This is a genomic window from Ehrlichia muris subsp. eauclairensis (assembly GCF_051097115.1).
Taxonomy (GTDB): domain Bacteria; phylum Pseudomonadota; class Alphaproteobacteria; order Rickettsiales; family Anaplasmataceae; genus Ehrlichia; species Ehrlichia muris.
Genome location: NZ_CP118226.1, coordinates 1 through 461,373, shown reverse-complemented (window position 1 = coordinate 461,373; position 461,373 = coordinate 1). Strand labels below are relative to the sequence as shown.

At 30.0% G+C, this 461,373-nt stretch carries 376 protein-coding genes, 8 tRNA genes, 2 rRNA genes, 2 other RNA genes and 2 pseudogenes; 177 read left to right on the top strand and 213 right to left on the bottom strand.

Features of this window, described 5'->3' with window-relative positions; translation table 11 throughout:
• Positions 1-118: 118 nt before the first annotated feature.
• On the bottom strand, positions 119-2,089 hold the full coding sequence (locus PVA18_RS01950) for an acetyl-CoA carboxylase biotin carboxylase subunit (protein ID WP_045804715.1): 1,971 nt from the start codon (positions 2,087-2,089) through the stop codon (positions 119-121).
• Positions 2,090-2,244: 155 nt separating this feature from the next.
• Here PVA18_RS01950 and PVA18_RS01945 point away from each other — a divergent pair, with 155 nt between their 5' ends.
• The gene (locus PVA18_RS01945; protein ID WP_045804716.1) at positions 2,245-3,213 is read left to right on the top strand and encodes an RluA family pseudouridine synthase; all 969 of its coding nucleotides are present in this window, start codon (positions 2,245-2,247) and stop codon (positions 3,211-3,213) included.
• Between the two features lie 724 nt (positions 3,214-3,937).
• On the top strand, positions 3,938-5,209 hold the full coding sequence (gene lysA / locus PVA18_RS01940) for a diaminopimelate decarboxylase (protein WP_045804717.1): 1,272 nt from the start codon (positions 3,938-3,940) through the stop codon (positions 5,207-5,209).
• A 711-nt stretch (positions 5,210-5,920) separates the two neighbouring features.
• On the opposite strand, the gene rpmB is transcribed toward lysA, so the two are convergent.
• From rpmB to PVA18_RS01925, 3 genes are all read right to left on the bottom strand, one after another.
• The gene (gene rpmB, locus PVA18_RS01935) at positions 5,921-6,223 is read right to left on the bottom strand and encodes a 50S ribosomal protein L28 (protein WP_045804718.1); all 303 of its coding nucleotides are present in this window, start codon (positions 6,221-6,223) and stop codon (positions 5,921-5,923) included.
• Positions 6,224-6,511: 288 nt separating this feature from the next.
• Entirely contained in the window at positions 6,512-8,485 is a 1,974-nt protein-coding gene (priA, locus tag PVA18_RS01930; RefSeq protein WP_045804719.1) for a replication restart helicase PriA, read from the bottom strand.
• Positions 8,486-8,954: 469 nt separating this feature from the next.
• Positions 8,955-9,917, bottom strand: coding sequence for a gamma-glutamyl-gamma-aminobutyrate hydrolase family protein (locus PVA18_RS01925; protein ID WP_231568498.1), 963 nt, complete (start codon positions 9,915-9,917; stop codon positions 8,955-8,957).
• A 299-nt stretch (positions 9,918-10,216) separates the two neighbouring features.
• On the opposite strand from PVA18_RS01925, the gene PVA18_RS01920 reads away from it, so the two are divergent.
• Entirely contained in the window at positions 10,217-10,906 is a 690-nt protein-coding gene (locus PVA18_RS01920) for a uroporphyrinogen-III synthase (RefSeq protein WP_045804721.1), read from the top strand.
• 362 nt (positions 10,907-11,268) lie between these two features.
• Here PVA18_RS01920 and PVA18_RS01915 read toward each other — a convergent pair whose 3' ends face one another.
• From PVA18_RS01915 to PVA18_RS01840, 16 genes are all read right to left on the bottom strand, one after another.
• Positions 11,269-12,990: an aminopeptidase P family protein gene (locus PVA18_RS01915; RefSeq protein WP_045804722.1), complete on the bottom strand. Its 1,722-nt coding sequence runs from the start codon at positions 12,988-12,990 to the stop codon at positions 11,269-11,271.
• Between the two features lie 576 nt (positions 12,991-13,566).
• Positions 13,567-14,085: a retropepsin-like aspartic protease family protein gene (locus PVA18_RS01910; RefSeq protein ID WP_045804723.1), complete on the bottom strand. Its 519-nt coding sequence runs from the start codon at positions 14,083-14,085 to the stop codon at positions 13,567-13,569.
• Between the two features lie 77 nt (positions 14,086-14,162).
• Entirely contained in the window at positions 14,163-14,996 is an 834-nt protein-coding gene (locus PVA18_RS01905) for a 3'-5' exonuclease (RefSeq protein WP_045804724.1), read from the bottom strand.
• The gene (gene era / locus PVA18_RS01900) at positions 14,986-15,876 is read right to left on the bottom strand and encodes a GTPase Era (protein ID WP_045804725.1); all 891 of its coding nucleotides are present in this window, start codon (positions 15,874-15,876) and stop codon (positions 14,986-14,988) included. Before era ends, PVA18_RS01905 begins: the two co-directional genes overlap by 11 nt.
• 536 nt (positions 15,877-16,412) lie before the next feature.
• Positions 16,413-17,747: a signal recognition particle protein gene (gene ffh / locus PVA18_RS01895; protein ID WP_045804726.1), complete on the bottom strand. Its 1,335-nt coding sequence runs from the start codon at positions 17,745-17,747 to the stop codon at positions 16,413-16,415.
• Complete coding sequence (locus PVA18_RS01890) at positions 17,732-19,321, bottom strand: proton-conducting transporter transmembrane domain-containing protein (protein WP_045804727.1); 1,590 nt, start codon at positions 19,319-19,321, stop codon at positions 17,732-17,734. The genes ffh and PVA18_RS01890 overlap by 16 nt, the downstream gene beginning before the upstream one ends.
• 607 nt (positions 19,322-19,928) lie before the next feature.
• Complete coding sequence (locus PVA18_RS01885; RefSeq protein WP_045804728.1) at positions 19,929-20,393, bottom strand: type II toxin-antitoxin system RatA family toxin; 465 nt, start codon at positions 20,391-20,393, stop codon at positions 19,929-19,931.
• A 275-nt stretch (positions 20,394-20,668) separates the two neighbouring features.
• A complete protein-coding gene (gene dnaK / locus PVA18_RS01880; RefSeq protein ID WP_045804729.1) occupies positions 20,669-22,570 on the bottom strand; it encodes a molecular chaperone DnaK in 1,902 nt (633 codons plus the stop codon).
• Positions 22,571-22,663: 93 nt separating this feature from the next.
• On the bottom strand, positions 22,664-24,490 hold the full coding sequence (locus tag PVA18_RS01875; protein WP_045804730.1) for an Rne/Rng family ribonuclease: 1,827 nt from the start codon (positions 24,488-24,490) through the stop codon (positions 22,664-22,666).
• 131 nt (positions 24,491-24,621) lie between these two features.
• On the bottom strand, positions 24,622-24,957 hold the full coding sequence (locus PVA18_RS01870; protein ID WP_045804731.1) for a cation:proton antiporter subunit C: 336 nt from the start codon (positions 24,955-24,957) through the stop codon (positions 24,622-24,624).
• 49 nt (positions 24,958-25,006) lie between these two features.
• Positions 25,007-25,426, bottom strand: coding sequence for a Na(+)/H(+) antiporter subunit B (locus PVA18_RS01865; protein ID WP_045804732.1), 420 nt, complete (start codon positions 25,424-25,426; stop codon positions 25,007-25,009).
• Complete coding sequence (locus PVA18_RS01860; RefSeq protein WP_045804733.1) at positions 25,419-25,964, bottom strand: DUF4040 domain-containing protein; 546 nt, start codon at positions 25,962-25,964, stop codon at positions 25,419-25,421. Before PVA18_RS01860 ends, PVA18_RS01865 begins: the two co-directional genes overlap by 8 nt.
• Complete coding sequence (locus PVA18_RS01855) at positions 25,954-26,235, bottom strand: monovalent cation/H(+) antiporter subunit G (protein ID WP_231568499.1); 282 nt, start codon at positions 26,233-26,235, stop codon at positions 25,954-25,956. The genes PVA18_RS01860 and PVA18_RS01855 overlap by 11 nt, the downstream gene beginning before the upstream one ends.
• 14 nt (positions 26,236-26,249) lie before the next feature.
• On the bottom strand, positions 26,250-26,483 hold the full coding sequence (locus tag PVA18_RS01850; protein ID WP_231568500.1) for a monovalent cation/H+ antiporter complex subunit F: 234 nt from the start codon (positions 26,481-26,483) through the stop codon (positions 26,250-26,252).
• A gap of 571 nt (positions 26,484-27,054) precedes the next feature.
• Entirely contained in the window at positions 27,055-29,046 is a 1,992-nt protein-coding gene (gene tkt / locus PVA18_RS01845) for a transketolase (protein WP_045804735.1), read from the bottom strand.
• 56 nt (positions 29,047-29,102) lie between these two features.
• Positions 29,103-30,578: a carboxypeptidase gene (locus tag PVA18_RS01840; RefSeq protein ID WP_045804736.1), complete on the bottom strand. Its 1,476-nt coding sequence runs from the start codon at positions 30,576-30,578 to the stop codon at positions 29,103-29,105.
• A gap of 719 nt (positions 30,579-31,297) precedes the next feature.
• Here PVA18_RS01840 and PVA18_RS01835 point away from each other — a divergent pair.
• Both PVA18_RS01835 and PVA18_RS01830 read left to right on the top strand, forming a co-directional pair.
• Complete coding sequence (locus PVA18_RS01835) at positions 31,298-31,795, top strand: OmpA family protein (RefSeq protein WP_045804737.1); 498 nt, start codon at positions 31,298-31,300, stop codon at positions 31,793-31,795.
• Positions 31,796-32,187: 392 nt separating this feature from the next.
• Positions 32,188-33,480: an adenylosuccinate synthase gene (locus tag PVA18_RS01830; protein WP_045804738.1), complete on the top strand. Its 1,293-nt coding sequence runs from the start codon at positions 32,188-32,190 to the stop codon at positions 33,478-33,480.
• 695 nt (positions 33,481-34,175) lie between these two features.
• Here the strand turns inward: PVA18_RS01830 and ruvX are convergent.
• The 3 genes from ruvX to PVA18_RS01815 all read right to left on the bottom strand — a co-directional run bounded on the left by ruvX (position 34,176) and on the right by PVA18_RS01815 (position 37,090).
• Positions 34,176-34,646 carry a Holliday junction resolvase RuvX gene (gene ruvX / locus PVA18_RS01825; protein ID WP_045804739.1) on the bottom strand — a complete coding sequence of 157 codons (471 nt, stop codon included), beginning with the start codon at positions 34,644-34,646 and terminating at the stop codon, positions 34,176-34,178.
• Positions 34,647-34,993: 347 nt separating this feature from the next.
• A complete protein-coding gene (locus PVA18_RS01820; RefSeq protein ID WP_045805015.1) occupies positions 34,994-36,781 on the bottom strand; it encodes a ribonucleoside-diphosphate reductase subunit alpha in 1,788 nt (595 codons plus the stop codon).
• Positions 36,782-37,017: 236 nt separating this feature from the next.
• Positions 37,018-37,090 (bottom strand) — tRNA-Glu (locus tag PVA18_RS01815).
• A gap of 233 nt (positions 37,091-37,323) precedes the next feature.
• Here PVA18_RS01815 and PVA18_RS01810 point away from each other — a divergent pair.
• Together PVA18_RS01810 and PVA18_RS01805 are read left to right on the top strand one after the other, a co-directional pair.
• Positions 37,324-38,151, top strand: a complete 828-nt coding sequence (locus tag PVA18_RS01810) for a polyprenyl synthetase family protein (RefSeq protein WP_231568501.1) — start codon at positions 37,324-37,326, stop codon at positions 38,149-38,151.
• Between the two features lie 3 nt (positions 38,152-38,154).
• Positions 38,155-39,066, top strand: a complete 912-nt coding sequence (locus PVA18_RS01805) for a hypothetical protein (RefSeq protein WP_045804741.1) — start codon at positions 38,155-38,157, stop codon at positions 39,064-39,066.
• A 466-nt stretch (positions 39,067-39,532) separates the two neighbouring features.
• Here PVA18_RS01805 and PVA18_RS01800 read toward each other — a convergent pair whose 3' ends face one another.
• The 3 genes from PVA18_RS01800 to PVA18_RS01790 all read right to left on the bottom strand — a co-directional run bounded on the left by PVA18_RS01800 (position 39,533) and on the right by PVA18_RS01790 (position 43,867).
• A complete protein-coding gene (locus tag PVA18_RS01800) occupies positions 39,533-40,597 on the bottom strand; it encodes an FAD-dependent oxidoreductase (RefSeq protein WP_045804742.1) in 1,065 nt (354 codons plus the stop codon).
• A gap of 675 nt (positions 40,598-41,272) precedes the next feature.
• The gene (locus PVA18_RS01795) at positions 41,273-42,697 is read right to left on the bottom strand and encodes a replicative DNA helicase (RefSeq protein WP_231568517.1); all 1,425 of its coding nucleotides are present in this window, start codon (positions 42,695-42,697) and stop codon (positions 41,273-41,275) included.
• Between the two features lie 744 nt (positions 42,698-43,441).
• Positions 43,442-43,867: a hypothetical protein gene (locus PVA18_RS01790; protein ID WP_045804744.1), complete on the bottom strand. Its 426-nt coding sequence runs from the start codon at positions 43,865-43,867 to the stop codon at positions 43,442-43,444.
• Between the two features lie 155 nt (positions 43,868-44,022).
• Here PVA18_RS01790 and PVA18_RS01785 point away from each other — a divergent pair, with 155 nt between their 5' ends.
• Positions 44,023-44,445: a nucleoside deaminase gene (locus PVA18_RS01785; protein ID WP_024072195.1), complete on the top strand. Its 423-nt coding sequence runs from the start codon at positions 44,023-44,025 to the stop codon at positions 44,443-44,445.
• A 173-nt stretch (positions 44,446-44,618) separates the two neighbouring features.
• Here the strand turns inward: PVA18_RS01785 and PVA18_RS01780 are convergent, their stop codons facing one another.
• From PVA18_RS01780 to rpmF, 3 genes are read right to left on the bottom strand one after another with little or no spacing between them, the layout of a single operon-like run.
• Positions 44,619-45,578 carry a beta-ketoacyl-ACP synthase III gene (locus PVA18_RS01780; protein WP_045804745.1) on the bottom strand — a complete coding sequence of 320 codons (960 nt, stop codon included), beginning with the start codon at positions 45,576-45,578 and terminating at the stop codon, positions 44,619-44,621.
• 9 nt (positions 45,579-45,587) lie between these two features.
• Positions 45,588-46,601 (bottom strand): phosphate acyltransferase PlsX, encoded by a 1,014-nt coding sequence (plsX, locus tag PVA18_RS01775; RefSeq protein ID WP_045804746.1) that lies wholly within the window; start codon positions 46,599-46,601, stop codon positions 45,588-45,590.
• Between the two features lie 24 nt (positions 46,602-46,625).
• Positions 46,626-46,811, bottom strand: a complete 186-nt coding sequence (gene rpmF, locus PVA18_RS01770) for a 50S ribosomal protein L32 (protein WP_045804747.1) — start codon at positions 46,809-46,811, stop codon at positions 46,626-46,628.
• 154 nt (positions 46,812-46,965) lie between these two features.
• Here rpmF and tgt point away from each other — a divergent pair, with 154 nt between their 5' ends.
• On the top strand, positions 46,966-48,156 hold the full coding sequence (gene tgt / locus PVA18_RS01765) for a tRNA guanosine(34) transglycosylase Tgt (protein ID WP_045804748.1): 1,191 nt from the start codon (positions 46,966-46,968) through the stop codon (positions 48,154-48,156).
• Positions 48,157-48,875: 719 nt separating this feature from the next.
• Here tgt and pstB read toward each other — a convergent pair.
• From pstB to ubiA, 4 genes are read right to left on the bottom strand one after another with little or no spacing between them, the layout of a single operon-like run.
• On the bottom strand, positions 48,876-49,637 hold the full coding sequence (gene pstB, locus PVA18_RS01760; protein WP_045804749.1) for a phosphate ABC transporter ATP-binding protein PstB: 762 nt from the start codon (positions 49,635-49,637) through the stop codon (positions 48,876-48,878).
• Positions 49,638-49,655: 18 nt separating this feature from the next.
• Positions 49,656-50,459, bottom strand: coding sequence for a 4-hydroxy-tetrahydrodipicolinate reductase (dapB, locus tag PVA18_RS01755; RefSeq protein WP_045804750.1), 804 nt, complete (start codon positions 50,457-50,459; stop codon positions 49,656-49,658).
• Complete coding sequence (locus PVA18_RS01750; RefSeq protein WP_045804751.1) at positions 50,456-50,950, bottom strand: flavin reductase family protein; 495 nt, start codon at positions 50,948-50,950, stop codon at positions 50,456-50,458. The genes dapB and PVA18_RS01750 overlap by 4 nt, the downstream gene beginning before the upstream one ends.
• Positions 50,951-50,996: 46 nt before the next feature.
• Positions 50,997-51,875, bottom strand: coding sequence for a 4-hydroxybenzoate octaprenyltransferase (gene ubiA / locus PVA18_RS01745; protein ID WP_045805016.1), 879 nt, complete (start codon positions 51,873-51,875; stop codon positions 50,997-50,999).
• 265 nt (positions 51,876-52,140) lie between these two features.
• Here ubiA and rpmH point away from each other — a divergent pair, with 265 nt between their 5' ends.
• The 3 genes from rpmH to PVA18_RS01730 all read left to right on the top strand — a co-directional run bounded on the left by rpmH (position 52,141) and on the right by PVA18_RS01730 (position 54,004).
• Positions 52,141-52,275, top strand: a complete 135-nt coding sequence (rpmH, locus tag PVA18_RS01740; protein ID WP_082058908.1) for a 50S ribosomal protein L34 — start codon at positions 52,141-52,143, stop codon at positions 52,273-52,275.
• A complete protein-coding gene (gene rnpA, locus PVA18_RS01735; protein WP_045804752.1) occupies positions 52,266-52,625 on the top strand; it encodes a ribonuclease P protein component in 360 nt (119 codons plus the stop codon). The genes rpmH and rnpA overlap by 10 nt, the downstream gene beginning before the upstream one ends.
• A 65-nt stretch (positions 52,626-52,690) precedes the next feature.
• Entirely contained in the window at positions 52,691-54,004 is a 1,314-nt protein-coding gene (locus PVA18_RS01730) for an alanine:cation symporter family protein (RefSeq protein WP_045804753.1), read from the top strand.
• Positions 54,005-54,330: 326 nt separating this feature from the next.
• Here PVA18_RS01730 and PVA18_RS01725 read toward each other — a convergent pair whose 3' ends face one another.
• The 31 genes from PVA18_RS01725 to PVA18_RS01575 all read right to left on the bottom strand — a co-directional run bounded on the left by PVA18_RS01725 (position 54,331) and on the right by PVA18_RS01575 (position 73,935).
• Positions 54,331-56,349, bottom strand: a complete 2,019-nt coding sequence (locus PVA18_RS01725; protein WP_045804754.1) for a ComEC/Rec2 family competence protein — start codon at positions 56,347-56,349, stop codon at positions 54,331-54,333.
• A gap of 553 nt (positions 56,350-56,902) precedes the next feature.
• Positions 56,903-59,269, bottom strand: a complete 2,367-nt coding sequence (gene pheT, locus PVA18_RS01720; protein ID WP_045804755.1) for a phenylalanine--tRNA ligase subunit beta — start codon at positions 59,267-59,269, stop codon at positions 56,903-56,905.
• Positions 59,270-59,318: 49 nt separating this feature from the next.
• Positions 59,319-59,723, bottom strand: coding sequence for a 50S ribosomal protein L17 (gene rplQ / locus PVA18_RS01715; protein ID WP_045804756.1), 405 nt, complete (start codon positions 59,721-59,723; stop codon positions 59,319-59,321).
• 9 nt (positions 59,724-59,732) lie between these two features.
• A complete protein-coding gene (locus PVA18_RS01710) occupies positions 59,733-60,851 on the bottom strand; it encodes a DNA-directed RNA polymerase subunit alpha (RefSeq protein WP_082058909.1) in 1,119 nt (372 codons plus the stop codon).
• Positions 60,852-60,880: 29 nt separating this feature from the next.
• Positions 60,881-61,261, bottom strand: a complete 381-nt coding sequence (gene rpsK / locus PVA18_RS01705) for a 30S ribosomal protein S11 (RefSeq protein WP_024072210.1) — start codon at positions 61,259-61,261, stop codon at positions 60,881-60,883.
• Positions 61,262-61,272: 11 nt separating this feature from the next.
• Complete coding sequence (gene rpsM / locus PVA18_RS01700) at positions 61,273-61,644, bottom strand: 30S ribosomal protein S13 (protein WP_045804757.1); 372 nt, start codon at positions 61,642-61,644, stop codon at positions 61,273-61,275.
• Between the two features lie 58 nt (positions 61,645-61,702).
• Positions 61,703-62,368, bottom strand: a complete 666-nt coding sequence (locus PVA18_RS01695; protein ID WP_045804758.1) for an adenylate kinase family protein — start codon at positions 62,366-62,368, stop codon at positions 61,703-61,705.
• Positions 62,353-63,651 carry a preprotein translocase subunit SecY gene (gene secY / locus PVA18_RS01690; RefSeq protein ID WP_045805018.1) on the bottom strand — a complete coding sequence of 433 codons (1,299 nt, stop codon included), beginning with the start codon at positions 63,649-63,651 and terminating at the stop codon, positions 62,353-62,355. Before secY ends, PVA18_RS01695 begins: the two co-directional genes overlap by 16 nt.
• Before the next feature lie 39 nt (positions 63,652-63,690).
• Entirely contained in the window at positions 63,691-64,161 is a 471-nt protein-coding gene (rplO, locus tag PVA18_RS01685; RefSeq protein ID WP_052692792.1) for a 50S ribosomal protein L15, read from the bottom strand.
• A gap of 3 nt (positions 64,162-64,164) precedes the next feature.
• Positions 64,165-64,689 (bottom strand): 30S ribosomal protein S5, encoded by a 525-nt coding sequence (gene rpsE, locus PVA18_RS01680; RefSeq protein ID WP_024072215.1) that lies wholly within the window; start codon positions 64,687-64,689, stop codon positions 64,165-64,167.
• Between the two features lie 17 nt (positions 64,690-64,706).
• Positions 64,707-65,069, bottom strand: a complete 363-nt coding sequence (locus tag PVA18_RS01675; RefSeq protein ID WP_045804759.1) for a 50S ribosomal protein L18 — start codon at positions 65,067-65,069, stop codon at positions 64,707-64,709.
• 20 nt (positions 65,070-65,089) lie between these two features.
• On the bottom strand, positions 65,090-65,626 hold the full coding sequence (gene rplF, locus PVA18_RS01670; RefSeq protein ID WP_045804760.1) for a 50S ribosomal protein L6: 537 nt from the start codon (positions 65,624-65,626) through the stop codon (positions 65,090-65,092).
• Positions 65,627-65,637: 11 nt separating this feature from the next.
• Positions 65,638-66,036 (bottom strand): 30S ribosomal protein S8, encoded by a 399-nt coding sequence (gene rpsH / locus PVA18_RS01665; protein WP_045804761.1) that lies wholly within the window; start codon positions 66,034-66,036, stop codon positions 65,638-65,640.
• Between the two features lie 21 nt (positions 66,037-66,057).
• Positions 66,058-66,363, bottom strand: a complete 306-nt coding sequence (gene rpsN / locus PVA18_RS01660) for a 30S ribosomal protein S14 (protein ID WP_045804762.1) — start codon at positions 66,361-66,363, stop codon at positions 66,058-66,060.
• Positions 66,364-66,372: 9 nt separating this feature from the next.
• Positions 66,373-66,906 (bottom strand): 50S ribosomal protein L5, encoded by a 534-nt coding sequence (gene rplE / locus PVA18_RS01655; protein ID WP_045804763.1) that lies wholly within the window; start codon positions 66,904-66,906, stop codon positions 66,373-66,375.
• 11 nt (positions 66,907-66,917) lie between these two features.
• The gene (gene rplX / locus PVA18_RS01650) at positions 66,918-67,247 is read right to left on the bottom strand and encodes a 50S ribosomal protein L24 (protein ID WP_045804764.1); all 330 of its coding nucleotides are present in this window, start codon (positions 67,245-67,247) and stop codon (positions 66,918-66,920) included.
• A 1-nt stretch (position 67,248) separates the two neighbouring features.
• Complete coding sequence (rplN, locus tag PVA18_RS01645; RefSeq protein WP_045804765.1) at positions 67,249-67,608, bottom strand: 50S ribosomal protein L14; 360 nt, start codon at positions 67,606-67,608, stop codon at positions 67,249-67,251.
• Positions 67,609-67,621: 13 nt separating this feature from the next.
• Positions 67,622-67,849 (bottom strand): 30S ribosomal protein S17, encoded by a 228-nt coding sequence (rpsQ, locus tag PVA18_RS01640; protein WP_045804766.1) that lies wholly within the window; start codon positions 67,847-67,849, stop codon positions 67,622-67,624.
• On the bottom strand, positions 67,842-68,045 hold the full coding sequence (gene rpmC, locus PVA18_RS01635) for a 50S ribosomal protein L29 (protein ID WP_045804767.1): 204 nt from the start codon (positions 68,043-68,045) through the stop codon (positions 67,842-67,844). The genes rpsQ and rpmC overlap by 8 nt, the downstream gene beginning before the upstream one ends.
• A gap of 14 nt (positions 68,046-68,059) precedes the next feature.
• Positions 68,060-68,470, bottom strand: a complete 411-nt coding sequence (gene rplP / locus PVA18_RS01630; protein WP_024072225.1) for a 50S ribosomal protein L16 — start codon at positions 68,468-68,470, stop codon at positions 68,060-68,062.
• A 16-nt stretch (positions 68,471-68,486) separates the two neighbouring features.
• A complete protein-coding gene (rpsC, locus tag PVA18_RS01625) occupies positions 68,487-69,122 on the bottom strand; it encodes a 30S ribosomal protein S3 (protein ID WP_045804768.1) in 636 nt (211 codons plus the stop codon).
• 3 nt (positions 69,123-69,125) lie between these two features.
• Positions 69,126-69,473 carry a 50S ribosomal protein L22 gene (gene rplV, locus PVA18_RS01620; protein WP_045804769.1) on the bottom strand — a complete coding sequence of 116 codons (348 nt, stop codon included), beginning with the start codon at positions 69,471-69,473 and terminating at the stop codon, positions 69,126-69,128.
• 15 nt (positions 69,474-69,488) lie between these two features.
• Complete coding sequence (rpsS, locus tag PVA18_RS01615) at positions 69,489-69,770, bottom strand: 30S ribosomal protein S19 (protein ID WP_024072228.1); 282 nt, start codon at positions 69,768-69,770, stop codon at positions 69,489-69,491.
• Positions 69,771-69,773: 3 nt separating this feature from the next.
• Complete coding sequence (rplB, locus tag PVA18_RS01610; protein ID WP_045804770.1) at positions 69,774-70,604, bottom strand: 50S ribosomal protein L2; 831 nt, start codon at positions 70,602-70,604, stop codon at positions 69,774-69,776.
• 7 nt (positions 70,605-70,611) lie between these two features.
• Entirely contained in the window at positions 70,612-70,902 is a 291-nt protein-coding gene (locus PVA18_RS01605) for a 50S ribosomal protein L23 (RefSeq protein WP_045804771.1), read from the bottom strand.
• Positions 70,899-71,516: a 50S ribosomal protein L4 gene (gene rplD / locus PVA18_RS01600; RefSeq protein ID WP_045804772.1), complete on the bottom strand. Its 618-nt coding sequence runs from the start codon at positions 71,514-71,516 to the stop codon at positions 70,899-70,901. The genes PVA18_RS01605 and rplD overlap by 4 nt, the downstream gene beginning before the upstream one ends.
• Before the next feature lie 7 nt (positions 71,517-71,523).
• Positions 71,524-72,219 (bottom strand): 50S ribosomal protein L3, encoded by a 696-nt coding sequence (rplC, locus tag PVA18_RS01595; protein WP_045804773.1) that lies wholly within the window; start codon positions 72,217-72,219, stop codon positions 71,524-71,526.
• Positions 72,212-72,538: a 30S ribosomal protein S10 gene (gene rpsJ / locus PVA18_RS01590; protein ID WP_044194395.1), complete on the bottom strand. Its 327-nt coding sequence runs from the start codon at positions 72,536-72,538 to the stop codon at positions 72,212-72,214. Before rpsJ ends, rplC begins: the two co-directional genes overlap by 8 nt.
• A 7-nt stretch (positions 72,539-72,545) precedes the next feature.
• Positions 72,546-73,733 (bottom strand): elongation factor Tu, encoded by a 1,188-nt coding sequence (gene tuf, locus PVA18_RS01585; protein WP_045804774.1) that lies wholly within the window; start codon positions 73,731-73,733, stop codon positions 72,546-72,548.
• Positions 73,734-73,774: 41 nt separating this feature from the next.
• Positions 73,775-73,845 (bottom strand) — tRNA-Gly (locus PVA18_RS01580).
• A 7-nt stretch (positions 73,846-73,852) separates the two neighbouring features.
• A tRNA-Tyr gene (locus tag PVA18_RS01575) sits at positions 73,853-73,935 on the bottom strand.
• 156 nt (positions 73,936-74,091) lie between these two features.
• Here PVA18_RS01575 and rlmB point away from each other — a divergent pair.
• The 9 genes from rlmB (at position 74,092) to hemH (ending at position 81,320) form a co-directional block, all read left to right on the top strand.
• Complete coding sequence (gene rlmB, locus PVA18_RS01570) at positions 74,092-74,850, top strand: 23S rRNA (guanosine(2251)-2'-O)-methyltransferase RlmB (protein ID WP_045804775.1); 759 nt, start codon at positions 74,092-74,094, stop codon at positions 74,848-74,850.
• On the top strand, positions 74,831-75,475 hold the full coding sequence (gene cmk / locus PVA18_RS01565; RefSeq protein WP_045804776.1) for a (d)CMP kinase: 645 nt from the start codon (positions 74,831-74,833) through the stop codon (positions 75,473-75,475). Before rlmB ends, cmk begins: the two co-directional genes overlap by 20 nt.
• A 65-nt stretch (positions 75,476-75,540) precedes the next feature.
• Positions 75,541-77,244, top strand: a complete 1,704-nt coding sequence (locus PVA18_RS01560) for a 30S ribosomal protein S1 (protein ID WP_045804777.1) — start codon at positions 75,541-75,543, stop codon at positions 77,242-77,244.
• A 13-nt stretch (positions 77,245-77,257) separates the two neighbouring features.
• Positions 77,258-78,124: a signal peptide peptidase SppA gene (gene sppA, locus PVA18_RS01555; RefSeq protein WP_045804778.1), complete on the top strand. Its 867-nt coding sequence runs from the start codon at positions 77,258-77,260 to the stop codon at positions 78,122-78,124.
• A gap of 5 nt (positions 78,125-78,129) precedes the next feature.
• Positions 78,130-78,393 carry an HU family DNA-binding protein gene (locus PVA18_RS01550; RefSeq protein WP_024072238.1) on the top strand — a complete coding sequence of 88 codons (264 nt, stop codon included), beginning with the start codon at positions 78,130-78,132 and terminating at the stop codon, positions 78,391-78,393.
• A 32-nt stretch (positions 78,394-78,425) separates the two neighbouring features.
• Positions 78,426-78,707: a DUF4164 domain-containing protein gene (locus tag PVA18_RS01545; RefSeq protein WP_045804779.1), complete on the top strand. Its 282-nt coding sequence runs from the start codon at positions 78,426-78,428 to the stop codon at positions 78,705-78,707.
• 5 nt (positions 78,708-78,712) lie between these two features.
• Positions 78,713-79,081 (top strand): cell division protein ZapA, encoded by a 369-nt coding sequence (locus tag PVA18_RS01540; RefSeq protein ID WP_045804780.1) that lies wholly within the window; start codon positions 78,713-78,715, stop codon positions 79,079-79,081.
• 155 nt (positions 79,082-79,236) lie between these two features.
• Complete coding sequence (locus PVA18_RS01535) at positions 79,237-80,178, top strand: hypothetical protein (protein WP_045804781.1); 942 nt, start codon at positions 79,237-79,239, stop codon at positions 80,176-80,178.
• A 152-nt stretch (positions 80,179-80,330) separates the two neighbouring features.
• The gene (gene hemH, locus PVA18_RS01530) at positions 80,331-81,320 is read left to right on the top strand and encodes a ferrochelatase (protein WP_045804782.1); all 990 of its coding nucleotides are present in this window, start codon (positions 80,331-80,333) and stop codon (positions 81,318-81,320) included.
• Positions 81,321-81,695: 375 nt separating this feature from the next.
• Here the strand turns inward: hemH and zapE are convergent, their stop codons facing one another.
• The 5 genes from zapE to PVA18_RS01505 all read right to left on the bottom strand — a co-directional run bounded on the left by zapE (position 81,696) and on the right by PVA18_RS01505 (position 86,368).
• Positions 81,696-82,751, bottom strand: coding sequence for a cell division protein ZapE (gene zapE, locus PVA18_RS01525; protein WP_045804783.1), 1,056 nt, complete (start codon positions 82,749-82,751; stop codon positions 81,696-81,698).
• Positions 82,752-83,165: 414 nt separating this feature from the next.
• Positions 83,166-83,504, bottom strand: coding sequence for a hypothetical protein (locus tag PVA18_RS01520; protein ID WP_045804784.1), 339 nt, complete (start codon positions 83,502-83,504; stop codon positions 83,166-83,168).
• A 450-nt stretch (positions 83,505-83,954) separates the two neighbouring features.
• Entirely contained in the window at positions 83,955-84,812 is an 858-nt protein-coding gene (locus tag PVA18_RS01515; RefSeq protein WP_045804785.1) for an SPFH domain-containing protein, read from the bottom strand.
• Between the two features lie 486 nt (positions 84,813-85,298).
• Positions 85,299-85,640: an ankyrin repeat domain-containing protein gene (locus tag PVA18_RS01510; protein WP_231568504.1), complete on the bottom strand. Its 342-nt coding sequence runs from the start codon at positions 85,638-85,640 to the stop codon at positions 85,299-85,301.
• A gap of 110 nt (positions 85,641-85,750) precedes the next feature.
• Positions 85,751-86,368, bottom strand: coding sequence for a hypothetical protein (locus PVA18_RS01505; RefSeq protein ID WP_052692796.1), 618 nt, complete (start codon positions 86,366-86,368; stop codon positions 85,751-85,753).
• Positions 86,369-86,474: 106 nt separating this feature from the next.
• Between PVA18_RS01505 and PVA18_RS01500 the strand changes: the two genes are divergently transcribed.
• Positions 86,475-89,048, top strand: coding sequence for a UvrD-helicase domain-containing protein (locus tag PVA18_RS01500; protein ID WP_045804787.1), 2,574 nt, complete (start codon positions 86,475-86,477; stop codon positions 89,046-89,048).
• A 730-nt stretch (positions 89,049-89,778) separates the two neighbouring features.
• On the opposite strand, the gene PVA18_RS01495 is transcribed toward PVA18_RS01500, so the two are convergent.
• Together PVA18_RS01495 and PVA18_RS01490 are read right to left on the bottom strand one after the other, a co-directional pair.
• A complete protein-coding gene (locus tag PVA18_RS01495; protein WP_045804788.1) occupies positions 89,779-90,753 on the bottom strand; it encodes a quinone oxidoreductase family protein in 975 nt (324 codons plus the stop codon).
• 805 nt (positions 90,754-91,558) lie between these two features.
• Positions 91,559-93,325, bottom strand: a complete 1,767-nt coding sequence (locus PVA18_RS01490; protein ID WP_045804789.1) for a type I secretion system permease/ATPase — start codon at positions 93,323-93,325, stop codon at positions 91,559-91,561.
• 355 nt (positions 93,326-93,680) lie between these two features.
• On the opposite strand from PVA18_RS01490, the gene folP (PVA18_RS01485) reads away from it, so the two are divergent.
• Both folP (PVA18_RS01485) and folP (PVA18_RS01480) read left to right on the top strand, forming a co-directional pair.
• A complete protein-coding gene (gene folP / locus PVA18_RS01485) occupies positions 93,681-94,523 on the top strand; it encodes a dihydropteroate synthase (RefSeq protein ID WP_045804790.1) in 843 nt (280 codons plus the stop codon).
• Positions 94,524-94,670: 147 nt separating this feature from the next.
• The gene (folP, locus tag PVA18_RS01480; RefSeq protein ID WP_045805021.1) at positions 94,671-95,522 is read left to right on the top strand and encodes a dihydropteroate synthase; all 852 of its coding nucleotides are present in this window, start codon (positions 94,671-94,673) and stop codon (positions 95,520-95,522) included.
• A 665-nt stretch (positions 95,523-96,187) separates the two neighbouring features.
• Here folP (PVA18_RS01480) and PVA18_RS01475 read toward each other — a convergent pair.
• Positions 96,188-97,255 (bottom strand): hypothetical protein, encoded by a 1,068-nt coding sequence (locus PVA18_RS01475; RefSeq protein ID WP_045804791.1) that lies wholly within the window; start codon positions 97,253-97,255, stop codon positions 96,188-96,190.
• Positions 97,256-97,906: 651 nt separating this feature from the next.
• Here PVA18_RS01475 and carB point away from each other — a divergent pair.
• Positions 97,907-101,140, top strand: a complete 3,234-nt coding sequence (carB, locus tag PVA18_RS01470) for a carbamoyl-phosphate synthase large subunit (RefSeq protein ID WP_045804792.1) — start codon at positions 97,907-97,909, stop codon at positions 101,138-101,140.
• 663 nt (positions 101,141-101,803) lie between these two features.
• On the opposite strand, the gene PVA18_RS01465 is transcribed toward carB, so the two are convergent.
• Both PVA18_RS01465 and fumC read right to left on the bottom strand, forming a co-directional pair.
• On the bottom strand, positions 101,804-102,121 hold the full coding sequence (locus PVA18_RS01465; protein ID WP_045804793.1) for a hypothetical protein: 318 nt from the start codon (positions 102,119-102,121) through the stop codon (positions 101,804-101,806).
• Positions 102,122-102,220: 99 nt separating this feature from the next.
• Positions 102,221-103,606, bottom strand: a complete 1,386-nt coding sequence (gene fumC / locus PVA18_RS01460; protein WP_045805022.1) for a class II fumarate hydratase — start codon at positions 103,604-103,606, stop codon at positions 102,221-102,223.
• A 357-nt stretch (positions 103,607-103,963) separates the two neighbouring features.
• Here fumC and PVA18_RS01455 point away from each other — a divergent pair, with 357 nt between their 5' ends.
• Together PVA18_RS01455 and PVA18_RS01450 are read left to right on the top strand one after the other, a co-directional pair.
• Positions 103,964-104,602, top strand: a complete 639-nt coding sequence (locus PVA18_RS01455) for a phosphopantothenoylcysteine decarboxylase domain-containing protein (RefSeq protein WP_045804794.1) — start codon at positions 103,964-103,966, stop codon at positions 104,600-104,602.
• 354 nt (positions 104,603-104,956) lie between these two features.
• Positions 104,957-106,300, top strand: coding sequence for a dihydroorotase (locus PVA18_RS01450; protein WP_045804795.1), 1,344 nt, complete (start codon positions 104,957-104,959; stop codon positions 106,298-106,300).
• A gap of 402 nt (positions 106,301-106,702) precedes the next feature.
• On the opposite strand, the gene lipB is transcribed toward PVA18_RS01450, so the two are convergent.
• From lipB to PVA18_RS01435, 3 genes are all read right to left on the bottom strand, one after another.
• Complete coding sequence (lipB, locus tag PVA18_RS01445; RefSeq protein ID WP_045804796.1) at positions 106,703-107,347, bottom strand: lipoyl(octanoyl) transferase LipB; 645 nt, start codon at positions 107,345-107,347, stop codon at positions 106,703-106,705.
• A gap of 274 nt (positions 107,348-107,621) precedes the next feature.
• Positions 107,622-108,248, bottom strand: coding sequence for a phosphoribosylglycinamide formyltransferase (purN, locus tag PVA18_RS01440; protein ID WP_045804797.1), 627 nt, complete (start codon positions 108,246-108,248; stop codon positions 107,622-107,624).
• Positions 108,249-108,399: 151 nt separating this feature from the next.
• On the bottom strand, positions 108,400-109,902 hold the full coding sequence (locus PVA18_RS01435; RefSeq protein WP_045804798.1) for a leucyl aminopeptidase: 1,503 nt from the start codon (positions 109,900-109,902) through the stop codon (positions 108,400-108,402).
• A 439-nt stretch (positions 109,903-110,341) separates the two neighbouring features.
• Between PVA18_RS01435 and PVA18_RS01430 the strand changes: the two genes are divergently transcribed.
• Positions 110,342-111,016, top strand: coding sequence for a dioxygenase (locus PVA18_RS01430; protein WP_045804799.1), 675 nt, complete (start codon positions 110,342-110,344; stop codon positions 111,014-111,016).
• Positions 111,017-111,423: 407 nt separating this feature from the next.
• Here the strand turns inward: PVA18_RS01430 and clpB are convergent, their stop codons facing one another.
• Entirely contained in the window at positions 111,424-113,997 is a 2,574-nt protein-coding gene (gene clpB / locus PVA18_RS01425; RefSeq protein WP_045804800.1) for an ATP-dependent chaperone ClpB, read from the bottom strand.
• Positions 113,998-114,385: 388 nt separating this feature from the next.
• Here clpB and PVA18_RS01420 point away from each other — a divergent pair, with 388 nt between their 5' ends.
• Positions 114,386-115,114, top strand: a complete 729-nt coding sequence (locus PVA18_RS01420; RefSeq protein WP_045804801.1) for an SDR family NAD(P)-dependent oxidoreductase — start codon at positions 114,386-114,388, stop codon at positions 115,112-115,114.
• 554 nt (positions 115,115-115,668) lie between these two features.
• On the opposite strand, the gene groL is transcribed toward PVA18_RS01420, so the two are convergent.
• Together groL and PVA18_RS01410 are read right to left on the bottom strand one after the other, a co-directional pair.
• The gene (groL, locus tag PVA18_RS01415; RefSeq protein WP_045804802.1) at positions 115,669-117,321 is read right to left on the bottom strand and encodes a chaperonin GroEL; all 1,653 of its coding nucleotides are present in this window, start codon (positions 117,319-117,321) and stop codon (positions 115,669-115,671) included.
• Between the two features lie 103 nt (positions 117,322-117,424).
• Positions 117,425-117,709 (bottom strand): co-chaperone GroES, encoded by a 285-nt coding sequence (locus PVA18_RS01410; RefSeq protein ID WP_045804803.1) that lies wholly within the window; start codon positions 117,707-117,709, stop codon positions 117,425-117,427.
• A gap of 267 nt (positions 117,710-117,976) precedes the next feature.
• Here PVA18_RS01410 and radC point away from each other — a divergent pair, with 267 nt between their 5' ends.
• Positions 117,977-118,669: a RadC family protein gene (gene radC / locus PVA18_RS01405; protein WP_045804804.1), complete on the top strand. Its 693-nt coding sequence runs from the start codon at positions 117,977-117,979 to the stop codon at positions 118,667-118,669.
• A gap of 540 nt (positions 118,670-119,209) precedes the next feature.
• On the opposite strand, the gene PVA18_RS01400 is transcribed toward radC, so the two are convergent.
• Positions 119,210-120,007: a phosphoribosylformylglycinamidine synthase subunit PurQ gene (locus tag PVA18_RS01400; protein WP_045804805.1), complete on the bottom strand. Its 798-nt coding sequence runs from the start codon at positions 120,005-120,007 to the stop codon at positions 119,210-119,212.
• A gap of 512 nt (positions 120,008-120,519) precedes the next feature.
• On the opposite strand from PVA18_RS01400, the gene mnmG reads away from it, so the two are divergent.
• Complete coding sequence (gene mnmG / locus PVA18_RS01395; RefSeq protein WP_045804806.1) at positions 120,520-122,397, top strand: tRNA uridine-5-carboxymethylaminomethyl(34) synthesis enzyme MnmG; 1,878 nt, start codon at positions 120,520-120,522, stop codon at positions 122,395-122,397.
• 282 nt (positions 122,398-122,679) lie between these two features.
• Here mnmG and PVA18_RS01390 read toward each other — a convergent pair whose 3' ends face one another.
• The gene (locus tag PVA18_RS01390; protein WP_257639925.1) at positions 122,680-122,802 is read right to left on the bottom strand and encodes a hypothetical protein; all 123 of its coding nucleotides are present in this window, start codon (positions 122,800-122,802) and stop codon (positions 122,680-122,682) included.
• Between the two features lie 121 nt (positions 122,803-122,923).
• Positions 122,924-123,847 carry a class II fructose-bisphosphatase gene (gene glpX / locus PVA18_RS01385; protein ID WP_045804807.1) on the bottom strand — a complete coding sequence of 308 codons (924 nt, stop codon included), beginning with the start codon at positions 123,845-123,847 and terminating at the stop codon, positions 122,924-122,926.
• Positions 123,848-124,164: 317 nt separating this feature from the next.
• Between glpX and PVA18_RS01380 the strand changes: the two genes are divergently transcribed.
• From PVA18_RS01380 to folK, 7 genes are all read left to right on the top strand, one after another.
• On the top strand, positions 124,165-124,776 hold the full coding sequence (locus PVA18_RS01380; protein WP_045804808.1) for a murein hydrolase activator EnvC family protein: 612 nt from the start codon (positions 124,165-124,167) through the stop codon (positions 124,774-124,776).
• A 349-nt stretch (positions 124,777-125,125) separates the two neighbouring features.
• Entirely contained in the window at positions 125,126-125,581 is a 456-nt protein-coding gene (locus PVA18_RS01375; RefSeq protein WP_045804809.1) for a PAS domain-containing protein, read from the top strand.
• 151 nt (positions 125,582-125,732) lie between these two features.
• Entirely contained in the window at positions 125,733-125,954 is a 222-nt protein-coding gene (locus tag PVA18_RS01370) for a hypothetical protein (RefSeq protein WP_045804810.1), read from the top strand.
• Positions 125,951-126,925 carry a biotin synthase BioB gene (gene bioB, locus PVA18_RS01365; protein ID WP_045804811.1) on the top strand — a complete coding sequence of 325 codons (975 nt, stop codon included), beginning with the start codon at positions 125,951-125,953 and terminating at the stop codon, positions 126,923-126,925. The genes PVA18_RS01370 and bioB overlap by 4 nt, the downstream gene beginning before the upstream one ends.
• Positions 126,926-127,115: 190 nt before the next feature.
• Positions 127,116-127,451: RNase P RNA component class A (gene rnpB, locus PVA18_RS01360), an RNA gene on the top strand.
• Positions 127,452-128,239: 788 nt separating this feature from the next.
• Positions 128,240-131,278, top strand: a complete 3,039-nt coding sequence (purL, locus tag PVA18_RS01355) for a phosphoribosylformylglycinamidine synthase subunit PurL (protein WP_045804812.1) — start codon at positions 128,240-128,242, stop codon at positions 131,276-131,278.
• 689 nt (positions 131,279-131,967) lie between these two features.
• On the top strand, positions 131,968-132,474 hold the full coding sequence (folK, locus tag PVA18_RS01350) for a 2-amino-4-hydroxy-6-hydroxymethyldihydropteridine diphosphokinase (RefSeq protein WP_086375101.1): 507 nt from the start codon (positions 131,968-131,970) through the stop codon (positions 132,472-132,474).
• Positions 132,475-133,126: 652 nt separating this feature from the next.
• Here folK and PVA18_RS01345 read toward each other — a convergent pair.
• The gene (locus tag PVA18_RS01345) at positions 133,127-133,750 is read right to left on the bottom strand and encodes a hypothetical protein (protein ID WP_434431851.1); all 624 of its coding nucleotides are present in this window, start codon (positions 133,748-133,750) and stop codon (positions 133,127-133,129) included.
• A 48-nt stretch (positions 133,751-133,798) separates the two neighbouring features.
• Entirely contained in the window at positions 133,799-135,106 is a 1,308-nt protein-coding gene (locus tag PVA18_RS01340; RefSeq protein WP_045804815.1) for a M48 family metalloprotease, read from the bottom strand.
• Positions 135,107-135,316: 210 nt separating this feature from the next.
• On the opposite strand from PVA18_RS01340, the gene rsfS reads away from it, so the two are divergent.
• Positions 135,317-135,679: a ribosome silencing factor gene (gene rsfS / locus PVA18_RS01335; RefSeq protein ID WP_045804816.1), complete on the top strand. Its 363-nt coding sequence runs from the start codon at positions 135,317-135,319 to the stop codon at positions 135,677-135,679.
• Positions 135,680-136,337: 658 nt separating this feature from the next.
• Complete coding sequence (locus PVA18_RS01330; protein WP_045804817.1) at positions 136,338-137,222, top strand: PAS domain-containing protein; 885 nt, start codon at positions 136,338-136,340, stop codon at positions 137,220-137,222.
• A 212-nt stretch (positions 137,223-137,434) separates the two neighbouring features.
• Here PVA18_RS01330 and PVA18_RS01325 read toward each other — a convergent pair whose 3' ends face one another.
• Positions 137,435-138,067 (bottom strand): histidine phosphotransferase family protein, encoded by a 633-nt coding sequence (locus tag PVA18_RS01325; protein ID WP_045804818.1) that lies wholly within the window; start codon positions 138,065-138,067, stop codon positions 137,435-137,437.
• A gap of 155 nt (positions 138,068-138,222) precedes the next feature.
• Between PVA18_RS01325 and purM the strand changes: the two genes are divergently transcribed.
• Positions 138,223-139,257 (top strand): phosphoribosylformylglycinamidine cyclo-ligase, encoded by a 1,035-nt coding sequence (gene purM / locus PVA18_RS01320; protein WP_045804819.1) that lies wholly within the window; start codon positions 138,223-138,225, stop codon positions 139,255-139,257.
• 418 nt (positions 139,258-139,675) lie between these two features.
• Here purM and PVA18_RS01315 read toward each other — a convergent pair whose 3' ends face one another.
• Complete coding sequence (locus tag PVA18_RS01315; protein ID WP_045804820.1) at positions 139,676-140,608, bottom strand: tyrosine recombinase XerC; 933 nt, start codon at positions 140,606-140,608, stop codon at positions 139,676-139,678.
• A gap of 222 nt (positions 140,609-140,830) precedes the next feature.
• Between PVA18_RS01315 and PVA18_RS01310 the strand changes: the two genes are divergently transcribed.
• The gene (locus PVA18_RS01310; protein ID WP_045804821.1) at positions 140,831-141,811 is read left to right on the top strand and encodes an NAD(P)H-dependent glycerol-3-phosphate dehydrogenase; all 981 of its coding nucleotides are present in this window, start codon (positions 140,831-140,833) and stop codon (positions 141,809-141,811) included.
• A 342-nt stretch (positions 141,812-142,153) separates the two neighbouring features.
• Here PVA18_RS01310 and PVA18_RS01305 read toward each other — a convergent pair whose 3' ends face one another.
• From PVA18_RS01305 to PVA18_RS01290, 4 genes are all read right to left on the bottom strand, one after another.
• Positions 142,154-143,569: a sigma-54-dependent transcriptional regulator gene (locus tag PVA18_RS01305; RefSeq protein ID WP_045804822.1), complete on the bottom strand. Its 1,416-nt coding sequence runs from the start codon at positions 143,567-143,569 to the stop codon at positions 142,154-142,156.
• A 272-nt stretch (positions 143,570-143,841) separates the two neighbouring features.
• A complete protein-coding gene (locus tag PVA18_RS01300; RefSeq protein ID WP_045804824.1) occupies positions 143,842-144,669 on the bottom strand; it encodes a cell division protein FtsQ/DivIB in 828 nt (275 codons plus the stop codon).
• A 643-nt stretch (positions 144,670-145,312) separates the two neighbouring features.
• The gene (gene gshB, locus PVA18_RS01295) at positions 145,313-146,254 is read right to left on the bottom strand and encodes a glutathione synthase (RefSeq protein ID WP_045804825.1); all 942 of its coding nucleotides are present in this window, start codon (positions 146,252-146,254) and stop codon (positions 145,313-145,315) included.
• A gap of 332 nt (positions 146,255-146,586) precedes the next feature.
• A complete protein-coding gene (locus tag PVA18_RS01290; protein ID WP_045804826.1) occupies positions 146,587-147,177 on the bottom strand; it encodes a BON domain-containing protein in 591 nt (196 codons plus the stop codon).
• 413 nt (positions 147,178-147,590) lie between these two features.
• Between PVA18_RS01290 and aspS the strand changes: the two genes are divergently transcribed.
• From aspS to PVA18_RS01250, 8 genes are all read left to right on the top strand, one after another.
• Positions 147,591-149,363, top strand: coding sequence for an aspartate--tRNA ligase (gene aspS, locus PVA18_RS01285; RefSeq protein ID WP_045804827.1), 1,773 nt, complete (start codon positions 147,591-147,593; stop codon positions 149,361-149,363).
• 371 nt (positions 149,364-149,734) lie between these two features.
• Complete coding sequence (locus PVA18_RS01280) at positions 149,735-150,370, top strand: HAD family hydrolase (protein ID WP_231568505.1); 636 nt, start codon at positions 149,735-149,737, stop codon at positions 150,368-150,370.
• Positions 150,367-150,864: an RDD family protein gene (locus tag PVA18_RS01275; protein WP_045804828.1), complete on the top strand. Its 498-nt coding sequence runs from the start codon at positions 150,367-150,369 to the stop codon at positions 150,862-150,864. Before PVA18_RS01280 ends, PVA18_RS01275 begins: the two co-directional genes overlap by 4 nt.
• 380 nt (positions 150,865-151,244) lie before the next feature.
• Positions 151,245-153,884, top strand: a complete 2,640-nt coding sequence (gene ppdK / locus PVA18_RS01270) for a pyruvate, phosphate dikinase (RefSeq protein WP_045804829.1) — start codon at positions 151,245-151,247, stop codon at positions 153,882-153,884.
• A gap of 579 nt (positions 153,885-154,463) precedes the next feature.
• Entirely contained in the window at positions 154,464-155,147 is a 684-nt protein-coding gene (locus PVA18_RS01265; RefSeq protein WP_045804830.1) for a hypothetical protein, read from the top strand.
• 272 nt (positions 155,148-155,419) lie between these two features.
• Positions 155,420-156,904: a proton-conducting transporter transmembrane domain-containing protein gene (locus tag PVA18_RS01260; protein ID WP_045804831.1), complete on the top strand. Its 1,485-nt coding sequence runs from the start codon at positions 155,420-155,422 to the stop codon at positions 156,902-156,904.
• 299 nt (positions 156,905-157,203) lie between these two features.
• Positions 157,204-157,725 carry a c-type cytochrome gene (locus tag PVA18_RS01255; RefSeq protein ID WP_045804832.1) on the top strand — a complete coding sequence of 174 codons (522 nt, stop codon included), beginning with the start codon at positions 157,204-157,206 and terminating at the stop codon, positions 157,723-157,725.
• Positions 157,726-157,739: 14 nt separating this feature from the next.
• Positions 157,740-158,513 (top strand): alpha/beta hydrolase, encoded by a 774-nt coding sequence (locus PVA18_RS01250; protein ID WP_045804833.1) that lies wholly within the window; start codon positions 157,740-157,742, stop codon positions 158,511-158,513.
• A gap of 531 nt (positions 158,514-159,044) precedes the next feature.
• Here the strand turns inward: PVA18_RS01250 and PVA18_RS01245 are convergent.
• From PVA18_RS01245 to gmk, 3 genes are all read right to left on the bottom strand, one after another.
• Positions 159,045-159,117, bottom strand: a tRNA-Val gene (locus PVA18_RS01245).
• A gap of 48 nt (positions 159,118-159,165) precedes the next feature.
• Entirely contained in the window at positions 159,166-160,062 is an 897-nt protein-coding gene (gene folD, locus PVA18_RS01240) for a bifunctional methylenetetrahydrofolate dehydrogenase/methenyltetrahydrofolate cyclohydrolase FolD (RefSeq protein WP_045804834.1), read from the bottom strand.
• A 425-nt stretch (positions 160,063-160,487) separates the two neighbouring features.
• Positions 160,488-161,117, bottom strand: a complete 630-nt coding sequence (gene gmk / locus PVA18_RS01235; RefSeq protein ID WP_045804835.1) for a guanylate kinase — start codon at positions 161,115-161,117, stop codon at positions 160,488-160,490.
• A gap of 451 nt (positions 161,118-161,568) precedes the next feature.
• On the opposite strand from gmk, the gene ccmC reads away from it, so the two are divergent.
• The 3 genes from ccmC to ruvB all read left to right on the top strand — a co-directional run bounded on the left by ccmC (position 161,569) and on the right by ruvB (position 164,432).
• On the top strand, positions 161,569-162,273 hold the full coding sequence (gene ccmC, locus PVA18_RS01230) for a heme ABC transporter permease CcmC (protein WP_045804836.1): 705 nt from the start codon (positions 161,569-161,571) through the stop codon (positions 162,271-162,273).
• Positions 162,274-162,281: 8 nt separating this feature from the next.
• Positions 162,282-162,854, top strand: a complete 573-nt coding sequence (ruvA, locus tag PVA18_RS01225) for a Holliday junction branch migration protein RuvA (protein ID WP_045805024.1) — start codon at positions 162,282-162,284, stop codon at positions 162,852-162,854.
• Positions 162,855-163,442: 588 nt separating this feature from the next.
• Positions 163,443-164,432 carry a Holliday junction branch migration DNA helicase RuvB gene (gene ruvB, locus PVA18_RS01220; RefSeq protein WP_045805025.1) on the top strand — a complete coding sequence of 330 codons (990 nt, stop codon included), beginning with the start codon at positions 163,443-163,445 and terminating at the stop codon, positions 164,430-164,432.
• A 111-nt stretch (positions 164,433-164,543) separates the two neighbouring features.
• On the opposite strand, the gene PVA18_RS01215 is transcribed toward ruvB, so the two are convergent.
• From PVA18_RS01215 to PVA18_RS01160, 12 genes are all read right to left on the bottom strand, one after another.
• Positions 164,544-165,755: a multidrug effflux MFS transporter gene (locus tag PVA18_RS01215; protein WP_045804837.1), complete on the bottom strand. Its 1,212-nt coding sequence runs from the start codon at positions 165,753-165,755 to the stop codon at positions 164,544-164,546.
• Between the two features lie 324 nt (positions 165,756-166,079).
• Entirely contained in the window at positions 166,080-166,934 is an 855-nt protein-coding gene (gene thyX / locus PVA18_RS01210; protein ID WP_045804838.1) for an FAD-dependent thymidylate synthase, read from the bottom strand.
• Positions 166,935-167,656: 722 nt separating this feature from the next.
• A complete protein-coding gene (locus PVA18_RS01205; protein ID WP_045804839.1) occupies positions 167,657-168,433 on the bottom strand; it encodes a succinate dehydrogenase iron-sulfur subunit in 777 nt (258 codons plus the stop codon).
• A 36-nt stretch (positions 168,434-168,469) separates the two neighbouring features.
• Positions 168,470-170,266 carry a succinate dehydrogenase flavoprotein subunit gene (gene sdhA / locus PVA18_RS01200; RefSeq protein WP_045804840.1) on the bottom strand — a complete coding sequence of 599 codons (1,797 nt, stop codon included), beginning with the start codon at positions 170,264-170,266 and terminating at the stop codon, positions 168,470-168,472.
• Positions 170,267-171,156: 890 nt separating this feature from the next.
• Entirely contained in the window at positions 171,157-172,899 is a 1,743-nt protein-coding gene (locus tag PVA18_RS01195; RefSeq protein WP_045804841.1) for an ABC transporter ATP-binding protein, read from the bottom strand.
• A gap of 2 nt (positions 172,900-172,901) precedes the next feature.
• Positions 172,902-173,249: an iron donor protein CyaY gene (cyaY, locus tag PVA18_RS01190; protein WP_231568506.1), complete on the bottom strand. Its 348-nt coding sequence runs from the start codon at positions 173,247-173,249 to the stop codon at positions 172,902-172,904.
• Positions 173,250-173,416: 167 nt separating this feature from the next.
• Complete coding sequence (gene glyA, locus PVA18_RS01185; protein WP_045804842.1) at positions 173,417-174,682, bottom strand: serine hydroxymethyltransferase; 1,266 nt, start codon at positions 174,680-174,682, stop codon at positions 173,417-173,419.
• 99 nt (positions 174,683-174,781) lie between these two features.
• Positions 174,782-175,390: a 50S ribosomal protein L9 gene (rplI, locus tag PVA18_RS01180; RefSeq protein WP_045804843.1), complete on the bottom strand. Its 609-nt coding sequence runs from the start codon at positions 175,388-175,390 to the stop codon at positions 174,782-174,784.
• Positions 175,391-175,409: 19 nt separating this feature from the next.
• Positions 175,410-175,697: a 30S ribosomal protein S18 gene (gene rpsR, locus PVA18_RS01175; RefSeq protein WP_045804844.1), complete on the bottom strand. Its 288-nt coding sequence runs from the start codon at positions 175,695-175,697 to the stop codon at positions 175,410-175,412.
• 13 nt (positions 175,698-175,710) lie between these two features.
• Positions 175,711-176,040: a 30S ribosomal protein S6 gene (gene rpsF / locus PVA18_RS01170; RefSeq protein ID WP_006011331.1), complete on the bottom strand. Its 330-nt coding sequence runs from the start codon at positions 176,038-176,040 to the stop codon at positions 175,711-175,713.
• Positions 176,041-176,177: 137 nt separating this feature from the next.
• Positions 176,178-176,786: a CvpA family protein gene (locus PVA18_RS01165; protein WP_045804845.1), complete on the bottom strand. Its 609-nt coding sequence runs from the start codon at positions 176,784-176,786 to the stop codon at positions 176,178-176,180.
• Positions 176,780-179,425, bottom strand: coding sequence for a TRAP transporter permease (locus tag PVA18_RS01160; protein WP_045805027.1), 2,646 nt, complete (start codon positions 179,423-179,425; stop codon positions 176,780-176,782). Before PVA18_RS01160 ends, PVA18_RS01165 begins: the two co-directional genes overlap by 7 nt.
• A 468-nt stretch (positions 179,426-179,893) precedes the next feature.
• Here PVA18_RS01160 and radA point away from each other — a divergent pair, with 468 nt between their 5' ends.
• The 5 genes from radA (at position 179,894) to ligA (ending at position 184,591) form a co-directional block, all read left to right on the top strand.
• Positions 179,894-181,246 (top strand): DNA repair protein RadA, encoded by a 1,353-nt coding sequence (gene radA / locus PVA18_RS01155; RefSeq protein WP_045804846.1) that lies wholly within the window; start codon positions 179,894-179,896, stop codon positions 181,244-181,246.
• A complete protein-coding gene (locus PVA18_RS01150) occupies positions 181,243-181,740 on the top strand; it encodes a DsbE family thiol:disulfide interchange protein (protein WP_045804847.1) in 498 nt (165 codons plus the stop codon). The genes radA and PVA18_RS01150 overlap by 4 nt, the downstream gene beginning before the upstream one ends.
• A gap of 233 nt (positions 181,741-181,973) precedes the next feature.
• On the top strand, positions 181,974-182,195 hold the full coding sequence (locus PVA18_RS01145) for a BolA/IbaG family iron-sulfur metabolism protein (RefSeq protein WP_045804848.1): 222 nt from the start codon (positions 181,974-181,976) through the stop codon (positions 182,193-182,195).
• Positions 182,196-182,201: 6 nt separating this feature from the next.
• Complete coding sequence (grxD, locus tag PVA18_RS01140) at positions 182,202-182,534, top strand: Grx4 family monothiol glutaredoxin (protein ID WP_024072317.1); 333 nt, start codon at positions 182,202-182,204, stop codon at positions 182,532-182,534.
• Between the two features lie 26 nt (positions 182,535-182,560).
• A complete protein-coding gene (gene ligA / locus PVA18_RS01135) occupies positions 182,561-184,591 on the top strand; it encodes an NAD-dependent DNA ligase LigA (RefSeq protein ID WP_045804849.1) in 2,031 nt (676 codons plus the stop codon).
• A gap of 517 nt (positions 184,592-185,108) precedes the next feature.
• On the opposite strand, the gene PVA18_RS01130 is transcribed toward ligA, so the two are convergent.
• The 3 genes from PVA18_RS01130 to PVA18_RS01120 all read right to left on the bottom strand — a co-directional run bounded on the left by PVA18_RS01130 (position 185,109) and on the right by PVA18_RS01120 (position 189,092).
• Positions 185,109-186,272 (bottom strand): ribonuclease D, encoded by a 1,164-nt coding sequence (locus PVA18_RS01130; RefSeq protein ID WP_045804850.1) that lies wholly within the window; start codon positions 186,270-186,272, stop codon positions 185,109-185,111.
• 243 nt (positions 186,273-186,515) lie between these two features.
• Complete coding sequence (locus PVA18_RS01125; RefSeq protein WP_045804851.1) at positions 186,516-188,651, bottom strand: sensor histidine kinase NtrY-like; 2,136 nt, start codon at positions 188,649-188,651, stop codon at positions 186,516-186,518.
• A gap of 177 nt (positions 188,652-188,828) precedes the next feature.
• Positions 188,829-189,092 (bottom strand): cold-shock protein, encoded by a 264-nt coding sequence (locus PVA18_RS01120; RefSeq protein ID WP_045804852.1) that lies wholly within the window; start codon positions 189,090-189,092, stop codon positions 188,829-188,831.
• 305 nt (positions 189,093-189,397) lie between these two features.
• Between PVA18_RS01120 and PVA18_RS01115 the strand changes: the two genes are divergently transcribed.
• The 3 genes from PVA18_RS01115 (at position 189,398) to ccmA (ending at position 192,093) form a co-directional block, all read left to right on the top strand.
• On the top strand, positions 189,398-190,213 hold the full coding sequence (locus PVA18_RS01115; RefSeq protein WP_045804853.1) for an SDR family oxidoreductase: 816 nt from the start codon (positions 189,398-189,400) through the stop codon (positions 190,211-190,213).
• A 406-nt stretch (positions 190,214-190,619) separates the two neighbouring features.
• A complete protein-coding gene (gene dcd, locus PVA18_RS01110) occupies positions 190,620-191,183 on the top strand; it encodes a dCTP deaminase (RefSeq protein ID WP_045804854.1) in 564 nt (187 codons plus the stop codon).
• Between the two features lie 256 nt (positions 191,184-191,439).
• Positions 191,440-192,093, top strand: a complete 654-nt coding sequence (gene ccmA / locus PVA18_RS01105; protein WP_045804855.1) for a heme ABC exporter ATP-binding protein CcmA — start codon at positions 191,440-191,442, stop codon at positions 192,091-192,093.
• A 550-nt stretch (positions 192,094-192,643) separates the two neighbouring features.
• On the opposite strand, the gene PVA18_RS01100 is transcribed toward ccmA, so the two are convergent.
• Complete coding sequence (locus PVA18_RS01100; RefSeq protein ID WP_045804856.1) at positions 192,644-193,678, bottom strand: COX15/CtaA family protein; 1,035 nt, start codon at positions 193,676-193,678, stop codon at positions 192,644-192,646.
• Positions 193,679-193,966: 288 nt separating this feature from the next.
• Between PVA18_RS01100 and PVA18_RS01095 the strand changes: the two genes are divergently transcribed.
• Entirely contained in the window at positions 193,967-194,716 is a 750-nt protein-coding gene (locus tag PVA18_RS01095; protein ID WP_052692797.1) for a DsbA family protein, read from the top strand.
• A 68-nt stretch (positions 194,717-194,784) separates the two neighbouring features.
• On the opposite strand, the gene PVA18_RS01090 is transcribed toward PVA18_RS01095, so the two are convergent.
• Both PVA18_RS01090 and hisS read right to left on the bottom strand, forming a co-directional pair.
• Entirely contained in the window at positions 194,785-198,042 is a 3,258-nt protein-coding gene (locus tag PVA18_RS01090; RefSeq protein ID WP_045804858.1) for a hypothetical protein, read from the bottom strand.
• 208 nt (positions 198,043-198,250) lie between these two features.
• Positions 198,251-199,504 (bottom strand): histidine--tRNA ligase, encoded by a 1,254-nt coding sequence (gene hisS, locus PVA18_RS01085; protein ID WP_045804859.1) that lies wholly within the window; start codon positions 199,502-199,504, stop codon positions 198,251-198,253.
• A 193-nt stretch (positions 199,505-199,697) separates the two neighbouring features.
• Here hisS and purC point away from each other — a divergent pair, with 193 nt between their 5' ends.
• A complete protein-coding gene (gene purC, locus PVA18_RS01080; protein WP_045804860.1) occupies positions 199,698-200,426 on the top strand; it encodes a phosphoribosylaminoimidazolesuccinocarboxamide synthase in 729 nt (242 codons plus the stop codon).
• Positions 200,427-201,216: 790 nt separating this feature from the next.
• Here the strand turns inward: purC and PVA18_RS01075 are convergent.
• From PVA18_RS01075 to PVA18_RS01045, 7 genes are all read right to left on the bottom strand, one after another.
• On the bottom strand, positions 201,217-201,555 hold the full coding sequence (locus PVA18_RS01075) for a hypothetical protein (protein ID WP_045804861.1): 339 nt from the start codon (positions 201,553-201,555) through the stop codon (positions 201,217-201,219).
• Between the two features lie 169 nt (positions 201,556-201,724).
• Positions 201,725-204,904 (bottom strand): hypothetical protein, encoded by a 3,180-nt coding sequence (locus tag PVA18_RS01070; RefSeq protein ID WP_045804862.1) that lies wholly within the window; start codon positions 204,902-204,904, stop codon positions 201,725-201,727.
• A gap of 710 nt (positions 204,905-205,614) precedes the next feature.
• Positions 205,615-206,307 (bottom strand): hypothetical protein, encoded by a 693-nt coding sequence (locus PVA18_RS01065; protein ID WP_045804863.1) that lies wholly within the window; start codon positions 206,305-206,307, stop codon positions 205,615-205,617.
• A 2,494-nt stretch (positions 206,308-208,801) separates the two neighbouring features.
• Entirely contained in the window at positions 208,802-208,990 is a 189-nt protein-coding gene (locus tag PVA18_RS01060) for a hypothetical protein (RefSeq protein ID WP_045804864.1), read from the bottom strand.
• Between the two features lie 214 nt (positions 208,991-209,204).
• Entirely contained in the window at positions 209,205-209,333 is a 129-nt protein-coding gene (locus tag PVA18_RS01055; RefSeq protein WP_257639926.1) for a hypothetical protein, read from the bottom strand.
• A gap of 166 nt (positions 209,334-209,499) precedes the next feature.
• Entirely contained in the window at positions 209,500-209,892 is a 393-nt protein-coding gene (locus tag PVA18_RS01050) for a hypothetical protein (RefSeq protein WP_045804865.1), read from the bottom strand.
• Positions 209,893-210,999: 1,107 nt separating this feature from the next.
• A complete protein-coding gene (locus PVA18_RS01045) occupies positions 211,000-211,431 on the bottom strand; it encodes a hypothetical protein (RefSeq protein WP_045804866.1) in 432 nt (143 codons plus the stop codon).
• 78 nt (positions 211,432-211,509) lie between these two features.
• On the opposite strand from PVA18_RS01045, the pseudogene PVA18_RS01040 reads away from it, so the two are divergent.
• Positions 211,510-212,066 (top strand): annotated as a pseudogene (locus tag PVA18_RS01040) (DNA-3-methyladenine glycosylase).
• A gap of 164 nt (positions 212,067-212,230) precedes the next feature.
• On the opposite strand, the gene PVA18_RS01035 reads toward PVA18_RS01040, so the two are convergent.
• The 12 genes from PVA18_RS01035 to rnhA form a co-directional block, all read right to left on the bottom strand.
• Complete coding sequence (locus PVA18_RS01035; protein WP_045804867.1) at positions 212,231-212,818, bottom strand: hypothetical protein; 588 nt, start codon at positions 212,816-212,818, stop codon at positions 212,231-212,233.
• 36 nt (positions 212,819-212,854) lie between these two features.
• Positions 212,855-213,529: a hypothetical protein gene (locus PVA18_RS01030; RefSeq protein ID WP_045804868.1), complete on the bottom strand. Its 675-nt coding sequence runs from the start codon at positions 213,527-213,529 to the stop codon at positions 212,855-212,857.
• A 116-nt stretch (positions 213,530-213,645) separates the two neighbouring features.
• Positions 213,646-214,230, bottom strand: a complete 585-nt coding sequence (locus PVA18_RS01025; protein ID WP_045804869.1) for a hypothetical protein — start codon at positions 214,228-214,230, stop codon at positions 213,646-213,648.
• A gap of 204 nt (positions 214,231-214,434) precedes the next feature.
• Positions 214,435-214,635, bottom strand: coding sequence for a hypothetical protein (locus PVA18_RS01020; RefSeq protein ID WP_045804870.1), 201 nt, complete (start codon positions 214,633-214,635; stop codon positions 214,435-214,437).
• A 44-nt stretch (positions 214,636-214,679) separates the two neighbouring features.
• On the bottom strand, positions 214,680-214,865 hold the full coding sequence (locus tag PVA18_RS01015) for a hypothetical protein (protein WP_143339988.1): 186 nt from the start codon (positions 214,863-214,865) through the stop codon (positions 214,680-214,682).
• A 1,494-nt stretch (positions 214,866-216,359) separates the two neighbouring features.
• Positions 216,360-217,118, bottom strand: a complete 759-nt coding sequence (locus tag PVA18_RS01010; RefSeq protein ID WP_045804872.1) for a hypothetical protein — start codon at positions 217,116-217,118, stop codon at positions 216,360-216,362.
• A gap of 2,017 nt (positions 217,119-219,135) precedes the next feature.
• On the bottom strand, positions 219,136-219,354 hold the full coding sequence (locus PVA18_RS01005) for a hypothetical protein (RefSeq protein ID WP_045804873.1): 219 nt from the start codon (positions 219,352-219,354) through the stop codon (positions 219,136-219,138).
• 287 nt (positions 219,355-219,641) lie between these two features.
• Positions 219,642-220,292, bottom strand: a complete 651-nt coding sequence (locus PVA18_RS01000; RefSeq protein WP_045804874.1) for a phosphatidate cytidylyltransferase — start codon at positions 220,290-220,292, stop codon at positions 219,642-219,644.
• A 575-nt stretch (positions 220,293-220,867) separates the two neighbouring features.
• Positions 220,868-221,425, bottom strand: coding sequence for a ribosome recycling factor (gene frr, locus PVA18_RS00995; RefSeq protein ID WP_045804875.1), 558 nt, complete (start codon positions 221,423-221,425; stop codon positions 220,868-220,870).
• A gap of 22 nt (positions 221,426-221,447) precedes the next feature.
• On the bottom strand, positions 221,448-222,182 hold the full coding sequence (pyrH, locus tag PVA18_RS00990) for a UMP kinase (RefSeq protein WP_045804876.1): 735 nt from the start codon (positions 222,180-222,182) through the stop codon (positions 221,448-221,450).
• A gap of 605 nt (positions 222,183-222,787) precedes the next feature.
• Positions 222,788-225,769, bottom strand: coding sequence for a YhdP family protein (locus PVA18_RS00985; protein ID WP_231568507.1), 2,982 nt, complete (start codon positions 225,767-225,769; stop codon positions 222,788-222,790).
• 115 nt (positions 225,770-225,884) lie between these two features.
• On the bottom strand, positions 225,885-226,325 hold the full coding sequence (rnhA, locus tag PVA18_RS00980) for a ribonuclease HI (protein ID WP_045804877.1): 441 nt from the start codon (positions 226,323-226,325) through the stop codon (positions 225,885-225,887).
• 1,497 nt (positions 226,326-227,822) lie between these two features.
• On the opposite strand from rnhA, the gene PVA18_RS00975 reads away from it, so the two are divergent.
• The 7 genes from PVA18_RS00975 to mfd all read left to right on the top strand — a co-directional run bounded on the left by PVA18_RS00975 (position 227,823) and on the right by mfd (position 241,092).
• Positions 227,823-228,257 (top strand): hypothetical protein, encoded by a 435-nt coding sequence (locus tag PVA18_RS00975; protein WP_143339989.1) that lies wholly within the window; start codon positions 227,823-227,825, stop codon positions 228,255-228,257.
• 1,370 nt (positions 228,258-229,627) lie between these two features.
• Positions 229,628-230,083: a hypothetical protein gene (locus PVA18_RS00970; RefSeq protein WP_434431850.1), complete on the top strand. Its 456-nt coding sequence runs from the start codon at positions 229,628-229,630 to the stop codon at positions 230,081-230,083.
• A gap of 1,342 nt (positions 230,084-231,425) precedes the next feature.
• Positions 231,426-231,890: a hypothetical protein gene (locus PVA18_RS00965; protein WP_045804880.1), complete on the top strand. Its 465-nt coding sequence runs from the start codon at positions 231,426-231,428 to the stop codon at positions 231,888-231,890.
• Positions 231,891-233,246: 1,356 nt separating this feature from the next.
• Complete coding sequence (locus tag PVA18_RS00960) at positions 233,247-234,188, top strand: hypothetical protein (protein ID WP_045804881.1); 942 nt, start codon at positions 233,247-233,249, stop codon at positions 234,186-234,188.
• A gap of 1,302 nt (positions 234,189-235,490) precedes the next feature.
• Entirely contained in the window at positions 235,491-236,144 is a 654-nt protein-coding gene (locus PVA18_RS00955; RefSeq protein ID WP_045804882.1) for a hypothetical protein, read from the top strand.
• Between the two features lie 632 nt (positions 236,145-236,776).
• Complete coding sequence (locus PVA18_RS00950) at positions 236,777-237,181, top strand: hypothetical protein (protein WP_045804883.1); 405 nt, start codon at positions 236,777-236,779, stop codon at positions 237,179-237,181.
• A gap of 500 nt (positions 237,182-237,681) precedes the next feature.
• Entirely contained in the window at positions 237,682-241,092 is a 3,411-nt protein-coding gene (mfd, locus tag PVA18_RS00945; protein ID WP_045804884.1) for a transcription-repair coupling factor, read from the top strand.
• A 24-nt stretch (positions 241,093-241,116) separates the two neighbouring features.
• On the opposite strand, the gene PVA18_RS00940 is transcribed toward mfd, so the two are convergent.
• From PVA18_RS00940 to PVA18_RS00925, 4 genes are all read right to left on the bottom strand, one after another.
• A complete protein-coding gene (locus PVA18_RS00940) occupies positions 241,117-241,263 on the bottom strand; it encodes a hypothetical protein (protein ID WP_156135902.1) in 147 nt (48 codons plus the stop codon).
• Positions 241,264-241,988: 725 nt separating this feature from the next.
• On the bottom strand, positions 241,989-242,504 hold the full coding sequence (locus PVA18_RS00935; protein WP_052692800.1) for a hypothetical protein: 516 nt from the start codon (positions 242,502-242,504) through the stop codon (positions 241,989-241,991).
• Between the two features lie 293 nt (positions 242,505-242,797).
• Positions 242,798-243,277, bottom strand: coding sequence for a hypothetical protein (locus PVA18_RS00930; RefSeq protein ID WP_086375098.1), 480 nt, complete (start codon positions 243,275-243,277; stop codon positions 242,798-242,800).
• Positions 243,278-244,569: 1,292 nt separating this feature from the next.
• Positions 244,570-244,923 carry a hypothetical protein gene (locus PVA18_RS00925; RefSeq protein ID WP_052692802.1) on the bottom strand — a complete coding sequence of 118 codons (354 nt, stop codon included), beginning with the start codon at positions 244,921-244,923 and terminating at the stop codon, positions 244,570-244,572.
• A 217-nt stretch (positions 244,924-245,140) separates the two neighbouring features.
• Here PVA18_RS00925 and PVA18_RS00920 point away from each other — a divergent pair, with 217 nt between their 5' ends.
• Entirely contained in the window at positions 245,141-245,743 is a 603-nt protein-coding gene (locus tag PVA18_RS00920) for a riboflavin synthase (protein ID WP_045804886.1), read from the top strand.
• A 570-nt stretch (positions 245,744-246,313) separates the two neighbouring features.
• Here PVA18_RS00920 and PVA18_RS00915 read toward each other — a convergent pair.
• The gene (locus tag PVA18_RS00915; protein ID WP_045804887.1) at positions 246,314-247,717 is read right to left on the bottom strand and encodes an NAD(P)H-dependent flavin oxidoreductase; all 1,404 of its coding nucleotides are present in this window, start codon (positions 247,715-247,717) and stop codon (positions 246,314-246,316) included.
• Between the two features lie 627 nt (positions 247,718-248,344).
• Here PVA18_RS00915 and PVA18_RS00910 point away from each other — a divergent pair.
• Positions 248,345-249,610, top strand: coding sequence for a M16 family metallopeptidase (locus PVA18_RS00910; RefSeq protein WP_045804888.1), 1,266 nt, complete (start codon positions 248,345-248,347; stop codon positions 249,608-249,610).
• A gap of 113 nt (positions 249,611-249,723) precedes the next feature.
• Here the strand turns inward: PVA18_RS00910 and PVA18_RS00905 are convergent, their stop codons facing one another.
• Together PVA18_RS00905 and secB are read right to left on the bottom strand one after the other, a co-directional pair.
• The gene (locus PVA18_RS00905; protein WP_045804889.1) at positions 249,724-250,449 is read right to left on the bottom strand and encodes a DsbA family protein; all 726 of its coding nucleotides are present in this window, start codon (positions 250,447-250,449) and stop codon (positions 249,724-249,726) included.
• Between the two features lie 81 nt (positions 250,450-250,530).
• A complete protein-coding gene (secB, locus tag PVA18_RS00900; protein WP_045804890.1) occupies positions 250,531-251,043 on the bottom strand; it encodes a protein-export chaperone SecB in 513 nt (170 codons plus the stop codon).
• 120 nt (positions 251,044-251,163) lie between these two features.
• Here secB and PVA18_RS00895 point away from each other — a divergent pair, with 120 nt between their 5' ends.
• On the top strand, positions 251,164-251,799 hold the full coding sequence (locus PVA18_RS00895; protein ID WP_045804891.1) for a Tim44/TimA family putative adaptor protein: 636 nt from the start codon (positions 251,164-251,166) through the stop codon (positions 251,797-251,799).
• 540 nt (positions 251,800-252,339) lie between these two features.
• Here the strand turns inward: PVA18_RS00895 and PVA18_RS00890 are convergent.
• The 3 genes from PVA18_RS00890 to PVA18_RS00880 all read right to left on the bottom strand — a co-directional run bounded on the left by PVA18_RS00890 (position 252,340) and on the right by PVA18_RS00880 (position 255,488).
• The gene (locus PVA18_RS00890) at positions 252,340-253,578 is read right to left on the bottom strand and encodes an MFS transporter (RefSeq protein WP_045804892.1); all 1,239 of its coding nucleotides are present in this window, start codon (positions 253,576-253,578) and stop codon (positions 252,340-252,342) included.
• Between the two features lie 68 nt (positions 253,579-253,646).
• The gene (tmk, locus tag PVA18_RS00885; protein ID WP_045804893.1) at positions 253,647-254,255 is read right to left on the bottom strand and encodes a dTMP kinase; all 609 of its coding nucleotides are present in this window, start codon (positions 254,253-254,255) and stop codon (positions 253,647-253,649) included.
• A gap of 261 nt (positions 254,256-254,516) precedes the next feature.
• Positions 254,517-255,488 (bottom strand): ACP S-malonyltransferase, encoded by a 972-nt coding sequence (locus PVA18_RS00880; RefSeq protein WP_045804894.1) that lies wholly within the window; start codon positions 255,486-255,488, stop codon positions 254,517-254,519.
• A gap of 167 nt (positions 255,489-255,655) precedes the next feature.
• Here PVA18_RS00880 and rpmE point away from each other — a divergent pair, with 167 nt between their 5' ends.
• From rpmE to guaB, 3 genes are all read left to right on the top strand, one after another.
• Positions 255,656-255,883: a 50S ribosomal protein L31 gene (gene rpmE, locus PVA18_RS00875; RefSeq protein WP_045804895.1), complete on the top strand. Its 228-nt coding sequence runs from the start codon at positions 255,656-255,658 to the stop codon at positions 255,881-255,883.
• 45 nt (positions 255,884-255,928) lie between these two features.
• Positions 255,929-256,720 carry an NAD kinase gene (locus PVA18_RS00870; protein WP_045804896.1) on the top strand — a complete coding sequence of 264 codons (792 nt, stop codon included), beginning with the start codon at positions 255,929-255,931 and terminating at the stop codon, positions 256,718-256,720.
• Between the two features lie 79 nt (positions 256,721-256,799).
• Positions 256,800-258,257, top strand: a complete 1,458-nt coding sequence (gene guaB / locus PVA18_RS00865; protein WP_045804897.1) for an IMP dehydrogenase — start codon at positions 256,800-256,802, stop codon at positions 258,255-258,257.
• A 380-nt stretch (positions 258,258-258,637) separates the two neighbouring features.
• Here guaB and rrf read toward each other — a convergent pair.
• Positions 258,638-258,753 (bottom strand): 5S ribosomal RNA (gene rrf, locus PVA18_RS00860).
• Positions 258,754-258,824: 71 nt separating this feature from the next.
• A 23S ribosomal RNA gene (locus PVA18_RS00855) occupies positions 258,825-261,617 on the bottom strand.
• A 318-nt stretch (positions 261,618-261,935) separates the two neighbouring features.
• Here PVA18_RS00855 and PVA18_RS00850 point away from each other — a divergent pair.
• From PVA18_RS00850 to trxA, 4 genes are all read left to right on the top strand, one after another.
• Positions 261,936-262,742, top strand: a complete 807-nt coding sequence (locus PVA18_RS00850) for an alpha/beta fold hydrolase (protein ID WP_231568508.1) — start codon at positions 261,936-261,938, stop codon at positions 262,740-262,742.
• A 222-nt stretch (positions 262,743-262,964) separates the two neighbouring features.
• Positions 262,965-263,948, top strand: coding sequence for a pyruvate dehydrogenase (acetyl-transferring) E1 component subunit alpha (gene pdhA, locus PVA18_RS00845; RefSeq protein WP_045804898.1), 984 nt, complete (start codon positions 262,965-262,967; stop codon positions 263,946-263,948).
• Positions 263,949-264,310: 362 nt separating this feature from the next.
• Positions 264,311-265,090 carry a TrbG/VirB9 family P-type conjugative transfer protein gene (locus PVA18_RS00840; RefSeq protein WP_045804899.1) on the top strand — a complete coding sequence of 260 codons (780 nt, stop codon included), beginning with the start codon at positions 264,311-264,313 and terminating at the stop codon, positions 265,088-265,090.
• 333 nt (positions 265,091-265,423) lie between these two features.
• Positions 265,424-265,747, top strand: coding sequence for a thioredoxin (trxA, locus tag PVA18_RS00835; RefSeq protein ID WP_045804900.1), 324 nt, complete (start codon positions 265,424-265,426; stop codon positions 265,745-265,747).
• A gap of 867 nt (positions 265,748-266,614) precedes the next feature.
• On the opposite strand, the gene mtaB is transcribed toward trxA, so the two are convergent.
• Both mtaB and xseB read right to left on the bottom strand, forming a co-directional pair.
• A complete protein-coding gene (gene mtaB, locus PVA18_RS00830; protein WP_045804901.1) occupies positions 266,615-267,850 on the bottom strand; it encodes a tRNA (N(6)-L-threonylcarbamoyladenosine(37)-C(2))-methylthiotransferase MtaB in 1,236 nt (411 codons plus the stop codon).
• A gap of 961 nt (positions 267,851-268,811) precedes the next feature.
• Positions 268,812-269,000: an exodeoxyribonuclease VII small subunit gene (xseB, locus tag PVA18_RS00825; RefSeq protein WP_045804902.1), complete on the bottom strand. Its 189-nt coding sequence runs from the start codon at positions 268,998-269,000 to the stop codon at positions 268,812-268,814.
• Positions 269,001-269,065: 65 nt separating this feature from the next.
• On the opposite strand from xseB, the gene PVA18_RS00820 reads away from it, so the two are divergent.
• Both PVA18_RS00820 and PVA18_RS00815 read left to right on the top strand, forming a co-directional pair.
• Positions 269,066-269,359, top strand: coding sequence for an ETC complex I subunit (locus tag PVA18_RS00820; protein WP_045804903.1), 294 nt, complete (start codon positions 269,066-269,068; stop codon positions 269,357-269,359).
• Between the two features lie 517 nt (positions 269,360-269,876).
• Positions 269,877-270,794 (top strand): AEC family transporter, encoded by a 918-nt coding sequence (locus PVA18_RS00815; RefSeq protein ID WP_045804904.1) that lies wholly within the window; start codon positions 269,877-269,879, stop codon positions 270,792-270,794.
• A 100-nt stretch (positions 270,795-270,894) separates the two neighbouring features.
• Here the strand turns inward: PVA18_RS00815 and rsmD are convergent, their stop codons facing one another.
• The 4 genes from rsmD to gltX form a co-directional block, all read right to left on the bottom strand.
• A complete protein-coding gene (gene rsmD, locus PVA18_RS00810) occupies positions 270,895-271,446 on the bottom strand; it encodes a 16S rRNA (guanine(966)-N(2))-methyltransferase RsmD (RefSeq protein WP_045804905.1) in 552 nt (183 codons plus the stop codon).
• A gap of 5 nt (positions 271,447-271,451) precedes the next feature.
• Complete coding sequence (locus PVA18_RS00805) at positions 271,452-272,630, bottom strand: SurA N-terminal domain-containing protein (RefSeq protein ID WP_045805031.1); 1,179 nt, start codon at positions 272,628-272,630, stop codon at positions 271,452-271,454.
• Between the two features lie 317 nt (positions 272,631-272,947).
• Positions 272,948-273,020: transfer RNA gene (locus tag PVA18_RS00800), tRNA-His, on the bottom strand.
• A 714-nt stretch (positions 273,021-273,734) separates the two neighbouring features.
• Positions 273,735-275,072, bottom strand: coding sequence for a glutamate--tRNA ligase (gene gltX, locus PVA18_RS00795; protein WP_180384227.1), 1,338 nt, complete (start codon positions 275,070-275,072; stop codon positions 273,735-273,737).
• 341 nt (positions 275,073-275,413) lie between these two features.
• Between gltX and PVA18_RS00790 the strand changes: the two genes are divergently transcribed.
• Positions 275,414-275,776, top strand: a complete 363-nt coding sequence (locus tag PVA18_RS00790; RefSeq protein ID WP_082058913.1) for an Erum7620/ECH_0207 family putative T1SS effector — start codon at positions 275,414-275,416, stop codon at positions 275,774-275,776.
• Positions 275,777-276,122: 346 nt separating this feature from the next.
• Here the strand turns inward: PVA18_RS00790 and PVA18_RS00785 are convergent, their stop codons facing one another.
• Both PVA18_RS00785 and thiS read right to left on the bottom strand, forming a co-directional pair.
• The gene (locus PVA18_RS00785; protein WP_045804907.1) at positions 276,123-276,908 is read right to left on the bottom strand and encodes a thiazole synthase; all 786 of its coding nucleotides are present in this window, start codon (positions 276,906-276,908) and stop codon (positions 276,123-276,125) included.
• 135 nt (positions 276,909-277,043) lie between these two features.
• Positions 277,044-277,253, bottom strand: a complete 210-nt coding sequence (gene thiS, locus PVA18_RS00780; protein WP_231568509.1) for a sulfur carrier protein ThiS — start codon at positions 277,251-277,253, stop codon at positions 277,044-277,046.
• Between the two features lie 266 nt (positions 277,254-277,519).
• Between thiS and PVA18_RS00775 the strand changes: the two genes are divergently transcribed.
• Positions 277,520-278,908: a hypothetical protein gene (locus PVA18_RS00775; protein WP_045804908.1), complete on the top strand. Its 1,389-nt coding sequence runs from the start codon at positions 277,520-277,522 to the stop codon at positions 278,906-278,908.
• Between the two features lie 781 nt (positions 278,909-279,689).
• Here PVA18_RS00775 and PVA18_RS00770 read toward each other — a convergent pair.
• A complete protein-coding gene (locus tag PVA18_RS00770; protein ID WP_045804909.1) occupies positions 279,690-280,250 on the bottom strand; it encodes a NifU family protein in 561 nt (186 codons plus the stop codon).
• Between the two features lie 73 nt (positions 280,251-280,323).
• On the opposite strand from PVA18_RS00770, the gene PVA18_RS00765 reads away from it, so the two are divergent.
• Entirely contained in the window at positions 280,324-280,683 is a 360-nt protein-coding gene (locus tag PVA18_RS00765) for a J domain-containing protein (protein ID WP_231568510.1), read from the top strand.
• Positions 280,684-280,915: 232 nt separating this feature from the next.
• Here the strand turns inward: PVA18_RS00765 and rho are convergent, their stop codons facing one another.
• Complete coding sequence (gene rho, locus PVA18_RS00760) at positions 280,916-282,301, bottom strand: transcription termination factor Rho (RefSeq protein WP_045805121.1); 1,386 nt, start codon at positions 282,299-282,301, stop codon at positions 280,916-280,918.
• 904 nt (positions 282,302-283,205) lie between these two features.
• On the opposite strand from rho, the gene hslV reads away from it, so the two are divergent.
• From hslV to ubiE, 3 genes are read left to right on the top strand one after another with little or no spacing between them, the layout of a single operon-like run.
• Positions 283,206-283,796 (top strand): ATP-dependent protease subunit HslV, encoded by a 591-nt coding sequence (gene hslV, locus PVA18_RS00755; protein ID WP_045805122.1) that lies wholly within the window; start codon positions 283,206-283,208, stop codon positions 283,794-283,796.
• A complete protein-coding gene (hslU, locus tag PVA18_RS00750) occupies positions 283,777-285,249 on the top strand; it encodes an ATP-dependent protease ATPase subunit HslU (RefSeq protein ID WP_045805123.1) in 1,473 nt (490 codons plus the stop codon). The genes hslV and hslU overlap by 20 nt, the downstream gene beginning before the upstream one ends.
• 3 nt (positions 285,250-285,252) lie before the next feature.
• Positions 285,253-285,945, top strand: a complete 693-nt coding sequence (gene ubiE / locus PVA18_RS00745; protein WP_045805124.1) for a bifunctional demethylmenaquinone methyltransferase/2-methoxy-6-polyprenyl-1,4-benzoquinol methylase UbiE — start codon at positions 285,253-285,255, stop codon at positions 285,943-285,945.
• A 541-nt stretch (positions 285,946-286,486) separates the two neighbouring features.
• On the opposite strand, the gene metG is transcribed toward ubiE, so the two are convergent.
• Complete coding sequence (gene metG, locus PVA18_RS00740) at positions 286,487-288,007, bottom strand: methionine--tRNA ligase (RefSeq protein WP_045805125.1); 1,521 nt, start codon at positions 288,005-288,007, stop codon at positions 286,487-286,489.
• 627 nt (positions 288,008-288,634) lie between these two features.
• Between metG and PVA18_RS00735 the strand changes: the two genes are divergently transcribed.
• The 4 genes from PVA18_RS00735 to cyoE all read left to right on the top strand — a co-directional run bounded on the left by PVA18_RS00735 (position 288,635) and on the right by cyoE (position 293,701).
• Positions 288,635-289,888 carry an aspartate kinase gene (locus PVA18_RS00735; RefSeq protein ID WP_045805126.1) on the top strand — a complete coding sequence of 418 codons (1,254 nt, stop codon included), beginning with the start codon at positions 288,635-288,637 and terminating at the stop codon, positions 289,886-289,888.
• 584 nt (positions 289,889-290,472) lie between these two features.
• Positions 290,473-291,246: a cytochrome c oxidase subunit II gene (gene coxB / locus PVA18_RS00730; RefSeq protein WP_045805127.1), complete on the top strand. Its 774-nt coding sequence runs from the start codon at positions 290,473-290,475 to the stop codon at positions 291,244-291,246.
• Positions 291,247-291,254: 8 nt separating this feature from the next.
• Complete coding sequence (gene ctaD, locus PVA18_RS00725; protein WP_045805128.1) at positions 291,255-292,811, top strand: cytochrome c oxidase subunit I; 1,557 nt, start codon at positions 291,255-291,257, stop codon at positions 292,809-292,811.
• A 2-nt stretch (positions 292,812-292,813) separates the two neighbouring features.
• Positions 292,814-293,701, top strand: a complete 888-nt coding sequence (gene cyoE / locus PVA18_RS00720) for a heme o synthase (protein WP_045805129.1) — start codon at positions 292,814-292,816, stop codon at positions 293,699-293,701.
• A gap of 99 nt (positions 293,702-293,800) precedes the next feature.
• Here the strand turns inward: cyoE and PVA18_RS00715 are convergent, their stop codons facing one another.
• On the bottom strand, positions 293,801-294,514 hold the full coding sequence (locus PVA18_RS00715) for an outer membrane protein assembly factor BamD (RefSeq protein ID WP_434431855.1): 714 nt from the start codon (positions 294,512-294,514) through the stop codon (positions 293,801-293,803).
• A 243-nt stretch (positions 294,515-294,757) separates the two neighbouring features.
• Here PVA18_RS00715 and purD point away from each other — a divergent pair, with 243 nt between their 5' ends.
• Positions 294,758-296,023: a phosphoribosylamine--glycine ligase gene (gene purD / locus PVA18_RS00710; RefSeq protein WP_045805131.1), complete on the top strand. Its 1,266-nt coding sequence runs from the start codon at positions 294,758-294,760 to the stop codon at positions 296,021-296,023.
• A 577-nt stretch (positions 296,024-296,600) separates the two neighbouring features.
• Positions 296,601-296,972, top strand: a complete 372-nt coding sequence (gene yajC / locus PVA18_RS00705; protein WP_045805132.1) for a preprotein translocase subunit YajC — start codon at positions 296,601-296,603, stop codon at positions 296,970-296,972.
• 175 nt (positions 296,973-297,147) lie between these two features.
• Here the strand turns inward: yajC and dnaN are convergent, their stop codons facing one another.
• From dnaN to rplM, 8 genes are all read right to left on the bottom strand, one after another.
• Positions 297,148-298,272: a DNA polymerase III subunit beta gene (dnaN, locus tag PVA18_RS00700; RefSeq protein WP_045805133.1), complete on the bottom strand. Its 1,125-nt coding sequence runs from the start codon at positions 298,270-298,272 to the stop codon at positions 297,148-297,150.
• 410 nt (positions 298,273-298,682) lie between these two features.
• Entirely contained in the window at positions 298,683-299,297 is a 615-nt protein-coding gene (locus PVA18_RS00695; protein WP_045805134.1) for a ribonuclease D, read from the bottom strand.
• Positions 299,298-299,383: 86 nt separating this feature from the next.
• Entirely contained in the window at positions 299,384-300,187 is an 804-nt protein-coding gene (locus tag PVA18_RS00690; protein ID WP_045805265.1) for a response regulator transcription factor, read from the bottom strand.
• A 406-nt stretch (positions 300,188-300,593) separates the two neighbouring features.
• Entirely contained in the window at positions 300,594-301,229 is a 636-nt protein-coding gene (locus tag PVA18_RS00685; RefSeq protein WP_024072409.1) for an ECH_1013 family putative transcriptional regulator, read from the bottom strand.
• A gap of 649 nt (positions 301,230-301,878) precedes the next feature.
• Positions 301,879-302,397 carry an inorganic diphosphatase gene (gene ppa / locus PVA18_RS00680; protein ID WP_045805135.1) on the bottom strand — a complete coding sequence of 173 codons (519 nt, stop codon included), beginning with the start codon at positions 302,395-302,397 and terminating at the stop codon, positions 301,879-301,881.
• Positions 302,398-303,019: 622 nt separating this feature from the next.
• Positions 303,020-304,060 (bottom strand): N-acetyl-gamma-glutamyl-phosphate reductase, encoded by a 1,041-nt coding sequence (gene argC / locus PVA18_RS00675; RefSeq protein ID WP_045805136.1) that lies wholly within the window; start codon positions 304,058-304,060, stop codon positions 303,020-303,022.
• A gap of 9 nt (positions 304,061-304,069) precedes the next feature.
• Entirely contained in the window at positions 304,070-304,528 is a 459-nt protein-coding gene (gene rpsI / locus PVA18_RS00670; protein WP_045805137.1) for a 30S ribosomal protein S9, read from the bottom strand.
• Positions 304,528-304,992 (bottom strand): 50S ribosomal protein L13, encoded by a 465-nt coding sequence (rplM, locus tag PVA18_RS00665; protein ID WP_045805138.1) that lies wholly within the window; start codon positions 304,990-304,992, stop codon positions 304,528-304,530. Before rplM ends, rpsI begins: the two co-directional genes overlap by 1 nt.
• Positions 304,993-305,539: 547 nt before the next feature.
• Here rplM and PVA18_RS00660 point away from each other — a divergent pair.
• Positions 305,540-306,814 (top strand): TolC family outer membrane protein, encoded by a 1,275-nt coding sequence (locus PVA18_RS00660; protein ID WP_045805139.1) that lies wholly within the window; start codon positions 305,540-305,542, stop codon positions 306,812-306,814.
• A gap of 12 nt (positions 306,815-306,826) precedes the next feature.
• A complete protein-coding gene (locus PVA18_RS00655) occupies positions 306,827-307,561 on the top strand; it encodes a DUF2497 domain-containing protein (RefSeq protein WP_045805140.1) in 735 nt (244 codons plus the stop codon).
• Between the two features lie 551 nt (positions 307,562-308,112).
• On the opposite strand, the gene PVA18_RS00650 is transcribed toward PVA18_RS00655, so the two are convergent.
• Positions 308,113-309,168 (bottom strand): Mrp/NBP35 family ATP-binding protein, encoded by a 1,056-nt coding sequence (locus PVA18_RS00650; RefSeq protein ID WP_045805266.1) that lies wholly within the window; start codon positions 309,166-309,168, stop codon positions 308,113-308,115.
• A 115-nt stretch (positions 309,169-309,283) separates the two neighbouring features.
• On the opposite strand from PVA18_RS00650, the gene prs reads away from it, so the two are divergent.
• Together prs and gatC are read left to right on the top strand one after the other, a co-directional pair.
• The gene (gene prs / locus PVA18_RS00645) at positions 309,284-310,240 is read left to right on the top strand and encodes a ribose-phosphate diphosphokinase (protein ID WP_045805141.1); all 957 of its coding nucleotides are present in this window, start codon (positions 309,284-309,286) and stop codon (positions 310,238-310,240) included.
• A 14-nt stretch (positions 310,241-310,254) separates the two neighbouring features.
• On the top strand, positions 310,255-310,605 hold the full coding sequence (gene gatC / locus PVA18_RS00640) for an Asp-tRNA(Asn)/Glu-tRNA(Gln) amidotransferase subunit GatC (protein WP_045805142.1): 351 nt from the start codon (positions 310,255-310,257) through the stop codon (positions 310,603-310,605).
• 439 nt (positions 310,606-311,044) lie between these two features.
• Here the strand turns inward: gatC and acnA are convergent, their stop codons facing one another.
• Positions 311,045-313,678: an aconitate hydratase AcnA gene (gene acnA, locus PVA18_RS00635; protein WP_045805143.1), complete on the bottom strand. Its 2,634-nt coding sequence runs from the start codon at positions 313,676-313,678 to the stop codon at positions 311,045-311,047.
• Positions 313,679-314,163: 485 nt separating this feature from the next.
• Entirely contained in the window at positions 314,164-314,568 is a 405-nt protein-coding gene (apaG, locus tag PVA18_RS00630) for a Co2+/Mg2+ efflux protein ApaG (RefSeq protein ID WP_044194058.1), read from the bottom strand.
• Between the two features lie 289 nt (positions 314,569-314,857).
• Here apaG and PVA18_RS00625 point away from each other — a divergent pair, with 289 nt between their 5' ends.
• Positions 314,858-315,940 (top strand): 5-(carboxyamino)imidazole ribonucleotide synthase, encoded by a 1,083-nt coding sequence (locus PVA18_RS00625; protein ID WP_045805144.1) that lies wholly within the window; start codon positions 314,858-314,860, stop codon positions 315,938-315,940.
• Positions 315,941-316,387: 447 nt separating this feature from the next.
• Here PVA18_RS00625 and PVA18_RS00620 read toward each other — a convergent pair whose 3' ends face one another.
• The 10 genes from PVA18_RS00620 to PVA18_RS00575 all read right to left on the bottom strand — a co-directional run bounded on the left by PVA18_RS00620 (position 316,388) and on the right by PVA18_RS00575 (position 337,057).
• The gene (locus PVA18_RS00620; RefSeq protein ID WP_231568525.1) at positions 316,388-318,562 is read right to left on the bottom strand and encodes a hypothetical protein; all 2,175 of its coding nucleotides are present in this window, start codon (positions 318,560-318,562) and stop codon (positions 316,388-316,390) included.
• 477 nt (positions 318,563-319,039) lie between these two features.
• On the bottom strand, positions 319,040-322,696 hold the full coding sequence (locus PVA18_RS00615; RefSeq protein ID WP_231568526.1) for a hypothetical protein: 3,657 nt from the start codon (positions 322,694-322,696) through the stop codon (positions 319,040-319,042).
• Positions 322,697-323,654: 958 nt separating this feature from the next.
• Complete coding sequence (gene etpE, locus PVA18_RS00610; RefSeq protein WP_231568527.1) at positions 323,655-329,381, bottom strand: entry-triggering protein EtpE; 5,727 nt, start codon at positions 329,379-329,381, stop codon at positions 323,655-323,657.
• Positions 329,382-330,248: 867 nt separating this feature from the next.
• Positions 330,249-332,630, bottom strand: coding sequence for a VirB4 family type IV secretion system protein (locus PVA18_RS00605; protein ID WP_045805148.1), 2,382 nt, complete (start codon positions 332,628-332,630; stop codon positions 330,249-330,251).
• Positions 332,631-332,942: 312 nt separating this feature from the next.
• Positions 332,943-333,146, bottom strand: a complete 204-nt coding sequence (locus PVA18_RS00600; protein ID WP_143339987.1) for a hypothetical protein — start codon at positions 333,144-333,146, stop codon at positions 332,943-332,945.
• A 411-nt stretch (positions 333,147-333,557) separates the two neighbouring features.
• Positions 333,558-333,905: a TrbC/VirB2 family protein gene (locus tag PVA18_RS00595; RefSeq protein ID WP_045805150.1), complete on the bottom strand. Its 348-nt coding sequence runs from the start codon at positions 333,903-333,905 to the stop codon at positions 333,558-333,560.
• Positions 333,906-333,964: 59 nt separating this feature from the next.
• Entirely contained in the window at positions 333,965-334,315 is a 351-nt protein-coding gene (locus PVA18_RS00590) for a TrbC/VirB2 family protein (protein WP_045805151.1), read from the bottom strand.
• 59 nt (positions 334,316-334,374) lie between these two features.
• On the bottom strand, positions 334,375-334,722 hold the full coding sequence (locus PVA18_RS00585) for a TrbC/VirB2 family protein (RefSeq protein WP_045805152.1): 348 nt from the start codon (positions 334,720-334,722) through the stop codon (positions 334,375-334,377).
• A 59-nt stretch (positions 334,723-334,781) separates the two neighbouring features.
• Positions 334,782-335,129: a TrbC/VirB2 family protein gene (locus PVA18_RS00580; protein ID WP_045805153.1), complete on the bottom strand. Its 348-nt coding sequence runs from the start codon at positions 335,127-335,129 to the stop codon at positions 334,782-334,784.
• 1,628 nt (positions 335,130-336,757) lie between these two features.
• On the bottom strand, positions 336,758-337,057 hold the full coding sequence (locus PVA18_RS00575) for a TrbC/VirB2 family protein (RefSeq protein WP_434431854.1): 300 nt from the start codon (positions 337,055-337,057) through the stop codon (positions 336,758-336,760).
• 891 nt (positions 337,058-337,948) lie between these two features.
• On the opposite strand from PVA18_RS00575, the gene hflK reads away from it, so the two are divergent.
• From hflK to PVA18_RS00530, 9 genes are all read left to right on the top strand, one after another.
• Positions 337,949-339,028 (top strand): FtsH protease activity modulator HflK, encoded by a 1,080-nt coding sequence (gene hflK / locus PVA18_RS00570; RefSeq protein ID WP_045805155.1) that lies wholly within the window; start codon positions 337,949-337,951, stop codon positions 339,026-339,028.
• Positions 339,025-339,897 carry a protease modulator HflC gene (hflC, locus tag PVA18_RS00565; RefSeq protein ID WP_045805156.1) on the top strand — a complete coding sequence of 291 codons (873 nt, stop codon included), beginning with the start codon at positions 339,025-339,027 and terminating at the stop codon, positions 339,895-339,897. The genes hflK and hflC overlap by 4 nt, the downstream gene beginning before the upstream one ends.
• A gap of 3 nt (positions 339,898-339,900) precedes the next feature.
• Positions 339,901-341,325: a Do family serine endopeptidase gene (locus tag PVA18_RS00560; protein ID WP_045805157.1), complete on the top strand. Its 1,425-nt coding sequence runs from the start codon at positions 339,901-339,903 to the stop codon at positions 341,323-341,325.
• Between the two features lies 1 nt (position 341,326).
• Complete coding sequence (locus PVA18_RS00555; protein WP_045805158.1) at positions 341,327-341,905, top strand: LolA family protein; 579 nt, start codon at positions 341,327-341,329, stop codon at positions 341,903-341,905.
• A 10-nt stretch (positions 341,906-341,915) separates the two neighbouring features.
• Positions 341,916-342,596, top strand: coding sequence for a ribonuclease III (rnc, locus tag PVA18_RS00550; protein WP_045805159.1), 681 nt, complete (start codon positions 341,916-341,918; stop codon positions 342,594-342,596).
• Entirely contained in the window at positions 342,593-343,117 is a 525-nt protein-coding gene (locus PVA18_RS00545) for a cytochrome c oxidase assembly protein (protein ID WP_045805160.1), read from the top strand. Before rnc ends, PVA18_RS00545 begins: the two co-directional genes overlap by 4 nt.
• A 690-nt stretch (positions 343,118-343,807) precedes the next feature.
• On the top strand, positions 343,808-345,127 hold the full coding sequence (locus PVA18_RS00540) for a M16 family metallopeptidase (protein WP_045805161.1): 1,320 nt from the start codon (positions 343,808-343,810) through the stop codon (positions 345,125-345,127).
• A 2-nt stretch (positions 345,128-345,129) separates the two neighbouring features.
• A complete protein-coding gene (locus PVA18_RS00535) occupies positions 345,130-346,485 on the top strand; it encodes a M16 family metallopeptidase (RefSeq protein ID WP_045805162.1) in 1,356 nt (451 codons plus the stop codon).
• A gap of 388 nt (positions 346,486-346,873) precedes the next feature.
• Entirely contained in the window at positions 346,874-347,548 is a 675-nt protein-coding gene (locus PVA18_RS00530; RefSeq protein WP_045805163.1) for a hypothetical protein, read from the top strand.
• 149 nt (positions 347,549-347,697) lie between these two features.
• Here PVA18_RS00530 and lspA read toward each other — a convergent pair whose 3' ends face one another.
• Positions 347,698-348,264, bottom strand: coding sequence for a signal peptidase II (gene lspA / locus PVA18_RS00525; RefSeq protein ID WP_231568529.1), 567 nt, complete (start codon positions 348,262-348,264; stop codon positions 347,698-347,700).
• Between the two features lie 28 nt (positions 348,265-348,292).
• Positions 348,293-349,216 (bottom strand): bifunctional riboflavin kinase/FAD synthetase, encoded by a 924-nt coding sequence (locus tag PVA18_RS00520; RefSeq protein WP_045805164.1) that lies wholly within the window; start codon positions 349,214-349,216, stop codon positions 348,293-348,295.
• A 91-nt stretch (positions 349,217-349,307) separates the two neighbouring features.
• Here PVA18_RS00520 and grxC point away from each other — a divergent pair, with 91 nt between their 5' ends.
• Complete coding sequence (gene grxC, locus PVA18_RS00515) at positions 349,308-349,553, top strand: glutaredoxin 3 (RefSeq protein WP_045805165.1); 246 nt, start codon at positions 349,308-349,310, stop codon at positions 349,551-349,553.
• Positions 349,554-349,939: 386 nt separating this feature from the next.
• Here the strand turns inward: grxC and prmC are convergent, their stop codons facing one another.
• From prmC to PVA18_RS00495, 4 genes are all read right to left on the bottom strand, one after another.
• Positions 349,940-350,782, bottom strand: a complete 843-nt coding sequence (gene prmC, locus PVA18_RS00510; protein WP_045805166.1) for a peptide chain release factor N(5)-glutamine methyltransferase — start codon at positions 350,780-350,782, stop codon at positions 349,940-349,942.
• Positions 350,783-350,788: 6 nt separating this feature from the next.
• Entirely contained in the window at positions 350,789-351,589 is an 801-nt protein-coding gene (gene map / locus PVA18_RS00505) for a type I methionyl aminopeptidase (protein ID WP_045805268.1), read from the bottom strand.
• A gap of 266 nt (positions 351,590-351,855) precedes the next feature.
• The gene (gene odhB, locus PVA18_RS00500) at positions 351,856-353,061 is read right to left on the bottom strand and encodes a 2-oxoglutarate dehydrogenase complex dihydrolipoyllysine-residue succinyltransferase (RefSeq protein WP_045805167.1); all 1,206 of its coding nucleotides are present in this window, start codon (positions 353,059-353,061) and stop codon (positions 351,856-351,858) included.
• A gap of 1,248 nt (positions 353,062-354,309) precedes the next feature.
• Positions 354,310-354,825 (bottom strand): gamma carbonic anhydrase family protein, encoded by a 516-nt coding sequence (locus PVA18_RS00495; RefSeq protein ID WP_045805168.1) that lies wholly within the window; start codon positions 354,823-354,825, stop codon positions 354,310-354,312.
• A gap of 312 nt (positions 354,826-355,137) precedes the next feature.
• Here PVA18_RS00495 and PVA18_RS00490 point away from each other — a divergent pair, with 312 nt between their 5' ends.
• The gene (locus PVA18_RS00490; protein ID WP_052692825.1) at positions 355,138-356,280 is read left to right on the top strand and encodes a D-alanyl-D-alanine carboxypeptidase family protein; all 1,143 of its coding nucleotides are present in this window, start codon (positions 355,138-355,140) and stop codon (positions 356,278-356,280) included.
• A gap of 369 nt (positions 356,281-356,649) precedes the next feature.
• On the opposite strand, the gene PVA18_RS00485 is transcribed toward PVA18_RS00490, so the two are convergent.
• Both PVA18_RS00485 and PVA18_RS00480 read right to left on the bottom strand, forming a co-directional pair.
• A complete protein-coding gene (locus PVA18_RS00485; protein ID WP_045805169.1) occupies positions 356,650-357,870 on the bottom strand; it encodes a protein-disulfide reductase DsbD family protein in 1,221 nt (406 codons plus the stop codon).
• Positions 357,871-358,165: 295 nt separating this feature from the next.
• A complete protein-coding gene (locus PVA18_RS00480) occupies positions 358,166-358,447 on the bottom strand; it encodes a succinate dehydrogenase assembly factor 2 (protein WP_045805170.1) in 282 nt (93 codons plus the stop codon).
• Between the two features lie 118 nt (positions 358,448-358,565).
• Between PVA18_RS00480 and rseP the strand changes: the two genes are divergently transcribed.
• The 6 genes and pseudogenes from rseP to PVA18_RS00450 all read left to right on the top strand — a co-directional run.
• A complete protein-coding gene (gene rseP, locus PVA18_RS00475) occupies positions 358,566-359,708 on the top strand; it encodes an RIP metalloprotease RseP (RefSeq protein WP_045805270.1) in 1,143 nt (380 codons plus the stop codon).
• Positions 359,709-359,712: 4 nt separating this feature from the next.
• Positions 359,713-362,028 (top strand): outer membrane protein assembly factor BamA, encoded by a 2,316-nt coding sequence (gene bamA / locus PVA18_RS00470; protein WP_045805171.1) that lies wholly within the window; start codon positions 359,713-359,715, stop codon positions 362,026-362,028.
• Between the two features lie 15 nt (positions 362,029-362,043).
• Entirely contained in the window at positions 362,044-362,592 is a 549-nt protein-coding gene (locus tag PVA18_RS00465) for an OmpH family outer membrane protein (protein ID WP_045805172.1), read from the top strand.
• Between the two features lie 20 nt (positions 362,593-362,612).
• The gene (gene fabZ, locus PVA18_RS00460) at positions 362,613-363,059 is read left to right on the top strand and encodes a 3-hydroxyacyl-ACP dehydratase FabZ (RefSeq protein ID WP_045805173.1); all 447 of its coding nucleotides are present in this window, start codon (positions 362,613-362,615) and stop codon (positions 363,057-363,059) included.
• 32 nt (positions 363,060-363,091) lie between these two features.
• Positions 363,092-364,606, top strand: a complete 1,515-nt coding sequence (purH, locus tag PVA18_RS00455) for a bifunctional phosphoribosylaminoimidazolecarboxamide formyltransferase/IMP cyclohydrolase (protein WP_045805174.1) — start codon at positions 363,092-363,094, stop codon at positions 364,604-364,606.
• Positions 364,607-364,630: 24 nt separating this feature from the next.
• Positions 364,631-364,800 (top strand): annotated as a pseudogene (locus PVA18_RS00450) (bifunctional phosphoribosylaminoimidazolecarboxamide formyltransferase/IMP cyclohydrolase); the annotation flags it as partial.
• Between the two features lie 320 nt (positions 364,801-365,120).
• Here the strand turns inward: PVA18_RS00450 and pgsA are convergent.
• Positions 365,121-365,672 (bottom strand): CDP-diacylglycerol--glycerol-3-phosphate 3-phosphatidyltransferase, encoded by a 552-nt coding sequence (gene pgsA, locus PVA18_RS00445; RefSeq protein WP_045805175.1) that lies wholly within the window; start codon positions 365,670-365,672, stop codon positions 365,121-365,123.
• Positions 365,673-365,893: 221 nt separating this feature from the next.
• Here pgsA and PVA18_RS00440 point away from each other — a divergent pair, with 221 nt between their 5' ends.
• Positions 365,894-367,279 (top strand): cbb3-type cytochrome c oxidase subunit I, encoded by a 1,386-nt coding sequence (locus PVA18_RS00440; RefSeq protein WP_307772132.1) that lies wholly within the window; start codon positions 365,894-365,896, stop codon positions 367,277-367,279.
• Between the two features lie 417 nt (positions 367,280-367,696).
• On the opposite strand, the gene PVA18_RS00435 is transcribed toward PVA18_RS00440, so the two are convergent.
• Positions 367,697-368,329 (bottom strand): SURF1 family protein, encoded by a 633-nt coding sequence (locus tag PVA18_RS00435; RefSeq protein ID WP_045805177.1) that lies wholly within the window; start codon positions 368,327-368,329, stop codon positions 367,697-367,699.
• 502 nt (positions 368,330-368,831) lie between these two features.
• Between PVA18_RS00435 and PVA18_RS00430 the strand changes: the two genes are divergently transcribed.
• Complete coding sequence (locus tag PVA18_RS00430; protein WP_045805178.1) at positions 368,832-370,682, top strand: pentapeptide repeat-containing protein; 1,851 nt, start codon at positions 368,832-368,834, stop codon at positions 370,680-370,682.
• Positions 370,683-371,106: 424 nt separating this feature from the next.
• Here the strand turns inward: PVA18_RS00430 and PVA18_RS00425 are convergent, their stop codons facing one another.
• Positions 371,107-372,369 carry an iron-containing alcohol dehydrogenase gene (locus tag PVA18_RS00425; protein ID WP_045805179.1) on the bottom strand — a complete coding sequence of 421 codons (1,263 nt, stop codon included), beginning with the start codon at positions 372,367-372,369 and terminating at the stop codon, positions 371,107-371,109.
• A gap of 682 nt (positions 372,370-373,051) precedes the next feature.
• Here PVA18_RS00425 and PVA18_RS00420 point away from each other — a divergent pair.
• From PVA18_RS00420 to PVA18_RS00405, 4 genes are all read left to right on the top strand, one after another.
• A complete protein-coding gene (locus PVA18_RS00420; protein ID WP_045805180.1) occupies positions 373,052-373,783 on the top strand; it encodes a F0F1 ATP synthase subunit A in 732 nt (243 codons plus the stop codon).
• Between the two features lie 69 nt (positions 373,784-373,852).
• Positions 373,853-374,074, top strand: coding sequence for a F0F1 ATP synthase subunit C (locus tag PVA18_RS00415; RefSeq protein WP_006011614.1), 222 nt, complete (start codon positions 373,853-373,855; stop codon positions 374,072-374,074).
• An 8-nt stretch (positions 374,075-374,082) separates the two neighbouring features.
• Positions 374,083-374,586, top strand: a complete 504-nt coding sequence (locus PVA18_RS00410) for a F0F1 ATP synthase subunit B family protein (protein WP_045805181.1) — start codon at positions 374,083-374,085, stop codon at positions 374,584-374,586.
• Positions 374,583-375,071 carry an ATP synthase subunit B gene (locus PVA18_RS00405; protein ID WP_045805182.1) on the top strand — a complete coding sequence of 163 codons (489 nt, stop codon included), beginning with the start codon at positions 374,583-374,585 and terminating at the stop codon, positions 375,069-375,071. The genes PVA18_RS00410 and PVA18_RS00405 overlap by 4 nt, the downstream gene beginning before the upstream one ends.
• On the opposite strand, the gene ftsA is transcribed toward PVA18_RS00405, so the two are convergent.
• Positions 375,068-376,309 (bottom strand): cell division protein FtsA, encoded by a 1,242-nt coding sequence (ftsA, locus tag PVA18_RS00400; protein ID WP_045805183.1) that lies wholly within the window; start codon positions 376,307-376,309, stop codon positions 375,068-375,070. The genes PVA18_RS00405 and ftsA overlap by 4 nt on opposite strands.
• Before the next feature lie 233 nt (positions 376,310-376,542).
• On the bottom strand, positions 376,543-377,934 hold the full coding sequence (locus PVA18_RS00395; RefSeq protein ID WP_231568530.1) for a TrkH family potassium uptake protein: 1,392 nt from the start codon (positions 377,932-377,934) through the stop codon (positions 376,543-376,545).
• 914 nt (positions 377,935-378,848) lie between these two features.
• Between PVA18_RS00395 and PVA18_RS00390 the strand changes: the two genes are divergently transcribed.
• From PVA18_RS00390 to ftsH, 3 genes are all read left to right on the top strand, one after another.
• Positions 378,849-378,939 (top strand) — tRNA-Ser (locus tag PVA18_RS00390).
• A gap of 24 nt (positions 378,940-378,963) precedes the next feature.
• A complete protein-coding gene (gene tilS, locus PVA18_RS00385) occupies positions 378,964-380,268 on the top strand; it encodes a tRNA lysidine(34) synthetase TilS (RefSeq protein WP_052692827.1) in 1,305 nt (434 codons plus the stop codon).
• On the top strand, positions 380,265-382,100 hold the full coding sequence (ftsH, locus tag PVA18_RS00380; protein WP_045805185.1) for an ATP-dependent zinc metalloprotease FtsH: 1,836 nt from the start codon (positions 380,265-380,267) through the stop codon (positions 382,098-382,100). The genes tilS and ftsH overlap by 4 nt, the downstream gene beginning before the upstream one ends.
• A 1,451-nt stretch (positions 382,101-383,551) precedes the next feature.
• On the opposite strand, the gene lgt is transcribed toward ftsH, so the two are convergent.
• Positions 383,552-384,337, bottom strand: a complete 786-nt coding sequence (gene lgt, locus PVA18_RS00375; protein WP_045805186.1) for a prolipoprotein diacylglyceryl transferase — start codon at positions 384,335-384,337, stop codon at positions 383,552-383,554.
• 586 nt (positions 384,338-384,923) lie between these two features.
• Between lgt and PVA18_RS00370 the strand changes: the two genes are divergently transcribed.
• The gene (locus tag PVA18_RS00370; protein ID WP_045805187.1) at positions 384,924-385,838 is read left to right on the top strand and encodes a hypothetical protein; all 915 of its coding nucleotides are present in this window, start codon (positions 384,924-384,926) and stop codon (positions 385,836-385,838) included.
• A gap of 200 nt (positions 385,839-386,038) precedes the next feature.
• Here PVA18_RS00370 and PVA18_RS00365 read toward each other — a convergent pair whose 3' ends face one another.
• The 7 genes from PVA18_RS00365 to bioD all read right to left on the bottom strand — a co-directional run bounded on the left by PVA18_RS00365 (position 386,039) and on the right by bioD (position 393,567).
• Entirely contained in the window at positions 386,039-387,628 is a 1,590-nt protein-coding gene (locus PVA18_RS00365) for a hypothetical protein (RefSeq protein WP_231568531.1), read from the bottom strand.
• Positions 387,629-387,904: 276 nt separating this feature from the next.
• Positions 387,905-388,072, bottom strand: a complete 168-nt coding sequence (locus PVA18_RS00360; RefSeq protein WP_082058925.1) for a zinc-finger domain-containing protein — start codon at positions 388,070-388,072, stop codon at positions 387,905-387,907.
• A 25-nt stretch (positions 388,073-388,097) separates the two neighbouring features.
• Complete coding sequence (secD, locus tag PVA18_RS00355; protein WP_045805188.1) at positions 388,098-389,615, bottom strand: protein translocase subunit SecD; 1,518 nt, start codon at positions 389,613-389,615, stop codon at positions 388,098-388,100.
• A gap of 324 nt (positions 389,616-389,939) precedes the next feature.
• A complete protein-coding gene (locus PVA18_RS00350; RefSeq protein WP_045805189.1) occupies positions 389,940-390,722 on the bottom strand; it encodes a HesA/MoeB/ThiF family protein in 783 nt (260 codons plus the stop codon).
• 2 nt (positions 390,723-390,724) lie between these two features.
• Complete coding sequence (pyrE, locus tag PVA18_RS00345; protein ID WP_045805190.1) at positions 390,725-391,321, bottom strand: orotate phosphoribosyltransferase; 597 nt, start codon at positions 391,319-391,321, stop codon at positions 390,725-390,727.
• A 12-nt stretch (positions 391,322-391,333) separates the two neighbouring features.
• Positions 391,334-392,407, bottom strand: a complete 1,074-nt coding sequence (recA, locus tag PVA18_RS00340) for a recombinase RecA (RefSeq protein WP_045805191.1) — start codon at positions 392,405-392,407, stop codon at positions 391,334-391,336.
• A 482-nt stretch (positions 392,408-392,889) separates the two neighbouring features.
• Positions 392,890-393,567: a dethiobiotin synthase gene (gene bioD / locus PVA18_RS00335; protein ID WP_045805192.1), complete on the bottom strand. Its 678-nt coding sequence runs from the start codon at positions 393,565-393,567 to the stop codon at positions 392,890-392,892.
• An 88-nt stretch (positions 393,568-393,655) separates the two neighbouring features.
• Here bioD and ftsY point away from each other — a divergent pair, with 88 nt between their 5' ends.
• Positions 393,656-394,609, top strand: a complete 954-nt coding sequence (gene ftsY / locus PVA18_RS00330) for a signal recognition particle-docking protein FtsY (RefSeq protein WP_045805193.1) — start codon at positions 393,656-393,658, stop codon at positions 394,607-394,609.
• 434 nt (positions 394,610-395,043) lie between these two features.
• On the opposite strand, the gene icd is transcribed toward ftsY, so the two are convergent.
• Positions 395,044-396,492: an isocitrate dehydrogenase gene (gene icd, locus PVA18_RS00325; RefSeq protein WP_045805194.1), complete on the bottom strand. Its 1,449-nt coding sequence runs from the start codon at positions 396,490-396,492 to the stop codon at positions 395,044-395,046.
• 324 nt (positions 396,493-396,816) lie between these two features.
• On the opposite strand from icd, the gene recJ reads away from it, so the two are divergent.
• Both recJ and PVA18_RS00315 read left to right on the top strand, forming a co-directional pair.
• Complete coding sequence (gene recJ / locus PVA18_RS00320; protein ID WP_045805195.1) at positions 396,817-398,574, top strand: single-stranded-DNA-specific exonuclease RecJ; 1,758 nt, start codon at positions 396,817-396,819, stop codon at positions 398,572-398,574.
• Positions 398,575-399,340: 766 nt separating this feature from the next.
• Positions 399,341-400,534 (top strand): CCA tRNA nucleotidyltransferase, encoded by a 1,194-nt coding sequence (locus PVA18_RS00315; protein WP_045805196.1) that lies wholly within the window; start codon positions 399,341-399,343, stop codon positions 400,532-400,534.
• 599 nt (positions 400,535-401,133) lie between these two features.
• On the opposite strand, the gene ndk is transcribed toward PVA18_RS00315, so the two are convergent.
• Positions 401,134-401,562, bottom strand: a complete 429-nt coding sequence (gene ndk, locus PVA18_RS00310; protein ID WP_045805197.1) for a nucleoside-diphosphate kinase — start codon at positions 401,560-401,562, stop codon at positions 401,134-401,136.
• Positions 401,563-401,804: 242 nt separating this feature from the next.
• Here ndk and PVA18_RS00305 point away from each other — a divergent pair, with 242 nt between their 5' ends.
• From PVA18_RS00305 to PVA18_RS00200, 22 genes are all read left to right on the top strand, one after another.
• Positions 401,805-402,455: a helix-turn-helix domain-containing protein gene (locus tag PVA18_RS00305; protein ID WP_045805198.1), complete on the top strand. Its 651-nt coding sequence runs from the start codon at positions 401,805-401,807 to the stop codon at positions 402,453-402,455.
• Positions 402,456-402,745: 290 nt separating this feature from the next.
• Positions 402,746-403,597: a P44/Msp2 family outer membrane protein gene (locus PVA18_RS00300; RefSeq protein ID WP_045805199.1), complete on the top strand. Its 852-nt coding sequence runs from the start codon at positions 402,746-402,748 to the stop codon at positions 403,595-403,597.
• 512 nt (positions 403,598-404,109) lie between these two features.
• Positions 404,110-404,934 carry a P44/Msp2 family outer membrane protein gene (locus PVA18_RS00295; protein ID WP_045805200.1) on the top strand — a complete coding sequence of 275 codons (825 nt, stop codon included), beginning with the start codon at positions 404,110-404,112 and terminating at the stop codon, positions 404,932-404,934.
• Positions 404,935-405,041: 107 nt separating this feature from the next.
• On the top strand, positions 405,042-405,545 hold the full coding sequence (locus tag PVA18_RS00290; RefSeq protein ID WP_045805201.1) for a hypothetical protein: 504 nt from the start codon (positions 405,042-405,044) through the stop codon (positions 405,543-405,545).
• Positions 405,546-405,554: 9 nt separating this feature from the next.
• Positions 405,555-406,406, top strand: coding sequence for a P44/Msp2 family outer membrane protein (locus PVA18_RS00285; RefSeq protein ID WP_045805202.1), 852 nt, complete (start codon positions 405,555-405,557; stop codon positions 406,404-406,406).
• A gap of 16 nt (positions 406,407-406,422) precedes the next feature.
• Positions 406,423-407,304 (top strand): P44/Msp2 family outer membrane protein, encoded by an 882-nt coding sequence (locus tag PVA18_RS00280; RefSeq protein WP_045805203.1) that lies wholly within the window; start codon positions 406,423-406,425, stop codon positions 407,302-407,304.
• A 17-nt stretch (positions 407,305-407,321) separates the two neighbouring features.
• A complete protein-coding gene (locus tag PVA18_RS00275) occupies positions 407,322-408,158 on the top strand; it encodes a P44/Msp2 family outer membrane protein (protein ID WP_045805204.1) in 837 nt (278 codons plus the stop codon).
• A 14-nt stretch (positions 408,159-408,172) separates the two neighbouring features.
• On the top strand, positions 408,173-409,048 hold the full coding sequence (locus PVA18_RS00270) for a P44/Msp2 family outer membrane protein (RefSeq protein ID WP_045805205.1): 876 nt from the start codon (positions 408,173-408,175) through the stop codon (positions 409,046-409,048).
• Positions 409,049-409,072: 24 nt separating this feature from the next.
• Complete coding sequence (locus PVA18_RS00265; RefSeq protein ID WP_045805206.1) at positions 409,073-409,909, top strand: P44/Msp2 family outer membrane protein; 837 nt, start codon at positions 409,073-409,075, stop codon at positions 409,907-409,909.
• A 116-nt stretch (positions 409,910-410,025) separates the two neighbouring features.
• Positions 410,026-410,505 carry a hypothetical protein gene (locus PVA18_RS00260; protein ID WP_156135912.1) on the top strand — a complete coding sequence of 160 codons (480 nt, stop codon included), beginning with the start codon at positions 410,026-410,028 and terminating at the stop codon, positions 410,503-410,505.
• A complete protein-coding gene (locus tag PVA18_RS00255) occupies positions 410,498-411,352 on the top strand; it encodes a P44/Msp2 family outer membrane protein (RefSeq protein ID WP_045805207.1) in 855 nt (284 codons plus the stop codon). Before PVA18_RS00260 ends, PVA18_RS00255 begins: the two co-directional genes overlap by 8 nt.
• An 8-nt stretch (positions 411,353-411,360) precedes the next feature.
• Positions 411,361-412,191, top strand: a complete 831-nt coding sequence (locus PVA18_RS00250; protein ID WP_045805208.1) for a P44/Msp2 family outer membrane protein — start codon at positions 411,361-411,363, stop codon at positions 412,189-412,191.
• Positions 412,192-412,200: 9 nt separating this feature from the next.
• On the top strand, positions 412,201-413,046 hold the full coding sequence (locus PVA18_RS00245; RefSeq protein ID WP_045805209.1) for a P44/Msp2 family outer membrane protein: 846 nt from the start codon (positions 412,201-412,203) through the stop codon (positions 413,044-413,046).
• Between the two features lie 23 nt (positions 413,047-413,069).
• Entirely contained in the window at positions 413,070-413,963 is an 894-nt protein-coding gene (locus PVA18_RS00240) for a P44/Msp2 family outer membrane protein (protein ID WP_045805210.1), read from the top strand.
• A gap of 23 nt (positions 413,964-413,986) precedes the next feature.
• Positions 413,987-414,865 carry a P44/Msp2 family outer membrane protein gene (locus PVA18_RS00235; RefSeq protein ID WP_045805211.1) on the top strand — a complete coding sequence of 293 codons (879 nt, stop codon included), beginning with the start codon at positions 413,987-413,989 and terminating at the stop codon, positions 414,863-414,865.
• A gap of 23 nt (positions 414,866-414,888) precedes the next feature.
• Positions 414,889-415,782, top strand: a complete 894-nt coding sequence (locus PVA18_RS00230; RefSeq protein WP_045805212.1) for a P44/Msp2 family outer membrane protein — start codon at positions 414,889-414,891, stop codon at positions 415,780-415,782.
• A 23-nt stretch (positions 415,783-415,805) separates the two neighbouring features.
• Complete coding sequence (locus PVA18_RS00225; RefSeq protein ID WP_045805213.1) at positions 415,806-416,702, top strand: P44/Msp2 family outer membrane protein; 897 nt, start codon at positions 415,806-415,808, stop codon at positions 416,700-416,702.
• Positions 416,703-417,308: 606 nt separating this feature from the next.
• Complete coding sequence (locus PVA18_RS00220) at positions 417,309-418,160, top strand: P44/Msp2 family outer membrane protein (protein WP_045805214.1); 852 nt, start codon at positions 417,309-417,311, stop codon at positions 418,158-418,160.
• A 322-nt stretch (positions 418,161-418,482) separates the two neighbouring features.
• Entirely contained in the window at positions 418,483-419,319 is an 837-nt protein-coding gene (locus PVA18_RS00215) for a P44/Msp2 family outer membrane protein (RefSeq protein WP_045805215.1), read from the top strand.
• A gap of 273 nt (positions 419,320-419,592) precedes the next feature.
• Entirely contained in the window at positions 419,593-420,426 is an 834-nt protein-coding gene (locus tag PVA18_RS00210) for a P44/Msp2 family outer membrane protein (protein WP_045805216.1), read from the top strand.
• 271 nt (positions 420,427-420,697) lie between these two features.
• Complete coding sequence (locus PVA18_RS00205; protein ID WP_045805217.1) at positions 420,698-421,531, top strand: P44/Msp2 family outer membrane protein; 834 nt, start codon at positions 420,698-420,700, stop codon at positions 421,529-421,531.
• 338 nt (positions 421,532-421,869) lie between these two features.
• Entirely contained in the window at positions 421,870-422,700 is an 831-nt protein-coding gene (locus PVA18_RS00200; RefSeq protein WP_045805218.1) for a P44/Msp2 family outer membrane protein, read from the top strand.
• A 437-nt stretch (positions 422,701-423,137) separates the two neighbouring features.
• Here the strand turns inward: PVA18_RS00200 and PVA18_RS00195 are convergent, their stop codons facing one another.
• Positions 423,138-423,953, bottom strand: a complete 816-nt coding sequence (locus PVA18_RS00195; protein ID WP_045805219.1) for a P44/Msp2 family outer membrane protein — start codon at positions 423,951-423,953, stop codon at positions 423,138-423,140.
• A 1,421-nt stretch (positions 423,954-425,374) separates the two neighbouring features.
• Between PVA18_RS00195 and PVA18_RS00190 the strand changes: the two genes are divergently transcribed.
• From PVA18_RS00190 to secA, 3 genes are all read left to right on the top strand, one after another.
• A complete protein-coding gene (locus PVA18_RS00190; protein WP_045805220.1) occupies positions 425,375-425,767 on the top strand; it encodes a hypothetical protein in 393 nt (130 codons plus the stop codon).
• Positions 425,768-426,238: 471 nt separating this feature from the next.
• Complete coding sequence (locus PVA18_RS00185) at positions 426,239-426,628, top strand: hypothetical protein (RefSeq protein ID WP_045805221.1); 390 nt, start codon at positions 426,239-426,241, stop codon at positions 426,626-426,628.
• Positions 426,629-427,043: 415 nt separating this feature from the next.
• Entirely contained in the window at positions 427,044-429,632 is a 2,589-nt protein-coding gene (gene secA / locus PVA18_RS00180; RefSeq protein ID WP_045805222.1) for a preprotein translocase subunit SecA, read from the top strand.
• A gap of 434 nt (positions 429,633-430,066) precedes the next feature.
• Here the strand turns inward: secA and PVA18_RS00175 are convergent, their stop codons facing one another.
• A complete protein-coding gene (locus tag PVA18_RS00175; protein WP_045805223.1) occupies positions 430,067-430,573 on the bottom strand; it encodes a hypothetical protein in 507 nt (168 codons plus the stop codon).
• Positions 430,574-431,018: 445 nt separating this feature from the next.
• On the opposite strand from PVA18_RS00175, the gene ftsZ reads away from it, so the two are divergent.
• The 8 genes from ftsZ (at position 431,019) to rplS (ending at position 436,695) form a co-directional block, all read left to right on the top strand.
• Entirely contained in the window at positions 431,019-432,281 is a 1,263-nt protein-coding gene (gene ftsZ / locus PVA18_RS00170; RefSeq protein ID WP_045805224.1) for a cell division protein FtsZ, read from the top strand.
• 6 nt (positions 432,282-432,287) lie between these two features.
• Complete coding sequence (locus PVA18_RS00165; protein WP_045805225.1) at positions 432,288-432,695, top strand: EVE domain-containing protein; 408 nt, start codon at positions 432,288-432,290, stop codon at positions 432,693-432,695.
• Complete coding sequence (gene ybeY / locus PVA18_RS00160) at positions 432,692-433,204, top strand: rRNA maturation RNase YbeY (protein ID WP_045805226.1); 513 nt, start codon at positions 432,692-432,694, stop codon at positions 433,202-433,204. Before PVA18_RS00165 ends, ybeY begins: the two co-directional genes overlap by 4 nt.
• Before the next feature lie 103 nt (positions 433,205-433,307).
• Positions 433,308-434,090 (top strand): ParA family protein, encoded by a 783-nt coding sequence (locus PVA18_RS00155; RefSeq protein WP_045805227.1) that lies wholly within the window; start codon positions 433,308-433,310, stop codon positions 434,088-434,090.
• Entirely contained in the window at positions 434,087-434,935 is an 849-nt protein-coding gene (locus PVA18_RS00150) for a ParB/RepB/Spo0J family partition protein (RefSeq protein ID WP_045805228.1), read from the top strand. The genes PVA18_RS00155 and PVA18_RS00150 overlap by 4 nt, the downstream gene beginning before the upstream one ends.
• Positions 434,936-435,109: 174 nt before the next feature.
• Positions 435,110-435,628: a ribosome maturation factor RimM gene (gene rimM / locus PVA18_RS00145; RefSeq protein WP_045805229.1), complete on the top strand. Its 519-nt coding sequence runs from the start codon at positions 435,110-435,112 to the stop codon at positions 435,626-435,628.
• Positions 435,618-436,325: a tRNA (guanosine(37)-N1)-methyltransferase TrmD gene (gene trmD / locus PVA18_RS00140; protein ID WP_045805230.1), complete on the top strand. Its 708-nt coding sequence runs from the start codon at positions 435,618-435,620 to the stop codon at positions 436,323-436,325. The genes rimM and trmD overlap by 11 nt, the downstream gene beginning before the upstream one ends.
• On the top strand, positions 436,318-436,695 hold the full coding sequence (gene rplS, locus PVA18_RS00135) for a 50S ribosomal protein L19 (protein WP_024072517.1): 378 nt from the start codon (positions 436,318-436,320) through the stop codon (positions 436,693-436,695). Before trmD ends, rplS begins: the two co-directional genes overlap by 8 nt.
• A gap of 226 nt (positions 436,696-436,921) precedes the next feature.
• Here rplS and PVA18_RS00130 read toward each other — a convergent pair whose 3' ends face one another.
• Positions 436,922-437,410 (bottom strand): CinA family protein, encoded by a 489-nt coding sequence (locus tag PVA18_RS00130; RefSeq protein WP_045805231.1) that lies wholly within the window; start codon positions 437,408-437,410, stop codon positions 436,922-436,924.
• A 412-nt stretch (positions 437,411-437,822) separates the two neighbouring features.
• On the opposite strand from PVA18_RS00130, the gene thrS reads away from it, so the two are divergent.
• Both thrS and infC read left to right on the top strand, forming a co-directional pair.
• Positions 437,823-439,724 carry a threonine--tRNA ligase gene (gene thrS, locus PVA18_RS00125; protein WP_045805232.1) on the top strand — a complete coding sequence of 634 codons (1,902 nt, stop codon included), beginning with the start codon at positions 437,823-437,825 and terminating at the stop codon, positions 439,722-439,724.
• 25 nt (positions 439,725-439,749) lie between these two features.
• A complete protein-coding gene (infC, locus tag PVA18_RS00120) occupies positions 439,750-440,271 on the top strand; it encodes a translation initiation factor IF-3 (RefSeq protein ID WP_045805233.1) in 522 nt (173 codons plus the stop codon).
• A 389-nt stretch (positions 440,272-440,660) separates the two neighbouring features.
• Here the strand turns inward: infC and tsaE are convergent, their stop codons facing one another.
• From tsaE to PVA18_RS00105, 3 genes are all read right to left on the bottom strand, one after another.
• Positions 440,661-441,125: a tRNA (adenosine(37)-N6)-threonylcarbamoyltransferase complex ATPase subunit type 1 TsaE gene (tsaE, locus tag PVA18_RS00115; protein WP_231568532.1), complete on the bottom strand. Its 465-nt coding sequence runs from the start codon at positions 441,123-441,125 to the stop codon at positions 440,661-440,663.
• 10 nt (positions 441,126-441,135) lie between these two features.
• Positions 441,136-441,837 (bottom strand): Bax inhibitor-1/YccA family protein, encoded by a 702-nt coding sequence (locus tag PVA18_RS00110; protein WP_045805234.1) that lies wholly within the window; start codon positions 441,835-441,837, stop codon positions 441,136-441,138.
• Between the two features lie 87 nt (positions 441,838-441,924).
• Positions 441,925-442,914: a hypothetical protein gene (locus PVA18_RS00105; protein WP_052692833.1), complete on the bottom strand. Its 990-nt coding sequence runs from the start codon at positions 442,912-442,914 to the stop codon at positions 441,925-441,927.
• Between the two features lie 173 nt (positions 442,915-443,087).
• On the opposite strand from PVA18_RS00105, the gene gap reads away from it, so the two are divergent.
• Entirely contained in the window at positions 443,088-444,095 is a 1,008-nt protein-coding gene (gene gap, locus PVA18_RS00100; protein ID WP_045805235.1) for a type I glyceraldehyde-3-phosphate dehydrogenase, read from the top strand.
• Between the two features lie 328 nt (positions 444,096-444,423).
• Here the strand turns inward: gap and elbB are convergent, their stop codons facing one another.
• Entirely contained in the window at positions 444,424-445,083 is a 660-nt protein-coding gene (elbB, locus tag PVA18_RS00095; RefSeq protein ID WP_045805236.1) for an isoprenoid biosynthesis glyoxalase ElbB, read from the bottom strand.
• A 117-nt stretch (positions 445,084-445,200) separates the two neighbouring features.
• Here elbB and PVA18_RS00090 point away from each other — a divergent pair, with 117 nt between their 5' ends.
• The 5 genes from PVA18_RS00090 (at position 445,201) to PVA18_RS00070 (ending at position 449,025) form a co-directional block, all read left to right on the top strand.
• Positions 445,201-446,010 (top strand): pyrroline-5-carboxylate reductase family protein, encoded by an 810-nt coding sequence (locus PVA18_RS00090; protein WP_045805237.1) that lies wholly within the window; start codon positions 445,201-445,203, stop codon positions 446,008-446,010.
• Positions 446,011-446,109: 99 nt separating this feature from the next.
• An RNA gene (gene ffs, locus PVA18_RS00085) (signal recognition particle sRNA small type) lies at positions 446,110-446,202 on the top strand.
• 17 nt (positions 446,203-446,219) lie between these two features.
• Positions 446,220-447,683 (top strand): DNA polymerase III subunit gamma/tau, encoded by a 1,464-nt coding sequence (gene dnaX, locus PVA18_RS00080; protein WP_045805238.1) that lies wholly within the window; start codon positions 446,220-446,222, stop codon positions 447,681-447,683.
• A 13-nt stretch (positions 447,684-447,696) separates the two neighbouring features.
• Entirely contained in the window at positions 447,697-448,002 is a 306-nt protein-coding gene (locus PVA18_RS00075) for a YbaB/EbfC family nucleoid-associated protein (RefSeq protein ID WP_045805239.1), read from the top strand.
• Between the two features lie 12 nt (positions 448,003-448,014).
• Positions 448,015-449,025: an aspartate-semialdehyde dehydrogenase gene (locus PVA18_RS00070; RefSeq protein WP_045805240.1), complete on the top strand. Its 1,011-nt coding sequence runs from the start codon at positions 448,015-448,017 to the stop codon at positions 449,023-449,025.
• A gap of 349 nt (positions 449,026-449,374) precedes the next feature.
• Here the strand turns inward: PVA18_RS00070 and metK are convergent, their stop codons facing one another.
• The gene (gene metK / locus PVA18_RS00065) at positions 449,375-450,556 is read right to left on the bottom strand and encodes a methionine adenosyltransferase (protein WP_045805241.1); all 1,182 of its coding nucleotides are present in this window, start codon (positions 450,554-450,556) and stop codon (positions 449,375-449,377) included.
• A gap of 445 nt (positions 450,557-451,001) precedes the next feature.
• Here metK and PVA18_RS00060 point away from each other — a divergent pair.
• Positions 451,002-451,078, top strand: a tRNA-Arg gene (locus tag PVA18_RS00060).
• 71 nt (positions 451,079-451,149) lie between these two features.
• On the top strand, positions 451,150-452,322 hold the full coding sequence (locus tag PVA18_RS00055; protein ID WP_052692839.1) for an FAD-dependent monooxygenase: 1,173 nt from the start codon (positions 451,150-451,152) through the stop codon (positions 452,320-452,322).
• Here PVA18_RS00055 and PVA18_RS00050 read toward each other — a convergent pair.
• A complete protein-coding gene (locus PVA18_RS00050) occupies positions 452,319-452,879 on the bottom strand; it encodes a hypothetical protein (protein WP_045805243.1) in 561 nt (186 codons plus the stop codon). The genes PVA18_RS00055 and PVA18_RS00050 overlap by 4 nt on opposite strands.
• 32 nt (positions 452,880-452,911) lie before the next feature.
• Positions 452,912-452,983: transfer RNA gene (locus PVA18_RS00045), tRNA-Gln, on the bottom strand.
• A 249-nt stretch (positions 452,984-453,232) separates the two neighbouring features.
• Between PVA18_RS00045 and PVA18_RS00040 the strand changes: the two genes are divergently transcribed.
• The 3 genes from PVA18_RS00040 to dnaJ all read left to right on the top strand — a co-directional run bounded on the left by PVA18_RS00040 (position 453,233) and on the right by dnaJ (position 457,407).
• Complete coding sequence (locus PVA18_RS00040) at positions 453,233-454,075, top strand: glycine--tRNA ligase subunit alpha (protein ID WP_082058926.1); 843 nt, start codon at positions 453,233-453,235, stop codon at positions 454,073-454,075.
• 15 nt (positions 454,076-454,090) lie between these two features.
• Positions 454,091-456,202, top strand: a complete 2,112-nt coding sequence (gene glyS / locus PVA18_RS00035) for a glycine--tRNA ligase subunit beta (RefSeq protein WP_045805244.1) — start codon at positions 454,091-454,093, stop codon at positions 456,200-456,202.
• A 62-nt stretch (positions 456,203-456,264) separates the two neighbouring features.
• The gene (gene dnaJ, locus PVA18_RS00030) at positions 456,265-457,407 is read left to right on the top strand and encodes a molecular chaperone DnaJ (RefSeq protein ID WP_045805245.1); all 1,143 of its coding nucleotides are present in this window, start codon (positions 456,265-456,267) and stop codon (positions 457,405-457,407) included.
• A 48-nt stretch (positions 457,408-457,455) separates the two neighbouring features.
• On the opposite strand, the gene nadC is transcribed toward dnaJ, so the two are convergent.
• A complete protein-coding gene (gene nadC, locus PVA18_RS00025) occupies positions 457,456-458,295 on the bottom strand; it encodes a carboxylating nicotinate-nucleotide diphosphorylase (RefSeq protein ID WP_045805246.1) in 840 nt (279 codons plus the stop codon).
• Between the two features lie 93 nt (positions 458,296-458,388).
• Between nadC and plsY the strand changes: the two genes are divergently transcribed.
• Positions 458,389-458,979, top strand: a complete 591-nt coding sequence (gene plsY, locus PVA18_RS00020) for a glycerol-3-phosphate 1-O-acyltransferase PlsY (protein WP_045805247.1) — start codon at positions 458,389-458,391, stop codon at positions 458,977-458,979.
• Here the strand turns inward: plsY and ruvC are convergent.
• From ruvC to hemE, 3 genes are all read right to left on the bottom strand, one after another.
• Positions 458,976-459,446 (bottom strand): crossover junction endodeoxyribonuclease RuvC, encoded by a 471-nt coding sequence (gene ruvC, locus PVA18_RS00015; protein ID WP_045805248.1) that lies wholly within the window; start codon positions 459,444-459,446, stop codon positions 458,976-458,978. The genes plsY and ruvC overlap by 4 nt on opposite strands.
• Before the next feature lies 1 nt (position 459,447).
• A complete protein-coding gene (locus PVA18_RS00010) occupies positions 459,448-460,272 on the bottom strand; it encodes a cytochrome c oxidase subunit 3 (RefSeq protein WP_045805249.1) in 825 nt (274 codons plus the stop codon).
• A 96-nt stretch (positions 460,273-460,368) separates the two neighbouring features.
• Positions 460,369-461,373, bottom strand: coding sequence for a uroporphyrinogen decarboxylase (hemE, locus tag PVA18_RS00005; RefSeq protein ID WP_045805250.1), 1,005 nt, complete (start codon positions 461,371-461,373; stop codon positions 460,369-460,371).

The window sequence follows — 461,373 nt, the reverse complement described above, 5'->3', positions numbered from 1 at the left end:
AAAGAAATGCATAGTCATATTTTATGCATAATAATAATTTATACATACAAGTTTATTAAAATTTAGATCAATTTAAGATGTAATAATACTCTACATAACAGAATAGATCTTATTAAAATTACTCAAACTCTATAATAACATCACCAGCAGCTATGCTGCTTCCTTCTGAGAATAATACAGATTTAACAACTGATTTTACATCTGAGTATATCACATTCTCCATTTTCATAGCTTCAATAACTAACAAAGGTTGCCCTGGTTGAACTTCTTCTCCTTGTTTAACATAAATTTTAATAATCATACCAGAAATAGGAGAACACACATTATTACAATATAACTCTTCTGCACTAATTTGAGGCATTATAGGGAGTAGATTAGATACACAAGGTCTATATACTGCACATAAAGCACTCATAGCAGAATATCTAAGCTTATACTTATTAAATCTACTATCAACTCTTACATGAAATACTTCTCCATTATTAATTTGCACCTGTAATATTTTAAAATTTACATTCCATGTAGCTGAAATTAAATATTCACACTGATCATAAATTACTAAAATTTTACCACTTTCATACTTAGCATTAATTGAATATGTTTGACTGTCAATACAAACAATCAACTCTTTACTTTCATGTAATTCAGCTCCGTAGTTACCATATTCATCTTGAAAAAATATACATAATGAAGTTAAAATAAAAAGCTTAATGCAAGCCCCCGTTAAAGAATCTCCTTGAAACCCATCAAAATAAAATTGCTCAATAAATTTTGTATTAATATTTCCAGATATAAACGTAGGATGATGAAATACAGACAATAAAAAATCTATATTATTAGCAATACCACTGATATAGAATTCATTTAAATATCGTTGCATAAAACTCACTGCCTCATCCCTATTTTTGCCATAAGTACAAACTTTAGCAATCATAGGGTCATAAAACATACTAACTTCTGCCCCTTCAAACACCCCACTATCAATACGTAAATTATCATTAGGTACAGGAGCAGAATAATAAACAACTCTCCCACTAGAAGGTAAAAAATTCTTTGTAGGATCTTCCGCATAAACTCTAGCTTCTATTGCTGACCCAGTAAATTTCACATCTCGTTGAGTAAATCTTAATTTTTTACCACTAGCAATTCGAATCATTTCTTCTACAATATCAATACCAGTAACAAGCTCTGTAACAGGATGTTCAACCTGTAACCTAGTATTCATTTCTAAAAAATAAAATTGCTTATTTTGATCAACTATAAATTCAATAGTACCAGCAGAATAATACTCAACTTTTCTTGCTAGATTGACACATTGCTGATACATCTTTTTCCTTGTTTTTTCATCAAGGAATGGACTAGGTGTCTCCTCAATCACTTTTTGGTTATGTCGTTGTATAGAACACTCCCTTTCACCTAAACAAACAATATTCCCATGCTTATCAGCTATAATTTGTATTTCAATATGCCTTGGCAACTCAATATACTTTTCTATAAAAATTCTACCATCCCTAAAATTTTTTGCTGCCTCATTTGTTGCAGAATTAAAAGCCTGTTCTATTTCCTCACTTGATTTCACAATTCTCATACCTTTACCACCACCCCCAGCAGTAGCTTTTATCATTACTGGGAACCCTATAGATTCAGCTATTTTTCTTGCTTCATCAACAGAGTCAACTATTCCCATATATCCAGGAATGATATTAACTTTTGCAGATTCAGCTATTTTTTTAGAAGTAATTTTATCAGCCATCATTCTTATCGAAGCAGCACTTGGCCCAATGAATGCAATATTGTACTGCTTTAACTTTTCAGGAAAATCAGCATTCTCAGATAAAAATCCATATCCAGGATGCACAGCATCTACACCTGCATTATGCGCTACTTCACAAATTTTTTCCATATTTAAATAACTCTGATTCACTGGAGCAGGACCAATATTTATTGCTTCTTCAGCGGATAAAACATGTAAGGAATATATATCTGCATCTGAATACACAGCAACACAAGATATTCCCATTTTACGAGCGGTCCTCATAACCCTACATGCAATTTCACCTCTGTTTGCTATTAATATTTTTTTTATCATTATCTTAAATACTCTTAGTTAAAAGGCAATCCCTTATATATAAAGATAGTTTAAAATTCTACTTATATACAACTATACTACAAGCAATTTTTCACTGTTTTGACTATAATTAGTGATTACAGTATATTACTTAGGCAAAATTATAAAGTATAAACATGCCAGAAAAAAAAATTTTTATTAAAAGCGGAGATGAAAATAACAGATTAGATAAATTCATAGCAAGTAAATTACATATATCTCGTAATCAAGTACAACAACTAATAAAAGATAATAGAATCTTTCTGTTTGACAGCATAGTAAAAGATAATAACCATATAACAAAAGTAAATGACATTTATAGTATAAATATACCTATAAAAGAAGTCAGCAATACAATCATTCCCAACCATTCAATACCAATTTCAGTATTATATGAAGACCATGACATAATAATAATAAACAAAACCCCTGGAATGATTGTACATCCAGGAGCAGGAACAAACAATAACACATTAGTCAACGCACTAGTTGCACATTATGGCAACAGTTTAAGCCATGTAGGAAAAGCAACAAGACCAGGAATAATTCATAGATTAGATAAGGACACTAGCGGACTAATGGTCATTGCAAAAAACGAAAAATCATACTATTTTTTATCTGATCTACTACTTAAACAACAAATCAAAAAAGAATATTTAGCAGTAGTATGGGGATCACCTAATCCTCAGAATAACACCATCAAAAACTATATCCGTATGAAACCTAATAACAGACAAATGATGTCTGTTACAGATCTACCACATAAAGGGAAATTAGCCATAACTGAATATCAAACTCAAAAAAGCTTTAGTAATATAGCAAGTTTAATAAAATGTAGAATATATACAGGAAGAACACATCAAATACGTGTACATATGAGCCATATAGGAAACTCTATAATAGGTGATCAAAAATATGGCAAAAACAATAGTAAAAGTATAAAACATGCCAAACAAAGTACTATTATTAACACATTAAAACGACAAGCCCTTCACGCATATAAATTAGGGTTTATCCATCCCACAAAAAATACATATATAGAATTTCATTCTGATATTCCCAATGACATACAAACACTAATCAACGAATTGGAACAATTGAGTTAATCGATAATCATTTTATAGTTATATAATACGTAGTAAAACAACCTATAAATTTTTACATATTTTTATAGATATTCATACCACTATAAGTATCAAGCATAAAAATTCTTATATTTCACTTCAGTAGCTACATAATAATTAAATTGCAATAGGAGTATAAGTTAATCAACTAAGAATATAAAAAAATATGTTTGATCAAATATTTATAATTTAGTTCAAAACTACAGGTATTTTTTATACGTATTACATATAGTTCACAAATTTACACGTATTATAGGTATCAACTTTATAGTAACAATACTCAAAAAAACCAGATTTTCACTCAACAAAGACATATATACTATCTGAATTTTAGAATACCCTTATTTAGTTAGTACTAGTTAGGAGATATTTGATAAATTTAGATTAATTTGTAATATTATTCAGGTAAATCGTTTAAGCATCTCAATTTTTCTCATGTCAGTACAAAAAATGTCTTTTATAAACACTAATTTAACGCATTTCAATGCCATAGTTGTCCTACTTACGCACTATATTAACAAGTCATACTAAATAATATATGTATCTTATATACTACATAAGACTTACTATATTATTATTGTATTATCTCGTAGTACTATTTCTTACAAGCAACAACTTTTTAATTTTCAATAGAGTTATTATAAGTTTATGTTATAGATACCTATCAATATTATATAAATTTAATAGTAAAAATTTGGAGTATCCCATGATCTTTCTTGCACATCCATTCTTCCATTATAAAAACAACGTATTTAACATAGAAAATGTCAACGTGTTAGATATTGCAACAAACATTGGAACTCCCGTTTATTGCTATTCTCTAAACGCAATAAAAAACAACTATAAACAATTTCAAAAAAATCTACCTAACAATTCTATAATATGCTATGCAGTTAAGTCGAACTCTAACTTATCTATTTTAAGTTTATTGGGCTCACTTGGAGCAGGAGCAGATGTAGTTTCTGAGGGAGAAATACGTCGTGCTATTGCAGCTGGAATTTCACCAAATAAAATAGTATTTTCTGGCGTAGGAAAAACTGAGCAAGAAATAAATTTCGCACTAGATAACAGAATATTACAATTTAATATAGAATCTATTGAAGAACTATCTCTTATTAATACAATTGCATGTCAGAAAAATATAATTGCACCGGTATCTATCAGAATTAATCCAAATATTAGTGCAGATACACACAATAAAATTACTACAGGATTAAAAGTTAATAAATTTGGGATACCAGAAGAACTAATTGATCAAATCCTAAACAAAGACCTTATTGGTATCAGAATTATAGGAATATCTGTACACATAGGTTCACAAATTTCCAATCTACATATATTCCAAAATACAATTGATAAAATCAAAAAAATCATAAAAATATTCAAGCAACGTAATATTCAAATAATAAGGGTTGACCTTGGTGGTGGACTTGGAATACCATACAAAAGTTCTGATGTTTTTCCGACAATTCAAGAATATGGAAACTTACTAACACAGAATTTTGAAAATGAAAATTACCAAATCATATGTGAGCCTGGCAGAGCACTAGTAGGAAATACTGGTGTACTACTAACCAAAGTACTATACCGTAAAAATAATCAGGAAAAAAATCACATTATACTAGATGCAGGAATGAACGATCTAATGCGTCCAGCACTATACGATGCTGAGCACACAATAATACCAGCAGTTTCTTCTTCAACATCAACACAATTGCAATCATACGACATAGTAGGTCCTATATGTGAATCTGATGATACTTTTGCATATAATTACCACATAAATAACTTACAAAAGGGAGAAATAGTGGTAATATGCACAGCCGGAGCTTATGGGTCCTCAATGTCAAGCAACTATAATTCTAGATTACTAGTACCTGAAGTAATGGTTAACAATAGTAGCTATGACGTTATACGCAACCGTCAAACTTATGAAGATATGCTAAAAGACGAAGTTATACTAGAATTTAATAAATAATACATTAAACATGTTTTTACAGCCACAGTATATTTCTAGTTATCAACACCAATTCATATAATGTCAGTAAAATATTAAAACTGGAGCTTATGAGTCTTCAATGTAAAGCAACTATATTCTAGATTACTAGTAAGTAATGGTTAACAATAGCAGTCATGATTTATACATCATCATTAAACTTATGAAGATATGCTAAAGACGAAGTTATACTAGAATTTAATAAATAATACATTAAATATGTTTTTTACAGCCGCAGTATATTTCTAGTTATCAACACCAATTCATATAATGTCAGTAAAATATTAAAACTGGAGCTTATGGGTCCTCAATGTCAAACAACTATATTCTATTACCAGTAAGTAATTGGTTAACAATAGCAGCTATGATTTATACATCATCATTAAACTTATGAAGATATGTCAAAAGACAAAAAACTATACTAGACTTAATAAATAATATATGCTATAGCACATAAATATGTCCCTGCAGCTAGTATATTTTAGCTGTTAACATTCACCATATAACACTAAAAAACACAGCAACATTTATATGTATAAATCAGAACTCACTTATAAGTGCAATATGCTTTGCTAAGAATAGCTAATATTATCATAATATTCTACAATCATATTGTAAAAACAACACTAAGCTAGTGTTATTTTGATAACATCTTATATAAAAGAAAAAAAGAATTAGATTAAATTAAAAAAACTACCAAGTAACTTTTACACCTTTTGCTACAGCATTTTTTATAAGCTTCTTAATCTTTTGAGCTTTGTCAGTCAATTTTCTAGATGATGTATTAAGCAAATATAGATCAAAACCACCTTTATAATTTACTGTTCTTAGAGTACGACTAGATATTTTAAACTTAAACTTCCTATTTAACACATCACTTACTAAAGTGACATTATGTAAGTTGACTAAATAAACCCTTTTAGTTTTACGATTAGAGTGCGATACCCTGTTTCCAAAAGACTTTCCTTGACCTGTAATATCACAAACCCTACTCATTTTACAAACCTAAAACACTAACTAATAGGTATTCATTATAACAATACAGTAACATTAGTCAAACACAAATTCTTCAGATTGTTGAGGTTTAAAATAACTAAGTACTATGAAAATGCAACTAATTTAACCAAACCATAATCACTTAATATGACAAAGCAACGTTCAATATTCATTAAAAATAACTAATTGCAATAAATATAGACATACCCAATCAAAAACACAAAATTAATTACAATACGATAAGTATCATATATAATTATTAAGTCTATGTACTATCTTAGTAGTAATCTACATAAAATTTACTGGATCAACATCTATGGTAATTTTTATTTTATTTGATTTCGTATAATACTCCTTATACTTAGCAAGTAGTTTTTGTATCATAACATTACTCTGTACTTTAATTAAAATCCTATACCTATACTGCATATTCAAGAAACTTATAGGGGCGGGAGCTGGACCTAGAACAGTCAAGGTATTTGGAAGACTTTTTACTATTTGTTTTGATATATTTACTACATGAGCTTCATTCTTCCCACTAACTATTATACCTATCAACCTTGTATATGGTGGCATATTAGTTAGTAACCTAGATTCTAGTTCTAAATTATAAAATAATTCGCGATTATAAGATGACAGTGATTTTATTAAAGGACTATTAACATCATAAGTTTGTAAAATTACTTCACCATTATCTGCAAACCTACCAGAACGTCCTGACACTTGATGTAATAGTTGATATGTTCTCTCTGTAGCACGCAAATCACTATTATTCAATCCTAAATCGGCATCTATTACGCCAACTAGTGTCAACTTAGGAAAATTATGACCTTTTGCTATTACTTGAGTACCAATAATAATATTCACCTCACTACGCATAATTAAATCAATCATAACACTGATATCCTTATTACTAATATCACTGCTAATTACTGCAATTTTAGCATTCGGTATCAGTGCAATAATGTCTTCTTCTACTTTTTCTACACCTATTCCATATGATACAAGAGATGATTCTGAACAATTAGTACATACACTCTGCATCGCACAAGAATATCCGCAATAATGACACAATAATACATTTTTTCTTTTATGTTCTACAAGCCAAGTAGCACAGTTTTTACAATGTACTTTAAAACCACAAGCCTTACATAATCTTAATTTTGCATATCCACGACGATTCAAGAAAAGCATAACTTGGTCTTGTCTTTGCAAAACTTCCAACATTTTATTATAAAGCTTGTCCGACAACCATGCATTAACCATCTTGCTTCTACATAAATCAACAATCCCTACTGATGGCAACTTAGCATTCCCAAATCTTTGTGTTAATTTCACATGATAATACTGAGACTTTAACACATTATTGATTGCCTCCAAAGATGGAGTAGCAGAAGATAAAATTACTGGTATATTCAAGCTCTTTGCTAATACAATAGACATATCACGTGCATTATAGAGGACTCCACATTCTTGTTTAAACGATGAGTCATGTTCTTCATCTACAATGATTATCTTAAGATTTTTATATGGTAGAAACAAAGCAGATCTTGCACCTATTACAATTAAAGACTGGCCATGTGCTATGGATAACCAATATTCTCTACGATTCCTTAATGTTAAATTTGAATGCCATTCTACTGGGTAATAATTATCAAAATAATGCTTTATACGCTTTATTAATTGTAATGTTAATACTATCTCTGGGAGCAAAATTAATGCTTGTGCTGTACTATCCCTCTTTATTAATTCACGTATAACTTTACAATAAACTTCAGTTTTTCCAGAACCAGTTTCTCCATCTAGCACTATAACTGAATAATCTGAAATTTTATTAACAATATTATTATATGCAACCCTCTGCTCATCTGATAACATAATTTCTACATCACTATATCTATCATTTTTCTTTACAGAAAATTCTAACTTATAAAAAGACTTAGCGTGTATTATATTACTGAATACCATTTTTAATACTAAACCTGCTGGAACAATATTATAGTCGCCTACCCACTTGATAAAATTAAGAAATGCAACATTAACTCTTGGCAAAGAACTTTTAGAAATTATAACCCTTAACTGCAATTTTTCTATATTACAACCTGAAGGTATTGTGTCACTCAATTTCAATATAATACCTACCATAGTTCTAAAACCAAAAGGAACAAGAACATATTCACCAACAAAAAACAACCTATTTTCTGGAACAGTGTAATAAAATGTTTTATTAATCGGTACTGGAAGCAAAATTTCAGCTATCATGCTAAACGTTTTAATAACAGAGCTATTTTATTATAGCAAAAGAATCAAAATTTACATCTTTACTTACAAATCTATTTACCAATTACATACTCAGCAAACACATAACTTGCTAGTCTACTTTAGAGAAAATCAATAACATTAATATGAAAACATAGTTATTAATTCTCCTATACAGTAATAAAGTTGACTATTCTTGGGTTACATGCTCTACACTTTTTAAATTTTTTATATGTACTAACAAAATAAATAATAGATCACTACTATTATAAAATCACTATGATATCAATTTATACAAAAAGATATAAAATCTACATTAAGATCAGAATTATCTAAGATATAACTACCATCATCACTTACATTACATAAATAAGTAAAAACAATGTAAAAAACTATAATGAAACAAATAAATTATAGTCTTTTTTTAAATACATATCCATCAATATAACCTATTTTTTTATATCTAATTTCTTCAATCTCGAAAAAGAAAATCTTTAATTATTGCATCTGCAAGTATAATTGATGCATCTCTATCTGTACTATCTCCAAGTTTTCTTTCAGCATTCATCATCAGATATTCTGGATGGAATTGAAAATATATATTACCATATTTATCTTCAATTGCTTCTATAATACCATCTTCTGATACAGCAACAATCCTATACCCTAAATTATACATTTTCATTACATTCTCTACATCATTATCGATTGCTTCTGAATGTGCATCTGGAAAATACATAATTTGACCCTTATCTAACTTCAAATTAGCTACAATACTTGACAGCCTACTATTAGGAAAAATTTTGATTTGATGTAAATTAGCATCCACACTTCTAGGATCAGGCATTGAAATAGTATGTGATTCTACAGAAACATGAGAATTAATTATATTCTCCACTCTCGTAATTCTAATGCCATTTGCATACATTATGCCTTGCAAACCACCACAAATACCAAGAAGATGTATACAATGATTCTTATCATAAACTACCCTAACAATAGCATTAGTAACTAGTTGCCTATCTAAAGACGGAGCAATTGGCAGAGAACTAATATTATAATAGTTTCCTGGTATAAATATTCTATTGATATTATGTTCTTCTATAAACCTTTCAACAACACTTTCTATAATGTATCGGGATACTCTGTAATGTGTTTTATGAGTTTCATTAATCCTTATTATCTCATCCTTAACTAACTGCATAATTATATTATAATCCATCAGAATCACACGAACCCCATAACTTTCAAGTAATTGTGTAATTCCCACAGCTGTTCTATATTCATTAGGATAGGTAACAAATTCAGTAGATAATAATCCAACTACAATATCTTTCCGGTCATATTTCGCACACTCAGCTACTACTGGTACATATGGAACAATCAATATAGTAAAAAATAGAATTACTATTACAGCATGTCTTATTCGATACATGAACCTCATATAATATTCTTTTTATAACATAGTATAATTACTACTGATAATAATGGATCAATAAATTTAAGTACAATCAATATCAAATTAACACAACGTAACACCAAAAAGCACACAGATAAAGTAAGTACCTAATACTAGGTAAATTCTAGTATGAAATTAGGATATTATGTAATTCATGTCTACTTATCAAGCTATACCTAAATACATCCATAAACATATCTGTTAAATATAAATATTTAGTTGATTGTCTGTATATACTGAGATATGTTTCTTTAAACAAGTACACAATTCATTATATGAAATCTTTACTAGTTACTCGACCAAAAAAAGATTCTATAAAAATCAAGGAATATCTCAATAAATTAGGCTTCAATGTCTATATCGAACCAATGTTTTCAATAAAATATTTGGCAGCTAAAATCAATTTAAAGGATTTTAATTGGATCATATCCACAAGTCAGCACAGCATAATTGCTTTAAGTAAAATTACTAAAAACCGAAATATAAATATTATTACTGTTGGTAACAACACCATGAATATTGCACAAGAATTAGGTTTTACATCCGTAAAATCACTCAATGGAAATATTAATGACGTCATATCTTATATAAGAAATCATAACCAAGCTAATATCCTATATATAAGAGGCAAAGAAGTTACACACAACCTTAAAAAAAGCTTTCATTATTATAAAAATTTTCAAGAAGTTATCCTATACAATACAATAGATAGAAAATACTTCAGCAACCGATGTTATAATGCTTTATTTCAAAACAAAATATTAGGTATATTACTTTACTCTTCCAGAACCGCTAAAATATTGATAGAATTAATTAAAAAACATAATATTCAAGATAAAATAGGAGGCATTACTATATATGCTATGAGTAATAAAATTGCAGATATTGCAAAAACAGCTCGCTGGAAAATTATAAAAGTATCTGATCAGCCTACCAACAAATCGCTGTTATCATTAATTCAGTAACACAGTAGAAATAACCATCCTGTTATAATCAGGAAAAACATTATCTATTTTTGTAAACATTTTTTATATAAAATAACACGCCATTATATATTTTTCTAAAAAAACTATATTATTCAATGGTTACACAATACAATTAAATTAATATTTGATATATTATTAAGTTGTATCTCAATAAATATACTCCTACCATGCTTATTGAAATCTCCAATTCTTTTACAAAAAACACAGATTTCTTCACACATAAAGTAACCAATAAAACTCAGACTTCCAGTAATATATATTTACTACTTTATATTAAATATTATAATTTACTTATAACGTATTGTAATATACAAAAAATTATTATTATTAAATAAACCTACTTACCTCTTCAAACTCCTACATGCATCATATAACCAACTTTTAACTTCTTCATTTACATATGGAGCAATAGTATTATACACAAAACTATGATATTGATTTATGTAATTAATTTCTTCTTTATTTAACATATCTGCATTTATTAATTTTAAATCTATTGGTACACATGTTAATTGTTTAAATCTTAAAAAACCATCAACATACTTTTCAACATACATAAGATTTTCAATCCTTATTCCATACTCACCATTTTTGTAGTACCCCGGCTCATTTGATAAGATCATATTTGCTTTTAATGCAATATTATTCTTGCAAGAAATAGCACAAGGACCTTCATGGACTGATAAAAAACTCCCTACTCCATGGCCTGTACCATGTTGGTAATCAAGACCTGATTTCCACAAGTACTGTCTAGCTAATATATCCAACATTCCACCAGTAGTCCCTAAAGGAAAAACTGCCATTGCTAAGGCAATATGACCTTTCAAAACCAATGTAAAATTGGTAATCTGCTCAGATGTAGGCTCTCCTATAGCAATAGTACGCGTAATATCTGTTGTCCCATCAAGATATTGCCCACCAGAATCTAACAAATACAATCCATTTTTACAAATTAACTTATTTGTCTTACTATTCGCTTTATAATGTATTATAGCTCCATTTTCTCCAAAACCAGAAATTGTATCAAAACTTTCGCCTTGAAACAAATCCTGCTCTTGCCTGAAACTCAACAATTTTGATTTAACACCCAATTCTGTAACTTTCTGACTATTAGTCAATTGAATATCCAACCAATATAATAAATTAACTACAGCAACTCCATCTCTAATATGAGCGTTAATTACACCTTGCATTTCAACATCATTTTTCTCGGCTTTCATTAAAAGACAAGGATCTGAATCATGAACTAATATATCTTGTTGTTGTAAAGATAAAAAGATGTTCATTGGTATAGTAGATGCATCTATAGCTATCGATTTTACAGATTTCAAAACATTAAATAAATGATCCAAAGAATATATACTAAGATGTTCATACTTAACATCTACCAAATGCACATTATCAACAAATAAATCAACTTTTCCATCTTTATATAATATTGCTCTAGATAACACCGATGGATTATAAAGAAACTTCTTATTACGTATATTTAACATCCATGAAATAACATCTGTATCTGTGATTAATGCAGCATCTTTACCGGATAAATATTTTGCAATCTTACAAGACTTTTTATAACTATCAATACCAGAATACTTTAAAGGATGTTGTCCTATGTTATGCTCTACAGTAAGATCACGAACCCATAACTTATCAATCAGAATTTGATCTATTGACTTTAAAACAATACCACAATCCTCATACTTTCTCACTTGGCTTAAAGTAAATAAAGAAGATTCATAAGCTATAACAGTATTAAATAAACAATTTTCTATACACCATTGCCAAGGAGTTAAACTACAAACATTATGTATTTGATAATAATTAAGATTCAATTCTTTCGCTGCTTGTAGTGTATATCTACCATCAGTAAAAAAATTCTGCTTACCCTCCCTTGATATTATCAAAGTAGCATTTGAACCAGAAAAACCACATAACCATTTTATTCTCTGTCTATTAACAGGTACATACTCACATTGGTACTCATCTGTATTCTGTAACAACAATACATCAATTCCATATTCCTTCATTAAATCAACTAATTGATTTAACCTATCTTCCATAAATTCCACACCTGATAATAAAAATACATACTACTATATAACAAATAGCATAACAGTCTTTTTTGCCAACCACAAACTTAATACTAAAACAATCTTATATTTTAAAATAAATACCTTATTAACATCAATACTTCATAATCAACAATGCATAAATATAGTAGGCAATAAACCTTAATTATCTCATATACCTCTTTATAATAATGTACAGTGATTTTTTAAAATCTCTATTTGTATTCCAGACAACACTTATAGAATTTACCTAATATATCAAGCTTATTCAGTATTACATAACATTACTATAAATAATAATTTTACTAACTCCCAACTTATAAGTTGTAAAATATGATAACAATTAACTAAAAAAATTATATACCTGCTTAAGTAAATTAACTGCTTAATACTTTTATAAACTTCTATATAAAATTTATTCTATTGGAAACATTTACTTAAATCCGTAAAAACTCAAAATTATAACACCCAACCAAAAAATCACATACTTTCGATAAGTAAAGGCATTTATATAACATTTTTTACATTATTTCATATAAAATCATTGATTCAATTATATTAAACGTTTTAATAAGAGTTTAATGTTAATTTGTCTCCACTCATATTGAAATGAAAATATTGTAAAAAGCTCATTCCTAAAAGAGAAGTGCGCATCGGAGAAACATTCACACTAGCTTTTACATTATTAACAATAAATTTTCCTACCTGCATTTCAGATATTTCTACATATAAAGCTTTTACTGTACCATTAGCAGTATGATAAGTCTTCTTTCTATTTAAGTATTTTAGATGATGTTTTAATCTCTTTGCATCCTTCACCGACAAGACTATATCAGTAGCCCCAGTATCAACTAAAAAATTAACTGGAATACCATGCACCATAGCTTCTATATAAAAATGACCATCTTTGGCTCTGCGAAATTCAACCCCTACTCCATCACCGTAATTAACGCTTGTGTTTTGAGTAATGCTATTAGGAAAAAATTTAAAGTATTTTCTATTAGCAACATCATCTTTTGTAACATCAAACAGCGTTATTAAGACTATAAAACCTAACCAAAACAATACATATTTTACACTTCGCATAATGGATTCCAAAAAATTCACTAATCTAATAATGATATACTAGTAAATATATGAATTAATTAACTAAATATATGGATCTATGCTTCAAGATAAAAATTACCACTACAAGATTTATCCCACTCGATTCTAAATTGTTTGAAATGTTCCTTCTCATTAGCATCCAAATATGCTAATAAATCACTTATGCTATCATTATAGTTTAGTGTTGTAATTCTACCTTGATAATGCATCATTCTTAAGTATACTAAATAAGTATTTATTACATCTGTTTCACAGTAATCACGAATTTCAGATATTTTACCATTATCATACAATTCAGCAACCTTCGACCCATCAATACCAAATTTACCAGGAAAATTCAATATTGAACATACCTCATTCATCTTTATTCTAGCAGAAGTACCAAAATCAGACAGGTAATCTAACAGATCACAATGCCAATCAATGCTATAGCGTTGAAAATAATTATTCCACTTATCCCCAATTTTATACAAACACCCTGCCTGTATACCATGTACCATAGCTCTATACTTTAATACTGAAAAATCAAAAGTACGTCCATTAAAAGATACAAATCTTGGCCTCAAAGATGAAACATATTGAAAAAACCCCTTTAGCAAATCTTTTTCCATAGAATCTACTCTTCCACCAGAACGTATCTCTTGTAAATGAAAGGATTCATATTCCCCTATTCTTTTAATATCTGCTTTTAGAAAACTAATAGCAACTACCTTGTGAAAAGGTTGTCTTAAAAATGGATTCTTACCATCAGTAATCTCCAAATGGTAATTTACTAATGCTTCTCTTTTTTCATTTAGCTCAACCGTATCATCAAAATTACTAAGAAGATTACGACAAACATCTACATCTGGAACTGTTTCTATATCAAAAACTAATAAACTATTCAACATATCCTACACATTCATCTAAATGATTTTGCCAAAATTCTCTAACTTTCACAAATAAAAAAAGATGTACCTTCAAATCAAGTATTTCCTGAAGATCAGATTTAGATTCTATACTAATCTTCTTTATCATTTCTCCTTTTTTACCCAAAATTATAGTTCTATGACTATCTTTAGTTACATATATTACCTGCTTAACGATTAAGCTTCCATCTCCCCTTTCTTCTAATGCTTCAGTCACTACAGACAAAGAATAAGGTAATTCATGATGTAGAGATAAAAATAACTTTTCCCGTGTAATTTCAGCCATAAAAAACTTTAACGGTGCATCACTAATCTGATTCTCAGGATATAACCAAGGACCACTAGGTGAAATTTCACATAGGTAATCAGTTAAACGACTTAACCCTATACCATGTAGGGCCGATATGGTAAAAGTTTTACTAAAATTATGTAATAAATACATACGCTCTATTGCTCTATCAATTGATGACACAGATACCATATCAATTTTATTTATTACTAAAATAGCATTAATATTAGATTGCTTGATTCTACTAATAATCTTTTCAATATGCTTATTCCAATAATTTTTTACATCAAGTAACAGTATTATATTTTCAATACCTTTAAGAGACATCCAAGCATGTTTTACTATAAATTTTTCTAATTTTGTCTTTGGAGAAAAAATACCTGGCGTATCTATAAATATTAATTGAACATTTTCATTATTCAATACAGCATGCATTCTAACTCTAGTAGTCTGCACTTTTGGAGTTACTGCTGCAACTTTTTGTCCCACCAGCATGTTAATTAATGTCGATTTTCCTGCATTAGTTGTTCCAACTATAGCAGTCATAGAACATTTTTTCTCTGTATGATCCATATTCCTTTGCTAATACTAAGTAATTAAACAGACAGCACATCCTTATATTTACAAGAAGACACGAAAAAGTAACACAATGTATATTAAATACCCTTAAAACTATCGTGTAAAACCACAGGTAATACAATACTAATTACAATTACATTACACATCAAAAACACATACTATGCAATAAAATTTTTTAATAATTTAAAAGCACACTTCAATTGTTACAATAAACTCACATAAATATCTATAGCTATTCAACAAAGTAATTAATAAATTTTTGAAACTAATTTATAACCTAATTATATACTTTTCATCGAGATTACTGATAAAAAACCCAAGGTAAAGTTTTGATAATCATATAACCACCTACTCAGAAATGATTTCAAAACATTTAACAAGAAAAATTTTTTCACTACTCCACTATGTACAACTTTGCCATGTTTTAACTTGTTATAAAAAACGCAGAATTCATAAAACACAAAAGCTACGTAGAATATAAAATTTTATCAAAATATTTTATAATGAAATATATACCAAAAAACTGAAAATTATTTCTCATTAAATAGATTCATAAAATTTGTATTTTTAAGCTTACTAAATTTATTCATCAAGTTACTCATTTGATTAAATTGCTTTATTAACATATTAATAATATTAATATTTACCCCAGAACCTTTTGCAATTCTAGCTTTACGTGCACCATTCAATATCTTAGGATTTTTCCTTTCTTGTTTTGTCATAGAATTAATAGCTGCTATATATTGCTTCGATCTACTATCATTTGCAATCACAGAAACTTGACGTTTAATATCAGCACCAAAATTAGGAATAAATTTCAAAATATTAGCAATACCACCTAATTTATTTAAAGCCTGTAAATGCTGTACTAAATCATTTAGATCAAACTCACCTTTCTGAGCTTTTTTTTGCATTTCATCTATAGCATGCTTACCTACAGCTTCTGTAGCCTTTTCTACTAAAGATACAACATCACCCATATTTAATATTCGTTTAGCAATCCTATCTGGATAAAAATCATCTAAATCACTCAACTTCTCACCAGTAGCAATAAATTTAATAGGACTACCAACTGACATCTTCATAGAAAGTGCAGCACCACCCCTAGAATCACCATCAACACGAGTTAAAATTATACCTGTAATCCCTATACTACCATCAAATGACTTAGCTACATTTACAGCATCTTGACCTATCATAGAATCAACAACCAAAATCACTTCACTAGGAGATGTAAGATCTCTAATGGCTTGTAATTCTTCCATCATTACCTGATCAATATGCAATCTTCCCGCTGTATCTAAAATTAAAACATTAAAATCATTTTGTTGAACAATATTCACTGATCTCTTTACTATCTCAATAGGAGTTTGATTTTCAATAATAGGTAAAGTTTGAACATCTATCTGTTCTCCCAATATTTCCAATTGTTTTTGAGCTGCAGGACGATAGACATCCAACGATACCATTAGTACTTCTTTCCCTTTGTTTTTCAACTTTAACGCTAACTTAGCTGTAGTTGTAGTTTTACCAACACCCTGAAGCCCTACCATCATAATAACAGAAAAAGGTTTATTAGAGATATTCAATTCACACTTTTCAGATCCTAATATCTCAATTAAACAATCCTGGATTTTCTTTATTATCATTTGTGTCGGTAATACACCTTTTACTGTAGTTTCTCCAACTATTTTTTTCTTAACATTACTGATAAAATCCTTAACTACAACTAAAGAAACATCTGCTTCAAGCAAAGCGACTTTCACTTCTTCCATTGTAGCATCAAAGTCCTCAGAAGAAATAACATGCTTACTCTGTATCCTTTGGATTACATTACTTAAACTACTAGTTAAAGATTCAAACATAAATATACGACAACCATAACAATAATAAACAACATACCTAGCATTATTGTAAATCCTAAAGGATTAACACTTGGTACACTCAAAATTTCCCGACTGCTCTTAGAACATAATAATACCCCCTTACCTAACACATAGGTTAACATAGCAATAAGAATATTATAAATGTATAACAAAAACTTGTTAACAAGCAATACTACACGCATAAACAATACTCTATAGACCCAATCAATGTCCATAATAAAATTAACTCTTCCTTTAAAAAGAGATGGAAAACAAATAAAGAACACTATACTTCCAAATATTAACTCAAATTGTAATACAATACTATCCCACTTTCCAATATCTTCCCACGCTAATAAGAAACTGAATACTATCCCAAACAATATACAAATTAATGCTAATATTGACATCGATAATTTAGATGCTGCATGAACCTTTTTAACAACAGGACTTTCTGTAGATTTATATATAAATATATACGAAAAAAATTTTATTCCAACGCTCATAAATAACAACATACTACATAGCAAGAATAATTTACCTATTAACACCTCTGTAGAATTAATATTATCTATCATGTGCATAATCTTAAACTTCACAACAAAACCAGCAGTACCAGGTAAAGCTCCCATATTAGATATAGCAACTATAGAACACATTGCTTCAATTGGCATTTTTTTGAATAATCCACCAATTTCACTAAGATTAAATCTTTGAGTACTCTTTATCACAGAAGTAGCAACCATAAATAACAAACTCTGATAAACTATAGACAGAATTATCTGTAGAATAATTATATCACTAACACCATCATCATTATAACCATCAGAAAATCCTATCACGGTAATAATTAATCCCATCTGTCCAACTAAATTATAGCAAAGTAAACGCTTAATATTATTTTCTAATATTGAAAAAATTATCCCATAAATAGATGTCGCTATACCCAAAAACAATAATATTTTTTCTCCATGAAAAAATAACATCAAAAGATATACTGAAACTTTAGTAGTAAATACAGATAAAATTATCGTATCATTATTCAATGCTGTAGAATAAGTATCTGCCACCCAAGAAGATAAAGGAAAGCAAGCACAATTGATTAATAAACCTATTAGAAAAAATACTTTATAATTATCTTGACTACCAAGTGGTCCCAAGAATTGGCCAGACGCTCCAATAAGCAACATTACACCAGCTAAAAAATGAATACATGAATAATGCATAAATACTCTTCTGTTGGTTCCATTAGAACCAGAAGCAACCATTACTAGTACACTTAATGTCATAACTTCAAATAACATTGCCACAGATAATAAACTCGTTGAAGAAATAGTGGCTATGCTACTTAAGTAATATAGAAGATATAAAATTGTCTCACGCCTTTCTATATTCCAAATATACAAAAAAACTAGAACCATAATTATAGAAAATGTACCAAATATTAAGATATTACCAACATCATATTCAATTTCTATATCATACAAAGGTATCACTAACATGATGAATGCTAAAAAGATGAATTCAGGCATAAGTGATATAATAGAGCAGCGGTTAATAGAGTGTTTAGTCATAATAACTCAAATTATATAGTATTATTATTTTTCCAACTATATATTAACTAACATTAAGTCGCACTAAAAATAGCTATAAAATATTAGAAATATAAATATAGTTCTTACTAAAATAACTGTATTTCCCTCCACAAAAAAAGTAATAAAAAATGCTATTGGATTGTATTATCCTGCAATTCATAAATAATTGGAAATATCAAAACACGCACATGCATACATAACTTTTTGTAACTATTAAAACTTCAACTAATTATATTGAATCAACAATCAAAATCGCTCAATATTGATAATTGTGATATTTTTTTAAATATAAGCAGGCAGAAAAATTACATGTTATCAGGTTAATAACGCAAAAGCTATTAAATTCGATGTCTTATGATGAGGTAATTTTAGCTACTAATTCTATTAATATAGAATAACTCGTTTCCTATAAACAGCAAAATATATGATTGATCATAATATCTAAATTAAACACACAAAACATACTCTTACTTATTCTTCAGATTTAAAATAATTAATACAAAGACAGAACATAATCTGACTATTTATCTGTTTGTTAATACAAGTATAACGACTTCTTTTTCTACTTGAAAAATATAATAATATACTATTCAGGTAACAATAAATTATTTGCCCTATTTTTAAAAGCAGTCATTATTCTCTTATATGCACTATCACAAACCAAATTAAATACAGACTGTAACATAGGTACTTTAAAAGCACAACTTATATAAAACTGTACTAATGTTTGATTTGCACCTCTTGGAATAAACGTCCATTGATTATGTAGAAATCTAAATAATCCCTCTACCGCTTCAACCTTTATCCACCCTTCTTGAACCATAGTAGGCTCCTTAAATACAACATTTGAAGTATATTGACCACTCAACCCTTTAAAATTAGCTAATAAATCAGCTACTATTATATTTTCTCTACGTTCTTTTATGTAAACTGCTTTACACCATGGAAGAAAATCAGGGTATTTCTCAACATCTAATACTATATTGAATAAATCAACAGCAGAAAAATTGATAATATCGCTATCATTTAAGTTATATTCATTTCTAGACATAACAAGACTTCATAAGAAGTATAAATACACATCCCAATTGGGAGAAACCGTCATTGCCGTCTATGCTCTGAATATCCTGAGATTTAAAGCTAAGGTGGGCACCATTTATTAATCTCCATTGACTAACAGTGACAGTTCCCTAAAAGAATCAATTGAGCTCGAGGAATTAACTTAACTTCAACGTACAACACAGAAACTCCCATTGGAATCCTAACACAATATAATATACCTATCAACTTTATATTCTTATACAACTACAATAAGAACAATAAATTCTATTTTTTGTCTTTTTTATCAATCTCCTGATAATCAGAATCAACAACTTTAGAATCTTCTTCGTTACTTGCTGTAGTACTTTCAGCAGCTGAAGGATTATTAGCAGTATTACCATATAAAGCTTCACCTAATTTCATTGATACTTTCACCAAATGATCAATCTTTTGCTGCAAAATATCTACATTTTCCATATCACTACTACTGAGACTATCTTTCACATCTCTAATAGCATTTTCAATTTCAAGCTTATCAGAATTTGGTATCTTATCTCCATGCTCATTCAAGGACTTCTCTGTAGAGTGTATTAAATTTTCACCATTATTTTTTAGCTCAATAAATTTTTTACGCTTTTCATCTTCCCCAGCTTTTTGTTCAGCTTCTTTTATCATTCTTTGAATTTCATCATCACTTAACCCACCTGAAGATTGAATTTTAATAGCTTGCTCTTTACCAGAAGCTTTATCTTTTGCTGAAACATGTACTATACCATTAGCGTCTATGTCAAATGTAACTTCAATTTGAGGCATACCACGAGGAGCTGAAGGTATACCTTCCAAGCTAAATTGACCTAATAGTTTATTATCAACTGCCATTTTTCTCTCACCTTGGTATACTTTAATGGTTACTGCAGTTTGACCATCTTCTGCTGTTGAAAATACTTGAGATTTCTTTGTAGGAATTGTAGTATTTCTTTCAATTAATGGAGTAAATACACCACCTAAAGTTTCTATACCTAAAGACAATGGAGTTACATCTAACAATAATACATCTCTAACATCACCAGCAAGAATACTTCCCTGTATAGCAGCACCTATTGCTACAACTTCATCTGGATTAACACCTTTATGAGGCTCTTTACCAAAAAATTCTTTTACTTTTTGTACTACCTTAGGCATTCTAGTCATACCACCAACTAATACAACTTCATCTATTTTATCTGCAGATATTCCAGCATCCTTAAGAGCTTTTTTACATGGTTCGATAGTTCTTTGAATTAGATCATCAACTAAATTTTCAAATTTAGCTCTAGTTAATTTTAAACTTAAATGCTTAGGTCCAGTACTATCACTAGAAATAAATGGCAGGTTTATATCAGTTTCCATGCGATTAGATAATTCTATCTTTGCCTTTTCTGATGCTTCTTTGATTCTTTGCACTGCCATAGAATCACCATGTAAATCTATACCTGTAGTCTTTCTAAAATCATCCATCAAATAGTTCATAATTGCATGGTCAAAATCTTCACCACCAAGCATTGTATCCCCATTTGTTGCCTTTACTTCAAAAACACCATCAGCAATTTCTAATATTGATACATCAAAAGTACCACCACCTAAATCATATACTGCTATTACTTTTTGCTTATCACTTTTATTTAACCCATATGCTAAAGCAGCAGCTGTAGGTTCATTGATTATTCTAATAACATCTAGCCCTGCTATCTTTCCAGCATCTTTTGTTGCTTGACGTTGTGCGTCATTAAAATATGCAGGTACTGTAATCACAGCTTTTTCAACCTTATGTCCAAGATATCTTTCTGCTGTTTCTTTCATTTTTTCCAAAACAAATGCACCAATCTGACTAGGAGAATACTCTTTACCAAGTACTTTTATCCAAGCATCCCCATTTTTAGCAGATACTACATCATAAGATGACTTTATGTCTTTTACATCTTGATATCTACGTCCTATAAGCCTTTTACTAGCATATATAGTATTCTTAGCATTTGTAGTAGCTTGACGTTTTGCTGGATCACCAACCAACCTTTCTGAATCAGTAAATGCAACTATTGAAGGCGTAGTTCTAGCTCCCTCACTATTTTCAATAGCCTTTGCATCACCTCCTTCCATAACTGCAACACAAGAATTTGTCGTACCTAAATCTATACCTATAACAGCCATAAACAGCCCCCTTACATAAAAATCAAAACTATAATCACAGATATAATAACCAAATCACAAGATTACAACCCTATTTAACACAAGTTCATAAATTTATGAATTAAATTGTGAAAATATGCGGATTAACCATTTCTTTATCCAAGTATTTCCAGTAGGAGTCTTTTGTATTTCTTCTTTTAATTTATTATCTTCAGGAGTTTTATAGTCAACAGTAAATACATTTATAACATCTTTACTTTGATTTAACATATCATAATTTTCAACACTAATATGAAAATCCGATGTGCTACTTGTATTTTGATTAACAGTCAACTTAACTGACACACTGAATTCTTCCTCAATCTCAGCAATATGTTGACGCTTATTGTTAAAAAAATATTCTATCATTTGTCCAGCAACTGAGATATTTATTAATTTATTACGATTCTTATTAGCACAATATCTAATATCACGTAATATATCTCCAGAAGAAGATTCTAGAGATCTAACTCTACCCACCCCCTTGCAATGCAAACATTGTACTGTATTTGCTTCTAATATACTTTGCTTGACTCTTTGTCTCGATATTTCCATCAATCCAAATGTACTTATATAGCCAAACTGCACTTTTGCTTTATCATATTTAAAAGCTTCTTTAATTTCAGATTCTACTGACCTACAATAGCGATATTTTAACATATCAATGAAATCTATTACTATTAGTCCAGATAATCCTCTTAAATTAACTTGTCTAGCAATTTCTTTGACAGCTTCCATATTTGTCTTATAAGCTGTTTCTTCAATACTGTCCTCACCTGTCATCTTGCCAGAATTAACATCTATTGACACTAATGCTTCTGTTGGAGTAATAACCATGTATCCTCCAGAAGGTAAATTAACTATATTTCCATATAGCTCAGAAATTTGTGACTCAACTTTGTAATAAGAAAAAATAGGAACACTACCTTTATAAATTCTAAGACGCACCCTATTCCTAAACATAAATTTAACACATTCTTTCGCTAACTCATACGCATAGCTACCAGATACAATAATATCTTGTGTGTTTTCATCACAATAATCTCGCAGTGTTCTTTTTATTATATCACCCTCAACATATAACAATGATGGCATAGTAATACTCACATAACTATTCTGTATACTTCGCCAAGTTGACTGTAAATAAGATAAATCCTGTTCTATATCTTTTTGACTCTTATTAGACCCAGCAGTTCTAATAATCATACCAGATTCTTTTGGTAGTTTTATAGCACTCAGAAAATTCTTCAAAACCTTTCTATCATCAGCATCCTCAATACGACGGGATATACCACTGTTCTTATTACCAGAATTTGGCATAAATATACAATACCTACCAACCAGAGTAATAAAAGTTGAAAATGTTGCTCCCTTGTTTCCACGCTCCTCTTTTACAATTTGTGCCATTAACTTCTGATCAAGTTTTATTACATCTTGCACCTTATATAATTTGTAAAAAGGCAGTTTAGATTTACCATTTTTCAAATTATCTTTTTTTAATAATGTCAACTTCTCATTATAATGGTTAACATCTTCTTGATCTTTACTATCACATGTAACAGAATCATCTACAGATCTTACATCATCATCATTTTTTATATCAGAATCTTCATATAATACTTGATATAATTTTTCTTTCTCTTCTTCAGATATATTATAATAATCCAATGATATTTCAGAAAAAGGTAAAAATCCGTGCTTATTTGCTCCATATTCAATAAATACTGCCTGCAAAGATGGCTCTATACGCTTTACTACAGCACAATACACATTACCTTTTAAACACTTTTTACTCTTTGATTCTTGATCAAATTCTACAACTTGCCCATTACGTAATACTGCTACTCTAATTCCATCTTGATATACTGCATCAATTAATATCCTTTTATTATAATCTGACACTAGACTTACACCTAAAACTCACTTAATTATAGCCTTTAATTATAACAGCATAGATAAGATTTAAAAGATAAAAACACCTTATTATTACCCACACCTAAAAAACATAAATAAGTAAAATAATAACTATTTGTTTACCTACGTATTTTTTCGTCATTTATTGAAGAAAATGCCATTTTTATTTTTACAACTATTGATAAGCCAACAGCAAAAATTGCAACACCAACAACAATGGCTGTTAACATTAAAACACTAGGCAAAGGATTAGTATATAATACTGCATTATCACTTAAGATTGGTACAGTACCATCACTAACATAACCCATAGAAATATAGAACAACAATACAGAAGTTTGAAATATATTTAATCCTATTAACTTTTTTATAAGATTTTTACTAGTAGCAGTAATATATAATCCTATAACCATTAATATTATAGACACAATGTAATTAAAATAACTAAAAATCATACACCGGAGCAAAAATACTTAAAATAAAATTATTAAAAATAATATGTATTCATCCTTTATAAGAAGATACAAAGTTAAAAAAAATAGTCAACATAGAACTACATACAGTCATGCCTACACCTAATTCCACAGCAAATATCCCTAATTTTTGTCCCAATACTGGATCACTCATTAACGTAGAATAAGATAGAAATTCACCACCAAGTAACATAGATACAACACCAGTACCTCCATATATTAAGATACCAATACCACCAATTAACCTCACAATATATGGTGATATTACTTTTGAGGTAACCTTCAATCCAAATAATATACCATGCAAGATAATTGCAGATGCAACAATAACCCCCGCCTGAAAACCACCACCTGGACTATAATCACCATGAAATTGAATATATAATCCATACAAGATTATAACAGGTATCATCAAGATAGATATTGTCCGCAAAACTGGATCCTTAAACATGATTATTATCCTTAGCAAGTAATAAAGAAATTCCTAAAGAAGCAGTAAATATTACAACTGTTTCACCAAAAGTATCATATCCACGAAAACTTGCTAAAATTGCAGTCACTATATTAGGAATTCCCATATAGGAATAAGTATTTTTTACATAATAAGATGCAACATGATTATTTGCAAAAGAGTCAGCATCCCCAAAGATAGGTAAATCAGGTATCACATACATCAAACTTACAAACACTCCTAAAGCAGTAATCATAGGAAATATTTTTATACTATCATATATTTTCTCTTTACCTGTTTCAATTAACGATAAAGTAATTAACATTAGTACAGTAGTCATACATGCTCCTACAGCAGCTTCTGTGATTGCAACATCTGGAGCATCCATCACTAAATACAATAACGCCATTAAGAAGCTAAATATACACATCATTACTACATTAACAGTAAGATTTTTAGATAACATTAAAGAAAATGACATAAACACCAGAAATAGAGACAACACAACATTCATAATAAAATTAATATTACTCAACATCACCTTTACCTTTTTTGTCTCTGTAATAAGCAGAACGTGCTAATGCATAAGATGCTGTAGTACTAGTAATCCATAATAAGCAGATTAATAATAAAATCTTAACTGTAAAAATCGAAAACTCAGATTGCATGGTAAGCCCAATTAAAATTAAGGATGCTCCTAAAGAATCTGTGATACCTGCAGGATATAACTTTGTATAAAAATCAGAAGACCTTATTACTCCTACCATAGAAGTAATAATTAAAAATATTCCAAACCCTAGAATTATCATGCTTAAATATTCCATCATTTTTTTAGATCTCCAAAAGAACCATGAAGAAAAAATCTCATAAATCCAATAGTAGAAATAAAATTAATACACACATATACCAAAGATACATCTATAAATAATGAAAACGTATCATTTATGATTCCAATAACAACAATCAAAATCATGGAATACGTACCAAACAAATTTGCAGCAAGTATTTTATCATATATAGTTTTACCAATAGATAGATATACTAACATCATTCCCATACAAAATAATAACACACAAACTGTAAGTACTAACATTTCATCCAATGATAATAATGATAAAATGAATATATACAAATATTATCAATACACAAACATTAAAATCATAACAACTAAAACTTAAATCACTAAATATCATATTATTTACTTATTTGATAATAAATTAGACCATATTATGAAATGTACATAAGACACTATCTCCACTAGTATACTGATTACCACTTAGAGATTGAAAATATATAGGTAATATTTATATCTTTTCTCTTATAAAAAACATACTTTTATTATTAAAATTTATATATCGAAACAATCAAACATCCTATGACAGGATAAAATATAACTAGAATTCACAATTTTAAAGATTTTCAAGTACAAAATTGATGAGGCTAAATATCAACGCATAAATTAATAGAACTTTGCAAAACTCGACATTATAACTCAGCATTAGAAAACACATACTAAGTAATAACCAATTACAAGAAAACCTTAAATAACTTCAATTTATGAAATTTTTGTAATATCTAAGAATTCCAAATTTACAAATACTCAAAAAAATGAATTATAACAGTTATATCTAATCCGTATTAATTTTCAATTTATCAAGTATCTTACTTACTAAGTTTTCTGCAGTGATTCCAAAATGCTTATATAAATCTTTACATGGAGCAGATATCCCAAAATTCTCTAAACCCACAAAAATACCATTTTCCCCTATGTATTTATGCCATCCAAAAGAACTTGCAGCTTCTAAAGCAGTTTTAATACTCTTATTGTTCAATAAATTGAAGATATATTTTTTATCTTGTTGCCCAAATAACTCCCAACAAGGAACAGATACTACTCTCGTACCTAACCCTTTACTCTTCAAAATATCAGATGCTTTTAATGCAACTTCTACCTCAGATCCAGTTGCAAAAATGGTAACATCCAAATCTTTCTCATATTCACGTATAATATATGCACCCTTACTAGATAAATTCTCTTCAATACATACACTACGAATACAGTTAACATCTTGTCTAGATAATATAAACACAGATGGAGAATTAGTTAATTTTAATGCAATCTCCCAACATTCTAATACCTCAATAGCATCAGCTGGTCTAAAAACATATAAATTAGGGATTGATCGCAAAGATGATAAATGTTCTACAGGTTGATGAGTTGGACCATCTTCTCCTACTCCAATAGAGTCATGTGTCATAATATAAATAACCTGCTTTTTCATCAATGCAGACAATCTAATAGCTGGTCTACAATAATCAGAAAAAACCAAAAATGTTCCACCATAAGGAATTATCCCACCATGCAAGGCCATACCATTCATACATCCCGCCATAGCATGTTCCCTAATACCATAATGTAGATAAGACCCCTTAAAATTATTTCTGTTCATAACTGATACAAACTGCGGCTTAGTATTATTAGAATTAGTAAGATCAGCAGAACCACCTATTAATTTACTTGTATTCTTCACTATAATTTCCAATACTCTACCAGAAGTCTTACGAGTTGCTTCATTTAAATTTAAAGTATACAGTTCCTCTTTGAATTTTTTTAAACTTAATAAAACTGAATCAGAAACACCATCCTTTATTATATCTATAAAATCACTAGAAGTTTTACTGTATTTTGTAGACCTCTCAAGCCACATGTTGTATTCAGCCTCTGATCTACTAGCAACATCCCTCCATAACTGCAAAATTTCTTCTGGTATATTAAATGGTTTGTAATACCAACCTAATTTTTCTTTCATTAAGATTACTTCTTCTTCTGAAAATGGCCAACTATGTGCAGCACAAGTATTTTCTTTTAAAGACAAATTTTTTCCAATAATTGTCTTACAACAAATCAAAGAAGGTTTGTCAGACTTTCGAGCATCTCTAATCGAAGACTCAATTTGACTAAAATCATGTCCATCTATTTCGAAAACATCCCATCCATAAGATAAGAACCTAGCTTTAACATCATCTGAAACAGACAAAGAAGTTGGACCATCTATTGAAATACTATTGTCATCAAATAATATTATCAATTTACTCAATTGCAAATGCCCTGCCAAAGATGCTGCTTCATGACTAATGCCTTCCATAAGACAGCCATCACCAACCATAACGTAAGTAGCGTGATTGATAATTTCATTACCAAACCTTTCAGATAATACCTTTTCCGCTATTGCCATACCTACTGCACACGCTAAACCTTGACCTAATGGGCCAGTAGTAGCATCTACACCAGGAGTACAACCATATTCTGGATGCCCAGGAGTTAAAGAATGAATTTGTCTAAATTTTTTTATTTCTTCTATATCCAAATACCCTAAAAAATATAATATAGAATATAACAGCATAGATCCATGCCCATTCGACAACACAAATCTATCTCTATCAAACCAATCAGGATCTCTAGGATTAAATTTCAGAAACTTTACAAACAACACTGTAGCAACGTCTGCCATGCCAAGAGGCATACCTGGATGCCCAGAGGCAGCTTTCTGTATAGCATCTACTGACAACACTCTAATGGCATTAGCCATATTTACCATATTACTATATTCGCTGTCCATATTCCACTCTTATTAAATTCACAACCACACAACTTTAGTTAAACACATACAACGACTTACACATTCAAATATTTATCCGTAAGGTAATTTTTATAAAAAGCAACATTCAATTTCTGCCCTGTAATCTTCTTTAATAAATCCATGCTACTGTACTTTGTACCATAATCACATATATTCTTATTCATCCATGAGGTAAATAATGAGAGATCTCCCTTTGCTATCTGTGATAAAATTTGAGAGTAATTATTTTCCATAACAGAAAAAATCTGAGAGGCAATAATAGCAGAAATCATATAACAAGGAAAATATCCAAAAATCCCACTCACCCAATAATCATCCTGTAAAAATCCTTCTAAATCATTCTTTGGAGCAATGTTAAAATAGTGTTTCATTCCTTGAACCCAAGCATCTGGCAAATCTTGTACTTGCAGAGAATCACTTATCATTTCCTTTTCTAAAGTATACCGCAACATGATATGAGCTAACAAAGTTACCTCATCAGACTTATGCATAAATAAATCAGGTCGTACTTCATTAAAATATAACTGAATATTTTCATAATGCCCAACCTTGCCTCTAAAAGAAAACTGCTTCTTCAAAATAGGAGATATAAATTGTATAAACTCCGTACTCATCATCAAGTGAGTCGATGTCAATAACCCTAAAACTTCAGGTAAAATGTTGTTTATATTCCATCCTACAGGTTGTTTATACCACATCTCAGGTAAATTTAAAGCATATAAAGCATAACCTATTTTTCTGAGCAAAGTCTTCAATCCAACTCTATAATTACTTTCATCATAATCAACTAAAAAAGACAGCTCTTTTCCAAATGAATATCTATTACTTACATAATCTTGGTCAATAATATTTATATTATTACCAATCATACCAAAACACGATAAAGTATCATATCCTAGAAGTATCTGCTTATCTTTATTAATATTTTTTGGATAACAAATCTTATTGTGTTTTTGTTTATCACCTATTTCATTGATAAAATACCGAAAAAAAGCTCCTATTTCAGTAAATATAGCATCTACCTTCTTTGTATTTAACTTACTATCCTGCAATCCTAAAATAACATCATACTTAGAAACCTTTAAACTTTCAGCTTTAATAGAAGCAACATCACCTACTAATCTTACAACATCAGACAATAATGTAATTACATCCTGTACAGAAGCATCACCATTACGAAACAATAACCAAGAATTTTTACACTTTACTCGCGCTTTGTAAAGATCTAATACCAATTCTATAGGAATAGCAGTGCTATTCTTATGTATGAATTCAATATGATTTAAATTAGCAATTTCCCAATCATTTAATTTCGCTTTGTTGGCCACAGAGTGTTGTATCATATCACCAATTATCTCATTACTGACAATTTCGTGCCTAATTTCTTTAAGGGTACAAACATGCTCTATTCTATCACTAAAATTACCTTTACTAGTTTCTAAAACACTAATAATAGAATTAATACTTCCAATTTTATCAAAAACTTGCTCTAAAAATTTATAATGTTTCATATGTATAATATTCCGTAGGTTAAATTCATTTAGTCAGTTAATCAAAAAATTCATTAAATTCCATAACTTTTCCAAAATATACTAAAGCATACAATGCATACTATATATATGCTACACTAGGCAAAATATTAATAACAAAAATACTGATACCTAAAAATCACATAATTCCAATAAATAGTTGACAATGATAACCAACATATTAGCGCAATATAACATAAAATATCAATATTTCTCTCTTCAAAAAATTTAAATAATTCTACTAAATGTAAGATCCTAAATGGATTTCTCCATTAAACAACATTTTTACAAGCATTATGATATACATTACTAACTGCACTATATCAATAGTTATAAAAAACTATTTAAACATTAACATATTATATTAATATTACATATATTTACTCACATAACTTGAAGTAATAATTTTTGTTCGTTGATAAAACTATAGATTTATCATTATCAAGTAGTAATAGATTTTTATATATCCAAATAACCAATTATTGTTTTTCACATAAGATGATTACTAAAAACAACAATAAGTAAATAAAAATTAGGCCTTTTTATACATATAATTGCACATAAATACTCATATGTTTGCAATACTTGTCTTGATTGACATTAATAAATCCAGTAATATGGCTACACTTTGATTTTTCTCTTGACTTAAGATAATTTTAAGTAATTATCATGATAATCTTGTTAAAAACAATTGAGGCACTATGAAACATAAGTTGGTATTTATCAAATTCATACTACTATGCTTAATTCTCAGTAGCTGTAAAACTACTGATCATACTCCCTTGGTAAATGTTGATCATGTGTTCTCTAATGCAAAAGTTATTGAAAAGCTATACTTCAGTTTTGGAAAGGCAACAATAGAAGATTCTGATAAAGTAACACTTGAAAAAGTTATACAAAAAGCACAGGAATACCCTAATACTAGTATTATTATTGTCGGACATACTGATACCAGAGGAACAGATGAATATAATTTGGAGTTAGGCATCCAAAGGGCAAATGCTGTTAAAGATTTTATTCTAGAGCATGATCCATCTTTAGAAGATAGAATTACCGTAAAATCTAGAGGAAAATCTGAACCAGCAGTTTTAGTGTACTCTAACAATCCAGAAGAAGCTGAATACGCTCACACTAAAAACCGCAGAGTTGTAATAACACTTACTGATAACTTCACAGATAAAACTAAATCTGTCAAATAATGAACTGAAGAGGGTTCAGATTTTTAATAAAATAGGTAGTAGTAAAGGTAAAAAATAATTGATTTTATAAATGATTGCCATTTCGATCATTAATTCATATAGAATACGTACACTTTCTATATATATTTTTAATATGTAGAAAGCAATGTACTTCTCTCCTAGAAAAACATTCATTAAGCATTATTATCACCTTCCTCTCCTTATGGGTCCAAAGGTATACGTATTCTCACTTAAGTCATTAATATATGACTCCCAAACATTGAAATTTAACAAATTCAGATTTTTTAAGATCAACATCAAAAATCGATATAGGCAAAATACTTTGACTACTAAATTATTTGACACAATTTCTTTATTTTGTTAGTGTGACTTGGGATTTATACAGAAAAGCTATGGTGAATATAGTAGTTATAGGATTACAATGGGGTGATGAAGGAAAAGGAAAAGTTGTAGACTGGCTATCTACTAATGCAGATGCTGTAGTTAGGTTTCAAGGAGGTAATAACGCAGGACATACTATAGTAATAAATGATAAGGTATATAAATTAAACCTTCTTCCATCTTCTGTTTTACAAAATGATAAGTTATCGGTAATAGGGAATGGAGTAGTGTTAGATCCTTATGCCCTTGTTTCTGAAATCGATAATTTGAAAAGTAGTGGTATCAACATTACTGCTCAAAATCTTGTAATATCAGAATCTTGTCCATTAGTGCTAAGTGTACATAAACAAGCAGACGTGTTGTTTGAACAACTTAGACAAGACACTATAGGAACCACAAATAAAGGAATTGGGCCATGCTATGCAGATAAAATTAGCAGGCGAGTTATTAGAGTATGTGATCTACTAGATACAAAAGACTTATTATACAATAAAGTAAATCATCTTCTAAGTTACCACAATTTACTAAGAAAAAATCTTAATACTCCACCTATACAAGCAGAAAATATCGTTAACGAGCTGTTAAATATTGCCCCAAAAATTTTACCATTTGTTCAACCAGTATGGAAAATTATATATGATTTAACACAACAAAATAAGGTTATAATTTTTGAAGGAGCACAAGGGACATTTCTAGATATTGATCACGGGACATATCCGTTCGTTACATCAAGTAATACTATAGCATCACAAGCATGGGTTGGATGTGGAATCAATCCGTCCAACAAATCTCATATACTAGGATTAGTAAAAGCTTATACAACAAGAGTCGGCAATGGACCATTTTTTACTGAGCAAAATAATGATATTGGAAGAATCATGTTTGAAACAGGAAAAGAATTAGGAACTGTAAGTAATAGACAGAGAAGATGCGGATGGTTTGATGCAGTATTAGCACGACAAGCAATCATGTTATCTGGAGTATCAGGGCTGGTTATAACCAAACTTGATGTATTGGATCAATTCAGTGAAATAAAAATATGTGTAAAATATAAGTACGGAGATAAAATATACGATTATCTTCCTGCTTCATCTTATATACAAAGAAATCTAGAGCCAATATATGAAACACTTCCTGGGTGGCAAACAAGTACATTTGGTAGTGTATCACGTAAAGATTTACCACAAAATGCTATATCATATATAAAAAAAATAGAAGAAATTCTAAAAGTTCCTATTTATTTAATTTCCACAGGCCCAGAAAGAAATTCCATGATCATACTCAATAGTGACTTTTTGCAGTAGTACATTATGAACAACATCTAAACTCAACTTTATAGATTACATTAAGCATAAAAAATGCTATACTTCTATAATAATTAATACTTAAAAAATTGTATTAATGACTATAACATTAAAAAAATGTTTTACTTTATAACATGTCTCCGGATAAAAAAATTTATAAACATATATCAATAACATTCAAAGTATGTAGTAAAAAGTATAGATAACAACAAATTCGTACGGATGCAAATTTAATAATTTGATAGTTGTTTGATGAAAAGAAACAAATGACCAAAACCCTGTATTTAAAGTAGCAACATTACCTCACCTCTAAGTTATCGATTTCAGAAATATGATATAAAGATCTAACGCTATACCTAATCATACTCATAAACAACTTATATCCATAAAAATAGGTAAAGATTAAATAATCGAAATCCTGTATGTTTTAGCAGCAATATTATTACCACTTTCTAAGTTATTGATTTCAGAAATATGGTAAAAGATCTAACACTACACCTAATCACACTTATAAACAACTTATATCCATAAAAATAGGTTATGAAAAGTAATGTTATACTTTATTACTAGTAGCAACCTCTACATTTTGCCCTCTTTAACAATACATATATAATTAAAATAATGACTGGAGAAACAAACGTTGATGTCCAATACACCTATCACCATACTAATATTACTTTTAGATATTTCTATATCTACATTTGGTAAACTTTTATTATATCAAGCACTTGTTGTAAAATTAATACAGCTGAGATTTTATCATCAATTGCTTGAGATTCCTTCCTCTTAATATTAGCTAACTTTGCTACTCTTGTAGCCATGGCAGTACTATATCTTTCATCATGTAAATAAACATTAATATCATACTTTACTATAATTCGATTTGCAAACAGAACTACTTTCTGACATAACTCATTTTCTAACCCATTTAACTCAATTGGCCAGCCTATAATCATTGATCCTACACCATTTTCTATCAAAATAGAATATAAACTACCTAAATCTTTCCTAGTACTTCTTCTCATATATACACTGTAAGGCATAGCCACTAAATTTGTTCTATCACTTAAAGCTATCCCTATTTTTTTTTCTCCAAAATCTAAACCCATTATCCTTTTTGTCTTGTCTATAACTTCAACAAATTCATCAATGTTTTTATATAACATACCACTTCCACTAAGAATATTCTGCCCCCACAACTTTATATCTTTAGCACATATTACTTAAAATCATCATACTCTACCAATAGTATATAATGTATAACTTACAGTTAATACTTCACATTATTGATTACACTACTTAAAATAGTCATATCCAAAACTTTTGCATACATGTATTCCTGAAAATGAACTCTCATAATAAATTTAATTTCTTAAATTGATACTATAAATATGAAACACTAATTTTTGCACTGACAATACAGACTAATGTAATAAATCCCTGATTAGTTTGAGAAACAGGATTAGCAAATTTTATACTACAGTCACAAAGAGAGAATAACAGGAATGCCACACTACTGACAAGATAAACATTCATTATAATCAAAATTTGTAATCTGCTTATACTGTTCTACTGATTTTTCTAATGCCCCATGAGATACTTTATCCGCACGCTGGATTGATTTTGATCTACAATAATACAAACTTTTCAATCCCTTCCTCCAAGCAAGAAAATGTATTTTATGCAAATACCTTTTATGAACATTCGCAGGCAGAAAAATATTAACAGATTGTGCCTGACATATATACTTTGACCTATCACTTGTATGTTCTATTATCCACCTCTGATCAAGTTCATATGCAGTTTTAAATATTAACTTTTCTTCTTCAGTTAAAAAATCTAAATGTTGTACAGATCCCTCATTAGTTGAAATAGAAGACCATACTTGCTCATTATCTTTACCTTTTAACCTTAACAATTTCTGTAAGAACTTATTTCGCACAATGAAAGAACCAGTTAAAGTTTTATGTGTAAAAACATTTGCTGCATATGGTTCAATACCAGGGGAAGTATTACCAGCAATAATAGAAATTGACGCAGTAGGAGCAATAGATAACTTATTTACAAATCTTTCTATAATACCAGCATCTTGTGCATCAAGACAAGAACCTTTTTCTATAGCAATATTATACGATGCAATATCAGCATGCTTTTTTATATGAGAAAATATTTTTTTATTCCATATTGTAGCTGTCACAGACTCAAACGGTATCATTTTACTTTGCAAAAATGAGTGAAATCCCATTACTCCAACACCTATACTACGTTCACGCATTGCTGAATATTTTGCTCGTTCCATTTCACTAGGAGCTTTCTCTATAAAATCAGTCAATACATTATCAAGAAATCTCATAACATCTTCAATAAATAATGAATTATCCTTCCATTGCTCGTAATATTCAAGATTCAATGATGCAAGACAACATATAGCAGTACGTGACTTATTTAAATGATCATATCCAGTAGTAAGAGTTATTTCTGTACACAAATTAGACATTTTTATGTCTAAATTTAGTTTCTTATAAATTTCAGGTTTATTGTTATCAACCTGATCAATAAATAATATATATGGCTCCCCCGTTTCAACTCTTGTTGTTAAAATTTTTATCCAGATATCACGCGCCTTTACAGTAAAAAGCACTGATTGATCTTTAGGACTTATCAAATCCCATGGTTCATCATTTTCTACACATCTCATGAATTTATCTGATAATACAACCCCATGGTGTATATTCAATGCTTTTCTATTAGGGTCACCTCCTGTTGGTTTTCTTAAATCCAAAAATTCCTCAATTTCTGGATGCCAAACAGGGAGATATACAGCAGAACTACCTCGACGTAATGATCCTTGACTAATTGCTAAGGTTAAAGCATTTTGTACTACGATAAACGGTATAATACCGGAAGTTTTACCACTACCACGTACTTTTTCACCTATAGAACGCAAATTTCCCCAATAACTCCCTATACCACCACCTTTCGATGCTAACCACACATTTTCATTCCACAAATTAACAATACCTCTTAAGCTATCTTCTGTTTCATTCAAAAAACACGAAACTGGCAATCCTCTATTTGTACCGCCATTACTTAATATAGGAGTAGCAGGCATAAACCATAATTGGCTCATATAATCATATAACCTTTGCGCATGCTCTGGATTGTCTGAATAATATTCAGAAATCCTCACAAATAATTGCTGATAATCTTCATTTTCAAGTAAATACCTATCAGACAACACGGCCTTACCAAAAGCTGTAAGATTATTATCTCTTCCATAATCAACAATTACTGTCCTCATAATCTCTACCCTTTTTACCATTTAAACCTTATGCGTACTATAAGAATTATTGCCCATACATATATATTGTATATATTTACTATATAAAACACAATATATAGAAATGCAAAACATCTATCAAAAAAATTACACTGTAAACTATCTAATAACTACTATGACTTAATACAATAAATACCTCCATTAGGAAAGTAAGTATGACGTATAAGTGTGTAAAATTATAAAGAAAAAAATAAAAGTGACTCCCACGGGAGTCGAACCCGCGTTACCACCGTGAAAGGGTGGGGTCCTAGACCACTAGACGAAGGAGTCATATATTAGCTGATTATAAAATTGAACATCAGCATAGTCAAACATTATTCTCAACAATCTACTTATTTCTAAATACATAACATATTTATTAAATATTCCTACATGACAAAACAAAGTGCACCATATATTAAATATTATCAATCTTTTCTTAGTAACTACTATAAATTACATTGCATATTATTCTTAGACTTTTATAATCTTCGATACAAAGGGAATAATGTCTAGAGGAAACCTTGTCTCACAATATATCAGATCTAATGAAACATCACAGTAGCTTACTTATAAAAAAGCTAGAAAGTGTTTTACCAGAAGACAATCAAGATATATTATTAACATCTATGAGGTACTCCATGTTTGCACCTGGCAAGCATATACGCCCTTTCCTTGTTAATGCTTCTGCACAAATATTTAATGTCAATATAGAGAGGGTTCTACCTGTAAGTGCAGCTGTAGAAATCATACATGTTTACTCATTAATACATGATGATTTACCAAGCATAGATAATGCAAATATACGTCGAAAACAAGCAAGCTCTCATAAAAAATTCAATGAAGCAATAGCAATATTAACTGGTGATGCATTATTAACTTTAGCATTTGAAATATTATCAACAATTGATGAATCACCTTTTATACGTTGTTGCATGATAAAAGCACTAGCTAAAGCTTTAGGCTACCAGGGTATGATACAAGGACAAATACTTGATACAGAAACTACAGCAAAAGATATAAATGATATACAAGCTATACACGTGTTAAAAACAGCTCAGTTTTTTGCCGTAGCATGTGAATTAGGAGGAATATTAGGAAATGCATCAAATATTGAATTAAATGCTTTGACTAGTTATGGATTAAATCTTGGACATGCTTTTCAAATAAAGGATGATATTGCTGATGCAGACCAAGATAAATCCAAGAACAACATTCTTAATGTACTAAACAATGAAGACGCTAAAAACTATGTGAGTAGTCTAATAAATAGATCAACTGGACATTTAACTGTTTTTTCACATAAAGCAGCTATTCTACACAGTTTAGCCGGATTTATAAGAAATTTATAAAACATGAAGAAGATACTTTCCAGGTTATTATATATCTGTCTTAGTCTAATAGCTGTAATGTTGACAGGAAAGGCATTAACAATGCTATATACAAACACAATATTCAACCAACATACAACAGATAATCCCAGCAAACCATACAAGATTAACGCTAAACATTCCCTAACACATGCCATAGGATATGAATTATTAAGACCAATCATTGAATCTCGTATTGACCACTATATAAAAATAAATGGATTGGTTGATTACTTAGAACACATCAAGCATAAAATTATAAAACCGGATCTTTTCACAATACATGATATTGTAGAAGGAAATGGTAAAAAAGTATTATGCGGACAAAATATTTCGGCAACAATACACAAGTTTCTATATGATCCAGACAACAAAAATACCTTTTCTCAAGCATTAACAAATATCCCACAAGAAGTAACATTTAAACTAGGAGAAAGCATTATAAAAGAACTAAATTATACAATAGAAGGTATGGAAGAAGAAGGTCAACGTATCATTATACTAACAGATCAAGAAGGCAATTTTAAAGAACAATACTATGTAAAGTTAATATCTATTGACTCATCATATCCAGATGAGGTTAATGATATATTAATTTTTAACAATATTATCGAGAATTATGAAGGCACCGTCAATAAAATACGTTGCGGTGATAGTATAAACGTAAGATACAGCATACGTGAATCAAATGGAAAAGTAATATTAGAAGATCAAGAATTAAAAGTAGATATTGGAAAAAATGAAGCTCCTCTTGCAATAGAATTAGGACTGATTAATATGAGACCAGATATGACACGATCTATCATTGTATCCCCTAAACTTTTTACCAATTTTGAGAAACCCGAAAATTTTGACGAAAATAGCATCAAAATAATTGACATAAGCATTATTGAATGACATTTCTTATAAATCATTGAAATATATACAAGCAATACAGCACAAAATAACTGATAAACATCAAATTTCTCTTGTAACTGATATTGAATTATGATTTTTTAATATGAAATAGAGACACAACATGTTCCACTATTATATCTCCTAAGCTTTTTACTGATTTTGAAAAATCCGAAAAATTTTTTTGATGAAAACAACATTAAAATAATTGGTATAAGCATTATTGAATAACATTTCTCACAAGCTATGAAATAACCACATAACAACACTATTTAAATTAGAGAAATAAAGTAATTCTAGCTTGGTCAGCAACATTTTTAATTTAGAAATTCTACATTTACCTGACATACTAAATTACTACACAACTAACAATATAATTCTACAGCTTTTAAAACTAATAATTATATTCTCTTGACCTATGTACATATGTAAAAAACTAAATTCCAACACTGATTATTATCCTTGTGCATTAGTTAATTATTTCAATAATTGAAGAATTATTACTTAAGTTACCATTAAGGAATAATACTAATTCTTCTATCAAAGATGGAGCCAACAAATACCCATGACGATATAAACCATTAATCCTTATAAGATTATTCTGAACATATATTTTAGGCAAGTTATCAAAAAATGCTGCTCTACAATTTCTTGACATATCTATAATTCTTGCTTCAGCAAAACCCCTATGTACCGAATAAGCTGCAGATAACAACTCTAATACAGATTGCACTGAAACCTCAGACATATCTGAGCTTTCTATTTCAGTAGCCCCAACAACAAATTGAGAATTTTGCCTAGGAACTATATATATACTATATCTTGGATGCACCATTCTAACTGGTCTGTTTAAACTAACTTGTGGAGCATATAATAATAACACTTCACCCCTAACCCCTCTTAGATTAGGCAAATCATTTTTTGCTCCTATACCTCGACAATCAAAAACAAAATCAAATTTATATTCTTTACCATTTTCTAGAACCACAACTTCATTTGCTATTTCATTGACAACAACGTGTTCATACCAAATTACATTATATTGTTCTAAAGTACACATTATATTATAAAAGAATTCGGTACTATCAATTTGAGCTTCTCCTGGTAGATACAATCCGTAAGGAAATGAGAGATCAGGTTCAAGCAGTTTTAAAGCATTCTCATCTATTATCTGTAAATTACTAAGATGTGATTTCTCTTTTATAAATATCATCATTCTTTCAAGATCTGGCATGTCATTTTTATGAGCTACTATTACACTTCCAAGCATTTTAAAAGAAGTATTGCCTAATATATCATTAAGAATTTTCGGCCATAAGTTTAATGATTTTATACCTAACTCAAAAACAACTTGTTCCATTTTCTCTGATTCTGAATATAAAGCAAGCATACCTGCAGCAATAGCACCACAACTTTGCCTGTCACTTTTACCAAACTTATCAAACAAAGTAACCTTCCAATTATCACGTAATAACCTTAATGCTAGTAACCTACCTACTAACCCTGCTCCTACAATCCCTGCTTTTTTACTCATGATAAAATCTAGATATAAATTAATTTATAAAAAATAAATTTTCTAAATAACACATACATCACTACTCTAATATAATTGCCTATTTTAAATTGCTCTAATAAAATATAAAACTACTTTATTACAATTACATCAAACTAATGCTCATTTATCGCTCATTCCAATTATAAACAACTGCTTTTTCGTATATCTATAAACAAAGATACACACCATATCCTAAGCCAAATATCCAATACAAACTTTCCTAGTCTTAAAATTATCAAAAATTCATCAATAATTCAAATATCTATCCTTTGAAACATCTTATCATATATAGTTTATATTATGATTTATCATGAGTAAAAATCCTTCATGATGTTATGTATATAACATAGCCTTAGCATCCAAATGCCAATATTGCATTAAATATTTTTACTATAATAAAAAAAACCCTTTTCTAAAAACACCTCACTACATATACAACTAATGATCATTTATTATAGTGACACTTTTCATTATATACCAATGATGCAATATATTAAGCATCTAAGATCAACACTGCAATACACTACTTTAAGCTTAACATCATAAAAGCAAATTTACTTATTCTATACAGTACTTTTTATTTAGAAAATAGCGGTACTGTTTATACTATAATTACATAGATTAAATACTGATAATAATACAGAAATAAGCATTCTAAAAATTAAAATCCGCAGGATTATATCTTGCTGTATAATCTTTAAATCTACCTTTTTCCGCTTCAAAAAATAACTTAATATTACCAATTGGACCATTACGCTGCTTTGAAATTAATACATCTGCAACATTACTTATTGAATTCATTCTTTCTTGCCATTCAACATGCTTAGCTGTACCTTCAGATGGTTGTTTTCTGAGTTCATAGTACTCTTCTCTGTACAAAAACATTACAACATCAGCATCTTGCTCTATACTACCAGAATCTCTTAAGTCTGACAATTGAGGTTTTTTATCATCACGTTGTTCAACTAACCTTGACAACTGGGATAAGGCTATAACTGGTATATTTAATTCTTTTGCAATAGCTTTTAGTCCCTGCGTTACTTCTGATACTTCTTGAACCCTATTCTCTCCACTACGCTTAGTCGTACCCTTAACTAATTGTAAGTAATCTATAAAAACAGCTTCTAAATTATATAGTTGATGCATTCTCCTAATTCTAGTTCTCAAGCTACTTATAGATATACTAGATGAATCATCAATAATTAATGGTAAATTACACACTTTAGTACTGGCATCAAGTACTTTCTTGAGTTCTTCACCACTAATTTTTCCAGATAATGCTTTATAAGAACTCACATCCGATTCAATAGCTATAACCCTAGAAGCTAACTGCTCTGCTGACATTTCTAATGAAAAAAAGCCAACATGTTGGCCATTATATTGACTACTATTACTTAAAATTTTACATGCATTTAACGCCATATTTAGTGCTAAAGCTGTCTTTCCCATAGATGGACGTGCAGCTAAAATAAGCAAATCAGATTTTTGCAATCCATTTAGCAATTGATCTAAATCACGAAATCCTACAGATACACCTTGTAAAGTTCCTTCATTACTTTTTGCAAATTCTATCTTTTTTTTAATATTCGCAACTAAAAGTGCAAACTGATGATATGTTTTATCAGACTTTCCTTGATTACCCAGTAAAAATAACTTTTGTGCAGCATTCTCTATTTGATAAATCGCAGAGTTATCAACGTCATAATCATATGCCCCACTAATTAAATCCTGCCCAAATGAAATAAGACACCTCCTTAAATAAGCATCAACAACTATATTTGCAACATTCTTAATATCAAAAATTACACTAGCTTTTGCTGCAATTTTTGCTAAATACTCAACTCCACCAGATTCAATTAAATCTTCATCATTATCAAAAAACATCTTCAAGCTAACTTCGTTAGCAACTAACCCACGCTTATTAATTTTTACTATTTGTTCAAAAATACGTCGATGTAGAGCATCAAAAAACACATCACTTGTTATTATATCTTCAACTGCATCACAAATTCTATTATCACGCAACATTGAACCTAATAATATCTGCTCAGCTTCAATATTACAAGGAAGCTCAGACATTAATTGACCAAAATTTTTACTAGTGTTTGACTTCAATTCCAAAATACCCTCTCAATAGTAATATCCCTATAATTTAAGATAAAAAATTAACTAGCTATAACCTATTTATAACATCTTACAATTGTTAACAACTTAAAAAATTATCAGTATATTCTGAAATAACCATTGCGCATTAAGACTTCTTTCTGCATACACTCATTTCTCAAAACTAAGATACAACAAACTCGGAATTACAATGATAACTTTATCTCATCAATAAAATTTATCTGATTGTACTATCATTCCATAGATTCATGAATAAAAATTTTTTCACAACTTATTCTTTTATAAAATAAATCAGAAAATTGTTATATCTGGTTCACTCAACATTAAAAAATAAAATTTTACATTTTCGTAATATAACACATGCTACTTACCTTATATGTGATACAACAAATTATTGCACAAATTGACAACATCAACCTTTATTCGAAAAATTAAATATTCTTATTTATTAGATTTACAATAAATTTTATGATTAAACACATTACACACATGTGCACAACAATCACTTCTATGCAATATGTAATTTATATCTTAAAATTATTTTCTAGACTTTATGCATAAAAAACTAAAATTCTCTTAAATTATAAGGAATCATAAACTTTATGTTCTGTTCAAGATTATGATACAATAATAATGGTTCACAAGATGTAGATTTACATAAATTATTTTAGATTTTACGTAAAATAAAGTACCACATAACTATTTAGATCTTCCTCTATGTTTTCCTTGAGATAGAGACTTCATACTTACAAACATTTGCCAAAACCCTGTTTGCTCTTTATCAAATTTCAAACCAGCAAACCTTTGCAACTTTTCAGACATTACAAGCTTAGTCCACTGACCTATTGGTTGCATAATATTAATGATTTTAGTATTACCTTCATATTCTACTTGATCTCTAGCAAGATCACTCACTAACATTTGATGTTTAATGAGCTCTTTCTTCTTTTTCTCTATATACCTTTTATATTTCTCTTCATCTGTTAGCTGATCTTCATAATCATTATCAATAAATATCTCTAAAAGCTTTTCATATATATAGCTTCTACAAAAGGTAAATAAGGCAATACAAATACCTAAGATACCCAAAGCTATGACTAAATAAATAAGAATATTAAAATACATAAAAATACATAAAAGCCCTACGTGTGTATTGTATCATAATTTTATCAAAATAGTAATCACTCCCTTTATTTTACTATAAAATATTAATCAAATTTTTTCTATTATATAATACTAATTTTAAGTAAAAAGTAAGAGCAGTGTTCGACTATACATATATGAAATTAGCTATTTCAAAAGCACAAGAAGATATATCAGAAGTACCAGTAGGAGCAGTTATAGTACATAACAACAAAGTAATATCTTTCGCTAATAATTTAAACATACACAACACAGATCCAACTGCTCATGCAGAAATCTTGGCTATAAGAAAGGCATGTAAAATATTATCTACTCATATATTAAATCAATGTGATATATACGTGACTTTAGAACCATGCGCAATGTGTGCACAAGCAATATCATTTTCTAAGATACGCAGATTATACTTTGGAGCTTATAATAAAAAATATGGAGCAATTGAGAATGGAGCTAGAATTCTCCAATTTTGTCATCATATACCAGAAGTATATGGTGGAATACTAGAAGAAGAAAACATAAAACTTATAACAAATTTTTTTAAAAAACTAAGAAGACAGTAATTTACAGATAACTTACTTTATTCAACAAAAAATATATAGTTATCTTATACTATAAAAATATATCATTTCACTATAAATAACTGATATAAAAAACAATCAAATTAGATATCATGCATTTTTTATATAATAAAATCTCCAAAAGCAATAATACCCACACTTTATAAGAAGCTTTATTAAATACGTATTAAACATGTACCCCAAGTAAAACCACCACCTATTGCTGCCAATACAGCAATATCTTGCTTTTTTAATCTTCCAGATTCCTTTGCATAAGATAGTGCTAAAGGAATTGATGCTGCAGAAGTATTGCCATGTTGATCAACACTAATAACCATTTTTTCATAAGGTATCTTGAGTCTGCGTGCAACTAGTTCAATAATACGAACATTAGCCTGATGCAAAATAAACCAATCAATATCACCTATTTCTAAACCATTTTGATTCAGCATTTCAAGTATAGAAGAACTCAATTTTTCAATTGCATGTTCAAATACAACAGTGCCACTCATACATATTGTACCAGCAACACCATTATATGCGGTACCACCGCTAGTATATAATAAATTACAAAAAGCTCCATCAGAATGTAAAATAGTTGATATAATACCATCATCTCTTTCAGAATTATTGCTTAAAACTACTGCACCTGCCCCATCACCAAATAAAACACATGTTGATCTATCTTGCCAATCTAAAATCCTAGACATAATTTCAGCCCCTATAACTAAAGCTGTATTTATCTGACCAGACTTAATAAAACTATCAGCAACAGATATTGCATATATAAACCCAGAACACACCGCTTGAATATCAAAAGCAAACGCTTTTTTACATTCTAACTTATTCTGAACTATAGTAGCACAACTGGGAAAAGTTCTATCTGGAGTAGTAGTAGCAACAATAATTAACTCAATTTCATCTTTATGAACACATGCATCATTTAAAGCTGATCTTGCTGCACTCGCTGCCATATCTGAAGTCATTTCATTTTCTTCAGCAATATGCCTTTGCTTTATGCCAGTTCTCTTCACTATCCACTCATCACTAGTTTCAACAGTTAGAGCAAGCTCATCATTTGTTAATATCTTCTTAGGCAAATATGAGCCTATCCCCAACAGACTAGATCTTTTCATAGGACAACATTAATTTAATTCATGAATAATTTTAGCATTGATATCATTACGCACAGCATTTACGGCTACCTTAATAGCATTAGCAAAAGCTACTTTATCAGCATTTCCATGACTTTTCACTACAACACCATTTAACCCTACTAACATAGCTCCATTATACATTTTAGGATTAAACCTCATGAAATCTTTTTTCATACTAGATTTCAACAACAACCCTGCAAATTTCGTTATCATAGAACTAGCAACTGATTTTTCAAAAACTGACTTAAAAGTATATGCAAGAGATTCAGTGACTTTTAATACAATATTTCCAGAAAATCCATCGGCAACTACAACATCAACCTTACTTTCCAGTATATCAATAGGTTCAATATACCCACAAAAATTTATTTTATTTTCAATTTGTTTTAATAATAAAAATGCCTCTCTTATAACACCTGTACCTTTAACTTCTTCTTGTCCAACATTTAGTAATGCTACTTTAGGGTTAGGAATATTCAATACAGCTTTTGCGAAAGCATTACCCATAATAGCAAATTGAAATAAAGAACTCGAACTACAATCAATATTAGCCCCTAAATCTAAGAATACAAATTCTTCACCTCCTTTAGAAGGAAGCGCGGTACAAATAGCTGGACGGTCTATATTAGGCAGTGTTCCTAATAAAAAACGCGAAATAGCCATTAAAGCACCTGTATTACCAGAAGACACAACTGCAGATGTTACATTACCTTTTATACTATCAATTGCACACCACATACTAGAAGATCTACGTTTTCTTAAAGCAAAAGATGGCTTATCATTCGCCAATACTACTTCCGGAGTATTAAAAAACAAGCTATAATTCTTAACATTTTTATATTCATCTAATATAGGTAAAACTTGGCTTTCCTGCCCATATATATTAAAAGAAACGTTTTGATTATCTAATAAATTTGTTAAAGCAAAATCCAACCCGCTTACTACTGCTTCAGGGGCAAAATCCCCACCCATAGCATCTACTGCAATTGATATCATGCTCATCTATATACTTCCCAAAAAAACTAACTACATATCACTACTATCTACTTGTAATATCTGTTTCTCATTATAATATCCACCCAAACATATATGATGAGACAACTTGTATTCTCCTGTTGTCTTGTCAACCCCAATATTAGGAATTTTCAATCTACTGTGTGAACGGTGCATATTACGACGTGATTTTGACTTCTTTCTTTTTGGTACAGCCATTAATATAACTCCAAAATTAAAAACGTTAGCTTACATTATCATTGAAAACGCATAAATTAGCAAATATTTTTCAATTAATACCTAGCAAAAATTTAGGAAATAATTTAAATACTATCATTAAATATTGAATCTCTATTGAATCTCTTGGTTATTTATGTACAAAAATTTTAACTTTAAAATCACACACCAACACAATAATGCACGACTAGGTACCATATTTACCCCTCATGGTGTAATCGATACCCCAGCTTTTATATTCTGTGCTACAAAAGCAGCTATAAAATCCGTTGATATATCAAAAATCAAAGAATCAAACACACAAATTATATTATCCAATACTTACCACTTAATGCTACAACCTGGTGAAGACATCATTGAAAAATTAGGAGGTTTACATAAAATCACCGGTTGGAATAAACCAATGCTTACAGATTCAGGTGGATATCAAATATTTAGCTTAGGGTATGGTTCAGTATCAGATGAAATCAAGAGTGCAGGAAGAAATCGTACTTCAAGAACCTTAGTTTCTATTAGTGAAGAAGGAGCTGTATTTAAATCTTATATAAATGGCAGCTTATATCATTTAACTCCAGAAAAATCTATACAGATTCAACAAAAATTAGGTGCAGATTTAATTGTTGTACTAGATGAATGCACTCCATTTCATATCAGTTATGATTACACAAAAAAATCAACGAATATGAGTCATAGATGGGCTGTCAGATGTATCGATCAATTCAAAAAAAATAATGATAATTCCCAAGCATTATACGGAATAATTCAAGGTGGAGTTTATGAAGACCTCAGAATCAACAGCTGTAATTTTATAAATGATATGCCATTTTTCGGACATGCAATTGGTGGATCACTAGGAGCATGTAAACAACAAATGTATGACATTGTTTCACTAACAACAAGCAAACTAAATAAAAACCGTCCTATTCATCTATTAGGAATAGGTAATATCGATGATATATTTCAAGGAGTAAAAGTAGGCATTGATACTTTTGACTGTGTATATCCAACAAGAATAGCTCGACATGGTGGAGCATTAGTGAAACCAAAGCACAGAACAGAACACACACACAATAAAGAATATATAAATCTGAAAAATACAAGATTTAAAGTAGATACAAACCCTATAGAGCCAGAGTGTATATGTTTCACGTGTTGTCACCATTCAAGAGGATATATACACCACCTATTAAAAGCACAAGAATTATTAGCTTACAGCTTAATTAGCATACACAATATATATTTTATGAATAACTTAATGCAATCCATTAGGAAAGCAATACTGAATAATAGATTAGAAGAAGAACAAAATAAGTGGGTCATACAGTAAAAAATCAATCTTAAAACAAGTTTTCCGAATCAACATCATGACAAAGCACTTGTAGTGATATAGAACTCAACGAGAATTATAGAAAATACTAGTAACACTATAAATAAATTTTTAATAAAGTAGCACTAAGACAATTTTGAACTACACCACGTTCCATTAACGACTAAATTTAAATTCTCTTATCCTGATAATTCATTATCTATTACAATCATACAATTACAAATACATATACAACTATCAGGTACTGCAAAATAACAAATATAATGTTGTCATTATTTCAATACGGGATTATATAGTTTGGGTATAAATAACTTCCACACATAACAACTTTTTACATGCCTACCCCTACTAACATTGTGATAATTAACTGTTAACGCAATAACACAACCTAAACCAGTTAAATATCAGGTACTGCAATAATAATAACATAATATATCTTAACGGTAGTATATAGCTTGATTATAAATAATTCCTATAACATAAAATTTTCTCACATACTTACCACTACACCAGTATATCACATCATACAATAGACAATATTAAGTTAATACTAATCATTACAGAAAAACCGCTTTTTCTTTGCATTTTGCTTACTGTAAATCTTAAAAAAATCTGCCAGTCAGTTTATACTTCACTATTCCTCGACAACCACAAGTTACTATCATATCACATATTTTCACAAGCATAATGAATCTAAATCTATTCGATATTAAGTACTATTACAACTGATCTACTATATATCTTTGAGTCTTACTTGACTGCGGATTTTGAAAAACCTCCTGAGTAGTATTGTACTCAACTATTTTTCCAGAATCAAAAACTGCTACCCTATCAGAAATCTTTTTAGCTTGTTTCATAGAATGAGTCACTACAATAATAGTAAAATTCTTTTTTAAATTTTGAATCAAATTTTCAATCACATTTGTAGCTACAGGATCAAGAGCAGAACATGGTTCATCCATAAGTAACATTGTTGGCCTCACTGCAATAGCACGCGCTATACACAAGCGTTGCTGCTGTCCCCCTGATAATTCAAAAGCATTGTCTTTTAGTCTATCACACAACTCTTCCCACAAACCAACACTTGTTAAACTTTTTTCTACAATTTCGTCTAACTTCTTTTTATTCTTAGCTAATCCGTGTAATTTCGGCCCATAGGCTACATTATCATATATAGACTTAGGAAAAGGGTTAGGCTTTTGAAAAACCATACCAACTTTCGCACGAAGAAGAACCACGTTTGTATTAACAGAGTAAACACCTATATCATCAACATTTAAACTACCTTTAATCTTACAATTCGATATAAAATCATTCATACGATTGAAACACCTTAAGAAAGTAGATTTTCCACATCCTGAAGGACCTATAAAAGCTGTAACTTCTCTTTTATATATATCCAAACTTATATCATATAAGATTTGGTTAGCATCGTACCATAAACTTAAATTTTTAGCTGAAGCATGAATCTGCTGTGACATATTAACCCTAATTAAAAACTACTCTATAGTAGCCATCATGTCTGACATTGTATATACACCAGGAGGTTGCTTTACTAACCACAATGCAGCTTTTAAAGCTCCTTTTGCATAAAGATTCTTATTTAATGTTCTATGATTAAAATCTATCATCTCTTCATCACTCACAAACATAACTCTGTGATCACTCAAATCAGCACCACCCCTAGATACAGCGTATCCAATAGTATTAAGATCTTTTCTAGCTTCTTGTGGAGTACCTCCTACGTATTGAGCCATTTTAAATGGAACATTTCTTCCCCTAGCTGCAGCTTTTCCTAAAATTAAAGATGTACCAGATGGAGAGTCTTTCTTATATCTATGATGCATTTCCCAAATTTCAACATCATAATCAAATAGCTTCTTTGCAGTTTCTTCAACTAATCTTGCAAGTACATTAACACCAAAGCTTACATTTGTAGTCCATAAAAATGGTATATTCTTTATATAATCTTCAAAAATCATTTCTGTAGCAGCTGGACCAGTAGTACCACTTAAGAGAGGTTTTCTCTTGCTTTCAGCCATTTGGATACATTCCAACAGTGTTGTAGGATTAGTAAATTCCACAACAATATCTGAAGCATCAAAAAGATATTCTAAAGAATCAGTAATCTTGGCGTAACAATCACATCCTACAACTTCCCCTAAGATTTGTCCGACATGTGGATTACCTAGACGAACAAGACCAGCACTTACTTGAGCATAAGGACTTGCCGATATTTCATTAACTAACCGTCTGCCTTGCTTCCCCAAACAACCCACTATTCCTATGTTTACTTTTGTCATAATACACTCCCTATAACCATATATTTACCTTTATAATACACTAGTGGTTTATCGTTACTATTCAGCTTTGAACAACTTATAACTTCACCAACTATAATCTTATGGTCCCCACCATCATACACATGTTTTTTAGCACAATATATATACGATATTACCCCATCAATAATTGGAATACCATCCATAACACTATAATTAAAATCTTTCCAATCTTTTACGTCAGACTCTGCAAAATCTTGAGATATACTTTTTTGTTTATCACTCAGTATATTAACAATAAACCTTGAACATGTGTGAAATATCTCAAACCTAGAAGCAGATTTCTCAATTGAAAACAATACCATAGGTGGAACTAAAGAAACAGAATTAAACGAATTAACAGTAATTCCATGCATACTGCCACTACGACTAACTGTAGTCACAACTGTTACACCAGTAACAAATTCACTTAAGCAAGACTTAATATAAGCCTTAGAAAAATCACTAACCCGCATTTATCTACATCACCACCACACAACTACAGTACTACTTAAAAATCACTCAAAGCACCCTACCAAGCACAATACCTAAAAACAAAATTAACCCTACATATATATTCACTTTAAACATATACATACATTTTTCCGGGTTGTCAAAATCTGATTTTTTATACTGATAATAGAAAATTACAACAATAAGCAGAATTGCCATATAAAAGATAGGATGCAATACAGAAATTATACCAGCAGAAGTCCACATCGTAACAGTAATCATATATAATCGTCCAATCCACAATCTAACATCACTACCAAATTTTATTGCAGTAGATTGCAACCCCAACTTGATATCATATTCTTTATCTTGTAAAGCATATATGGTATCATAACCTACTGTCCAAAAAATACAACCTATATAAAGCAATACACAACTCAATGTTAAATGACCAACGGTCATAGTACATCCCATTAATACTCCAACATTGAAAACCACTCCAAGCATTAACTGCGGCCAAGGAAAACATCTTTTAGCTAACGGATACAAAATAATTAATATCATTGATATCACACTAAGTTTAACAGTATACATATTAGTAAATACAAGCAATATGCATGCACACAATAAAAGTATTATCAATATTTTTAATGCTTGAAAAACACTTAGATTATTATTTGATAATGGCCTATTTTTTGTTCTTTTTACTTCCGCATCTATTTTTCTATCAAAAATATCATTAATGATACATCCAGCTGGTCTCATGACAAATGCTCCTAAAGAGCATAAAAGCATATAACCGCAAGCCTTTAATACATTATGAGATACTAAAGCTATACTAGCTGAAGCAGGAAATATCAGCAATAAAATTACTTCTATACTATGTAACCTCAATAACAAACGATATTCTCCAAAATTAGATATAATATCTTTCACTTTACACAACATATATCCTCTTAATATCAACTGAGATGTAGAAAGTATATACACAATCAACCACTTAACAAAAAATAAAAAAAACCGTATATTCACCTCATTAGTTAATTATGATTTTATATCAGTAATTGTTAGTATTCTATAGAATAACCTTAGTCAAAAACTAAATAAATTATTCTTTTATCTAATAAAAATTGCCAAACTCTTTCTTGACAAATACTATCACACCATATAGCCTTTAAAAATATAGTTTTAACACTTATTAGGAAATTCTAACATGAAAAGGACTTTTCAGCCTAGTAGAATTGTACGCAAACGTAGGCACGGCTTTAGATCAAGAATGTCAACTAAAATGGGAAGAAGAATTTTAAATCGCAAACGTGCTCAGGGTCGTCGTGTTTTATGCGCTTAAAAGGTATAGTTACAGTAAAAAAAAGAAAGTGTTTCCTATTTGCAAGAAATAATGGTACTTCTGTAGGAGGTGGTGGGTTATTTTTACAAGCTGTTAAAGAGTCTAATGGTCCTTTAGAAGGTGGGTACGTTAGAGTTGGATTTACAGTAAGTAAGAAAGTTGGTAAAGCTGTTATACGTAATAAAGTCAAAAGGCGTTTTCGTGCATTGGCACAAAGTATTCTTGTCAAGCATGCCATTAGAGGGTACTATTATATATTAATTGGTAATAGATACACACCAAAAGTAAGTTTTAAAGAGATGTCATTGAGGTTGGTAAGTTACCTAAATGCTCCACGTTTACACTCTTAAAAGATTTTAAATAACTATTTTGATGTCATAAAAGTTTTTCTAATTTTAGTTTGCATGAAGTAGCTATGAATATGTTAAATTTAGTGTTATCTTTTCCAGCAGTGTTTTTGCTGTTATTTACTGGTATTTATTTATCAATAAAATCCAAATTCTTACAAATTACAAAACTCCCAAGTGCGATATCATTAATCACAATGAAAAAATATCGCGATAAATCCTTTTCTATTGCTGCACTATGTACAATAATAGGCGGAAATTTAGGTGTTGGAAATATCTCAGGTACAGCAGTTGCATTAAAATCAGGAAGTCCAGGATTTGCTTTATGGATGGTCATTATAGTAACCCTATGTTCAATCATCAAATATACAACTTGCTATTTAAGTATAGAAACACGAGTAAAAATTAATAAGCAATACATTGGAGGACCAGCTATATACTTTAAACATGCATTCAACACAAAAAAAGCTGTAACAGTTTTTACTATACTTATGCTTATATGTTCTATTACAATAGGTAATTTTGTTCAAGTTAATTCTCTATCAATACCAATGGAATTAATTAAAAAACCTCCAATAATAGCAGGATTATTCATGTGTGTAGTATTCTTTGCTGTTACAATATTAAGACTGGAAATCATTACAGCATTAATTTCAAAACTTGTACCAACAATGGCTATAGCATATATAGCATTAGCATCTTTTGTACTGTACAAATTTAATGAAAATATTATACCTTCTATAAAATTAATTTTTTCTAATTTCCTCACATTTGAAAGTTTTAAATCAGGGATGATAGGAGCATTTATTCTAGAAACATTTCATATAATCCAAGTAGGAACTCTTAGAGGTATATTTGCAACAGACATAGGACTAGGACTAGAAGGTATGATTCATTCTTCTATAAATAGCAACAGTAAAGACTTCAATATACATCAAAGTTTTATTTCTTTAATCTCCCCATTTATAATAGTCATTATTACATTGATCACAACTCTTGTTATACTTGTCACTAATACATGGCTTGGACCTCTCGAAAGTACCAACATGTGCATAGCCGCTTTTAGATCTGCATTTGATTCAGAATATATAAATTATGTTATCATAATAATCATGTTTTGCTTCTCATTCACAACTATTTTCACATGGTTTGTCTGTGCTAAAAGCACTTTATATTGTCTCACAGATGGAAAAGAGACTTTATGTATAAAAATTTGGAAAATTCTATATACTATAATAATACCAATAGGAGCACTAGGAAAAGTGCAGCTTCTGTGGGACATAGCTGATATTTCTATATCACTGATATTAATTAGCAATACTGTTGCTATACTAGTACTGCTACCAAAATACAGGAATATATTTAAATGCAGCCTCAGCTAACGAATCATCAAAGCTAATATAGATGTTCTAAGTTCAAATCCTTTTTATTGGACTAATTTTTTAAAAATAACATCCTACTAACAAATATAAGCTGAGAACAAATATTCTTATTAGTACCTGAATAGCATATTACTTATGTATTCCATATCCTGCTACCAGATATACTAATCTTTATCTCTTATTTGTTAATTAAGGCAACATAATAATGAACTATACCCATATAACCCACTACTAACAGATGCATTGTTAAAAACAATAAGATAATTTCTGAACAATATATGCTAAGAACAAACAACTCTCATGTAGTGCGTCTGAATAGCATATACTTATGTATTCCATATCCTACTACCAGATATCTTATCAATTTTTATACTGTTATTCGTCACCCAAACAACATATGACTCCCTAATATCACTATAATCAATATGTTGGGTTATGCATTTATCTGGATATATGAATTTCTTCCCTTGTACAATTAAGTCTACATTTAGACAATTTCTCATTATATAATCAGCATTATAAGCAATTAAAACATTTTTTCCTAATTTGCTATATATACACCCTTCACTTTTCTTACAAGATAAGTATTTATTACTTCCAAAATAAGGCCTTAACATTTCTCCCTGACCATTTTGTCTTGCCCATGTCAAATTTACAAAACTTGTTAAATGAGCTTTTTGATTGATTGCATATAACTTACCATCTGACTCTTTAACTACAATATTATACTGATTCACTATAACATCAGGAGTTATATAGTTAATACCAATAAAAACACCCAATACAATCAGTATTAATCCATAAAATCTCACACTTCCCTTCCATAAGCATAGAAATAAAAAGCCTAAAGTAATAACCAATATAGATACTGAAGAAAAAGCATGCAATAACACTATCAAACCATTTATTTTAGAAATATACTGAGTTATATGTATAAGTACCCTGACCGAACTTTCTACCATCCATGAAATACAGAACTCTAAATTAACAATACCCAATACAATATATAACAACCCCAATGGCATTATAAAGAATGTTGTAATTGGAATTGCAAGTAAATTAGCAAAAACACCTGCTATAGAAAAATAGTTAAAATGATATATTACATAAGGAAGTGTAGCTAAACTTGCAATTAATGAACTTAAAATAATTGATAAAAAATACTGTAGTATATTATTCATCATCACTAACCTTAAAAAAATATTACGACTAGCAACAAGAGCAAGTACAGCAGCAAAGGACATTTGAAAACTTGGACTTAGCAATGATTCAGGGTTAATTAATAATATAACAAATGATGCAATTGCTATAGAACACAAATTATTATGATTTCGATCAATTAAAACACCAATAAAAATACAACTCACCATAATAAAAGCACGCTGAGCTGATACAGGCATTCCAGCAATCAATAGGTAAATTAGACTCATAACAATAGCTATAACAGCAGAGATTTTCTTTATGTTGTATCTTTCCGCAAATCTTGTAAACAATACTAATAAATTTCTTAATAAAGTAAAAAATAACCCAGCAATAAAAGATAAATGTAATCCAGAAATAGCAAAAAGATGAGCTATTCCTGTATTTCTAATAGCATCCATTATATCATCTTTAATACCTTCTTTTTTCCCTATTAATAATGCACTTAATATATTAGCACTATCTTCTGTTAAGCTTCGTAGAAGTATTTTATATATACCAAATCTTACAAGTTCTATATATTCTATAATTTGTCTATTTCTATTTTTTTTTAATAAATATACATTACTAATTGTAAAACCTACCGCACTTATATTTTTAAAATATGCTATACGCGAAAAATCATAAGAAAATGGAGATACAGCAGCTGATGGAGGATAAATAATTGCAGAAAATTGTACTATATCACCTATTACAATCCTATTATCCAGTTTAGTACGAACTTCTAATCTAACACATTTTATCTTGTATTGACTATTTTTAATATCACAAACAATTAATCTCTTATACGATTGTTTAGTACTTATTTCTTTTACTCTAGCAACAACATTCCTTACATATACCTGATGTCGTAATGTATTCCTAACAAAATAATGTGCTTTTACTTGAACACTAATAAATCCCAATACGACAAAGAAAATTGATAAAAATAAAATACTATACTTTTTCAAACAAATAAAAACTAAACTTACTAATAATAAGCATGCAAGATATATTAACAAATCATCTTGTGGTTCCCTATTTAAAGAAAAGTATGCTATTATGCCAACCCCTTGTAATACTGGTATCCAAATTATCAGCATGCTTTTATTGTCATTAAGATTCTTATATAACAACAGTATTATTTTTTTAATAATTACATTCATTAACAATATATATTTAATAAATGTTAAAATATTAATATATTTTATTTTATAAACAACTTAATATTTACTACATATCCAATACTAAATACTGTGATTCAAAATATATTCTATCTATGTAATCTTGAATAAGCATTATATATCTTCCTATAAAATTATATGACAACAGTAAATTGGCTGTTGCAACCAAGATTAAAATTGATAAAACATCTAATAACAAGAAAACTTATGAGTTTTAACTGTTTATGTATGTATCATTCAAACATTCTAATAAGAATATCTATTTTAAACGTGTACTTATTAGCATGGTATTGTTTTCAAAAACTAGCTTTTACATTTAATAACAAGTACACATTAATTATTACAGATCATACAGTTATATTGATATTGAGATATTACTTAAGTGATAAATATTAATAAATTTCCCCATGGTACTTGCATATTATATTTAAAAATTAAAGATATAATCTACTATCTTATGCACCCCAGTGTGATATAAACAACATTCGTAAATATTAAATAAATGAATATCAAAAAGACACACAATTTTCACAACTTAAAAAGATCTTAATACTCCACCAAGTTCCTGAGCTACAGCATTAATTATCAAATCAGACGCATCTTTTATTTCTTGATCATTTAATGTGTGATCAACAGGCTTGAAAGTAACTGATAATGCAACAGATAATTTATCATCACCTATATTATTTCCTTCATATAAATCAAAAACTGCAACATTATCTATTAAGGTAGTATTACTATTTTTGGTAACATCTATTAAACGTTGTACACTTATATCTTTATTAATTAAAAAAGCAAAATCACGTTTTACACACTGATAACATGATTCTACAAACTCTTTACGTACTAAATCTATTTGAGGAATTTTATACAAAAATATCTCAAAACAAACTATTGGACGTTTTATTTCATATAAGTGCATAATATCAGGATGTAATTCTCCAAAATACCCTAGCAAAACATTGTTAAAATATACATCTGCAGACTTCACAGGATGAAGATATGATCTGTCAGATTTTTTAAATTCTACAGCACTAGACTCAATATTTAATTCTTGTAATATACTAATAACATCAGATTTGACATCAAAAATATCAACAGATCTATCAAGTTTATAAAGATTGCGTGGAAAATTATTTCCATATCTGACGCCACCTACTACATAACTGTTATTACTACATACATTATCAATACTATAAACTTGACCTATCTCAAAAATAGCTATCTCACTATTTCCATATGCTTGATTCTCAGAAACAACCTGAAGCAAATTCAATAAAATACTTGGACGCATTAAATTTAGCTTATCACTAATGGGATTATCTATTAGCAATAATTCTGAATCATATCCTAATTTCTTAGCAAATGTTATATTTGTAAATGACCAAGTGATTACCTCCATCAATCCTTCAGCCAATAATACTGATCTTAATCTATCATAACAGTTATCGGTAATATCGACATGAGAAATAGGTATAGGTTCTTCAACTATTTGATCATATCCATATAACCGAAGAACTTCTTCTATAACATCAGAATGATGCTTAATATCAGATCTCCATGAAGGAACTGTCACTTTCCAGACACATCCATTACTATTATCTATAATAAAGCCAAGCTTAATCAAAAAATCAGAAATTTGTGTTACTGAAATATCAACATTTCCCACTTTTCTTACAGACTCTAGAGGAAAATCTAATTCAACATCATTAACTAAATAATTTTCATCAGAAACAACATCAAAAGACTTCCCACCACAATATTCCAAGATCATTTTTGTAGCTAAATCTAGCCCAGTTTGCAAAAATTTAGGATCAAGAAATCTTTCAAAACGATAACTAGCATCAGTAGATAACTTAATTTTTCTTGAAGATAAAACAATATCTACAGGATTAAACCATGCAGATTCTAAAAAAATATCCTTTGTATCTAATAAACAACTACTTAATTGAGACCCTATTATTCCAGCAATACCATGGACATTATTATCTAAGTCAACAGCTATAATATTTTCTGCACCTAAAATGTATTTTTTATTATTAAGAGCAGAAAATTCTACTTGATGCTCAGCTTTTTTAAAAATCAGTTTCTTCGTTATTTTACTTGCATCATATACATGAAGTGGCCTATTGAAAGACAGCATAATATAATTTGTTATATCAACAACAAATGAAACTGAATTTATCCCACATGCTAACAAATAATCCTTTAACCACTTAGGACTTTCACGATTTTTTATTCCTTTAATATATCTTCCCTTAACTATTCCATCAACTTGTACACAAACTCCAATTGGGGAAGTATTAGAATCAGTAGAATTACTAATAACTTGATGATCTATACACCTCAATTTCCCTATACCAGCAGCAACTAAATCACGAGCTATACCATATACTCCCAAACAATCTCCACGATTTGGAGTAATGTTAACTTCTATTACTGGATCACAAGGAAAAAAAGTATCTCCTACATTACAAGTAGATGGCAATTCAATTATTCCATCGCTAGAATCATTATAGTTTATAATTCCTAATTCATCCTTAGAGCATAGCATACCATAACTTTCAACACCTCGCAGTTTTACCACATTAATCACAGATTGATTTTTTGGAATTACACTACCAACATGTGCTAAGACAGATTTCATACCAGCTCTTACATTAGAAGCGCCACATACGATCTGGAAAGTCTCCTTTCCATCAAATACTTTACACACCCTTAACTTATTAGCTGAGCGATGAGGAATTACTTCTAATACCTCAGCAACTACAAAAGTCCTTAAATGATCGCAATAATCTACACTACTTACTTCTATACCAATATCACTAAGCTTCTTAACTAGAGAATCTAAAGAAACATTTGTATCAAGATATTGCCTCAACCATGAAAGTGTAAACCTCATAACCAATCACTTTAGATAAAAAACATGAGAATACTATAAAAATACAAAATTAAGAACTTTTATTATTACTTTCAACAGTTGCTACCTGTTTATCAACAAACTCTATAATTGCTATAGGTGCACTATCACCTTTACGAAATCCATTCTTGATAATCCTAGTATACCCACCATTTCTATTTTTATAACGTACTGACAATACATCAATTAACTTATCAGCTGCATCAGGATTTTTAATTTTAGAAATTAACAACCTTTTTCCATAAACTAAATTTTTTTCTTTATAGACCTTACCAATGGTAATAAGCTTTTCTACATAAGGACGCATTTCCTTTGCTTTAGGTAAAGTAGTAGATATCCTTTCATGCTTAATTAAAGATATACATAAATTCAAAAGCATAGACACTCTATGAGCACTGGTACGAGAAAATTTTCTATGAGCAACACGATGCCTCATAATATAACCTCATTCTTCACTATATTGTTTACTTAAACTCTCAATGGACTCAGGAGGCCAATTCGCAATCTTCATTCCTAAATGCAAATTCATACTTGCTAAAAGCTCATTAATCTCATTAAGCGACTTTCTACCAAAATTTGGAGTTCTCAACATATCAGATTCAGTTTTTTGAACCAAATCCCCTATATAAGTAATATTATCATTTTTCAAACAATTATAAGACCTTACTGAAAGCTCTAACTCATCAACTTTACGTAATAAATTAGAATCATAAGGTAATGTATCTTTAGTATCAACTTTCTTATGAGGCTCATCAGTTTCATCAAAATTAATAAATGGTTGAAATTGATCTTGCAAAATCCTTGCAGCTAACGCCACTGCTTCATCAGGTAAAATAGATCCATCTGTTTCTACAGACATAATTAATTTATCATAATCTGTAAACTGGCCAATACGACTACTTTCTACCTTAAAAGATGCCTTTTTTATAGGACTATAGAGAGCATTAGTAGCAATGAAATTTACTGGTATATCACCACCAAGCTTAGTAACTGATTTACGCTTTACAGCCGGAACATAACCTTTTCCAGCATTAACATACATCTTTATATTAAAATCTACATCCTGATCTAAAGTACAAATTAATAAATCCTTATTAAGTATAATACAATCATCAGTATCAGCTATCATCCCAGACCTTACTTCACATGGTCCTTTTACTTTGAGAGATAAAACCTTACTATTCATACCAGAAAGTTTTATTCTCATCATGCTAATATTCAAAAGAATATCTGTGACATCTTCCCTAACTCCAGAAATTGAAGTAAATTCGTGCAAAACATTTTCTATTTCAACTCCATAAACAGCAAAACCACGTAAAGAGGACATCATAACTCTTCTTAAAGCATTACCTAAAGTTAAAGCAAAACCACTTTCAAGAGGTTCAATAACTAAATCTGCCTTATTCGGAGAAGTACCATTAGGAACTACCTTAATAGAAGAAGGTTTAGTCAATTTACTCCAATGGTCACTCATTGATATATAACTTACTCCACTAGAGTAAGCATTACCTACTGTATAACCCGAATCTTGAGCAATAGAATTAGAATCCTCATCAAAAATCACAACAGAACCTCACATAGTAACAAATATACCTAAACTCTACGTCTTCCTGGAAGTTTACATCCATTATGCGGAAGCTTTGTAGTATCTTTAATAGAAGTAACATTTAAATTACAAGCCTGCACAGCTCTTATAGCTGCTTCTCTACCTGCACCAGGACCAGAAACTTTAATAGATACTGTTTTCATCCCATTTTGTTCAACAACTGTTTTAACAGCATGACTTGCTGTTTCTTGTGCTGCATAAGGAGTTGCTTTCTTAGAACCTTTAAAGCCACATGCCCCAGCAGAAGTACATATTAACGAATGTCCTTGCTGATCTGTAACTGTCACAATGATATTATTATAGGTAGCATGAATATGTACTACCCCAACTACAACATTTCTCTTTTTCTTTTTATACACTACACTCATAATATACCTTGTTATTTTTTCTTAGCAGCAACTGGTAATCTTGATCTACCTTTACGAGTTTTAGCATTAGTATGAGTCCTTTGACCACGAACAGGTAACCCCCTCCTATGCCTTAACCCTCTATAGCATCCTATATCAGTTAAAAATTTAATATTCATACTAACTTCTTTTCTTAGATCGCCTTCTACTATATAATTCTCTCTAATAAAATTCCTAATTCTAATAATCTCATCATCATTTAAATTCACAACGCGAACATTATGATCGATATTACAACCTTCACAGATTCTATTAGCTAAAGAAAGACCAATACCATATATATAAGTTAAAGCAATAACTACACGCTTATTTGTAGGAATATTTACTCCAGCTATACGCGCCACTAACTCTCCTCCACAAGATAACAAATGTTTTGTAATATAGCAAATATGCAGATTAACGTCAACCAATAATTAAAGGATCTATTTTGTCTTTTATATCACAAGTAACTTCTTCTATTGACTTACCTGCATCAACACACACAATCTTACCACGATAATAATTCTCTAATTTTTTTATCTCTTTATTATATTGATTTACTCTTTTTATGATAACTTCTACTTTATCATCACAACGATAATCTAGTTGATTGCTTTTACAAAACTTACAAAAAATCTCATCTATTGTTTTATCAAAAAAATTTAAATTAGAAACCTGTCCACAATTTTTACATAAAATACGGCCATATAACCTATTCTTTATTGTTTCTAGATCTAATTGCAATTGTATTACTATATCAATCCGACCATTATACTCTTCTAAAATTTCTGTCAAAAATCTTGCTTGCCCTAAATTTCTTGGAAATCCATCTAATAAAAACCCATTCTTTACCTTACTAATAGATTTAGCAAACATTTTACAGACTATATCATCACTCACTAAATCACCAGATTCCATAACCTGCTTAATTCTTCTACCATCATCAGTATCAAGTTCTACTTCATTCCTTAATAAATCTCCTGTTGAAATTACAGAAATAGTACTATAACTTTCCGACAAAATACGGCATTGTGTACCTTTACCAGATCCAGGAGGACCAAAAATTAATATATTTATTTTATTTTCCATAGTTCAGATTTTTTAATTAATGTACTATACCTGCTTGAATATAAATGTGTCTGCACTTGAGAGAATGTGTCAATTATTACGTTTATTATTATCAAAAAGCTAGTGCCTCCCAAACTAAAAGAAACGGAATAGTTATACCTTATTAATTCAGGAATTATGCAAATAATTGTTAAATAAATTGATCCTAAAACAGTTAATCTCTTTATCACATAGTTAAAGTACTCACAAGTACCATTCCCAGGTCTTTTCCCTGGAATAAAACCTCCATTTTTTTTTAAAATCTCTGATGTTTCTTTCGAATCAAAAACAAAAGCTGTATAAAAAAATGCAAAAAATATTATTAATAATGCATAACATACCATATACAGTAACTTACCAGATGAAAAATGCATTAATATAAAATCAGACCACGGAGAACCTTGATGAAAATTTGCTACTGTGCTCGGAGATAATAATAAAGCATTAGCAAAAATAGGTGGAATTACTCCAGAAATATTAATTTTTAACGGAATATAAGTAGAACTACTACCATATAACTTATTTTTAACTTGTCTCTTAGGATACTGTACTAATATCTTTCTATAAGATTTTTCAATAAAAATAATTAACAGTAATAATGCAAAAAATATTAGAAGCATTAATAAAATCACAAATATTGGAACATTACCATTTTTACCTAATAAAAACATAGAAGAAAAAGATCCAGGCAACTCAGCTACTATACCTGTAAATATAATCATAGATACGCCATTACCTATACCATTTTTACTAATTCTTTCCCCTAACCAAAGTAAAAACATTGTACCACCTAACAGACTACTGATACCTACTACACGAAATAATATACCAGGGTCAATGACTACAATACTAGCTTCTGTATTCATTTTCTCTAATCCAAGTAAAATAACAAAACCTTGAACTAAACAGAAAAAAATAGTCATATATCGTATGTAACTATTAATTTTAATTCGTCCCAACTCACCATTTTGCCTAAGATCATTTAATTTTGGAATAGTTACTGATAATAGCTGAACAATTATAGAAGAGACTATATATGGCATAACATTTAATGCAAAAATAGTCATCCTACCTAAAGCACCGCCAGAAAATACATTAAAAATTCCTAAGACACCTACAGAATGTTTTGTAACTACTGCATCTATTACATCCGGATTAATACCAGGAATAGGTATATATGTACCCAAACGGTATATAATAAGACAGAATAAAGTAAACCAAAGCTTACCTAATAAATTATCCTTATTCCAAGATAGTAAATCCATTTTTTGTGACATAAGACTACTTAACTATGAATTTAAATATTATTCTTTACTTTCTGATACATTACTTAACAAAGTAACCTGTGACCTCGCTGATTTTGAAATAAAATCATATTCAATTGCCACTGCAGTATTCAATTTACCATTTCCAAGAATCTTAATTTTTTCTTGAACAGAAGAAATAATCCCTAGATTAAATAAAATTTTTTTCGTAATTACAGAAACATCTTCAATCTTTTTACTATCAATTAATCTCTGAATTGTAGAGAGATTGATTATTGAATACCTATCTTTTAATAGAGAATTAAACCCTCTTTTAGGCAATCTGGTAAATATAGATTGTTGACCACCTTCAAATCCGTTTATAGAAACTCCAGATCTTGCTTTTTGTCCTTTATGCCCACGACCAGAAGTCTTACCTTTCCCGCAACCTATACCTCTACCTAACACCTTAGATTTTTTCTTTTTAGGTAACCCGCTAAATATATTATTTAATTTTATAACTGTATCCATAAATTACCTATTTTCAATAATATCACCTATCTTCCTACTCCTTTTATTAGCTACCTGCTTCGGTGATAGCATTTTTCTAAAAGCAGCAAAAACAGCATATACAACGTTATGTGGATTTGAAGATCCTATAGATTTTGCTACAACATCTTGCACCCCTAAAACTTCAAAAATTAAACGTATAGAACCACCAGCTATAATACCTGTACCCACCTTAGCTGACCTTAACATAACTTTACTTGAACAAAACTTAGCTTTCACATCATGATGCAAAGTCCTAGATTCACGTAAGTGAACTCTGATCATATTCTTCTTAGCAGCATTAACAGCTTTGATTTTAGCTTCAGATACTTCAAGATGTTTACCTATTCCACAGCCAACTTTACCTTTTTCATCACCTATAACTACTAACACTGAGAAAGAAAACCTACGGCCACCTTTTACAACTTTTGCGACCCGCCTCACAGAAACTATCAATTCAGAAAAATCATTAGAACCATGAACATTTCGTGACTTCTTTACAACATCCATATTATAAAACCTATTTATTAAAACTCAAAACCATAATTCCGCAATTCATTCGCAAAATCAGAAACTATTCCCGTATACTTATAGAGGCCTCTATCGAAAATAAATTTTTTACAATTATCCAATTTATTTAATCGATCAGACATCAACTTTGCAACAACCTTTACAGAATCACTGTTAACCTTCCTATTAGTTAAAGCAATAACTTCACGTTCTAAAGTAGATGCTGAAGCAAACGTTCTACCACATTTATCATCTATTAATTGAACATAAAAGTGCCTATTTGATTTGAAAATAGATAACCTTAATAAAGATGAATTTCTCTTTAACTTTAATCTAACACGCCTTTTACGCCTTTCAAGTCTAGTACAATTATATACCATAATTTTAACCACTACCTCATTTACTTTTTCTTATTAACTTCTTTCCTATGAACATATCTACCTTTAATAGAGATACCTTTACCTTTATACGGATTATATTTCCTAATTGAACATATATCAGATGCTACCATATATACTTTTTGTTTATCAAAACCCTTAACCAATATTTGAGTGGGTTTAACACACTGAATAACAATACCTTTAGGGATTTTATATTTTACACCATGACTAAAACCCAATGATAAAGATAAATATTCACCGTTAACCTCAGCTTTATAACCAACACCGTTAACTTCAAGTTCAACTACTAATCCTTGAGATAAACCTATGGCATAATTATTAATTATACTTCTGTAAGTTCCCCACATTACTCTCGACTTGATAGACTTATCACTAGTACGCAACATAATCTTGCCATCAGTAATATCACAAAGAATACCATGATTTAAAATCAATTTTAATGAATTCTCACTATTCTTTAAGATAAGCTGATTATCAACTAAATCTGCCTGAACATTACTAGGAACTGCTATAGGCACAGAACCAACCCTTGACATTAATTAATCTCCTAAAAAACACCACATAAAATTTCTCCACCAACACCAGACTTACGAGCATTATAATCTGACATAATTCCTTTAGACGTTGATATTATATATAAACCTAACCCATTATAAAACTTAGGCATATCTTTAGCTGAACAATAGCACCTTTTACCTGGCTTTGATATTCTAGCTATCTGACTAATTACAGGTGCACCATTATAATATTTAAGTTTCACTTCAAAAAATTTTATATTAGAACTCTTTGACTTTTCAACAAATCCATCTATATATCCTTCTGAAAGTAAAATTTGTAATATAGCATGAATAACACAAGAATAAGAAACCTTTATCACCTTATTCATACTTAATTGTCCATTGCGTATACTTGTTAAAAAATTAGCAATAGGATCTGACAAAGACACTACCAACCCCTCCTTTCAATATTACCAACTAGATTTAGTCAACCCAGGTATTTGTCCAATTGAACCTAATTGACGTAAAACAATACGAGAAACCTTAAACTTTCTATAACATCCTCTAGGTCTTCCAGTAATTAAACACCTATTTCTAATTCTAATATAAGATGAATCTTTAGGAAGCTTAGATAACTTTATTTGAGCTAAGAACCTATCATTCATAGAGATAGATTGATCTTTAATTATAGCTTTTAACTCTTCTCTCTTACTCTTCAATCTATTACAAATAGATATACGCTTTAAATTTCTTTGTATAACAGATTTTCTTGACATGAATACCCTTTAATTAATAAATGGAAAACCAAATTCCAGTAACAATAACTTAGCATCATTATTGTTAACTGCATTTGTTACAATGTTAATATCTAATCCTAATATTTTATCTATTTTATCATAATCTATTTCTAAAAATGAAATATGCTCCTTTATACCAATCGATAAATTACCACAACCATCAAACTGATTAACAGATAATCCTTTGAAATCCTGTTCTCTAGGAAGAACAACATGAATAAGTCTCTCTAAAAACTCATACATTTTATTATTCCTTAAAGTAACCTTACATCCAATAGGAAACCCTTTGCGTATCTTAAATCCAGCTATAGATTTTTTTGCATAAGTTGCTACAGGCTTCTGACCAGCTATTAATGCAAGATCACGCACACAAGAATTCATAACTTTACTATCAGAACCACTTACGCCTAATCCTATATTTAAACAAACTTTTACAATTTTAGGAACTTGCATCACATTGCTATACCCAAGCTTAACTTTCAAAGATGGTACAATATGACTCTTATATAAATCCTTTAACATAAAAAAACAACCTATTCTATAATTTTGCCAGAAGATTTCATAAAACGCACCTTTCTTTCATCAATAAATTTATAACCTACTCTTGTTTGAATCCCAAGCGTAGAATCAAATAATGCAACATTTGAAAGATTTATAGGCTTCTCAACATTTACAATACCGCCATCACCCTTTTGAGTGGCTTTAATACTTTTCTTGCATACATTAATCCCTGAAATTATTGCAAAAGAAACATCTTTACCATAATGCTTTTTTTTCAGAATTTTTACTACTTTTCCCATTTTTCCTTTATCTTTGCCACTGATTATTATGACATCATCACCAGCAATAATCTTCATACCCATCTTATAATACCTCTACAGCTAAAGACATAACCTTAGAAAAAAGACCAAAAGGTAATTTTTTAATCGGACCAAATACACGAGTCCCTAATGGATCACCTTGATCATTAATTAATACAACAGCATTACTTGAAAATCTTATAACACTTCCATCTAACCTACGTACTGCTTCCTTTACCCTAACAACCACTGCTTTGTAAACTTTCCCTTTACTAACTTTTCCTCTCGGAGTAATTACTTTAGTGGAAACAATAATAACATCACCAACTGAAGCAGATTTCTTACCACCTAACAACCCTATACACAACACTTTACGTGCACCAGAATTATCTGCAACATCTAATAAAGTATTCTTCTGTATCATAAACTATTACCTTCTAAATTACAATCCACCTTTTAGTAGCAGATATAGGTACATGCTCCTGTATCTTCACAACATCACCACACTTATACTGATTATGTTCATCGTGTACTACATAATTCTTACGCTTTTTTATTATTTTCTTATATGTCTTATGCCTTATCATATGAGAAACCATTACCTTTATAGTTTTATCACATTTTGCACCGACTACAATGCCTGTTAAAACTCTCTTATTAGACATGCTTTTCCTCTTTTTTCTTTTCGTTCAATATTGTTAATACCCTGGCTATATCTTTTTTTATATTTGCACAATAAAAATGGTTACTTGACTTATCAATTTTCTTATTCAATACAGCATTAACCAATTCCTTCCTCAAACTTACTAATAACTCACACAACTCACTATTAGTTTTAGATCTTATATCAACAATATCCATAGCCTCAACAACCCTTACAATTCATCACTAACAAACTTACATTTCATTGGAAGCTTAGCTTGAGCTTTATTTAATGCTTCCTTTGCTAAATTTAATGAAACTCCACCTATTTCAAACAATATCTTACCAGGTTTGACTTTACATACCCACATTTCAACACTGCCCTTTCCTTTTCCCATACGAACATCCATAGGTTTTTTACTAACAGAAGTATGACAAAATGCTCTGATCCATACTTTACCAACACGTTTTAAAGTTCTTGAAATACTTCTTCTTGCAGATTCAATTTGTTTAGAAGTTAACCTACTTGGCTCTAAAGCTTTTAATCCATAGGACCCAAAAGATAAAGTATACCCACCTTTTGCATTACCGCTAATACGCCCTTTAAAATCCTTCTTATATTTAGTTTTCTTAGGTATAAACATAATTTCTACTCACTAACTACTCATTACTCGATTTCATATCGCCAAGGTAAACCCAAACCTTAACGCCTATTATTCCATAAATTGTTTTTGCTTCAGAAAAACCATAATCTATATTGGCCCTAAAAGTATGCAATGGCACACTTCCTTCCTTATACCACTCAGTTCTAGCAATCTCAGCTCCACCTAATCTACCAGCACAACTAACCTTTATTCCTTTTGCTCCTATTTTTAAACAACTTTGCACACTCCTTTTCATTGCACGTCTAAAAGATATTCTCTTTTCTAATTGCTGTGCTATATTTTCCGCTATTAAAACTGCTTTCAATTCAGGTTTCTTTATTTCTATTATATTTAATTCAATATTATTATTTATCATTTTAACAATTTGTTGCTTTACTTTATCAATATCAGCACCTTTTTTACCTATGATTACACCAGGCTTAGCAGAATATACGTTAACTATGATTACATCTACTTTTCTAGCTATAACAACCTTACTAATCGAAGCATGATAAAAAGCCTTTTTTATAAACTTACGTAATAAAAAATCTTCATGTAACTTTGTAGTATAATCTTTATTAGCATACCACAAAGAATCCCATGTATTGATTATCTTTAACCTTAATCCAATAGGATTAGACTTCTGACCCATAAATTATATCCTCTCAAATAATTTTATTATAACATTACCATAATGCTTATGCACTCTACATGCTTTACCTCGTGCACGAGCATGAATCCTACGCAAAGAAAAAGATTTTCCGACCAAAACCTCTTTTACGTAAAGATTATCAAGATCAACATTATAATTAGCTTGCGCATTGGCAACAGCAGATTTTAAAACCTTACTGATATATCCAGCAGATTTCTTTCTACAAAATTTTAAATACATTATAGCTACAGATACATCTTTTCCTCTAATCAAATCAGCAACCAAATTTAACTTAGAAGGAGTAGATCTTAGTCCAATACCTTTAGCTATTATCGATACTTCTTTACTCATAATTTAAAACCAATTTTACTTCCTAGATACCTTCTTATCACTCACATGACCAGTATAACGACGAGTTGGAGAAAATTCACCAAACTTACGCCCAACCATATTATCATTAACTTTTACAGGAACATAAGTTTTACCATTATAAACCCCAAAAGTTAAGCCTATAAATTTATTTAAGATCACAGAAGATCTAGAATGAATATTGATAATAGAATTTAATTTATTTTGAGCCACGGCTTTATTTACCAATCGTAAAACATGCGGTGCACAAAAAGGAGGCTTTTTAACAGATCTAGACATATTCTAACCTTTATCAGATACACGCTTAATATATTTATTACTAGATTTATTTCTTTTTCTAGTTTTTTTCCCTTTTGTTGATACACCCCACGGAGTAACAGGATTCCTACCTCCAGAAGTTTTACCTTCACCTCCACCATGAGGATGATCTATAGGATTCATCGCAACACCACGCACAGTAGGCCTAATACCCAACCATCTACTTCTTCCTGCTTTACCTAATTTTACGTTTTGATTATCTAGATTAGACACTATACCTATAGTAGCACAACAATCGGATAATACTTTTCTTATCTCTCCTGAACTTAATCTTAATAAAACATATATACCATCTTTACTCATCAATTGAGCATAAGTACCAGCAGCTCTTGAAATTACTCCACCATTGCCAGGTCTTAGCTCAACATTATGAACAAATGTACCTACAGGAATTGACTTTAACATAAGACAATTTCCAGGCAATATATCAGCCCCATCCCCAGATACAACAACATCACCTTTTTTTAACCCATTAGGCGCAATTATATAAGACTTCTCACCATCATCATAAGATAATAGCGCGATAAATGCTGTTCTATTTGGATCATACTCTAACCTTTCAACAGTTGCAGGAACACCAAATTTATTCCTTTTAAAATCAATAATTCTATATAAGCGCTTATGACCTTTACCACGATGACGCACAGTAATAACACCACGAGAGTTTCTACCACCACAAGAAATCTTATAACTAACTAGAGATTTCTCTGGCTTACCCTTCCATAGCATTGATTTATCTAACAACACAGTACCACGTAAAGATGCTGTTACTGAATTTAAATTCTTAATACCCATCTTAATTCTATTTCATTCCCATATACTTAAAATTTTGATCTTTTGGTAAAGAAAAATAAACCTTTTTTCTATCTTTCCTACGACCAAATATACCTTTAAAATACTTTTTCTTCCCTTTCTGATTTAAAACATTAATACGAGTAGCATCTAAGTCAAATACCACTTTCAAAGCCTTTTTAATTCTTTGTTTATTAGCATCAACAGATACGTATACAGCATACTTATTAAACTTCTCATTTAATAATACTGCTTTCTCTGTAATAATAGAGGATTGTATAACGTTAAAATAATTAATCATAATAACCTTTCTTCTAAATATTTCACAGCTCCAACAGTCAAAATTATGCAATCATGTCTTAAAATATCTAAAACATTTGTTCCAACTTGCTTTAATAAAGTTACATTATGCAAATTTCTACAAGAGTAGACTACACTTTTATTATAATCTTTATCAATAATCAGAAAAGATTTATGCCTAAAATTTTTAATAAATTGCAATACTTGTGTAGTCTTCACAAAATTAACATCAATACTATCTAAAATCAACAATTTATCGCAAGAATTCTTTAACGATAAAGCAACCTTCAACCCTAAATTACGAATTTTCTTGTTTAATGAATAAGCATGACTTCTTACCACAGGACCGAAAATAACAGCACCACCTCTAAATTGTGGACTACGTAGACTACCTTGCCTTGCCCTGCCAGTATGTTTTTGTCTATGAGGCTTAGCAGTTGTACCAGAAACATCACCTATGGTTTTCGTTTTATGTGTCCCAGCACGCCTTTTAGATAATTGCCAATCAACTACCATCTTTAATATATCTGGCCTATAATCCACAGAAAATATCAAAGGATTTAAATTAATCGTCCCAACCTTATCACTACTTACATTTATTATACTAACTTCCATATTGAGCTCACACAACATTATCTAATTTTAAATCTTCAACACACACAGGAAAAGAATTCTTTGGCGCTGACTTTTTTATAGCATCCTTCACAAAAATATAAGACCCCTTAGCCCCAGGAATATTATTACCTTTTACAACTAATAAAGATCTTTCTTGGTCAACTAAAATAACTTTAAGATTTTGTACTGTTACTTTACTATCTCCTAAATGACCAGCCATTTTTTTTCCTTTATATACCCTACCAGGATCTTGACACTGACCTGTTGAACCTTGAGATCTATGAGCAATAGAAACACCATGAGATGCTTTTAATCCCTTAAAATTATGTCGCTTCATAACACCAGCAAAACCTTTTCCTAAAGAATATCCAGTAACATCAACGTACTGACCTTTAACAAAATGAGTAATAGAAATCTTAGCACCTTCTACTAGATTATCTAGACTATCAACCTTAGATTCAAAAATCTTACACTTAGCAGTAATATTTCTTCTTTCTAAAATCTTTGACTGAGGCTTCTTTAGATTAACAGAAGCTTCCACACCTAATACCACAGCATTATAACCATGAACATCTTTAGTCTTTGTAGAAATAATAAAAGAATTTCTTAAATGCAATAAAGTAACTGGTACTCTTTTACCTTCATTATCAAAAATTGCAGTATGACCTACCTTTTCTAAAAATAATCCTATTCTTTTAGCCATTGTTACCCCCAATCACCTTAACCTTAACATCTACACCAGCAGGTAATTGCAAGCTCATTAATGCTTGAATAATTGTAGAATTAGCTTTTGGCAGACTAATTAAACGCTTATGAGTTCTAATTTCAAATTGTTCTCTAGATTTTTTGTCAACATGAGTAGATCGATTAACAATAAACTTCATAATCTTACGAGGAAAAAAAATTGGACCATTAACACGCGCACCACTCCTCTTAGCAGTCAAAATAATACTACGTGCAGACCTATCCAATAAACAACTATCAAATGCCTTAAGCTCAATATATATCTTTTGCGTCACCATAAAATACCTACTCCAAAATTTCAGTAATAATACCAGAGCCTACAGTTCTACCACCTTCACGAATTGCAAATCTCAATCCCTTATCAATAGCAACAGGCTTATCTAAACTTACTTCGATATTTATATTATCTCCAGGCATTACCATCTCAACTCCATCAGGTAATTTTATACTTCCTGTTACATCAGTCGTTCTAACATAAAATTGTGGCTGATAATTTGAGAAAAATGGCGTATGTCTACCACCTTCTTCTTTCTTTAATATATATACCTCTGCCTTGAATTTTTTATATGAATGTATCTGACCAGGCGCACTTAATACTTGCCCCCTTTCTACATCTTCCTTCTTTATCCCTCTTAATAATATACCAGCATTATCACCTGCTTCACCTGCATCTAATGCTTTATGAAACATTTCAACTCCTGTACATACTGTGCTTTGTACATCACGTAATCCTACTATCTCTATTTTATCCCCTACTTTGATTACTCCTCTTTCTATCCTTCCTGTTACTACTGTACCCCTTCCAGGTATTGAAAATACATCCTCTATTGACATTAAAAATGGCTTATCTTTTTCTCTTGTCGGTAAACTTATCTTTTCTAAGGCATTCATCAATTCCATAATCTTTTCACTCCACACACCTGAGCCTGTCTCTTCTTCTAATGCCTTAACTGCAGACCCTCTGACAACATCTATATCATCCCCTGGATATCCATATTTTGACAATAATTCTCTTATCTCCATTTCAACTAATGATAACATCTCTTCATCATCTACAACATCACATTTATTCATCCATACTACTATGTCTTTTACTCCAACTTGTTTTGCTAATAGTATATGTTCTCTTGTTTGAGGCATTGCTCCATCAGTTGCAGATACTACTAATATTGCTGCATCCATCTGCGCAGCACCTGTTATCATATTTTTTATATAATCAGCATGTCCTGGACAATCTACATGAGCATAATGTCTACTTTCTGTTTCATATTCTACATGTGCCGTTGAAATGGTTATACCTCTTGCTTTCTCTTCTGGTGCTTTATCTATTTCATCATATTTTACACTCTTATTACCTTCTCCACTTAATCTCTTCGCTAACACTGTTGTTAACGCTGCTGTCAATGTTGTCTTGCCGTGATCAACATGCCCTATTGTCCCTACATTTATATGTGGTTTCCTTTCCTCTACCATAACACTATACCTTTAACACCGTTAAACCATCTCAAATAAAGAGCGGATAGTGGGAATCGAACCCACATAGTCAGCTTGGAAGGCTGAGACTCTACCATTGAGCTATACCCGCATAACCGTGGAGGAGGTAGGATTTGAACCTACGATCACGTCAGTGGACAGATTTACAGTCTGTTGCCTTAGACCACTCGGCCACTCCTCCTAAAAACACTAACGCTAACCTAATATCTTATTAATTAACATAAAAAAACAAAAAACGATACCAAAAAAATTTAGATTAGAATTGATTTAACTAAATTAAAGATTACAATATGTCAACATCTAATTAAAAAAAGTCAAAAATAACAACAACATTTCTATGAATAAAAGTAAAGTATGGATTTACGGAAAACACGCATGCATTGCTGCTTTGCAAAACAAAAATAGGGAGTGCTATGAACTTTTAGTAACAAAAAACTTTATGCAAAACAATAACGAAATATCTAAAATTTCAGAATTATGCAAACAAAATAATATAAATTTAAAACAAGTAAGCCTTAATTATATCAATTCACTTTTACCACATAATAGCAATCATCAAGGCATTGTATTAAAAGCATCAATTATTAATTCAATAACAATAGAAGAAGTATTAAATACATCTCAAGAAAATTCAACAATAATACTCTTAGACCAAGTTACAGATATCCATAATATAGGATCCATTATCAGATCAGCTGTATGTTTTAATGTAGATGCTATTATACTACCATATCATAATTCACCTTCAGAAAATTGTGGCATGTCAAAAACCTCAAGTGGTGCTATCGAAATGATCCCAATTGTATATGTAATAAATATAGTCAATACAATAAAATTGTTAAAAAAAGAAGGTTACTGGTGCTATGGGTTTGATGCAAAAGAAGGAGAATTTTTACACAAAACAACACTAGACAGAAAAAAATTAATAATTTTTGGAGCAGAAAACAAAGGAATGCGCAAATTAACAAAAGAAAATTGTGATTTTTTATTAAAAATTGCAATATCAGGAAAAATCGATAGCTTAAATGTATCAAATGCAGCAGCTATAGCATTATATTCTGTTTTTATACAAAATCATGACCAAGCATTGCAATAATTTCGTTATAACAATTGATGGTCCTTCTGCTTCAGGAAAAGGAAGTTTAGCTAGGAAATTAGCAAACTTCCTTAATTTTCAATATTTAGATACAGGAAAAATATATAGGATAATAGCTGCAATATTTGGAATATCAGCACAAAATAATTTAAAAATTGATAGCAACTTAGAAGAAAGAATATTATCATTACTTCTAGAGGATAGTAATACTACATTATACAACAATGAAGACATAGGTAAGATTGCTTCAATTTTAGCAAGACACAAACATATTAGGCTTGCGTTATTACCTATACAGCGTAGACTTATCTATTCAGCAAAATCAGGAATCATTCTTGATGGTAGGGATACATCTTCTGTAGTCTTTCCTAATGCAGATTTTAAAATTTTTATTACAGCACAAACATCCATTAGAGCGCAAAGAAGATTCAAAGAAATGTTACATCAGAAAAAACAAATGTATAAAACAATACATCAGCAGATAATAGAACGAGATATTAGGGATACTTATAGAGAATTCTCACCCTTGATACAGGTAAAAGACGCATTATACATTAATGCTTCATACATGACTAAGGAACAGGTATTTTCATATATTAAAGAAAAAATAAAAACCTACTTGTAAAGTATGGTAAATAATAATAATATGATTTTTACTGCTTTTGCTAATTTTAAAATAGGCTATATTTTATGGAAAATCTTCAAACAAAACCAAATTTAGAATCAGACAATTATTTGCATAATATTAAAAAAATAAAATCTAATAAGTTTATTAGCCATAATCTTGAAACAGAAGATTTTGATAATAATAGTAGCTCAGAATTTCAGCATGCATTGAAAGGATTCATTGATGACAGCGTAAAAGAAGGACAAATAATAGAAGGTACTATTATCTGCATAGACAAAGGATATGTAACAATAGATTCCGGATTAAAATCTGAAAGTATCATTTCACTTAAAGAATTTGAGCTCGGTGATGATTATCAAAACATTGGCATAGGATCCAAAGTAAAGCTATATTTAGAGAAAATAGAAGGTCGTAATGGCAGTGTAGTACTGAGCAGAGAGAAAGCTATCAGAGATGAGTTATGGCAGAAACTTGAAGAAGCTGCAGAAAAGAAAGAAGACGTTGAAGGTGTAATATTCAGTTCAATTAAGTGTGGGTATACTGTTGATATAAAAGGTGTTGTAGCATTTTTACCAGCAAGTCATGTAGCTTTAAGACAAGTTAAAGATATTACTCCGCTGTTAGGCAAAAAGCAAAAATTTCGTATATTAAAGATGGATAAAAAGCAAGGCAATATTGTAGTATCAAGGAAAGCTATACTAGAAGAGTCTCTTGCAGATGCTAAAAGTTTATATCTCAATCAATTGAACGAAGGAGATATTATTGAAGGTAAAGTTAAAAGTATAACTAAGTATGGTGTGTTTATAGAAATACATGAATCTCCTTCAGTCGGTGTGGTTGATGGACTATTACATATAACTGACATATCATGGAGCCGTGTAAGTCACCCTTCAGCTGTTTTTTCATGCGGTCAAACTGTAAAAACAAAAATTATAAAGATTGATCGTGAAAATAAGAAAATTTCTCTTGGTGTAAAACAATTAGAAGAGAGTCCATGGTCAAATATTGAGAAAAAATATCCTGTTGATAGTGTTCATAAAGGTATTGTAACAAGTATTGAAGAGTATGGTGTTTTTGTTGAATTAGAAACAGGAATAGAAGGGTTAGTTCATGTATCTGAAGTAAGTTGGACAAAAAATTCTTTACCTATAAATCAGCTGTTTATGAGGGGTGAAGAAATTCAGGTTAAAGTATTAAGTATAGATACAACTAAAAGCCGTATGAGTCTTAGCATGAAAAGGTGCCAAGATAATCCATGGCAAGCATTTACGCTGAAATATCCTTTAGGTTCTGTTGTATCCACAAAAATAAAAAATATCACAAATCTTGGTATATTTGTTTCATTCCAAGACAACACACTCAATGATGGCATTGAAGGCTTAATACGTACTACAGAATTAAGTTGGTCTTTATCGCCAGAAGCAGCAATAAAAAAATATAGTGTTGGGGATTATGTAGAAGCAAAAATATTAATGATAAATCCAAACAAAAGCAAAATAGATCTTGGAATAAAACAACTAGAATATGATCCTTTTCTTGACTTACTAAAGAAAACTAACTTAGGAGATAACATACCAGTTACAGTCACCAAAGTTGTTGAAGATACTGGCATATTAGTTGATGTATTTAACGGATCAAATAGCTTTAATCTTTTGATTGAGCAAGAATATTTACCTGATAATAAGAAGTTCTTTCCAGGAGACAAGTTAGAGGCTGAAGTATTGCTTATTGAAACTTATAATATGATATTATCATTGAAGCATTGAATCGGGTTACCTCATGTCTGACCAGTTACTAAAAATAGAAATATTAAATTCCAGAGTAAAGTTATGGAGGATCTTAGCATTCTTTATGATATTTATATCACTAATGTTGGGTAACTACGTTGATCTATCAAATGTCAGTAACTTTTTAGATAATCAGTATATTGCTAAAATCAATATTGAAGGTAAAATTGAAACAAATAACGAAACGTATATGTTACTGAAAAGGGTTGCTGAAAGTAATAACATTACAGGGTTAATATTAAATATCAATAGTCCAGGAGGTTCAGTAACAGGTAGTGAGATTTTATATCAAAGTATACGTAACGTTTCGAAAAATAAACCAGTAGTTGCATTATTGAATGATTTTGCTGCATCAGGTGGGTACATGGCTGCAGTTGCTGCAGATCATATAATATCTCGTCACACTACTATTACTGGTTCTATTGGTGTGTTAATGCAATATATTGGTATTAGTTCTTTAGCAGAAAAAATGGGTATTTCTTTAAAATCAATAAAATCTTCAGATTTAAAAGCAGAAACATCCCCTTTTGAAGAATTAACAAAGGAAAAAGAAGAATCAATACGTCGTATTATTAAAGAATATTATGAGTACTTTGTTGATGTGGTAGCAGATCGCAGGAAAATGGAAAAGAGTCAAGTACTGAAAATAGCAAATGGCAGTGTGTACACAGGATCAGAAGCATTATCTATAGGGCTAATTGACCAAATCGGCGGAGAAGATGAAGCAATGGCTTGGTTTCATTCACAAAATATTAACACAAAAAAAGTCAAAACCTTATCAAAAAAATCATATCAATCTATATTTGGAAATGTAAGCTCAGTTATATCTCAAGTTATTCATTATTATATTAACAAATAAATATCATGTTAAAATCACATTTAATTCAACATATATCCAAAAAAAATCCTTCTCTCAGTGAGGAGATAATATCTAAAATATTAAATATATTTTTTTCATTAATTATAGATTACTTAAAGAATGATTGCAGAGTAGAATTAAGAGGTTTTGGATCATTTACAGTAAGGAGTTATAATATAAAAATTGCTAATACAAGGTTAGCAAAAAATAAATATCGGAAGGTATACTTTAGAGCTAGTAATAAATTTATCAAGCTGATAAATCAATAAGCTATAACTAAATATAAATTAGATGGTTTATTATGAATCAAATAAATAACTTTCATAATTCAGAATTTCAGCAGAATTTAGATGAAGCATTTGATAGGTTAGAATCTTTATTAGCACAAAAATTAAGTCATAAAAACAATATATCACAGTATAAAGCAACTATAGAATTACTTACTGAAGAAAAGAACAAATTAGATAAACAGCTTATAAGCAAAACAAATGAATGTAACAATTGGAAGGAGACATGCCACGAAGTTATCAATCGTTTAAATGCTACAATAGAAAACATCCAGGCTATTTTAAAAAAGGAGTAAGTTAAGTGAATAGCTCTAATCCACAAGTTATTGAAATTACTGTCAGAAATAACAAATACAGATTAGCATGTAATAAGACAGAACAATACCACTTGCTTAACTTAGTAGATAAGTTCAATAAATTAGTTAATTCAATATCAAGTGCAGAAAAAGGTAAAGGTTCTGATGCTTTAATATTTTTACTAGCAGGATTAACACTAGAAGATGAGAAAAACGAGCTAAAAATTCAACTAAAAAAAACAAAAGATGAAATGTTAATGTATAAGAAATATTTTGATGACTATTTAAAACTCAAAAATGAGATAAGTAATATCTCATCACATACCTTATTAAGAATAGAAAAATTAATTCATAATTTAGAAAAATCTTTCTAGTTTATATGCCTCCATTTTATTTATTACTTAAAAAAGTTAACAAAACCACACACTACAGGAATATTAGATTTATCATATATATTGAATAAATATTCCTATATACTAAATAAAAAACTAAAGTATAATGTCATATTACATCAATTAGGTAGCATTATATGGATATGTCAAAATTTACAGATCTACACGTCAAGCTGAAAAATTCATTGTTTTGCGGTTTTAAAGGATGGTTACTTTTTCATTTGAGTGCTATTACTTTATTAGAGCTATCACTTTATAATATGTGTTATGGAAAGCACATGTCAGATCTTCAAAGAACAATCATTAAAGATAGCACAAAAAATACACAGTATCAGATAAAAAATCATATTATTCCATTTCTTGAAGTTATGATTGTCATGCCTGCAGTATTTCTTGTGATACATTACTCAGGACGAAACATTTTTGGAGGACAATTCACACCATTAGAAACATATCTGTTATGTTTAGCCGTATGTATGGGTATTATGATAATGATTTGTATGACTCTAAGAATATTAGGGATAAGAAAAGATTGCTGCAAGACAATAGGTCACCCAATATACAGAAATGCTTCTGTAGCTAACAATGACTACATAAACTTTATAATACCTACTTCTCAGGAACCCACAGCATATACCACAGAATATAATAATACTACTGCATTACCTATAATAAAAACCTTACTTCTTTCTATCCTAATGAGTCCTTTAACAGGAATAAAAGCAGTTATAGAATTAACTCTTTTTACTATAGGGATACTAGAGCTTCCATTCAATCTTATTCTTGATATCAGCATATCACTATATCATATACTCAATGGCTCTCAAAGTTCCCTAAAGTTTACACATTCTACAGAACATCTTCAGCATATGTCTAGTTTCTTATATGCAGGAGCTAGAGATTTACTAGTAGCATGCAGCCTCGGAATATTAAATGCTAAAATAATAAAACATGATAAAACATCTTCTAGATCTCCCATATCATACCTTGATGAAATGTTAGTAGATTGCACCACATCGAAAAACACAGAAACAGAAACAACTACCACCCATTGTCACATGGGATGCAGCAGGATGTAGAAATCATCAGTACATTAATATAAATAATGTACATTTAACTTGCAGTTCTGGACAACTAATCTTTACTTGATAACTAACATTATATGTGTTAACCTACCAAGTCATAAGTAAACAATTAGCATGTGCCAAGAGTAGCAGTAATATTATTTAATATGGGTGGGCCTCAGTCACTATCTGAGGTAAGACCTTTTTTATTCAATTTATTTTATGATAGAAATATTATAAATTTAGCCAATCCTTTAAGGTTTATACTAGCAACATTAATTTCATTGTTGAGAAAGAGGAAGGCAGTAGCAATATATAAACACCTTAGTGGACAATCCCCTATATTAAATGAAACAAAAGTACAAGCTTCTTCTCTTGAACACATACTAAATGATCACAATGAAAAACCCCAATATAAGGTTTTTGTATTCATGCGATATTCAAAACCCTCAGCTGAAGAGACAGTAAAATCTGTATGTCAATACCATCCAAATAAAATCATTCTAATACCGTTATACCCACATTATTCAACAACTACTACACTATCAGCTATTCAGCACTGGCATTACCACATGAAGAAAAGCAAATTTCAGTTCCCTATTTCAGTAATCTGCTGCTATTATAACAACGAAAAATACATAAAAGCACAATGTCAATTAATCACAGAAAAATATCAAGAAGCACAAAACTATGGATTACCAAGAATATTATTTTCAGCACATAGTTTACCATTACGCATAATACAACAAGGTGACCCATACCAGTATCAAATAGAACAAACTGTATCATTAATTGTTAAATCTTTAGATATACTATCATTAGATTATAAAATATGTTATCAGAGTAAGGTCGGCCCTGTAAAATGGTTAGAACCTAGTACAATATCAGAAATTCATCAAGCAATACAAGACAATGTACCTATAGTATTAGTTCCTATATCATTTGTATCAGAAAATTCTGAAACTCTAGTAGAATTAGATATAGAATATAAAAAAATAATATCAAAGGAAAACATGTTCTTTAGAGTTCCAACGTTAAGCAACAATGAATATTACATTAAGTGTTTAAAAGAAATATGCACACAAGACCAGCATAAAAGCCCATGTCCTATCCAATGTAAAACGTGTTTTAAAGTTTTATATAATTCCACTGAATAAGTAAAACTTATATAATAACATCAGAGATAATCAAAACTAATATTAAAAGAAAAACATGAGTTTGGATTTACAATCATTAAGTAGCAACAAGCATTACATGCTATTACACCAAGTGCTTAAAAAAATGTGCATACAAAATTAAAATGTATCCTGAGATTATTTTTCATAAGCAAAACTTATATAACCAATAAATCACATATTTACAATATTACAAAAATGACTCTATCTATCAACTTATAATAAGCCCATACCACAATTTTGTAATTATTTTTACTGTTATACACTAAAATGCTCAAAACTTAATAATAGTCTAATAATTACAGCAATAATGCTAAATATCTTCAATAATAAAATCTACTACAAATTCACAACAGATCAAATCTTACAGTAAGATGGAGATCGCATTTCTATCAAACGCGAAACTGTACGCTGAAAATCCATAGGGATTTCTTGTAAGTAATACAATAACTGAGGCTCTGCAGCAAGAGAGCAAAAAATTTTAACTTTGTTTTCGTATAATTCATCTATTAGAATAGTAAATCTACGCATCTCATTTTGATTGTAATGATTAAATATAGGAACACCTGCAATAAATATTACTGAAAAATTACGTACTATTTCCTGATAATCTGATACCCATAATGCTCTTCCGCATAACTCATCAAAATCGAACCATGCAGTATCATCAAAAGTTTTACTTACCTTTATATCTCTTCCAAAAACATGTAACATTACAGGTTTTACTTTCTTATTATTAGCCATTTCAAGAAACAATTTAGATAATTTTAGATAAGAATTCTCTCCTATGAAATATATATTATCTACTTCTAAACCTTTTATAGTACGATAGTCTTGTTTCCCAGATAAATGCACAACATGCATTCTCTCAATTATCAATGATACTACAGGTTCAAAACATTGTCTCTGAATACCATCTTGATAAAGTTCTACAGGTGCGTAATTCGAGGTCATCATGACAATAACTTTCTGATCAAAAATAACAGAAAACAATCGACTTAATATCATAGCATCACAAATATCATACACCTGTATTTCATCTAGGCACAACAAATCTACATTACGAATTATTACTTTAGCAACTTTATAAAGTGGATCCTTAATATGAGATGATTTAAATTCATGTAATAAAGTATGTACTGTTTTCATAAACTGATTGAAATACTGTCGCTTTTTCTTTTCTATTTCGCAAGAATTATAATAGAGATCTGTAATCATTGACTTCCCTCTACCTACTTCTCCATATATGTACATTCCAACTTTTTTCAATCTCTTTTTTATAGGCAAAAAGTGACAAAATTTTTCAACAGATACGTACGGTGTTAATTGTTTTAATAGATTAACTTGCTGCTCATCATAAGTAATTTCACCATTATTTATCATAAAATAATAGTTATCTAAAATTTTTTTCATTTTTTCCATTGTTCATAAAACATCAACATAATTTCTAAAAAGGTTTATATAAAAAGTTATTATTTATTACCTTCAATATTTCATTCTATATTCAGAATAAATAAAATCTCAACTTGCAAATTATTTAACAGCAAAACTAAAAGTTATACAAGTTGAGATCTTTATGTATAATACTAGATGCAAAATTAGCTTGTATCTTTATATTTATAATACTACTAACATAAGCCATGTATTAATCTAGAGCTCTGATAAAAACAAATACTTCTCTATTATATAAGCTTATCAATAAAATTATTTAAAAAGATTAAAAAAACAAATATTCATTATCATCACTAGTACCTATATAAATCAAAAATCCCAACTATCAGATTGTTTAACAGTAAAACTAAATTATACAGCTGAGACCTAATTTATCTAATTTCTAGCTTTATCTTCATTTAAAATTCTATTATTTGAGATAATGCTCTTTGTTTTACTTTGGATATTTAAAGGATTATATCCTGCAAAATGACAAACAGTTATAAAATCTTTTGAAAAATCATTTAACCAATTAGTAGCTTTTACTTTTTCAAGTTTATTTTCCATTCTTCTATAATTAGATGTTGAATCAATTATTGCCTGAAGTATTACTGCTTTCCACATTGACTGATAAGACATATATTCTTCTAATACTCTATTATCACATACACAATCTGTACAGTCTACATCATATGTATCATAATATTCATAAAAATTTAATGAATCATAACTCATAATTAACCTATCTTGTTAAAATATTTTTATTCAAAACTTAGGAAAAACAAAAAGCAAGAGTTGGATAAATCATTCACAAGTGTTATTTATTTTTTACGAAAATATCCCTTATACTACTAAATGCCACTTTAATACACCAAGATCAGCAGCAAATTACAAATGCATTATCTTCGAAATAACTAAATTAATTACTTATATGGAGAAAAATTTGATCAATACAATTAAAGTAATATATACATACTTATGTATATATTCAGTATAGTAAACAATATTACTCTTGCGTTGTAACAAAATAATTATACAACATATATACTTCAAAGCTGATCACATTTTAAGTTATACTATACAAAACGGATACAGCACTTATATAAACCTACTAAGTAACTATAAAATAATTCAAAGTATTCCATAGCACATTGAGACCTCATTTAGTAATATCAATGCAGGGTATTATTCTATATTAATAGTAGGTTGAGCACCTTGTTCCGAAATTAGAGATACTAGAAGATTATTGACAAGTTTAATTCTTTGCTCATCAGAAAGATTGATTTGATATTGTAGCTCAAAATGTTTTAATATCTCATCTACCATAATAATTGCATTCCTTACTATATATCCCCTAGCATTAGTAATCGCTTTTGCTTGCTGCCTTCTTAACATAATTTGAGCTATCTCAGCAGAATAAGCTAAATGTGATATTCTTGCATCTTCTACAACAATACCTACAATATCTAATCTATTTTGTAGCATATCACGTAACTTAGACGAGATCTGTGTAGAATTATTACGCAAAGATTCATTGTTATCCTCAGCATCATATGGATAGATACCAGCCAGTTCTCTAACTGCAGTTTCACTTTGAATATTAATAAACTCTTGATAATCACCCACATTAAGGCAAGCTTTAGCAGGACTTATCACTCGCCAAACAACTACAGCAGCTATCTCTATTGGATTACCATTAAAATCATTTACTTTAATCTTATTGATATTAATATTCCTTACTTTCAATGAAATTGACCTCATGCTAACAAATGGAATAGTCCAAAAAAACCCTGATTTAAATATAGTTCCAATATAATTTCCAAAAAACTCAACAACTTTTGCTTCATTAGGATTATTAACAAAAAAACCACTTGGAATAATAAACGTACAAATTAATGACAGTAAAGACATTGGTAAAATAATCACAAAACTCCCATAATATATACCAAACAACAACAAGCAAATAAAAATAATACACCAAAATATCACTGAAAATCCATTAATATGTACTAATTTTTTATCATAAAATTCTTTATTATTCACAATACGCCTCCTACAAACATGAACATTATTTTTAACAATTAGCAAAATTCTTACGTACTATACACAAAAACATCAATATAGTACATTTATGTATACTTTATTAATTCAATCAGCTTAATTATTCTAAATCAATTCATGTTAGATTGAATGTTAAGTTCCAAAAATTTCAGAGCATTATCAATAGACAATAATCAACATGGGTTCACGTTATTGATGTTAAGTTTTTGATATACTCAGTTCTGATTAAAATTATAATGCATGCTTATGCAATGGTTTGCATAGTAAATCATAGGCTACATTCTGTTATTTTATGGAAGATAGCTGACCAAGTGGTATTTTACTATGTCATATAGTGATATGAAAAAGTGATACACCTTAAAGTATAAAATAACTTACTTGGTCTTTTGAATTTCTTAATTAGTTAAAGCTCATATAAAACAATTACTGTAATACACAAAATATATACCGATAATACATCGAAAAGTTTTATTGTGCAATAATTATAGCATGAGCTATATCAATGCTACCATTCTTCATAGATATACTCAAAGGAGTTTCATTATTATAATTAGTAAAATTTGAATCAGCACCTATTGACAATAAAAACCTTACTATATCCAACTTTCTTTGCCTTACAGCATAGGTTAACAAATTATCCCCCACATCTGAAGTACGCACCTCATACAGTATAGTTGATAAACTTACACCTAATTCTTGCAATTTATTAATCAAAGATCTCAATCCAGAAAGGTCATTCTGTGTTATACAGTAAAAAATTTGTATGTAATAATCTTCAACACTATATATTTTTGGAAGATGCTGATTCATTTTATTATATTGTGATTTCTCAATGCCCTCTATAATATTTCTTCTAAATGGCCATTTATATGAAACATTACTTGCTTTTACTTCATTTTGCTGTACCTGAGATACATCTTCTAATACTTCAGAAGTTTTTTTTTACCATTAGATTTATCTGGAACTTTTAACTGCCGATCTTTTTTTTCATCACCAGATTTAAGTGAACTACTATCAGATATCTTCTTACTTTCAATATTAATATCCTGATCATTAACATCTTGAGTAGCATCATCATTTTCTTCTACTGACACGCCTTCATCATCATTAAACTCTTTATCATCTTCATCGTTGTCCATCTGATTATAATAATCTTCTTCATATAGATCATCATCAAACTCATCATCATACATATCTTTTTTACTATCATCTAAATCATCATCAAACTCATCATCATACATATCTTTTTTACTATCATCTAAATCATCATCAAGCTCATCACCGTACATATCTTTTTTACTATCATCTAAATCATCATCAAACTCATCGCCGTACATATCTTTTTTACTATCATCTAAATCATAATCGTTACGTTGAGCATAGGTATCATCGTAATCAGCAGACTTTTTTTTATCAAGATACTTTACATCTTTTGTATTAACATCATAAGCATTATCACTAGAATGCAAATCATATGTGAAACCAACTGTTGAATTGATAAAACTTATTATCATCACAAATAGAAATAACTGATTCATTAAAGACTCTCTTAACTAATAAAATCTTTTATTTAACAATAATTACTGTTATAAGTATAATTTTTTATTAACATTAAAAATAGAAATATTGTGGATTATACATTAGATGAACAATATTGCAACTAATCCTTTTTATTCTTTCATATGGATATCTGCATCAGCTGGCACAGGAAAAACAAGAATATTAGTCAACAGAGTATTAAGATTATTAGTGACAGGCCATAAAAATATACTTTGCTTAACATTCACAAATGCAGCAGCACACGAAATGACAGAACGTATACATTCAATCCTAAGTACTTGGATAATATTAAAAAATGAAGAACTAAAAAAAGCACTACAAGATATTATTCCAACTCAAATAACTCCAAAAGAATTCAAAAGAGCAAGGGAATTATTTAATAATTTACAAAATGTATCACTTTCAGTAAAAACCATACATAGCTTTTGTTATCAGTTAATATCCACTTTTCCAATAGAAGCAGGAATTTCTCCTAACTGCACTATTAAAGATTTTACAGAATCTTTTCCAAAAATTTTTCATAAATTACTGTATGATTCCACAATAACACACCACTTATCAGCCATTTCACATGAGATAACGGAAGCTACAATTTATGACTTACTATACAAACTATTAAGTAAACAGCATTATAATCTCAATCAAGGCTCAGTATATCAAAAACTTAACATCCATAACATGAAACCATGTCAATTATTACCTATTGATAATCACACTCTTAATTATTTAATCAAAATTTTAAGTGAAGGAAGTATAAGAGATAAAAAAATTAGTGATAAACTAGCTAAGTGGAGTAATTCACTACAAAAATACAAATTACAAAAATTAAATGAATACGCAAAAATATTTATTAATTTACCATCTTTAGAAAAAAAATCTATATCATCAATAATCACAAAAAATACATTAACTGATTTTCCTGAAGCAGAAAAAATTATTCTAGATATACAAGAAGAAATACTAAATTTTACAAAAATTTTTTATAGCAATAAAATAGCAGAACGTACTATCCATCTTATTGAAATTGCAAAATGTTTTATAAAACTATACCAACAAGATAAACAAAAACTAAATTATCTAGATCATAATGATATTATAGATCTAGCATTAAATTTGCTAACAAATCCAGCATATAAAGATTGGATATTATTCCAATTAGATAGTAAAATAGATCATTTGTTAATTGACGAATCACAAGACAACAGCATAAAACAATGGAATATTATTTTACAATTATGTAATGATTTCTTCTCTGGTATAGGTACAACCGAAGAACCAAAAACGTTATTCATCGTAGGAGATATAAAACAATCAATATATGGTTTTCAAAATGCAAGGCCTGATTATTTTGACCCTATGTGTCATTATTTTGCACAACAAAGCAGCCAATATAAACAAAAAATATTACATCTCACACAATCATTCAGATCAACACCACCTATCTTAAAATTAGTAGACAAAGTATTTAATAATTTCTGCCAAGAAATATCCTTTAACACAACAAAAATTAAACATGAAATCTTTCGAAAAAACGACCCAGGATATGTAGAGATATGGCCTATAATTAACATTAAAAACAATAAAAGTTTTTCATTGGATCTTGAAAATCAAGCTTACCAAGACCCCAACCTATTACTTGCATCAACTATTGCAAAGAAAATTCACACATGGATAATTAATAAAAGAATTATATTAGCAAAAAATCGTCCTATAACAGCAGGGGACTTCTTAATACTAGTAAGACACAGGACTTCTTTCATAGATCATATTATAACAGCATTAAAAAAACTAGATGTCCCCACATTAGAAAGAGATAAGTTTAAAATAATGGATTACACAGTAATCCAAGACCTGATCAATCTAGGAGAATTTTTATTATTACCAGAAAATGACTTGGCTTTAATAGGTTTATTAAAATCACCAATTTTTGAATTCACTGAGGAGCAGATATTCCACCTAGCATACAACAGGAATAACACATATTTGTGGAAAGAATTACAATTAAAGTTTAGTACTATATCAAAGTATCTAAAACAACTAATTGATATATCACAACTGCATAACCCTTTAAATTTATACCACCATATTATATCAGAACATAAACATAAATTTATAAAGCGCTTAGGTCAATCAAGCATAGAAATCATAGGAGAATTCATTAATCTATTAATACAATCCGAATCCCATAATCTGAATTCATTACAAGCATTTATACATTGGATAAAAAATACTAATCCAGAAATAAAAAGCGACATTAATCTCAGACAAGATTATGTAAAAATCATGACAATACATAACGCAAAGGGTATGCAATCCCCTATAGTATTCTTATCAGATACAACAACCATTTCAAAAAGTGAAACTCAGCTAGTATTTGATGAAGAACATACCCCATTTTGGATACGCAATGACATAAATGATTTCTGTGAAAACCTGAAATCCCAACAAAAGAGTAACGAATACAATGAATATTTAAGACTACTTTACGTAGCTATCACCAGAGCAGAAGATGAGTTATATATTACTGGAATACCACCCATACAAAATAAGTCATGGTACAATATAATCTACAACACAAACTGTATATATAAGAAAAAATTCATTGATCTACAGCCAATAACACAGGGAAAAGCAGAAGTTTTATATCTTGATGAATAGTAGTGCAATACTATTTTCAAGAGAGATGTGTATTAAATTATGGTAATTTTATTATTGCCAATATAAACTTATATTTAAAAATACACGTTAATTTCAACACAACAACAGACGTTTCACACCCAATTCTATATATCTTGAATGATTATAATAAAATATTACAACCACAACATATACATTACATTTATATACAAGAAACTTTCCCACCACGATTTATTATTCATGACATCTTCAGCATCATTATTACTTTCATATAAGCCTTACATATAATTAAGAATGTTTATAATAAAACACTACAACCACACATATAAAACATTACATTTATATACAAAACACTTGCCAGTGTCACCTTACAATTTATCGTATTTTCAGTGCAATACCCTCTACAATACACCATTAGTACACAATAAAACTATTAAACAAGCTTTTTTAAACTTAGTACTATTTCTATCATGTGCCATTGCAAATGCAGTATGAATTATGTGCTAACTTAAACACAAAAGATATCAATCTACAATATTACACACCAACTTATCATTGTAAGTATGAAATATCGTTTATAAGTAATATGCTACGCTATAGTATATGTTAAAAACTAAATATTTCACAAAAAATGATTAACTTTTAACTGTAATTGTTTCACTATAATTTTTACTAAAAAGATTGTAAATTCAATAGAATAATAACTACTTTAGTTAATAAAGCAAAATATTTTTCACTCACTTAAAAACATCTACAACTCAATAATATTTGATCCGGTAAGTTTCCTATTCTCCAAATCTTTATGTGCAGCTACTATATCATCAAATCTGTAAATTTTATTTATACTAACTTTTATATAATTTCTCCTTATCACTTCAAACATTTCCATGGCTGTCATAGCTAAATCAAAGCTAGAACGCTTATAATGAAACACCAAAGGAGAAGTAAAAAATAATGATCTAGAACTTAACATAGAAGCACTAATATTTGAAATAGCTCCTGATATCTGACCATAAGAAACATAAATACCAAAAATACATAGAGATTCAAAAGATACTTTACTAGTTAACGCACCTATAGAATCATAAACTACATTAACACCAGAACCGTGAGTAATTTCCATTACTTGTTTAACAAAATCACTACTACTATAATTCACCACATATGAACACCCAGAACGTAAGGCAATATTTGCTCTATCATCAGAACTAACTACACCTATAACTTTACATCCTTTATAATTGGCCCATTGACACAATATCTGACCTACACCACCTGTTGCTCCATGTACTAAAGCAAAAGTATTAGGACGTATAGCATAAACTAAGTGTGTAAGATAATGTGCTGTCATACCTTTAAATAACACTGCAGCTGCTACTTGATCTGTAATATCATCAGGTATTCTAACTAAATATTTTTGATTAATAAGTCTTTTCTCAGAATAGGCACCTCCAGACACAGTACAATAGCCTACTCTGTCCCCAACATTAAATACCTCAACATCTTTTCCTACTCTTTCTATAACCCCTACTGCCTCAACTCCTAAAATAGTAGGCAGCTTTTTGTTTTTACGCATACCATTACGGCATTCAATATCATAGCGATTTAACCCAATAGCTCTATGTTTTATTAACACCTCACCATCTTTAGGTTCCCCAATATTATGATTAACATATTTCAAAACTTCAGAACCACCAGTTTCACTAATAACAATAATCTTTACCATAACATCACATAATTAAATAAAACACAATCATACTCAAGCTACTTAGCTAGCAGCTAAATAATATCCTTTAAATCTAAGACATCAATATTAATTAATAACAAACAGCACTATACTTTAGTACATACATTAAAACTTAATATAACAATAAACATATTGTAAAAAATCACTATAAACTTTCCAAAGGAAGCCAAGCCACAACAAAATTTATCTTATAATCAACAATGAATTTTCAAATAGCATCTATAAAATCATTATCATAAATCGGACTATATATGAAAAGTTACATGCACATATATTTAACAATAACAAACAGTATATTTAACCTGCTAGTTATATAACCAATCAACATTCTAATAACCCTCTAGTATAAGAACATTAATTTTAACTAATGTGGTGATTTTATAATAGTCATTATTTGTAAGTTCAGATTCCACCATTTTATTATATTAATACCTATGTAATAAGTAATTTCTTATTCATGAATCCTTGAAAAGTCGTACAGCAATAATACTACAATATACTTTTATTGAGAAATGTTTGCAAATCAGCACCTACAAACACAATGGATTTATCACACCTAACAAGTAAGCTATACAATACTTACGATTGATTACTAGCAACAATCAAAAGAATTTTAGCATATTAATCATTCTCTAAAATTAGAATCACATAAACCTACATCTCCTCTGACTATCAATCATATAACAGTACCTCTACTTGTTCTAATTAAAGAGTTTAATTTAGCTTGAAAAAATTATATCTTACCAATGACTAAGCAATAACACATAAGTAACATATTGTTTCCTTATGACTCCTCTACTAATGGTTTATCCTGTTGTTTAGGTTGAGAGCTTGGTGGATTATAATTAGGAACAATTTTACTCAAAATTTCATCCTTAGTACCAATACCACTAACCATACCATCAGACATAACTATAACCTTATCAACGGCATTAAGTAACTGTATCTTATGAGTCATAATAAAAGTAGTAATACCATTTTTCTTTGCATAAAGTAAGGCATTAATCAAACTTGCTTCAGATTTCCCATCTAAATTAGCATTTGGTTCATCAAGGACTAGAAGCTTTATATCACCATAAAAGGCCCTTGCTAATCCTATCATTTGTTTTTGTCCTCCAGATAATATTACCCCACTAGCACCAATAACTGTGTCATATCCATTTGGCAAGCCAAGTATTAATTCATGTACGCCAGCAATTTGAGCAGCTTTTACAACTTCATTTGCATCAGGATTTGGCATCATTCTTGCAATATTAACTTTCACTGAAGCATTAAACAATTCAACATCTTGAGGAAGGTAACCAATATAATGTCCAAAATCTTCTCTATTCCATGTATAAACATCTGCACTATCAAGTCTGACAACACCTGATATTGGTTTCCATACACCTACTAACAATTTTGCTATTGTAGACTTCCCAGAAGCACTATGCCCTATAACACCAACAATATCTCCAACTTCTATTGAAAAAGATACACCCTTAATAGTAGGCTTATTACTACCATAAGGAGTGAAGAATACACGATCAAAAACAACCCTTCCAGTAGGAGCTGGTAAAGACATAGTTTGCTCCCTCTTTGGAGAAGCTAAAAGCAATATTTGCAATCTCTTATAAGATATCCTCGCTGATATTAACATTTTCCAAGTATTAATTAATGCTTCAAATGGAGCTAATACCCTACTCATTAAGATTGATGAAGCAATAATACCTCCAGCAGTTTTCAGACCAAGAACTGCAAGGAATCCTCCAATCCCTATAACTGAGATCTGTAACATTGATCTAATAAATTTAGTCATTCCAGAAATTAAATTCGAACGATTTTGTGCTTTAATTTGCATTTCCCTATTTCTATCATTTTTCTTTGCCCAATCATCTACAATATGATTAACCATCCCCATAGCTTCAACTACTTCAGCGTTACGAGTTGCAACATCTATTGATAGAATATTACGCACTCCTTCTTCACTAGCTTCCTGCAGTATCTTTTTTGTTGCTAACTCATTCCAAATAGCCATACTAGTTAACAACACTATCCCTATTACAGCAATATAACCTGTTACACTGTGTATCATAAAAATAGCAATAAGATATAAAACTGCCCATGGAGTATCAAATAGTGAAAATATACCAAAACCAGTAATAAAATTTTTAACAACAGCTAAATCACGAAGTACTTCTCCACTTGAAGTAGATGACTTAACCGAAGTCAAGCTAATAGACTTCACAATAAGATCAGGAGTAACAACCTTATCTATCCAGTCACCAACTTTAGCCATAACTAGAGATCTACAAATTTCTAATATAGAAGAACAAGCAAAAGCAGTAACTGTAATAACGCTTAACATGATTAAAGTAGATACACTACCACTTGAAAGTACTCTATCTAAAACTTGAGAAGTATATAATGGTAAAAATAACATGAGCAAATTAATAGCAGAACTAAACCAAAAAATAAACCAAAAAACACTTTTACACTTTTCTAAACTAGTATATAGAACACTTTTCTTTAGTTCCTTTATTGCCTGAAAGTTAAAATTTACTTCTTCCACACATTCCTCTAAACAATTAATATATTGTGTACATACTACAATATGTTCATCTAAGTAAACAATACAGATATTTAATATATTTTCATATAAATAATTTTTAATTGAAATAAAGTTATACTATTATGATATAATGCAGTGTATCTTTAGATTGTATAATCATGTTTAGCAATACAGCATCATTAATAATAATTTTAGTTTTCGTATCATTGACTCTAATATCTTTAGTGTCTGGAGTAGTATTAATGGCTATAAGCAACGAATTTTATATTAAACACAGGAACAAAATAATGATAATGAGGGTGCTATTGCAATTTATATCGCTAGTACTTATAGCACTATTTTTCAGATAAAATCAATGAAACTTAATACAAAACTAGTTGGTATTTTAAATTACACTCCTGACTCATTTTCAGACGGAGGAAAGTTTTTTAATATAGACAAAGCATTACAACGAGTTAAATACTTGATTGATGGGGGAGCCAGTATAATAGACATAGGCGCAGAATCAACAAGACCCACATACTTGTATACACAATATGGAAACAATTCAATATCTCAAACAGAAGAGTGGAACAGATTAAAAAATATACTGCCTAAAACAATAGAAATAGCTCATAGTCATAATGTTCAAGTAAGCATAGATACCAGACATGCAAAAACCGCTGAAAAAGCTATCGAATTGAATGTTGATTATATAAATGATGTAAGTACATTATCAGATAATAACATGCTTCAGGTAATAAAAAACAGTTCTGTTAACGTTATAATTACTCATAATTTAGGCATACCTTTAATTAAAAATGTTACTATTCCAAAAGATCGTGATCCAATTAATGAAATTGTTCTATGGGCAAAAAAGTGTATTGAAAAATTAACAAATGCAGGCATTGATAAAAAGAGAATAATTATTGATCCAGGTATAGGATTTAACAAAATTGCCAGTCAATCATTCTATATATTAAACAACATTGAGAGATTAAAAATTTTAAATCACAAAATATATGTTGGACACTCACGAAAATTTTTCCTAACTTCATGTACATTAAATGATCCAACACGTGACAATGCTACACTAGCAATATCAATTTTCTTGTTTCAAAAAGGTATAGAATTTATCAGAGTACATAATACTCACTTACATAATGAAGCACTTAACTTACTAAGAAAAATGCATCAAACAAGCTTGGATAATATATAAATTAAAAGCTTTTTTCACTTGGTAGTTTAATAAACCTATTATAACATGATACGTAATTGTATTAACACCAAACTTAAGCAAAGCATAAAAGCAAAATAAATATATGGTTACTTTTCATAAAATTTTTCTTTAAACATGAGTATTGTCATGACATTTAATACAAAAATAATAGGCATTTTAAATTATACCCCTGATTCATTTTCAGACGGAGGAAAGTTTTTTACTGTTGATAAAGGAATCAAACACGCAGAATATTTAATTGATGGAGGAGCAGATATCGTAGATGTTGGTGCAGAATCTGGAAAACCAAGGTACATATATGAAAGTGATGATACCCTAACCACACAAGAAGAAGAGTGGAAAAGACTAGAAAGCATATTACCACAAGTTATAGAAATTGCCCATAGTCGTAATGTTCAAGTAAGTGTAGATACTAGAAATGCAAAAACTGCAGAAAAAGCATTAGCATTAAATGCAGATATAATAAATGATTGCACTGGATTACACGATCCCAACATGATATCAGTATTAAAGAACAGTACTGCCAAAATCTTAATTTCTCACAATCTAGGAGTGCCATTAATTAAAGGAAATTTCATACCAAAAGGTAAAAATCCAATAAATGAAATCATCTCATGGTTAGAAGATCGTACACAAAAATTAATAGATGGAGGCATTAGTAGGGACAGGATCATTGTTGATCCAGGAATAGGTATTGGTAAAAATGGCATGCAGTCACTATATATAATGAAAAACATTGATAAATTAAAAATACTAAGATATCCAATATGTCTTGGTCACTCACGAAAGTCCTGTTTCATGCCATTCGCATCACATGATTCGACTCGAGATAATGCTACACTAGTAACATCAACAATCTTATTTTACAAGAATATAGACTTTTTTAGGGTACATAACGTTCATATACACAGTGAAGCATTTGGACTTTTAAAAAAGATGCCACAAATCACATTAAAAGATGTATATGATTCTCTATAGAAAATAGAACATTACAATGCAAAATTACACTATATGCACAATAACATATTGTAAATTAAAGGGTTATAAGTAATTGTATGTGGCTGTACTTATCATTATTTCTTGGCTGATAAAATTCAATGATATGTATCCAAAATGTATACAATCTCTAGAGAACACAGGAAGCTGTATTTAGAGAAAGTATACATGCACAATAACATGTCATGAAGTAAAACTGTATATAACCAACTTATCATGATTCACTGGCTACATATAAAATTCAATGATATGCATCCAAAATATACATAGTCCTTATAAACAATAGAAAGCTGTATTTGGAAAAAACATACATTATCTGAAGTAAAGGATATCAAGTAATCTATTATACTAGCTGACTTATCATCATTTTCACCTTCATATAAAATCTAAACATATAAATACGTATATGCTCTAATAGAAATAGAAGGTTGTACTTAGTAATGCATATTTGATATGCACTATAAAAAGCAATTAAAGTATCAGATAACTATATATATCGGATTCTTTACCATTATTTTACGATATACACAAAACTAAAGATTTACAAGCTGTTATTTAAATAACAGTAAGTTATTAAGTTCCAGTAATCATGTATACAAGCAATAAATAACATAATTATGTATACCATTTACAAAATACATAAAAAACTACAAATCTATACTTTCAACAGTGCCAAGATTACTTACATCTATATCTGTTAATAACATATAATCTTTTTGATGTAGTTTCTTACCAACAAAAACTAATGTAAGAGCTATAGCACTTAAAATTATATTTACAGAACATATACCAATTGACATATCCTTAATATCATAACATAGACTCACCATATTATTAATATGTAGCAATACTAATAATATACCAAATCCATTAAACAGAGCTTGCGTTACAAATAAAGTCATTCCTAAACATACACATGGATTCCCTTGTATATTATTACTTCGAACGTAATCAGTTGAAAAACAAGGCAACTTTCTTGTTTGCATATCAGCACTCTCTTCCTCAATAAACTGAGAACACTTATAAAGTATAATATGGTGCATTAATTTTATATAATCATCTCTAGTTATATTGATGATATTAGTGTTTTGGCTTGAAAAGAATCTCATTTCAACAAGAAATTGTACTAAACGAAGATCCAGAATTTCAAATATAAGAGTAAAACTGCATAGATCTATAACCTGCTTTAAAAGACTAGGATCTAAACCTACATCAGTACAAACCTTATCGAATCCCTCCATAGTAAGGAATTTTTCTCTCTTAAGAAACTTTACTATATGCTTACAATTATAAGCATTGCGTTTTAACGCTGTATTACCTATAATTTTAGGAAGTCTATCACTTTCTTTAATAGCATAAGATTTGCATCTTACTATTTGGTTGAGTAATGAGCTAACAGCTGCTTTATATTCTGTTATTTTATCTGCAGAGACATATCGTACTTGGTAGACAATATCAATCTCAAACATTATAATAAGAACTTTTTTTACTACATCTTCCACTTCATAAAATTGTTCATCCTCAATTATATGCCCTCTAGCTTCCCTTCCTCTATATACTTGTAATTTTTTTCTTGCAGTTCTTAGCTTTTTTACACAATCACGCAATATACTTTTCACTGCGTCATTTTTTTTATGTATATCAAAATATTTAGAAATTATTTCCATGGTACTGTCAATCAGATTGACCATACCGAATTTTATTATTACAGTCATTTTATCCCCTTACTGATTTATTTATTATTAAACTAATATAATACAATAACTCTTACAGTATACAACTTAAAGTTATAAATTAATATTTTCATAAATATAGTAAAAAAGTAGAAATCAACTAACTCTTAACTATTTATAGTAATTCCTTGACATGCTTTGCTTACATTGATCTAATAACACAGAAGATTAAAACTCCATAAGTCATATTTTAAGCCAACATGCGATAATCAGTGGCTTATAAAGTGATTATAATTTACCCTTAATATAAAATTCTTATTTGAACAAGTTACATGATACAATATATCACTATTACAAGTTAATTATATTTGTTAGAATAATTTTTAACACACACACGATACTAACTAGCAATTCTAGGGCTCCCAATTTTCAAACAAATTCAGTGATATACTTTAACACCCAGTACAGAATACATAAGATTTTTATCACCTGAATGCTCTAAAAACTTATGTTACACTGTTGTTAAAAAATAGAGATAATAGCCTCAATACACAATATGCATAGACTAATGCTATTCAACATCAAACAAAAACCCAGGAGAACTTTGCAAGAAGCATCAGTTTTTACTTTTTTTATTTTGAAGATGAAGCATTAATAGTTATAGTATTAACAATTAAATTCTTTATATACATCATGCCAAAACGTACAGATATAGAATCAATATTGGTTATTGGAGCGGGCCCTATAGTCATAGGGCAAGCATGCGAATTTGACTATTCAGGAACTCAAGCTTGCAAAGTTCTAAAACAAGAAGGATATCGAATCATTCTTATCAATTCGAATCCCGCAACAATAATGACTGACCCAGAAATTGCTGATTCAACATACATTGAACCAGTTACACCAAGTATCATTGAAAAAATAATAAAAAAAGAAAAGCCTAGTGCAATACTACCAACAGTAGGAGGGCAAACCGCTTTAAATGCTGCAATCGATCTATGTGATGCAGGAATTCTAGAAAAATATAATGTAAAACTAATAGGAGCTACAAAAGAAGCAATAAAAAAAGCTGAAGACAGGAATTTATTCCGCCAAGCAATGGATAAAATAGGAGCAAAATATCCAAAAAGTATAATCATAAGAAGTGCAGATGAAATAAATCATGCATTAGAGTACATAGGGTTACCAGCAATAATTAGACCATCATTTACCCTTGGTGGTATTGGAGGAGCTATATCATACAATAAAGAAGAATTTCAAAAAAATGTAAGTTATGGTTTAAGCATATCTCCAATATCTGAGGTACAAGTAGACGAATCCATTATCGGATGGAAAGAATTCGAAATGGAAGTCATGAGAGATAGTAAAGATAATTGTATTGTTGTTTGCTCTATAGAAAATATCGATCCAATGGGAGTACATACTGGAGATAGTATAACAGTAGCGCCAGCATTAACTTTAAGAGATGCAGAATATCAAAAAATGCGAGATATATCGTTTTCCATACTTAGAGAAATAGGAGTAGACACTGGTGGATCAAATGTACAGTTTGCAGTCAATCCAAAAAATGATAATGACTTACTCGTTATAGAAATGAATCCAAGAGTTTCTAGATCATCAGCACTAGCATCAAAAGCAACAGGCTACCCTATAGCTAAAGTAGCCGCAAAATTAGCTATAGGATATTCTCTAGACGAAATACAAAATGACTGTACAGAAGTCATTCCAGCATCATTTGAACCAAGTATAGATTACATAGTTACAAAAATTCCACGATTCAATTTTGATAAATTTCGAGGAGCAGAAAAAGAGTTATCAACTTCTATGAAATCTGTAGGAGAAGTGATGGCAATCGGAAGATCTTTTCCAGAATCATTACAGAAAGCACTATGTTCTTTAGAAGCTGGATACTCTGGATTAAATGAGTATTTTGATCAAAATATAGAAACAGATCAACTATATAATTCTCTTGTAAAACTATCTCCAGATAGGATATTCATAGTCGCAGACGCTTTACGACACAATATCAGCATAGAAGAAATCAACAAAATTACCGGGTATGACCCTTGGTTTTTAACACAAATACAAAACATTATACAATGTGAACAACAAATAAAAGATCACGGTCTACCAAAAGAAGCAGATGGGTTATTACTATTAAAGAAAATGGGATTTTCTGATACAAGACTCGCGTATTTAAGTAAAACCACTGTAGAATATATAGAAAATCTTAGGAAATCTTTATCAATAAAACCTGTATACAAGCATATAGATACTTGCGCAGGAGAATTTAAAACCAATGCATCATATATGTATAGTTGTTACGAAGGTGATACCATTAATGCTCCTGAATGTGAATCTATTGTAACAAATAATAAAAAAGTCATAATTCTAGGAAGTGGTCCTAATCGTATTGGTCAAGGTATAGAATTTGATTACACATGTGTACATGCAGCACATACTATTAGACAAATGGGATACGAATCTATAATGATAAATTGTAATCCAGAGACTGTCTCAACTGATTACGACATTTCAGATAAATTATACTTCTCTCCTCTAACAAGAGAAAGTGTTTTAGATATTATCTGTAAAGAACAAGAAACAAAGTCCTTATTAGGAGTAATAGTACAGTTTGGTGGACAAACACCCTTAAAGCTTGCGAAAGTACTACAAGAGAAAAATATTAATATCCTTGGAACATCTTTTGAGTCAATAGATTTGGCCGAAGATCGCATGAAATTTCAACAATTGCTTACACAATTAAATTTAAAGCAACCCTCTAACATCACTTGTAACTCAATACATGAAGTACACGAGCGCATAAGAGATTTAGCGTTCCCTATACTAGTAAGGCCATCATACGTACTAGGAGGACAATCAATGTCAATTATTCGTGATAATAATGCTTTATCAAACTACTTAATTACACATCAGAATATATTTGACCATGGATCATTACTGTTAGACCAATTTTTAACTCATGCAGTTGAAGTAGATGTAGATGCCATTTGTGATGGAGAAAGCGTTTATATAGCAGGAATAATGGAACATATAGAAGAAGCTGGTATACATTCTGGTGATTCCGCATGTTCTTTACCTTCATATACCTTAACATCAGAAATAACAGATACTATAACAGAACATACAAAGAAAATAGCACTCGCATTACAAGTTAGAGGATTTATTAACATACAATATGCAATACAAGATAGTGAAATTTACATATTAGAAGTCAATCCCAGAGCTAGTAGAACTATACCTTTTATTGCAAAAGCTACAGGAGTTCCAATAGCAAAAATTGCAACAGAAGTATTATTAGGTAAAAAACTTCCTGACACCTTCGAACAAACATCCACCCATATAGCCGTAAAAGAAGCTGTATTTTCTTTTTCAAGATTTCCAAATATAGATGTTTTACTCGGACCTGAAATGAAGTCTACAGGTGAAGTAATGGGAATTGACAAATCATTTGAAATAGCATTTGCAAAAGCACAAATGGCCGCTGGCTATGAATTGCCCACAGAAGGTGCTGCTTTTATATCTGTCAAAGATTCAGATAAACCACTTATTGTTAAAACAGCTCAAATATTAAGAGATATTGGGTTTACTATACTTTCAACTAAAGGTACATCAATTTATCTAAATGAAGCAGGTATTATTACAGAACATGTTAATAAAGTAAGAGAAGGTAGACCACACATATTAGATCTACTGCAAGATGATAAAATAAACCTAGTAATTAATACTTCAGAAGGCATAAAGTCTTTCTCAGAAAGTAGCAGTATAAGAAAAACTGCACTTATAAAAAAAATTCCATACAGTACTACAATACCTGGAGCAAAAGCTTTAGCATTAGCAATAAAAACACTAAAAAAACAAGGTATTGAAGTAGAATCCATGCAGGAATACACAAAAAAATCATGATTACTTTCTAAAAAGTTGTTAATGTTTTTTCACATTATCATTTAAATCTCTATTATATTAATCATTAAAAAAGAAAGAAACGTGATATCTTCTTACTTGAATATAAAGTTTGACATCAACATGATTAATTTAAATAATTAAAGGGGTATTGGTATATAAGCAATCCCTATTACGACCACTTTAAATACAAGTATAATATACTTAAAACTAATAGATTTTAATGAAGAGTAGCCTGTTATAGAGTAGCGAATTTTTTACAATATCACCTATAGGAAGAAGCAAGGAAGCCCCTACCTGATAATAGAATTAGAAGAATAGCTACAGATACATTTTTTTTCTTAATGAATAAAAGTCGATATATTATTAACAACCACCTGAAACTTCTTTTTATTCAACCAGTTTTGTAAAACTGTTTCATAAAAACGCCATACACAAACAGCATTGTATGACCTATACAATTAACCAAGATAACCCCCAAGTAAAAAAAGCTTTTTAATACAACAAGCAAGCTTTAGCGATATTACCTACTGATGGAATGTAAAATATCTACTTGAAATGAGATAAGTAAACTTGCTTTTAACTCCGTATGAATATAAAAACCTACATAAAACTAACAAAAAGCGGTTGAAACCTACAAAGCATGAAATAATTATGCAACAAATTTTATGCTTCTTCTTTAGGTTTTAATATCTTACGTTCCAGTCTTAAAATACGCTTTTTAATTATTTTTATCTCTTCTATTAAATCCCTATACTGAGTACTGCTAACAGACTCAGAAGTAGAAGACCCTATACGTTTAAGTTGATCCTCTCCATCATTAACCGCATCCACATCATTATTTTGATTGTTTGCTGCCATAACTCTTTCTTGAATTTTCACAACGGATTCAAACATTTGATCAAAGGTTTTACTATCACCTACAATCTCTTTTACCGTATCTATATACTGCTTTATTACATTTTTGTAGTCTTCTTCTACCATAAAATCACTTTTAATTAAAAAATACAATACTTTATGTTATAATAACATGTATCAACTGTCAACATTGTTAATTATTAAACAAGTTGGATTAAGTGATATTTAATTTGTAGGATGTATCATGTTTTCTGGATTAACAATTTCATCAAATTCTTCTTCAGTTATTAAATTAAGCTTAATTGCAGCACTTTTTAATGTTATTCCCTCATCAAAAGCAGTTCTTGAAATTTTTGCTGCATTATCATAACCTATATGTTTATTCAATGCCGTTACCAACATTAAAGATTGATTTAACAAAAAAGAAATACGATTTATATCAGCTTTTATACCATGTACACATTTCTGAGAAAAATTAATACTAACATCAGATAGTAATCTAATAGATTGTAAAACATTATAAATAATGACTGGCTTAAATACATTTAACTCAAAGTGACCATTTGATCCTGCTACAGTAACAGTCATATGATTTCCCATAACCTGAGCACATACCATAGTAACAGCCTCACATTGGGTAGGATTGACTTTCCCAGGCATTATAGAAGACCCAGGCTCATTAGCAGGCAATATAATTTCCCCTATTCCACATCTTGGTCCTGAACTAAGTAATCTAATATCATTAGCTATTTTCATTAAGCTTACTGCAAGTACATTCAAAGCACCACTAAATTCAACTAATGCATCATGTGTAGCTAATGCCTCAAATTTATTAACAGAAGCAATAAAATTGAATCCAGTTAACTTTTTTATCTCATGTGCAAAATGTACATCAAACTGTTTTCTAGAGTTAATACCAGTACCTACTGCAGTACCACCCTGAGCTAACTCAAGTAAATGACCTAATCCTGATTTTACCCTATTCATACCCTGTAAAATCTGATATGCATATCCAGAGAATACCTGTCCTAAAGTTAACGGAGTAGCATCTTGAAGATGAGTACGTCCAACTTTAACAACATTTTGAAAAGCAATAGACTTACTACTCAAAGCATCATATAAATTCTTTAAATTTGGCAATAATGAATTCTCAGTTTCAAGAACAGCTGCAATATGCATTGCTGTTGGAAAAGTATCATTAGAAGATTGAGAATAATTAACATGATCATTTGGGTGCACAGGATACTTACTACCTTTCTCTCCACCTAATATTTCAATTGCACGATTTGCTATTACTTCATTAACATTCATATTAGTTTGAGTACCAGAACCAGTTTGCCAAATTACCAAGGGGAATTCATCATCAAATTTACCATCTATAACTTCATTTGCAGCATCACAAATTGCATTACCTATTACTTCATTAATATCACCATTTTTTATATTGACACGAGCTGCAGCTAACTTAACAAGTCCTAATGCTTTTATTAAAGGCTTAGGCATTTTTTCTGAACCAATTTTAAAATTATCAATAGAACGCTGTGTTTGTGCTCCCCAATAATGACATGCAGGAACATCTATTTCTCCCAAACTATCTCTTTCTTTTCTCATATTTCCTGAATCTTCAACTGACACGCTACTATTATATAATGAAGTTTTCTATGTATGTCCACTACAACTACACATTATGTATAACATTACACAAGAATTTCAGTGCTGTAGCACTTCTAAATTAAATTTGCTCTACTTTATTAACATCTTCTACACCATCAATAAATACCAAACTGGATAATGCTCTATCTACACACTGAACGGTAGTTCCAATAACAGCCGGACCAACACAAGAACCAATTATTTCATCAAAAATATTTTAAGAACAGTTTAACCGAAACATACAATTGCTAAATAAATTACTGTGAATCATTGTAATTTTGTACTAGAATGAACGTTTAAATATTTCAGTATTTTATGGTTAATGTCCTAATAACAGCCGGACCAACACAAGAATCAATCGATCCAATCAGATACATTACTAATAGTGCATCTGGAAAACAAGGATATGCAATTGCAGAGTACATGAATAAAATTGGTTGGACAGTAAATTTAGTATCTGGTCCAGTTACTATTCACAATCATAGCATACAAAATATATTCCATGTCAAAAATTGCAATGAAATGTTACAAACCTGCATAAAATTACTACCAGTAGATATTGCAATTTTTACAGCAGCAGTAACTGATTGGTGTCCTACATATTTTACTAGAAAAATAAAAAAACATGAAATTACAAATATTGGAATCACTAATAATCCAGATATTGTTCATTGTATAAGTACTTATAAAAAAAGACCAAAACTGGTAATTGGATTTTCATTAGAGTCAGAAAATGTCATAGAAAATGCAAAAATCAAACTAAAAAAAAAACAATGCGATTGGATTATCAGCAATACAACAATCATTAACAATGAACAAGTTATGGGAAATGACTATAACAAAATCACCATTATTACTAAAGATCACTATCAAGAATTTCCTATAATGTCTAAAAAAGATATAGGTCAATTAATTACAGAACAAATCATAAATTTTCTAGCTAATAAAAAATAAAAAAAGTTATCCTCAAACCCATCATCAAGTAGTTTCATAAGTCTGAAGTTACAGTACAATTAGATAAATCTAGAACATAAAAAAAGAACTTAGTAAAATTCAAAGCTTCAAAGTTCACATAATATCAGTAAAAATTAATACAACATTATGATGTATGAGTTAAGTAAACCAATAGAATCCAAAATTAAAAAAAACTTACACAATAACACATGAAATTTTTCATAATATAAATAAAAAATACAATTTATAGTACTACATATGCTATATATAAATATTGACTATTCAACGACTTATATATACAATTGTAATATTTATATGGATTACTCATTTATTGATTTTCTAGGCATTTGAAACATGTATAAACAATCTTGGGAGTTGTTAGGCAGTGGGCAGCATGCAGATTTTACTGTTGCATATATTAATGCAAGAATTATTGATCCAGAATCTAAGTTAGATATAAGAGGTTCACTACTTACCAGGGGAACTAAGATCATTGATTTTGGTCCTGATCTGTTTGCTAATGGCATACCAAGCACTGTAGGTGAAGTTATAGATTGTAATAATAATATATTGATGCCAGGTTTAGTCGATATCCATGTGCATTTCCGTGAGCCAGGACAAGAACATAAAGAAAATATCAACACAGGAAGCAAATCTGCCGCAGCTGGGGGCGTAACGACTGTAGTTTGTCAACCCAATACTATCCCTACTATTAGCAGCGTCATCGTTGCAAAATACATTAAAATGAGAGCTTTAGAAAGTGCTTATGTCAACATAGAATTTTATGGTTCTATAACAAAACCAGATAACTCATTATCTGACATGGCTTTACTAAAAGAAGCAGGGGCAGTTGGTTTTACTGATGACGGCATGCCAGTGATGAATTCTCTAATAATGCGACAAGCACTAATTTACTCAAGCATGCTAGATACCGTCATAGCTCAACATGCAGAAGACTTAAATATATCCAATAATGGATGCATTAACGAAGGAATAGTGTCATACGAACTAGGGTTGAAAGGTATACCTGATATTTCAGAATCCATAATAGTAAATCGCGATATTGCTTTAATGAAAAACATTAAAAATGTACATTACCACATTTTACATGTTTCATCTGAAGATTCTCTAAATATAATAAAACAAGCAAAAAGTCAAGGATTAAAGGTTACTTGTGAAGTAACTCCCCATCACTTAACTTTAACTGAAAAGGATATTATAACACATGGTAGTCTTGCAAAAATAAACCCTCCTTTACGAACTGAAAATGATCGTCTTAGTATGATAGAAGGATTAAAAAATGGCATAATAGACTGTATAGCAACAGATCATGCTCCACATGATATAAACTCTAAAGAACTACCATTAGATACAGCTGCTTTTGGCACAGTTGGACTTGAAACAATGCTTCCAATTTCTTTAGAACTATATCATAATGGTACTATGCCTTTAATAGATTTACTTGCAACACTGACATATAAACCAGCTGATATCATAAAAGTACCAAGAGGACGTATAAAAAAAGGTTATGCTGCAGACCTAATCATATGTGACTTAGATCACAGATGGGTAATTGATACATCAAAATTTGCAAGTAAATCAAAAAACTCTCCTTTCCATAACCGAAAGGTAAAAGGTAAAGTTTTAAGAACTATAGTATCTGGTAAAACTATTTATAGAGCAGAAATCATAACTTAAGTTACTACTTATTTAAATATTTATTACTTCTTGCATTAAATTACTGTTATTATTAATTTACATAAAACACTTAGCAGTACTACCTAATTTAAAAAAACTTATCAATTTAACTCAATTTGTATTTACATAGAATTACTTTATCAAACAAAGACTAAAGTATTATCTATTTTATTACATTTCATATCAAAACTAGTATCATCATTGATTCACACAAAGTGACAAACTTCCATAGAACATTTATATATATACCTTCAATATAAAAAAGATGCATTAAATCCAACACATCTATACAGAAATCTTTTCTACACTTATCAATAACAATCATACTTTATCATAAGTGATTATTAAATATGAGCAATAAAGTAATCAAAGACATGTAATACAATATCTTATCATTCCATGTTAGTTAAAATTAGAAAAAATTTCATAAAACTTCTTCTTTAGCACAACATCAAATTCTTCATAAGAAATATCAACTCCTAATTGCTCAAGAGAAGTAATACCATAATCTTTTATACCACATGGTACTATACCTGAATAATGAGAAAGATCTGTGTAAACATTTACAGATACTCCATGATAAGTTATCCATCTCCTTATTCTGATGCCAAATGCAGCAATTTTTTTTTCAGTACCATCATGAGTTACCCATACCCCTATCAAGTCAGGATTAAAATACGATTTTATTGAAAAATGATTTAAAGTTTCAACAATCCAATTGCCTAAAGTTTCAACATACAGTCTAACATTACACTTACTTCTAATTTTTAAATTCAGCATAATATAAGCAATCCTTTGCCCAGGACCATGATAAGTATATTTACCACCTCTATTTGTAGCATATATAGGGAATAAATGTTTAACCAGTAAATCCTCAATTTTAGCTCCAGTACCAGCAGTATACAATGGAGGATGTTCTAGCAACCATACTAACTCTTTTTGCAATCCATTAAAAATACCCTCTACCCTCTGCTGCATAAAGCAAACTGCTTCTTGATAATCTATTTGTGAAGACTCTACTTTCCATTCTATTAACTTGCATGACATAAATTCAATACACACCAAGAAAAATTTCTACAGTATTGTATCCTTAATAATAAAATATAATTACAGTATTATACAATTAAAACGCAAGCATAGATATAGTAAGTAGAATTAAAATTAAATTAACTGCAAAACTTAAATTAAACAAAATAAAAATGCCATTCTAGTGAAATCTTACATAAACTAGATATCATTGTATACATAATGACAAACTTACTACATACGAGTAAAAAACACATATAAATATAACCAAAACCTTGCATTACCATATGAGAAACTAGATAGCCTCATTGTGAAACATATGTAACAATTCCATTGACGTCACCAAATTTTCATTAAGCTGAAGTTGATTTAGCGCTATCAATTCCACAGCTTTAGGGTAGCAAATATGTTCCATCTTTAAGATTCTATTGGAAAGGTCTGTAACACTATCTGATGAAAAAACAGGAACTGCTGCCTGCATAATAATAGGTCCACCATCAACTTCTGGATATACATAATGTACAGTACACCCTGCTATCTTAACTCCAGCATTCAATGCTTGAGACTGTGCATTCAGACCCTTAAAAGATGGTAAAAGAGAAGGATGTATATTAATGACTTTATGGAACCACTGATTAATAAAGCTTTCAGGTACAATACTCATGAACCCTGCAAGGCATACTAAATCTACTTCATATTCCTTAAGTATACTATCAACAGCATCAAAGTCTAATGGACGTCCTTGAAGTACAAAAGTTTTAATATTACTTTTTTGCGCAATCAACAACCCATTTGCATTAGGGTTGTTAGAAATCACACAAGACACCTTTGCAGGAAAACCATCTCGTGCACAAGCATTAATTAATGCTTGCATATTAGAACCCCTTCCTGAAATCAAAATACCTAACTTAAGTGGTACCATATAATTAAGCTACCCATATATTAATCACGTATAAATAGTATTAAAATAAATAAAATCTTATCTAAACACTAAACTGACAACATCCTATAAAATTAACACAAGACTATAATTCAATGCACATTAACGGATATTATACCTACTACACAATATCTTAATGAGCTTCATAGTATTTTAATATTAACCTATTTAGTAATCTTATACCAAACCCAGTTGCACCTTTAGGACATATTTCATTACCCTCATTGTCCCATGCCATACCTGCAATATCTAGATGCGCCCAAGGAGTTTTATTTACAAATCTTTGTAGAAACTGCGCAGCAGTAATACTATCTGCACCATATCCTTTTGTTGAAATATTTTGCATATCAGCAACTGAAGAGTCTATAAGTTTATCATATGCATCATCCAAAGGTAATCTCCATAATTTCTCACCAGATTCATTACCAGCAACAATTAATTGATTTGCAATAGCATCATCATTTGAAAAAACCCCACCATATTGGTTATTCCCTAATGCTACAACTACTGCACCAGTCAAAGTTGCTAAATCTATCATTAATTTTGGGGCAAACATTTTTTGAGTATACCATAAAGCATCAGCTAAAACTAATCTACCTTCTGCATCAGTATTTAATACCTCGATAGTCTGTCCAGACATTGAAGTCACAATATCACTTGGCCTCTGTGCATTTCCTCCTATAGCATTTTCAACTAATCCTACTACCCCTATAGCATTAACCTTTGCCTTTCTTGCTGCAAGAGTGCGCATAATACCTACAACAGAAGCAGAACCAGCCATATCATACTTCATATCCCACATACCTTTAGAAGGCTTTAAAGATATCCCACCAGTATCAAAAGTCACTCCTTTTCCAACAAATGCTATAGGACTGTCTGTTTCTTTCCCTCCATTCCATCTCATCACTACAAGTCTAGACTTCTTAGCACTACCTTGACCGACACCTAGAAGTGCCATCATCTGATTTGATTTCATGTAATCTTCATCAAATATTTCAACTTTAATATCTACTTTACTCAACTCTTCATATATCATCTGAGCATAAATTTCTGGGTAAAGAACATTAGGAGGCTCTGATACAAAAGAACGAGCTAAAAACACCGATTCACCTTCAGCTTTTAAAATATCAAACAAAGAGGCTGTTTTTTGAGAATTACTCTTTGAAAAGAATTCTAACTTACGCACATAAGTTGCATGATCATCTTTTTTTTGCACAAAATATTTATCAAATTTAAAACTACGTAAAAATGCCCCATAAGCAATATTAGCTATAATATCACTATCATTACTGTTGATAATTGAAGCTTCTGATATTTTCATTTTATTAAGTTCAGAATATATGATACCACCAATTTTTAAAGATTTGTTTTCATCAAATTCTTCAGCTTTACCTAACCCTACTACTATTACTATAGGATACCCTTTACCTAATCCAACAATCGGTAATATTTCTGCAAATTTACCATTAAAAGATTTATAACCTTCTACCACTTTCATGATTTCTTGACTATGATCAGCTAAAGCATTGTAGTCTTCTAAGTGATTACTACCTTCAAAAATACCTACAACTATTGCTGTTGTTTTTAAGAACAAAGACACTCCTGGCATCAAATTTGAAAACGAGATATCTATCATATGATCATCCTAAATTGGCATTTATCAATATATGCCTCACTCTAACTCTTTTCACAAATTTTTCAAGTAAAATCTTAACATGATACCAATATAATAATTAATTGGTTAATTTTTATAGACCTACATTACATCTTATAGGTACAGCATAACTTCTATCTATAAAAAAGCATTATTTCCATATGAGGTATGAAACATCATGTTATACAAATTCAACACAAAACTATAAGTTCACAACACTGAATAGAACATATCCTATTAATTTATCGTTATAAATAATCATATAAAAGTTTTTTAACAATTACAAATAATTAGCATTTATAATATTGCTGCAACAAGAAATTATTAGGATAACATGATAGTTGTAAAGTAAACTTAACTTAAATTATGATCAAATATTAATCTTGTTGATGACTAAAAGTATTTAAATTATGGTAATAAGATGAACTATTTCGCAAAATTATTATTATGTTTATTCACAAGTATAACATGTACACATAGTGCAATGGCAACTGATCCAACCCTTATTAACTGTCAAAAAACTCCTGAAGTCTATGACCTCAGCAATAAACCAAGTAAATTTTCACTATCAAATAATTTACGACATAAGATGAGTAGTCCATTATCAGCCGATGGAGAATTGATATATATTGTTGGCAAAATCACTGACACAAATTGCATACCTATAGCAAATGTTAATGTATTTATCTGGCACACTAATGCACACGGAATATATCAAGACAGCCAAGATTATGATCATAAATCAGAGCTTATTCCAGAGAAGTTAGATATGTATGATTACCAATTTATCGGATCAGGAAAATCAGTAACTGATAACTTAGGAAACTACAATTTTATAACCATTATCCCAGGTACCAATAACGAAAATAAAGTTCCTCGTGTACACTTCATGTTGCAGAAGTCAGAATCTCCTGATTTTAATACAACAATGTTTTTTCCAGAATATGATAATTCAGTAGATAACCAATTTAAAAATATAGATCCTAGCTTACAAGATTTATTAGTAGGACGGTATACTAAAAATACGCTCGGAATAAAAACTTACTACTTTAATCTTACAATTGAGAATAAAAATCCATACAAGTCTTATAGATAAAACACTTTAATTACATATCACATACATACCCAACACCCCATTCAGGGGTGTTGCTCGTATATATTATATTAATAGACTACACAGATAATACTTCCCAATTCATTACAGTTACAGCCTATAAACTTAACACGCAGTCATAAGAAATACAGGCACATTACATTTTTATAAACAGATTAACTTAAGAATTCACTTGCTTAATAAATTCTCAACCACTTGCAAAAACAGCAATACTTAATATTACATAAAAAACTGTATACTAGAAATCAATTTCTAAATGCTTATTACTGATATAACTACACACAAGCTAACAACATTTTACAAATTACCTGTTATTTATAAAAAATAAATTCAATACCACATCAAAAAATAAAAAACCTTATAGCGAACATTTATTCATTGTTCATTATCTATAGCTTGTTAATAGCTAAATCATCATTTAACAAAACCACTTCAAGTCTATCTCCTTCATTAATTTGATTCGCAAGAATTAATTTCGCTAAATTATTTTGTATCCTTTGTTGTATTAATCTCTTTAAAGGCCTAGCTCCGTATAAAGGATCATAACCATTATCCATTAACCACAATTTTGCTTCTGAAGACAAACTAATCTTTAACTTCTTTTGATCAATAATTTTTTGCAATAGTGAAAATTGTATATCTATAATCTTCTCTATATGTTCCTTAGCTAATCTATGAAATACAATAATTTCATCTAGCCTATTCAAAAATTCTGGACGAAAATGATGTTGTAGTACATTAGTTATAGATTTTTTTACTGATTCCTTATCCACATCCTCTTTATTATTAATTAATATTTCCTGTCCTAAGTTTGATGTTAGAACCAATATTGTATTACGAAAATCAACTAACTTTCCATAATTATCGGTCAATCGTCCTTCATCTAACACCTGCAATAAAATATTAAAAATATCCCCATGTGCTTTTTCTATCTCATCAAAAAGTATTACTTGATAAGGTCTCCTTCTAACAGCCTCAGTTAACCTACCTCCTTGATCATATCCTACATACCCTGGAGGAGCACCTATTAACCGGGATACAGCATGTTTTTCCATAAATTCTGACATATCAAATCTTAAAAGGGCAGACCTATCACAAAATAAAAATTCAGCCAATGTCTTAACCAACTCCGTTTTTCCTACTCCAGTAGGTCCAAGAAACAAAAAAGATCCTAATGGTTTATTAGCATCTTGTACTCCTGCACGTGATCTTCTAACAGCATCACTTATTGCTTTAACAGCACTTTCTTGCCCAATAACCGCTTTCCCTATTTCTTCTTCCATACGCAGTAATTTTTCCTTCTCATTACTCATCATGTTTTCAATAGGAATGCCTGTCCATCGCGATACAATACTTGCTATATCACTTTCAGTAACTTCTCTCTTTAACATGTTACTACTAGGCTTTTCACATTTTGCTAGTTCTTTTTCAAGTTCCGGAATAATTCCATACATTAATTCACCAGCTCTATCTAAATTACCAAACCTCTGAGCTTTTTCTAAATCATTTCTCGCGTTATCTAATTTTTCTGCACATTCTTGCATCTTAGATATTTTCACTTTTTCGGCTTGCCACTTACTATTTAATTCTGTTGCTTGAATACTTAATTTATCTAATTCTTTATTCAATTGCACTAAGCGCTGTTTTGAAGATTCAGTATTTTCCTTCTCTAAAACTCCAGCCTCAATTTTCAACTGAATAATTTTTCTATCTAATTCATCAATTATCTCAGGTTTGCTATCAATTTCTATTCTTACACGACTCGCTGCTTCATCAATCAAATCTATAGCCTTATCTGGCAAGAATCTATCTGTAATATAACGATTTGACAAAGTTGAGGCTGCAATAATTGCACTATCCATAATTCTAATACCGTGATGTACCTCATATTTTTCTTTTAGCCCACGTAAAATAGATATAGTGTCATTAACAGTAGACTCAGAAATAAACACAGGCTGAAACCTTCTAGCCAACGCTGCATCTTTTTCTATATGCTGCCTATATTCATCTAATGTAGTTGCTCCTATACAATGTATTTCACCTCTTGCTAAAGCTGGTTTTAACAGATTTGATGCATCCATTGCTCCATCTGTAGCACCCGCCCCAACTAATGTATGCAATTCATCAATAAACAATATAATAGTACCATTAGATGCTATTATTTCATTAATTACAGATTTTAACCTCTCCTCAAATTCCCCTCTATACTTAGTACCAGCAACAAGCATTCCAAGATCTAACGCCATTATTTTTGTATGTCTTAAACCAACAGGAACATCACCTACCACAACACGCTGTGCTAAACCCTCAATAATTGCTGTTTTACCAACCCCAGGTTCTCCAATTAACACAGGATTATTCTTTGTTCTGCGTGATAAAACTTGCATTGTACGTCTAATTTCTTCATCTCTTCCAATCACTGGATCAAGTTTTCCAGCCATAGCAGATTCAGTAATATCTTTAGCGTATTTTTTTAGAGCATTGAACTTCTGTTCAGAATTAACAGTATCAGCTTTGGATCCATTACGCATATTAGATATGAGCGATTCTAATTTAACAGGTGTGACTCCATGCGCAAGTAGTATTTTGTAAACATTAGTATCTTTGACTATCGCAAGAGCTTGTAATAACCTCTCAACAGTTACATAAATATCCTGATTCCTTTTTGCAAGACTAACAGCTTCCTCTAGAACTTGAGCCATTTCTTTTGATAAATGTATATGACCACTGCCACTCCCACTTATAACAGGTAATTTACTTAGAGAGAGTTTTACATCATTATATATTTTATCAATATCACAGTCACATGAAGTTAGCAATAACTCAACAAGCTCATCTTTATCATCTAACATTACTTTAAGTAAATGCTCTGGCAATAAAAACTGATGCCCTGACGCAATCGCTGCAGTTTGTGCTTGCACTATTAGATTCTTCGATATATCAGTAAATTTATTGAGATCCATAACTAGCCTGACATAAATTATCTAATTTAACATATAAACATTGTTTACAAAAATTAAAGATATACTTAATTAATTTTATTTCTAAAAGATATCTTTATTAATAATTATACACTAATACACACAGTATAAACCTTATTAGTAGACTTATCTTTTTAATGTAAATAATCGCTTAATGTATAGTTGATAAGAACAATGCAGCAAATAATTTTTATATAATTCTTATAACAATATAATTATAAATTATACATACTAACCATAATAAAAAACCAATCAAACTTCTTAATGAAGCAATAACCTGAACACCAGGTGTTATACTTTCCATTGTTTTACTTGCCAACTCAATTGATACTGCTTATTATCTGAACATCACAAAACAATAGGGTACTGTATGGAAAAACAATTAGCAGGTAAAGTAGCAATAATTACAGGTGCCTCTGGAAGTGTGGGATCAGCTATTGCGAAAAGATTTGCTAAAGAAGGAGCTTGCCTTATTTTAGTAGCTAAAAATATTAACAAACTAAATGCTGTATATGATTCTATAAAAGAGTCGGGAGGTGATGCAATGTTAGCATCAGTTGACCTACAGGATTGTGATACAATAAAAGATTTTGCAATGTCCATAGACAGCAAGTTTAAAAGCATAGATATATTAATATTAAACGCAGCTGTAGTAGGAGATCTTAGTCCTACACAAGACTACGAGTATGATACATGGAAAAGGGTAATGGATATAAATTTTATAGCTAATTGGCATTTAATAAAATATTTTGACCCACTACTAAAACTTTCTCCAGCTGGTAGGGTAGTTGCTGTGACTTCTGAGGTTACACAATCACCATCCAGATATCCATACTGGAGTCCATATGCGTCCAGTAAATCTGCACTAGAAACAATGCTGAGAATATATGCTACAGAAACAAAGCATAGTAAATTATGTGTCAATATGGTATATCCGTCCCTAATGTATAATGATATATATGCTCAAGCCCTACCAATAAAAGAAACTGCACAATTAGCACTCCCAGAAAATTTTACTGATAAATTCATCGAATTATCATCTAACCAATGTAATGTAACAGGACAAATTTATAAACTAGGACCAGAAGATGAGTGTTAGTATTTTTATCTTCCAAAATTATATATGTAGTACACTTCTTGACAATTTTAGGATAAGTATTTACCTCGACAAGCCAAGTTTAAAGATACAACATAAAATTAAAAATCTATAATTGCAATTTACTTTATAATAACCAAGACAGGTCAACCAAAACCAATGCATTTACATAATACAAGCTGCTTTTAGCTTACAGGTGCGAGCATAGAAAATTCACAACTAAAATTACCCTATTTTTTAATGATGTTCATTTATCAATACATAAATTTACAAAAACAATTACTATTGATTATCTATTCACCAGCAATGAATTAAAAAATAGAAATGCATTACAATTTTATAATATAACGTAAAACAAGGACATAAACACAATTATAAGATAACAAATTTAATTAATTAAGCCAAAACAAATAGTGCTCATAACTTTATATAAATCACTACATTTACTATAGCAGATTTTTTACTACCACATAACTAGGTATATGAAGAAATGTAAAAAGAATGAGAGGGGTAAAAGTCTAAAAAACTTTCCCCTCACTAGTATATGAAAGATTACCTTAGAAACCTCCCATACCTCCCATGCCTCCCATTCCTCCAGCACCAGCATTAGTATCATCTTTAGATGGTACATCCACTACAATAGCATTTAGAGTCATAAATACTGCTGCAAGGGACACAGCAAAATCAAATGCTATACGAACTACCTTAAGTGGATCAATAACCCCAGAAGTAAAAGCATTTGCAAAATTCATTGTATCAACATTAAAAATAAGCTGCTTATCATTTTGTTTTAACAAATGAGCAATAACACATGGTGCATTCTCTGATCCAGAGTTTTTAATGATACGTTTAATAGGAGCCTGTAAAGCACGCTTTACAATATTAATACCTAATTGTTCATCATCGTTTCTACTTTTCAAATTTTCAAGAACTGACAATGTATATAACAACGCAGCACCACCTCCTGGCACAACACCTTCTTCAACAGCAGCTCTAGTTGCATGCAAAGCATCTTCAACACGGTCTTTACGTTCTTTAACTTCAACTTCACTAGATCCACCAACCTTTAAGACAGCAACACCACCTGATAGCTTAGCCAAACGTTCTCTTAACTTTTCTTTATCATAATCTGAAGTAGAAGCTTCAATTTGCATTTTAATTTGATTAATTCTACTTTGTACATTAGTAGAACTATTATCTACACTGCCAATAATAGTAGTAGTATCTTTTGTAATACGTATATTTTTAGCAGTACCTAATTCAGCTAAAGTTAAATCTTCCATCTTTATTGCAAGATCATCACTTATTACATGCTTAGCTCCAGTTAAAATAGCAATATCACCTAACATATCTTTTCTTCTATCCCCAAATCCTGGTGCTTTAACTGCTGCTACATGTAACCCCCCACGTAATTTATTCAAAACAAGAGTACTAAGCGCTTCTCCTTCTACATCCTCTGCAATAATTAAAAGAGGTCTTCCTGATCTAGCCACATTTTCTAAAATTGGTAATATAGGCTGTATTATATTAAGCTTTTTCTCTGTTAGTAAGATATAAGGATTTTCAAATTCCACCAACATCTTCTCTGAGTTGGTTACAAAATAAGGAGAAAGGTAACCACGATCAAACTGCATACCATCAGTTTTTTCAACATCCAATTCTTTGAATCCCTTACTTTCTTCAACTGTAATAACTCCATCTTTACCAACTTCTTGAACACATTGAGCAATTTTACTACCTATGTTTTTATCTCCATTAGCTGAAATAGTAGCAACTTGAGCAATCTCCTCTTCAGACAATACTTCACGCTTCATAGACATTAATGCTTCTAGCACAGCTTCTTTAGCTTTTAATACACCTTCTTTAATACATACAATATCTGCTCCAGCAGCTTTAGCTTTAGATACTTCTTCTATAACTTTTGCAGTTAAAATAGAACATGTAGTTGTTCCATCACCAACTTTATCATTACATTGAGAAGCACTCTGAGTAATTATATTAGCAATAGCAAGAGCCAATGGATCCTCTGGCTTTATACTCTTAATAACTTTATATCCATCTTTCGTAATCTCTGGAGCCCCATAAGATTTACTAATAGCTACAGTAAGTCCTTTAGGTCCAGCAGTACACCCTACAGCATCTTCTAAAATACGAACAACTTCTCTAATCGATTTATCGAGTTGTTCACCAGTCACAACTACATTTGCCATGTTATTCAATCTCCGTTTAATAAAAAATTAACTAAAACTACTTATACTTAGGCTATTACAAAAAAAATACATGTATAGCATGATTTAAAAATTGATGTAATAACTATACTTCCTTCGCAATTATATCACTTTCTTTCATGACTATATATTTTTTATCATAGGATTCAATTTCATTACCAGCCCACTGGCGATAAAGAACTACATCACCTACCTTAATAGCCAGAGGAATAATGTTACCATTATTATTGTACAGACCTGGGCCAACAGCTACAACTTTCCCTTTAGTAGGTTTTTTCTTTGCTGAATCAGGAAGCTGTATAGGAGAACTACTATTATTATCCTCCAAAGCCTCAATCAACACATTATCATGCAACATACTTAGATTCATACACTACCTCTGTAAAAATAAATTATCAGTAGCATTTAAATACTACTAGCTAAGATTATATATAATATCAAGAAATCTAATTTCAAGTATCAACCAATAATTTTATAATTATATATTACACAAATTTTTACAAGATTAGAACCTTATACAATCATAGCAAAATTCATTATATCAATTTTGCAACATTTTGTATAACACATAAAAAATTAATTGACTTGATACTTAAAACACCATGATATTTAAATAGTTAATTCTTTAAATAAGTTCATGAACATTAAGGATGAACCTAAAAAACAACAAGCTGGACATAGAAAAAGATTAAGGCAAAAATTACTATCTGGAGGGAACAAAGGGCTATTAGATTACGAAATTCTAGAATTAATATTATGCTCTGCACACCCAAGAAAAGATGTAAAACCTATCGCCAAAAGACTAATTAAACATTTTGGTACTTTCGCAAAAGTCTTTTTCGCTGACTTTAACAAATTAAAAGAAGTATCTGATATAGGAGAAGTTTCAGCATCAGCAATTTTTTGTATTAGAGAAGCACTCGATAGAATTTTGCGTGAGAATATTGATAATGGGATAATTATAAACCAATGGCAAAAATTGATAGAATATCTTAGAATAAAGATAGGTAATGGCAGTATAGAAAACTTTCACATATTATATTTAAATACAAAATATAAACTTCTTGCAGATGAAACTCAGGATGTAGGCACTGTTAACCAAACTCCGCTCTATATAAGAGAAGTAATAAAGAAATCTTTATTGCTAGAAGCTACATCTATTATAATTGCTCACAACCATCCAAGTGGAGATGCTAAGCCTTCTAAAGCAGATATTGAAATTACCAATCAACTTGTTAGAGCATGTACTGACGTAGGAATAACACTAATAGACCACATAATCGTTACATCCAACACCCACTACAGCTTTAAAACTCACAACCTACTGTAATAATTTATACATTTAAAATACAAAAATTCACCATCAGTGAATTTTCTTAACAATCTTTTAATTCAAGAATACAATACACCTTGAGTTAGGTTATCACCCTTTTCAATGCCATTCCCACAAATATTGAATTATCAGATAAAAACACTTCTAAAAAGATACTCAATTTAAATCAATAGATGTATGAATGTTTATGATATATCTATCAATTCTACAAGCCATTTATCACAACTCATTATAGTATACAACATAGAGAACAATAACTTAAAATAATGCAAACCACAGGCACAATACAACTTAACAACATTAGAGCTTATAAGATTCTCCCTACATTACTTTACAATTCACAAAAATATCTCATAGCATTAGAAAAAATCTCTCACATTTCTAGTTAAGTAGAAAACACATACATTAATTCCACAAAATTCACTAAGCTTATATTATGCAGTACCTAAACACGGAGAAAATACCTTTAAACAATACAAATTGTAAATCTAACAAAACTTAACAACATTAAAATTTACATATTTTTTTCACATTACTTCACAATTTGCAAAAATATCTTACAGCATTGCAAAAAATTTTCATACCATCTCCATAAGTAGGATAAGCAATATTAGATCTTAAACATTGTTCTTTCACCTGAGTCCAATTATCCTGCTGCGTAAAAAATATCACTCTCTCTGGATGTGGCATCATAGCCAGCACTCTCCCACTATTATCAGAAAGTGCAGCAATATCAGCAACCGAACCATTGGGATTACAAGGAAATTCTTGATTTGCATAATTACCCGTACTTGTAACATACCTTAATGCGATATTCTTCTCAATAGAGGAAATTACAGAATCACTTTCCACAAAAAACCTCCCTTCTCCATGTGCAACTGGAATATATAGTTCACTCAAGCTTTCCAACCATGGCGAATTACTTGACGGATTTACTTTTACTTTTACCCATCTACACTGATATTGTTGAATAGAATTGCTTAAAAGGGTAATACATGAGAAATCCGATATCAATCTCATCAGTATTTGACACCCATTACATATACCCATTACTAACTTATCACTAGCTAGAAATTCTGATATTTCCTCTCTCAAATTATTAAAAATTCTCAATGCAAATGCATTTCCAGCACCAGTATCATCCCCATAGGAAAAACCTCCAGGAATCACAAGTATATTATAATCTCTTAATAATTTAGGATGTGATATTATTTCATTAATATGCACTATTTTTCCTTGTACATTACACGACAATAATTCCCCAGCCTTAACAAAAGCAAACAGGGTTTCTTCCTCACAATTTAACCCATATCCAGATAATACAATTACTTTCATTTCTTTATAAAAATATACAAACCACTAACTTAACATAAAAAGTAAACACTTAAACTTCATTTATTATAAATGATATCAACAATCCTATAAACATCAGATATAACAATAATATTCATCAATCACATTGATATAAAATTTATTTAAATTGATCTACCATTATATAATCAATCCATATTAATCTACTAAAACAATATATAACAAACTTATACAAACAAATATATCTTATACTGCTTTAGATGAATCAATACATCTGAACATAAGTTAAGACAACCCAAAACAATGCTTCAAACATAGATGACATCACACTATTACATCAACAAAAAACTTATTTACTCAGTATACATTAAGTATAAGACAGGAAAATACAAGCCAATAATACTACTATGTAGTGAAAAGACCCTGACACTATCTTTCATTACTTTATTTATAACTAATAGTGTAACTTTGTTGACAATTTTAACAAAATCACTACCATTAACTTTAGTTGTTCAACATATTATCACACTGCTTGTATGAATCATTATGATGTAGTAGTTATAGGAGGAGGTCATGCAGGATGTGAAGCAGCTGCAGCTGCAGCTCGCATTGGTGCAAAGACTTTGTTAATTACACATTCCATATCAACAATTGGAGAAATGTCATGTAACCCAGCTATTGGAGGAATCGCAAAAGGCACTGTAGTTAGAGAAGTCGATGCCTTGGATGGTTTGATGGGAACAGTAATAGATAAGGCTAGCATCAATTCCAGTATATTAAATAGAAGCAAAGGACCAGCAGTATGGGGACCAAGAGCACAAGCAGATAGAAAAATATACAAAGACACTATGCAGGATATCGTACTAGACTATCCAAATTTAACAGTGTTAGAAGCATCAGTGGAAGATTTTTTAGTCACAGAAAAAAATGGACAATCGAGTGTTGAAGCTGTTATTACATCTGATCAACAAACAATATATACAAAAAAACTAATATTAACTACTGGTACATTTTTACAAGGAACTATCCACATAGGAAGTTATGCTACTCCAGCAGGTAGATTTGGAGAACAACCTTCTATTGGCTTAGCAAAAACATTGGAAAAATACTATTTTAAATTAGGTCGTTTACGTACTGGTACACCACCAAGACTTGATATAAATAGTATAAATTTTTCAGGATTACTAGAACAAAAAGGGGATATTAATCCATCACCTTTTTCTTATATGTCGCAATCAATAGATCTACCACAAATTTCATGCTATTTAACTGCAACTAATACTAAAACCCATGAAGTAATAAAAAATAACTTACATAGGGCAGCAGTAAGTAATTTATTAAGAGACATAAAAGCTCCTAGATACTGTCCTTCAATAGAAGAAAAAGTAAGAAGATTTTCAGAACGCAATAGCCATCAAGTATTTTTAGAGCCAGAAGGCTTAAATTCTGAGATTATCTATCCTAACGGGATAACTACTTCATCTCCACTCGATGTACAATATGAAATGCTAAAGACCATACCAGGATTAGAACAAGTCAACATAATCAGAAGTGGTTATAGTGTTGAGTATAATTTCATTGATCCGAGAGAATTATACCATACTCTTGAGACAAAAAAAATAAGTGGGTTATACTTTGCAGGACAAATAAATGGTACTACTGGATATGAGGAAGCAGCTGGACAAGGAATCATAGCTGGGATTAATGCAGCATTATCTCTTAACTCAAAATATGAGCCTTTTATATTAAAAAGGAGTGATGCATATATTGGTGTGATGATAGACGATTTAGTTACATTAGGAACATCTGAACCATACAGACTTTTCACATCCAGAGCAGAATATAGATTAAGGTTACGTTCTGATAATGCGGATTTACGTTTAACAGAATTGGGTTACAAAATATCAGTAGTATCATCTAAAAGACACTCTGTTTTAAAAAACAAAAAACAGGAAATAGAAACTTTAACAAATATTTTAAAAAATATTGTAACAACCCCTACACAGCTTGCTAGACATAGTATATCAATATCTCAAGATGGAGTAAGAAGGAGCATTTTCGATCTTCTAAGTCATCCAAACATAAATATAGGAATTATATCAAAAATGTGCAATGTAATAAAAGAATTTAATAAAGATATTGCAGAACAAGTAGAAATAGAAGCAAAATACTCGCCTTATTTCAGAAGACAAGATGCGGATATAAAAGCCTTTATAGAAGAAGAAAACACACATATTCCAAGCAATATAGATTTTTCACAGATTTATGGATTATCGAAAGAAATTCAAGAAAAATTAGAATATGTAAAACCACCTTCTATTGGCTCTGCAAGACGTATACCTGGAGTAACTCCAGCAGCAATTACTAATATTCTTATTTATTTACGCTGTTATAAAAGTAAAAAGATTTCATGAGTAATTTACTTAAACATTAAATAAAACTACAAATAACAACACGTCAGATCCGTGTAATATTTCCATTGTTAACTATCATTAATATAATTAAACACTTTTATGTATCATAATATAAAAGCGCCGCCCAAAAAGGACTTTACATACAACAAACAAGCAGACATTCATGATTCAATGAACATTTTATTTTTACTAAAAAAGATATGATATATCAGGTAACAGACATTTTGATGTACAATAAAAAAACAATCTCATTTTCCAGGATAGTACCATTAATATATAATACTATCTAGTACAATGATTACAGACCCCATAACAAAAGATTCCATGTGAATTACCTAATACCCCCTTTTGCCAAAGCACTATAGTAATACCAGTAGCCATAAAAATTGCTTCAGACCTTATCATTTCTCCTATAGAATAAATTCTATTTATATCTGGATAAAATAATTACACATGTTCCTTCCATAGAAAAAACTTTATAAATTTACACAAAGTCCTATGTTGCTTATTAAAAATAATCTACTTCTTATACTCCAGGTACAGTATTATTAACATACATAATACTAGCTGATTTAATGATTATAGACTCCACAACAAAAGATCCATGTGAATACCTAATACCTTGAACCAAAGCACTATCAGTAATACCAGTGGCTACAAAAATTGCTTCAGACTTTATCATTTCTTCTATAGAATAAATTTTATTTATATCTTTAATTCCAAATTTTTCTGCTCTTGCCTTCAAATGCTCTGTATCAAAAATCAATTTACCTTCCATGTATCCACCCATTGATGATAAAGCAGCAGCTGCAAGTACACCTTCTGGAGCTCCTCCAATTCCAACATACAAATCATGAACACCTTTCATCAGTGATACTACAGCTGAAACATCTCCATCATCTATAAGTTTTATACGAGCTCCACATTCTCTAATGCTCTTAATTAATTCCAAATGCCTTTCTCTATATAAAACAGTTACAACTAATTCATTTACTTTACACTTTTTCACTTCAGCCAAATTATACAAATTTGTTTTTATATCATATTTTAGAGATACTACATCTCTAGGTACATTAGGACCTACAGCAATCTTTTCCATGTAAACATCAGGAGCATTTAAAAACCCACCTTTCTTTGCTATTGCAAGAACAGACATAGCCCCATTTTTATAATGAGCACACATAGTAGTACCTTCAAGTGGATCAAGAGCAACATCAACATCAATTCCACCATAACCTACTTTTTCTCCAATATATAGCATAGGAGCATTATCCCTCTCTCCTTCTCCAATAACAACAGTCCCATTAATTTCCAATAAATTCAATGACTTTCGCATAGCATCAACAGCAACACGATCTGCTTCTTTTTCATCACCTATACCAAGATACTTATAAGACGCTAAAGCTGCAGCTTCAGTAACTGACAATAACTTAAATCCTAAATCTTGCATTATTAAAATCCATATAGCTATAATAAAGATACATCATAATACTATAAACATACTTATAGCAAACTATCATACTATTTTTATACCACAATTAATATCAATACATAACCAAATAAACTGCTAACAGATCAATAAGTAAGCAAGTATTAAAAAAATTAATTGAACAAAAAACACTTTAAAAATATACAAAAGTTTTCACATGATTACTTTCAAGAGCTAATTACCAATTAAAATGAATTTTGCATTGCCAAATCCATATAACAGAATAATATATACTAGGTTTAGTAGTATTAAGAACATCCAATATACCATAGGTACATGTGACAATAAGAAAAACACTATTGATTGCCCTATTATGCTTTGGTTGCACACAAAAACCAGCCCCTTATTTCTTAAGAGGAGAAGAATTTCATGGCAGAAAAGAATTAGACGACATCAATGAATATCAACTAATAAAGTATGATACTAAAAAAGATGAAAATATAGAATCACATCCAACCCAAGACGCCCATAAAGTAAATAAAAAAATAAAAGCTATTGATAAAGGCTGCAATTTTACTATGCCTATAGAAGGTATAATAACATCAAAATTTTCCATAAATAATCAAGATAAGAATTGTCAAGAGGGAATTAATATAAAATCTAATGGAATTCAACAAGTTAAAGCATCATCTGCTGGAAAAATACTATACGTAGGTAAAGGATCAAAGTGGTATGGCAATATGATAATAATAGAGCACAATAAAAACACAACAACTACATATTCTTATCTAGATAGTATAGATGTAAAAATAGGTGATAAAGTAACACAAGGTCAAGTTATAGGACATATCAAAAGTACGAACTCTCAAAAAAACAAATCATACCTATGTTTTGCTATGCGCAAACGTGGAAAAGCAGTAAACCCACTATTATATATAAATTGTAAATAATTTAAGAAAAGCTCGCAGTAGTCAATAATTTTTTACTAAAACATGTTATCATAAGTCAAATAATAATATATTGTAGCCACATAAAGTATCCACCAACCATTACTCAACAATTGGGAAGCCAATTTAGAAACACATCATGTATATTAAAATAATTGACTAAATAATTTTTCACTATCAATTAATATTAAAACGTTAAGCCATTACTTCTTTTAAAGCATTATACGAAAAATACATTATTACATCAGAGCCAATACACACAAATTGCAATTAAATAAAATTAGAACAAGTAAGAAAAAATAAAGATATTTGCTATAAATTTTTCATGTTCATCATAAAATTAAGGCTATAGATGTCAGAATATATACCAGAAAAAAGAGCAATAAAAATATTATTTGCATATTGGAATCAGCTACGTAACAACAGAGCATTTCCTCAGATAGAAGAAATTGAACAAGAAGAAATCAGAGACATTTGGCCTAACTGTTTTATTATTGAAGTAAAAAATGATACAGACAATCAAAAGTACAACTGCATTTATATTGGAGAAAGAGCTATGGAGCTGTATCAGTCAAATATTAAAGTCTATGCTGAATCACAAAATATTAAGCTTTTTTTTCCACAAGTTATAGAAAATTTATTTGATTATTTAGAATCAATTATGGAAAACCAAAAACCGATCATAGATGAATCAGAAACTGAAAGTGCTGATGGAAATTACATAAAAATAAGACAATGTCTACTACCTATTGGTAAAAATAATGAAGTAACACACATAATAGGAGTAATAGGAGGAAAAATATACTAAAATGATCGTTATATAAAAACTCATAATCAATACCGTAGATCATCAAAATATTTAAAAAATTAGTTGACTGTTTTACTAAAATTGAATAGCATACCCTAACCTAATGAGAACAAAGTGTTTATAGATTTCTTCAGTTATAGGCAGGTACTTTATGAGATTTTTTCTGCATGATATCTCAAAAATAAGTGTATCATTCTTTGGGATAGCCATAGGTACACTTGGTATTGCTAACAAGACAGTTAAAAAGTGTTTATCTACATACTTAAGAAACAATGGTTTTGTCACTCAAGATGAATTTAACGCTTTAAATAATTCTGTCAAAGAGATAGAATCAAAACAAAATAAAATTGAAGAACAGTTATCGCAAAAATGAGTACATGCACTTCAGTAAGAAACAATTGGCAATTAGATGAAATATTAGAACTCTTTAATACTCCATTTAATGATTTGATATTACAGTCTAATTTAATACATAGGCAATTTTTTAACAATAACGAAGTACAAGTTGCTGCTCTACTAAGTATTAAGACCGGTGGTTGCCCAGAAAATTGCAGATATTGCTCACAAAGTGCACATTATAAGACAGGTTTACAAAAAGAATCTTTACTTGATATTGAAACCATAAAAAAAGCTATACAAACAGCTAAAAATAATGGAGCAGATAGGTTTTGCTTTGCAGCAGCATGGCGCCAATTAAGAGACAGAGATATAGAATACATTTGCAATATTATCGAGCTAATAAAAAGTGAAAAACTAGAGAGTTGTGCTTCTCTAGGTATGGTAACTTTAGACCAAGCAAAAAAGTTAAAAGATGCAGGCTTAGATTTTTATAATCATAACATTGATACATCACGTGATTTTTATCCTAATGTAACTACTACACGTCATTACGATGATAGGTTAACTAGCTTAAATAATATACATGAAGCAGGAATCAACATATGCTCTGGTGGTATTTTAGGTCTTGGTGAAAATGTTGAAGACAGAGCAAAAATGTTATTAACTTTAGCAAATTTAAAGGAACATCCACGTTCTGTCCCTATTAATAGATTAGTTACAATAAAAGGAACACCTCTTGAAAGTAACCCTAAAATAGACAACATAGATTTTATAAGAGTTATAGCTGTAGCACGCATTTTAATGCCGAAATCATATATACGTCTTGCTGCAGGACGAGGAGACATGTCAGAAGAAATGCAAGTATTATGTTTATTTGCAGGAGCAAATTCTATATTTTGTGGAGAGAAATTATTAACCACTCCTAACTCTGATTGTAATAATGATAAAAATCTTTTATCCAAGCTTGGAGTAAGGACAAAAGCCCCTGTACTTTTCAATTCATAAAATTAACCATTTATTTAATATAACTAAATGTGTTGGGTTACAGAAAAACTAATCCTTTATGTAAAATGACTTATAACCCGCTAACCAAACTGCAACAACAATCAAACTATTACCAAAACTTCAAATCTGCATCCTTTTAATTCACAAAATTAATCATTTACTTAATATCATTAGAAATTATAATAACTTGTCAGGTAAAAGAGTAGTTGCTGTATTATAGAATACAGAGGAAAGTCCGGACTCCAAGGGAAAATGGTGACAGGTAATCCCTGTCGGAGGTGACTCCAGGTAAGGGCTACAGAAAATAACCGCCTTGTTTTAAGGTAAGGGTGAAAAGGAGTGGTAAGAGCACACCGTACTTATGGCAACATATAGTAGCTAGGCAACCACCACCAGGAGCAAGACTAAGAGGAGGTATTGTGCTTTCCCTCACAATTACCCAGGTAAGTCGCGTGAGGTAGATAGTGATATTTATCCCAGATGAATAACTACATAAACAGAATCCGGCTTATTTTTACCTGGCAAAATATTATTTACTATAAGCTAATTTAATAAAATCAAATGTATTAAAATTATGTTTTTAGTTTATGACAAAATAATTGGAATCACTACACATCTATTTTATATTCAATACTCATACACTGTAAAATCAATATTCATTTCAGACTGATAACTGCAAACAGAATTCAACTTCCCTAGTAAATATCAAAAACGCTCTCTACCATATCGCTATACAAATTAAATACATTAAGACTATATCCTTTTCTGTATCAAACATTTATACATTGTAAAATCATAAATAGCACAAATTCGATAATGTGATTACAATACAAAACTTACCATAATCCCAATACAAATAATATAAGACCTACCTTATAAAAATGCTAATCCAAGATCTAGCTTTTTATTAGTATAAGAAGTTGATAAATAGGAAACAATTTCTACATATGTATTAATAGTTCCATACTACAAAAAGTACTAAGATTACGCAGACACTTGTCCTGCAACTATACATGTTACCCCACGATACTGATAGATGATTAAAATATTATAAATTCCTTTACTTTGACCCTTAAACATAGAATTAAATCCCATAATAAAATCACTTATTGCTTATCATCATATTACAATAGCTGCTAGAAAGCTTATTATAACACATTTATAATTATTTCTAATTTTATAACACCATTACTTTATAGTATCATCTTATTACTTACTGTAATTATGAATAATCACCAGAAACATTAATAATATATTTGAAATTACTCCTAATTATTATACAGTGTAAATATATTACTTACTCAGAAATTAGTCATGATTATACGTATTGGCGTAGCAGACAAAGTACTACCAGAAAACTATACAAGCAATGATGTGATGGTTTACACAATAAATGTTCAACATAATTTAGACTCAGCAATTATTCATAAAATAGGTTCTGCGCTAACCAATCCAATAACACAACAATTCTTTGCTTTCATATATGACAATATAGAACTGAACTATAAAGAAGTAACCACTAATACTAATTATAATCTACTTAACACTTTCAAAGCAAACTGGTCATTAGAAAGATGCTTCTTACCTAGAGTTACTGATAACGTTGGTAATACTACTAAATGCATAATAAATGAAATGCTAGAATATAAAACAGCAGTAGATGTATTAACTTCTAAAGTTACATTTGGACAAGGACCTATACCACAAGAAGAAGACATACTTAAATTATTTAATCCGTTAATAGAGTACTGTAAATTATCTTTTGCAAAAGGAGAAACATTTAAAGTAAGATTCTTTGGAAATAAACAGATATCAAATCTAAACAATATATATACTGACTCTTCTACATGTAACAGTATATTCCCAATCCCATATGTTAAGTATGAAGACCTTTTTCCACAAGATAAAAAACAAAACACCTATGTGACTTCTGTAGATTTAAATATTCAAGATCATGAATTAATACAAATCAGTAGACATGGAATTAATGGTCGAGGAGCCTTGAATCTATCACTAGAAGCAATGCAGGTTATTCAGGCATACTTTAAAAAAATTCAACGTAATCCTAATGACATTGAACTTGAAACATTAGCACAAACTTGGTCAGAACATTGTAAACATAATATTTTTTCCTCTCCTATAGATGAAATTACAGATGGGCTTTACAAGCATTACATAAAACGTGCAACATATGAAATAAACTCAGAAATATGTATATCTACATTTTCTGACAATGCAGGAGCAATAGTATTCGATGATGATTTCATTATTGCAGATAAAGTAGAAACACATAACAGTCCATCAGCACTTGATCCATTTGGAGGAGCAATTACTGGAATATTAGGAGTAAATAGAGATATCATTGGATTTGGTAAAGGAGCAAAACCAATACTAAATGCCTACTATTTTTGCTTTTCCGAATCAGATGAAGAATTATATAGGGATAAATCTTGCACAGTCAAAACATTGTCATCCAATACAATAATGGACGGAGTAATAAAAGGTGTAAATTCTGGTGGAAATTGCTCTGGGATACCAACAAGCTTAGGATCTGTGTACTTTGATGATAGGTTTCGTAGTAAACCATTAGTTTTTGTAGGATGCACTGGCATTATGCCACGCATAATTAATAACTCATTATCACATTTAAAGAGTCCCAACAATGGAGACTACATAGTTATAGCAGGAGGTAGAACAGGAAAAGATGGAATACATGGTGCTACCTTCTCATCTAACGCATTAACTGAACATAACAGCAATAGTACAGCAGTACAAATAGGAGACCCTATTACTCAAAAAAAGCTGTCTGATGCAATAATTAAAGAAGCCCGAGATCTAGGTTTATACAATGCAATAACTGATAATGGAGCCGGTGGATTATCTTCTTCTGTAGGAGAAATGGGTCACAGTGGATTCACAGTAGAACTGGATAAAGTATTACTGAAACATGACAATATGTTACCCTGGGAGATTTGGGTTTCAGAATCTCAAGAAAGGATGACTTTTGCTGTTTCTCCTAGCAAATTTCCAACATTTGAAAAAGTAATGAAAAAACACGATGTTGAAATTAGTATCATTGGAGAATTCAACAACAGTAATAAGGCTGTAGTACTATATAATGGATCCATTATTATGGATATAGACATAGATTTTCTGCACAATGGTGTTCCGAAAACCCACTTGCGAACTAGCACATGGCTAAAAACCACAGAATCAATACCAATATCCCACCAAAAGTGTGATAAACCATTAGAAATTGAGTTAAATGAGATTGTACAAAGAATGAACATATGTAGTAAAGAATTCATATCCTTACAATATGATCACGAAGTACAAGGCACATCTGTAATCAAACCTATTCAAGGTATAGGAAGAGTAAACGGAGATGCAACAGTCATTAGGCCAATATTATCATCAAAAAGAGGAATAGTAAAATCGCATGGATTAGGGTCAAGTTACGGAGAAATAAGCACATATCACATGGCAGCTTGTGCAATAGATACTGCTATACGCAATTATGTTACAATAGGAGGAAATTTTCACCACTTAGCATTATTAGATAATTTCTGTTGGTGTGATTCAACAAACCCACAACGATTATGGCAGTTAAAAAATGCAGCACGGGCATGTTATGACTATGCCACAACATTTAGAACACCTTTTATTTCTGGTAAAGATAGCATGTTTAATGATTTTAAAGGATATAATAGCAAAGGAGAACAAATTAACATTTCTGCTCCCCCTTCACTTTTAATTTCTACTCTTGGAATCATAGAAAATATAGAGAATGCTGTAACACTTGATGTGAAAAATCCAGGAGATTTAATATACATACTAGGTACAACTTATGATGAGCTTGGAGGTTCTGAATATCAAAAATATAGCGGCATAGGAAATAATAATGTACCACAAGTACATGCTGAACATGCTAAAAAATTATATACATCTTATAATAAGGCTATCAATGCAAATCTTATAGCATCAGCAATTGCAGTCAACTTAGGAGGAATGATAATAAGCTTAGTAAAATCACTTATTGGAGGACAACTTGGAGCCGAAATTAGTTTATCGTCAATACCAACATGCAATATTAAAAATAACGATTTAAAAGAAAAAGTTATTCTATTTTCAGAATCACAAAGCAGGATTCTAGTAACAATAGGGAAACACAACAAGCAAGAATTTGAATCAATATTCAAAGAAATTCCACATGCAAATATAGGTAAAATAACTTCTACAAATACCCTTATAATAGAAGATATACATTCCATCGATTTAAACACACTTGAACAGAGTTATAAGAAATTCAGTAATATGAAAATACAATCATATAGAAATGTGGCACACACCTAATATATTACACAGTTAAAATAGCTCTATAAAAAACATAACAATGTAAGCATCTTATTAAAATCACCATATATCAAATTTAACCTTACTATTTACATATAAACTGTAAGTGCAAAACAAAGAGTCACATAGTCAGCAAAGAAAAAACTTCATTTATGTGAAATATAACAAATCAATGTTAGCAGTAATAAAGCCATGTTACATATGATAGAATACATCATAAAAACGATATCTTCGTTCTCAGCCTCATTCATCATTAGTATCATACATACTTCCAATTTACACAGTACTTCAATATACTAATCAATACATAAAACCCAATAGAACCAATCATGTTACCATAGTAACCCATAGTTTTGAGTCTAATAACACTTCGATACACTAATTAACACATCAAAAAACTATCTATAGCGCAACACACAAATAACATAATAAAATCAATAGAAGTTATATTATATTACCATAGTACACATAGTTTTAAGTCTAATAACATTTCGACACACTAACACATCCAAAAACTATCTATATGAAACACATGCTAAACAGCACAGGTCAAATAATAACAAACAAAACCCAGAATATCATCATGGTATCCTACAAGTTCAGATAATATTCTAATATACCAAACAAAGCATTGAAATAATCTTCAAAACAAAATACACTGCCCCTTTAAGCTAACAAGCAAAATGTATATGCCCAGTAACGATGTTGTGATTCTAGCATTAGGAAGTAACTGTAGTAACATGTTAGCATACATTAAATCCGCAATTAACATGTTACCTTTACATAATAAGCATTATTCCTATCTTTATAAAACTCCAGCCTTACTACCAAAAAATGCAGCCGATCATTGGAATACCCCTTATTTAAATATGGTAATATCAGGATATACATGTTTATCCCCACACTCCATGTTAGAAAGGATTAAATCCATAGAAAAAAAGCTTGGTAGAACTAATCATGAACATTGGGCACCTAGAACTATAGATATTGATATCATATTGTGGGGAAATAAAATGTTGGATACTAGAATTTTATCTATACCTCATAAACAAATGCATTGTAGAGATTTTGTTCTCGTACCATTATGTGACATTTATGCACGATTCCCTCATCCAATATTCAAAGTGTCAATATATGAAATGCTTACAAAGCTAAATAGTATCAATTTAATCAAACAAAACTCACATATATTGTGAAGACTCTCTTATACAAGATAAAAAAGATGATTGTTAGGTATATTAATAGTATAGCATTAAAAATAGAGATTTTCTCCCATAGTATCAATCTTACAAATAAAAATCCACTTATGTCTAGCAGTATATCACTCATTATAGTTGAATAGTTAATACCAAAAAACATTCTAACTTTTTTTATATAATATAAACAACAATAAGCTATCCCTAAGTATATTGATAGCATAGAATTACAAAACATATGTATTTCTAATTCTAAATAATATCAATCTTAAAAACAGAATTTATATATCTCTAGCAGCATATAATTAATTTTAAAGGGTTTTCATATAACATTAAGTATACTAACATAACTTAAATTAACACCTACAGCAACGATAGCACATTATAAAATAAGTAAATTAATAAAAAATTTATTAGATTTAGATAATTAAAAAATACTCTATTACTTATCTTCAATTACACCTTATCATAACCATATAAACACTTTTATAAATATAGAATAACCATCAATATCATACTAATGAATGTGATATTTACTTTTTAAACAAAATCTAGATTTATTTGACTATGCATACCACTTACAAATTCATTAACTGTAGCACCGCTGTTCCTTATAATACAGTAAAATAATATATAAAATTATAATGCTTATTTATTTTTTATCACAAAATGCTACACATTGTTTATAGGTAATTATTTTTCCGCCACAGCTAGAAAAACATAAATCATAATCACTTTTACATAATCTATCACACTTATCACTCTGACATAAACTGACAGGATGCTGTTTTTCTGTTGCAAGATCTTTATTGCTGCCATACACATTTGAAATAAAGTTATCATACCCATTGTAACGATCAAAATTCTGCTCAGTACGACACATCTCCATATATATATCACATTGAGTCTTACATGTAATATCACTAGAACAAGACTGGTTGCATTTTAAGTGCTTACTTTCACATGAGTTACTATCACTTTGCTTTGGTTTACTATTCCCACTATTTCCACTTTCATTATTATTTATTATATTAATGAGTGGTTGAGAACGTTCTTGAGCACTTATCACTTTTTCAGTTAATTTACAGTTAGTGACATTAACTTGACATTGTCTGTAGCAATCATTTCTCACATAAGCACATTTTACTACACAATCCTTCCCAAATTTACTGTCTGGATTTTTATATTCTATTTTAGTACTATAAATAGGACTGCAAGAGGCCTGTAGTATCAATAAAAATAATATAGAACCAGGTATTTTCATAGATGAAACCACATTACACTTTTATAAAAATATACACAACATTATTAATAATCTAATTAACTACGCATTACTTAATAAATTTATTCTTAAATCATGCATGCGTTCTAAATGAACACTATCCTTTGGTAAATATTTTTTTGCTAAACCAAAGTATTTATCAAAATCTCTTTTATTATTCTCAAAAAAAGACTTACTTGCCAACGAAAAATATGACATTCCTAAATCCCCTGTCTTACCATAAGCTATAGCCAATTGCTTCCAAGCAAAAATATTATCCGGTTCCTGATATGTAACCTGCTCCAAATAATTTACTGCTTCTTCTTGATTATATAACAACAAAGCCTGTGATGTTTCAAGTTTTATTAAAACATCATCAAAAGAGAACTTAAGTGCTAATTTATAATTTTCCACAGATTTTTCAATGTCACCTGCTTTATATAAAATTTGTGCTTTTAACTCATAAAGATAAGGATCCTCTGGAGATTGTAATATTAAACTGTCAAGTTTTTCTAAAGCCTTTAAAACATCAGATTGCTTATAAAAAATAATAGATTGCACATATGGAGATAACTGACTTATATCATTTTTCTCATTGACTAAACGTTCTATTGGATTAAAAAATGCATTAATTTTTTCTACTACTCGCCTGAATTTATGTATATCTTCATCAGAAAAACCATTAACTTTATTACGATTGCGATAATTTTGCATCTGTAATAATCTGTCATAACTAAGAGGATGTGATAATAAATATTGATCAATACTTCCTCTATATTGTGCTTCTAATGAATAAAAATGCTTGAACATTTTAATTAATCCATCATTGCTATATCCAGCTTCATCTAGATATCGCAATGCACATTGATCCGCAGATGCCTCCTGTAGACGACTATAAAGAAAAAACATTCTTTTACTAATATCACTAGTAGCAAGAGCTATTGCTTGACCCATATCGGGATTTACTGCAACTGCAGTAATAATACCTAAAACATACCCTATCCCAGATAAAATCATAGAATTTTGTATTTTATTTTTACGAAATAACACATGTTTCTGAGATATATGACCAACCTCATGAGCTAAGACCCCAATTAGCACACTAGGATCCTCTGAAAACTGAAATAACCCATAATTCAAAAATACATCATGATTATTCCCATCAACATAAGCATTTACCACTTTATCATTAACAATAAAAACTCTAACAGTCTCAGGATTAATCTTAGCTGCAGTGAATATTGGAAACGCTATCTTCTTTATTACAGACTCAACTTCACTATCTCTAAATATCATATAACCATCTTGACAAAATGACATATTGCCATAAAGCAAAATAATTAGAGATAATATTAAGCTTCTAATATTCATAAGTTAACCAACTTCCATAGTTTCATTGAAATATATTATACATATTGTAGATAACCTTCTAAGAAAATTAATGATTTACTATATATACCTGCAACTGTTAATAATATATATAGTTTTACCATAAACACATCTCTTTTAATGCTTTTTAACTGTTTATATTACGTACAATATGTAATACAATAAAACCTAGCATGTAAAAAACGAGGTAAAATGACTCTCAGTAAACCTGACAAACCATTTAGTTCTCCAGAAGAACTGAAAAACCTTATAATATTCATTCTTGATAAACATAAAGCTAGCAATATTGTTACAATTAATATCAGCAGTAAAAGTAACTTAGCAGAATATTTAATAATTGCTTCAGGCGAATCAAGTTATCATGTAAAATCCTTAGCTGAAAGAATTAGGAAAGAAATCAAACCATATAAAAAGCTATCTATTGAAGGGCTAAAAGATGGTAACTGGGTAGTATTAAACTGCTACAATATATTGGTACATATTTTCAGACCAGAAGTAAGAGAATATTATCAACTCGAAAACCTATGGAATTCTCAATTAGATGAAGAAAATTAAAAAATTTTTTAAGCAATATGCACAATATTCTTATTACAATTAAATGTGACATAAGTTTAATGAGGCTAGTACACAAAGTTTATTACATCTTTTAGCTTTATACTAGATCGATTTACCTAAGAAGTTAGCCACAGTCTAATTCCTCACTCAGTTTATATAAAAAAGCCTAAAATTTATTATACAGAATACAACATGGAAATTCATTATACATCTGGATTTCAAAGTGATTTACTATAAATAATTAACTATATCCTGCTCTCATTAACTTACAAAAAACCTATTAGATAAATCCAACACATAGACTCATTACACTCCTTAGCATTAAAATTGACTTGATACAAATAACTAACTACAGTTAAACTTTCAATCCAATATTATCCTTACATAAATATTTAAAAATTATTATATAATTAAAAACATGTAACTAGTTTAATACAAACTAGAACATAACTTAGTATATTCTCAAAAATTTGGAATATTCATGTACACAAAATATTTATTGTGTAAAAAAGACACTGAAATTCGTTTGCAACTAAAATATCCTATGAAGAATTCATTAATTACAAATCATGAATAAAAACAATAAAGAAAAATTTTTATATAAATAGTACAGCAAAAAGATTTTAATTCAGTGTTTAATTGATAAAACGAGAAAAACATGAATCACTTTGTGGTTGCAAGAAGATCTGACGATTCTGTAATATCAGTACAACAAAATAACATTTTGCAAAATTTAACAATTTCTAATCTGAATAAAGCAGCAGAAACACTTTTAGATTACACAGCAGAAGAACTTTCTAATAAGCCATTATCAACTATATTACATAAAAACATTGTAGATAATATAAATAGCTATTTAGAATACACAAGTGATGGAACTGATTTATTTGACATTTTATCCAAAACACGTAACTGTTCTTTTGTTGGAAGAAATAATAAAATAATCCCAGTAATACAAAAAGTCTTTCGAACTACAGCTGCTAATCAAAATATAATAAATTATGAGATTTTAGTACGAGATGCTAGTATATCACAAAAGCTTGATATATTTAGGCAATCCATAATTTCTAATAAAAAGTATAGCATGCATTCAGTTTTTAATATAATGGATGAAGTATCTACAAAAACAGAAATAAAGATCGTATTAGACTTCCTTCATAAACACAATAAACACGCTATCATAAGTATGATACAACTAGATCCACCATATAATAAGTCTAATATAGACACTTTAACACAACACACTATCAACTTGTTACATAAAAACGTTAGAGAAAGTGATATAATTGGGTACATAGGAGATTACAAGATTATTTGTATCTTATTAGGATGTAAATCTGAACATGCATATTCAGCAATATCCAGAATACACAAAAACATTAATAATAATCTTCAAAATTTCCATGCAAAGATTTCAATAGGTTATGCTCAAATGCATAACGAAATTGACACAGAACAAATTTTAACAAACATAAGTAACATATTATTCATTGCTCAACAAGAAACAGCTGGAGGTACAATCAAAAGTACTAACATTCCATAAAAAACACCTACTAAATTTTCATTTAATACTCTTCCTCAGTAATTTTTTATATTTTAGTAGTACCTGATTAATTATCAAACACACATTGCTTTTTAACAATAAGAGATAACTTTCAGAATATTGTTTGTATTTACAAATTACTACAATCTATGCAGTACATATACATAGCACTGCATATAAATAAATTAATTTATAATAGTAAATTCTTCATACTAAACACATATAGAAAACTTAAAAATAGTGTTCTGCATTTCATATGTCATTTTTGCATTATAACTATCTAAAAGCATCATTAGAAAATTTACTTGAATATTCTTTGTATTCAATTCTTGATTAGATATGTCCCTACCAAGAATACTCTTAATACTTTCGTGCATTTCTATTTTTTGTGCAGAAGCTATTGTTTCTATAAATAAACCATTACTATCTGACTTAGACAGTACAATTTTTACCTTAGTTCCATTTATCATGAAAAACATTAATATCATAGTTATATTAGCAAGTAACTTATTGATTTTTTCAACCAACTCAATATCAAAAATCTGTATATCGACATCCCATTCAAGAATAATTTTTTTTCTCTTCAGATAATTTTTTATATTATGCTTAGTGGCATTAAAATCACCATTATCATCAGAAATACTATAAGCTTGCTTCAATAGTTTAAACTTATTCATTACATCATCAGCTGCATCAGAAAGTAAAGGTATCATACCTTCAGCTAAGCTTTCATCATCACCTAAACACTCTATATAATTTACTATTACTCCTACAGATCCAGCTAGATCATGCAACAACCTTGCAGACACTAACTCTACGTTTGATAAAATCTTACTATTCTGCATAAAAATCCTATATTCAATATTATGTTCTTTAACTTTAATCTATCAAAAAAATAACCACACTAACTAGTAAACAACTTTTTATATGAAGTTCAAATATTTAATGCTATTCTGATTAATTAATTGTAAAAATGAGTTTCACATAAATTAAGGTGTCTATGAAAACATACTCAAGCGCTGGAGTTGATATTGAATCCGGTAATAGTCTAGTAGAAAAAATCAAACCAATCGCGTCATCAACATCTAGACCAGAAGTAGTTGGCAGTATAGGGTCCTTTGGAGCACTGTTCGATATGTCAAAAATAAAGGAATATAGCAAACCTGTTCTAGTATCCTCAACTGATGGCGTTGGTACCAAATTATGTATTGCACAAGAAGTAAATAATCATAAGACTATTGGTATAGATCTTGTAGCAATGTGCGTTAATGATGTTTTAGCACAGGGAGCTGAACCATTGTTTTTCTTAGATTATTTCGCAACGGGTAAAATAGATCATGATACTACTTTAGAAATTATCAATAGCATAGCAGTAGGATGTAAAAAAGCAAATGTCGCATTAATAGGTGGAGAGACTGCTGAAATGCCTGGAATGTATAGCGATAATAAATATGACATAGCTGGTTTTACAGTAGGTATTATTGAAGCAGATAATATTTTACCAAAAAATCATAGCATAAAAACCGGAGATATAATACTTGGATTAGCTTCAACTGGATTACACTCTAATGGTTTCTCATTAATAAGGAAAATCATCAGTGACAATAAAATCAGCTACCATGATGTATGTCCTTGGTCTGATCAAACATGGGCAAACTATTTACTCACACCTACACGTATCTATGTAAATTCCTTACTACCTATAATTTCATTAGTGAATGGCTTAGCTCACATTACTGGAGGAGGATTCATATATAATATACCACGTATTATTCCTAATCATCTATCAGCTACCATTGACTTAAATTCTTGGAAGATGCCACAAATATTTCATTGGCTAGATACTGAAGTACAAATACCACAAATGGAAATGTTCAAAACATTTAACTGCGGCATTGGTATGATATTAATTGTACCACAAGAAAATGAAGAGCAAACATTATCTCTCCTCAAAGTTACAGATGAAGTTGTATACAAAATTGGTAAAATTACAGAAAGGAATACTGAAGACCAAGTAGTATTTAACAAAATATAGCTGAACCACTCTTAAAAATAACTGAATAAACACTAAAATGAATTATACATATTGTTTAATTCTTTCAACCCATAAACATGTAATTGTACAGAATTACAGACAATGAAAATGGTATAGCACCATAACAAATATATTTGAACAAGCTCTTAAAAATGACAAATAAACATCAGAGTGCAATTATATATATTTTTTACTTTCCACTTATAAAAATGCAATTATATATAAAATACAGAAAATAAAAACACAGCATCCCAACAAATATACTTAAGCAAGCTCTTAAATCAGCAAATAAATATCAGTAATGGAACACCTATACACTATGTATTTTATTACTATTATTACGTAGATAAAGTTTTATCTAAATAATCAGATTTTATAAAAATTATTCATCCACACTTTTCAGACATGTATTAAGTAACTATTCTTTCTTTATAACCTGAGGGTGAAAATTCTTATAGTGGTCAATTACACTTTTATGATCCAAATGAGTATAAATTTGTGTAGTCGATAAATTAACATGACCTAATAATTCCTGTATTGATCTAATATCCGCACCACCTAGAAATAAATGTGTAGCAAAACTATGACGTAATGCATGAGGAGTTACAGTATCAGGTAAATCTATTTCTTTACGAATTTTCTGTATTCTATTTGCGAAATAAGTCCTCCTAAGCTTTTTACCATTAACTCCTACAAAAACGTATTCATTCCCAACCGCACTTAATTTTACATGATATGGACAACATTTTATATATCCATCTAAACTCTCACGCACTATAGGTAAAATAGGTAAGATTCTTTCCTTGTTCCCCTTACCAATAATTAAAAGTTCATCTCCTCTAATATCTTGAAACCTTAAATTTACTGCTTCACTAATCCTTAAACCACACCCGTAAAGGAGCATAATTAGTGCGAAATCACGTTTAACTATCCAATCATTGTGTAATAAACTATAGTAATCAAGTATCCTTTGAATGTGAGATTGAGCTAACGTTCTAGGTAAAGTGCTTTTAAGCCTTGGTCTAGACAAACAAAAAATTGCTTGATTATCCACATTATAAGTACGTGACAAATACTGAAAAAAATTTTTCAACGCTGACAAAGATCTCGCATTTGTCACAGCTTCTATATTAGCCTGATATCTAAATGCAAACCATTTTCTTAAATCTGTAACTTTTATATTAATAATATCCTCTAAAGTAACAGAACGTAAAGTACACCTATATAAAAATTCGATAAATTTATTAACATCTCTAAGATAAGAATCAACTGTATTAATCGAATATCTTCTCTCTTGCTTTATCCAAGATATCCATTCATTGATAATAACACACAAATCTTGACTTTTCATACGCTAAAAAACATAAAAACTTTAACTTACCGCATTATGCAGTTTACAAAAATATCAAAATGCAGAACATTGAGATAGAAATCTCCCAATAACAAATTATCCCTATCAACATTTTAAACATTTATTACTAATACTATAATTAATAATAATTCAATTCTTAACACTACATAATATATAATATATAATCGCCTCCAGCTAAGTCCTTTATTAAGTAGATAAAAGATGAAAACCACTATTTTAGGTGCAGGATCATTTGGCACAGCAATAGCAATTGCATTATCCACAAATAACATATCAGTTAACCTATGGGGACGAAATTACATAGATATGCAATCCATAGCAACTCATCGCACAAATCTTAAATATTTACCAACACGCAAATTACCAGAGAACATAATTATAAGTAGTAACATAGATGAAGTATTATCAGATCATAACATTTGCATTATTCTCGCAGTACCCACACAACAATTGCGTGCGCTATGTTATTCCATACAAAAGAAACAACATATATTTGAAAAAACACCTTTATTAATCTGTAGCAAAGGGATTGAAAACATATCTCTTAAATTCCCAAATGAAATAGTAAAGGAAATTTTACCAAACAACCCAATTTTTATATTATCTGGGCCAAGCTTTGCAAAAGAAATAGCAGAAGATCTACCATGCACTATAATGCTTGCAGGAGAAAATGAAGATTTAGGTATATCAATCACAAAAAAGATAAGCAGTAAGACTTTTAAAATAGTGTATAGCCAAGATGTATTAGGAGTACAAATTGGAGCTGCATTAAAAAACATAATCGCAATTGCCTGTGGAATAATAAAAGGGAAAAACCTAGGAAACAACGCTATAGCTACTGTTATAACTAAAGGAATGAAAGAAATAAAGAATCTATACACTGCAAAAAACAAGACTCTCGATCTTTCAACTTTAATTGGTCCATCATGCCTTGGAGATTTAATATTAACTTGTACCACAGCACATTCACGAAACATGTCTTTCGGAATAGAAATAGGACAAGGTGCAGACATAAGCAAAATGCTTAGCAATAAATTAAAAATCATAGAAGGCGTTAGTACTGTAAAACCACTGATATTGCTAGCAAAAGAACTTAATATAGAATTACCTATTTGCACGTCTATATACAATTTACTTTATAAAAATACACCATTAGATAAAATAATATCAGACATACTATAAGATATATAATGCAAACTCTTAAACTTAGTGCGACAATACCATACTACAATACACACTCAGGATCATTACCAACAAAACTAATTACATACTTATATACAATTTACTTGTATGTTATTAGAGAGGACAATGCTAAATACATAAAACACATAAACTAATATAAAAATACCAAACTAGATCTACATTTGATTTTACAAAACATAAACATATGAAAAACCTAACATTTTATAGATATACATCTCACTCATTATAACAACATTTTCAATCAAATACGAATATAACCAACCTAAAGAAAACTAACTGAGATTATAAAATAACATCCTATATAAAAATACTAAATATAAGTTACTCAGACATATTACATAATCCCAAAACTTTCAGTTTTCGATGAAGAGCAGAACGCTCCATACCAACAAATTCAGCAGTCTTTGATACATTACCTCCAAAACGTGATAATTGAGTTTTTAAATATTGTTTTTCAAATTCCTCACGTGCTTGGCGAAGTGGAATAGATATTACTTTAGCACTAAGAACATCATTAATAGGTGAATTTGATACTATATCTACCGGCAAATCTTTTGCAGTAATAATCTCTTTAGGAGATTTCATGATTAATATCCACTCTATAACATTACGTAATTGACGTAAATTACCTGGCCATTCATAAGACTGCATGGCTATTAAAGCTTCATCACTTAATATATATGTACATAATCCTATTTTCTTACATATACTATTCATAAAATATCTACACAGCTCCGGAATATCAGTACAATATTCCACTAGAGATGGTACTCTGATTGGCAGAACATTTAGTCTATAATATAAATCTTCACAGAACTTCCCAGCTTTTACTTCATTTTCTATATCTTTTGAAGATGAAACAATAATTCTCACATCCACACCTACAGGAATTTTACTGTTTTCTCTATATATTTTTCCTTCTTGTAATAACCTAAGTAACCGTAACTGTGTATCATATCTTAAATCTGTAACTTCATCTATAAACAGTGTCCCGTGATTTGCCTGCTCTATTATGCCAATATGAGGTGGTACTCTATGAGATAAGATATTACTGCTTTCTTCACTACCAAATATATTAACTAAGTAATTATTTGCAGGTAACATAGATGAATACATTGATATAAATGGTGTATCATACCCTTTTGACTTTTTATGTATTAACCTAGCAACTACCTCTTTTCCCACACCAGGCGATCCAGTAATTAAAATACGACTAGATGTAGTAGCAGCCTTATTAATCATACTCCTCAGGTTTTTTATTACAGAAGAGTTGCCAACTATCTCGTAGTCCTCAAATGTCGACTTTAATTCATCATTTTCTCTACGTAACCTACCAGATTCTATTGCTCTTTTAACTACTAATTTTAACCTACCTTCTGTAAAGGGTTTCTCTATATAATCATAAGCTCCCATATGTAAAGATTTTACAGCAGTAGCAATATTACCATGTCCACTAATCATAATTACAGGTAGATATGGATACCTTTCCTTAAGTTTTTCTAAAACACTTAATCCATCAATATCTGATCCTTTTAACCATATATCTAGTAACACAACATCTGGCTCTTTTTCATAAGCCATCTTAATAGCAGACAACCCATCAACTGCTAATTTAGTTACATAATTATCATCACTTAATATATCCTTTATTAAATTTCTTATATCAACTTCATCATCAACAACCAATACTTCAGAAATATACAATCTTTCTTTGGACATTTCAAAATTCTGTGCCATAATTACCTATAATTCTGATGAAACACCACAAAACACAGTGTACTCCATAAAAGCACACCCAATAATACTACTATACACATTAATGATCAACAACCAATATATAAAATTCGTTATTTTTAATCTATAAATTTTAAACATATAATAAAAATTTGTTATAATTATCATTAATTTATCAAATATAGGATTCCTATACATCCTAACAATCAAATAAACATAGCAATATATAATTTATTATCAATTTTATAAGCTCATCATAACTAATTGTTAATAAATTATTCGATTATATTAATCTGAGCAGGGATACGCATATCTACAGTTTTCCAAATTAAAAATTCATTAGAAGCTTCATATATATTAAGTAAATTATTCCAAGCATTATAAGGATTTTCCTTGGGTAATTTAATGTTCACTCCACTAGATAAGATAATATCCCAACAACCATCATCAACATAAGACATAGAAGAAATCATATTACTGAGAACACTATTCTCATTAATTAACTCCTTCACAAAATGTAAATCTTTCAATGCTTCATTACCATATATTGATATCAAATCATCTCGTTCTTCATTACTATTGACAATAATATGCCCTGTATCATCAATGATTGAACTGCCATAATCATGATACCAATTTGCAAAAGGTAAATACTCTAGAATTTTTATTTCCAAAATATTAGGCAATAACCGTTTCACTGAAACATCTTTAATCCACTGACTACTACCCTTTATTTTTTTCTGTAATCCACTTAAAGACATAGACAAGATAGACCTATCAACATTAATAAACCCTTGTATACAGTCTGAAGTAACAAATTTATTTCCATCAATAACTATTTCATCAATAGAAAAGCCCCATCCAACTAATTGCTCTGACATATAATTTGATACAATCAAAGCACAATTTTGTAACTTACTAAGTATTTGACCTTTAAAAAAATACGTAAAGGCTATACTAAAAACAACTATCATAAAAAAAATTAAGTGCTTGCGAATAAAAAAACGCCTGACTAATTTAAGAATATTCATACCAGTGATACTATTAGCATTATTTAAGGACTGATAATTACCCATATCTTTAAGATCATCAATTTCTCTCATAATAACACCATAACTCTTATAACTTAAAAATTTCAGTTTAAAGTACTAACTCCTAACAGCAGGTCATCTTAAAAAAATTCAGCAATAAAAATTCATATATATATATGAATACCTATTACACAAAAAATTTAACCCTAAAAACATTAATAGAACATTTCATGTGATTAAAACATTTATATCAACTTTTCAAGCAATAAATACTACTTTACTTAACTAACCTTAGTATAAACCACCATAGCTGCAACATTATATCAAATCTAAATCATATATAATATCAAAATATAATGCGCTATAAGGTAACAATAAACTCATACTACCTATATTCATCTCAAACTAATAACTTGTAATTTTAATAGAGAAACAACTTATTATTATCTTTGATACTAAAATCTATAATAGGTTAACAAAAAAGTTAAGATTATTTTTAATAACATATTTAATAATTAGGCTGCAGAAAATTCTTCGAATTAATTTTTCAACTTTCTATATATAAAAAACTATCACAAAAACAAATGTGCAAACAAAAATATACTGTACTTATTATTTAATAATGAGAAAATTTCATTGATGAACTATATTTTTAAAATAATAGGATCTATATTAAATATAAAAACTTATTAATTTCCATAAACAGCACAATCTATTAACTACTGCGTTTTTCATAAAATTTTTCTTCAAAACAATCCCAACATTTTTTTTCTAAATACACTCCATATAATTCATTAATTTGCAAAATACCACATGGAGAAGTAATATTTACTTCTATCAAATACCCATCCAATACATCAATTCCAACAAATATAATTCCCTTTCCTAATAATTCTTGCTCTATAGCTAAACATATATCCATATCATGGTCTGACAATGTTGCAACTTCTGGAACCGATCCAACTCTCAGATTAGTCCTTATCTCTTCAACCTCATTAGACAATATTCTACGTTTAAAGACTCCTATAGGCTTGCCATCTAGAATAATAATTCTCTTATCATTGCTGATGTTTGATATAAATTTCTGGGCAATTATAGGACATTTGTATTTCTCTATCATTAACTCTGTTACAACTGTAATATCAACATTGCTATGCATCCTAGTAACATCATTTCCACCATAACTATATAAAGGCTTTAATATTATATCCTTATGTTCTTGATAAAAATCCTGTAATACAAGACGATCTTCAGTAATGACAGTATCTGGTATAAATTTAGGGAACGAAAGAGGTAATAACTTTTCTGCATGATCTCTAAGACTTTTAGGATTATTTAGCACAAGTGGTCTTTTTAATCTCTCTAAAATATAGGTACTCGTAATATAACGCATGTCAACCGGTGGATTTTGACGTATAAAAATTATATCAATATCTTCAAGTAACAATTCTTGCACATCAGCACATTGTAATCTTTTTTCCTTTACAGTTACTAAGCAAGCTTTAGCAATTGGAACATTACCTTTCATTGCCAATTGATTAGGAGAATAAAAGAATACAGTATGTCCCCTATTTTGCGCCTCTTGTATAAACTTAACTGATAGATCTTTATCAACAACAACATTTTTATCCATCTGAAAAGCAACAACTAGCGCCATATATCTCCTTACATTCCAAACTTACTAAGTTAACGACTCTTTACAAAAAAAGACTTTCATTATAAAACTAGAATAACAAGATTCATAAGATATCGAAACATAAAAAGATTATCAGTAGATAACAACTTAACCTTATAAGCATTACTTATATTAAAATGAATAATCTATCACAATATTAACGCATACAATATTTAACACAAAACTACATTTGCAGCATACAGGCCAACGTATCTTATATTAAATATGCAGCTTAAATCACCCACTAATAAAACATCATACATACAAAATCATTTTATATACAATAACAATCTATTAGAATTGATAGCGAATAATTAATTACGCAATTTACTATCTTTTAACCTTACATAACTAATTACTTGCTTTACTTTTTTTACTTTCTGTGCTATTGACACAACCTTATCTAACTCTTCTTGATCCTGAGCTATACCCATTAAATAAACAGTTCCATCTATCGTGTTTACACTATAGTTCATAGACCTAACCTTACTTTGAGAAAGAATCCGTGCTTTAACTTGAGCACTAATCATAGCATCAATAGCTGTTTCTTTTAGATCAATTGCGCTTTTATCTACAGTTATTTCATTAACAACTTCCCTAACATCCTTTTGCTGCCACGCAACCTTTTCAGCTTTTATTTGATCATCCAACGATTTTACATGCCCTATCAGTAATATACGTCCCTCACTCACTTTAACAGTCACTTGAGGAAATAACCCTACCTTAAACAGTTCTTTATTAACTCTAATTAATATTGCTGTATCATCTATAGTATCACCAACTGACTTATCTTGTAACGTAATAATTGCACCTGTAGTAACAGCAAGACCAGCCATTATTCCTGAGCAACCAGTTTGGCTCACAATCAACAAAGTTAGTAACAAAAAATTTACTAAAAAACGCATATGGAACAGTAAAAGCATAAAGCGATAGGTTTTATCCTATACAACTTTTCATAGTGTGTAAATAGTAAAATATTTTATACCTTTTTAAGATATAAGACACTTTAATACTTTGGTAATTATAATGTTCTGCTAAAAATCTAGTAAAACTACCTAATCAAGCGAGCGTAAGAACAAGTGTTATTTAAGCTTACTTGTTAAAATACTTAATTATGTACAAAATGACTATATTTATTTACTAACATAAATCAAACTTTACATTTCTTGAACAATCATAATGTTACATGAATACATTAAAAATAAAAAAAAAAATTAAACCACGAATTTTAAAAATTACTCAATAATAATATTTCAAAAATGCTTTTAATGTATTCATTATCGTATAAAATAAACTTGCATTAAAAATACAGATTTTTATGAACATATATAGAACACACTTATGCAATGAATTAAGAGAAGAACACATAAATCAGGAAGTCACCCTTTCTGGCTGGGTATACAGAAAGCGTGATCATGGAAAAATTATTTTTGTCGATTTACGTGATCATTATGGAATCACACAATTAGTGTTTAACGAATCCGACAATCAGAATTTCCAATTAATTACTAATCTAAGGTTGGAAAGTGTAATTACAATAAAAGGGTTAGTAGTCGCTAGAGATAATTCTACTATAAATACTGCAGTTAGTACAGGGCTTATTGAAGTAGTAGTAAAACATGTTACTGTTGAAACAGAAGCAAATATCTTACCAATGAGTATTGCATCAACACAAGATTATCCTGAAGATACAAGGTTCAAGTATAGGTTTTTAGATTTAAGACGCGACAAAGTGAAGAACAATATTATCTTAAGGTCTAAAGTCATTGCAGAATTACGAAAAAGCATGGAAAGTATGGGTTTTATTGAAATACAAACCCCTATTTTAACATCATCATCTCCAGAGGGAGCAAGGGACTATTTAGTACCAAGTCGCATCCATCATGGTAAGTTTTATGCTTTACCTCAAGCGCCACAACTATTTAAGCAAATATTAATGGTTAGTGGTTTTGATAAATATTTTCAGATAGCACCTTGTTTTAGAGATGAAGATGCAAGGTCAGACCGTTCACCTGGAGAATTTTATCAACTAGATATCGAAATGTCCTTTGTTACCCAAGAAGACGTATTTAATGTTATTGAACCAGTATTACTAAATGTATTTAGTAAATTTTCAACCAAAACTATTCACAAAGAATTCCCAAGAATATCATATTATGATGCAATGTTACATTACGGATCAGACAAACCAGATTTGCGGAATCCGTTAATAATCCAAGATGTTACAGAAATATTCAGAGATTCGCAATTTAACATATTCAATTCAAATATAAAACAGGGAATGGTAGTGCGAGCAATACCAGCACCTAATACAGCAGCCAATTCACGAAACTTTTTTGACAATAAGATTGAATTTGCAAAAATGCTAGGAGCACAAGGGTTAGGATACATTACTTTTAATGATGATTATTCTGCAAAAGGACCTATAGCTAAATTTCTAGATGAAGAAAGATTAAATAAAATCAAATCTATCTGCAGTTTACAACCTGGAGATAGCGTATTTTTTGTATCAGAGACAGAAGACAAAGCTGCAGAATTTGCAGGAGAAGTAAGAACTATACTAGGAAAAGAGCTCAATTTAATCGAAAAAGATACCTTTAGGTTTTGTTGGATTATTGACTTCCCATACTTCAAGTATGATAAGAAGGAAAAGTCCATTAACTTTTTTCACAATCCTTTTTCAATGCCACAAGGAGGATTAGAGGCTTTGAACAACCAAGATCCTTCAAGTATACTTGCACATCAATATGATATAGTTTGTAATGGGATAGAAATCTCTAGCGGTGCTATTCGTAACCATAAACTTGACATTATGTACAAAGCATTTTCTATAGCTGGATACACTAGAGAAATGGTAGATCAAAAATTCAATTCTTTAACTCAAGCTTTTAAATTTGGAGCACCACCACATGGAGGAATTGCTCCAGGAATAGACCGTATGGTAATGTTATTAGCAGATGCAACAAATATTAGAGAAGTAATTTGTTTTCCACTTAATCAATCCGGTGAAGATTTACTCATGGGATCTCCATCAGAAATAGATAAGGAACACCTGAAATTGCTATCATTAAGCATCATAAAAAAGTCCTAAATACAGATTTTAATATGCTCTTAAATACTAATAACTACAGACAAGTAGTTTGTTTCCTACTGTTAACCTGGAAAAATTTATTCATAGAGCTGTCATTAGAAATAGATAAGAAGGATCTAAAATTACTATCTTAAATATCATAAAAATTTTGAACTATATTGACATTCTTCATCTGATTAAGCACTGGTAACACTACAACAGTAAAAATATTACACATTAAATTAATTAAATACGCTAATTCCTAAGCCAAGAATACAATGATAGTTATAATTCTTGACACCAAAGGTCAATTAAACATTGAAAATAATCCTGACTTTAATAGAATCTTAATAAATGTTTCACAAAAATGGTAATTTAGAAATTTAAATATAATGATAAAACAACCAACTACAGTAATATTTGACTGGTATAATACGTTAATTAATACTAGCATCAACATTAACCGTATAACTTTCAATCAAGTATTAGATAAGATGGGACATAAAAATATAGATCTGGATCTTATTCCAAGTTCCACAATACCAAAATACCTCGCTACATTCTTAGGAAAAAGGTGGAAAGAGGCAATTACTTTATATGAAAATAGTTTAGAGAAATCACAAGAATTAGACAGCTTTATACTAAACGATGGAGCGATTGAACTATTAGACACCTTGAAAGAAAATAATATAACTATGGCAATAGTAAGCAATAAAAACGGCAAAAATTTACGGTCTGAGGTACATCATAAAAATCTAACACACTATTTTGATTCTATAATCGGTGCTGGAGATACAGGAGCTACCAAACCATCCCCTGAACCAGTATTAGCAGCATTAACAAATATAAACGTCCAACCAAGCAAAGAAGTATTTTTCATAGGAGATAGCGCATCAGATATCCAAAGTGCTACTGACGCAGGATGCCTACCTATAAAATATGGGAGCACTACCACTGTAAATAATATTCTCTCTTTTAAAAATTTCGATGATATTCGTCATTTTATCTGTCAATTAATAAACATATGAGTACAAAAAGAATTAAAATTGCAAATACAGTAAAAAGGGTGTTAGCAAGTATTATTGACCATATAATTATATCATTACTTAACTACCCCATCGTATTGTTAACAAATGATATAACAATCATACCATTTATTTTTAACATGTTAAGTAGCTGTTACTATTATACATATTTCCTATCTTCTAAAACACAAGCATCTATTGGACAAAAAATATTTAATATATACACTATACGTTGTGATCATAAAAAAATTGACACTTGGTTAGCATTCGACAGATCATTATCAGAATTTCTTTGTCCTGCTATCCTAATGATAAATATACAAATCGTAAATATGAACATTAATAATAGCTTCATAATAAGTATTATATCTTTGATTACTATGCTAACATTAATAGCATCAGCATGTTGGTATTTAATTGCTTTGTTTTCACAAAAGCGTCAAACTTTTCATGATATTATATTTAATACCACAGTAGTAGAAAATAAACAATTTTAAGATTGAGCTATTACTATCAATGGTAACCCCATGTCATAATAAACATAACAGACACACCTTAGTCATATCTCCATATTACAATGTTACTACAACATATTACTATTAGTTAAATCATACATTTCCATTATATAATAAATACAGTGTTTACATACACATTACTTAATATTTTTACACTACCCATACTACTGATGCGTCACACCATTTAATGTTATGTATCTATTTATACACATGAAACACCACTATTTATTTTATATCACTCCTACTAATTAATTATTTTACAATAGTTGCACTATAGAAAATTAGGTTTTATAGTATATTTAGCGAGGTAGTATACATGACTATTATAGCATAAAAACAAAACTTTTTTCGGTTCTCTTCGTATGAGTGAAAAATTAATATATTATTTTAGTAAAACAAAATGTGACGGAAGTTTAACATTGAGTCATATCCTAGGTGGTAAAGGTGCAAATCTAGCAGAAATGTGCAATATTGGTGTAGATGTACCACCTGGATTTACACTCTCAACAACCATATGTAACTATTATTATCAAAACAATAAGCTACCTGCTGAAACATTTAGTTTAGTAGAAAATGCAATTGAATTCTTGCATGACGAGGTAAGTTTAAAATTTGGCGACCATGATAATCCACTTCTACTTTCAGTAAGATCAGGTAGTGTGAGTTCTATGCCAGGGATGTTAGATACAATACTAAATGTAGGATTAAATGACAAGACAGTAATAGGATTAGCAAAAAAAAGTGGGGAATTTTTTGCTTATGATAGTTATCGCAGACTCATACAAATGTATGCACACACAGTGTTACAAATAGAAAGTAATTTATTTGAAGAAGTAATACATAAAAAAAAAAGAGAGGCTAATATTTCAGTAAGTGATCAGATATCAGATCCTGATATATTAAAAGAAATAATAATTGAATTTAAAAAGATAGTTAATATACATACTAATCAAGAGTTCCCTCAAAACGTTCATGAACAGTTATATAATTCAATAGATGCAGTTTTTAAATCATGGATGAACAAACGAGCAGTTGCATACAGAAAAATACACAATATATCAGACAATCTAGGAACAGCAGTTAATATACAATCCATGGTATTTGGCAATATGAGTCAGAACTCTGCTACAGGTGTTGTATTTACCCGTAATCCATCAACTGGAGAAAAAGAAATTTTTGGAGAATTTTTAGTAAATGCACAAGGAGAAGATGTAGTATCTGGAACTCATAGTCCGTTACCATTAGATAAAATGAAGGCATTAATACCACAATCTTACAGTGATTTAGAAAAGGTATGTAGAAAACTAGAACTACATTACCATGATATGCAAGACATAGAATTTACAATAGAAAATGGTAAGCTATGGATTTTACAAGCCAGACCAGGGAAACGTAGCATTCAAGCTGCTGTAAAAATAGCAGTAGATATGGTAGAAGAAAAATTAATCTCAAAAGAAGAAGCTATATTAAGAATTGAACATAAATCATTCAGTAAACTATTTCACCCAATACTTGAGAACAATACAAACATTAACATTATCGCACGAGGATTACCAGCATCTCCAGGTGCAGCAACTGGATATGTAGCATTCACACCTAACGATGCAGAACTATTTAGAAAAGATGGAAAGAATGCTATATTAATACGCCAAGAAACCAATCCAGAAGATATAAATGGAATGAATAGCTCTGCAGGTATCGTCACTTTAAGAGGTGGTATGACTTCCCATGCAGCAGTAGTAGCCAGAGGAATGGGTAAACCTTGCATTTGTAGTGCAAATGGGATCTTTATAGACAAAAGCGAACAATTTTTCTATACAAATACAGGTCTAAAAGTATATAAAGGCGATAGCATTACAATAAACGGTTGTAATGGAGAAGTTATTCTAGGAACTATAAAAACAGTTACCCCTAAATTAAGCAAGAGTTTCTATAAGTTAATGGAATGGGTAGACGAAATAAGAACACTAAAAGTAATGGCTAATGCTGATACTCCAGAAGATGTAGATATAGCCATGGCTTTCCAAGCTGATGGAATAGGATTATGTCGTACAGAACATATGTTTTTCTCTGACAAAAGAATAAGTATAGTACAAGAAATGATTGTGTCTGACACCAAAGAAGAAAGAATAGCAGCACTAGAAAAACTCGAAGTCATGCAAAAAGAAGATTTCAAAAAAATCTTTAAATCTACGCTCAATAAGCAAGTTACTATCAGACTACTTGATCCTCCATTACATGAATTTCTTCCAGATAATGACAATGCAATAAATGAAGTTTCAGCAAGAACTGGTAAATCCTTAGAAAAGCTAAGAAACAAGGTACTTTATTTATCTGAAAAGAACCCAATGCTAGGACATCGCGGATGCAGGCTTGCTATATCATATCCTGAAGTATATGAAATGCAAGTAAAGGCAATCTTCCTTGCAGTAAAGGAGTTACAGGAAGAAACAAATATAACAGGCATAGTACCTGAAATCATGATACCTTTAGTTATGGCTGAAAAAGAGATCATCATTATTAAAGAATTAATTAATAATATAGCACAGCAATTTGACAATCCTAAGTATTCGATAGGAACAATGATAGAACTACCAAAGGCAGCTCTAATTGCAGATAAACTTGCTAAACATGTTCAATTTTTTAGCTTTGGAACAAACGATCTTACTCAAACCACTTTAGGAATATCTAGGGATGACTCTGCAAGTTTTATTGAAATATATAAAGATTTAGAAATAGTAAAACAAGACCCTTTTGAAACTTTAGATATTGAAGGAGTAGGTAAATTAATATCAACTGCAGTATATTTAGGTAGAAAATCTTCTCCAAGTATTAAAATTGGTATATGCGGAGAGCATGGTGGAAATTTCGACTCTATACAGTTTTTTGCAAAATTGAATTTAAATTATATTTCTTGCTCCCCATACAGAATTCCAATAGCAAGATTAATAGCTGCTCAATCTACTATAACGCAACTCAGTGTCTCCATAACTACCAATTAAGAAAGATACTTATTTCTATTTTAATCTAGCATTTTTTTATAATTCAAAGAAATACAATAACCAGTAATAGTAAAACTACTATTGATTATAGAATCAAAGATTAAGCATGTATTCAATGTTGTATAACTATACACACAATTTAAAATACTAAAATGTATAAAAATTCGTAGAATATTTCATTTTCATTAAAATAACAATTTCATAACAAAAAATATTAAAGAACAATAAATACTTCTCACACTACTGAAGAAATTCTAAAATAGTATTACACACTTCTTTCAATCAGTCTACCAAGGTTAATTCATGTTCTACCCAACACAAAACTAAGATAGTTCTTCCTACATATTCTTATATGGAAAAAAAAGATCATTTTTTGATTTCAATATTATTACTACACTCAATACAACATCTTATATATGACACTGTAAATACAAAGATGCATTATTATTTTTTAACTTTTATTTTACTATAGTTACTTTAATTTCATTACAAACAAAATTTATTTCTCAATCTAAATATTTGAGAAAATTATTTACTATTGTAATGTTATCATATATTTATTACTCAAGGCAGACAAGAATGTCGATATTTGTTGCAGATAAAATTATCCCCCCATATATTCCAGCAGTAGGAACAGATACAGGATATATTACAGAAGGCATTGCAATCCCCAAAAACTCAAAAGACATTTTAAGAAGTAAAATTACTCCAGGCACAAAACCTTTAGTAATATTTATTGGAGGAGCGTCAGATGATAGAACAAAATTTGTATTACGTTTATATGCTAAATACTATACACAGAACTACAATCACCAAGATATAGCATACGCAACTTGGGGATCATCAGCAATAATTCCCGTAATAGAAGCCTGGTATGAAGCACAACAAAAAATCTGTCTTGTAGGACATAGCTGGGGAGGAGATACTGGATACAGAACAATAAATACACTTAAAACAACCTCAATAGATTTACTATGTACTATTGACCCCGTATCACGTGCAGGAATTGGTGGAAAATTACCAAAACCTCAAAATTTAAAAAAGTGGTACAATGTCGCAGTAGATTATAAAAAAGTCAAATCTTCCATTAACAACATAATTGCACAATTAGGAGGTCCATGGTCTTACTGTATGTATGCAGATAAAAACTTCATAGTAGATACAGTAAAGATTAATGGACATTTAGTTTCAGCAGATCATGTAATGACACAAGAATTGTTTTATACATATTTTAATAAATATGTAGAAAATTTTGCCACGTAAAAAATAATACAGGTAACCCCTTAATAATAAATGCAGATTTGTATAACAACGTTAAGAATAAACATTATATATACAAACTTCTAAGGATTATAAAAGTTATTAAATTTAATGATAAATTCCTACTTTTAACTAATCTTCATACACATAAATGATTCACTATACACAAATCACTTTTCTGCAAATGAAAAGAAAACACTATATAAGATACTTTACTTAAAAAAGCTTTATTGTTATTTATAATAGTCCAAGTTAAGTATGGTATGATAGCATTTATGCACTTTCTTAAGAATTCCATATTAGGTTTTTCTTTAGTATATATAGTTTTCTTCCCATTTATATCTGCTGTTTTGATATTAATGTTAAAGAAAATAAAATATTCACAAGAACTTATAAGTATAGCTTCCTCATGTACTTTATTCTACTTAGTGTTTGAAGCATGCAAGTTTTATATAAAATCCATAAACAATAATCCAGTATTATATATCAAATTATACGAATTCATCCATCCTCAAATACAAATCGCATTCAAAACTGAACCTTTAAGCATAATATTTAGCTTATTACCTTCATTTCTATGGGTAATCACTACTATTTATAGTATTAGCTATATGAAACACAATAATCAAAATAATAATAAACAGCCTATATTTTATGCATGTTTTGCAATGAGTATTGGATGTACAATGGGTATAGCGTTCTCAGCGAATTTGTTAACATTATTTATATTTTACGAATTACTCACCATAAGTACATACCCTCTAGTTACATATTACACCAATACTCAGTCACAAATCTCTGGCAGATATTATATAGGAACATTATTAGGAACATCAATGCTACTATTTTTGCCAGCAATCTTAATAATATATAATGTAAGTGGTACGTTAGATTTTACTCCAAATGGTATATTACCAGAAAACATCTCTAACAGCTTACTTATGGGTCTATTATTATTATTGATTTATGGAATTGGAAAAGCCGCGTTAATGCCCATACATTTTTGGTTGCCACAGGCTATGGTGGCTCCTACTCCAGTTAGTGCACTACTACACGCCGTAGCAGTTGTAAAATCCGGAGTGTTTACTATAATAAAAATCTTATTATATATCATAGGATTAGAAAAATTAAATATACTTATTCAAGAACATAGCAATATACTCATGTATGTCTCAGGAACTACAATTATACTTGCATCTTTAATAGCAATCAAACAAATCAACTTAAAAAAATTGCTTGCATATTCAACAATATCACAACTTGCATATATAGTAATGACAGCATCATTATATACAAAACACGCAATTCAAATTGCTATATTTCAAATGATATCTCATGCTTTTGCAAAAATTACATTATTTTTTGCTGCAGGAGCGATATACACAAAAACAGGAAAAAAGTACTTACATGAACTTCATGGAATAGGTATGTCTATGCCTATTACTATGATCGCATTCTCCATTGGCGCTGCTGCAATGATAGGTATACCTCCTGCCCCTACATTTTGGGGAAAATCCTTTATCATGTCAGAAGCACTACATCAAAATAGTATAATAGTAACATCAGTATTAACATTAAGTACTATATTAAATACAATATATTTTCTTCCTATTATATACAATGCATTTTTTAAACCTTGCAGATTTAAATACACAGAAGCTCCTATGCTAATGCTCATGGTTATGATCACAACTACAGCATGTACACTATTTATATTCTTTTCTCCATATACAATTTTCACAATATTCTTCCTTGAATAAAACTATATACATGTAATTTCTAAGTACAATATCTTATACCTGTTACCTATTTTATAAAGTCATACCTACTTCAAATCAGTGATCAAACTTATCTTAGTACAATCTTCCTATGTAAATAATATGTTAAGCTTATAATACAACAGAACTAGAGGTATCCCATATTTTCAGTATATATTGCTTACAAATTAATGACCACCTATACTAATTAAGCAAACAATGTTATTTATTGACTATAGTTAATGATTATATTACCTTAGAGAGGTATGGTATATTACTTATGATCTAGGAATGCAATAGCTATGGACGGATTCCATTTAAATAAAATATTCACAGCCGTTTTATTCGCATCATTTATAGTACTATTTATTAGCAATGTGGTAGATTTACTATATGATCCCAATCCACATACTGAACAAGCAAAAGGTTATCAAATCAATGTAGAGGAACATACCCCCCTTACAGAAGTTGGAAGTACCGAAGAACAAATTGATATTGAAGCTCTTATAACACAAGCTAATGTTACAAAAGGCAAAGAAATCACAAAAAAGTGCATATCTTGTCATACTTTTGAAAAAGGCGGAACAAATAGAGTCGGACCAAATTTATGGCACATTGTAGGTAATAAAAAAGCACATTTGGGAGATAGCTTTAACTATTCAAAAGCAATGCTCAGTAAAGGTGGAACATGGGAATATCAAGATTTATTTCAATTTTTAACAAAACCTCAAGCTTACATTAAGGGTACACGTATGGCATTCGCTGGAATTTCAAAACCTCAAGATGTAGCAGATTTAATAGCATACTTGCAATCTTTAGAATAACATCAGGTAAAAATATGTTTAATTATTCTAAGTTAGCATTGTCTTATGCACAAGGATTACACATTGCATATAGACAATTACCAGGAAACACAGCCTCTATTGTGTTTTTCGGTGGCTTTAACTCTAACATGCAAGGTACTAAAGCAACTGCTTTATATGATTACTGTAAATCACACAACCTAGGACTAATTTTATTTGATTATTTAGGGCACGGAGAATCAGATGGTCAATTTACTGACTATAACATCAGTGATTGGTACAAAAACTGCACAGAGGTAATAAACCAATTAAATCCTACTAATAAACCACAAGTTATTATAGGATCTAGCATGGGAGCATGGCTCATGTTACTAGTAGCAATATTCTGTCAAAATAAAGTATTGCACCTAATTAGTCTGGCTGGAGCACCAGATTTTACTGAATCTTTGATATTTCAAAAATTAAATATGAAGCAAAAAGATGAACTACATAAACATGGTAAAATTATTCTATGTCAAAATAATAATACATACTCTTATGTGATAACTCGTAACCTAATTGAAGATGGACGCAAGCATTTACTCTTAAATCAAGAATCCATCAATATTAACTATCCTATAACACTTATTCATGGAATGAATGATGATACAGTACCATATCAGACTTCCATTGCTTTAGCAGAGAAAATAAAATCAAACAATGTCAATTTACATTTAATAAAATCAGCCAGCCATAGCTTATCAGATGATGCTTCATTGAAGATTATCTTCAAATACATCAAGGAAGCAGTAGATCAAAGTTTACAGTAAAATAACAATAACTTTTCTCCATATGTAAATAAGAGAATTAGTGATGGCTAATGATGCTATGTTTTCAATAGTAAAATATATACTAATAATGTGGTAAACATTTTTTACATTAACGAGTAATTGTAGTAATAATGTTTCTTTTATCCAAACAGTACAAACACAGATATTAATTTAGCAGAAATAAAAATCATAAATGCGTTATAAAATAGTAAGATACCACTCTCTCTATAGAGGTATAGGAATATTAGTATAGACTTAAAAAATAACACACAAATGCACTGTTTTCTCTCAATAATTTATTGAAATACCTTACAAGGTATTTAAACAGAGCAAGTAAGGCCTAGTCATAGCTTTTAACATTACTACAAGCCATTTTCCGTACACAACAATATACAAATCAGATGAAAGAATATATATAACTTCTTGATATAAACTTTCAATATGCACATTACATGATAATAAGATGGATTCTTATACAGCTTAGCATAAGACAGTAAAAGTCATTATATAAATAGAGTAAAACAAAAAGAGTGGGCGATAACAGACTCGAACTGCTGACCCTCTCGGTGTAAACGAGACGCTCTACCAACTGAGCTAACCGCCCCTTGTTATCTAGTTATAAACTATAAATGCATTAACTGCAATTAAAGAATTACAAATCTAAATATTTTTCAACAAAATTTTCAATACCAATTTGATTACATGCTGCCATTACAGTATTAACCATTAAAAATGCTATAGTCATAGGCCCTACACCACCAGGAACCGGAGTAATAGCTGAAGCTATACTTCTAGCTCCAGAAAAATCAACATCCCCTACAAACTTTTTAACCCCATTTTCCTCTATAGAATTAATACCAACATCTATAACAATTGCTCCAGGCTTAATCCAAGCAGACTTAACAAAATGAGGTATACCAACTGCGGCTACAAGAACATCAGCTTTAGAACAATAATCAGGTAAATTACGAGTAGCTGAGTGAACTGTAGTAACAGTACAATTTTCTCCCAACAACAAACAAGCCATAGGTTTACCTACTATATTTGACCTCCCTATAACTACAGCATCACTTCCAGATAAATTACGAGTTACAGTTTTAATTAAATAAAGACACCCCCTAGGAGTACAAGGCATTAGACAACCCTTCTGTCCAGTAAATAGCTTCCCTACATTTTCATTATGAAATCCATCAACATCCTTCCTTGGGTCAATAGTATTAATTATTAAATTCTTATCAATATGTTTTGGTACAGGAAGCTGTACTAAAATCCCATGAACACTATCATCATTATTCAACTCACGTATTTTATCAATCAAACTGCTTTCGGATGTCGTGCTCGGTAATAACACAGTTTCAGATTTGAGTCCCAACATTTCCGCCTTTCGCTGCTTGTTACGCACATATAAATGACTTGCAGGATCATCCCCAACAAGTATAACTATCAAACATGGTGTTAGATTATGCTGTAACTTTAAATCACTAATACATGTAGCAAGTGTACTAGTAATATCCTCAGCAATCGCTTTTCCATTTATAACATCTTCCATCAGAGTCCAAAAACTGTTATCACCAGCTTACAGACTAGTACACTTTACAAAAAACTTCAACAAACATTAATAACAAATTTCGTATAACCACAGATAGATACTCTACATAATCTGATAATCATCCTTGTGATATTTTTGTCAATTCTATGTAGTTTTTATCTTTATAAAATGTCTTTTATATACTACTACCACTTACTTCTTATCACACAAACGTTCTTAATTTTACTACAATAAATACAATCAAATTTCTAAATTAAGTTCTCTTTTCCCTCAAGAAAGTTATTATAAAATGAATTCTTAAAAACTATGTATGTCCCAATAAAATGTAGTAACACAGAAAACTTTTTCATTTCCTACTGCCTTACATAAAATCAATTATAATCATAAGTTCATAATTTTGACAGATCATAAACACATATTTCCCCCTATCTTATACAATTATCAACAAATTGTTTCAGAGATATCTTTCGTTGCGTTCTTAATTTTTCTGACGTAAAAATGCATTTAATTTGATGAACACTTTCTCCAATATCATGATTAACAATAACGTAATCATAACGATAGCAATGACTGATTTCAAATGCAGCCTCTCCTAATCTTTTATTTATTATATCACTTTCCCCACTACGATTATATAGACGTCTTTTCAATTCTTCCATAGATGGAGGTAATATGAAAACACTAACTACATGTTCTCGCATAATGTCAATTAATTTAAATGCTCCTTGCCAATCAATACTGAACAACACACTAACACCATTAGTAATATTATCGATGACAAACTTACGAGGTATACCATAATAATTTCCAAAAACTTTTGCATACTCTAACATCTGATCTGTATTACACAAATTAATGAATTCAGATTCAGTTACAAAAAAATAATCTTTACCATTAACTTCACCACCTCTAGGTTCACGGGTAGTAACAGAAATCGATCTAACAAGATCATTTTGCAATTCATCAATTAATAAATGAGATATTGTAGTTTTACCACCTCCAGAAGGAGAAGATATAACTAACATTATTCCTCTACTTTTTAAATTATAATTCACCTTACATTCCCTAAAACAACACAATAATCATTATCTAAGGTTTGAGTACAAGCTTTTAATTTAGCACAAAATCCCATTATCAAATGTTTAAATAATGTCACTTTTCATACATTATGCAGCAATAACTTAATAAAAAAGAATATCATACTCAATACTTGAAATGCATTCTATAAAATCTGATCACCAAGTTTTTTTACACATACAAAATAATATATTACCGACAAATGCTACAATGTTGGATATAAAAACAAAATATGCATTTAATATACCATAAATTCCTTATAACAAATATTAAAACTTACTTGCTAACATTTATATAACTAAAAAACTATACGAAAATATTAATAATTTAATTGTAAAAATATATTCTAATAAACTACTCTCACCATATTAGATTGCCTAATATTGTAATTTATGATACGTTAAATAATCATGTAATTACTTATATGCTATGAGTAAGTTCATCCGTTATACAAGGTCACTTTTACCATATACAATACTCTTGTTTTTTATTTTTTTGCTATGTAGTTTATACATGGTATTTATCTTATCTCCAGCAGATTATAAGCAAGGAGAATTCGTTCGTATTATGTATCTACATGTACCATCCGCATGGATATCACTTGGATCATACACATTAATGGCAATCTTTAGCTTTATAGCACTAGTGTGGCGAAATGTAATTCTAGCAATTATATCACATGCCATTGCCCCTCTTGGTTTAACATTTACATCTATATGTTTAATTACTGGCAGTATATGGGGTAAATGTACTTGGGGAACGTGGTGGGTATGGGATGCACGTTTAACATCAATGTTAGTATTACTTTTTCTTTATTTAGGATACATATCCCTATGGAACTTTTTCGACAATGAAGATAGATCCATGAAAGCTGCTTCAATATTTGCTATATTCAGTGCAATTAATATTCCAATAATCAAGTTTTCTGTCAACATATGGACAACATTACATCAACCTGCAAGCGTATTACGCAAAAGTGGAATTGCTATTGATATTTCAATGCTAATACCTCTTTTTGCAATGTTTTCTACACTTGGTCTACTATTCTGTATATTGTTAATACTTAGGTTACATACACTAATTAACCTACGCAAAATCAATTCTAGACTTATCTTATTAAATAATATTCTCTGAGGAAAGTGTTGATAGGTAGTCTTACAGGCATTATAGAAGAAGTACACAACAACCATATTATATTAAATGTGGGTAATGTTGGGTACATAATTCAACTCTCATATAAAGTTTTACAAACTTGTAAAATCGGAAACAATATTAAACTTTATATAGAAACTTACGTCAATAGAGACAATCTAACTCAATTATATGGATTTTTAGATAAACAAGAACAAGACTACATGAAAATGTTAGTTACAATAAATGGAATTAATTATAAAACAGCAATGTCAATATTAAGTAAATTATCGCCAGAACAAATCTTTTCTGCAGTAATAAACAACAATAAAAACGCATTTAGAGGAAATGGTATAGGAGAAAAACTTGCAGGACGTATTGTAACTGAACTTCAATACAAAATTAGCAAAGTACAAATAGAAAAAACTTTTACAATACAAGAAGACGACTCTTTAGCTGCTCTTATAAGTTTAGGTTATGACAAATTAAAAGCGTTTAATGTAGTACAAGAAATAAAATCTAATTTTCCTAATGACACCATACAAGAAGTTATACGAAAAGCATTACAAAAACTTTCCCAATAGATTGTAAGTCACAAAATTACGCAAAACATGTAAATTTTCTTGTACATACTCAGGTTATAAAAAATGTTAGAATATATTAAACCATGCAGATTTTCACCTTAAACTCTAACTAATAATTTATATAGTAGTAAATACTGTAATTATATTAGGATCAAATATTAAGTAATTCTCACATAATATCCCTAATATTCACGAACTCATTATCTTAAGGTATATACCCATAACAGTATTCTTTCATTCAATAATAAGGTAGAACACCATACAATTATCTATCATTTAGTTATTAATATCTTATTTCAGGTGAAATAATAGTTACATTAACTTCACAAATTTTGATATTTCGTCTATATACAAAAAGTATAAAGATACTTAAAATTATTTACAAAAACTACACCCTATATATAAGATATATTAAAATAGTCATAGATCATGTATACAGCTGCACTTTTTTGCATACTGATTCCCTTATCTTGCAATATGAAAAACATAATAGTCATTATTCTTTTAATTATAAAGAAAGTACAAATTTATCTATAATAGAGTATCATGCTATTATACTTCAGAAGAAAACATAATAAAGAACATTTTATGAAAAATATATTGCAAAGCACTGAATGCTTAGAAGATCAACAAAATGTCTCAATGAGACCTAATTTATTAGACGATTTTATAGGACAAAGTAGCATAGTTAATAATCTCAAAATTTTCATAAATGCAGCTTACACACGTAAAGAATCAATGGATCACGTACTATTATATGGTCCACCAGGACTTGGGAAAACAACATTAGCACACATAATAGCAAAAGAACTAAAAGTAAACTTTCGATCAACAGCTGGACCACTACTAAGTAAAGCGGGAGATTTAGCTGCAATACTCACTAACCTTCAGGCAAAAGATATACTATTTATAGATGAAATACATCGCTTAAATCGCAACATAGAAGAAATATTATATTCTGCAATGGAAGATTTTTGTCTAGATATAATAGTGGGAGAAGGATGTGGAGCACGTACCTTAAGAGTAGACCTACCTCCATTTACACTAGTTGGAGCAACAACACGAATTGGTTTATTGTCAAATCCACTACGTGATCGTTTCGGTATACCAATACATTTAGAATTCTATTCAACTGAAGAACTTATAAAAGTAATACAACGTGCTGCAAAAGTTATTAAGATAAATATTTCTGAAAGTGGAGCACAAGAAATTTCTCTTAGATCTCGTGGGACACCTAGAATTGCACTTAGATTACTACGTAGGATACGGGATTTTATAGAAGTAACAGAGCATAACAAAGTTATTACAGATACATTTGCTGATAAAGCACTACTACGTTTAGGCATTGATAAGCTAGGATTAGATAGACAAGATATTCAATATTTAAAATTCATATATGACTCTAATAACCCAATTGGAATAGACACTATATCTTCTGGATTATCAGAAGATACAGGAAATATAGAGGAAACTATAGAACCATATCTTATAAAAATAAATTTTATACAACGCACACCACGTGGTAGAGTAATTACAGAAAAAGCAATATCTCATCTTAGGGAACAAGCGTATATTTAAGAGTAAATAAATCATTTATTATACAAACTAATAAAAACTATAGAAAATCTTTATTAGATGTAAAAAAATTAAATACCTAATGTTAACCTTCTATTTCTAAAAAAACATTGATTATAGACTGATAAATTCAGATTTATTATCTTTATCACTAATTCTTAAAAGAACATATATAACAATACAAATGATAGAACAAATTATTGGAAACAGTATCACTGGAATTAGAGTGCCATCATAAAAACACCCTAAAATATAAATACCAAGTGCACCAAAAATTGTTTGTAAGAACAGAATAAACGCAGAACCTATACCCGACTCTCTAATTTCAGAAAAAGCAGCAGTCATATTATTTCCAAGAATAAAAGCAATACCCATACCAGATGGAATCCACATAATTTCTGCTAACAAAGGAGTAATTTCAAGCATCTGATAGAGTATAAAGACGCTCATATCTGATAAAGTAGTTAAAATCAATCCTAAAAGTAACATATTATTTATTCCAAATCTCTCAACAAATCTTTGATTTAAAATTGCACCAATAACATAAGCAGCCACATTAATAGCAACAAAATAACCATAATAACTAACAGGTACTCCCATATCTTTTACAAAAATAAATGGCAAATTAGCTATACATGACCAAATCCACATAATAGTCAAACTTTGAATTAAAGCAAAACCACAAAACCTAATATTTAAAATAAGTTCTTTATACTTTCGCATAATTGACAAGAAAGAGATATTACTATCAATTCTTTCAAGAATAATAGTTTCTTTCAAGAACACAAATAAACATCCTAAAACTAGTATTGCCATTATGGATATTGTTATAAACAACACATTCCAATGATAACCATGTGCTATAATAGCACTACCTAAAATCGGACCCAGTACTGGAGAAAATGCTACTGCCATATTTACTATGGAAATATTTTTAGCACACTCACTTCCAGAATATATATCCTTGATAATAGCATATCCAACAACTCCAGCTACACCTGCACCAAAACCCTGAACAAAACGCATAATGATTAATACAATAATATTGTTAGCAAAACAACATGCTACGCTTGCCAACATAAATATTCCCACACCTAACAACATAATAGGTCTACGTCCATAATAATCAGATAATGGACCATAAAACAATCCTGAAATAGAGATTCCAGCTAAGTTCAAGCTAATTGTCAATTGTGCAATAGTGTGATCTACGGCAAAAAAATCACTAATCTTCGGTAAGCTAGGTAGATATAGATCTGAAGATATATCAGACAGAATAATAACCGCAATAATAAGAATTAAAATATTTCTCTTTAAAATTTTCATACACTAAAACAAAATCCTTAATTAATAAACATATTACTAATATAACATTCCATATAAAATTATTGTAGATAATTAATAATACTAGCTTCTTAAAACTGATATTTAAAAAATCAATTTTACTTTACTATGACTTTCTAGAAAATTTTTGAATCTATAACAATACAAATATATAAAAAATTTGATAAGTGTAAAGACATTAACCATAGTATTTATCTTATAAAATCCCAATCGCAAGCTTATAGATCCAAAGTCTAAAGTACTTAAATTATTATTAAGTACCATTATGTTAACACAATAACGCAGGTAATTAAATATCTAAAAAATTTATTCAGGCTTTAAAATAGCCATTAGCTCCCTCCATTCCCTTTTTCCAATACTAGTATCTTCTCGAACAATCTTTTCTCCAGCAATTAATTTTCTAACAACATCCAATGCACTCTTTGAAAAATTCTGGGACTCTAAACAATACTCAACAAAAGCTGTATAAGTTAATGGAACCCATTTTTTTACAATATCCAACATAGTTTTTGCATATAGTCTAATTTCATATTGAGCATTCGCCTCAGACCTTAACTTCAAGAAGTGCAATAAATTATGTAAATCTATTTTCCAATACCACTCAGTATAATAATTTAAAGTAAGATTAACACGTGCTATTTCCCTAGAAACACTTTTCTCTAAAAACTTATTATAAGTTTCATATACCATATTAGAATCATGCACTAAAAGATCAGAAACATATTTAGCATCTTCATCAGATAAATTACTTCCTCTACCCTGAGCATTATCTTCAGATTGTTTTGCTATTTGATCATATTCTGGAATGTAGAATTCATGATCTAACACAGAATACCTTGCAGAATATTCATTCACATTTGCAGTACGGTGACGTACCCATTGCCTTGCAACAAATATAGGTAACTTAATATGAAATTTTATTTCACACATTTCAAATGGAGTAGTGTGTGAATGGCGCATCAAATAACTAATCAATGCAGCATCTTGACTTACACTCTTAGTACCCCTGCCATAAGATATTCTAGCAGCTTGTACTACAGATTCATCAGATCCCATATAATCAACTAGCCTGACAAACCCTTTATTTAAAACTTTATACTCCTTATAAAGAATTTTTTCTAACTCAGGAACAACTATACGTCTTGTAACTGCTGATTCCATAATTCCCCTACACCTTAATTATCCACACTTAATACTAACAATTGCCCATATTAGATCAAGCTTTTAAAACTACAATCAGCTATTTATGTATGATAAAAGCATATCACAAAATTTCAAACTATTTCACGCTATAACAACAGATTAAAAGTTTGTTTTCTTTACTATAAATTAGATCTAATAACAACACTAAAAATCATCTGAATTTTGTAAAACTTATCACCATGCAGTAAAAAATCCCATAAACTTACAGCAACAGCACAGACAAATCAAGTACCCGACCTTACCCCCTTCTCATATATACGTTTTACCCATCTATATAGGCTATAATACTTTGAAAACACATCATATAATCAATTAAATATCTGTTTTACCACAACACTAAACACCATCTGAATTTTGTAAAACCTATACCACGTAGTAAAAAATCTCGTAAACTTACAGCACAGACAATCAAGTATCAGTATTGTCTTCCCTATTTCTACTTTTACCCTTATAGGCTAAATACTTTGAAAACACATTATATAAATCAATAAAATCTAAAAAAACTCTATGAATCGATAGTATAGAGACTAAAAATTAGAACATATTTTTTATCTCTATACTTTCCCTTGTTATAAGATTTACAATATTTAAAAATATATAAAATACATGCTAGGATATGTAACTTTATTATCAATCAAGATTAATTATAAAAAAACATAACTCCAACAATACTCTCTGTACTACCTTGTTACCATCATTTGTTTTATATGAGCAATTGCTTTCGCTGGATTCAAGCCTTTAGGACAAGTCTTCGTACAGTTCATAATAGTATGACAACGATATAACTTGAATGCATCATCAAGTACATCCAACCTACTATCTGATGCTTCATCCCTGCTATCAATAAGCCATCTATAAGCTTGCAATAACGCTGCTGGTCCTAAATATTTATCTGAGTTCCACCAATAACTAGGACAACTAGTACTACAACATGCACATAATATACAATCGTATATTCCATCCAATTTACTTCTATCTTCTATTGTTTGTAACCTTTCTTTGTTATGACTAGGTTCTTTAGCTTGTATCCATGGAGTAACTGATTCATATTGTTTATAAAAATTACTTAAATCAGGGACTAAATCCTTTATAACATGCATATGCGGTAAAGGATAAATATTTACATCTGATTTAATATCTGAAATTGCTTTTGTACAGGCTAAAGTATTAGTACCATCAATATTCATCGCACATGAACCACATATGCCTTCTCTACATGACCTCCTAAATGTTAATGTAGAATCAACTTCATTCTTAATCTTTATCAAAGCATCAAGTACCATTTGCCCACATTCATCAAGATCTATAAAGAATGTGTCAATTCTTGGATTTTCGTCATCATCTGGAGACCACCTATATATCTTAAAACATTTTACATTCTTTGCTCCTTCATGGACAGAATGGACTTTACCATTCTTATTAATTTTAGAATTCCTAGGTAAAAAAAATTGAACCATAGTAAAACCTTTTAAATAACCACCATAGAGATAGTATTAATATACCCTTTTTTGCGGAGGAAAATACTGAACATCATCTGTTAAAGTTGTCTTAGCAACATCCTTATATTTTATCCTCACAGAACAATTTGTAGAATTATACCACGCCAAACTATGCTTCATCCAGTTTTTATCATCACGATCGGGAAAATCTTCACGTGCATGAGCACCCCTACTTTCTTGACGATTCGCAGCACATTCCATTGTTACAACTGCTTGTGGCATCATATTAGTTAGCTCTAAGGCTTCAACTAAATCACTATTCCATATCATACTCCTATCCTCAACTGCAATTTCAGATAGAGATTCAGCAACACTTTTTATCTTTTCCTTGCCTTCTTCAAGTACTTCTTCTGTACGAAAAACAGCTGCATGATTTTGCATTACATTTTGCATATTACTACGTATTTCTGATACACGCAAACTTCCTTTTGAAAATCTCAAAGCATCAAATCTATCAATTATCCATTCTTCCGATGACTTCTTAACTGGAACATGTAACATACCAGGTTTAATTAACTCTTTAGCTCTAATTGCTGCTGCTCTTCCAAAAACTACTAAATCAAGCAATGAATTAGATCCTAAACGATTAGCTCCATGTACAGAAACACAAGCTGCTTCTCCTATGGCAAATAGCCCCGGTACTACTTGTTCCTTACTATTAGTCAAAGTTACAACTTCACCATGATAATTTGTAGGGATACCTCCCATATTATAATGAACAGTTGGCAAAACTGGTATTGGCTCTTTTACAACATCCACTCCAGCAAAAGTACGAGCAGTTTCACTAATACCTGGCAATCTTTCACTAATAACCTTTTCACCTAAATGGGATATAGATAAATACACATGATCTTTTTTTGGACCAACACCACGACCTTCTCTGATTTCTAAAGTCATCGCTCTACTAACAACATCACGAGACGCTAAATCTTTAGCTTTTGGAGCATAACGCTCCATAAATCTTTCCCCCTCAGAATTAAGTAAATATCCACCTTCTCCTCTACAACCTTCCGTTATCAAACATCCAGCACCATATATTCCAGTTGGGTGAAATTGTACAAATTCCATATCTTCTAGTGGTAAATTAATACGGGATACCATACCTCCCCCATCACCAGTACAAGTATGTGCGCTAGTAGCAGAAAAATATATCCTACCGTAACCACCTGTAGCAAGAACAACGATGTGAGCACGGAACCGGTGTAATGTACCATCACATAAGGACCATGCTAATACACCCTTACACTGACCTTCTTCATCCATTATTAAATCAATAGCAAAATACTCTACAAAAAATTTAGCATTATATTTTAAAGACTGTTGATACAATGTATGAAGTATTGCATGACCTGTCTTATCAGACGCAGCACATGTACGCACTGCTGGCTTACCCTTACCAAATTCTGTAGTCATTCCACCAAAAGGACGTTGATATATTTTACCATCACTAGTACGGGAAAAAGGAACCCCATAACGCTCAAGCTCGATTACAGCTTCTGCTGCATTTTTACACATGTATTCAATAGCATCCTGATCACCAAGCCAATCTGAACCTTTGACTGTATCAAACATATGCCATCTCCAGTCATCTTCAGAAACGTTACCTAATGCAGCACTGATACCACCTTGAGCTGCTACTGTATGACTTCGTGTAGGAAAGACTTTAGATATACATGCAACTGATAATCCAACATTAGTCATACCAAAAGTTGCTCTTAATCCTGCTCCTCCAGCTCCTACTATTACAACATCATATTCATGATCTATAATATCATATGCAGAACTAGACATTACAAAAAATAATATTTAAATAATAAACATAATTAGGCTATCACAATAACACAGCGAGTCAATATAATTCCTATGTTAAACAAGTTCATAATATAGCTTACAATTTTACAAAAAACTAATAATAAATAGCACGAATACTTATTAATAGAAAACGAGTAAAAAACTTTAAAAATTTAGAAAGTCAATCCTAAATTGCTAGCAATTCAACTACTATTGCTATATGTCATGATCACTGAACAGCACAACTAAGATTTTTTAAATCACTTGATTTATTAAGATACATAAAACCCTTAATAAGTGTATTCTCATTTTTATAACAACCTCACGTATATTAATCACGAAAAACCTATTTGATAAATATAAACCTCACTTACCATACTTATTCTATATGCTTACAATACTATTTTACTTTCAGAGCTGATAACGAAATAAAACTGACACCATCATTGTAATACATGTTACTAAATACTATCTATTTAATCACTATAATACATTGATTCTAAAATAGATTTGTTAAACTTATCAATGAATTCCTGTATACAGTCTGAAACTATAAACTCATTACCATCAGTAGTTTTTTATCAATAGCAAAACCATAACTGGTTTGACATATCATTTGATATACCTAGAGCACACAATGATAGTAGTTAACAACTTTTTTCTATATTTTCATATAACACTTTAAAAATACACTATATCAACTAACTACATTGTACATTCCACAAAGAACAAAAAATTCTAGCTAATTCAATACAAACCTATAACATAGAGAATTAAGGAGTAAAACATACCTTATTTTTTTATATATTTTTCTGACTACATAAATTGCAATAATTTTTCTACTAAAAATTTAATAATATTACTTGCACAATAGGAATCATTTTACTAGATCAACTACTTTCTGAAAAATGATCACTTGACAATTGCAACCTTGCTAACTTTGTATACAAACCATTCTGCTTACACATCAATGACTTGTGAGTACCTATATCATCAATGCATCCATTATTAAAAACAATTATCTTATCTGCCTTAACAATAGTTGATAACCGATGAGCTATCACAAGCATTGCTTTATTACTTTTTAAATTATCTAAAGCATCATGTATTAGTTGTTCGTTTTTTGAATCTAAAGATGATGTTGCCTCATCTAATATCAGCATACCCGAACCCTTCAAAATAGCTCTCGCTATCGCAATCCTTTGCTTTTGTCCTTCAGATAAACATAACCCTCTTTCTCCAACTAAAGAATCAAATTTATTTGGTAAACTTTCTATAAAATCAAGAATACAAGCTATTTTTGCTGCATTTCTTACATCTTCATACACAGCATTAGTTACCCCATAAGTTATATTATCCCATATTGTTCCAGAAAACATTATAGGGCTTTGAGGAATAATACTAAAAAGAGAACGGAGATTTTTTAAAGATAGTTCTTTTATATCAATACCATCAATAGTTACATTTCCTGTGTTTACATCATAGAAACGCAATAGTATATTTATTATTGTACTTTTACCACTACCAGAAGGTCCAACCAAAGCAACTACTTGGCCTTTATCAATAGTAAATGATACATTCTTTAATGCAGGATTGTCTAGTTTACTAGGATAACAAAAAGTGACATTATTGATTGAAATTTTATCTTTTATTTCCTGAATTTCATACGGATCTTTTACTTCAGTAATATCTTCTGGCATTAGCAATATTTTAGAAATATCTTCTGCAATTCTTATAGCTCTCTGTATATCATTCAAATTATCTCCCATATTATTCACCGAGCCAGCAGCTATTGCTGCATAAAATATAAAAGAAAAAAGAGAACCAACACTTATATTAGTACTTAATACTTCTTTAATCCCAAGTGACAGAACAAATCCTATAGATAGCATTACAGAAGTTATAATTAACGTAACCAATAACGCCCGTAAAACAATATACCTACTTGTTAGATTCAGTGTACTAGTAAGTAAATTTGAAAACTTTTGTTTTGTTATCTCTTCTTTTGAAAAAGATTGGATAACATATATGCCACGATATGTCTCCTCAACAAAAGAAGTTATATTATCTAGATTTACACGTACTTTACGCAATAACAATTTTACTTTTCTACCAAGAACAGTTAAGATTATTAGAATGACAGGAATCACTACTACAGTATACATAGTCAACTTAAAATTAGTATGCACTAACATTACAATACTACCAAGCAAAGTAGTTGCATTTCTAAGTACTGTCGACATACCAGTACTTAAGATTACTTGAAGCGTTGACGTATCTGCCATTAATCGTGTAATCAAACTTGATATACTATTATTCTCAAAAAATCTTGGAGAAAAATGTATGATTTTATTATACAACTTCAATCTAATATCAAGAACAACTTTTTCGCTCCCATAGCCAGTAAGCCATAACCGCAAAAAAGCTGTCAATGCTACTATTAAAACAACAACAAATAAAAATAATAAGGAGTTATTTATAGATACAACATCAGAAGTTGCAACCCATAAATCTACTAAATTATGCAATCCATAACCAAATGCTAAAATTGTTACAGAAGAAATAGCTACAACTAAATATGCAAATATGAAATACAATACATGAGGTTTTACAAATTGAAATAATACTTTCATTTTTATATCATAATATCAAATAATATCCTTATTTCAGATCTTAAAAAATCAAACAATTCATCATTTTTATCACTTATCCATGTACTTGAGGATTCATCATAACTAAATCGCACTGACCCACTAATAGGTGAAGCAATCCAAATTTGCATAGAAGGCTCATGTTTGTTAATAACATATACATTACCTTGGCTATCTGAGATCTTAACTACCCCATCGTAATTTTCACATTCCAATACCCCATCAATGTCTACTTTATCTATCATCTTAGTTAAAGTATTTAAGAGATTATAAGATAAACTTTGAAAATCAGACAGACATAAAGAGTGCGACACTTCTTTCTCCTTTATCATTTAGTTTATAGTAACGTATATTTATATAACATGAACCTCCATTAGCAAATGTAAAAATAAAATGAACTATACATTTACCACACTTAAGAAAGTATGTAACATCAATTAATAAGAACTAAATTTTTTTCACATTTTTAAGATCTTATATGATATTACTTGATATTTACTTAAGAAGTGAAAGCAGAAGTTAATTCCTTAACTTTCTTTATTACATCTTGTTCAATAGATAACCTAACACTATCACTAGCTTTTAAATTATCAATAACATCACACACTATATTACCAATCTTTTTAAATTCTGATTCTTGTAATCCTCTGGACGTCTCAGCAGCACTACCAAACCGCAAGCCAGAAGTTATAAAAGGTTTTTCTGGATCAAAAGGAATAGCATTTTTATTACAAATAACTCCTAATCTCTCTAAGGCAAGAACTGCATCTTTACCTGTAACACCCTTAGAACGTAAATCAAGAACAACCATATGAGAATCTGTACCACCTGTAACAACATCAAATCCTCTTTCTTTAAAAACTTCAACTAAAGTTCTAGAATTTTTTATTATCTGTTGTGCATAATCTTTAAAATTAGGTTTCAATGCTTCTCCAAATGCTACAGCTTTAGCAGCAATAACATGCATTAATGGACCTCCTTGCATACCGGGAAAAATAGAAGACTGAATCTTCTTATAAATATCTTCATGATTAGTCATTATCACTGCTCCCCTAGGACCACGCAATGTCTTATGAGTAGTAGAGGTGATAACATGTGCATATTCAACAGGTGAAGGAAATTCTCCAGCAGCAATCAATCCAGCATAATGTGCTATATCAGCTAAAAGATATGCTCCAACTTTGTCAGCTATTTCTCTAAATCTTTTAAAATTTATCACACGAGGATAAGAAGATGAACCAGCAATAATTAACGATGGATTATGTTCAATAGCCAATTTTTCTATCTCATCCATATCTATTAAACCAGTGTCACGATTAACTTGATATTGAACAGCATTAAACCACTTTCCAGAAATACTAGGAGCAGAACCATGAGTCAAATGACCACCACAATCAAGTGACATACCAATTACAGTATCACCTGGTTTTAATAATGCAGCAAATACTCCCTGATTAGCTTGTGAACCAGAATGTGGTTGAACATTTGCAAACCTACATCCAAATAATCTACACAAACGTTCAATCGCTAAATTTTCGACAATATCTGCAAAATGACACCCACAATAATACCTTTTACCTGGATAACCTTCAGCATACTTATTTGTGAATATAGAACCTTGGGCTTGTAATACCGCCTTACTAACAAAATTTTCTGACGCTATTAATTGTAATTCAGAATTTTGTCGATTTAACTCCCCAGAAATACAATCGAAAACCTCAGCATCAACCTCTTGTAAATCGTTATCTAAGATATACCTAACCATAGAAAGAACCCCGTAATAAATTATAAAAAAATCTTAACAGCGTTACTACAATATTAGATATAACTCTCTTGCTTACTATCTTAGTAATGTCATCTCTTCTTAATTTGAATTAGCATCTACATTACCACTATCTACACCATCATCAACGCTATCAAGCTTTAAACTCTCATTTCCCACATCACTTCCTTCTTCAGTTTCAGCTTTTTCTTTCTCTAACTTTTTCTTCTTTTCTGTATGCAACTTTTGCGCTTGTACAGCACCTAAACCATTCTTCACTACATAAAGCGTGATAGGAAGCACCAAATCAGGATGTAATTCCAAATTAACTACATATTCACCAATATACTTAATTACAGAATGAAAAAATATATTACGGTAATGTATATCGTATCCCTTATCAGACAATAACTTAGAGATGCACTTTGGTGTCACAGACCCAAATAGCTTTCCATCATCAGCTGCCTGTTTAGTTATAATTAGTAGCTCGCTTTCTAAAGACGACTTCAAAACCTTAGCTGCCTCCAATTTTTCTAAGTTCTCTCTTTCGATAAGTGAATATTGCTCTTCTAAGTTCTTTAAATTCTCCTTAGTTGCCCTAACTGCTTTCTTTTGCGTCAACAAATACCTAGCATATCCTGGCTTTACTTGAACAACCAACCCTGCTTTACCAAGATTTCTAACACCTTCTTTTAGAATAACTGATAACATATTAACCTACAAACAAATATCAACAATAAGGCAATAAGGCTAAATAACGAGCTCTTTTCACGGCAGTAGACAATAACCTCTGCTTCCTAGAAGAAACAGAAGTAATCCGACTAGGTAATATACGTCCATACTCTGAGGTAAATTTAGATAACAGAGCTTTATTCTTATAATCTATATCGTCATTTGGACATTGTTCTAATGGACAAGCTTTAGACCTCTTAAAATATGGCCTTTTGAGGTAAGCCAATGGAGAATAAGCAGTCGCCCCCGAATTATTAGAACTTGCTTTTTTATTTTTTTTTAACATAATAAATATCCAATTATACTTGACTTGCTTGTATCATCAGAGAATCACCTTTCGGCAACTTATCTTTCTTAAGGCACAGAAACCGTAAGATGTCTTCGTTTAATCTCACCTTACGTTTAAATTCATCCATGCTGCTAGGAGTTGCTTTTATATATATCATACAATAATGCCCTTTATTCATCTTATCTATGGTATAAGCAAAATCTAAAAGCCCCCAATATTCATACTTAAGAAGCTCAGCACCATTTTTTGTTAACAAGGATGATAACCCTTTAACTAAACCTTCTAACTCATACTGAGTTAAACCTTGCTGTGCTATAAAAGTAAACTCATATAAAGGCACATCTTCTCCTTAACAAAAACTAACTACGCCATTATATAAAATATTATACTATAATCAAGTTAATTATTTTTCTAATGAAATGTTTTTATCATTTGACATACACTAGATAATATACATCAGTCAATAATCTTAAATTTTTAAGCTCTGACTCCCTCTTTATCCTTGGATTTTTTCTTTTTAAAATTATTAGGAGTATATTTTTTTTCAAGAATATCCTGTATCGCAGATTCCACCTCTTGAATCTTGTCATGAGTGGATTCTGGCACTACTCCATCTATGTAAGTATTAAAGAGATAAAATATATTATAATAATATGAATTTACAAACCAAGCAGGTAACACCTCTTCATCTTCTTTCGCTGTAGACAATAAAGCATAACAAGAGGTTTCTATGACAAAAAACAGAAAATAAGAAAAAACTATCCCTTTCATAAATCCTATCAACAATCCACCAAATCTATCAATTACACTACACCTTGCTGAGGACACAAGATTCATAATCCACCCATTAACAACAATCACAGCAATAGTGATCAAGATAAAAACAGTAATCGTAGATAAAACCTCCGATATAATCTCAGATACAACATATTGACTATATAAATTAGAAAAATAACCCCGATACCGCATAGTTAATAATATTGATACACAGATACCAAACAACCCAAATATTTCTTTAATGAATCCCCTAAAAAGGCCAATTATAACTGATAGTAATATAATCCCAATTACTGCTACATCTAACATAAACCTACTTCTCGCTTTACAAAATCACTCTTCCTGGTTTGTAAAAAGATTACCATAGTTAACAAAATCACAGCTATCAAGTAAACATAAGTAACATGATAATGTTTTTTTAATGATAATGCTAATTCTATAATAGAATAACTATCATCCATGTCAGATGGTTCTATATAGCTCCAACTCGCTATATCTTTAATTTCTAGATGGCTATTAGATATGTTACCTATATCAACAGTAATACCAATCTTTTGATTCAAAAGATCAAGTAATGTACCTCGATATTCAAAATCTTGTATCTTATCCTTTAATGGAATAATTATTTCTTTGATTACTTGATTCTTACTTTCTACAGTAAGCTTCACAGAACTATCTTTCAAAATTACTAATGTAGTATCTAATTTAGAGAATGGCACAGTATCGTAAGGAGATACAAATAATTTAGCAATATAATTAGGCATAATTAGTATTACACCCATCATTAAAAGCATAATAGATTCGTACAACTTATTCTTTCTAATAAAATACCCCTGCATTGCCGCAGAAATACTTAATATACCAATTAAAGAAACAAAAATTATAAAAATATTATCCCAGATATTTGTGACATCATATAAAATAAGTTCACTATTGAATATAAATAAAAAAGGAACAATCATAGTCCTTATATTATATAAGAAAGACTGTATTCCTGTTTTAAATGCATTAGCTTTTGCAATAGCAGCTGCAGCATAAGAAGCTATCCCAACAGGAGGAGTTACATCTGCCATAATTCCAAAATAAAATACAAATAAATGAATAGCTATCTGAGGAACATACAAACCATTCTTATGTATAACAGAAGTTAAAATCGGGGCCATGAGCGTAGATACTATGATATAACACCCTGTTGCAGGCATACCCATACCTAACACTATACATATTACTGCTGTAACTAATAATGTAAAAAACAAATTACCATGAGCTATAGAATCAAGCAACCCACTAATTGATAAACCAAATCCAGTTAATGACACTACCCCTACTATTATTCCCGCTGCACCAGTTGCTACTGCAATAGCAATCATATTTTTAGAAGCCACAACCATAGCTTCATATACTTGCTTAACACCTCTACAAAATACAGAACACAAACTAAATATTTGTCTATCAAACAAAGCATATATCACATCTTTACTAAGCAACATAAAGATCAAAAATAAGTTTGTCCAAAAACAAGATAGTGCAGAAGATAATTTCTCAATGATTAAACACCATACTAAAATAAAAATTGGAATAAAATAATGAATACCATATTTAAAAGTTTCTGATAGCTTCGGATACTTGTTTTCCTCTTCAACATCTTCTACATTACCCTTACGTCGGCCTTTAAATTGATAAAATAATATGCCAACATACACAGAAATTAAAATTAGTGCTATACAATATATACTTTTATTGAGAAATATAGCCTTAACACCAGGTATATAGAACCCATATATACTAACCCCCTCTATCAGAACATAGATGACACATGAAACAACAATCAAACAAGCAACAGATATAATAAATCTTAAAAAACTTAAATAAATAGATCTCGCCTTAGTGAGATCAAGTACAGGACGCATATCTAATTTACATGCTTCTAGATGTACAATATAAAGTAAAGTGACATACACCATAATCGCAGGTACAAAAGCATATTTCACAATAGTAGCATAAGGAATAGACAAAAACTCAGACATTAAAAACGCTGCTGCACCCATTACTGGAGGCATAATTTGGCCATTAACACCAGCTGATACTTCTATGGCAGCTGCTTTTTCAGCACTAAGACCCATTTTTTTCATCAAAGGAATTGTGAAAGACCCTATAGTAATAGTATTAGCAACAGAAGAGCCAGACATCATACCCATAAATCCAGAAGCAATAACTGCAGCCTTAGCTGGACCACCAACAAACCTACCAAGCAAAGCAAACGAAAGTTTAATAAAAAAATTTCCAGCTCCTGCCTTATCTAAAAAAGCACCAAATAAAACATACAAAAATACAAAATTAGATGATACAGCAAGCGCTATACCAAAAACTCCTTCAGAAGACAACCACTCATGAGACGCTATAGCAGAAAAATTATATCCTTTATGGGCAATAATATCTGGAACATATCTCCCTAAATAAGCATACATTAAAAACATTAAAGCAATAATAGATATAGGAGCTCCAATAGCTCTCCTTGCTCCTTCCAATAGAAAAACAAGCCCAAAAAATGCTATGATTAAATCAACATCATTAGGCATCGCAATTCTGAAAGATAAATCTTCATAAAACGCAACAATATACAATACCGATATGCATGACAATATTGAACAAATCCAATCTAATGCTTTAAAATTTCGACTAAAATTCTTAGATACAGGTAAAAATAACAAGGAAAATGCAAATGCTAAATGAATAGCCCGAGACTTAATGTCAGGAAGCATTGCCCATTCCAAACCATGATCAACTAGCCAGAAAGGTAATGGAGATGCTATAAACAACTGAAAACAAGCCCATAAAAACGCTATAAAACTTACTGTATAACTAGTAATTCCACTATCTTTATCAATTCTAGAGGAAGCTAACTCTCTATCTATTAAATCCTGTATGTGCCCTGCTTCCTTTTTCATTATATTAATTAATCCCTTTTCCACCACTTCATCAGTTAATAACACTACATACTTTTTACGTCAATAAAATATGACTCCTAAAGTAGTATCCGTACTTTCCTAAAATACACTTAACATAAAACAACATACGGATATTTCAATCAACCTAAATAAAAACATTGAATAACTATGTTCAATTTCACTCAAAATTATTATTTATTCTGTATGTTGATACTTACTAATTTAAGTCTGTTAACTTAATGTACTATCAGGGACCATATACAAAAATGTACTTTTATTAATATATACATAAAAACCATTTTTTAAATTCTGACATAACTAGACAATTTACTTTATAATGAAATGCTTATTTTTCCCGTACATCCTAATTAAAAACATAATTAATTATACAAAAAAACTTACAGTAGCGAATATATCTTTTATTTGTTAGAATCAACCTTAGGAAATAGAACAACTTATAACTTAGATATGTCTACAAAAACCCTCTACGTCTGCCAAGTGTGTGGCAACCAAACACATAGATGGGTTGGAAAATGTAATGCATGCGGTAGTTGGGATAGTATTATTGGTGAAACAGCTACAGAACATTTAATAAACACACAATATAACTCTGAAGTAAAGTTAAGTTCATTATCTGATAAAAATACTGCAACTCCATCACGCTTTATTACTAAAATAAATGAATTAGATAGAGTATTTGGAGGTGGAATAGTATTAGGAAGTAGCACCCTTGTAGGAGGCGAACCTGGTGTAGGAAAATCAACACTTTTACTACAATTAACAGCAATTTTAGATAAGTATCTTCCCACATGCCTTTATGTATCAGGTGAGGAATCTATAGATCAAATCAAAATCAGAGCAGACCGACTACAAATCAATCAATCTAATATTCAATTATTATCCACTTCATCATTATCCGACATTATCTCTTCTCTTAAAAAAAATAAAGATTTCAAATGTGTTGTTATTGATTCAATACAAACTATATATGACACTAGAATATCATCATCACCTGGAACAGTAGTGCAAATACGCATGTGTACCCACGAGTTGATTACTTTCACAAAACAACATAATATCATACTATTTATACTAGGACAAATAACAAAAGATGGACAAATAGCTGGACCAAAAACTTTAGAGCATATTGTAGACACAGTATTATATTTTGAAGGAGAAAATAATAGTCAATTACGCATTCTACGCACAGTAAAAAATAGATTTGGACCTACTAATGAAATCGGTGTATTTGAGATGTCTGATAAAGGACTAATACCTGTAAAAAACCCATCATCTCTCTTTCTAGCTAAGTCACAAAATAATAATATAACTGGTAGCGCAGTTTTTGCTGGTATTGAAGGATCAAGACCTATATTAATGGAAATACAATCATTAATTGCAAATACAAACATGGTCACTCCAAGAAGAGCAGTAGTTGGTTGGGATGTTAATAGATTAGCAATGATCATCGCTGTACTAACTGCAAAATGCAATATATTTCTAGGAGATAAAGAAGTATATCTTAATATCGCTGGCGGACTAAAAATATGTGAACCAGCTGCAGATTTAGCTATTGCAGCATCTTTAATATCGAGCTTTATTAATATAGCTATACCACCTTCAACAATAATATTGGGAGAAATTGCTTTGTCAGGAGAAGTAAGAAACATATCAAGTATTGATGCACGTTTAAAGGAAGCTTATAAACTAGGCTTTACAAGAGCTATCATTCCACTTAATAATAAGCATATCTTTTCTGAGATTAATATCGTAGAAATAGGTCATATAAAAACACTAAAGAAATACCTTATTGAACTATGAGAATAATTGCCACAACTTTACTAGCATGTTTTCTAATCTTTGTTGTGATATTCACAAAAGTGTTATTAAACCAAAATGTTACAACTGATGTTACAAACAGAATAGTACTACCTATACTTTTTACAGAAGACCAAGTATTTGATACAAATGATTTAATCGGGCACCCATATATACTCAATGTATTTGCCTCTTGGTGCACAACATGTCAAGAAGAACACAGTTTATGGGTAGAGATTGCTAAGAAAAACATAATAAAAATATACGGCATAGATTATCTTGATACAGAACATAAAGTACAAGAATGGCTTAAAAATCATGGAAATCCATATACTAAAGTAGCAAAAGATTACTCTGGAAAAGTAGGTAATGTGTTAGGAGTAACTGGAGTACCTGAAACTTTTGTATTTGATCAAAATGGTAAAATATTACTACACATACATGGCAGTATATCTAAAGATATATGGGAAGAGCAAATACTAAAACTTATACAATAAAATGGATAATATTATCCATAACAATCTTTTAACGTCCAAGCACCACATACTTAACTTATACATATATCCTCAAAATTCATACAAAAATACATTTAAAATTATAATAGCAATAATTTTCAACGACTTATGTCTTACAAATCTAACTATATACTTCAATATCTTTAACTATTTACCTGTATATTAAAATATGTTATAGTAAGCTGGTTTTGTATCAATTTATGATTTGTTAAGTAATGACTGTTACACAATCTCAGTTGGAACTTCTAATAAGGGATGCTTTCCCAGAAGCCGAAATAACCATTACTAGCCTTGTAAATGATAATAATCACTATTCAATTAAGGTGATCTCAAATCGGTTTCAAGGGAAATCAAAACTAGAACAGCATAGAATGATATATAAAATACTAGATGGGTTAAATATACACGCAATACAAATACAAACGGGATGTAAATAATATACTATGACAAGTAATATAACAGACAAAATAAAACACGATATAGAAAACAACGATGTAGTTCTATACATGAAAGGCGATGCTGACTTCCCACAATGTGGATTCTCTAGTGTAGTAGTTAGCATCTTAAAAAAAATGAATGTTAAATTCAAGAGCATTAACGTGTTAGAAGATTTAGAATTACGTGAAGCTATTAAAGAATTTACAAACTGGCCTACTATTCCACAATTATATGTCAAAGGTGAGTTTATTGGTGGATGCGATATAGTTAAGGAAATGTATCACAGTGGAGAGCTCCAAGAACTGCTAAGTAAAAACAATTTAATGGTAGCTCAATAGTGCAAATATGTTTATTTTAGTTAATCATGGTCAAGCAAGAAGAAGCTAAGCTAGAGTTAGAGAAATTAAATGAACAAATACAGCGTCATGATATTCTTTATCATATACAGAACAATCCAGAAATAAGTGATGCTGAATATGATGAGTTATGTCGTAAAAGAAATTTAATCCTTGAGGTTTTTCCAAGACTTGCATCAAGCAATGGTTACCAAAACAATGTAGGTGGTTCTCCGGATATAAGGTTCGTCAAAGTAAAACATGAAGAAAGAATGCTCTCTTTAGATAATGCCTTCAATCAGCAAGACGTAGAGAAATTTATAACAAGAACTAAAAAGCTCTTAAATATAAATGATGATCAATCAATATCCATGTCTTGTGAATTAAAAATCGATGGGTTATCATTCTCCGTTATATATAAAAAAGGAGAAATTTTTCAAGCATCTACGAGAGGCAATGGATATTTTGGAGAAAATATTACGAACAATGTTAAAATTATAAAAAATCTACCACACATTATTCACAACGCACCAGATTTCCTAGAAGTAAGAGGGGAAATATACATAGACCGCAGTGATTTTATACAACTTAATAACGATGGAAATAACTTCGCAAATCCACGTAATGCTGCAGCTGGATCCGTAAGACAATTAGACTATACTATTACTGCTCAACGCAAACTAAAATATTTTATGTACACAATAGTCAACACTACATGTATAACACAAGAAGAATTACTAGACCAATTAAAAACTTGGGGTTTTTGTGTTAATGAATATACTATTACTACAAGCAATATTGAAGAAGCTTTCAACTTTTACAATCAAGTTTATAACAATAGAAGCAACATCAATTATGATATTGATGGTATAATATACAAAGTCAATGATATAAAATCACAACATATTCTCGGAAACACAAGTAAATCACCAAGGTGGGCTATAGCTTATAAGTTTCCTGCTGCAGAAGCAAAAACTCAACTAAATAAAATTTTTATACAAATTGGGAGAACTGGTGTACTAACACCCATTGCAGAACTTTCTCCCATAAATATTGGTGGTGTTATAGTTACAAGAGCAAGTTTACATAATAAAAATGAAATAGAGCGTAAAGATATACGTGAAGGGGACTATGTCATTGTCAAAAGAGCAGGAGATGTAATACCCCAAGTAGTTGATGTAGACAAAAACTTAAGAACTCAAGAATTAACAAAATTTGCTTTCCCAACAACATGTCCATCATGTGGTAGCAGTTTATACCAAACAAAACAAGAAGTATCAATATATTGTACCGGAGAATTATTTTGCAAAGACCAAGTCTTAGCAAAAATAAAGCATTTTGTTTCAAAAGATGCTTTCAACATTATAGGATTTGGTAAAAAACAGCTATTATTTTTTTATGAACAAGGATTAATAACAAGCATTGTTGATATATTTACATTAGAAGAAAAAATAAGTAACAGCGATTTCAAATTAGAGTCATTACACGGATGGGGTGAAAAATCCATGAGTAATTTATTCTCTGCTATAAACAACAGTAAAGTAATTAGTTTAGAAAACTTTATTTTCGCATTAGGAATCAGGTTTGTAGGAAAATATATAGCAAAAATACTTGCTAAATACTTTTCATCATATCAAGAATGGTATAATGAAATGCTTAAACTAGCGCAGGATGAAAATTATTTACTTAATATACAAGAAATAGGATCCAAAACTATAAGCTCGCTGAAAACGTTTTTTACTGAACAACATAACTTAAATATGATTAATGATTTAGTAAAATATCTAACAATAACAAATACAAAGTCTATTTCTTATTTATCACCTATCCATGGAAAAACTGTAGTTTTTACTGGTGAACTATCAAGCATGTCAAGATCTGAAGCAAAAGTAAGGTCAGAAACTGCAGGTGCAAAAGTGTCTTCATCATTATCAAAAAATACAGATTTCTTGATTATAGGCAATAACCCAGGATCAAAATATAAAAAAGCACAGTCTCTCAATATACAGATCCTAACTGAAGATTCATGGCTACAATACACTGAACAAAATGAAAGTTAAATTTTCATATCAAAAACAATTTAAGTGATCTTGAAAGATCTCATCTTAACAAATGCTACTATATGACATCTGTTAGTGTTATAATACATAATTATCTTTCTTATCATTATGTTAAACTATACATCATAATACTACAGCCTTTCATAAATTACGATACAATAACTTCAAAATCATTTTGTAAATGGACAATATACATTCAAATTTTTTTCTATTTAACACACATTTTGTAATCAACTACACCAACCTATACCTCCATGAAAGTACATAATAATATCTGTATGACAATCACCAAACACTTGATATAAAACCTACTTACTAAAATTAATAATACTAACCTACACTTCTATAAAAATCTTTATAATATCTATTAGCTATTATCCAACATTTGCTACAGAAACCCCTCTCTTTAATCAAAATATTAAGTTAAAGCCCATATTTCTATAAGACAAACTATAAGATTTACATAGTCAATACTTGGACAGAATAATACCTATATTCTTAATTAATAATGCTAAGCCTACATTTCTGTCAAAGTAGTTACAATGTCCATATAATTATCATCTAACACTTGTGCTGACACTATAATTTTAGATTTACCTTGCATAAATTTTTCAACTTCTCGTCCGAAAAATTCATACCTCCAACCTTTCATGATATGACTAAATTTACCATTAAGAAATCTAACTAGACTGCCTTTAGAAGCAACCAACTTTTGTGAGATATTGTTTTTATAGCATACATTATACAACAATATAAGTAATATATTTAAAACAGATTGATTATAATTATTAACATTTACACCACATAAATCATTAATATCAACAGAACGATTACTATCAATAACTTTTAAAAGATCAGATACTGTATCATGTGATAAATATTCCTTCTTTATGTATTTACTTAAAGTGGTAATATCACCTTTTTTTATAAAATCTCTAACTAAATACAGCACTACTTTGTTCTTTAATATAAATTCACGGTTCAGATTAAAAAACTGAGCTAATTTTTCTCGCCATTCAATAACAGATTTAACAACAATAATTTCCTCTTTTGTAATATCAGAAGCAAAATCTGGAATATTACAAATATTACTATAGTTAACCTCCTGTAACACGATACTATTCATTTCTTCCAAAAACCACGATAACCTTCCAGCATTTACTAAATTGTTATATAATATCTTATAAAGTTCATATAAATATATAACATCGTTCAGTGCATATTGAATTTTATCAACAGACACTGGACGAAGCTCCCAGTTAGATCTTTTTAAACTCAGTTTATCTAATGAAATACCTAAAAGTTGCTCTACTAACTTAGAGTATCCAACTGAATTATCATAACAATAACAAAACATAGCAGCAATTTGAGTATCAAATATAGGGCTAGGAATTTCTGGAAATTTCGTTAACAATGCATCCACATCTTGTCTGCAATCATGAAAAACTTTTATTATATTTTTATTATAAAAAATATCTCCTAAAACTGATAAATCCATGCCACTTGCTAAAACATCAACAACAAACTGTTCTTCAGCACATGCAATTTGTATTAGACACAATTTAGGATAATATTCACTACCACTTCTTATGAATTCAGTATCAACTGCAATAAATTCAGGCTGTAATACGAGTAGCCGATTACATATACTTTCTAACTCTTTAACATCATCAATTAACATATACTTTCATTTTTCTCCACAATCTAAAAAACTCCAATATAGGGACACCTCATATCAAGTCATCATACAGGATGCATTTGCTCTAATATCTATTAAAATTACCAATAGCATACCAATATTTCACGTGTATTATCAATTTATATTAGATTATTATTTATCTTGAAAATCATCTAAAACCGAAATAGCAGACTAATATTAACTTTATTGTTTACAGTCAGCAAAATTGTTAAAACTTATATCACTTTAATTATCTTGATAATCTTGACATTTCATAAATGTCAACTTAACCACACCACCATCTTTTATATTATAAAAATTTATTGTTGCATTATGTTCATCCAGTATTTTTTTCACTATGGATAAACCCAATCCTGTACCTTGAACACGAGTTGTAACATAAGGTTCTGTAAGTTTCTCTATAAGTTCCTCTGGGAATCCTATTCCATTATCTTGAACTTGCACACTGACATGATCTTCATTATCAACCACACCAATTGTTATTAGACCTTGAACATTAGATTTCATGTCAATCGATTCACATGCATTTTTGAATAAGTTAATAAAAACATGATTAATCTGACTTTTATCTAATACAACAAAAATTGGCTTACTTGGTATGTCCAACTCATAATGCACAACACCACGACTAAACTGTCCAGAAAATGCTAATTCTTTTATTACACTACAAATGTCATGTCTGATTAACACAGGATCTGACATTTTTGCAAATTTAGCAAACTCATCAACTATACATCTAATACTTGTAACATGGCGAATTATTGTATCAATATATCTTCCAAAACTTTCCTTATCAGAAACAACTTCATGTTGATACTTACTACTTAACCTTTCAGCAGCAAGATATATTGGAGTAATAGGATTCTTTATTTCATGAGCTATTCTTCTCGCAACATCAGACCACGCAGCTGATCTCTGCGCATCAACTAAACTTGAAATATCATCAAATGTAATAATATATCCTTTATTAATACTACCAAGTACTTTTATTCTAACAGATAAAGTAAAAGACTTCCTATTCCTTAAAACAGTAATCTCATCTTGCATTTTAGCACTTTTAATCAACTCAGACATTTCAGGAAATACATCACTAAGCTCTGCATGAAGAATATCATTAGGAGCTGATAATTCCTTTGCCTTATCATTCATCAAAGTAATCATACCTGCACAATTGACCGCTATTATTCCAGAAGAAACACCTGATAAAACAGCTTCTATAAATTCCCTCCTCTCATTCATATCCTGATAAAGTTTTATTAACTGTGAACGCTGACTATTAAGCTGTGAGGTCATCTGATTGAATGCACGCGCAAGTGTAGACATTTCTTCTCCAATTCGCCCTTCTTCTATCCTGAAAGATAAGTCACCTTTTTGAATCTTACGTGTAGCATAGAATAAATCCAATAATGGACGAACTATATCACCAGAAAAATTGATCCCATACCAAATAGCAGTAAATAACAATAATAACGATATTAAAATAAATATCATAGAAAACTGTATTTGTAACGATGATATTTGTGATCGCAGATTCCTATAAGATTTAACTGCCCCCTTCGTTGCCAACAAATGGGAAGTGATTTTTCTATCTATAAAACGACTTACCATAATATAAGTAGATGAGAATCTATCAAGCAAAAGGAAAGCTCGTATCATATCCTCTTTTATCACGATAACAATCCTATCATTGCTATCTAAACCATACCATTCTGTCATATCAAAACCCAACACAAAACTAAACCTACTACCCGCTAACACCCTACCTGGTTCAAAAATTAACACCTCAGCTAACCCTAACAAATCCGCTTTAGATTTTACAATATTTTGTAATGCTACTTTATCATAATTCAATATTACCTTATGATCAGATATATAATGTGAAATAGCCAAAATATCAGAACGAATATTTCTTTTATGTTCTCTTAAATAAGCTTCTGCTACTTGTATAGACTCATGCATCACAGCTTCAACTTTTTTATTAAACCAAGATTGAATGCTATAATTAAAAAATAAAGTAGAAAAACCCGAAATCACAATTGTTGGTATAATAGCTACTACAGAAAACATCAGAACAATTTTTGTTTGCAAATGAGAACCTAACCGTCTCCTTTTTTTTTGTATCCACATATTAATCAATCTATGAGATACACTAGTGATCAATAGCAAAAACAATATCAGATCAAAAAATACCAACTTAATAGCCTTACCATGATCAGGCCCAAGTGGATCATCATGATGAAAAACAACACAATAGGTTATAATTGAAAATAAAAAAATAGATATTGCTAAAAATGAAGCAATAATTTTAAAGAATTTAAACCTACTTATATTGCTACATACCTTTATAAACCAGTTTTTCATTAGGATATTACATGCGTGAGAAACTACTCATAACAAATGTAAACGGATCAACTTCTTAGGTTGACATAGCATAGAATAGCGACTTAAAGAAACTTAACACTTAGAATATTACAAAAAGAACGCTATAAACTCCCAACATATAAAAACATTAAAATATTCATAGCGTATTATATGATCTTAGCCTTCTAACACCTCAAGGTTAACTGCTGAAAACTTTCCATTACTCTTATCAAGTTGATACTTAACTTTTTGGCCTTCTCTTAAACCATCAATTTTACTCCTTTGTAGTGCAGTAATATGGACAAAAATATCCTTAATATCTTGACCAATATTCCTTACTTTATTACCTTGATCTTTACAAATAAAACCATAACCCTTTTCTGAACTAAACCACTTCACATATCCAGTGTAAGTTGAATCATCCACTAACCGTTGAGACATTCAAAATCCTTAAAAATTAAAATAAACGCATAGACTATACTGCTAAGAACATACTAATTAACAATAATACGTACTAAAACATACAATACCATGTTATATCAAGGGTAAAGGTTAATATATTTTTTGCAAGAAAAATATTAACTTTTACACTAAATCAGAAATACATGATGCAGCTTTTATCATCAATTATATTAAATTACACATCATATCATTTAATGTTGGACTATATTTGGATTATATTAATAATTTATTGATTCTAACCAAAATTAAGTATATACAGGCATATACTCATATTACTTCAGACTATGCATCTATTTTGTTTTGGATATGGATATACAGCTAGGTTCCTTACACAAAAACTCCTACCCTTAAAATGGAAAATCAGTGGAACATCATTCCATAAAGTCACACATACACATAACAAGAATGTGCATTTATTAGATTATAACTTTCCATTGCCAGAATATATCTTCTCTGATGTAACACATGTACTAATATCAATTCCACCAGAGGGAGATAGTGTTCTTCAAAAATACTACAATTTTTTAAAAAAAATTAAATGGCTAGGCTATTTATCAGCAACAAACGTATATGGTGACCACAACGGTGATTGGGTTGATGAAACATCTTCAACAAATCCCTCAACTCCCAACGGCATTAGAAGGTTAAAGCAAGAAAAAATATGGGATAACTCTAACCTCCCTATACATATCTTTAGACTTTCAGGTATATATGGACCAACTCGTAACGTACTATGTAATTTAATACAAGGTAATGTTAAATACGCTATTAGTAACACTATATTCTCTCGTATACATGTAGACGATATAGCAAATATTTTATTTACATCAATACACAATCCCAACCCTGGTAGTGTATATAACTGTTCAGATGATTTCCCATCATCATATTCAAACATAGTTAAATATGGAGCTCAATTATTAAACATTACAATACCTAAACCAATGCACTTTGAAGATTTATCAGATAATATGAAAAAATTTTATTCCGAAAGAAAATTAGTAAGTAATTTGAAGATAAAAAACGAATTAAATATATCATTACAATACCCTAGTTATATCCAAGGATTACAAAATCTTATCAAAATCGAAATACCTTAATTAACGAACAATATCTTCAAATACTTAGTAGACGACATAAAGGTTATAAAAAATCAAATAACCATGTTTATAAAAATTATGCAAATAACTTATAGCTCTTGATATTATAACTCTCACAAAACATGACAATTAATACGCACATTTGCTCATCAAATTCATAATAACCAACAGTAAATACATGTAAATATTTGTCTTGTGATAATTTTACAACATTAAAGTTAATGAACTCTGATTTTCTAGTCATTGACTAATACGGATTATCATATTAATACAATCATGATTAAAGTATATTTATTAAATGTTAGACAAACTATAACTACATAGATAATTTTAAACTTGCATTAATCAATGATTAATTGTAAATGTCTTTTCACTATCTAACAAGATATTATGTGAGGAACTAAATATGCCAGTTATGCCGGATCATTGGATAAAAGATAAGGCTATAAAAGAGAAAATGATTGACCCATTTATTGATTATAAGAAGAGTAGCGGAATTTTATCATATGGGTTATCATCATATGGGTACGATGCAAGGATAGATAATAAGTTTAAAATATTTACAAATGTTCATTCAGTAACAGTTGACCCTAAGAATTTTCCTTTAGGAAGTTTCATAGACAAAGAACAAGATATATGCATTATTCCACCAAACAGCTTTGTGTTAGCAAAAACTGTTGAATATTTCAAAATACCAAAAGACATACTTGTAGTGTGTGTTGGTAAATCAACCTACGCAAGGTGTGGGATCATTGTAAATGTAACACCTCTAGAACCTGGATGGGAAGGATATGTAACCTTAGAATTCTCAAACACTACCCCTCTTCCAGCAAAGATCTACGCTTTTGAAGGTGCATGTCAATTTATCTTCTTAAAAGGAGACAGCCAATGCAATTTATCTTATAATGAAATGCAGGGAAAATATATGAAGCAATTAGATGTGACTCTACCAATAGTAACTAATAGATAAGAATTATGCTTAACAAAAAAGCACACATTTAATAGTAATCCATGTTTTTTATGTGCAGATGTTTTCATGTTGATTATTATCTAGTCTTTTATTATTGGTAACAACAACACCTTACTTTAAGATAATAGTCTAATTAAGTTAATAGCACATAAGCAACCGTATGTATACTAATGTCACCAATATAATTAATCTACTTGCAAAAATTTACTATTAGAAGTATAAGTCTAACCTTTAAGTGACACACATGTAAAAAAATATGCTAGAATGTAGTGATCTTGCCTGTACTAGGAACAACAGATGTTTGTTTTCCCAGCTTAATTTCAGCACACAACAAAACTTACTAACCCTAGTTATAGGGAATAACGGCAGTGGTAAAACAAGTTTACTTAGATTATTTGCAGGACTAATTCCTATAACGCATGGAAGTATAAAATACGATAGAGAAAATATCCACGACTCCAACACATATTTTACATCTCTCACTTACGTAGGACACAAAAATTTTTGTAGTGACAATCTTACTGTCCTAGAAAATATACAACTGTGGGCCAACTTAAAAAATAATCATGAGTTAATAGAAGCCACAATATGTTTCTTCAAATTACAACTAGTATTGGATATAAAATATAAAGACTTATCATCTGGTTGGAAAAGAAGAGTTGCATTGTCAAGGTTATTAATATACAACACCAACATATGGGTTATAGATGAGCCTTTTGTTCATCTTGATATCCATACAAAAGAATTAATACTAGAGCTAATTTCTACAAGATTAAAACAAAAAAATGGTATTGTAATTATATCTGACCATAGTAAAGCAGAAATGTATGGAGAATGCCAAGTTATCAATCTTGACACTTTTAAAAATCAGCAACCCAATTGCTTGCAATATGATAACTATCTATACTAATTAATTAACAAACTGTCTATGGCACTATGCCATATTCTAAATACATAATCACTACTTGATTATATGTCTATAACCTACCATAAACATTTAGACATGTCTTAAATAGAAGGCATATTCAGATATTTTATGCAAACTTTTTTCAATACAAAGCAACCTAATATTATTCATTTTAAAAAATTCTAGAATTTATCATACTATAAAGCTCAAGAAGCATAAATAACACCTAACACCATTACAACAAGTATTCGTATGCTATGAAAAAACATAAACCTATTCATCTATTAAAACTAGAAATTCTCTACTCTAGTTGATCAATAACATAGAATCCATAACAATATTCACATCCACTAATACTGTATTTAACAAAAGTAGCTTATAACTTTAAAAGTCACTAAAACTACATCATTCATTTTAAAAAATTCTAGAATTTATCATACTATAATAAGCCCAAGAAGCATAAATAACACTAACACCCTACATACAACAACCTGATTACATACATGAGATATGCATATTCACATACATCATTTATTAAGATAATAAATATCCTCTATCGAATACATTGTAACTTGGACAATTTCATACAATGTAATAGGTAAGTATTAATAGAGAATAAAATAAAAGCTGTAACTTGATGTAAAGAAGCAATAACTATAGGAACATTATATATAAATGTTAGTATCCCCAATGTTAACTGAATAAATAAACATATTAGCAATAAATATGCTGATAAAAAATTCAACTTCAATCTTAACAAAGCTGTAACAATAACAACCAAAATAAGGATTGCCATGACTTCATGCATAAACTGTACTGTAACAGGATTATCAATTATATTATACCATAGTGGCTTCATGAATAATAAATCTTCCAACACTAGCTTCCCTCCTAAAAAAGGAAGAGTTTTATACAATAATCCAGCATTTAACCCAGCAACTAATGATCCAAATGTTATTTGAATTACAATTAATATACTAATCACAGAAAAAATGAATGTTCCATCGACTTTAATACTGCAAGTTACTTCAGAAATAACAGATAATAAAAACTGTCGCCATAGAAGATAGAAAATCAATAATGCTAATAATAAATGCATTGTTAACTTATAATGACTTACATGAGGACGATCAATCAACCCACTTTTTACCATAAGCCATCCCATGATTCCTTGGAACAGTATTAACAAACAAATAATTATAAAATTTATTATCAAATTTTTGTTGAGTTTTTTCTTATATGTAAAATATAAAAACGGGATAAACAATATTAATCCAACAACTCTTCCAAGTAATCGATGAAAGTATTCTATTAAATATAATGTTTTAAATTCTTGAAGTGTAATATTAGAATTCAGATATTCAAATTCTGGAGTAGCCATATATTTTATTTTTTCTTTTATCCATGCTTTTTCACTAATTGGTGGAAATATTCCAATGATAGGATTCCATTCGGTAATCGATAGCCCAGAATGAGTAAGACGTGTTATCCCTCCAACTAATACCATTAGCAATATGCCTACACAACATACACACAACCAAATTTTCACACTAATACATACTTGTTTAGTATCATTAGTAATTTTCATTATAAACCTATAAGTATATTCTCAACATTATAAACAAAAACAGGGTTTCTCCTTATAAAATTATACACATATCTATTAAGCTGATATTACAAGTCACTATAATACATGCACTTCAGATTTCATATATGCAGTTTTTACATTACAATTTACACGTATAATCTCACTAAAAACACAAACATAAAAATATACCACATCCATATACTTAATGACACATTGATCTAGTTATTTCTCATATTGACTCCACTAAAAACTTATAGTAAACTTAGCATTCTATATTTTTTAGGTTTAATGATGCTAAGGATTGTATTTTTATTAAGTTTAGTAGTGCTAGTAGCGAGCTTCCCATTAATAAACAATTGGCTGTCTAGTAAACCTGGTAAAGCTAGTCTAGATAAAGATACAATTATCTCAATCATTGAAGAATACATTGCTAATTATCCTCAAAAGGTAATCGATCTACTTACCAAAGGGCAAGCACGAATAGAAAATGAAGAAATGAGTGAAAATATAAAAAAATATAAATCTGAACTTGAGGATGCTTCATATCCTTCAGCTGGAAATAAAGACAGCAAAATCGTATTTGTAGAATTCTTTGACTATTCCTGTGGCTACTGTAAAATGATGTCTGAAGATATGAAACAAATAGTACAGGATGGCAAAGTACGTGTGATATTCAGGGATTTCCCTATACTCGGCGAGGCATCATTAAAAGCTGTTCAGGCAGCATTAGCTATACATTTAATAGATCCAAGTAAGTATTTAGAGTTTTACCATGCAGCGTTGAATCATAAGCAACAATTTAACGATGAATCTATACTAAGTATAGTCAAATCAATAGGTGTTGCTGAAGAAGATTTCAAAATTTCACTAGCTAAGAATTCTGATACTATAGAAAACATGATACAAGCCACCAGAAAGTTAGCTGAAAATATTAACATAAGAGGCACTCCTGCTATTATAATAGGGGATACATTTATCGGTGGAGCAGCTGATATATCTATTTTAAGAAATAAGATAGATGAACAAGAACAAAGGTAACTCCATAGGGGATACGTGTGTCTAGAAAAAGGTTTTATTTGTACACCATTTTTCATTATCCTGTAATTTTATTGAAACCTATCATGTAGTTCGGGTTCTTGTGCAGCTATTTCGCCGTCTTCTAATGTAGACTGTGGCTCTACATCATTTTCATCGTGGTTCATTGCTAATGCATGTATACTTACACATGTAGCCAAACAACTCATTATTAATAAAGTTAAACAAGTTATAGCTCCAACTATATATCCTACAAATAATTGTCTACTCATCTGACATGTAAAAGCTATATACATTAATATAACAAAAGTAGATATCATAGTCCCCGCTGTCACAATCAAACAATGTATTCTCTTCTGTAAGGCCTCACTCTTCTTATCTAACTGAGTTCGATCACAAACTCTAGAATCTGGTCTACCATGCCTTTCAGGCTCTTTAATTTCATTAATACTTGGTTGTAAAGTAGCACCTTGTGCAACAATGTCTTCGGGTTTCTGATCAACAACTGTTTTATCGTTCACAATTAAACTTCCCTCTCTTATATCAACATTACCATCAGGAAGTACTTTTTTTGTTTTGAAATCACATTCTTTACTACCGCTTTCACAGTCATTATTATTATCATCATGCTTCACATATAGCCCAGTCTGCATAGGAATAAGATGATGTTCACCATCCACATTATCCATTAGATTGGCTACAAAAGTATCTTCTAAAGACAAAACTTTAGCTACCAACGCAGGCTCTATAATATATTGATCTGGAAAAAGACGGTAAGCTGATTTAAGATCTTGTACTACACTATTATGTATTAACCCTCTCAATTTCATGATGCTCAAACATGCATCCTTAAGAATTGTCTCACTAACATTACTACTACCATCCTCTTGGATTAATTTTTGCATAATATCTTTTGTTAGAACATGATTCCCTTTAGCAACTATCTCACCTATAACTTTCACATCACCAGATGGCTGAGACAATTCTTCTTCACTGCAAAGCAATTTAAGAATTTCAGAAAACTTTTTTTCTACTGGATAGGCTTTCATTAATGTATATTCACGACACAAACCAACAAAATTACCCAATAATGAAGGACAAGTTAATATGCTACCTAACAAGAAACTTGAGCAACATAAGTTCCCAGAGAATAAATCACTTGCAGCCCTATCTGAATCATATAAACACACATAAGATGACATTAACTGTATTGATAACAAGCATTGTGCTCGATCGAAACTACTACAAGGATTAATTTGCATATCTGGATTAGATTGTTCTTCTGATGATGTTGGCATGCTAGACAATATTTCAGAAAAATCAGCATCATATTTGGTATCACGGGTACATTCAAGATCACTTAAAGATAGTCCTAATTCATGCGCATAACTGTTAATCATATTCATCACTTGACTATATACTGCAGCACTATCAGAGTCTAAATTCTCCACATCTTTCATTGAACAAGAAAAAGGTAGTCTATCATTTAGATGTTTCAACAAATTTAAGATAACATAAAAGTACGTTATAGCAGTACTTGATAACACGCTCTCCTTTGCACCACATTCTTTAGATTTTCTATAAGCTATATGACAAACATTCAGCAATCTTAATACGATGTTTCTTTGTAAAAAATTACCAAAAAGCAGTACCATTAATAGTCCAGTTACACCTTTCACCGAACAACTATCTATAGCACCATCAGATTTTTTGAATGCTTGACATAGCATCATTGCTGCCTGTTGAGCTTTTACTTCATTCACCGGCTTACATTCAAGAAAGACACTATATGTTAACTGTGATGTTGTAACCCGTTCTCCATTAATTTTACCTAACAATAAATGTTGTATTAATATACACAATAGATTTCTATCATACTTTATATCTAAGCAACCAATCTGCTTATACCCATATACCGTCTCCAGCTGTCTCTTATATAATTTATATGATAAAACTTTCTCGTTACTACAGGCTGGTGACATAGAAACAGAATTAGCAAGTGCACATAATTTCCCATAACATTTATCATAAAATTGTTTAACAGTATCAATTCGCTGTTCTTGCATAAAAGCAGCATGGTAACACGTAAATAATAACTCAAGTACAAGTTCAGCCCCAACCTTAGATTTACCTTCATCAACATACTTAAATATGAAATCACTTAAACCCGTAATAAATAAGTTGTGTACGACACCTAATTCCTCTGTCAACAATGTCTTATACAGCAGCATCGTATGTTCAAACACTAATGCTGCCTCCAAATTTTTATCTTTTAATACTTCATTAACTGCTAACATAGTGTCATAAACAACAAAATCAGTCCTACAAATACCGAACGGGTTATATCCCATAGAAGCATCAGTAACAACAGTTAATGACCTTTCTATTGATAAACATACATCACCCACAACAGCTGCAGCTAGATCATCCTCAGATTGATAATACGCAGATATGTCATTGTCACGAAATACAAAAAATAAATCTCTATAAAAACCAAGAAGTACTGATTTCTCATTTATACCAAGACGACTTCTGCAAGATGGAGGCAATGTATCTATACCATTACAAACAAATTGAGCAAGCATAGGAAAAATATGATATTGAAATGTGCTACTTAATGCATTACAATTAATAGCTGAAAAGCGATTCATAGCAGCTTTATATATAATAAGAGTAATTAGCCTTAGAAGTACATCTTTGCTGCATGTTTCTTTTAGATCTTGTACAGCTAGTGAATATTGAGTTCTAATGTATCTTACAAGATTCGCTAGTGCATCAGGTAATGTTATATGATTTTCTCCTAAAACTATACAACTAAACTGCTGAAAATATTTTAATAATGCATCTCTATCAACATTGTCTTGATCTACTGTCCCACGATTCATAATACAAGCACACATGTGCTCAATATCATCTTGTAATTTTTTAGCTATTTCTTCATCAGTACAACATTTTCCGGAAAGTATATATTGGGTAGCACAAGCACAAACACGAAGTAGTGCATACATCTGAGTAAACCATAGAGACCCTGTACTCGCTAAGTTGAGTTCACCCTCACTATCCAATTGCTGTAATATCTTATGGTAAGATAGATAATTCCGATGATCATGAGCACAAATGCCAAATTCTACATGACTGTTACTATGAACTACACAGTTATCCAATGCATAATATGGAATATAAGAAGCAACATTTTGATGAAAAGATTTTACAATACATGCAAATGCTAATATATCTGCATTAGAGAATCCCACATCTCTTAAAAAAGATGCTAAATGACTTTCTAAATGATTAATAAAAGCACCCTGTTTAAATTTACCAGTTAACATATTATACTCCTACCTTCTAAATTTAACAAATATTCTGTCTTAAAAATATAAAAATGACTTTCTGTTTCTAGCTTTAATCATAAATAATGCACTATCAAACTTCTCCTAAACAATAACTTACTGCTAATACAGCATAAATTTCTTGAACTTCTTGAAAGCAAATTTATTAACTTTAATTAATTTAATTATAACACTTTATACAATAAAGTTAGCAATTATTATTAAATTTTTTATATAATAGATCTAACAAATCACATTTAACTATTTCTTGCTGTTTACCAGTCTTCATGTCTTTCACTTGTATGGTATCACTTTGAAGCTCTTCATCCCCAAAAATTAAAACTATACTATTATCATCAACTTTTCTTAATGCATTTTTTAAACTAGTACTTTTATAATTCCAGTGTACAGAAATACCCTTACAACGTAATTCATAAGCAAGTCTCAAAGCATGAGACATTGCGTTCTTCCCTATAGGCATTAATACTACACTTCTTGGTTCCTGATGCTTATAATCTATCAATGCACTAACTCTCTCAACCCCCATAGCAAAACCGACAGCAGGTATATCATTTCCTCCCATAAATTTTACTAATCCATCGTATCTACCACCAGCAACAACTGCATTTTGCGAGCCTAATTTAGACGTTGTAAATTCAAACACCGTATTACAATAATAATCTAAACCTCTAACTATATTATGATTTATCTTATAAGGGATACAAAGCTCATCTAATCCGTTTAGAACCTCCATGAAAAAATCATTAGAATATTTATTATAGAAATGAGAAATACTAGGAGCATTTAATAAAATTTCTCGATCTTCTGGAGCTTTTGAATCTAATATTCTTAGAGGATTTATAACAAGCCTACGTTGACTGTCTTCTGATAAATGCTTTTTATAGTTATTTAAATACTCTATAAGACTAAGCCTATATGAGCTCATAGTTTCTTTATCGCCTAGAAAATTAATTTCTAACGTGATATTATCTAACAAGTTCAATTCGCTTAAAATATTATAGCCTAATGCTATCATCTCAACATCTGCAAGAGGCAGATCACTTCCAAAGAATTCACAATTCACCTGGTGAAATTGCCTTTGACGACACTTCTGAGGTCGCTCATAACGAAATACTGGACCACTAGAAAACAACTTTACAGGAACAACTAAATTTTTATTAATTAATACCCTTACAATAGCAGATGTGAATTCTGGTCTTAATGTAATATTCTCACCACTCTTATCCTGAAAGTTATACATTTCCTTTGTCACAATATCTGAATCATCACCTAAAGTCTTAGTAAACACTTCAGTAAACTCAATAATTGGAGTATCAACAGCTATGAACCCATACCTACTTGCTATTGACTGAGATAAACGATGTATATATTGAAATTTATAAAGTTCAACACCTAACAAATCTTTAGTCCCTCTTACTTCTCTCAATTTATTACACTGCATAAAATCTTACCTTCTATCAATCTATTCATACTACAACTTGAACTATACGTTATCTATATTAATCAATTTATATATTAAATATTATAAAACAATAACGATAATATCGTGAGATTTATTTAAATTTAAAAAGCTAATTGCTAAACTAATTATAGACATATAAAATGGAAACTTTACGGACTTTGTAAAGCATACAATGGAAGATCAAGAAAAAATTTACGAAGGAAAAGCGAAAATAATCTTTGCAACATCCAATCCTTTAGAAGTAATACAACATTTCAAAGATGAAATTACTGCTTTTAACAACAAGAAAGCAGATGTTATACGTGAAAAAGGAATACTGAATAATTATATAAGTAATTCCTTAATGAAAAAACTTACAGATAAAGGTATAAAAACACACCTCATATCTTTGTTAAATCAAAGAGAACAGTTAGTAAAAAAAATAACAATAATCCCAATTGAAGTTGTAGTACGAAATGCATCAGCTGGCAATTTTAGTAAAAAATTTCAAATAGCAGAAGGGACACCTTTTCTATCTCCTATCATTGAATTTTATTATAAAAACGATGAATTATCTGACCCTATGGTAAGTGAGGGACACATTTTAAGTTTCCAGTGGGTTACAAACCAAGAGTTAGAAAGAATAAAAATACTATCTCTTCGGATTAATGACATTCTTAGTGAGCTTTTTTTTAATGTTGGCATCAAGTTAATAGATTTTAAACTAGAATTCGGGAAATTATATGATAATAAACAATCAGACTTATTTTTAGCAGATGAAATAAGCCCTGATACATGTAGACTTTGGGACATATCTACTAATAAAAAACTTGATAAAGATCGCTATCGTTTGAACTTAGGAAATGTAATAGAAGCATACAGGGAAGTAGCACAAAAGTTAAATGTTTTACCAAATTATTGATAATATTTTAATTTTTTAGCTTTCTTTTCCTCAGTATTAATAAATGCACCATTCTTTTAATGTATTTAGATCTTACGAATCGATGATCAACATAAGATGGAATCCCTAAAAATAAACCAGGTCTTAACTCACTAGTTTTATTTATACAATAATTTCTACTTATATGTTAAAGTTTCCTAATAAACTTACTATTTTTTTAATGTATACCAACTGAGAATTAATCTCAACACAATTTCTAATAAAAATTATAATTTGCAAATATATATTAACTTTCTTATTATATTTAAAACTTTTTACAAGAAATTGATAACAGCATATAAAATATCAGGATTCAAACTGCACAAAATGCATACCTATCTTTTCCTTTAGAAGAACATAACAATTAGTATACTGAACTCCATGCTGTAAAACATTCTTCAATTCTCATACATTGAATAATAGCGCATCCTATTCATTATAATGAACTACTATATAGAAGAAAATTCACGACTTATATCTTACACAATCAACATATCTTCATTTATACTTTTATGTATATATCAGTTCAATGCCTGATATATCCATTACTAACTTTAAGACTATAAAAAACACTGTATAATGAATTGCTTTTCAGGAATTTTAAGACGCACTTTATTATTATTAAATTTTACCTAAAACCCAAAAAAGCTGAACCATTTAGTGGTTTTACTTTACAGCCATTATAAAGACCATAATTAAAAAGGTACACTTTTAAGCAGTATCACTTTCTAGCAGTTTTGGCTATCTTTGTTGCTTCAGAATTGTTAGTAGATTATAGTTCAATATTAGAAGGTACAACTTGAGAAGCACCATTACCTTCTTTAATACCAACAGCAAAATGTGCTTCATAAAAATGATCATCATCAAGATATGATAATGCACTCTCCCATGAAGACACACTAGACTCTTCATCCCTATCTATGGCTTCTTTCCTAAAGCTATGATTACTACTATCTTTACTCCAATCTTCTTGTCCTTGCGCTGCTGTAGATTTATTAACCACATGTATTCTTCCCATAAGAAGTTTTACTATGAAAAATACAACCAATACTAGCAACACTAATATTGCCACCATTAACAATATAACTTGCTCATAATCATTCAATTTCACTGTTAAACATAAAAAAATAATATATTATAAAGTTAACACAAATAACTATTAATATCTACATAAAAATATTAATTTTTACATATGTATAAAGGAATAAATATAAATGCTGTTTTTTAAAGATTCAATGCTTCGATAATACCTAATTATAAAATTATTGACCAAAACTCGGTTACTGCATATTAAACTTATCAACATTTGTTCTACTGCTGAATATATCACTTACCCATCCAGTGGCAATACTAGGAGTAGTCGCCTTAATTATTTCGTTTACACAGCAATGTTTAACATCATCATGAACAATATCAACTTTACATGTTTTTAAATGTTTTCTTATTACTTCCTTAGATTTTAAGTGTAGATGCTTTTCCAAAAAAGCATTTAACCCTTCTATATGAGTTAATACTTTAGCTTGTAATTTATCTTTATGGAATAAAGAACAATTTTTCACTACTTTATCTTCTAACTCTTCTTTTGAACATTTTTCTATTCCTTTAATAATCAATTCATGTGTAACAAATACTTTATCAAATATAATAAGTGCTATGTCACTAAAAGCTCTATCACATGCATTTTTTAAGAACGTATCTTTCACTAAACAAGCAATTTGAAATTTTACATTATCTTCTACATCACTACGTATATCTTGAAGTTTTAACTGGTAATCAACAGAAGTTCTACCTTGATCTGCATACATCCTTTGAAAAATTTTTTCTAAATCTCTCATAGATGAAACAACTATTCTTTTTCCATGTTTATTCCACAGTATAGCTCTCTGCATTAATACCCATTCATTAACAACATTCCGTACAATACTATCTGCATGCTGAATGCGTGAATTAGCGATATAATTCACTTCTCTACATCGAATAGCAGCTTTAGAATCCTTGTTATACTGCGACAATGACTTATGCATTATACAAAACCGATCATTTAACACATCATGTAATACTCCAACACCACGAATTAACACTCGACCTATACTGACTTCTGGTAAGATAATAAGACCGCTTTCTACCGAGCACCTGTTTCGCCTCTTATATTCAGTATCTGTAGCACCACTTTTATTTCTCCTAACACCTAAATTTTTAATAGTCGTGGGTCTATTACCGATAGATGTATGATCCACCATACCAACAACCTCTAAATTAGATCTAGAAACTTGCCCATAAATAGCAGATACCCTGCTCCTTAACCCTTCATCATGATGTACATCCTTATAACAAGCCCCATCATATTTACGTCTGACATCTGTAATATCAGAAGTATTGTCTATAGAGCATTTTGTTGTATCCATATCCCTTGGATCCTTACATTTCCCCAGAACACTAGACTTTTTAAGTACATACACACTTTTTTCTACACCTTGCTGATTACTTTTAGGAGCAGAAATCTTTGCCGTTACTCCTACTACTGTTGGATTAACATCTTTAGATTCACAAGATTTAGTTAACATGCTGTTACTATTTTTAGGATCTTTATGTGTAACCAAACCAGTATATCCAGATACAGAAGATTTAACCGACATAGAACCACTACTTTTAGGCCCTTTGTGTACAGCTAAATCAGTACGTTCAGAACAAGAAGATTTAACCGGCATAGAACCACTACTTTTAGACCCTTTGTGTACAGCTAAATCAGTACGTTTAAATGTAGAAGATTTACCTGATATACAACTACTACTTTTAGGCCCTTTGTGTACAGCTAAATCAGTACGTTCAGAACAAGAAGATTTAACCGGCATAGAACCACTACTTTTAGACCCTTTGTGTACAGCTAAATCAGTACGTTCAGAACAAGGAGTATTTTTTATTAAACTTTTTTTCACACCCATTCCGCTTGATTCACCAACCTTAATTGAAGCTCTAGATCCTTTAGAACTAGAACCACTAGTATTAGGCTTATGACCTTCTGCTTGGATAGTTATTGTATTTCTCGATATAGGAGTCATTTTCCTACTTTCAAAACACACATTCTTTTTTACTAATAACTGACTACCATTCCTCCATCCTTGATATAAATTATCATTAACCATACCAGTATTGCAAGAAACTCTACCAGATTTTACTGTTTGTGTTATTGCTTGAACTACTGCAGACGATGTATCACTTATCCCCCTAATACCATGCACTTCTTCACTATCAGTTATTTCTTCTGAACAAGAATCAGGCAAACACTTTGTAATACCAACCTGAATACCACCTCTACAGATAGTATCCATATCTTGTTCAGTAGCCACTACGCTAGACTCAGAAGTTATACCTGACCTTTGAACAACACCCTGCACATTCTCCTCCTGATTATATTCATCCCCCATAGCTGATGCAATCTCCTGAGAATTAGCAACCCCAGACTTAATATCACTATGTAAAACATTAGAAATCTGATTTTTCATATCTATTAAATTTCCTTGATTAATAACAAAAACTATATTCTCTTTTAATCCTCCACAAGTTCGTAAATCCAAAACGATACTTTGTAACATCAAATCGTTAGTACTAATGCACCCCTCTACATTGTAAAATCCAGGAGTAGGCAATTTCCACATTTCACAGAAAATATTGCCTGAATAACTAAAACAAAAAGGAGTTATACCTTTAAATTCTGCATATATAGTAGGATTCACTACAAACTCTGAAAAGTTAGAATCAGAACCACTTAACACAGGTTTACTACTGGAACGTAACAGGGAACCAAATGTGTAAGATACAAGATCATCGTCTTCTCTTCCTAATGAATCTAATCTAATACACTTACTCTGGACTGCATTACTGCCACTTATCGGATTTAAACTAGAACTATAAGCTTGCACTTTTACACCTTCATTATAAGAATTACTCCTTCTATTCGGATAATCAAACTCAGACAATACACTACTTTTAGTAGAGATATAATCATCTGAAGTACCAGAACATGAAAAACTCTCATCAGAAATCTCCTGACCAGAATATCTCCTAATATCTCGAGTGTCTCTTGCTATAACTGCGGGACTATAAGTTTTAGGTATAGCACCCAAACTATAGTAATTTACAAAATAACTATCTTCTTGTAAATCAGCGCCACTCATATCAAAGTCGCTTAAATCTTCTGCATTATCCATTTCCTGTCTTTCTTCTACATATTCACTTTCGGAAGACATATCATCGCTTTCCTGAGTATCACATGAATCAGAAGGTATGCTATGCCTTTGAGAACTACATGAACCAGCAAGACTTTCTTCCTGTCGGTTATTTTCCACTGAAGGAATATTTCTATTGTTATTGCAATCCTTTACAAGGTAAAGCAATACACAAAGTACTAGTAGTAGTAGTAATATTATTAGTATTACAATCAGCAACACATTTGATTTCATAATTTATAAACCTTTTATGCTATAATTAGCATATACATTATCTTTATTATGAATGCAACATAAAATTATATTATATGTAGTATATTTTTGCTAAAATTTTAAATTTACTTCTTAATTAAGAGAAAAATCTATGCTTACAGTAAGACACATACACAAAGAATCATCCCAAACATAACAAGGATTTTTGAATATTTAAGCAATTAGAAAATTTATATTCTTAGCAATTACCATCAGTATAAAAGACTACATATTCATTTGAATAGCAAACAAATATCTATCAAAACTCATTAGCAACACAAAAAACCTGAAAGTAATAATTGTGTGCTAATTACATCTTACAAACTTGTAACATATTAGCAGAAGATAACGAAAATATACAACACTTCAATATTAGCCTATTAGCTACCAGGAGATCACACACTTACTAATTTTAATCTATAACAAAATAATCTATGTACTGAACATTGACTTATAAATATTATAATAGAAAAGGTGTTATGGTACAAATCTTATGTTATTTGAATACAACTATATAAATAAATATTTTTACTAAATAACATTTCTCAAGAATACAGTATATTTGTTTAATCAACATATTACACAATATACTAAGATCCAACTTAAATTAGGGTACCTATATACAGCACAGCTCTATCTTGCTTAATATGAATTTAATATATTAAAGGAATCATAAATTTTCAAATAAACAACTACTTACTTACAGGACCTAACGATGAACTACCTAAGCACTTTCTAACCCCTCTTGCTCCATCAAAGATAAACAATTTACGCTCACATTCAGTCATAATAGATTCGATAGTCAAATTATAAGCAACATGTGCTTGTGTATCATATACCTCACTAAAGATATCGCTAACACATTCTTTTATTTCCCGTCCTAATTCATGTAATTGCTTGTAAAAAAGAACTACACTATTGCAAGTATTGCTAGAAGCAACTACAGAGCTTTCTGATTCTTCTAATGCTGCCTCTAGAGCCTTTTGTATCTCACAAGAAAAGGAAGAAGCCATGGAATCACACGACTTGATCTTCTGTTGTACAATTATTCCTTCATCAGATTTTTCCTCACAACCTTCCAGATTCCTAAGTAAATCCCGATAACAATATACAGAAGATAATTGAAATCTAAGATCTCTAACCATAGAAATAATATTATCCACAGTTTCCTGTTCAAAATTATACATAATAAAAGTTGACCTAAGATAAGACCGCGGCATCGAAAAATTTTTAACTCCAACAGTCAGGCTTCTTGGTATATCATCATATTCTGGTAGATGCAATTTAGGTTTTAATAAAAACCTTATTAAATAATACAATGCAACTGCACAGAACACAGCTACAAGTATCCCCACAACTAAACCAACTATTTCTAAAGTCTTCATAATATTACCCTACATTGACAAATATTGACTACTGATAACAATTATACAAATAAAATAGCTCTTATAACTATACAGCTTTTTTTTCACTAATTAAAGTGTACAACTTAAACATTAAATTATATATAATTTATATAATATAATTTACCATAACTATAGGAGTAACAAAACTTAATATTCTACCAATAGAGAATTTATTATATATTTTTTCACATTTTGAAGAGGATAATAACGAGATGCTTTTTCAAACCCTATAAACATTGTAATGACTTGCTATTCAATTCTTGCTTATGATAATGTTTATCAATAAGCTATTAGCAGCACCTAAAATTAAGTTCATCCCTTATCAGATATATTTAAGATAATAATTTGCCACTTACTATGGCATATGTCAGTATAAATTAGCACTAAATAAATTTAAAAATATCTTTAAATGACTATATGTTTTATAATATTTCTAAATCTCCTATTTCCAGAATTTCTTGAATTCATCACAATTTCAATAATTCTCTATTCTCAATAAATTTGAATTTTTCATAAAATAATATGAAAACCGTAATCAGTAATGGTACTAAAGCCAATTTTAGGAACAGAATGTCAAAATCTCTATATAATATATTCATTACACCACTAATATCTGATAGTTAATTTCTAGTAACATTGAAAAACATTATCAATACCTACTAGATTACTGACACTTATAGGATAGACTTAATTAGGCTACTCTTAGTATTTTTGAATACCCTCACAACAAGACGCTCTATTAGTACACCACATACTCTAAGACTTTGGTACCTGATCTTAAAGTTCAAACCGATCATATGCTTCTTTCCATCTTTTCTTTGCTTTTTTTTAGTTGTTCAACCAGATCTGTTACTAGAGTTTTTAGTTTAATGATATTTACTTCTACATATTCCATAGGCTATCTTAACCCATAGCCTTTTCAAGGTGTATACTAACTTAAAATAATAGATAAAAAATTTCTAAATAACTTCAACTCCTAAGAAATACCTATATTTTCCTTTATACTTATCTTAAATAATTCCTTTAAATCATGTTACAATTGGACATAAAACATTCTAATCTGATTTGCTATCTTAACTCTCTTCTTCTAACTGACATCTAATTTTTAATTTAGTCTATTTTTGCATTCCCTTCCTTAAACTCTTTTTAAAGTCGAACACAAACCTACATACGTAACAATTGACCATATAACTAACAAAAAACAAAGAATAGGAGAAACGCAAAATACTATATAAACCATCGATTACATATCCCATATCTTACCTTAATCGAACATGCTATTAAACCTCTCTAAACTAATGAACACCACTAACTATATTCTTCACAACTACACTTTTATACCCTATAAAACATTATCGACAAAGATACACTTTAAAAGCATTAGGAGTATTAAAATTTTAATTTAAACCTTAATTAATGCTAACCTAAAGTAAACATATAAAACACTATAAACACTGAAATAAAGTACCTACAAAATACTTTTTAAACTATCATTAGATCTTTATATTAATAACCTATAATATCGCAAAAACTATTTATACCAACTAGCTGACCTTAAGTAAGAACAAATATTACACTATTTCAAGTACAAACGTTAACCACATGATTCTAATTAATCAAAATAAATACATCCTTAATAACATACTTTTATTGTTCTACGTATAAGAAAACAACACTTACCTTTAAAAATTTTTCACATTATAACATACAGTATAAAATATATAACCAAGTAGGGTTTAATCAAGATTATCAAAATTTTGTACTGGTAACGATTCATCCACATTCATTAAATAACCAGAACATTATAATAGTTCCTCAATTAGTACATCTTTTTGATATAGTTTTATACTTCATCTCATCTCTTGTAACTTTGAAAGTATTTTTTCCTTCAGGATGCTTATTTTATCTTTTATATATTCTAAAGCACAACCACTATTATTAGTTTTTCATTATAAAATCACAGAGAAAACACTTTTTAGTTAATAAATCTCCACCAAGGACCTATTTATTATTTTAAATCATGTACTCTTGTACATTAAGTAGCAATATAACATAATAAAAAGCAATAGAATTATAATAACTGAGACAAGATGAGATTACAACCTCATACACTATATAAATATATACTCTCCTAAAAGTTAATTTTGGTAATGTTATTCAATGTGTCTTTAGTACATCAGGTGTTAAACAATATGTAATTTTGTCAGATATACAATATTCTATAGTGAAGCCATAACTAATAAAACTTTTTCTTATTATGTTTTTGATCATCAATTGACTTTAGAATAGTAGATAGTAATACCACAAGATACACTGGCTATAACGTACATAAAAAAACTACATAACAATTCCACAAAGTCATTATCCTTTAACAGCAGTATAAAAATTAGATTATCAAAAGATTTGCTATATAACATTAATTGCTTAAAACAATTACATATCACTATAACTGGCCAACTCTCTACATCATTATTTAGATATAACCTGTATCTGAAGCTGGAACACTATAAAATATCTCTTGTACGTTACCCTCAGAACATACATATTTTGCTGCACAATCTAATGTTCGATCTATCAAAACCTCAATATAAAAACTTACACTAGCAGTAAGATCAAATTTTAAAAATACTTGACTTATTATATCACACTTTAACCTATTCATGATATCAACAAAACTTTTTAAACCTCTAAGTAATATAAAAAGTGATATAAAGCAGGATTATAGAAATGAATTTATAGAATCCTCCTTTTACAGCAACTACCGTGTTACTAAACCTTTCCAAAATCTCTGTCTTATTTCATTACATTTTTGCATTGTTACTCTAGGCTCAATATACTCATGTAACTTACAATTACTAATATACTTTTCCTAAATTTCAAATACCTGATGAAAAACTTCTACCTCCAATTTCTCTAGGAGAATAATGAACACAATAAACATCAGAACTACATTTGAAAGAATACCCTCTAACTATTACCACTATAAGCAATAGAACTACTGCCATATACCCAATTAGGCATCATATAAATTATGCTTACTACAAATTTGACAATAAATAAGCTAATACAACTAATCAGAAATAATACTATAGTATCATAAACATTCAGGTATTCTTCCAGTAAAAAATATATTAAGTTATATTATTAATAGTAAAAATACGATAGCATTAACTAAACAGAATATCTATGCCCTGATCTTCCACAACAATCAACACCAGTCACACTATTCAAACATATATCGTACCTTTGGGCACCTTCTTGTATATTTCGTTCATTAATTCCTGACTCATTTTTGAGTTTGTCACGCACTAATCGGATAATAGTATCTTCATTTGCGTCAACTCTTTTCTGTAACTTATCAACCTTACCATGCAACATGACGCCATCAGCCTTTACTCCGATCATATTTTCTTCACAACATGATACTCTGCAATTTAGCTGCTGGATTTCATTTTCCAACTTTTTCATATGACGCAACATATATATCAATATGGCAGCCATTATTGCTAGAACTAATATAATAGTGACCATAAAGGCAATCATCATCACACTGTTATAACTCATACACACCCTCTTTAAAATTAAAATCTACTGATTTATACTGATAACTATTATAATAACTATCTCACCCAGAGTCAAATATATGAACCAATCTACTCTGATACACAGTCACATGGACACTTACTGCCATGAATATCTAATACATAACAATACCTAACATATAACAACTTTCTGTAGCGTATTAATTTAGTAAAACATGTACCACTTCACCATTTTTAAACACACCATAGAATATGAAATAGTATAATATACAAGTAATAAATTTATTAATTCACTTATCACAGATATTCAATTAAAAAGATATTATCACAACATATTTATATTTAGAATTTATAGATATAGCATACAACTTGGAATTTTTTCATATGACTCTCTATCCAGAATTACTATGATACAAGCCTCATTGTTTCGCTTCTTTCAAATCATGAATTAGAAACATAATAGAACAATAGATTGCTATAAATTATTATCGACTACTTTAATGACATAATAACTTAACATCAATAACATACCAAACAAGAATGTCAACCATTAGACTTACACATTATCTATAACACTTTAATAGACTTAACTATATTTAGTTATTGATATAATCAACCTTAGCTTAAAAAGGAACACCCTTCCTACAGAATAATCAAGAAATTGCAACTTCTAATTTTTAAAAATTCAGCATTTATTCAAAAAAGTAGCATCTTGCTAACAAAATAATTTGTATTGATTGAAAAAAACGTATTCTTAAATCATATCACTGAAGCTAAGAAAATATAGTTAATAAAACTACTATTCTCTGTAAATTACTTAAAAGATCTTAGCAACTTTTATTATTAATGATATTTAGTTGAAACATCAGCAAGTTAGAATCTGCTATACTTAGTGCAGGAAAAAAAACAATATCTTATATTGAGATTTAATTTTTAATAAATTGTTATTTATTCCATAAAAATATACTAATTATAGTATAATTCATTTACAAATACTACATTCATAATTAAAAACAATACTCATCATGTTATTGGATCATAATAAATATTTTTAAAATAATCGTAACATTCTTAATGCAAAGACACTCGTAGTATATACACATATGAGATGGAACTTTTCATTATAAAACTAAGAACAATACATAGACACAATCTCACCCTTCCATTTTACAAGTATTTCAACTATAAGATTTGATAAATTAACTACATTATCCCAATTAATAATCAATAGTATAGTATTAACTAATAAAAAAATCATATGCCAGTACAGTAGCTGTTTATTTCTACGTAACCAAAAATTAAATAATCTCTCCAACAGAGTATTATTAATATTCTTTAATTCATTTACTTTTTCAATGATTTTTACTTCTTGTATATTGGGCAATTTTAAATAATCCGTAGTATTATCAATAATATAAGAAAAACTAACTTTGTATTCTTTTAACTGTATACTTAAACTATCTCCTACAATGAATTGCGCAATTTTAGATACTATATTATAAGCTTTCTTAAATTTATCCACTTTCTTATCATTGGTATTTGCTTTCTTCCTACCATCCATTCCGAAGCCTCACTATTGACAAAATAAAGTATGCTACTAGTATATCATAAACAAATTATTTTCTAGTATAAATATACAGTGTCACGTTATATACTCAAAAAGTCTTTTTATGAACAATCATCACTCAATGTTGCAAGTAAATTACTTGGGAAAAGACTATTATTTAATCAATATCAAGGAATAATAACAGAAACAGAAGCATACATAGGTCAGGATGACCCGGCTGCACACTCTGCACATGGGTATACAAAGCGTACTTCTGTAATGTTTGGCAGTCCAGGATTTTCTTACGTTTATTTTATTTATGGAATGTACCACTGTCTTAACGTTGTAACTGAAGCAAAAGGGTTCCCTGCTGCAGTACTTATTAGAGGAATAGTACTACTACTGATAATCAACCCAACACTGTAATTAGCGGTCCAGGAAAGTTATGCAAAATTCTTAAAATAACAAAAGAACATAATAATATAGATATTACACAAAATAACAACTTCTGCATTTGTAAAACAGATATTGATATAGATAACTACATATGCACTCCCAGAATAGGAATAAGTAAAGGGAAGGAAAAATTTTGGAGATTTGTAATTCCAGATGTAACCTTTCTACTGAATATCAAGATAAAAAATAAATAATAATTAACATAAACCCAGAATCAATAAGCTAGTGCTTTTTGTAAATCTGTTACATAAAATAATGTTATACAGTAAGTTCCATAGGAATTGTTGGATAAATTCGTGGATATTGAACTCCATTTTCCATCTCTATTATCAATGGAGGAGCTGTTGGCTTAACTTTGCTATTTTCCTACCGTAATATCTGTTGTTTTTGCTGGTACCTTAATATCCTGCATACCACTTTCAAAAATTTTAGATGCTAACCTGATACTCTCTACACCTCCAACTTCTCCTTCAACCCTATACATTTTTAAATCTATAGCATAACTAGCACATTTTATTAAGTAATATATATTACACACAATATCTTCATCACATTTATAACCTAATTCCTGCAATATTCCCAATTTTGTTAACTGACATTTCTCATACTCACTGAATTTTAAGTGACCTTGATAGATATTTATCTTGCTCGCTAATATTATCGCACCAGTAACACAATGCATTCCATAAGCAATATACGTGTCATTATGGTATAAACGATTCAAATGCTTTAATTGTGTGTAGAAATTATCCATTACATTAGTAACTCTCCTATAAAACTGATCAGATTGTTCAAATTTTACTGAAAATTCATTACTCATTCCTTGAGAACTAATTCCACAAGCACCTATCATTTTCATTCGACGATACACAATCAAAATAACATCTGTTATCATCAAAATTACAATAATACTTAACAGCACAGACAGGCAAGCTTTATTTTTCATAATATTTCTTCTTTAAACTAATAATTAAACTCACTTTTATAGGGAATACCTTGCATCCGATACAGCAGTCGGGAGGAGGTTTTCCTCAATTCGCATATTTTTCAATTCTTCTTTATTTGCAGCTGCAGCAAGCCATTCCTCTTTCTCCTTAATAGCCTCCATACCACTCTGAAAAATTTCAAAAGCTGCCTTGATATGATACCAAATACTCATATCTTGCTTATTACTATGGATATTACAAAAATCTCCTACTCTATGTTTAACACAATCAATACCATCTTTTACTAACTTAAGTATATCATATCTAATAACATCTTGATCATATTTATCAAAGTCTGGCTTTTTCAATATTCGCCATTCTATTAATTTACGTTCTTGATCTACAGTCAATTTTACACCATCTTGATACATATCTATCGTACGTGATAACATGATTGCACAAGAAATAAAATGTATTCCACACATAATAACACGATCATTAGCAGGATGTAGACTTTGCCAGCACTGGAATTGGTCTAACATATAGTCCATTGCATAAGTAATTTTTAACAAATTCTTATCATGCAATGGATCACATTCTTTAAGCTTGGCACCAAACATGCCCTCTACTCTTTTCTTAGCAGCCAGGCAACTTTTTTCCCTCTTAATATCTAGATTATCAGTACAAGCAACTACTATAACTGCAATCAATATAGAAACAATAATTGTCATTATCAAAACTATCAAGAAATAGGAATTCTCACATTTTATTATATCACCTTTTATTAAGTATTAATACTAAAAATTAATTTATCTTAATTAAAATACCTGCTTCATATAAAACAATACTACACAGTAAGTTCTCTAGAAATTACCGGATAGACTTGCGGAAATTGAGTGTCATCTCCTGTTTTCACCAATAAAGGAGTTCTTGTTTTCATTATACTAACTTGCTCATGTCCTGCTGCTTCTTGTTTCTCAATAGCCTGCATACCACTTTTAAAAAGTTTAAATGTTTGCTCTATATAATAAAGAGTATTAATACCTTCCTTAGACGTAGTATTTACGTATCTAAAACAATCACTGGCATGTTTTACTAATTGAGATATATCATATCTAATAACATTTTCAGTACATTTATTACTTGTTTCCCTCAATATTCCTAACTTTTCTAACTGATGCTCTTCAGCACTAGTTAATTTTTTGTTATCTTGATACATATTTATTGCACGCGATAACAGAATCGCACAACACATATTATATATTCCATAATCAATAATATGGCACTTAGGATGTGCATCTTTCCAACCCTGAAACCGATCTAACATACAATTCATTGCATAAGTAACTTGCAATAAATTTTTATCACATTGTGGACTAGATTCTTCAAGTGCTATTCTAAAATCACCAAGGACTTCTTCTTTAGCCGCCACACGAGCTTTTGACGCATGAATAGAACGACGTACAGCACAAACAATTGCCAGTACATAAAAATTATCAGAACATTTAATTCAAGAGCCATACATACCAAAAACCATACATCACTTGTATTTCTCATTGTAATCTCCTCTATTAATTACTAATACTAAATTTATTAACCTATTTTAACTAAAACATCTGCTTCATATAAAACAATATTACACACTATCCCTGATACTAGCTGATAGCTTCTTAACCCGTACATTTTCGAAACATTTATTGTTAGTAGTTGCGTTTTCTTCCTCAATAACTTGCATACTACTTTTAAAAACTTCAAAAGCTGACCTGATACGACACAAAACTCTTCTTTCCCGTTTAGAAGAACATAAACCAATAATCGTCCACTTTACATTCAGCATATCTAACAGCACGCTCTACTGAACATTTCATATTACATTTCATACTAAGATTTATCATCTTCACTACTTGGCTCTTTCCACACTCCTAACCTTTTTAAGTCATTAGTCTCATCTATACTTAATTCTCTAACATTTTGATACATATCCATCATACACGCTTTCATTTTTGCACGACCAATAAACCAAGCTGCACCTTTTATACACACACTATTAGGTTCTAAAATTTTCAAACACACCAATTGATCTGAAATATAGGTATACACTTCCCCCTAAATAGGTGGATAAACTTTTTCCACAAGCTACAAACAAAGTACTATAGAAGATACTATCATTACCATTAAAGCTACAACAACAGTTGTATACAACTGCAAATATATAGAAGATTTCACCTTACATCACATGATTTTTTACTAATAAATTTACTCATATTAAGCAACATACGAGATCTTATAATAAATCAACTCAATATTTTAATATATTAATAATAAAAATAAAATCTTTACTAGAAATCTTATATTAAATCATAATATCCTTAATAAAATACAACAAGTGTTGTAATTAATACCTTTATTAGAATTCAGTACACACAAGCACTCTATATTAGAAAATGTGTCACAGCAACACATCTTTCTCTACAATTAGGAAGTTGATCTATGTACTGACTTTAATCCCATCAAAATATCTATCTAATAGATTTATTATTAAATTCTATACGATATTTATGTAATAAAATCTCTAAGCTTTTCCTTTAACTTCTTAAAAACAAGAAATATATTTGAAAAAGCCATAAGGTCATAACATTTTATACAAATCTAAATCACTAACGATTAAAAAAAATTATGCACAGCTCTATACACAGTAGAATACAAAAATATATAGATAAGTCATACTTCCGTATTACAGCATAGATTAACGTTAATAATCATATATGTACTTTCAGCACAAAGGTGAGTGTAGTACATGAAAATCCTAAAGCTATGCACTTGAAAGACAGCTTTTCTACAAAGCTTGTCATAACACAATAAATGGTAATCAACTATAAAATTCAAAAATAATGCACCACAAAGTCCGGAATTTCATTTTTATAAAACAAAAATTTTAAAATATTTATTATTTTAATTAAATAGTTTATCCTTGTATAAGAATACTTACCATACCATTACTCATGTAAAATGTTGTAAATCGACTTATATCGTAGCAATAAACTTTTAGAATCTGGTTCACTCTATTTTTCACTCTTATTACTAACTTAATATGCACGTTATGTTAATAAATCTCAAAACACTTCCCATGCCTATATTAGAATTAAAATCTGCTTATCGTATGTAAAAAAGAACTTTCTTTTATTATGTCTTGTGAATACCATCAAAGCACTTTTCTGTTGCTTGGTTGCACCTAAATCTTAAACTCGTTCTTAATATAGTCAATATCTTTATCCATAAACTTGTTACTGCATCACAATATAGACAATGGTTCACAATAAAAACCACAAGAATTACCACATAAATAACACCATACAGCAATCTACTACATAAGTCATTCTTAATTAACTATAATAATTTGATTAAATATACCCTACCTAGCTCCTTCTAAATTATAATACCTTATTATAAAAATAATGAGTAATAATATTAAAATCCTTACATTAATTATGACTATCAAATCCACCAAGACAGTCTAATCATATTAATAATTCTTAAAAGAAGTTAACATTCCATTACTGATTAACATACAAAATCTACATTTTCATACGTATAGCTTTCAACATCACTTAAAGATATAGCAGAAAACGTAATATAATCTTCATCATAAAAAAATCCATCCCCATATAGCTCAGCATCACTATAAAATCCATCTAGTACTCTAATATCCTTCATAACAAAGCTAAGCCCTTTAGTAATAAAAGCCAAACCGTAGTCTAATTTTACATGATATACCTTCATAAAATCAACTTGATCTACTTCCATATCCTTTATTAAATTAAAAACATTCCCTAATAAAACACGTATGTATGGCATATTTTGTAATTCACATTTTACTAAAGTGTGTTTGTATTCATTAGACACAAATATTGATTCTTTAGATTGAGAAATAATATTCTGTAACAGTAATATTTTCTTATAAATATCATCATTACTCAGAACTCTATCTATCAAATCAGAGATTCGATTTTGTACATAATCAAAACCAACCTTAAGCATCACAACACCATATTGAGCAGATTCAACTTCTATAGACTCAACCCCACTTGTATTACAAACATCTTTTAACTGCTTTTCTAACTTCCTCTTTAAATTACAAACAATAGAATTATGCAAACCACGATTAGAAATACCAGGCATACACTTAGATAACGTATTAACTTTATCTAGTCCCCTTTTAGAATTTCTATACATCCTCAGCACATTACACAATATTAAAGCAAGAACAATAGATATCAAAGTACTAACTATAACTATAGATAACCAAATTTCATATTTCATGATACAAACTCATAAGTTAATAAAATAAAACTTATGCACCACAATCACTAATAACTATGCTAAATGAAAATACAGTTAATATATTAACTAATAATGTTAAACAAAAATTAATAAACAACACCTCGTTACAGAAATTATTACACAACAAGTTACTATACTTAGCAACATTACCCTAGAATACCAGTCATATACATCATTGACTTGATTAATTAAGTGCTACAGTCTGGCGACCAATAACATCATTTATTGTAAATGAATACGGTCCTGATGTTTTTATACACTATATTGACAATATTAATACTACATCCTACTAGACTCATACAATAATTCACTTTTTTTTACTTCAGTACTAGACATACACTACAACAACCACCATTAGTAATAAAAAGATCTAATTAAGAATATTTAAAAATCACAAAAACCATACTGCATAAGTGATAAAATACAGTAATGATACTCCTTAATTTTCAAACATTAACTACCGATGTGCTTACCAACAATAATCAAAAAAGATGAGCAAGTTATGTAAATATATTGATATTTTTATAAATCTCTTCCTCTAAAATTTTATTTTTTTCATAAAAACTACACATGCTTAAGATTAAATATATACACTTAAATTTGTGGATCCATTCATAGAATAACTATGTAATTCCTAAGTCTGAAAACGCACTAAACTTTTTGATATTAACTAGTACACATCAAATTTTGACAATAAAACCATATAATGCAGAGTAACTCCCACACCAGAGTATAAAATCATAAACATTCCTATAGAAGTTAGATAATCAATTCTAAGAATCTTTTTTCAGCAAATTTCCTTGAGTCACAAAATGACCCCTCAATTATGAGACGTCGAATTCACTTAAGTATAGAATTTCTCTACTTTAAATTTTATGAAAGAAGAACTATCTCTATATAATCTTTCCAAAAACACCCTACTCTTTTCAATTTCTCAATACTACTATAAAACTAATAATCAAATCATACACAATAATAGATAATTGCAACTTCAAACATCTTCTCAACTATAGGATATAACCTACAATACACTTCAAATCACAATCAACTACCTAACATCATCATATATTCCTTCAATATATTACCTTCATTTATTCAGAATAAACCGCTGTATAAGGAAACCTTATGCTTAGACCACCAGTACATTTTAGTCCCCTTTATACATTATTTAATTCATTTTGACTAATACTCACCTTACTGTTTCAATAAACAGTCTTTTACATAAAATAGAAAAACTGATTTATTTTTTGTATAAAAAAGAGTACAATCAAATCAACAAATATAAAATCGATAAAATATTATTTTTCATATTTATCATCATCCAATAAAATACACAGAAAAATAATATATCAATATTAACTATCTTTATATCATATTTTATAAGACATTTCCTTTATCTACCCTCTACTAAAATAGCACTGACACTATAGTTACATTACATAAATTATACAACTTATAGTTCAATCTTTTCGAGAGATTCACATTATCCTCAACACTTAGCACTAACATCCATTAACTTAACTTAAAAGTGCCAGTTGTTTAAGCATCCCTAAAAATCAATACTCTATCTACTCCAGAAAAGGCTACAATTATAAATCCAGATTATCTAAAAACGATAAGCATAACGTCACACATACCATTATTATTAATCAACATATAAAACACAAATAGAGAATAAATTACTAGTCAGTGTTATTTATTAAATACTAAAAAATACAAACCACTTATATTAATTACAACCTCTTACAAAGATATCTACATTTCTTTTATGAACTTTACGTAACCAGAAAATTGCTAATCATTGATTAAATGAACAATTTTTTTCAAGTAAAAAATGCTAACTCAATCTTCAATAGTAAGACAGAAGCATTAACTACAAGTCAAATACTTATAAAGTAAAACACCTAAGCAAGATATGAAAAATCTACAAATATCAAAATAATAGGGTACTACAATCCACTAACATACCCAATAATACAACAAATTAATATCTTTTTTATATTAACAACAATTTATTACACTCCCTATTAGTAGATATATTGTCAATACTTAATAAAGAACCCATAGATACATTGAAGATATTCCAAGTACAGAGATACACCTCCGTGATTTTACAAGCAACACGGTTATTCACTATTTTAGAAAATAACCTTACCATATCAACAGCAGATGCCACCAACAAGAAATCTCTTAAAGAACAATCACCATTTTTCATCAATAATTTACAATTAACCTTAATTATACATAAAGATAATGTAGTACTTAACAATAACTTTCTAAATAAATTTAGAATCAGGCGATTAATTTATAGAATCTCTTGATATTTTTAACTATTAACTAAATAAATTAAATTTATTACGTAAAATAACAGTACACATAGAAAATAAATAATAAGTTGCTACATTTTGATATATAAGGCTGTAATACTAACCACTTTGATTAGAAAAATTAGGCTAAAAACCTAAAATAAATAAATAGATTAAAACAACTTTCTATTATTTGTTATGTTAGAAAAAATCTAGAGAACTTTTGAACATAATAAGCAACTAGTGGTGCAGTAAAAATAAAACTATCCATGCGATCAAGAATACCCCCATGTCCAGGAATGAGAGTTCCACTATCCTTAACTTTACATAAGCGTTTTATGCAAGATTCTGTAATATCACCAATTTGAGCAACAACTGCTATAAGAATACCTGCAATAAATGCATGAAATACAAAAAATATCCCAAAAATTATTGATACAATAACACTAACAAATGCCCCAGCAGCTACACCTCCAAACAATCCTGCCCATGTCTTATTAGGGCTAATCATAGGGATTATCTTTTTCTCACCGATATTCTTACCAACAAAGTATGCAGCCATATCCGTTCCCCAAACAACACTAATTAACCATATCAGGATTATTTCTCCATTCAATAAGTTATAAATATATACTAAAGATGCATAAGGCATTACTACAATAAAAAACGCAGGAACATAATATAACCTCCTACACTGCATAATATTCAACAATTCAACAGAAGAAACCACAGCAAGAAAGAAACACAAAATATAAAAGGTAATTTCTCCAAAATACAAGGACAAGGATACAACAGCACAAATGAATACAGAAGACAATGACCTTACAAACAAACTACCACTTACCATTGTTCCAACCAAATATTGTTAAACCAAGATACTTTTTAATATAAAGTAATTAATTATACTATAAATATAACTCAGCACAATGTTAACTAAAATTATAAAAAATCAAAACACATTTTATTTACCTTTCATGCAATACATGTGACTCAGATTAATATTAGGATATTGCATTTATATGTAAAAATTATCAAATACACCATTTTTATATAACATTAGATAAACCTTACATCACTAACATATCAATTTTAGAAGCACACACCTTACTCACTACACAAAGTACAATTATACAGTTTTTTATACACAAAATAAATATGTAAATAAAGAACTCATCAGCAACATAAACTATACCCTATCTTCTTAAAATAGAAAGGCGTTATGAAGGAACTTAAGTATAGTAAGAACTACATATATAAATCACATCAGGACTTATTAAAGTGTGAAACATGGATTTTTTTCGTCTGAAGTTATGTATGCATCATCAGGTGCATTATTGTAAAAATTAAACAATAAGCTGCTATTAACTACACATAGAATAAATTGTTAGTAATAAAAGATGCTTTTGAAAATTACAATCAGAGTTAAACATGTAACAATTCTTTCTCTTTTGAGGTAAAAGCATCATTTATTTTTTTCATAGCATCATCTGTAATCTTTTGTATTTCTACCCCAGCTACACGTAAATTGTCTTCAGAAATCTCTTTATTATCTTGCATTACCTTTAACTTATCCATAATATCTCTACGTATATTCCGAACAGAAACTCTACAATCTTCAGAAATCTTACTTAACAACTTAACTAGGTTTTTTCTCATATCCTGTGTCATATCTGGAATAGTTAAACGAATTGTTGTTGCTTCACAAGAAAAACCAAATCCGAGATTTGAATTCATAATTGCAGTCTTTATAGCTCCCATATTATTAGAATCCCATACCTTAATCATCAATGTTTTATTATCAGACACAGATATACTTGATATAGTATTTAACTTTACACGCCCTCCATAAGTTTCAACAACAATTCCATCCAAAACTGAAGTTCTTGCTCTCCCAGTTCTAATACCATCAATATCACTTAAATATACAGATAAAGTCTTTTCCATCCTATTTTTAGCATCTTGTTTTACTTCGCTTATCATTTACTCATCCCAATATTTTTATTCAATTACATATTGTTGTATACAAACCGTTTCCACGGATTATATCCGCAAAACTACCACGCTTACCTAGATTAAACACAATGATAGGTACTGAATGTTCTCGAGCCAAAGACACAGCAGCAACATCCATAATTTTCAGATCTAACGATAATAAATCACGATAAGAAATTTTGTCATACCTTACTGCATCAGCAATTTTTTTAGGATCAGCTGAATACACTCCATCAACCTGTGTACCTTTAAATATAGCATTACAACCCATCTCTATACCACGCAATGCAGCTGCAGTATCTGTAGTAAAGAATGGGCTACCCACTCCAGCAGCACATATGACCACTCTTCCTTTCTCTAGATGACGTATAGCACGTCTTCTAATATATGTCTCACATACAGCAGTAATAGGAATTGCTGATAAAACCCTAGATTGCACATTCACCTTCTCCAAAGCATTTTGTAAAGACAAAGCATTCATCATAGTAGCTAGCATTCCTATATAATCATTACTAGCTCTTTCAAATCCAAAAGATGCTGAAGCTGATGCACCACGGAATATATTACCACCACCTACAACCAGACATAGCTGTACTCCAAAGCTATGCACTTCTTTGAGATCATGAGATAACTTATTCAGAACTTCCATATCACACCCAAAGCCTTTCTCTCCCATTAATGCTTCACCAGATACTTTCAGTAAAACCCTAGAATACTTAACTTTAGCAGCAGAGCCCTCACTCATTAAATTCCCTTTTTATTAGCTAGTAACTAAAAAACAACAACCACAGATGTAATAAATTATATATTAGGCACAAAAAGATGCAATATACAAATTCCTAATATCATAAATTAATTACGATCAATAGTAGCTACTACAATAGTCAATTTTATTTTCTACTTACATTTAATTGATTTTTATAAATTTATTACTAAATATCCTAAAAATTATACTTAATATACGGAAAAATAGATAAATCAATTTTACAAATCCCTTGCATCCATAAAATTATTACGACCAATACTCTTATAGTATTAATTGCTACTATTATAAATCTAACAATTTTAAGACTATATAATATATTAAAATTCCTGCAACAGCAGTTCAGTATATAATCAACTAAACGTATCTATAGAGATGTTAATAATTATTATAGTTGACCCAAGATAGATAACATTTTAAAGAATTTGAACTTCGGTTTTATTTGCATTACTTATTGTTGATTACCACAGCATTAAAGCAAATGAGATTGCATGCAGAAATCTCTAATTTATGTACAGGAAACACTAGATTAACATTCTTTCACTTCAAGCAAAATCTACCATCAATTATATGGATCTTAACAGGCTTCACGATACCATGCTTACTTGATTTTCATCTACTTTATTAGATTTTTTCTTTACATGCTCTTTCTTTATTAACTTACTATCAAATACTTTCAACACTCTTTTTAATAAATTAGGTGTTAAAATAGACATTAAATTAACTGATAAATCATGATCTTTATCTGTACCTTTTACTTTATAGTCTATGGCAATAACACCACGACTCTGTCCTCCGGTTAACAATTTACCGATAATTGGAGTTTGCCATATGATTTTATTAATTACATATGCAGGAATTATTTGTCCTTTTATATTAAACATTTTCATACTGAGATCAACCTCTCCGCCTAAACTAATACCTAATTCAGAACCTTCTGCCCAAGACTCATTTATATTTATTAAATCATCTTGATAAGTAAATGGTACATTCAATGTATTAAAGTATATTCCTTTACCATTTAACGTATTAACAACCCCTTTCAGTGAAGATAATGTTAATATTTGAGCCAAAATAGAAGCATTGACAATATGAAAATTTGTTAATGAAAACATACCAGAAGTTACTTCACTAGTTTTTACTGGATACATATAGAAAGATAAATTTCCTTTATTTACAACTTTCAAAATATCCATTGCCCGAAGAAGTTCTCCTGCATTATTAGTACTTATCTCTAGCCCAATAGGGCCATAATCCACATTAAAATTACTATTATCTAAAAAACTTCCTGTTAACTTAACATTAGGACAAACATTACCATAACAATCTAACTTAAAGTCTATATTACTAGTCACAACATTATTTTTCATTATAACGCGGTCTACATTAACATCAACCCTAGTTTGCTTAATCTGAGACTGCCCTTTCATTACCTCAAAGAAATCAATAGTGCTTAAATCCAAAGATTTACCAAATATTTTTACTGTAATAGAATCACTATCTCGTTTCAATTCAGCTTCAATATCTGTATTTTTTAACCTTATCTTATTTAACAATAATTCTACATTAGTGCCTACTTTACCATTCAATTCTATATCTACACCTTCACCAATTATAGATGCATTATCTATCTGGACCTCATTTTTGTCCTTAAATGAAGCAGAGAATTTCACTAGACCATCAAAACTATTATTTGGCAACCCATTGATATGGAGTTTCAATTGAGAAATGTCAACATCTCCTGCAATAATTGTATTATTGCCATTAATATCCCATTGTAAATTTGATTTCATTACCCCTGAACAATTTTCACACCTAAAAATTTCTAACTTCTTCACATTTTTAGTTGAAATATACCCTGCAAATTCATAGTGAAACTTATAATTATCCCGTAAATTTCTGTCCACTTTTAAAAACATAGGATAACCATTCATATAACCCTGAGTATCTATTTTCACATCGTTACCATGCAACGTAATGTCAACATTTGCATCATAGACATCAAAAGTATCTAAAACACCATCAGCTTTAAAAGATTTAATCTGCGTATGTATATAAGATTCATAATCTACAACATTATCATTTAGCAAATTAAATATCTTAAAATCAAAGCTAGTATGACAATCACCAAAAATTTTGTTATCATCTAGTGGTATAAATTGTTCCTTATTCACTGCTCCATATAACTGTTTTATACTACCTACAGAACTACCACTAATACTCATTACCGCATTTACATTTTTTAAATTTTCTATTTTTAATACCACACCTTGAACAATCATGCCTTTAAAATCTGAGTTATCAGAAGTAATAAAAAATTGATTATCACGTAAATACAATTTACCATGTACTATACGTACTGGATCAAAATTATCATTAAATTTTATTGAAACATTTTCTATATCTGCACTAACATTATAACTTGACAGATCATCATGAACGAAAATCTCATCACGTTTCCCTTTGATTTGAAGTCTAATATCACTCATTTTTCCTTCTATAACATTAGTACAATACCAATGATTTAAATCAGGATATAAATTAACAACCCAATAATTACACAGCGTTCTTGGTGATATAACATCAATGTTAAAATTTAAGTTTACATTTTCATTGTCAACTGCCCCTGTTGCAACTATTTTACTTTGATCTAATAACAAAGAAAAATTTTTCACGGACAGAACATCATTTTGATATACCAATCTCGTTCTAAAATCATGGATGTAGCATTTATGAGAAGAAACGCAAGGGATACCCCCTTTAATGCTTTGAACATTTATATCACTATATGTAATCTCACCATACTCATTAACTCTCAGAATAACATCACCACTAAAATTCAAATTCTCATATAGTGGAAGTTGCTCATTTAAACTACCTAAATATCCCAATATCTTAGTACTAAAATTACCATACGATATCTCAAAGGACATTATACCTTTATAATGTTCATGCACTGTCATACTGATAAAAGAATTGTCATTCTCCACATTGAAATCAATCGTATTTTTGTCATATCCCCTATCCACTTTAACATTAAGTTGTTTTATCACTAAATCCTCTTTACCACTTTTAGCAATAACAGCATTCCTAATAAACACCGCCATATCCAACTTTATTGCTTTCAAGATTATATCCTTGAGGATTTGTACAGAACTTTTTACAGAGCTTATTTCAAACTTTTTTTGGATGTTATAGAATTTAACATGGACTTTAGGAATATCAATATAAGAAAAATCACAATTTCCCCATAAAAACAATATTCCAACTCTAGAATATAACAAGAATTTAGGTATTGTGATAGTTACTCCAAGTTTGGCACTTTTAATCGTAAGATCCCGTGACGACAAAACAAAATTTTCACTCTTATTCTGCCAAGCTAATGTAGTACTACCTATATCTATCTCTGAATCAGGAAAAATTGTAGTAAGTTTATGCTTTATATAAAAATTTAAAAATTTTGCATTAATCTCTATAACATTTTTATCATGAATATACAAGTAAGATACACTACACATTACAGGTATTATCAGTACAAAGAATAATTTTATAATTTTTTTTTTTAGCATAATGAGCACTAAATTAATATACAGCAGTATTATCCACAATACCATTTACAAGATACATTTACCTACTAAATCGATCTAATACTTTAGAATGTAAATATAAGAACATAACAAAAACTCACCCAACAATCTGACTACGCGCGAGCATATCTGCTTTTTGATTATACAAATTCCCTGCATGAGCTTTAACCCAATACCACGTAACTTTATGAAAACTCGCAAGACTATCTAATTCCAACCACAACTCCAAATTTTTCACCGGCATTTTACTAGCAGTTTTCCACCCATTAATCTTCCATTTTTTGATCCATAACGTAATACCATCCTTAACATACACACTATCAGTATATAAATCAACATCATATACTACTTTTAACAATTTTAAAGCTTCAATAACTGCTGTGAGCTCCATCCTATTATTGGTGGTACTAGAATTATTCCCACAGATTATTTTTTCATTTTCACCAAACAATAAAACTGCTGCCCATCCTCCAGGACCAGGGTTACCAGAACATGCCCCATCAGTATAAATAACAACTTTATTCAGTTCACTTTTCATGTAACATATACAAAATAACCTCAATTTCAAGAATAGCACCTAACATTCACTGCATCAACACTGAAAACAAGTATAATCACCTATATAATCAAAAAAACATGCTCTCCCCTTTCAAAAGTTTTATCAGTAAATTTATTTTAATTAGGCAATCTGAGCATAACTGGCTTAACTATTCTTTAAATTACACGAAAAATATTTTAACAATATAACTATTTTATATACTCACTCAAAATATGTCAGACTACTAATACTTACAATTATAGATGGACATAATATCCAGTAATGCCTTTTATACGTGAAAAACATTAAATACCATTATAGAAAAATTTCATAGACTTGATATAACAATTGACAATAATTTACCTTCTAATACATGACATGATAATTACAACACTGATCATAACCAATATAAAATATCTCACTGATCTAACAAATGTAAGTTAAGTCTTTTCTTAAAGAAATACTTTTTATACTACAAGAGCATTAAAACCCCGTAATAGATATATATTTATAATAAATTACAGACAGCTAAACATTATGCACAATAAATAATGTAAATAACACTGATTTACCCATCTATATAGGAATCAAAAATTTCAGCCTGGTTATAAGCTACATCATAGAATATGCAATAATTCCAATACCCAAAGTACTACAACAAATAATACTAAAAACCTATACTCAACAACATACCACAACTCTATATTGTTATATCAAAACATGTTGAAAACTCATATTATTTATTTAATGTTACAAAAAAACATAATTAATACACCCGAGCATAACAAAATCCCTTATTGTATGATATGCTAAATACATACAAATGAGGTATGATTAATACTACAATAAGTACTTCAACAATTGAAATAGGATAACAGGAAGATATATACCTTGGCACTAAACCATTGATATTAATAACAGTATCAGTCTATAAATACTATCACAAAAAGTATATGCACAGCTAAACAGAAAATCAATGCCTAAATCTTATGTAAGAATCTTGTATTCTAGCTATAATAGAAACAACAGCTAGAAATCAAATAAGACATACTTCACCAATGAGCTACAACATAATTTATATTCATAGTAATTTATAAGATCATAAGCATAAAGTTCACTGCTAAAATTACAAAGAATATGCTAAAACTCAGTATAGTCTTCATAAATCAAGTAATAATATACTACCAGACATAACATTTAATAAAAAATCAATTTATATAAAAACAAAAAAAGTTTTACTTTGAAAAAACACTCATTTATAATTGACATAGGTTTTAAGATTAATCTAAGTAAGCATACTTATTATAAATAGCAATAATGTTAGGTAGCATTTGTTATGTCCCATTTGCTGTACTAGAAATAAGGCTAACAAGTGCTACCAGGTTACATATATGGTAAATTTTCATTGTTTTTGATGTATCCTAAAGCGTTAAGTATATATTAAGCTCTCTGTGTTTATAGTGCATATATTATGCTATACTAAAATTTATATAAGAAATGCCAACATCATCCAATACATCTAACATAACAACATCTACCGCCAGTACACCTACTAGTAATCCCATTGATACAACAATACTTGAACAAAATCTCCCGCAAGCCTTGTTATGTTTTGTGGGACTACTGTTGATAATAATAGTATTATATAAACTATTCTCAAACAAAAAAAAGACTGAAACTCGCACAAGAACATCGTGTGAATGCAGCTTAAACCACAGAAGATTCTTGGATGACAACGGCCTTCCAATACCTATGCGATGTGAACAATATGTAGATATGAGCAAATATCGTCTTTCACGTGTTATAGAAGAAGAAGAAGCAGAAGAAGAGACTATGGAAGAAAATAATCCAGCAATTCAAAATAGTATACCTAGTACCATTAGTGACGTGGTGATTATACATACTAATGGCGCACATAAAACTTTAGAATAATATTAAATTAAAAAACATAAAAACTAATATAGCTAATCACATGTTATGGTGATGTCGAGTTCACACTTATTTGTAACTTTTTTCTCTGAATTGTGCTTCCAAAGCAATATAGATGACCTGTAGATTTAACAAAAACTATTATCTACATAAGATTAATTAAACATTTTAATACTTATATACTGATTTTAACTTGTTAATTTGTACAACTACAGGTCAAATATAAAGTTAAGCTTTATACATAAGTCTTAGGGCACACAAGATGAATAACCAGAGAAACATCACTACTACAACAATGGCAAGTAATACCACCAGTAATAGATGACATTCTGCATAAACACTACTTGTAACAATACTATTTTTCTCACTATATTACTTTAGTAATCACCATGTATTATCAAGCATGTAGGAACAGAGAGGAGCAATTCAAACAACATACTTCAATACTTACGCTATAATCATAATTTTTTTACACTATATGACTCATTTTATGAGCCAAATCCATACCAAAAATGAATTTATATAATTAATAAACGTAGATACAGTACGATTAGCTCTAGAGGAATACAGCCATAACACCTACTGAAAACGTATAGATTTTAAAGTCACTTCACAACATAGCCAAAGACTATGTCCTATCTTAAGAATGGCTTTATATAATGATATTATTATAGGTAGCATGAATATTACTACTTCAACCATAACATCACTGTTACAGGTGTTATAAATAATACAGAATACCTTAGTAAGTTATAAGACATAGCAGTCAATCTACAGCACAGAGTATTAGCTACAATAAGCACTATACTAAACAGCAAGTAGTTGCAAGTATCTTCTTAATAATCATCAATTCTACAAGTTACTGCAGCAGACTATAAGCTCACTATTACACAAAGTAACCAGTACTACAACATAATTTATATCCATAGTAATTTATAAAGTCATAAGCATAAAGTTTATTGCTAAAGTTATAAAGAACATGCTAAAACTTAATACAGTCTTCATAAGTCAATAATAATATACTACCAACAACAATATTTTATAAAAAGCAAGCAATAAATCAATTTATACAAAAACAAAAAAGTTGTACTTTAAGAGATTTTTATTTATAATTAATGGAGTGTATAACTTAATCTTAAGTAAGGCTATTTACTATAGCAATAATGTTGAATAGCATTTGTTATGTTCTGCTTGCTTTTGCTAAGAATAAGGTAATATGTGCACCACAACAGGTTCTACTATACATAGAACAAGTCCCTTTCTATTCTTGAGTGTATTACTTAAAGTGTTAAGTATGTTAAGTTATTTGTGTTTGTAGTGCGTGTATTAGTTACACTATCTTTAAAATTTATATAATTTATATTAGGAAGAAAATGCCAACATCATTCAATTTATCTAGTAGTAATCTCACAAGTCCAACAGCAGATACATTTGACTTCAATCTGACAATGATTGAAGATACCCCCCCCCCCCAGCACTTCCCCATTCCCCTAATGTACTTATTAGGTATATGTGTCATACTAGCAATACTACTGCACGCAGGATCAATAGTCTATGTAAGGTGTCAACAGAAGAACGAGGATAAGGTATCGCGTGCTCGCAAGTCTACTCTATCCCTCAAAAATCCTACCCCTGACAGACCTAGAGTACTATCCCAACATATACAATATGTAAATGAGACATCAGATCATCCTTCACCTACTACAGAACAAGAAAAGCTTCTGGAAGCAAGTGATCAAGCAGCTCAAAATAAACCTGATATCATTATTACTAGCGCAGAAGTACAGTCTACTAATAGTACATGTAACATATCACAATATAAAAACTAATGTCTTTCATCACATGTTATGGTGATGTCGAGTTCACACTTATTTGTAACTTTTTTCTCTGAATTGTGCTTCCAAAGCAATATAGATGACCTGTAGATTTAACAAAAACTATTATCTACATAAGATAATTAAACATTTTAATACTTATATACTGATTTTAACTTGTTAATTTGTACAACTACAGGTCAAATATAAAGTTAAGCTTTATACATAAGTCTTAGGGCACACAAGATGAATAACCAGAGAAACATCACTACTACAACAATGGCAAGTAATACCACCAGTAATAGATGACATTCTGCATAAACACTACTTGTAACAATACTATTTTTCTCACTATATTACTTTAGTAATCACCATGTATTATCAAGCATGTAGGAACAGAGAGGAGCAATTCAAACAACATACTTCAATACTTACGCTATAATCATAATTTTTTTACACTATATGACTCATTTTATGAGCCAAATCCATACCAAAAATGAATTTATATAATTAATAAACGTAGATACAGTACGATTAGCTCTAGAGGAATACAGCCATAACACCTACTGAAAACGTATAGATTTTAAAGTCACTTCACAACATAGCCAAAGACTATGTCCTATCTTAAGAATGGCTTTATATAATGATATTATTATAGGTAGCATGAATATTACTACTTCAACCATAACATCACTGTTACAGGTGTTATAAATAATACAGAATACCTTAGTAAGTTATAAGACATAGCAGTCAATCTACAGCACAGAGTATTAGCTACAATAAGCACTATACTAAACAGCAAGTAGTTGCAAGTATCTTCTTAATAATCATCAATTCTACAAGTTACTGCAGCAGACTATAAGCTCACTATTACACAAAGTAACCAGTACTACAACATAATTTATATCCATAGTAATTTATAAAGTCATAAGCATAAAGTTTATTGCTAAAGTTATAAAGAACATGCTAAAACTTAATACAGTCTTCATAAGTCAATAATAATATACTACCAACAACAATATTTTATAAAAAGCAAGCAATAAATCAATTTATACAAAAACAAAAAAGTTGTACTTTAAGAGATTTTTATTTATAATTAATGGAGTGTATAACTTAATCTTAAGTAAGGCTATTTACTATAGCAATAATGTTGAATAGCATTTGTTATGTTCTGCTTGCTTTTGCTAAGAATAAGGTAATATGTGCACCACAACAGGTTCTACTATACATAGAACAAGTCCCTTTCTATTCTTGAGTGTATTACTTAAAGTGTTAAGTATGTTAAGTTATTTGTGTTTGTAGTGCGTGTATTAGTTACACTATCTTTAAAATTTATATAATTTATATTAGGAAGAAAATGCCAACATCACTCAATGTATCCACTAGCAGTTCCATTAATGCAACAGCAAGTATACCTGTTACTAACAACACTACTAACAACATTATCCCAAAAGATGAGTCAATGTACCGCACTGCGGCATTATTACTATTGTGCATAGGAACACTAGTACTACTAGCAATAATATGCTATAAAATGTATAAAAACAAGAAAAAGAGAGAAAGAAACCAAGATCAAAACGGTATAAGCACATATGATCCATCTAGCGAAGGTACACAACAATTCTTTGCCATTGATCGTTACAACTACTTACCAATATCTATACGATGTCAAGAATATATAGACATTAGAGCAGGTCGTATGCCACGTGTTATAGAACAAAGTGAAGTAGATCAAGAACAACCACCTACCAGAAAGTCTATAATAACGGTGGATAGATGTGTTAATACAGCATTAAGCTTCTTTAGAGGAATACCAAATTAAAAACACATAAAAATTAATGTCTTTCATTACATGTTATGGTGATGTCAGGTTCATATGCTTACTTGTTAACTTTTTTTCCTGAATTGTACTTCTAAATCAATACAGATGACCTGTAGATTTAACAAAAACTATTCTCTACATAATGTTAATTAAGTATTTTAACACTTATATGTTGAATTTAACTTGTTAATTCGTATAACTACAAGTCAAATATAAGGTTAAGTTTTATACATAAGTTTTAGAGTACACAAAATAAATAATTATATAAACATCACTACTACAATAACGACAGGTAATACCAGTAGTGATAGTTATGATATTCTTTATAGACACTAGTGATCACCATGTATCACCAAGCATGTAGTAATAGAGAAGGACAATTCAAATAATCCGCGGTACACTTCTAATACTTACGCTAAGTCATAGTTTTATAGATTTTACATACATGATCATTCTATGAGCTAAATCTACACCAAAATGAATTTATGCAATTAATAGATGTAGATGCAGAACATAGTGCGGTTAGCTCTAGAAGGATATAATCATGACACTCACTATAGATTTTTAAAGTCACTTCACAACTAGTCATAAGACTTGTGCTATTTTAAGAATGGCACTTTATATAAAGATTTTTTACATGCACATAAAATTATAAATTAGACATTACCTCCATATATTTAGTTGTGTAAATAGCATATTAGATACATATAAATTGCTATGCATATTACTATAAAATGCAGTATATTACTTACCAAAAACATTTTCCGAATTTACAATTTTATGCCATTAGCACCATACATGTCATCAATATTCCTTCCATAGAAGAGATATAGGAGAAGATTCCTGTATATTAGAATCACAAGTTTTAACAAGAATCGTTATTTGGATGGGTTAAAGGATAAAGCCTATCTTGATCCACATTATAAAACCTTTGTTATTGATTTATCATATATGTATTTTGTAGGCTAACTTTATTTCCTAAGGTATTATAAAAAATTTTCTTTATTAATTCTTCTGTTAGAACTATAGAACGACTCATTAAAATAACTTACTACAATATTGTAAGATTCTTTTAATTATAAAGAATTACTTTTATAACTTTTCTTTAATACAAGATTACGAACATAGACTATCATTTAATATAAATCTTACCATACAACCAACTCATCTACATTAAAATAACAAAGAATTGACTAAACAAGTAAATTAATTTACCATTAGGTAGGTATTTTCATACAAATCAGGCAAGTATATTCCGTATTTGGTTAGTTTTGATTAATCAAATGTTCATAATCACGAAGCATAACTTACCTTTCATTATAAAAATACTAAGTCAACTCAAATACAGTAAAAGCTATGCCTAACGATACAACAAATTTAACAACAAGTAGTAGTCAATTTACAACAGAGACTACTAATTCTATAATAAGTACTATACTAGACACAACAAGTAGAGCAAATTCCACGCTCAGCAATGCTATAAGTACTGCAGTAGACACTATAAGTTCACTACTACAGTCCGTAGCTAATACTACAACACAATTCATATATAACACAACAAATACTACTAATTTATCTACACAGACAAATAACACTTACCCCACAAGTCCTACAACAGAACCAAGCAGTACTATTACATCTGTGTTGACTACTACAAGAGATATGATCAGTAATACAGCAAATAGTAGCAGCACTACAACAATCACTACTAACCCATTTAACAGTACAACAAGTAGTTCCAATTTTATAATAACCAATAATACAACTGCACCACAAAGTATTGACACTCAGCAATTTATCCAGATATTTATTATGTGCTTCGCAGTTTTGTTACTTGTCATTGGAATATGTTATTGTCATTGTAATACATTACGTAATAGATCCAGATCTACCCAAAATGTCCACACACGAAGACGGCAAGATAGAGCTCTCGAAGAAGGAACTGTACATCAACACCCTACAACTCAAAGTCGACCAGTAACATTAACTACTGAATACGTATTACGTCTACTTGATGATGCTTGTCAAGACAACACAAGTACTACTGACGATCAAGAAGAGATAACTCCTGAACAGGCATTACGTATACTTGATAATACTTGTGAAGACAACACAAGTCCTTCTCATAACAATCAAGGAGCGTTGCATACTCCACTTAGAGAAGCATTATATCTTCTTAGCCTGACTTATCAAGAGTGTGAAGCCTCTTTGAGTACAAATAGAAGATCATTACCAAGCAACATATTATATAATCATACAACATCCTCTTGTAACAACAATAAAGCAATTAAAAACTAAGTGCACATCACACAAACTTTCACTACTACACTTTTCACCTATCCAGTAAACAAAATATATTTTATTGTAATTACCGTAAAGAATGAATCTAGGTTTTACAATTCATAGCACTAATTCTTCTAGACACATAACAATTATAAATTACTATTTTTATCTAATTTTTACTGAAAAAAACTTGAGTGAATAAACACACGTCAATATTAAAATATACTTTTATTTTATGCTTGCTAAATACTTTCAAATGCTATAGATATCAAACATTTAAACGATCGCGGCCTTCATTTATTTAAGAATTACTTATTCAAATAATATTTTATCCTATTCATATTCTAAGAAAAATAAAAGCAGTTATGTATAACTATTTTTTAAATCACATGACAAATCTTAGAAAATATACAACGACACAACATCTTTTAAAGGCTTAGTGGGTATTTTTAACAATATAAATCAAAGCAGTAAGCTAAAACATAATCTTGATGGCTTCCTACCTTATGTCAAATCTCAATGCAAGCTTCTTTTATAAGGTTGTATCATTATAGCCACACCTTTAATTTATTAGAGACTACAGTAGTTAATGTAGTGCTGCTATGTATGTCTTTCAATCCTTTTTTCCCTTTTACTACATGCCATATACTTCATTGTTATAAACAATTTGATAATGAAAAAAGGTTGAGGCAAAAATGAAATTTAGGTATGTACATATCTTACAAAAAAATATAAGAAATAAAAAAACAAATCAAAACACTAGTGCAAATACCTATACTGAATTATCAAGTTGAACAAAACACCAGAAAGAAGAAGCTTTTATTTAGACAAATGTCACATTTTGATTAGCATATAATTGAACCTAAATTTACCATTCAAATATTTAAAATACGTTATACGAACATTCATAAATCATAGAAACCCATCATTCAGACATATACTGTATAATTTTACAAAGTTACATTACCTATCACAACTTCACTACATAACAATTTAAAAAATTAATAGAAAAAACTCTTATTTCAATATCAACAATTTTCATTAGATCTTTTTTTAGCAAAACACTTTTTAAAAGTTATAATCATAGACCAAACCATCATAGGAAAAAACACAAAGTTTAATTTAATAAATAACTCTTATACACGCCTACAAAACCATAATAAACAATATACAAGCATCAATTAGCACTTGCTAAATATTGTTTGTAGTTTAGTATGTTAACAATTATTACTGTTTGTTTTAATATGTTAATGATTATTATTGCAATGCCTTTAAAATTAGGCGTTTTTATTTGTTATTAATAGGCGAAAAAAAAAAATGAATCCTTCTGAACCAATCTTATTATCTTACACAAAAAATCTTTTATCTACTCTCGGTAGCATGAATCTGGAAGAAATAAGAGTACTACTATTAAAATTCTTTACACCTCGAAATGCACTGCATGCTTTTTGTGAAGGGGTATGCTTCATTATCTTATCACCATTCAAGTTACTATCTTTTCCATATTATATGATAAAATTCCGTACGACCAGTATGATGTTTAAGTCAAAAGAGAATCTTAATTGTAAAGGCACTCCAGAATCAGGACCATCCACTAATGTTACAAAGAGCTTATGTTCTTTCTTAATGTTACTACTACCTTTGACCTTACTATTAGTGTTATTCAATTTTCTATATGGAGTAATAGCTACAGTATGCTCCATACCAATGTTGTTGATTGCACTCATACTTTTACCTTTTACAAAATGTTGTTTACCTACTGCTAATCAACTCTATTCAGAAGGTAATCTTGATCACAACTCATCTTTAACTGATTCTGATTCCTGCTGTTCTACAGCTTCTACAGAATATAGTTTTGCTGCTAATCAAGAAGAAATTCAGGAAGAAGAAGACGCTGTCCTAAACTCAACTGATATGCTACGCTGCACCACTTCTCATCCTTTAGGAACTAATGCACTTATCGGTTTATAGTAAGTTAGTTTAGCAGTAGTAGTAAAATCATAAATATTCATCCAGTGTTTATTTAAAACAACATAACATCTTAAAGTCATTTTCTTGCAGCAGGTCAGGTGGTTACTGACATATACACATCAGCTAATACATCGTGGCAAGTTAATCCGATAATAACACACTAAAATTCCAAATTTACCAGTGCTCATCTAAGATTACTCTCACACATTAGTATAAAAACTTGAACATCAAACAATACTTCCTATAGATACTATGGATATGTGCAACTTACCCCACACAATACCTACTAAGGATCATATCTAATTACTATACAAATTTGCTAAAATAACCAATAGTCAAGTTTCTATTTTCCATTCTATTTTATTAAATCTTTTTTCTAGCATGAGCATTTCTTATACAAATTATTACAGATCAAGTAATCATGACATAATCATAAATTTCAACATAACACGTTCTTAGTAATCCACTGCTTATGCTACACCAAACACTCAATTTATACTTGCTTGAAGTATAAAAATACACTATATTATTTAGGTATGTGTTAGGGGTAATATAGTTTACACTTAAAGTCACATTTTCCATATACCATTAAGTTTCAATTACATAATATTTTAAAATAAGAAGGTAGTAAAATGTATACACCACGTAATCGTCCTAACATCTTTGTACGATTCATGGCATATATATTCAACTACACAACAAGAATCCTACAGTGGGTTCGATTTTCCTTTGCTAGAATAACATACACACCTTCTACACATAGAGAGACAAAAAATGATCCTCACAATCCTTTGACAACAAAACAACAGGAACTCCAGTTAGAGGTAACTACACAGAGTCCAGGTAATATATCATGTAGCTCATCAGACATCGAAATTATATCAGAATCTGATTTAGATCATTTATCAGATATAGAAATTCTAACAGCATCTGAGGCAGATTCTCAATCAGACTTAGGAGGAGAAGATGACTACCCTGAGAGCAGTGTTACTAATGCAACACTGCATCCTACACAATCAAACTGCCGTATCATGTAAAAGAGAAACACACTTTACATTGGTATTTTGCTTTTTTTACGCAATCAACAATACTAGTGTATATATTAATAGACACATACCTAAAAATAGAACCCCTCTATGTCAAAGTATCAATGTAATTAAGCAGTAGACAGTACTATAATAATCTGTTTTGCTGTACTACATCCAACAATGGAATTCATAATCAATTACTTAGGGAATATTAATTTCTTTATATTCTAAATAAAACATTCTTACGTTACATTGCCGTAACACTGATTCTCTTCTCCATCAGAAACTAAAACCATTATAATAAAAAGGATAATTATGTATTATACAAATATAATTCACAGTAACAAATTATTCTATCAACTCAACAGTATTATCTTAGATGTAGATCTATTTCAGGATTATTCCAATATCTGAATAACTATAAACATATCATTCGGATTTAACTAATATGTTTTATAGATTGCATTTTTTACTTACAATACTAATTATTAATATTACAAAACTATTCCATGAGCAATACTAACAAAATTTCTAATATTCCACATACATTAGAACCACTTGTTATTATAAAAATGTACGCGCAAAAACTAATCCATTCCGCAGTATATATAGTTAATAAAGAAATACAATTATACAATTTAGCATCAATATTTAAATTCTATATTCCAAATCTTGAAATAATTATATTTCCCGCATGGGATTCAATACCATATAAAAAAAATTCCCCACATAATTCAGTAATGGCAGAAAGAATTAAAACTCTGCACTCTCTAATTACTAAACGTAATGACACTCCCTATATTATCATCTCAACAATTAATGCAATTGCCCAAAAAGTACTACATCAAAATACCATACTACAATCAGTACTAAAAATTACATCTCAACAGAATATCACAAGAGACTATATAAAAAATTATTTAATTTACCATGGATACAGTCAATACTCAATAGTACAGGATATAGGCGAATTTGCCATACATAACAATGTTATCGATATATTTCCCATAACCTATAAAAATCCTATAAGAATTCATTTACATAATAATTTCATACAATCAATTAACTTCTTTAATTATCAAACACAATCAATAGATAATAATTCTTCTTTAAATGAGATTTTCATTTACCCTACTTCCGAAATAATTAAACAAAAAGAAAATATAGATCTTTTTTCTAAAATCTATAAAACAAAAGTAAGCCAAGATCAAAACCTACTCGATACAATAACATCTGGAAAGAAATACATAGGAGAAGAAAATTTCTTACCTTTATTTTATCAGGAAGAATTACAAAATATTTTTAACTATATACCACAAAATACAACATTAATATTCAATAATAAGCTGGCAAAAGAAATAGAGGAGTATAACAATCAAATATACTCACACTATAACTATAGATCTCAACTATCCTATCAAATACCTCCACATCAACTTTATATTAATCTTAAAGACTTTCAAACTATAACTAAACAGTTTCATAAAATTGAGTTCTCACAATCTGAAAATACTATTAATAACTTAGCAATTACTCATAAAAATGCACATACCACTGCTTTTGATGTCACAATAAAGATTCAGACAATTCCAAATTTTAAAATTTTAGCACAAAATAAAAAAATCGACATATTTGAAATATTGACACAATATATTCAGACCATATGTCATACAAAAAAACTAATAATAGCTTGCTATTCTATTGGTTCTTTAGAATACATACAAAATAGACTTAGAATATTCAACATCAAACTATGTAAAATAGAAAACTATCAAGAAATACATTCTTCACATAACATTGCCATATTACCAATAGATCATAGCTTTATCTCAAAACATACTATTGTAGTAGCAGAACATGATCTACTAGACAAACAAGAAATAATAGGTAAAAGTAATATTTCAAATATTATTAGCAATGATACTAACATAGATATTGGGGATATTGTAATACACAAAGATTACGGAATTGGGAAAATAGTAGGGCTCGATATTATTAAAGTATTTGATAGTTATCACGATTTTATCAAAATAGAATACTATAATAGTGATAAATTATTCTTACCTGTAGAAAATATCAATCTTATATCCAAGTACGGACAACAAAATGCCAATGTTATCCTCGATAAATTAGGTAGTACATCATGGCAACAACGTAAAACTAAAATAAAAAATCATATAAAAAAAATTGCAAAAGAATTATTAGCTATAGAAGCAGCAAGAAGATTATCGACTGGCAAATTATTTCTCCCTGACGAAAATTACAAACATTTTTGTAATGAATTTACTTACATTGAAACAGAAGATCAATTACAAGCTATAAAAGACATGGAACATGATCTATCAAGTGGTAGAATCATGAACAGACTAATCTGTGGAGATGTTGGCTTTGGGAAAACAGAAATAGCCTTACGTGCAACATTCTTAGTAGCAAGTAAGAACCATCAAGTAGCAATTATAGTACCAACAACTTTGCTATGCAGGCAACATTTTATTGTTTTTACTGAAAGATTCAAAAAATTTCCAAATATCAAAATCAAACAATTATCCAAAATTGTTGAGAGATCTGAAATAAAAAGAACAAAAGAAAGTTTATCATCTGGCCAAGTACACATAATAATAGGAACACATGCAATACTAGCACAAGATATCACTTTTGCTAACCTAAGCTTATTGATCATAGATGAAGAACAACAATTTGGAGTAAAACAAAAAGAGTTGTTAAAAAAAATCAAGACAAGTATTCATGTAATTTCACTATCTGCAACTCCAATACCGCGAACGCTATATATGTCACTATGTGGAATAAAAGACTTAAGTTTAATAAACACACCACCAAAAAACAGAGTACCAGTGACAACCTGCACAACATACTACGATGAAACTATAATAAAAGATGCTATAATACGAGAACATAATAGAGGAGGCAGAGTATTTTATGTTTGCCCACAAATTAGTAATATAGAAAGCATTAATGATAACCTAAAAAAATTATTGCCAGAAATTAAAATTAATACTGCCCATGGGCAACTCCCTTCTAGTCAACTAGATACAATAATGAATGATTTCTTTGATGGCAAATTTACAATATTACTTACTACATCAATCATAGAATGCGGGTTAGATATTCCTTTTGCCAATACAATTATAATACACAATGCTGACATGTTTGGATTAGCACAACTCTATCAACTAAAAGGAAGAGTAGGACGTAGCAGCATAAAAGGTTTTGCATATTTTATATTATCAGAAAAAGCAACCAATACATCTACTACAAGATTGGAAATAATACAATCAATAAATTCCATAAATTCAGGATTTACTCTATCCCTACATGATATGGATATCAGAGGGTTTGGTAATTTAGTTGGGGAAGAACAATCAGGTAATATCAAAGATATAGGTATTGAACTATATCAACAAATGTTAGAAGAAGAACTTAACACTCATAACGAAAATCCTCAAGATCTTGATCATATAAATGTTAATATAAATGTTAATATAAGAATTCCTGAGCATTACATTAAAGACATAGGATTAAGAATGCGGGTATACAAAAAAATTGGCAATCTAAAAACAAAAGAAGATATAGATAATTACTACATAGAGTTAACTAATAAGTTTGGTAAACTACCAAGCGAGGTCGAAAATTTATTAAACACTATATACATAAAGCAACTGTGTGCAAGTATTGGCATTTGTGAAGTTGAGCAAGTAAAAAATACCATTATTTTAAAAATAGATAGCAACACAGCTGTCAGACAAGAAATTCTTAATTATTTCATCAATAATCCTCTGACCTTTAAGATACAAAATAATAGTATACTTATGTTAATTAACAATACTCCCAATTGTACTATAAGTTTTATAATACATCACATTAGCAAAATAAACTCATTAAATAAAGAAGCACTAAATTGAATAGCATATATAATTTATTACAAATCACCTAGGAAATATCTCCTGTAATCTAAACACAGGTCTCATTTGACTATCAGTATCATCATTCTCTTGACAACTATGACTATGTACAAAAGGTCTACTTTCAACACATTGACTTTGGTTTTCACTATTTTGAGCATCATGTATCACATCTAGTGCTATTATATAACATCAGTAACATCCGACCCAGGACCCCACATGTTCAAATGTCTTTATGGCAATTCTCTATACTGCGCAACACGATCTCTATAGCGTAAAACACGATAAGACAACTATAGCAATAGGAAGCAATATAGCTACACATACTATTATACAAGTTTGTATAAAATCACGAAACATTTGAACATCAGCATTACTTAGTACTCGACAGTGAACTATTATTACTTACATTCATGACAGTAGAAACTGTTGTAGTACCATTAGTACTATTTCGCACTGTACCATTAACAGCATCATCAAAGACACCAGTACTTATACTTAAAATCTAAAAAAACTTGTTGTAACACTACTACCCCTTCCGTATTTACAGTATCATTCAATAAAACACTATTACTAATACCCAAAAAATAACAGAAGCTATGATATTACTCAACCAGCCAAAAACCCAACTGACACAGTATGTTTGTGTTGTATCATAAATTTTTAAAAAATTAAAACTTTATTTTACATATGAACTGTGTAACAAATATAATTTTATTAATCTATATATTTAAAACGCTCTTCTAGTAAAATAACAACCCTTCACACGTATTACAAGGACCAATATACTTCACAATAATCCTATTAATTACCTTAATCTATTGCATTACAAATAGCAAAAAATTCATTAAATAAAGAAGTACTAAGTTAAATACCACATATAACTTCATTACAAATCATCTAGGGAATATCCCTTGCAATCTAAAGACAGGTCTCACTTGACCATCAACATCACCATTCTCTTGGCCACCATGATTGCATATAAAAGGCCTACTTTCAACACATTGACTCTGGTTCCCACTACTTTGAGCATTATGTATCACATCTAGTTCCATTACAACATTAGGAACATCTGGCCCAGGACCATGCTCCCGTAAATGGTTCATATGTCTTCTATGCTGCACAATACGATTTCTACGTCTTGCAACACAATCATACATAAGCATACAAAACAGGACAAGCACTATGGCTAATATAATACAACATCCTACTACCGGAACAGCAAGGAATAAACTACGATTACGAGGCGATGGTGAGCCATTACTTCCATTTGCCAGTGTACCATTAACAACATTGCCAGAGAAATTAGTAACCACATCACCTCCTCCCTCACTTGTATTTATAGTATCACTGAATAAAAAGGATACACTATTACTAACATCAGAAATAATAGAAGCTATGATACTACTCAACCAACTGAGAAAAAAATAACTAACTCACTATAGTTGGTTATATTATAAATTTTCAAAAAATTGAAACTTTATTTTCCATATGGAACTGTGTAACAAATATAATTTTACTAATCTATAATATTTAAAACGCTCTTCTAGCAACATAACAATCCTTCACACGTATTACAAGGACCAATATACTACAAATAAATTTTATCGTTTACTTTAATCTATTGCATTACAACAGCAAAATAAACTCACTTCATTAAATAAAGAAGTATTAAGTTAAATACCACATATAACTTCATTACAAATCATCCAGGGAATATCCCTTGTAATCTAAAGACAGGTCTTACTTGACCATCAACATCACCATTCTCTTGGCCACCATGATTGCATATAAAAGGCCTACTTTCAACACATTGACTCTGGTTCTCACTACTTTGAGCATTATGTATCACATCTAGTTCTATTACAACATTAGGAACATCTGGCCCAGGACCATGGACCCGTAAATATCCTATATGTCTTCTGCGTCGTGCACGACCCTCTCTATAGCGTACAACAGAAGCTACACAAAATAATAGAATCAAGGAGAATACAGCTAAACCTGCTAATAACATAGTTTGTACTACACCATATCCATCATCCCGAACAGCAATACTATTCGTACTCAACATGGCAGTAGGAACTGTTGTATATTGTACACTATCAGTACCATTTTCCATTGTACCACTAACAGTATTGGCATTAGTAACTATATTATTTAATATGGTAGAAACCTGTTGTAACATACTCCTCTCCCCCATCTGTATTGACAGTATTATTCAATAAAAAGGATACACTATTATTAATATCAGAAGTAATAGAGGTTACGATATTATTCAATCAGTTGAAAAAAATAACTAACTCACTACCTTTAATTATATCATAAACTTTTAAAAAATTGAAATTTTATTTCCCATATGAATTGTGTAACAAATATAATTTTACATAATATTGAAACATTTAAAATACTCTTCTAGCAACATAATAACCCCTCACACGTATTACAGAAACCATCACCACAATAAATTTTATCAAGTCTGTAGCATACATCCAAATTCCATCCATAAACATATATAAATACATAAGCCACAAAGCCAGATAAATTTGAAGTTCTAATAAGAAAACTACGTTTTAAAAATATATTTCTCTCAATACATATCACAGACATTACCCTACATTAACATTACATACATCACATCCTTTGAACTATTTAGTAATCCAATATTTAAATTCCCAAGTAGCACATCACATGGCTTTTCATCAACACTAAACTGAGGAGACCTGTCAATCTGACAGCTATTATTCACTAAAGCTTCGAATCAGAGTTTACATTTTCCACGTTAATCACAATACTCAGACAGATATTAGTTTTATAGTTGCTTACATATTTTTAGACCCTATGCCTTTAGCAAACAATCTCTACCTCGTTCCAATTATATACACATGAGTGCTATTTACTTTTAAAATACCAACTACCTTAAGCAATAATTCATAAATTGAATTAACCCCACTAGTTACAAAACACATATCATTATATACTAAGCAAATACCCTATAGAGTCACTTATGTTTATATCACTCAAAAAACAGCAAAGTGCTTTACTGGAATCCTTCTATTGCAACCTTTTATATGATCTATTTGAATAATAATCCCTAACATTTTTACGCTTGAAATACTATAAATATAGACATAGCTTCTAGTATAACAGATGAAAAATGTACAAAAGTAGTGTTACATATGATTATATGCCAATAGATATTTAAAGGTTAATTTACTTTTTAGAAAATCAGTACATATGTGTAATAATTCATAATTCTTCAAGCACATATAACCAATATCATTATATCCCTTACAAAAAGATGAATAAAAATCAAGTTATAACAACAACCTCATATTAAGGCGCTAATATAAATTACCTGCGGCAGTATATAAGATTCAAACAACATATAAATAATATACCTCTCACATTTCCTTCTTTAATTAATCAACATTCTGCTGATATAACCTTCAGAACATCTACACCTTTGTCTATTAGTTATTACTGCTTAATATTATCTGAAATAATTGGTGCAAAAACTTCTTGTTCTGTCTCTGCTCTTTCTAACATACTAGAAGTCCTACAAAGACGCTTTGTATAGCCATTTCGACGCATAATATCACATTTTGAATCCAAAACATAAACCCCCGCTACCACAACAACAGTAAGAAGATAAAATGCAATTATAGCAGCAACAAAAAAATCATCCTTACCTGTACCTATATTATTAAAATCTCGAGGGAACGATTCATTGTTATCAATAGGATAGTCAAAAGTTATATCCATTACACTAGTATTATGATTACTAAGATTACGTTCAACGTATGATACTAAACTATTAGAATTATTTAACATATAAATAAACCTTTTTTACTAGAAACATATTATATAAAATTAATATATATTAACAAATAATTATGTTACATACTAATTTTTTAGAAAATAAATTAACCTTTTAAATATCTATTGGCATATAACCTTAGGTATATACTAGCTTTCATACATTTTTTTCCTTATTGACATTCTTTCACCCATTACACTAAAATTCTATATCCATGATTTATGGTACAAGATGTTTAAAGGCATAATAGAAAATATCGGTACTGTTACTCAAATAAACGATATAAAAAGTCACGACAAAAGAATTACAATAAAACCCACTAATCCTAATTTTTTAAACGAAACAAAAATAGGTGATTCTATAGGATGTTCCGGTATTTGCCTAAGCGTAGTAGAATTGAATAATAGATGTTTTGTTGTTGATGTTTCAGATGCAACTCTATCTGTTACTAGTGCTACACATTGGAAAGAAGGAACAAAGATTAATTTAGAACCAGCCTTAAGAATGACTGACCGGATAGATGGACATTTTGTACAAGGACATGTTGACGGAATAGGAAAAATCATATCAATTACTAGTGTAAATAGCTCCCATAACATTGGATTCCATATACCAGATTCATTATTAAAATATATGATAATAAAAGGATCAATAGCCATAGATGGAGTATCGTTGACTATTAATTCTATATCTAATGAAATATTATCCGTAAATATTATTCCACATACCTGGGAAAATACAACGTTTCAGTATAACAAAGTAAATGATACCATCAATATAGAAGTAGACATGCTTGCAAAGCACTTAGAACGTTTATATAATATTAAAATATAGTTACAGTAACCTCCATTGTTTACACATCCCAATGCATACACAAATCTTATATTGCATTTAGCAATTACTAAAATAAAAAATATATGCTGATAAACATCTACATCACACTTAATATAAAACTACCATAGCAATGTGAAACATTATCCATCAATATTATTTCACTACTTGAAAAAAGACGGGTTCTTTAATATAATAAACAATATTAATTGGAAATAGATATGCTTGTAAGATACTCATAACATTTGATAAAATAATGCTAAATATACTACACACCATGCAGTGAATTATATTTGTGTGTAACTACCACATATATATAAACTTTATAATGAATTTCTGCTAATAATCAAACTGTCGCATTTCAAATAAATATCTAAATAAAAATATATTCTGATAAACTACACTTAGAGCAAAACTGCTTAAACAGTAAGGATTAAAAAAACTACAAAAAGTATCAAAAAAGGATTCCTATGTGTTGAATAACAAAAAACCATAAACTTAATAGCACTTAATAAAAATATCGTAACCTCAGATACTTAATATGTTTAAACCTATAAACAAAATACTAACATATCAATATCCAGTTAAGATTCTATCAACAAGTTCTTTGACTGTAGGAATATATCCATCTCTATAAAACTCATCTTGTACAAACTTATATGCATTATGACCAGAAAACATAAGCTCATATTCGTGACTATCCCCAGCAATAATATTTTGTAACGTTTTTTGAATACAAAAACTACGAACATCTGGTTTAATACCAGTATTATAATCTCCGTGATCTTTCCAATTACTAAATTTACAATGGCTTAAACATCCCATACAATTTATTTGATCTTCCCTAATGCTTCTTGATTTGTCCTGACTAACAAATATTAAAGTATTATCTGGTGTCTTCAGAGCATCTGTATAACCCATAGCCATCCAAGACTCAGACAACTTCTTATCTTCAGGATGCACATATACTTTCCTACCTCTACCACCAATAGAAAGCTCTGCTGTGCATTTTTCAGTCATTTCATTCTCAAATGCAATCTGACGTGCATTACGTTCTTGTAATTCCTTTATAAACTCATTTTTAACTGCAGAAGAATAAAAGCCTGTTGGGCTAAATTTGTTCAAAAAAACATCACCAGGTTTCAAAGACATTAATTTTTTCTTCCACCCAAAAGAAATTGGACTCTCTTGAGTCAATAAAGGTCTCGTTCCAAATTGAAACGCTATTGGACCAATTAGATCATTATCTAACCATAATTCCCAATCTTTTAAATGCCAAATACCTCCTGCCATGATTAATACAACATCAGATAATCCAACTTCATTCATATATGCGCGGATCGCTGCAACCCTTTCAAAAGGATCTTGTGGACTATCAGGAGATTCACTATTACTAAGTCCATTATGGCCACCAGCTAACCAAGGATCTTCATATACAACCCCACCAAGGAGTTTTTTAGAAAATTTTTGATAAGAACGTTGCCATAAAATTTTAAATGCTCTCATCGAAGAAACAATGGGATAGTAATAAACTTGATATTGGGAAGCTATCTCAGCTAACTTATATGGCATACCAGCACCACAAGTAATACCATGAATTAATCCACGCGCTTTATCAAGCACACCATGAAGTACTCGTTGAACACCACCCATTTCCCACAGTACATTCATATGTATCCTTCCTAACCCTTTTGATATCTCATGAGCTACCTTAGCTTGACTCACTGCCGCATCAATACTATAGTTTATCAGTTCATTATGACGCTCCAATCTAGTTTTCCCACGATATATTAAAGGAACATGTTCTCCATTATCATCAACTAACCTAGCACACGCCCCAGAAAAAGTACCTACAGCAGAAGCAGCAGCAAAAGCACCTGCAGTTCTACCATCACTTGCACCTATACCTTTCCCACCTTCTATTATTGGCCACACACTTTTACCGGAAATTAATATTTTCTTAATTTTTTTACGCAAATTAAAACCTTAATCCATTGACAATGTTATACACTTTCTACTATCGCTGAGAAATCTCACCTACTACTTTTATCATTTTTTTTACAATTTAACAAGCCATATCAATACTATAATAAACTACACAAATTTTCACTTTTTATGATAAAAATTACAAATAGTTACACAAAATTACTAGATTTCAAATTTTTATTTCAATAATCAACACAACATTAATGTAAAACAATGTAAATTTATTACCAACTTACCACAATCTTATTTGTGATCATTAATACTTTGGTCAATATTGTTATATAAAATTAGTATTTATAATACAAGTAATATCATATACCATTGTAATGACTGCCCCCATCTTTTAAAATTCTTATAAAACAATATAATTGAACACTACTATTTTTCACCAAATGTTTTCATCACAAATACACTGTTAAAAATTTAAAATATATTTAGGTAATATTATGCATCAGTACAGATAATATCCTTAATTAACAATTGGTTGATAAAACATTATGAAGATTCTGTAAAATTTGGATAAATCATAACTCTCAAATATTGATGTTATATCATATATTTGTTGCTGTTATATTATTAACTGTATAAACTTAAGAGATTAATTTCTTACTCAAAGTCATGTCACCAAAGATTACACAACTCAACAATAATTTTACTATAATAACTGATACAATGCCTCACGTAGAATCTGTATCTATTAACATTTGGATAAACGTCGGGAGTAGATATGAGAATCAAGCCATAACAGGCATCTCTCATTTTCTAGAACACATGGCTTTTAAAGGCACTAAAACTCGTACTGCTCTTGATATAGCACAGATCTTTGATGATATAGGCGGAAATTTTAATGCACATACAGATAGAGAACACACTGTTTATCATGTCAAAACACTAAAAAGAGATATCAAAATAGCCATAGAAGTTCTTGCAGATATAATACTAAACTCCCAATTTCCTGAAGAAGAAATAGATAAAGAAAAAGGAGTAGTATTACAAGAAATATATCAAACAAACGATTCTCCTACTAGCATAATTTTCGATAAGTATATAGAAGCTGCTTATCCTAACCAAATATTCGGCAAATCCATTTTAGGAACTCCAGAATCAGTAAATAGCTTATCTAAAGTAGACTTACACACTTACATGAGTAAATATTATCATGCTGGAAACATGTTACTATCAGTAGCTGGGAATATTTTACATGAAGAAGTAATTGACTTAGTATCTCAGTACTTCTCTCACATGAAAAAATCAGAACGAAAAACAGCAGGTCCATCAATTTATTTGAGCGGAGAATACAGAGAAATAAGAAATTTAGAACAAGTACATCTAGTTATAGGATTCCCTAGTGTTTCATATAAAGATGATCAATTCTACACTATACAAATTCTAGATTCAATATTAGGAAATGGTATGTCATCACGTCTTTTCCAAAAAATTCGCGAACAACTGGGACTAGTCTATACCATATCATCTTTTAACTCCAGCTACAGCGATAATGGTATTTTCTCTATATATGCAGCAACTGATAAAGGGAATCTGAGTCAACTACTTACCACTATAGCTTCTGAAGTAAAAAACATTACCACCAACCTGCAAGAAAATGAGGTCAAAAGAGCAAAAGATAAAATCACATCTGAGATACTCATGTCAAGGGAAAGTACTACTGCACGAGCTGAATCCTTGGGGTATTATTATTCCCACTATAATCGATACATTTCAAAAGAAGAGTTAATAAAACAAATCTCTATAATTACAGTCACAGACATCCAAAACTGTATTAATAATCTACTAGGAAGTAATAATAAAATAACCTTAGCAGCCATAGGGCAAATTGAAAACCTACCTTCTTATAATGATATAGCTCAAATGTTTTATATATAACAACATGTATATTGAAATAAAAAACTTTACATATAGAGCCTAATCAACATAAATATGTTGTATCTTTCAATTAAAGTAACAATATACAGACCTCTACACATCATCATGTAGGTTTAAGATTTATCACCTTTTACCAACGAATAATTTGGATGTAGTATAATCAATTCATCAATTGTCTCAGAAAAGCTTTCAATATCATGAGGTTTATCATACTTCTTCCCATTAATAAAAAACACAGGTGTAGCATTTACCTGTAGTTTCCTATTTGCGACAAATTTTTCTTGAACAATATAATTCATTATATCGTCATCATTAATACATTTATCAAATCTTTCATCACTAACGTTACTAACCTTTGCAATATTAGATAATACCCCTAAATCCTTATAATGGGTCACCAATGCTTCTATGGAACTAAATACCGCTTTGGTATAAGTAAAAAAGCTATTAGCAGTATTATAACATGTTCCCAACATTGCAGCTTTTAATGATATATAATCTAAAGGAAAATTTCTAAAAATGTATAGCACTTTACCTGTTCTAATGTACTTACGATCCAATTCTGGAAATACATTTAGCGTAAAATGTGCACAATGCATGCATGAAAAAGAAGCATATTCTATTATCACAACTGGAGCTTTTGTATTACCTATAAAACGATCATTAGGCAATAAACTTAACAACTCTTGAGCAGTAATATCATCACTTAATTTGACAAGGGTATCAGAATAAAATTTTTGAGAAAGTTCCTGCTTATGATCATCAGAACAAAATGCAAAATTAAAGAAGAAAGCTACTACAAATAAAAAGAATAGCTTACCTATTACTAAAACCTTCATAATACAAAAAACCTGTATTAATTTAACTAATTAAAAACTAATTACTACAAGCTGTCTTAACCCACAAATTAAAAATCTACTTTACAAATCTTGATTGTTATCATTTTGCTTCATTTGAGATTCATACATAACTCCAAAATCTACAATATCAAGCAACAAAGGAGGAAACCCACCTCTAGAAGTGATATTAAAAACCAACTCCCTAGCAAATGGGAACAGAACAGTTGGAGCAGAAATTAACAATATCTTTTTCATTTCTTCCTGACTTAACTCCTGTATATTACTTACATCATAACCTTCAATACAAAATACACCACAATACTTAACTTCACAAATGAACGCTACTGTATTACCAACTCGAGCTTCCGCATTAACCTGAAGAGTGACTTCATATAACGGCTCTACTTTACTATCCAAAGATTGTTCATTCCCCTGATCTTGTGCTTTTACTGGGAGACTTACAGAACTAACATTAATAGAAATATTGATTTCAGGTGGGGTTTTACTGATCATCAAGAAAATCTGCGGAGAATTCGGATTTTCAAACGAAAGATCCTTAATATATTGACCCTTAACCTTTAATTTACACGACATACCCACAAACTCCCAAGTAATAATTAAAATAATGTAATTAATTATTGATTAACATACACTAAGCTATAATATAATTGAGTACACACAGTATACATTTTTGTCAATAAAAATTAGGATCATATGGTTGAATTAGCAATATATGCATTTTTAGCAGCATTCATCTTTTTCCGTTTATACAATTCTCTTGGAAAGACTTCAGGATTACAAACAACTAATCATTCACAAACTATAAGTATCATCATGGAAGACACACAAGAATATGATGATGATACTGATATAGAATCTGTAATGGAAGCTTGCAACGAAAATGATAAGTCAATAATAAACCACATCAAAAAGAAAGATAACGAGTTTGCACTAAAACACTTCATGGATGGATCAGTGAAGGCATTTGAAATTATAATAAAAGCCTTTAATGAAGGAAATGCACATATACTGTCTATGTTATTAGATACTAATTTATATAATTCATTCGTGAAGGAAATAGAAAATCGAAAAGCACTTGGACAACTATATAAGGATATTATTGTATCAATAATATCTCATAAAATAATAAAACTGGACCTTTCAGGAAATATAGCATACATCACAGTAAAATTCATCACTGAACAAATAAACTTTGTGACAGACAGTGATGATAATATTCTACAGGGTAGTACATCGAAAATTAATAAGATTGAGGATACATGGACTTTTAAAAAAGATACAACACTTTCTAATAAAAAGTGGTATCTTAGTGCTATTCAATCTGTATAATTTCAGTACAGTATACAATTTATTAAGACTTATAATAAAGTCTCATTGTGAGATACATTTATAAAATACACTAAAGATTGCCATAATCTTAATAAGGCATTAGGCGATTATGAGTTGTATAGGACATAATAAAACAAATAGACAAACACAACTAATTTTATCAATTATGAAGTCAAATCTAAATATTCGAACTCATATTTTAAACAATCAGCTGAAAAATTAGCAACTCTTTAACTGAAGCACTAGAAACACAAAATTACCCAACAATAAAGCATATTAAGGTTATGCTCACACCCCATAATATATTCAACATTAACTATCAGACTTGCTACAAAGTACAAAGCTAGAACAAATTAGAATCCTGTATTATAAGTTTATACAATTAAGAATTAATTTTATTTCTTAATTTATAACACTTAAAATAACAAAAACTTACAACATATCAACAGAAATTAATACAGACTAATTCTAGATCAAAGCATACAGTCATACATAATTTATATAGACACATAATTATGTATAACTGTATCTGTAACAATGCTACTTACTCTCTTTCCTACTTAAATACTTAAGATACATAAACCCTATTGCACCTACAAGTAACCCACCAGGAATAAATAACATAGATTTTAACATTAATGCTTTAGTATATACTGGCTCTGAATCCATAACTTTTCCATCCCATAACAACCCTATCACACAAGATACAGCAGTATGAAAAAAATAACCAAAAGCCATAACTATCATGTTATTTACAGCAGTAGCCAATGCAACCACACTATCATTAACATAGCTCAATACTTTACACGTTGCTATGATTTGATATGCTGAAAAGAATCCCATCAAAAAAAACGATATTGTCACAAGTACAACACTTGAACTACTAATGTATAATGTTAAAAAAGGAATCATCATACCAAAAGCAGATATTACAAGTATATTCCAAGTATCAAATGACTTACCCTCTAATATATACGGTAAAATAAATGCCCCAATGCACACACCAATAAATATTACAGAAGGTAACAAAGCAGATGTTTCTTTATCCATATTACCAACTGCTCTTAAAAATGAAGTAACCCATCCATCAGCAAAACCTTCTAAAGGACCTATCATAAAACCTGCAAGCAAGCTAATTATAATAATGTATTTATTAAATACAACCAACTTAACTTTATCACAGAGACTCTTATTACTGTCAAGATTAGCAACCTGATCATAAGGCAACATACATATATATAACAACAACGCCATAACAGCTCCTACAGCAATAAATATTATGAAGAAAGTTTCCCAGCCAAATTTATTCAATAAAGATAAAACTGGTAATCCTCCATACATTGCACCCAATAGTCCTATTATAATAGAAATCCCAGACATCCTGACAAATCGCTTATCATAATACATACTAGCAACTTTAAAAAGACCAAGTGCAGATCCAGCTGAACCTATACCTGTTATTATTCTTCCAATCTGGCTAAATAACCACACATCTGATACCAATAACGGCACCAACCCAATAATGGTTAATACTACACAAATTGGTAATACTATTTTAGGTCCATATTTATCCAAAAAGATACCTATCGGTATATGCGCCAACGTATATCCAATATAATACAAGCCAGAAAATTGACCAAATGCCATAGCACTAATTTTGAATTTTTCCATAGACATAGATCCAATAATATTAGGCATAACTCTCAATATATATTGATACGCATAAAACATTGAGACTAAGAACCATGATAAAAATTTTCTATTCAAAACATCCCTCATAATTAATTAAAAACCTATCAAATTCTATAAAAATTATAAAAAATAAGGTGTGGATTCTACACACAAATTCATACCATTTGCAATACCTCTATTATTTTCAAATGTATAAAGTTAATGCTATCAATATTATAAGTGTTATTTTTATCAGTAATTATATGATAACGATATGGATTCTTTTTGACGATATTATAAAAACCATCCATAACTCTATAATAAAACTCCAAATCAGCAAATTCATATCCATTTTTACAAGATCTAGAGAATGACTTATTAATATCAACATCGATAATAAATGTAATATCAGGATACACATCAACAACAAGATCATTTAACTGATTTATCAGCCCACAATCAATTCCTTGTCCGTAACCTTGATATGCAACCGTTGAATCAATAAACCTATCACAAATTACTATTTTTTTTTCCATTAAAGAAGGTTTTATTACCTTGACAAAATGTTCTCTACGCATAGCAATAAAAAACAATAATTCTGACAGATTATCTAAACCTTGCGCCTGAAACAATAAGTCACGTACTGACTCATTGAATAAAGTACCTCCAGGTTCTCTAGTCAATACAACATTATTAATACCATACATTTCAGATAAATACTCTGATAACAAACGCGACTGTGTAGTTTTACCAGAACCATCTATCCCTTCAAAAGTAATAAACATAACAACTAACTACCTTACATTAGATACGAATAACCTTACTATTTCTTACTGAGTAATATGCAAGAAGAATATCTAAGTTACTTACAACTATGATAAAGCAAATAAATACACTCACTTTTCATAAGATTTATACTGGTTATTATCAATAGCTAGAAAATCTCACTAACATAAAAACTCTCTAGCTAGAATTACTAGCATAGAAAATACAATTAAAAATTATAGAGGAAAAATAACAAAAATAGTCACCAGCTTATAATATACTTACGCATCAATAAGACCTGTCTTTATCGTGAAATATTGCATTATAGAATCTATGCAACTTGCCGTGTTAACACTAACCGCAGAAACATCTGAGCTAATTCTCTTCACCAAGCCTGACAACGTAGTACCAGCACCTACTTCAATAAAATGAGTACCCCCCTGTTTGATCATGTACAAAATACTCTCACGCCAACAAACCCTACTTACTAGTTGTTTAGCTATTAAGCTTCTAATTGTGAGACAATCAGTATATTCCCTTGCAGATACATTAGACACAACCTTGACCAACGGCATTTTTATATCTCTAATACTCTCAACAAACTCCTGTAGCTTCTCACACGCAGAATTCATCAATGATGAATGGAACGGCCCACTAACCTGCAACTTTACAACTTTTTTTATACCAGTATCTTTAATTAGATCTGGCAATTTCTCAAGAGCTGCTTTAACACCACTAACAACAACTTGCCCATCACAATTATCATTAGCAATCTCACAAACCCCATACTCTTGAGCCATTTTCACAACATTTTCCACATCATTTAAGTTACCACCTATTAAAGCAGACATCCCTCCATAACCTAGAGGCACCGCATCATACATAGCCTGCCCCCTTACGAGTAAAAGTTGTGTAACTTCATATAAAGTTAATGCTCCAGACGCACATAACGCTATGCATTCACCTACTGAATGCCCTGTCATATACTTCACATTCTCAAATAAATGTATTGGCTTGCCTAAAATATACTCCATAGCACGCAATGTTGCGATCGAAGCAACCATCAATGCTAATTGTGCATTATCTGTTGAAGTTAAATTTTCGATAGGACCTTCAAACATTATTTTAGATAATTTTTTATTCAATATATCATCCACTTCATGAAAAACATATCGAGCAACAGCAAAGTTATCGTATATATTTTTTCCCATAGATACAAACTGAGACCCCTGACCAGGGAACATAAAAATCATCGCACATATCCTCGATTGTCCATCAATGTTTATGATATACTGTTACAATAAATTAGTCAAAAGAATTTACAAGATCACTAAAAGCCCTTAATATAATTGACAAATGACATATATAAATGCTACAAAAATAAGCTTATATATTGCAAAACTTGAAAAGGTTCACAAAAATGAAAAAAGGGATACATCCAGAAACCTATGACATACTAACCGTATTTAGTAATGGAGAAGAAAGAAAAATGAAGTCCACTCTGGGGAAAAAAAATGAATTAATAAAAATTCACTTAGAAAGTGACTGCTTTAATCATCCAGCATGGAATCCAAACCTAAGAGCTGTTAGCAAAAAAAACAGTAAGGCTGCAAAATTTATGAGCAAATTTGGTGACTTAGATTTATAAGTTTCTATGTACTATATTTATATAATATTCTTTTTCTAGTTGCACATGAGTAAATATCGGAACATTGGGTACGTTTTCACTGATGCCTTTGACAAGAGTATAGCTATTACATTAGAAAAGCAGTACGGCCTTATAGATATTAAAAAGAATGAAGATGCAGTTGTTGATTTGCTTGTAGTAATAGGTGGTGACGGGCTTATGCTCCATAGTTTACACAATTACATCATTAATAAAGACAATAATGTACCTGTTTACGGAATAAATTACGGTACAGTTGGGTTTTTACTAAATCAATATTCAGAACATAATCTTATAGATCGTATCAACCAAGCAGTTCCAACTCAATTAACAGTATTAAAGATGGCTGCTACCGATACTAACAAAAAACAACATAATGCAATTGCTATAAATGAGGTATCTATATTTCGCAGTACTCATCAAGCTACAAACTTACAGATAAAAATTAATAGTAAACTAGTAATGGAAAAGCTGGTATCCGATGGTATTTTAGTTTCAACACCAGCTGGCAGTACAGCTTACAATTTCTCTGCAGGTGGATCCATATTGCCCTTAAATTCTAATGTTTTATCATTAACTGCAATAAACTCATTCAGACCTAGACGATGGCGAGGAGCAATACTCACAAACTCTACTATAATAGAAATAGATGTAATTAATCCCGAAATACGCTCTGTAGCAGCAGTTGCTGATTATACAGAATTTCGGAATATTGCAAACATAAAGATAAAGAAAGATAGTGATATTACCATTACATTATTATTTGATAAAGAACGTAATTTGGAAGAACGAATTATTAATGAGCAGTTCTCCGCTTAAGGAGATTATATTTAGTAATACTATTGCATGAATACTTAAAAGTTCATATACTTTATAAGCAATCTTTTATGGAAAACAAGTGGAACTTTCTTATGCTTTTGATGACATACTAATTATTCCATCAGCATCCGATGTATTGCCTTCAGAAACAGATGTTACAACTTATATTACAAACGAAATAAAATTAAGAATTCCAATTATCTCTGCAGCAATGGATACAGTAACAGAGGCAAAATTAGCTATAGCATTGGCACAACATGGTGGCATTGGTTGCATACATAAAAATTTACCTATAGATACACAGTTACTTGAAGTCAGAAAAGTAAAAAAGTACGAAAGTTGGATAGTATATAATCCTATTACAGTATCCCCTGATGATAGTCTCACAGTAGCACTCTCGATCATGCAAGAATATAATTACTCAGGAATACCTGTAGTAACAGATACAGAACATGGAAAACTTTTAGTAGGGATATTAACAAACCGTGATGTAAGATTTATCGAAAATAAAGACTGTAAAGTATCTGATATAATGACTAAAGATAATTTAATCACAGTTCCAGAAGGCATAGAGCGATCAGACGCAATAAAATTATTGCATCAGTATAGAAAAGAGAGACTTATAGTAGTAGACAATAATTATTGTTGTGTTGGTCTTATTACAGTCAAAGATATAGAGAAATTTAATCAATTTCCAAATTCCTGCAAAGACAGCGGTGCAAGACTACGAGTTGCAGCTGCAGTAGGCACAGGAATAAAAGAGGGAATAGAAAGAGCTGAAGCACTAATTGCAGAAGATGCTGACATAATAATTGTAGATACCGCCCATGGGCATTCCGAAAAGGTTTTAACAACAGTCAAAGAAATCAAATCTTTATTTCCTCATTCTCAAATAATTGGAGGAAATATTGCAACAGCAGAAGGAACCCAAGCATTAATTGAAGCAGGAGTTGATGCTGTTAAAGTAGGTATAGGACCAGGGTCAATTTGTACAACAAGAATTGTAACTGGGGTAGGCGTACCACAATTTTCAGCTATTTTAAATGTTGTAAATGCATGTAAAAACAAAAAAATCAAAGTTATTGCAGATGGAGGCATAAAATATTCTGGAGATATAGCAAAATCCATAGCAGCAGGAGCAGATGTTGTAATGATAGGTTCCATTTTTGCTGGTACAGATGAAAGCCCAGGAGAAATTATAATATATAATGGACGAGCATACAAATCATATAGAGGCATGGGATCAATTGGAGCAATGAAGCGTGGATCTGCTAGTCGCTATTTCCAGGAAAATAATCATAAATTTATTCCAGAAGGAATTGAAGGAAGAGTGCCTCTCAAAGGACCAGTTGCAGGAGTGATACACCAATTAGTAGGTGGATTAAAGTCTGCAATGGGGTACACAGGCAATAGAAATATCAATGAGATGAAAAAAAATTGTAAGTTTACTAATATCACATCAGCAGGATTACGTGAAAGCCATGTTCATGATGTAATAATTACTAGAGAAGCATCAAATTATGACCCTATTTCTTAAGTAATAATGCATTGACTTCAACAAGAAAATCATTGCTATTGTGTTCTGAATTACAAAAAACAAGGTCTAATATTAGAGAAATAAAAGCTTATAAAAGACACATTTTCCTACCATACAGATAAAATTCTAACTGCATACTGGGAAAAAACCTTCAAGAAAGTCCTCAATAAGTACTTTTAGTAATAAAACTATTTACAAACAAGATTAATAACTCATAGTATTAACGTATTTCCATATTTTAATACAAGATATCACTAACCAAGGAAGAGTAACACTTTGATAGAAAAATAAACCGTATATAACCTTGCAGGAAAAAGCTACAAAAAACGTCTGAAAGACTTTTAAAAACCGAATGACATTTAGGACCTATAGCTTAATAAGGGTGGCAGTGACTTACTCTCCCGTGTCTTAAGACAAAGTACCATCAGCGCTAGAAGGCTTAACTTCCAGGTTCGAAATGTAGGCTGGGTGTACCACTTCCGCTATTACCACCAACCCAATTAAACTATAAGTCCCAAATAAGCAAAAAGATGAGCTTGCAGCTTTAACACTACATATATTTACAAAATAAGTAAATCAATCGGGCTATTAGTACTGGTTAGCTACATATGTTACCATACTTACACACCCAGCCTATCAACGTGATAGTCTCTCACGGCCCTAATGGGGAAATCTAATCTTAAGGAAGGTTTCTTACTTAGATGCTTTCAGTAATTATCCTATCCATACTTAGCTACCCAGCGATGCTGTTGGCACAACAACTGGTACACCAGAGGTATGTCCAACTCGGTCCTCTCGTACTAGAGTCAGATCCTCTCAAATTTCCAAACGCCCACGGAAGATAGAAACCGAACTGTCTCACGACGTTCTAAACCCAACTCACGTATCACTTTAATCGGCGAACAGCCGAACCCTTGGGACCTACTTCAGCCCCAGGATGTGATGAGTCGACATCGAGGTGCCAAACGGTGTCGTCGATATGAACTCTTAGACACCATAAGCCTGTTATCCCCGGCGTACCTTTTATCCGTTGAGCGATGACCCTTCCATACGGAATCACCGGATCACTATGACCGACTTTCGTCTCTGCTCGGTCTGTCGACCTCACAGTCAGGCAAGCTTATGCCATTATACTATAAAAGCTGATTTCTGACCAGCTCTAGCTTACCATCGCACGCCTCCGTTACTCTTTAGGAGGCGACCGCCCCAGTCAAACTACCCACCATACAATGTCCTAACCCCAGATTCTATGGGGCATAGTTAGATATCAAAAATGTAAAGAGTGGTATCTCAAGGTCAACTCCACTAAAGCTGGCGCCTTAGCTTCAAAGTTTCCCACTTATCCTGCACATTAAATCCCTAATATCAATGTAAAGCTATAGTAAAGGTGCACGGGGTCTCTTCGTCTACCCGCGGGTACCCCGCATCAGCACGGGGAATTCAATTTCGCTGAGTCGATGTTGGAGACAGTGGGGAAATCGTTACGCCATTCGTGCGGGTCGGAACTTACCCGACAAGGAATTTCGCTACCTTAGGACCGTCAGTTTTACGGCCGCCGTTTACTGGGGCTTCGAATTGGAGCTTGCACCCCTCATGTTAACCTTCCAGCACCGGGCAGGCGTCAGACCCTATACTTCCACTTACGTGTTTGCAGAGTCCTGTGTTTTTAGTAAACAGTCGCTACCCCCTATTCTGTGCCACCTACATATGGTTGCCCACACATAGGCCACCCTTCTCCCTAAGTTACAGGTGTAATTTGCCGAGTTCCTTCAACATCGTTTTCTCAATCGCCTTAGTATACTCTACTTACCTACCAGTGTCGGTTTACGGTACGGACTTATAAATTTAAGCGCTATTTCCTGGGATCTCTTTAAAGCATAAGCCAATCCAATAAGGCTTACACTAACACAAAATCCGTCACGCTTAAAAGGTTCAGGAATATTAACCTGATTTCCATCGACTACTCCTTTACGGCCTCGCCTTAGGATCCGACTAACCCTGCGCAGATTGACTTAACACAGGAAACCTTAGGTTTTCGGCGAGAGTGGCTTTCACACTCTTTTACGCTACTCATGTCAGCATTCTCACTTTTGATACCTCCAGCAATCCTCACGGATCACCTTCACAGGCTTACAAAACGCTCCGCTACCAGACCTAATTTACATTAGGAATTCGCGTCTTCGGTATATGGCTTGAGCCCCGTTACATCTTCGGCGCAAGAAAACTTATTTAGACAAGTGAGCTGTTACGCTTTCTTTAAAGGATGGCTGCTTCTAAGCCAACCTACTAGCTGTATTGGTTTTCTCACTTCCTTCCACACTTAGCCATAATTTCGGGACCTTAGACGGCGATCTGGGCTGTTTCCCTTTCCACCACGGACTTAGCACCCATAGTGTGTCTGCTGTATAACTACTTATTGGTATTCGGAGTTTGATTGGATTTGGTAAGAGGATGAGTCTCCCTAGTCCATTCAGTGCTCTACCCCCAAAAGTATATAGTACAACGCTCTACCTCAATAGATTTCGCGGAGAACCAGCTATTTCCAAGTTTGATTGGCCTTTCACCCCTAACCACAACTCATCCAATACTATTGCAACAGTAACAGGTTCGGTCCTCCAATGTATTTTACTACACCTTCAACCTGGCCATGGTTAGATCACTTGGTTTCGGGTCTAATCCATTAAACTAAACGCCCTATTCAGACTCGCTTTCGCTGTGCCTACACCTAGCGGCTTAAGCTTGCTTAATAGATTAACTCGCTGACCCATTATGCAAAAGGTACGCTGTCACCCTAATAATACATACTGAAATTGCTCCCAAAATGTAAACATAAGGCTCCAACTGGTTGTAAGCATTCGATTTCAGGGTCTATTTCACTCCCCTCCCGGGGTTCTTTTCACCTTTCCCTCACGGTACTTGTTCACTATCGGTCGTTAAGGAGTACTTAGGCTTGGAGGATGGTCCCCCCATCTTCAAACAGGATTTCACGTGTCCCGCCCTACTCAAGGATTTATAACCTTTTTACTTATACTGGGCTATCACCATCTATGGCTACTCTTTCCAAAGTATTCTAATTTTTAACTATAAACCACTGGCCTGGTCCGCGTTCGCTCGTCACTACTAACGGAGTCTCTTTTGATTTCCTTTCCTCTAGCTACTGAGATATTTCAGTTCACCAGGTTTGCCTTGCATACCTATGTATTCAATATGCAATAATCAATAAATTGATTGGGTTTCCCCATTCAGAAATCTGCGGATCAAAATTCGTTTGACAATTCCCCGCAGCTTATCGCAGCCTACCACGTCTTTCATCGCCTCTTAACGCCAAGGCATCCATCAAATGCTCTTTATCATTTACTCATTTGCTATATATGCAGTACTAAAACTGCATTTATTATATTATACTCTTAGCTAATTGAATTGATTGATGATTAACAATCACCAATCTTACCATTTAATTAATTCTTTTTGCTTACTTGTCAAACAACAAAGGTACATTACGCACCTCATGAGATATAATTTTTAACGATATATGAATGCTATGTCAATACTTATTTTTTTTTTATTTTAATCTTATTTTAAAAATGAATAATAAATATTATATCTCAATATAAATCTATATACTATATCATGCTACCCTACACATTAAACATAACTAATCTCCAAGAAAAATTTACAATGTATTATCACTATCTCAATAGTGTCAGTAATAATTATCTAATCTGTGTTCATGGTATAACAAGAAATTCTCGAGATTTTGATTACTTAGTGAATAATTTATCATCTGATTATAAAATAATATGTCCAGATATTGTAGGAAGAGGAAAAAGTTCATGGTTAGAAGATCATAAATTGTATAATTATTCAACTTACTGTAAGAGCATAATATACTTACTGAGACATTTGAAAATTGATAAAGTAGACTTTCTAGGCACTTCAATGGGTGGAATAATAGGCATGTATTTAGCTGCATACTTTCCTGGTTTAATTAATAAGCTCATCATTAATGATATCGGTCCAGCTATTACAGTATCAGCTTTAAAGAAAATTTCTAAACATATAAATATTAACCCCATATTTAACACAATTACTGAAGCAGAAATATATATAAAAAAGCTATTATACAATTTTGGAATAACGCAAGAAGACCACTGGCAACATATTATTAAGCATAGTATTATACAAAACTCAAACAATACTTACTCACTGGCAGCAGATCCTAAAATAGGTATAGCTTTTGATGAAGAAATTAACAATATAAAAGACACTGATACATGGAGCATATGGGATGTATGGAAAAAAATACAAAGCAGAATATTAGTAATACGTGGAGGCTTATCAAATATTTTAATGCAAACTACACTAAATAAAATGATGCTTTCAAAACAATATATTGATTCTATAGAATATCCTAATATAGGTCATGCACCAGCACTCATGGATAATTACCAAATACAAGATATAAAAAATTGGTTGTTAAGCTAACTTATAAATAACAACTAATTACTAATCACTAAACAAATCAATGATTAATACCTACCATTAACTATTGTGACTTATGATATTGATGAGTATAAATGTTTAATACATACATAATTAGTTGTTGCGATATACCAATAAATAAGTTAGCAATATTTTGATATAAAACAACTAATGTTACTGATTAAATATATCACGTACCAAGCTCATTATATTTTTAGGTAATACATGACAGAAAAACATTCACATAACTTAACAAATAAACAGCTAGTAAATTGTTACTATAGCATGCTACTAATGCGTAGGTTTGAAGAGAAGTCTGGACAACTTTACGGGATGGGTTTGATAGGAGGTTTTTGTCATTTATACATAGGACAAGAAGCTATAGCAGTAGGAATACAAAATGCCATTATAGAAGGAGATGCTATTATCACTAGTTACCGAGATCATGGGTTTATGCTCTCAGTAGGAACAGATCCAAAGTATGTAATGGCAGAATTAATGGGTAAAAGCACAGGCTGTTCCAAAGGCAAAGGTGGATCAATGCATATGTTTAACATAAATAAGCACTTTTTTGGGGGCCACGGTATTGTTGGAGCACAAGTACCTATAGGAACAGGTATTGCCCTTGCCAACAAATATAAAAAAAATAACAATGTTGTATTCGTATGCTTTGGAGATGGAGCAGTCAACCAAGGTCAAGTATATGAATCTTTCAATTTTGCTGCATTGTCGAAATTACCAGTAGTATATGTTATTGAGAATAATGAATATGCAATGGGTACATCTGTGTCTAGATCATCCTACATAACAGATCTATACAAGAAAGGAGAAAGTTTTGGCATCTCAGGATATCAAGTAGATGGCATGGATTTATTTTCCGTAACACAAGCTGCAACAGATGCAGCAAATTATTGTAGGTCAAATAATGGGCCAATACTATTGGAAATGAAAACTTACCGCTATAGGGGACACTCTATGTCAGATCCAGCAAAATATCGATCAAAACAAGAAGTAGAAGAAATAAAAGAAAATAAAGACCCTATTACCAATCTAAAAAACTATCTAGTGTCTAATAATATCATATCTGATGATGACTGTAATAAATATGACAAAGAAATACGTAACATAGTAAAAGAGTCTGTAGATTTTTCACAAAATAGCAATGAACCTGATGCTGATATGTTGTATACTGACATCTACAAAGATTGATGTACAAGTGTATTAGCAACTCCTTTGAACCAGTTTTTACATACTGGAACACTGTAACCGAAATAAATAGTTTGTAAATTTACAAGCACTTAAAAATATAGGATAGGCTCTAACTCATCATGAATCACTCATAGTGAATGGATTTGATTATAATGGAATTTACTGTATACTAAGACTTACATAACAAAATACAAAGTATCAAGACATATTATCAGATAAAAATACAAATAATTTTTTACAAAAGTTTAATAAACTTTTAACATAAGCATTTTATGATCTTCCATACTAAATTTGCATAGATTTGTTGCAAATTCCAATATTAATGTTAGAATGAAGCGTTGTACACTTACTACAAAATATAGATGAAAAATGTAGCAGTAGTTTTTGTTCTGATTTTATTCAGCAGTATAGTCTGTTTTGCTAAACAAGAAGTACGTTCCATAGCACAAGATGATCATATCAAAGTTATTACTTATAACCCCCATGCTATACATAAATACGTAGGTTTTTATGGTTACCAGTCCAGTATATTGTTTGAACAAGGAGAGACCATAGACACCATATCCATGGGTGACTCAACTGGATGGCAGTTACTGCCTAAAGGTAATAGATTATTTATTAAACCTGTATCTGACAAAGCAGATACAAATGCAACCATAATTACAAATAAACGTGTATATTATTTTGAGTTTTTTGCAGAGGAAGCTACAGGACTTGATGATCCAAGGTTGGCTTATGAAGTAAGGTTTATGTACTCTTCTACTGAAAATTTTGCTACAGAAGGTGGCTCTGACATGGTATTTCCAGTTAGTCAACCTGCTATACCAGACCTAACTGATCGTGACGTTGCAAAAAAAGGATTAAATTTTGACTATTTAGTATCACATAACAGGGGAAGCCAGCGAATTGTACCACTCAAAATTTTTGATGACAACCAATTCACTTACATGCAGTTCTTACACATCAATGCGGATTTACCATCAATATTTACCGTGGATTCTGAAGGATATGAATCATTAGTCAACTTTAGAATATCTGGAGATTATGTCATTATTGAGCGAGTTAGCAGTGCATTCACCTTACGTTACGGATCAGAGACAGTATGTGTGTTTAACAACAAGAACAAAAGAACAAAAAAATAATAATATAGTTTCTTATTGTAAAAAGAGTTTTATATATTTAGCGCATGACAATTTTGTTTTTTAGTCATGCAAAATATTTACTAATTATAAGTCATCAAAAAACTAACTTATAGCTGTGATAAGTGTGTATACTCAATGTAAGTGTTCACCACAATAGAAACATTTATAATATTTCATTACTAAATCATTAATACATGGGTATTATAACTTGCATCACTAGTAGTAACTCAAAATATATCTATCAAACAATACTTTTATTAGTATTTTTTATCCTTGCGATAATTTATAACTGTTTTACAATATACAAGTAGCTTTATGAAAATGGTATAAACAATGGTTGAACAAATTGGGGATAGTGAGTTTGAAAACAAGGTTATATCTTCCAATGAGGATATATTAATTTTAGTAGATTTCTGGGCTCCGTGGTGTGGACCTTGTAAAACTTTAGAGCCTCAACTCGAAAAATTAGCACAACAATACGTCGATAAAGTAAAGATATATAAGTTAAATATTGAAGATAATCAGGATGTTGCTATTCGATATGGGGTCAGTGCAGTACCAACCATCCTAATGTTTAAAAATGGAAAAAAATTATCACAAGTTATCGGAGCTGATGTTGCAAAGATAATAAATGAATTAAATAACCACATAAACTAGAATTTCGTACAGATAACTGTACATTATATTAAAGATATGTTTGTATATTTTACTAGAGCTTTTTAGTTTAATGTTTTTAGTAAAATACAAACAAAGATCTTTATAGTGTATTACTATCAACAAATATACCATTAATATACATCACACCTACTAAAGGTCTTTTAGTGTCAGCACTTTTTTCTATACACAACTAGATTGTTCTTTTTAAAATTAGCGCACACGTATTTTACTTGGTGTCTACCATATTATTCTTATTACATCATATCCTTTTTTTATTATATGCTTTCTGATTTTATAACACAAAATTATTATCAAATGATACCCTATAAATCAATATTCCATAATAACGACTCTTTATAGTGTAAATCATTTTCCAAAAAAACATAATAGAGATTGATTTTGCTAAGCTAGTTATTATTTAATCTGACACTTAGTACTGGTATTTCTTATACTTCCTATTAATGATACGCTTTTCTAGATCATAAAGTACATAAATTATAATAAAAATATATATTGTCAACAAATTCAAATGTCACCTAGTAAAGATTTCAAATATTCTGTTCAAATTTCAGCAATTAATAAATGCTATGATTTTTCAAGTAAATACAGACATATATTATAACTTCCTAAGCTCAGAATAATATTAGATGAAACATAAACCAAAATATCACACTACCCATACAGATAAATTTTTAATATTTCCTTATTCTGAAAATATAATAATAACTTCAAACGTTATAAGTGCTAGCCAAGCTTTCACTTTACTATAAATTTTCACTAGAGCGCTATAAATTATAAAAATAAAAAAAACTTTTGAACATTATATACTAGAAACTTTAATATTAATTCTAAAATTGAATAATATTCCTATAACACTTGACCTACTAAATAATTTCCCTCTATCCTTTCTATTTCCACTTCAACAATACTCTGTAATTGCACTTTATTATTAGAAAATTTTACTAAAGCAAAATTTTCTGCTCTACCAGTATCTGATTTTTCAACCACAACCCTTTGCTTTGTATGTAAAAGAGTGTTATAAAAATTATTTAATCTTTTTTCAGCAAATTCTAATAAGTACCTTACACGTCTTTTTTTCACTTCTTGTATAACCTGTGGCATCCTAGCAGCTGATGTACCCTCTCTTCTTGAATATGGAAAAACATGTAAATAAGAAATATTTGCTTCCTCTATCAATTTAACAGTGTCATCAAACATTTTTTCAGTTTCTGTAGGGAAGCCAACTATAATATCAGCCCCAAACGCTACCTCTTTTCTTTTACTACTTATCCTATCACAAAATTCTATTACTTGTTCTCTATTATGTCTACGCTTCATTCTTTTTAGGATTAAATTATTTCCTGATTGTAAGCTTAGATGCAAGTGTGGCATAAACCTAGGTTCATTCACAATAATATCAAGCAGATCATTCTCTATTTCTGCTACATCTATAGATGATAATCTTAATCTATGCAATTGAGGAACTGCTCTCAATACTCTTCTTATCATTGTTCCAAGCATACGTTGACCATAAATATCCAATCCAAAATCGCTGATATCCACCCCAGTAAAAACAACTTCATTATATCCATTATCAACACAATCTCTAACTCTCCCTATAATATCTTCTATGTGTAGAGAACGGTTATTTCCCCTTGCTTTTGTAATAACACAAAAAGTACACTCGTGATTACATCCATTCTGAATTTCAATCAATGCTCTAGATTTACCAGAAAATTCTTTAATTGAATCATGTGCAACTTCTCTTGAATTCTCTATCTTACTTACAATAACTTTATCTGCAGTAAGATAATTTTCATATTTAAGTTTATCCTGATTACCTAGTACCTTAATTACCCCTGGCATATTAATATACAATTCAGGATTTAATTGAGCAGCACACCCTACTACAATAATCTTAACATTAGCATTATTATTATAAAGTTTACGTATCTTAGATCTTACTTGACGCTCAGCTTCATTAGTTACAGCACAACTATGCACAACAACAACATCATCCAACTGAGCTTTTTTTAAGTTATTTCTTATAACTTCACTTTCATAAAAATTTAATCTACATCCAAAGGTAATTACGTCACTCATCACGAATCTCTAATTCATATCAATCAGCATACCCTACAACAAATACGATCTTTTTTTAAAAAACACCAAGGCAATAAAATATGCATTAAGTGCTATCCTTTCCCAATTATCCTTAGCGTAAATTATTACTCACATTATAGAAACATCACTGAAAAAGCGACAATACTATAAATTTTGTATCAAGCAATAATTAAACGTAAAAGTTAGCAACTTTTTTACAAATGTCATTACTTATGATAGCAAGAAGTCTAATCAAAGTAAAATCTATCATCAAATCCTCTATTTTACGCAATAAATTACATAAACAACTCTTTCATCAATCAAACCGATCTAATATAGCCATATATAAACGATAAATTTTTTTCATATAAAAGTGTACACTTTAATAGCCCTAACATAAATTTTCTATAATTAAAGTTTCTATCAATTTTGAATCATACCAAAAATTATATTCATCATCTAGACACTATGATCACGATAATCATTCAACATTATGAAGAAACTTTTTTTATTAAATAATTACACTTTAGTCAGTGCATACAAAAACAGCAAACTTAGATTATAAGTATTATTCAACAAAAGTCACAAATATATAACTTATTACATGATTTCATTCTATATCTTCAATATAGAAACACCATTTTCACTGACTGATAGCATTATAAATTTTATATCAAGACTCATTCTTCTATCAAGACCAGAAGATTCTCAACACTTCCATCCAGATCCCAACCAGATCTAACCTTTTCATTTTCTAAATATATTGCTAATACAAATTTTCTATGATCAGGTGTTTATTAACTTTTGAACTGCCCCAAAAAATTATGCTAACTCACTAAACACCATAATAATTATCAACATTATTAAAGAAATTTTTCATTTAAATAACAACACTCTAGGTAACAGGACAATAGAAAGTTATGTTACACTCACATCAAAATAATTCATGAGTATATAAGTCCTATTCCTTGATTTCTATTTTTAGCTCTATATCTTCAATAACTTTATTACAATATTCATATAATTCCTTTCCAAGACTATAGAGTTCAACACTTCTACCCAAGGTAACTTGACTGGATTCCAATTCCTTTACTATAAGTTCTAACTGCTCTAAAGCGCTTTCAAAAGTATACTCATCATTAATAGACATAAGCTATTATTCATTGTATATATTTAACATAGTAATAGTTTTTTTATACAGAAACAAGTTTAAATATGCGTGCAAGAATATATAAGCCAGCAAAAAGCGCAATGCAATCTGGATCTAACAAGTCAAAAATTTGGAAGCTTGAATTTGAACCTTCATGTACTCAATACGTTGAACCCTTAATGAAATGGACTGGGTCACATGATACTAGACAACAGATTCGTTTATCATTCAAGACCAAAGAATTAGCGATTGCATACGCAATCACACATAAAATTGATTATATTCTTTTACAAGATAACTCATGCACCATAACCCCAAAATCTTATGCTGACAACTTTATAAAACTTAGAGGTACATGAAAATAAATCAGTTTTTATCCTATACCTATAGGTACTAAAATTATAAAATATACAAATACATAAATCAAAGCTCCCAACTATAATTAATAAACTAAAATCTTCAATCAGGAATACAGTAATCAGTTCATAACACTAAACAATTATTACCTAAGTAACACAGTCACACATGATAAATTACTCATTGTATATCGTGTTAGATACAAAAAAACTATTTTGAGAGAAAGATACGAATAGATAAAGATACTCAAACAATCAATTTTCCATAATAAAATTACCACACATATATGTTCCTGCAGTTCTTAGATAACTCACAATTATATAATTGAAAATATTCTGCAGAAAATTTTGTTATTACTACATATTACTCTTCCATAGCATCATGCTAGTTTAAAAATACACAAGCTTTCTTAACAATTAAAATCTTACTTATAAATACATTTTTCACGATTCTATAGTTGTAAAGTAATTCACACTTATGCTACAGTATTTCAAGCATCAGTAGCACGTTAAAAAAATTATGTTTTTTATATTACTATTTAAAATCTTGCCCTTATATATAACAATATTCTTAGGCTTTATCGCTGGTAAATCTCTAAAAATAGATAGTCCTAGTATAGCCAGATTACTTTTTTATATAATGGGTCCAACTGTTATATTCTCTGGAATTTCACAGACACACATCAATTCAGAAATCTTATCTCTTCCTTTTTTAACATGGCTTGTATGCTGTATAATGTCAGCTGTAGTATATTATACTTCTTCTTTTATATTCAGAGATAGTACAAAAAATATATTAGCATTTAGCTCAGGCAGTTCAAGTATGGGTTTTTTCGGATTACCAGTAGCATTAGCAATGTTTGATAATCATACAGTATCCATATATCTTTTCTGTTATGTAGGAATGCTAATGTTTGAAAATAGTTTTGGTTTTTATATCGCCACTCAGGGAATATATACTCCTAAGAAATGCATAATGAAACTCATAACATTACCTGCAGCACATGCTGCCATAGCAGCATTAGTTGTTAACTACTTCCAATTACCCATTCCATTATTTGTACATGATGTTGCAAGTAACATCAGAGGTGCTTACGTCTCATTAGGGATGATGTTATTAGGAATAGCAGTTGCAAATATTAAAACCTTTACCATTGATTGGAAATTCATTTCTATTACTCTGATAATAAAGTATATACTTTGGCCAGTATTAGTACTTGGATGCATCATATTAGATAAATTAACCATACAATTGTATAATAACGATATATATAGAGCACTAATATTACTTGCAATAATACCAATGTCATGTACAGGAATAATATTAGCTACAATGCTAAATAATAATTCTGATAAAACAGCAATTATGTTATTGATCAATACGATTATAGGGTCACTTTATGTACCAATAATGATATCAATATTACTATACGAATAGAAAAATTCATATTTATTTAAAATTATAAGAAGTTACAGTACATGCAGTTCTTTGTGTTAGATTAGTTCTTAAATAACTCCACGCTTATGTCCAAACATCTTTAAGGCTCACGTTGTAATACTACCACTTTAGAAATACCATAAATACGTTCAACCATGACTCTATACCCTACAGGACATACAAAAGCTACTTTCTTTCTAATTCTAACTACAATCACACTATTACTTTTAGTCCAATTTAATTTTATCAACATATTAAGAGTAATATCAGCTAAAGTAGGATTGGTATATGGAGGATCAACAAAAATAATATCATATTGATCAACTGCAACAGGCAATTTTTCAATATCACAACACATGAGTGTTATATCATCTACTACCCCTAAATATTCAGACGTTCGTTTCACCAAACTCAAGTTATAGCGATTTATATCAACTAACAAAGCACTCTCTGCACCCCTAGATAATGCCTCAAATGATAAGGATCCACTACCACAAAATAAATCAAGAACTTTACACCCTTGAATACTCATGCGAGATAATATTATATTAAAAATAGATTCCCTAATTATAGACATGGCAGGACGTGCACTAAGTAATTTATCAGAAAACATTCTCCTACCACGATATTTTCCTGATGTTATACGTAACATAGCAATTAATTATATTTTTCTATTAAAGCATTACTTTTTAAGCTGGATAACAAATATTCACTTTGCATAGATAACTTCTCCATATATAGCCTCTGCTTGATGAAATCAGTATTACCTATATCATCATCAGCTTTACCTTTTGTAATATTACACAACATAATAATATCAACTACTTGACCATCATCAACTTCAACTATTTTACCAACATCACACGATTGCAAAACATTCTGCATTTTTACAGACAAATCTTTCACTTTTACAACAAAATCTAATGGTTCTGGTAATTTAAGTTCCCTCACAACATAACTGAAATTCTCACATGTAGCTTTAGTCTTTAATACCCTAATTTGCTCTAAATACCTTTTACCTTGCTCAGCATCTAAATGCACCTGCTTCAAATCAACATTACTATTTGCAAACTCCATGTTTATACTAGACCTATGTAGTAATTTTACAATCAAACTTCCATACTCGTTCTTTATAGGACCTACTACGTCTCCAACACTCGCTTGAATCAGCTTATTTGCCAAATCTGCATTAATGTTTTTAACATTAATACTAGCTTCTTCAAACAACACATCTTTGTTATTTGCTTTTATAACTTCAGTACTTACTCCATTTTGTAAATCACTAATAATATCACTGATTATATTATCATTTATACTAGCTGGTAGAATTATTTCCTGAATATGTACAGATACATCTACTCCATTAGTTATATGATCTCTATTATCCTGTACTTCCTTATCACTAATAATAATATAAGGTGCTACCTTAAGCATTAATATTTTATTCCAAAGCAGCTTAGATTTCATATGTTGCACAAATAACTTGTAATCCAACCCTTGTGCCTCAATATAAGATTTTAAATCAACATTTCCTAAATTTTTTATCACTAAAAATTGTTTAACAGCTTCTAAAAAATCTTTTTCAGTAACTGTGATTTTAAGCTTTTTAGCTTCTTGCCTCCATATAGATTCATCAATCAAAGCATTTAAGGCTATTTCTTTTACCGCATTACCCTCAACCTTATAAAAAAATTTATTTATAGCAACACGCTTCTCTAAATCCAAATTAGAAATTAATTCATCATTTACTACAGCTACTATCTTTATATCGGCAAAAACATTACTACTATATAAAATAACAAACAATATTAATAACCTTACTGTATGATTAAGCATATGAATTATCATTTAACAAGTTCTCTCATAAACTTTATATAAAAATACAGTAATGTCAAAGACTCTTTGACAGAGTAACACTTTCAAAAAACTAATAAGTAATAATTAATTTCAAAATAAACACACTTGCTAAATTACTAAAATGAAAACCCCAAGCAAACTTTTAGAAAGTGATTAGATACAACAGCTCGATACACCATGCTATAAGAATACCATTGATCTAAGACAATTATACAATAACAACATGTATATTTTTACAAAAAGCACCTTAAAACAATAGTACAAGTTACAACAAAACACCATTACAATAACTCATGGGCGAGTGACCAGGATTGAACTGGCGACTTTCAGTACCACAAACTGACGCTCTACCAACTGAGCTACACCCGCCATCTAATAATGGAATATCTTTATTTTTATCATAATAAATGATCAAATACAACATAGAAATACTTTATTAAGTACATAAATTACATTTTAGTAACCAAAAACAAGATAAAAATCATCCTACTTATACAGTAGTGTTTGCTAATAATATATTTAATAGTTCCACAAATCTATAATAAGCTAAAATTACATAATTTACAAACGAAATAACATTCATTACAAACACCACGTAGAAGTATCCTTAATCATTTTGATGTTCTATCAATAATAGCTACTGATTCCTATCATATTAAAATATAGGAAAGATATTCATAACCATATAATTTACAATACTTTAACACTGTAATCATACCAATTAATATTTGATGTATATGCAAGAAATATATGGCTTATCACCCACCAAACAATTATTCTATTCATATATTGCATATGAAAAAATTTTCTTAGAAATTCTATATAAGTATAACAATAGCACTTATTACACTACATAATACTAAAACATACATATGTTGCTCTTCATAAACTTAAGTATAACAATTTAGTAATTCAAACCTATAGATGATTTGATTCATGCTAGCTACTATACTATTGTAGTATGTTTAATACACAAATCAGATACTTATCACTTTTTAATTCACTAATGACCATCTTATTTATTTTCAATAATAGTGTATAAAAAAACCTTGAACAATCTCGCGATCAGTACAACAATAAAATTTATTGCGTTATAGAATAACTAAGCCTACGTACAATCTCCATTCTACCAATCAAAGGTAATAATCTAGCAAGCTCTGGACCTGTAGATAAGCCAGTCAATGCTAACCGCAAAGGAACAAATAAATTTTTAGCCCTACGATCAGTATGCTGCTTTATATTAGAAATCCATGTGTTCCAAGTATTACCATGAACTTCCCCTTGAGGCAGCATATTTAGTGCTAACATTATAAAATCTTTATCATCTTCTCTAACAATAGGAACCATGTCTTTACTACAAACTTTTACCCATTGCTCAACATCAGAGAATTTCTTTATATTTCCACAAACAAAATGCCAAAAGTCTGAAGAAGTTATATTTAACAGTCGCAACCTATTTTCAACATCGTTAAAAGACATACTATGTAATACTTTAGGATTTAACTTTAATACATCATCCATATTAAATTTAGTCGGAGCCTGATTAAAAGCAGTAATATCAAAAGAATCTACCAATTCAATCATTCTTGTATGTACACTTACTGGATTAGAAGTCCCTATTTTAGCAAAATAACTATTAATAGCCATGGGTTCCAATTCATAAGATTGCATATCTTTTACACTAGAGCCACCAATCCTTTTAGATATTTTATTATCGTCAGAGTATAGTAAAGATAAATGCGAAAACATAGGGATACTAGCCCCTAAAGCATGTAACATGTGTATTTGAACTGCTGTATTACTTATATGATCTTCTCCTCGAATTATATGAGTAATATTAAAATCCATATCATCTATTATAGATGGCAACATGTAAGTATATGTTCCATCAGCCCTCCTAATAATTGGATCACTAATATTTTCTGAGTTAAATGATACTTTCCCACGTATTTCATCATTCCAACTTATTAATCGGTCTTGGCCTATTTTAAATCTAAAATACGGCACTCTTCGAAAATATTTATTCTTTTCTGCTTGAGTTAAATTTAATGCACTCCTATCATAGATAGGTGGTAACCCTGATTTTAACCTCATTTTTCTTTTAAACTCTAGCTCTTCCTTAGTTTCATAACAAGGATATATAAAGCCTTCCTTTAATAGATAGTTAAAGACATCTTCATAACGATCAAATCTAGAAGATTGCCTAAAACTAGAATCCCAATCCATATTTAACCATAGCAAATCACTCTCTATTTCTTTTATATACTCGTCTCTTGATCTTTGAACATCAGTATCATCAAACCTCAATAAAAATCTACCATTTTGTTTACGAGCATATAACCAACAGATTAAAGCTGTTCTAACATTCCCAACATGAAGATACCCTGTCGGACTTGGAGCAAAACGTGTAATCATAATCAAGATCTCCTAGTTTTCAATATTACACAATATTAATACCATGCATAAGAATTATGCTTTACTGACTTAATCAAGTAACTAATACTACTCAGATAATGCTATATATTAACCTAATATTCAATTGCTCAAAAAATTTATATAGTAGGAAATTAACGCTTAAAACTAAATATCACCTTGATAATCAAATTTTAGATAACATTGTCATATAGTTTTTCATATGGTCGTACATAAAAATCTTATCACTAGAACTACCAACTTTAAAAAGCACTTGCACTATTTTTAGGTTTACTAACTGCCATTTTAACCATATTATTAAATGTATAATAGTACATCATATAGTCTATATGCAATCTTTCATCATATATAAGTACCAAAAAAAAATTAATACTTTAGATAGCATAGTGTTTGTACAAGATAGATTTTCATTCATGGCATTTATATTCTCAGTTTTTTTTACACTCTATAATAAACTGTGGCTTTTATCATTCATCTCAGTTTCCGTATTTACTGGAATCTACCTAATGTATCACATACTAAATTTTATTAGTTTCCCCACTTATTTATCAATTAATCTGTTATACATGTTCTACATGGCGTTATCCTACCCTGATTGGTATCAAGCAAAATTAAAAAACATGGGATACAGGATACATGATATAATATTTGCAGAAAGCCTACTCTCTGCAAAACTAAAATTTAAAAGATAAACCCCACACACATGAGTTCATATTAATCATAAAACACTATACAAAACATATTCAATTGATAATACCAAGTTTATTAATTTTCTATGGGGCCAAAATCAATTCAACAATACATTTTTTAAAACCATAATATTATACAAGAAAACATCCGTGAAATTTTTTAGGCATATATTAACTTGGAGGATATAGCAAAAATATATAATTAAAAAAATATGTCTGTCTTTCTCATACATATATTTTAGAGATTTCAGTAACAAATATTTGAGAATATCTCTTCACCACTCAACAAAGCACTTTTTTCCTTGTGAATATAATAGATATACAACCAAAAAATTTCAATTCACAACATTTAACTAGAAGTATTATACCAAAAAGGTGTATCAATCAGTGGTGTACTAGATACAGCAAAGTTTTTCTTATGTATAATACCAGCATTATAAGCTATATGACCAGCTTCTACAGCATATTTGAAAGCACGGGACATATCTTGAGGAATAACAGACTTTGCAATAGCAGTATTAAGAAGTACAGCATCAAAGCCAATTTCCATTATCATGGCTGCATCAGATGGCCTACCTATACCAGCATCAGCTATAATTGTTATTTCCGGAAATCTATTCCTTAATAATTTTAAATTATACATATTAAGTACACCACATCCAGAGCCTATTGGAGCCACTCCTGGCATTAACACACGACATCCATAATTGATCAATTTCTTACAAATAACCAAATCATCTGTACAATAAGGAAATACCTCAAATCCCTGACTAATTAATTCTTTTGTTGCTTCACACAATAAGACTAAATCTGGGTATAGAGTATACTCATCCCCTATCAGCTCTAACTTAATCCAATTAGTGCCAAAAATCTCTCTCGCCATCTGAGACATTAATACCGCATCATTCACTGTACAACATCCAGCAGTATTAGGTAGAATATGACATCCACTTTTTTTGATTATATTCCAAAAATCACTACCACCATTTTCAGAGGGCATTTGCCTAGACAAGGAGACTGTCACCACCTCAGTACCAGAAAGCTGGATTGACTCGTATAAAATAGCAGGAGATGGATACATAGCAGAACCTAATAGTAATCTGCTTTTCAACGATATATCATACAAATTCAACATACATTCTAAATTCTTATTTAATACCAATAAATTTTTAACTCAGTGACATATATACTAAAATCAACCCACTATGTTTTTTAAGCAAAGCATACAGACATTCTACCACATCAAATCCTAACAACAGCAAATTTTAATTTATCCACCTTGCATAGGATACACTATATCAACAATATCTCCATTCTTTAAGTAGGTACTGTTATATTTATCTCTTACCACCAAACTTTTATTCACTGCTACAGCAAATGGTAAGTCAGTATTATAGCCACATTCATTTAAAATCTCACTGAGTGTCAGTTTTGACTTAAATAACATTTTTTTTTGATTAATCACAATAGTAATCAACACACTACCTATATTCAAATTTTCAAAAAATCTATTTCATAAGATACTTTATCATTAAATCATATTAAAGAAACATCATTTCAAAAACTTATAGTAGTATTTTTAGACTGCTATTTATTCAATGTTTAAATGGCATCACGACTTGATAATATAAATAAATTTTTTATTATACATAATAAGTTAATCTATTTATGCTATTAAAAATATAATTTTAAAAATAAATTAATTTATAGTATTAGATAATTCATATATACTTATGACGACAAACAATGTACCAAAGGAAACAAAGTTTTGAGAACCACAGCACACATTCAGAATCAAGGGATAAAATATTAGAAATATTATCAACCGACCCCTTAAATCTATTACTAGTTATAGTATCACAAATTTGTGATGTCACTATAACCGACAATGAGACCTATCGCTACTACAGTATTATACAATCTTATACCAACAAAGCCTATACAAAGATACAAGACAAGAAAGTAAAACTATTACTCAAACTATGGTTCAAGGAACTAATACACAAAATCTCAGGTAGAATAATAATCTTTCCTGAAGATCAAAAAATTATAGATAGAATGTTAAATAAATTATTTAATAAACTTAAGAACATAACCCCTAACCAACAAATCAAACACACACTTTTCAATAAATTCAGGGAAATAATCCTCAAGTCAGATGTAAACCTAGAATTAAAGGAATTTTTTCAATCACACGCAGTTAATATTTTAAATCTAACTACATATACAAGTGAAATAACAAGCGAAATAACATCAGCTATGAATAATCCAGATGCAACTTTATTAGTAGCATGCCATGGAATAACTAAAATGCATAGTAAAGATTACACTAATATACCAATATCTCAAAAAATCAGCTATCTATACCAACATATAATGAAAATACCACCTATAAACTTAAAAACAGCACTTAACCTGTTTCCTAAGCAACACATTGTTTTTTCAATACAGAACAAGCTTCTTTACAGAAGAATAGAATTAAAAAATCATCAAAATAAAACAGAGAAATTTTTAAGACACCAATATCCATGGTATTCCCTAACTAATAAGATTAATCAAATTATCCACACTTACATTATAAAACCAAGAATTATGAAAAAAATTGAGATTCTAAAACGAATAGAATATGCATTTACAGAAAGCGTAGCTTATGGCGATACTGTGTTTTTCTTCAAACAATTACAGGTAATACGTCAAGACACCAACATATCTTGGAACCCCTACTATAAAGATATCAAGATATTAGTCAGATCACTAAATGACATGACACCATGTACACAAAACATAATGACTACTAAAGAGTTTATTGGAAATATAAAGGTTTATACAGAATATGAACATGCTATACACCATATCAAAAACAATAAAAGAGAACAGATAATACCAGAGAACAATAAACCACATAAAAGCAATATTATTAAAAAAACAAAAAAAGTTCTAAAACACACCAAACACATTGCAAAAAAAACCACAAAATCACTCAAGAGCAAGATAAGAAAGATAATACACAACAAACCAAAAAACACACTTGAAACTCTTCCAACTCCCTCAACAAGTTTTATGTCCATTGATCCAACATCTTTTATAAAATCTACCCATACTCATCCCAACCCTAGTATTTACAAAAAAATGTAGCTATTAAATTGATTGTATAATCATACTATAAAGGTATATCTAAATGTTATATAATACGGTATAGATAACATTACTTATAATTCTTCAAAAGTCATATTTCCAACATTACTAGTAATAACCATAAATCTATAACTATATATCTACTATAAAACTCAATACAATATTCCTTCATCAAGAATACATTTAAGTCAGGATAGTAGAGATAACACAAAAAGTTTTTAATATTGCTTCCACTTCAATACAACAGTACAACATATTTTTTACACTGCATTCAAAATATTTAACACAGTATTTTTATAGTAATAAAACCAACCAACCATTGATAAGTTACTATAATAAAGTGCCATACATATAAGATTTATTCACATACTTCACAAAAATATTTAATTAAGTACTTGTTTCTACAATAATAAACATAGATAAACAACTGACAAAGTAAATTCTGATCAATAAATCAAACATCCCATATATAAACCTTACTTAAAAATGCAAAAGATCTAAGAAGTACTATTTATCATAACAACAGATGATAAAAAATAACAAAGTCCTTATATATGAATTTTATCTATATCAAATACAAAACACGTAAGAAGTACTCTTCTATATAAATAACAAACACTAATCTCCAAGTTATTGTAAGTAGAATAAAAGCTTCTACACATAAACTCTAGTACATACTAAAGTAAAAACATTCAAGATTTACCATAACAATAAAAAACAGCTAAACCTATGATCAAGTTCTTGTCAACAGAACCAAACATTTCTTATATATAAACTTTATCTATTGAATACTTTCTACACCTTGTATATCCGGAATATAATAATTCAACATATTATATATGCCTTCTTTCAAAGTAATTGAAGCACTTGGACATCCTGAACATGCTCCTCTTAATTTTACAAAAACAATACCATTACTATATCCTTTAAATTTTATATCCCCACCATCTTGCATAACAGCTGGTTTCACATAATTATCTATTAATTCTTTAATCTTCTTAACCATCTCAACATCTTTTTCATCGAAAAATTCTTCCATCTCTTCTTTATCAAAATCTAATATAGCATTACCTGGATTAAGCGTTAGAAAATCCATAATAACAGTTAGAACTTCTGGTTTCAGAACATCCCACTCAATATCACTAGATTTCGTTACCGATACAAAATCACCTCCAAAAAACACACCTCTTACATGTTCTATTTTAAACAACGCTGTTGCAAGAGGAGAACTTTCAGCTGTAACACTATCAACAAATTCACTAACTTTACCATTATTAACAGGAACACCTGGCATAAATTTTAAAGTATCAGGATTTGGAGTTTCCTCGATTTGTATAAACATAATAAACCATTTGCAAAAAAATACTTTTAACTTGTATAATATGGGCATACCTTACTTAAATCAAGTCATTTATATGTGGTTTATCTTTTTAGTAATATTCTCTATAATAGGCGTCATATTTGTATTACCAGTTATTGGATTGCTTATATTTCTAGTATTAAAAAGGAATAGCATAATCAGCATGAGTGAAATAATGACTTCCACTTTGAATAAGGTAATGAATGAAACAAATATGTATAGTAGTTTTAAAAGTACAAGTAGTAGCCTATCTAAGGAAGAAGCACTAGAAATACTAGGGTTAGAGAAAAATGCAAGTCAAGAACAAATCAACGCGGCTTATCATAAATTAATGAAATCTATGCATCCAGATAAGGGAGGATCACCTTACTTAGCACAAAAACTAAACGAAGCACGGGACACATTATTAAACTAATAAAACACACAGTAACATTACAAAACTCCTGGCAATATAAATAACTTCACTTTCTCTATAGTATCAACTTTATCTGATAACTCTCCTACTTAAAATCCACTTTCAACTACTACTACAGTATTAAAAATACATAATTAAATCAACATTTGAAATAGCAGAATTACATATAAAACTTATTTTTCAACTAATAAATAGTCTTTACTTATATGCCAACATACCGGTATATTACAGATCAACTATTCATCATATCAAAGAATTCATTGTTATCTTTAGTTATGGATAATTTATCTCTCAAGAATTCCATTGCTTCAACAGAACCCATTGATGATAACAACCTTCTTAATAACCACACCTTCTTTAAACATACATTATCTATTAACATATCTTCTTTTCTTGTACCAGATTTTGAAATGTCTATTGCTGGATATACTCTTTTATCAGATATTTTTCTATCTAATATTATTTCACAATTTCCTGTTCCCTTAAACTCTTCAAATATCACTTCATCCATTTTTGATCCAGTTTCAATCAGTGCTGTTGCTATTATTGTTAATGATCCTCCATTCTCTATATTTCTTGCTGCTCCAAAAAATCTTTTTGGTCTCTGCAAAGCATTAGAATCTACCCCACCAGTTAGTACTTTTCCTGAGGATGGTATCACTGAGTTATATGCTCTTGCTAATCTTGTAATTGAATCAAGCAATATCACAACATTCTTTTTATGTTCTACCATTCTTTTTGCCTTTTCAATCACAATTTCTGCAAGTTGTACATGTCTATACCCAGGCTCATCAAATGTAGAACTTACTACTTCACCTTTTACCGATCTACACATGTCTGTCACTTCTTCTGGTCTTTCACCTATAAGTAACACTATTAATTCTATATCTGGGTGATTTACAGATATTGAATGTGCTATTTGTTGCAATATTATTGTTTTTCCAGCTCTTGGTGGAGCAACTATCAGGGCCCTCTGTCCTTTACCTAAAGGAGCAACTATATCTATTACCCTCATGCTTATATCTTTTTTATGCAAGCTAATAGGATCATTACATTCTAATAATATTCTTTCTTCTGGATATAAAGGAATTAAATCATCAAAGTGCACATATCTTTGTAACTTTGCCATATCCGTAAAGTTTATGCTATGTGCTTTTACTAATGTAAAATATCTTTCTTTTTCGCTCGGAGCTCTTATTTCTCCACTTACTATATCACCTGTTCTTAAATTAAACTTTTTTATTTGTCCTGCAGAAATATATACATCATCACCACTTGCAGCATAATTTGCTTCAGGAGATCTTAAGAATCCAAAACCATCAGATAATATTTCTACTACCCCTCCTCCTATTGCTGCACCTCCATCACTGACTACTTTTTTCATTAATTGGAAGATTATCTCTTGTTTCAGCATTCTCCCATTACTTACTACTCCAAGATCTTCTGCTATTTTTAACAGATCTTCTATAGTTTTCTTCTTCAATTCACTTAAATCCAGTACTTTTACTTCCTGTACTGATTGATCATCTACTCTCCCTTCTATTATTTCCTCTTGTAGCTCTACTTTTACTACTTCACCCTCTTCTTTGTCTAATACAATATCTTCTGATTCCGACATAAAAACTCTCTCTATACTAAAATAAGTTAGGTTACTAATTGTTCAAGCATTTTATATAATCCTTACGTAACGTATAAATAAACAAACCTTTAACATTGTATATAGTACTTGAAACAAACTGATCAGTAACGGCAAACTTCCTACTCCAAGTATTTACATAGTAAATCTTGTACATATGGTGGCACGTTTGCTAAATTAGCATACTTTTTTATTTTGACAACACATAAATTATTTAATTGCAATAACCTTCAACTCTATTACATATCACTTACTATGAACTAACTAATGGTATGTTATACATAACGTACTACAAAAAAAACCTATATCATAGATACCCATTAACTAACACTACACAATATATCAGCACTTGCGTACCCACATAAACCTATAATATACCATTAGAAGCATTAAAAAATATACGACCATAAATATTACGTTATTGTAATATAGAGTCAACACCTAACTTTTCATTATATATAACATTTAAAAATATACAAACAAAAAACTAGTACTAAATTTTTATAATATTCTAAACTATTATCACATGTTTTAGTATAGGAAAAAATATTAATTGAAATTACTATTTGTCAGAAAATTATTATTCTGGTAGATTATATGGCCTATTATATAGATTGGATGAATATCTTATAGTTTATTAATCATTGTTTGACATATTTGTTAATGATAGACTTTCATTTATGGGGAGGGTTGTATTCTATTAATAATATCGTAATTCAATATGATTAACATTCAGATTTGGTGTTAAATATTCTATTATCAGAGTAACATAAAATCATGATCATAACTATTTAATAATTTACATTTATTTCTCAAGTGGTATAGATAAAGTCATGTATTGTTAAAAAAATTACCACCCATTAAGTTATAAGTAGGAGTTAAAATAATGGAACACAAAGACAATAGTGTAATGTATGGAACCACTATTTTATGTATTCGCAGAGACAATAACGTAATAATTGCAGGAGATGGACAGGTATCTTTAGGACATACTGTAATAAAAAATTCAGCAAAAAAAATAAAACGTTTAGCTAATGATACAGTAATCACAGGATTTGCAGGTGCAACAGCAGATGCTTTTACCTTATTTGAAAGATTAGAAAGTAAACTAGAGAAACACCCTGGACAACTGCTTCGCGCATGTGTAGAATTAGCAAAAGATTGGAGAATGGACAGGTATCTGCGTAGATTAGAGGCAATGATGATTGTTGCGGATAAATCAATATCTCTAATAATATCAGGCAACGGAGATGTTTTAGAACCAGAAAATGGGATTGCAGCTATTGGATCAGGAGGGAATTACGCATTAGCAGCAGCAAAAGCTTTATGCGAATCTAATGATCAATTCTCTCAAAATATGACTTTAGAGTACATAATTACTACTGCAATGAAAATAGCTTCGGAAATATGTATTTATACAAATAACAATATTATTATGGAAAAAATAGAGGATTCAAATGTTTGTCACACCAAATAATAAACTCAGATTAAATGATGAGATAGCAAATACAACAAATGCCATAAATGATGGACAAGCTGGTAACTCACTGCTAAAAAGCGACAATACCACTAGTACAGGAGCATGTGAAGATGGAACAAATTTAGACGACTCATACAGCTCTCAAGAACTAACTCCTCAACAAATTACACACGAATTAGACAGGTTTATTATAGGACAAGCAGATGCAAAACGTGCTGTAGCAATTGCTTTAAGAAATCGCTGGCGCCGTAATAGAGTACCTGAGCCCTTAAGAGAAGAGATTATCCCTAAAAACATTTTAATGATAGGGCATACAGGTATTGGTAAAACAGAAATAGCTCGTAGATTAGCAAAACTTGCAAAAGCACCTTTTATAAAAGTTGAAGCTACAAAATTTACTGAAATAGGATATGTAGGTAGAGATGTAGATTCTATCATACGTGACTTAGTTGATGTAGCTATTAGCCTAGTAAAAGAAAAATTTCGTAAAATTGTAGAAAAAAAAGCAAAAACTTTATCAGAAAATATGATTCTTGATGCATTGATTGGAGCTGATGCAAGTCAAGAAACAAAAACCATTTTCCAAAACAAGCTAAGAAATGGCGAATTTGAAAATTCCGAGATTTCAATATCTATCAAAGAAAATAAAAATGCAATCCCTTCAATTGACATTCCTAATATTCCAGGAAGTCAAGTTGGCATTATGAATATCAACGAAATTGTGCATAAAATGCTGGGAAATAACAAACAACTTAAAACCATAAAAGTTACTGTAAAAGAAGCAAGAGAACTGCTGATTAATGAAGAAAGTGAAAAATTAATGGATGAGGACAAGATAATAAAAGAAGCTCTACAACTAGCAAGCAATGATGGTATTGTGTTCTTAGATGAAATAGATAAAATTGCAGCTCGTACAGAAATCAGAGGAGAAGTTAACAGAGAAGGCGTACAAAGAGATCTTTTACCATTGCTTGAAGGAACAAGTGTAACAACAAAATATGGCACTATTACAACGGATCATATTTTATTCATAGCATCTGGAGCATTTCACCTGGCTAAGCCTTCTGATTTATTACCTGAACTGCAAGGACGTCTTCCTATACGAGTAGAGCTTAAACCGCTTAGCAAAGACGATTTAGTGCGAATTTTAACTGAACCAGAATCAAGTTTATTAAAGCAGTACTGCGCATTAATGAAAACTGAAAATATTACTATTGACTTTACTGATGAAGGAGTATCTACTATAGCGGAAATAGCATCCACAGTTAACAGAGAAGTTGAAAACATTGGAGCTCGTAGATTACACACTATTTTAGAAAAACTAATGGAAGATATCAGCTATACTGCAACAGAAAATAGTGGTAAAACATATGTCATCGATAGCGAATATGTCAAGAAGAAATTGGAAGATATTTCAAAGCAATTAGATTTATCAAAATTTATACTATAAGTCATGCATGAAAGATCAAAGTTTGTTAATCAAGTTTTTACTTCAGTAGCTTCTCGTTACGATTTAATGAACGATATAATGAGCTTTGGTCTGCACAGACTATGGAAAGACAGAGTAATTCAGAGCATCACCAGTGGTAGCTTACTTGATGTTGCCTCTGGTACTGGAGATATAGCTATAAAGGTAGCAAAAAACAAACGAAATGTAGATACAACAGTATGTGATATTAATCCTAAAATGTTAAATCATGGAAGAGACAATGCTATCAATGCAAACATATTAAATCTCAAATGGGTATGTGGTAATGCAGAACAACTACCATTTCCAGATAATAGTTTTGAATATTATACAATTTCCTTTGGAATACGTAACGTTTCCTATAGACATCTTGCATTAAACGAAGCATATAGGGTTCTTAAGCAAGGAGGAAAATTCATATGTTTAGAATTTTCTCCCTTAAAAGAAAGTCATCCTCTTTACAAATTGTATGACTTTTATTCATTCAATATTATCCCTAACATAGGACAAGTAGTAGCAAGAGATAAGACTGCATATCAATACTTAGTAGATAGTATAAGCAAATTTCCATATCAAGAAGATTTTGTACAAGAAATTGAAAACTCTAATTTTACCCAAATAAAATATACTAATTTATGTTTTGGTATAGTTACATTATATACTGCTTGGAAAATATAACTAATCTCAACTAAAGTTTTCTTTATAGATAATAGTTATCAAAAAGACATTATAGGAACTCTAATTTCATTAAGCTAGGATAGCATAATCTATGTTTCTACATACATTGCTTGAAAAATTATATTGATCTTAATATTAAAATTTTCCTTTACAGACAATGTCAGCTTAACAACCATCATAGAATAATACTGTTTTCATCATCAATGTAAATCCACACAAACCTTATACAACACACACTTGATACATTCAAACAATAATATAGTATTATATTAACTTATTATAACTATAAGTACTTATTATTCACGCTTCTGCAATCTGTGGAAACTTATTCAAAATAGCAATACTATATAGATAGGTGCATACTAAACCCGACTAAACACTCACTAATAAAAATTCTCAACCTACACACCAATACTCAAGTTCGACAATTTGATATACAAAAAACTTCCTTACACAGAGAAACCTACGTACTCCAATACAACTGCCATAGTTGTCGACTACAATAATGCTAGATATTTATACTAGCAAGTATATATATAGCCTACACAATCTTTGCAAAAATAGGTTCTGGTTTTGGTAAAGGTGTATTCACATTCACAGGTACAGAAAATTTACTAAAGTCACGATTACATTCTGGTAATCCAATTTGATCCAATATTTTGGATGATAACTTAGGCATTATAGGTTGTAACAGCAATCCTATACATTTAATATATTCAAGCAATTTATATAATACTGCTTTCATAACCCTAGGATCACTCTTAGATAATTTCCATGGTGCTCTCACTGTAATATATTCATTAGCCGTAGAAGATAATTGTTCTATAATATGTATCATCCCATTCAAGTTATAATGCATAACACAATCCCTAACTCTTCCAAGAATATCTTGATAATTTGGTAAAACTTCTTCATCATGTAACAAATCATTACTTATTATTGGTACAACTCCCCCACACTCTTTGTACAATAGAGAAATAGTCCTCTGTACAAGATTCCCTATATTATTTGCTAAATCATAATTTATACAATTAATAAGACTACTTCTTTTAAAATCTCCATCGTTCCCTATTGGCATTTCTTTAATTAAAAAATATCTCAATTGATCAACCCCAAATTGTTCTACCAAATCAAAAGGTCTTATAACATTACCTAACGATTTAGAGATTTTTTGTCCTTCATTAGTCCACCAACCATGAGTTAAGATTTTTTTAGGTAAAGGTAAGCCAGCTGCCATTAAAATAGCAGGCCAATACACAGCATGAAATCTCAATATATCTTTCCCAATAACTTGCAAAACAAAACTATTATCACCTGCCCAATAGGCTTGATAATCTTTATGGTTAATATCAGGGAACCCTAATACTGTCAGATAATTTGTTAAAGCATCAACCCATACATAAATCACATGTTTATCATCATTTGGTACTTTTATTCCCCATAAAACATTCTGCCTTGATATAGAAAGATCTTTCAACCCTGATTTAACAAATGACATAACCTCATTATACCGATACCTAGGAGTAACAAAATCAGGATTCTCTGCATAAAAACTTAACAATCTCTCTTGAAAATCTGATAGCCGAAAGAAATAGCTCGGCTCTTCTATCCATTCTACCTCAGCCCCTGTAGGAGCTTTACCATCAATTAATTCTTTTTCTTGATAAAACGTTTCATCTCTTACTGCATACCAACCAGAATAACTACCTAGATATATTGCCCCATTGTCACATAAACGCTGCCACAAAGCTATAACAGCTCTTTGATGTCTTACCTCTGTTGTACGAATAAAATCATCATAACTATAGTTCATAACATCAGCTAATTGTTTAAATACAGCACTCGTATTATCAGTAAAGTGTACCAATGACATATTACGTTCTCGAGCTGCTTTTTCTATTTTTTGTCCATGTTCATCTGTTCCAGTTACAAATTTCACATTACACCCATCAAGACGCATAAACCGCGCTATAATATCACATATCAAAGTTGTATAAACATGACCTACATGTGGAACATCATTAACATAATAAACAGGAGTAGTAATATATATATTCTTCATAAATCAGCATTATTGTTATCTTGTCTACTAGCAATTTATCATATAATTTTAGTTATATTAATTTAATATTTGCAAATACCACAAAAACATTACTTATAAAAACCATACATGGAATTATAACCCCTAACTAAATAATTCATGAACAATTTACACACAAGTAACCTACGGGAAATTAAACACTACAAGATTATACTGATACCAGACTATTTAAGGAATGACAGACATGATTCTATAAAAACTCATCATATAATAGATATTTATTTCATATAAACATCCTAAATATCTCCTATTTACTAGTAATTTACAAAAATACCTGAATATCAATAACTATATTTATAAACATTAGTTATGGATAATATCTCACATTATAGAATCAATATAATATTTATAAGAAATTGATATCAGGATTGATTATACTCCTTAAAGCAATATGTAACATAACTATGCAAGATCATAGATTATGACACTCCAAACAAAATTAAGTTTTTATATCAAATCCTTTTTATAATATTGTTCTATAATATTCATCACACAACAAAGAATTTAACTACATTAATACAAACTTTGCAAAATATAAAAAATCACTTATCATGTAAGATGATAGTCATACATTTCTAGCACACAATAATGAAGAGGACTTTAGTAAAAAAATTTGGAGGAACTTCCTTACAAGACATAAAGTGTATTAATCGAGTTGCAGAAATAATAAAACAAGATGTTAACAATAATTACAAAGTAGTAGTAGTAGTATCAGCTATGGGGAAATTTACTGATAACATCATTTCACAAATTAAACAAATCTCTGATGTGAAATCCCAATCTGAATGCTCCGAATATGACCTAATTATTTCTTCAGGAGAACAAATATCATGCGGACTATTATCACTAGCTCTTCAAAAAATAGGAATCAATGCACAATCATGGCTAGGATGGCAACTACCAATAGTAACAACTGAAGACCACACTAAAGCAAGAATTATAGATATCAACACACGCTCATTACAGGATTCCCTATCTAACAATGACGTTGCTATTGTTGCTGGATTTCAAGGGATGCACAAAAACAACAGAGTTACAACTTTAGGCAGAGGAGGATCTGATACCTCAGCTGTAGCAATTGCAGCAGCATTAGGTATAGATCTATGCTATATTTATACAGATGTAAATGGAATATATACAGCAGATCCCAATGTAGTACCAAAAGCACGTAAGTTAGATTACATTACATACGATGAAATGATAGAAATGTCCTCTCTTGGAGCCAAAGTATTACAAGTACGCTCAGTAGAGATAGCAATGAAATATAATATAAAATTGTGCATACTATCTACTTTCAATCCCGGAAAGGGAACAATATTATGTAAAAAAGGAGAACTACATATGGAAAGCCAATTAATTACTGGAATCACATGTAATAATAAGACAGCAAGTATTACATTAAAAGAGGTAAAAACACTATCTGGAATTACTACCGTATTTAACGCAATAGCAGAGAAAAACATCAACGTTGACATGATCATTCAAAACATGAATGACAATAATGCAAATGACATTACTTTCACAGTTTCAGAAGAGGACTTGCCAACAACAACAACATTCTTAACAGAAATTCAAACTGAGCTTATGTATCAGAATTTAATGATCAACTCTGAAGTTGCAAAGATCTCTATTATTGGAGTAGGTATGATTTCTCACTCCGGAGTAGCTTATAAGATGTTTCATACATTAACATCCAATAATATAAAAATACTAGCAGTTACTACTTCAGAAATCAAAATCAGTGTTTTAATATCGAGAAAAGACAGCCAACTTGCTACAATAGCTCTACATTCTACTTTTGGACTTGATAGCACAAAATCAGACCCGCATGCAATAAGCTAAACCTAAGATAGTTTACTATTTCAACAAGTTTAACGTAATACATAAATTAAAGTAATATAATTTTTAAAACATGGTTACTTATAGAATTAAATGACCATAAACACAACGTTTGCATTTTTCAAACTCTTTTAAATTTTGATACAACAAGCTCAGTTTGAATAAGAATCTTATTATATAGAACTCCCATATAATGACGATAAACATTAATCTTAAAACACATTTTTAGATCATGATGACAATTTTTTATTTGAGATTTTAGTCAATTATTTTACTGTTCTTAACATTTACATCGACAATACACTAATCTTCTAGTGCAAGCAAATAAATAATTCTTTAAGTTTCTTATATTACAAGACTCTTTAACTTTATAAACACAACATTACATATTAAAAATCGCGAAATCTAATACTTTGTAGAGAAATCTGAAAAATACTTGATCAATACAATGACAGATAGATTTGCAAGTACTGTAGCTTTTAGTTATAATTAACTTTATTCAGGTTATACTTCTTAAAAAGTAGTATAAAATTGTTGCATTTTGAGCATTAAAATGATAAGCAATTAATTATTAATAGTGTAACATTATGTTAAGATTTCTGGTCTTTTTTTTCTGTATATTTAATCCTTTTAGTACATTTGCAGCACCTGTACAGTGGCAGATGGGGTTTCAGGCTCCAGCAACAGAAATAATGGAATCGATTATAAGATCCCATAACTTTGTTATGTTTGTTATGTCAGTAGTAGCAGTTATTGTTTTTGCTGTAATGACGTATGCACTCATAAAGTTTAGGAAAAGATCAGGAGACAAAATTGTCTTTAACACTAAGAATTCTCATAACGCAGTTTTAGAAATATTGTGGACATTAATTCCTTTAGTAATCGTAGGATTTTTAACTATAAGTAATGTCAAATTAATTAGACATGAGCAGAAAATTCCTAATGTAGAAATGACATTAAAAGCAATCGGGTATCAGTGGTATTGGGGATACGTATATCCGGATTATAAAAATTTTGCTTTTGATAGTTATATGAAAGCAACAGATAGTTTGGAAAGTCAAGATCTGCGTTTACTTGAAGTAGATAACAGAATAGTAGTACCCATAAATACAAATATTCTGTTACAAGTTACAAGTGCAGACGTAATACATAGTTGGGCAGTACCAGCCTTAGGAGTAAAAATTGATGCAGTACCAGGCAGACTAAATGAAGCATGGTTTAATATTAAAACTCCAGGAACATATTATGGACAGTGTTCAGAACTTTGCGGCAGGCTACATGGATTTATGCCAATAGTGATAGTTGCTGTTGAAAAAGAACAATTTAATGAATGGATACAAGAAAAGACACTTGAATTATAGAGGTATGCATGAATAGTGAACATACACCGCAAGGAATAAAACGTTGGTTATTCTCAACAAATCACAAAGATATAGGCACACTATATATTATTTTTTCCATTATTGGGGGACTTGTAGGGGGCATATTATCTCTAGTATTGAGATTACAGCTCGCACATATTAACGTGCTAAACGATAATTATCAGTTATACAATGTTATCGTCACAGGTCATGCATTAATTATGGTATTTTTCATGATCATGCCAGCTTTAACTGGAGGATTTGGTAACTGGTTTGTACCATTACTTATAGGAGCTCCAGATATGGCATTTCCACGTCTTAACAATGTAAGCTTTTGGCTATTAGTTGCCTCATTAATTCTATTATGTACATCTGTATTGATAGGAGAAGGGGCAGGAACAGGATGGACACTATACCCTCCTTTATCATATATAGGATCTCATCCAAGTGCTTCTGTAGACATAGCAATATTTGCTATACATGTTGCTGGAGCTTCATCAATTGTAGGGGCTATAAACTTTATCGTCACAATATTTAACATGCGAGCTCATGGTATGACATTATTAAAGATGCCACTATTCGTTTGGACTATATTATTAACATCTTTTATGTTAATAGTTACAATCCCAGTTTTAGGTGGAGCAGTAACAATGTTATTAACAGACAGGAACTTTGGCACAAGCTTTTTTGACCCCGCTGGTGGAGGTGATCCTTTGCTCTTTCAACATTTATTTTGGTTTTTTGGGCACCCCGAAGTGTATGTTATCATATTTCCTGCATTTGGAATAATAAGTCAAATCGTATCTACTTTCTCTCATAAAGCAGTTTTTGGATATTTAGGCATGGTACTAGCACTAGTTGGCATTGCAGCAGTAGGTGGAGTAGTATGGGCACATCACATGTTTACTGTCGGTTTAAGTGCAGAAATTATGACATACTTCAGCGTTACCACTATGCTGATAGGCGTGCTAACAGGAGTCAAGGTATTTAGTTGGATCGCAACTATGTGGGGAGGACAGATAGAATTTAAAACTCCCATGCTATTTTCAATCGGGTTTATTTTTGTATTTGTAGTAGGGGGAATTACTGGTATTGTAATTTCACATGGTGGTATTGATAAAGCATTACATGATACATATTATGTAGTTGCACATTTCCATTATGTAATGTCAATTGCTGCATTGTTTGCAGCTTTTGCTGGCTTCTATTACTGGATAGGCAAAATGTCCGGCAAGCAATATAATGAACACCTTGGTAAGGTACATTTCTGGTTAACTTTTATTGGAACCAACATTACATTTTTACCTCAACACTTTTTAGGCATAGCAGGAATGCCAAGACGTATACCAGATTACCCAGATGCTTTTATCCCATGGAATTACATATCATCAGCAGGAGCATTTTTATCGTTTATATCAGCTTTATTCTTCGTTTACATAGTCATTGCAACATTAAGAAGTGGGAAAAAATGTCCTAGTAATCCATGGGGAGGAGATACACTAGAATGGACAATACCATCACCAGCACCTTTCCATACCTTTGAAGAAATACCAAAGGTTGATTAAGTATGAACCCTAATTGCAAAAATGTTAAACTGCAGATTATAAGTGAAATGTCAGATTATTGGGATCTACTAAAGCCAAAAATCATGTATTTAGTAGTTCTCACAGGAATTACAGGAATGTTCATTGCTCCAGGAAACATTCACCCTTTTATTGCTGTTATTAGTGCATTATGCATAGCACTAGGATCCGGTGCTGCAGGAGCAATAAACATGTGGTATGATAGTGATATAGATGCATTAATGGAGCGAACTAAAAATCGTCCTATACCTTCTGGAAGGATTGCAAAATCTAGTGCAATTGAGTTAGGGTTAGTATTATCCATTATCTCTGTAACAGTAATGATGATCGCTGTTAATTATACATCAGGAATATTATTAGCCATCAGTATAGCATTCTATACATTAGTATATACAATGTATCTTAAAAGAAGAACATCGCAAAATATAGTCATAGGAGGGATTGCAGGAGCACTTCCTCCAATCATTGGATGGACTTCTGTAACTAGTTCTATTTCTATAAAAAGTCTAATACTATTCCTAATTATATTCATGTGGACTCCTCCACACTTTTGGGCATTATCCTTACTAAATTATCAGGAATATGAAAAAGCTAAAATACCAATGCTACCTGTAACACACGGAATATTCGTTACTAAAGTTTATATACTCATATATAGTATTATACTATTTATTGTAACACTATTACCTGGAATATTTTTAAAGGACTACTTATTATATGAAACTTGCGCAATACCACTTGGTATTACATTTGTATTTCATGCTTTTAAAGTACTGACTTCAATCAACCACTATAAGTATAAAGCAATGTTTACTTACTCTATTGCTTACCTGTTTATTTTATTTATATGTATTATTCTTTCTAGTTTTTAGTATTTCTAAATTTCAATAGAGGTATTAGAAATAATCATAGAAAAATCATTTATTAAATCTCTAACTATAAGCAATTGGGAACTAGTCTTGTTTGTATATTTATTGACTGTCAACTTTACTTACTTGCAAAGGTTCTTTATACCAACCGGTATCCATACAACACTCTTTAAGCAAGGACATATATCTTGCATATGCAGCAACATCTCCTAAGGCTAAATATGCTTCACCAATTCTATATAAGCTCTCTGAATAATACTTTGTATCCTTATATTTATTCAATACTGTACTGAACCTTTTAATGGCAGCAACATACTCACCACGTTGCAAATAAAATTTACCTACTGAAAATTCCTTACCAGCAACATGTTGGTGAACAAGTTCTAATCTTTTCATAACCTCTTCTAAATACACAGAACTAGGGAAGAGATGTATAAACTCATTTAATAGCTCTAAAACTTTATGCACACTACTTTGATCACGATCTATATCACTAATCTGCATATAATTTGCCATTATTCTCAAATAATAAGCAAAATCTATATCTTTGCTATCAGGGTAAAGTTGAATATAATCATCAGCATAAATCTCAGCACGAGAATAATCACCAAGTTCATAATTCAAAAATGACATCATAAGGCGAGCCTTAATTGCAACAGGAGAAAACGGATAAAGATTATCGATTTCTTCAAGATCTTTTACTGCACTTTTATACTCCTTAGCACTAGCTTTTCTTAAGGCACTCTCATATATTTCATCTGCTGTTCGATCTCCCACAAATTTTTCTCCCTTTTTTATAAAAGAGCAATTTACCATCAAAAAACAACAGCATAACAAATAAATAGTATTCCTAATAACTTTAGAGTTATGCATATTTTATCACCTGTAAATATAAACTTGTAAATTATGTAAATACTTTATTGAAACATAAAGATGTATCCCAGACAAGCAATTTTTACGAATGCACTCACACATTTAAGTAGCAAAGCATATAATTTATTGACAACTCCCATATTGATACTAGAATGCATAAGTAACAAATTCAAATAAAGCATGTTAATGAACGTATTGGTAATTGGTTCTGGTGGGCGCGAACACTCAATGTTATATCACATTCGCAAATCTACATTGCTAAACAAGTTATTTATTGCCCCAGGACGTGAAGGAATGGCTGGGTTAGCAGATATAATAGATATAGATATCAATAATACAATAGAAGTCATTCAAACATGTAAAAAAGAAAAAATCGAACTAGTAGTTATTGGGCCAGAAGCTCCATTAATAAATGGGTTATCAGATGCGTTAACAGAAGAAGGTATATTAGTTTTTGGACCTTCCAAAGCAGCAGCTCGGCTTGAGTCTTCAAAAGGATTCACAAAAGAATTGTGTATGAGGTATGGTATTCCTACTGCAAAATATGGGTACTTTGTTGATGCAAATTCAGCTTATAAGTTTATTGGTAAGCACAAGTTACCTCTAGTAGTAAAAGCTGATGGGTTAGCACAGGGGAAAGGAACAATAATATGTCACACATATGAAGAGGCGTACGACGCTGTAGACGCTATGCTAGTCCACCATAAGTTCGGAGAAGCTGGTCATGCAATAGTCGTTGAAGAATTTCTTGATGGCAAGGAAATTAGTTTCTTTACACTGGTTGATGGATCCAATCCAGTCATTCTTGGAGTAGCACAAGATTATAAAACTATAGGCGATAACAATAAAGGACCTAACACTGGTGGCATGGGGTCATATTCTAAACCGAATATTATTACACAAGAAATGGAGCATATAATCATTCAGAAGATAGTATATCCAACTATCAAAGCAATGTTCAATATGAATATACAATTCAGAGGGTTACTATTTGCTGGTATTATAATTAAAAAGAATGAGCCAAAATTACTTGAATACAATGTGCGTTTTGGTGATCCTGAAACACAATCAATATTACCAAGATTAAATTCTGATTTTCTAAAGCTATTATCACTTACAGCTAAAGGTAAACTAGGAAATGAGTCAGTAGAGTTAAACAAAAAAGCTGCTTTATGCGTTGTAGTAGCTAGTCGTGGATATCCAGGTGAATATAAGAAAAATTCTATAATTAATGGAATAGAAAACATTGAAAAGCTACCTAATATTCAACTCTTACATGCAGGTACAAGAAGAGAAGGAAATAACTGGGTGTCAGATTCTGGAAGGGTAATCAATGTTGTAGCACAAGGTGAAAATCTAGCTACTGCAAAACACCAAGCTTATGCTGCATTAGACTTATTAGATTGGCCAGATGGAATTTACAGATACGATATAGGATCATGCGCACTTTAATGTTTCCATTTACTATAAATTCCAACAGTGAATAAGTTTTTGTTTATCTCAAGTTACTAAAAGTGCTAATAGTTGCTCTCCAAAGCATAGGCAGACAACTAAGTTCGGTATATAACTTGGTAGTTTCTGCTTATTACAAATCAAAACTCATGTTGCATTCCATATTTTATAGCTATAAACACCAGTATATACTTCTTGATAAATATACATACATAAAACTTTTTACATAACATAAATTACACTTAAACATTTTTATTTCACTCTATATGATTCCCACTAGTAAAATAAAAAGTTCACGCTGATATCATTTTAAGTACTAAAATCTCAATAAATAATTCTTAAAACATGAAAGATAAAAAGTGCTTCTATATACAATAGCCCTTTTTTAACAATTTAACATAACATTCCACCTCATTACAAAATATTTTTCATACCAGATTCTAAGAGTTCTAAGAAAATAAAATTCAAACTTTCCAATAAATTGAGTTGCAATACTATAAATTTTAAGCCAAATTGATATTGACAATCAATACCATTCTTGGTACATTAATTTATTCATCTACTGCTTGGTATTAAAATGTCGTTTATCTCTGAAGTCTTTGCAGCAACAACAGCACCTGCTTCGGGAATAGGTAGTTCAATCGCAGGATTAATTCCTTTGGTGTTAATTTTTTGTGTTTTCTACTTTTTTATAATTAGGCCTCAACAAAAAAAGATTAAAGAGCATAACAAGTTGCTAGATAATATAAAAAAAGGTGATAAAGTTGTTATTTCTAGTGGTATATTGGGATCAGTCGCAAAAATTGATTCAGCAAATGGATATCTTTTTGTAGAAATATCAGAAGGGGTTGAAATTAAAGTACTAAGGTCTTCAATATCTGAAGTACTAAATAAAAATAATAAGTCTACTTCAAGTGCAGGACTATCGTCTTCAGTGTCCAGCAGTTAATATATGTCTTTCACTGGCATTTGTTTTATAAGATTTTAATGTATCCTATTTTATAGTTTTATATGTAGGAGAAGATGTACTTGTATATTAAGTCTGTGCGAATCAATCAAAGTACTTAACTAGGTAATACAATAAAGACAAAAACTCTACCTAAGTTTCTAGCATTATAAGAACATCATATTCGCATAGGCATAATAATATAAGTGAAGTCATCTATATTCTCTTCTTCCTGTATTAAGACAGATGTACTAGCATCATAAAATGATAAAAGACACTTTCCCTTAATACAATACAAAGCTTCCATTAAATATCTTGCATTTAACCCAATAATCATATCTTCTCCAGAGTAATCAACTTCTAACTCTTCTCTAGCATCCCCTTGATCTGAAGAAGCAGCACTAAGTATAAGCTTATTATCAACAAATCGTAATTTTATGACCTTCACCTTATCAAAAACTACTACAGATACCCTATCTATTGCATTAGACAATATTTCAGACTCAATCAATACATTTTTATCATAAGATCTAGGAATAATAGAATTATAATCCGGGAAAGTGCCATCTATGACTTTAGATATTAAAATATATTCTTTATACTCAAAACAAATCTTTCTATCTGACAAACTAATTGATATTAAATCATTACCACTACCATGACTTACTATCTTCAAAATCTCATTAACTGTTTTCTTTGGAACTATAATACCAAAACTTGATAATACACTATTAGATTTACATTTAGCTAATGATAATCTATGACCATCTGTAGCAGCACAACATAAGATATTATCAGATGTATGAACATACAATCCATTCAAGTTAAATCTACTTTCCTCCATAGAAATTGCAAATTTAGTTTTTCCAAACAAATTCGCTAACTCAGAAACCTGTAGAATAAACTTATTTTGTAATTCATTGTTTTCAATAACAGGAAATTTTTCTATATCAACTACAGGAAGGAAAAACTCTGTACGACCACACTCTATAATCAGTCTCCCATCTTCACCAATAACAAATTTGATTTCAATATCATTAGGTAATTTTTTTACAATATCATAAAGAAGTTGAGCAGAAACCACTACAACCCCATTCACATTTACATGAGCAGTAATGGAAGCAATTATTGAGATATCAAGATCTGTAGACATTAATTTAATTTCCTGATCCTTGACTTCTATTCTTACACACGACAAAACAACAATACTATGACGTTTTTCTACAATACTATTAATGTAAGACAAAGCCTGCAGGAGCTTATCTTTGCTAACAAAAAAGCTTAACTGAATACCATCAACCATACATTTCTATCAATCTAACCCATTGTGATGTTATACAAATTAAATGTAAACAAGTCAAGGTATGGATCATGTTACTATCATGGCAAGCACTAAATATGTTACCTCATTCTAATAATCAAGCCTAACTTTTCATTGAAAGAATTTCAAAATAAGACTTCCTAATTCTTACTCAACTATCACACTGCTTTTATAATGGAAAACAAATAACATTCAGTCCTATAACAATAACTCAGATTCTTATACTACTCGCATGACTAAGATAAATAGTACACCAATACAATAAATCAAACCCTTGCGAAGAGAAGCTCAAAACAAGAATACCACAACACCTGGTTAGCTGCACACAACAACAACTTTAATATAAGATAAAATTCCAAAATCCAGTACTTCATAGCTCAGATTACTCCATACTATGATGCATGACTAAATATATCAACATTATCCCAACCCAATAAATCAAGCTGAGCTCTTGTGGGAAGAAATTGAAAACAAGAAGCTGCTAATTCTTGTTTATTTTCACGCTGTAACATAGCATCCAGTTTATTTTTTAATGCATGCAAATAGATAACATCCGATGCTGCATAATTCAATTGCTCAGATGTCAAAGTCTCTCTTCCCCAGTCAGATGATTGTTGCATTTTATTAAGCTTTACATTCAATAATTCATAACACAGCTCTTTCAATCCATGATGATCTGTATATGTCCTGACCAACTTTGAGGCTATTTTAGTACAATAACACGGTACAGCCCATATACCAAGATAATAACGTATTATGGCAACATCAAAACGAGCAAAATGAAAAATCTTAGTTATACTTGAATCTGAAAGAATACTTACCAAATTAGGTGCTTGATAATTATCTGAAAATTTAACTAAGTGCACATCACCATCACTATCACATAATTGAACTACACACAACTTATCCCGCCTGCATACTAAGCCCATAGTTTCAGTATCAACAGCAATAGTACCTTCAAATTTTAACCCATTAGGCAAATCACAATCATGTACAAATACAGGCACGTAAACTTCCTCCACCTTATAATAAAAAGACATATAACTATAATATCTTGATCATTGTATCACGTACAAAATACCTCTCAACTATATTATGCTTCTTCAACATACTTTTTATCTTCTTCTTGACCATAAACTGAATCAACACTGGAACCACCACTACTATGATCCCATCTATATCCTCCTCTATCATCACTTTCATCTTCATCAACACATTCTTTTAACACGTAACCACGTCCCCAAACAGTTTCTATGTAATTCTTCCCATTGTTAGCAACCTTAAGCTTTTTACGAAGCTTACACATGAATACATCTATAATTTTATCATCAGAAGGTTCATCTAGCTCTCTATATAAATGAGATAAAAACATTTCTTTTGTAAGAACAGTACCTAACCTAGATGATAACAACTCTATCATTCCATATTCTTTCTTAGTTAGATGTACTATTTCACCATTACACTCAACACATTTATGATCAAGATTTATTGCAATATTTCCAACACGTACTATTGATTCAGGGTGCCCTCTAGTACGACGTACAATAGCTTTTATTCTCGCAAGTAACTCACTTTTATGAAAAGGTTTAGTTACATAATCATCTGCACCATAATATAATCCTTTCACTTTATGTGAGACTGATGAAATACATGATAATATAAGTACTGGAACTTTTATACCAGATTCCCGCAGTTTGACTAGAATATCATATCCATCTATTTTTCCAGGAAAATGTATATCCAATATAACTACATCATAATCATCATTTTTCGGAATGATGCTACCATAACAATCCTGCGCAGAAGTCATAGTTTCACAAAAATGCCCTTCTGAAGATAAAGAAGCTTCTACTGCTTTTGCACATGCAATATCATCTTCTATTAATAATATACGCATAAATACCTCTAAAAACTCAATAATTAATAAATTCAACACATAAAGCACTCAGCACTAATCCAAAGACATAATCACCCTACAACAACTAAACATTTCATCAAAAGTTAATACATAGTGTTACTATGCTATTCAAGTATAATAGTAAATTACATGTAATATACTTTTCCTGTGTTGCATATATAGCACAATATTACCCCAAAGACTACTAGAGATATTATAGTAAATACACCTAATTTTCTTCAATTAGTAAAATACTTCACTGATTATATATAAGCACAAATTAATACTTTATTAATAATAACAATGGTTCACACACGCACCATTATACATTAATAAAAGCATATACACTAATTAAAATATGCTTTTATTTTTAATATGTTATATTTAAAATTTGATGTTTATTTTTTCACAAGGACCTTGCATACCAAATTACTCTTCCTAATATTTCCATATCCTCTAAATGACATTCATAAGAAGAATATTTTTTATTATCAGAAACTACATGTAGCTTTATCTTCTGATTATCTTTTAAATATTCTAATCTCCTAATTGATACACCTACTGAATCAACTATAACAAACAATCCAGCGGGATGAGGTATTTTATCCCCTATATCTACTAAAACAACATCTTGATTCATTAATGTCGGGATCATACTATCCCCCTTCACGTAATATACACGTAAATTCTTCATATTAGAAGTTAAATTAATGTTTGAAGATAGATATAGATTAACATCACCTGAAGATGAAATTTTCCCATTTTCTAGTTCTAAATTATATACAGGCAGTATATTAATATTACTTTGTCCATAAGTATAATTATCATCACTAATTAAATACGATAATGAAACGTTTAACACCTTCGCTATTGCCATTAATTTCTTAGATGTAGGATTTGTTGACTTGCCACTTAGTATATCATATACAAAAGACTTACCAACATCAGCTTTATGAGCTAGTTCACGTGCATTTATTCCCATTTTGTCCATTTGATACTTCATTCTAGTAACTATCATACTATTATCACTACTTGTTTTCATAAATTCACCTTACAGTTAATATTTATTACATTTTTGTACAATTTAAAGTACATAAACTCAAGTAATAATTGAAGTATTCACTATTAGTGCATACTAAATCATAAAATTACTAGCGAGTAATTCTAAGATTTACATGAAATCAGTAATGACATATAAAAAAGTAATTTTTAATATAAAGCGCTATACAACTGAACTTGCATACTATTTAGTCTTATATACCAATTTGGTAACCAATCGAACAATGATAGTAATATACAAATTTTTAGCATCTAACAAAAAACAGTTATTAGTATTCCCACTACTAATAATTTCCAACAAATAATGATTACTAAATTAACCTAACTATTACCATGTAACATAAAAACAGTAATCCATTAACAATACTAGACCCTTAATCAGCTAAATTTTTAAATATTCTCAAGAAGACTTATATTTTGCATTATTAGCAACTTATATTTATGGGATCATAGCCAATATATAAATAATCCCATACTTATATTAAATCGAATTAACTACCCCAACAAAAAAAATCTTGTAACCATTCAATAACTATACCTAATAAAAACTGCTTTTAATGCAACAATAAATCTAAACACTGTTTCTAATAACCATGTATACTATATAGATACTGCATAAAACATCACTATATCTATTCAACTAAAGCACTCAATATCAATTCCTCTGCAACTGTAATATTTTTCCAACCGTCTATAGATACAAATTTATCTTCTTCTAGTTTCTTATAAAAAGTGAAAAAATGAGATATTGAATTTAAAAAAGATACAGGAAAATCAGAATAATCTTTTACATTATTATAGTATTGATCCAGCTTATTTACAGGTACAGCCAATATTTTTACATCTTCCCCACCTTCATCATGCATAACCAATACACCAACTGGCCTTGCACAAATCACTGCCCCAGACATTACAGGAAATCTAGTTGCAACTAAAACATCAACAGGATCACCATCCCCAGCACAAGTATGCGGAATAAAACCATAATTACATGGATAATACATAGCAGTTGGTAAAAACCTATCTACACAAAATAAGTTCTTCTTTTTATCAAACTCATATTTTACCGGATATGAATTCTGGCTAATCTCAATAATAACATTGATTTCTTTAGGTACATTATCACCACTAGTCACATTATCTAAATTCATAATTAATCTCTAATACAACAAAACAAGTAAATAATTAAAACCTTTGAGTCTACTAGATCAACAAATGATTATTAACTTCATATACTAATACCCTTTATATTCTAGTCAACGCTTTTCTAAAATAGAAAATACTAATAAGTACATAAGCATACAAGATTTCCAAATAACCTACAAAAACATATCCATACATAAAGAAACAAATGTGATATTTAACACAGTAATAATTTTCTAATAAAATCTACTACTAATTTGAAAAATACAATTTTTAACATTTTATGAAGCAGTCCTTTTATTGTAGGACATAAAACACTTAAACTTATATTGCTATCAACTCGACAGGTTATCTACACTAACATATCATAAACCTAGACACATGCCTCAAAGCAGACAAAAAAATCTCAACCACAATTTCTAAGCATAATATATTAAATGTAATACCTGATGACAAGACAAATAATCTGCAAAAAAATATAGAAAATTACATACCTTACGTAGGAAAGAAATATTTAATAAAGCAATCTTTGCATAATAACATCAGAACATTAAATTTTATATAGATTGATTAATACTATATTGTCTAAAGACAACAAGATCACAAACTTACGCGTTTTTAAGCAAATATTTAAAAATAAGGAATATTTGATAAAGCAATCTCTTCATTATAAGACATCATAACATTAAAATTTTGCACTGCTTGACCAGCAGCACCTTTTAATAAATTATCTATAACGGATACTATAATAACTGTATTAGGTATCCTTCCAGGGAAAACTCCTAAATAACAACAATTTGTGCCTACAACAGATCTAGTCGTCACAGCCTTTTCTTCATCAACAAAGATAAAAGATGAATCTTTATAAAACAGTAGCAACGCCTCCCGAACATCAGTAAGAGATATACCCTCTTCTAATTCAAGATATATGTTAGATATCATGCCTCTTTTTACCGGAATTAAATTAGGTACAAATTGTAAACTAATATCTTCCCTACATGCAGCAAAACAAAGCTCTTGTTCTATTTCAGGGATATGCCTATGACTTGAGATTTTATATGATTGAATAACATCATAAACTTCACAAAACATCTTGTCTTGTTTAACAGATCTACCAGCACCACTTACACCAGACTTAGCATCGACTATTATATTATGACTTTTCACTAAACGAAGTCTCAACAATGGAAATAGTGGTATTAATATAGAAGTAGGATAACACCCTGGACAAGCTATAAAACGTGATTTTTGAATATCTTCCCAATATATCTCTGTTAATCCGTACACAAAATCTTTTACAAGACCTGGACAACAATGCGGTCCATACCATTGCTTATATGTTTCAGTATCCTTAATTCTAAAGTCAGCTGATAAATCTATAATTCTTACTGCATCATGAATTTTTCTTACAACGTCACTTGATGCACCATGAGGTAAACATAAAAAAACCACATCCACATTAGATAACTCAATATCATCAAAACACGAGATACTAACAGACATATCACCCTGCGAGATGTGTAAATGGCTAGAAGAAAGTAACTTTCCGCTAGATTGCGATGCACACAGATACTTTATTTTGACCATAGGATGAGAAAGTAATAAGCGCACTAACTCTACACCTACATAACCTGTAGCACCAACTATGGCAACTGATACTTGATAACTCATGGAAAGAGGTTATCTTTTTGAAAATTGACAACTTTTTCTAGCTTTATGTTGACCATATTTCTTACGCTCAACAACACGCGAATCTCTTGTTAAGAACCCACCTGCTCTCAGAATAGAATGAAGATTGGGATTAATATCTTTTAGCGCCTTACTAATTCCATGAGCAATAGCTCCAGCCTGACCTGAAATTCCACCACCACTTACAGTGGCAATAACATTATAACATCCAGAAGTTGCTGTCACAATAAATGGATTATAAACCTTCTTGCACAAGGTATTTTTCTTAAAATAGCTAAAAATATCCAAACCATTAACAGTAACATTCCCTTTACCCACTGTTAACCATACCCGTGCAACAGCTTCTTTCCTTCTACCTGTACCATAAGCACGGCCACGAGCATCTACTTTTATAGTTTTAATATTACCATCTTGTTGACGATCAGATAACATATCAGGACTACTCTCCATTATCTCCTCTTATTATTTTTCGCATTTATTGATAAAAAATCTAATTTTACAGGTTGTTGTGCATCATGCTTGTGTTCTGGACCTGAATATATATATAAATTTTTTAAACGACGACGTGCCATTGGACCAGTACTTAGCATGCGACGAACTGCCATATTAATTATACGTTCCGAGTGTTTATTTAAGAATAAATCAGCTGGCGTACAGCTTTTTAGTCCACCAGGATATCCAGTGTGTCTATAATAAACCTTATTTTTCAATTTATTACCAGTAAATTGAACCTTCTCTGCATTAATTATAATAACATTATCCCCACAATCCATATGAGGCGTATACTCAGGTTTATTTTTGCCGCGTAAAACATTAGCAACAAAAGCAGCAAGTCTACCAACTACCACCCCAGTTGCATCTATCACAACCCAACGCTTCTTTACCTGACTCGCCTTTAAAGAAAAAGTCTCCATTTGCATCTATCGTTAATAAATTTTCATAGTAATCACACAATTAATTTTTGTCAATAAAAACTAACTTTATATTTATTTACTCCTTCCACAAGCTCCATACATGAAAAACACTGCAACTTTATATTGCCTACTGTAATAAAATAACATTACTTAACTTATATCTTCAAAAGATTACTAATTGTTATCCCTAAAATAGCACTGAGAAAAAACTTGAACTTATTACTTATTTATGAGTAAAGCTGAACAATAATTGCCACACTCAAGACCTACCTAACATAAATTTTATAATATCTCCTACCTAAGGTTCTATAATTAATATACGCATGTATCGTAAATGCATACTCAGTAGTAATTTAATGTATCTCAATTTAACTTATATGCTTTCTTTGTGTTTGCCATTAAAATTCATGAAATTTATAACTTACAAATTCAAGAATAATACAGAACTGAATCAACTAAACTTCACACTTAATTCTTGCTAATCAAAATTAATTACAGTTTAATCATTGCTAGTATTACTTTTTGACATAATGTTGGTAGCATTCTAATGATAACTAAACTTAATATGTATAAGACTTGCTGTGCATTGATATTGATGTATATCATATCAGTTATACCTAACAACAGCTATTGTACTAGTTTAGATGAAGCTTTACATGCAGCATTATCAAATAATGCTAACATAAAAGCAAAGTTCTATCATTCGCTAGAGAACAAACAAAAAATCAAATTGAACAGTATATCAAAATTTTTACCATCAGTTGTATATTCTCTGCAGGCATATCAGCCAGAACTCTCTTTACATAACAATGACAATAGAACCATGAGCCTCACAGTAACCCAACAGATATTCAATGGAGGAGCTGACATTGCTGCTTTTCAACAATCAAAATACCTAGCAAATATAGAAGATATCAATTTTTTACTAGAGAAACAAAACATTATACTTAAAGCAATCAAAGCTTACATGAAGGTTTTAACAACTGCTGAAGTATATAAATTAACACAACATACTAAAAAAGTATTAACAGAACACCTAATAGCTACACAAAAACGTTTTTCTTTAGGAGAGGTTACTAAAACAGACGTTTCATTAGCTAGTGCTAGATTATCATCAGCTACATCAGAATTAATCAAGGCTCGTGGAGAAATGAAAATTGCAGAAGCTAACTACATTCACATAACTGGAGAAATACCAACAGACTTACAAAATCCTATCATACCAACAATACCATCATCTATAGAAGAAGCTCTAGAAATAGCTCAAAAAAATAACCTTTCTCTACAAGCATCTCACAATGGATACAAAGCAGCAAAACAAGGGACTTTAATAGCAATTGCACACTTACTCCCATCCATAAGCATATCATCAATAAATTCCTATACTTATACTAATAAACCTTACATAACCCCTAAAAAAACCGATAACTTTTTTGAAATAAAAATGTCATTACCTATATTCCAACAAGGACTCAACATTGCTGCCATTACGCAATCACAACTTGCAATAAAACAAAAAATGTATTCACACCATGAAGTGTTAAATACTATTAAAGAATCTGTAATTTTAAATTGGGAAAATATTTCCACAGCTAATTCTATGCTACAAGCAGCTCAAGACTCTGTAAAATATTCAGAAGTAACATTACTTGGAATAAAACAGGAAGCAGAATTAAATTTAAGAACAGTCCTAGATGTGTTAGATGCAGAACAAGAACTTTTAAAAGCAAAAGTCAATCTTGCGAATGTACAAAGTAATGTTGTAATAAGTATATATAATTTACTTGCATTAATAGGACAGCTGAACATTAATTATATTTAATATAAAAAACTTATGAGTAATACTAAGAACTTTCAACCCCTTAAAGAAGCAATTGCAAATATTAGAAAAGTTATATCTGGCAATGATAGTACAGATCACGTTATTGCAGAACATGATGCTAGTAGTGCCCCTGATGATGAAGTACTAAATTTAGAAAATCCAGAAAATTCTATAGAACTACATAACATACAACATGTACACAATACATTAAATGAAATCAATAAAACATTTCAATCAATAACAGATTTACCAACAACAACATATCAATCATATCAAAACACAACACAACCAGACATACAAGTATCTGTTACAAAAGAGAAAATTTATCCTGATCAATTGTCCAATATAAATCAATTCATATCAATAGAGCAATCAACTCAACGGCTATCATCGCAAGAAACAAGATTAACGACAACACACACTCTTTCAGAAGAAATATCTAAAATTGACAATACATCAGAAATAAAAGGTATTCATCAACAAAATAGCCTTATAACAGAAAATTTAGTATCACCTGAAAATATAGTTGCAAATAGTGAAGAAATAAAAAAGCTAATAACACAAATACACCATCATACAAAATCGCTGAATATTTCAAATGATAAAAGTCCTACAATAGAAGAACTAGTAATAAAAATGCTTAAACCAGAGTTATCAACATGGCTCAACAACAATCTACAGAAGTTAGTAAAAGAAATAGTAGAAAAAGAAATAAAACATATTATAAAGAAATCAAATCAAAATTAACTTTACCAGTTTAAATTTAGAATAACATATCAAAATTTTAGTATTTGATACCAATTGCCACTAGTTTGATCACATTAAACTTTTTTAAGATACATTGCCTTTCCAAAGTATAAATACCATAGATAATAAAACAACATTACCTAATTGACCTGGAGATTCCTGAAGATTAATGAAATCGTAGGTAAAAGAATAACATTTTACTAAGTACTTACAAACTATTCTGATAATTTCAATTTTGCAGAATGGACGATATCCAAAATATGATAACAATACTTATAGATAACAGTTACACACTTCTAAGCAAGGAAACTTAAGTGCGTAGCTAGATTTAAACAACTGTAAAAAACAATAAACAGCCTTACAGATCTTTAACATTTATTCTACAACGGTACATTCTTATAAACACCTACAACTATTTAACACACGGTAATTACATATACACTTTTTAGTGAAGTAAACTTAAACCCACATTTGGGTACTAAGAAATAATGGTATAAACTCTTATATGATGAGAATTAAATAACAAAAAAACAACAATCATAATATACAATTTAACATTTATTTTTCATGCTATGTAATACATTATCAGTAATATTATCATAAATCTTACATATCTCATGGTCCAATGCCAATGGATCTCCCAATTCCGCCACATTACATATTTGAGGATATAATGCTATCTCCCCAAGAAAATCTACATTCAATTCATTTACTATCCTATGTACACCTTGTTTACCAAAAATGTAAGTCTTATCACCAGAATTAGAATTAATAAAATAACTCATATTCTCTACTAACCCAATAATATTAACATTCACTTTCTTCATCATATCACATATCTTGACTGCATCAATAATAGCTAAATCCTGAGGTGTAGAAACCACAATAACACCAGTAACGTTAAATTTCTCAACAAGACTAATATGTACATCACCTGTACCAGGAGGTGTATCTACTACTAAATAATCCACTTCCCCCCACACTGTATTTACCATGAGACTATATATTGCCTTTGTTACCATAGGACCACGCCAAATAGCAGCATTATTCTTATCAATCAAATATCCTATTGACATACTTTTAAGACCATATCTCGTAATTGGAATCATTCTATTATTATGGTCTATTTCAGGATTAGTAGTCTTTTTAAGACCTAACATATGAGGTATGGATGGTCCATAAATATCAAGATCAACTAATGCTGACTTATACCCTTTACGTAATAAGGATAGTGCCATATTCATTGCAACTGTAGACTTACCTACACCACCTTTACCTGAAGATATAAGTATTATATTTTTTATCCCCGGAATTGATATCTTGTTTATAGGCATTTTTTTATTTATTTTATTAACAGCACTATGTACAGTAGTAAAAACAACTTTCAACTCTTTAAGATTTGGTACAGCATTAATTGCATCCTTACATTTTTTTTCAATCGTATTTCTTGGTTCTATTTGATGCTCATCTGATAAATTCAATATACAATGCACAATATTATCATTCACTAATACAGACCTTACTAACCCTAACTCGATAACATTTTTATTGCTATTACTATCAATAACTGTTGACAATGCATCTAATATATCTTGTTTGTTTACCACTATCATCCTAAAAAGATTGCTGTATGATAACACATATTATTAAAAAATACCTATTTACTTTTAGTAAACCATTACGTATCATCAGAGCATCCATTTTACATACAGATTTTTTTCGATGTTAATATCCTCTGGTACGTCTAGTATTAACTTAGCAAAGGGCATATCAAAAATTACAGGCATAAAGTTGATTAGCTCGTACATTTCTTATTTTTCTGATCAAGAAATAAATGTAGAAATTCAAGAAAACCAAGATGACAAAAATAAGCACGTCATAATCATAAATTCTCTTTGCTTTCCAGCACATGATAATCTACTAGAGTTGCTCTTATTGACAGATGCAATCAATAGAACATTATGTCCTAGTAAAACAACTATGATAATACCATATCTCTGTTATACTAGACAAGATAGAGTAATGTACAGAAATCTAGATGATAACAACTTAATGATCTCTGCATTAAGTGCAAAAGTCATTATTAACATATTAAGTACAGCAAATGTAAATAACATCATTTTCATCGATCTACATTCAAATCAATTAGCTGGTTTCTTTGATATAGCAACTACCAATTTAAGTCCCCATACTATTTTTATAGAAGATATTATAAAAAAATACAATATGGACAATTTAGTAGTTGTATCTCCCGACTACGGGGCATTAAATAGAACCCGAATTTTTACAAATGCACTATCAAAACAGTGCAAATTACACAACGACATCCAAGTAGCAGTTATAGATAAGTATAGAGCAAAACCTGGTGTATCTGAAGTGATGAACATAACTGGTAATGTAGAAAATAAAGATTGTATTATAGTCGATGACATTGTAGATTCAGCTGGCACATTATGCAATGCAGCATTAGCTTTAAAAGATAGAGGAGCCCTACAAGTTAGTGCATATGTTACACATGGAATATTATCTGGCAGTGCAATAGAGAAAATAACCAATTCAAATCTGAACAGTTTAACAATAACTGACACAATAAATCATAATTCTTTCAACACATCAAAAATTCAAACTTTATCCATTGATAAATTTCTAAGTAACTATATACTCTATAATTTAGCATAAACTTAAGGAAAAAATTGACAGAAAATAAACTTGAAAATCACACATCTAATGCACACTCACACCCAAGTAAGTCATTAACCAAAAACGATTTACTACAGGCTGCAAAGTTGACTAGAATAAGGCTCAATGATCAAGAAATCGATTATCACTTAAAAGAGTTAGAGCAAGTGTTAAATTGGATACAAACAATATCACAAGTTGACACTAAAGATGTGACTCCAATAGGTAACGGTGGCATACATTATGATTATGGACTTCCTTTACGTAAGGATATTGTTAATGATGGCAACATAAAAGATATAGTATTATCTCAATCTCCTGAACAAGAACATGACTTTTTTGTTGTACCAAAAGTAATAGAATAAAAGAAAAAAACCTGTACAAGTAGTGTTAGCGTGTGTATACACACTTTTTATTTCTCTTGTATATGCATTTTACAATGTAAGATTCCATGTGTAGAGTGGAAATGCTCAAGAGTAACTAAGAAACATACATATCTAGTATATACTAGTTAGAACTATATATTTCATCTTTATTTTTTAGTATAACATTACACGTATAAGTTATAGCATTCACCTAAATCACATATTTCAGTTTAATAAAACCTATTACAATATAGTACTTCCACATTTCACAAACATTCCAAGTACAAACATACACCTTTTATTGACGATAAATAATCAATAAGAAGATCTACGTCTAGCAGTAGTAAGATTAGTATAACTTACAACCTCCAACATATCATATGCATTAATGTTGTAAAGTCTGTATATTTATATAATAACATGATATACATATAAAAGCTTAGCTGTACATCATCTTCATTAGTACATATTGCAAAACACCACCACTATTAAAATAATCAATTTCAGTTGCGGTATTGAGGTTGCAAATTAGTTTTATATTTCGACTAATATTACCTTCTCTTCTAAAAATAATGCACTCCACTTCTTTACCTATACCAATTTCACCAACAATGCTAATTTCTTCATCACCCACTAAATTCAAAGTTTTTCTTGTATCACCCTCCTTGAAAGTCAATGGTAATACACCCATACCAATAAGGTTAGATCTATGGATGCGTTCAAAACTTTCAGCTATAATAGCCTTGATGTTTAAAAAGAAAGTACCTTTAGCTGCCCAATCTCTACTAGAACCACTACCATATTCTTTTCCGGCAATAACAACTAATGGTATGCTATTTTGTTGATAAAGTTGCGATGCATCAAATATTGGCATTTCTTTCCCAGTAGGAACATACTTAGTAAAACCACCTTCACAATTTACCATCTCGTTACGTATACGAATATTAGCAAAAGTACCACGCGTCATTATGTGATGATTTCCTCTCCGTGATCCGTATGAATTAAAGTCTTGTACCATAATATTATTCTGCATTAAAAACATACCTGCTGGACTATTTGTAGCAATATTACCAGCTGGAGAAATATGATCAGTAGTAACACTATCACCTAGCAAAGCCAAAATTCTTGCATTATTAATATCAATACTATTATTCACATCTATATTAGGAGAGAAATTCTTAAAATATGTTGGACTTTGTATGTAAGTACTATCTGGATCCCATGCATAGATATCACTATCAATATATTTTAAATTCTTCCAATATTTTTCTCCATTAAAAATATGCTTATATCTATCAACAAACATCTGCTTATCAATAGTTTTACGGATAACTTCATTAATCTCATCATTAGAAGGCCATATATCACGTAAATAAACATCCCTTCCATTGTCATCTACAGCTATTGGATCTTCGTGAATATTAATATTCACAGTACCAGCCAAAGCATAAGCTATAACAAGAGGTGGTGAAGCTAAAAAATTAGCTTTTACACAAGGATGTATCCTTCCTTCAAAGTTACGATTACCAGATAAAACAGATGCAACAACCAAATTATTGACTTCGATATCTTCTTCAATATTAGGATCTAAGGGACCAGAATTCCCTATACAAGTAGTACATCCATACCCAACCAAATGGAATCCTAATGCATTCAAATCCTTTTGTAATCCCGACTTCACTAGGTATTCTGTAACAACTTGTGAACCTGGAGCTAATGAAGTTTTTACCCATGTCTTAGACTTCAAATTCAACATATTTGCTTTGCGAGCAACAAGTCCAGCAGCAATCATCACATTAGGGTTTGATGTATTCGTGCAACTGGTTATTGCAGCAATAACCACATCTCCATCTTGTAAAGATTTATTCCTTGCACCAACTGTCAATCTTGAAGTTGGTAATAAATTCTGTAATGCTGCTTTTACTTCAGAAAGAAAAATTTTATCTTGAGGCCTTTTTGGGCCAGCAAGCACAGGTTGCACCGTCTCTAGATTAAATTCTATTTTATCATCATAATACGGCTCTTCCTTGGTATACCATAAACATTGCTCTTTAGCATAAGATTCTACTAAATCTATTAGAGGCGAATCACGTCCTGTTATCTCTAAATACTCTAAAGTTTTATGATCTATTGGGAAAAATCCACATGTAGCACCATATTCAGGAGACATATTAGCAATAGTAGCTCTATCCGGAACCGACAAACCACTTAACCCATCTCCATAGAACTCAACAAATTTTCCTACAACTCCTTTGTTTCTCAAGATATTAGTGATAGTCAATACCATATCTGTTGCAGTAACACCTTCAGATAATTTCCCTATCAATTTAAATCCTACAACTTTAGGAATAAGCATAGTAATAGGCTGACCTAATATTACTGCTTCAGCTTCTATACCACCTACTCCCCACCCTAAAACAGATAAACCGTTAATCATAGTTGTGTGGCTATCAGTACCTACTAAAGTGTCTGGATATACTAAACCCCCTTCATTCCATACAACTTTAGCAATATGCTCTAAATTAACCTGATGACATATACCTGCTCCAGGAGGTACAACACGAAAATTTCTAAAAGCATGTTGCCCCCATTTTAAAAACTTATATCTTTCTAAATTTCTTTGTATCTCTACAGACACATTTTTATTAAATGCATCTTCTTTCCCATAAAAATCAACTTGTATTGAGTGATCAATAACCAAATCAACTGGTACTTTAGGATTAATTATGCTTGGATCTCCACCACTTTCTTTCACGTAGTCACGCATTGCAGCTAAGTCAACTACTGCTGGCACACCAGTAAAATCTTGCATTAACACCCGAGCCGGAGAAAAATTAATTTCATAGTTTACGTGTTCATTAACACATTGAGCTAATTTTTTTATATCCTCAACCTTAACACCATAACCATCTTCATTACGCAACAAATTCTCAAACAATATTTTTAACGAATATGGTAACCTAGTAATATCAATCCCCAACTTACTGCTTGCAGCTTTTAAGCTAAAGTATTCATAAGAACTTTTTCCTACAGCTAACTTTTTTCTTGAATTAAGAGAATCTAAAAATTCCACACCATATACTCCTTACAATTTACCTTTTTACCAAGATAATTTAACATATCATATAGAAAGCTTAGTATATATCATTAAATCTTTAAGTTAAAGTATCACATAGGTGATCTCTTATTTAAGTTTAACTACACATTACTCCATCAAAGTATACCTTTCTACTTTAACAGGTAATTCTAAATAATTATTTATACTCATTTCAGTTAAGGTTAATATACATTACAAATTTTTACTAAAAAAATCAAGAAAAATGTTTATTGTAAAATATACAACATATCCTCAATAGCCTTCTCCTAAACAATAGATTACCTAACTAAAAATAGTAACAACCATGCTAAAGCTTACATTCATATCTTATGATCAAAACTCAAATAATTACTAACTTAATTACAGATGTACTTCAATAGAAACGAAGCAAAAATATATAAAAAAACTATATTTCAATATACCACATAATTTGGAGCGAATAACTAAAATCACCAAAAACATTAATGTGGCTTTGTATTAACATAAGGACTATCTAATGAGAACATCGGTATACTAACATAAAAAATCTGTGCAGCATCTTCATCCATAAATTGATATTCTCCATGCATCATACCAGATGGAGTACTCAAATATGCACCACTGGTATACTCAAAAAATTCCCCAGGTTTTAATACAGGCTGCTTTCCTATTACCCCCAAACCTGTTACCTCATTAATAATACCTGCTGAATCAATGATTTTCCAACTCCTCCTTAAAAGTTGAACTGTAGAATTACTTCTATTCTTAACTCTGATGCTATATAACCATATATAACAATTTTCATGTGGAGCAGATTGCTCTTCCAAGTAACTTGGAACGACCTTAACCTCAATAAGCTTGGTCATACTATAATATTGCAGTGTCATAAACAACCCCCAGCTACGTAATAAATGATACACTAATCTGATTAATATATCAACATACAATACTTGAAATTTATGATCTAAAACAATCACAATCCCTTCAAAATTAGTACAAAAATTACACACATCACATTTTGTCTCTATATAACAAAAGCTATTGCACCAACACACATGTCACAAATATAGCATGCTATAATCTAGTATCAAAAAATCACACTTTATTATTTAATTGACTTGTTTTTTTTAGACAGATTATTATTAACTTTGAGAACATAACAATAAACTTATTATTATGCCACATAATCCATACATCAGCCCTGGATCTACTATTGGAATCATAGGTGGAGGCCAATTAGGAAAAATGATATCCATCGCTGCAGCAGAATTAGGATATAAAACACATTTATTAACTGACAATCCAGATGATCCATCAATATATACCACCAACAATGTAACTGTATTAAATAATTACCACAATACAGAGCTACTACTCAAATTTGCAGCTAACGTCAACATTGCAACTTTAGAATTTGAAAATATCCCTAGCAGCACTATAGACATACTATCACAAAAAATCACAGTTCACCCAGGAAAAGAAGCGCTATACATCTCTCAAAATAGAATAAGAGAAAAACAGCATATAAGACACTTAGGAATTAAAACCACAGATTTTAGAATAATTGATAGTTACAATAGTTTAGTAAAAAATGTTCTAGAATTAGGGTATCCTAGTATACTTAAAACCACAGAACTAGGTTATGATGGGAAAGGTCAATATCTAATAAAACAACAAGACGATTTAAATAACTTGTTAGATCTCAATTGGGAACAGCCATATATTTTAGAAAAATTTGTAAAAATTCATAAAGAGATATCTATTATAATATCAAAAAGCATTAACGGATCTATAGAATTTTTTCCAATTGCAGAAAACTATCACACTAATGGTATTTTAGCAACATCATCAGTACCAGCATTAATCTTTCAAGACATAAATGTACAAGCACAAAAAATTGCCCTACAAATTGCAGAATCTATAAATCTAGTAGGTTTATTAACAGTCGAATTTTTTATAACAAATACACAGGAACTAATAGTTAATGAAATAGCTCCACGTCCTCATAATTCTGGGCATTGGAGTTTAGATGCCTGTAATATTAGCCAATTCGAACAATTAATAAGAGCAATATGTGGATTACCTTTAAAACCTGTAAAATTACTTTTTCCATGTATTATGAATAACATATTAGGAGACAATATATACAATTATTATAAGTATGAAGCTAAGGCCAACGAGAATATATATATATATGGGAAGACAAAAGCTAGCAAGAACAGAAAAATGGGTCATATCAATACACTAAAGCTAAATTAACAACCATATATACAAAACAACATCATAATACAAATATTCACAATATTTACTAGATAATAACATACTATAGCATTATAAAATTTACATGCATATTAGAGAGCAACAACAATAAGTTATTAAGTTAATAACATTTTGAATTTAATATAATTACCACCCATTATCAACACACAACCTATACAATTAACATCAATTTAGAATACAAAGCCATATAAGCTATAGCCCTATTTTGACCAGATTTTCTCTCACAGGTAATTTCATGCCACCTATCCCCACAATAGAATAAGTGCTAATACTGCAAACCATTAACTACACAATGTTCACTATTTCAACACTAAAAACTAAAAAGCTTCCCAATATGCGTCCACATCCCATCTACTATAATAAAACTTCTGTCATAAGAATTCTAATATAGAACAAGTATCATTTTTTAGCTACACAAGCTAGCATCTATCTATTACTCCAAGTTTCACAAGTAATTCTTACCATACCATTTGCTCCTTCCTCAGTAGAGTTAGTGTTAACATCTGCACAACCACCAGTTCCAAAATACGCACTATTATTCTCAGCTAGAAGCTGTCCTGATTTGCAGTCATTTTGCCCTATCTCTTCCCAGAACATTTCTGTCATGAAGTTCTGATATGGAATAAATCTTATTCTCTTACCATTTGGCACGTTTTCTGATCTACGACTCAAACTATTATCAACTACTCTATAATATAACATTTCCTTCTGATTTACATTAGAATTAATCTTTACCATCTCCTTTATATTATTTTGTAACTTTCCACCTCCTCCACTCGCTGTTAACTTCACTTTACAAATTACTTTACCATGCCTACCTATTCCACAAAAATCAACTATAGTATCTGCTCCTATATCACCATTGTTATTATCAATTGGACGATGAATCCCTTGAAAATCTACTTTGATAAAATATTTTCGAGATTTTCTTAAACGAAACATACCCATTACATATCCACCAGGTTGCCCTTCTTCATTTCTCCACCTTTCAACATCAATTTTACCAGGTTGTCCTCCACCCCAAACTTCTATTTTTACAAAATCACACTTACCCGGCACATTGTATATACGTTGCAATTTAGGATCATACAATAATTCATACACATGTCTTTTACCTTTTATCGCTCTATTATACTTCAATGACATAGCACTTGAACTTTTATCATATGGGGAACCTTTTGTTGCTGTATATATTATACCCCCGAAATCATCAATACACATCCCCATAGAATGATAATCTAAGGGCTGTAATTTACTTTGTAATGATTTATCTAAAGACAATATTTCTCGATAATCGACATTAAAGTATTTTATTACATTAACATCAAATCTATTAGGTTGAACAAATTGAGGAAAAGCTCTAGAAAATAACTTTGGAGGTTTAGTATACTCTAGGATATTTTGATATAAATAACATGAGTCTTTGATATTATTGCAAGAGTGATGACCTGGATAAACACTAATCTCCCCGATGCTATTTTGCTTATCAGAGTTAATATAGTAATCATCTTCATTTATCAAAATATTATCTAAAAAATCTTGTTTCTTACTTGCTATATCATACTCACCATCAGGACATTGTTTATACCGTCCTTCTATACGTACATAATGCATCATCTTGTAAGGTAAAGGTTTAAGCCAAATATGTCTCTCTCCTTGGTCTGTATGAAATTTTAATACATATCCAAAGATTGTCCTTATATCTACACATTTTACCATAACTGCATCATCATGCTTGTATTGCACTTCACTTATTCCATTTTGACAATATTCATTCGGTTTTAAGAGTACTCCATCTTTACATCGTGTAGATAAATAGAATCCATGATTCTTAAAATTAATTTTAGGCCTTATAATATTAATATTAAACTCACGCATAATATTATCATCAACATGGTTACCTGGTTTTAAAAGCGTATTACTAAACTGTATTCCTACTTTATCAATCCGGTATTTACGTAATACCGGTTGAGATAACACAGGAATAGGAAAACACTTAATTAAAAACTCTCCCTTATCATAATAGTAAACACATATTTTATCACCTCCCGATCTATATAATTTAAACTCATACAACTTTCCAGCAAATGCAGCTTTACATTCCTTTCCTTCAAAAAAATCATCATCAGATAAGAAAAAGTCTTCCTTATATAAATTTCCATCATCTACTACTATAAGCCTAATACCTGGTTTAAAGAACGTTTGACGTGAAAATTCTATTGGAACAAATCTCATGATATTTTTGTCTTCAAATATTACAGGACAAAATGGCACATGGAATAGCCTTGTAGATATGTTTTCACATTCTGGGTTAAAATCACATCTTGACACCCATTCTGATTGGTGATTTGGCAAACCTTCACAAGAGGACACAATACATAGACATAAACTCGGACGCAAAAAACTCCTGTTATCGACATAAGCAATATAGCGCTTTGCACATCCTTCTACAAATTTGCACTCTCCTGCATTAATAGTCACGATACTAGAAATACAAGTGGTTAACTTTACTTTATAATCAAGAAATGTCAGGGGTCCATAATATCCACTAGGTTTCTTGTTAGAAATTTCCTTATACCCAAACGCACATGTGGCACTCATATAAAATATGAATATAAATATACATATAACTCTTCTTATAAGACTAAAAACACATACAGACATAAGTATCTATATTTACTAGAAAAGAAAATTTAATATATTAACATAGATATTTCTCTATATTAATCACATTTTATGATAAATATAACATATTAATTAATATATTATTATGATTTTTAAGAAGATTCTTAAAAAAAAAAAAAGCTTAGTAAAATTGATCAATTAACTTAAATTCATCCCTAGATAGCTAATATCTGCATAGCACAACTATTATCTATATTAAGCTACAATATTTGTTAAAATATTGATCTATAATCATAGATTAAATAATTTATTATCACTAAACACTTACTACGAATATAAAATGTATGACTAGAACTTTTCACACACTACAACATTAAAAATTACATATCTAGACTTTCTTATTTAGATTATATCCTGAAAATATAAACATATAACTATACTTAGTTCACACATCTAACTAGCTTTTGCATCTACTTTTTGACTAACTGAAACTTTATTCTTTCGTGATTGCTCCATATGCCCCACCATAATTCCGTCATACTCCTTATTCACTTGTTTTCTAGTTTCTTCTGACAACTTATAATAACCAAGTATTTGCCACATAGTTTTTCCCACTTTCCAACAAACAGGACGTATTTTACTCTGATCATTATGGTATGCTATATCACTATAACAACATATATAAAAATTTTCCTGACTTTTTTTCTGACTACCCTTAATTTCGTAACACGATAAGGCAAGATTTTTATCAGCTATACATTCTTTTACTTTTTCATTATTATAACAACAATGATCATCATTTGGACATAGCATCTTTATACCTTGACCTATGTTACCTATGGTCATAGCACTCTGTATGGTAGGTATAGATAAACATGCATTAGCACCATTAACACCCTCTTTTGTCAACTTATAATTATCCGAATTATTAAAAGTGTGAATACACAAAGAAGCTAAACATCCTTTATTTTTCACCTTATCTGTAGTATCAAGACAAAATGTTTTTTCTTGAGGATAATAAGCATATTGTAAAGTTACTGGAGTTTCTTCTGCTATTTTTACTGTAAATTTCACACTGTTAGACTGTTCTTTAACTTGCTCTTTAGGTTGTGATTTCTCTGGAAGATTTTCTGATTTTTGTAACTTTGCTAATGTTACAAAACTATCAGTAAGCCTAATATTAGCATTTTTCCAATTAGAAACATGCTGCTTGCTTCCTGAATTTGAATCCCTATAATCATAATATTTATATCTTGAATCTGTGCCTACTTCATAATCACTTATTATTTCACCATTAAATGGACAGCTAATCTCCTTTTGGAGTAGTGTATTAACAAATACACTATCATTATTCTGCAACAAATAAGCATTAATAGTTTTCAGATATTGAGTGTTATCTTGAGTATGCAAATATGATAACTGTTTTTTTATATCATAATTATATTTTACAGGGCTAGTAACCTTTGTTACCTGACTCTGCTGTACTTTAGTTTTTGGTTTAGATACTGATTTCGTTTTAGAAGCTATGGGCAAATTAGTAAGCAATTCTTTACTCCCATCATCAAAATTCTGCCTAAATTCTGTAGGTAAATTGCTATCACTAAACATGTTTAATATACCAGCACCTTTTCCTCTCCAACAAATATCTCCTGCATGCGTTGTATCCTTTATATTGTGATAACAACACACATATTTACCTCCTGACATTTTTAAATCACTTACTCTACTTCTATAACATGATAAACCCACATCATACGAATTTTGCCAACACTTTATACGATTAATACGAACGTTATCACTATACTCTGCATAATCCATAGTAGATCTATAACCTGTAACTGGAGCACCACCTTCATGATTTTGATAACAATACTTACCACGACCAACATGTCTTACAGTCATTCTATCACCTGCAAAGAAGATATTTGTAAAAAGATTGCGCTGGTATTTAACAAGAGGCTTACATTCTTCACCAAACATAGTAACAGGAGACCTAAATTTCATATCATTATTATTTGTAGAGTATATACAAACTGACTTCAAACATGCACCATCTGTATTACACAATAATTTCTTATTTTTATCATAAGCATACCTACCATTTCCATCATTCTGTACTTTACTCCATACTTCACATGTTAACCTTACTAACCCATCTGCACCTTGTTGAATAGATTTACGGAGATTTGCACATCCTCCAGAACCAGGATATTGATTTGGATTTTTCTCAAATGCATTTACTGGTCCTACACAATCATCAGCATTTAATCTAATAGTACCATCAGGAAAATGAGGATTTCCCCATGGAATAAACCTATAATATTGTAACCATATAGGCCTTTGCTGAAAAAAATCTATTCCAGTAGCAGATCTATAATGTGCTACAATATCATCATTAATAAAAGAGTCATTTTTCTCACACCCATTATGAGTACATCCACGAGCTACAAATGAAATCTTACAGTTACCATCAAAAGTGTCAGAATCACACAGAGCTACTACTGTATCTTCTCCATATTCTTCTGGATATCTTCCTCCTTCCCCAACATATATTACTAATTTCTTCCCCTTTAACCGCCCATTATAAGTTTTTAATATACCAAGAGTATAATGAGCAGGAGTTCCAGAATAAGCTTTACCATCCTTTATATACCCAGCTTGACCTCCTCCCCAAGCTTCAACTTTTATAAAATCGCATTTATGATAACTATCTATTTCGTATACATACCGTTTTGTCCGAATACCATTTATAGACTTTTTAACCTTATATTCGTATTTAGGAAATCGATCCAGACACATTCCTTCAAAATACAAATTCCTTTCTACTAATCCATCTGGAACTCCATCATTTTTTAAAATAAAATCCATATTCTTCAATTCACTTTTTTTTCTACTTGGACCAAAAGTTTGAAAATCATCACTTGTATAACTATATAAACAACTCTTAGTATGTTTTCCTTCATCAGAAGAATACTCTAACTTTCCAAAAATACATTCTTTTTCATCTTCAATTTTTTTAAGATAAGTTGGAATATAAAAATATAATTCACTATTTCTACACAAATTTCGCTCTGTATTTCCTCTATACGAAATAACACGGTATTCAGATCTAGGAACAATATAATAATTATCACGAACCTTAATAGAAGTTACAAAAGACCTCATGTTTATATTATCAAGATCATAACTCATGCTATCATCACACGGATAATATGTTTTACCATCATATATATGACGCACTAATTTCTTTTTATTCAATCTTAGCCAAAAATATCTATGTCCTCCTATAGTTTTATCATATTTTTTTATATAATATCCCTTTCCTACATAATTTAATCCCTGTAAACATTCTATATTATCATGCAATACACTTTCAGTTGCAACTTTCTCTGCAGTTTTAGTACATTCAATTTCCCCTTCTTCCGTTACTTGCCCTGCAATACACTCCGTTTTAGTTTCAAATTCATGAGTTTCTATGTTCATCTTAGGTTGTATCAGATCAATAGATTCCCCAAACACAGAACTTAGGTCTGCTATAGACATTTCCTTTACTTCATCTCTATAGTCACGTCCAGTAGCACTATTTAGATTGCTTTCAATTACACTCCTCACTTTAACTTCAGCAACAAGTTCTTGTTTTTTATTATTTTTTAATACAGGTCGCCTTAACGCAGGTATTGGTAAACACTGTTTTATACATTGGTCACTACTATTGTAGTAGACACATAAATCATCCCCTCTTCTATGCATTCCATAATATACAATACCATAGTCTGCTAGTTTATTACGGTCCCTAGGATGTTTTTTATAACTAGACATCATAGATTTGAAATCAACATGTAGCAACTCATTTCTTTCCGGCACAAGTTTCAAACCTTTAGAAGGATGCATAAGAAACAACTTGGGATCAAAAAATGACTGCATATAAAATGGTACGATGCGAAAGTCTAGAGCTGGTACTTCCTTAAATATAACATCACAAAAAGGGCGATTATGCTTGTTTAATTCATCAAAAGTATAAAATATACTAGCATCACTACATTCACATAAACTAGAATAAGGAATGATAATATACAAATAAAATATCACAAGAGCTATTTTTTTTAACACACACTTTACCATTTAACAGAAGATATACACTCATCTAAATATAAATCTAAAATTGTATATTATACCATTAATTATTTATATGGTTGTAGATCTGTTCATTATAAAACACACGCCAGAACCAACTTTATAGTTAGGATGGTATTAGTGAACAACACTCATATAATTAAAAGATCAAGTTATATTTCAGAATATATACAGCTGATTAGCAAATTGAAATACCACTAATAAAACAAGTGACTATCCTCAATAAACCATTAAACTCACCTATAAAAATATCAACAGAACTTCAATTTGTAATCCTACTAATATTATAAAATTTTCCTTCTCCCTATTATTCAACTAAATTGTTATGCATAACATTAAACATACTATTTATAATAGAAACTCTTATACATAGACAAAAAATTAATCAATAGCCCTTACAAAACATAATTCACATTTACAAATTATGTTAACCATTAATTAACGCATAAAAAGTGTTGACTGTTAAAACTAGAACATTGCTATAGCTCTATATAACACAATAGATAATTATGCTATAACTAACCTTATAAAAAACCTACAATACAATTATTCCTACAAATCAGAAAATTTCATAAAACAGTCAGTTATACTAAAGTGCATATCTTGTACTATATTAATTACCCAATTAATCTATAAAAAATTACTATTCTCTAAAACAAAGCACTGCTGCAGTTATGTAATGTAAATAACAATTACTCTGTAGCTCATTATTTTTACAAATCAGTGAATTCTATAAAAAATAGTGCCCCTATACATCAAATTCACATATATTTTATACAGATAACATTCTTGAATACACCTATAATTCTGTTTTTTAACTTCCTTGATATTTATAAATTTTAGGAACCCATATATCTTTTTAAAAATTTTTGCTATTTGTTCCCATGTATAAGTTTCCATTTTTTGTTCTAACAAGTAATTTTGTAAGATTTTACTATTCTTTCATAATCAAGGCTATAAAATCCTTTAACGAGCCAATATCAAAGAAATCTGCAATAAGAACCCATAACGCAATCATACCTGCTTTATCATCATTGACATGTTGTAGTGCTTCTTTCATAACATCACTAGAAAACTTACGGGATGAGAATACACTATTTATTTTCTGACGTACATCAACATCAAACTGATGCAACACATAATTAATAACTAGCACATTACAATATAGCTTGATTAGTGGTCTTGTTGGTCCAAACAAAAAGAACTTAATATTATACTTATAATTATAAATTTGATTCTGTAGCCTGAATATATAGGAATGTAGGGAATTATCTGGGTCCTTCACATCACTCAATATACGTGGCCCGAATATATGGGAATGTATGGAATTATCACCACAATTTTCTGGGTCCTTCACATCACTCAATATACACTGAACTATATAGTCTTTTAATTGTATGCCATATTGATTTAATAATCTTACCACAGACGATGATCCACAACCCTCTTCCATTATTCCTCGTTGTATAAAATTTCGTGCCGAAGAAGGGAATTTCTCACTATATTGATTTATAGATTCAAAAAATGTTATTTCGTCTCCATAACAGTTTCCCCATCTTTTATATAATTCCGAATCTATTGGAAAAAGCATTTTGACGTAAGATTCAAATTTTTTGTCAAAAGGTACTGACTGTAAAAAATCGTAAGAGTATGATATATAAGACCACAATGCCAGCACATTAGCTCTATGAATAATAATACTATTATTAATTTGTTGTAATGTATTAATATAAGATTTTTTAGGAAACATGTTAATTTTCACAGAACACGCAAGTACATACTCCATCAGCTGTACAATATTATCACTATATACAACTTGTTTCTCAGTTTTTACTTCTGATGCTAATAAATTAAAAATGACTGCATCAATCATGAGGTATATTTCTTCCTTACTATCCACAATACCCATATCAGTAAAAATTTTATATATATCTGGATTGTTCAAAAGAGCTACCATGTTATAAGATGTCTCATCCATATTTGACAGAAGCCTGTAAAGAAAATTAGTTACCTCGCGTCTATTCTCACCTAACTGCCCCACAGAACCTAACTTCAATACATTATCCGGATGCAATATACTTCTTAATGCACTTACATGATTTATTAATGCTATTTCCAGTTTTGGGAACTGCGATATCTTTTTACAAAAACTCTGTTCATTTATTTTATCCAAGAAACGCTGAAGTTTTAAAGGCAACTTATCTTTGTTGTGAGTATTCAATTTCTTAAATAAATCAATGACATCATCCCCACATGTTTGTAGTTTTTCAAAATCCACATCCATTCCCAATAGTAATTTAATAAAAGCTTTACATTTTTGAATGCTCCATCTAGATCCAGAAGAAATATATGATATATAAGACCATAACGTGATTATATTAATGTTATGAGCGTAGTTATCTCCATACTTATTAGTAATGTTTCTCTGAAAAACCATAATACCCATACCAGGAAACTTATCTTGATTACTATCATTGAACAATAACAACAACTTGTGCATTTTATCTTTATCAACCTTTGTTTCCAACACCAAAAAGTTAAAGATGATTGCATCAATGATTAAAGATATTTCTTCTTTACTACTTGTAATACCAGCATCAGTGAAAATTCTATATATATCTGGGTTATCCAAGAGGTTTGCAATGGTAGAAGATAACCTTCCTACATCTGACCAAAGCTCTCCAAGATAAGAATATATTTCTTTTACATTTGATAATTGCCCCCTATCAATATTGTTTATATTGTAAGATCCAAAATTGAATAAACGGCCTGCACGCAATGCATCGCTCAGGACACCTGTATATTCTATCAATGCAGTTTCTAATTCTGGAAATCTCAACACTTGCCCGCAGAAATTTGGGGAAAGTATTTTATCCAAGAAATCTCGTAGGGTTTTAGGCAACATATCTCTGTAAAGATTCCATCTATTTAATAAATCAATCATATCCTGAGTACACTTTCTAGTTTTTACAGATTGCAGATCTAACTCCAACAGTAGTTTTACAAAAGATTTAAAATCCTCAACATCCCATTCAAAGGTACTGTACAATGCATAAGACCATAATGTAATTATATTCACCCTATGATCACCATACTTCACATTATTAGCATCTTGCCGTAACTCTAAAATAGTGTCATAAGGGAAGTCACTAAAAATATGCGATGCACTAGAATTTAGTAACGATAATGTTTTGGTTATATCAGAATTATTAACATTTAACTCAGACATTACATAATTAAATATCGCTGCATCAAGCAATAAAAACACCTCTTTTTTATCATTTGTAACACCTACATCAGTAAAAACTTGATAGTCATGATACACTGCATTTTTTAACTGATTAGCTGCAGATTCTAGATTAATACGCCATTGACCTTCTAAACATCCTTTTTCATCATTCTTTAATGCACAACTAGTTATATAATCAGACAATTCTGCAATGTATGAATTCAATAACGTTATTTCAGAAAATTTGTTACAAAAATCCCCAGTAGTTATTTTCTCTATAAAATCTTGTACTTTTGAAGGCAATTTTTTACCATACTGACTTATAGATTCAAACAATTTAATGTGTTTATCACTACAGGTTCCCCATTTCATAATTCTGTTTAGATCCATCCCTAACATCAATTTAACAAAAGGAGCTGCATAAAGGTCTAAAAGTCGTTTATCAGATTTAAAGAAAGCATACATCCAAGAAATTACAATATCATTCTTTTTATGTTCATCTCCTTCTGTAGCAATATTCTTATGTATTACATCAATAAAATTTTTATACTGCCTTACAAATGCCTGATCCTTTAACTCCACACTAAACGACTGTTCCGGTTTTTCACTGGTTATATTAAACATCACTGCTTCGTCGTCAGGTATTTTACTATGATTCGTATTATTCTCTGAAGAATTGTAATCAAATACCCCTTCAGAAACATAATAATTTAATAAGCCTGGCGATACACTTGATACATTGACACCAAAATTAAAATCAAGTGCATCAATATACAAAAGCAACGTTTCAGGAGAATCATGAATTCCCAACTTTGCTAACATTGCTTTAACCTCTGCGTTACTCAATTCAGTTAATAACTCTTTACGAAGACCTGATAAATTATCTCCTGATACATTACCACTAATTAATACTTCATTAACTGCAGAAAAATACTTATGCATACTTGATATCAAATTCGGAAAACCTTTTGAATATATACAAAAGTCAACCTGACTTATTTTGTCCAAAAATTCTTTCACTACATTTGGAATAGCAGATGTTGATTTGTTAATTTTCTCTATCAATGTAACCAAAAAATCATCACATGAATTTTCATCTATTAATTTTATTTTACCTGCAGGGCCTGACCATTTTTCACAAGTCAATTTCACCATACCATCAGCACCTTCTTGAGCACAATTATAAACACTAGAACACCCTCCAGCTCCCCAATACTTATTAGAATTTTTCTCTAAAAGATTACTACTACACAAACATTCTTTATCCCCTTTTTTTACTTTACCATAAGGCATATCTGCACTTTGATAAGGTACTAATATTTCATTTTCTCTTGAATTCTGCAACCCGGAAGCAAATCTGTAATGAACTAGATTATCAACTCCTTCGGAATTATCTCTCAAATAATTACCACCTTCATCACCACCATTAGCTACTAATTTTACTAAGCAATTGTTATTATCATCATCACACAACTTTACAGTGGTATCTCCACCAGAATTACTCAAAGAATTTACGCCTTTACCTCCAGTTCCAATATCAATTATTAACTTCTTATCAATTATATTCTTATCAAATTTTAACAACCCCATAACATAGTTACCAGCTTTACCAGATTTACCAGATCTTGATACTCCAGATGCCCCTCCACCCCATGCTTCTATTCTCAGAAAGTCACATTCCGTGCTTTGTTTATCAAAGCTTAATTTATAAGAAGTTGGTAATATTGTTCTTGTTAAAGTTCTTCTTTTATACTCATAAGAAGGGAAATTACTTACACACATACCTTGTAAGATTGGATTCAGAGGTACAATGTCCTTTAATTCGTCATCCTCATGAAAGAAATTTGTAAAATCATCATCACTCACATAAAGTGAGTTACATGCCTTAATCTTCCTTGTGCCATAATCCAACTCAACAACATCTTTACAAGATACTTGGTTATCTTCTTCATATAATCTATGATTCTCATACTTATAAAGCATACTGCCTCGACACACAGCACTTTTAGGATTATAGTGACCTGCAATATCAAAAAATATATCTTGTTTTACATTTCTAATTTTATCTAGTTGATCTTGCGTCATGCTTTTAATATCTATCGCAAACTTATGACCACAGTTTACATATCTCTCAGCCTCTTTTTTCCCATCATCAGTTTTTTCTATAACAGCTCCATAACCCGCAAGCATTTCCTCATGCATATTCAACCATAAGTTTCTATTATTCTTTTTTATAGAATACTTCGTAGGAACAAAAGGCATATCAACAACACATGTAACATTACCATTATTGTCATTCACGTATCCAAGTTTCACACCGTTCTTATTTGGACATTGACTTACATCCTCAACAATTTTCTCATCTCCACATTTATACTGACTAATCAAAGTATAATCATTAAAATTAATCTTAGGTTTTATCACAGAAAAACCCATATCTTTATTTTCTGTCCCTGGTGACATATCAACATTACAATCAGGTAATCCTTGACAATCTTGATATTGTATATGAACACCACTAGCACTAGGAGTTACCTTAGGACGCATTAACCCTGGCGAAGGAAAACAAACGTTTTTCTCCTTCACTCCATTATTAGTATATTCTACACATACTTTATCATAACCACCCTTATAGACTTGAAATTCATAAGGAACTCCAGCATATGAAACACTATAGGAAGTCTTATCCCCGATCTTATATTTTGCATATAACTCCTTTGCATAAACTTTTCCAGGTCCTGAATAAATACGTACTTTCACTCCAGGTCTGAAAAAAGTTTGCTTAGAAAACGCCAAAGGAGTAACAGAAATTATATTAGATGCATCCAATATACTACAGAAAGGCGGGGGATCAGATGCCGTGATCATCTCCTTACAACGTATACTGTGTTGATTACATTCACCTCTTATAAATTTAACATTACAGTCCCCTACAAGACATACACATACTTGCGATCCAAGATTTGTGTTTTCTAGAAATGTCATGGCTGCCATAGAACTATACTGCCAAGAACCAGAATATATAACTTTACAACTACCTATAGGCATATTATGGACTGTTACCTTCCCCCAGTAAGAAGATAATTGCATAAACATTATATCATGTTGATCCAATGTACGATCTTGTCTATTCAAAGGCAAACCTAATTCAGGAGCATAGATATTCTCTAGGTTTTGATAGTATCCTTTGATATATCTTGCGTAAGAATTAAGCCGGGTACTCTGATGTATAGCAACCCTAACCATAACACTATCAACATTACCTCCTGTATTATCTAAAGGCTTATAATAATCAGAAAAATGAAGACCATAGAAAGTGTCATAAGTCAGCATCATAAATTTCAGCATCTCGTCAGTTGTACTATTCTTATCATTTAAATCAAGAGACATCGAAGAATGTAAAGGTACACATAAATAAATGAAAGATAACACAATAACTAAGTATAAGTTTATACCTTTACAACACCACACTTTCATAAACAACACTTACTATTGTTAAAAAAAATTAATACAAAAAATCATTTATGTTCTTAAGAGATATCTCCAAAAAACCCATACGGACTCTTCTTATGCATAGGATAAATCATTTACATAAAACAAAATTTCCTTTAAAAGGTAAATTATAGATTTAATGATCCTAATCATTACAGGAAATGTATAGAAATTTGACAACACCATATTCCTCATCCACACATTATTACATGAAATATAATAAATTTACTATCAGAACATAACAAATATGATTTATCAGTAATTATTAAATAAAAATTTAACAATATTTTATGAAATTTCTTGCCTCATAGGTGATAAAGCAGAACTATAGTATAGCCGTATTATGTTACATCCAAAATATTTTTATCAATACACGGCACAGAAACCAAAGTTTATAACTCATGGCACACGAAATATCATTAATTAATAATTGCAATCTACTTAAAAAATTTTACAGATTTTTATATGAAACTGATAGAACCCATTGAATAATGTCGTATGTTACAATATATATATCTTTAAATTTTTCATAGCAAGTAAAATTTATTAACTATTTTTAATTTATTAAAGTATAGCTATAATTTTACTTAACATATTCAAGTATCATAAAAACTTCTATGAGTAAATTTTTTCAACTCTCTTAATATAAATTTCAGTAGTCTTATAACATTTTAATATTGATTCTTTTTAACACACATATAGATAAATTTTTTATCAACAAATATTTACAAATTTAACCTGCATACTATCACATTACCATATGTGCTCTTAGAACTTATCTACATTAAATAAATCTTTATAGTCTTTTTAACCACTACACTTTTTATAAAATGCAGGTAACCATTCTTTTACATCATCTCCATGAGTATGAATAGATTCATACATGTATCGAATTGTATTTTTATTAGCAGAAAGAACATGACTTTCTGGTATATCTGGTAAATTAAAAGACAACACTACTGGATTATTATCTTGCTTTACAAAAAAATATCCTTCCTGAGATGGCATCTGAAACATAGTCTTACATTCTGACCTTGACAGATTAAAGGCTTTCATATACATCTTACTAGTTGATACTGAGTTTGGCATGAAAATTTGGGTTTCAACATGTTCATTGAATTGATAAATAACGTTACTGGAGATGATAGCTGGAATATTCTCACCAGCAAACACAACAACAACATTTAATTTATTCATCATTTCAATCCACTCATCAAATTCCTGATTATTTGTAAAAACATAATCTAAAATCCATGCTTCATCTATTACTAAAATTGTAGGAGACCCATCAAAATAATTAATTAAAGTATTCAAAAAGTAAAAAATAAGAACAGAAGCACACTGAGGCTTAGAACACAAAACACCAACATTTAAGCCTAAAACCTCTGCTTGCCAGTCAATATTAGCATCCTCTTTTAATAGATGCGCAAATTCTCCATTATTTACCCATTGACTAGCATTTTTACCCAGCGCACTTATATGATCAGAAATATTACTTATAGTTCTAGATTCAATAGGCAAGGTAAAAAGGTAATCAACTACTTTATCTATTGCATTACTCATTTCTTCAGTTATGTCTTTAACATTTAACATTCTTTGTAAGACACCAATAACTATTTTACGATTAAGCACACTATCTTCAAGTTGAAAAAAATTAAATGACATTTCCTGATAGTCACGTCTATGATCTGCTCTATAATACTGACCACCTATAGCCTTAACAAAAATAATAGACTTACCTGTATAATCTAATAAGACAATTCGCGTATTCAACCTCCTAGATTCTGACAATAGAAAATTCAGCAACATAGTAACCGAAGATTGAAGACTACCAACCATTAAAGTATGTCCTGCACCTAAAACATGAAAACTAAAGAAATAAGGTCTACCCTTATTTGAAAAAAACATAGTAACTGCCTGCCCCCATTTATTCCCTTGAAGCGCTCCTGAAGGGAAATAGTGCAATAATGAAAATGCACAAGCATATTTCATTAAAGTATATCTAAGGTTTAAAACATAAGCAAAATTCCCAGGTAAATGTGCCCAGAAATCATCTTCCAGAGTCAAATCACATCTTACACAAATAATACCAAGTGATGCTAATGAAGCAACAGTTTTATCTACATTACTATGAAGCTGTGGTAAAGTATTTGATATTATTACAAAACTTATTTTTCGTTCACAAAAACTTAAACAAGAATCTGTATCAACTGACACAAAATTATCTATATTGGATATTTTTCTCAACCGAGCATCATTGCTAAATTCTAAAAACATAGCTTGTTTTTGAAAAAGCTTTAACGCATTTTTACTGTTTGCAAACCTTATAATCTCAACTATTATAAATTCATAATCTTGCTGCAGACATTGATCTAATGCATCCAACGGGGAATCTTGATAATCTTTTATTCCTAATATTGCACCAAATCTTTGATAATTATTACATGAGACTTTAAATGCATTAAATCCCATTTCAATATTACAGTCACCACATATACCAGAAAGATCTGCCATATCAAGAAAACATTCTTTATGACGCATCATAGTCAAATAGTATAAAAACTCTACTAATTCCGATCTTACTTTTTCTTCATCAACTACTATCAATCCTAATTTTCTTGCTTCGAACTTTTTCAAATTTTCCAAAATATTCTCAGTAACCTTATTCAATCTAATTATTCTATTTTTCAGAAAATCTTTATGCTTATTTTTTATATAGGAAAATGATAGAGCACCCAATACACCCTTCATAGTCTCAGGTAAACAACTAGTAACTACAGCTATATACAACTCATTAATATACGTAGCACGTTGACCTATATTATTGAGGTGTACATCACTTAAGACATCAGAAATATCATTTATATTTCTTCGTACAAAATCAAACTTATGGGGTTTTCTTACAGTATATATCCAAAAGGAAACCTCAGGAACCCTAATACTATTAATTATACTATTACGTACTGCTGCTCTTAAATCTTTATCATTAATATAGTGACTAACTACATAATCTTCTATCTTTAGTATCTGTACAAGTTCACCATCTTTATTCAATATTGTACTCTCATCATAATGACAAGCTGCAGGTACAAAATTCCCTTTATTATAGGTATTATCTCGTCTCTTTATAGAGACATTATTTGGATTTAGATGAGAAGAACGGCCAATTATTTCTTGAAAAAAAGACATATAGGAAACCCTTATTTACCCCTATAATATTTATACAAACATCCACCAATAAGATTAACATTCATATACGATAGTATCTGCTTAATTGTCATTATCTAAATATAAAATTAACATTTTCTTTATGCTAGGATTGAATTAACAACTAATAAATAACTTAATCATGAAATTTATAGTACAAAAAATCAACAATCTCACACCTAATGTACATAGCAACCACAAACCTTAAGCGAGTTATTACTTAGAGAAAAACTAACATTATATTCATAAAACCATGATAGTATCATAGTTGAATTAAATAGAACAAATGCTATTTTAGCAATATAAATCAGAAACAACATTGATTAATAAGTAAACACATGCTCTGAATCCAGAACAAACAATACTTACAAAGCTTACAATGAAAATAACACCAAGAAAATTTTCAACAACCAAACCAAGATCGCTATAGTTATGATGGTAGTTATTTTTAGCTAAGTGCTTACTTTTTTCCTTAATTTTTCTTACTGAGGTCATCATTATCCAGCATTAGCAGTACTACAATCTTTACAGTAGTCATAGTATTACTAAAATTATATGAACAAATTTACTTGATACAAAAAACATGACTGCCAACATATGACTCACATCATTATCACTAATCATAGCAACTTTTCAAATTATCCATAACAATAATACTTTACTAAACATTATATTTCTATGATTGGCAATTTCAACTTTTATACAAACTCTATAACATCACATATAACATTAATATCACCTGGATTGTACTATTTTGGCCATTAGGTAGCAATAACGTAACTACTAACATCTAATACTAAAAGTGTATTACATTTACAACACAATTATAAAAACACTAGAATACCTTTTAACATAAGGTTCATATTTTTATAAATTATAATTTTATTAATAATATATGATAAATTTTATTCACTTACTTGCTGTACAATCTGTTCCAGTAGTCATACTGTTATTAATGCCATTCACAAATTTACTAACTAATTTACCTGCACCAAAAAATATTGCTGTGAACACAACCAACATCACTATTGCTGGCCATGGTAATCTTCCAAATATTGCCATAATACTTGAACCAAGTATTACCCCTGTCATGATTGGTAATCCTAATTTCTGTACAAACAGTATAACATTACATATCACTTTACTTACCTCATCTTGATCAGTAGAGCTAGCATCCGCTGCAACACCAGAAAAGCCTAACAGCATAACACAAATAAATCCCACAATTACAAAAAATACTAAAATAGATTTTAACATAAGATTCATACCTTTGACGATTCATTAGCAATATTATAAATTTACCTACTTACTCATCACTATGATGCAGTAGTACTACAATCCGTTCCACCAGTCACATTATTATTAATCCCTCTCACAAATTTACTAACCAATTTACCTGCACCAAAAAATATTGCTGTAAACACAACCAACATTACTATTGCTGGCCATGGTAATCTTCCAAATATTGCCATAATACTCGAACCAAGTATTACCCCTGTCATGATTGGCAATCCTAATTTCTGTACAAACACTATAACATTACATATCACTTTACTTACCTCATCTTGATCAGTAGAGCTAGCATTCGCTACAGCACCAGAAAACCCTAATGGCATAACACAAATAAATCCCACAATTACAAAAAATACTAAAATAGATTTTAACATAAGATTCATACCTTTGACGATTCATTAGCAATATTATAAATTTACCTACTTACTCATCACTATGATGCAGTAGTACTACAATCCGTTCCACCAGTCACATTATTATTAATCCCGCTCACAAATTTACTAACCAATTTACCTGCACCAAAAAATATTGCTGTAAACACAACCAACATTACTATTGCTGGCCATGGTAATCTTCCAAATATTGCCATAATACTCGAACCAAGTATTACCCCTGTCATGATTGGTAATCCTAATTTCTGTACAAACACTATAACATTACATATAACCTTACTTACATCATCATTTTCAGTAGCAGCTTGTGCTGAAGCACCAGAAAAACCTAATGGCATAACACCAACAAATCCCACAATTACAAAAAATATTAAAATAGATTTTAACATAAGATTCATACCCTTGATAATTCATTAGCAACATATTATAAAATTTATCCAATTACTTGTTAGTATGAAGTAGAACAATCCTTTACACCTTGTGTCATATTGTTATTGATTCCATTCACAAATTTACTAACCAATTTACCTGCACCAAAAAATATTGCTGTAAACACAACCAACATTACTATTGCTGGCCATGGTAATCTTCCAAATATTGCCATAATACTCGAACCAAGTATTACCCCTGTCATGATTGGTAATCCTAATTTCTGCACAAACACTATAACATTACATATAACCTTACTTACATCATCATTGTCAGCAACAGCTTGTGCTGCAGCAGTAGAAAAACTTAACGGAACCACACCAATAAATCCTATAATCATAAAAAACACAAAAATAGCCTTCAACATAAAACTCAATACCTAAGTGAACTTTTGAAATACTATGAATAATTTACTACATATGGCACATACTTTAATCAGTAATACATTGTTTCTAGTAAGATTAACCCGAACTGACCTGTTTTAACAAAACATTACTGTAATGTTATTATACTAACTTACTGACATTAGTTACTCTTAAATATGTCTAAAATACTTTTTTACACATTACTAACAATCATCAGCAAACTAACCGCAATATTATATCATATGTAATTATCACTATTGATTATCAGATACAGAGAATCTCTACTTTTTTAACAAATTTCATAATATGGTTATTAATCCACATATTTTCGTAGTTCTTTACTGTTTATTATCCATAATAACAAACCAAGGATTACATGATACTATTGTAATAGGCCTGCGAATTACTACATGTAACACAACATATTAAAATAATTACACTACAAAATCACAAACAAACCTACAGTACAAACTTGGCTTTTCCTGATCCTTATTACAACAAATACATTATCTACCTTACATACTATTAATAACACATCTATAATTTTGTAATATACAAAAAGCATTAAAAATCATAGTGATTATAAAAAATTTTCTTTCATATATATTTTATAAACATCATAACCCCATCAACAAATACACATGCTACCAAAATAACAACAATGTTGATATATTAAGAATTCACACACTCTAATCTCAACTTACTGTTGTATAAGTTAACCTAAGTACAACACAAAACAATTAACATAATGTAAACTGACAATGTATTTAATGTAAATGCAGAAAGACAACTTTTATTATAAAAACAAATTTTCAAAAATAAGAAATAAAATATTCGCAGACTAAAGCTGGAATACATTAACACGCAACCTCATAACAAAACACACAAAAATCTCACAATAATTTATTGTTACTTTTTATAAATACACAACACTGATAAAGCATTCACATTTTCTTAAATATTACTTAAAATTAACACACACTTAGCACAGTACTCAATTCTTGTGATCATTGTAAAAATTATTCTTACAGTTTATCCATCTTATATTTCTTTAATATAATTTTGGAACTACTATAAACTTTTATAAAAGAACACACGTGTTTATTAAAAAATGCTATTTTAAGAACATATAACTAATTTTTTATCCATTGAATTTGAAGCTTGTACTCTCATAATGCAAAGAAATTGCAAAAAGCTATAACGACATTTGCCGTTTAGGTGTTGTCTTATAACACTGATTGGATTGACAATTATTTATATCGATGCAACAAAAAATGATAAAGCAAGAAGTAACTATACCTAAGAAGTTAAAAATAAATGCTACATGAATACATGTAATACTATCTAAATTCAGCACACACATAAATAATTTGACTATCAGTCTGAAATGACTACATATATTTTATATAATCTAGTAGGTATATAATATATCATTTCATTTACATATATAAAATTCAAAAGCCAGTTATAACTAAATTAAGGTAATTTATTAAAGAATTAATATTACAACAATCTAGCTATAACTGACTCACTAATTTATTGTTCGAATTCATCTGCCAATTGAGCATGATAGGAATATTCAAAAACAAAGTTTTTTATATCAGAAAGTACATGATACCATCACTTAACACTATTTTGATATCGTACCACAATCAAACTTATCAGCTGAAAGATCTGCTATTCCACCAGCAAACTTAGATATCAGTTTACCTGCTCCAAAGAATATTGCTGTAAATACAACTAACATTACTATTGCTGGCCACGGTAACCTACCAAATATCGCCATAATACTTGAACCAAGTATTACTCCAGTCATAATAGGAAGACCTAATTTTTGTACAAACACAACAACATTACATATCACCTTAGTAACTGTATCATTATCAGCAGTATCATTAGCATTACTTATATTTGGTGTCATAGAAAACATTATGAACAACAAAAATAGAAGCGCTCTACCTATAAAACATCTACTATTATATAGCATTATCAATCCCTCACAAATTTATGAACAACAATATCAACAAAACACTCTATAATGTTTATTAAATAAAAATAAAAGACTTTTCCTAAAAATTAGTTTATATAATAACCCATTATCCGTTTTTTCAGAAAAAAACAAAACATGAAGACATAACTAACACAACACCAATATATCAAAACTGTTACAACCTAACTTCATAGAAAAATCTTATAACTTGAGAATGTTATACAACACCTTTCTGTGGTTCCTATATATGTAAATATTTAAAAAGTCAATTATTATTAATAGTTAGAAATTTAGATCATTATTTATATAAATAAAAATAAATGAATCTTAACTTCATAAACATATTATTTAATACTTAAGTATATTCACAATCAATATTTCTTATTTGATCAGAAAATAAATTAATTTCCTACAGTACTAATTTTCTTTAGCAAAAATATTTAAAATTAGCTAATTATCAAAACATATGAACTTATTAATTGACCCAAATCATATTATTAACATAACAAACCTTATGCTAAAAATTTAATCAACATAATACGTAATTATAAAAATCAAAAAATCTACCAAATAGATACCAAACTATTAATACTAATTTTTTCCATGTTTAACACTAAAAAATAAACTTTGACATATATCAGCATTTTCAATAGATTATTAAACTATTGTTATACACAATCAGGATCTTCTTGATTTCTGAAGAGTTGATATTTGGAATTTCGGTTATTTTAATGTAATGTAACAATAGTTATATTTTTGTTATGTACTAAAATGGCACAATGAGCTTAATAACAGATAAAGCATTTTAGTTGAGGTAGGTTGGAATAGCTTATGTTTGATGATTACGATCCTTGGAACAATAAAAATAAAGAAGATCACAAATCCAAAGAATATAAAAACTCCAATGATATTAGCAGAATTATTTACCGTTTCAATAATACGTTTAGTTCATTTCTAAAAAACAAGAAAAGTACACAATTTAACAATCATGGAAAAGCACAATTTATAATAGTGCTTCTAGTCGTGATGTTTTTATATATGGGTTCTGGTTTTTATATCGTTGAACCTGAAGAAGAAGCTGTACAGCTATTATTTGGTAAATATCATAATACTGTAGGTCCTGGATTACGCTATTATCTCCCATCACCCATTGGACATGTAATCAAGTTAAAAGTCAAAACAGTTAATAGGGAAGAAATAGGTTCTAGATTTTATTCAGATAATACTTCAGATCATGGGGAAGGTGTAATGTTAACTGGAGATGAAAACATAGTTAATATAAATTTTGATGTTCACTGGCGTATTAATGACGCATATAATTACTTGTTCAAAGTTAGGGATAATCAAGTAGGAGACACAGTAAAAAATGCAGCAGAAAGTGCAATGCGCGAAGTCATTGGGAAAAGTTCTATATCCTTTGCAATTGAAGGAAAAGGAAGAGCTGTAATCTCACAAGAAACTAAAACATTATTACAAAATATCCTAGATCAGTATAGTATGGGAGTTGAAGTTTTATCGATTCAGCTAAAAAAAGTTGATCCTCCAGAAAAAGTCATTAATTCTTTTAGAGATGTACAAAGTGCAAGAGCTGACAAGGAAAAATTGATTAATGAGGCATATGCATATCGTAATCAGGTGTTACCAAGAGCTAAAGGTGAAGCTATCAAAATTAAATTAGACGCAGAAGCATACGAGAGTGAAGTAGTCAATGCAGCTGAAGGTAATGCAAAAAGGTTTACTTTGCTTTACAAAGAATATGTAAATCAACCTGAGGCAATAAGGAATCGTTTATACTTAGAAACAATGGAAGAAATACTAAGCAAAAACGATAAGGTTGTGGTCAGTGATGACCTTAAAGGGATGCTTTCTTACTTTCCATTAGCAGATCCTAAAATAGTAGGTAAGTCATGAATAATAAACCATTTAAGTTCATATTAGGATTTTTTACTATTGCAACAGTAGTTGTACTACTAAACTCCATGTTTATTGTAGATGAAGCACATCAGTCAATAGTATTACAGTTTGGACGCGTAGTTAAGCAAATACATGATAGTGGCTTATATTTCAAAGTACCTTTAATACAAAAAGTTGTCTACATTGATAAAAGGATCATCGACATTAACTCTGATTCAAGAGAAGTCATTGCAGCTGACCAAAAAAGATTTATTGTTGACTCTTATGCAAAATACAGAATTGTAGACTCTGTTAAATTTTATCAAACAGTTAGAAATGAGACAGGATTAAAAAATAGATTAAGTTCTATTATTGAATCAAATATTCGTGAAAAAATAGGGAACGTATCACTTATTAACTTCTTAAATGAGGCAAGATCAGAAGTTATGGCAGTAATACAAGAAGGAGTTAGCAAAGACTCTAAAAAATTTGGAATAGAAATGATAGATGTCAGAATCAAACGTGCAGATCTACCAGAAGAAAATAGCATGGCCATATTTAGACGTATGCAAACAGATAGAGAAAAAGAGGCAAAAGAAATTAGAGCAGAAGGAGAAGCAGCTTCACAGCGCATAAAAGCTGACGCAGATCTGCAAACACGTATTATCATTGCAAATGCGCTTAAAGAAGCACAAATAATTCGAGGAAATGGAGACGCCACAGCTTCAAAGATTTACAATGATGCTTTAACAGTCGATCCAAATTTCTTCAGATTTTACAGAACAATGCAAGCATATAAGCATGCTTTTAATGGAAAAAATACAAGGATTATTTTATCACCTAACAATGATTTTATTAATTTGTTTAATAAGGAAAGAGGTAAGTAATTAATGAAAAGATTCCTATTACTGATACTGATACTAACATTTGTAAATATTCCTATAGCGAATTTAGCTGCTGACAAAGAGGAACAATATGATCCGAGGTCAGGCTTTTCTAAGTTAATCAAAGAATCCATACCAGCCGTGGTTAATGTTAGTATAGTACATGATCTAACACAGGAACAATTTCCTCTAATAACTATCGAGGACCTTTTAAGAAATATATTAGAAGGCAAACCACTAAAAAAAGATGCACCACAAGAAGTATTAAGCGCAGGATCAGGGTTTGTAGTAGATGAATCAGGTATTATTGTCACTAACTATCATGTTGTACATAATGCAAAAGAAGTTTATGTAACATTTAGCGATAACAAATCAATTCCTGCAAAGATTTTAGGGGTAGACCCACAAACAGATTTAGCAGTGTTAAAAGTTGAGGTTAATGAAAAACTTCCTTATTTAGATTTTGGAGATTCCGATACAACTATGGTTGGAGATTGGGTGGTTGCTATAGGCAATCCATTTGGTCTTGGTGGATCCGCAAGTATTGGTATTATATCTGCACGTGCAAGAGATCTTAATATTGGCACAGCAACAGAATTCTTACAGACTGATGCTGCTATCAATAAGGGTAATTCCGGTGGACCACTGTTTAATATAGATGGTAAAGTGATTGGTATTAACACAGCAATATTATCTACACAAAAAGGTGGTGGTAATATAGGAGTTGGATTTGCTATTCCATCAAACAGTGCTATCCCTATAATAAAAGTTCTATCCCAAGGAAAGAAGGTAGAGCATGGTTGGCTTGGTGTAGTAATGCAACCAATAACTGAAGAGCTAGTAGAACCATTAAAACTAAAAGAAGTTAGTGGCGCTTTAATTACTAATGTCATTAAAGGTAGTCCAGCAAATAAAGCAGCTTTACTTCCAGGAGATATCATACTTGAGTTTAATGGCACTAAAATTAATTCAATATCACAATTGCATCAATTAGTACTAAGATCAGAAGCAGATAATGAAGTAAAACTACTTGTATCTCGCAATGGTAGTATCATGAATATACTAGTCAAAATAGGAAAATTCGAAAGCCCAGATACAGATACTTCAGACAACGAAAATTCCAAAGATATTGTACAATCACCTCAACTAGGGCTGACTGTAAGCAATATAAAACATAATAAAATCACATCTAATAACACTGAAGAAGAAGAAGTCAAAGGGGTGATGATACTAGAGATAGACAGCAAAAGTAATGCTTCAACCAAAAACATAAGAAAAGGAGACATAATATTACAAATTAATCAATCACCAGTAAATAATCTTGAAGACTTCAAGCATATTATGAAAAAAGTACGTAAAGATAAATCTGTAGCACTGTTAATCAGTAGGGATAATATATCAGCTTTTGTTAGTGTTAAGCTAAAACAGTAGCATGAAAACTAGGATAGTATGTTTTTTTTTTGTGATTTGCTTTTTTAGCGTACATGCATATTCAAGTGAAGCAATTAAAGTAGAATCTCTGATGTATTTTAATGCTATACATTCTTTTAAAGCAGAATTTATACAAACAAATTCTATTAACAATGCTACTCAATATGGAATGGTTATGATGAAAAAACCTGGATTGCTAAAATGGGATTATTACCCTCCTACTCCAGCTTCCATTATAATACAAGGCGCAACTGTTTCTTACTATGATAAGGAACTAGAAGAATATTCTTATTCAATAATTAACAATCCTATTATTAACTTCTTAAGTTCTAACATTCAAAATACAAAAGATATAATCTTTGTAAATATAAGTACATTTGATAACAAAAAAGTAATTACTATACAAGATCAAAAAACTCAGCTACAAGCAGACGTAATTTTCAATATACATCCCACAGCAATTGTCGGATTAAATATAGCAAATCCAGACTCTATAACTTACATCAAGTTCTATAATATTCAAAATAATGTTACCATAACGGAAACAGAATTTAGGCACAATACTTCTTATTACAATTAAAAATAAACGTATGACAAAAAATATATCGGAAATCATAAAATATAATTTTAAAAATTTACAGTTATTAAATGAAGCATTAACTCATCCCAGTATAATATCAAAGGACACAAAGAAATTTAACTATGAAAGATTAGAATTTCTAGGAGATGCAGTATTAAACATAGTAATATCTGAAATGCTGTTTAATATTTTTCCCAAAGATACAGAAGGCAATCTTGCTAAAAAGAAAACAGCTTTAGTTTGTGGAAACAAGTTAGTGGAAGTTGCACAATCTATGAATTTAGGACAGTTGATTATGATGTCAGATGGAGAAAGAGCTTGCGGTGGTGTAAATAACTTTCGTAATTTAGAAAATGCACTAGAAGCCTTAATAGGTGCAATATATCTTGATGGAGGATTAACAGCAGCACAAGATTTTATACACTTATTCTGGAAACATTCTGCAACAGATATGAATACCCCTCCACAAGATGCAAAAACTATACTACAAGAATTAGTACAAGGAAAAAAGTTATCAGCTCCCACATATCACACTGTAAGCAAATCTGGACCAGATCATAATCCTACATTCACAGTAGAAGTAAGAATTCCACCTTATACAGCAATGCAAGCAACTGGTCATAATAAGAAATTAGCTGAACAAAAAGCAGCAAGCTTAATGTTACATCAGATTAATGATAAGACAAAATGAAACCAAGAATACAAAACACTATCTATGCTTTAATAGCAATAATACTATCCATGATATGCTTAGCATATGCCTCAGTCCCATTATATAGCATATTTTGCAAGGTAACAGGTTATGGAGGAACTGTAAAAACAGGTACTGTATCAAATTCTAAAATAGGAAATACTATCATTAAAGTCAGGTTCAATGCAGACATCAATAAACAATTGTCATGGAAATTCTATCCAGAACTACCTTATGTATTTGTAAAACCAGGAGAAAAAAAATTAATTTTTTATCGAGCAGAAAATTTATCTGATCAAGATATCTCCGGAATAGCTGTATATAATGTTACTCCTCATAAAGCAGGAAAATACTTTAACAAAGTTGCTTGTTTTTGTTTTAGCAAACAAACCCTAGCTCCTTATCAAAAGACTATAATGCCTGTATTATTTTTTATAGACCCCGCCATAGAAACTGATCCTGACACCGCAGATGTAAAATTAATCACTCTTTCATATGTATTTTTTAAATATAAAGAATAAAAAGCAAATTTTACCATCAAGGTGTATACAGACTTATCTAAAACACATATTCAAGTTATAAAGATTATAGTTACCCATGATATTAAGAAGTGTATAGCATAGACCTTTATTATTGGAACACCTTAGTCATTAATAATAACAGTATTACAAGTTAACAATCATTATAACAAAAACTCAAACTGATGTCATATCAGTCCACCATGTCTAGCTCTTTTGAACTATGCTAAGAAACACACATATCCAATTGTTAACCATTAAACTCAAATACTCCCCCTTTCTTATAAGTTAGAAACCTTATACAATAACATTAATACATACACTATTACAAATTTTAATAAATTTACTATACTTGTACTTTATATAATGAAGACATTCTCCCATAAAACATAATTTTTAAGAATTCATTAGAACTAATTATATTAAAATCTACGTACATGTAAGTGGATTTGACTGTGACTTTAAATAAAATATCTATCAATTATTTCTAATAAGAAAGATATATAAAACCAAATTTCTACACTCTTTAGTCTGCACTATAAAAAATACTACCGGTTTTATAACCACCAAAAAATTATCATTACCATCTCAAATTTATAACTATAAACACCAAGTTCGATAATAATTTTTATTTATTTGATATTCTTAAATTATCATATAAACTACCAAACAAATAATCGTAAGGTTACAGTAATGATTAAGTCTTTTACTTGTCTTTTTGCAATTTTTTTTACAATAGCTAATCATGCCCTATCCTTTGACATTAAAGTTACACATGAAAAGTTAGATAATGGCATGGAAGTATATGTTATTCCTAATCATCGTGCACCAGCAGTTATGCATATGGTACTATACAAAGTTGGTGGTACTGATGATCCAGTAGGTTATTCTGGATTAGCACATTTTTTTGAACATTTAATGTTCAGTGGGACAGAAAAATTTCCCAATCTTATCACTATTCTCAGTGACATAGGTGGAAACGTCAACGCAAGTACATCCGAATTTTGTACTATATATTACGAACTAATACCAAAACAGTATTTATCTCTTGCTATGGATATTGAATCGGACAGGATGCACAATCTTAAGATTACTGACAAAGCATTCACAAGAGAACAAAAGGTAGTATTAGAAGAAAGAAAAATGAGAATTGAAAATCAGGCAAGAAATATACTACAAGAAGAAATGAATAATACATTTTATTACAATGGATACGGTAGACCAGTAGTAGGATGGGAACATGAAATCAGCAACTACAATAAAGCAGTTGCCGAAGCTTTTTATAAGCTTCACTACAGTCCTAATAATGCTATATTAGTCGTAACCGGAGATGCAGATCCACAGGAAGTAATCAACCTTGCAAAACAATACTATGGAAAGATAGAATCTAACAATAAAGAACCTACACGTATTTTCAGAACGGAACCTCCACACAAAACAAATATAACATTAACATTAGAAGACAACTCAGTAGAAATTCCAGAACTGTTTTTAATGTATCAAATACCAAATGGCATCATAAATAAAAATTATATACTTAACATGATGCTAGCAGAAATACTTGGTAATGGTAAATTTAGTACTTTTTATAACGATCTAGTGATTAACAAGCCAATAGTTACGTCAATAAGAACTGAATATAACTATTTAACCAATAGCGATAATTACTTGTTCATAGAGGCCGTACCTAAAGATGGAATCTCTACAGAAACTGTAGAAAAAGAGATTCATAAATGCATAAATAGTTATATTGAAAATGGTATTCCACCAGAATATTTAGAAAGCGCAAAGCACAAGGTAAAGGCACATCTAATTTATTCTTTCGATGGATTAAGTTTCATATCATATTTCTACGGTATGAATCTAATTTTAGGAGTACCACTATCAGAAATCAATAATATTTATGACATAATAGACAAAGTAACCATTGAAGATATCAATTTCACTATGGAAAATATCTTCTTAAAAAATATAAGATTAGCTGGACATTTATTACCTAAACTGGGGGAATAGTTATGAGAAACGTATTGTGTTATATAGTAATATTGGTCTTTTTTACATGCAATGTATACGCAGACGATATTAATATCAACATAAAGGAAGCTACTACTCAAAATAAGATACATTACCTATATGTTGCACACCATAACCTACCAATAATTTCCTTAAAACTTGCATTCAAAAAAGCAGGATATGCATATGATGCTTTTGATAAGCAAGGGCTAGCACATTTTACATCACAAATATTACAAGAAGGATCAGAAAATAATAATGCTTTAGATTTTGCGAAACAACTCGAAGGTAAAGGCATTGACTTAAAATTTTATGTAGACATAGATAATTTTTATATATCCATAAAAACTCTATCGGAAAATTTTGAAGAAGCTTTAGCTTTATTAAGTGATTGTTTATTCAATCCAGTAACTGATTCAGAAATATTTCATAGAGTAATAGCAGAACAAAGTGCACATATTAAATCTCTATATGCGTCTCCTAAATTCATAGCAACCACTGAAATAAACCATGCTATATTTAAGGGGCATCCATATTCGAATAAAATTTATGGAACTTTAAACACTATTAACAATATTAATCAAGAAGATGTTTTACTATATATAAAAAACAGTTTTGATAAAAATCAAATCGCTATTGGTGCAGCAGGTGATATAGATCCAACAAAACTATCAGATTTACTAGATAAATATATTCTATCAAAGCTACCATCTGGTAATAATAAAAACACTATACCAGATACTACTGTTAACAGGAAACATAGTTTATTGTATGTACAGAAGAATGTACCACAAAGTGTAATAATGTTTGCTACAGATACAATACCATACAATGATAAAGATTATCACACATCAAACTTGTTTAACAATATGTTAGGCGGATTGAGCTTTAATTCAATACTAATGATAGAATTACGAGACAAATTAGGATTAACTTATCATGCTAGCAGTATATTAGACAATATGGAGCATAGCAATGTGTTATTTGGCACAATTACTACTGACAATACTACAGTAACAAAATGTATATCTGTTTTAACAGATATCATAGAGAATATTAAAACTCATGGAGTTAATAAGGATACTTTTTTAAGCACAAAATTTAGCATAACCAATTCCTTTATTTTATCAATGCTAAACAACGATAATGTTGCCAACACATTGTTAGATCTACAATTACGTAAGTTAGATACAAGTTATATCAACAAACACAACTCTCTCTACGAAGCTATCACAATAGAAGAAGTAAACAAAATTGCTAAAAAAATTCTATCTAATGATTTAGTAATAATTGAAGTGGGAAAACATAACAATATCAATGGAGAACAGCTAGAAGCTAAACAAAACATACTTGGTTAATAATAGATCCAGCATAAGCATCCAATTGCTAATTACCAGTAGCCATCAATTACATGAGCATAGTAGAGCAAGCCTTATCTTTAGATATAGGGGATATATATTAATAAAGATTTATAACTTATACAAGAGTAACACATAGATAAAAAATCAGTATACTTTTTCAAGATTACAAATCTATTAAATAGTAATTTATGACTATTTATTTTAGTGATTAAAGAAAAATATACTTTACTTTTTAGATAAAGATAGCTTACACTATGTGTAGTTCTATACTCCATTTATCATGCTTTAAGCTATGAAGTTACTTACATGTTATCTTTATATCTATTAATAAAGTAATATTTATGGGTTAAGTTCTTTAAGTGTTTATTATATAATGGTATTTATTATGGAAAAAGATACGAGATATCCTACAAGCAAAGATCAGGTCTCATCAAATACGGGTACGTTAAATACAAACACACTAGGGGATGCCGCTATACTGCTTATATTATTAAGCCTTGCTGCATTAGTTTTCGCTATGGCTAATCTCTCAAACCGTATGAGTTCTAGTCTAAAAAACCCATATTTTATAGTAGCAATGTGCGCTGTTGCAATACTTATAGTTTCTTCCGCAATAGCATTAGGAACCAGTTGTGTCAGTAAACCTAGGGAACAAGCTCCAGGATATATTAAGTTCAATTATGGAAATCAACGTAGTACTCTAAGTTTGACGTTAATTATAATGTCTGCAACTTCTCTTATAGCTGCTGCAGCATTTATTGGAACATTATCTCAGAAAAATATGTTATCAGCATTTCTTAATTTCAATGACCCATTGTGTATTGGAATGTATGCAAGCTTAGCTCTCCTTGCGCTATCACTCTTAACATATACTTTAAAGAGTCTCATTGCACCAGATAGCACAAAGCACATTATCGTACTAGGAAATCAAGATCTCGTAAATAAAGCAAAGGAATTCCATACTGTGCCTAGCTTTGTCTTAGGAAAACTTAACCTTGACTGTAGTGCTGTATCATCCTTGCAAATTGTAGATTGTGAATGGTCACGTATCCTTGCTTAGGGAGAGAGCTGGATTTTATGAAAAGATCTATATTTTTCATTAAGCATAACAATTTTGTAAGTATAAGCTAGTTCTGCCTAATCTTTTGTTTTCTTTATTGTGAGCTTCTATTAGTTTCATATGGCATTTTTTTAGTTTCTAATGTGATATTAGGGTAGCAGGCTTTGTTTTGCAGAATTGTTTTGCCCTATTATTATAACTATACCTAAGAATATAAAAGAATCTGCTAAATTGAATGTAGGCCAGTGCCAGTGATTAATATAGAAATCTATGAAATCATATACAGCACTGTGTCTAACTCTATCTAATATATTCCCTATTGACCCTCCAATAACGATTGCAAGAGGTAATCTATGAAATGAACGTATTATTAATAAATAAAATAAACCAAATGTAATCAAAATAGAAATGCTACAAAAAATAAGATTGCTGTACATAAAATCGTGCAACACACCAAAACTAATTCCAGTATTCCATACTGTAGAAAATCGTAAAAAACTAAATACTTCTATTACCCCAACATCTCCTATTAAATTCATTATATACCACTTACTAAGTTGATCTACAAAAACTAACACACATATTACTAATACATATCTACTCATAAATCCTTTATCCAGACAATGACCATTAACTGCTGCCTTAGCTTGACCATGAGCAATCAAATTATTTCTATTAACTTTGGTACTTTCTATAACAAATCTACTATATACCATTTGCTCAGTTAATATGCAACCATATATACTACAAACTTTTTTTTACTTGTACAATATCCTCACTAATTTGCTCCTTTAATTGATCAATAGTATGAAATTTACGTTCAGAGCGTATAAAATTTAATAACTGAATGGCTACATATTGGTCATATATATCACCATTAAAATCAAAAATATGCATCTCTAATATGGGAAAACTTAAATCATTAAATGTAGGCCTCAATCCAATATTGACTACTCCATTTAACCATGTATTACTATCATTAATCTTTATACATGCAGAATACACTCCAATTTTAGGTATCAATATATGCTCAATACTAACATTAACCGTAGGAAATCCAATAACACGTCCTCTAGCTAACCCTTTAATTACTTTACCATTAATTTGATACGACCTACCTAAAATTCTATTCGCTAATTCTATTTTTCCTTCAGATAAATATTTTCTAACTAATGAAGAAGAACATAATATATTACTATCTATAAAAATAGGGTCTATCCTTATGACCTCATAATTATAAACACTTGAATAAGAATATAATAAATTTATATCACCTAAACACTTATATCCAAAAAAACAATTATGCCCTATTACAACATATCTTACATTGCAACTATCTACTAATACATCCTTTACAAAGGTATCTGGAGAAAGCTGCGAAAAATTTTTATTAAAATCAATAATATACAGATAATCTATTCCATAGCTTTGCAACAATTTAATCTTTTGATCAAGATCTAATAACAGGAAATTTTTTTTATTATGTAAATATTCAGCAGGGTGTGGAATAAATGTAATAATGGCAGAAGCTATATTTTCTCTCACTGAAATATTTTTTATTGTATCAATTATATATTGATGACCTAAATGTAACCCATCAAAATTCCCAAAAGCAAGAACACTATTTACATTACTTTTCTGATTAGGATAACCATATACTATCTTCATAATAAAATTTTATAAAATTCCTATCTTTACTTTTCTTGATTACTATGATATCCAGGAAAAACACTTTTAATTAATCGCAGGATATATTACAGTGGTAAAAGTGAAAATATATACTAAAGACCTCTGCCCCTATTGTACTAAAGCAAAGGCTTTATTCAATAAAAAAAACATTTCTTTTGAAGAAATTGATGTTACAAGCAATAGTTCCTTGTTAGAAAAAATGATACAAGAATCCAATGGTATGAGAACTTTGCCCCAAATATTTATTGATGATCAACACATAGGCGGATGTGATGACCTGTATAGGTTGTATGAGTCAGGTAAATTAGAGTTATAATAAACCCCAAAATCACAATCAGGTCTGCCCTTTAAGCTAGCATCTTCTATAGCAGTCAGTTAATGTTGTAATAATCTTTTATACAAAGTTTTTTTAGTATTGAGAATTTTATTATTTAATGAATGATTAATAAATAGGCAACAGCATATGCTCATATACATTGTATGAATCAAGTGAGTTAAAATAATGATAATGATCATAGCCTTGCTTTTAACGTAATCTTCTGTACGACTCAATAACTGCTATACTAAGTGTTTGTGTAATATGCTTCCAACATAAGCTGTGCATATTAGCTTTCTTATAAAACGTAACTTCCATATTTCATTGATACAAATCTAAATTTATGACAAAATAAAACTTGGCTTTTTACATGAGTCTAACTAATCTCATCCTTGCTTAACTACTATACAACGTAGTCTTTTAGATAAGTCACTATGATAAGTACAGAATTTTAATCCATATTTGTGTACTACTCTATGAATTTGATGTTGGTCCTCCCCTATTTCTAAAACAGCAACACCATTCTGCTTTAAACATCTTTTTATTACTACAAAAATTTGTGAATAAATTTCTAATCCTATTGAGCCACCATCTAAAGCCATAATTGGTTCATATAATCTAACTTCCGGCTGTAATTTAGCAATTTTACTTCTCCTAATATACGGCGGATTACTAACTATCAAATCAAACATATCATAACAAGTATTCCAAGAAGATAATCTCATCTTTATTCTGTTATATAATCTATGCTTTTTAAAATTCTGGTACGCAACTCTATAAGCTTTTACACTTTTCTCAATAGCTATACCAACAGCATTTCTATACCTTAATAATAAAATTGTTAATAAACATCCACTACCTGTCCCAAAATCTCCTATAACTAGCCTGTGATTTTTGCAAGGATACATTGCAAATACTGAAGAAATTATCGTTTCACTGTCTGGTCTAGGATCTAAAACACTAGAATTTACAATAAAATCTGTACTCCAGAATTCTCTTTTACCTATAATATGTGATATAGGTACATTAGCAGAACGTTGCCTTATCATTTTCCAAAATACTTCCACATCACATTTACTAACAGGCATATATGGATCAAGTATAGTAACTAAATCCTCAGTATTAACAAGATGTTTTATTATTATTTCTACATCACGCTTTGGGTTATCTATGTTACAAGAAGATAAAAAATCAACAGCACTATTAAATAAAGAAATTACAGTATTCATAATAAACTAGCAAACATAAGGAGGACAATGCATATTTTTTGGAGATAATGTAAATATTTCTACTCCATTTTCAGTAACACCTAAAGAATGCTCGAATTGTGCTGATAAAGACAAATCCCTGGTTGTAACAGTCCACCCATCTTTCTTATTAAGAACAGTATCACATCTTCCAGCATTTATCATTGGCTCTATTGTAAAAAACATTCCTTCCCTAATAACTACAGGATCATCTGGGTCATAATAATGCACTACATTTGGTGAAGCATGAAACACCTTACCTAATCCGTGACCACAATAATCACGCACAATAGAATAACCATACTTCTTCATCTCTCTCTCAATAGCCAAACCAATCTGATTAAGCTTTTGTCCAGGCATTACTTGTTCAATTGCTACAATTAGTGCTCTATATGCAGCCTCACATAAACGCTTCGCTTTAATAGATGGTTCACCAACCCAGTACATTCTACTCGTATCCCCATGCCAACCATCTACTATAACAGTGACATCTATATTTACAATATCACCATTTTTTAAAGGCAAATCATCAGGAATACCATGACAAACAACAAAATTTTTCGAAGTACAAATAGATTTAGGGTATCCTCTATAACCAAGCGGAGCAGGAATTGCCCCAGCATTAATAATAAAATCATGACATAAATCATTAAGTTCATTAGTAGAAACTCCTGGTTTTACATATGGAGTAACAAAATCTAAGACTTCTGCCGCAAGCTTGCCAGCATTATGCATATACTTAAAGTCTTCTTTAGTATGAATAGTGATACTTCTTCCTAAATTATCCATATCTTCCAATAACATTAAATTTCATAATAAACCACATCATCACTGTATTATAAAAACACTTTTATAATATCAGAACCCCTATTTCTTAAACAAATATATTGCGATACTAAAAATAGGCAACAAAGAATTATCAGGAATTCCTATCTACTATTGTATAACTCAATCATGCTAAATTAACAACAGTATCTTTTATTAATTGCTAATAATCCGTAGCTCGATGCTATCCTAAATACAAACATGGACCTCATTAACATGTATACTCATCCTCAAATTTCTAAAAACATTCTGCTAGGATCTTCAATATATTGTTTTACTCTAACTAAAAACGTTACAGCACCTTGCCCATCAACAATCCTATGATCATAAGATAAAGCAATATACATCATAGGTCTAATCTCTATAGTGTTATCATCAATTGCAACAGGGCGCTTTTGTATCGAGTGCATGCCTAAAATCCCAGATTGAGGAGGATTGATTATAGGAGTAGACAACAAAGATCCATACACGCCACCATTAGTAATAGTAAACGTTGCACCTGTCATATCAGAAACTTCTAACTTCCCTTCTCTAGCTTTTTTCCCTAAAGAAGCCAACGTCAACTCAAGATCAGCAAAAGACATTTTATCAGCATCACGTATTACTGGAACAACTAATCCCTTATCTGTTCCTACTGCAATACCTATATCATAATAATGCTTATATACAATTTCACTACCTGATATCTCAGCATTTATTATTGGTAACTCTTTCAACGCCAACACCACCGCCTTTATAAAAGTGGACATAAGACCAAGCTTAATACCATATTTTTTCTCAAAATTTTCCCTATATTTAGTTCGAAGATCCATAACATTCTTCATATCAACTTCATTAAAAGTCGTCAATATAGCAGCAGTATTTTGAGACTCTTTTAATCTAGCAGCAATTACTTGCCTAATCTTACTCATTTTTACACGTTCTTCCCTTTTTTCTTCAGAAGCAACAGATAATCGACTATTATATTCTTTATTTTCTTTAGAAGCAGATTTCATATGATTCAAGACATCAGATTTTGTAATGCGGCCTCCAATACCAGAACCTTCTATTTGATTTCTATCAATTGAATTTTCTTCCATAATCTTTGTTGCAGATGGAGCATCCTTTTTCTGTATAAATTGCTGCATACTACCAGTTGCATCAGTCACACTGTGTGTAGGGCAGCCACTATCAGATGACAGAACAGCACTTAATTTTGTAGTATTTATTATACACAAAATCTGTTCTCTTTTTATCATTTCTTCATCAGCAACAAATATTTCACTAACAACGCCATCTTCAGGAGATACAATTTCAAGTGAAGTCTTATCAGTTTCTATAATAAACAACATATCACCTTGCTTTACATTATCACCAACATTAACTGATACCCTGATTGGAGCCTCTAATATTGATTCACCACCAAGATTTTCAGCTCTTACTTGTATTTCACTCATAAAATGTACCTTAAAAAATTCCTATACAGACTTAATTATATATAAAGCAGTCATGATATAATATGACTACTAATTATGATTCAAATTATCATAACCTCAATATTTAAATTGCACTTTTTACACTTAAATAGAAAATCTGTTTACAATCATACATTACTGTTTAAGTATTACAATCATATATTCTAATTCTACATAACACTATAATTTTTATTTATTGATATTGCTGAATTATTTTCAATAAAAGATTTAATGATTAGTATACGTTAAGAGACTTTTTTCGATTCAACACATCATTATCAATATCACATAACAATAAGCAGACATTTTTACAAACCAACTTAACTATCTATTTTAAGATGTGATTAGATATCACATCTACTATTTCCATAACATATATTTTCAATTTCAACATTATCACACACAGCAACAATTTAAGTTATTTTAAAGTACGTCAGAAATTTTTCTATACTAGAACATTTCCAATTTTAATTATCAATAACCATCTCAGAATAATAATTTAAAATTTTATAACAAAAGAAGAGTTTTTTATTTTTAAGAAAACCAACTTATGCATATACTAAAATAAAGAATATTTACACTATTATCATACGATGTATATATCATGCTTTTATCACTCCTATAGCGTAAGTTAGTAGTATTTATGATTTTAAATTTCCTAATTATCGGTTACGCTGTACAAGATTTGTAATCTTGAATTAAAAGTACACTGTTTTCTACCTACGTGCTACTCTCGTGTAAGTTATAAATCTTTAATTATAAAGCACAATCTAACATCAACTAAACTATATTATTTTCAAAAACTTAACCTCTATGAGCACAAAGCTTTTTATTCTTAAAAACACAAAAAAATCTCTGTATATATCAAAACAAGCAATTTCAATAAGTAACTACATAATAATTGTATACCAGTACAATACAACAATCTAATACTCATCACTTACTATTTCCAACTTAACTGATGATAATAAGGATAAGGATAACTTTTACATACACTATAGCAGGCAACACATATATATACCTATTATATGTCATACACCATGTTGTAGTATAATTATGTAAATTCTTAAAAGTGATCTAATATCTATTATTACACCATTTCCATAAACTCAATTTCCAGGAGAATAAAGCCTTTCATTCGTAAAAATACCAGAAATCCTCACACATATAGAATAAGCAATCTTAATGTAACAACTATCTACAATGTATATCTGCTAGACGTATAATTATTTAATAACACAAATATTCCCGAGATAATTGTATGTAATTATTAGCAGATTCCTTGATGTGATTTATCTCTTCTTCAGAAAGCATCCTAAAAAATTTTGCTGGCCTACCAACCCATAATTCTCCAGATTTAATTATTTTCCCTTTTGTAACTAAAGATCCTGCTGCCAACATTGTATTCTTTTCCATAATCACCTTATCCATAATAATAGAGCCCATACCAATAAACACATAATCATGTATTTGACAAGCATGCAGTATACACCCATGTCCAACTGTAACCATTTTACCAATTTCTGTATCACCATAATTCCTATCAACATGCACTACAGTATTGTCTTGAATATTAGTGCCTTCACCTACACTGATTATTCCTACATCTCCCCGTAACACTGAGTTGTACCATATACTAGCATCTTTACCAATGTAAACATTTCCTACAACAGAAGCAGTAGATGCAATAAAGACAGTATTGTCTACATTAGGAACAAAATTTTTATAATTACTTATATTACCCATAGAATAATTTACCCATATTTTCCTGCTTTCATTTTATATATCTTACACAATGCTATAAGGCCATGACAGAATTGTATTGAATACCTACACGACAAGTATTCAATATAGCTATGGCATATTTTTATATAACAAGAACAATTTTTCACACATTTAACATATAGTTAGGAAATTTATTCAGCACAAGCTGTAAAAAAACATACAAAGTACTTTTACTGGAGGTTATAACAAAATATACTAACTAATTATAATACTATTGATCTCACATGAAGATTGATATATAAAAGCTATAAGTTTCTAAGTATATATTTGATAATGTCACGTTATATAATCATTTTATTATTGTATTGTTCTATCGGTATTCAAGCATATGTAAGTAATGCTATAGCTTTACCTATACAAACAACAGCATCTCAAGTAGCAGTATTTGACTTGTTTTCTAACGTAATGTTACTAGAGCGCAACATCGATGAGCAAATTGTACCTTCATCTATGAGCAATTTGATGACTTTATATGTTGCATTCTCCTATATAAAAGCTGGGTTTGTAAAGATGGAAGATAAATTTAAAACTAGCAAAGAAGCTTGGCAAAAAGGCGGAAATTCCATGTTTCTAAGAGCAGGACAGCTAGTAGCAGTAAGAGATTTAATCAATGGGATTATTACAACATCTGCTAATGATGCTTGTATTACTCTGGCAGAAGGTGTAGCAGGTTCACAGGAAAATTTTGTTGATGAGATGAATCGCATAGCACAAAAACTTAATTTAACAAAGTCTCATTTCACTAATGTAATAGGAGCACAAGACAAAAAGCAACTAATGTCAGCACGTGACTTAATAACTCTTATAGTAAAACTTTTTGAAGATTTTCCAGAATATTATCATCTATTTTCTAAAAAAGATCTCAAATACAATAATATATATCAAGAAAGTAGTAACTTATTACTATCAGATAATAGAATAGATGCTATGATTAGCGGACACACAGATATAACAGGATATGGATCCATAATCTCTGCTCAACATGAGGGCAGACGTATATTCATATTAATCAATAATCTTAAAACCGAGAGAGAACGTTTATCTGAAATAAAACAACTGTTAGATTCCTCTTTCAATAATTTTAGTAGTAAAACCATTTTTCATAAAGATAATAAAGTAAAAAAAATAGCAATCAGAAACGGTGACGCAAAATATGTAGAAGCTGTTTTTAGTAATGATGTTACCGTTTTATATCCTAAAGGATCATATAACACAGTAAAAACCTTTTTTTCACATGACAATGTAATATCTGCTCCAATAAAAAAAGGACAAGAAATTGGTAAACTTTATATACAAATACCAGAATTTACAGAGCGTGTGATACCTATATACGCAGCAAATGATGTAAATAGCCTTAATTTCTTTCAAAGGGTATGGTATATATTTTTTCCTAAGCCAGATAAATCTGTTTCTTAATAATAACACAGAGCATTTAAAAATCTTGTTGGATGTATTGCTACGTGAAGCTAATTAGCTTGCCTATTAGTCAAAAGATTAGGTCTTAAATCACATATATATTATGAAATTTTTACAATTTTTACTATACTTATTGATACACATAAACTTACATTGCATTATAACCTAAAAGACGTATATACTGTTTAGTCTTATCTTATCCATAATATCTCAGTTGAAATTTCTAATTATGTTAACATTATAAACCTTGTATATCTTTAAATAGGAACATACACTACAGAAATTATTTAATTTCAAATTTGCATCTTGCAATAACGAATCAACTATACTAACAGCCATCTAATAATTAATGGAACTTTAAAAATTCTCCTATTTTACATATTGATTTATAATATCAACTACTGTCTTTTCACTGAGAACTTGCGGTAAAATTTTAACCTTAACCCCATTAACATACAATACATACAATGGTATGCTATTTTTATCTAGTTGATTAATATAATTTGTGATCTCAGAATTCTTAGAGGTTAAATCAGCTTTCATATAGTAAATATTTTTCTTGATAAATAAAGTGTTTATAGTGTCTAATTGAAAAACTCTTTCATTAACCTTACACGTCAAACACCAATCTGCACCTATAGATAGTAACACCGTCTTTTTTCCTTTAAGAAGCTGCTCCAACCCTGTTTGAGAAAACTCTATTACCGCAATATGTTTCTCTCCTTTATGTTTCATTATAAATTCTTTCACTGACTCAAAATACAAAGGAGAAATTGCTACAAATAACAAACATAAGCAAATTATAAATTTACTTATAGGCTGCCAAGATCTTATAAATTTCATAACCGATATTCCCATAACAATCAATATAGCGCAAGACAAAACAGCAAATAATATTTCTGGTCCTTTTTGTTTTATTAATATACAGAGCAACCATGCTGCAGAAAAATAAAGTGGAAAAGCCAAAAACCTCTGTAAGATTTCCATCCATCTACCTGGCTTAGGAATGAGCTTTAACAACCCTGGAAAAAATGACAATAACAAATACGGTAATGCTATTCCAAAACCAAGAACTTGAAAAATCAACAATGAGTAGAGATTTGCTTGACTTAAAGCAACAGTTACAGCAGATACCATAAAAGGAGCAGTACATGGAGTAGCAACAAATGTTGATAACATCCCTACAATAAAACTACCCACTAATCCTTCTCTTTTAGATTTAACTTGATTAAAAGTAGGAATAATAAATGGTAAATCGTAAAACCCAGAAAAAGATAACCCCATTAAAAACATTACATACATCAATAAAGTAATTAATATTGGAAATTGCATCTGATATCCCCAACTCATCAGATAGCCAAAATGACGTAACACTAAAAGCACCGAAGACAATAGAAACATACTAACCATCACTCCAAGTGTATATGATATCCCATCAGCTTTTAGTGACACCTTACTCTTTTGAGCATTTTTAACCATTGACATTATTTTCAATGATAAGACAGGAAACACACATGGCATACAATTTAAAATGATACCACCAAGCAAAGCACATATTAAAATGTATATTGAATTATCATTAAAAAACATATTTACAACATTTTAAACAGACATTAACATTAAGCACTTACAAAAATACACACATAACAACTATAAGTTTGTATATTTAAAAAAGTATTAATACTAAAAATATAGTTTTACTTTTTAAACTAACGTAAAAAATAAATTTATTTATTCTTCACAAACAGTCACAAGCAACTTCATATTCTAATTTACTTATATAATAAATTCAATAATTAACAAATATATTAAAAGTTACCATCCACTGATACAAAATACTAATAAATACTTCTCAACAAGATCAAACATATTACAGCTCCTTATGCTAAGCTAAAAGCTTTGACCTTACTAACGATTCATTAAAGCTTATAATATTTTTCATAATGCTGTTATCCAAATACTGTGGAATTGGATCCTGTCCTATAATATATTTATAAAGCTGATGATCATTAGTACTCACAATTGTCTCATATTTATCAATGTCTTCAGAAGATAAGAGATAAATGTAATGCGAAGCAAAATTACCAAGTATTATATCCATTTCTTTGCATCCTCTATGTAAACTCCTGTACAATAGTTTCTTACGTTTCACTAGCAATTCATTCATAAAATTTGTGTCTCATTCTCTCAAATCGTCCAATTAAAATTATTACATATTATGTTGTCAACCATATAAATATACTATATCATCCAACTTAGTTTTAATGACATGTAGTATTCTACCTATGACAAGTATTATTGATAATCTCTATCATGTACTCAACAACGGGTCATTCTATTTGCTATCGTTTCTTATTATAATGTCTGTTATAGTTTTTGTTCATGAATATGGTCATTATATTGTTGCGAAACTATGCAATGTGAAGGTCGAAGTTTTTTCTATAGGATTTGGGCCAGAGTTGTTTGGAATTAACGATAAATCCGGGACAAGGTGGAAATTTAGCGTAATACCAATAGGTGGGTATGTAAAAATGTTAGGAGATGAAGACCCATCTGGTGCTAAAGCAAATTCTCAGCATTTATCTGAAAAAGACAAATTGTTTGCATTTTGTGAAAAGCCTTTACATCAAAAATTCTTAATTGTCTTTGCTGGACCATTAGCAAACCTGCTTTTTGCTATAGTAGTACTTATGATGTTCTTTACTACCAAAGGCATGATGAAGCATAACTCTGTTATTGGAGGTATAGTACAAAATAGTGTAGCAGAGCATGTTGGATTAGCGCCAGGAGATATGATACTCAAAATCAATGACCATCAGGTTAAATGGTTCGAAGAAATTAAGCAGTATATAGAAAAATACGCAAAAGACAACCAAGAATTAATCATAGAATATTCACGTAATGGGCATGTTCATACTGTCAAAGTTAAACCAGCTATCAAGGACGAAAAAGGACTGTTCGGCAGCATAAAAAAAAGGCCATTTTTAGGGATAACAGTAGATAATACACTTAGTAATTATGAGTTGCAGAAATTAAGCATTAGTAATGCTTTTATCCAGTCTATTAATTATACTTATCTGTTATCAAAATCAATTTTTCAAGTGTTGGGACAAATGTTAACAGGAAAACGTAGTGTTTCTGAACTAGGTGGCCCCATACGCATTGCCCAATATTCTGGAGAATCAGTAAAACATAATGAAGTATTATTGTGCATGGCCATGATTTCTATCAATCTTGGCATAATGAATCTACTACCAGTTCCTATGCTGGATGGGGGGCATATTTTTCAATATTTTGTTCAAGCTATATTACGACGTAAACAACTCAATCCTAAATATCAGCAATGTATATCTACCATTGGGTTAATGCTTCTGTTGTCTTTAATGATTCTTGCCACGTTTAATGATATAAAAAGTATGTTTAAGTAGTTTTATGAGATACATTATTATTATTTTAATACTATTCACTTCTTCTTTTGCACATGCAGAGTTTTTAAACACTCAAGTCAAGCAAGTTCAAATCAATGGCAATCATAGGCTAGATTATAAAACCATATATTTTTATTCAAAAATTAACTTACAAAACAATATAACACAAGACACTATTGATCAAGTTATTAAGAACCTATACTTAACACAATTATTTTCACATATCGAGGTATATGTTAATAAGGACAATTATTTAGTAATTAACGTAAAGGAAAATCCTGTCGTCAATAACATAGTTTTTTATGGAAACAAAGAATTCAATAAAAAGGATTTGCTAAATGACATCCTAAAGTTAAAAAGATTAGCAGTTTTCACAAAATCAAAATTACAACAAGATATATCAAATTTGTTACTATTATACCAAAGTAAAGGCAAGTTAAGTGCAAAAATTGATTATGAAGTAAAAGAGCTCGAAAACAATAAAATAGACATAATTATCAAAATAAATGAAGGACCAACATCCAGAATAAAAACTATCAAGTTTACTGGAAATAAATTCTTTTCAGATAGCATGCTCAAAAAAGCCATACTATCAACTGAATATTATCCTTACAAAATGCTTAATAGTAATACAAAGTTTGCTGTTGAAAGGTTAATGCTTGACCAAGCAGGCTTATATAACTTTTACACATCTAAAGGTTTTATAGATTTTAAGATTAAATCTATAGTACCAGAAATGAGAAATGATAATAACATCAATCTTATTTTTTCTCTTGAAGAAGGAATAAGGTATAAGTTTGGTAATAACAATATAATTATAGACAAACAAGTCAACAATTACCAACAATTAAAGGAAGAAATCCAGAACCTTGTATTATCAAAAAATGGAGATATATTTAACAGAGAGTCCATTAATAGTTCTATCGAAAAAATCACTCAACATTTAAATAATAATGGTAACTTTTTTTCAGACATAAAACATGAATACCATATAAAAGACAATGTAGTTGATATAGACTATATAATATATACAGGAAGTAAAGTTTATATTAATAATATAAATATTATTAATAACAAGACCACTTTAGACCAAGTAATTAGGCGAAAGTTGAATATTTCCGAAGGTGATATATATAATGCTAGCGTTATCAGTAGGTCTTATAAAAATATATTAGGACTAGGTTTTTTCGAATCTGTAAATGTAGAAAATCATAAGATAAATGACAGTTTAGTTGATTTGACTTTTCAAGTAAAAGAAAGAGGTACTGGTACATTTGCTGTATCAGCAGGATTTTCTAGTGTTACTGGACTTGTAGGTAAAATAAACATACAGGAGAGAAATTTGCTTGGAACTGGGAAAATATTATCTTTACAAGCAGAAAAATCTACTTCTTCTTTGTCTAGTAGTATTGATTTTATAGTACCAAATTTTTCGGACACTGATTCAGCAGTAGGATTTGGTTTGTTCTATGCACATCAAAACAAGCCAGGAGGCCAAGATTCTCCAAACCTTAATTCAAGACTTGCAGGTAACACAGAAGCTGCTTTTAGTAGTAGTAATGCTGGCTTTATGTTACACACATCACATGATATAACTGATGATCTCAATCTTTCACTGAACTATTCCTATAAGCATGTAAACATATTTAATGTCAAAGACACCGCATCCGAGTTAATCAAAGAACAGGCTGGTAAAAACATTGATTCATCTGTTGGATATTCTTTGCAATTCCGCAAATTTGACAATTTGTCTAAAATCAAAGATGGATACCTTATTAAACTCCGTCAAAGCTTTTCTGGTTTAGGTGGAACATTACACTACATTAAAACTGAAGGTTCGATTAATTATAGCAGAGAGATTTTTCCAAAAGTTAACAATGATATTCTTTTAAGTATAAAAACCTCTATGGGATACGTTTTTTCATATAAAAGCAATGAACAAGTAAAAATAAATCAACGTTTCATAATAGGAAGTAATGAAATTAGAGGGTTTCATGCATCAGGTATAGGACCAAGAGATAAAAATACATTAGATGCATTAGGTGGAAAATTTTACTTTAATATGATTAACCAAGTTGATTTCCCTATAGGGCTACCAGATGATTTGGGAATAAAAGGCTCTCTCTTCATTGATGCAGCAACTTTATTTGGCCTTGACTACACAGATAAAGAGTACCATGAGAATAAATCATTAAGACTTTCTGTTGGCTTTGGTTTTTCATGGCGTTCCCCATTTGGACCAATGAGGTTAGATTTTGGGTTCCCTGTATTAAAAGAAGATTATGATATTACAGATATGATAAGATTTTCAATGCAATAAAAAAAAGAGGTATTTATGCAATCAAGATTATTTTTAATTATTTTCATACTACTATTTGGTTTAAATTACCAGGCTTTAGCAAAAAATGATCAGAATATTCCGGTAGCTTTTATTGACCGTGATGTAATTATATCTGAAGCATTATCAGTAAAAAGTATTAGGACCCAACTAGACGATAAAAGAGCAGAATTACAGAAAAATTTTGCAGCAAGAGAGGAAGAATTACATAAAATCGAAGAAGATTTAAGCAAGCAAAAAGCTATTTTAAGTGCTGAGGCTTTCGAAAAGAAGGTCGCAGATTTTAAAACAAAAGTATCAAATCTACAGCAAGACATTTCTATAAAAGGATCAGAATTAGAAAACATGTATATGAATGCTATGGAGATGGTTTACAACAAGATTAAAAACATATCAGCTAAAATAGCAAAGGAACAAAATATTAATTTAGTCTTGTTTTTAATGAAGAAGAATCAAGTATTTTACGCTGCTGATGGTATAGATTTTTCTAACGAAGTATTAGAAAGATTGAATAAAGAATTACCAAACATAGAAATAAAGAAATGATATATTAATTAGGGAATTGTATGCAGTTCAATATTCAAGAAATCATAAGGATGATACCACATTCATATCCTTTTTTGTTGATTGATAAAGTAACTGCATGCACACCTAATGAATCTGTAATAGCAATAAAAAACGTTACTTTTAATGAACCTTTTTTTATTGGCCATTTTCCTGGCAATCCGATCATGCCTGGTGTACTCATTGTAGAAGCTATGGCACAAGCATGTATAATATGTGTAATATCCGACACTCAAGAACACAACATGCAGAATTATTCAGTATATTTTATGTCAATAGAGCTAGCAAAATTTCGCAAACCTGTAATTCCAGGTGATACGTTAGTTTTTGAAGTAAGTGTCATACATAGAAGAAAAAATACATGTAGGTTTCAGTGTTATGCACATGTAGAGGATACACTTGTCGCGGAAGCACAAATTCTAGCAATGATTAAGCAAAATGCAGCGTGATTTTTTTAACGTGTATATCAATGTAGAAAAATATGAAAATAAAAAGAGCAATTATATCTGTATATAATAAAATAAATATCATAGAACTTGCAAAATTTCTAATTGAACAAAAGGTAGAGATTATTGCAACAACTAGCACCTATAAAACTTTATTAGATGCAGGATTACAAGCAACAGAGATATCAGATTATACAAATTTTCCAGAAATAATGGGTGGTAGGGTAAAGACTCTACATCCAAAAATTCATGGTGGGATACTAAGTAACCGCAATACACACGCTGCAGAAGGTTTAAACTTAGGAATACATGATATAGATTTAGTTGTTGTAAATTTATATCCCTTCTCTCAAGTTGCAAATATTAAAACCTCAACTGAAAATGAGATAATAGAACAAATAGATATAGGAGGAGTTACCTTACTGAGATCTGGCGCAAAGAACTTTCATAACGTAACAGTTATATCAGACATCAATGACTATGATACATTAAAAGCAGAAATGATTAATAATCAGAATTCCACAACCTTAACATATAGGAAATACTTAGCTACTAAGGCCTTTGCTATCACTTCAGCTTATGATAGTAATATATACAATTGGATAAGCAAAGATAGTAATGACATTTTACCTGAAACATTTATCATACATGGAACAAAGGTACAAACTCTCAGATGCGGAGAAAATCCACATCAGAAAGGTGCATTTTACAGTAGCTCAGAAAGTAAATACCCTCTGAAACAACTACATGGAAAAGAATTAAGTTACAATAATATAGTAGACATAGAATCTGCTATAAATATAGTAGCAGAATTTACACAACCAGCAGCAGTAATTATAAAGCACAGTAATCCTTGTGGCACAGCCATTGCTGATGATATCACAACTGCATACAACAAGGCTTTTTCTTGTGATCCGAAAAGTAGTTTTGGTGGTATTGTTGCACTAAACAGAGAAATCAACGAAGACATAGCACAAGAACTAAACAAGATCTTCATTGAAGTAGTAATTGGTCCATCAATTACAGATAAAGCAATGAAAATTATACAAAAGAAGAAAAATGTACGCGTTATACTATCTACAGAATATAATTTACCAAAATATATAATTAAAAATGTCAGTAATGGGTTCTTGCTACAAGAAAGTAATACAAATCAGCTATCAAAGAAAGATTTAATACAAGTTACAAATTTTCCAGTATCAGATGAGACCATTTCTAATCTATTATTTGCATGGAAAGTATGTAAACATGTAAAATCCAACGCAATTGTCATCGCAAAAGACCATCGTACAATTGGAGTTGGAGCTGGTCAAATGAGTCGTGTTGATAGCCTTGAAATTGCAACAAAGAAAGCCCAAGATTGTACAGGAGCAGTTTTAGCATCTGATGCATTCTTCCCTTTTACAGATAGTATATTACTAAGTGCATCTGTAAACATCAATGCAATAATCCAACCTGGAGGATCACTACGAGACCAAGAAGTAATAGAAGAAGCAAACAATAAAAAGATTGCTATGTTTTTCACTAACATTAGAAACTTTTACCACTAATAGCTGACTTTTTATTAAATTAATTTAGCATCTGATGCATTCTTCCACTTCACAGACAGTATATTACTAAGTAACATCTGTAAACTTTAGTGCAATAATCCAACCTGGAGGGTCACTACGAGACCAAGAAGTAATAGAAAAAGCAAACAAAAGATTCCATGTTTTTCACTAACATTAGAAACTTTTATTACTGACAATTGAAGCTTCATTAAATTACCTCTAATACAACAACCTTATAACTAAATATGGTAATTACTCTAAGATTTGCAATAGGTATTAATTAATTTAGCAATATCCAATAGAAAATTGCTATCTTAAATTATAAGTTTCTATCATCACAATAGATATTTCTACTAAATATAAATAATGCCAATGTCAAACCATACACAAACATAGAGGCATTAAAATCTTGTAATAGATACAATTAGTTTTTAGTAGTAGCATTAATATGTATATATATCGCCAATACTACAAGAGAGTCTCTCTAATAAGATTAAAAAGCAATCAATGACTCTTATGAGTATATATGCTTCAGAGCTACACAGATATAAAGATATGCAGAATACATAGTTAACGCAGCAGCCAAATATAGTATCATTTCACCAATGTATAATATTACACTATCATTTAACATTAACATACCAATAGCAGACATCTGTATAAATGTTTTGACCTTCCCTACTTTAATAACAGGAAGTTCAACATTTATAGAAATCAAAAATTCTCTCAAGCCAGAAATCAAAATCTCTCTACAAATTATCACAACTACAGGAATAATAGTTAGCCCTGTAATTTTACCAATATAAATCAACATAATCACAGCTGCAGCTACAATAAGTTTATCAGCAATTGGATCAAATAACTTACCAAATTTAGATTGTGTCTGCCATATACGTGCTAAATAACCATCAAAAAAATCTGTAATGCATGCAAAAATAAAAATAATAAATGCAATGTAATTTGAGTTATTATCACCAATATAAAAGCTACATACTATTGCAGGAATCGCAAATATTCTAAATATAGTTAACAAATTAGGCAAAGCCCTTCTAAAATAACCAACCATAATGCATATTATCTCATACCACACCCTATAATAATAATAATCTCAATAACTTCAATATTTATATTAAAGTTATGTACTGTTCAAACATGTCACATAATAACAATTCTAAAACATCTCAACTATGAATACCGCCACACTTCCTGTAGATCATGTTTATACATGTAATTTATATAAAGTATGGATCATAAACACCATTTAACCAAATTCAACATCATATAAATATGAAAAATCAGTTAAATACTCTTGTCTATTTTAATAGTAGATCTATAATTTACCCTTTAAGAATACTGTGCATATTTATGTCTTATATAAATAACTATAATATAGAATTATGTCGTAAGTGGTTATTATTAGGTATATCTGCTTTAGCAATATCTGGACTCTTATCTATATTTGTTATTTTGCTTAGACTTCCTATATCAAAATTTTTCATTACAGATGTAGATAAAGTTTTTGACACATCATTAGTAATACATGTAAATTTATCAGTACTAGTATGGGCATCCTCAATTATTTCTATAATATCAAGTTTAATAATTTCCACCAATAAGTACGCAAAATGTTTCAAATATCTATGTTACTTTGCATTTATTGGCACATTCCTAATGGTGCTATCTGTCTTTTTTCCTAATGCAAACCCGATAAAAAACAATTATATTCCAGTGATAAACAATCTATGTTTTTTATTAGGATTATTAACATTCATTATAAGCATACTCCTCTACTCAATATTATCAACCAAATGTCACAACTTACATATCCCTCAAGGTATATCATTGGGAGTACACGGTATTTCAATAATACTCATATGTGCTATCTTATGTTTCACTATGTCTTACTATACAATACATACAACCAATGATTTACACATCATGTCTTTTTATGAAAATATATTTTGGGGAGGAGGACATATATTGCAAATAGCTTTCAGTCAAGCATTACTAATAGTATATTTCATTATGTTAGGAACAAATAACAAGTTACTGAACACAAATGTAATCAATATTATATTTATAATAAACACTTCATCAACTATTATAGGACCTATTATATATATATATCACTCAGCTGATTCTCAATTTACGATGGATTTTTTTACATGGCACATGCGTATCCTTGGAGGAATAATACCAGCATTTTTATTCATCTTGACACTATTCAATTTCAAAACATTATTAAAATACAATTACCATAGTTTACTATGTACAACTTTACTATTTAGCTATGGTGGGATACTAGGAATACTAAGTATTCATGATAATGTAACAATACCTGCACATTATCATGGATCCATTGTTGGAATGACTCTGGCATTCATGGGGTTCATTTACTGGCTTTTACCAAAATTGCATTTCGGGAGTACAAATAGCTTTTATGCTAATCTTCAAATTTACATATACAGCTTAGGGCAACTTTTACATATAACTGGACTAGAATGGTTAGGTGGATACGGAGCTCTAAGAAAAGTAACATACTTACCTGACACAGCATCAAAAATTGCAAAGTACTGTTTTACAATTGGTGGACTTATGGCCATCATTGGTGGATGTTTGTTCGTAATAATAGTGCTATTACAAACCCGTAAAAAACTTAATTCGACATCATAAATTATTAAGCATAAATCTTTACTACAAAGACCGCATCTAAAAAACTTCTATATAGAACACACACATCATATATATAAATCTTAATATAGGCAATCAAACAAAGAAACACTTATAGTACAAAATTAATATCTTCTTTGTTTAACCCATGCTCGACACAATTATAATTTTGTTATAAAATCGGAAAAAGGAATACAACATTATACTTCCATAGCTTAAGTATAGAATAGTACGTTACAAAAAACCTATATCAGCACATATTATACACATAAATTTCAATACAAAAACAAAGATCATCTAATAAAAAGTTACAACACCTTTTTAGTATTACAAAAAATTAATGTTTTGTTATGTAAAAATCATTAACTAAAAACTTATCCCTAACGTTACTCTTTCACTGTTAAGTACTTTACCTTGAGTTCATTTATAATAACATAAACATGTATAACCTATTAGCCATATCAATGCTAATAAATACCAAGTAACAATATACTCAAGATGATCATTTCTAATTTTTAATGGAACATTAGCCGTTATACCATCAAAAGCCACTGTATTATCAGCCCATATTATACAATTCTCCAAAGGAATTTTAATTTGCTTCATCATATTTTTTATATCAAACCAAAACCAAACATTAGCATCAATATCATTTTTAATAAACCACCCGACTTTTTTATAACTATCACAATACAGAATTCCCTGAACATCAAGTTGATTAGAATTAAAAACTTCAAATTTGCTCATCTTATCTAACACTGTACCTTTGTTCACTAATATATACTTACCATCACTCAAATGAAACGGTTGCAATACATAATAACCTAACCTTCCAGCAAAAACAAAAAACAGATGATCATTATCAAAAGCTCCATTTGCTTTTATACTTTTATAACTCTGTTTTACTAAATCATAAGATAATAATTTAGTAGATGGAGCTTGCATAGTGGTAATAATCTCGATTTTTTCCTTCAGCCTAAATACTTGCCACGTACCAAGAAAAACCATTGTAGAAAAGGGAATAATAAAAACAACAATTAGTCTTAACCACATACTATTACTACCTTTTATTTATCTTGTAAGTAAGCTAATACATTTAGATTATAATATTCATGTTGTATGAAAACATAAATCACCCATGAGCATTACAAAAAATGTTGCTTCCACCGCTACCATGCTTACCTATAGGTATCATGTAATTAATAATAAGAATATTAAAAATAATAAATAAACAGCACTTTAATTTATAATTCTACTATCTAAAAATTCTATACAAACTTATATCGTAACTTTTTCTCATTCTCAACTATATCTACCAATAAATACCTATCTATACATAAAACAACATGCCAAAAATAGCAGATAAACATCACATTAATCTCATAAACTTTGAAGTTACACAACTATATTATGCAAGAAAACCTGAGATGGAATAAAATAATCTATTTTTTATATCTAAAAAAAAACATACAATAGCAAAATTAATATTAACAATTTTATGAGATTTATTACCTATAATGAACTGGATTATATTATCAACCTATACAAGTATACTATGAAACATTATACGAAACATACTTTTACAGTTTTAATAATATATACTCTATTCTTGAGCACTAACATATGTTTTGCTAATACTACCAATCAAGATCAAGATGAAACTATAAACCAAGAAAACTTCTTTACTGTAAAGCGTACCCCATATACTAAAGAAGATTTTGTAAGCTTTATAATAAAATGTCATGCTAAAGGAATACCTTTAGACTTTAAAAAAGAATTTGGTGATAATCTATCTGGAGCAGACTTTAGTGATCTAGATCTTCGAGGATCAGTATTTAATAATGTAAACTTACTACACGCAAATTTCACCAGAGCTAATCTATCCAACTCTAATTTTACAAATGCTAATATGCAAGGAGCATCTTTTATCAATGCAAACTTTAGTAAATCCAATATAAAAAATTCAAACTTAAATTTTGCTAACTTTACATCTGCAGATCTGCAAAAAACCACAATTACACAGTCAAAAATTAATAATACAAACTTCAGTGATTCAGATATGCGTTACTCCATCTTAACAGAAATAAATGGGTCATTCGCGAATTTTTCTGAAACAGAATTAACACTAGTCTCAATATTTACCTCTAGAATAGAAAAAGCAAACTTTCACGATATTGAAGGTGAAAATATAGTCATTCAAAATTGTAACTTATCAAATTCAAACTTTTTCGGAGCAAATTTACATAACTCAAAAATTCAATTTTCAAATCTAACAAATACTATCTTATATGGTGCAAACTTAGATTCATCAGACATAACAGGAAGTAATCTAAGTAACAGTAATATGGAAGTATCAAACATTTCTTATGCAAATTTTCACAAGGCTAACTTAAGCAATGCAAACATGCACCTCGTAGATGCCCGTTATACTAGCCTTAATAGCACAAATTTACACAAAGCACGCATGAGTAATGCAACACTAGTTGGAGTGAATTTAAATAATACTATACTATCCAACGCAGATTTAAGCAACGCAGATTTGAGTGACGTCATCATAGAAGAATCAGACATGCAAGAAGTTCTTCTTGATTCCACGAATATCACAAAATCAAATATGAAATATGCTATCTTAAACAATGCAACCATCAACAATACAGTTTTTTCAAATTCTGACCTCACAATGGTATTAATAAAAAATTCACAATTGAATAATTCTAGTATCTATTCAAGCAAATTAACCTCTGCAGTTATAGATAATAATACAATTAAAAATGGCACATATGATAAAGTAAATGCAGCAAAAACACTATGGTCTAACTCAACAATAGAAGACAGTAACATAAATAATAGCAATCTTGAGTTTGCAATATTTAATAATAATAAAATACACAAAGTCAGCTTTTTCAGTAATAATTTAAAATCTGCAAAGATAGACAATTCCAATATAGTTGGATCTAGCATTCATAGAAGTATTCTAACTAATTTTCTAATTAATAATTGTGACATTAAAAATACAATTATTATTAACAATAAGAACTTTCATTCAAAAGAACTTCCTAAACAAGCAATTACATCTATTAAAGCTTTACAAGATGCTATAACAAACAGTAAAGAATTGAATGTCAATTTTTCCAATTTTGATTTCAGAAAAATAAACTTAAACAATGCAAATTTCTCAAATTCTATATTAAAAAATGCAAACTTTTCAGGTTTACAACTAGAAAATGTCAATTTCTCTAATACGAACTTACAATCCTCTAGTTTTGAAAATTCACAGCTTAAGAATGTAGATTTTTCTAACGCCAATTTAGAGAATGCAGATTTATCTTATAGTAAGTTAAATGAAATTAATACATATAAAACAAATTTACGACATGTAAAAACTGGCTATACTAATCAGGAATAAATAAGAACTTATTTTCAAGTCATTCTTACTTTAACAAATTAATACCTATCATTTTAAAGAAGTTACACTCCATTTATCTGACAAAATGCAAAATCATTAAAACAATTATAAAGATATCCTGAGATCAGCATACACTTTTCAAAATATACTTAAAAGTAATGCGTTACAAATAATCTATATATTTACTCAGCACACTTGAAATATAAATACCAAAGTAACAGCAAAAATACTTATCCAAAACCTTCATAAGTAATAGATAATTAAAGATTAACACTCTATTTTGTTCTATAATGAAATACTAGGCTTTATAAGCTATCGCATATTTACTGTGGTATTACACAAATTCAGGATATATTTTTATAGATCATCACTTACAAACTACCTCAAAAATAGTATTAATTCACTTTAAATACATGATTCTAATTCATATATTTTCAATTATTGGCAACCTAGCATGATGTGCAACATCAAGAAACGTAAATCTTGGTCTAGTAACAAATGCAAATTCTACTGCTTCACTATATTTACTAGCATTCCATCCAATGTGTTCTGGTTTATTTGGACAATTTATATTAGTCAACATTTCTTTCACTAACACATTAGATAGTGTCTTTTCTGTAATCTCTTCAACAATAAAAGACCATTTATCTCTAATCAAGCTATTCAAGTAATCTGCTTTTTGTTGATTAATAAACTTTCGAGCCAGTATATCACAGAATTCCTTAGTATATTGTGCATTAAAACACTGTTTTACACTTTCATCATTCATTAAGGTAGGATAAAGCCTTGGTACCGATTTCAACATTCTATGTTGTAAACATGTCATAGTTACCATACTTACACCAATCAATTCACCATGAAAAAAGGGCATATTATTTTTTTGTAAAAGTTCTATGGTATTAGCAATCATATGCTCACCTTGACTAGCAGATTGACTTCCTCCTACAATAAACATACCTAACCCTGACAAAAGCAACGCCTGCATTAAGACCATAATACTATACTCATCACGTTTTATTAATCCTAAATAGTCATTGATTAATGCACTTTCACTTTCTTTACTAATTAAAAATGGTAACTCAGTATAGTCACTTCCTAACAACAAATGTGACAATAACCAATCTGCTTGTACTGTAGATCTACAAATGAAATCAGCAAATCCGCTTATTATTAATCTCTTCGGAGCATTAACGATAATATCAATATCTACATATATAGCTTTAGGCAAATGAGATTGTAACGATTTCTTAGACCCATTATTCAGCATTATAGATGCATTAGATGAAGTATAACCATTCATAGAAGGAGCTGTTGGGAATGATATATAGCTTTTATTTGTAATGTAACTTACATATTTACAAATATCATTAATTGTCCCACTCCCAAAAGATACTAAAACATCTGAATCCAGAGATTTTTCTTTTATTAACTCCACTAATTTTTGAGAAGCACAAGACCAACGCGGAATAATAAAATGTTCAAAACTATCAAGCACAACCTTACTTAATAGGGAGACAACATCAACATCTGTAACTATAAAACCATTATTGCCATACTGTTTAATTATATCACATATATTGTTACTTATCCTTCTACTAACATACATACTCCTTATTGCATTGACTATTGATTCCAATGCACAAAAATTCTGATCAACTAGAACTTGCTTTAGAAAGCTATCATACATAACAAAGAGACAAGCAATGTGTTAACTTATTATACATCTAATAACTTTCAACACAAAAAACATTTTATTTGTGAAAGAAAGTACGCTATCAATTTATGAGCTTATACCTTTTTCATATCACTAATTTTTATATATATACAACTACTTCGATACTGTAGGATTGGCTTACCATCTATTAGTACTAATGACTATATCTTAATAATATAATCTTCAATAATGATCATACATAAGTCACAACATTTAGATATAAAATAGAAATTTAGTTATTTATTATTCAAAATAATACACTCAATTTACCTATAATCAATGGTACCTCACCATCAATTAAATATACACAGCACTATAAAAAGATTCCCTGTGTTTCTCACAATTCTTAGCTATTTATAAAACTATTGATTTTTATCAAAACATAAGGTGTTGTTATAATGCAACTACATAATAAAAAGTACAATAAGAAACAATCCACATCCCTATCTTTAATTAATAATCGATATGAACAGTAATCTTACAATATTTACAATTTCTTTTGCGTCATAAATATTATACACATTCACTCAAAAATTTACATTAAGAAATCATATAATTCTTTAATAGCAACATAACTCCAATTGACTAACTCTCTGCAATTGATATGATTAAAGTACGATACTTATAATAATTATTGTGTTTGTATGGAGCATGAATGTCAGCAAACCCTTTAGATCAGTTTAAAATTCTAACTATATTTAAGTTACCTAGTATTGGTGGGTATAACATAGATTTTACCAATGCATCATTATTTATGGTATTATCTACACTTATAATTTCTCTTTTTTGCTATGTTGGATTAAGAAAAGAAAATATCCTGCCAAATGGAATACAATTAATCATCGAAATGATTTATAATTTTATTGTTTCTACAATAGAAAGTAATGTTGGCAAAGAAGGATTACAATATATACCTTTAGTTTTTACAATATTTATATTCATCGCAACATGTAATTTATTAGGTATTCTACCATTAGGGTTTACTGTGACTAGCCATATTGCAGTAACATTTGCAATGTCTATGGTTGTATTTGTTAGTATAACAGTAATAGGGTTTAAACATCAGGGAGCACACTTTTTACGTATATTATTACCAAAAGGTACACCAGGCTGGTTGGCTCCAATGATGGTCTTTATTGAACTGTTTGCATATTGTGCACGCCCTATCAGTTTATCAATCCGTCTTGCTGCTAATATGATAGCAGGACATACTATAATCAAAGTAATAGCAGGGTTCGTAATAAAAATGAATATATTTCTTACCCCTCTACCTATGATTTTCATTATTATTTTAATCGGATTTGAAATATTTGTTGCAATATTACAGGCATATATATTTACAGTCTTAACCTGCGTGTACTTATCAGATGCAATCAATGAACACTAAATTTTATCAATTGACTTCATATATTGATATACTTATAATACCTTTAGCTTTTTATAAAGGTAGGAGTATATGGAATCTTTGAAGTTTATTGCTGTAGGGTTAAGTGTTTTCGGTATGGTTGCTTCTGCTTTGGGAGTAGCAAATATATTTTCTACCATGCTCAATGGTTTAGCACGTAATCCCGAAACAGAAGATAAATTAAAAAAATATGTTTATACTGGCGCTGCTTTAGTTGAAGCTATGGGTTTATTCTCTTTTCTTTTAGCCCTGTTATTAATTTTTGTAGCTTAGCGTAGACCATGGATATAATACCTCAATTAGATGTAACGTCTTACCCTTCTCAGTTGTTTTGGTTTTTCTTGTCTTTTAGTGTTTTATATCTAGTAATCAGTAAAAACATTCTGCCAAAAGTTGAAAATGTTATAAAAAAAAGGTATACTATTACAACAGGTGTTATAGGTTATGTTGAACATAACTTAACCCGTGCACAGGATGAGTTAAATAAGCAGTTATTCAGTCTAGATGAAGCAAAAGCCGAAGCAAATAGGATTATAAGTTCTGCCCTTCAAGAGACAAAGAGTACTAATGCAGGTCTAATGGCCATGCTAGATCAAGAAATACAAAAAATGTTTAGTATGGCAAATGAATACATGTACAACTTAAAGTGTCAAACAGAACAAGAATTAATAGACCTTACATGCGAAATAGCTTTGACGTATTATAGTAAAATGTTAGGCACTGAATACGCTGACAAAGATAAGTTACGTGATATAACTACTAGATTATACAAGGAGAGAACATGATATCTACATATTTCGTTACCAATCTTGCCTTTTGTATTGGAGCCTTAGCAACTTTTTGGCCATTATATAAAAAAATCAGACAGTCTCTGTCTTCAATGTTAAACAAGCTAAAACAAGAAGTCATATTACCTTATGATATTCAAAAACAATCTCAAAATTTGTTAAATAGTGCAATAGCTCAAAGTCATGAAACTGAAAAAACCATCACTGAAATCCTAAAGAAGGCACAAGAAGAATACAACCTTATCATTTCATCTAACAAAAAAGATATTGAGAATATTATAGAAAAGCATCTTGATATAGCTGTACAAAAGATATCTGATCAAGTATCATCTATGGTTCAATCATTAAAATTAGACACTGTTGATATAGCAACAAGTGCCATTCAAGAATTAATTAAAGAATACAACAATGATCACCAAAAGCAGGATAACAGTGGTGTTCTTTCTACACTAGATCGTGACTTAAGGAAAAAACTACACTAGCTATCAATTTTTACTGAAATCAACCTTAAAAATTTCTTTAGCATGCTGCTTTTTCTAGGTGTGTTTTTTCTCTTAGTATGTATTCTATTCGAAATTAATAAGATTGTACCTATGGCTGCAGAAAACGATGGGTTATATTTATAATCATGAGTAATCCCCTTTAACTCTATGGGTAACCCTATTCTCACTTGCTTTTTAAATACGTAGCTTGCCACTTCTTTGATGTTAGTCAACTGACTTGAACCACCTGTAATTACTATCCTATTAATCAAGTGCTTTTGCTTTACTATTCTACTTTTTACCACATTAAAGATTTCTTCTACCCTAGGTCTAATTATTTTTTCTAAATCAGAACGTACAATTGAAATAACCTCGTCTTCACCAATATCAGCTTCTATTATACCATCTTTATCTGGAGATATTAGCATGGCATCCCCATACAATACCTTTATACGTTCAGCATCTTTAACATTTACACACAATCCATATGCTATATCATTGGTAATATGAATACCACCTAAAGGAACACTATCTGCATATATCAATCTTCCTTTATTAAAAACACCAATAGATGTATACCTACCACCAATATCCATAATCATCGCTCCAAGTTCTTTTTCATCATCAATAAGACATGACAACCCTGAAGCATAAGGTTCTGCTATACATCCAACTACATTTAAATTACTACAATTAGTGATACAGTTTTCTATATTTAACAATGCAGACTTTGAAGCAGTAATTACATGCATACTAGCTTTTAGTTTACTTCCATATAATCCTTTCAACTCTGTAATATTATTTAAATCATCAAGGCAGTATACTATTGGAATATTATGAAGTACAACCTGTTCGTTACGACATTTATCATAAGTCTGCAACATAATATTTCTAATATCAACATCTGAAATTTCATGCATTGTTACACTAATTTCATTAATGATACTTGTAGAATCAATATCACATCCAGAAATATTCACAAAAACTTGACTTATTATTGGTCCTTGCGCCATTCCCTTTGCTGATTCTATGCAAGATAATATAGAACATTTTGCAGATTCCATATCAGTAATAGTACCACCACTAATTCCTTCGGAAGCTCTATAACCTATGCCAATAATTTCAAGATCATTGTTATGAGAGACTCTAACTATAAAACAAACTATTTTTGTAGATCCAAGATCTACAACAGCAAAAACACCCCTTCTTGGACCTGTAATAACAGCAGAATGTAACATATAATATACATGGTAAATGATTAAAAATTTATAGTATTACTAACTTTAAGTACTCAATGTTATATCCTTACAAAAGAATATCAAGTTTTTTTCAAATTTAAATATACAAGTAAAAAGTAGTTTTAATATTTTCAGGAAACATATTTTTTATGTAAAAATTAATGAAATATTCTAATTAATACAGTACTCCAGTGACACGTAAAACCAACGAATACGTACAAATTCTAAACAACTTATGCTGACCTACTCTTAAATAGACCATTTGTGACTAAACACACACAGGCAAAAAATGGTATAATTTCCAGCCTTCCCATCAACATAAAACAAGACAATAGTACTTTCATTAAAGGTAATATGTGATAATAATTACCATTTGGACCTACTATATCTCCCATACCAGGCCCTGTATTACTAAAAGCAGCAGCCACTGCACTAAAAGCAGTCATGAAATCAACTCCACTACCAGATAAAAGCGTACATCCTATAAATAACATAGCAATATATAAAAAAAAGAATAATCCTATATTATGAATAAAATACTGATTGATATCTCTCCTATTATATCTAATAGTAGCCGTCTTAGAAGGATGTATAAGATCACCTATATAAGCACTTAAAGCTTTTAACAATAATACAATTCGATAAATCTTAATACCACCACTAGTAGAACCGCTACACCCACCTATTAGCATTATAAAAATGCCAAAAACAGAAAAAAAATGCCAATGACTATAATCACAATTCACAAGACCTGTAGAAGTATTCAAGGAAACAACTGAAAACACAGAATATCTTAATATGCTAATCAAGGAATAATTTGTTGTTATTTTATCAAAATAGCAACTTACTATAGATATAATCATAAAAAGAAAAAGAATTACAGCAAAAAAGACTACTTGTTCATCATAAAAATATTGCTTTGTAATAGCTTTTAAATACACAATTAAAGGACAAGCACTTAATAACATAAATATTACTGCTATAATCTCAATACATATACTGTCAAAATGTTGTAGAGAATCATCATAATTAGAAAAACCACCAGTAGATACAGTCGACATCGCATGACATACAGCATCAAACCATGACATTCCAGCAATCCAATATAATATTGAACACAAAGTCATTAATACACAATATATAACAAAAACATACATTAATGACTTAACAATACCATATTTAAATTTTTTAGACTGATCGGAAGACTCAGAGTGATATAACTCATGTAAATTAATAATTTTCAAGCAAGGCAGTAGAAAAATACCACTTACAATAATTCCTAACCCTCCTATTGCATTCAATAAAGATCTCCAAATTAGAATTCCCGGAGACTCACTTTGTAAATTAGTTAATATCGTTGCTCCAGTAGTAGTTAAGCCAGATACAGCTTCAAAAAAAGCATCTATATAAGCAATTTTACCGTCAAAAACAAATGGCACCGCTGCTATTACAGATAGAACAACCCAGACAATAGCTGTTACAATAAAAACCCCCGTCCTTTTTAAGTTAGATAACTTTCCAAAAAAAAGACACATTAAGCTAAAAGAAGAAGTAAGAAGGTATGCATAAAAAAAGTCTTGCCAGACATATCCAGTATAATAATTCACTACTATTGGAATAAACATAAGTAGAGTAAAAACCAAAGAGAATACCCCAATAACAAATATTATACTACGCAAACTTTTACACATGATATACATTCTTTTTCTGAACGTACCTTTGTAATATAGAACCATTAATATGTAATGAACAATATTTGAAATTTTAGTAAATTTGCAATAGGAAAAACATTCAATCCAATCACTAATCCTTACTTGTAAATATGTAAAGCTTTTCTAGATTATCGACATGTCTTTCTAAAGACGTACATGTAATATAAAACTATTATAATTCAAACCTTTAAACTTGAACGGTCTATAATAGTACACAACCAACCTACATTGTATTTATATATATACATCCTCTGAACACATACATATAGAATTATTAATATGCAATGAATAACTTTAGAACTTAAATTAATCCTATCTACAATATAAACATTCTTTCTGAACACATATTGTATACAGGATCATCAATATGCAATTAGTGACATCAAGATTTAATCATATTTATTAACATCACTAGCAATAATACAATTAACCCTTACCAAACAAAATTTACAAATAACGGAAATAATGTATTAAGTGGCAACATAGCCCTATGTATATAAATTTAATACAAATTAAAGAACTGTAATTCACATATTTAAAAAAATTTCCAAGACTATAGATATATTTTCTAGCAGTTACAGGTAATTAATCATAAGATTTACATGCACTAAGAAATTACATAGAACATTGTACTTCAAAATACTAACTAATATAATATACATCCCATGCTGAAATTTCTCAATCAAAAGTCATGCGATTTGAACAGTTACCAGAATCCCACCTATAACATATAGACTTTCAATCAAATCTCTTACATATTTCAAAATTAATAATATTTTTACTACTAGACTGTACAAAGACTCATAACTATAATAGTGTATAAACTTGGAAAGGTGGCTGAGTGGTCTAAAGCGCACGCCTGGAAAGTGTGTATGCAGTAATCCTGTATCGAGGGTTCAAATCCCTCTCTTTCCGCCATTTATTTTTATTACTTGGGAGTTAATGATAGACTTAGGACTGTTATTTCAAAAAAAAATTCAAAACTTGCATGATAATTTCGCAGTTGCAGTTTCTGGCGGAATAGACAGTATGGTACTGTTACACCTATCAGCTCAATATTGCAATCACAACATTCCTGTAATATTAACAGTAAACCACAAATTACGCACTGAAGCAGAGCAAGAAGCATTGTTTGTATTTCAACATTCACAAAATTTAAACTTAAAATGTCATATATTGAATTGGCATGGAAAGTTACCAGTAAGTAATATACAATCTTTCGCTAGACAAATACGATATAGATTATTATTGGAATGGTGTCACGAAAACAGAATAAACTACTTAATGATAGCACATCAGAAAAATGATCAAGCAGAAACTATTATGATCAGATTAGAAAGAGGAAGCGGTCTAGATGGATTAGCTGGCATGCAAGAATATACATATTTAAATGATATATGTATACTTAGGCCACTTTTAGATGTCAGTAGGACAGAATTGCTACAATATGCAAACAAAAACAATATTACCTGGATAAACGATACAAGTAATAACAATACAAAATATAAAAGAACTCTATACCGCAACATGTTAGAAATGACAGACAACTCTGAAACATTGATTGACAGACTTTATACCACGTCAGCACATATAAGACGATCTTTAAGTTGCATACTACATTACGTAAGACTAGCTATCGATGAATGCCTAGAATTTAGTACTCTAGGACATATTATTATAAAATTAAACGTATTTTTAACCCTTCCAGAAGAAATATCATTAAGGCTCTTAACATATTCCATAATGTCTATTGGTAAACAAAAATATAAGCCAAGGTATACTAAACTTAACAGTATATTTTATAAAATACGAAACAATGAATACAAAATATCTCAAACCTTATGTGGTTGTAAGATTATAAAAAATCAGAATGATACAATCTCCATTACTAGAGAAGTATCAGCTATAAAAGAACTTACTATTGACTCTTTTACAAATATAGTGATAGAATGGGATAATAGGTTTAAAGTCAGTATTGTAAACTCTAGTCCTGACAATGTTACTGTGTCTAGCTTAAACAACAATTATATTCCAACAAATCTAAAAAAATTAGATAGAGAAGCAGTACGGTGTTTACCTACACTAAAATATAAAAATAAAATTGTTGCTTACCCTCTACAAAATAACAGTAATAATGACTATATTGATGAAAGAAAATCATCTATCATAATAAAAGAGGTGTTAGTCAAACAAAATTTTATTAATTTAACTTACAGTGGATTTATCAGCAAGGAGCCTTTGCTATGAGAAAAATAATTGAAGGGTTAGCAATTTGGGTTATAGTAATTGTTCTAGTTGCTGGAGCATATGTTCAATTCAATGATAAGATTATTAACGGCAATACCATCAAGTTACCATTTTCAGAATTCTTAAACAAGATTGATAATAATGAAGTAGAGAGCGTTAATATAAGCGAGCATAATATTACTGGAAAATTGAGAGACAGTTCGAAATTTCAAACAACTGGTGTAGTATACGACAGTCTAATAAAGATATTACACAGTAAACAAGTCACTTTTACTTTCTTACCTGAAGATACATTTCTTGGAATATTAAGCAGTATATTAATATCCTGGTTCCCCATGTTACTACTTGTCATAATATGGTTTATATTTCTCAAACGAATGCAAATAGGAGGTAACCGCACTATAAACTTCAGTAAATCACGCGCCAAATTAATGACTGAAAATCGTAATAAAGTAACCTTTAATGATGTAGCAGGAATTGATGAAGCCAAAGAAGAATTAATTGAAATAGTAGATTTCTTAAAACACAGACAAAGATTTCAAAAATTAGGAGGTAAAATACCAAAAGGATGCCTATTAATAGGCTCACCAGGTACAGGCAAAACCTTACTAGCACGAGCAATTGCAGGTGAAGCAAATGTTCCATTTTTTAGTATATCTGGATCAGATTTTGTAGAAATGTTTGTAGGTGTAGGTGCAAGTCGTGTACGTGATATGTTTGAACAAGGTAAAAAAAATGCTCCATGTATCATATTTATTGATGAAATAGACGCTGTAGGAAGACATCGAGGCATCGGCTTAGGTGGAGGAAATGACGAACGTGAACAAACACTAAACCAATTACTTGTTGAAATGGACGGATTTGAATCTAATGAAGGAGTCATTATTATTGCTGCAACTAACCGTCCGGATGTACTAGATTCAGCCCTTCTTAGACCAGGAAGATTTGATAGGCAAGTTACTATTGGTATACCTGATATTAACGGACGAGAAAAAATCATCAACGTACATATCAAAAAAGTACCAACAGCACCAGATGTAGATATTAGGACTATTGCACGTGGTACTCCAGGATTTTCTGGCGCCGACTTAGCAAATCTAATAAATGAAGCAGCATTAATAGCAGCAAGACTCAATAAAAAAATTGTCACAATGAGTGACTTTGAGTATGCAAGAGATAAAGTCATGATGGGAGCTGAAAGAAAATCATTAATGATGACAGAAGAAGAAAAAAGACTAACAGCCTACCATGAAGCAGGACATGCTATTATTGCATTTTTTACAGAAGCATCTGATCCTATACATAAAGCAACAATTATCCCAAGAGGAAGAAGTTTAGGATTAGTAATGAGGTTACCAGAATCAGATCGTGTATCTCATACAAGAGAAAAAATGATTGCAGATTTAACAGTAGCAATGGGCGGAAGAGCTGCTGAAGAACTAATTTTTGGATATCATAAAGTAACAAGTGGAGCATCATCAGACATAAAACAAGCAACAGATCTTGCAAAAGCTATGGTTATGAAGTGGGGAATGAGCGATAAAGTTGGTCCTCTATATCATAGTGATGATAAAAGCGAAACTATTTCTAATAATTTAGCAAATTTGATAGATGAAGAAGTCAAATCCATAGTCACATCTGCACTTGAAAGAGCAAAAAGCCTATTGAATGAGCATTTGGAATCATTACATATAGTTGCTAAAAATTTATTAGAATTTGAGACTCTCACTGGAGAAGATATTAAAAACATAATAAATGGAAAAGAATTAACTAAACATAATGTTGATGAATCTAAGATTTTAAAAAGATCATTTGCTTCAAAAGAACAGTAATGCTTTTCCATCTACAGTAGATTTAGGTTGTTCACCTTTACAGTTTACTGTGAACATGTAAAATTATGACATTGCTATATATAAGCCTAAAAGAATCTGAGACTCTTACTGAAAAAGATATTAAAAACATAATAAATGGAAAAGAATTTAGCAAAATATTGATAATTTCAACCTCTATAAAATGCCCAAAAAGAATAATAACCTGTCTTTTTACTTGTTAGAGAGATCTTATTCACTTGCTATTGAACATCTAAAGAGCAACTATATAGTTGAAAACTTACTAGAATTCTAAACTCTAATTGGAAAGGACATTCAAAACATAAAAAACTCAAAAGAATAGCAATCCACGCTTCCTTTTTATTAACAAATCACATTATGATGCACCACACTTGATATAAGAAGATATAAGTAGAAATTTACAAGCACATTACCCAACACACCTATATGAAAATTGAATATGCTACTTTCTACATTAGGAATCTGGCATAACAAATGTAAATATCATTTCACAATGAATAAAAAATACAATACGTTAAAAAAGTGTAAAGCAAGTTTACAGAACAGTCTAAACAAAATAATACATAAATTAAATACATATTTCCTACTTAAACTCTGATACATAAAGCTAAAAATTAGCTAAACACATATCACAAGGCGCAATATGTTATAAAATTGCATAATATTAGAAAAAAATTTAGATAACAATTGATTACTGTATTTACTTATCATCATATAACTAAAAACTTTAAATAGAATTCTTTACAATAAAAATACACTGCCACCTTAACCGTATACTCACTAATCATCACAGTATAGAATGTTAAATCAACCTTCTTTATAAACAATTTAATACAATGCACTTAGTACATAATTTAAATAACTTTTTCAATCCATTAGAATGAGTTATACTGGACTCAATTCATACTAGTTTTCAGGATTCATAATACCACTACCTATATTTCATATTCACAGAAAACATATTAAATTTTATTGATTCAATAATAAATCTATAGCAAATCAGTATTCTTTCCAATACAAAATATAACTTTGCATATCTACCACAACATGTTACTTCACTGATTTGGATTTCTTTACTTCTATAATTACATTTATAACATAAGTAGAAGGATAAAGAGGGCTACTTTTTTCTCTTATACTTAAATATAGACTTTGCAAAAATACAGATCTTTGGCTATGGGAAAGAAAGGAAGGACACAACTTTATTTTCATTATACAGTATAAATATATTAATTCTGGTATATTTGCACACTATATTACCTTTTCTATAAAAAGGCAATATTGTCTTGCAGATTAATTTTAAACTAAAGTAGAATTAACCAATTTATGTCCTATTAAATAATCAAATTATTCATTAACGATACTGATACTCCAGCCTGCAATCCATAAAAATTCAACTTTTCCAAAATTCCTTTAAGATAAAAAGCAAAATTCTACATTGAAGACTTAGCCTGCATTTTAGCTAATGCTACAAAACAAAAACCCATAATTATCATGAAGAGAGACAATAACTGTCCCATAGTTAACTGATTAAAAAAAATGTAGCCAACTTGAATATCTGGCTCTCTAAGAAACTCAATAAAAAATCTTACCACTCCATACCATACACAATAAAGAGCACTTAGCATTCCATTAGATGATCTGATATTTGTAAAAAAGAAAAGAGAATTCATCACTGCAAACAACAGAATTCCTTCAAAAAAAGCTTCATACAACTGACTTGGATGTCTATAAAGAGAATCACCACTTCTAGGAAAAATCATCCCAAATTTAATATCCGTTACCTTTCCGTATAGCTCACCATTAATAAAATTTGCAATACGTCCAAAAAATATGCCAACAGGTACAGCACATGTACCCAAGTCAAGGGCAGAAAGAACATTGATTTTATTTCTTTTACAAAAAATATACATGCCACTAATTATCCCTACTAAACCACCATGAAACGACATACCACCATTCCATAATTTAAACATTTCAATAGGAAACTGCATATAGAAATCTAGATTATAAAATAATATGTATCCTATTCTACCGCCAAAAATCATAGAAATGACCCACCATGACATTATTGAATCATAACTTTCTTTATCAAAAACCTTATACTTATCTATTTTTCTTATATACCAATAAGCAAAGACTATACCAAACATGTAGGATAGTGAATACCATTTTATTTCTAGTAATCCCAATCTAAAAGCTACTGGATCTATAATCATAAAATATATAAAACATTCTGTTCTAAACAGTATGAAACAATTGTTACACTTTATCAATTTTTACTACGTTGTATATAAAGAATCAAGACATTTACAATCCTATCTGCCTAAAATTTAGATATTGTATACAACAAATTCTTTCACTTAAAATTAGAAAATGTACATTATAACTCTGCTACATAATATTCTAATAACACACACATCATCATGTTTATACTTTTATAGCATTACTATTAATGGTAGTCAGATTTCTTTTAGAAGAAACATTCATACTAAGTTACGTAAACTTATACCATTTTCTTCATTGTGCTACATAATAACTACAAATAAGTTATTTAGAAAACCACCTGAATATGTTACCATTGTTATAACTATCAATGTACATTCCTGTTAAGAATATACACTATAACTGTACATTACATAAGAATCCGTTTAATCGATTTAAAGAAACTTATAATAATATTATTATATTTTGATATATTTGTAATACAATTTATAAAGATATTCAATGATAACCTGCTATCTTATTTATTTCTTAATAAATGTTGAGGATAATATCAATATTCAACTTTAAAGAGAAAAAGTCGTGATACCAAATATTATTATTAGTAATAGCAGCAGTATAACAATATTTTTCACGGAAAAGAATGAAATAGAAAATTTCACTAAAATATTTACTGTACTAGACAAAAACAAAGCTGCTAAAGCCCTATTCAGTCATGAAGTTAACATAGAATATCAGGCTAACTATGCAACATTGACATCGTCTACAAATTTCGAATTCAGCGATCTTAATAAGATAATAACACATATGTTGCAACATAGCTTCACAATTAGTCCAAATACCATAGCTCAATCTCTAGAACAAGGATGTAATACCTTAAAAACCGATAACTTAATGATTTGCAGATTTGATAATAAACCATTATACGGTGTTAATGTTAGTATCCGAAATAATACAATTATGTTACATCCAATATCTATAAGATATTTAAACCTATCTTCAGAAGACAATCAAAAATTAATAAACTTACTTAAAACACATACCAACACCAGCGACATCACTATAGATGATAAACAAAACACTATTTTAGTATCGATTAACACTGCAATATATGATATAATAGGGCCACTTGTCAGCATACTAATAAAAGCACAAATCATAGAAGAAAGCCATAAAGAAAAGACATTACAACAATTAACTAAACTCGCTTTCCATGATTTCACTTCTAATGAACTACAAATTGTAAAAAATATAGCTCAATACCCTACAGATCATCCTTTGAGTAAATATAAAAATATGGCTAAAAATGTAGAAAACATTTTTTCACACTTAGCAAGCAATGAACTGCTCGATCCATGTTCTGCTAAACTATTTCAAGATGCAATTAATAATACAGGTGAATTCTCTACAGCACCACACATTATTATGCGTAGCTTTAGCAAATTAAACAAAAACTTTCATGATCAAGTAAAAAGTATAATCAACCAAACAGAATAATCTTACATACTACACACATATTTTCTTCATATCGTTTTATAAATAATTTATTTGGAAAGATTTTACATTTTATTGGGTTTTAAAGATTCAAACTTTGAGAATCATTCTTCCTCGTATAGATAATTCATTTAGCAGGAAATACTAATACAGATGAATCTCGACAGTTATTATTTTAATAAAACATTCTATATTTTCTTAGCTTAATGGGTCAAATTTTGAGAATTACTTTGATCATTTTGTGAGCTTACGATACTAGTATGTAGTATATTAGATATATTACCAGACAACTCTTCATTTCGCTCACAACTGTCTTGATGCTCATTTTGTTGTAACTTGCCAAATAATCCTGCTTTGTACGCATTAAAAAGGGCTAATTTAAACCCATCAATAATTTGATAATTATATCCTCCTTCAAGTTCAACAGATTTTATTTGGTCAATCTCACAAATTTGCTTTTTCATAGATAAATAAGCTGTAGTACTGATACCTCCCAGCTTTGATACTAAATCCCTGTCTTGCTTGTAGTACCGATTACATACTAAAGCAATCCCTAACATAACCCCAGTAATAACAATCATTACACCAGATATTATAGGTTGATATTGAAATTCAACATTTCCTTGGTACAATAAAAATGCGCTTACCATCAACATAAACCCTGCAAATACCATACAAATAGCAGCACAAACTTTTGATGTTGTAGTTTTAAGAGAAATTAAGTATAGTCCCTGCACAAATATCACAAAGTATGATAACATAGAAAAATATAAAGCTATTCTACTAGCACTCGCAAGATAACAGATCAAGGCTACTGTTTTTGTAAAACATACAAATGCTAATACTGAAAATGTTGTAATCCTTAGCAGTAACTGCTTTTTCGAAAGTTCTTTATTATTGGCTATTAGAAGTAAATTATGTTTTTCACTTACCTTTTTTCCTAAATCAGTAAGTTCTTCACCCCCTTCCTCACATTCTAGAATAAATCCTCTTCTTTGCGCTTCTTTCATGATGTTTGATTGCATCATCTTTTGTCTTGTCTCATCAGTATCATTAATCATAACATCATAAACACTTTGTGACACATTTGCATAAATACGATATTGCCATGGCAATAAATTCATACTATATGCTCTTTCCCTAATATCTAAATTTCCAAGGTAAGATAATAACATGAGAGGAGGAATAAAAGGAATACTAAGAGAAAATATGCTAAAAATACATCTCATCACTTTCTCTTGAGTTGTAAGTAAAGACCATCGCTCAGCATACAATACAGCATCATATATTTTTTGCTTTAATGGTTTATTGTTTGGATCATACGTAACAACCCTAATTTTATCCTCACACCCATTATCAAAACTACTACGAAAACTTTTTTGGCTTTCTAAAATAATGCTACGTATATCACATGGTTGACGTATATCACTAGAAGAAATAATTAAAACACTATTATTACCATATATTTTATTCTTATCATAAACACAAAGATTATTATGAACCGATAGCTCATAATCTGCATATACTACTGGCACAAATCCCAATGCATTTATAAAATTCGAAACTTTTTTTACATCATTTTCATCACGAGAATGATGTACAAATATCCTACTGAGAAACTGTGCCCGTACACTATTACCTTCAAAATCGATTATAGAAGCCGCTGGAACTACATCACGTACTAATTCCCCTGAACGTAAAACACCAAGACCTGGAACATAAAAGACTACATGTTTTAGATCACGCACAAGTTTATTATATACATCATAATTTTCATTACCTTGCATAAGCATCTAGAAAAAACTACCTACTATAAGGATATTATATAATTCCTGCAAATACATTAATTATTTAAGCCTAAAAGTAAAAATCTTATCTATAGCAAAAATAGATATATTTCCCGTTAAATACGCGAGTACTTATCGGAAATTTTCTTGCAAACTTACCTAACAACTTTTCATTACTTGCTTTCAACAGAACATTGTATACACATGTCACAACAATCTTAAAAAACAATATTTAATCTTCCCTTGAAATAATTACATATATTAGGACTATAAACAAAAGTACTAGTCACGGGGGATAAAAGCAAATATTCTACTACAATAAGGACAAGTAATCTCTTGCCCCATACTAATTGTCAAATATATTTTTGGATGCTCAACATAATCAGCAGTATCTCCTTCACCACTACAACAAACTACTTTTACTCTCTGTTCTTTATCATTATCATTCATAATATACTTCTTACAATTTTACAAATCATATACTTAATGTTTTTAAATTAAATAATCTAATATATAAATCTATCAGCATCTTTGTTAAAGTAATAGCAGAAAACATAGAACATAAAATACCTATTGATAATGTAATAGCAAAGCCACTGATTGGACCACTACCTATTGCAAACATAATTGCAGCAACAATCAACGTAGTAACATTAGAATCAAATATTGTTGACATAGCATTTTTAAATCCAGATTCCACAGCCCATTTTAACTTATTTGTCGACTTCAACTCTTCTCTAATACGCTCAAAAATTAATACATTAGCATCAACAGACATTCCAACTGTCAAAGTAATTCCTGCAAGTCCAGATAATGTAAGTGTAGCTTGAAGTAATGTAAGTATCGCAACAATAAAAATAATATTAAAGACCAATCCAATTACAGCCAAAACACCAAACATACGATAAGAAAATATAATAAAAATAGAAACTGCTACAATTGATATCACCATTGCTAACCTACCTTGCTTAATATACTCAGCACCTAGACTAGAACCTATTGTTTTTTCTTCTATTACCTTTAAAGGTACTGGTAAAGCTCCAGATTTCAATAATATAGATAATTCTTTTGCAGTTTCGATAGTAAAATTACCACTGATTTCGCCACTTCCACTTAAAATAGGTTCACGTATTATAGGGGCAGTAAGTACAACTCCATCTAATACTATAGCAAATGGTTTGTTAAAATTTTCTTTTGTAATTTTTGCAAACTTTTTGGCTGCTGTATTATTCAACTTAAAATGTACAACTACATTACCAAGATTATTTATACCAGATGACACATCTATTAAAGAATCACCACTAATCTCAATCTTTTTCAATATAGGATATGTATTTCCCCGATGATCCTTTAGTAAAACAGTAGTAGCAGAATTAATAGATGACAATTGGGTAACATTTTCTAGTAAGTGGAATGTCAGCTTTGCTGTCTTTCCCAACAATGTTTTAATTTGACTAGTATCATGCACTCCAGGAATTTGCAAAGATATTCTATCCTTACCATGACTATTTATAATAATTTCCTTCGTTCCAGATTTATCTAATCTACGCCTTATATTACTGATAGAATCAGATATAACATTTCTCAATAAACTTGCTTTATAACTATCATAAAAGGATATCATAACACGACCCTTCTGTTCAGAAATTCTAATGTTTTTATTATCAAACAATCTCATTTTATCAAAATCTTGACTATCTTTTAGTGTCAATACCAGTTTGTCCTGTTCTACATCTAGCCTATTATATTCTATTCCCTTATTCGATAAAAATTCACTTACTTCATCATGTAAGCTGTACATCCTTTCCTTTAAATATTCTTTAAAATCTGCTTCTAACAACAAGTAAACACCACCTTGTAAATCCAACCCCAGATTAACCTTTTGTTTTGATAGCAAAAATTTATTGTCGAAAAAATTCGGTAGCATTAAATATATAGCAAGAATACATAATAATACTACAAGCATAGGCTTAATTTGTAACTTAGAAAACATATCATCTACCAAACATATCGTGGCTATTATATTATATTATAATAACAAACAAAATATTTTATATTTCTAACATAAATTACTAATTCAATACAATACAACATTAAGACTATACTACCTCTATCACACCTAATGTTCTCATTTTTAAAAATTTGTTCTTTATAATCCACTGAATAGATATACTGTATTTCAACACTGAAAATAACTAATAGGCATGAAGCACATACTATATTAACAAGATAAAAAAATGAATATTACTAACTTCTAAGTTATCATCTCACTCAGTTCCTAGATATGTAACTTATAAACTAAACTACTCTAAAACAATTAAAAACATAATTTACTTTCATAATAATTATAATCATAGGGATCAATTTTTACATTGTCACTACATGCTATACATGTATCATTCTTTTGGAATGCATATTTGGGAAATTCATTAGATCTTAAGTCTACTCTCTGTAATTTCCCTACCAAATTATCTGGAATCCCTAATAAATATTTTATAGCTTCTGCAGCCGCAATACTCCCTACTACTCCCACCGTAGCTCCAAGTATTCCAGCATTAGCACAATTTAAATGTGTACTCATATATTGACATTCAAAAAAACATCTTAAACAAGGCTTACCATAAGGAAATATTGTTAACACCTGTCCAATAAAACCAATTGCTGCACTATGCACTAAAGGTTTACCTGAAAAAACAGCTGCATCACTAAGAAATAGTTTCGTGGCTAGACGATCAGTACAATCTAGAATAATATCTATGCCCTTGAAAATCTCTTCAAAATTTTTAGGAGTAACAAAATTATCCAATATCTGAACATTAACATCAGAATTTAGTGATCTAACAAACTCTTGTGCTTTTATTACCTTACTTTGACCAACATCACTTTCCTTATAGATGACTTGCCTATTAAGATTGGACATTTGGACTTTATCATCATCACACAATATCATGCGACCAACACCACAAGCAGCAAGCAAAGGAATAATTACACTCCCTAAACCACCACATCCCACTACTAAAACATTACTTTGACTCAATCTATCTTGACCTGATTTTCCTATCTCTGAAATAAGAATTTGTTTCTTATAACGGTTAAACACTACTATCCCTGTAAATGCCTACTCCCTGGAATTGACACAGGTATCTGACGCAAATACTCCGGAACATCTTCATCCACATAACTTTTTATATTTAATTCAATCAGGCTAATTATAGGGAAAGGAAGTTTAATATCTCTACTACGCTTAACTAAAGCCGCGCCAGCAACAACAGTACCACCATTCTTCCTAACACAATGTACTACTTCCATAGAAGTTTTCCCAGTTGTAATTACATCTTCCATAACTAAAACTTTATTTCCTTTCTTGATTTCAAAACCCCGACGCAATGTAAAAAGTCCATTAACACGTTCACAGAACACATTATTAACACCCAACTGTCTAGCAATTTCATAGCCAACTGTAATAGCTCCAATCGCTGGAGAAACTATAAGATCTATATTCGGCAACACCGTACTAATTTTCTTTGCAAGTAGAGAACAAAATCTTACTGCAATAACTGGATTTTCAAATAACTTAGCACATTGAACATATGTATCACTATGTAAGCCAGAAGATAGCACAAAATGACCACTGATTATCACCCCAATTTTAGTAAATTCATCACATATAGAACCACTATTTAATAAATCCACTTCCATAACTAAAACACCTTAAAAAACTGTTTCTTCTACCTCATGAAGATTATCACTAGCCTCTGCATTAAAACAACTAACATCATTATTATTTGCTAGTATACTTCTTATTTTTTGCTCTATTTCATTTGCAGTATCACAATTAGCTTTTAGATAAGATTTTGCATTTTCTTTACCCTGACCAAGACGTATACTATTATATGAGTAGTATGACCCAGCTTTTTCAATAATATTAAGCTTCACCCCCATATCTATAATTTCTCCTACCTTTGAAATCCCTTCATTATACATGATATCAAAATCTACCTGTTTAAAAGGAGGAGCTACTTTATTTTTTACAACTTTAACCTTAGTTTGATTACCAATAATTACGTCTTTATCCTTAATTGCACTCACTTTACGTATATCTAACCTTACAGAACTATAAAACTTTAAAGCATTTCCACCAGTAGTAGTTTCAGGATTTCCATAAACTACCCCTATTTTCATGCGTATTTGATTAATAAAAATAAGTACACAATTAGCTTTTGATACAATAGAAGTCAATTTCCTTAAGGCATGACTTAATAATCTAGCCTGCAGACCCATATGCTGATCACCCATATCACCTTCTATCTCTGCTCTAGGAGTCAATGCAGCTACAGAATCTATTACTATTACATCAATAGCACCAGAACAAACCAAATACTCAACTATATGTAACGCTTGTTCACCTGTATCTGGTTGAGAAACAATTAAATCACCAGTATTTACCCCTAATTTGCGAGCATACATTATATCTAAAGCATGTTCGGCATCAATAAATGCACAATTTCCACCCTTCTTTTGTGATTCAGCAATTACATGCAAAGCAAGTGTTGTTTTCCCAGAACTTTCAGGCCCAAAAATCTCAATAATTCTACCTTTAGGAAAACCACCAATGCCTAAAGCTGTATCAAGTGCAATTGACCCAGTAGAAATACTATCTATTTTTTCAATAGCACCCTGTTTCAACTTCATTATTGCACCACGACCAAAAGCCTTTTCTATTTGATTAATCGCATTATCTAATGCTTTTTGCCGGTCCTGGTTTAAATTCTTGCTATCAGACATAATTAAAATGATAAATATTTATAAATTTTAAGGCAAGCTAATCACTCTTAATCTTAATTGTCAAGCTATAAATTATTACACTATTTAATTTTAAGTATATCAAATTTAAGCATTTACAAATAGTTTTTCTACCTTAAAAATTATTGAAACAGTCATCAATTTACCAATAACATATACCCACTGTTACAAACTCAAATCACAACTATTAAATATCTATAGGGCTGTTAGCCACTTTGCACTTTAATTATTAAAATATCAATAAACAAAAACTCTACTCACCACCAAGGGTAGATATAACTACAACTCATCATATAAACAACTTAACTAAGGCCGTATGGCTATTTTAGTAAATTTACCAGTAGTAAGGCATATAACATTATTCAAATATTAAATCCGTAAGATTACAACACTATGGAAACAATAATTCCATAACTTACACTTAACTATATACTGTCAACCTTGCAATCAAATTTACAATTTAGTTATCCAAATTCTATGAAATTCACTATATCACCTGAAGTGTTTTTCCATAGATCAAAATTACCTGTAACATAAGGCTGAATATATATTGATTTACCTGTATATTCATAAATAAACTTCACTATATCATCAACATTAGCAACATTATTATCCTTAAGAGTAAGCACAATTTTTACATCCATACCAGACAATACCTGAAGTGCTGTTAATGTATGGCTTATACTACCTAAGTAAGAACCTACAACCAAAATTGCCTTAACTCTTAAATCTTTCATTATATCCAAGCAAGTTTTGTTATCTGTAATAGGGGACATAACTCCACCTACCCCTTCTATTAATAAATAATCATAAGATTGATTAATGTATTGATAACAAAATGCCATAATTTCATCATAATCTAATTTAGTGTTTTCTAATTTAGCAGCTATGTTAGGAGCATGCGGATAATATAATCTCCAAGGAGAAATTTTTGCTATATTATGACCATGACAATCCATATTCAAACTACATAGTATTTTACCTGTATCACTACCTAAAACATTTGCATTGTCCCACCCACTAACCACAGGTTTTATTGCATGCACTACTTTGCAGTTTTTACGTAAATGCCAGCATAGCGTTGTCATAATAAAAGTTTTTCCTATATCAGTACCGCAAGATGTAATAAAATAAGCTGACATTTGAACATCAACCAATATAATTTAATAATGTATATTAATCATATATAAACTCAATTCACAACGTTTAAAAAATAAGGACAATTCGATTATGACAGATGCAAATAATAAAGGATTTTTCAGCAACATTAAGAAAGGCTTATTCAAAACTTCATCAAAGTTAAGTGATGGTATAAAAAAAATTTTTTCTAATGGAAAAAAGATTGACCAAGAAACCTTAGAAGAATTAAAAGAGCTACTCATTACAGCAGATGTTGGATATGAAAATGCTTCACTACTTACACAAAAACTTACAAGCATGAAATTCAATGAAATGGATGACAGTACAGTAAAGCAAAAATTAGCAGAATCAATAGAAAACATTTTATCACAAGTTGAAAAACCTTTATCTACAAATCATAAACCACATGTAATCATGGTATGTGGTACAAATGGTAATGGTAAAACCACAACCATAGGGAAACTAGCATATAAATTTAAGAATGAAGGAAAAAAAGTATTAGTTGCAGCATGTGATACATTCCGTGCAGCAGCCACTGAACAACTAGTAGTGTGGTCACAAAAAATAAATTTTCCAATAGTCACAGGTAATCAAGGCGCAGATGCAGCAAGTATAGCATATCAAGCCATGAAACAGGCTTTAAATGACCAATTTGATGTTTTATTAATCGATACAGCTGGAAGATTACATAATCATAAAAATTTAATGGAAGAATTAGCAAAAATTAAAAGAATTATAAGTAAGCACAATAACAATGCACCTCATGATGTTATATTAATACTAGATGCAACTACTGGGCAAAATGCTGTCAATCAAGTTGATGCTTTTTCGCAATTCGTAAACATTAGCGGATTAATCATAACTAAGCTAGATGGCACAGCAAAAGGTGGTGTAGTTATAAGAATAGCACAGAAATACAAGCTGAACATTCATGCAATAGGAATAGGTGAACATGTGACACAACTCCAAGATTTTTCGGCTAAAGAATTTGCTGCAGGATTACTTAATATAGAAAACACACAATTACAAATATTTACTGAATGAAACACTTTAGCATAATAATAATTTATAACTTAATAATTGTTATTTATTACTGTAAGCCCCCAGATTTATTATTTATAAATACACTACTATTGTCTCTTTTGATCTATATAGAAACCTATGTATAACTACAAGCATTACTTATTTAATCCCTACAATCCACCACTACTTACTAATCTTATAGGAATTCAAATGATTTGTTATACTATACTTCTCTTGATCTATGAAAAAATCTATACCTAGTACTCTACATCTCAATACTCACAATTTACCCACTGCTGATTAATCTTACACAGCAGAAATCCAGATTGACTTGCACATAAGTCCACTACACTTAGTATTTATGTCAAAAAGTCACACAACCTATTGCAACATTCTTTACTAACACACTTTAATGTAACAATCACAGTACCATAACTATTCATTGTTAGTTATTATTACACAGTGAAAAATCCAGCTTGATTATCATATAAATATAATTTTTCCATTTTTACTACGTCTATCTTCTTCTGGTCGATGTTAAACAGTAATTGATTAACATGTTCATTCATGATCGTATCACCTTGATTCTTCACATAAAACCTACAACATATTTGGTCTATATAAGAAAGATTTGCATTCGCAGATTCATCAGGCCAAACTTCCAATCCTTTACTATGAACCAGTACAAGTTCTAGTTTATCATGTGTAATACCTTGAAGAGTATGAATTAATTGCTTAGAATTTAAGTCTACATTATCACAACCAATAGTTATATCCACTCCAACAAGGATTTTAGTAACGTAAGACGGCTCATATGTATAAAATATACCCGTTCTACTTGCATTATCTTGAAATACTGATTTTGGTAATTGGGATGGAAATTGCCCAAAATTTTCAATAATAGCCTTAGCAAAATCCATTGTAGAAACTTTTTTCTTACTAATTTGACTTTGGTAAATATCTGCTGTGTGAATACCATCTTCTAAAGTCTTGAGAAATGCATTATAAATCAACTCTGCTTTATCAACCTTCTTCAGATATACCAACATCTGTATAGCTGCATTTAGTAATCCAGAAGGATTTGCTATATTCTTTCCAGCTATATCTGGGGCTGATCCATGAACAGCTTCAAACATTGCATAATTATCTCCTATATTAGCGCTACCTGCAAGACCTATAGACCCTGACAATTCAGCAACTATATCAGATACAATATCACCATAAAGATTAGTAGTCACTATAACATCAAAATGTTCAGGGTTAGTGGCCACCTTAGCCATGCCGATATCAACAATATAATGGTCTGAATCAATATTAGGATAATTTTTTGCAATTTTTGAAAAAGACTTATGAAAAATCCCATCTGTCATTTTCATAATATTATCTTTTATCAAACAAGTCACCCTTTTTCTATTATTAACAGTAGCATAGTGAAACGCATAATTGCATATCCTCTCTGAACCTGACCTCGTGATAACCTTTGAACATTGATATGTATCACTAGTCAACCTATGTTCTATACCAGTATACGTATCCTCTTCGTTCTCTCGAACTATCACTACATTAAGATTAGGATACTTTGTTTTTACTAGAGGATGATAGGAAATACATGGCCTAACATTTGCATATAATCCCAACTTTTTTCTCAATGTTACGTTAAGACTTTTATGACCTTGACCTTGCGGAGTCATAGTAGGAGATTTAAGCAATATTTTTGTTCTATAAATAGAATCCCACGATGAAGGTGCAATACCAGAAGACCATTCTTTTTTATACAAATTATGTCCTACTTCTATAGTCTCTATAACCAAACCTGACCCTGCTTCACTCAAAATTAACAGTACAGCTTCCATGATTTCTGGACCAATACCGTCTCCATAAGCAACCGTTATTGGAATTGACATTATATTCCTTCCATATTTAATAACAATATAGTTATTTTCTAGATCGAAAAAAGTTAATTATATAGATAATGTAACACTAAAAACAACAAAAATATATCAAACATGCTTATAATGAATACAAGACGTTAAGTAATCTTCCAATATTATTATCAGTTAAACTTAAGACTCCTGTCAAAGCAATAATTCATATCAATATACACTAAGTTAATGACCATTTATAAGGCTATATCATTTATTTTGCGGTACTAATAATTTATAGCTCCTTCAATATTATAAATACAAGTATAAAAAGCAGTGTTATAATATATATTTTAGTTACGCGGTATGCTAGATTGCAATTTAGAAAACTCAGAATATATTGGTGTAACAGGTGCCCTATGGAAACCATACAATGTAAACCTTCGCGATGTTTTAACGATAACGCAAAAATTTCATTTATCTGAAATTGTCGCAAGAATATTATCAGCAAGAAAAGTAAGTATTGAAGAAATTGATGACTTCTTATACCCCACATTAAGGTCATCATTACCTGATCCTTTCCATCTTTTAGACATGGACAAAGCAGTACAAAGAATTTGCAAAGCAATATACAATAAAGAAAAAATAGTTATTTTTGGAGATTATGATGTTGATGGAGCAACATCATCTGCATTAATAAAGCAATACCTAACACAAATAGGTGTATCCACAACAATATATATTCCAGATCGCATATGTGAAGGATATGGACCAAATACTCAAGCTCTACTCAAATTGCAAGAAATTGGCAATAGTTTATGCATAACTGTAGATTGTGGAACTATAGCACATGAACCAATATCTGTAGCAAAATTAGTAAATCTTGATGTGATAGTTATTGATCACCATATAGGTCTGAATACTTTACCAGATGCAATTGCAGTTATTAATCCTAATCGCTTAGATGAAAATTCTCCATATACATACTTAGCAGGAGTTGGTGTATCATTTTTAATGCTTGTAGCACTAAATAAAACTTTAAAAGAAAGTGGATTCTTTAAACACAATCATGAACCAAACCTAATGAACTATCTAGATTTAGTAGCATTGGGAACCGTATGTGATGTTATGCCTATCATAGGATTAAACAGAGCTTTTGTAAAACAAGGCTTGAAAATTATGGCAACAAGACAAAATATAGGTCTCAAAATTTTATCCGATATTATTGGATTAGAAGAAAAGCCAAATATTTATCAACTAGGATTTAACATAGGACCACATATTAACGCTGGAGGAAGGGTTGGAAACGCAAGCCTAGGTGCAAGATTATTATCAACCAACAGTGAAGAAGAAGCCTTAGAAATTTCAGAAAAATTACAAAATTTCAACCTAGAAAGGAAAGAACTAGAACATAAAAGTTTTAACGAAGCAGTAGAACAAGCAGAAGCTCTTATATCCATAAATACAAATTTAATCATGGTCGCAGGAAACTGGCACCCAGGAATAATAGGTATAGTAGCAGGACGACTCAAAGATAAATTTTTTCTACCAAGCATAGTAATTTCATTAGACAATGGCATTGGTAAAGCAAGTGCCAGATCGATACCAGATGTAGACTTAGGTGCAGCCATTTTATCAGCAAAATTAGAAGGAATAATAACCGAAGGAGGAGGACATGCTATGGCTGCTGGGTTCTCAGTACAGGAAGATAAAATTAAAACGTTATATGAATTTCTTTCGCAGAAATTTCACAATATCAACAAACAAAAGGTATTTAAAGTAGACGGCATTATTACTGTAACAGCAATTAATCTAATTTTATGGAAGAAACTACAGTCTTTAGAACCATTTGGTATAGGTAATCCTGAACCAAGATTCATTCTGACAAACATTAAAATAAAAAATCCAGAAGTTATAGGAGATAGTCACATAAGATGCTTAATTTATGACAATAAAACCTTTATAAAGGGGATTTGTTTCAGATGTATAAATACAGAATTAGGCCTAGCTTTATTAGAACGCACTGCAATTATGTTACTAGGAAAAATTAGTGTTAACTATTGGAGAGGTAATGAGAACATACAGTTTATAATAGAAGATGCAATTATAAAAAGTTATGTATAAATGATCACAAATTAATTTATCCAATAACCCAAAATTAGTTCAACATAGAAGTATTAAACATAAATATTATTGAAACACATTTAGTAAAAAATACCCTATATTAACTAATTAGCCAATGATTTTTTGCTTATAAGATATAAACAATATAGAGGGCACCAAGTAACACTTCCTATCCAGTACAATATCTTGCTAATATATACTGAATAGGACATTTTGAACACAATACATATCAGTAACCAATTCCACACATAATAAAATTTTAAAAAAACTAATTATGCAATATACAGATATAAATAGTATAAGGACATCAAGTAAATTGCTTTCTATCCACAAGTAGATCTTAAATCTAGTATGTATTTTCAGTATATTATTAAACATAAATACATCTTAGTGGAACACACATCACATTACAAAATCTTTACATCAACTCTTACAATCCATTAAATAATCCAAAATGCCAAACAAGTAGTTTCATAACTAGCAAGTATATCTACCTATAAAATTACACACAGCTGTTATTGTAAAAAATATTCCCACTTTCAATTCCTCAATAAACGAAAATATATACACACATTTATGTTTTTATATACATTATAATCATATACTAAATGGCAATAGTATTAAATTATGTCACAAGATCTTACATATTACTATGTATACGTTAATCGTAATACAAATGGTAAAAAATTAATAAGATCTAAAAAAACAATGCAATACTATCAGTATTTGTTTAACATCTTATTGTTTTAATAATCTAACATTACAAATGTACGGTAATTTTATAAATCACGATGATATTCTATTAATTATAAACGCAATAAAAAAATTTCAAGGAGATATTAGGCTAGTAGGTGGATGTGTAAGGGATAATTTCCTGAAAAGACAAATTATAGATATTGACTTCGCAACTACTTTATTACCTACTCAAATAATAAATTCTCTAGTTGCAGCACATATTAAAGCTATACCAACAGGTATTAAACATGGCACAATAACAGCTATAGTAAATAATACAGCATATGAAATCACTACATTAAGATCTGATATCAGTTGTGATGGAAGACATGCTGAAGTAAAATTTACAAATAATTGGCAACAAGATGCCTCAAGAAGAGATTTTACCTTTAATGCACTATATTGTGATGAAAAAGGAATAATATATGACTATTTTTCTGGTCTGCAAGATCTAGAGAGAAAACAGTTAAATTTCATTGGAGATCCAGAAATTAGAATACAAGAAGACTATCTACGTATACTTCGGGCATTCAGATTCTATGCTTCTATATGTAGTCACAATAAATTGAGTGATGAAATAGTTTATGCTTGTACACAATATTCATCTTGCCTCAATAAGCTATCTAGAGAACGCATACGTGACGAATTTTTTAAACTTTTATCATGCCCAAACTTATCTAATACACTAAAGATTATGCAAAAATGTCATGTATTAGAAAAAATCATTCCTTTTGAAGTTATACCAGATATAATGTCATCTGATATACTATCAGATGCAGACCCACTAACAAAATTAGCAGCCTTATTAAGAACAAACAACAATTATTCATTTGACAAAATTAAAACGTCTTTATGCTTATCAAATCATAATCACAAAATACTTGTATCATTATTAAATAATAACTTAGAATTTCCACTTTCAATCATTGAACAACAGAAGTATATAAATAAGCTTGGAAAAAAAATATATTGTGAGCTAATTAGAATAAGGCACGCAGAACTAACCCTAAATTATCATGACCTAGTACAATATATTGAGTACGCAGATCAGTTAACTATTCCCGAATTTCCCATCTCTGGCAAAGATTTATTCAATATAGGATATCAAGCAGGGAAAAACCTTGGTACTACTTTAAAGAAAATCAAGGATTTTTGGGAAAATAGCTCATACCAGTTAACAAAATCCCAATTATTAGATTACGCAAAAGAATTACTAAAAAAATAAAGAATTAAATTGCAAATTTTATTATTATTTCCAAAGAATAAAACTCTTTGGAACAGTAGTGACTCATTATATACATAAAATTTAGTGACACTTTAAGTGTATGGCACTATATTCTTATATAAATACAGAACCTACTTATAATCAGTTATAACAAAGTACAATATTTATACAGTTACTTTAAAACATAAGCAAAGTAACACTCACACCATTCTTCTTTTTCATCAAAAATTTTCAACTTTATCTGAATTTATTATATATAAAGCTTAACTACCACAATTATAGATACAAAATCGCGTTAACAATATGTTTTATTTATAGACATAGCAACTGCATTACTTATTTCTTAAAGCAATAATTTACAATTCCTTAAGAGGATCATTTTAAAAATATTCAACTTAAGTTCACATTCACTTTATATAGAAACCCAACTATCACTTAGGTAATAACAATATTACAAACTAAAACCTGACAAGCAAATAATACAAAAGCCCAACAACAAGTACTTAAACTATAGCAACTAGTGTTTTGCTAAACTTAAATAACAATGTATATACACATAAGTTCAGACTTTAAATACGAATATACTTTAATATAAGCAATTAATTGTTTAATGCTAAAAGCTCATAGTCACTAAAGAAAAATCTTATCTCTCGCATAGCATTGTCTAAACTATCTGACCCATGAACACAATTTGCATCTATATTCTCAGCAAAATCTGCTCTAATAGTTCCAGGACTTGCTTTTTTAGGATCCGTAGCACCCATAATTTCTCTATATAGGCTTATAGCATTCTCTCCTTGCAATACTTGCACTATTATTGGACCAGATACCATAAAATCAATTAACGGTACAAAAAAATGCTGAGATTTATGTATTGCATAGAATTCTTCAGCTTGATAACGTGTTAGTGAGCACATCTTTTGCACAATTATTTTAAGTCCTGAATTTTCTATATAAGCATTAACCTGCCCAGTAATGCTACGCTTTATCACATCTGGTTTTAATATAGATAAAGTTCTTTCTAACAAAACATACCCCCCTTAACCCGGACAAACTAAATTCAATGTTTAATATAAATTATCAACTCGATCAAGTTAAAAAACAAATAAATTATATCTTATATTTCATAAATATAATATGTTATTTTTGTATATTACATAATTAGTATACTATTTCAGCAAATTAGATAGCATATATCCATTAAATAACTATTGCATTCACTTTATGCATGATTTATCTTACATATGTTGCTTTATTATAGGGAAATAATATGTCTACACATGCGAAAAACAAAATGAATAAAACAGAATGTACCGATGAAATAAAAGCACATGATCCTTTAATTGATAATTTAATCAACAAAAATATACAAAAAACCAAATTTACAAGTAAAGGGATAAGACTTGATGTAAACGATAATTATAGTTCTAAAAATTTCAAAAAAGAAGAAATAGAATCCACAAAAGAGCAAAAAAATTGTATAAAAGTTAGACCTCATCCTGTTGATGAGTGCGTTGGAAAAGAAATAAAAAGACAACGTATCATGAGAGGTATGAGTCAAAATCAGCTTGCAACCAAATTAGGAATTACTTTTCAACAAGTACAAAAATACGAGAAAGGGACAAATCGCATAGTTATTAGCAGGCTATACCAACTTGCAACTGTGCTTAATGTTGAAGTAAGAGATATAATGTTAAAATTACAAGAAGATCTAAAAAATATTGCATGTGATCACACTGTTGCATGCACATCTATACTTAGAGACAATGAAGAAAAATTCATACCAGAATTTCACGATGACAAGATAGATAGTAAAGAAGTTTTGATGATGGTAAGAGCATATACTTGTATAAAAAATGAAAAAGTACGTAACATAATTTATAATCTGGTTAAGGCATTATCCTTAGATAGTAAACAATAAGTTATTATACAATCACCTCAATAATATAAAGTATGCTAAGAAATTGAATAAATAACAATAAAAAGCCTTTATAGTTATATTATGGTCACTGCAATGGCTTATATATTATCTAATGCATAATTTGAAGTGCATTAGCAAGTATTTTTATAATGCTAACACAAGGTAAATAAGTCATGCACTATTGTATAATACATTAATAAAAATTTATTTGTATATTGTTGGAGTATTATTTTTGACTTGAAACGTGATTTTGATTAGTATGAAATTATTATATTATTTGGATAATATTTATGATTAGATTCTCAGCTGTAGGGATTATATTTTCTCTCATAACATTATTTGCATGTAATGGATCTGCATCACCAACTCCTATTGATTTTTCTAACGAGAGTGAGATGTCTGGTTTTTATGCAAGCGGACATTACAATATAGATTTTCCTAAGTTTAGTACGATATCTATAAAATATAGCGCAAATGATAATACAGAAAAAGAATTAACCTTATTTACACTAAAAGAAGACATTAATGAAGCGCCAGATTTTACAAATAAAGACAAATTTAATACTACAAAAGGTTATAGCCCTGTATATAACAGAAATTATACAGGATTCTCAGGAGCTATTGGGTATTCAGGAGGAGGCCTTAGAGTTGAGCTAGAAGGAGCATTTACAAAATTTGATGTTGATAAACAAAAACATACGTATCAGGACAACCACAGGTATTTTGCATTATGTAAAGAAGATGCTATGAAAAATAGTGACAATGGAAATTATGTAGTAATAAAAAATGAAGGGTTCAGGGTCATTTCTCTAATATTTAATGCTTGTTATGATATGATAATTAGCAGTTCTTCCCTAGTACCAAGTGCTTGTATTGGCATAGGACAAGGAATAACCAATTTCTTAGGAGGAACAAACATTCACACATTATTCAAAGCTAAGCTGGGCTTAGGGTTTTTAATGTCAGCAAAAACTATTGTATTTGCTAATGGATATTATATAAAAATGAAAGACAATTCTTTTAGTAACCTATCAGTTCAGTATCCTATTGAACTGAAAGATGCACCAAAACATATAGAACCTATAGCTTATTTTAATGCAGATAACTACGGCGCTGAAATTGGCCTTAGATTTATCCTATAGCCATAATTGCCTTATCTCTAATATATTAAAGTAAGTTTTTACATAGTGGAATATAAATTCTTATATTCATCGTATGATAAAGTTTTATTATGATTAATAGAAGGATGACCAAACAATTATTACTTTTACTACAACAACAAAGTGAAAATTAGGGTTAGGACTTATTAGCATAGGGGGATTTGCAACAACACTTCAAGAAAAAGATCCGTAGAAAGAAACAATAAACTCCATTATCAAAGGAAAAGTTTTCTATATCAGCTATCTAAATACACATTTTATGAACACCATCTTAAGTTAGTTCATTTGATATTTTAAAATTTAGTTTTTATTTGACTAAATACTTTTTATAGAATAAAACAGTTACTGTGTATTACCATATTTTCACATTTATAACAAATATTTAGTTATGCTGTAAACACATTATTAGTTTGGCTTAATACTCTTTTACTATATTTATTTGTTTTAATTGTAAATATGTAGCTCTTTAAAAATAATTATTAGGGTTTAGGTATATGGGTGATAGGAAGTTTTTTTTGTGGGTTGTGCTAATGCTGTTTATACCACATATTTCTTTAGCATTGGTTCTCAGTGATCATAATCCTACATATGTAGGTATTCAATATAAACCAGCTAGGCAACACATATCAAAACTTCTTATACAAGACAGCAGTCCAATTGATATTCTAGGGATTTTTGCTTTAAAAAAGGATTTATTCAGTGATATATTGACTAGTATAAAAACCAACAGCAATTTTACTATGAAATATAATCCACACTATGAAAACAACCTCTTGGGTTTTTCAGGTGTATTTGGATACTACTATAACAAGAACCTTAGAATAGAATCCGAAGTTTCTGGTGAGGTTTTTCATTTAAACAATGATGATTACAAAATAGCTGATCTTGCAAAGTATTTTGCTATAGCATATCACATAGACCAGAATAATTATTATCCCCAGTCAAATGAGTATGCTGTTTTAATAAATAGTGGCGTTGAAGCTACTTCAGCTTTAATTAACGTTTGTTATGATGTAGATGCTCTTAAATACAATATAACAGCATACTCATGTTTAGGGTTTGGAGTAGATATAATAGATTTTTTGAATACGTATTTTACAAAATTTTCATATCAAGGAAAATTAGGAGTGAGCTATCCTATCTCTTCCAAGATCTCAATTTTCGCAGAGGGTTATTATCATGGTTTATTTGGTCAAAAATTTGAAAATATTCTAGAATATCATACATGTGATCAGCATCATGATCATAAAGTATTGGCAACAGCTATGTTAAGTATTAGATATTATGGTGGAAGTCTTGGAGTAAAGTTTGTATTATAAAAAATATTTTTTGACAAATTTGTATTTGTCTTTATATGTATATAAGTATAAAATAAAGTTTTAGTGTGTTTATTGCTTATTAAGTCAGTGTGTTAGAGGGTTATGCTATGAATAATAAAAAGTTAAAAGGCTATGCTTTATTGTTCATAGTGTTATTTTGTTTTATTGCAAAATATAGCAATAGCCTTATAGGGTGGCTGTCTAAGTTAAAGGCAAAGTGCTTTATCAATTTTTCATTGAAATATTTTCATTATAAAAGTAATTTTCCGGTAGCAAAATCAGGAAAATTTATTATAAGTGATAATGTTTCAACATTTTTAAATAATTGTGATCGTAGCAAAGTATCAAGTCACTTCCATGTAAACAGAAATTTTTTCAAAATCTTTGATGTTATTAGGTTAATTAATTCTAAGGTCCTCTATTTTAGTTTTCTTGCTAATGCTAGAACTACTGCAGGTGCAGGTTACAATAAAACAACAAAAAACAAGTTAAGAAATTTTCCTGCTAATTGTCATGTTCTAGGTAAACACATTATTAATCGTATAACAATCAGTATTAGTGATGTTTTTATAGGGAAGATACGCTTCTATTTTTTTAGTTATAATTATTAAGGTTTTATTATGAGTTATGCAAAGGTTCTTATATTAATATGTTTAATATTTCTTTTACCTTCATTATCCTTTGCAACTATAGGTAATGATTCCTTTAAAAATAACTCAGGTTATTTTTATATAGGTGGAGAATATAAACCAGGAATTCCACATTTCAACAGATTTTCAGTAACTAACAGTAATATAAAGGGATTGGCATCTTTAACACAAGAACATAGAAGTACTTTACCTTATATGACACAAGATACTACATTATTTAATCTTTTAAAGAATAATAGTAATTTTACCTTACCTTATGACCCTGCATACACAAAAAATTTATTGGGAGCAGGTGGAATTGTAGGATATTCTCTGGACAATTTCAGGATAGAGCTTGAAGCTTTTTATGAGAAATTCAATATAAAAGCTCCTTCTGGATACTTTTATGATAATTTTAACGAGTATTTTGCATTGATACCTACAATAACAACGACTAATAAAAGACATGTGGAACATAAACATTATTGCATGAAAAATACAGGTATTACTTTATCTCCTTTTGTAGTTAACGCATGTTATGATTTTACTTTAAAGAAAGCAAGCAATATAGCTCCTTATTTATGCCTTGGAGTTGGTGGTAATTTTATTGATTTTCTAGATCAAACAAATTTCAAGTTTGCTTACCAAGCTAAAGTTGGTATTAGTTATTTTATATCCTCAAATTTAGCATTTTTTATCGATGGGTCTTTTCATGGGCATTTCGATAATCAATTTTCTGATTTATTAGTGGATTACCCTACTGATTTACAATTTACTACTATATCAGCAAAATTTAACATTAATTTTCTTACCAGTAGTGTCGGTGTCAGGTTTATTTCTTAAATAGTAGGTTGCATTTATGTGGAAGTCATACTTAAATCTTATAATATCATTATCTATATTGTTATTGCCAGAGTTTGCTTTTTCAGTATATCAAAACAACAATATAGATGGGTCTTATATAACAATAAAATATCAACCAACTGTTCCACATTTTAAGAGTTTTCATATTAGGGAAACTGGTTTTGATTCAGCAGAACCAGTTGGATTAAGTCAATTTGTAGCAAATACTGAACTTAATAGTTTAAATAATAATTATAATTTTTCTACGACTCGTCAAACTGATTCTTATAAATCTTATAAAAATGATTTATTAGGGTTAGGTTTGTCTATTGGATTATTAGTAAGAAATTTCAGGGTAGAATTTGAAGGCTCTTATAAAAATTTTGATACAAAGCGTCTTGCATATTATCAAGCTAAAGAAGGATATAAATATTTTGCTATACCACGTCATTTGTTACACGGTTTTATGCCTTTAAAAGAGACTACAACATCAGGTTACAATCAGGGTTACATTATAGCAAAAAGCAATGGTATATCTATTATATCTAATATAATAAATTTATGCCGTGAAGCAAAATATAAAAGTTTTACACCCTATATATGTCTAGGTGTTGGTGGAGACTTTATAGAAATTTTTGATGCTATGAGAATAAAATTTGCCTATCAAGGAAAAGTTGGTATTAGTTATCCCATTACTTCAAACCTAGTCTTGTCTATTAATGGGCAATATCACAAAGTTATAGGAGATAAATTTAAGCTTTTACCAGTCTTTCTTCCTGTATCATTAAAAAATAATATTAGTGCTACTACTACTCACGAGCAGTTAGATGCTACTGCATTATTAACTCTCAATTTAGAACATTTTAGCAGTGAGATTGGGTTAAGTTTTATATTTTAAAAGATTAAGGGAAAAATATGTATAATAAAATAAACTATATAGTAATGCATACAATAATATTAGTTATTTTATTACTACCTGCAAAGTCTTCTTCAGCATTAATAGATAATATGGAAAAAGACACAAAAGCTTCTAATGTATATGTCAGTAGCCAATATAAGCCTAGTATTTCTCACTTTAGGAATTTCTCAATACATGAAGCTAATTCTAAAATAAAAAATTCAGTAGAATCTGAAAAAAATATCACAACCAATCTAAGCAGCATCCTAAAATCAAATACTCATAACACCATTCCCTACAATTTACAATTTCAAGATAACACCACTAGTTTCAGCGGAACTATTGGTTATTCTTCTAGAGGGTTAAGACTCGAAGCAGAAGGCTCTTATGAAAAATTTTATATCAAAAATTCTAATGAATCATTAATAATAAGTTCAAGTAAATATTACTCTGAGATATACAATACAAATCTTCAAAGCTTTGCTTTCCCAAGAGATAACAAATTATCCATTACATCTATTATAGTTAATACTTGCTATGATATTTCAATTAGTCACACATCAGCAGTTCCATATTTATGCACAGGTATTGGCGGAGATTTTATAGGGCTCTTTAATGCAACATATTTTAAATTTGCATATCAAGGAAAGGTTGGAGTGAGTTATCTAATAAACAATAATATCCTATTATTTTCTGATATATATTATCATAAAGTCATAGGTAATGAATTTAAAAACTTATACATACAACATGTAGCCAGTTCTAACATTTCTGAAGAAATTACACCTATATTAGCTAACCTTGATATTGGTTATTTTGGCAGTGAAATTGGAGTAAGGTTTATATTTAATTAAGTAAGGTTATATCTATGGTAAAAAAACTTAACTTTGTAAATGCAGTACTAGCACTTTTGTTATTTCTTTTTCCGTTTCAGTCATTTACAATATCTATAGACAACGATATAATTACTCAGAGGGTTGGGCTGTATATAAGTGGACAGTACAAACCAAGTATCCCTTATTTTAAAAATTTTTCAGTAGCAGAAAATAACAAAATTGTGGACTTAGCAGGTCTTAATACTGGTGTTACATATATTACAGAAGCTATATTACAGGATAATACAAAATTTAATATCCCTTACATTGCAAAATTTAAAAATAATTTTACAAATTTCAGTAGTGCAATTGGTTATTATTCAGGACAAGGACTAAGATTAGAATTAGAAGGTTCTTACGGAAATTTTGATGTTGTAAATTGTAAAAATTGCACAGTAAAAGATGCTAGTAGATATTTTGCTTTAGTACGTGAAAAAGAAGCTAATCAATTTTATCCGAAAACACATAGTAATGGTGATAGTAGCAAAACATCTTATTATACTTTTATGAAAAATAATGGAATATCTATTGCATCTGTTATGATGAATAGTTGTTATGATTTTTCTTTTAGTAATCTAAAAATATCACCTTATGTATGTGTGGGTATTGGTGGAGATTTCATTGAATTTTTTGAAGCAACATATATTAAGTTTGCTTGTCAAGGCAAAATTGGCATTAACTATACAATATCTCCTTCTATCAGTATTTTTACTGATGGTTACTATCATAAGGTTATAAATAATCAGTTTAAAAATTTACATGTTAAGTATCCATATATACTTAAAGACTCACCTAAAATTACTTTTGCAACAGCTAAACTCAATATTGGGTATTTTGGTGGTGAAGTTGGAATGAGGTTTATATTTTAAAGTAATTAAGCAAAGGAATTTTTTATGAATAACAAAAACTTTACTATAATAGGAACAGTATTTACATCTCTACTGTCATTTTTATCTATTGAATCTTTCTCAGCTGTAAATCATAATATAGGTGACAGTACTAGTGGTATATATGTTGCAGGACAATATAGACCAGGAGTTTCTCATTTTACTAATTTTGCAGTCAAAGAAACCAATAATGGTACCAAACAATTAGTAAGATATAAAAAAGATGCAACTTCTATTGCTCTTGGAACTAATACAAATTTCCAAGATTCATATACTGTAAAATTTCAAGATAATGTTGCAGGCTTCAGTGGAGCTATTGGATATTCTTATCCAGATGGACTAAGATTTGAAATCGAAGGTTCTTATGAGAAATTTGATGTTAAAGATCCTAAAGATTGTTCATCAAAGGATGCTTTTAGATTTTTCGCGCTAGCACGTAGTATGAGCGGGAATAATCCTGATTCTACTAAATACACAGTTATGAAAAACAATGGTATGTCTATTACATCAATTATGATTGATGGTTGTTATAATTTATCTTTCAATAATTTAGCTGTATCACCTTATATATGTGCAGGTATCGGTGAGGACTTTATTGAATTTTTTGATACTTTGCACATTAAATTTGCTTATCAAGGTAAGCTAGGTATCGATTATCACTTATCTTCTAAAATTAACATATTTGCCAATGGGTATTACCATAAAGTTATAGGGAATAAATTTAAAAATTTAAATGTTAATCATGTTGTTGCACTCAGTGAATTCCCCAAAATGACTTCTGCAGTAGCTACACTCAATGTTGCTTATTTAGGTGGTGAAGCCGGAGTAAGGTTTATATTTTAATAATATAACAAGGTAATCTTGCTATGATACATAAGGAAAAATTTATTACAGTAAGGTATGTTTTAATACTTTTGTTATTTGTTTTTTATATTTACATTTTCCTAATGCTTGTGGGTATGAGCAGCAACATTAAAGATTTTATTATACATACTATTGGGCTTTATAAGGTTAACATTTTTAATGCTAACACAAAAAAATTAATAAATGTTGAAAATGTTATTACTAGCTTTAATTATACTAAGTTATCCCTAGATAGCGAATCTCTAAAGTTTCATCAAAAATTACAAATTTTTTATAGGGTATTTCTTTGTATTAAAAGCCCTTATGATATCATACTCAAGATTTTTCATGGTACTCTGAGAAACATTGAAACATCATGCTACACACACATTGCTACTATCAAAAGCTCTCACTTCCTTGATGCTTTATATATGATTCTTATTTATCAATATAAGTTAGGAATTGATAGTAGCCATCTTATAAATCAACATAACAAAAATACTCTAGTAATAACATCTATACCTAGTATTAGAGGTTTTAGTGGTAGAGCTCGAGTAAGAAATATATTAAACAATAAGGAAAGTTCTTATGAGTAGTAAAAAAATGTTTTCTATAGTAAGGTTAGCACTAGTATGTCTAATGTCATGCTTACCTATACAATCTTTTTCAGAATCAAATAATATTTCTGAGAATATTAAACGTACTGGATTATATATTAGTGGACAATATAAACCTACTGTTTCTCATTTTAGTAATTTTTCAGTTAAAGAAACTTATACCGACACTAAAGAGTTACTTGGATTACAAAAAAATGCTAGTTCCATTACAGGAGACATAAAAACAAATACAAAATTTGATACTCCTTATAATGCCAAATTCAAAGATAATGCTATTAGCTTTAATGGAGCTGTTGGGTATATTGCTCAAGAAGGACCAAGAATTGAAATAGAAGGATCTTATGAAAAATTTGACATTAAAGATTCTGGCAATTATACAATAAATGAAGCAGCCAAGTACATTGCTTTAGCAAGGGCAATAGCCAGTGGTCAAAATTATCCTGACACAGGCAAGTACGTTGTTATAAGAAATAACGGTTTATCTGTCGCCTCTATTATAATTAATGGTTGTTATGACTTCTCTTTAAATAACTTAAAGATATCACCTTACATATGTGCAGGGTTTGGTGGGGATATTATAGAATTTTTTAGTGCTGTACGTTTTAAATTTGCTTATCAAGGAAAATTAGGCATTAGTTATCCGTTATCTTCTAATATTATTTTATTCGCTGATGGATACTATCATAAGGTAATAGGCAATCAATTTAAAAATTTAAATGTTCAGCATGTTGTAAATCTTACTGAAGCACCTAAGGCCACTTCTGCAGTCGCTACTCTCAATATTGAGTATTTTGGCAGTGAATTTGGGTTAAAGTTTATATTTTAAGGAGTTTTATGAATAAAAAACAATTTATTACAATAGGAACAACTTTAGCTTACCTATTGCTGTTGCCTAACATATCTTTTTCAGAAGTTAACAATAATGTTACTAGTCAATCTTCTGGATTATATATAAGCGGGCAATATAAACCAGGAATTTCTCATTTCAACAAATTCTCAGTTAAAGAAACTTATCATGATACGGTTCAATTAATAGGGTTAAAACATCAGGCTCTCTCTATTAATCATTTTAACACTAATACAGATTTTAATGTTCCTTATAAAGTGACATTTCAAAATAACATAACTAGCTTTAGTGGAGCAATTGGTTATTCTGATTCTACAGGTCCGAGATTTGAGCTTGAAGGTTCTTACGAGAAATTTGATGTTACAGATCCTGGAGATTGTGTAGTAAAAGACACTTATAGATATTTTGCATTGGCTAGAGAAGTTACAAATAATAGTCCTGCTTCTGGAAAATTCATTGTTATGAAGAATGACGGTGTATCTATTGCTTCTGTTATGTTTAATGGCTGCTATGATATTTCTTTAAAAGATTTAGAAATATCACCTTATGTATGCGCTGGCATCGGTGGAGATTTTATAGAGTTTTTTGATGCATTGCATATCAAATTAGCATACCAAGGTAAGTTAGGTCTTAATTATTATTTAGCTACTAGAGCAAGTTTATTTGTCGATGGATATTATCACAAGGTTATAGGCAATCAATTTCATAACTTAAATATCCGACATGTAGTTGACACAGATCCTCAACCTGCATATGCAGTAGCTACACTTAACATTGGTTATTTTGGTGGCGAAATTGGAGTTAGACTCACATTTTAAAGGAATATTATGAGTAATAAAAAAAGCTTTTTTACAATAGGTGTATCATTCATAGCAAATTTATTATTGCTATCTAATGCATTTTCTACAGAAAATACAAGTAATTACACTTATTTCAAACCTAGGTTATATATCGGAGGGCAATACAGACCAGCAGTTTCTCATTTTAGTGAATTCTCAGTTAAGGAAACAAATCTTAATACTGTTCGATTAGTGGGACTTAAAAAAGACATCAGTGCTGTCAATAGCACTAATATTGCTAATAATATAAATTTTAATTTTCCTTACATTGCAGAATTTCAAGATAATGCTATTAGTTTTAGCGGAGCTATAGGATATTCATATTCTAAAGAATTAAGAATTGAAGTAGAAGCTTCTCATGAAGAATTTGACGTTAAAAATCCTGAAGGATCTGTTGTAGAGACATACAGATATTTTGCTCTAGCACGTGCTATGGAGAACACCAATCCTCAGAGTGGAAAGTTTACTGTAATGAAAAACGATGGGCTGTCAATTTCATCTGTTATGCTAAATGTTTGTTATGACTTTGAGCCAGATAGTATATTAGCAACGCCTTATATATGCGCAGGAATAGGAGGAGACTTTATAGAATTTTTCAATGACTTACACGTTAAGCTTGCTTACCAAGGTAAAATGGGTCTCAGTTATTCAATATCCCCTGAAGTTAGTTTATTTCTTGATGGATATTATCATAAAGTAATCGATAGCAAATTCAAAAATTTACATGTTCAACACGTAGCTGATTTAGATAGTGCTCCTAAATTTACATCTGCAGTTGCTACACTCAATATCGGATACTTTGGTGGTGAGCTTGGAGTAAGGTTTACATTTTAATTATAATTAAATACGGGAGTTTCATGAGTAAGAAAAATAAATTCATTGTAGCAGGTACAGCATTGATGTATTTATTGCTATCACCTAATATATCGTTTTCAGAAAATATAAATAGTAATACTAATAAATTGGAGTTGTACGTTAGCGGACAATATAAGCCCAGTGTTTCTGTTTTTAGTAATTTTTCAGTAAAAGAAACAAATGTCCCTACAAAACAGTTGATAGCTTTGAAAAAAGATGTTAATTCTGTTGAGATTAGTAAAGATGCTACCACAGGGCTTAGTAAGACAGAGAATTTCACCATTCCTTACATGCCAAAATTCCAAGATAATGTTGCCAATTTTAGCGGAGCAGTTGGATTCTTCTATTCTAAAGGCTTAAGAATTGAATTAGAAGGTTCTTATGAAGAATTTGATGTTAAAGACCCTGGAGGTTATACAACAGTAAAAGATGCTTACCGCTACTTTGCTTTAGCACGTGATACAAAAACTGGTGAAACTCAACCAAAAGATAAAGAGACTTCTACTTCACCAAATGGGATTTATTATACTGTAATGAAGAATGATGGGCTATCCATTTCATCTGCAATGATCAATGGTTGTTATGATTTTACTTTAGGTAGTTTGCCAGTATCACCTTATATGTGTATAGGTATGGGTGTAGATGCTATACAGTTTTTTGATGCATTACATATTAAGTTTGCACATCAAGGTAAAGTGGGCATTACCTATTCATTATCGTCTAATGTGAACTTATTTGCTGATGGTTATTATCATAAAGTACTAGGCAATAAATTCAAAAATTTGAATGTTCAACACGTTTATGAATTGCAAAACCCTCCTAAAGCTACATCTGCAATTGCTACACTTGACGTCGGATACTTTGGTGGTGAAGTTGGAGCAAGGTTTATATTCTAATTTAATTAAACACAGGAAATTTCATGAGCAAGAAAAACAAATTTATTGTGGTAGGCACAACATTAGTGTATTTGTTATCATTACCTAATATATCTTTTTCAGAAGCTATAAACAATAGTATTGAAAAATATTTCGGATTATATATTAGTGGACAATATAAACCTAGTGTTTCCGTTTTTAGTAATTTCTCAGTTAAAGAAATAAATGTTCCTACAAAGCAACTTATAGCTCTTAAAAAAGATATAGATTCTGTTGAGGTCGACACCAATGCCACTAAAGGTATTAGTAAACCAGATCACTTCAACATTCCTTATACTGTAGAATTCCAAGACAATGCTGTTAATTTTAATGCAGCCATTGGTTATTCCTTTTCTGAAGGCCCAAGAATTGAAATAGAAGGATCCTATGAAGAATTTGATGTTAAAAACCCTGGAGGTTATACATTAAATGGTGCCTTTCGGTATTTTGCCTTAGCACGTGAAATGAAAGATAGTGCAACTCAACCCAAAGACAAATCGACTGGTATTTATCACACTGTAATGAAGAATAATGGCCTATCTATAACGTCTGTTACAATTAATGGTTGTTATGATTTTTCTCTCAATGATTTTCCAGTATCACCTTATATATGTGGCGGTATAGGCGTAGATGCTATAGAATTTTTTGATGCATTGCACATTAAACTTACTTGTCAAAGTAAATTAGGCATCACTTATTCATTATCTCCTAATATTAACCTATTCACCGGTGGTTATTATCATCAAATAATAGGTAACCAATTCAGAAACTTAAATGTTCAGCACGTAGCTGATCTTAATGATGCACCTAAAGTTACATCAGCAGTTGCTACACTCAATGTCAGATACTTTGGTGGTGAGGTTGGAGTAAGGTTTACATTTTAATTATAATTAAATACGGGAGTTTCATGAGTAAGAAAAATAAATTCATTGTAGCAGGTACAGCATTGATGTACTTATTGCTATCACCTAATATATCGTTTTCAGAAAATATAAATAGTAATACTAATAAATTAGGGTTATATGTTAGCGGACAATATAAGCCCAGTGTTTCTGTTTTTAGTAATTTCTCAGTCAAAGAAACAAATGTCCCTACAAAACAGTTGGTAGCTTTGAAAAAAGATATTGATTCTGTTGAGGTTAGTCAAAATAATGCTGACAAAGGGCTTAGTAAGCCAGACAATTTCACTATTCCTTACATGCCAAAATTCCAAGATAATGTTGCCAATTTTAGCGGAGCAGTTGGATTCTTCTATTCTAAAGGCTTAAGAATTGAATTAGAAGGTTCTTATGAAGAATTTGATGTTAAAGACCCTGGAGATTATACAACAGTAAAAGATGCTTACCGCTACTTTGCTTTAGCACGTGAGACAGAAGGTACTACAATTCACCCAAAAAACAAAAATAGTAGTGATCCAAATGGTATTTATCATGTTGTGATGAGAAATGACGGGTTATCCATTTCATCTGCAATGATCAATGGTTGTTATGATTTTACTTTAGGTAGTTTGCCAATATCACCTTATATGTGTATAGGTATGGGTGTAGATGCTATACAGTTCTTTGATGCATTGCATATTAAGTTTGCACACCAAGGTAAAGTAGGCATTACTTATTCATTATCTCCTAATGTGAGCCTATTTGCTGATGGTTATTATCATAAAGTAGTAGACAACAAGTTTAAAAATTTAAATGTTCAACATGTTTATAAATTAAATGATGCACCTAAAGTTACATCAGCAGTTGCTACACTTAATATTGAATACTTTGGTGGTGGAATTGGAGCAAGGTTTATATTCTAATTTAATTAAATACAGGAAATTTCATGAGCAAGAAAAACAAATTTATTGTAATAAGTACAGCATTGGTATTGTTATTATCATCACCTAACATATCGTTTTCAGAAACTGTAAATAATAAAATTGAAAAACATTTCGGGATATATATTAGCGGACAATACAAACCTAGTGTATCTGTTTTCAGCAATTTCTCAGTAAAAGAAACAAATGTTGCTACGAAGCAGCTTATAGCTCTTAAAAAAGACATTGATTCTGTTGAAATTGGTACTGCTAATGGAGATAAAGGTATTAGTAAACCAGAGCATTTCAATATTCCTTATACTGTAGAATTTCAAGACAATGCTGTTAATTTTAATGCAGCTATTGGTTATTCTTTTTCTGAAGGCCCAAGAATTGAAGTAGAAGGATTTTATGAAAAATTTGATGTAAAAAATCCTGGAGGCTATACAAAAGTAAAGGATGCTTATCGCTACTTTGCTTTAGCACGTGATTTAGAAAGTAGTAGTTTTCAGCCAAAAAATAAAAGTACCTCTGCACCTCAAGGTGTTTTCCATACTGTAATGAAAAATGACGGCCTATCTATTTTAGCTACAATAGCCAACATTTGCTATGATTTTTCTCTAGATGAGTTATCGGTTTCACCTTACATATGTGTAGGAATGGGTATAAATGCCATAGAGTTTTTTGATGCTTTACATGTGAAATTTGCTTATCAGGGTAAGCTAGGTATTAGCTATCAGCTATTCCCTAAAATTAATCTATTTGTTAACGGATATTATCACCAAGTAATAGGCAATAAGTTTAAAAATTTGAATGTTCAATACGTTCAAGATTTAGCAAACGTTCCTAAAGTTACATCAGCAGTTGCCACACTTGATGTCGCATACTTTGGCAGTGAAGTTGGAATAAGATTCACACTCTAACCATTTAACTATTGAAATAATGAGAAACTAATAGTGTTTCTCATTATTCAATGGTTACTTAACAATAAAGGTAGCGTATATTAAGTATATACAGGTTTTCTAGTTTTAAATTAATAATAAAATTATATCCTATTAACAAAAAAGCTTTAAGTTATATAGTACATATTTTTAAGGATCTTCCTCCTAATATTTCAAACAATATCTATCAAGTTGTATTCTGCTTTGCTAGAATGATTTTTAAATAAATTTTAATTAATTTACCATTCCATATTTATTAATATATGTTATAATATAAAGAATTAAGATAATAGATTTACTTATTAGAACATACACCATTATTAATAGATAAATGTATAAAGTATTGATTGATGTTCTATAACAATAAATATACGATGTAATAAGACTATAAAAGTATACTTTAATGATATTTTATTAACCAATTAGTAAAATTAATTGTAAATTTTTATTAAAAATTTTCTCTAATTATTTTAAATATCAATTACTTTTACTGTAAATTTAAAAGAAATTTTGTATTCTAGACTTGCTTTTCTTTACTTCTTTTATTATTCTTAAATTTTGATTATCTTTTATAAAAGGTTTATTAACATGAATTATAAGAAAATTTTTGTAGGGAGCGCATTAATCTCATTAATGTCAATCTTACCGTACCAGTCTTTTGCAGATCCTGTAACTTCTAATGACACAGGAATCAACGATAACAAAGAAGGCTTCTATATTAGTGTAAAATATAATCCAAGTATATCACATTTTAGAAAATTTTCAGCTGAAGAAACTCCTATTAATGGAACAACTTCTGTTACTAAAAAAGTTATTGGATTAAAGAAAAATGGAAGTATAGCTACCCATAGTGATTTCACGACAACAGATCCAGCTTTTGAATTTCGTAGTAATTTAATATCAGGGTTCTCAGGAAGTATTGGTTATGCTATGGATGGACCAAGAATAGAACTTGAGGCTGCATACCAACAATTTAATGCACAAAATCCTGAGAGTAATGACAGTGATAGTAGTGACTACTATAAGTACTTTGGGCTGTCTCGTGAAGATACAGTAGCAGATCAGAAATATGTGGTACTTAAAAACGAGAATATAACTTTCATGTCGTTAATGATTAATACTTGTTATGATATTACAGCTGAAGGAGTACCTTTTATACCATATGCATGTGCAGGTATAGGAGCAGACCTTATAAGTATATTTAAAGATTTTAACTTAAAATTTGCTTATCAAGGAAAAATAGGTGTTAGTTATCCGATTACACCGGAAGTTTCTGCATTTATTGGAGGATATTATCATGGAGTTATAGGAAATCAGTTTAACAAGATACCTGTAATAACACCTGTACTATTAAGTGAAGCTCCTCAAACTACATCCGCTTCAGTAACTCTTGACACTGGATACTTTGGTGGAGAAATTGGAGTGAGATTCACCTTCTAGCTTTATTTATTTACTGTTACACATAATAAACAGTAAAAAAACTTAGCAATTCATATCATAGGGAAAATGTGAAGTTATTTCAAGTTTTCCCTTGTGTGTTTCTGCTTTTTCTGATGAAAGGTGTTTCATTTTTACTATAAATATCTTAGTATGTTGGCTTTAGTAAGAAAGTACACTTTTCCTTTCTATATCAGATAATACAACATATTAAATTTTTCTTACAATAATCACAGATATTTTATATAAAAAGTTACCTTCTAGCTTGCATTTACCTTACACTTCCACTATTGTTAGCTTATTTTCACTATTTTAGGTGTGTAATATGAATTGCAAAAAAATTTTTATAACAACAGCATTGATGTCATTAATGTCCTTTCTACCTGGAGTGTCATTCTCTGAACCAGTACAAGATAGTAGCTCTAACGGTAACTTCTATATCAGTGGAAAATATATGCCAAGTGCTTCTCACTTTGGAGTATTTTCAGCTAAAGAGGAAAAAAATTCTACTGCAGCATTATATGGGTTAAAACAAGATTGGGGTGGGGTATCATCAACAACACACAACGACAACGAATTTAACAACAAAGGCTATTCATTTAAATACGAAAATAACCCATTTTTAGGCTTCGCAGGAGCCATTGGTTATTCAATGGGTGGTCCAAGAGTAGAGTTTGAAGTGTCTTATGAAACATTTGATGTTAAAAATCAAGGTAATAATTATAAAAACGATGCTCATAAATACTGCGCTTTGGATAAAACAGGATCTGGGAATAACGCTTCAGCGAATAACTACGTATTGTTAAAAAGTGAAGGACTACTTGACATATCATTTATGCTAAATGCATGTTATGATATAATAACAGATGGAATACCTTTTTCTCCTTACGTATGTGCAGGTATTGGCACTGATTTAGTATCTATGTTTGAAACTACAAATCCTAAAATTTCTTATCAAGGAAAATTAGGCTTAAGTTATTCTATAAGCCCAGAAGCTTCTGTATTTGTTGGTGGGCATTTTCATAAAGTTATAGGAAGTGAATTTAAAGACATCCCTACTCTTAAACCTTTTGCTTCATCAACAGCAACTCCAGACATGGCAATAGTAACGTTAAGTGTATGTCATTTTGGAATAGAACTTGGAGGAAGGTTTAGCTTCTAATTTTGTTGTTGCCACATGTTAAAAATGATCTAAAATTATTTTCATTATTGCTGCAGACAAAAAAGAAAATAGTGGCAAAAGAATGTAGCAATAATAGGGGGGGGGGGGGACAAAACTTACTAATGCAAAGTCCAATTATTACAATTTTGCATAATATATTAAATTTTTCTTACAATAATCACAGATATTTTATATAAAAAGTTACCTTCTAGCTTGCATTTACCTTACACTTCCACTATTGTTAGCTTATTTTCACTATTTTAGGTGTGTAATATGAATTGCAAAAAAATTTTTATAACAACAGCATTGATGTCATTAATGTCCTTTCTACCTGGAGTGTCATTCTCTGAACCAGTACAAGATAGTAGCTCTAATGGTAACTTCTATATCAGTGGAAAATATATGCCAAGTGCTTCTCACTTTGGAGTATTTTCAGCTAAAGAGGAAAAAAATCCTACTGTAGCATTATATGGGTTAAAACAAGATTGGACAGGTGTAGGAGGAACACATACTGATGATGATTTTAATAATAAAGGTTATTCATTTAAATATGAAAATAACCCATTTTTAGGCTTCGCAGGAGCCATTGGTTATTCAATGGGTGGTCCAAGAGTAGAGTTTGAAGTGTCTTATGAAACATTTGATGTTAAAAATCAAGGTAATAATTATAAAAACGATGCCCATAAGTACTGCGCTTTAACCCAACAAGATAGCACTACCAAACCTACAGCAAATAAATATGTTCTACTAAAGAGCGAAGGACTACTTGACATATCGTTTATGCTAAATGCATGTTATGATATAATAACAGATGGAATACCTTTTTCTCCTTACGTATGTGCAGGTATTGGCACTGATTTAGTATCTATGTTTGAAACTACAAATCCTAAAATTTCTTATCAAGGAAAATTAGGCTTAAGTTATTCTATAAGTCCAGAAGCTTCTGTATTTGTTGGTGGACACTTTCATAAAGCTATAGGAAGTGAATTTAAAGACATCCCTACTCTTAAGGCTTTCGCTTCATCAACAGCAACTCCAGACATGGCAATAGTAACGTTAAGTGTATGTCATTTTGGAATAGAACTTGGAGGAAGGTTTAGCTTCTAATTTTGTTGTTGCCACATGTTAAAAATGATCTAAAATTATTTTCATTATTGCTGCAGACAAAAAAGAAAATAGTGGCAAAAGAATGTAGCAATAATAGGGGGGGGGGGACAAAACTTACTAATGCAAAGTCCAATTATTACAATTTTGCATAATATATTAAATTTTTCTTACAATAATCACAGATATTTTATATAAAAAGTTACCTTCTAGCTTGCATTTACCTTACACTTCCACTATTGTTAGCTTATTTTCACTATTTTAGGTGTGTAATATGAATTGCAAAAAAATTTTTATAACAACAGCATTGATGTCATTAATGTCCTTTCTACCTGGAGTGTCATTCTCTGAACCAGTACAAGATAGTAGCTCTAACGGTAACTTCTATATCAGTGGAAAATATATGCCAAGTGCTTCTCACTTTGGAGTATTTTCAGCTAAAGAGGAAAAAAATCCTACTGTAGCATTATATGGGTTAAAACAAGATTGGACAGGTGTAGGAGGAACACATATTGATGATGATTTTAATAATAAAGGTTATTCATTTAAATATGAAAATAACCCATTTTTAGGCTTCGCAGGAGCTATTGGTTATTCAATGGGTGGTCCAAGAGTAGAGTTTGAAGTATCTTATGAAACATTTGATGTTAAAAATCAGGGTAATAATTATAAAAATGATGCTCATAAATACTGTGCTTTAGGTCAAGAAGATAATTCTGGAAAAGCAAAACAAAATAAATACGTTCTACTAAAGAACGAAGGACTACTTGACATATCGTTTATGCTAAATGCATGTTATGATATAATAACAGATGGAATACCTTTTTCTCCTTACGTATGTGCAGGTATTGGCACTGATTTAGTATCTATGTTTGAAACTACAAATCCTAAAATTTCTTATCAAGGAAAATTAGGCTTAAGTTATTCTATAAGTCCAGAAGCTTCTGTATTTGTTGGTGGACACTTTCATAAAGCTATAGGAAGTGAATTTAAAGACATCCCTACTCTTAAGGCTTTCGCTTCATCAACAGCAACTCCAGACATGGCAATAGTAACGTTAAGTGTATGTCATTTTGGAATAGAACTTGGAGGAAGGTTTAGCTTCTAATTTTGTTGTTGCCACATGTTAAAAATGATCTAAAATTATTTTCATTATTGCTGCAGACAAAAAAGAAAATAGTGGCAAAAGAATGTAGCAATAATAGGGGGGGGGGGGGACAAAACTTATTAAATAAACCCATTATATTTTTTTGCTATTTTCACACAAAATTATGTACATATTAAGATACCTAAAACTAAGGTGCCTTGCATTATTATCAGTTTTGCATAATATATTAAATTTTTCTTACAAAAATAACCAATATTTCATATCAAAACCTACATTCTGACTTGCTTTTATTTTATAGTTCTACTATTGTTAGTTTATTTGTCACTATTAGGTTATGTATGAATTGCAAAAGAATTTTTATAAAAAGTGCACTAATATCATTAATATCTTTCTTACCTGGAGTATCATTTTCTGATCCAATACAGGATAGTAATGTTAGTGGTAACTTCTATATCAGCGGGAAATATATGCCAAGTGCTTCTCACTTTGGAGTATTTTCAGCTAAAGAGGAAAAAAATGCAACAGCTAAAACATTTGGCTTAAAACAAGATTGGAATGGAGCTGCAATATCTAACACTAGTCCAACAAGTGTATTCACAATTTCAAATTATTCATTCAAGTACGAAAATAACCCATTTTTAGGCTTTGCAGGAGCTATTGGTTATTCAATGGGTGGTCCAAGAGTAGAATTTGAAGTATCTTATGAAACGTTTGATGTTAAAAATCAGGGTAATAACTACAAGAATGAAGCTCATAGATATTACGCTTTGTCTCACGACGCAACAATTGCAGAAAACAAGTTTGTTGTGTTAAAAAATGAAGGTTTATCCGATATATCATTTATGTTAAATGCATGCTATGATGTAACAACAGATGGAATACCTTTTTCTCCTTACATATGTGCAGGTATTGGTACCGACTTAGTATCTATGTTTGAAGCTACAAGTCCTAAGATTTCTTATCAAGGGAAGTTAGGCTTAAGTTATTCTATAAGCCCAGAAACCTCTGTGTTTGTTGGTGGACATTTTCATAAGGTAATAGGAAATGAATTTAAAGACGTTCCTGCCATAGTACCTAGTGGATCAACTCTTGCAGGAAACCACTTTGCAATAGTCACACTAAATGTATGCCATTTCGGTATAGAACTTGGAGGGAGGTTTGCCTTCTAATTTAATAATGCATGTCTGTTTAAGTTTGTATATAACACAAAAGTCAGACTTGCACATGTTATAAACATGCTAACAATTACATTGTATTCATAAACTTAGTTTTCTACTACACACATTGTAATTGTTAGCCTAAAAATAAACAAAAATTCTATAATACTGCTTATTAGTTATATAAGTATTGTAGACCTAATTGTCAAAGAGTCACTATTATCAAGCTTGTTTTATTGTATAGCTCCCCCATCAAACCTTTACAAAAGTAACAGTGTGTTACTTGGTATTTTCTCTAACTACAGCTATACAAAAGCATAACTGTAGCAGAAATAAATCAGTACTAAATACACTATGATTACATAAGAAATTAGTGTGGTATAAACAAAATAGGAAACCTATCTAATTCCCACAATAGAAATTACAAGAAATTCATACTTAATAAAATCCTACAATGCAAACCTCATACCAACTTCCCAACCAAAATAGTCAGTACCTAAAGTAGCAGAAGCTGAAGTAACTTTAGGAACATCAGCAAAACTACTAGGATGATAAGCTATTTCTACTCTCTCATATTTGTTACCTACAACCTTATGGTAGTAACCTCCACCAAACAACATAATATTAACACTGACAGGATAGTTAACACCAAACTTAACTTGATAAGAAAACTTAGGTAAGGATATGCCTAAAAATTTTATATAATCTACACCAACACCAGCACATACATACGGGGCCAAAGTAACATAACCATGCGCAACATCATAACAAAAGTTCACATTAAGAGACTTATTCATAACTCCATTGTTTTCTAGCACTATAAATTTATTCTCTGCCATAGTATCACTACGAGATAAAGCAAAAAACTTGTAACTCTCGCTTCCTTCAGGATACCATTGTCTTTCAGGCTCAAAATTTTCATAAGAACCTTCAAATTCTATTCTAAAATCGTCAACATAATACCCAACAACACCACTAAAACCAGCAAAATTACTTGCATATGTAGGGTTATATACTTGTTTAAAACCACTATGAGTAGTAATATCAGACTCAGAAAAACCTAAAGCAAAAATCCTCTTTGTAAGCCCAGGAAGTGTTTCTTGTACTGAAAAACTACTAAAATTAGGAACACCAACTCTATACTGAGTACCTATATAAAGCCCATTCCCTCCTTCAGGAATGTTTGTACCAGAAAAAGCATTATAAGGTAGAAAAGAAAGCAATGTACTCAATGCAACACCTATAACAAATTTTTTATAATTCATTGTAAATCCATTAATAACAAGGTAAACTACGGTAATTTACTATGACAAACCATGCCAAGTCAAGTAATTGTACATAATTCTATTTCGCAATATATAAACTACATATAAAGAATACTTATTATATAAATCAGCAATGCAGAACTTCACTTCTTAACCAGGAATCAATTGTATGTAGATCTCCCACCTAACTCTGATAAATTTTACAAAAGATACACCATTGAACTTAGCTACTACTCAAACATTAAGGTGAGACAAACAAGAAGCTATGGGATATTGTATCAGAAAATATTATTCCATTTATCAATCATTCTATGACAATATGGATTGATAAATATCCTAAGACATTTAAGTCATTGATTCCCATTTGCCGTGAAAGAAAGCCTACATTTTATTAAGTCAAAAATTTCAGTAATATCCTTCCAATAACTATATAAGATGAAAAATAATATTGGCATTACAAATCATAACAAATATCTACTATAGCTTAACAATATTCTATCCCACTATTTCACGTATTTAGATCTTACCAAGTAATGCTTATAATTATTACTCAGTCAAATGTCTCCTAAGTATCTCTAATATCAAACTTCTCACAAGATTCTTCAAGTCTTAATTGTTAAAATCTAAATAAATATCCTAATACAAAAGATAACTAAAAAACATTGTTGTTATATTGTGAAACATACCTACCTGAGAAATTCAAATTATTAAAATCTTTATCATTATTTAACTAAATACTAGTCTTTACCCTTTTTCACACACATGCAACTCTTTTATACTTATTATGTTTTCAGTTACAAAAAACCTTAATATGTTAAGAGGAAGCATTTAATCTACATAAACTTGATCTACTGGAAAAATACCTGATACATTCAATGGATATGAGACACAGTAAGAAGGTACTAATATTATTACCAAAACTCTTACAATCTTACACTTCATAAACTAACTTATCTAGCAATAATAATAATTAACACTCTATAATACAAATATTAATAATACAACAAAGATAAACTCATTTATACATCTGACCAATATATCTCTTAATTTGCATATAACATAAACAATCACTACACATGATTAAAATTATAGAATAGAAAATTTATATACAAAACATTCATTAAATCAACTAGTAAAGCCATATACAAACACATAAAACTACATTACAGTTGATACTGAAACTTATAAATCAATCACAACCCTACCATAAATATTTTACCCTATTTTAGTTTAGTAATACCCCGTAAAAAACTATCAGAAACTCAAAACTAAATATAATTCTTATTATAAAACTTAGATAAATTTAATGTTTATATGAATAATAGTGCAATCCTTTAATAAAAAAAAGCAAGGAGATATATTGTTTTTATATACTAATTGTTATAGACTATACACACATCATTTGCATGTGAGGTACAATAATGAATGACCTAGAACTCTACAACGAAATAAAAATTTCAGCAGATGCTACAGATCATAGTACATTTGATACTTCTAGCGCTTCCAGTCTAACCAGTTTGCCTAATAACAGTTGTATTTTTAACAACAATTGTATTTCTAAGTTTCTATTTACATTATCTCCCACATCCACAAATAATCAATACATTGTTAACTTCACATTTGAACAACATCAAAATAATGCTGAGCAAGATTTATTAAAATTAATGACAGGACAATTTGCAGTTAATTTTGATCAAGAAAATCATGCCTTGGTTTTTAATAAAGGTGATACTTCTATAGTACTAAACGAGGATATGATAAGTTCATGTTTAAATTATATAAAGGTAATACATAAAAACCATTCTATAGAATAACCAATATATTCTTTTATGTATAAAAAACTGGCCTATGCCTTTTGTTGTTGGCAAAAAAGTTTACCAATTCAATAAGGCATATTGAAGGTACTAAGTTTTATAACTATAAATTTTACCCTTAACATATAAAATATATATAGTCAATACAGCAGGCTAAAAGCAGGTACGGTAATTAAGTTAAATCATAATACTGACATTACCATTCACTTACAGACAAAATCTAGCTTTTGTTGTTTCAAAATTATATAATTATTTCTATTCTAGTTTTCATTAGTTACGTAGTATAGAATACATTTATACTTAAAAATTTAAATATAGAACATCTTAAGTAAATTAAAATACATATTATTTTTGATATCAAAGAAAAAAATTAGGATTTTTGATAACTTGTATTTCATATCAAATAAAACATATTGTTTTATTATCCTTATAAGATATAATATGATTATTAATAAATTTAGGTAGGCCATAATGGATATTTTCGGTAATGAATTCGACATTCACATTAATGCAAACGGAACAGAGTATACAGGACAAGTTATTTTTGATAATGAAGGTACCTTTGACACTGGACTTGAACTACAAAATGGTATTGGAACTTTTGGTCATTTCTCCGGAGATATATTGAGAAATGGTGACAATCCAGGAAATCATTATACTGCTCATTACTTATTCGAACAATGTATAATTCATCCAGAACTTCCTGTTTTACATTCATTCACTGGAGAAGCAGAACTTCATGTTGAAGGAAATCACATTACTTTCGGTGATGAAAATATTACAGTGTCATTACATAGTTTAAAAAAGCCAGTAGAAAATGAGAAACCTGCTGATAATGATGAAGTAACACAAAATCAGTAATATCTTTTCTAGATGCTTTTATTTTTTATTAAAGTTAAGTTAATTAGTGTTGAATGCTAGTAAAGTGGATGCTTATCTTTCGTAAGCGTCTGCTTTACAGTTAGTGATGCCTTGAAGAAGTATGTTGGGTATTTTATGCAAAAAAACTAGTTTTACATATACTAATGATACCTTTCTAAAAAAGCTTTTTTAATACTGGGTTATAAACACATTATGCAATTTAAGTACTAGTCATTCATTTATACATATTTAAATATATATAATTAAACGTATGAAAACTATTACGTTATACATGATTCTTTACAGCACATGAAATACAAAGAACATTTACACAGCCTTGTTGCTAATTTTATTGTACTTTTGTCTTATTTAACCATATAATTCACAACCTAATAAATTAAATATTAATTTAATTATGCTTAGTATTGCACACAAAATATTTGGCTCGACAAATAGCAGGGTAATAAAATCATTTCATAAAATAGTTCAGGATATAAATGCAATAGAACATGAAATTCAACTTCTCTCTAATGAAGCATTAAAATACAAAACCATAGAGTTCAAGGAAGAACTTAAAAATGGGAAAACTTTAGATGACATCTTAGTACCAGCCTTTGCTGTGGTAAGAGAAGCATCAAGAAGAGTACTAAATATGAGGCATTTTGATGTACAGCTCATAGGTGGAATAGTCTTGCATAAAGGAATGATATCCGAAATGAAAACGGGTGAAGGAAAAACTTTAGTAGCAACACTAGCTGCATATTTAAATGCATTAGAAGAAAAAGGAGTACATATAGTAACAGTAAACGATTATTTAGCAAAACGTGACGCTGACTGGATGGGAGAGTTATATAATGCATTAGGAATAACAGTTGGCTGTATATTAACTGATACGAACGACTTAGAAAGAAAAAACGCCTACAACTGTGACATATTATATTCAACAAACAATAACTTGGGGTTTGATTATCTACGTGATAATATGAAATTCTCTAAAAAAGACATGGTACAAAGAGGTTTTAATTATGCAATAGTCGATGAAGTTGACTCAATATTAATAGACGAAGCAAGAACTCCTTTAATAATTTCTGGACAAGTCGACCAAGATATTAAAATGTACAAAAAAATAGACAATTTGATATATGAATTAACAGGAGAAGATTATGAGCTAGAAGAAAAAAGTAAAAATATCTTCCTAACTGAAGCTGGAATAACAAAAATTGAAAATTTATTAACTCAACATAATCTTATTTCTTCTAATACATCCTTGTATGACATCGATAACATTATAATTATGCACTATATTACTCAAGCATTACGTGCACACAAAATGTTTGCCCTAGATAAGGATTACATAATTAAAAATGGCAACATAGTAATCATAGATGAGTTTACAGGCCGTATGATGGATGGAAGAAGATATTCAGATGGATTGCATCAAGCACTTGAAGCAAAAGAAAAACTAAATATCAACAGTGAAAATCAAACATTGGCTTCTACTACATTTCAAAATTACTTCAGAATGTACACAAAACTCTCTGGTATGACTGGAACAGCAATAACTGAATCAGAAGAATTCTTGGGAATATATAACTTACGAGTTGTGCAGATTCCAACAAATATACCTGTTCAAAGGATAGATTTAAACGACGATATATATTGTACAGAAGAAGAAAAATTCAATGCTGTTATAAAATTCATTTCAGAATGTCATCACAAACTGCAACCTGTACTAGTAGGAACAGTAAGCATTGAAAAATCGGAAATGCTATCTAAGTTATTAACAAAAAATAAATTAAAACATTCTGTATTAAATGCACGCTATCATGAACAAGAAGCATACATAATAGCACAGGCTGGAATACCTGGAACAATTACTATTGCTACAAACATGGCTGGTAGAGGCACAGATATACAGCTTGGAGGAAATCTAAAAATGTTAGCAAAAGCAGTTATTGCTAATACTACAGATAAAGAAGCAATGGAAATAAAATATAAACAACTTGCAGAAAAAGTAAAAAAAAATAAGGAACTAGCAATACAAGCTGGGGGATTGTGTGTAATTGGTACAGAACGTCATGAGAGCAGAAGAATTGATAATCAATTAAGAGGAAGATCTGGCAGACAAGGAGACCCAGGGTTATCTAAATTTTTCTTATCATTAGATGATGATTTACTAAGAATATTTGGATCAGACAAGATAAAAGGAGTTCTCCAAAAATTAGGCATGAAAAAAGATGAAGCTATTCAACACACACTGATAAGCAGATCTATTGAAAAAGCACAATATAAGGTTGAATCAAGAAACTATGATATTAGAAAGTCTTTATTAAAATTCGACAACGTAATAAACGAGCAAAGAAAAGTCGTTTTTGAGCAACGAAATCAAATTTTAGACAATGATTCTTACAACATTTCAATTATATATCGAGATCTTAACAGAGATATAGTTAACAATATAATACATGACAAGTATTATAATTTGGATGATGATACATACAAAGCACTATCATCTGAATTTACAAGAATATATAATATCACTCTGGATTATAGGATTATCAGTAATTTTGAAAGTACAGACAAAGTTTTAGAATACCTAAACAAAATCGTCGACGAACATTTCGCTCAAAAAATAGAAGAATTAACATCTAAAGATCAAAAAGTATGGAATCATATAGTGAAAAAAGTCATGATAATGTCATTAGATTATCTATGGAGAGATCACCTTGCTGCACTGGATAGTCTAAAATGTGGAATAAATCTAAGATCTATAGCACAAAAAGACCCATTAAATGAGTTTAAAGCTGAGGCATTTTCTATGCTTGAGAATATGATGAATAAGTTCTACGAATTAATAATACAGAGACTATCTTACTTAAAATTTGATATAGAGTTAAGTGATATACAAAAAACAGACTATAACATTAATCATTCTAAAATTTCACGTAATGAAAAATGCCCTTGTGGATCAGGAAAAAAATTCAAACATTGCCACGGTACTTAACGTTAACCTGCTTATATACTGTTGACAAAAACAATTGCTTACTATTTTGAAGATTACAAATTTCAAACCCTTTAATTAAAAGAAAATTATGGCTAAATTATATCATGGTTATAACAAGCTCAAAAATCTTTTCGATTTTATAAAGTTACAAAAATACCAATTAAGGTACGTATCTGACACTTTTATATCAAAACAGAAACCGCACTACTGCTACTTCAATAGATAAACAATACGCATCTATACAAAAACCCTTTAAAAATCAATTTTACTTATGTAATACACAATACTATTACATTGAATACAAACTACTATAACAAGTATAATGTTATCAACATAAGCAACAAAGAAACTGTGCCTGAGTTATCAATATAACAATCTACACACCAATTAATCACTCATATTCTCAGCATTTATTTTAAATAAAAACTTATATATTAATAGCCAGGTTTTCCCGACAAATCAAAATCCTCATTTTGATAAAAAATATCTCTCACCACATTAACCATATTATTAAGTTCACCTACAAATCCACTTTCATATGCAAGAACAGCCATAGCAGGTTCATTACTAACTTCTACTCTCGACGGATCCATTAATAGTAGACTATGTTCTTCAATTAACAAAGCCATATCCAGTCCATTTAAGATAGACACCAGAAAAATCTTATCCATTGATGTAGTATTATTAATATCTTTAATAGGATCATAATGTTCAAGAGTAATGTTCAAATTACATTTCTCATAATATCCATTCATAATATCACTTATTATATTCAATGTACCTTTATCTCCTGTCGCAGCATTAACAATATCTCCACTAGCATAACAACCACCTGCTGGATTATCATCGAGATATATTGTCCCATGATAAATATCAACATTAGAATGACCACTTTGTTGAATTAAAAAGTCAACATCAAAAAAAGCATTATCTGTTCTCATAATAAAACCTCTGTTCATTAATATAATTTAGTTAAATAATACATCATAATTTAAAAAATTAACATAAATATTTATTTTATGGAAAATTATCCACATATATTAATTATAAAAATGTATTTATTCATACATTTCGAATTTTTATACATTCCATAGATGATATCTTCCTGTTAATTGAATTCACATAATATTAACATGGCAATATATTGAGAATACTTTTTCACAATCTTAGTTTTCATATATCACAATTTTCAACTAAAATTCAGCTTTACATTGCACAATTATTTATATGTAGAAACACTTTTAAATGATTAATATCAATACAAACATGTAATGTCATAAATTTATTATTAGTTAATATACATACTTAATTTATTCTATATTTATCAAATTATTTGCATTATTTTATTGACGTAGTATATTAAGTTATCTTTACTATGTGCTCAGTATGTCTTTAAATATTTGTTTACCAGACCAATCTCTACTAAAACCAAGAATTACAGTTTTTGGTGTAGGAGGTGCTGGTGGTAATGCTGTTAATAACATGATACAATCTAACCTGCATGGCGTTAATTTCGTAATAGCTAATACAGATGCACAAGCATTAGAACTTTCTTTATCAGAAAAGAAAATTCAACTAGGTATTGGCTTAACAAAAGGATTAGGGGCAGGATCACTTCCAGAAGTAGGTAAAGGTGCTGCAGAAGAATCAATAAATGAAATTATTGAAGAAATTTCAGACAGTAATATGTTGTTTATAACTGCTGGAATGGGCGGTGGAACAGGAACAGGAGCTGCTCCTGTAATTGCTAGAGTTGCCAAGGAAAATAAAATTCTCACCATAGGAGTTGTTACAAAGCCTTTTCATTTTGAAGGAGCACACCGGATGAGAACAGCAGAACTTGGATTAGAAGAATTACAAAAATATGTTGATACCCTGATAGTAATTCCTAATCAGAATTTATTCAGAATCGCCAATGAAAAAACAACATTTGCAGATGCATTTAAGCTTGCAGACACTGTATTACATACAGGAGTTCGTGGTATAACTGATTTAATGGTAATGCCAGGACTCATTAACTTAGATTTTGCTGATATTAGAGCGATAATGAGCGAAATGGGTAAAGCTATGATGGGTACAGGACAAGCTGAAGGAGAAAACAGAGCCATATTAGCAGCTGAAGCAGCTATATCCAATCCTTTATTGGATAACATTTCAATGAAAGGAGCAAAAGGTATATTAATCAATATAACCGGTGGGTTAGACATGACTTTGTTTGAAGTTGATGCAGCTGCAAATCGTATCAGGGAAGAAGTAGACAGTCACGCTAATATAATATTTGGATCAACATTTAACAAAGAAAGTGAAGGAAAAATTAGAGTATCTGTTTTAGCAACAGGAATAGATAATGAAGAAGTAGTAATACAAAACAAAAGTACATTTAAAGACAAAGGAACCCATAGTGATATATCTGAAATATCAAATAAACCTTTTAACCCATTAGACAATGAAATTGCTTATTATAAACCAAGTAATCCAGGAGAAGATATGATTAATTCTATAAGTCATATCAAAAAACAAGATCATAAAGAAAAAAAACAACAATCTAGTAACAAAGTTTTTGAGTCAGATTATGATATACAGTTTAATAAAAATGAATATTGGGATGAAGAATCATTTAATATCCCAACTTTTTTAAGAAAAAAATAATGTGTAATGTTCTACTGGCTTTTAAAAACAGAACCGCATGATTTCTCATGGGATAATATGGTACATGATAAAATTACTGTATGGGATAATATACTAAATTATCAAGCCCAAAATTATCTAAAAACAATGAAGTATGATGATCTTGCTTTTTTTTACCATTCTGGAAAAGAAAAAGGAATAATAGGAATTGTATCCATAGACAAAGAATTTTATCTGCCCGATACAAATAATAAATTTGGTATTGTTGAAGTCAAAACACATACAAAATTAAATAAGACCGTTTTTTTGAAAGATATAAAATTAAACCCTACATTAAAAAACATGTTAATTCTAAAGCAACCACGTCTATCAGTTTCTCCAGTAACAGAACAAGAATGGAATTGCATATTACAATTAAGTGAGACTGTCCTGTGATTGAAATCAATGTTTATTATAGAAAATGGTATAACATAATAAATAAGCCAAAAAGTTTTGTTAAAAATATCATAAATATTTCCTTAATAGACCTAAATATTTATGAATACAAGCCTATAATTTCTGTTGTACTAGCAAACAATAAATTATTGCAAAAATTAAACTATGAATACAGAAAAAAAGATAAACCAACAAATGTATTATCATTCCCATATAACAAATTAAATAAGAATTGTTATTTAGGAGAAATTTTTATTTCATTAGACATTCTTATAAGTGAATCCATCGATTTAAATATACCGTTAGAACATCATACATCCCATATGCTTATTCACGGATTATTACATATCTTAGATTATGATCATGAAGAGCCACTAGATCAATACATAATGGAATCTATTGAAATTAAGTTACTAGATAAACTAGGAATAAAAAACCCTTATGTTCCACGTGAAACATACTACTCAAATAAAAAATCTACAAAAAACCATATTATTATCAATTCATAATTAAAGTTCATACTATATTCACATTTACAATGTTTAAGAATAAAAAACTCAGTGACACCAGTCCGATCTTGTATATAATTTGAAAAACATGTAAATTATCTGTATGAGCAAAATTTTTGCAATAGTAAATCAAAAAGGTGGTGTAGGAAAAACCACAACCAGTATAAACTTATCAACAGCTTTTGCTATAGTAAATAAAAAAACTCTACTAATAGATTTAGATCCTCAAGGCAATAGCAGCACTGGATTTGGAATAACCTATGAACAAAGAACAAACACAGTATATGAAGTGTTAGTTAATAACTTATCTATATCAGCAGCTGTTGTAAAAACTGAAATACCAAACCTACACTTACTACCATCAACAGTAGATTTATCTGCAGCAGAAATCGAGCTAACACAAGTACAGCAAAGAGAATTTATTTTACAAAAGTCCTTATATGAAGCAAAAAATCCATATGACTATATTTTTATTGATTGTCCTCCATCTTTAGGATTACTAACAGTAAATGCATTAATAGCTGCAAATTCAATCATAATTCCTTTACAATGTGAATTCTTTGCCTTAGAAGGACTTAGCCACTTAATAAAAACCATAGAAATAGTAAAAAAACATCTTAATCCATTTCTATCAATAGAAGGAATTATCTTAACCATGTATGACAAAAGAAATAAGTTAAGTGAACAAGTAGAAGAAGACATTAGAAAATACTTAAAAGAGTCTGTATACAAAACAGTTATTCCTAGAAATGTAAGATTATCTGAAGCACCATCTCATGGGAAACCTGCTATAATTTACGATTTTAAATGTGCAGGTTCTCAAGCATATATACATCTAGCAAAAGAAATCCTAAATAAACAAAAAAACAATAGGTGTTCAAAATGACAAAAAGATTAGGGAAAGGCATTTTTGAGTTAATAGGAAATAACACGTTAGAAATTAACAATAACATTGCCAACATTAGTACTGATACTCATCTCACAATGCCAATAAACTTATTAAATCCCAGCACATCACAACCAAGAAAAACATTTGATCAAGAATCCCTTAGAGAATTAGCAGAATCTATTTCCAAACATGGTATAATACAACCAATCATCATTAGGAAAAATCCACACAAAAAAGGCTATGAGATAATAGCAGGAGAAAGAAGGTGGAGAGCTAGTATATTAGCAAAATTAAAATCAGTACCTGTGATTGTAAAAGAAATAAGTGATAATCAGTGTTTAGAATTATCAATTATAGAAAACATACAAAGACAAGACTTAACACCTATAGAAGAAGCTGAGGCATACTTCAACTTAACAAATACTTTCTCGTATACACATGAAGACTTAGCTTCTACTATAGGTAAAAGCCGTAGTCATATTACAAATATGATAAGAATATTATCTTTACCACCTTCTATAAAATTAATGATAAACAATAAACTCATATCATTTGGCCATGCTAGAGCTTTAATAAACACAGAAAAACCAGAAGCAATAGCGCAAAAAATTATTTCTTCAAATTTAAATGTAAGACAAACTGAGTTATTAATCAAAAATTTACAAAAACCACATAAGAACAAAACCCAAAAAAATCTAACAGAATTAGAGCAATCATTATCTGAAATATTAAATTTACAAATTAAAATAAACGGATTAAAAAACAAAGGCAGTATTACTATAAAATACAATAACACACAGCAACTTAACTCAATACTAGACAAGCTAAAGAAAACAACTTAAGTATAAACATCAATATTAAAATCATTGACAACACTAAAGATACATAATTTTCATAAATACAATCAACTATTTATTGAGTCAAAATAACCTTAAAAAGTTAGTATTTACAAAATTATAATTGAGCTAATTACACATAGCATATATTATATATAAAGTTACAGTTTACACATTATAATGAAAAATGACCTTATATGCCTTGGTATAATTACATCATCTCATGGAATTAACGGATATGTAAAGATAAGAACTTTCACAGAAAAGCCTGAAAATTTTACATCTTATGGACCGTTAACTGATGGGAAAAACACATATAAAATAAGGGTAATATCTATCATATCACAAAACATAATAATTGCAAAAATCAAAGGCATAATATCAAAAAATGATGCAGATTTATTAAGAAGCAAAAAGCTCTTTATAGAAAAAAACAAATTACCGAATCTTACAAATGACGAATTCTACCACAACGATTTAATAGGATTAAATGTTATCTTAGAAAACAAAAATGTTTATGGAAATATAAAGAAAGTTCATAATTTTGGATCATGTGATATTATAGAAATATGTCTTTCTGATTCAAAAAAAAGTACTATGCTACCTTTTACAAAAGGTATATTCCCTTATATAAATGTCAAAGAAAAATATATAATAATAAATCCACCAGAAGTTATAGGAAATAGCAGTGACATTTAGTGTTAACGTTTTAACCATATTTCCAGAGATGTTTCCAGGAACATTAAACTATTCAGTAATAGGTAGAGCCTTAAATAAAGGTATTTGGAATCTTAACGTTATTGATATAAGGTCATTTGCAAAAGATAAACACAAAAGCGTAGATGATAGACCTTATGGTGGCGGTCCTGGAATGATAATGAAAGCAGATGTTATAGGATCAGCAATAGATGAGGTATTAAGTAAGAACAAAAATACAAAACTGATATACATGTCTCCCAGTGGAGTAAAATTAAATCAAGATATTTCTGGACAATTAACACATTTTTCTAATATAACTATACTATGTGGTCGCTTTGAAGGAATAGATAGGAGAATTTTAGATTTTTATGATTTTCATGAAATAAGTATTGGAGATTATATATTATCTGGCGGAGAAGTTGCTTGTATGGCCCTCATAGAGACTTGTGTCAGACTTATACCTGGGGTGGTTAATAATACACAAAGCATATGTGATGAAAGCTTTACTTCAAGCTACAAGTTAGAATATCCTCAGTACACACGTCCAGCAAAATGGAGGGGGTTAGAGGTTCCTGATGTTTTACTTTCTGGAAATCATAAAAAGATTAATCTTTGGAAAGCTAATCAATCTTACTGTATAACCAAGCAAAGGCGTCCTGAGTTGACTAGTACCATAGATGGAGATATATATGAGTGATTTGCTTAAGGAGTTCAATGAACAACAAATGAATTTATTGTCCAATAAAGAAGTTCCAAAGTTTAGTTCAGGTGATACACTAAGAGTAAGAATGAGAATTTTTGATGGAGTAAGTGAGCGCTTACAGATATTTGAAGGAGTATGTATAAAAAGAAAAAATAACGGGTTACACTCTTCATTCACTTTAAGGAAAATAAGTTATAATGAAAGTATTCAATTACAAGTGTTTTTATATTCTCCTATAGTAGAATCTATAGAAGTTGTCAAATTTGGTAGAGTACGTAGAGCAAAACTTTACTATATGCTTAGTTTGTTTGGTAAATCTGCAAGAATAAAAGAACGTAATGATAGAACAAAAAAGTTATCTTAAACTTATATAGCATCATTGTGGTTACTATTGTAAGTGGAAAGCTTGCAAGTAGTAACATGTGTTATTTTTTATAAGTTTTCAAGTTTTATACATTGTACAAAATCTGCAGTTAACTTCCTTAAAGTATTTATTGAAAAAGGTTAAACTATATAAATCTTCTTCTATAGTGATAAAGTAGTGATGTATTTGCTAAGGTATAATTCATTACATATCAATATTCAGGGCTTCAGTTTTTATTTATTTTATATAACAGAAAATCCATAGCTGCATCTGCTGATGACACTTGCACTTCATATCTACTCATATCATTAAAGTAACATTTTTTATAATCACTTTCTATATTTGAAGCATAGCCTATATAAACTAACCCTACTTGCTCATCATCAACAGCAGGACCAGCAAATCCAGTAATTGAGATAGATATATTAGCTTTTGAATTTTCTAAAACACCAACTGCCATTAAAACAGATACTTCTGAACTCACAGCCCCATATTCATCAATAAGATCTTTATCAATATTTAAAAATTTAGTCTTAGATTCATTTGAATACACAACAAAACTATAATCCAACACTTTTGATGCTCCTGGAATACAAGAGAATAAAAAAGACATTAATCCTGCTGTACATGATTCAGCTATCACTAATTTAGAATTGCTTTCTATCAGCTTAGAAACACAAGTTCTAGCTTTTTCTAACATTCCTTGTTCTATCATCACGTAATAATATCATAGAAACTATAAACAAGTCTATGTAACCACTTAAGTTAAGTAAAACAATAATCAACATAATAATAAAAAAACATAAACATATTAAGCTAATGAGCTGTAAATATTATAGATTACAACTAATAATAGAAATCTATATTTTTCTATAGCTTCTATGATATAATTGCGTAAAATCTTTTAACTTATAATAATAGTTATTTAGTCACAGAATTTGTTATACTAAGAACACATGCTGTAGTTGTAAGAACTGCAATCTTCTTTAAATTTGCTATAAAAGCTCATTGAGTATAGTAATTGAATTAAAAAATACAATGTAACAGACCTAAAATTAAGATATAATAAAAAAAAATAAAATTGTGACTAAAAAGACTAGATACTAACTCATAGTTGAAATATTAATATGATAAACATTTATTTTAATCATAACTCATCCAAGCAATTCTACCGTGGAGTCAAAGGACATGATGTAGTAAACGATTTATTTCCAGAATTAAAAAAGCAAGCAATAGCTGTAAAAGTAAATGGGGAATCATACGATCTATCAAGAGAAATTACAGAAAATTGTACCTTTGAAGTCATAACAATAAACAGTGAAGAGGCACTTGAAATTATACGCCATGACACTGCACATATCATGGCACAAGCTGTAAAAGAAATTTTCCCTGATACTCAAATAACTATTGGACCAACTATTAAAGATGGATTTTACTATGATTTTGCAACAAATCACACCTTTTCTAGTGATGATCTAGAAGTAATAGAAAAAAAAATGATAGAAATTATAAATAGAAATGAAAGTTTTATACGCGAAGTATGGTCTAGAGAAGAAGCCATAAAGTTTTTTTCGAGCATAGGAGAAGACTACAAAGTCAAAATAATATCTAATATTCCAAGCAATGAAAACATTACTGTTTATAAACAAGGAAACTTCACTGACTTATGTCGTGGACCACACGCACCTTCAACAAAAACATCAAGAGCCTTTAAATTAACAAAAGTATCTGGGTCATATTGGCAAGGTAACTCAAACAATGAAAGGTTACAAAGGGTTTATGGTACAGCATGGCGTAATGAAGAAGAACTAAAGTCATACTTAAATAACTTAATAGAAATAGAGAAAAGGGATCATAGAAAAATTGGAAAAGAATTAGAGTTATTTCATATCCAAAATGAAGCATGCGGTCAAATATTCTGGCATACAAAAGGGTGGACTATTTATCGTATTATAGAAGAACACATAAGAAAAAAACTAGAAAGCAATGGCTATATAGAAGTAAAAACTCCCATACTACTAAATAAAGAGCTTTGGGAAAAATCAGGACATTGGGATAAGTTTCGTGAAAATATGTTTCTAAGTGAAGCAGAAGATAAAACTTTAGCTATAAAACCGATGAATTGTCCATGTCATATACAAATTTTTAATTCAAAAATTAGAAGTTACAGAGACTTACCAATACGAATGGCAGAATTTGGAACATGCCACAGATATGAAGCATCAGGGGCACTACACGGATTAATGAGAGTTCGTGGTTTTACTCAAGATGATGCACATATTTTCTGCACAGAAAGTCAAGTCATATCTGAAGCTTTAAAATTTTGCAATTTACTCATGGAAGTCTATAAAGACTTTGGTTTCACTGATATCTTAGTAAGATTTTCAGATCGCCCAGAAAACAGAGCTGGTAGTGATGAAACATGGGATAAAGCTGAAGCAGCATTAAAGAAATCAGTTGAAGCTGCTAATTTAAGTTACGTTTTAAATCCTGGAGATGGAGCATTCTATGGACCAAAATTAGAGTTCGTATTAACAGATGCTATTGGTAGAGAATGGCAGTGTGGAACCTTACAAATGGATTTCGTACTACCTGAGAGGCTAGGTGCCTACTATATAGGCAGTGATGGAAAAAAACACCATCCAATAATGTTACATCGTGCTATTTTAGGTACTTTTGAAAGATTTATAGGAATATTGATTGAACATTATTCAGGCAAATTTCCAATGTGGTTAGCTCCTATACAACTATCAATATTAACTATAAGTGAAGACGCTACTGATTATGCTAACTCTTTAAAAATAAAAGCTGAAGCACATAACATAAGAGTAGAACTAGATACTACAAATGAAAAAATAAACTACAAGATACGGAACCATATTCATAAGAAGATACCTGTGTTTTGGATAATAGGTAGAAAAGAAGTTGAGGAAAACTCTGTGTCTATACGTTATCTAGCGTCTAACAAACAGTATGTCATGCATATTGATAAAGCGTTGAAAACATTATTAACTTGTGCTAGCATCTAGTAAATTTTAGTTAGGAGTATAAGACTTGAAAACAAAAAAATTCTCTAATAAAAACAAAATTAATGAAATGATAACAGCAAAAAAAGTAAAGCTTGTCGATCAAAATAGTGTTATGATTGGAGTTATAGACATTGAAGACGCATTATCTAGAGCTAAAGCTGTTAATTTAGACTTAGTTGAAATAGTACATGATGATCAATATCCTCTATGTAAAATATTTGACTATAGTAAATACAGATACAGCCATAAGAAAAAAATAAGTGACTCAAAAAAGAAACAGAAAACCATAATAGTAAAAGAACTCAAGTTCAAGCTTAATATTGGAGATAATGATTATAACGTAAAATTAAACATGTTACGTGGATTTATAGAAAGAGGTGATAAAGTAAAAATATCACTAAGGTTTATAGGAAGGGAAATACTTCATCCAGAAGTTGGAATGGAGATTATAGAAAGATTAATAAGAGATACTGCTGATATTGCAAAACCTGAAAGCTTACCAAGAAAGGAAGGCAATTTGATCAATATGGTATTAACTTCAAAGTAAAGCTTTTTACAACTGTAGAATACTATAGTACTTTTAAAAGCTGCAGTACTCTAACGTATCATAATGAAAAATATTATAATTTAAGTATTGCAGGCAAGCATCACAAAACTACTAAATAATAGTATAAATTTTAATTTATAAAACATGTCAAGTAGAGTTTAATAGAAAACAAATAATATTATTACTGATTATTTTATTAGTGTCTCTGATAAGACACTATTATTAAGTTCAAAGAAGTATTTCAACATATAAAAACCACTAATACGTTTGAATAACAAAAATCACACCAATTAAAAGATTAGTCGATTAATATAACACATTTCTAACATTGATATTCGAAAGAGTTTTCTTAGATACTACTCCTCATGTACTTAAATATATACATTGATTTACAAATTCTTAAAAATATCATACTTATTGCCATCATTAACAAAAACTTCAATATCTCTAAGATTGTCTTCCGTAGAATATTTTATATTTATCTTTAAGTTAAAATCTAATATATCATCTAACAAACCAGACCATTCTATAATTCCCACTCCATCACCACAGATGCAGTCTATCCCCAAATCATATACCTCATATAAGGAATTAACCCTATAAAGATCAATATGGTATATTGTAAATTTACTAGAATGATATTCATTAATAATACTAAAAGTAGGACTACCTACATCCTCATACGGAGCTAATGTATGAACTAAAAACTTAACAAAAGTAGTCTTACCAACACCTAAGTCCCCAGCTAAAGATATACTATCACCTTTCTTCAAACTTAAAGCAACAAAACGTGCTAACTTTTCTAAAAAAACTAAACTAACAAAATTATACTTAAAACTACAATTATATATCACTGATAAAAAATTATCTACGTTCCCCTTGTAAGTTCAATAAGCTTATAAATATATTAATATAATTAAAATACAAAGTAGTTGCACCTAATATAGCCATTTTATTAACAGAATCAGTCCCATCGTTAAACTTATAATACATATCTTTAATTCTTTGAGCGTCATATGCAGTCATACCAGTAAACACAATTACTGCAACGACTGATAAAGCAAAATGTAACGGTCCACTATTAAAAAACAAATTAACTACTGAAGCGATAATTATTCCTATAACACCCATAAATAAGAACGTTCCAAATTGAGACAAATCCTTTTTAGTAACATTACCATACCATGCCATCACACCAAACATAGAAGATGAAATAAAGAATACTTTCGCAATGCTTGCTGCCGTATATACCAAAAATATATATGAAATAGAAACTCCTACTAATGCTGCAAAACTAAAGAATATCGTTAATACAGTCTGAAAACTGAAAACATTTAGCTTATATGACATCAAAAAAACTAACCCCACAGGAGCAAAGACAATTAACCAATGTAAAGGAGTATTATATATCATAGAGATAATAGCAGGAGAAGAAGACACAAAAAATGCTACTACACCAGTTAATCCTAAAGCCATAGCCATGTAATTATATACTTTTACTAGATAATTCCTAAGCCCCACGCTATAGTAAGCACTTTGAAACTGCACGTTACTGTAATTATCCATAAATACTCCACTTCAGAACAGAAAGTTAAACCACAGCATTGTAACAAAAAAATATAAAAATATCAATATAAATTTATCACACATTATTTACTTAATAAGCTGCTTTTCCTCCAAATTAATAACACCACATACTTCATCCATATCAGAATTAACACTACCATTACTGACACCAGAATCACGATCATTTATAGATACTTTACCAGATAGCTCTTGAACCTCTTTTATACTACAATATATCATCATTGCATATGCTATGCAAAACATTGCCATACCAACAGAACGAATTATTAATGCTACTGGAAGTATATCCATACCAAAAGGACCAGTACTTCCTGTATAAATTGCACCACTTCTGGTTTCAAAAGAAAGCAATACTTTTCCAGCAAAAACCAAAAAAGTACCAAAAAATATACCGGAAATAACTAATAATCGAGTCATATTGTATGGAGACTTACCATCTTTATTCTTCTTACATCTCATTACGTAAGAAATTAAGAACATAGCTGCAGCTATTGTAAAAAGAATATTTCCTACAGTATCTATAATTCCCTGTAAATTAAATGCAGTACCAGTAGGAATTCTACTTACATCAAAAATTGATGGAAGTGTTAAACTAAAAACAGCAAGTGCTTGCATACCAGTAGTAAAAAATGCACCTGCAAGATCAACCTTATTTGCATGATTATCTAAAAAATCTGCACATTTAATACGGATAGATTTCTTTTCTATTTTAGCTAATTTCTTTTGATCTATCTGCTTTAATTTATCACTTATTGCTTTTTTTTCTTTTTCTAAATATAAAACATTAAATAAACCTGATATAAGAAAAGATAAGCATAAAAAAAGAGCTATATAATCCATTAAATTAGAAAAAAATGTCAATTGATTTCGTGTTAACTTCAAAGCTCCTGATTGCATAATGGCAAATGAAATAAAAACTAAGGTATAAAAAACACTTACACCCATAATAAAGTTTTTTCTGATTAAATCTTGACGATTTAATTTTAACAAACTACCATAGTATTGCTCCAGCGTGGTACTTGATTCAATGTATGTTTTTTCCCGTTTGCTAAGCATTTTACCTACCGTTTTTATAATTAAATGATAAACTCAACACTATATTGTATCATAATTATACAAAAAATACAAAGTTATTATCTATTTAACTTTATGTATAGTGTAAACATTGCTTGTTTATATTAAAAACAACATAAAGATAGAAAACGTTTATATTATGTTAAGGGAAAAGTATGAAAATAGGAATAAATGGGTTAGGTCGAATTGGAAGATGCTTAATAAGAGCTATATATGAAAATGAATTACTATATAAACAAAAAATAGAATTATCTGCCTTAAACGGATCCACATCATCAGAAACACATGCACACCTTATTCAATATGATTCTGTTCATGGTAGATTTCCATATAATGTAGAATCAGAAGAAGGATACATTATAATAAATGATCAGAAAATTCCATTATCAATGGAAAAAGAACCTAAAAGCATCTTCTGGGAAAAACATAACGTAGACATAGTATTAGAATGCACAGGCAAATTTAATAAAAAATCTTTAGCAGAACAACATATAAATTCCACAGTAAAAAAAGTTTTGGTATCATCCCCTATGCAAGATTCTGATATAACAATTGTATACGGTGTAAACAATGAAATGCTAAAAAAAGAGCATAATATTATTTCAGCTGGATCGTGTACAACAAACTGTATAGCACCTATTTTAAAAATAATGAACGACACAATAGGAATAAAAAGTGGATTTATTACAACTATACATTCATATACAAATGACCAAAATTTAGTTGATAACAATCATAAAGACTTAAGAAGAGCAAGAGCATGCATGATGTCTATAATTCCTACCACAACAGGAGCAACTAGAACTATTGATTTAATAATACCAGAATTAAAAGGAAAACTTAATGGAACAGCTGTACGTGTACCTACACCAAATGTATCCATGGTAAACTTAGTGTTTAACTCTATCAAATCAACTACTGCTAATGAAATAAATGACATAATAAAAAATCTATCACAAAATTCTAAAGTAATAAATATAACAGACAAGAAATTAGTCTCTATAGACTTTTGTCACAGTACATACAGTTCAATAGTGGATGCAAATGAAACATACGTTACTAATAATAATCTGTGCCGCATAGCAGCTTGGTATGATAATGAATGGGCTTTTGCTATGAGAATGTTAGATATAGTATCACTATTATCAGAAAGTTACATTTAAAAATAGGCTAAATGTAGATAAGATCATACTACTATAACAAATTAAGTGTTAGAGTGTCAGTTGCTGTTACAAAATAAAATGCATCCATTAACAAACACAAGAAACTTAGAGAATCTTTATAAACACTTATACTCATGCAGTAACAATACTGATCCCTATAACTACCATATATTTTTAAAAATTACATAATAATTTACCTGTAATCATATTTTTTATATTTTAAATAAATAAAATACTATGAAAATTAATCTTCACAGTCACTATTACTACAACGACTCTAATAATCTCCAAAATCTTATAAATTTTAATTAACTAAAAACAAACACAACTATTTCAGATAATTTACCATAGATGATATCATATCTTGTATTCCAAGGTACACATTGTAAAGACTATCATCTCTCATATACGCAGAACAAGAAAATATTCTATTTATATCATCTTGTACAGATTTAATAGTAGGACAATCAACATGAATTCCTCCTAACTTGTCTATTAAACCATTAGCATCTTCTCCTATTGTTACTTTAACCTTCGCAATATCCTTTAATAATGCAACTATTATTGCAGGTGATATACAAATTGCCCCTATAGGTTTTTTAGCATTATAAAACTTATACACAGCATTTTTAAATTCGGGTAATATATAACTACTTTCTTTACTTTCATCAAATAAGTTAGAAAAATTTTTTGCTATTCCATAACCACCAGGAATTATTAACATATCAAATTCTTCAATATTTATTTGTTCTATATCATATACAGAACCTCTAGCTATTCTTGCAGATTCAACTAAAATATTTCTCACTTCTTCTACAGATTCCTTATTCTTATGATCTATAACTTGTTTCTGGTCCTTATTCGGTGCAAAACATTTAAAATTTACATTATGTCGATCAAGTTCAAGCATAACCAAAACAGCTTCTCTGATTTCTGAGCCATCCATATGACCACAACCAGCTAAAATAACAGCAGAATTTAATGTCATAAAAATATCCTTTTTTGAACTAAATGCTAATTTTATAATAACAATTTACAATTTACAAATTTATTTAAGTAATATATATTGCTCTTGTTATATTTATAATCATTTATCTAATAGACAATGGATATATTATTAATAGGATGTGGTAACTTAGGAAGTATATTACTACATAAGTGGTCATATAGTAATCAAATATCAAAAGTGATTGTAGTACAACCTAGTTTATCAAAAAAAGACATCTTTAGCAGTATGTCTAAAGTAACTTTTGTAAAAAGCTATGAGGAAATAAGCAAAGATTTTATACCTCAAGCTGTGGTAATAGCAATAAAACCACAACAAGTTCTTGATGTTATACCAAATTATAGAATCTATAGTGAATCTGCATCTTTTATATCCTTGTGTGCTGGAATTGATATTAATTTCCTAAAAACATGCTTAAGTCCTACAACAACAATAATAAGAGTAATGCCTAATATTGCTATGTCATTAGGTGAAAGTGTAAACCTTTCTTACATGGAAGAAGAACTGCTGTCTGAAAAACAAAAAGTATCAATTATTTTTAATGAAACAGGTCTTATATATTGGATACAAAAAGAAGATATTTTCGATAAATTATCTCCCATTACTGGTTCTGGCCCTGCATATTTTTTCTCTCTTGCAGAAGAATTAGTAAAAAACACTGTAGCTACAGGTATAAATGAAGAAGATGCAATAAAACTTATATCTCAAACATTTATAGGAAGTGCTAAATTACTAGAAACGCGACAAAATACCATAAGTCATCTTATATCATCTATAACAAGTCGTGGTGGTATAACACAGGCTGCATTACAGGTACTAAATTCACATTTACCTAAAACAATAGCTTCATGTTTAAAAGCAGCTATGGAAAGGTTATTCTACTTAAAAGAATTAAATAAAAATAATTAATACATTAATACGTATTAACAATAATGCTTTAGTGTTCTATTTTTTATAAAAATAAACAAAAATTTTTATTTGATATTTCTTTGGGTTAAATTATAATGCAAAGGGTAATATGAGCAAGGGGCTTGTGAAGTCGGTCAGGTTAGGAATAAAGCAGCCGTAGCATTGTTTCTTTGGGTTGTATTACCCATTTTTTATGTTATCATTCAAAAATGAGTTTTGCATTAAAGTATAGACCTAGCAATTTTAAAGATCTCTTAGGACAAGAGGTTTTAGTTCGTGTTTTACATAATGCATTTAATTTAAACAAAATACCAGAATCCATACTTTTGACAGGTACTAGTGGCGTAGGAAAAACCACTGCTGCAAGAATAATATCAATGTGCTTAAATTGTATTTCTGGACCAACATCTGATCCATGTAATGCATGTCAAAATTGTACATCTATAAAAAATTTTAATCACCCAGATGTAATAGAAATAGATGCAGCAAGCAATACAAGTATAGAAGATGTAAAAGTGATTTTGGAAAATTCACGCTACATGCCAATTAGTTCAAAATTCAAAGTATATATAATAGATGAAGTACATATGTTATCCAACAGTGCATTTAATGCACTACTAAAAGTATTAGAAGAACCTGCACCTTATGTAAAATTCATTTTAGCAACAACAGAAGTAAAAAAGATACCTGCAACTATTATATCCAGATGCCAAAGATTTGATTTTAGAAGAATACCTACAGATAAACTTGTAAGTCACTTAAAAGTTATAGCAAAAAAAGAAAATGTATCCTTTGACGAAGAAAGTATAAAATTAATAGCATATAATGCTGATGGATCTATACGTAACGCTTTATCTTTATTAGAACAAGCTGCTATATACAGTAATAAAACTTTATCTGAGAAAACTACAAAAGAAATGTTAGGATATGTTAGCAGACATACATTACTAGAAATAATAGAACCATTGGTTATAGGAAATACTGTAGAAGCCATCAATAAATTTGAAGAAGCATGTAATTCATATAGCCCTGTTATAATTTTAGATAACATGTTGCAGATTGTTTATGAAATATGCTATTTCTCTATAACAAAAAAAGACCCCTCTGTATTCAATGATAATATTATAACACATGTAAAAAACGAAAAGATTTTATCTCCTACATTTTTATCAAGACTATGGCAAGTACTTTTTAAAGGAATACAAGAAGTAAAATCATCTAGCTGTATAAAGCAGACTGCTAATATGTTAATTATAAGACTATGTTACCTATCATCTTTACCATCTCCAAAGCAAATAATAGATAAGATTCAAGGAAATACTAAAACAGATAATAATCGCAAAGCATTACTTGAACTGTTAAAAAGTAATAACATGCAAGACTTATATAACCAAATATATGAATCTGATTTAGAAGTAACAAATTATAATAATGGAACACTAAACATTAAAACTAATCAGGTTTTACCAAAAGATTTCCATAGAAATTTATTAAATTTTTTTTATAATTTAACAAATAAAACATGGAATATATCTATTGACCAAAATTTTGATATAAGCAAAAGTAGTAACTCGTGTTATAATCAATCTCTTGATCCAACTGTTTGCAATATATTACAAGAGTTTGATGGAGCAAAAGTTATAAATATAGAAAATATAAAAAAAGAGCAATAATAAGGAGTTAGCTATGTATTCTAGCGATCAATTATCTAATTTACAAGATATTATAAAAAAGAAATTCTCTGATTTTCAAGAACATCAAAAATCTCAAATATTTGAGGGCTCATCACTTGGCGGAAAAGTATCTGTAAAAATTAATGTATCTAATATGGTCAGCTACCAAGTTATTGAAGTAAAATTAGACACATCACTATTACAAGAAAAAGCTATCCTTATAGAAGATTTAATTAAAGCAGCATTCAATGATGCTCTAAAAAAGTCATCTGATCACAATAAAAATCTTGTAGGTTCTTTATTATCATTTGGTATATAACAGTAAAAAACCATGAGTTGTAAAATAGCAATAGTAGGAGCTACAGGAAACGTAGGTAGAGTTGCCTTAAACATTTTAGCAAGTAGGTCATTCCCAACAAAGGAAATTGTAGCACTAGCATCAAAAAAATCTATAGGAAAAAAGTTAAGCTATGGAGATAAGGTATTAGAAGCTCAAGATTTGGATAGTTATGATTTTACTGATACAAATATAGCAATTTTTTCAGCTGGATCTTCAGTATCAGAGCAATATGCACGAATAGCAGCAAATAAAGGATGTATAGTTATAGATAATACTTCTTTATTTCGTATGGAAGATGAAATTCCACTAGTAATTCCAGAAATTAACTCAGAAGATATAGCCCAGTATCATAAACATAATATTATTGCTAATCCGAATTGTTCTACAATACAAATGCTTTTAGCCTTAAATCCATTACATAAAATATCAAAAATAAAGAGAGTTGTAGTATCAACGTATCAATCAGTCTCTGGTGCAGGAAAATCTGCAATGGATGAACTTTATTCACAGACTAAAGGTACGTTTATGAATCAAAGTATTGCTCCTAAACAATTTACAAAAAGAATAGCTTTCAATTGTATTCCACATATAGATGTCTTCATGGAAGATGGCTCAACAAAAGAAGAATGGAAAATGGCTGTGGAAACAAAAAAAATACTAGATCATAACATAGAAGTAAGTGCAACATGTGTTAGAGTTCCAGTATTTGTATCACATTCTGAATCATTAAACGTTGAATTTTTCTCTGAGATTTCAGAAGAAGAAGCTTATGAAGCATTAGAAAATGCTCCAGGAATTGTAATACTTGATAGAAGGAAAGATGGTGGATATGCAACGCCACTAGATAGTGTACATGAAGATGAGGTCTACGTATCAAGATTAAGAAAAGACAACACAGTAAAACATGGCCTTAACATGTGGCTAGTAAGTGATAATTTAAGAAAAGGTGCAGCATTAAATGCAGTACAAATAGCAGAAATACTTGTAAAAGATTATCTCTAAAAAGATCTTTTACTTAGAACCATTATAAATATGTAACACTGTACAACACATGTTTAGATTTATATTACTTATCTTTCATATATACAAGTAAGCTTGCCTCTTTAATCATTATACAATTGAGTAACCATCATCTGAAGTAACAAATTTATTTTCACCAATTAATATTCGCATTATTAAATATTAAGAAGTAGATGTTTATACTTCTTAAAACTAAATATAAAATAGATATAACTTTATAAATAGTAGGATGAAACAATATTAAGTGCTTACAAATTCCACAAGGAGATAAATCTACATTTACATAAACTTTTTATTGTACTACCAATGACAAATTTAGCGCAAAGAATATTTATATAATACGAAATTCATTTCTCAATTTTAAAGCAAAATCTTCTCTTTCCCAAGAGAAGCTTCCATTTTTATCAGGCACTCTCCCAAAATGTCCATAACAAGATGTAACTTTATAAATAGGATGAAGCAACATTAAGTGCTTACAAATTCCATAAGGAGATAAATCTACATTATTTTGTATAAAATTTTTTATTACATCATCACTGACAAAACCACTACCAAAGGTATTTACACAAAATGAAATAGGATGGGAAATACCAATAGCATACGATAACTGAACTAAACACTGATTAGCTAATTTAGCAGAAACAATATTTTTTGCTAAATAACGAGCCATATAAGCAGCAGATCTATCTATCTTACTTGGATCTTTTCCAGAAAAAGCTCCACCACCATGAGGTATATGTCCTCCATATGTATCTATCATAACCTTACGACCAGTCAAACCACAATCACCAACTGGACCACCTATAACAAATCTACCTGTTGGATTAACTAAAAAATCACTATCAGGACACATCCATCCTTCTGGTAAGGATTTCTCAACATAAGAATATACAATATCTCTTATTTGACTTTGTGAAAAATCTTCAGAATGCTGTATAGAAAGTACAATATTAGATGCTTTAATAGGAATATTATCTTTATATAACAATGTGACTTGTGTCTTTGCGTCGGGACCAAGATTTGGTATTTCAAAATTTTTTACTGCAGAAACAATATTTTTTAAAATTAAATGAGAATAAAAAATTGGTGCAGGCATAAAAGTTTCAGTTTCATTTATTGCATACCCATATACTATACCTTGATCACCAGCACCTTGATTTTTACCAGAGCTTACTCCAATAACAATATCAGGAGACTGTTCATGTATCAAAATTTCAATAACAACATATTTCCAATGAAATCCATCCTGTTCATATCCTATTTCTTCTATAACTTGACGAGTTATACATTCTACATCATATTTATTAACATTAACTCCACAGATTTCACCGCTAATTATTACCTTGTTTTTTGTTACTAAAGTTTCTATAGCAGCATGTACAAGTGGATTTAATGACATATAATAATCAAGTATAGCATCAGATATCTGATCAGCAACTTTATCAGGATGTCCATTAGAAACAGATTCGCTAGTTATAATGTACTCAGACGAACAATTTTGATAATAAAACATGTTAAAAACGTAAAACCAAGGATTTTTATAGTACCAAATCTTAAATAACTAAACAATACATAATATCCAACTTTTAATACATTATCCTAAAGTTCATAATAATATATATACTTTACACTAGCTAAAAAATATAAATCTATATAAAAATAATTCCCAATCGTTAAATAAAACATAGAAGATAATCTTAATATACAGAACAATATAAAAGTGCTACATTATGGTCACATGAGATTCTATAGATATTTTAATAGATAAATACAGATCAATATTTACACATTATAATTATAAAATTGATAAACCTATAGCTTATATTACAGAAACTAAATCTCTTATGCTTTAGTAAAACATCTATACAAATTTACAGATGCACATAACTTCTATAATTATCAAAAAACCTCTAAGCTTGACAAATATGTTAATTAAAGTAACATTTTATAGTTATAATGTGTCCGTAGCTCAGCTGGATAGAGCATCAGCCTTCTAAGCTGTAGGTCAGGGGTTCGAATCCCTTCGGACACACCATAACATTAATAATTATCTAATTTTTTATTGTTAAAACATTTTTTATATCTTTTGCGTGATCTTTAATGAATATTAGCAATAGCAAATACTACGATGTAGTTATTTCAGGAGCAGGAATAAATGGAATAATCACAGCAATAGCATTAAATCAGCTTTCTGTCTCTATAGCTTTAATAGATAAAAACAAAATTTTATCATCAATACCAAAAGACAGAGTATTTGCTCTATCAAGAAAATCTCAAGAAATACTAGATAAGTTTAATATATGGAACAATATAAAAGAACATTGTCCTATATTAGATATTTTAATAAAAGATGAAGACAGTTCAGTATTCACAAATTATGATTATAAATCTGTAAGTGATAACCCTATGGGTTATATTGTAGAAAGTAAATTCCTATGCGATGCCTTTAAAGATCATATAAAAAAAATAAATTTATATTCAGAATGCACATATAATTCAGTAAATATCACAAATGACTTAGTAATAATAGAATTAACTAATAACACAACATTAGTAACGTCATTATTAATATCCGCTGAAGGTAAAAATTCAAACCTAAGACAAATATTTGATATACCATCCATTAATCATGATTACTCTCAAAGCAGTATTATTTGTAATGTAAAACATACAAACAACCATAATAATTTAGCTATAGAGCATTTTTTTCACGGGGGACCATTTGCAATATTACCTATGTATGATGGATATAAGTCTTCTATAGTTTGGACAAACAAAACCCACATTAGTGAAATGTTTATGAAGCTGAGTAAACAAGATTTTATGGCAGAATTAGAAAAAAAATGTGCTCCATACTTAAATGACATAAGATTAGATAGTGAAATAAAGTGTTTTCCTTTACATTTAATGTTTGCTAAATGTTTATACAAAAACAGATTAGTATTGATAGGGGATGCAGCACATTCTATCCATCCTATCGCAGGTCAGGGATTAAATTTAGGCATAAGAGATATTGAAAAACTAGTAAATAACATAAAATCAGCAAAACAATATGGTATAGATATAGGTAGTGATTACATATTAAAAAATTTTTCCTACGATAGATATTTTGACAATTTATCTATGGCAGTTTTAACTACATGTATAAATGGAATATTTTCTAGGAAATCTTGCGTAGCAAAAATTGTAAGAAGGGCTGGATTATTCATAGTTCAAAATTCAGAAACCATCAAAAGCTATATGATAAAACATGCTATGGGAATAGGAAAATTAAATTAATTTTTGTCAGTTATGTTATCATAATTCTCACTATTCTTTTTATTTTTTATACATAAAATTTCTGAAGTCATTTTATTTATTGATTCTTCTATTTCTATCATTGCATTTCTTTTTATTCTATAAAGCTCTTCACGATAATCATTTTTTTTTAAATAAATATTATTTTCACCATGAAATTCCAAGTTTTTATCATCATAAGTATCTTTTTTGAACATAGAAAATATATATTCAAATAGACACGTAAAAAATTCACTCCAATTAATTTTAGAAATCTTCAAATAAAACCAAAAAGGTATAGCTAATGATACACCTGCTTTAAAATATATAGAGTAAGTTAATAAATCAGAATTATAATAACACCACTTTAAATACTTATAAGTGTAAATAGCAACACTTTTAGGATCTTTATATGAAAAAGCAACACTAATTCCTTCTTTCATAGCTATAAAAATAAGAGAAGAAAAATAAAGAAATATTGTAAAAAACAGCAGATTAACTACAAGATTCTTTACTCTTCTTAATAAAAAGGAGAATAACATGTATCTATAAAAAAACATAAGGCTAGTATGAAAAATTACTTAAACAACGGCTGGGATGGAAGGACTCGAACCTTCGAATGACGGTATCAAAAACCGTTGCCTTACCACTTGGCGACATCCCATCTATACAAAAGACAAATATATAGTAATTAGCAAATCTTACCTCATGATTAACAAAGATTATACTGATAGAACAAAAATGCAAGAAAAAATCAAGCTATTTAAAATAAATATACTAGTATATAATTTTTATATTTAATAAATAAATTATACGTTTAATAAAAAAATTAATAATATATAAAAAAATAAACCTTGTGTAATTTCCTATTATTCTTCTATAATAGGGATAATTAGGATTGGTTATATATTTTGTGAACTTTCAAAGTATAATAAGAAACTTACAAGATTATTGGGAAGAATATGGATGTACTATATTTCATCCCTACACTTCTGAGCTAGGAGCAGCAACTCTTCATCCAGCAACTTCAATGACAGCCATATCAAAAAAGCCTTCGAAGTTAGCTTATGTTCAGCCTGTTATTAGACCATGTGATGGAAGGTATGGTGATAACCCAAATCGTTTGTATCAGCACCATCAGTATCAAGTACTAATAAAGCCATCTAATACAGATTTACAATCAGATTACTTAAAAAGCTTAGAAAAAATAGGAATATCTATCAAGACTCACGATATAAAATTCATAGAAGATGATTGGGAAAATCCGAGTATTGGTGCTTGGGGTCTAGGATGGGAAGTTACCTGTAACGGTATGGAAATAACTCAATTTACTTATATGCAGCAAGTAGGTGGTATTGAGTGTACTTTGGTTCCAGGAGAAATTGCATACGGCTTAGAAAGAATAGCAATGATAATTCAAAATGTTGACAATATATATAGAATACTATGGGATGACCATGGAACAACTTATGGTGATATATTTAAACAACGTGAATATGAATTTTCTAAATTAGCTTTAGATTATTACGATGTAGATATTCTCTTTAAGCAATTTAATGATGCTGAACAAATATGTATTTCATTAATAGAAAAAAAGCTGCCATTAGCAGCATATGATATTTGCACAAAAGCCAGTCATATTCTTAATTTACTTGAATCTCGTGGAGTTATTGGAGTTAATGAACGTTCATCTTATATACTACGTGTACGTAAACTTGCAAATTTATGTTGTAGCTTATATACTCAGTGTCATTAAAATAAGTAAAACGACATGCCTTTAGAACTATTATTTGAATGCTTATCAGAAGAAATACCTCCTGAGATGCAGAGTAGTGCATATGCATACATGAATTCTTATATAAAAAAAGAATTAAGTCGTCATAGTATTAGCTTTGAAGTAATGAAGGTATTTGTAACTCCAAATAGATTAACTCTATATGTAAAAAATATAGTAAATAATTCATCCAACAACACATTAAAAATAAAAGGACCACGGATATCAGCAAATAAAACTGCAATAGAAGGCTTTTTAAAAAAAGTTGATAAAAAGTTAAGTGATCTTATAGTTTGCAAAATTGGTAATGATAATTTTTATTATGCTGAACTTAGTGATAGCGTAGAAACAAGTACAGAACATATAATTTTATTAACTATAGAAAATATGTTAAACAACTTTCCGTGGGATAAAAAAATGAGATGGGGAAGTAAAAAAACATATTGGGTTCGTCCTATATTAAATTTAATGTGCATACTAGATGGGAAAGTATTACCAGTAAAGTTTGCTGATATGGAAGCAAATAACAAATCATGTGGTAATAAGCTTATAAATAAAGATTTTTTTGAAGTTACAGATTTTAACTCTTATATTTCACAGTTGAAACACAACTATGTAATTTTATGTCAAGAAGAAAGAATGAATTTTTTATTGAACCAAATAAAAAATCTAACTGAAAAAAGTAATTTAACATGTGAAAGTAATCAAAAGCTAATTAATAAATTAAATGGGACTTTAGAATATCCAGTAGTTATAATGGGATCAGTGGATGAAAAATTTTCTGAATTACCAAAAGAACTAATATTGAGTGTAATGCACAATCATCAAAAATACTTAGCTGTTTTTACAGAAGATAAAATCACAAATTTTATTACAATATCTAGTATATCAAATGATAATATAATAAGAGGACACAATAATGTACTAAACGCCAGATTAGTAGATGCAAGTTTTCTAATAAAAAAAGATAAAGAATATGATGTTGATTACTATATAGAAAAGTTAAAACAAATAGTATTTCATGCAAAACTTGGTTCTGTCTTTGAAAAAGTGAATCGTATTACAGCGTTATCAAAGTACATTTCAATATGGATACCTCATTCTTCATTAATAAAAGTAGAAAGAGCAGCAAAGTTATCTAAATTTGATTTATCAACATTAGCTGTAAAAGAATTTCCAGAACTACAAGGAGTTATAGGAGGATATTATGCTTCTTATTTTAATGAACCATTAGAAATATCAGAATCCATAGTTAGTCACTATGAACCAACAAGTTCACAAAAAGAATGTCCTTCTTCTCCTATAGCAATGGCCGTATCCATATCTGACAAAATAGATAGTTTAGTTGGAATGATAGTAGCAGGAGAACAAGTCACTAGTTCTCGTGATCCTTTTTCTATCAGAAGGATGGCTATATCAATTATTAGAATAATAGTAGAAAATAATCTTAATATACCAATAAAACTTTTAATAGAAAAATCCGTATCGTTATACTCATTCGCAATAATGGAAAAAACTGCTATTGATAAAATTAAGGATGTAATATCAAGAACAAATAGAAAAAAGGATATTATTTCCTCTGTAATAGAGTTTTGTTCAAATAGATTCAAAATTATATTAAAAGAAAACGGTATTAGAGAAGATATAATAAATGCTGTAATTGAAAGCAGAAAATTTAATAATTTGTTGTTGATAAAAAAAGAAGCTGAATTTCTTAATGATTATATTTTTACTAAAAATGGAGCTGAAATAATAAAAGCATATAAAAGAATATGTAATATAATTACAAAGGAAGACATTCCCAATAGTATAAAAAGTAACAAATGCAATAAAAGATTATTTGTAGAAAAAGAAGAAATTGATTTGTATAAAGAAATAATTTATCAAAAAAACAACATAAAAAAGTTGATAAAAGACAACAAATTTGAAGAATCGTTAGACAACCTCTATAATTTGAGTTGTTGTGTAAATAATTTTATGGATAATGTGAAGGTAAATAATCAAGAAAATAATGATTTATGTAAAAATAGGTTTTCTATTGTTAAAAATGCCTTTTATATCTTTGACTTAGTTACAGATTTTAGTAAGATTAAAAATACATACAGGTAAGTCTTGAATTTTTTTAAATCGTATATAAATATTTTATCTGATACTTATAAAGAAGAATTGGTATGAGCAAAAGCGACTATTATGATCTGTTAGGTGTAAGTAAGAGTGCAACACCAGAAGAGATAAAAAAAGCTTATAGGAAAATGGCACTAAAGTACCACCCTGACAAAAATCCTGGTAATAAAGAGGCAGAAGAAAAGTTCAAAGAATTATCAGAAGCTTACGATGTTCTTATAGATCAAAACAAAAGAGCAGCATATGATAAATATGGACACAATGCTTTTGACAATTCCGGGAGAGGTGGATTTGATTTTAACAGTGGTTTTTCTGGTGATTTTTCTGACATATTTAATGACCTTTTCGGTGGAGGATTTAGAGGAGGAAGAGGACCATCTAGAAGACATGATGGTGGTGCTGTAGGATCAGACTTAAGGTTTGATATAGAAATAACTCTAGAAGATTCATTCAATGGTAAGAAGGTACCTATCAGTTATGTTACTTACATAAAATGTTCAAGCTGTAGTGGCTCCGGAAGTGAAGGATCAGCAAAGTCCGTACAATGCAGTACGTGTCATGGTGTAGGTAACGTTAGAACACAACAAGGATTTTTTACAATAGAAAGAACATGCCATGTATGTAATGGAGAGGGAGAGATAATACAAAATAAGTGCAAAAAGTGTTCTGGAAGTGGTCGTGCAAGAGATGAAGTTAATCTGCTCGTTACCATTCCAAAAGGAGTAGAAAGTGGTAATAAGATTAGATTAAACGGGAAAGGAGAAGCAGGTTATAGAGGTGCAAGAAGTGGAGATTTGTATGTTTATCCTAATATACAAAAACACAAGTTTTTCACACGAAATGGAGCTGATCTTTATTGTAATGTACCTATAAAAATGACACTTGCTGCATTAGGTGGATATATAGAGATGCCGTCTATAGATGGAACATGGACAAAAGTAAAAGTACCAGAAGGATCACAAAATGGAGATAAGTTAAGGCTAAAGGAAAAAGGAATGTCAACTGTAAATTCATCTAAAAGAGGAGATATGTATATACAGATAACTGTAGAAACTCCTGTAAGGTTAACAAAACAACAGAAAGAATTGTTACAAAAATTTGATGATGAACCTAATGTAGATTGCAATCCTCAGTCGACAGGTTTTTTCCAAAAAGTAAAAAGTTTCTGGAAAGATATAAGATCAAACTAAGTCTTAATTGTTTATAGAAAACATACATAATGTTTGAATTTTACTAATCTAGTTCTTGTTGTTGTATTCAATGTCAAGACCTATATCTTTGTTCTTAAAAGAATTAGTTATACAACCAATAGAAATGTAATCCACTCCTGTTAGTGCAATGCTTCTAACATTCGTTATATTTACACATCCTGAAACTTCTAAAACTGCTTTTCCATTAACTATATCTACTGCTTCTTTTATTTCATTAATACTCATATTGTCCAGTAAGATCATATCTACATTATTACATAGTGATTCCTTAACCTGAGATATATTATCACATTCAATAGCAATATACTCATCTTTTAAATTCATTCTAAGTCTTTGTATAGCTAAAGTTATGCTTCCACAACTAGCTATATGGTTATCTTTTATAAGTACACCATCGTATAAACTATTTCTGTAATTTTCACCACCTCCTACATATACAGAGTACTTATCCAACATTCTTAATCCAGGGGTAGTCTTTCTAGTGCTGCGAATTTTAGCCTTCGTATCAGATATCTCATCAACAAATTGTTTAGTAATTGATGCTATACCAGAAGCATGCTGGATAAAATTTAAAATAACTCTTTCAATAGACATTAAGTGTACTGCTAATGCTTCTCCGCTCACTAAAGTACTATTCTTTTCTATTATATCCCCATCCCTCTTATGGATTTTATATTTTATATATTCTTCATTCATATTAAAAATTTCTTCCAATATAGGAATTCCACAAACTACTAAATTTTCCCTTGCATTTATAGTAAAATTTACTTTTTCGTTCATCAATATACTATTAGTAGTTATATCGCCTTTTTCTCCTAAGTCTTCTTTTAATGCACTGTGTATAATATCTGAAAATAAAATTTTCATAACCGTTACGTACTTTGTGTCTTATATTATAACAACATTGAAGTAATATGAAAATCCTATATTATTTCTAATGTAAGTTTATTGTAATATATTATGAACACCTATATCACTATACTAATGTTATCATATTTAATAGGATCTGTACCATTTGGTTTAATATTGTCTTACATAGGAGGGTTAGGTGATATTAGAAAAATAGGGTCAGGTAATATAGGAGCGACAAATGTCTTTAGAAAAAACAAAAAATTAGCTGCATTAACTCTATTCCTGGATGCAACAAAAGGATTTATAGTCGTCTTGTTGGCTAGTAATTATAGCTCAGACCAAACATTTGTTCTGATGTCTGCTATGTTTTCTATAATAGGACACATGTTCCCTATATGGCTATTATTTAAAGGTGGTAAAGGTATATCAACTTTTTTAGGATCAATGGTATTTATTGAATATAGGTTTACTATATGTTTTTTATTATGTTGGATTATATTTTTTATAAAGTTTAAGTACTCATCATTATCGTCTATTATGTCAACAATTTCCGTAATGTTACTGGTGTATATATATTATACAGCAAGTGATACCATAATTCTTTTAACTATAACACTGTTAATCATAACACAACACACTGAAAATATAATACGAATATTAACTGGAAAAGAGGACAAGATAAATATAGAACAACATTAAAAATTCTTTCTAGAATAAGCATGACATAAAGCAACAGCTATTGCATCAGAAATATCATAGGCACCTAAACATTTAATATTTAGAATCTTTTCTACCATAAAATGCACTTGCTCTTTTTTAGCGTGACCGTTTCCTGTAACTGACTTTTTTACGTGATTTGTTGAATATTCAAACACTGGTATATTTATAATGTTCAGAGTTAACAACAAAATACCTCTTGCATAACATAGTGATATTGAAGATTTAGGATTCTTATTTACAAAAACCTCTTCCATAGATGCGCTGTCTGCGCTGTGCAGTTTAAGAATTCTGAGAAGATCTACATGTATTTTGTTTAATCTTTGACTAGTAGTTTCCTTTCTATTGGTTATAATAACACCTTTATCTATTAATTGTATATCTTTATCAATAGACAACACACCCCACCCTGTACAGTTTAAGCCAGGATCAAGGCCTATTATCTTCATATTATGAACTTATCCAATACAAGAAAACAAACAGCAACAACCATATAACATCAACGAAATGCCAGTACCATGCTGCACATTCAAAACCTATATGATTTTCTGGAGATAACTGATTTTTCTTAACCCGAAACCAACATATAGCTAAAAATATCGTGCCAACTATTACATGCAGTCCATGGAATCCTGTTATCATGTAAAAGTTTGAAGAATATATGGCTTTTTCTCCGGTTTCACGAAAAGAAAATCCTGTGTGTAGATATTCTATAGCTTGAAACATAGAAAATATGATACCAAGTACTATAGTTACTCCCAACATCCTTACTGTATTTTTATTATCGTTGTTTATTAGAGAGTGATGGGACCAAGTTAACGTACACCCAGACAATAAAAGAATAACAGTGTTTAACAAAGGCATAGACCAAGGATCAAGTCTAGTAATGCCATCTGGAGGCCAGGCTACGGGTTTACTTGGTACTAGATTATCAAATATATGTACAGGAAATAGCCAAGCTTTAAAAAATGACCAAAAGAAACCAAAAAAAAACATTGTTTCTGAAAGGATGAGAGCAGCCATAGCTAATCTGAGTCCTTTTTTTACAATTTCAGTATGACAATTGTCTTTAATTGCTTCCGTAACTATGTCTTTCCACCACTTATACAAAATTATACTAACAGAAGGTATACCGAGTATAAGTGTAAGCTTACCGATGTGTAAGCCGTGTATTGTTCCTACTGCCCCTAATGCTGTTATCAATATTGTAAGTGAAAACAACAGCGGCCATGGACTGGGACTTACTAAATGATAATCATGTAGTTTCCCTTTCATTACAGCATCCTTAAAGACTATTTGTTTCTTATTTTTCTATAGTTAAAGTGGTAGATTGTCAAGCTCATATTTTAAGATGTTACTTTTAAAAATGTATTAAATACCAGATCTTACTATTTCTATTAGTGCTTCGATATTGGCTATAGGAGTGCTTGGAATGATTCCATGTCCTAAATTGAATATAAATGGTTCATCTTTCATTGTGTTGATTAAATCCCTTGTTTGAGATACTGCTTTATCTTTATCGTACGCTACCAAGTATGGATCTATATTTCCCTGCAATATTGATGGAATATTATTTTTTGCCCAAGATATTGGAATGTTGTAATCAATACTTGTAACTGACACTTTTGTTTCCTCTGAAAATTGTTTATACATTATTCCTGCACCCTTTGGAAAACCTATAATTGGAAATTCTGGGTAAGATTCACGTATAGATGATACTATTTTCTTTGTGGGATCTATTATCCACTTTTTGAATTCGCTAGCTGACACAATTCCTGCATTACTGTCAAAGATTTGTATTATATCTACGCCACTTTCTATTTGTTGTTTTAAATATGAGATTGTAACTTCTGTAGTTTTTTCTATGATTTTTTCTAGATTCCTGCCTTGTGAGTAACACATTTCTCTTATCTTTGAAAAGTTTTTATCCCTTCCTATCATGTAAGATGCTATAGTCCAGGGTGCTCCTGCAAATCCTATTAATGGTATATCCTTCTGTAGTGACCTTTTAACTTCTTCTATACCTTTAAAAACATTTTTAAGATGGTCCAATACTGCTCCTTCTGGGATGTTTATTTCTTCATAGCTTGATATTGACTGTAGTTTGGGTCCATCTTCTTTTGTAAATCTCACTCTGCAACCTAGGGCGTCTGGAATTACTAGTATATCTGAAAATATTATTGCTGCGTCCAAGCCGAACCTTTTTATCGGCTGTAATGTAACCTCTTTTACTAGTTCTGGTGTATAGCATAGTTCTAGAAAGCTTCCCGTGTTTTTTGTTACTTCATGGTACTCTGGTAGGTACCTTCCAGCTTGCCGCATGAACCAGATTGGCACCTTCTTTTGCTTGGATCTGCTTGTTATAGTTCTCAACAT

Excerpts from the sequence above, each read along its gene's own strand:
- PVA18_RS01730 (WP_045804753.1), top strand. The coding sequence starts at position 52,691 with ATGAATATGTTAAATTTAGTGTTATCTTTTCCAGCAGTGTTTTTGCTG.
- PVA18_RS00195 (WP_045805219.1), bottom strand. The coding sequence starts at position 423,953 with ATGAATTATAAAAAATTTGTTATAGGTGTTGCATTGAGTACATTGCTT.
- PVA18_RS00595 (WP_045805150.1), bottom strand. The coding sequence starts at position 333,905 with ATGTTAAAATCTATTTTAGTATTTTTTGTAATTGTGGGATTTATTTGT.
- PVA18_RS01850 (WP_231568500.1), bottom strand. The coding sequence starts at position 26,483 with ATGGGAATGATGTTAGTATATCTATCTATTGGTAAAACTATATATGAT.
- PVA18_RS01305 (WP_045804822.1), bottom strand. The coding sequence starts at position 143,569 with ATGGCACAGAATTTTGAAATGTCCAAAGAAAGATTGTATATTTCTGAA.
- grxD (WP_024072317.1), top strand. The coding sequence starts at position 182,202 with ATGACAAGTAATATAACAGACAAAATAAAACACGATATAGAAAACAAC.
- PVA18_RS00910 (WP_045804888.1), top strand. The coding sequence starts at position 248,345 with ATGTCACCAAAGATTACACAACTCAACAATAATTTTACTATAATAACT.
- PVA18_RS00815 (WP_045804904.1), top strand. The coding sequence starts at position 269,877 with ATGTTTTTTATATTACTATTTAAAATCTTGCCCTTATATATAACAATA.
- PVA18_RS01195 (WP_045804841.1), bottom strand. The coding sequence starts at position 172,899 with ATGAAAGTATTATTTCAATTTGTAAAACCTCATGTATTGTATTTCATA.
- ccmC (WP_045804836.1), top strand. The coding sequence starts at position 161,569 with ATGAGTAAGTTCATCCGTTATACAAGGTCACTTTTACCATATACAATA.
- secY (WP_045805018.1), bottom strand. The coding sequence starts at position 63,651 with ATGGATTTACTATCTTGGAATAAGGATAATTTATTAGGTAAGCTTTGG.
- PVA18_RS01330 (WP_045804817.1), top strand. The coding sequence starts at position 136,338 with ATGAATCACTTTGTGGTTGCAAGAAGATCTGACGATTCTGTAATATCA.
- pyrE (WP_045805190.1), bottom strand. The coding sequence starts at position 391,321 with ATGGAAGTGGATTTATTAAATAGTGGTTCTATATGTGATGAATTTACT.
- PVA18_RS00735 (WP_045805126.1), top strand. The coding sequence starts at position 288,635 with ATGAAGAGGACTTTAGTAAAAAAATTTGGAGGAACTTCCTTACAAGAC.
- PVA18_RS01800 (WP_045804742.1), bottom strand. The coding sequence starts at position 40,597 with ATGAGTAAAAAAGCAGGGATTGTAGGAGCAGGGTTAGTAGGTAGGTTA.
- PVA18_RS01090 (WP_045804858.1), bottom strand. The coding sequence starts at position 198,042 with ATGTTAACTGGTAAATTTAAACAGGGTGCTTTTATTAATCATTTAGAA.
- PVA18_RS00545 (WP_045805160.1), top strand. The coding sequence starts at position 342,593 with ATGAAACCAAGAATACAAAACACTATCTATGCTTTAATAGCAATAATA.
- PVA18_RS00290 (WP_045805201.1), top strand. The coding sequence starts at position 405,042 with ATGAATAATAAAAAGTTAAAAGGCTATGCTTTATTGTTCATAGTGTTA.
- rplO (WP_052692792.1), bottom strand. The coding sequence starts at position 64,161 with ATGGATACAGTTATAAAATTAAATAATATATTTAGCGGGTTACCTAAA.
- groL (WP_045804802.1), bottom strand. The coding sequence starts at position 117,321 with ATGGCAAATGTAGTTGTGACTGGTGAACAACTCGATAAATCGATTAGA.
- PVA18_RS00285 (WP_045805202.1), top strand. The coding sequence starts at position 405,555 with ATGAGTTATGCAAAGGTTCTTATATTAATATGTTTAATATTTCTTTTA.
- PVA18_RS00425 (WP_045805179.1), bottom strand. The coding sequence starts at position 372,369 with ATGTATGATAGCTTTCTAAAGCAAGTTCTAGTTGATCAGAATTTTTGT.
- PVA18_RS00305 (WP_045805198.1), top strand. The coding sequence starts at position 401,805 with ATGTCTACACATGCGAAAAACAAAATGAATAAAACAGAATGTACCGAT.
- prs (WP_045805141.1), top strand. The coding sequence starts at position 309,284 with ATGTTAATATCCTCTGGTACGTCTAGTATTAACTTAGCAAAGGGCATA.
- PVA18_RS00190 (WP_045805220.1), top strand. The coding sequence starts at position 425,375 with ATGAATGACCTAGAACTCTACAACGAAATAAAAATTTCAGCAGATGCT.
- carB (WP_045804792.1), top strand. The coding sequence starts at position 97,907 with ATGCCAAAACGTACAGATATAGAATCAATATTGGTTATTGGAGCGGGC.
- PVA18_RS00580 (WP_045805153.1), bottom strand. The coding sequence starts at position 335,129 with ATGTTGAAGGCTATTTTTGTGTTTTTTATGATTATAGGATTTATTGGT.
- PVA18_RS01250 (WP_045804833.1), top strand. The coding sequence starts at position 157,740 with ATGTTTAATTATTCTAAGTTAGCATTGTCTTATGCACAAGGATTACAC.
- PVA18_RS00660 (WP_045805139.1), top strand. The coding sequence starts at position 305,540 with ATGATAACTAAACTTAATATGTATAAGACTTGCTGTGCATTGATATTG.
- PVA18_RS01455 (WP_045804794.1), top strand. The coding sequence starts at position 103,964 with ATGGTTAATGTCCTAATAACAGCCGGACCAACACAAGAATCAATCGAT.
- rpmC (WP_045804767.1), bottom strand. The coding sequence starts at position 68,045 with ATGGATATTGTTGATATAAGATCTAAAACTAATAGTGAGTTGTGTGAG.
- PVA18_RS01215 (WP_045804837.1), bottom strand. The coding sequence starts at position 165,755 with ATGAAAATTTTAAAGAGAAATATTTTAATTCTTATTATTGCGGTTATT.
- folK (WP_086375101.1), top strand. The coding sequence starts at position 131,968 with ATGCCCAGTAACGATGTTGTGATTCTAGCATTAGGAAGTAACTGTAGT.
- rnpA (WP_045804752.1), top strand. The coding sequence starts at position 52,266 with ATGCGCTTAAAAGGTATAGTTACAGTAAAAAAAAGAAAGTGTTTCCTA.
- aspS (WP_045804827.1), top strand. The coding sequence starts at position 147,591 with ATGAACATATATAGAACACACTTATGCAATGAATTAAGAGAAGAACAC.
- zapE (WP_045804783.1), bottom strand. The coding sequence starts at position 82,751 with ATGAAAAAAATTTTAGATAACTATTATTTTATGATAAATAATGGTGAA.
- ruvB (WP_045805025.1), top strand. The coding sequence starts at position 163,443 with ATGAAAAATATATTGCAAAGCACTGAATGCTTAGAAGATCAACAAAAT.
- lysA (WP_045804717.1), top strand. The coding sequence starts at position 3,938 with ATGATCTTTCTTGCACATCCATTCTTCCATTATAAAAACAACGTATTT.
- secB (WP_045804890.1), bottom strand. The coding sequence starts at position 251,043 with ATGTCGTGTAAATTAAAGGTTAAGGGTCAATATATTAAGGATCTTTCG.
- PVA18_RS01150 (WP_045804847.1), top strand. The coding sequence starts at position 181,243 with ATGAGAATAATTGCCACAACTTTACTAGCATGTTTTCTAATCTTTGTT.
- PVA18_RS00150 (WP_045805228.1), top strand. The coding sequence starts at position 434,087 with ATGACAAAAAGATTAGGGAAAGGCATTTTTGAGTTAATAGGAAATAAC.
- rplC (WP_045804773.1), bottom strand. The coding sequence starts at position 72,219 with ATGGCTAAAAGAATAGGATTATTTTTAGAAAAGGTAGGTCATACTGCA.
- rpsS (WP_024072228.1), bottom strand. The coding sequence starts at position 69,770 with ATGTCTAGATCTGTTAAAAAGCCTCCTTTTTGTGCACCGCATGTTTTA.
- PVA18_RS01070 (WP_045804862.1), bottom strand. The coding sequence starts at position 204,904 with ATGAAATCAAATGTGTTGCTGATTGTAATACTAATAATATTACTACTA.
- era (WP_045804725.1), bottom strand. The coding sequence starts at position 15,876 with ATGGATCATACAGAGAAAAAATGTTCTATGACTGCTATAGTTGGAACA.
- PVA18_RS00215 (WP_045805215.1), top strand. The coding sequence starts at position 418,483 with ATGAATTGCAAAAAAATTTTTATAACAACAGCATTGATGTCATTAATG.
- purN (WP_045804797.1), bottom strand. The coding sequence starts at position 108,248 with ATGGTACCACTTAAGTTAGGTATTTTGATTTCAGGAAGGGGTTCTAAT.
- PVA18_RS01260 (WP_045804831.1), top strand. The coding sequence starts at position 155,420 with ATGCACTTTCTTAAGAATTCCATATTAGGTTTTTCTTTAGTATATATA.
- elbB (WP_045805236.1), bottom strand. The coding sequence starts at position 445,083 with ATGACATTAAATTCTGCTGTTATTTTAGCTGGTTGTGGTCATATGGAT.
- PVA18_RS01325 (WP_045804818.1), bottom strand. The coding sequence starts at position 138,067 with ATGCAGAATAGTAAGATTTTATCAAACGTAGAGTTAGTGTCTGCAAGG.
- PVA18_RS01030 (WP_045804868.1), bottom strand. The coding sequence starts at position 213,529 with ATGACAATTATTGTTTCTATATTGATTGCAGTTATAGTAGTTGCTTGT.
- PVA18_RS01870 (WP_045804731.1), bottom strand. The coding sequence starts at position 24,957 with ATGATTTTTAGTTATTTTAATTACATTGTGTCTATAATATTAATGGTT.
- PVA18_RS01310 (WP_045804821.1), top strand. The coding sequence starts at position 140,831 with ATGAAAACCACTATTTTAGGTGCAGGATCATTTGGCACAGCAATAGCA.
- rpmF (WP_045804747.1), bottom strand. The coding sequence starts at position 46,811 with ATGGCTGTACCAAAAAGAAAGAAGTCAAAATCACGTCGTAATATGCAC.
- dcd (WP_045804854.1), top strand. The coding sequence starts at position 190,620 with ATGCCAGTTATGCCGGATCATTGGATAAAAGATAAGGCTATAAAAGAG.
- PVA18_RS01550 (WP_024072238.1), top strand. The coding sequence starts at position 78,130 with ATGTTAAAATCACATTTAATTCAACATATATCCAAAAAAAATCCTTCT.
- rplB (WP_045804770.1), bottom strand. The coding sequence starts at position 70,604 with ATGGGTATTAAGAATTTAAATTCAGTAACAGCATCTTTACGTGGTACT.
- ffh (WP_045804726.1), bottom strand. The coding sequence starts at position 17,747 with ATGTTTGAATCTTTAACTAGTAGTTTAAGTAATGTAATCCAAAGGATA.
- PVA18_RS00590 (WP_045805151.1), bottom strand. The coding sequence starts at position 334,315 with ATGTTAAAATCTATTTTAGTATTTTTTGTAATTGTGGGATTTATTTGT.
- PVA18_RS01435 (WP_045804798.1), bottom strand. The coding sequence starts at position 109,902 with ATGATAGATATCTCGTTTTCAAATTTGATGCCAGGAGTGTCTTTGTTC.
- rplX (WP_045804764.1), bottom strand. The coding sequence starts at position 67,247 with ATGGGTATGAAGATTATTGCTGGTGATGATGTCATAATAATCAGTGGC.
- bioD (WP_045805192.1), bottom strand. The coding sequence starts at position 393,567 with ATGTCAGCTTATTTTATTACATCTTGCGGTACTGATATAGGAAAAACT.
- ftsY (WP_045805193.1), top strand. The coding sequence starts at position 393,656 with ATGACAGATGCAAATAATAAAGGATTTTTCAGCAACATTAAGAAAGGC.
- PVA18_RS01780 (WP_045804745.1), bottom strand. The coding sequence starts at position 45,578 with ATGAAAAGATCTAGTCTGTTGGGGATAGGCTCATATTTGCCTAAGAAG.
- ftsA (WP_045805183.1), bottom strand. The coding sequence starts at position 376,309 with ATGTTACATTCTGCTGTTATTACAGGTCCAAGAAGGGGTGTTTTTGCT.
- PVA18_RS00205 (WP_045805217.1), top strand. The coding sequence starts at position 420,698 with ATGAATTGCAAAAAAATTTTTATAACAACAGCATTGATGTCATTAATG.
- recA (WP_045805191.1), bottom strand. The coding sequence starts at position 392,407 with ATGTCTGATAGCAAGAATTTAAACCAGGACCGGCAAAAAGCATTAGAT.
- PVA18_RS00260 (WP_156135912.1), top strand. The coding sequence starts at position 410,026 with ATGAGCAGCAACATTAAAGATTTTATTATACATACTATTGGGCTTTAT.
- rpsK (WP_024072210.1), bottom strand. The coding sequence starts at position 61,261 with ATGAGTGTAGTGTATAAAAAGAAAAAGAGAAATGTTGTAGTTGGGGTA.
- PVA18_RS00890 (WP_045804892.1), bottom strand. The coding sequence starts at position 253,578 with ATGAGGGATGTTTTGAATAGAAAATTTTTATCATGGTTCTTAGTCTCA.
- glpX (WP_045804807.1), bottom strand. The coding sequence starts at position 123,847 with ATGCAAGATTTAGGATTTAAGTTATTGTCAGTTACTGAAGCTGCAGCT.
- radC (WP_045804804.1), top strand. The coding sequence starts at position 117,977 with ATGAACATTAAGGATGAACCTAAAAAACAACAAGCTGGACATAGAAAA.
- PVA18_RS00905 (WP_045804889.1), bottom strand. The coding sequence starts at position 250,449 with ATGAAGGTTTTAGTAATAGGTAAGCTATTCTTTTTATTTGTAGTAGCT.
- dnaX (WP_045805238.1), top strand. The coding sequence starts at position 446,220 with ATGAGTTTTGCATTAAAGTATAGACCTAGCAATTTTAAAGATCTCTTA.
- rplN (WP_045804765.1), bottom strand. The coding sequence starts at position 67,608 with ATGATACAGAAGAATACTTTATTAGATGTTGCAGATAATTCTGGTGCA.
- bioB (WP_045804811.1), top strand. The coding sequence starts at position 125,951 with ATGAGTACATGCACTTCAGTAAGAAACAATTGGCAATTAGATGAAATA.
- PVA18_RS00295 (WP_045805200.1), top strand. The coding sequence starts at position 404,110 with ATGGGTGATAGGAAGTTTTTTTTGTGGGTTGTGCTAATGCTGTTTATA.
- rpmE (WP_045804895.1), top strand. The coding sequence starts at position 255,656 with ATGAAAAAAGGGATACATCCAGAAACCTATGACATACTAACCGTATTT.
- ppdK (WP_045804829.1), top strand. The coding sequence starts at position 151,245 with ATGAGTGAAAAATTAATATATTATTTTAGTAAAACAAAATGTGACGGA.
- hemH (WP_045804782.1), top strand. The coding sequence starts at position 80,331 with ATGGGTGGGCCTCAGTCACTATCTGAGGTAAGACCTTTTTTATTCAAT.
- PVA18_RS01450 (WP_045804795.1), top strand. The coding sequence starts at position 104,957 with ATGTATAAACAATCTTGGGAGTTGTTAGGCAGTGGGCAGCATGCAGAT.
- rplI (WP_045804843.1), bottom strand. The coding sequence starts at position 175,390 with ATGTTATCAGTTATTCTAAAAGAAGGTGTTAGAAATCTTGGTAAAGCA.
- PVA18_RS01340 (WP_045804815.1), bottom strand. The coding sequence starts at position 135,106 with ATGAATATTAGAAGCTTAATATTATCTCTAATTATTTTGCTTTATGGC.
- PVA18_RS00435 (WP_045805177.1), bottom strand. The coding sequence starts at position 368,329 with ATGTGGTTAAGACTAATTGTTGTTTTTATTATTCCCTTTTCTACAATG.
- PVA18_RS00300 (WP_045805199.1), top strand. The coding sequence starts at position 402,746 with ATGATTAGATTCTCAGCTGTAGGGATTATATTTTCTCTCATAACATTA.
- PVA18_RS00050 (WP_045805243.1), bottom strand. The coding sequence starts at position 452,879 with ATGTTTTTTTATAGATACATGTTATTCTCCTTTTTATTAAGAAGAGTA.
- PVA18_RS00765 (WP_231568510.1), top strand. The coding sequence starts at position 280,324 with ATGTGGTTTATCTTTTTAGTAATATTCTCTATAATAGGCGTCATATTT.
- folP (WP_045805021.1), top strand. The coding sequence starts at position 94,671 with ATGACATTTAATACAAAAATAATAGGCATTTTAAATTATACCCCTGAT.
- PVA18_RS00220 (WP_045805214.1), top strand. The coding sequence starts at position 417,309 with ATGAATTATAAGAAAATTTTTGTAGGGAGCGCATTAATCTCATTAATG.
- tgt (WP_045804748.1), top strand. The coding sequence starts at position 46,966 with ATGTACAAAAATTTTAACTTTAAAATCACACACCAACACAATAATGCA.
- PVA18_RS01430 (WP_045804799.1), top strand. The coding sequence starts at position 110,342 with ATGAACTATTTCGCAAAATTATTATTATGTTTATTCACAAGTATAACA.
- PVA18_RS00240 (WP_045805210.1), top strand. The coding sequence starts at position 413,070 with ATGAGTAAGAAAAATAAATTCATTGTAGCAGGTACAGCATTGATGTAT.
- PVA18_RS01045 (WP_045804866.1), bottom strand. The coding sequence starts at position 211,431 with ATGGATGGTAGGAAGAAAGCAAATACCAATGATAAGAAAGTGGATAAA.
- PVA18_RS01925 (WP_231568498.1), bottom strand. The coding sequence starts at position 9,917 with ATGTATCGAATAAGACATGCTGTAATAGTAATTCTATTTTTTACTATA.
- PVA18_RS01510 (WP_231568504.1), bottom strand. The coding sequence starts at position 85,640 with ATGAATCAGCATCTTCCAAAAATATATAGTGTTGAAGATTATTACATA.
- PVA18_RS00605 (WP_045805148.1), bottom strand. The coding sequence starts at position 332,630 with ATGTCTTTTTTTCAAGAAATAATTGGCCGTTCTTCTCATCTAAATCCA.
- PVA18_RS00155 (WP_045805227.1), top strand. The coding sequence starts at position 433,308 with ATGAGCAAAATTTTTGCAATAGTAAATCAAAAAGGTGGTGTAGGAAAA.
- plsY (WP_045805247.1), top strand. The coding sequence starts at position 458,389 with ATGAACACCTATATCACTATACTAATGTTATCATATTTAATAGGATCT.
- hslV (WP_045805122.1), top strand. The coding sequence starts at position 283,206 with ATGGAACACAAAGACAATAGTGTAATGTATGGAACCACTATTTTATGT.
- PVA18_RS00555 (WP_045805158.1), top strand. The coding sequence starts at position 341,327 with ATGAAAACTAGGATAGTATGTTTTTTTTTTGTGATTTGCTTTTTTAGC.
- rnhA (WP_045804877.1), bottom strand. The coding sequence starts at position 226,325 with ATGAAAAGTGAACTGAATAAAGTTGTTATTTATACTGATGGGGCATGT.
- PVA18_RS00175 (WP_045805223.1), bottom strand. The coding sequence starts at position 430,573 with ATGAGAACAGATAATGCTTTTTTTGATGTTGACTTTTTAATTCAACAA.
- ruvX (WP_045804739.1), bottom strand. The coding sequence starts at position 34,646 with ATGTTATATAAAAACATTGATGAATTTGTTGAAGTTATAGACAAGACA.
- rseP (WP_045805270.1), top strand. The coding sequence starts at position 358,566 with ATGACAAGTATTATTGATAATCTCTATCATGTACTCAACAACGGGTCA.
- ppa (WP_045805135.1), bottom strand. The coding sequence starts at position 302,397 with ATGAATTTAGATAATGTGACTAGTGGTGATAATGTACCTAAAGAAATC.
- plsX (WP_045804746.1), bottom strand. The coding sequence starts at position 46,601 with ATGAGCATGATATCAATTGCAGTAGATGCTATGGGTGGGGATTTTGCC.
- pdhA (WP_045804898.1), top strand. The coding sequence starts at position 262,965 with ATGACAGAAAAACATTCACATAACTTAACAAATAAACAGCTAGTAAAT.
- PVA18_RS00440 (WP_307772132.1), top strand. The coding sequence starts at position 365,894 with ATGAAAAATCAGTTAAATACTCTTGTCTATTTTAATAGTAGATCTATA.
- secD (WP_045805188.1), bottom strand. The coding sequence starts at position 389,615 with ATGTTTTCTAAGTTACAAATTAAGCCTATGCTTGTAGTATTATTATGT.
- rpsR (WP_045804844.1), bottom strand. The coding sequence starts at position 175,697 with ATGTTAAAAAAAAATAAAAAAGCAAGTTCTAATAATTCGGGGGCGACT.
- rplD (WP_045804772.1), bottom strand. The coding sequence starts at position 71,516 with ATGGAAGTTAGTATAATAAATGTAAGTAGTGATAAGGTTGGGACGATT.
- PVA18_RS01835 (WP_045804737.1), top strand. The coding sequence starts at position 31,298 with ATGAAACATAAGTTGGTATTTATCAAATTCATACTACTATGCTTAATT.
- PVA18_RS00955 (WP_045804882.1), top strand. The coding sequence starts at position 235,491 with ATGAATCCTTCTGAACCAATCTTATTATCTTACACAAAAAATCTTTTA.
- rplS (WP_024072517.1), top strand. The coding sequence starts at position 436,318 with ATGAGTGATTTGCTTAAGGAGTTCAATGAACAACAAATGAATTTATTG.
- odhB (WP_045805167.1), bottom strand. The coding sequence starts at position 353,061 with ATGAGTGAAATACAAGTAAGAGCTGAAAATCTTGGTGGTGAATCAATA.
- lipB (WP_045804796.1), bottom strand. The coding sequence starts at position 107,347 with ATGTCATGCAAGTTAATAGAATGGAAAGTAGAGTCTTCACAAATAGAT.
- PVA18_RS00130 (WP_045805231.1), bottom strand. The coding sequence starts at position 437,410 with ATGATAGAACAAGGAATGTTAGAAAAAGCTAGAACTTGTGTTTCTAAG.
- PVA18_RS00410 (WP_045805181.1), top strand. The coding sequence starts at position 374,083 with ATGGATATAATACCTCAATTAGATGTAACGTCTTACCCTTCTCAGTTG.
- PVA18_RS00600 (WP_143339987.1), bottom strand. The coding sequence starts at position 333,146 with ATGATGACCTCAGTAAGAAAAATTAAGGAAAAAAGTAAGCACTTAGCT.
- PVA18_RS01095 (WP_052692797.1), top strand. The coding sequence starts at position 193,967 with ATGATGCTAAGGATTGTATTTTTATTAAGTTTAGTAGTGCTAGTAGCG.
- PVA18_RS01410 (WP_045804803.1), bottom strand. The coding sequence starts at position 117,709 with ATGAATCTAAGTATGTTGCATGATAATGTGTTGATTGAGGCTTTGGAG.
- PVA18_RS01100 (WP_045804856.1), bottom strand. The coding sequence starts at position 193,678 with ATGAAAATTACTAATGATACTAAACAAGTATGTATTAGTGTGAAAATT.
- PVA18_RS01560 (WP_045804777.1), top strand. The coding sequence starts at position 75,541 with ATGGAAAATCTTCAAACAAAACCAAATTTAGAATCAGACAATTATTTG.
- rpsJ (WP_044194395.1), bottom strand. The coding sequence starts at position 72,538 with ATGGTGACGCAAAAGATATATATTGAGCTTAAGGCATTTGATAGTTGT.
- rlmB (WP_045804775.1), top strand. The coding sequence starts at position 74,092 with ATGAATAAAAGTAAAGTATGGATTTACGGAAAACACGCATGCATTGCT.
- PVA18_RS00480 (WP_045805170.1), bottom strand. The coding sequence starts at position 358,447 with ATGAATGAATTGCTAGTGAAACGTAAGAAACTATTGTACAGGAGTTTA.
- PVA18_RS01805 (WP_045804741.1), top strand. The coding sequence starts at position 38,155 with ATGAAGAAGATACTTTCCAGGTTATTATATATCTGTCTTAGTCTAATA.
- PVA18_RS01420 (WP_045804801.1), top strand. The coding sequence starts at position 114,386 with ATGGAAAAACAATTAGCAGGTAAAGTAGCAATAATTACAGGTGCCTCT.
- PVA18_RS00530 (WP_045805163.1), top strand. The coding sequence starts at position 346,874 with ATGGAAAAAGATACGAGATATCCTACAAGCAAAGATCAGGTCTCATCA.
- ligA (WP_045804849.1), top strand. The coding sequence starts at position 182,561 with ATGGTCAAGCAAGAAGAAGCTAAGCTAGAGTTAGAGAAATTAAATGAA.
- PVA18_RS01785 (WP_024072195.1), top strand. The coding sequence starts at position 44,023 with ATGAAATTAGCTATTTCAAAAGCACAAGAAGATATATCAGAAGTACCA.
- PVA18_RS00880 (WP_045804894.1), bottom strand. The coding sequence starts at position 255,488 with ATGATTTTTATGTTCCCTGGTCAGGGGTCTCAGTTTGTATCTATGGGA.
- PVA18_RS00690 (WP_045805265.1), bottom strand. The coding sequence starts at position 300,187 with ATGCGTATATTATTAATAGAAGATGATATTGCATGTGCAAAAGCAGTA.
- recJ (WP_045805195.1), top strand. The coding sequence starts at position 396,817 with ATGCTAGATTGCAATTTAGAAAACTCAGAATATATTGGTGTAACAGGT.
- PVA18_RS00520 (WP_045805164.1), bottom strand. The coding sequence starts at position 349,216 with ATGAAGATAGTATATGGTTATCCTAATCAGAAAAGTAATGTAAATAGT.
- lspA (WP_231568529.1), bottom strand. The coding sequence starts at position 348,264 with ATGGTATATAGTAGATTTGTTATAGAAAGTACCAAAGTTAATAGAAAT.
- PVA18_RS00255 (WP_045805207.1), top strand. The coding sequence starts at position 410,498 with ATGAGTAGTAAAAAAATGTTTTCTATAGTAAGGTTAGCACTAGTATGT.
- PVA18_RS00275 (WP_045805204.1), top strand. The coding sequence starts at position 407,322 with ATGTATAATAAAATAAACTATATAGTAATGCATACAATAATATTAGTT.
- PVA18_RS01910 (WP_045804723.1), bottom strand. The coding sequence starts at position 14,085 with ATGCGAAGTGTAAAATATGTATTGTTTTGGTTAGGTTTTATAGTCTTA.
- rho (WP_045805121.1), bottom strand. The coding sequence starts at position 282,301 with ATGTCGGAATCAGAAGATATTGTATTAGACAAAGAAGAGGGTGAAGTA.
- argC (WP_045805136.1), bottom strand. The coding sequence starts at position 304,060 with ATGAGTTATCAAGTATCAGTTGCCATAGTTGGTGCTACAGGTTATGTA.
- tmk (WP_045804893.1), bottom strand. The coding sequence starts at position 254,255 with ATGTTTATTACTTTTGAAGGGATAGATGGTTCTGGTAAAACTACACAG.
- PVA18_RS01205 (WP_045804839.1), bottom strand. The coding sequence starts at position 168,433 with ATGGTTCAATTTTTTTTACCTAGGAATTCTAAAATTAATAAGAATGGT.
- PVA18_RS01125 (WP_045804851.1), bottom strand. The coding sequence starts at position 188,651 with ATGAAAAACTGGTTTATAAAGGTATGTAGCAATATAAGTAGGTTTAAA.
- gap (WP_045805235.1), top strand. The coding sequence starts at position 443,088 with ATGAAAATAGGAATAAATGGGTTAGGTCGAATTGGAAGATGCTTAATA.
- purM (WP_045804819.1), top strand. The coding sequence starts at position 138,223 with ATGAAAACATACTCAAGCGCTGGAGTTGATATTGAATCCGGTAATAGT.
- PVA18_RS01145 (WP_045804848.1), top strand. The coding sequence starts at position 181,974 with ATGACTGTTACACAATCTCAGTTGGAACTTCTAATAAGGGATGCTTTC.
- PVA18_RS01945 (WP_045804716.1), top strand. The coding sequence starts at position 2,245 with ATGCCAGAAAAAAAAATTTTTATTAAAAGCGGAGATGAAAATAACAGA.
- PVA18_RS00075 (WP_045805239.1), top strand. The coding sequence starts at position 447,697 with ATGTATTCTAGCGATCAATTATCTAATTTACAAGATATTATAAAAAAG.
- PVA18_RS00540 (WP_045805161.1), top strand. The coding sequence starts at position 343,808 with ATGATTAAGTCTTTTACTTGTCTTTTTGCAATTTTTTTTACAATAGCT.
- PVA18_RS01535 (WP_045804781.1), top strand. The coding sequence starts at position 79,237 with ATGGATATGTCAAAATTTACAGATCTACACGTCAAGCTGAAAAATTCA.
- PVA18_RS00280 (WP_045805203.1), top strand. The coding sequence starts at position 406,423 with ATGTGGAAGTCATACTTAAATCTTATAATATCATTATCTATATTGTTA.
- secA (WP_045805222.1), top strand. The coding sequence starts at position 427,044 with ATGCTTAGTATTGCACACAAAATATTTGGCTCGACAAATAGCAGGGTA.
- PVA18_RS00805 (WP_045805031.1), bottom strand. The coding sequence starts at position 272,630 with ATGCTTAATCATACAGTAAGGTTATTAATATTGTTTGTTATTTTATAT.
- dnaJ (WP_045805245.1), top strand. The coding sequence starts at position 456,265 with ATGAGCAAAAGCGACTATTATGATCTGTTAGGTGTAAGTAAGAGTGCA.
- PVA18_RS01020 (WP_045804870.1), bottom strand. The coding sequence starts at position 214,635 with ATGCTGAATGTAAAGTGGACGATTATTGGTTTATGTTCTTCTAAACGG.
- glyS (WP_045805244.1), top strand. The coding sequence starts at position 454,091 with ATGCCTTTAGAACTATTATTTGAATGCTTATCAGAAGAAATACCTCCT.
- PVA18_RS01280 (WP_231568505.1), top strand. The coding sequence starts at position 149,735 with ATGATAAAACAACCAACTACAGTAATATTTGACTGGTATAATACGTTA.
- ctaD (WP_045805128.1), top strand. The coding sequence starts at position 291,255 with ATGAATAGTGAACATACACCGCAAGGAATAAAACGTTGGTTATTCTCA.
- PVA18_RS01375 (WP_045804809.1), top strand. The coding sequence starts at position 125,126 with ATGTCAGAATATATACCAGAAAAAAGAGCAATAAAAATATTATTTGCA.
- PVA18_RS00105 (WP_052692833.1), bottom strand. The coding sequence starts at position 442,914 with ATGCTTAGCAAACGGGAAAAAACATACATTGAATCAAGTACCACGCTG.
- PVA18_RS00270 (WP_045805205.1), top strand. The coding sequence starts at position 408,173 with ATGGTAAAAAAACTTAACTTTGTAAATGCAGTACTAGCACTTTTGTTA.
- radA (WP_045804846.1), top strand. The coding sequence starts at position 179,894 with ATGTCTACAAAAACCCTCTACGTCTGCCAAGTGTGTGGCAACCAAACA.
- PVA18_RS00250 (WP_045805208.1), top strand. The coding sequence starts at position 411,361 with ATGAATAAAAAACAATTTATTACAATAGGAACAACTTTAGCTTACCTA.
- rpmB (WP_045804718.1), bottom strand. The coding sequence starts at position 6,223 with ATGAGTAGGGTTTGTGATATTACAGGTCAAGGAAAGTCTTTTGGAAAC.
- map (WP_045805268.1), bottom strand. The coding sequence starts at position 351,589 with ATGGATAATTTAGGAAGAAGTATCACTATTCATACTAAAGAAGACTTT.
- PVA18_RS00090 (WP_045805237.1), top strand. The coding sequence starts at position 445,201 with ATGGATATATTATTAATAGGATGTGGTAACTTAGGAAGTATATTACTA.
- trxA (WP_045804900.1), top strand. The coding sequence starts at position 265,424 with ATGGTTGAACAAATTGGGGATAGTGAGTTTGAAAACAAGGTTATATCT.
- PVA18_RS00245 (WP_045805209.1), top strand. The coding sequence starts at position 412,201 with ATGAGTAATAAAAAAAGCTTTTTTACAATAGGTGTATCATTCATAGCA.
- PVA18_RS01695 (WP_045804758.1), bottom strand. The coding sequence starts at position 62,368 with ATGGAAAATAAAATAAATATATTAATTTTTGGTCCTCCTGGATCTGGT.
- bamA (WP_045805171.1), top strand. The coding sequence starts at position 359,713 with ATGAGATACATTATTATTATTTTAATACTATTCACTTCTTCTTTTGCA.
- PVA18_RS00930 (WP_086375098.1), bottom strand. The coding sequence starts at position 243,277 with ATGTTACAACAGGTTTCTACCATATTAAATAATATAGTTACTAATGCC.
- PVA18_RS01505 (WP_052692796.1), bottom strand. The coding sequence starts at position 86,368 with ATGAATCAGTTATTTCTATTTGTGATGATAATAAGTTTTATCAATTCA.
- rpsN (WP_045804762.1), bottom strand. The coding sequence starts at position 66,363 with ATGTCAAGAAAATCTGTTATACAAAGAAATTTAAAGCGTATATCTATT.
- PVA18_RS00575 (WP_434431854.1), bottom strand. The coding sequence starts at position 337,057 with ATGTTTTCTATGACACCAAATATAAGTAATGCTAATGATACTGCTGAT.
- PVA18_RS01370 (WP_045804810.1), top strand. The coding sequence starts at position 125,733 with ATGAGATTTTTTCTGCATGATATCTCAAAAATAAGTGTATCATTCTTT.
- tilS (WP_052692827.1), top strand. The coding sequence starts at position 378,964 with ATGATAGACTTAGGACTGTTATTTCAAAAAAAAATTCAAAACTTGCAT.
- PVA18_RS01520 (WP_045804784.1), bottom strand. The coding sequence starts at position 83,504 with ATGAGTTATGATTCATTAAATTTTTATGAATATTATGATACATATGAT.
- rpsI (WP_045805137.1), bottom strand. The coding sequence starts at position 304,528 with ATGGAGAGTAGTCCTGATATGTTATCTGATCGTCAACAAGATGGTAAT.
- lgt (WP_045805186.1), bottom strand. The coding sequence starts at position 384,337 with ATGATTATAGATCCAGTAGCTTTTAGATTGGGATTACTAGAAATAAAA.
- mnmG (WP_045804806.1), top strand. The coding sequence starts at position 120,520 with ATGAATCATTATGATGTAGTAGTTATAGGAGGAGGTCATGCAGGATGT.
- PVA18_RS01160 (WP_045805027.1), bottom strand. The coding sequence starts at position 179,425 with ATGAAAAAGGAAGCAGGGCACATACAGGATTTAATAGATAGAGAGTTA.
- rplE (WP_045804763.1), bottom strand. The coding sequence starts at position 66,906 with ATGTTAAAGGATTTATATAAGAGTCATATTGTACCATCTTTGAAAGTT.
- PVA18_RS00360 (WP_082058925.1), bottom strand. The coding sequence starts at position 388,072 with ATGAATGATAATGATAAAGAACAGAGAGTAAAAGTAGTTTGTTGTAGT.
- PVA18_RS00920 (WP_045804886.1), top strand. The coding sequence starts at position 245,141 with ATGTTTAAAGGCATAATAGAAAATATCGGTACTGTTACTCAAATAAAC.
- PVA18_RS00420 (WP_045805180.1), top strand. The coding sequence starts at position 373,052 with ATGTCAGCAAACCCTTTAGATCAGTTTAAAATTCTAACTATATTTAAG.
- purD (WP_045805131.1), top strand. The coding sequence starts at position 294,758 with ATGAACGTATTGGTAATTGGTTCTGGTGGGCGCGAACACTCAATGTTA.
- PVA18_RS00225 (WP_045805213.1), top strand. The coding sequence starts at position 415,806 with ATGAGCAAGAAAAACAAATTTATTGTAATAAGTACAGCATTGGTATTG.
- ftsH (WP_045805185.1), top strand. The coding sequence starts at position 380,265 with ATGAGAAAAATAATTGAAGGGTTAGCAATTTGGGTTATAGTAATTGTT.
- PVA18_RS01290 (WP_045804826.1), bottom strand. The coding sequence starts at position 147,177 with ATGCGTTTTTTAGTAAATTTTTTGTTACTAACTTTGTTGATTGTGAGC.
- PVA18_RS01545 (WP_045804779.1), top strand. The coding sequence starts at position 78,426 with ATGAATCAAATAAATAACTTTCATAATTCAGAATTTCAGCAGAATTTA.
- folP (WP_045804790.1), top strand. The coding sequence starts at position 93,681 with ATGAAACTTAATACAAAACTAGTTGGTATTTTAAATTACACTCCTGAC.
- thrS (WP_045805232.1), top strand. The coding sequence starts at position 437,823 with ATGATAAACATTTATTTTAATCATAACTCATCCAAGCAATTCTACCGT.
- ccmA (WP_045804855.1), top strand. The coding sequence starts at position 191,440 with ATGCTAGAATGTAGTGATCTTGCCTGTACTAGGAACAACAGATGTTTG.
- PVA18_RS01465 (WP_045804793.1), bottom strand. The coding sequence starts at position 102,121 with ATGGTAGAAGAAGACTACAAAAATGTAATAAAGCAGTATATAGATACG.
- PVA18_RS01165 (WP_045804845.1), bottom strand. The coding sequence starts at position 176,786 with ATGTTAGATGTAGCAGTAATTGGGATTATATTACTATCAGTTATAATT.
- PVA18_RS00495 (WP_045805168.1), bottom strand. The coding sequence starts at position 354,825 with ATGGGTAATATAAGTAATTATAAAAATTTTGTTCCTAATGTAGACAAT.
- tuf (WP_045804774.1), bottom strand. The coding sequence starts at position 73,733 with ATGGTAGAGGAAAGGAAACCACATATAAATGTAGGGACAATAGGGCAT.
- PVA18_RS01060 (WP_045804864.1), bottom strand. The coding sequence starts at position 208,990 with ATGAATAGGTTAAAGTGTGATATAATAAGTCAAGTATTTTTAAAATTT.
- folD (WP_045804834.1), bottom strand. The coding sequence starts at position 160,062 with ATGGAAGATGTTATAAATGGAAAAGCGATTGCTGAGGATATTACTAGT.
- PVA18_RS00985 (WP_231568507.1), bottom strand. The coding sequence starts at position 225,769 with ATGCTAAAAAAAAAAATTATAAAATTATTCTTTGTACTGATAATACCT.
- PVA18_RS01830 (WP_045804738.1), top strand. The coding sequence starts at position 32,188 with ATGGTGAATATAGTAGTTATAGGATTACAATGGGGTGATGAAGGAAAA.
- PVA18_RS01860 (WP_045804733.1), bottom strand. The coding sequence starts at position 25,964 with ATGTTGAGTAATATTAATTTTATTATGAATGTTGTGTTGTCTCTATTT.
- ubiE (WP_045805124.1), top strand. The coding sequence starts at position 285,253 with ATGCATGAAAGATCAAAGTTTGTTAATCAAGTTTTTACTTCAGTAGCT.
- PVA18_RS00620 (WP_231568525.1), bottom strand. The coding sequence starts at position 318,562 with ATGAGTGCCACATGTGCGTTTGGGTATAAGGAAATTTCTAACAAGAAA.
- apaG (WP_044194058.1), bottom strand. The coding sequence starts at position 314,568 with ATGACACTGCAATATTATAGTATGACCAAGCTTATTGAGGTTAAGGTC.
- PVA18_RS01950 (WP_045804715.1), bottom strand. The coding sequence starts at position 2,089 with ATGATAAAAAAAATATTAATAGCAAACAGAGGTGAAATTGCATGTAGG.
- PVA18_RS00655 (WP_045805140.1), top strand. The coding sequence starts at position 306,827 with ATGAGTAATACTAAGAACTTTCAACCCCTTAAAGAAGCAATTGCAAAT.
- PVA18_RS01865 (WP_045804732.1), bottom strand. The coding sequence starts at position 25,426 with ATGTTTAAGGATCCAGTTTTGCGGACAATATCTATCTTGATGATACCT.
- dapB (WP_045804750.1), bottom strand. The coding sequence starts at position 50,459 with ATGACAAAAGTAAACATAGGAATAGTGGGTTGTTTGGGGAAGCAAGGC.
- PVA18_RS01920 (WP_045804721.1), top strand. The coding sequence starts at position 10,217 with ATGAAATCTTTACTAGTTACTCGACCAAAAAAAGATTCTATAAAAATC.
- cyaY (WP_231568506.1), bottom strand. The coding sequence starts at position 173,249 with ATGATAAAGGAGAAAGAAGTGTCGCACTCTTTATGTCTGTCTGATTTT.
- PVA18_RS00870 (WP_045804896.1), top strand. The coding sequence starts at position 255,929 with ATGAGTAAATATCGGAACATTGGGTACGTTTTCACTGATGCCTTTGAC.
- PVA18_RS01885 (WP_045804728.1), bottom strand. The coding sequence starts at position 20,393 with ATGTCTAGAAATGAATATAACTTAAATGATAGCGATATTATCAATTTT.
- rsmD (WP_045804905.1), bottom strand. The coding sequence starts at position 271,446 with ATGTTACGTATAACATCAGGAAAATATCGTGGTAGGAGAATGTTTTCT.
- PVA18_RS00010 (WP_045805249.1), bottom strand. The coding sequence starts at position 460,272 with ATGAAAGGGAAACTACATGATTATCATTTAGTAAGTCCCAGTCCATGG.
- PVA18_RS01265 (WP_045804830.1), top strand. The coding sequence starts at position 154,464 with ATGTCGATATTTGTTGCAGATAAAATTATCCCCCCATATATTCCAGCA.
- frr (WP_045804875.1), bottom strand. The coding sequence starts at position 221,425 with ATGATAAGCGAAGTAAAACAAGATGCTAAAAATAGGATGGAAAAGACT.
- PVA18_RS00685 (WP_024072409.1), bottom strand. The coding sequence starts at position 301,229 with ATGAAAACAAGTAGTGATAATAGTATGATAGTTACTAGAATGAAGTAT.
- PVA18_RS00625 (WP_045805144.1), top strand. The coding sequence starts at position 314,858 with ATGCCACATAATCCATACATCAGCCCTGGATCTACTATTGGAATCATA.
- purH (WP_045805174.1), top strand. The coding sequence starts at position 363,092 with ATGAAAATAAAAAGAGCAATTATATCTGTATATAATAAAATAAATATC.
- PVA18_RS00950 (WP_045804883.1), top strand. The coding sequence starts at position 236,777 with ATGTATACACCACGTAATCGTCCTAACATCTTTGTACGATTCATGGCA.
- PVA18_RS00395 (WP_231568530.1), bottom strand. The coding sequence starts at position 377,934 with ATGTTTATTCCAATAGTAGTGAATTATTATACTGGATATGTCTGGCAA.
- PVA18_RS00485 (WP_045805169.1), bottom strand. The coding sequence starts at position 357,870 with ATGTTTTTTAATGATAATTCAATATACATTTTAATATGTGCTTTGCTT.
- sdhA (WP_045804840.1), bottom strand. The coding sequence starts at position 170,266 with ATGTCTAGTTCTGCATATGATATTATAGATCATGAATATGATGTTGTA.
- PVA18_RS01255 (WP_045804832.1), top strand. The coding sequence starts at position 157,204 with ATGGACGGATTCCATTTAAATAAAATATTCACAGCCGTTTTATTCGCA.
- PVA18_RS01275 (WP_045804828.1), top strand. The coding sequence starts at position 150,367 with ATGAGTACAAAAAGAATTAAAATTGCAAATACAGTAAAAAGGGTGTTA.
- tkt (WP_045804735.1), bottom strand. The coding sequence starts at position 29,046 with ATGGACAGCGAATATAGTAATATGGTAAATATGGCTAATGCCATTAGA.
- PVA18_RS01300 (WP_045804824.1), bottom strand. The coding sequence starts at position 144,669 with ATGAGAGAAATTGATGATCTTAAAGATATGGGTAATTATCAGTCCTTA.
- PVA18_RS01725 (WP_045804754.1), bottom strand. The coding sequence starts at position 56,349 with ATGAATGTAATTATTAAAAAAATAATACTGTTGTTATATAAGAATCTT.
- PVA18_RS00405 (WP_045805182.1), top strand. The coding sequence starts at position 374,583 with ATGATATCTACATATTTCGTTACCAATCTTGCCTTTTGTATTGGAGCC.
- coxB (WP_045805127.1), top strand. The coding sequence starts at position 290,473 with ATGTTAAGATTTCTGGTCTTTTTTTTCTGTATATTTAATCCTTTTAGT.
- hflC (WP_045805156.1), top strand. The coding sequence starts at position 339,025 with ATGAATAATAAACCATTTAAGTTCATATTAGGATTTTTTACTATTGCA.
- PVA18_RS01390 (WP_257639925.1), bottom strand. The coding sequence starts at position 122,802 with ATGATAAGGTCTGAAGCAATTTTTATGGCTACTGGTATTACTATAGTG.
- PVA18_RS01905 (WP_045804724.1), bottom strand. The coding sequence starts at position 14,996 with ATGTTGAATAGTTTATTAGTTTTTGATATAGAAACAGTTCCAGATGTA.
- purL (WP_045804812.1), top strand. The coding sequence starts at position 128,240 with ATGATTATACGTATTGGCGTAGCAGACAAAGTACTACCAGAAAACTAT.
- glyA (WP_045804842.1), bottom strand. The coding sequence starts at position 174,682 with ATGGTTAGGTATATCTTAGATAACGATTTACAAGAGGTTGATGCTGAG.
- rnc (WP_045805159.1), top strand. The coding sequence starts at position 341,916 with ATGACAAAAAATATATCGGAAATCATAAAATATAATTTTAAAAATTTA.
- PVA18_RS01315 (WP_045804820.1), bottom strand. The coding sequence starts at position 140,608 with ATGAAAAGTCAAGATTTGTGTGTTATTATCAATGAATGGATATCTTGG.
- ubiA (WP_045805016.1), bottom strand. The coding sequence starts at position 51,875 with ATGTTGTGTAAAGTGAAAGATATTATATCTAATTTTGGAGAATATCGT.
- PVA18_RS00315 (WP_045805196.1), top strand. The coding sequence starts at position 399,341 with ATGTACGGTAATTTTATAAATCACGATGATATTCTATTAATTATAAAC.
- PVA18_RS00715 (WP_434431855.1), bottom strand. The coding sequence starts at position 294,514 with ATGGTAAATTGCTCTTTTATAAAAAAGGGAGAAAAATTTGTGGGAGAT.
- PVA18_RS00365 (WP_231568531.1), bottom strand. The coding sequence starts at position 387,628 with ATGCTTATGCAAGGTAATGAAAATTATGATGTATATAATAAACTTGTG.
- PVA18_RS00850 (WP_231568508.1), top strand. The coding sequence starts at position 261,936 with ATGTATTATCACTATCTCAATAGTGTCAGTAATAATTATCTAATCTGT.
- clpB (WP_045804800.1), bottom strand. The coding sequence starts at position 113,997 with ATGGATCTCAATAAATTTACTGATATATCGAAGAATCTAATAGTGCAA.
- PVA18_RS00490 (WP_052692825.1), top strand. The coding sequence starts at position 355,138 with ATGTCACGTTATATAATCATTTTATTATTGTATTGTTCTATCGGTATT.
- PVA18_RS00775 (WP_045804908.1), top strand. The coding sequence starts at position 277,520 with ATGTACCAAAGGAAACAAAGTTTTGAGAACCACAGCACACATTCAGAA.
- PVA18_RS01820 (WP_045805015.1), bottom strand. The coding sequence starts at position 36,781 with ATGAGGACAGTAATTGTTGATTATGGAAGAGATAATAATCTTACAGCT.
- ruvC (WP_045805248.1), bottom strand. The coding sequence starts at position 459,446 with ATGAAGATAATAGGCCTTGATCCTGGCTTAAACTGTACAGGGTGGGGT.
- PVA18_RS00560 (WP_045805157.1), top strand. The coding sequence starts at position 339,901 with ATGAAAAGATTCCTATTACTGATACTGATACTAACATTTGTAAATATT.
- PVA18_RS01000 (WP_045804874.1), bottom strand. The coding sequence starts at position 220,292 with ATGGTAAGTGGTAGTTTGTTTGTAAGGTCATTGTCTTCTGTATTCATT.
- PVA18_RS01790 (WP_045804744.1), bottom strand. The coding sequence starts at position 43,867 with ATGTATTTTAATATTCTTATTTATTTAGTCATAGCTTTGGGTATCTTA.
- icd (WP_045805194.1), bottom strand. The coding sequence starts at position 396,492 with ATGTCAATTCCAATAACGGTTGCTTATGGAGACGGTATTGGTCCAGAA.
- PVA18_RS01130 (WP_045804850.1), bottom strand. The coding sequence starts at position 186,272 with ATGTTAATTGATGATGTTAAAGAGTTAGAAAGTATATGTAATCGGCTA.
- PVA18_RS00785 (WP_045804907.1), bottom strand. The coding sequence starts at position 276,908 with ATGTTGAATTTGTATGATATATCGTTGAAAAGCAGATTACTATTAGGT.
- PVA18_RS00070 (WP_045805240.1), top strand. The coding sequence starts at position 448,015 with ATGAGTTGTAAAATAGCAATAGTAGGAGCTACAGGAAACGTAGGTAGA.
- cyoE (WP_045805129.1), top strand. The coding sequence starts at position 292,814 with ATGAACCCTAATTGCAAAAATGTTAAACTGCAGATTATAAGTGAAATG.
- hemE (WP_045805250.1), bottom strand. The coding sequence starts at position 461,373 with ATGTTGAGAACTATAACAAGCAGATCCAAGCAAAAGAAGGTGCCAATC.
- pgsA (WP_045805175.1), bottom strand. The coding sequence starts at position 365,672 with ATGGTTGGTTATTTTAGAAGGGCTTTGCCTAATTTGTTAACTATATTT.
- dnaN (WP_045805133.1), bottom strand. The coding sequence starts at position 298,272 with ATGGTTGATGGTATTCAGTTAAGCTTTTTTGTTAGCAAAGATAAGCTC.
- fabZ (WP_045805173.1), top strand. The coding sequence starts at position 362,613 with ATGCAGTTCAATATTCAAGAAATCATAAGGATGATACCACATTCATAT.
- PVA18_RS00840 (WP_045804899.1), top strand. The coding sequence starts at position 264,311 with ATGAAAAATGTAGCAGTAGTTTTTGTTCTGATTTTATTCAGCAGTATA.
- PVA18_RS00820 (WP_045804903.1), top strand. The coding sequence starts at position 269,066 with ATGCGTGCAAGAATATATAAGCCAGCAAAAAGCGCAATGCAATCTGGA.
- PVA18_RS01795 (WP_231568517.1), bottom strand. The coding sequence starts at position 42,697 with ATGTCTGAGCTTCCTTGTAATATTGAAGCTGAGCAGATATTATTAGGT.
- pyrH (WP_045804876.1), bottom strand. The coding sequence starts at position 222,182 with ATGAGTGAGGGCTCTGCTGCTAAAGTTAAGTATTCTAGGGTTTTACTG.
- pstB (WP_045804749.1), bottom strand. The coding sequence starts at position 49,637 with ATGTCACAGCAGATTCATGCTTCAGCTAAAAATTTAAGTTTATGGTAC.
- PVA18_RS00790 (WP_082058913.1), top strand. The coding sequence starts at position 275,414 with ATGCAATCTTTCATCATATATAAGTACCAAAAAAAAATTAATACTTTA.
- xseB (WP_045804902.1), bottom strand. The coding sequence starts at position 269,000 with ATGTCTATTAATGATGAGTATACTTTTGAAAGCGCTTTAGAGCAGTTA.
- rpsE (WP_024072215.1), bottom strand. The coding sequence starts at position 64,689 with ATGGATGTTGTAAAGAAGTCACGAAATGTTCATGGTTCTAATGATTTT.
- PVA18_RS01855 (WP_231568499.1), bottom strand. The coding sequence starts at position 26,235 with ATGATAATTCTAGGGTTTGGAATATTTTTAATTATTACTTCTATGGTA.
- PVA18_RS01115 (WP_045804853.1), top strand. The coding sequence starts at position 189,398 with ATGCATCTATTTTGTTTTGGATATGGATATACAGCTAGGTTCCTTACA.
- PVA18_RS00235 (WP_045805211.1), top strand. The coding sequence starts at position 413,987 with ATGAGCAAGAAAAACAAATTTATTGTGGTAGGCACAACATTAGTGTAT.
- PVA18_RS00210 (WP_045805216.1), top strand. The coding sequence starts at position 419,593 with ATGAATTGCAAAAAAATTTTTATAACAACAGCATTGATGTCATTAATG.
- thyX (WP_045804838.1), bottom strand. The coding sequence starts at position 166,934 with ATGGAATCAGCAGTTACAAGACGTATAGTTGTTCCTGAGTTAGAAAAA.
- PVA18_RS01890 (WP_045804727.1), bottom strand. The coding sequence starts at position 19,321 with ATGACTAAACACTCTATTAACCGCTGCTCTATTATATCACTTATGCCT.
- rplF (WP_045804760.1), bottom strand. The coding sequence starts at position 65,626 with ATGTCAAGGGTTGGTTCTGTGCCTATAGCAGTTCCTAGTAATGTTCAG.
- PVA18_RS00770 (WP_045804909.1), bottom strand. The coding sequence starts at position 280,250 with ATGTTTATACAAATCGAGGAAACTCCAAATCCTGATACTTTAAAATTT.
- sppA (WP_045804778.1), top strand. The coding sequence starts at position 77,258 with ATGTCTGACCAGTTACTAAAAATAGAAATATTAAATTCCAGAGTAAAG.
- fumC (WP_045805022.1), bottom strand. The coding sequence starts at position 103,606 with ATGAGAAAAGAAAGAGATAGTTTGGGAGAAATAGATGTTCCTGCATGT.
- PVA18_RS00415 (WP_006011614.1), top strand. The coding sequence starts at position 373,853 with ATGGAATCTTTGAAGTTTATTGCTGTAGGGTTAAGTGTTTTCGGTATG.
- PVA18_RS00975 (WP_143339989.1), top strand. The coding sequence starts at position 227,823 with ATGCCAACATCATCCAATACATCTAACATAACAACATCTACCGCCAGT.
- yajC (WP_045805132.1), top strand. The coding sequence starts at position 296,601 with ATGTCGTTTATCTCTGAAGTCTTTGCAGCAACAACAGCACCTGCTTCG.
- rplM (WP_045805138.1), bottom strand. The coding sequence starts at position 304,992 with ATGGAGACTTTTTCTTTAAAGGCGAGTCAGGTAAAGAAGCGTTGGGTT.
- purC (WP_045804860.1), top strand. The coding sequence starts at position 199,698 with ATGGAAGATCAAGAAAAAATTTACGAAGGAAAAGCGAAAATAATCTTT.
- PVA18_RS01915 (WP_045804722.1), bottom strand. The coding sequence starts at position 12,990 with ATGGAAGATAGGTTAAATCAATTAGTTGATTTAATGAAGGAATATGGA.
- rimM (WP_045805229.1), top strand. The coding sequence starts at position 435,110 with ATGAAAAATGACCTTATATGCCTTGGTATAATTACATCATCTCATGGA.
- PVA18_RS01475 (WP_045804791.1), bottom strand. The coding sequence starts at position 97,255 with ATGACTGTAATAATAAAATTCGGTATGGTCAATCTGATTGACAGTACC.
- hslU (WP_045805123.1), top strand. The coding sequence starts at position 283,777 with ATGTTTGTCACACCAAATAATAAACTCAGATTAAATGATGAGATAGCA.
- PVA18_RS01005 (WP_045804873.1), bottom strand. The coding sequence starts at position 219,354 with ATGAAAAATGGTGATTGTTCTTTAAGAGATTTCTTGTTGGTGGCATCT.
- metK (WP_045805241.1), bottom strand. The coding sequence starts at position 450,556 with ATGTTTTATTATCAAAATTGTTCGTCTGAGTACATTATAACTAGCGAA.
- hisS (WP_045804859.1), bottom strand. The coding sequence starts at position 199,504 with ATGCAGTGTAATAAATTGAGAGAAGTAAGAGGGACTAAAGATTTGTTA.
- rpsC (WP_045804768.1), bottom strand. The coding sequence starts at position 69,122 with ATGGGTCAGAAGTCTAATCCTATTGGATTAAGGTTAAAGATAATCAAT.
- PVA18_RS00960 (WP_045804881.1), top strand. The coding sequence starts at position 233,247 with ATGCCTAACGATACAACAAATTTAACAACAAGTAGTAGTCAATTTACA.
- priA (WP_045804719.1), bottom strand. The coding sequence starts at position 8,485 with ATGATAGCTGAAATTTTGCTTCCAGTACCGATTAATAAAACATTTTAT.
- PVA18_RS00265 (WP_045805206.1), top strand. The coding sequence starts at position 409,073 with ATGAATAACAAAAACTTTACTATAATAGGAACAGTATTTACATCTCTA.
- cmk (WP_045804776.1), top strand. The coding sequence starts at position 74,831 with ATGACCAAGCATTGCAATAATTTCGTTATAACAATTGATGGTCCTTCT.
- rpmH (WP_082058908.1), top strand. The coding sequence starts at position 52,141 with ATGAAAAGGACTTTTCAGCCTAGTAGAATTGTACGCAAACGTAGGCAC.
- PVA18_RS00970 (WP_434431850.1), top strand. The coding sequence starts at position 229,628 with ATGCCAACATCATTCAATTTATCTAGTAGTAATCTCACAAGTCCAACA.
- PVA18_RS01120 (WP_045804852.1), bottom strand. The coding sequence starts at position 189,092 with ATGTCTCAACGGTTAGTGGATGATTCAACTTACACTGGATATGTGAAG.
- PVA18_RS00535 (WP_045805162.1), top strand. The coding sequence starts at position 345,130 with ATGAGAAACGTATTGTGTTATATAGTAATATTGGTCTTTTTTACATGC.
- ftsZ (WP_045805224.1), top strand. The coding sequence starts at position 431,019 with ATGTCTTTAAATATTTGTTTACCAGACCAATCTCTACTAAAACCAAGA.
- PVA18_RS00465 (WP_045805172.1), top strand. The coding sequence starts at position 362,044 with ATGCAATCAAGATTATTTTTAATTATTTTCATACTACTATTTGGTTTA.
- PVA18_RS00165 (WP_045805225.1), top strand. The coding sequence starts at position 432,288 with ATGTTCTACTGGCTTTTAAAAACAGAACCGCATGATTTCTCATGGGAT.
- rplP (WP_024072225.1), bottom strand. The coding sequence starts at position 68,470 with ATGTTTATACCTAAGAAAACTAAATATAAGAAGGATTTTAAAGGGCGT.
- PVA18_RS00430 (WP_045805178.1), top strand. The coding sequence starts at position 368,832 with ATGAAACATTATACGAAACATACTTTTACAGTTTTAATAATATATACT.
- PVA18_RS00895 (WP_045804891.1), top strand. The coding sequence starts at position 251,164 with ATGGTTGAATTAGCAATATATGCATTTTTAGCAGCATTCATCTTTTTC.
- PVA18_RS00965 (WP_045804880.1), top strand. The coding sequence starts at position 231,426 with ATGCCAACATCACTCAATGTATCCACTAGCAGTTCCATTAATGCAACA.
- PVA18_RS01400 (WP_045804805.1), bottom strand. The coding sequence starts at position 120,007 with ATGAAAGTAATTGTATTATCTGGATATGGGTTAAATTGTGAGGAAGAA.
- mfd (WP_045804884.1), top strand. The coding sequence starts at position 237,682 with ATGAGCAATACTAACAAAATTTCTAATATTCCACATACATTAGAACCA.
- PVA18_RS01750 (WP_045804751.1), bottom strand. The coding sequence starts at position 50,950 with ATGCGGGTTAGTGATTTTTCTAAGGCTTATATTAAGTCTTGCTTAAGT.
- PVA18_RS00585 (WP_045805152.1), bottom strand. The coding sequence starts at position 334,722 with ATGTTAAAATCTATTTTAATATTTTTTGTAATTGTGGGATTTGTTGGT.
- rpsQ (WP_045804766.1), bottom strand. The coding sequence starts at position 67,849 with ATGTCTAATAAGAGAGTTTTAACAGGCATTGTAGTCGGTGCAAAATGT.
- rplV (WP_045804769.1), bottom strand. The coding sequence starts at position 69,473 with ATGAGTAAAGAAGTATCGATAATAGCTAAAGGTATTGGACTAAGATCT.
- PVA18_RS01605 (WP_045804771.1), bottom strand. The coding sequence starts at position 70,902 with ATGATTAATTATTTTAACGTTATACAATCCTCTATTATTACAGAGAAA.
- PVA18_RS00925 (WP_052692802.1), bottom strand. The coding sequence starts at position 244,923 with ATGTTAAATAATTCTAATAGTTTAGTATCATACGTTGAACGTAATCTT.
- pheT (WP_045804755.1), bottom strand. The coding sequence starts at position 59,269 with ATGAGGTTTACACTTTCATGGTTGAGGCAATATCTTGATACAAATGTT.
- mtaB (WP_045804901.1), bottom strand. The coding sequence starts at position 267,850 with ATGAGTGACGTAATTACCTTTGGATGTAGATTAAATTTTTATGAAAGT.
- hflK (WP_045805155.1), top strand. The coding sequence starts at position 337,949 with ATGTTTGATGATTACGATCCTTGGAACAATAAAAATAAAGAAGATCAC.
- PVA18_RS00110 (WP_045805234.1), bottom strand. The coding sequence starts at position 441,837 with ATGGATAATTACAGTAACGTGCAGTTTCAAAGTGCTTACTATAGCGTG.
- gshB (WP_045804825.1), bottom strand. The coding sequence starts at position 146,254 with ATGGCGCTAGTTGTTGCTTTTCAGATGGATAAAAATGTTGTTGTTGAT.
- rsfS (WP_045804816.1), top strand. The coding sequence starts at position 135,317 with ATGACTCTCAGTAAACCTGACAAACCATTTAGTTCTCCAGAAGAACTG.
- PVA18_RS01675 (WP_045804759.1), bottom strand. The coding sequence starts at position 65,069 with ATGGTATATAATTGTACTAGACTTGAAAGGCGTAAAAGGCGTGTTAGA.
- PVA18_RS01050 (WP_045804865.1), bottom strand. The coding sequence starts at position 209,892 with ATGAGTTATAACAGTGTGATGATGATTGCCTTTATGGTCACTATTATA.
- PVA18_RS01500 (WP_045804787.1), top strand. The coding sequence starts at position 86,475 with ATGAACAATATTGCAACTAATCCTTTTTATTCTTTCATATGGATATCT.
- PVA18_RS01065 (WP_045804863.1), bottom strand. The coding sequence starts at position 206,307 with ATGAAGACTTTAGAAATAGTTGGTTTAGTTGTGGGGATACTTGTAGCT.
- PVA18_RS00200 (WP_045805218.1), top strand. The coding sequence starts at position 421,870 with ATGAATTGCAAAAGAATTTTTATAAAAAGTGCACTAATATCATTAATA.
- PVA18_RS01035 (WP_045804867.1), bottom strand. The coding sequence starts at position 212,818 with ATGAAAAATAAAGCTTGCCTGTCTGTGCTGTTAAGTATTATTGTAATT.
- PVA18_RS01010 (WP_045804872.1), bottom strand. The coding sequence starts at position 217,118 with ATGAAATATGAAATTTGGTTATCTATAGTTATAGTTAGTACTTTGATA.
- PVA18_RS01840 (WP_045804736.1), bottom strand. The coding sequence starts at position 30,578 with ATGAAACATTATAAATTTTTAGAGCAAGTTTTTGATAAAATTGGAAGT.
- PVA18_RS01055 (WP_257639926.1), bottom strand. The coding sequence starts at position 209,333 with ATGGCAGTAGTTCTATTGCTTATAGTGGTAATAGTTAGAGGGTATTCT.
- dnaK (WP_045804729.1), bottom strand. The coding sequence starts at position 22,570 with ATGGCTGTTATAGGTATAGATTTAGGTACGACAAATTCTTGTGTTGCA.
- prmC (WP_045805166.1), bottom strand. The coding sequence starts at position 350,782 with ATGAATACTGTAATTTCTTTATTTAATAGTGCTGTTGATTTTTTATCT.
- PVA18_RS01495 (WP_045804788.1), bottom strand. The coding sequence starts at position 90,753 with ATGGTAAAGATTATTGTTATTAGTGAAACTGGTGGTTCTGAAGTTTTG.
- PVA18_RS00185 (WP_045805221.1), top strand. The coding sequence starts at position 426,239 with ATGGATATTTTCGGTAATGAATTCGACATTCACATTAATGCAAACGGA.
- PVA18_RS00230 (WP_045805212.1), top strand. The coding sequence starts at position 414,889 with ATGAGTAAGAAAAATAAATTCATTGTAGCAGGTACAGCATTGATGTAC.
- metG (WP_045805125.1), bottom strand. The coding sequence starts at position 288,007 with ATGAAGAATATATATATTACTACTCCTGTTTATTATGTTAATGATGTT.
- rplQ (WP_045804756.1), bottom strand. The coding sequence starts at position 59,723 with ATGAGGCATCGTGTTGCTCATAGAAAATTTTCTCGTACCAGTGCTCAT.
- nadC (WP_045805246.1), bottom strand. The coding sequence starts at position 458,295 with ATGAAAATTTTATTTTCAGATATTATACACAGTGCATTAAAAGAAGAC.